The 454186-nt window shown below is 67.5% G+C and carries 451 protein-coding genes, 3 tRNA genes, 4 pseudogenes and 1 riboswitch (1 of these 459 cut by a window edge); of the genes and pseudogenes, 236 read left to right on the forward strand and 222 right to left on the reverse strand.

What is annotated here, in order from left to right; translation table 11 throughout:
• From H7K45_RS07170 to H7K45_RS07180, 3 genes are all read right to left on the reverse strand, one after another.
• Positions 1–431, reverse strand: a 431-nt coding sequence (locus tag H7K45_RS07170; protein ID WP_263995098.1) for a DUF222 domain-containing protein, incomplete at its 3' end; no start/stop codon positions are given.
• A gap of 202 nt (positions 432–633) precedes the next feature.
• On the reverse strand, positions 634–1770 hold the full coding sequence (locus H7K45_RS07175; RefSeq protein ID WP_263995099.1) for a glycoside hydrolase 5 family protein: 1137 nt from the start codon (positions 1768–1770) through the stop codon (positions 634–636).
• Between the two features lie 176 nt (positions 1771–1946).
• Positions 1947–3311, reverse strand: a complete 1365-nt coding sequence (locus tag H7K45_RS07180; RefSeq protein ID WP_263995100.1) for an MFS transporter — start codon at positions 3309–3311, stop codon at positions 1947–1949.
• A 115-nt stretch (positions 3312–3426) separates the two neighbouring features.
• Here H7K45_RS07180 and phoU point away from each other — a divergent pair, with 115 nt between their 5' ends.
• The 4 genes from phoU (at position 3427) to H7K45_RS07200 (ending at position 6160) form a co-directional block, all read left to right on the forward strand.
• Positions 3427–4074, forward strand: coding sequence for a phosphate signaling complex protein PhoU (phoU, locus tag H7K45_RS07185; RefSeq protein WP_263995101.1), 648 nt, complete (start codon positions 3427–3429; stop codon positions 4072–4074).
• A 12-nt stretch (positions 4075–4086) separates the two neighbouring features.
• Positions 4087–5043: a D-2-hydroxyacid dehydrogenase family protein gene (locus H7K45_RS07190; RefSeq protein ID WP_263995102.1), complete on the forward strand. Its 957-nt coding sequence runs from the start codon at positions 4087–4089 to the stop codon at positions 5041–5043.
• Between the two features lie 197 nt (positions 5044–5240).
• Positions 5241–5834, forward strand: a complete 594-nt coding sequence (locus H7K45_RS07195) for an Rv1733c family protein (protein ID WP_263995103.1) — start codon at positions 5241–5243, stop codon at positions 5832–5834.
• 17 nt (positions 5835–5851) lie between these two features.
• Positions 5852–6160 (forward strand): hypothetical protein, encoded by a 309-nt coding sequence (locus H7K45_RS07200; RefSeq protein WP_263995104.1) that lies wholly within the window; start codon positions 5852–5854, stop codon positions 6158–6160.
• Here H7K45_RS07200 and H7K45_RS07205 read toward each other — a convergent pair.
• The 11 genes from H7K45_RS07205 to H7K45_RS07255 all read right to left on the reverse strand — a co-directional run bounded on the left by H7K45_RS07205 (position 6132) and on the right by H7K45_RS07255 (position 19885).
• The gene (locus H7K45_RS07205; RefSeq protein ID WP_263995105.1) at positions 6132–7022 is read right to left on the reverse strand and encodes a ferredoxin family protein; all 891 of its coding nucleotides are present in this window, start codon (positions 7020–7022) and stop codon (positions 6132–6134) included. The genes H7K45_RS07200 and H7K45_RS07205 overlap by 29 nt on opposite strands.
• A complete protein-coding gene (locus H7K45_RS07210) occupies positions 7019–8227 on the reverse strand; it encodes a cupin domain-containing protein (protein WP_263995106.1) in 1209 nt (402 codons plus the stop codon). Before H7K45_RS07210 ends, H7K45_RS07205 begins: the two co-directional genes overlap by 4 nt.
• Before the next feature lie 9 nt (positions 8228–8236).
• Positions 8237–8485 carry a BatC protein gene (locus H7K45_RS07215; protein ID WP_263995107.1) on the reverse strand — a complete coding sequence of 83 codons (249 nt, stop codon included), beginning with the start codon at positions 8483–8485 and terminating at the stop codon, positions 8237–8239.
• Between the two features lie 128 nt (positions 8486–8613).
• Entirely contained in the window at positions 8614–10878 is a 2265-nt protein-coding gene (locus tag H7K45_RS07220; RefSeq protein ID WP_372512514.1) for a glycoside hydrolase family 3 C-terminal domain-containing protein, read from the reverse strand.
• Between the two features lie 26 nt (positions 10879–10904).
• Positions 10905–12374: a phospholipase D-like domain-containing protein gene (locus H7K45_RS07225; protein ID WP_263995109.1), complete on the reverse strand. Its 1470-nt coding sequence runs from the start codon at positions 12372–12374 to the stop codon at positions 10905–10907.
• 84 nt (positions 12375–12458) lie between these two features.
• Entirely contained in the window at positions 12459–13928 is a 1470-nt protein-coding gene (locus H7K45_RS07230) for an amidase (RefSeq protein WP_263995110.1), read from the reverse strand.
• 25 nt (positions 13929–13953) lie between these two features.
• Positions 13954–16062, reverse strand: a complete 2109-nt coding sequence (locus H7K45_RS07235; RefSeq protein ID WP_263995111.1) for a catalase — start codon at positions 16060–16062, stop codon at positions 13954–13956.
• 166 nt (positions 16063–16228) lie between these two features.
• Positions 16229–18475, reverse strand: coding sequence for a catalase/peroxidase HPI (katG, locus tag H7K45_RS07240; protein WP_263995112.1), 2247 nt, complete (start codon positions 18473–18475; stop codon positions 16229–16231).
• Positions 18476–18511: 36 nt separating this feature from the next.
• Positions 18512–18967: a Fur family transcriptional regulator gene (locus tag H7K45_RS07245; RefSeq protein WP_263995113.1), complete on the reverse strand. Its 456-nt coding sequence runs from the start codon at positions 18965–18967 to the stop codon at positions 18512–18514.
• A gap of 32 nt (positions 18968–18999) precedes the next feature.
• Positions 19000–19347: a DUF3140 domain-containing protein gene (locus H7K45_RS07250; protein ID WP_263995114.1), complete on the reverse strand. Its 348-nt coding sequence runs from the start codon at positions 19345–19347 to the stop codon at positions 19000–19002.
• Between the two features lie 82 nt (positions 19348–19429).
• Positions 19430–19885, reverse strand: coding sequence for an FAS1-like dehydratase domain-containing protein (locus H7K45_RS07255; protein ID WP_263995115.1), 456 nt, complete (start codon positions 19883–19885; stop codon positions 19430–19432).
• 167 nt (positions 19886–20052) lie between these two features.
• Between H7K45_RS07255 and H7K45_RS07260 the strand changes: the two genes are divergently transcribed.
• Genes H7K45_RS07260 through H7K45_RS07275 form a run of 4 tightly spaced genes read left to right on the forward strand, consistent with a single transcriptional unit; the run spans position 20053 to position 23685 of the window.
• The gene (locus H7K45_RS07260) at positions 20053–21216 is read left to right on the forward strand and encodes a glycosyltransferase (protein ID WP_263995116.1); all 1164 of its coding nucleotides are present in this window, start codon (positions 20053–20055) and stop codon (positions 21214–21216) included.
• Complete coding sequence (locus H7K45_RS07265) at positions 21140–22141, forward strand: glycosyltransferase (protein WP_263995117.1); 1002 nt, start codon at positions 21140–21142, stop codon at positions 22139–22141. Before H7K45_RS07260 ends, H7K45_RS07265 begins: the two co-directional genes overlap by 77 nt.
• On the forward strand, positions 22138–22959 hold the full coding sequence (locus tag H7K45_RS07270) for a glycosyltransferase family 2 protein (RefSeq protein WP_263995118.1): 822 nt from the start codon (positions 22138–22140) through the stop codon (positions 22957–22959). Before H7K45_RS07265 ends, H7K45_RS07270 begins: the two co-directional genes overlap by 4 nt.
• Positions 22960–23010: 51 nt before the next feature.
• Entirely contained in the window at positions 23011–23685 is a 675-nt protein-coding gene (locus H7K45_RS07275) for a GAF and ANTAR domain-containing protein (protein ID WP_263995119.1), read from the forward strand.
• A 10-nt stretch (positions 23686–23695) separates the two neighbouring features.
• Here the strand turns inward: H7K45_RS07275 and H7K45_RS07280 are convergent, their stop codons facing one another.
• On the reverse strand, positions 23696–24403 hold the full coding sequence (locus tag H7K45_RS07280) for a HemK2/MTQ2 family protein methyltransferase (protein WP_263995120.1): 708 nt from the start codon (positions 24401–24403) through the stop codon (positions 23696–23698).
• A gap of 150 nt (positions 24404–24553) precedes the next feature.
• On the opposite strand from H7K45_RS07280, the gene H7K45_RS07285 reads away from it, so the two are divergent.
• Together H7K45_RS07285 and H7K45_RS07290 are read left to right on the forward strand one after the other, a co-directional pair.
• Complete coding sequence (locus H7K45_RS07285; RefSeq protein ID WP_263995121.1) at positions 24554–25771, forward strand: NAD(P)/FAD-dependent oxidoreductase; 1218 nt, start codon at positions 24554–24556, stop codon at positions 25769–25771.
• Positions 25772–25821: 50 nt separating this feature from the next.
• Positions 25822–26214 (forward strand): nuclear transport factor 2 family protein, encoded by a 393-nt coding sequence (locus H7K45_RS07290; RefSeq protein ID WP_263995122.1) that lies wholly within the window; start codon positions 25822–25824, stop codon positions 26212–26214.
• 57 nt (positions 26215–26271) lie between these two features.
• Here the strand turns inward: H7K45_RS07290 and H7K45_RS07295 are convergent, their stop codons facing one another.
• Positions 26272–26628, reverse strand: a complete 357-nt coding sequence (locus H7K45_RS07295; protein WP_263995123.1) for a VOC family protein — start codon at positions 26626–26628, stop codon at positions 26272–26274.
• A 199-nt stretch (positions 26629–26827) separates the two neighbouring features.
• Here H7K45_RS07295 and H7K45_RS07300 point away from each other — a divergent pair, with 199 nt between their 5' ends.
• Complete coding sequence (locus tag H7K45_RS07300; protein WP_263995124.1) at positions 26828–27496, forward strand: LuxR C-terminal-related transcriptional regulator; 669 nt, start codon at positions 26828–26830, stop codon at positions 27494–27496.
• Positions 27497–27516: 20 nt separating this feature from the next.
• Here the strand turns inward: H7K45_RS07300 and H7K45_RS07305 are convergent, their stop codons facing one another.
• Entirely contained in the window at positions 27517–28371 is an 855-nt protein-coding gene (locus tag H7K45_RS07305; RefSeq protein ID WP_263995125.1) for an SDR family NAD(P)-dependent oxidoreductase, read from the reverse strand.
• A gap of 135 nt (positions 28372–28506) precedes the next feature.
• On the opposite strand from H7K45_RS07305, the gene H7K45_RS07310 reads away from it, so the two are divergent.
• The 3 genes from H7K45_RS07310 (at position 28507) to H7K45_RS07320 (ending at position 30655) form a co-directional block, all read left to right on the forward strand.
• Positions 28507–29079 (forward strand): TetR/AcrR family transcriptional regulator, encoded by a 573-nt coding sequence (locus H7K45_RS07310; protein ID WP_263995126.1) that lies wholly within the window; start codon positions 28507–28509, stop codon positions 29077–29079.
• A 58-nt stretch (positions 29080–29137) separates the two neighbouring features.
• Positions 29138–29287, forward strand: a complete 150-nt coding sequence (locus tag H7K45_RS07315; RefSeq protein ID WP_263995127.1) for a hypothetical protein — start codon at positions 29138–29140, stop codon at positions 29285–29287.
• A 162-nt stretch (positions 29288–29449) separates the two neighbouring features.
• Positions 29450–30655 (forward strand): GGDEF domain-containing protein, encoded by a 1206-nt coding sequence (locus H7K45_RS07320; RefSeq protein ID WP_263995128.1) that lies wholly within the window; start codon positions 29450–29452, stop codon positions 30653–30655.
• 8 nt (positions 30656–30663) lie between these two features.
• Here H7K45_RS07320 and H7K45_RS07325 read toward each other — a convergent pair whose 3' ends face one another.
• Complete coding sequence (locus H7K45_RS07325; protein ID WP_263995129.1) at positions 30664–30918, reverse strand: DUF6480 family protein; 255 nt, start codon at positions 30916–30918, stop codon at positions 30664–30666.
• Complete coding sequence (locus H7K45_RS07330; protein WP_263995130.1) at positions 30915–31076, reverse strand: hypothetical protein; 162 nt, start codon at positions 31074–31076, stop codon at positions 30915–30917. Before H7K45_RS07330 ends, H7K45_RS07325 begins: the two co-directional genes overlap by 4 nt.
• A gap of 102 nt (positions 31077–31178) precedes the next feature.
• Between H7K45_RS07330 and H7K45_RS07335 the strand changes: the two genes are divergently transcribed.
• Both H7K45_RS07335 and H7K45_RS07340 read left to right on the forward strand, forming a co-directional pair.
• On the forward strand, positions 31179–31820 hold the full coding sequence (locus H7K45_RS07335; protein WP_263995131.1) for an SOUL family heme-binding protein: 642 nt from the start codon (positions 31179–31181) through the stop codon (positions 31818–31820).
• A gap of 70 nt (positions 31821–31890) precedes the next feature.
• Positions 31891–32325, forward strand: coding sequence for a nitroreductase family deazaflavin-dependent oxidoreductase (locus H7K45_RS07340; RefSeq protein ID WP_263995132.1), 435 nt, complete (start codon positions 31891–31893; stop codon positions 32323–32325).
• A gap of 16 nt (positions 32326–32341) precedes the next feature.
• Here H7K45_RS07340 and H7K45_RS07345 read toward each other — a convergent pair whose 3' ends face one another.
• Complete coding sequence (locus tag H7K45_RS07345) at positions 32342–34006, reverse strand: ABC-F family ATP-binding cassette domain-containing protein (protein ID WP_263995133.1); 1665 nt, start codon at positions 34004–34006, stop codon at positions 32342–32344.
• A gap of 109 nt (positions 34007–34115) precedes the next feature.
• Between H7K45_RS07345 and H7K45_RS07350 the strand changes: the two genes are divergently transcribed.
• Complete coding sequence (locus H7K45_RS07350) at positions 34116–35108, forward strand: glycoside hydrolase family 6 protein (RefSeq protein ID WP_263995134.1); 993 nt, start codon at positions 34116–34118, stop codon at positions 35106–35108.
• 3 nt (positions 35109–35111) lie between these two features.
• Here H7K45_RS07350 and H7K45_RS07355 read toward each other — a convergent pair whose 3' ends face one another.
• Together H7K45_RS07355 and H7K45_RS07360 are read right to left on the reverse strand one after the other, a co-directional pair.
• Positions 35112–35789 (reverse strand): IF2 family translation initiation factor, encoded by a 678-nt coding sequence (locus tag H7K45_RS07355; protein WP_263995135.1) that lies wholly within the window; start codon positions 35787–35789, stop codon positions 35112–35114.
• 27 nt (positions 35790–35816) lie between these two features.
• Positions 35817–36374: a CsbD family protein gene (locus H7K45_RS07360; RefSeq protein WP_263995136.1), complete on the reverse strand. Its 558-nt coding sequence runs from the start codon at positions 36372–36374 to the stop codon at positions 35817–35819.
• A 444-nt stretch (positions 36375–36818) separates the two neighbouring features.
• Between H7K45_RS07360 and H7K45_RS07365 the strand changes: the two genes are divergently transcribed.
• Positions 36819–37754 (forward strand): manganese catalase family protein, encoded by a 936-nt coding sequence (locus H7K45_RS07365; protein WP_372512523.1) that lies wholly within the window; start codon positions 36819–36821, stop codon positions 37752–37754.
• Positions 37755–37836: 82 nt separating this feature from the next.
• The gene (locus H7K45_RS31445; RefSeq protein WP_263995138.1) at positions 37837–38646 is read left to right on the forward strand and encodes a DNA-formamidopyrimidine glycosylase family protein; all 810 of its coding nucleotides are present in this window, start codon (positions 37837–37839) and stop codon (positions 38644–38646) included.
• Here H7K45_RS31445 and H7K45_RS07375 read toward each other — a convergent pair.
• Positions 38643–39464, reverse strand: a complete 822-nt coding sequence (locus H7K45_RS07375; RefSeq protein ID WP_263995139.1) for a YhjD/YihY/BrkB family envelope integrity protein — start codon at positions 39462–39464, stop codon at positions 38643–38645. The two genes, H7K45_RS31445 and H7K45_RS07375, sit on opposite strands and share 4 nt — an antisense overlap.
• Before the next feature lie 24 nt (positions 39465–39488).
• Here H7K45_RS07375 and H7K45_RS07380 point away from each other — a divergent pair, with 24 nt between their 5' ends.
• Entirely contained in the window at positions 39489–40175 is a 687-nt protein-coding gene (locus H7K45_RS07380) for a CDP-alcohol phosphatidyltransferase family protein (protein WP_263995140.1), read from the forward strand.
• On the opposite strand, the gene H7K45_RS07385 is transcribed toward H7K45_RS07380, so the two are convergent.
• Together H7K45_RS07385 and H7K45_RS07390 are read right to left on the reverse strand one after the other, a co-directional pair.
• A complete protein-coding gene (locus tag H7K45_RS07385; protein ID WP_263995141.1) occupies positions 40084–41628 on the reverse strand; it encodes a phytoene desaturase family protein in 1545 nt (514 codons plus the stop codon). The two genes, H7K45_RS07380 and H7K45_RS07385, sit on opposite strands and share 92 nt — an antisense overlap.
• Positions 41625–42779 carry a glycosyltransferase family 2 protein gene (locus H7K45_RS07390; protein ID WP_263995142.1) on the reverse strand — a complete coding sequence of 385 codons (1155 nt, stop codon included), beginning with the start codon at positions 42777–42779 and terminating at the stop codon, positions 41625–41627. The genes H7K45_RS07385 and H7K45_RS07390 overlap by 4 nt, the downstream gene beginning before the upstream one ends.
• Before the next feature lie 85 nt (positions 42780–42864).
• On the opposite strand from H7K45_RS07390, the gene H7K45_RS07395 reads away from it, so the two are divergent.
• Positions 42865–43668, forward strand: a complete 804-nt coding sequence (locus H7K45_RS07395) for a carotenoid biosynthesis protein (RefSeq protein ID WP_263995143.1) — start codon at positions 42865–42867, stop codon at positions 43666–43668.
• Positions 43669–43678: 10 nt separating this feature from the next.
• Here H7K45_RS07395 and H7K45_RS07400 read toward each other — a convergent pair whose 3' ends face one another.
• Positions 43679–45928, reverse strand: coding sequence for a putative bifunctional diguanylate cyclase/phosphodiesterase (locus tag H7K45_RS07400; RefSeq protein WP_263995144.1), 2250 nt, complete (start codon positions 45926–45928; stop codon positions 43679–43681).
• A gap of 180 nt (positions 45929–46108) precedes the next feature.
• On the opposite strand from H7K45_RS07400, the gene H7K45_RS07405 reads away from it, so the two are divergent.
• Positions 46109–46849, forward strand: a complete 741-nt coding sequence (locus H7K45_RS07405; RefSeq protein WP_263995145.1) for an SDR family oxidoreductase — start codon at positions 46109–46111, stop codon at positions 46847–46849.
• Between the two features lie 10 nt (positions 46850–46859).
• On the opposite strand, the gene H7K45_RS07410 is transcribed toward H7K45_RS07405, so the two are convergent.
• A complete protein-coding gene (locus H7K45_RS07410) occupies positions 46860–47144 on the reverse strand; it encodes a hypothetical protein (RefSeq protein ID WP_263995146.1) in 285 nt (94 codons plus the stop codon).
• A 255-nt stretch (positions 47145–47399) separates the two neighbouring features.
• Here H7K45_RS07410 and malQ point away from each other — a divergent pair, with 255 nt between their 5' ends.
• On the forward strand, positions 47400–49397 hold the full coding sequence (malQ, locus tag H7K45_RS07415) for a 4-alpha-glucanotransferase (RefSeq protein WP_263995147.1): 1998 nt from the start codon (positions 47400–47402) through the stop codon (positions 49395–49397).
• Here the strand turns inward: malQ and H7K45_RS07420 are convergent.
• From H7K45_RS07420 to H7K45_RS07490, 15 genes are all read right to left on the reverse strand, one after another.
• Positions 49372–50100 (reverse strand): YoaK family protein, encoded by a 729-nt coding sequence (locus H7K45_RS07420; protein ID WP_263995148.1) that lies wholly within the window; start codon positions 50098–50100, stop codon positions 49372–49374. The two genes, malQ and H7K45_RS07420, sit on opposite strands and share 26 nt — an antisense overlap.
• A complete protein-coding gene (locus H7K45_RS07425) occupies positions 50101–51687 on the reverse strand; it encodes a gamma-glutamyltransferase family protein (protein ID WP_263995149.1) in 1587 nt (528 codons plus the stop codon).
• A 73-nt stretch (positions 51688–51760) separates the two neighbouring features.
• Positions 51761–52525: an amino acid ABC transporter ATP-binding protein gene (locus H7K45_RS07430; RefSeq protein ID WP_372512515.1), complete on the reverse strand. Its 765-nt coding sequence runs from the start codon at positions 52523–52525 to the stop codon at positions 51761–51763.
• Between the two features lie 13 nt (positions 52526–52538).
• Entirely contained in the window at positions 52539–53330 is a 792-nt protein-coding gene (locus H7K45_RS07435) for an amino acid ABC transporter permease (RefSeq protein WP_263995150.1), read from the reverse strand.
• Positions 53331–53333: 3 nt separating this feature from the next.
• Positions 53334–54176 (reverse strand): ABC transporter substrate-binding protein, encoded by an 843-nt coding sequence (locus tag H7K45_RS07440; RefSeq protein ID WP_263995151.1) that lies wholly within the window; start codon positions 54174–54176, stop codon positions 53334–53336.
• A 129-nt stretch (positions 54177–54305) separates the two neighbouring features.
• Positions 54306–54983, reverse strand: coding sequence for a TetR/AcrR family transcriptional regulator (locus tag H7K45_RS07445; RefSeq protein WP_263995152.1), 678 nt, complete (start codon positions 54981–54983; stop codon positions 54306–54308).
• Between the two features lie 82 nt (positions 54984–55065).
• Positions 55066–56079, reverse strand: coding sequence for a zinc-dependent alcohol dehydrogenase (locus H7K45_RS07450; protein WP_263995153.1), 1014 nt, complete (start codon positions 56077–56079; stop codon positions 55066–55068).
• Positions 56080–56092: 13 nt separating this feature from the next.
• On the reverse strand, positions 56093–57604 hold the full coding sequence (araA, locus tag H7K45_RS07455) for an L-arabinose isomerase (protein ID WP_263995154.1): 1512 nt from the start codon (positions 57602–57604) through the stop codon (positions 56093–56095).
• Positions 57601–58314: an L-ribulose-5-phosphate 4-epimerase gene (locus H7K45_RS07460; RefSeq protein ID WP_263995155.1), complete on the reverse strand. Its 714-nt coding sequence runs from the start codon at positions 58312–58314 to the stop codon at positions 57601–57603. Before H7K45_RS07460 ends, araA begins: the two co-directional genes overlap by 4 nt.
• Positions 58311–60014 (reverse strand): ribulokinase, encoded by a 1704-nt coding sequence (gene araB, locus H7K45_RS07465; protein ID WP_263995156.1) that lies wholly within the window; start codon positions 60012–60014, stop codon positions 58311–58313. The genes H7K45_RS07460 and araB overlap by 4 nt, the downstream gene beginning before the upstream one ends.
• Complete coding sequence (locus H7K45_RS07470) at positions 60011–61039, reverse strand: LacI family DNA-binding transcriptional regulator (RefSeq protein WP_263995157.1); 1029 nt, start codon at positions 61037–61039, stop codon at positions 60011–60013. Before H7K45_RS07470 ends, araB begins: the two co-directional genes overlap by 4 nt.
• Complete coding sequence (locus H7K45_RS07475) at positions 61036–62037, reverse strand: ABC transporter permease subunit (protein ID WP_263995158.1); 1002 nt, start codon at positions 62035–62037, stop codon at positions 61036–61038. The genes H7K45_RS07470 and H7K45_RS07475 overlap by 4 nt, the downstream gene beginning before the upstream one ends.
• Before the next feature lie 7 nt (positions 62038–62044).
• Entirely contained in the window at positions 62045–63133 is a 1089-nt protein-coding gene (locus tag H7K45_RS07480) for an ABC transporter permease (RefSeq protein ID WP_263995159.1), read from the reverse strand.
• Entirely contained in the window at positions 63130–64662 is a 1533-nt protein-coding gene (locus H7K45_RS07485; protein WP_263995160.1) for a sugar ABC transporter ATP-binding protein, read from the reverse strand. The genes H7K45_RS07480 and H7K45_RS07485 overlap by 4 nt, the downstream gene beginning before the upstream one ends.
• A gap of 88 nt (positions 64663–64750) precedes the next feature.
• Complete coding sequence (locus H7K45_RS07490; protein WP_263995161.1) at positions 64751–65737, reverse strand: ABC transporter substrate-binding protein; 987 nt, start codon at positions 65735–65737, stop codon at positions 64751–64753.
• Between the two features lie 313 nt (positions 65738–66050).
• On the opposite strand from H7K45_RS07490, the gene chvE reads away from it, so the two are divergent.
• Genes chvE through H7K45_RS07510 form a run of 4 tightly spaced genes read left to right on the forward strand, consistent with a single transcriptional unit; the run spans position 66051 to position 70205 of the window.
• Complete coding sequence (chvE, locus tag H7K45_RS07495) at positions 66051–67160, forward strand: multiple monosaccharide ABC transporter substrate-binding protein (protein ID WP_263995162.1); 1110 nt, start codon at positions 66051–66053, stop codon at positions 67158–67160.
• 56 nt (positions 67161–67216) lie between these two features.
• Positions 67217–68725: a multiple monosaccharide ABC transporter ATP-binding protein gene (gene mmsA, locus H7K45_RS07500; protein ID WP_263995637.1), complete on the forward strand. Its 1509-nt coding sequence runs from the start codon at positions 67217–67219 to the stop codon at positions 68723–68725.
• Positions 68726–69964 carry a multiple monosaccharide ABC transporter permease gene (gene mmsB / locus H7K45_RS07505; RefSeq protein WP_263995163.1) on the forward strand — a complete coding sequence of 413 codons (1239 nt, stop codon included), beginning with the start codon at positions 68726–68728 and terminating at the stop codon, positions 69962–69964.
• Position 69965: 1 nt separating this feature from the next.
• Complete coding sequence (locus H7K45_RS07510; RefSeq protein WP_263995164.1) at positions 69966–70205, forward strand: hypothetical protein; 240 nt, start codon at positions 69966–69968, stop codon at positions 70203–70205.
• 46 nt (positions 70206–70251) lie between these two features.
• Here H7K45_RS07510 and H7K45_RS07515 read toward each other — a convergent pair whose 3' ends face one another.
• Positions 70252–71904, reverse strand: a complete 1653-nt coding sequence (locus tag H7K45_RS07515; RefSeq protein WP_263995165.1) for a diguanylate cyclase domain-containing protein — start codon at positions 71902–71904, stop codon at positions 70252–70254.
• Between the two features lie 172 nt (positions 71905–72076).
• Here H7K45_RS07515 and budA point away from each other — a divergent pair.
• The 7 genes and pseudogenes from budA (at position 72077) to H7K45_RS07550 (ending at position 77134) form a co-directional block, all read left to right on the forward strand.
• A pseudogene (gene budA, locus H7K45_RS07520) lies at positions 72077–72805 on the forward strand (acetolactate decarboxylase).
• A gap of 34 nt (positions 72806–72839) precedes the next feature.
• Positions 72840–73724: pseudogene (locus tag H7K45_RS07525) on the forward strand (thiamine pyrophosphate-binding protein); the annotation flags it as partial.
• Positions 73725–73921: 197 nt separating this feature from the next.
• Positions 73922–74473: a thiamine pyrophosphate-dependent enzyme gene (locus tag H7K45_RS07530; RefSeq protein ID WP_263995166.1), complete on the forward strand. Its 552-nt coding sequence runs from the start codon at positions 73922–73924 to the stop codon at positions 74471–74473.
• 39 nt (positions 74474–74512) lie between these two features.
• Complete coding sequence (locus H7K45_RS07535) at positions 74513–74875, forward strand: cupin domain-containing protein (protein WP_263995167.1); 363 nt, start codon at positions 74513–74515, stop codon at positions 74873–74875.
• Between the two features lie 7 nt (positions 74876–74882).
• Positions 74883–75323: an EVE domain-containing protein gene (locus H7K45_RS07540; RefSeq protein WP_263995168.1), complete on the forward strand. Its 441-nt coding sequence runs from the start codon at positions 74883–74885 to the stop codon at positions 75321–75323.
• Positions 75324–75405: 82 nt separating this feature from the next.
• Complete coding sequence (locus H7K45_RS07545) at positions 75406–76053, forward strand: pyridoxamine 5'-phosphate oxidase family protein (RefSeq protein ID WP_263995169.1); 648 nt, start codon at positions 75406–75408, stop codon at positions 76051–76053.
• Between the two features lie 52 nt (positions 76054–76105).
• Positions 76106–77134: a fused (3R)-hydroxyacyl-ACP dehydratase subunits HadA/HadB gene (locus H7K45_RS07550; protein WP_263995170.1), complete on the forward strand. Its 1029-nt coding sequence runs from the start codon at positions 76106–76108 to the stop codon at positions 77132–77134.
• A 4-nt stretch (positions 77135–77138) separates the two neighbouring features.
• Here H7K45_RS07550 and pknB (H7K45_RS07555) read toward each other — a convergent pair whose 3' ends face one another.
• A complete protein-coding gene (gene pknB / locus H7K45_RS07555; RefSeq protein ID WP_263995171.1) occupies positions 77139–78602 on the reverse strand; it encodes a Stk1 family PASTA domain-containing Ser/Thr kinase in 1464 nt (487 codons plus the stop codon).
• 181 nt (positions 78603–78783) lie between these two features.
• Here pknB (H7K45_RS07555) and H7K45_RS07560 point away from each other — a divergent pair, with 181 nt between their 5' ends.
• The 7 genes from H7K45_RS07560 to H7K45_RS07590 all read left to right on the forward strand — a co-directional run bounded on the left by H7K45_RS07560 (position 78784) and on the right by H7K45_RS07590 (position 86532).
• Positions 78784–79668, forward strand: coding sequence for an MBL fold metallo-hydrolase (locus H7K45_RS07560; RefSeq protein ID WP_263995172.1), 885 nt, complete (start codon positions 78784–78786; stop codon positions 79666–79668).
• 17 nt (positions 79669–79685) lie between these two features.
• A complete protein-coding gene (locus H7K45_RS07565; protein ID WP_263995173.1) occupies positions 79686–80081 on the forward strand; it encodes an ester cyclase in 396 nt (131 codons plus the stop codon).
• A 325-nt stretch (positions 80082–80406) separates the two neighbouring features.
• A complete protein-coding gene (gene mdlC / locus H7K45_RS07570; protein ID WP_263995174.1) occupies positions 80407–82023 on the forward strand; it encodes a benzoylformate decarboxylase in 1617 nt (538 codons plus the stop codon).
• Positions 82024–82077: 54 nt separating this feature from the next.
• Complete coding sequence (locus tag H7K45_RS07575; protein ID WP_263995175.1) at positions 82078–83937, forward strand: FAD-binding oxidoreductase; 1860 nt, start codon at positions 82078–82080, stop codon at positions 83935–83937.
• Between the two features lie 9 nt (positions 83938–83946).
• Positions 83947–84921: a quinone oxidoreductase family protein gene (locus tag H7K45_RS07580; RefSeq protein WP_263995176.1), complete on the forward strand. Its 975-nt coding sequence runs from the start codon at positions 83947–83949 to the stop codon at positions 84919–84921.
• A 22-nt stretch (positions 84922–84943) separates the two neighbouring features.
• Positions 84944–86122: an alpha-hydroxy-acid oxidizing protein gene (locus H7K45_RS07585; protein WP_276069710.1), complete on the forward strand. Its 1179-nt coding sequence runs from the start codon at positions 84944–84946 to the stop codon at positions 86120–86122.
• Positions 86123–86130: 8 nt separating this feature from the next.
• Entirely contained in the window at positions 86131–86532 is a 402-nt protein-coding gene (locus tag H7K45_RS07590; protein ID WP_263995177.1) for a tautomerase family protein, read from the forward strand.
• A 16-nt stretch (positions 86533–86548) separates the two neighbouring features.
• Here H7K45_RS07590 and H7K45_RS07595 read toward each other — a convergent pair whose 3' ends face one another.
• Entirely contained in the window at positions 86549–89293 is a 2745-nt protein-coding gene (locus tag H7K45_RS07595; RefSeq protein ID WP_263995178.1) for an AAA family ATPase, read from the reverse strand.
• Between the two features lie 188 nt (positions 89294–89481).
• Between H7K45_RS07595 and H7K45_RS07600 the strand changes: the two genes are divergently transcribed.
• The 6 genes from H7K45_RS07600 (at position 89482) to H7K45_RS07625 (ending at position 94041) form a co-directional block, all read left to right on the forward strand.
• Positions 89482–90168 (forward strand): phosphodiesterase, encoded by a 687-nt coding sequence (locus tag H7K45_RS07600; RefSeq protein WP_308206388.1) that lies wholly within the window; start codon positions 89482–89484, stop codon positions 90166–90168.
• A gap of 114 nt (positions 90169–90282) precedes the next feature.
• Positions 90283–91059 carry an SDR family NAD(P)-dependent oxidoreductase gene (locus H7K45_RS07605; RefSeq protein ID WP_263995180.1) on the forward strand — a complete coding sequence of 259 codons (777 nt, stop codon included), beginning with the start codon at positions 90283–90285 and terminating at the stop codon, positions 91057–91059.
• A 15-nt stretch (positions 91060–91074) separates the two neighbouring features.
• Positions 91075–91557, forward strand: a complete 483-nt coding sequence (locus H7K45_RS07610) for an SRPBCC family protein (RefSeq protein WP_263995181.1) — start codon at positions 91075–91077, stop codon at positions 91555–91557.
• On the forward strand, positions 91547–93148 hold the full coding sequence (locus H7K45_RS07615) for a phytoene desaturase family protein (RefSeq protein WP_263995182.1): 1602 nt from the start codon (positions 91547–91549) through the stop codon (positions 93146–93148). The genes H7K45_RS07610 and H7K45_RS07615 overlap by 11 nt, the downstream gene beginning before the upstream one ends.
• 42 nt (positions 93149–93190) lie before the next feature.
• Positions 93191–93568, forward strand: a complete 378-nt coding sequence (locus H7K45_RS07620; protein WP_263995183.1) for a malate dehydrogenase — start codon at positions 93191–93193, stop codon at positions 93566–93568.
• Between the two features lie 44 nt (positions 93569–93612).
• Positions 93613–94041 (forward strand): pyridoxamine 5'-phosphate oxidase family protein, encoded by a 429-nt coding sequence (locus H7K45_RS07625; protein ID WP_263995184.1) that lies wholly within the window; start codon positions 93613–93615, stop codon positions 94039–94041.
• Between the two features lie 39 nt (positions 94042–94080).
• Here H7K45_RS07625 and H7K45_RS07630 read toward each other — a convergent pair whose 3' ends face one another.
• On the reverse strand, positions 94081–94698 hold the full coding sequence (locus tag H7K45_RS07630) for a TetR/AcrR family transcriptional regulator (protein WP_263995185.1): 618 nt from the start codon (positions 94696–94698) through the stop codon (positions 94081–94083).
• A gap of 99 nt (positions 94699–94797) precedes the next feature.
• Between H7K45_RS07630 and H7K45_RS07635 the strand changes: the two genes are divergently transcribed.
• From H7K45_RS07635 to purU, 7 genes are all read left to right on the forward strand, one after another.
• Positions 94798–96120, forward strand: a complete 1323-nt coding sequence (locus H7K45_RS07635) for a cytochrome P450 (RefSeq protein ID WP_263995186.1) — start codon at positions 94798–94800, stop codon at positions 96118–96120.
• A gap of 38 nt (positions 96121–96158) precedes the next feature.
• Positions 96159–97457, forward strand: coding sequence for a PucR family transcriptional regulator (locus tag H7K45_RS07640; protein ID WP_263995187.1), 1299 nt, complete (start codon positions 96159–96161; stop codon positions 97455–97457).
• A gap of 110 nt (positions 97458–97567) precedes the next feature.
• Positions 97568–98527: a fumarylacetoacetate hydrolase family protein gene (locus H7K45_RS07645; RefSeq protein WP_263995188.1), complete on the forward strand. Its 960-nt coding sequence runs from the start codon at positions 97568–97570 to the stop codon at positions 98525–98527.
• An 11-nt stretch (positions 98528–98538) separates the two neighbouring features.
• The gene (locus tag H7K45_RS07650) at positions 98539–99156 is read left to right on the forward strand and encodes a VOC family protein (RefSeq protein ID WP_263995189.1); all 618 of its coding nucleotides are present in this window, start codon (positions 98539–98541) and stop codon (positions 99154–99156) included.
• A gap of 3 nt (positions 99157–99159) precedes the next feature.
• The gene (locus H7K45_RS07655) at positions 99160–100950 is read left to right on the forward strand and encodes an FAD-dependent monooxygenase (protein WP_263995190.1); all 1791 of its coding nucleotides are present in this window, start codon (positions 99160–99162) and stop codon (positions 100948–100950) included.
• Between the two features lie 132 nt (positions 100951–101082).
• Positions 101083–102471 (forward strand): L-serine ammonia-lyase, encoded by a 1389-nt coding sequence (locus H7K45_RS07660; protein WP_263995191.1) that lies wholly within the window; start codon positions 101083–101085, stop codon positions 102469–102471.
• A gap of 7 nt (positions 102472–102478) precedes the next feature.
• Positions 102479–103330, forward strand: a complete 852-nt coding sequence (gene purU, locus H7K45_RS07665) for a formyltetrahydrofolate deformylase (RefSeq protein ID WP_263995192.1) — start codon at positions 102479–102481, stop codon at positions 103328–103330.
• 6 nt (positions 103331–103336) lie between these two features.
• Here purU and H7K45_RS07670 read toward each other — a convergent pair whose 3' ends face one another.
• Together H7K45_RS07670 and H7K45_RS07675 are read right to left on the reverse strand one after the other, a co-directional pair.
• Positions 103337–103966 (reverse strand): GntR family transcriptional regulator, encoded by a 630-nt coding sequence (locus H7K45_RS07670; protein ID WP_263995639.1) that lies wholly within the window; start codon positions 103964–103966, stop codon positions 103337–103339.
• A 139-nt stretch (positions 103967–104105) separates the two neighbouring features.
• Positions 104106–104768 (reverse strand): GntR family transcriptional regulator, encoded by a 663-nt coding sequence (locus H7K45_RS07675; protein ID WP_263995193.1) that lies wholly within the window; start codon positions 104766–104768, stop codon positions 104106–104108.
• A 105-nt stretch (positions 104769–104873) separates the two neighbouring features.
• On the opposite strand from H7K45_RS07675, the gene H7K45_RS07680 reads away from it, so the two are divergent.
• The 6 genes from H7K45_RS07680 to H7K45_RS07705 all read left to right on the forward strand — a co-directional run bounded on the left by H7K45_RS07680 (position 104874) and on the right by H7K45_RS07705 (position 111952).
• Positions 104874–106112 (forward strand): sarcosine oxidase subunit beta family protein, encoded by a 1239-nt coding sequence (locus tag H7K45_RS07680; protein ID WP_263995194.1) that lies wholly within the window; start codon positions 104874–104876, stop codon positions 106110–106112.
• 30 nt (positions 106113–106142) lie between these two features.
• A complete protein-coding gene (locus tag H7K45_RS07685; RefSeq protein WP_263995195.1) occupies positions 106143–106418 on the forward strand; it encodes a sarcosine oxidase subunit delta in 276 nt (91 codons plus the stop codon).
• Complete coding sequence (locus tag H7K45_RS07690; RefSeq protein WP_263995196.1) at positions 106415–109276, forward strand: glycine cleavage T C-terminal barrel domain-containing protein; 2862 nt, start codon at positions 106415–106417, stop codon at positions 109274–109276. The genes H7K45_RS07685 and H7K45_RS07690 overlap by 4 nt, the downstream gene beginning before the upstream one ends.
• A complete protein-coding gene (locus tag H7K45_RS07695) occupies positions 109269–109877 on the forward strand; it encodes a sarcosine oxidase subunit gamma (protein WP_263995197.1) in 609 nt (202 codons plus the stop codon). Before H7K45_RS07690 ends, H7K45_RS07695 begins: the two co-directional genes overlap by 8 nt.
• Before the next feature lie 94 nt (positions 109878–109971).
• Complete coding sequence (locus tag H7K45_RS07700) at positions 109972–110394, forward strand: DUF3291 domain-containing protein (protein ID WP_263995198.1); 423 nt, start codon at positions 109972–109974, stop codon at positions 110392–110394.
• Between the two features lie 193 nt (positions 110395–110587).
• Positions 110588–111952: an HNH endonuclease signature motif containing protein gene (locus H7K45_RS07705; protein ID WP_263995199.1), complete on the forward strand. Its 1365-nt coding sequence runs from the start codon at positions 110588–110590 to the stop codon at positions 111950–111952.
• Positions 111953–111997: 45 nt separating this feature from the next.
• Here H7K45_RS07705 and arr read toward each other — a convergent pair whose 3' ends face one another.
• Positions 111998–112438: an NAD(+)--rifampin ADP-ribosyltransferase gene (gene arr, locus H7K45_RS07710; protein WP_276069712.1), complete on the reverse strand. Its 441-nt coding sequence runs from the start codon at positions 112436–112438 to the stop codon at positions 111998–112000.
• 169 nt (positions 112439–112607) lie between these two features.
• Here arr and H7K45_RS07715 point away from each other — a divergent pair, with 169 nt between their 5' ends.
• The 3 genes from H7K45_RS07715 (at position 112608) to H7K45_RS07725 (ending at position 115791) form a co-directional block, all read left to right on the forward strand.
• Complete coding sequence (locus H7K45_RS07715) at positions 112608–113036, forward strand: Rieske (2Fe-2S) protein (protein ID WP_263995201.1); 429 nt, start codon at positions 112608–112610, stop codon at positions 113034–113036.
• Entirely contained in the window at positions 113036–114103 is a 1068-nt protein-coding gene (locus H7K45_RS07720) for an NAD-dependent epimerase/dehydratase family protein (RefSeq protein WP_263995202.1), read from the forward strand. Before H7K45_RS07715 ends, H7K45_RS07720 begins: the two co-directional genes overlap by 1 nt.
• Positions 114104–114192: 89 nt before the next feature.
• Positions 114193–115791 carry an alkaline phosphatase D family protein gene (locus H7K45_RS07725; protein ID WP_372512516.1) on the forward strand — a complete coding sequence of 533 codons (1599 nt, stop codon included), beginning with the start codon at positions 114193–114195 and terminating at the stop codon, positions 115789–115791.
• A 7-nt stretch (positions 115792–115798) separates the two neighbouring features.
• Here the strand turns inward: H7K45_RS07725 and H7K45_RS07730 are convergent, their stop codons facing one another.
• On the reverse strand, positions 115799–116998 hold the full coding sequence (locus H7K45_RS07730) for an MFS transporter (protein ID WP_263995204.1): 1200 nt from the start codon (positions 116996–116998) through the stop codon (positions 115799–115801).
• Between the two features lie 90 nt (positions 116999–117088).
• On the opposite strand from H7K45_RS07730, the gene H7K45_RS07735 reads away from it, so the two are divergent.
• On the forward strand, positions 117089–117634 hold the full coding sequence (locus H7K45_RS07735; RefSeq protein WP_263995205.1) for a TetR/AcrR family transcriptional regulator: 546 nt from the start codon (positions 117089–117091) through the stop codon (positions 117632–117634).
• A gap of 4 nt (positions 117635–117638) precedes the next feature.
• On the opposite strand, the gene H7K45_RS07740 is transcribed toward H7K45_RS07735, so the two are convergent.
• Both H7K45_RS07740 and H7K45_RS07745 read right to left on the reverse strand, forming a co-directional pair.
• Positions 117639–118601: a DMT family transporter gene (locus H7K45_RS07740; protein WP_263995206.1), complete on the reverse strand. Its 963-nt coding sequence runs from the start codon at positions 118599–118601 to the stop codon at positions 117639–117641.
• 144 nt (positions 118602–118745) lie between these two features.
• Positions 118746–119960: an acetyl-CoA C-acetyltransferase gene (locus H7K45_RS07745; protein WP_263995207.1), complete on the reverse strand. Its 1215-nt coding sequence runs from the start codon at positions 119958–119960 to the stop codon at positions 118746–118748.
• A gap of 112 nt (positions 119961–120072) precedes the next feature.
• Here H7K45_RS07745 and H7K45_RS07750 point away from each other — a divergent pair, with 112 nt between their 5' ends.
• Together H7K45_RS07750 and H7K45_RS07755 are read left to right on the forward strand one after the other, a co-directional pair.
• Entirely contained in the window at positions 120073–120636 is a 564-nt protein-coding gene (locus tag H7K45_RS07750; protein WP_263995208.1) for a TetR/AcrR family transcriptional regulator, read from the forward strand.
• 102 nt (positions 120637–120738) lie between these two features.
• On the forward strand, positions 120739–121926 hold the full coding sequence (locus H7K45_RS07755) for a lycopene cyclase family protein (protein WP_263995209.1): 1188 nt from the start codon (positions 120739–120741) through the stop codon (positions 121924–121926).
• Positions 121927–121932: 6 nt separating this feature from the next.
• On the opposite strand, the gene H7K45_RS07760 is transcribed toward H7K45_RS07755, so the two are convergent.
• The 3 genes from H7K45_RS07760 to H7K45_RS07770 are packed head-to-tail and all read right to left on the reverse strand — an operon-like array spanning position 121933 to position 126483.
• Positions 121933–123342: an FAD-binding oxidoreductase gene (locus H7K45_RS07760; RefSeq protein WP_263995210.1), complete on the reverse strand. Its 1410-nt coding sequence runs from the start codon at positions 123340–123342 to the stop codon at positions 121933–121935.
• Between the two features lie 50 nt (positions 123343–123392).
• The gene (locus H7K45_RS07765) at positions 123393–124667 is read right to left on the reverse strand and encodes a threonine/serine exporter family protein (RefSeq protein ID WP_263995211.1); all 1275 of its coding nucleotides are present in this window, start codon (positions 124665–124667) and stop codon (positions 123393–123395) included.
• Positions 124668–124698: 31 nt separating this feature from the next.
• Positions 124699–126483 (reverse strand): S15 peptidase family protein, encoded by a 1785-nt coding sequence (locus H7K45_RS07770; protein ID WP_263995212.1) that lies wholly within the window; start codon positions 126481–126483, stop codon positions 124699–124701.
• Positions 126484–126544: 61 nt separating this feature from the next.
• On the opposite strand from H7K45_RS07770, the gene H7K45_RS07775 reads away from it, so the two are divergent.
• From H7K45_RS07775 to H7K45_RS07790, 4 genes are all read left to right on the forward strand, one after another.
• Entirely contained in the window at positions 126545–127192 is a 648-nt protein-coding gene (locus tag H7K45_RS07775; protein WP_263995213.1) for a hypothetical protein, read from the forward strand.
• Positions 127193–127416: 224 nt separating this feature from the next.
• Positions 127417–128268, forward strand: a complete 852-nt coding sequence (locus tag H7K45_RS07780) for an oxidoreductase (RefSeq protein WP_308206395.1) — start codon at positions 127417–127419, stop codon at positions 128266–128268.
• 24 nt (positions 128269–128292) lie between these two features.
• Complete coding sequence (locus H7K45_RS07785) at positions 128293–128904, forward strand: TetR/AcrR family transcriptional regulator (RefSeq protein ID WP_263995215.1); 612 nt, start codon at positions 128293–128295, stop codon at positions 128902–128904.
• A gap of 34 nt (positions 128905–128938) precedes the next feature.
• Positions 128939–129571, forward strand: coding sequence for a DJ-1/PfpI family protein (locus H7K45_RS07790; protein ID WP_263995216.1), 633 nt, complete (start codon positions 128939–128941; stop codon positions 129569–129571).
• Between the two features lie 2 nt (positions 129572–129573).
• On the opposite strand, the gene H7K45_RS07795 is transcribed toward H7K45_RS07790, so the two are convergent.
• Positions 129574–129957, reverse strand: a complete 384-nt coding sequence (locus H7K45_RS07795) for a DUF4267 domain-containing protein (protein ID WP_263995217.1) — start codon at positions 129955–129957, stop codon at positions 129574–129576.
• A gap of 106 nt (positions 129958–130063) precedes the next feature.
• On the opposite strand from H7K45_RS07795, the gene H7K45_RS07800 reads away from it, so the two are divergent.
• The 10 genes from H7K45_RS07800 to H7K45_RS07845 all read left to right on the forward strand — a co-directional run bounded on the left by H7K45_RS07800 (position 130064) and on the right by H7K45_RS07845 (position 139530).
• Entirely contained in the window at positions 130064–130639 is a 576-nt protein-coding gene (locus tag H7K45_RS07800) for a TetR/AcrR family transcriptional regulator (protein WP_263995218.1), read from the forward strand.
• 86 nt (positions 130640–130725) lie between these two features.
• Positions 130726–131532, forward strand: a complete 807-nt coding sequence (locus H7K45_RS07805; RefSeq protein ID WP_263995219.1) for a DUF1906 domain-containing protein — start codon at positions 130726–130728, stop codon at positions 131530–131532.
• Positions 131533–131591: 59 nt separating this feature from the next.
• On the forward strand, positions 131592–132257 hold the full coding sequence (locus H7K45_RS07810) for a helix-turn-helix domain-containing protein (protein ID WP_263995220.1): 666 nt from the start codon (positions 131592–131594) through the stop codon (positions 132255–132257).
• Positions 132258–132427: 170 nt separating this feature from the next.
• A complete protein-coding gene (locus H7K45_RS07815) occupies positions 132428–133618 on the forward strand; it encodes an NAD(P)/FAD-dependent oxidoreductase (RefSeq protein WP_263995221.1) in 1191 nt (396 codons plus the stop codon).
• Positions 133615–134997 carry a type III glutamate--ammonia ligase gene (glnT, locus tag H7K45_RS07820; protein ID WP_263995222.1) on the forward strand — a complete coding sequence of 461 codons (1383 nt, stop codon included), beginning with the start codon at positions 133615–133617 and terminating at the stop codon, positions 134995–134997. Before H7K45_RS07815 ends, glnT begins: the two co-directional genes overlap by 4 nt.
• A 37-nt stretch (positions 134998–135034) precedes the next feature.
• Positions 135035–135934 carry a class II glutamine amidotransferase gene (locus H7K45_RS07825; RefSeq protein WP_263995223.1) on the forward strand — a complete coding sequence of 300 codons (900 nt, stop codon included), beginning with the start codon at positions 135035–135037 and terminating at the stop codon, positions 135932–135934.
• Positions 135919–136629, forward strand: coding sequence for a protein glxC (locus tag H7K45_RS07830; RefSeq protein WP_263995224.1), 711 nt, complete (start codon positions 135919–135921; stop codon positions 136627–136629). The genes H7K45_RS07825 and H7K45_RS07830 overlap by 16 nt, the downstream gene beginning before the upstream one ends.
• Before the next feature lie 12 nt (positions 136630–136641).
• On the forward strand, positions 136642–137964 hold the full coding sequence (locus H7K45_RS07835) for an FMN-binding glutamate synthase family protein (protein ID WP_263995225.1): 1323 nt from the start codon (positions 136642–136644) through the stop codon (positions 137962–137964).
• Positions 137965–138048: 84 nt separating this feature from the next.
• The gene (locus H7K45_RS07840) at positions 138049–139014 is read left to right on the forward strand and encodes an NADP-dependent oxidoreductase (protein WP_263995226.1); all 966 of its coding nucleotides are present in this window, start codon (positions 138049–138051) and stop codon (positions 139012–139014) included.
• 9 nt (positions 139015–139023) lie between these two features.
• Positions 139024–139530 carry a MarR family winged helix-turn-helix transcriptional regulator gene (locus H7K45_RS07845; protein WP_263995227.1) on the forward strand — a complete coding sequence of 169 codons (507 nt, stop codon included), beginning with the start codon at positions 139024–139026 and terminating at the stop codon, positions 139528–139530.
• Here the strand turns inward: H7K45_RS07845 and H7K45_RS07850 are convergent.
• Positions 139514–139966 carry a DUF2000 domain-containing protein gene (locus H7K45_RS07850; RefSeq protein ID WP_263995228.1) on the reverse strand — a complete coding sequence of 151 codons (453 nt, stop codon included), beginning with the start codon at positions 139964–139966 and terminating at the stop codon, positions 139514–139516. The two genes, H7K45_RS07845 and H7K45_RS07850, sit on opposite strands and share 17 nt — an antisense overlap.
• A gap of 79 nt (positions 139967–140045) precedes the next feature.
• Between H7K45_RS07850 and H7K45_RS31450 the strand changes: the two genes are divergently transcribed.
• The 3 genes from H7K45_RS31450 to H7K45_RS07865 all read left to right on the forward strand — a co-directional run bounded on the left by H7K45_RS31450 (position 140046) and on the right by H7K45_RS07865 (position 141894).
• Positions 140046–140504, forward strand: coding sequence for an Lrp/AsnC family transcriptional regulator (locus tag H7K45_RS31450; protein WP_263995229.1), 459 nt, complete (start codon positions 140046–140048; stop codon positions 140502–140504).
• 106 nt (positions 140505–140610) lie between these two features.
• The gene (locus H7K45_RS07860; RefSeq protein ID WP_263995230.1) at positions 140611–141528 is read left to right on the forward strand and encodes a serine hydrolase; all 918 of its coding nucleotides are present in this window, start codon (positions 140611–140613) and stop codon (positions 141526–141528) included.
• Positions 141529–141894, forward strand: coding sequence for a hypothetical protein (locus H7K45_RS07865; RefSeq protein ID WP_263995231.1), 366 nt, complete (start codon positions 141529–141531; stop codon positions 141892–141894). It begins immediately after the preceding gene.
• Positions 141895–141933: 39 nt separating this feature from the next.
• On the opposite strand, the gene H7K45_RS07870 is transcribed toward H7K45_RS07865, so the two are convergent.
• Complete coding sequence (locus H7K45_RS07870) at positions 141934–142986, reverse strand: coiled-coil domain-containing protein (protein ID WP_263995640.1); 1053 nt, start codon at positions 142984–142986, stop codon at positions 141934–141936.
• 136 nt (positions 142987–143122) lie between these two features.
• On the opposite strand from H7K45_RS07870, the gene H7K45_RS07875 reads away from it, so the two are divergent.
• Both H7K45_RS07875 and H7K45_RS07880 read left to right on the forward strand, forming a co-directional pair.
• Positions 143123–143998: a LysR family transcriptional regulator gene (locus tag H7K45_RS07875; RefSeq protein WP_263995232.1), complete on the forward strand. Its 876-nt coding sequence runs from the start codon at positions 143123–143125 to the stop codon at positions 143996–143998.
• Between the two features lie 146 nt (positions 143999–144144).
• Positions 144145–144915 (forward strand): SDR family NAD(P)-dependent oxidoreductase, encoded by a 771-nt coding sequence (locus H7K45_RS07880; RefSeq protein ID WP_263995233.1) that lies wholly within the window; start codon positions 144145–144147, stop codon positions 144913–144915.
• On the opposite strand, the gene H7K45_RS07885 is transcribed toward H7K45_RS07880, so the two are convergent.
• Positions 144902–145789 carry a LysR family transcriptional regulator gene (locus tag H7K45_RS07885; protein WP_263995234.1) on the reverse strand — a complete coding sequence of 296 codons (888 nt, stop codon included), beginning with the start codon at positions 145787–145789 and terminating at the stop codon, positions 144902–144904. The two genes, H7K45_RS07880 and H7K45_RS07885, sit on opposite strands and share 14 nt — an antisense overlap.
• A 172-nt stretch (positions 145790–145961) precedes the next feature.
• Between H7K45_RS07885 and H7K45_RS07890 the strand changes: the two genes are divergently transcribed.
• The 3 genes from H7K45_RS07890 to H7K45_RS07900 all read left to right on the forward strand — a co-directional run bounded on the left by H7K45_RS07890 (position 145962) and on the right by H7K45_RS07900 (position 149194).
• A complete protein-coding gene (locus H7K45_RS07890; protein ID WP_263995235.1) occupies positions 145962–146720 on the forward strand; it encodes an enoyl-CoA hydratase/isomerase family protein in 759 nt (252 codons plus the stop codon).
• Positions 146717–147439, forward strand: a complete 723-nt coding sequence (locus H7K45_RS07895) for an SDR family oxidoreductase (protein WP_263995236.1) — start codon at positions 146717–146719, stop codon at positions 147437–147439. The genes H7K45_RS07890 and H7K45_RS07895 overlap by 4 nt, the downstream gene beginning before the upstream one ends.
• A gap of 189 nt (positions 147440–147628) precedes the next feature.
• Entirely contained in the window at positions 147629–149194 is a 1566-nt protein-coding gene (locus H7K45_RS07900; RefSeq protein ID WP_263995237.1) for a GMC family oxidoreductase, read from the forward strand.
• Here H7K45_RS07900 and H7K45_RS07905 read toward each other — a convergent pair.
• Positions 149191–149802, reverse strand: coding sequence for a TetR/AcrR family transcriptional regulator (locus tag H7K45_RS07905; RefSeq protein ID WP_263995238.1), 612 nt, complete (start codon positions 149800–149802; stop codon positions 149191–149193). The genes H7K45_RS07900 and H7K45_RS07905 overlap by 4 nt on opposite strands.
• Before the next feature lie 70 nt (positions 149803–149872).
• Here H7K45_RS07905 and H7K45_RS07910 point away from each other — a divergent pair, with 70 nt between their 5' ends.
• Positions 149873–150976, forward strand: a complete 1104-nt coding sequence (locus H7K45_RS07910) for an FAD-dependent monooxygenase (RefSeq protein WP_263995239.1) — start codon at positions 149873–149875, stop codon at positions 150974–150976.
• 12 nt (positions 150977–150988) lie between these two features.
• Here the strand turns inward: H7K45_RS07910 and H7K45_RS07915 are convergent, their stop codons facing one another.
• Entirely contained in the window at positions 150989–152026 is a 1038-nt protein-coding gene (locus H7K45_RS07915) for a DUF3887 domain-containing protein (protein ID WP_308206396.1), read from the reverse strand.
• An 89-nt stretch (positions 152027–152115) separates the two neighbouring features.
• Here H7K45_RS07915 and H7K45_RS07920 point away from each other — a divergent pair, with 89 nt between their 5' ends.
• Together H7K45_RS07920 and H7K45_RS07925 are read left to right on the forward strand one after the other, a co-directional pair.
• Positions 152116–154998, forward strand: coding sequence for an aminotransferase (locus H7K45_RS07920; RefSeq protein ID WP_263995642.1), 2883 nt, complete (start codon positions 152116–152118; stop codon positions 154996–154998).
• An 87-nt stretch (positions 154999–155085) separates the two neighbouring features.
• Positions 155086–156339 carry an SLC13 family permease gene (locus H7K45_RS07925; protein ID WP_263995643.1) on the forward strand — a complete coding sequence of 418 codons (1254 nt, stop codon included), beginning with the start codon at positions 155086–155088 and terminating at the stop codon, positions 156337–156339.
• Between the two features lie 38 nt (positions 156340–156377).
• Here H7K45_RS07925 and H7K45_RS07930 read toward each other — a convergent pair whose 3' ends face one another.
• Positions 156378–156638: a LapA family protein gene (locus H7K45_RS07930; RefSeq protein WP_263995240.1), complete on the reverse strand. Its 261-nt coding sequence runs from the start codon at positions 156636–156638 to the stop codon at positions 156378–156380.
• A gap of 163 nt (positions 156639–156801) precedes the next feature.
• Between H7K45_RS07930 and H7K45_RS07935 the strand changes: the two genes are divergently transcribed.
• A complete protein-coding gene (locus H7K45_RS07935) occupies positions 156802–157134 on the forward strand; it encodes a hypothetical protein (protein WP_263995241.1) in 333 nt (110 codons plus the stop codon).
• A gap of 4 nt (positions 157135–157138) precedes the next feature.
• On the opposite strand, the gene H7K45_RS07940 is transcribed toward H7K45_RS07935, so the two are convergent.
• Positions 157139–157690: a hypothetical protein gene (locus H7K45_RS07940; RefSeq protein WP_263995242.1), complete on the reverse strand. Its 552-nt coding sequence runs from the start codon at positions 157688–157690 to the stop codon at positions 157139–157141.
• 352 nt (positions 157691–158042) lie between these two features.
• On the opposite strand from H7K45_RS07940, the gene H7K45_RS07945 reads away from it, so the two are divergent.
• The gene (locus H7K45_RS07945; protein WP_263995243.1) at positions 158043–158639 is read left to right on the forward strand and encodes an RNA polymerase sigma factor; all 597 of its coding nucleotides are present in this window, start codon (positions 158043–158045) and stop codon (positions 158637–158639) included.
• A 9-nt stretch (positions 158640–158648) separates the two neighbouring features.
• Here H7K45_RS07945 and H7K45_RS07950 read toward each other — a convergent pair whose 3' ends face one another.
• Positions 158649–159257, reverse strand: coding sequence for a class I SAM-dependent methyltransferase (locus H7K45_RS07950; protein WP_263995244.1), 609 nt, complete (start codon positions 159255–159257; stop codon positions 158649–158651).
• Positions 159258–159400: 143 nt separating this feature from the next.
• Between H7K45_RS07950 and H7K45_RS07955 the strand changes: the two genes are divergently transcribed.
• The 4 genes from H7K45_RS07955 to H7K45_RS07970 all read left to right on the forward strand — a co-directional run bounded on the left by H7K45_RS07955 (position 159401) and on the right by H7K45_RS07970 (position 165241).
• Positions 159401–162028, forward strand: coding sequence for an ATP-binding cassette domain-containing protein (locus H7K45_RS07955; RefSeq protein ID WP_263995245.1), 2628 nt, complete (start codon positions 159401–159403; stop codon positions 162026–162028).
• The gene (locus H7K45_RS07960; protein ID WP_263995246.1) at positions 162028–163029 is read left to right on the forward strand and encodes an ABC transporter permease; all 1002 of its coding nucleotides are present in this window, start codon (positions 162028–162030) and stop codon (positions 163027–163029) included. The genes H7K45_RS07955 and H7K45_RS07960 overlap by 1 nt, the downstream gene beginning before the upstream one ends.
• A 76-nt stretch (positions 163030–163105) precedes the next feature.
• Complete coding sequence (locus tag H7K45_RS07965) at positions 163106–164149, forward strand: substrate-binding domain-containing protein (protein WP_263995247.1); 1044 nt, start codon at positions 163106–163108, stop codon at positions 164147–164149.
• A 93-nt stretch (positions 164150–164242) separates the two neighbouring features.
• Positions 164243–165241 (forward strand): LacI family DNA-binding transcriptional regulator, encoded by a 999-nt coding sequence (locus H7K45_RS07970; protein ID WP_263995644.1) that lies wholly within the window; start codon positions 164243–164245, stop codon positions 165239–165241.
• Here H7K45_RS07970 and H7K45_RS07975 read toward each other — a convergent pair.
• A complete protein-coding gene (locus tag H7K45_RS07975) occupies positions 165238–165714 on the reverse strand; it encodes an Lrp/AsnC family transcriptional regulator (protein ID WP_263995248.1) in 477 nt (158 codons plus the stop codon). The genes H7K45_RS07970 and H7K45_RS07975 overlap by 4 nt on opposite strands.
• A 140-nt stretch (positions 165715–165854) precedes the next feature.
• On the opposite strand from H7K45_RS07975, the gene H7K45_RS07980 reads away from it, so the two are divergent.
• Positions 165855–168185: a thiamine pyrophosphate-binding protein gene (locus tag H7K45_RS07980; protein ID WP_263995249.1), complete on the forward strand. Its 2331-nt coding sequence runs from the start codon at positions 165855–165857 to the stop codon at positions 168183–168185.
• Here the strand turns inward: H7K45_RS07980 and H7K45_RS07985 are convergent.
• The 3 genes from H7K45_RS07985 to H7K45_RS07995 are packed head-to-tail and all read right to left on the reverse strand — an operon-like array spanning position 168182 to position 171666.
• The gene (locus H7K45_RS07985; protein ID WP_263995250.1) at positions 168182–169618 is read right to left on the reverse strand and encodes a purine-cytosine permease family protein; all 1437 of its coding nucleotides are present in this window, start codon (positions 169616–169618) and stop codon (positions 168182–168184) included. The genes H7K45_RS07980 and H7K45_RS07985 overlap by 4 nt on opposite strands.
• Positions 169619–169653: 35 nt before the next feature.
• Positions 169654–170571, reverse strand: coding sequence for an ATP-grasp fold amidoligase family protein (locus H7K45_RS07990; RefSeq protein WP_263995251.1), 918 nt, complete (start codon positions 170569–170571; stop codon positions 169654–169656).
• A gap of 33 nt (positions 170572–170604) precedes the next feature.
• Positions 170605–171666 (reverse strand): phosphotransferase, encoded by a 1062-nt coding sequence (locus tag H7K45_RS07995; protein WP_263995252.1) that lies wholly within the window; start codon positions 171664–171666, stop codon positions 170605–170607.
• A gap of 78 nt (positions 171667–171744) precedes the next feature.
• On the opposite strand from H7K45_RS07995, the gene H7K45_RS08000 reads away from it, so the two are divergent.
• From H7K45_RS08000 to H7K45_RS08010, 3 genes are all read left to right on the forward strand, one after another.
• The gene (locus H7K45_RS08000; protein WP_263995253.1) at positions 171745–172215 is read left to right on the forward strand and encodes a DUF4174 domain-containing protein; all 471 of its coding nucleotides are present in this window, start codon (positions 171745–171747) and stop codon (positions 172213–172215) included.
• The gene (locus H7K45_RS08005) at positions 172209–172859 is read left to right on the forward strand and encodes a CIA30 family protein (protein ID WP_263995254.1); all 651 of its coding nucleotides are present in this window, start codon (positions 172209–172211) and stop codon (positions 172857–172859) included. The genes H7K45_RS08000 and H7K45_RS08005 overlap by 7 nt, the downstream gene beginning before the upstream one ends.
• 139 nt (positions 172860–172998) lie before the next feature.
• On the forward strand, positions 172999–174051 hold the full coding sequence (locus H7K45_RS08010) for an alpha/beta fold hydrolase (protein ID WP_263995255.1): 1053 nt from the start codon (positions 172999–173001) through the stop codon (positions 174049–174051).
• Position 174052: 1 nt separating this feature from the next.
• Here H7K45_RS08010 and H7K45_RS08015 read toward each other — a convergent pair whose 3' ends face one another.
• From H7K45_RS08015 to H7K45_RS08040, 6 genes are all read right to left on the reverse strand, one after another.
• Positions 174053–175339, reverse strand: coding sequence for a spinster family MFS transporter (locus H7K45_RS08015; RefSeq protein ID WP_263995256.1), 1287 nt, complete (start codon positions 175337–175339; stop codon positions 174053–174055).
• Between the two features lie 46 nt (positions 175340–175385).
• Positions 175386–176876, reverse strand: a complete 1491-nt coding sequence (locus H7K45_RS08020) for a PP2C family protein-serine/threonine phosphatase (RefSeq protein WP_263995257.1) — start codon at positions 176874–176876, stop codon at positions 175386–175388.
• A gap of 87 nt (positions 176877–176963) precedes the next feature.
• Entirely contained in the window at positions 176964–177974 is a 1011-nt protein-coding gene (locus H7K45_RS08025) for a carbon-nitrogen hydrolase family protein (RefSeq protein WP_263995258.1), read from the reverse strand.
• A gap of 38 nt (positions 177975–178012) precedes the next feature.
• Entirely contained in the window at positions 178013–179446 is a 1434-nt protein-coding gene (locus tag H7K45_RS08030; RefSeq protein WP_263995259.1) for a glutamine synthetase family protein, read from the reverse strand.
• Between the two features lie 95 nt (positions 179447–179541).
• Positions 179542–180234, reverse strand: coding sequence for a FadR/GntR family transcriptional regulator (locus H7K45_RS08035; protein ID WP_263995260.1), 693 nt, complete (start codon positions 180232–180234; stop codon positions 179542–179544).
• A gap of 86 nt (positions 180235–180320) precedes the next feature.
• The gene (locus H7K45_RS08040) at positions 180321–181751 is read right to left on the reverse strand and encodes an NCS2 family permease (protein ID WP_263995261.1); all 1431 of its coding nucleotides are present in this window, start codon (positions 181749–181751) and stop codon (positions 180321–180323) included.
• 118 nt (positions 181752–181869) lie between these two features.
• On the opposite strand from H7K45_RS08040, the gene H7K45_RS08045 reads away from it, so the two are divergent.
• On the forward strand, positions 181870–182133 hold the full coding sequence (locus tag H7K45_RS08045; RefSeq protein ID WP_263995262.1) for a hypothetical protein: 264 nt from the start codon (positions 181870–181872) through the stop codon (positions 182131–182133).
• On the opposite strand, the gene H7K45_RS08050 is transcribed toward H7K45_RS08045, so the two are convergent.
• A complete protein-coding gene (locus tag H7K45_RS08050) occupies positions 182084–182524 on the reverse strand; it encodes a pyridoxamine 5'-phosphate oxidase family protein (protein WP_263995263.1) in 441 nt (146 codons plus the stop codon). The genes H7K45_RS08045 and H7K45_RS08050 overlap by 50 nt on opposite strands.
• A 53-nt stretch (positions 182525–182577) precedes the next feature.
• Between H7K45_RS08050 and H7K45_RS08055 the strand changes: the two genes are divergently transcribed.
• Complete coding sequence (locus tag H7K45_RS08055; RefSeq protein ID WP_263995264.1) at positions 182578–182919, forward strand: nuclear transport factor 2 family protein; 342 nt, start codon at positions 182578–182580, stop codon at positions 182917–182919.
• A complete protein-coding gene (locus H7K45_RS08060; protein WP_263995265.1) occupies positions 182916–183758 on the forward strand; it encodes an SDR family NAD(P)-dependent oxidoreductase in 843 nt (280 codons plus the stop codon). The genes H7K45_RS08055 and H7K45_RS08060 overlap by 4 nt, the downstream gene beginning before the upstream one ends.
• Positions 183759–183764: 6 nt before the next feature.
• Here the strand turns inward: H7K45_RS08060 and H7K45_RS08065 are convergent, their stop codons facing one another.
• On the reverse strand, positions 183765–184247 hold the full coding sequence (locus tag H7K45_RS08065) for a nuclear transport factor 2 family protein (protein ID WP_263995266.1): 483 nt from the start codon (positions 184245–184247) through the stop codon (positions 183765–183767).
• A gap of 101 nt (positions 184248–184348) precedes the next feature.
• Here H7K45_RS08065 and H7K45_RS08070 point away from each other — a divergent pair, with 101 nt between their 5' ends.
• The 3 genes from H7K45_RS08070 (at position 184349) to H7K45_RS08080 (ending at position 186472) form a co-directional block, all read left to right on the forward strand.
• Entirely contained in the window at positions 184349–184948 is a 600-nt protein-coding gene (locus H7K45_RS08070) for a TetR/AcrR family transcriptional regulator (RefSeq protein ID WP_263995267.1), read from the forward strand.
• 81 nt (positions 184949–185029) lie between these two features.
• Positions 185030–185581: a YaeQ family protein gene (locus tag H7K45_RS08075; protein ID WP_263995268.1), complete on the forward strand. Its 552-nt coding sequence runs from the start codon at positions 185030–185032 to the stop codon at positions 185579–185581.
• A 45-nt stretch (positions 185582–185626) separates the two neighbouring features.
• The gene (locus H7K45_RS08080) at positions 185627–186472 is read left to right on the forward strand and encodes a helix-turn-helix domain-containing protein (protein WP_263995269.1); all 846 of its coding nucleotides are present in this window, start codon (positions 185627–185629) and stop codon (positions 186470–186472) included.
• A 121-nt stretch (positions 186473–186593) separates the two neighbouring features.
• Here H7K45_RS08080 and H7K45_RS08085 read toward each other — a convergent pair whose 3' ends face one another.
• The 3 genes from H7K45_RS08085 to H7K45_RS08095 all read right to left on the reverse strand — a co-directional run bounded on the left by H7K45_RS08085 (position 186594) and on the right by H7K45_RS08095 (position 188871).
• Positions 186594–186839 (reverse strand): aldo/keto reductase, encoded by a 246-nt coding sequence (locus H7K45_RS08085; protein ID WP_263995270.1) that lies wholly within the window; start codon positions 186837–186839, stop codon positions 186594–186596.
• Positions 186840–186965: 126 nt separating this feature from the next.
• A complete protein-coding gene (locus tag H7K45_RS08090) occupies positions 186966–187868 on the reverse strand; it encodes an alpha/beta fold hydrolase (protein WP_263995271.1) in 903 nt (300 codons plus the stop codon).
• Positions 187869–188313: 445 nt separating this feature from the next.
• A complete protein-coding gene (locus tag H7K45_RS08095; RefSeq protein WP_263995272.1) occupies positions 188314–188871 on the reverse strand; it encodes a TetR/AcrR family transcriptional regulator in 558 nt (185 codons plus the stop codon).
• A gap of 85 nt (positions 188872–188956) precedes the next feature.
• Here H7K45_RS08095 and H7K45_RS08100 point away from each other — a divergent pair, with 85 nt between their 5' ends.
• From H7K45_RS08100 to H7K45_RS08110, 4 genes are all read left to right on the forward strand, one after another.
• Positions 188957–189922, forward strand: coding sequence for a zinc-binding dehydrogenase (locus tag H7K45_RS08100; protein ID WP_263995273.1), 966 nt, complete (start codon positions 188957–188959; stop codon positions 189920–189922).
• A 21-nt stretch (positions 189923–189943) separates the two neighbouring features.
• Complete coding sequence (locus tag H7K45_RS08105) at positions 189944–190189, forward strand: hypothetical protein (RefSeq protein ID WP_263995274.1); 246 nt, start codon at positions 189944–189946, stop codon at positions 190187–190189.
• Positions 190090–190446, forward strand: a complete 357-nt coding sequence (locus tag H7K45_RS31665; protein WP_372512524.1) for an SDR family oxidoreductase — start codon at positions 190090–190092, stop codon at positions 190444–190446. The genes H7K45_RS08105 and H7K45_RS31665 overlap by 100 nt, the downstream gene beginning before the upstream one ends.
• 79 nt (positions 190447–190525) lie before the next feature.
• Entirely contained in the window at positions 190526–191116 is a 591-nt protein-coding gene (locus H7K45_RS08110; protein ID WP_276069785.1) for a TetR/AcrR family transcriptional regulator, read from the forward strand.
• 19 nt (positions 191117–191135) lie between these two features.
• Here H7K45_RS08110 and H7K45_RS08115 read toward each other — a convergent pair whose 3' ends face one another.
• From H7K45_RS08115 to H7K45_RS08125, 3 genes are all read right to left on the reverse strand, one after another.
• Positions 191136–191855: an SDR family NAD(P)-dependent oxidoreductase gene (locus H7K45_RS08115; RefSeq protein WP_263995276.1), complete on the reverse strand. Its 720-nt coding sequence runs from the start codon at positions 191853–191855 to the stop codon at positions 191136–191138.
• 156 nt (positions 191856–192011) lie between these two features.
• Complete coding sequence (locus H7K45_RS08120; RefSeq protein ID WP_263995277.1) at positions 192012–192443, reverse strand: LLM class oxidoreductase; 432 nt, start codon at positions 192441–192443, stop codon at positions 192012–192014.
• Between the two features lie 96 nt (positions 192444–192539).
• Positions 192540–193364, reverse strand: coding sequence for a MerR family transcriptional regulator (locus tag H7K45_RS08125; protein ID WP_263995278.1), 825 nt, complete (start codon positions 193362–193364; stop codon positions 192540–192542).
• Between the two features lie 291 nt (positions 193365–193655).
• On the opposite strand from H7K45_RS08125, the gene H7K45_RS31455 reads away from it, so the two are divergent.
• Positions 193656–194633 carry a GGDEF domain-containing protein gene (locus H7K45_RS31455; protein ID WP_263995279.1) on the forward strand — a complete coding sequence of 326 codons (978 nt, stop codon included), beginning with the start codon at positions 193656–193658 and terminating at the stop codon, positions 194631–194633.
• A gap of 46 nt (positions 194634–194679) precedes the next feature.
• Positions 194680–195702, forward strand: a complete 1023-nt coding sequence (locus H7K45_RS08135) for an NADPH:quinone reductase (RefSeq protein ID WP_263995645.1) — start codon at positions 194680–194682, stop codon at positions 195700–195702.
• Positions 195703–195751: 49 nt separating this feature from the next.
• Here the strand turns inward: H7K45_RS08135 and H7K45_RS08140 are convergent, their stop codons facing one another.
• The 6 genes from H7K45_RS08140 to H7K45_RS08165 all read right to left on the reverse strand — a co-directional run bounded on the left by H7K45_RS08140 (position 195752) and on the right by H7K45_RS08165 (position 200793).
• A complete protein-coding gene (locus H7K45_RS08140; protein WP_263995280.1) occupies positions 195752–196573 on the reverse strand; it encodes a nitrilase family protein in 822 nt (273 codons plus the stop codon).
• Positions 196570–197454 (reverse strand): ABC transporter permease, encoded by an 885-nt coding sequence (locus H7K45_RS08145; protein ID WP_263995281.1) that lies wholly within the window; start codon positions 197452–197454, stop codon positions 196570–196572. The genes H7K45_RS08140 and H7K45_RS08145 overlap by 4 nt, the downstream gene beginning before the upstream one ends.
• Before the next feature lie 12 nt (positions 197455–197466).
• The gene (locus H7K45_RS08150) at positions 197467–198213 is read right to left on the reverse strand and encodes an ABC transporter ATP-binding protein (protein WP_263995282.1); all 747 of its coding nucleotides are present in this window, start codon (positions 198211–198213) and stop codon (positions 197467–197469) included.
• Entirely contained in the window at positions 198210–199004 is a 795-nt protein-coding gene (locus H7K45_RS08155) for a glutamine amidotransferase (RefSeq protein ID WP_263995283.1), read from the reverse strand. Before H7K45_RS08155 ends, H7K45_RS08150 begins: the two co-directional genes overlap by 4 nt.
• A gap of 62 nt (positions 199005–199066) precedes the next feature.
• Positions 199067–199759, reverse strand: coding sequence for a M24 family metallopeptidase (locus H7K45_RS08160; protein WP_263995284.1), 693 nt, complete (start codon positions 199757–199759; stop codon positions 199067–199069).
• A gap of 35 nt (positions 199760–199794) precedes the next feature.
• Entirely contained in the window at positions 199795–200793 is a 999-nt protein-coding gene (locus H7K45_RS08165) for an ABC transporter substrate-binding protein (RefSeq protein WP_263995285.1), read from the reverse strand.
• 172 nt (positions 200794–200965) lie between these two features.
• On the opposite strand from H7K45_RS08165, the gene H7K45_RS08170 reads away from it, so the two are divergent.
• Both H7K45_RS08170 and H7K45_RS08175 read left to right on the forward strand, forming a co-directional pair.
• Positions 200966–201994 (forward strand): LacI family DNA-binding transcriptional regulator, encoded by a 1029-nt coding sequence (locus H7K45_RS08170; protein WP_263995286.1) that lies wholly within the window; start codon positions 200966–200968, stop codon positions 201992–201994.
• Positions 201991–203073, forward strand: a complete 1083-nt coding sequence (locus H7K45_RS08175) for a M20 family metallopeptidase (protein WP_263995287.1) — start codon at positions 201991–201993, stop codon at positions 203071–203073. The genes H7K45_RS08170 and H7K45_RS08175 overlap by 4 nt, the downstream gene beginning before the upstream one ends.
• An 8-nt stretch (positions 203074–203081) precedes the next feature.
• Here H7K45_RS08175 and H7K45_RS08180 read toward each other — a convergent pair whose 3' ends face one another.
• The 3 genes from H7K45_RS08180 to H7K45_RS08190 form a co-directional block, all read right to left on the reverse strand.
• Positions 203082–203627, reverse strand: a complete 546-nt coding sequence (locus H7K45_RS08180; protein WP_263995288.1) for an LppA family lipoprotein — start codon at positions 203625–203627, stop codon at positions 203082–203084.
• A gap of 8 nt (positions 203628–203635) precedes the next feature.
• Positions 203636–205351, reverse strand: coding sequence for an alpha/beta hydrolase (locus H7K45_RS08185; protein ID WP_263995289.1), 1716 nt, complete (start codon positions 205349–205351; stop codon positions 203636–203638).
• Between the two features lie 107 nt (positions 205352–205458).
• Positions 205459–205758 (reverse strand): WXG100 family type VII secretion target, encoded by a 300-nt coding sequence (locus tag H7K45_RS08190; protein WP_263995290.1) that lies wholly within the window; start codon positions 205756–205758, stop codon positions 205459–205461.
• Between the two features lie 197 nt (positions 205759–205955).
• Between H7K45_RS08190 and H7K45_RS08195 the strand changes: the two genes are divergently transcribed.
• Entirely contained in the window at positions 205956–207131 is a 1176-nt protein-coding gene (locus tag H7K45_RS08195; RefSeq protein WP_263995291.1) for a M20 family metallopeptidase, read from the forward strand.
• 41 nt (positions 207132–207172) lie between these two features.
• Here H7K45_RS08195 and H7K45_RS08200 read toward each other — a convergent pair whose 3' ends face one another.
• Positions 207173–208222, reverse strand: a complete 1050-nt coding sequence (locus H7K45_RS08200; protein ID WP_263995292.1) for a helix-turn-helix transcriptional regulator — start codon at positions 208220–208222, stop codon at positions 207173–207175.
• Between the two features lie 165 nt (positions 208223–208387).
• Here H7K45_RS08200 and H7K45_RS08205 point away from each other — a divergent pair, with 165 nt between their 5' ends.
• From H7K45_RS08205 to H7K45_RS08240, 8 genes are all read left to right on the forward strand, one after another.
• Positions 208388–209566: a glutathione-independent formaldehyde dehydrogenase gene (locus H7K45_RS08205; RefSeq protein WP_263995293.1), complete on the forward strand. Its 1179-nt coding sequence runs from the start codon at positions 208388–208390 to the stop codon at positions 209564–209566.
• 88 nt (positions 209567–209654) lie between these two features.
• Positions 209655–210230: a type 1 glutamine amidotransferase domain-containing protein gene (locus H7K45_RS08210; protein ID WP_263995294.1), complete on the forward strand. Its 576-nt coding sequence runs from the start codon at positions 209655–209657 to the stop codon at positions 210228–210230.
• Positions 210227–210721 carry a hypothetical protein gene (locus H7K45_RS08215; RefSeq protein ID WP_263995295.1) on the forward strand — a complete coding sequence of 165 codons (495 nt, stop codon included), beginning with the start codon at positions 210227–210229 and terminating at the stop codon, positions 210719–210721. Before H7K45_RS08210 ends, H7K45_RS08215 begins: the two co-directional genes overlap by 4 nt.
• Entirely contained in the window at positions 210718–211893 is a 1176-nt protein-coding gene (locus tag H7K45_RS08220) for a zinc-dependent alcohol dehydrogenase (RefSeq protein ID WP_263995296.1), read from the forward strand. Before H7K45_RS08215 ends, H7K45_RS08220 begins: the two co-directional genes overlap by 4 nt.
• Positions 211894–211899: 6 nt before the next feature.
• A complete protein-coding gene (locus H7K45_RS08225) occupies positions 211900–212208 on the forward strand; it encodes a putative quinol monooxygenase (RefSeq protein ID WP_263995297.1) in 309 nt (102 codons plus the stop codon).
• Positions 212205–213044, forward strand: a complete 840-nt coding sequence (locus H7K45_RS08230) for an aldo/keto reductase (RefSeq protein WP_263995298.1) — start codon at positions 212205–212207, stop codon at positions 213042–213044. The genes H7K45_RS08225 and H7K45_RS08230 overlap by 4 nt, the downstream gene beginning before the upstream one ends.
• 122 nt (positions 213045–213166) lie before the next feature.
• Positions 213167–213601, forward strand: a complete 435-nt coding sequence (locus tag H7K45_RS08235) for an ester cyclase (protein WP_263995299.1) — start codon at positions 213167–213169, stop codon at positions 213599–213601.
• A gap of 100 nt (positions 213602–213701) precedes the next feature.
• Positions 213702–214460, forward strand: coding sequence for an SDR family NAD(P)-dependent oxidoreductase (locus tag H7K45_RS08240; protein WP_263995300.1), 759 nt, complete (start codon positions 213702–213704; stop codon positions 214458–214460).
• A gap of 13 nt (positions 214461–214473) precedes the next feature.
• Here H7K45_RS08240 and H7K45_RS08245 read toward each other — a convergent pair whose 3' ends face one another.
• The 6 genes from H7K45_RS08245 to H7K45_RS08270 form a co-directional block, all read right to left on the reverse strand.
• A complete protein-coding gene (locus tag H7K45_RS08245) occupies positions 214474–215025 on the reverse strand; it encodes a TetR/AcrR family transcriptional regulator (RefSeq protein WP_263995301.1) in 552 nt (183 codons plus the stop codon).
• Positions 215026–215053: 28 nt separating this feature from the next.
• A complete protein-coding gene (locus H7K45_RS08250) occupies positions 215054–215698 on the reverse strand; it encodes an NADPH-dependent F420 reductase (RefSeq protein WP_263995302.1) in 645 nt (214 codons plus the stop codon).
• Between the two features lie 129 nt (positions 215699–215827).
• Positions 215828–217207, reverse strand: coding sequence for an NAD-dependent succinate-semialdehyde dehydrogenase (locus tag H7K45_RS08255; RefSeq protein WP_263995303.1), 1380 nt, complete (start codon positions 217205–217207; stop codon positions 215828–215830).
• A 43-nt stretch (positions 217208–217250) separates the two neighbouring features.
• Positions 217251–218618, reverse strand: a complete 1368-nt coding sequence (locus H7K45_RS08260; RefSeq protein WP_263995304.1) for an NAD(P)/FAD-dependent oxidoreductase — start codon at positions 218616–218618, stop codon at positions 217251–217253.
• Between the two features lie 47 nt (positions 218619–218665).
• Positions 218666–219574, reverse strand: coding sequence for an SMP-30/gluconolactonase/LRE family protein (locus tag H7K45_RS08265; protein WP_263995305.1), 909 nt, complete (start codon positions 219572–219574; stop codon positions 218666–218668).
• 28 nt (positions 219575–219602) lie between these two features.
• Positions 219603–220187 (reverse strand): helix-turn-helix domain-containing protein, encoded by a 585-nt coding sequence (locus H7K45_RS08270; protein ID WP_263995306.1) that lies wholly within the window; start codon positions 220185–220187, stop codon positions 219603–219605.
• A gap of 85 nt (positions 220188–220272) precedes the next feature.
• Between H7K45_RS08270 and H7K45_RS08275 the strand changes: the two genes are divergently transcribed.
• Complete coding sequence (locus tag H7K45_RS08275; RefSeq protein ID WP_263995307.1) at positions 220273–221748, forward strand: APC family permease; 1476 nt, start codon at positions 220273–220275, stop codon at positions 221746–221748.
• Between the two features lie 97 nt (positions 221749–221845).
• Here the strand turns inward: H7K45_RS08275 and ctaD are convergent, their stop codons facing one another.
• On the reverse strand, positions 221846–223735 hold the full coding sequence (gene ctaD, locus H7K45_RS08280; RefSeq protein ID WP_372512517.1) for an aa3-type cytochrome oxidase subunit I: 1890 nt from the start codon (positions 223733–223735) through the stop codon (positions 221846–221848).
• 346 nt (positions 223736–224081) lie between these two features.
• Between ctaD and H7K45_RS08290 the strand changes: the two genes are divergently transcribed.
• Positions 224082–224885 (forward strand): GAF and ANTAR domain-containing protein, encoded by an 804-nt coding sequence (locus H7K45_RS08290; RefSeq protein WP_263995308.1) that lies wholly within the window; start codon positions 224082–224084, stop codon positions 224883–224885.
• Between the two features lie 41 nt (positions 224886–224926).
• Here the strand turns inward: H7K45_RS08290 and H7K45_RS08295 are convergent, their stop codons facing one another.
• The 4 genes from H7K45_RS08295 to H7K45_RS08310 all read right to left on the reverse strand — a co-directional run bounded on the left by H7K45_RS08295 (position 224927) and on the right by H7K45_RS08310 (position 229042).
• Entirely contained in the window at positions 224927–225337 is a 411-nt protein-coding gene (locus tag H7K45_RS08295) for a helix-turn-helix transcriptional regulator (RefSeq protein ID WP_263995309.1), read from the reverse strand.
• Positions 225338–225808: 471 nt separating this feature from the next.
• Positions 225809–227200 (reverse strand): DUF1254 domain-containing protein, encoded by a 1392-nt coding sequence (locus H7K45_RS08300; RefSeq protein ID WP_263995310.1) that lies wholly within the window; start codon positions 227198–227200, stop codon positions 225809–225811.
• Between the two features lie 77 nt (positions 227201–227277).
• Positions 227278–228069 (reverse strand): SDR family NAD(P)-dependent oxidoreductase, encoded by a 792-nt coding sequence (locus H7K45_RS08305; RefSeq protein WP_263995311.1) that lies wholly within the window; start codon positions 228067–228069, stop codon positions 227278–227280.
• Between the two features lie 37 nt (positions 228070–228106).
• On the reverse strand, positions 228107–229042 hold the full coding sequence (locus H7K45_RS08310; RefSeq protein WP_263995312.1) for an alpha/beta hydrolase: 936 nt from the start codon (positions 229040–229042) through the stop codon (positions 228107–228109).
• A 106-nt stretch (positions 229043–229148) separates the two neighbouring features.
• Here H7K45_RS08310 and H7K45_RS08315 point away from each other — a divergent pair, with 106 nt between their 5' ends.
• Positions 229149–229706, forward strand: coding sequence for a TetR/AcrR family transcriptional regulator (locus H7K45_RS08315; protein ID WP_263995313.1), 558 nt, complete (start codon positions 229149–229151; stop codon positions 229704–229706).
• A 35-nt stretch (positions 229707–229741) separates the two neighbouring features.
• Here the strand turns inward: H7K45_RS08315 and H7K45_RS08320 are convergent, their stop codons facing one another.
• A complete protein-coding gene (locus H7K45_RS08320) occupies positions 229742–231211 on the reverse strand; it encodes a flavin-containing monooxygenase (protein WP_263995314.1) in 1470 nt (489 codons plus the stop codon).
• 145 nt (positions 231212–231356) lie between these two features.
• Between H7K45_RS08320 and H7K45_RS08325 the strand changes: the two genes are divergently transcribed.
• Positions 231357–232256: a macrolide 2'-phosphotransferase gene (locus tag H7K45_RS08325; RefSeq protein WP_263995315.1), complete on the forward strand. Its 900-nt coding sequence runs from the start codon at positions 231357–231359 to the stop codon at positions 232254–232256.
• Between the two features lie 31 nt (positions 232257–232287).
• On the opposite strand, the gene H7K45_RS08330 is transcribed toward H7K45_RS08325, so the two are convergent.
• Positions 232288–232845 (reverse strand): TetR/AcrR family transcriptional regulator, encoded by a 558-nt coding sequence (locus tag H7K45_RS08330; protein WP_263995316.1) that lies wholly within the window; start codon positions 232843–232845, stop codon positions 232288–232290.
• Between the two features lie 82 nt (positions 232846–232927).
• On the opposite strand from H7K45_RS08330, the gene H7K45_RS08335 reads away from it, so the two are divergent.
• Positions 232928–233371: a nitroreductase family deazaflavin-dependent oxidoreductase gene (locus H7K45_RS08335; RefSeq protein ID WP_263995317.1), complete on the forward strand. Its 444-nt coding sequence runs from the start codon at positions 232928–232930 to the stop codon at positions 233369–233371.
• Between the two features lie 64 nt (positions 233372–233435).
• Here H7K45_RS08335 and H7K45_RS08340 read toward each other — a convergent pair whose 3' ends face one another.
• The 5 genes from H7K45_RS08340 to H7K45_RS08360 form a co-directional block, all read right to left on the reverse strand.
• Entirely contained in the window at positions 233436–234146 is a 711-nt protein-coding gene (locus H7K45_RS08340; protein ID WP_263995318.1) for an SDR family oxidoreductase, read from the reverse strand.
• Between the two features lie 38 nt (positions 234147–234184).
• Complete coding sequence (locus H7K45_RS08345) at positions 234185–234478, reverse strand: muconolactone Delta-isomerase (RefSeq protein ID WP_263995319.1); 294 nt, start codon at positions 234476–234478, stop codon at positions 234185–234187.
• 34 nt (positions 234479–234512) lie between these two features.
• On the reverse strand, positions 234513–235193 hold the full coding sequence (locus H7K45_RS08350) for a type 1 glutamine amidotransferase domain-containing protein (protein ID WP_263995320.1): 681 nt from the start codon (positions 235191–235193) through the stop codon (positions 234513–234515).
• Positions 235190–235663 carry an OsmC family peroxiredoxin gene (locus H7K45_RS08355; protein ID WP_263995321.1) on the reverse strand — a complete coding sequence of 158 codons (474 nt, stop codon included), beginning with the start codon at positions 235661–235663 and terminating at the stop codon, positions 235190–235192. The genes H7K45_RS08350 and H7K45_RS08355 overlap by 4 nt, the downstream gene beginning before the upstream one ends.
• Positions 235664–235750: 87 nt before the next feature.
• Positions 235751–236611 carry an enoyl-CoA hydratase/isomerase family protein gene (locus H7K45_RS08360; RefSeq protein ID WP_263995322.1) on the reverse strand — a complete coding sequence of 287 codons (861 nt, stop codon included), beginning with the start codon at positions 236609–236611 and terminating at the stop codon, positions 235751–235753.
• Positions 236612–236882: 271 nt separating this feature from the next.
• Here H7K45_RS08360 and H7K45_RS08365 point away from each other — a divergent pair, with 271 nt between their 5' ends.
• The 3 genes from H7K45_RS08365 to H7K45_RS08375 all read left to right on the forward strand — a co-directional run bounded on the left by H7K45_RS08365 (position 236883) and on the right by H7K45_RS08375 (position 241850).
• Positions 236883–238592, forward strand: a complete 1710-nt coding sequence (locus tag H7K45_RS08365) for an FAD-dependent oxidoreductase (RefSeq protein ID WP_263995323.1) — start codon at positions 236883–236885, stop codon at positions 238590–238592.
• A gap of 37 nt (positions 238593–238629) precedes the next feature.
• Positions 238630–239079: a winged helix-turn-helix transcriptional regulator gene (locus H7K45_RS08370; RefSeq protein ID WP_263995324.1), complete on the forward strand. Its 450-nt coding sequence runs from the start codon at positions 238630–238632 to the stop codon at positions 239077–239079.
• Between the two features lie 173 nt (positions 239080–239252).
• Positions 239253–241850: a helix-turn-helix transcriptional regulator gene (locus H7K45_RS08375; protein ID WP_263995325.1), complete on the forward strand. Its 2598-nt coding sequence runs from the start codon at positions 239253–239255 to the stop codon at positions 241848–241850.
• A gap of 61 nt (positions 241851–241911) precedes the next feature.
• Here the strand turns inward: H7K45_RS08375 and H7K45_RS08380 are convergent, their stop codons facing one another.
• From H7K45_RS08380 to H7K45_RS08405, 7 genes are all read right to left on the reverse strand, one after another.
• Positions 241912–242712, reverse strand: a complete 801-nt coding sequence (locus tag H7K45_RS08380) for a MerR family transcriptional regulator (RefSeq protein ID WP_263995326.1) — start codon at positions 242710–242712, stop codon at positions 241912–241914.
• Between the two features lie 9 nt (positions 242713–242721).
• Positions 242722–244206 (reverse strand): flavin-containing monooxygenase, encoded by a 1485-nt coding sequence (locus tag H7K45_RS08385; protein WP_263995328.1) that lies wholly within the window; start codon positions 244204–244206, stop codon positions 242722–242724.
• Entirely contained in the window at positions 244203–245123 is a 921-nt protein-coding gene (locus tag H7K45_RS08390; RefSeq protein ID WP_263995329.1) for a ferritin-like domain-containing protein, read from the reverse strand. Before H7K45_RS08390 ends, H7K45_RS08385 begins: the two co-directional genes overlap by 4 nt.
• 52 nt (positions 245124–245175) lie before the next feature.
• A complete protein-coding gene (locus H7K45_RS08395) occupies positions 245176–246030 on the reverse strand; it encodes an SDR family NAD(P)-dependent oxidoreductase (protein ID WP_263995330.1) in 855 nt (284 codons plus the stop codon).
• Entirely contained in the window at positions 246030–247010 is a 981-nt protein-coding gene (locus H7K45_RS08400; RefSeq protein ID WP_263995331.1) for an alpha/beta hydrolase, read from the reverse strand. Before H7K45_RS08400 ends, H7K45_RS08395 begins: the two co-directional genes overlap by 1 nt.
• Positions 247011–247117: 107 nt before the next feature.
• Positions 247118–247375 (reverse strand): helix-turn-helix domain-containing protein, encoded by a 258-nt coding sequence (locus tag H7K45_RS31465; protein ID WP_308206391.1) that lies wholly within the window; start codon positions 247373–247375, stop codon positions 247118–247120.
• Between the two features lie 39 nt (positions 247376–247414).
• Positions 247415–248113 carry a GlxA family transcriptional regulator gene (locus H7K45_RS08405; protein ID WP_263995332.1) on the reverse strand — a complete coding sequence of 233 codons (699 nt, stop codon included), beginning with the start codon at positions 248111–248113 and terminating at the stop codon, positions 247415–247417.
• A gap of 52 nt (positions 248114–248165) precedes the next feature.
• Here H7K45_RS08405 and H7K45_RS08410 point away from each other — a divergent pair, with 52 nt between their 5' ends.
• Entirely contained in the window at positions 248166–248528 is a 363-nt protein-coding gene (locus H7K45_RS08410; protein WP_263995333.1) for a cupin domain-containing protein, read from the forward strand.
• A gap of 58 nt (positions 248529–248586) precedes the next feature.
• Positions 248587–249294 carry a VOC family protein gene (locus tag H7K45_RS31470; RefSeq protein ID WP_263995334.1) on the forward strand — a complete coding sequence of 236 codons (708 nt, stop codon included), beginning with the start codon at positions 248587–248589 and terminating at the stop codon, positions 249292–249294.
• 22 nt (positions 249295–249316) lie between these two features.
• On the opposite strand, the gene H7K45_RS08420 is transcribed toward H7K45_RS31470, so the two are convergent.
• The 4 genes from H7K45_RS08420 to H7K45_RS08435 form a co-directional block, all read right to left on the reverse strand.
• Positions 249317–250282 (reverse strand): alpha/beta hydrolase, encoded by a 966-nt coding sequence (locus tag H7K45_RS08420; protein WP_263995335.1) that lies wholly within the window; start codon positions 250280–250282, stop codon positions 249317–249319.
• Between the two features lie 100 nt (positions 250283–250382).
• Complete coding sequence (locus tag H7K45_RS08425) at positions 250383–250847, reverse strand: ATP-binding protein (protein WP_308206392.1); 465 nt, start codon at positions 250845–250847, stop codon at positions 250383–250385.
• Between the two features lie 57 nt (positions 250848–250904).
• Positions 250905–252284: a mycothione reductase gene (locus tag H7K45_RS08430; RefSeq protein ID WP_263995337.1), complete on the reverse strand. Its 1380-nt coding sequence runs from the start codon at positions 252282–252284 to the stop codon at positions 250905–250907.
• A 71-nt stretch (positions 252285–252355) separates the two neighbouring features.
• A complete protein-coding gene (locus H7K45_RS08435) occupies positions 252356–253249 on the reverse strand; it encodes an SDR family oxidoreductase (RefSeq protein WP_263995338.1) in 894 nt (297 codons plus the stop codon).
• A gap of 618 nt (positions 253250–253867) precedes the next feature.
• Here H7K45_RS08435 and H7K45_RS08440 point away from each other — a divergent pair.
• Positions 253868–254089: a hypothetical protein gene (locus H7K45_RS08440; RefSeq protein ID WP_276069716.1), complete on the forward strand. Its 222-nt coding sequence runs from the start codon at positions 253868–253870 to the stop codon at positions 254087–254089.
• Positions 254090–254145: 56 nt separating this feature from the next.
• Here H7K45_RS08440 and H7K45_RS08445 read toward each other — a convergent pair whose 3' ends face one another.
• Positions 254146–256971, reverse strand: coding sequence for an AfsR/SARP family transcriptional regulator (locus H7K45_RS08445; protein WP_263995340.1), 2826 nt, complete (start codon positions 256969–256971; stop codon positions 254146–254148).
• A gap of 120 nt (positions 256972–257091) precedes the next feature.
• Between H7K45_RS08445 and H7K45_RS08450 the strand changes: the two genes are divergently transcribed.
• From H7K45_RS08450 to H7K45_RS08465, 4 genes are all read left to right on the forward strand, one after another.
• A complete protein-coding gene (locus H7K45_RS08450) occupies positions 257092–257544 on the forward strand; it encodes a tautomerase family protein (RefSeq protein ID WP_263995341.1) in 453 nt (150 codons plus the stop codon).
• 10 nt (positions 257545–257554) lie between these two features.
• On the forward strand, positions 257555–258082 hold the full coding sequence (locus tag H7K45_RS08455; RefSeq protein WP_263995342.1) for a hypothetical protein: 528 nt from the start codon (positions 257555–257557) through the stop codon (positions 258080–258082).
• 226 nt (positions 258083–258308) lie between these two features.
• Complete coding sequence (locus tag H7K45_RS08460; RefSeq protein WP_263995343.1) at positions 258309–258464, forward strand: type II toxin-antitoxin system prevent-host-death family antitoxin; 156 nt, start codon at positions 258309–258311, stop codon at positions 258462–258464.
• Between the two features lie 212 nt (positions 258465–258676).
• Entirely contained in the window at positions 258677–259906 is a 1230-nt protein-coding gene (locus H7K45_RS08465; protein WP_263995344.1) for an MFS transporter, read from the forward strand.
• A 41-nt stretch (positions 259907–259947) separates the two neighbouring features.
• Here the strand turns inward: H7K45_RS08465 and H7K45_RS08470 are convergent, their stop codons facing one another.
• The 3 genes from H7K45_RS08470 to H7K45_RS08480 form a co-directional block, all read right to left on the reverse strand.
• Positions 259948–260817 (reverse strand): SDR family oxidoreductase, encoded by an 870-nt coding sequence (locus H7K45_RS08470; RefSeq protein WP_263995345.1) that lies wholly within the window; start codon positions 260815–260817, stop codon positions 259948–259950.
• Positions 260818–260819: 2 nt separating this feature from the next.
• Entirely contained in the window at positions 260820–261242 is a 423-nt protein-coding gene (locus H7K45_RS08475) for a tautomerase family protein (protein WP_263995346.1), read from the reverse strand.
• 107 nt (positions 261243–261349) lie between these two features.
• The gene (locus H7K45_RS08480; RefSeq protein WP_263995347.1) at positions 261350–262282 is read right to left on the reverse strand and encodes an AraC family transcriptional regulator; all 933 of its coding nucleotides are present in this window, start codon (positions 262280–262282) and stop codon (positions 261350–261352) included.
• Positions 262283–262397: 115 nt separating this feature from the next.
• Here H7K45_RS08480 and H7K45_RS08485 point away from each other — a divergent pair, with 115 nt between their 5' ends.
• Entirely contained in the window at positions 262398–262559 is a 162-nt protein-coding gene (locus H7K45_RS08485; RefSeq protein WP_263995348.1) for a type II toxin-antitoxin system Phd/YefM family antitoxin, read from the forward strand.
• On the opposite strand, the gene H7K45_RS08490 is transcribed toward H7K45_RS08485, so the two are convergent.
• On the reverse strand, positions 262560–263270 hold the full coding sequence (locus H7K45_RS08490) for an SDR family oxidoreductase (protein WP_263995349.1): 711 nt from the start codon (positions 263268–263270) through the stop codon (positions 262560–262562). It abuts the gene before it with no gap.
• A gap of 86 nt (positions 263271–263356) precedes the next feature.
• Between H7K45_RS08490 and H7K45_RS08495 the strand changes: the two genes are divergently transcribed.
• Positions 263357–263734, forward strand: a complete 378-nt coding sequence (locus H7K45_RS08495) for a MerR family transcriptional regulator (RefSeq protein ID WP_263995350.1) — start codon at positions 263357–263359, stop codon at positions 263732–263734.
• Between the two features lie 38 nt (positions 263735–263772).
• Here H7K45_RS08495 and H7K45_RS08500 read toward each other — a convergent pair whose 3' ends face one another.
• The gene (locus H7K45_RS08500) at positions 263773–264801 is read right to left on the reverse strand and encodes a YihY/virulence factor BrkB family protein (protein ID WP_263995351.1); all 1029 of its coding nucleotides are present in this window, start codon (positions 264799–264801) and stop codon (positions 263773–263775) included.
• Between the two features lie 177 nt (positions 264802–264978).
• Between H7K45_RS08500 and H7K45_RS08505 the strand changes: the two genes are divergently transcribed.
• Positions 264979–265623 (forward strand): TetR/AcrR family transcriptional regulator, encoded by a 645-nt coding sequence (locus H7K45_RS08505; RefSeq protein WP_263995352.1) that lies wholly within the window; start codon positions 264979–264981, stop codon positions 265621–265623.
• A gap of 143 nt (positions 265624–265766) precedes the next feature.
• Complete coding sequence (locus tag H7K45_RS08510) at positions 265767–266966, forward strand: alpha/beta hydrolase family protein (protein WP_263995353.1); 1200 nt, start codon at positions 265767–265769, stop codon at positions 266964–266966.
• A 9-nt stretch (positions 266967–266975) separates the two neighbouring features.
• Here the strand turns inward: H7K45_RS08510 and H7K45_RS08515 are convergent, their stop codons facing one another.
• Genes H7K45_RS08515 through H7K45_RS08530 form a run of 4 tightly spaced genes read right to left on the reverse strand, consistent with a single transcriptional unit; the run spans position 266976 to position 271899 of the window.
• Entirely contained in the window at positions 266976–267992 is a 1017-nt protein-coding gene (locus H7K45_RS08515) for an NAD(P)/FAD-dependent oxidoreductase (RefSeq protein WP_263995354.1), read from the reverse strand.
• Positions 267989–268498, reverse strand: a complete 510-nt coding sequence (locus H7K45_RS08520) for an isoprenylcysteine carboxyl methyltransferase family protein (RefSeq protein ID WP_263995355.1) — start codon at positions 268496–268498, stop codon at positions 267989–267991. Before H7K45_RS08520 ends, H7K45_RS08515 begins: the two co-directional genes overlap by 4 nt.
• A gap of 4 nt (positions 268499–268502) precedes the next feature.
• Positions 268503–269561 carry a type III polyketide synthase gene (locus H7K45_RS08525; protein WP_263995356.1) on the reverse strand — a complete coding sequence of 353 codons (1059 nt, stop codon included), beginning with the start codon at positions 269559–269561 and terminating at the stop codon, positions 268503–268505.
• Positions 269562–269577: 16 nt separating this feature from the next.
• Entirely contained in the window at positions 269578–271899 is a 2322-nt protein-coding gene (locus tag H7K45_RS08530) for an MMPL family transporter (RefSeq protein ID WP_263995357.1), read from the reverse strand.
• A gap of 182 nt (positions 271900–272081) precedes the next feature.
• Between H7K45_RS08530 and H7K45_RS08535 the strand changes: the two genes are divergently transcribed.
• Both H7K45_RS08535 and H7K45_RS08540 read left to right on the forward strand, forming a co-directional pair.
• Complete coding sequence (locus tag H7K45_RS08535; RefSeq protein ID WP_263995358.1) at positions 272082–273578, forward strand: hypothetical protein; 1497 nt, start codon at positions 272082–272084, stop codon at positions 273576–273578.
• Between the two features lie 14 nt (positions 273579–273592).
• Positions 273593–274159, forward strand: coding sequence for a TetR/AcrR family transcriptional regulator (locus tag H7K45_RS08540; RefSeq protein WP_263995359.1), 567 nt, complete (start codon positions 273593–273595; stop codon positions 274157–274159).
• A gap of 122 nt (positions 274160–274281) precedes the next feature.
• Here H7K45_RS08540 and H7K45_RS08545 read toward each other — a convergent pair whose 3' ends face one another.
• Positions 274282–274968 carry a nitroreductase gene (locus tag H7K45_RS08545; RefSeq protein WP_263995360.1) on the reverse strand — a complete coding sequence of 229 codons (687 nt, stop codon included), beginning with the start codon at positions 274966–274968 and terminating at the stop codon, positions 274282–274284.
• A gap of 89 nt (positions 274969–275057) precedes the next feature.
• Between H7K45_RS08545 and H7K45_RS08550 the strand changes: the two genes are divergently transcribed.
• From H7K45_RS08550 to H7K45_RS08555, 3 genes and pseudogenes are all read left to right on the forward strand, one after another.
• On the forward strand, positions 275058–275492 hold the full coding sequence (locus H7K45_RS08550; RefSeq protein ID WP_263995361.1) for a MarR family winged helix-turn-helix transcriptional regulator: 435 nt from the start codon (positions 275058–275060) through the stop codon (positions 275490–275492).
• A gap of 18 nt (positions 275493–275510) precedes the next feature.
• Positions 275511–275594, forward strand: a pseudogene (locus H7K45_RS31475) (SDR family oxidoreductase); the annotation flags it as partial.
• 78 nt (positions 275595–275672) lie between these two features.
• Complete coding sequence (locus H7K45_RS08555) at positions 275673–277178, forward strand: GGDEF domain-containing protein (RefSeq protein WP_263995362.1); 1506 nt, start codon at positions 275673–275675, stop codon at positions 277176–277178.
• A 53-nt stretch (positions 277179–277231) separates the two neighbouring features.
• On the opposite strand, the gene H7K45_RS08560 is transcribed toward H7K45_RS08555, so the two are convergent.
• A complete protein-coding gene (locus tag H7K45_RS08560; RefSeq protein ID WP_263995363.1) occupies positions 277232–278002 on the reverse strand; it encodes an SDR family oxidoreductase in 771 nt (256 codons plus the stop codon).
• A gap of 201 nt (positions 278003–278203) precedes the next feature.
• Between H7K45_RS08560 and H7K45_RS08565 the strand changes: the two genes are divergently transcribed.
• Positions 278204–278614, forward strand: a complete 411-nt coding sequence (locus tag H7K45_RS08565; protein ID WP_263995364.1) for a hypothetical protein — start codon at positions 278204–278206, stop codon at positions 278612–278614.
• Position 278615: 1 nt separating this feature from the next.
• Here H7K45_RS08565 and H7K45_RS08570 read toward each other — a convergent pair whose 3' ends face one another.
• Entirely contained in the window at positions 278616–279650 is a 1035-nt protein-coding gene (locus H7K45_RS08570; protein ID WP_263995365.1) for an AraC family transcriptional regulator, read from the reverse strand.
• Between the two features lie 199 nt (positions 279651–279849).
• On the opposite strand from H7K45_RS08570, the gene H7K45_RS08575 reads away from it, so the two are divergent.
• Positions 279850–280389 (forward strand): STAS domain-containing protein, encoded by a 540-nt coding sequence (locus H7K45_RS08575; protein ID WP_263995366.1) that lies wholly within the window; start codon positions 279850–279852, stop codon positions 280387–280389.
• 72 nt (positions 280390–280461) lie between these two features.
• Here the strand turns inward: H7K45_RS08575 and H7K45_RS08580 are convergent, their stop codons facing one another.
• Positions 280462–280998, reverse strand: coding sequence for a carboxymuconolactone decarboxylase family protein (locus H7K45_RS08580; RefSeq protein ID WP_263995367.1), 537 nt, complete (start codon positions 280996–280998; stop codon positions 280462–280464).
• Positions 280998–281795, reverse strand: a complete 798-nt coding sequence (locus H7K45_RS08585) for an alpha/beta fold hydrolase (RefSeq protein WP_263995368.1) — start codon at positions 281793–281795, stop codon at positions 280998–281000. The genes H7K45_RS08580 and H7K45_RS08585 overlap by 1 nt, the downstream gene beginning before the upstream one ends.
• Positions 281796–281908: 113 nt before the next feature.
• On the opposite strand from H7K45_RS08585, the gene H7K45_RS08590 reads away from it, so the two are divergent.
• Positions 281909–282838: a LysR family transcriptional regulator gene (locus H7K45_RS08590; RefSeq protein WP_263995369.1), complete on the forward strand. Its 930-nt coding sequence runs from the start codon at positions 281909–281911 to the stop codon at positions 282836–282838.
• Between the two features lie 14 nt (positions 282839–282852).
• On the opposite strand, the gene H7K45_RS08595 is transcribed toward H7K45_RS08590, so the two are convergent.
• Positions 282853–283800 (reverse strand): LysR family transcriptional regulator, encoded by a 948-nt coding sequence (locus H7K45_RS08595; protein ID WP_263995370.1) that lies wholly within the window; start codon positions 283798–283800, stop codon positions 282853–282855.
• A 221-nt stretch (positions 283801–284021) separates the two neighbouring features.
• Here H7K45_RS08595 and H7K45_RS08600 point away from each other — a divergent pair, with 221 nt between their 5' ends.
• Positions 284022–284771: an SDR family NAD(P)-dependent oxidoreductase gene (locus H7K45_RS08600; RefSeq protein ID WP_263995646.1), complete on the forward strand. Its 750-nt coding sequence runs from the start codon at positions 284022–284024 to the stop codon at positions 284769–284771.
• Between the two features lie 140 nt (positions 284772–284911).
• On the opposite strand, the gene H7K45_RS08605 is transcribed toward H7K45_RS08600, so the two are convergent.
• From H7K45_RS08605 to H7K45_RS08620, 4 genes are all read right to left on the reverse strand, one after another.
• Positions 284912–285727, reverse strand: a complete 816-nt coding sequence (locus H7K45_RS08605) for a transglutaminase-like domain-containing protein (protein WP_263995371.1) — start codon at positions 285725–285727, stop codon at positions 284912–284914.
• A 140-nt stretch (positions 285728–285867) separates the two neighbouring features.
• Complete coding sequence (locus H7K45_RS08610) at positions 285868–286575, reverse strand: proteasome-type protease (protein WP_263995372.1); 708 nt, start codon at positions 286573–286575, stop codon at positions 285868–285870.
• Between the two features lie 14 nt (positions 286576–286589).
• Positions 286590–288233: a sensor domain-containing diguanylate cyclase gene (locus H7K45_RS08615; protein WP_263995373.1), complete on the reverse strand. Its 1644-nt coding sequence runs from the start codon at positions 288231–288233 to the stop codon at positions 286590–286592.
• A 431-nt stretch (positions 288234–288664) separates the two neighbouring features.
• A complete protein-coding gene (locus tag H7K45_RS08620; RefSeq protein WP_263995374.1) occupies positions 288665–289213 on the reverse strand; it encodes a TetR/AcrR family transcriptional regulator in 549 nt (182 codons plus the stop codon).
• 68 nt (positions 289214–289281) lie between these two features.
• Here H7K45_RS08620 and H7K45_RS08625 point away from each other — a divergent pair, with 68 nt between their 5' ends.
• A complete protein-coding gene (locus H7K45_RS08625) occupies positions 289282–290025 on the forward strand; it encodes an alpha/beta fold hydrolase (RefSeq protein ID WP_263995375.1) in 744 nt (247 codons plus the stop codon).
• Positions 290026–290053: 28 nt separating this feature from the next.
• Here the strand turns inward: H7K45_RS08625 and H7K45_RS08630 are convergent, their stop codons facing one another.
• Complete coding sequence (locus H7K45_RS08630) at positions 290054–290536, reverse strand: MarR family winged helix-turn-helix transcriptional regulator (RefSeq protein WP_263995376.1); 483 nt, start codon at positions 290534–290536, stop codon at positions 290054–290056.
• 187 nt (positions 290537–290723) lie between these two features.
• On the opposite strand from H7K45_RS08630, the gene H7K45_RS08635 reads away from it, so the two are divergent.
• The 3 genes from H7K45_RS08635 to H7K45_RS08645 all read left to right on the forward strand — a co-directional run bounded on the left by H7K45_RS08635 (position 290724) and on the right by H7K45_RS08645 (position 293223).
• Entirely contained in the window at positions 290724–291659 is a 936-nt protein-coding gene (locus tag H7K45_RS08635; RefSeq protein WP_263995377.1) for an SDR family oxidoreductase, read from the forward strand.
• A gap of 101 nt (positions 291660–291760) precedes the next feature.
• On the forward strand, positions 291761–292384 hold the full coding sequence (locus H7K45_RS08640; protein WP_263995378.1) for an NADPH-dependent F420 reductase: 624 nt from the start codon (positions 291761–291763) through the stop codon (positions 292382–292384).
• Between the two features lie 95 nt (positions 292385–292479).
• Complete coding sequence (locus tag H7K45_RS08645) at positions 292480–293223, forward strand: SDR family NAD(P)-dependent oxidoreductase (RefSeq protein ID WP_263995379.1); 744 nt, start codon at positions 292480–292482, stop codon at positions 293221–293223.
• 40 nt (positions 293224–293263) lie between these two features.
• Here the strand turns inward: H7K45_RS08645 and H7K45_RS08650 are convergent, their stop codons facing one another.
• Both H7K45_RS08650 and H7K45_RS08655 read right to left on the reverse strand, forming a co-directional pair.
• A complete protein-coding gene (locus H7K45_RS08650) occupies positions 293264–293617 on the reverse strand; it encodes a DUF1214 domain-containing protein (RefSeq protein WP_263995380.1) in 354 nt (117 codons plus the stop codon).
• Between the two features lie 357 nt (positions 293618–293974).
• Positions 293975–294919 carry a helix-turn-helix transcriptional regulator gene (locus H7K45_RS08655; protein ID WP_263995381.1) on the reverse strand — a complete coding sequence of 315 codons (945 nt, stop codon included), beginning with the start codon at positions 294917–294919 and terminating at the stop codon, positions 293975–293977.
• Positions 294920–294967: 48 nt separating this feature from the next.
• On the opposite strand from H7K45_RS08655, the gene H7K45_RS08660 reads away from it, so the two are divergent.
• The gene (locus H7K45_RS08660; protein ID WP_263995382.1) at positions 294968–295747 is read left to right on the forward strand and encodes an SDR family oxidoreductase; all 780 of its coding nucleotides are present in this window, start codon (positions 294968–294970) and stop codon (positions 295745–295747) included.
• A 328-nt stretch (positions 295748–296075) separates the two neighbouring features.
• Entirely contained in the window at positions 296076–296405 is a 330-nt protein-coding gene (locus H7K45_RS08665) for a nuclear transport factor 2 family protein (RefSeq protein ID WP_263995383.1), read from the forward strand.
• Positions 296406–296460: 55 nt separating this feature from the next.
• Here the strand turns inward: H7K45_RS08665 and H7K45_RS08670 are convergent, their stop codons facing one another.
• On the reverse strand, positions 296461–297534 hold the full coding sequence (locus tag H7K45_RS08670) for an aldo/keto reductase (RefSeq protein WP_263995384.1): 1074 nt from the start codon (positions 297532–297534) through the stop codon (positions 296461–296463).
• A gap of 114 nt (positions 297535–297648) precedes the next feature.
• On the opposite strand from H7K45_RS08670, the gene H7K45_RS08675 reads away from it, so the two are divergent.
• The gene (locus tag H7K45_RS08675) at positions 297649–298539 is read left to right on the forward strand and encodes an AraC family transcriptional regulator (protein WP_263995385.1); all 891 of its coding nucleotides are present in this window, start codon (positions 297649–297651) and stop codon (positions 298537–298539) included.
• Between the two features lie 39 nt (positions 298540–298578).
• Here the strand turns inward: H7K45_RS08675 and H7K45_RS08680 are convergent, their stop codons facing one another.
• Positions 298579–299499 (reverse strand): LysR family transcriptional regulator, encoded by a 921-nt coding sequence (locus H7K45_RS08680; protein ID WP_263995386.1) that lies wholly within the window; start codon positions 299497–299499, stop codon positions 298579–298581.
• 107 nt (positions 299500–299606) lie between these two features.
• Here H7K45_RS08680 and H7K45_RS08685 point away from each other — a divergent pair, with 107 nt between their 5' ends.
• The 5 genes and pseudogenes from H7K45_RS08685 to H7K45_RS31670 form a co-directional block, all read left to right on the forward strand.
• A complete protein-coding gene (locus tag H7K45_RS08685; protein ID WP_263995387.1) occupies positions 299607–301097 on the forward strand; it encodes an APC family permease in 1491 nt (496 codons plus the stop codon).
• A 165-nt stretch (positions 301098–301262) separates the two neighbouring features.
• The gene (hisD, locus tag H7K45_RS08690; protein ID WP_263995388.1) at positions 301263–302597 is read left to right on the forward strand and encodes a histidinol dehydrogenase; all 1335 of its coding nucleotides are present in this window, start codon (positions 301263–301265) and stop codon (positions 302595–302597) included.
• A 4-nt stretch (positions 302598–302601) separates the two neighbouring features.
• A complete protein-coding gene (locus H7K45_RS08695; RefSeq protein WP_263995389.1) occupies positions 302602–303561 on the forward strand; it encodes a carbon-nitrogen hydrolase family protein in 960 nt (319 codons plus the stop codon).
• A 49-nt stretch (positions 303562–303610) separates the two neighbouring features.
• On the forward strand, positions 303611–303976 hold the full coding sequence (locus H7K45_RS08700) for a hypothetical protein (RefSeq protein WP_263995390.1): 366 nt from the start codon (positions 303611–303613) through the stop codon (positions 303974–303976).
• Between the two features lie 18 nt (positions 303977–303994).
• A pseudogene (locus H7K45_RS31670) lies at positions 303995–304306 on the forward strand (diguanylate cyclase); the annotation flags it as partial.
• Here the strand turns inward: H7K45_RS31670 and H7K45_RS08705 are convergent.
• Positions 304269–304820, reverse strand: coding sequence for a Pycsar system effector family protein (locus H7K45_RS08705; protein ID WP_263995391.1), 552 nt, complete (start codon positions 304818–304820; stop codon positions 304269–304271). The pseudogene H7K45_RS31670 and the gene H7K45_RS08705 sit on opposite strands and share 38 nt — an antisense overlap.
• A 23-nt stretch (positions 304821–304843) precedes the next feature.
• On the reverse strand, positions 304844–305815 hold the full coding sequence (locus tag H7K45_RS08710; RefSeq protein WP_263995392.1) for a linear amide C-N hydrolase: 972 nt from the start codon (positions 305813–305815) through the stop codon (positions 304844–304846).
• A gap of 253 nt (positions 305816–306068) precedes the next feature.
• Here H7K45_RS08710 and H7K45_RS08715 point away from each other — a divergent pair, with 253 nt between their 5' ends.
• The gene (locus H7K45_RS08715) at positions 306069–306221 is read left to right on the forward strand and encodes a hypothetical protein (RefSeq protein WP_263995393.1); all 153 of its coding nucleotides are present in this window, start codon (positions 306069–306071) and stop codon (positions 306219–306221) included.
• A 79-nt stretch (positions 306222–306300) separates the two neighbouring features.
• Positions 306301–307188, forward strand: coding sequence for a phytanoyl-CoA dioxygenase family protein (locus H7K45_RS08720; RefSeq protein WP_263995394.1), 888 nt, complete (start codon positions 306301–306303; stop codon positions 307186–307188).
• Positions 307189–307286: 98 nt separating this feature from the next.
• On the opposite strand, the gene H7K45_RS08725 is transcribed toward H7K45_RS08720, so the two are convergent.
• Positions 307287–307877, reverse strand: a complete 591-nt coding sequence (locus H7K45_RS08725; RefSeq protein WP_263995395.1) for a cysteine hydrolase family protein — start codon at positions 307875–307877, stop codon at positions 307287–307289.
• Positions 307878–308122: 245 nt separating this feature from the next.
• Here H7K45_RS08725 and H7K45_RS08730 point away from each other — a divergent pair, with 245 nt between their 5' ends.
• Positions 308123–308746, forward strand: coding sequence for a nucleotidyltransferase domain-containing protein (locus H7K45_RS08730; protein ID WP_263995396.1), 624 nt, complete (start codon positions 308123–308125; stop codon positions 308744–308746).
• Between the two features lie 27 nt (positions 308747–308773).
• Here H7K45_RS08730 and H7K45_RS08735 read toward each other — a convergent pair whose 3' ends face one another.
• On the reverse strand, positions 308774–309634 hold the full coding sequence (locus tag H7K45_RS08735; protein WP_263995397.1) for a bifunctional 5,10-methylenetetrahydrofolate dehydrogenase/5,10-methenyltetrahydrofolate cyclohydrolase: 861 nt from the start codon (positions 309632–309634) through the stop codon (positions 308774–308776).
• Positions 309635–309654: 20 nt separating this feature from the next.
• Positions 309655–309731: riboswitch (ZMP/ZTP riboswitch) on the reverse strand.
• Between the two features lie 112 nt (positions 309732–309843).
• Between H7K45_RS08735 and H7K45_RS08740 the strand changes: the two genes are divergently transcribed.
• Entirely contained in the window at positions 309844–310326 is a 483-nt protein-coding gene (locus tag H7K45_RS08740) for an NUDIX domain-containing protein (RefSeq protein WP_263995398.1), read from the forward strand.
• Positions 310323–310955, forward strand: coding sequence for a GNAT family N-acetyltransferase (locus H7K45_RS08745; protein ID WP_276069717.1), 633 nt, complete (start codon positions 310323–310325; stop codon positions 310953–310955). Before H7K45_RS08740 ends, H7K45_RS08745 begins: the two co-directional genes overlap by 4 nt.
• A gap of 15 nt (positions 310956–310970) precedes the next feature.
• Here H7K45_RS08745 and H7K45_RS08750 read toward each other — a convergent pair whose 3' ends face one another.
• Both H7K45_RS08750 and H7K45_RS08755 read right to left on the reverse strand, forming a co-directional pair.
• On the reverse strand, positions 310971–312221 hold the full coding sequence (locus tag H7K45_RS08750) for a GNAT family N-acetyltransferase (RefSeq protein WP_263995400.1): 1251 nt from the start codon (positions 312219–312221) through the stop codon (positions 310971–310973).
• 261 nt (positions 312222–312482) lie between these two features.
• Entirely contained in the window at positions 312483–313067 is a 585-nt protein-coding gene (locus H7K45_RS08755; protein ID WP_263995401.1) for a class I SAM-dependent methyltransferase, read from the reverse strand.
• A gap of 202 nt (positions 313068–313269) precedes the next feature.
• Between H7K45_RS08755 and H7K45_RS08760 the strand changes: the two genes are divergently transcribed.
• The 4 genes from H7K45_RS08760 (at position 313270) to H7K45_RS08775 (ending at position 315952) form a co-directional block, all read left to right on the forward strand.
• Positions 313270–313833 (forward strand): P-loop NTPase family protein, encoded by a 564-nt coding sequence (locus tag H7K45_RS08760; protein ID WP_263995402.1) that lies wholly within the window; start codon positions 313270–313272, stop codon positions 313831–313833.
• Positions 313834–314175: 342 nt separating this feature from the next.
• The gene (locus tag H7K45_RS08765; RefSeq protein ID WP_263995403.1) at positions 314176–314472 is read left to right on the forward strand and encodes a PLDc N-terminal domain-containing protein; all 297 of its coding nucleotides are present in this window, start codon (positions 314176–314178) and stop codon (positions 314470–314472) included.
• 612 nt (positions 314473–315084) lie between these two features.
• The gene (locus tag H7K45_RS08770) at positions 315085–315699 is read left to right on the forward strand and encodes an aminoglycoside 6-adenylyltransferase (RefSeq protein ID WP_263995404.1); all 615 of its coding nucleotides are present in this window, start codon (positions 315085–315087) and stop codon (positions 315697–315699) included.
• Positions 315689–315952, forward strand: a complete 264-nt coding sequence (locus tag H7K45_RS08775) for a hypothetical protein (RefSeq protein WP_263995405.1) — start codon at positions 315689–315691, stop codon at positions 315950–315952. The genes H7K45_RS08770 and H7K45_RS08775 overlap by 11 nt, the downstream gene beginning before the upstream one ends.
• A gap of 154 nt (positions 315953–316106) precedes the next feature.
• On the opposite strand, the gene H7K45_RS31480 is transcribed toward H7K45_RS08775, so the two are convergent.
• Entirely contained in the window at positions 316107–317102 is a 996-nt protein-coding gene (locus tag H7K45_RS31480) for a bifunctional GrpB family protein/GNAT family N-acetyltransferase (RefSeq protein ID WP_263995406.1), read from the reverse strand.
• A gap of 638 nt (positions 317103–317740) precedes the next feature.
• Between H7K45_RS31480 and H7K45_RS08785 the strand changes: the two genes are divergently transcribed.
• Positions 317741–319135, forward strand: coding sequence for a hypothetical protein (locus H7K45_RS08785; protein WP_263995407.1), 1395 nt, complete (start codon positions 317741–317743; stop codon positions 319133–319135).
• 208 nt (positions 319136–319343) lie between these two features.
• Here H7K45_RS08785 and H7K45_RS08790 read toward each other — a convergent pair whose 3' ends face one another.
• Positions 319344–320273, reverse strand: coding sequence for an NmrA family NAD(P)-binding protein (locus H7K45_RS08790; protein ID WP_263995408.1), 930 nt, complete (start codon positions 320271–320273; stop codon positions 319344–319346).
• Between the two features lie 233 nt (positions 320274–320506).
• Between H7K45_RS08790 and H7K45_RS08795 the strand changes: the two genes are divergently transcribed.
• Positions 320507–321175 (forward strand): TetR-like C-terminal domain-containing protein, encoded by a 669-nt coding sequence (locus tag H7K45_RS08795; protein WP_263995409.1) that lies wholly within the window; start codon positions 320507–320509, stop codon positions 321173–321175.
• 209 nt (positions 321176–321384) lie between these two features.
• Here H7K45_RS08795 and H7K45_RS08800 read toward each other — a convergent pair whose 3' ends face one another.
• Genes H7K45_RS08800 through H7K45_RS08815 form a run of 4 tightly spaced genes read right to left on the reverse strand, consistent with a single transcriptional unit; the run spans position 321385 to position 325943 of the window.
• On the reverse strand, positions 321385–322413 hold the full coding sequence (locus H7K45_RS08800; RefSeq protein WP_263995410.1) for an amidohydrolase family protein: 1029 nt from the start codon (positions 322411–322413) through the stop codon (positions 321385–321387).
• Between the two features lie 25 nt (positions 322414–322438).
• Positions 322439–323446 (reverse strand): VOC family protein, encoded by a 1008-nt coding sequence (locus H7K45_RS08805; protein ID WP_263995411.1) that lies wholly within the window; start codon positions 323444–323446, stop codon positions 322439–322441.
• A complete protein-coding gene (locus H7K45_RS08810; RefSeq protein ID WP_263995412.1) occupies positions 323443–324315 on the reverse strand; it encodes an alpha/beta fold hydrolase in 873 nt (290 codons plus the stop codon). Before H7K45_RS08810 ends, H7K45_RS08805 begins: the two co-directional genes overlap by 4 nt.
• Complete coding sequence (locus H7K45_RS08815) at positions 324312–325943, reverse strand: bifunctional 3-(3-hydroxy-phenyl)propionate/3-hydroxycinnamic acid hydroxylase (RefSeq protein WP_372512525.1); 1632 nt, start codon at positions 325941–325943, stop codon at positions 324312–324314. Before H7K45_RS08815 ends, H7K45_RS08810 begins: the two co-directional genes overlap by 4 nt.
• Positions 325944–326053: 110 nt before the next feature.
• On the opposite strand from H7K45_RS08815, the gene H7K45_RS08820 reads away from it, so the two are divergent.
• The 5 genes from H7K45_RS08820 to H7K45_RS08840 are packed head-to-tail and all read left to right on the forward strand — an operon-like array spanning position 326054 to position 330318.
• Positions 326054–326686 (forward strand): TetR/AcrR family transcriptional regulator, encoded by a 633-nt coding sequence (locus tag H7K45_RS08820; RefSeq protein ID WP_263995414.1) that lies wholly within the window; start codon positions 326054–326056, stop codon positions 326684–326686.
• A complete protein-coding gene (locus H7K45_RS08825) occupies positions 326683–327465 on the forward strand; it encodes a 2-keto-4-pentenoate hydratase (RefSeq protein WP_263995415.1) in 783 nt (260 codons plus the stop codon). Before H7K45_RS08820 ends, H7K45_RS08825 begins: the two co-directional genes overlap by 4 nt.
• A gap of 11 nt (positions 327466–327476) precedes the next feature.
• Positions 327477–328430 carry an acetaldehyde dehydrogenase (acetylating) gene (locus H7K45_RS08830; protein ID WP_263995416.1) on the forward strand — a complete coding sequence of 318 codons (954 nt, stop codon included), beginning with the start codon at positions 327477–327479 and terminating at the stop codon, positions 328428–328430.
• A complete protein-coding gene (gene dmpG, locus H7K45_RS08835; protein WP_263995417.1) occupies positions 328427–329449 on the forward strand; it encodes a 4-hydroxy-2-oxovalerate aldolase in 1023 nt (340 codons plus the stop codon). The genes H7K45_RS08830 and dmpG overlap by 4 nt, the downstream gene beginning before the upstream one ends.
• Positions 329446–330318, forward strand: a complete 873-nt coding sequence (locus tag H7K45_RS08840; RefSeq protein ID WP_263995418.1) for a lysophospholipid acyltransferase family protein — start codon at positions 329446–329448, stop codon at positions 330316–330318. The genes dmpG and H7K45_RS08840 overlap by 4 nt, the downstream gene beginning before the upstream one ends.
• Before the next feature lie 315 nt (positions 330319–330633).
• Here H7K45_RS08840 and dnaB read toward each other — a convergent pair whose 3' ends face one another.
• From dnaB to H7K45_RS08885, 9 genes are all read right to left on the reverse strand, one after another.
• Entirely contained in the window at positions 330634–333285 is a 2652-nt protein-coding gene (gene dnaB / locus H7K45_RS08845; RefSeq protein ID WP_372512518.1) for a replicative DNA helicase, read from the reverse strand.
• Between the two features lie 455 nt (positions 333286–333740).
• Positions 333741–334193, reverse strand: a complete 453-nt coding sequence (gene rplI, locus H7K45_RS08850) for a 50S ribosomal protein L9 (RefSeq protein ID WP_263995419.1) — start codon at positions 334191–334193, stop codon at positions 333741–333743.
• A gap of 27 nt (positions 334194–334220) precedes the next feature.
• On the reverse strand, positions 334221–334487 hold the full coding sequence (rpsR, locus tag H7K45_RS08855) for a 30S ribosomal protein S18 (protein WP_149479674.1): 267 nt from the start codon (positions 334485–334487) through the stop codon (positions 334221–334223).
• A gap of 35 nt (positions 334488–334522) precedes the next feature.
• Complete coding sequence (locus H7K45_RS08860; protein ID WP_263995420.1) at positions 334523–335056, reverse strand: single-stranded DNA-binding protein; 534 nt, start codon at positions 335054–335056, stop codon at positions 334523–334525.
• 81 nt (positions 335057–335137) lie between these two features.
• The gene (gene rpsF, locus H7K45_RS08865) at positions 335138–335428 is read right to left on the reverse strand and encodes a 30S ribosomal protein S6 (protein ID WP_263995421.1); all 291 of its coding nucleotides are present in this window, start codon (positions 335426–335428) and stop codon (positions 335138–335140) included.
• Between the two features lie 123 nt (positions 335429–335551).
• Positions 335552–336016: an SRPBCC family protein gene (locus tag H7K45_RS08870; RefSeq protein WP_263995422.1), complete on the reverse strand. Its 465-nt coding sequence runs from the start codon at positions 336014–336016 to the stop codon at positions 335552–335554.
• A complete protein-coding gene (locus tag H7K45_RS08875) occupies positions 336013–337647 on the reverse strand; it encodes a glycosyltransferase family 87 protein (RefSeq protein ID WP_263995648.1) in 1635 nt (544 codons plus the stop codon). Before H7K45_RS08875 ends, H7K45_RS08870 begins: the two co-directional genes overlap by 4 nt.
• A 32-nt stretch (positions 337648–337679) precedes the next feature.
• Positions 337680–340136: a transglycosylase domain-containing protein gene (locus H7K45_RS08880; protein ID WP_263995423.1), complete on the reverse strand. Its 2457-nt coding sequence runs from the start codon at positions 340134–340136 to the stop codon at positions 337680–337682.
• Positions 340129–340551 carry a DUF5318 family protein gene (locus tag H7K45_RS08885; RefSeq protein WP_079922399.1) on the reverse strand — a complete coding sequence of 141 codons (423 nt, stop codon included), beginning with the start codon at positions 340549–340551 and terminating at the stop codon, positions 340129–340131. The genes H7K45_RS08880 and H7K45_RS08885 overlap by 8 nt, the downstream gene beginning before the upstream one ends.
• A 111-nt stretch (positions 340552–340662) precedes the next feature.
• Between H7K45_RS08885 and H7K45_RS08890 the strand changes: the two genes are divergently transcribed.
• The 9 genes from H7K45_RS08890 to H7K45_RS08930 all read left to right on the forward strand — a co-directional run bounded on the left by H7K45_RS08890 (position 340663) and on the right by H7K45_RS08930 (position 350484).
• Positions 340663–341526, forward strand: a complete 864-nt coding sequence (locus H7K45_RS08890; RefSeq protein ID WP_263995424.1) for a DUF1707 domain-containing protein — start codon at positions 340663–340665, stop codon at positions 341524–341526.
• Positions 341527–341662: 136 nt separating this feature from the next.
• Positions 341663–342226, forward strand: a complete 564-nt coding sequence (locus H7K45_RS08895; RefSeq protein ID WP_263995425.1) for a PadR family transcriptional regulator — start codon at positions 341663–341665, stop codon at positions 342224–342226.
• 47 nt (positions 342227–342273) lie between these two features.
• A complete protein-coding gene (locus H7K45_RS08900; RefSeq protein WP_263995426.1) occupies positions 342274–343350 on the forward strand; it encodes an inositol-3-phosphate synthase in 1077 nt (358 codons plus the stop codon).
• Positions 343351–343458: 108 nt separating this feature from the next.
• Complete coding sequence (locus H7K45_RS08905) at positions 343459–344358, forward strand: Rv0045c family esterase (RefSeq protein ID WP_263995427.1); 900 nt, start codon at positions 343459–343461, stop codon at positions 344356–344358.
• 105 nt (positions 344359–344463) lie between these two features.
• Positions 344464–346524 (forward strand): PhoX family protein, encoded by a 2061-nt coding sequence (locus tag H7K45_RS08910; protein WP_263995428.1) that lies wholly within the window; start codon positions 344464–344466, stop codon positions 346522–346524.
• 42 nt (positions 346525–346566) lie between these two features.
• Complete coding sequence (locus H7K45_RS08915; RefSeq protein WP_263995429.1) at positions 346567–347358, forward strand: LLM class F420-dependent oxidoreductase; 792 nt, start codon at positions 346567–346569, stop codon at positions 347356–347358.
• 64 nt (positions 347359–347422) lie between these two features.
• Positions 347423–349204 carry an ABC transporter substrate-binding protein/permease gene (locus H7K45_RS08920; RefSeq protein ID WP_372512519.1) on the forward strand — a complete coding sequence of 594 codons (1782 nt, stop codon included), beginning with the start codon at positions 347423–347425 and terminating at the stop codon, positions 349202–349204.
• The gene (locus H7K45_RS08925; protein ID WP_308206393.1) at positions 349201–349947 is read left to right on the forward strand and encodes an amino acid ABC transporter ATP-binding protein; all 747 of its coding nucleotides are present in this window, start codon (positions 349201–349203) and stop codon (positions 349945–349947) included. Before H7K45_RS08920 ends, H7K45_RS08925 begins: the two co-directional genes overlap by 4 nt.
• Positions 349948–350022: 75 nt before the next feature.
• Complete coding sequence (locus H7K45_RS08930; protein ID WP_263995430.1) at positions 350023–350484, forward strand: MarR family winged helix-turn-helix transcriptional regulator; 462 nt, start codon at positions 350023–350025, stop codon at positions 350482–350484.
• Here the strand turns inward: H7K45_RS08930 and ggh are convergent.
• Positions 350481–351821: a glucosylglycerate hydrolase gene (ggh, locus tag H7K45_RS08935; RefSeq protein WP_263995431.1), complete on the reverse strand. Its 1341-nt coding sequence runs from the start codon at positions 351819–351821 to the stop codon at positions 350481–350483. The two genes, H7K45_RS08930 and ggh, sit on opposite strands and share 4 nt — an antisense overlap.
• 54 nt (positions 351822–351875) lie before the next feature.
• Here ggh and H7K45_RS08940 point away from each other — a divergent pair, with 54 nt between their 5' ends.
• A complete protein-coding gene (locus H7K45_RS08940) occupies positions 351876–352574 on the forward strand; it encodes an SDR family oxidoreductase (protein WP_263995432.1) in 699 nt (232 codons plus the stop codon).
• On the forward strand, positions 352571–354271 hold the full coding sequence (locus H7K45_RS08945; RefSeq protein ID WP_263995433.1) for an amidase: 1701 nt from the start codon (positions 352571–352573) through the stop codon (positions 354269–354271). Before H7K45_RS08940 ends, H7K45_RS08945 begins: the two co-directional genes overlap by 4 nt.
• Positions 354272–354282: 11 nt before the next feature.
• Here H7K45_RS08945 and H7K45_RS08950 read toward each other — a convergent pair whose 3' ends face one another.
• Complete coding sequence (locus tag H7K45_RS08950; RefSeq protein WP_263995434.1) at positions 354283–357138, reverse strand: leucine--tRNA ligase; 2856 nt, start codon at positions 357136–357138, stop codon at positions 354283–354285.
• A 211-nt stretch (positions 357139–357349) separates the two neighbouring features.
• On the opposite strand from H7K45_RS08950, the gene H7K45_RS08955 reads away from it, so the two are divergent.
• Entirely contained in the window at positions 357350–358246 is an 897-nt protein-coding gene (locus tag H7K45_RS08955; protein ID WP_263995435.1) for an LpqN/LpqT family lipoprotein, read from the forward strand.
• A 41-nt stretch (positions 358247–358287) separates the two neighbouring features.
• Positions 358288–358638: a hypothetical protein gene (locus tag H7K45_RS08960; RefSeq protein ID WP_263995436.1), complete on the forward strand. Its 351-nt coding sequence runs from the start codon at positions 358288–358290 to the stop codon at positions 358636–358638.
• A 4-nt stretch (positions 358639–358642) separates the two neighbouring features.
• Here the strand turns inward: H7K45_RS08960 and H7K45_RS08965 are convergent, their stop codons facing one another.
• Positions 358643–359248: a YqgE/AlgH family protein gene (locus tag H7K45_RS08965; protein ID WP_263995437.1), complete on the reverse strand. Its 606-nt coding sequence runs from the start codon at positions 359246–359248 to the stop codon at positions 358643–358645.
• A 134-nt stretch (positions 359249–359382) separates the two neighbouring features.
• On the opposite strand from H7K45_RS08965, the gene H7K45_RS08970 reads away from it, so the two are divergent.
• Positions 359383–360669, forward strand: a complete 1287-nt coding sequence (locus H7K45_RS08970) for an MFS transporter (RefSeq protein WP_263995651.1) — start codon at positions 359383–359385, stop codon at positions 360667–360669.
• A gap of 9 nt (positions 360670–360678) precedes the next feature.
• Positions 360679–361455: a TIGR03084 family metal-binding protein gene (locus H7K45_RS08975; protein ID WP_263995438.1), complete on the forward strand. Its 777-nt coding sequence runs from the start codon at positions 360679–360681 to the stop codon at positions 361453–361455.
• Here the strand turns inward: H7K45_RS08975 and H7K45_RS08980 are convergent, their stop codons facing one another.
• Positions 361456–361941: a pullulanase gene (locus H7K45_RS08980; RefSeq protein WP_263995439.1), complete on the reverse strand. Its 486-nt coding sequence runs from the start codon at positions 361939–361941 to the stop codon at positions 361456–361458.
• 18 nt (positions 361942–361959) lie between these two features.
• The gene (locus H7K45_RS08985; protein ID WP_504928625.1) at positions 361960–363399 is read right to left on the reverse strand and encodes a CCA tRNA nucleotidyltransferase; all 1440 of its coding nucleotides are present in this window, start codon (positions 363397–363399) and stop codon (positions 361960–361962) included.
• Positions 363400–363507: 108 nt separating this feature from the next.
• On the opposite strand from H7K45_RS08985, the gene H7K45_RS08990 reads away from it, so the two are divergent.
• The 4 genes from H7K45_RS08990 (at position 363508) to sigM (ending at position 370893) form a co-directional block, all read left to right on the forward strand.
• Positions 363508–364290 (forward strand): NUDIX hydrolase, encoded by a 783-nt coding sequence (locus tag H7K45_RS08990; protein ID WP_263995441.1) that lies wholly within the window; start codon positions 363508–363510, stop codon positions 364288–364290.
• The gene (locus tag H7K45_RS08995) at positions 364287–366677 is read left to right on the forward strand and encodes a DUF6049 family protein (protein WP_263995442.1); all 2391 of its coding nucleotides are present in this window, start codon (positions 364287–364289) and stop codon (positions 366675–366677) included. The genes H7K45_RS08990 and H7K45_RS08995 overlap by 4 nt, the downstream gene beginning before the upstream one ends.
• Positions 366674–370252 carry a murein biosynthesis integral membrane protein MurJ gene (gene murJ, locus H7K45_RS09000; RefSeq protein ID WP_263995443.1) on the forward strand — a complete coding sequence of 1193 codons (3579 nt, stop codon included), beginning with the start codon at positions 366674–366676 and terminating at the stop codon, positions 370250–370252. Before H7K45_RS08995 ends, murJ begins: the two co-directional genes overlap by 4 nt.
• A gap of 65 nt (positions 370253–370317) precedes the next feature.
• Entirely contained in the window at positions 370318–370893 is a 576-nt protein-coding gene (gene sigM, locus H7K45_RS09005) for an RNA polymerase sigma factor SigM (RefSeq protein WP_263995444.1), read from the forward strand.
• Between the two features lie 3 nt (positions 370894–370896).
• Here sigM and H7K45_RS09010 read toward each other — a convergent pair whose 3' ends face one another.
• Positions 370897–371208: a hypothetical protein gene (locus H7K45_RS09010; protein WP_263995445.1), complete on the reverse strand. Its 312-nt coding sequence runs from the start codon at positions 371206–371208 to the stop codon at positions 370897–370899.
• Positions 371209–371331: 123 nt separating this feature from the next.
• Between H7K45_RS09010 and H7K45_RS31235 the strand changes: the two genes are divergently transcribed.
• The 4 genes from H7K45_RS31235 to H7K45_RS09030 all read left to right on the forward strand — a co-directional run bounded on the left by H7K45_RS31235 (position 371332) and on the right by H7K45_RS09030 (position 374371).
• Positions 371332–371625, forward strand: coding sequence for an RsmA family anti-sigma factor (locus H7K45_RS31235; protein WP_276069724.1), 294 nt, complete (start codon positions 371332–371334; stop codon positions 371623–371625).
• A gap of 120 nt (positions 371626–371745) precedes the next feature.
• The gene (gene trxB, locus H7K45_RS09020) at positions 371746–372696 is read left to right on the forward strand and encodes a thioredoxin-disulfide reductase (RefSeq protein WP_263995446.1); all 951 of its coding nucleotides are present in this window, start codon (positions 371746–371748) and stop codon (positions 372694–372696) included.
• A 43-nt stretch (positions 372697–372739) separates the two neighbouring features.
• Entirely contained in the window at positions 372740–373075 is a 336-nt protein-coding gene (gene trxA, locus H7K45_RS09025; RefSeq protein WP_263995447.1) for a thioredoxin, read from the forward strand.
• A 96-nt stretch (positions 373076–373171) separates the two neighbouring features.
• Complete coding sequence (locus H7K45_RS09030; RefSeq protein ID WP_263995448.1) at positions 373172–374371, forward strand: N-acetylmuramoyl-L-alanine amidase; 1200 nt, start codon at positions 373172–373174, stop codon at positions 374369–374371.
• A gap of 7 nt (positions 374372–374378) precedes the next feature.
• Here the strand turns inward: H7K45_RS09030 and H7K45_RS09035 are convergent, their stop codons facing one another.
• From H7K45_RS09035 to rpmH, 9 genes are all read right to left on the reverse strand, one after another.
• Positions 374379–375128 carry an acetyltransferase gene (locus H7K45_RS09035; protein ID WP_263995449.1) on the reverse strand — a complete coding sequence of 250 codons (750 nt, stop codon included), beginning with the start codon at positions 375126–375128 and terminating at the stop codon, positions 374379–374381.
• A 219-nt stretch (positions 375129–375347) separates the two neighbouring features.
• Positions 375348–376361, reverse strand: coding sequence for a ParB/RepB/Spo0J family partition protein (locus H7K45_RS09040; RefSeq protein WP_263995450.1), 1014 nt, complete (start codon positions 376359–376361; stop codon positions 375348–375350).
• 25 nt (positions 376362–376386) lie between these two features.
• The gene (locus H7K45_RS09045) at positions 376387–377373 is read right to left on the reverse strand and encodes a ParA family protein (RefSeq protein ID WP_263995451.1); all 987 of its coding nucleotides are present in this window, start codon (positions 377371–377373) and stop codon (positions 376387–376389) included.
• Positions 377370–378119 (reverse strand): 16S rRNA (guanine(527)-N(7))-methyltransferase RsmG, encoded by a 750-nt coding sequence (gene rsmG, locus H7K45_RS09050; protein WP_263995452.1) that lies wholly within the window; start codon positions 378117–378119, stop codon positions 377370–377372. Before rsmG ends, H7K45_RS09045 begins: the two co-directional genes overlap by 4 nt.
• Before the next feature lie 66 nt (positions 378120–378185).
• Entirely contained in the window at positions 378186–378713 is a 528-nt protein-coding gene (locus H7K45_RS09055) for a Jag family protein (protein WP_263995453.1), read from the reverse strand.
• 66 nt (positions 378714–378779) lie between these two features.
• Positions 378780–379868 (reverse strand): membrane protein insertase YidC, encoded by a 1089-nt coding sequence (gene yidC / locus H7K45_RS09060; protein ID WP_372512526.1) that lies wholly within the window; start codon positions 379866–379868, stop codon positions 378780–378782.
• Positions 379869–379911: 43 nt separating this feature from the next.
• Complete coding sequence (yidD, locus tag H7K45_RS09065; RefSeq protein WP_263995455.1) at positions 379912–380202, reverse strand: membrane protein insertion efficiency factor YidD; 291 nt, start codon at positions 380200–380202, stop codon at positions 379912–379914.
• Positions 380199–380558, reverse strand: a complete 360-nt coding sequence (gene rnpA, locus H7K45_RS09070; RefSeq protein ID WP_263995456.1) for a ribonuclease P protein component — start codon at positions 380556–380558, stop codon at positions 380199–380201. Before rnpA ends, yidD begins: the two co-directional genes overlap by 4 nt.
• A 31-nt stretch (positions 380559–380589) precedes the next feature.
• Positions 380590–380733, reverse strand: coding sequence for a 50S ribosomal protein L34 (rpmH, locus tag H7K45_RS09075; RefSeq protein ID WP_149479713.1), 144 nt, complete (start codon positions 380731–380733; stop codon positions 380590–380592).
• Between the two features lie 564 nt (positions 380734–381297).
• Between rpmH and dnaA the strand changes: the two genes are divergently transcribed.
• From dnaA to H7K45_RS09125, 10 genes are all read left to right on the forward strand, one after another.
• Positions 381298–382791: a chromosomal replication initiator protein DnaA gene (gene dnaA, locus H7K45_RS09080; protein WP_263995457.1), complete on the forward strand. Its 1494-nt coding sequence runs from the start codon at positions 381298–381300 to the stop codon at positions 382789–382791.
• Between the two features lie 544 nt (positions 382792–383335).
• Complete coding sequence (dnaN, locus tag H7K45_RS09085; RefSeq protein ID WP_263995458.1) at positions 383336–384538, forward strand: DNA polymerase III subunit beta; 1203 nt, start codon at positions 383336–383338, stop codon at positions 384536–384538.
• Between the two features lie 30 nt (positions 384539–384568).
• Entirely contained in the window at positions 384569–385462 is an 894-nt protein-coding gene (gnd, locus tag H7K45_RS09090) for a phosphogluconate dehydrogenase (NAD(+)-dependent, decarboxylating) (protein WP_263995459.1), read from the forward strand.
• Between the two features lie 38 nt (positions 385463–385500).
• Positions 385501–386661, forward strand: coding sequence for a DNA replication/repair protein RecF (recF, locus tag H7K45_RS09095; protein ID WP_263995460.1), 1161 nt, complete (start codon positions 385501–385503; stop codon positions 386659–386661).
• On the forward strand, positions 386658–387224 hold the full coding sequence (locus H7K45_RS09100; RefSeq protein ID WP_263995461.1) for a DUF721 family protein: 567 nt from the start codon (positions 386658–386660) through the stop codon (positions 387222–387224). Before recF ends, H7K45_RS09100 begins: the two co-directional genes overlap by 4 nt.
• Positions 387225–387447: 223 nt before the next feature.
• Positions 387448–389475 carry a DNA topoisomerase (ATP-hydrolyzing) subunit B gene (gene gyrB, locus H7K45_RS09105; protein ID WP_263995462.1) on the forward strand — a complete coding sequence of 676 codons (2028 nt, stop codon included), beginning with the start codon at positions 387448–387450 and terminating at the stop codon, positions 389473–389475.
• A gap of 40 nt (positions 389476–389515) precedes the next feature.
• Complete coding sequence (gyrA, locus tag H7K45_RS09110) at positions 389516–392062, forward strand: DNA gyrase subunit A (RefSeq protein WP_263995463.1); 2547 nt, start codon at positions 389516–389518, stop codon at positions 392060–392062.
• A gap of 10 nt (positions 392063–392072) precedes the next feature.
• The gene (locus H7K45_RS09115) at positions 392073–393059 is read left to right on the forward strand and encodes a DUF3566 domain-containing protein (protein WP_263995464.1); all 987 of its coding nucleotides are present in this window, start codon (positions 392073–392075) and stop codon (positions 393057–393059) included.
• Between the two features lie 67 nt (positions 393060–393126).
• A tRNA-Ile gene (locus H7K45_RS09120) sits at positions 393127–393200 on the forward strand.
• A gap of 142 nt (positions 393201–393342) precedes the next feature.
• Positions 393343–393415: transfer RNA gene (locus H7K45_RS09125), tRNA-Ala, on the forward strand.
• Here H7K45_RS09125 and H7K45_RS09130 read toward each other — a convergent pair.
• Positions 393406–394149 carry a GAF and ANTAR domain-containing protein gene (locus H7K45_RS09130; protein WP_263995465.1) on the reverse strand — a complete coding sequence of 248 codons (744 nt, stop codon included), beginning with the start codon at positions 394147–394149 and terminating at the stop codon, positions 393406–393408. The two genes, H7K45_RS09125 and H7K45_RS09130, sit on opposite strands and share 10 nt — an antisense overlap.
• A gap of 60 nt (positions 394150–394209) precedes the next feature.
• The gene (gene cwsA / locus H7K45_RS09135; protein WP_263995466.1) at positions 394210–394647 is read right to left on the reverse strand and encodes a cell wall synthesis protein CwsA; all 438 of its coding nucleotides are present in this window, start codon (positions 394645–394647) and stop codon (positions 394210–394212) included.
• A 93-nt stretch (positions 394648–394740) separates the two neighbouring features.
• Between cwsA and H7K45_RS09140 the strand changes: the two genes are divergently transcribed.
• Positions 394741–395286, forward strand: coding sequence for a peptidylprolyl isomerase (locus tag H7K45_RS09140; protein WP_263995467.1), 546 nt, complete (start codon positions 394741–394743; stop codon positions 395284–395286).
• 71 nt (positions 395287–395357) lie between these two features.
• Here H7K45_RS09140 and H7K45_RS09145 read toward each other — a convergent pair whose 3' ends face one another.
• Positions 395358–395777, reverse strand: a complete 420-nt coding sequence (locus tag H7K45_RS09145; RefSeq protein WP_263995468.1) for a PH domain-containing protein — start codon at positions 395775–395777, stop codon at positions 395358–395360.
• A 155-nt stretch (positions 395778–395932) separates the two neighbouring features.
• Entirely contained in the window at positions 395933–396217 is a 285-nt protein-coding gene (gene crgA / locus H7K45_RS09150; protein ID WP_149479725.1) for a cell division protein CrgA, read from the reverse strand.
• 100 nt (positions 396218–396317) lie between these two features.
• On the opposite strand from crgA, the gene H7K45_RS09155 reads away from it, so the two are divergent.
• Positions 396318–397067 (forward strand): DUF881 domain-containing protein, encoded by a 750-nt coding sequence (locus tag H7K45_RS09155; protein ID WP_263995469.1) that lies wholly within the window; start codon positions 396318–396320, stop codon positions 397065–397067.
• A 30-nt stretch (positions 397068–397097) separates the two neighbouring features.
• Entirely contained in the window at positions 397098–397766 is a 669-nt protein-coding gene (locus H7K45_RS09160) for an aminodeoxychorismate/anthranilate synthase component II (protein WP_263995470.1), read from the forward strand.
• Here H7K45_RS09160 and pknB (H7K45_RS09165) read toward each other — a convergent pair.
• From pknB (H7K45_RS09165) to H7K45_RS09195, 7 genes are all read right to left on the reverse strand, one after another.
• On the reverse strand, positions 397750–399639 hold the full coding sequence (gene pknB / locus H7K45_RS09165) for a Stk1 family PASTA domain-containing Ser/Thr kinase (RefSeq protein ID WP_263995471.1): 1890 nt from the start codon (positions 399637–399639) through the stop codon (positions 397750–397752). The genes H7K45_RS09160 and pknB (H7K45_RS09165) overlap by 17 nt on opposite strands.
• Positions 399636–400880, reverse strand: coding sequence for a protein kinase domain-containing protein (locus tag H7K45_RS09170; RefSeq protein ID WP_263995472.1), 1245 nt, complete (start codon positions 400878–400880; stop codon positions 399636–399638). Before H7K45_RS09170 ends, pknB (H7K45_RS09165) begins: the two co-directional genes overlap by 4 nt.
• On the reverse strand, positions 400877–402355 hold the full coding sequence (gene pbpA / locus H7K45_RS09175) for a D,D-transpeptidase PbpA (RefSeq protein WP_263995473.1): 1479 nt from the start codon (positions 402353–402355) through the stop codon (positions 400877–400879). Before pbpA ends, H7K45_RS09170 begins: the two co-directional genes overlap by 4 nt.
• A complete protein-coding gene (locus tag H7K45_RS09180; protein ID WP_263995474.1) occupies positions 402352–403764 on the reverse strand; it encodes an FtsW/RodA/SpoVE family cell cycle protein in 1413 nt (470 codons plus the stop codon). Before H7K45_RS09180 ends, pbpA begins: the two co-directional genes overlap by 4 nt.
• Entirely contained in the window at positions 403761–405260 is a 1500-nt protein-coding gene (locus tag H7K45_RS09185) for a PP2C family protein-serine/threonine phosphatase (protein WP_263995475.1), read from the reverse strand. The genes H7K45_RS09180 and H7K45_RS09185 overlap by 4 nt, the downstream gene beginning before the upstream one ends.
• A complete protein-coding gene (locus tag H7K45_RS09190) occupies positions 405257–405727 on the reverse strand; it encodes an FHA domain-containing protein FhaB/FipA (RefSeq protein WP_056551509.1) in 471 nt (156 codons plus the stop codon). Before H7K45_RS09190 ends, H7K45_RS09185 begins: the two co-directional genes overlap by 4 nt.
• A gap of 184 nt (positions 405728–405911) precedes the next feature.
• A complete protein-coding gene (locus H7K45_RS09195; protein WP_263995476.1) occupies positions 405912–407381 on the reverse strand; it encodes an FHA domain-containing protein in 1470 nt (489 codons plus the stop codon).
• Between the two features lie 234 nt (positions 407382–407615).
• Between H7K45_RS09195 and H7K45_RS09200 the strand changes: the two genes are divergently transcribed.
• The 6 genes from H7K45_RS09200 (at position 407616) to H7K45_RS09225 (ending at position 411413) form a co-directional block, all read left to right on the forward strand.
• Positions 407616–407698 (forward strand) — tRNA-Leu (locus H7K45_RS09200).
• Positions 407699–407922: 224 nt separating this feature from the next.
• The gene (locus H7K45_RS09205; RefSeq protein WP_263995477.1) at positions 407923–408780 is read left to right on the forward strand and encodes a helix-turn-helix transcriptional regulator; all 858 of its coding nucleotides are present in this window, start codon (positions 407923–407925) and stop codon (positions 408778–408780) included.
• Between the two features lie 100 nt (positions 408781–408880).
• The gene (locus tag H7K45_RS09210) at positions 408881–409624 is read left to right on the forward strand and encodes an SDR family NAD(P)-dependent oxidoreductase (RefSeq protein WP_263995478.1); all 744 of its coding nucleotides are present in this window, start codon (positions 408881–408883) and stop codon (positions 409622–409624) included.
• Positions 409625–409638: 14 nt separating this feature from the next.
• Positions 409639–410034 (forward strand): VOC family protein, encoded by a 396-nt coding sequence (locus H7K45_RS09215; protein WP_263995479.1) that lies wholly within the window; start codon positions 409639–409641, stop codon positions 410032–410034.
• A gap of 1 nt (position 410035) precedes the next feature.
• Entirely contained in the window at positions 410036–411019 is a 984-nt protein-coding gene (locus H7K45_RS09220; protein WP_263995480.1) for a saccharopine dehydrogenase family protein, read from the forward strand.
• Between the two features lie 25 nt (positions 411020–411044).
• Positions 411045–411413: a VOC family protein gene (locus H7K45_RS09225; RefSeq protein WP_263995481.1), complete on the forward strand. Its 369-nt coding sequence runs from the start codon at positions 411045–411047 to the stop codon at positions 411411–411413.
• Positions 411414–411431: 18 nt separating this feature from the next.
• Here the strand turns inward: H7K45_RS09225 and H7K45_RS09230 are convergent, their stop codons facing one another.
• Positions 411432–411887: an Rrf2 family transcriptional regulator gene (locus tag H7K45_RS09230; protein WP_263995482.1), complete on the reverse strand. Its 456-nt coding sequence runs from the start codon at positions 411885–411887 to the stop codon at positions 411432–411434.
• A 124-nt stretch (positions 411888–412011) separates the two neighbouring features.
• Here H7K45_RS09230 and H7K45_RS09235 point away from each other — a divergent pair, with 124 nt between their 5' ends.
• From H7K45_RS09235 to H7K45_RS09245, 3 genes are all read left to right on the forward strand, one after another.
• Positions 412012–413061, forward strand: coding sequence for a zinc-dependent alcohol dehydrogenase family protein (locus H7K45_RS09235; protein ID WP_263995483.1), 1050 nt, complete (start codon positions 412012–412014; stop codon positions 413059–413061).
• A 62-nt stretch (positions 413062–413123) separates the two neighbouring features.
• Positions 413124–414038: an LLM class F420-dependent oxidoreductase gene (locus H7K45_RS09240; RefSeq protein ID WP_263995484.1), complete on the forward strand. Its 915-nt coding sequence runs from the start codon at positions 413124–413126 to the stop codon at positions 414036–414038.
• A gap of 117 nt (positions 414039–414155) precedes the next feature.
• Positions 414156–414911, forward strand: coding sequence for an SDR family NAD(P)-dependent oxidoreductase (locus H7K45_RS09245; RefSeq protein WP_263995485.1), 756 nt, complete (start codon positions 414156–414158; stop codon positions 414909–414911).
• 125 nt (positions 414912–415036) lie between these two features.
• Here H7K45_RS09245 and H7K45_RS09250 read toward each other — a convergent pair whose 3' ends face one another.
• The 3 genes from H7K45_RS09250 to H7K45_RS09260 are packed head-to-tail and all read right to left on the reverse strand — an operon-like array spanning position 415037 to position 417287.
• On the reverse strand, positions 415037–415534 hold the full coding sequence (locus H7K45_RS09250) for a GNAT family N-acetyltransferase (RefSeq protein WP_263995486.1): 498 nt from the start codon (positions 415532–415534) through the stop codon (positions 415037–415039).
• Positions 415535–415554: 20 nt separating this feature from the next.
• On the reverse strand, positions 415555–416505 hold the full coding sequence (gene speB / locus H7K45_RS09255; protein WP_263995487.1) for an agmatinase: 951 nt from the start codon (positions 416503–416505) through the stop codon (positions 415555–415557).
• Positions 416502–417287, reverse strand: a complete 786-nt coding sequence (locus H7K45_RS09260) for a creatininase (protein ID WP_263995488.1) — start codon at positions 417285–417287, stop codon at positions 416502–416504. The genes speB and H7K45_RS09260 overlap by 4 nt, the downstream gene beginning before the upstream one ends.
• A gap of 190 nt (positions 417288–417477) precedes the next feature.
• On the opposite strand from H7K45_RS09260, the gene H7K45_RS09265 reads away from it, so the two are divergent.
• Entirely contained in the window at positions 417478–418173 is a 696-nt protein-coding gene (locus H7K45_RS09265) for a GAF and ANTAR domain-containing protein (protein WP_263995489.1), read from the forward strand.
• A 20-nt stretch (positions 418174–418193) separates the two neighbouring features.
• On the opposite strand, the gene H7K45_RS09270 is transcribed toward H7K45_RS09265, so the two are convergent.
• From H7K45_RS09270 to H7K45_RS09285, 4 genes are all read right to left on the reverse strand, one after another.
• Entirely contained in the window at positions 418194–419555 is a 1362-nt protein-coding gene (locus H7K45_RS09270) for a WS/DGAT/MGAT family O-acyltransferase (RefSeq protein WP_263995490.1), read from the reverse strand.
• A 356-nt stretch (positions 419556–419911) separates the two neighbouring features.
• On the reverse strand, positions 419912–420298 hold the full coding sequence (locus tag H7K45_RS09275; protein WP_263995491.1) for a DUF1330 domain-containing protein: 387 nt from the start codon (positions 420296–420298) through the stop codon (positions 419912–419914).
• Between the two features lie 47 nt (positions 420299–420345).
• The gene (locus H7K45_RS09280; RefSeq protein ID WP_263995492.1) at positions 420346–421152 is read right to left on the reverse strand and encodes a helix-turn-helix transcriptional regulator; all 807 of its coding nucleotides are present in this window, start codon (positions 421150–421152) and stop codon (positions 420346–420348) included.
• A gap of 112 nt (positions 421153–421264) precedes the next feature.
• Complete coding sequence (locus tag H7K45_RS09285) at positions 421265–421894, reverse strand: winged helix-turn-helix transcriptional regulator (RefSeq protein ID WP_263995493.1); 630 nt, start codon at positions 421892–421894, stop codon at positions 421265–421267.
• An 80-nt stretch (positions 421895–421974) separates the two neighbouring features.
• On the opposite strand from H7K45_RS09285, the gene H7K45_RS09290 reads away from it, so the two are divergent.
• A complete protein-coding gene (locus H7K45_RS09290) occupies positions 421975–422859 on the forward strand; it encodes an alpha/beta fold hydrolase (RefSeq protein ID WP_263995494.1) in 885 nt (294 codons plus the stop codon).
• Here the strand turns inward: H7K45_RS09290 and H7K45_RS09295 are convergent.
• Positions 422856–423485, reverse strand: coding sequence for a L,D-transpeptidase family protein (locus H7K45_RS09295; protein WP_263995495.1), 630 nt, complete (start codon positions 423483–423485; stop codon positions 422856–422858). The genes H7K45_RS09290 and H7K45_RS09295 overlap by 4 nt on opposite strands.
• An 82-nt stretch (positions 423486–423567) precedes the next feature.
• Between H7K45_RS09295 and H7K45_RS09300 the strand changes: the two genes are divergently transcribed.
• The gene (locus H7K45_RS09300; RefSeq protein WP_263995496.1) at positions 423568–424527 is read left to right on the forward strand and encodes a dipeptidase; all 960 of its coding nucleotides are present in this window, start codon (positions 423568–423570) and stop codon (positions 424525–424527) included.
• 8 nt (positions 424528–424535) lie between these two features.
• Here the strand turns inward: H7K45_RS09300 and H7K45_RS09305 are convergent, their stop codons facing one another.
• The gene (locus H7K45_RS09305) at positions 424536–424745 is read right to left on the reverse strand and encodes a hypothetical protein (RefSeq protein ID WP_263995497.1); all 210 of its coding nucleotides are present in this window, start codon (positions 424743–424745) and stop codon (positions 424536–424538) included.
• 68 nt (positions 424746–424813) lie between these two features.
• Complete coding sequence (locus H7K45_RS09310; RefSeq protein ID WP_263995498.1) at positions 424814–425785, reverse strand: squalene cyclase; 972 nt, start codon at positions 425783–425785, stop codon at positions 424814–424816.
• A 29-nt stretch (positions 425786–425814) separates the two neighbouring features.
• Between H7K45_RS09310 and H7K45_RS09315 the strand changes: the two genes are divergently transcribed.
• On the forward strand, positions 425815–426009 hold the full coding sequence (locus H7K45_RS09315; RefSeq protein WP_263995499.1) for a DUF1737 domain-containing protein: 195 nt from the start codon (positions 425815–425817) through the stop codon (positions 426007–426009).
• A 3-nt stretch (positions 426010–426012) separates the two neighbouring features.
• Here the strand turns inward: H7K45_RS09315 and H7K45_RS09320 are convergent, their stop codons facing one another.
• On the reverse strand, positions 426013–427665 hold the full coding sequence (locus H7K45_RS09320; protein WP_263995500.1) for a peptide chain release factor 3: 1653 nt from the start codon (positions 427663–427665) through the stop codon (positions 426013–426015).
• 217 nt (positions 427666–427882) lie between these two features.
• Here H7K45_RS09320 and efeU point away from each other — a divergent pair, with 217 nt between their 5' ends.
• The 3 genes from efeU to H7K45_RS09335 are packed head-to-tail and all read left to right on the forward strand — an operon-like array spanning position 427883 to position 431983.
• Positions 427883–429466: an iron uptake transporter permease EfeU gene (gene efeU / locus H7K45_RS09325; RefSeq protein ID WP_263995501.1), complete on the forward strand. Its 1584-nt coding sequence runs from the start codon at positions 427883–427885 to the stop codon at positions 429464–429466.
• Positions 429426–430691, forward strand: a complete 1266-nt coding sequence (gene efeO / locus H7K45_RS09330) for an iron uptake system protein EfeO (RefSeq protein WP_276069727.1) — start codon at positions 429426–429428, stop codon at positions 430689–430691. Before efeU ends, efeO begins: the two co-directional genes overlap by 41 nt.
• On the forward strand, positions 430688–431983 hold the full coding sequence (locus H7K45_RS09335) for a Dyp-type peroxidase (protein WP_263995503.1): 1296 nt from the start codon (positions 430688–430690) through the stop codon (positions 431981–431983). The genes efeO and H7K45_RS09335 overlap by 4 nt, the downstream gene beginning before the upstream one ends.
• Positions 431984–431998: 15 nt before the next feature.
• Here H7K45_RS09335 and H7K45_RS09340 read toward each other — a convergent pair whose 3' ends face one another.
• A complete protein-coding gene (locus tag H7K45_RS09340; RefSeq protein ID WP_263995504.1) occupies positions 431999–433237 on the reverse strand; it encodes a D-arabinono-1,4-lactone oxidase in 1239 nt (412 codons plus the stop codon).
• A 212-nt stretch (positions 433238–433449) separates the two neighbouring features.
• Here H7K45_RS09340 and H7K45_RS09345 point away from each other — a divergent pair, with 212 nt between their 5' ends.
• Complete coding sequence (locus H7K45_RS09345; RefSeq protein WP_263995505.1) at positions 433450–435000, forward strand: APC family permease; 1551 nt, start codon at positions 433450–433452, stop codon at positions 434998–435000.
• Positions 435001–435075: 75 nt separating this feature from the next.
• On the opposite strand, the gene H7K45_RS09350 is transcribed toward H7K45_RS09345, so the two are convergent.
• The 12 genes from H7K45_RS09350 to H7K45_RS09405 form a co-directional block, all read right to left on the reverse strand.
• Positions 435076–435750, reverse strand: a complete 675-nt coding sequence (locus H7K45_RS09350; RefSeq protein ID WP_263995506.1) for a GntR family transcriptional regulator — start codon at positions 435748–435750, stop codon at positions 435076–435078.
• A gap of 117 nt (positions 435751–435867) precedes the next feature.
• Complete coding sequence (locus H7K45_RS09355; protein ID WP_263995507.1) at positions 435868–437400, reverse strand: aldehyde dehydrogenase (NADP(+)); 1533 nt, start codon at positions 437398–437400, stop codon at positions 435868–435870.
• Between the two features lie 108 nt (positions 437401–437508).
• The gene (locus tag H7K45_RS09360) at positions 437509–438396 is read right to left on the reverse strand and encodes a dihydrodipicolinate synthase family protein (protein WP_263995508.1); all 888 of its coding nucleotides are present in this window, start codon (positions 438394–438396) and stop codon (positions 437509–437511) included.
• A gap of 86 nt (positions 438397–438482) precedes the next feature.
• Positions 438483–439964: an aldehyde dehydrogenase family protein gene (locus H7K45_RS09365; RefSeq protein WP_263995509.1), complete on the reverse strand. Its 1482-nt coding sequence runs from the start codon at positions 439962–439964 to the stop codon at positions 438483–438485.
• Between the two features lie 75 nt (positions 439965–440039).
• Positions 440040–441146, reverse strand: a complete 1107-nt coding sequence (locus H7K45_RS09370) for a mandelate racemase/muconate lactonizing enzyme family protein (RefSeq protein WP_263995510.1) — start codon at positions 441144–441146, stop codon at positions 440040–440042.
• Positions 441147–441339: 193 nt separating this feature from the next.
• Positions 441340–442863 carry an LCP family protein gene (locus H7K45_RS09375; protein ID WP_263995511.1) on the reverse strand — a complete coding sequence of 508 codons (1524 nt, stop codon included), beginning with the start codon at positions 442861–442863 and terminating at the stop codon, positions 441340–441342.
• Positions 442864–443034: 171 nt separating this feature from the next.
• Positions 443035–443925: an undecaprenyl-diphosphate phosphatase gene (locus tag H7K45_RS09380; RefSeq protein ID WP_263995512.1), complete on the reverse strand. Its 891-nt coding sequence runs from the start codon at positions 443923–443925 to the stop codon at positions 443035–443037.
• A gap of 57 nt (positions 443926–443982) precedes the next feature.
• Positions 443983–444270, reverse strand: a complete 288-nt coding sequence (locus H7K45_RS09385) for a YggT family protein (protein ID WP_263995513.1) — start codon at positions 444268–444270, stop codon at positions 443983–443985.
• A gap of 86 nt (positions 444271–444356) precedes the next feature.
• Positions 444357–444677 (reverse strand): putative quinol monooxygenase, encoded by a 321-nt coding sequence (locus H7K45_RS09390; protein ID WP_263995514.1) that lies wholly within the window; start codon positions 444675–444677, stop codon positions 444357–444359.
• A gap of 15 nt (positions 444678–444692) precedes the next feature.
• A complete protein-coding gene (locus tag H7K45_RS09395) occupies positions 444693–445718 on the reverse strand; it encodes an NAD(P)-dependent alcohol dehydrogenase (protein ID WP_263995652.1) in 1026 nt (341 codons plus the stop codon).
• Between the two features lie 5 nt (positions 445719–445723).
• Complete coding sequence (locus H7K45_RS09400; protein WP_263995515.1) at positions 445724–446479, reverse strand: metal-sulfur cluster assembly factor; 756 nt, start codon at positions 446477–446479, stop codon at positions 445724–445726.
• Between the two features lies 1 nt (position 446480).
• Positions 446481–447530 carry an amidohydrolase family protein gene (locus tag H7K45_RS09405; RefSeq protein WP_263995516.1) on the reverse strand — a complete coding sequence of 350 codons (1050 nt, stop codon included), beginning with the start codon at positions 447528–447530 and terminating at the stop codon, positions 446481–446483.
• Between the two features lie 167 nt (positions 447531–447697).
• Between H7K45_RS09405 and H7K45_RS09410 the strand changes: the two genes are divergently transcribed.
• On the forward strand, positions 447698–449179 hold the full coding sequence (locus tag H7K45_RS09410; RefSeq protein ID WP_263995517.1) for an AAA-type ATPase lid domain-containing protein: 1482 nt from the start codon (positions 447698–447700) through the stop codon (positions 449177–449179).
• Between the two features lie 2 nt (positions 449180–449181).
• On the opposite strand, the gene H7K45_RS09415 is transcribed toward H7K45_RS09410, so the two are convergent.
• Positions 449182–450129 carry a cation diffusion facilitator family transporter gene (locus H7K45_RS09415; RefSeq protein ID WP_263995518.1) on the reverse strand — a complete coding sequence of 316 codons (948 nt, stop codon included), beginning with the start codon at positions 450127–450129 and terminating at the stop codon, positions 449182–449184.
• A gap of 99 nt (positions 450130–450228) precedes the next feature.
• Here H7K45_RS09415 and H7K45_RS09420 point away from each other — a divergent pair, with 99 nt between their 5' ends.
• Complete coding sequence (locus H7K45_RS09420; RefSeq protein WP_263995519.1) at positions 450229–451476, forward strand: L,D-transpeptidase; 1248 nt, start codon at positions 450229–450231, stop codon at positions 451474–451476.
• Positions 451477–451486: 10 nt separating this feature from the next.
• On the opposite strand, the gene H7K45_RS09425 is transcribed toward H7K45_RS09420, so the two are convergent.
• Both H7K45_RS09425 and H7K45_RS09430 read right to left on the reverse strand, forming a co-directional pair.
• Positions 451487–451822, reverse strand: a complete 336-nt coding sequence (locus tag H7K45_RS09425; protein ID WP_263995520.1) for a histone-like nucleoid-structuring protein Lsr2 — start codon at positions 451820–451822, stop codon at positions 451487–451489.
• A gap of 95 nt (positions 451823–451917) precedes the next feature.
• Positions 451918–453348, reverse strand: coding sequence for a neutral zinc metallopeptidase (locus H7K45_RS09430; RefSeq protein ID WP_263995521.1), 1431 nt, complete (start codon positions 453346–453348; stop codon positions 451918–451920).
• Between the two features lie 107 nt (positions 453349–453455).
• On the opposite strand from H7K45_RS09430, the gene H7K45_RS09435 reads away from it, so the two are divergent.
• The gene (locus H7K45_RS09435) at positions 453456–453959 is read left to right on the forward strand and encodes a pyridoxamine 5'-phosphate oxidase family protein (RefSeq protein ID WP_263995522.1); all 504 of its coding nucleotides are present in this window, start codon (positions 453456–453458) and stop codon (positions 453957–453959) included.
• A gap of 26 nt (positions 453960–453985) precedes the next feature.
• On the opposite strand, the gene H7K45_RS09440 is transcribed toward H7K45_RS09435, so the two are convergent.
• Positions 453986–454186, reverse strand: partial view of a GNAT family N-acetyltransferase gene (locus H7K45_RS09440; protein WP_263995523.1) — the 3' portion only. It continues 111 nt past the right edge of the window; 201 of the gene's 312 nt are visible here — the last part of the coding sequence; the start codon falls outside the window, past its right edge — the gene reads right to left on this strand; the stop codon is at positions 453986–453988.

Here is a 454186-nt window from a genome sequence, read left to right on the forward strand (position 1 = left end):
TCCACCGCCGGTGGGATGCGGCTCATCGCCTTGGCCAGCACGTGGACGTGCTCCCGGTTGATCACACCGTGGGACTGAGCGATCGCCGTGCACGGCAACACCGGATCCAGCGGTGCGCCGATCAGCGTCTGCCGCGACGCCAGCAGCGCGGCCTCCTCCAGCCGGCGCCCGGCCTCGCTCGGCGAGATGCGCCATCGGATGGCCAACACGTCGCGCCACGACTTGGCCCCCAGCACGTTCGGCGTCGTCTCGGCCTGCAGCCGGGTCAGCAGACGATGGCCCTGCACCGGCAACTGGCAGGTCAGCGTCTCCAGATCGTCGAGCACGGCGAGCAATTCGGGAGCGGTCAACGCGTCGACCGACAACGCCGCCAGCGCGTCATGTGCAGCGCGCAGCGCTGTAACCGCCGCCTGCACCTCCCCCGTACCCATGAATCAAACATATGTTCGAATCTTGGCAATTCGGGAGCGGTCAACGCGTCGACCGACAACGCCGCCAGCGCGTCATGTGCAGCGCGCAGCGCTGTAACCGCCGCCTGCACCTCCCCCGTACCCATGAATCAAACATATGTTCGAATCTTGGCGATTTGGCGACGTGTTCGATGGGGGAACGCTGAGGGAATGACGAACCGCCCTACTTGGCGCGCAGCAGCGGCGTCAGACGTCGGATGGCGCGGATCTCGTCGTCTCGATAGGGCCGTCCGTCGGGTCCGAGCAGGTCGCTGAACCACGGCTTCGGCGTGAGTTCGGGGCGGTCCCACGAATCCCAGGACAGATAGGTCTGGGTCTTGCCCGCGACCAAACCCCAGTTGAACGCGCCGACGTCGAGACGCTGCGCGACGGGCAGGATGCCCTCGACGTTGCTGCCCAAGGACCGGGCCAGGTATTCGGTGCACACGATCGGCCGCTGCAGGGGCGCCAGCTCGGCGACCCGGCCCTCGAACTCCGCCGGCTTGGCATAGGAGTGAAAGGTGATCACGTCGGAGCTGTCCAGCTGGATGCCCGCGATGACGCTGCGCTTGCCGGGGTCGGCCCAGGCCCCCTGCCACACCCCGCTCGTCAGGGGCTGGGTGGGGTCGACCTCCCGGGCCCACCGGAACACCTGCGGGAGCAGGTTGGCGACCAGGTCTTCCTTGTCGGGCCGCTCGACGTCGCGGTAGACGGCCGCGGGGTTGTCGGGCTCGTTCCACAGATCCCACCCCAGGACGCGGTCGTCATTGCGGAACTGCCTCAGCACCCCGGTGACGTACTCCTCGAGGGTGCCGACGTACTGCCGGTCGCCCAGGCGGTCGGCGCCCGGACTCTGCACCCATCCGGAGTTGTGCACACCCGGCACCGGCGCCCGCTGCGGACCCGCCTTGGGCCTGGGATCCCAGCACGAGTCGAAGAAGACGAACAGGGGCTTGATCGCGTGCCGTGCCGCGATCGTCACGAACTGCATCAACCGCCGCAGGAATCCACGGCGGTCCTGCGTCCACAGCAGGTCGTGCAGGAACACCCTGATCGAGTTGAGCCCGATCCGCCGGGCCATCCCCAGCTCGGCGTCGATGCGCCGAAGGTCGTAGGTCTCCGGTTGGAACATCTCGAGCTGGTTGACGGCGTTGGCGGGAATGTAGTTCGCGCCGACCAGTCCGCGATGGGCCCGATGCCAGCCCTGGGCACGCTCGACCGACCACCGTCCCGCATCCGCCGCCGAGGCGCGAGGTGTCGCACTCAGCGCCATCCCGCCAGCCAGGACGAGCGGAACCTTCAGTGCAGTTCGACGGTGCACGCCGTGACGTGGGACTGGTCCGCGACCACTGGCACGATCACCAACCAAGCTTTGGACCTCCGCGAATACCCGACGAAAGGCATTGCGGTACAACACCTTCGGTTGACGGCGCAGTCAATTCGAGCGTCGTCACGCACTACCGTACGTGACACGTGGCGGTGTGGCATCTGGGCCGCTCAGCGGCGCGTGGGCACCACCCAGGCACTGCCCTGCTCGTGGTCGAGCACCGTCATCCCCTTGTTCTTCAGACCGAAGACGTAGACCACCAGGCTGACGCCGATCACCACGGTGACGTAGACGATGAACGAACCGACGCGATCGGAGGACTTGGCCGCCTGGAACAGCAACGGCGCGGTGCCGCCGAACACCGAATTGGCCAGCGCATAGCCCAAACCGACGCCGAGCGCCCGCACCTCGGCGGGGAACAGTTCGGCCTTCACGATGGCGTTGACCGACGTGTACCCCGTCAAGATGACGTACCCGACCGCCGTGAGCGCGAAGGCGAGCAGCGGCGAGGTGGTCTGGGGCAGGTAGGTCAGCAGCACCCAGGTGTAGAGCACGCCGCCGATGCCGAAGAAGACCAACAGCACCTTGCGGCCGACCCGGTCGCTGAGCAGACCGCCCAGTGGCTGAAGGAGCATCAACAGGATCAGGCTGGTGAGGTTGATCCAGGTCGCGGTGACGGCCTGGTCGGAACCGAAGGTCGACTTCACGATCGCCGGGGCGTTGATGGTGTAGGTGTAGAACGCCACCGTGCCGCCCGCGGTGATGAGGAACACCAGCAGCAGAGGCCGCCAATGCGTGGTGAACAGCGCCTTCAAGGACCCGGCGGCCTTGTCGGTGCCGGCGCGCACCGCCTCGAGATAGGACTCGCTGAGCGACTCGTCCATCGAGCGGCGCATCCACAGCACCACCAGGGCGGCGATGCCACCGATGAAGAAACCGACCCGCCAGCCCCACGCCGTCACCATCTCCACGTCGAAGAGGCTCAACAAGATCAAGAGGGTGAACTGAGCGAGCACGTGGCCGCCGATGAGGGTGACGTACTGGAACGACGACAGGAAGCCGCGTCGGTGCGGAGTCGCGGCCTCCGACATGTACGTCGCCGACGTGCCGTACTCCCCACCGGTGGCGAACCCCTGCACCAACCTCGCGATGATCAGGATCACCGCCGCCCAGTAACCGATGATCTCTCGCGTCGGCATGACGGCCACCACGAACGCACACGCCGACATCACCGTGATGCTGAGCATCAGCGCCGACTTGCGTCCGCGCCGGTCGGCGTAGCGGCCGAAGAACCACGACCCCACCGGTCGCATCACGAAGGTCACCGCGAAGATGCCGTAGATGTAGAGCGTCGAGTTCTTGTCGGCCTTGTCGAAGAACTGGGCTTCGAAGTACGTGGCGAACACCGTGTAGACGTAGACGTCGTACCACTCGACGAGATTTCCCGCCGAGCCCTTCATCGTGTTGAGTACCGCCCGCCGGGTGCTGGTCGGAGCGAGGGTCGGACCACCGGGAGACTGGGTCGCGTCGGTCATCCGGCGACGATAACGGACCAGGTGACCGGTTCGTGGCGGGTTGGAGCGGGGCCCAGGTGGTCGCGGCCGGGCCCCACCAGGACGTGCCCGGGTCTCGTCGGGTAGTACAGGGATCATGCGGAACGACTTCCACGGCGAGCTCGACTCCCTCATCCAGACGTTGAGTCAGATGTGTGGTCTCGCCGGCCTGGCGATGGAGCGCGCCACCCAGGCCCTGTTGCAAGCTGATCTGCCACTGGCCGAACGCGTCATCACCGACCACGACCACCTGAGCCTGATGCAGTCCCAAGCCGAGGAGGCCGCGCTGCTGCTGCTCGCTCTGCAGGCCCCCGTCGCCGGCGATCTGCGGGTGGTTGTCAGCTCGATGCAGAACGTCGCCGACGCCGAGCGGATGGGCGGCTTGGCGCTGCACGTCGCCAAGATCGCACGTCGTCGCCACCCGGATTACGCCGTCCCCGAGGAAGTCAACGGGTTCTTCGCCGAAATGGGCCGCATCGCAGTCGATCTCGGCAACAACGCCAAGGACGTCGTCCTGTCCCGCGACCCGGAGCAGGCGGCTCAGATCGATCGTGACGACGACGCCATGGACCAACTCCACCGGCATCTCTTCACGATGATGATGGACGAGAAGTGGAAGCATGGCGTCGCCGCCGCCGTGGACGTCACCCTGCTCGGACGCTTCTACGAGCGCTTCGCCGACCACGCCGCACAGATCGGCAGGCGGATCGTCTTCCAGGTCACCGGGGAGACACCCGACATCTAGAGGAGGAAGTCCATGCCCACCGTGACGATCTTGGACGACTATCAAGGCGTGGCACTCACCAGCGCCGACTGGTCGGACGTGCGCCGCGACTACACCGTCGACGTGATCGGTGAGCACATCGCCGACCCCGAGGCCCTCGTCGACCGACTGCGCGACAGTGACGTCGTCGTGGCGATGCGTGAGCGAACCCCGTTTCCGGCCGCGGTGCTTCAGGCCCTGCCCGCACTGCGACTGCTGATCACCACCGGCCCGGTCAACGCGTCGATCGACCTCGCCGCGGCGGCAGCGGCAGGCATCACCGTGTGCGGAACCGGAGGCGCAGGCAACGCGATGCCGGAACTGACCATCGGCATGATCATCGCGCTGACCCGCAACTTCGCCCAGGAGGACGCGGCCGTCCGGGCCGGTGGCTGGCAACACACCATCGGCCCCGGCCTGCAGGGCAAGACGCTCGGGGTGGTGGGGTTGGGCCGTCTGGGCACCCCCGTGGCGCGCCTGGCGCAGGCCTTCGGCATGTCGGTCATCGCCTGGTCGCCCCGCCTAACTGCCGAACGCGCCGCCGAACACGGCGTCCGCGCCGTCACCAAGGCCGACCTCTTCGGCGAGTCCGACGTGATCACCGTGCACATGCCCCTGGCCGACGGCACCCGCGGCATCGTCGGGGCCGAGGACATCGCGCGGATGAAGCGCACGGCCTACCTGGTGAACACCTCGCGCGGGCCCATCGTCGACCAGGCCGCCTTGGTGGCGGCCCTTCGCGAGAACCGCATCGCGGGGGCCGGACTCGACGTATACGACACCGAACCCCTGCCGGTGGACGACCCGCTGCGGTCGCTGCCCAACACCCTGCTGCTTCCGCACATTGGGTACGTCACCACCGACGCCTACCGCGTGTTCTACCGCCATGCCGTCGAGGACATCGTGGCGTTCGACGCCGGCGCGCCACTCCGGGTTCTGACGCCGCGCTAGTTTGCTGGCCACCCTGGCCGGACCAGCTGGTGGCCCCGGTCACAATCGGCTGTGTCACCCGCCGACGGTGGCCCCCGCCACTCACCGGTTGTGATGCTCATCGCCCTGAGCCCGCAACACTTGGCGTCTCGTGCCGACGGTGTCACCATTGAACAGGTGTTGACGAGAAACTCCGGACTTCGAATTGGGCCGCGCCGATGAGCGCCGGATCGTTTGCTCAGCACATTCGCTGGAGTCTCGGGGCGTTGCGCCGTCATCCACTGACCCGTGCCACCGACCGGCTCGAGGCCGTGATCTTCCTGCTGCTGTTCACGGCGACACTGCTCGCCATTCCCTTCGCGGCCCACGTCGGCGACCAGGCGTACGAGTCGACGATGTCCTTCGTGCGGGAGGAGACGCAGAACCGCCACTCCGTCGAGGCCCAGGTGCTCACCGGCACCCCCGCCCCCACCGACTTCGGCGCCCCCCTCTACGTCGAGGCGAAGTGGACCGAGGGCACCCAGGAGCGCACCGAACGCATCGTCAGCCCGGGGCCCGTCCCGACGGGCGAGAAGATCACCGTGTGGTTGGACACCACGGGCAAGGTCGTCTCGGCGCCCCTGAGGCCGTCCGACGCATCGGTGAATGCGACGAGCGCGGGTTGGTCGGTGTGGCTGCTGGCCGCCGTATTCTGCGGGCTGGTCGGCCTGGCCGTCCGCAGGGCGCTCGACCGGGTGCGGTCCCGGTCGTGGGACCGCGCGCACCAACTGTTCGCCTACGGCGACGACGGTTGGGCCGACCGCAGGGGCTGAGCCCTACACTCGACCGGGTGAGCGGACCGGAGATCACCGAGGACGGTCACTACTTCGTGATCGACGGCCGGCGCTGGCGGGCGACCGATCCCGGCATCCCCGAGGACCGGCGGGCCGAGCTGACCCGCATCCTGATGGCCTGGCGACGAGAAGTGCGCCGCACCAAGGGAACCGATGAGGAGCGGGCCGCCCGCACGGGCGTTCAGGCCGCCAAGGTCGCCCTTGGCGAACGGGGTACGCCGCCGTGGTGGGAGCAGACCGACGAGCAACGACGGGCCCGGTGGGAGACCACCGTCGCTAGCCCCGCTCGAGCGACACCAGCGTAAAGGTCCGCACCCGCCCCGGAACCGTTGCGCTGCACTGGGACAGGAGCGGCTCGGACAGGCGTTCCCCGACCACGACGTCGACGGTGCCGCCCTCGGCCGCCAGCGTCACACGGGCGGTGCCGTCGGCCGGCTCCACGCGCAGCGGCGCCAGCGCCCGCAACCTGTCCTCGCCCAGCGCCTCGCGCGCGAAGTACTGCGCCGCCTGCACGACGTGCGGCAGGGAGGTCCGCCCGCGCAGGAGGCCGTTGTTCACCCGCCCGTCGGCGTACAGGCTCACCAGGTGTGCGGCGTCGACGGTCTCGACTCGCCCGTAGCACAGGCCTTCCGGCAGGATCAGCATCGTCGCGGCGAACCGGTCGCCACCCAAATGCGAACATTCCCAGGTGATTTCGGGATAGGCCGCCGCGATGGCCGCGGCCGCGCCGCGGCCCCGGACCGCGCAGCACTGATCGTGCCGGCCGTGCGCGCACACCGCGACCAGTGGCGCCCCGGTCGGGTGGCCTGCGGAGCCGTCGAGCGGCAGCTCGAGGTAGTCGGCGGGCCCGGAGACCTCGCCGTGGTGCAGCGCTTCCGCACCGAGGCGGGAGTCGGCGACGAACCACCGCCATCGCCGGGGCGCCGAGCGCCGGCCGGGCCGCCGGATCGCCGCGATCCGCATTCCGGCCGCCTCGGCCCGGCGGACGATGGCGCGGCCCAGCCCAGGGTCGATCACCGACGGTGAGTCCATGAACGCCGAAGGACCCCAGGCGCCGCACAATTCGAGCATCAGCCACGACGACCCCGCCGAGGCGGTGCCGTACATGGGGTCGCCGCGGTCGCGCGAGACATCGCTGCAGGGCCGCCAACCGGCAGGCTGCGTCATTCGCCCGCCGGTACGACGACCGCCTCGCGCAGCAGCCGACGAATCACGACCTCCCCGTCTGCCGCGTCCAGCCCGGGCAGCGACCCGGCCTCGGCGACGACGCCCGCGTGCAACGCCTCGAGGGCGTCGGCGCACGACTCCGGCAGGCTGATGGTGCGGTCCGAGAGGGTGACGGTCACCCGGCCGTCATGGCGTCGCACGGTCGCGACGAGACCGGGCCGCCACCGGACCGAGGTGGTGGCGGCGTTCTCGGCGGCCACCAGTGATGCCAGCGGCCGGACCGCGACGGGCCGGGTCCGGTCGGCGAATCGCCACCTCAACGATGTGGCGGCGTGCTCGCCCAGGTCGGCGGCGTGATCACGCAGCCTCTCGGACAGCTCCGCGATGAGCTTGGTGGCGGTCGCGGCCATCTCGCTCTGGTCGGTGAGGTCGGCCCCCATCGGGAGGGACCGGCGGAATTCGGCGTCTGCCGCCAGTTGGTCGACGACGGCGCGCACCACGTCGACCGCCGTGAACGCCGAGACGCCGATCGTCAGATGCACCGACGTCGCACCCAGGGCGCGGGCCGAGTGAATCCAGCCTCGCGGAAGATACAGCGCGTCGCCCGGATTGAGCACCGCGTCGACGACCGGCTCGTCGCGGACGCGCTCACCGATCGCGTCGCGGTGATCGGTCCACGGCTGCGAGGGCAGCGGGTCGGGGTGCACCGGCTCGTGCACGATCCAATGCTTGGTGCCCGCGGTCTGCAAGACGAACACGTCGTGGACGTCGTAATGGGCGTCGAAACCGCGATTCTGGGGCGGCGTGACGTAGGCGTTGGCCTGAACGGGATGCCCGAGGTCGTCGACCATGGCGCGAACGAAGTCGATCATCGGCGGCCACAACCGGTGCAGGCCTTGCAGCACGATCGTCGAACCAGACGCGAATTGGTCGAGCACCTTCGCCGAGTCGACCTGGTCGGGCATCTCCGCACCGAAACCGGCTGGGCTGAGGTAGCGCTCGCGGGCGAGCACCTCGCCCTCCTTGGCGACCCGAATGAACGGCGCTCGCACGCCGCGCTCGGACAGCAACTCGTCGACGTCGTCGACCGAGAGGAGATCGGAGAAGTCGCGCGGCAGGTCGGCCGCTCGGGTCAGCAACGGCAACCGCCCCCAGTGTTCGCGTGCGAACGTCTGGGGGTCGGCGCCGATGCAACGGGTCAGCACGAGGCTGGGTCAGGCAGTGCCGTCCGCGCCGCCGTCGTGACCATCGGGGTTGGAACCACCGTCGGCCGGGCCCTCGCCGCCCGCACTGCCGTCGGCGCCACCGTCGTGACCACCGGGGTTGGAACCACCGTCGGCCGGGCCCTCGCCGCCGGCGCTGCCGTCGGCGCCGCCGTCGTGACCGCCGGGGTTGGAACCACCGTCGGCCGGGCCCTCGCCACCTGCACCGCTGGTGGTGATGTCGTCGTCGTTGATCGCCATTGATTCATCTCCTTCATCGAACCGCATCGGGGCGTGCGCAGGAGGAGCCTGCGACGGCGCGGTGAGTGCGGACTTGCCCGGCGGGCGCCTTCCCAAACCGAAGGTACGGCTGACCTAACCGCACGGGTCTACGTCTCGGCGTCGTCGGACGGACGTGCGGCGAGGAGGGCGTCGACCATGGCGGGGTCCACGTCGGCTCCGAACATGGCGACCCGTCCGATCGGGAAGGAGTCGAGCAGCTTCGAGAGGTCGACGCCCTCGGGCATCATCGCGGCGGGGGCGTCGCCCATCATCTCGGCCATCGCCGCCCGAAGGATCGGCCCGGCGGCGGGGTCGGCGAGCACCTCGCCGATCGACGACGTCCGCGACAGCGGCACGGCGACGGGATCGCCGGCCACCTCGACCCGCACCGTCGAGCGGACGTCCCGGCTGGAGGCGGCGACGTCGAAGGAGTACGTGCCGCCCTCGACCACCCAGGAGTCGACGCGGACGTCCCAGTAGGCCAGGTCCGTGCGCCGCACGACGAGCACCACCTCGCGCGTCTGGCCGGGTTCCAAGGGCACCGCCGCGAACGCCTTGAGCTCCCGTGGGGGACGCTGCGTGGTCGCCGTGGGCAGCGAAGAATACAGCTGGACGATCTCCCGGCCGGCCACCGGCCCGGTGTTGGTCACGGTCAGCGAGACCTCGACGTCGCCGCCGGCTGCGGTCGACGCCGACGCCGGTCCGTACTCGAAGGTGGTGTAGGACAGGCCATGTCCGAACGGATGGGCGACGTCGAGGTCGCGGGCGTCGTACCAGCGGTACCCCACGAAAAGTCCCTCGCCGTAGCGCACGCGGGAGAACTCGCCGGGAAAGTCGAGATAGGCCGGGGAGTCGGCGAACCGCAGTGGAATGGTCTCGGTCAGCTTGGCCGACGGGTTGACCACCCCGAAGAGCACGTCGGCGGTCGCCCCGCCGCCCGCCTGGCCCAGCAACCAGCCCTCCAGGATGGCCGGCACGTTGGCCGCGAACGAGAGGGTGACGACACCGCCGTTGGACAGCACGACGACGGTGTTCGAATTGGCGTCGACGACCGCCTGCAGCACGGCGAGCTGATTGGCGGGCAGGTCGACGTCGTCACGGTCGTAGCCCTCGGACTCCAGCCGGGCCGGCAGGCCGAGGAACACCACCGCGACCTCGGCACCGCTCGCCGCGGCGACCGCCTCGTCCAGCAGTCGCGCCGCATCGGACTCTGCCACGTCGACTGCGGTGTCGAAACCCGCGGCGTAGGTCACCGAACCCGTTGCCATGGCACGTATCTCGTCGACCGCCCGGTCCAGTCGAGTGGGGTTGATCATCGACGAGCCGGCACCCTGATACCGCGGGTCGGCGGCGAACGCGCCGATCACGGCGATGTCGGCGTCCGGTGACAGTGGCAGCAGGCCACCGTCGTTCTTGAGCAGCACGATCGAGCGCCCCGCCGCCTCACGCGCCAGGGCATGATGCGCGTCGACGTCCAGCGGCCCCGACACCGGAGCACGGGCGCCCGTTCGTTCGACGAGTGCCCACACGCGGGCAGCCGCAACGTCGAGGGCCGACTCGTCGAGGGAGCCGTCGGCGACGGCCGCCAGCAGTTGGGCGGTGCTCACGCCGCGGGACCCGGGCATCTCCAGGTCCAGGCCGGCGGCCAGCGCCCTGACCCGGTCGTCGACCGCGCCCCAGTCCGACACGACCACCCCGTCGAAACCCCACTCCTCGCGCAGCACCGTGGTCAGCAGCCACCGGTCCTCCGACGCGTACACCCCGTTGACGCGGTTGTACGAGCACATCACCGTCCACGGGCGGGCGTCGGTGACGACGCGGCCGAAGGCGCGTAGATAGATCTCGCGCAGCGGCCGGGGGTCGACCTCGGCGCTGACCCGCATGCGGTCGGTCTCCTGGTTGTTGACCGCGAAGTGCTTCAACGACGCACCGACGCCGCGGCTCTGAATGCCGTCGACCATGGCCGCACCCAGCACGCCGGCGACGATCGGATCCTCGGAGAAGTACTCGAAGTTGCGCCCGCACAACGGCGATCGCTTGATGTTGACGCCGGGACCGAGCACCACCCCGACGTCCTCGATGACCGCCTCGGTGCCGATCGCCTCACCGACACGTCGAATGAGGTCGACGTCCCACGACGAGCCCATCGCGACCGCGGGCGGAAAGCAGGTGGCAGGCACGCTGTCGCCGAGCCCCAGGTGATCGCCCGAACCACGCTGCTTGCGCAGGCCGTGCGGACCGTCGGTCATCATGATCGAGGGCACGCCGTGGCCCTCGAGCGCCGCGGTGTGCCAGAAGTCGGCGCCGCTGAGCAGGGCGGCCTTCTCCTCGATGGTCAGCGAGTCGATCTCCTGGGACGTCATCACGTCCATGGTGCCCGTCCTCGGGGGCAGACGGGTCAGTCGACGAACCCGCCGAGCCACCGCGCCACGCTCCTGGCGAACGACTCGGGTACTCGGTCGGGATCCATCAGGTCGTTCTCCGCCCACAGGCTGCGTTCGCCGGCGACCGTCTCGGGGGTGAACGGCAGCAGCGTCCGGCCCGAGCCACGCAGCGCCTCGACGGCCCCGAGGAACGAATTTCGCTCGGTGACTTCGCGTTCGAAGTCCTCGACCGCCACGCCGAGGTGCTCGCACACCAACGCGTTGCGCAGCGCGACGATCGTGCCCGCGACGTCGTCCTCGTCGTCGGCCCCGTGCGCCTCGATGGCCACGTCGCACTCACTGTCGAAGCCCAGCGACCGGTTGTTGAGGTTCGACGAGCCGACCCGGAACAACCGGTCGTCGACCGCCATGACCTTGGCGTGCACGTAGACCGGCGTGCCGCCGTCGGTCACCGGCCAGTACACCCCGAGGCGGTCGTGCTGGTCAGCAGCCCACAGGCGCTTCAACATTCGGTATCGCGCACTGTCCATGGCCCGCTCCTCCAGCGGGCTCTCGGACTTGCGCGGGATGACGATCACGACTTCCGGACCCGACGGTTCGCGCAGGCGGGCGCAGAGTGCGTCGACGAGTATTCGCGAGGCCAGGTACTGGTTCTCCAGATAGATCGTGTCGTGCGCGGCGGCCATGCCAGCCAAGTTGAGCGCCTCGACCTCGCGCACCTCCTCGCCCTCGCCAAGCCGGGGCATGGTGCGGGCCACCGCGACGTCGACGTCGTGCAGGGTCGGCTCCAGCCCGCCGGGCCAGAGGTCGCGCGTGCCCTCGACCGGCTCCAGGTCGACGCCGGTGGCCGCCAACCAGCGGTCGCGGGCGACCTCCGAGAGGGCGCGGGCCGCGGCACCGTCCACCGCGGCCGCCACCTCGTGGCGTGGTCCGTGCGGCTCGCCGAGCGCGCGCCTGAGCCGGTTCTCGTCGAGATGTTCCGGGGTGTCCCAACGGTCCACCGTGAAGTCGATGCCGCCGCAGAACGCCACCGAGTCGTCGACCACGACGATCTTCTGATGGTGCACCGCCCCGGTGGGATGCGCGCCGTCGATGGCGAAGTGCAGGCGCTCACTGCTGAAGCGGTTCATGAACGACACCGGGGTGACGCCCTCCCAAAAACCTTCGAAGGCGGGCAGCAATCGCAGATTGGACCGCAGCACGTACACCTCGAGGTCGGGTCGTTTGCGGACCACCGACCGCAGGAATGGTCCCAACTCGTTGTATCCCGGCACCGTCTTGCCGCCGGGCTCGAAGACCGTCCGGGAGTCGAAGTCCCATCCGATGAGCAAGATGCGGTGCTTGGCCCGCACCATCGCCGCCTTGGTGTGGCGGAAGTAGTCGGCCGCGTCCACGATGAAGGCGAATCGATCGGCGCGCTCGATGCGCCAGCACGTCTGACCCGGAACCAGGAGGCGATCGCCGGTCGCGTGCGACGCTGACATAGCGCAGTGTCTATCACATCGAAACGACCCGTTCGGGGCCCGAGGCCGGCGGTAAGGGACCGGACACACCGCAGGCGGCCGACGCTAGATCGGCGCGAACCGATCAGACCATGGCACCGCCCGCTCCAGCTGGCTGGCCAGCCGGATCAGCAGCGACTCACCGGCCAGCGGTGCGACGAACTGGACGCCGAGCGGCAGTCCGTCGGCGGTCTGATGCAGCGGCAGGGAGATGGCGGGCCGCCCGGTGACGTTGGCCAGCTGCGTGTACGGCACCCAGCCCAGGTTCTGATCCACCATGTCGTCGACGATCCGGGTGTGGCGCAGCAACGTCGCGGTGCGGGTCCTGATCAGCACGTCGGCACCGCGTTGCAACGCCACCGGAAGATCGAACTGGCCGATCCGCGGTGGCGGCGTCGCGAGGGTCGGCGTCAGCAGCAGGTCGTAGGACTCGAAGAACGTCGTGAGGCGGCGAGTGTGCTCGTGGCGTCGTTCGACGGCGTCCACGTAGTCGACGCCGCCGGTAGCGCGGCCCAGCGCGGCCATGATGAGCGTGTCGCGCTCGAAGGAGTCGTCGCGCGCCCCGGTCCGCCGCTTCGCCTCGGCGACTTCGTGGGCCACGTGGACGAACCAGGTGAGCAGGAAGTCCTTGGCGAGCACGGCGTCGTCGAACGGCGCCCGAGGCAACTCCTCGACGTGGTGACCGAGGTCGGTCAGCGCGCGCACGGTGGCCTCGACGGCCGCGGCCGCCTCCGGGTGCGGGGCCGGGGTGATGGCCGACGGCACACGCACGCCGATCCGCAGCCGGCCCGGATCCTGACCGACGCACGACGAGAAGGGTGTCTCGGGTATGCCAGGCACGTAGGGCCCGCCCGGCTCGCCGCCGCGGAGGACGTCGAGCATGCCTGCCGTGTCGCGGACCGTGCGGGACACCACGCCCTGGACGGCCGCCCCGTGCATGGGCTCGCCGTGCGCCGGCCCGGAGGGGGTCAGCCCGCGACCCGGTTTGAGGCCGACCAGACCGCAACAGGCGGCGGGGATGCGGATCGACCCGCCGCCGTCGTTGGCGCCCGCGCACGGCACCACCCCCGCCGCGACCGCGGCCGCCGAGCCACCGGATGAGCCACCTGGCGTGTGCTCGGTGTTCCACGGGTTGCGAGCGGGACCCCAGGCGACGGGCTCGGTGATGCCCTTCGCCCCGAATTCGGGAGTGTTGGTCTTGCCAAAGACGACCAGCCCGGCGTCGACCCACCGCTGCACGACGGTCGCGTGCTCGGCGGCGGGCGTGAACTTCCACGCCCGCGAGCCCGCCGAGGTCGGCAGCCCCCCATAGTCCTGTGCCAAGTCCTTGATCAGGAACGGGACGCCGGCGAACGGGCCCTCGAGGTCGTCGGTCGGTACGGCGGGCACGTCGCGCACGATCGCGTTGACGCGCGGGTTGACCGCCGCGGCACGTTCGCGGGCCACGGCCAGCAGCTCCGCCGCCGACACCTGGCGGTCCGCGACGAGTTTGGCCAACCCGGTGGCGTCGTGGGCGCGGTACTCCTCGAAGTCCATCGCCTGACTGTAGGTGCCGCGAGTCCTAGCCCGAGACGGGTGGCACCGCCGAGGCCATCACCTTCGCCGCACGATCCCACGCGCGGTGCATCCCGAGCTCGGCTGCCAGGGTCGCGGTGAACGCCTTGTCGGCGTCCGACGCGACTGCGATGCCGGGACCCTTGAGTGGGATCCTGGCGGCCTTGAGAACCGCCGTGCCGTCACCCCACGCCGCGATCGACTTGCAGTGCCGGAACGCCTCCTGGAGCAACACGACGAGCTTGATGTCGGCAGCCGTCGTACCCCCTGCGACGACCACGGCGTCGAACTCGATCGAACGGGCGGTCGCGAAGGTCCGGTCGACGGTGACCGACCGGCGTCCCGACTTGAGTACGCCGCCCACCGGCGCGACGACGAGCGCCGTCACCCCAAGGGCTGCAACCGATTTGACGAGCTTGGCAATGCCTGCCAGATCGGAGCCGGCATCGGCGACGATCGCGATCTTGCGGCCGTCGACGCGGCCCGGCTGGGCGACGATCTGCACCAGTGCCGGTGACACCTCGACGTCGGCGGGCGGGGTGCCCTTGGGCGCCGGCAGGCCGAGGCCGGCCGCGACCTGCTGACACAGATCGGCGTCGACGTTGGCCAGGACCTCGAGCTCGCGTTCCTTGATCGATTGCTCGTAGACCTTGCCCAGTTCGAAGGTGAACGCCTCGACGATGTGCGCCTTCTCCAGCGTCGTCATGCTCTGGTAGAACATCGCGGGCTGGGTGAAGTGGTCGTCGAAGGACGCCGGCTGCGCCCGCACGGTGGGGCCCTCGACGACACGCGGAGTCTGGACGTACCCGCCGTGTGCTTCGTCGGCCGGCATCGGCTCGCCCCCGTCGACGCTGTTGCGGTGGTACGGCGCCTCGCCGGTGTGAATCGCCGTCTGGTGCATGCCGTCTCGAAGCATGTCGTTGACCGGGCAGTGCGGCCGGTTGATCGGCAACTGTGAGAAGTTGGGTCCGCCGAGCCGGGTCAGCTGGGTGTCGAGGTAGGAGAACAGCCGCGCCTGCATGAGCGGGTCGTTGGTGACCTCGATGCCCGGCACCAGATGCCCGGTGTGGAAGGCGACCTGCTCGGTTTCGGCGAAGTAGTTGGTGGGGTTGCGGTTCAGCGTCATCTTGCCGATCAACTGCACCGGGACCAGTTCCTCGGGCACGATCTTCGTCGGGTCGAGCAGGTCGATCCCGTCGTACGAGTCGGTCCCGTCGTCCGGCATGACCTGCACGCCCAACTCGTATTCCAGGAACGCGCCTGCTTCGATGCCGTCGGCCATGTCGCGACGGTGGAAGTCCGGGTCGCATCCGGCGGCGATCTGCGCTTCCTCCCACACCAGCGAGTGCACCCCGGCCACCGGCTTCCAATGAAATTTCACCAGGCTCGTCGCACCCTTGGCATTCACCAACCGAAACGTGTGTACGCCAAAGCCTTCCATGGTGCGGTACGACCGGGGAATGCCACGATCGCTCATGTTCCACATGACGTGATGGGTGGCCTCGGTGTGCAGCGACACGAAGTCCCAGAACGTGTCGTGCGCCGACTGGGCCTGCGGAATCTCACGGTCGGGCTGGGGCTTGCCTGCGTGGATCACGTCGGGGAACTTGATGCCGTCCTGGATGAAGAAGACCGGCATGTTGTTGCCGACGAGGTCGAAGTTGCCCTCGTCGGTGTAGAACTTCACGGCGAAGCCACGGGTGTCACGGACGGTGTCCGCCGAGCCGCGGGATCCGAGCACGGTCGAGAACCGGGTGAAGACCTCCGTCGTGGTGCCCTTCTTGCCGAGGAAGCCTGCCTTGGTGAACGCCGCTGCGGTGCCGTAGGACTCGAAGACGCCGTGGGCTGCCGCGCCGCGGGCGTGCACGACGCGCTCCGGGATGCGTTCGTGGTCGAAGTGGGTGATCTTCTCGCGAAGGTGGAAGTCCTCCAGCAGGGTCGGTCCGCGCGGGCCCGCCTTGAGGGAGTGGTCCGTGTCGGGGATGCGCAGTCCCTGCGCGGTGGTGAGGTAGGCGCCGGACTGGGCGCGCGGATCACCGTCGACCGCCTGTCCGTTGGTGACGCCGGTGGGGCTCGCCGGGGCGGGCGCTGACTGATCGGGCTTACGGGCAGGCATGGAACTCCTTGATCGGGTTCGTGCGTCACGTGCTGGCCGGCCTCTGCTTAACCCGCTGCGACTGTTGTCCTTACCCCGAATCCGTCGACGTATGCCTGCATCGCGTCCCCAAACGACGACCGGGCCGGATCCCGAAGGATCCGGCCCGGCGTCGGTCGACCAGCGCTTAGCTCAAGTCGAACCGGTCGTTGTTCATGACCTTCACCCACGCAGCGACGAAGTCCTCCACGAACTTGCCCTGGTTGTCGTCCTCGGCGTACACCTCGGCGATGGCGCGCAGCACCGAGTTCGAGCCGAACACCAGGTCGTTGGGGGTGGCCGTCCACTTGAGCTCACCGGTCGCCCGATCGGAGCCCTCGTAGGCGTGTTCGCCGGTCTCGGCCGACTTCCACTTGGTGCCCATGTCGAGCAGGTTGACGAAGAAGTCGTTGCTCAGCACACCCGGCCGGTCGGTCAGCACGCCGTGCTTGCTGCCGCCGTGGTTGGCGCCGATGGCCCGCAGGCCACCGATCAGCACGGTCAGCTCCGGGGCCGTCAGGTCCAGGAAGTAGGCCTTGTCGACCAGCAGCTGCTCGAGCGGTGCCTTCTCGCCAGGCTTCGCGTAGTTGCGGAACCCGTCGGCCTGCGGCTGGAGCACGGCGAACGACTCGACGTCGGTCTGCTCTTGGGTGGCATCGGTGCGGCCCGGCGCGAAGTGCACGTCGATGTCGAAACCACCGTCCTTGGCGGCCTTCTCGATGCCGGCATTGCCGGCCAGCACGATGAGGTCGGCCAGCGAGATCTTCTTCCCACCGGAGGCCGAGGCGTTGAACTCCTGCTGGATCTTCTCCAGCACCGGGAGCACCCTGTCGAGCTCGGTGGGCTCGTTGACCTCCCAGCTGCGCTGCGGCTCGAGGCGAATGCGCGCGCCGTTGGCGCCACCGCGCTTGTCGGTGCCGCGGAAGCTCGAGGCAGCCGCCCATGCCGTCTTCACCAGCTGCGGCACGCTCAGCCCGGCGCCGAGCACCTTGGCCTTCAGCTCGGCGACGTCGGCGTCGTCGACCAGCGCGTGGTCGACAGCGGGTACGGGGTCCTGCCACAGCTGCGGCTCGGCCACCCAGGGGCCGAGGTAGCGGGTGACGGGTCCCAAGTCACGGTGCAGCAGCTTGTACCAGGCACGTGCGAAGGCGTCGTTCATCTCCTCCGGGTGGTCGAGCCACCGGCGCGTGATCTTGCCGTAGATCGGATCGACACGCATCGAGACGTCGGTGACCAGCATCGTGGGCTTGCGGGGCGGGCCGCCGAAGGGATCCGGGATGATCGCCTCGGAGGCCGTGGCCTCGAACTGCCAGGCACCACCGGGGCTCTTGGTCAGCTCCCACTCGTTGCCGTAGAGCAGCTCGAGGTAGCGGTTGCTCCACTGCGTCGGCGTGTCGGTCCAGACGACCTCGAGGCCGCTGGTGATGGTGTCGCCGGCGTTGCCCGAGCCGAACGGGCACTTCCAGCCCAGGCCCTGCTGCTCGATCGGCGCGCCCTCGGGCTCCGGGCCGACGTTGTCGGCGCTGGCGCCGTGGGTCTTGCCGAGGGTGTGACCGCCGACGATCAGCGCGGCGGTCTCCTCGTCGTTCATGGCCATCCGACCGAAGGTCTCGCGGATGTCGTGGGCGGCGGCCAGCGGATCCGGCTTGCCTTCGGGCCCTTCGGGATTGACGTAGATCAGGCCCATGGTGGTGGCACCGAAGGGCTCGGCCAGTTCACGCTTGTCGCTGTCGTTGGTGCCGCCATACCGCTTGTCGGTGCCCAGCCAGGTGTCCTCCTGGCCGAAGAGGATCTCCTCGGGCTCCCAGATGTCCTCGCGACCGAAGCCGAAACCGAAGGTCTCGAATCCGGCCGACTCGAGTGCCACGTTGCCGGCGAAGACCAGCAGGTCGGCCCACGACAGCTTGCTGCCGTACTTCTTCTTGACCGGCCACAGCAGACGGCGGGCCTTGTCGAGGTTGGCGTTGTCGGGCCAGCTGTTCAGCGGGGCGAACCGCTGGCTGCCCTGGCCACCGCCACCGCGACCGTCGTAGATGCGGTAGGTGCCCGCGGCGTGCCAGCTCATCCGGATGAACAGGCCGGCGTAGCTGCCGTAGTCGGCGGGCCACCAGTCCTGCGAGGTGGTGATGACGTCGAGGACGTCGGCCTTCAGTGCGTCGACGTCGACCTTCGAGAACGCCGCGGCGTAGTCGAAGTCCGCGCCCAGGGGATTGCCCTTGGCCGGCTGGCGGTGCAGCACCGACACGTCGACCTGCTCGGGCCACCAATCCTGATTGGTCAGCGGCGCGTGGCCCTTGGGGTGCGGCGATTCGATTGCCGGGTTCTCGCTCTCGCTGTGCGAGCTGGTTCCCGAATCAGGGGCTGGGGGGCGGCTATCGGATGTATCGGTTGACACGACATTCCTTCCGGGTTTGACGAAACGGGCTGGGTTTCAGGATCTGGATGGGGCGGGGCCGACTGTCGAGCAAGCGGGACAATAGCCCCAGTAGATGACTTCTGCTTCGTCGACCGTGAAGCCCTCGAGGTGGCCGTCACCGTCGGCGGGCACCAGACACGGCGCCGCGCCGACCGCGCAGTCGACGTCGGCCACCGCACCGCACGACCGGCACACCACGTGATGGTGGTTGTCGCCCACGCGCGACTCGTACCGCGCCACGGACCCGGCGGGTTGGATGCGGCGGATCAAGCCGGCCGAGGTGAGTGCGTTCAACGCGTCGTAGACGGTCTGGTGCGACACCTCCGGGGAGGTGGTGCGCGTCGCCCTGGTGATCGTCTCGGTGTCGGCGTGCGGGTTGGCGTACACGGCACCGAGGACGGCGACCCTCGGGCGGGTCACGCGAAGCGACGCCTCGCGCAGCACTCGCTCGAACTCGATCGCGTGTCCCACGCCCTAAGTTCTAGTGCCTTTTCTTGAATCAGTCAAGAGTGTTTCTTCATCGGGTCGTGGCCCCAGTTCATCAACGAATACCGCCACGCGGTGTCTTCGACGTCGCCCGATGGCCGCTGAGCTCGATGCCGTTTGACGTAACCGACGACCTTGCGCATGTGGTCGTAGTCGTCGTCGGAGAGCTCGGACTTCTTGGTCTCCAGGATGTCGGCGATGTGGCGCCCACTGGCATGGCCGGTCGACTCGCCGCCGCCGTCGGCCTTTTGACCCACCGACTTGGACGCGTCGCGGTCGAGCCATCTGCGGAGCTCCGAGGCCGTCATGTTGACCGCGCCGGAGAACTCCTTCCACGTCCGTTGCCGCTCGACGTCGTCGACCACCACCACTCCTCGCAACCCGTAGCCCGCGCATTGCCGCGCTCAGTCGTCGTACCCCGAGGGCCCCGGGAAAAACCTTCCCGGGTCAGTCCGCGTCGGCCTCGGTCCGACCGGCCATCGTCGTGTAGTCCTCCTGGACGGTGTCGCCGTCCTGGTTGACGATCCAACTCCGCAGCGTCAGCACGTCGGCACCGAACGCCCGCCGCAGCGAGTCGATCCGGATTCGGCACCGGAGGACGTCACCGGCCTTGATGGGAGCCAGGAACTTCAACCCCTGCTCGGCCTGGATGAGCCGTTCGTCGGTGATGGTGATGCCGGCGTGGTCGAAGAACGCCATCTGAGCGTGGTAACCGAACACGGAGATGAACGTCAGCGGCGCGAGGATGGAGTCGTGGCCGAGGGCGCGGGCGGCGTCCTCGTCCCGGTACGCGGGGTCGTCGTTCTTGACCGCGACCGCGTACTGGCGAACGGCTTCACGCCCGACGACGTAGGTGTCGGGGTGTTCATAGGTCAGTCCGACGATGTCCGGTGACAGGGCCATGACTGAGGAATGTAGCTGCCGCGGGGCGGCGAGGAGCCCAGGCATGACGTTCTCGCGGGAGGACGTTACAACTGCCGAAGACGGGGTAAATAGGCCGACGCTTGATCCGGCCGTGGATCAACGAAAGGGGTGCGAGTGACCGCCGTCATGGACGAACCGGCAACGACGTGACGTCAGCCCTGCGCATAGCCCTCATCTCACACAACCGCTTTCCGATCAGCCAACCGTTCTCCGGTGGACTGGAAGCGCACGTATGGCATCTGGCGCGGTCGTTGTCCCACGAAGGACACCAGGTCACGCTCTTCGCCGCAGCGGAGTCCGATCTCGGTTCCCAACCCGGCCCGGAGGTTCGACCGCTGTACCGCAGCGCCGCCGCGGCACGGCGCCGTCCGCTCCCCGGCGCGGTGCCGGAATCCGATCATCTCGCCTATCTCGACGTCATGCAGGAGCTCGTCGACGACGGCGGCGACGGTTTCGACGTGATCCACAATCACTGCCTCAATCCGGTGCCCCTTCTGCTCGCCCCAGGTTTGCGCACCCCGATGCTGACCACGCTGCACACTCCGCCTGTTCCGCGATTGGAGGCCGCCATCGGCACCACCGGGGGCGCCGGCTCGGCCTTCGCCGCGGTGAGCGGTTACACCGCGGAATCCTGGCGCCACGTCGTCACCGACCGAATGCACGTGGTGCCCAACGGCGTCGAGCCCTCTCGCTGGCCTGCCGGCCCCGGTGGCGACTACCTCGTGTGGTCGGGGCGGGTGACACCCGAGAAGGGGACCCACCTCGCCGTCGCGGCGGCGGCGCTGACCGGCAGGCACCTCGTCATCGCCGGGCCCATCGGCAACGCCGAGTACTTCCACGAGGCGGTGGAGCCGCTGTTGAGTGAACGTGTCCGGTACGCAGGACATCTCGACCAGCGGCGCCTGGCGTCGCTGGTCGGCGGTGCAGCGGCCGCGCTGGTCACGCCGCGGTGGGACGAGCCGTATTGCCTCGTCGCCGCCGAGGCCGCCACCTGCGGGACGCCCGTCGTCGCCTTCGGCCGCGGCGGGATTCCGGAGGTCATCGACGCCCAGAGCGGGCGGCTGGTCGCCCCCGACGACGTGGCGGGCATGGCGGCCGCCGTCCCCGAGGCCATCACCCTGTCGCGAGATGCGGTGCGCCACAGCGCCGTCATGCGATGTAGCGCACGCGCCATGGTGTCGCGCTACCTCGAGATCTACGGCAACCTCATCGACGAACGGACCTCCGCCAACCATGATTGGCTACTACGTACATCACCACGGACGCGGGCACCTCTCGCGAGCGACGAGCATCTGCGCACGTCTGCGTGAGCCCGTGACGATCCTGTCGTCGTTGCCGGTCGAGGCGCGGCCCGGGGTCACCACGGTTCGGCTTCCTCGCGACGACGAGCCATCCGACCGAGGTGACGGCAAGGGCTTCACCGACGTCGACGCCAACGGCGCGCTGCACTGGGTCCCGTTGCATCACAGTGGTTTACGAGAACGCATGTCGACGATCGCCGATTGGGTGTCGACGCACCGGCCGTCGGTGATGGTGGTCGACGTCTCGGTCGAGGTGACGATGTTGGTGCGGCTCCTCGGTGTGCCCGTCGTCGTGGTCGCCATGCCCGGTGAGCGGACCGACCCGCCCCACGAACTGGTCTACCGCGTCGCCGAGCACATCCTGGCGGCGTGGCCCCGAACCCTCTACGAGCCGGCGTGGCTGGTGCCGTACGCGGCGAAGACGACGTACGTGGGCGGAATCAGCCGCTTCGACGGTCGCCCACGCCTTCCGCGTCCGGACGACGGACGACCCGGCATCCTGGTCCTCAACGGTTCCGGCGGCGCCGATCTCGACGTCTCCACGATAAACCGTTGCGCCGCGGCACATCCGGAGTATCGATGGTCATCCCTCGGGGTCGCCGGGGGTCCGTGGGCCGACGATCCGTGGCCGAACCTGTGCACCGCCGACGTCGTGGTGTCCTCGGCCGGCCAGAGTTCGATCGCCGACATCGCCGCGGCGGGCCGACCGGCAGTCATCATCGCCGCCGACCGTCCATTCGGTGAGCAGCGCGCCACGGCAGCGGCGCTGCGGCGCGCCGGCGTGGCGGCGGTTCGACCGTCGTGGCCCGAGATGTCCGACTGGCCCGGCGTAGTCGAGGCCGCGCGCGGCCTGGACTCGCAGGGGTGGCAGCAGTGGCAGACCGTCGGCGCGGCCGAGCGCGCCGCGGCGCTGATCGAGCGGGTGGCGGCGTGAAGACGACCGTCGTGACCGCGGTGCGCGGCCGAGGCGACCATCTTCGCCGCCAGCTCGACGGCCTCGCCCGCAGCGCCGTCCCGGCGGATCACCACGTCGTCGTGGCCGTCGACGACGACGACGTCGCGCGCCGGGTACGTGACGACGGTACGACCGTGGTGGCGCTGCGCTCGGGGTCGCCGCGCATCCCGATGGCACGTGCCCGCAACCTCGGTGCCCGGGTGGCCGTCGACGGTGGGGCCGAGTTACTCGTCTTCCTCGACGTCGACTGCATCCCCGCGCCCGAGATGATCGGGTACTACCAGCTCGCTGCGGCGAACCCCGCCCACCGGGGCGCGTTGCTCTGCGGCCCGGTCACCTACCTTCCGGCACCCGGGCCCGACGGGTACGACCTCGACCGGCTGTCCGAGCTGACCGCGCCGCACCCGGCGCGACCGGCCCCGCCGACGGGGGTGACGGTGACCGGCGACGAGTACGAGCTCTTCTGGTCCCTGTCGTTCGCCGTCACCGCGCCGGTCTGGGAGCGCATCGGAGGGTTCTGCACCGACTACGCCGGCTATGGCGGAGAGGACACGGACTACGCGCAGCGGGCGGCCGCCTCGGCCGTCGGTCTGCGGTGGGTGGGGGGCGCGCACGCCTATCACCAGTTTCACCCGGTCTCCGACCCGCCGACCGAGCACCTGGCCGACATCGTGTCCAATGCGACCACGTTTCACGCCCGGTGGGGGTGGTGGCCGATGCAGGGGTGGCTGGACGCCTTCGAGCAACGCGGGTTGATCTCTCGCGACGGACGCGGGACGCCTCGTCTGGCGGGGTAGCCGCCGTTTGATCGTGATCCGGCGGGGGCATTCGGGGGGGTGTCGCAATCGATGAACCACGACCTCGCGCTCCGCATGGCCGAGCTGGCGAGAAGCTTGGTGCCCAAACCCAGCTTGGACACGATCCTCCAAGAAGTGACGACTGCGGCCGTTGACCTCATCCCCGGCGTCGACACCGCGGGCATCCTCCTGCTGGAACGCGGGGGCAAGTTCAGTTCGGTCGCGACCACGTCGGATCTGCCCCATCAACTCGACACCCTGCAGGTGACCTTCAACGAAGGACCGTGCGTGCAGGCCGCACTCTCGGACACCGTCGTCCGGACCGACGACTTCCGGCTCGAGACGCGGTGGCCGCAGTACTCGCCTGCCGTCGTCGAGATCGGCGTGCTCAGCGGCCTGTCGTTCAAGCTCTACACCGCCGACCGCACCGCGGGTGCGCTCAACCTCTTCGGGTTCGCACCCAACGAATGGAGCGCCGACGCCGAGACCGTCGGCACCATTCTCGCCGCCCATGCGGCCTCGGCCATCATCACCACGCAGGCACGAAGTCAGCTGAACGCAGCGCTACTGAGTCGCGACCGCATCGGTCAAGCCAAGGGAATCATCATGGAGCGCTTCGGAGTCGACGCCGTCCGCGCCTTCAGCATGCTCAAACAGCTGAGCCAGGAAGGCAATGTCAAGCTGACGGACATCGCCCAGCGAGTGATCGACTCCGGCCCCGCCTGACCCACGCAGGTCACACGCGGTCGGCGCGCACCACGGCCAAGCGCTCGCGACGGCGGCCCGTCTCCAACATCCCGATCCGCTCCAACCAGAGCGCCCGCGCGGTCAACACGGGCCCGAAGGGAATCCACTGCTCGGCCACCACACGGGCTCGCAGGCCGGCCGCCGACAGATCCGCGACCGTGCGATCCACGTTCGCGAACTCGGAGTGCACGATGAAGATGGAGCCGCCGTCGGTGAGAAGCTCGGCGGCGCTTTCGCACAGCGGGTCGAGGATCCGACGCCCGTCGCGACCGGCGTTCCACGCCGCGGCAGGTCCTGCCGACTCGGCCACCGGCGTGTCGTCGGCGCCGTCGTCGAACGGCACGTACGGCGGGTTGCAGGTGACGACGTCGAAGCGCTCGAATTCGACAGCCCGAGTCCATGATCCGCGGTGCACCTTCACCGGAAGCCCGGCCGCCGCGGCGTTGGCCCTGGCGCAGTCGACCGCACGGGAACTCATCTCGAATGCGGCGACCGTCGCGGCGCCCTGCTGGGCAGCGGCCAACGCGACGACGCCGCTGCCAGAACACAGGTCGGCAACCCGTCTCCCGGCAGCCAGGCCCGACGCCCGAAGCGCCCCGATCAGCAATGCCGAATCCTCCTGGGGCGGGTACACGCCGGTCGGCACCCTTAGCGGGTCGGTCTGGTCGGGAAGTTCTTCGGTGAAGATCGTGGTCACGTCGTTGCTCCGTCGCGTCTTTGGGGGCGGTGATCAGCACATGCCCCGCCGCGTTGGGTTCGAATCCCCGATCACGCGACCAATAACCCACGCCCTCCCGCGTCTCGTAGACGGGGGCGTGGATTCACCAACGGCGGGTAAGCCCCTGTCATGACCGCATCCGCCGGCAACGTCGGCACCACCTTTGACGTCGTCGTCGTCGGCGGGGGCAACGGCGGTATCAGTGCCGCCGCGCGCCTGCTCAAGAAGGGCGTGACGGACGTCGCGGTGCTGGAGCCCAATGCGGTACACACCTACCGGCCGCTGTTGTCCTATGTCGGCGGCGGGCTGGCGGACATGCGCAGTGCCGAACGCACCCAGCGCTCGGTCACGCCGAAGGGCTGCACCTGGCTTCGGGATTCGGCCGTCGGCGTGGACGCCGAAGCTCGGACGGTGCGCTGCGCGTCGGGCCACGAGCTGCACTACCGCGACCTAGTCCTCGCGCCAGGACTGGTGCCCGACAGCGACGAACTTCCCGGGGTGGACACCGCGATGGACAGTCCCGCGGTGGCGAGCAACTACCTCGACGCCGCAGACAAGACGTGGGACCTGGTGCAGCGCATTCCCGTTGGCGGCCATGCCGTGTTCACCGTCCCGCGGCCCCCGGTCAGCTGTACCGGCACCACGATGAAACCCCTGTTCTTGGCCGCCGCCCACTGGTCGAGGACACGCCGACTCTCCGACGTCGAGATGACCCTGGTCGTCGACCGCCCGACACTCTTGGACGCCCCCGCACTGGACGGGAAGATCCGTGCGGAGCTTCACCGTCTCGGGGTGAAGGTGCTCGACGAGACCGGGGTGACCGGGTTGTTCCCCGCCGACCGCCACATCACCGTCACCGACCGCCGCGACGGCACCGTGCGCCCCATCCCCTACGACCTTCTGCACCTGGTGCCTCCGTTCCGCGGGCCACGGTGGCTGGGCGCCTCGGGCCTGGCGACCGACGACGCCGCCGGCGTCACCGACGTCGACCCCGCGACGATGCGGCATCGCAGGCACCCGAACGTGTGGGGCGTCGGGGACGCGGCGAGCGTGTCGACCGATCCGTCCGGAGGTGCTCTGCGCCCGCAAGTTTCGATCATGGTGGACAATCTGCTGGCCGCGCGCGCCGGTAGGACAACGGTGTCCGACTACGACGGTTACACCGTCGCGCCGATCGCCACCGACGCCCGCCACCTGATCGCCGGCGAGTTCACCAGAGACGGTGCCCTCGCCTCGTCGCTGCCGTCGTTCCTCGACCCGCTCAAACCTCGCCGGACCGCGTGGGCATTCGACCGCTTCGGCCTTCCGCAGGTCTACTGGAATCTCCTGCTACGCGGCAGAGTCTGACGTTCACGTCATCTTCGGTTGCCGGCAGCCGGGCAGGGTACGTCCCACGAATGGATGACCTGACGAAGAAGTTCGTCGACGCCCTCGGTCGGTTGCACCAGGACGGCGACCCCGATCCGCTCGTCGAACTGTTCTCCGACGATGCGACGTTGAACAAGGCCGGCATGCCGCACGGTCAGAGCGGCCGCGACGGAGCACGGACCTTTTGGGAGCAGTACCGCAACGTCTTCGGAGAGATCGAGTCGACCTTCCACCACGTGGTCACCGGGGATGGGATCGCATTCCTGGAGTGGACGTCCAACGGCACGCTGAGCAACGGTTCGCCAGTCGGTTACGACGGTGTGAGCGTGCTCGAATCCTCCGACGGCTCGACCGTCGACGCGTTCCGGACGTTCTACGACACGGCGGCGTTCCTCGAGAAGCAGACCGCCATCCGGTCCTGACGGTCAGACGAAAGAGCCCCAGTGCCAACGACACTGGGGCTCTTCGGAACGTCTGCGTCACTCCGACGGCGGCTCGAACAGTTGCAGGTCGTTGCCCTCGGAATCCTTGAAGGCCGCGATCCGGCCCCACGGATGCTCGCTGACCTCGCCGACGAACGTCACGCCCGCGTCGGTGAGACGAACGAGCTCGTCATAGAGGGTGCCGTCGGGTTGCAGCGTGAGCACCGCCCCGCCGGTGCTCTCACCATGGGTCTCTTCGCGGCCGTTGAGCCCGATGGACACTCCGTTCGCGTCGAGCTCGGACCAATCCTCACCCTCGCTCTTGACCTTCAGGCCGAGGGTCTCGCCATAGAACTTCAATGCCCGACTCATGTCCTCGACGGGCATCCACACCGTTGCCACACCACTAGCCATTGTTCCTCCACTCGTGAACCGACGTATGCTCGGTCCACGTACCCGGGTGCGGCAACACCTACGCCCGTTGAGCGACAACAGATTCGATCACGGAGTGGGTGCTCGTGGGCGAAGGTGTCGATCGGGCTCATCACAGCTGTGGAGGAAAGACCCTTTGGGGTGGTCCGGGTACACCCCTAGGGCGGTAATGTCCCTTCCCGTGGCCCCTGCCGACAAGCGACCCATCACCGTCGCACTGGTCGACGACTACGACGTCGTCGTGATGGGCGTGGCCAACATGTTCGACAACTACCGCGACCGAATCGTGGTGGCCGAGCTGGACACCACGATGGGCGTCAGCGATGCGGTCGACGTCGTCCTGTACGACTCGTTCGCTCAGCCGGAGTCCGACCACCACGAGATCGGGGTCCTCGTCGCCAATCCACGCGCCCGACGCGTGGTGGTGTACACGTGGAACTTCCATCCGGATCTGATCGAGAGCGCGAAACGCCATGGTGCGCACGGGTATCTGTCGAAGACGCTGCCCGCACGAGATCTGGTGGCCGCGCTCGAGGCCGTCCACGCCGGCGAGATGGTGATCAGCGAGGCGCCGGCCCGCTCCCGCACCGCGGTGGGCCTGGACTGGCCCGGCCGCGGGGAGGGGTTGAGCGACCGCGAGTCCGAGATCCTGGCGTTGATCACCCAGGGGAAGAGCAACGCCGAGGTGGCAGCCCTGACCTATCTGTCGCCCAACACGGTCAAGTCCTACATCCGCACCGTCTATCGCAAGATCGACGTCACCAGTCGCACCAAGGCGGTGCTGTGGGGCGTCGACCACGGCTTCACGCCCGACCACCATCGCATCGAGCATTGGAAGGGCGGGCCGTAAGCGCGTCGCGGCAGTGGGTCTCACGCCGGCATGTCGACCGGAAAGGGCTCGGCGAAGTCGGCGGACCTGCCAACCGCCGCCCACTTGCGGTCCTCGGCGAGCAGGCGTTCGTCGTGGCGGATCGAACCCTCCACGGCGTTGACGCCCAGCGGCAGGTGGTACGGGCGGTCGGTGCGACGCGACATCTCGACCAGAATCGCCGCGGCCCGGGCCGGGTCGCCCGCCGAGACCGCGTCGCTGGCACGGATGGCGTTCATCGCACCCACCGTGTCGGCGTAGCGGTCGGGGACGTCGGCGATCGCCATCGACGAGCCCGCCCAGTCGGTGGCGAAGCCGCTTGGCTCGACGACGAGGACGTCGACGCCGAACGGGGCGGTCTCGACCTGGAGCACTCGCGAGAAGCCGTCGATGGCGAACTTCGCGGCCTGATAGGACGCAATGCCCGCCGAGCCGCCGACGCGTCCGCCCATCGAGGAGAATTGCACGATCAACCCGCCGCCCTGCTCGCGCAGAACCGGGATCGCGGCCTTGGAGACGTGGTAGACGCCCCAGAAGTTGGTCTCGAACTGCGCGCGAAAATCGGCACCGTCACCGGTTTCGATGGGCGCGACGTTGGCGTAGCCGGCGTTGTTGACCACGACGTCCACGCGGCCAAACCGTTGCCTGGTCGCCTCGAGGGCCGCGGTGACCTGACCGGGGTCGGTGACGTCCAGAGCCAGGGGCACGACGCGCTGCCCGTACGTCTCGACGAGGTCGGCGAGGCCCTCGGGCCGACGGGCGGTGGCGGCCACGCCGTCCCCGGCGTCGAGTGCCGCCTGAACCAGGGCGCGCCCAAAACCGCGCGATGACCCCGTGATGAACCAGACCTTGCTCATGTCTTCCTCCGTCGTCGTCGCCGTGGTGCACGCGGCGGCGTTGACGCCGCACCCATAAGCGATAGTCGTACTCTCACATATGCAGAACGCCGCCGAGCTGGATTCGATTCCGCCGGCGCAGACAGGAGGTCGGTCGTGCGACGAGACGCTGCCGCCAACCGTGAACGGCTGATCATCGCCGCCGAGACGGTCTTCGCCGAACACGGACCCGATGCGACGCTCGACGACGTCGCACGGGCTGCGGGGGTCGGACCCGCAACGCTCTACCGCCGCTTCGCCAACAAGGACGCCCTCGTCCACGAGGTACTGAGCGGGTTCTTCCGCCGCCTCGTCGACGCTGCCGAGGCCGCTGCGGCCGGTCCCCCCGATCTCGGTCTCGAGACGTTTCTGCGGACCGTCGGCGTCGAACTCGCTCTCAAGTCGGGACTGTCGGCACCGGTGTGGGGCGAGCTCGCACCCCGACCCCTCGTCGAGCACCTCCGTGGCCTGTCGACCGAACTGCTGGCCGGCGCGCAACGCGTCGGCGCGGTGGGGCCGCAGATCACCCCCGACGACGTCACCGCCGCCATCTGGGCCCTGCGTGGCGTCATTCAGTCCGAGCGCCTCGACCCACGCCACCGCGGCGCGCAACTGTGGCGTCGACATCTCGAGACGATCCTGCGCGGCTTCGGCGCCGACGGAAGCGCTGTGGTCGAGCACACCGTTTGAGTCGCGCGGCGGCCCGGGAAACCGCACCCTGTCCCGCAATGACAACGAGCGGAGAGCCATGCCCCGAGGCAGCGGAATCTACGAGGACCAACCGCGCGAACACCGCACGTCCTACACCCAGCACGCCGAGGATCGACCCGAAGACAGCCGTGCCGCGGCCACGCCCGACGATACGTCGTCCGACGAGGCAGCCGAACCGACCGGCTGATCACCCCCGGTCGGGGCACCATGATCTTGCCGTCCCGACCAGCCCGTGGCAGCGGTAGAGTCAACCGCTACCGGACGCTACCGAAGACACATTTCGTCGCACATCTGGCAAATGCGTCGAACGTCAACGCGGTCCGGGTAGCGGCCAGGCAGGGGAAGCTCGATGGTGACGTCGATTCGATGGTGGTGGCGTCAGCCAGACCACTTCGAGTGGTTGAGCGCCTTCCTCCACGTCCGCCGCATGGCCACGATGACGCGCGGGGTAGTCGTCGCAGTCACGTCGTGCCTGGCGGCGGTCCCGTTCGTCGTACTGCTCGGCTCGGCACCGCCCGCCTCGCCCCTGCAACGAACACTCAGCGTGCTGGCCGGCCTGGGCGGCCTCGCCGGCGCTGCGCTGTGGCTGCACCACTTCCCGACCAAGAATCAGTCGATCGTCTTCTCCGTCACGGCTAGTTTCAGCATCGCGTGCGCGGTGCTCGCCCAGAGCGACCCGCTGACGGCGATGCTGGGCTGCACCACGTTCGCGTCGATCTCCGGCTACATCGCGCTCTTCCACACGCCCGCTCTGATGGTGGCCAACCTGCTGGTCGTGATCGCGGTGACGGCGGTGCCCGCCGTCGCGCTCGTCGGCTCCGACGGTTACGTCCGCACCGTCAGCGCCTACGCCGTGGTGCTGATCGGCAACGTCGCCGTCCCCTACGGCGTGCAGATCATCGTCCACACCCTGGGTGTCGACCTGCTGAAGGCCGACCGCGACCCCCTCACCGGGTTGTACAACCGCAGGGCCTTCCTCCGGCGGGCCGGAGCCCTTGCCGCGACCAACCGCGAGGGTTCACTGCTCATCGCGATGATCGACCTCGACCGGTTCAAGCGCCTCAACGACACCCATGGGCACAGCCACGGCGATCGAGCCCTGGCGGCGGTCGGGCGCGCGCTCCGCGATCACGCCCCACGCGGCTCGGTGATTGGCCGCGCCGGAGGTGAGGAGTTCCTGGTGGCCGTCGACCTCGGCGACGCCGACCCCCGCGCCGTCGGGCACGGGCTGCGCCGGGCGATCGAAGTACTGCCGTTCGCGACCACCGCCAGCGTCGGCACCACCTGCGTCCCGATCGCCGAGATTCCGGCCGGCGACGGTGCGCACGACGTCATCACCGAGCTCATCGCCGCCGCCGATGCGGCCATGTACGAGGCAAAGCGCAACGGCGGCAACCAAACTCGGCACCACGGTCGCCCGACCGCGCGGCAGGCCAGGACGTCGAGCCACCGGACGTGGAGTTCCACCAGCCAACGGTGGGAGGCGCTACCCAGCCCCCGACCGAATGACCTTCGGTACCGCAGACGCGACAGCGAGCGCTTCGCATCCTGGTGACCGCCGGATCACCACCGGTCCAGCACGCCCGCGACCTGCAGCAGGTACACCACGGACACGATCAGGAAGATCGTGAAGAGCAACCCGACCGCAATGAGCGCCGCCACGCCCACCGGCGTCATCCGACGGCGCGGGGGCGGGTCCTGATTGGCCGACTGAGCCGTGGAGCCCGAGTCGGGCGGGGTCTCACCGGGCTCGACCCCGTGAGCGTCGCCGACCGTCGGGATCTCGGCGGGGTCCGGGTCTGGGGGTAACGCCGTCATCGCCGCAGCGCCGATCCCGCGGCACGAGCCGTCGTGCCGGACGGGGCCATCAGCGCCAGCAGCGGGACATGGGGCTGCCCGATGACTCGCCGCCCGCCGGCCGGGCGGACGAAGTCCACCGCGCGGTCGAACACGCTGGTCACGGTCGTCCGTGTCATGGCCACCCTCCTATCTGCTCGGTGCTGACGACATCCCCGCCCCCGCGGGGTCTCAAACGCCGACGACGACTACGGCTCGCATCGCCCGGGTACCGTCGAGCCATGACGAACCCGCTGGGCCAAGTGACGAACGTGGTGACGCAGGTCGCCGAATCCGTGCTCGGCATCGTCGGCATCCGCGTGGGCACCGAGGAGCCACCGCACGACACCGAACGGCTGACCGGCGGTCTCGAGATCCGCCGCTACCGACCCCGCATCGCCGCCGAGACCACCGTCGAGGCGCCTGAAGAACGTGCGCGCAACGAGGGGTTCCGCAGGCTGGCGCGCTACATCTTCGGCGGCAACGGGGGCTCCGACAAGATCGCCATGACGGCTCCGGTCAGCCAGGCGGGGTCCACCGGGTCCAAGATCGCGATGACTGCCCCGGTGACTCGCTCGGGTGACGACGAGAACGGCTGGGTCATCCGCTTCTTCATGCCGTCCAAGTGGACTCTTGCCACCCTGCCCACCCCCGACGACGACAGGGTGCGCCTGGTCGAGGTGCCGGCCGAGACCATGGCCGTGCTCCGCTTCACCGGCGACCGCGGTCCCGCGACGATCGCGAAGAAGTCCGACGAACTGCGAAAAACGTTGCGCGACAACGGAATCGAAGTCACCGGCGAGCCGCAGGCCTGGTTCTACGACCCGCCCTGGACCCTGCCGTTCCGTCGTCGCAACGAGGTCGTCGTACCCGTCGTCACCTAGGTCGAAGACGGCCCGAAAGTCGAACCGGGAATCCGGGAATAAAGTCGGCGCCTTCGGTGTTGACGGGCGGGTGACTGACAACGCCGAAACCAAAGCCGAACTGAGCCCGACCGACTGGGTGCGCGACCAGACCAAGCGCATTCTCGAGCAGGGCACCACCGACGGCGTCGAGGTGCTCGACCGCCCGATCGTCCTGTTCACCACCACCGGGGTGAAGTCGGGCAAGAAGCGCTACGTCCCGCTGATGCGCGTGGAATCAGACGGCAAGTACGCCATGGTCGCCTCCAAGGGCGGCGACCCGAAGCACCCGTCGTGGTACTTCAACGTCAAGGCCAACCCCGCGGTCACCGTGCAGGACGGGGACAAGGTCTTCGAGCTCACCGCGCGCGAAATCGAGGGCGCGGAGCGCGAGCAGTGGTGGAAGCTGGCCGTCGAGGCCTACCCGCCCTACGCCGAATACCAGACCAAGACCGATCGACAGATCCCCGTCTTCGTCCTGGAGTGAGCGGCCCGGGGCGGGTCTACCGTTCGGTGACCCGCCCGTGGTCCACCACCCACGTGCGGTCCAACCGCACGTTCTGCAGCATCCGCCGATCGTGGGTGACCAGCAGAAGCGCACCGTCATAGCCGTCTAGGGCCTGTTCGAGCTGTTCGATCGCCGGCAGGTCGAGGTGGTTGGTCGGCTCGTCGAGCACCAGGACGTTGGTACCGCGGGCCTGCAACAGCGCCAGCCCGGCGCGGGTGCGCTCCCCAGGCGACAGGTCGTCGACCTCGCGTTCGACGTGGTCGGCGCGCAACCCGAACTTCGCCAGTAGCGTGCGCACGTCGGCGGTGGTCCAGTCCGGCACGCGCTCGGAGAAGCGGTCGACGAGACGGCCGCCACCGGTGAAGTCGGCGCGGGCCTGGTCCACCTCCCCGATGTCCACGCTGGCCCCCAGGCTCGCGCGTCCCTCGTCGGGCACCTGACGGCCAAGCAGCAACCGCAACAGGGTCGACTTGCCCGCGCCGTTGGGCCCGGTGATGCCGATGCGTTCGCCGGCGTCGACCTGGATCGACACGGGGCCCAGGACGAAGTCGCCCTGTCGCACCACCGCGTCGGCCAGGGTGGCGACGACCGAGCTCGACCGCGGTGCGGCGCCGATGGTGAACTCCAAGTTCCATTCCTTGCGCGGTTCGACGACCTCCTCCAGCCGCGCGATGCGGCTCTCCATCTGCCGCACCTTTTGAGCCTGCTTCTCGCTGGACTCGGTGGCCGCTCGCCGCCGGTTCTTGTCGTTGTCGGGTGCCTTTCGCATCGCGTTGCGCACCCCCTGGCTGGACCACTCCCGCTGGGTCCGGGCGCGCGCCACCAGGTCGGCCTTCTTGTCGGCGTACTCGTCGTACTGTTCGCGCCGGTGCCGACGCCCGACCTCACGCTCCTCCAGATAGCTCTCGTAACCGCCGCCGAAGACCGTGGTGGTGTTCTGAGCCAGGTCGAGTTCGAGCACCCGTGTCACGCTGCGCGCCAGGAACTCTCGGTCGTGGCTGACGAGCACCACTCCGCCGCGAAGGTCGTGGACGAACTGCTCGAGCCGGGCAAGGCCGTCGAGATCGAGATCGTTGGTGGGCTCGTCGAGCAACACCAGGTCGAAGCGCGACACCATCAGCGCCGCCAACCCCACCCGCGCAGCCTGCCCACCCGACAGCGCGGTCATCGGCGTGGAGTCCGGTCGCACCATGGCCGAGTCCAGCCCCAGGTCGGCCAACACCGCGGGCAGCCGCTCGTCGAGATCGGCCGCGCCGCTGGCGAGCCACCGATCCAGGGCGGCGGCATAGACGTCGGCAGGGTCCACCCCGCCCGGACCGGCGCCCTCGTCGGCCAGTGCCGCCGCCGCGTCGTCCATCGCCCTCGTCGCGGCGGTGCACCCGGCGCGGCGCGCGACGTAGGCGGCGACGGTCTCCCCCGGCACCCGCTCGTGCTCCTGCGGCAACCAGCCCACGAACGCGTCCGGCGGCGCGAGGCTCACCGTCCCCTCGAGCGGCTCGAGATCCCCGGCCAGGATGCGCAGCAGCGTGCTCTTGCCCGCGCCGTTGGCGCCGACGACCCCGACGACGTCACCCGGTGCCACCGTCAGATCGAGCCCCTCGAAGAGCGTGCGGTGAGCGAATCCGCCGGCCACGTCCTTCGCGACGAGCGTTGCAGTCATGGCGCCATAGTCTCACCGCCGCCCCGTGGGAGTTCGCGCCGCGGGCGCCTCCCGGCGGAGCGTCGGCGATTGGCACTCCGGCCCCGAGGCCGTTAGCTTTCGTGGGGTGATGTCCTCAGCTGCCGGTGCCGTCGCACGGTGGATCTCCCCTTTCCTCGCGGTCGCCGCCGTTGCCGCCACCGTGCTCGCCACGGATCCAGTCCACGTCACCAGCGCGCCCGCGGTGCGGCTGGCCGCCGACGGCAACCCGCTGGCCACGTTGCCCTTCTACGTGAACCCGAACTCCAAGGCGACGCGAGCAGCCAACGGCGCGGGCAGCCCCGAGCTGACCGCCATCGCGAACACACCCACCGCCTACTGGATGGACCACCTGTCCACCCCGGCCGTGGACGCCAAGTACATCGCCGACGCCCAAGCCGCCGGCACCATGCCGATCCTCGCGCTCTACGGGATTCCGCATCGCGACTGCGGCAGCTTCGCCGCGGGAGGATTCAGCTCGGCGGGCGCCTACCGCGGGTGGATCGACGCCGTGGCGGCCGACATCGGCGGCGGTCCTGCGGCGGTCATCCTCGAGCCCGACGCACTGGCCATGGCGGACTGCCTCTCCGGTGACCAGCGCCAGGAGCGCTTCGACCTGATGAGTTACGCGGTCGACACCCTAACCCGCAACCCTGGCACGGCGGTCTACGTCGACGCCGGTCACTCCCGGTGGGTCAGCGCCGACGAGATGGCCGCGCGGCTCAACCAGGTCGGCATCGCCAAGGCCCGAGGCTTCAGCCTGAACACCGCCAACTTCTTCACCACCGGCGAGGAAACCGGCTACGGCGACGCCATCTCGGGCATGGTCGGCGGCAAGCCCTACGTCATCGACACGTCCCGCAACGGCAACGGACCCGTCGAGGGTGACCCGCTCTACTGGTGCAACCCGAGCGGCCGCGCGCTGGGTGCCGCTCCCACCGCCAACACCGGCAACGGCAACATCGACGCGTTCCTGTGGGTCAAGCGCCCCGGTGAATCCGACGGCTCGTGCCGCGGAGGGGCCGGCGCGGGCACTTTCGTCCCCCAGTACGCCATCGACCTGGCCCACAACGCGGGCCAGTAGCACTCAGGAGTCGGTGGAGCGCTCGGCTCGACGCTTCTCCTTCTCCGTGTCGGCGAGCTCTTCGAGCCGGTCGGCGTCGGCACGCTTGGCACGGGCCGCATCCTGCTTCTGCCTGGCGTCGTCCAACGTGTCCTCGGCGGCGGCGGTCACCCGCTTCTCGACGGATTCGATGCGCTGCTCGTCGGCGCGCTTGGCGGCCTCGGCCTGCTTGGTCAGCCGAGCGGCGATGTCGTCGGCCTCCTTCTTGGTGGCCCCGGCTCGCCTCTGGGCGGCGTCGGCGGCGGCGCGCGTGCGCTTCTCCGCTGCGGCCGCGGCCTCGTCGACGCTCTGCTCCCGCTGCGCACGGGCATCCCGCACCTCGTCGACCACGTTCTCGCGCGACGCCCGCAGATCTGCCTCGGCCCGCCGCAGCTCCTCGTTGGCCGCATCCTCCAGTCGAGCGGCGCGGGCCAGTTCGTCGCTGCGCTTGGCCAGCGAGGCTCCGGTGCGCTTGAGGCGGGCGTCGCCGAGCGCATTTCCGACGGTCGCGTCCAGCACGCCCAGCGAGCGTTCGTAGACGAGTCGGGCGGGCGCTTCGGCGTCCAGCCTGGACACGACGCGCTCCTCGATGAGTTGCAGTGGCAGGCGGACGAGTTGGTACTGCAACCGCAGGATGGTTCGGGGGATGGTCACGATGCTCATGTTCGGTCCTCGAAAGTCGTTCGTCGGTCAGGGAAGGTCGGCGTTGTCGGTGAGGCGGTCGGCCCGCTCCCTGGCGGCCTCGGCGGCGGCGCGAGTGGCCTCGGCATTCTCGACGGCAGCCTGATGCTCGTCGACGGCCTCGGTGGCCTCGCTGGCGGCGGCCCGGACGTCGACCCGCTCCTGAGCCTCGGCGCGCTGCACCTCGCGCTCGGCCTGGGCCTCGGCCTCGGCGGCGGCACGCTGCGCCTCCTGCTGGGCGGTACGTTCGGCGTCGGCCTTCTGCGCGGCTTGCTCCGTCACGATGGAACTCTCGACCGACGCGGTCCGTGCGTCGACGGCGATCCGCTCCTGGGCTCCCTCGAGCCTGGCCTCGGTGGCGAGTTCGCGGGCCTGCTCGGCCTCGGCGTCGGCAACGGCCTGGACGCTGTTGGCCTCCTTGCGTTCCCGAGCCTGCGTCTGTTCGAGCTGACCCTCGGCGGTCAGCGAATCGTTGCCCGTCATGGCCCCGGCGATTTCCTTGGCCTTGCCCTTGACCGAGTCGATCAGACCCTTCCGGGCCTCGTCGGACATGTCGTGTTCACTCATGAAACTCCCTCGACCTCTCTGCGGTCTTCCGCGCGTGACGACGTGGGCCAGACGGCTCACGGGCTGCACATGCTCGGATCCGCCCCGGTTGAAACCCCTGCGGCGCGGGGGCGACCGTACCGCACCTGCCGACCGTGGCGCCGAGGCTCGAAACCCATTCGCACACAAGGACCTTCGGAGATCAGAGAGTCGCATGGGTGGGGCCAAGTTTGCGCGCCTGACGCCCGGGTACACGACCGACGGCAGGTGCTTCCAACACCGTGAGCATCACCGGCCAATTCCACCGGCCAATTCCACCGGCCAATTCCACTACGGGCTACCGCCCACGTCACTGCCACGTCCGTGGCGACGCCTCTCGACCCATTCGCAGCTGAGCCGACCACCGGCGCAGTCGGCGGCGGTTCTGGCACGCGGATGACGGGCATGACGACTGAGGAGAACCAGATGTATCTGCACACCCAACAGTTGATCAACGAAATCGCCGTCGACGAGCCCGATCCGGCCGCGGCCAACGCCCTGCAGGAAGGTCTCGGCGGGCAGTTCGGCGAGATGCGCACGATGATGCAATACCTGTTCCAGAGCATCAACTTTCGCGGTGACCCGACGTCCAAGCCGTACAAGGATCTGATCCAGGGCGTCGGCACCGAGGAGATCAGCCACGTCGAACTGATCGGCACCACCATTTCGCGCCTGCTCGACGGGTCGCCTGCCTACCAGGGCAAGAAGGACGACCCGGTCGACCAGCCCGGCGCCAAGGGTGCGACCCCGCTGAAGATCGCGTTGGACACCAGCAACATCCACCACTACCTCGTCGGGGCTCAGGGCGCGCTCCCGGTCGACTCGGCGGGCAACCCGTGGAGCGGGTCCTACGTCTACAACAGTGGCAACCTCGTGCTGGACCTGTTGTACAACCTCATGCTGGAGTCGACGGGCCGACTGCAGAAGTGCCGCATCTACGAGATGACGGACAACAAGACGGCGCGCTCGACCATCGCCTACCTCATCGTCCGCGATCAGGCGCACGAAAGCGCGTTCGCCAAGGCCCTGGAGAGCCTTGGGGTCAATTGGGGTGCGGCACTGCCCATTCCAAAGACGAACGCCGAGCAGTTCCCCGAGGTCAAGAAGCTCGTCGACGCGGGTTTGCAGAGCATCCAGTACACCTTCAGCGCCGACGACGAAAGCCAGGCGGACAAGCTCTACCGGGGCGCGTCACCGTCCAACGACGACACCGTGCTGAGCACCGCCGTCATGCCGGAGGGCTTCCCGATGACCATCGCCCCCGAACGACGCGAGGAGTTCGCGCCCGGCCTGGACACCGAATTGCTTACCCTGATTCAGGCCACCGCCGAGGCCGAGATCGCCGCCAACGGCAAGGGGTAGTCGAGCGCGGCGGGTGGTTCGGAGTCGAGGCCGGCCACCCGCCGTTCGGCGTGTCCAGCAGAGCACGGGAGGGTGACGGGTCGTGCCCGAAGGAGACACCGTCTACGTGCTGGCGCGGCGGCTCGACGACGCACTACGCGGGCGCACGCTGACCCACGGCCGGCTGCGGGTGCCTCGGCACGCGACGGCCGACCTCGCCGGGCACACGGTGCTGGGCCACGAGACTCATGGCAAGCACCTCCTGACCCGTTTCTCCGACGGCCTCACCCTGCACACGCACCTGATGATGTCGGGTTCGTGGACCGTGTCCCCGACCGGCCGATGGCTGCCGCGCACCGTCATGCCCGACGTCCGGGTGGTGCTGCGCACCGACGGCCCGGCGGCCTACGGCGTCGGGCTGCCCCGCGTCGACCTGTTGATGACGCGTGACGAAGCGCGGGCCGTCGGCCATCTCGGACCCGATCCGCTGCGCCCGGATTGGGATCTCGACGACGCCGTCCGGCGGGTGGGGGCCGACCCCACCCGACCCGTGGTGGCCGCGCTTCTCGACCAGCGGTGCGTGGCGGGGTTCGGCAACCTGTGGGCCAACGAGTTGTGCTTTCTGCGTGGCCTCGGACCGTGGACGCCGATCGCGGAGGTGGACGTCGTCGCGCTGCTCGAGCTCGGGGCCCGGGCACTGCGTCATTCGGCCACCACTGCGGGCGCGATGCAGGTGACGACCGGGTCGCGCCGCAAGGGCGAACAGCATTGGGTGGCCGGCCGCGCCGGACGACCATGTCTGCGCTGCGGCACCACCGTTCGGGTCGTCGCCGAGGTGAGCGGCGATCCCGAGCGACGACGTACCTGGTGGTGCCCGACGTGTCAGCCAGGTCCGCCGTCCCCCGGCCGCTAGCTCGCGGGTTCCCGCAGCGCCTCGTCCAGCACGACGGTCACCCGAAAACCGCACAGCACCAGGATGTGCAGCACGAAGAGCCACAGCGCCAACGCCGAGACCGCCCCCACGATCGGCAGCCCACCGAAGGGCGCCGACCACTCGACCGGGATGGCCAGGAACAGGATGAAGCCCTGCAGGAACCCGGCGAGTATCGCGCCGGTCGAGAAGGCGCCGATCAGCAAGGCGCGCAGGGCGATTCGGCCCGGACCGATCAGGCCGAACACCCCGACCAGCGCCGTCGACACGGTCACCCACACCACGTGGAAGGCCACCACGACGCCCCACACGAGTGACCATCCGCTGCCGGCGTAGAGCGGCCCGACGTACGGTGCGGCCACCAGCACGGCGAGCACCAGGAACGGGGCGACGGCCGCGACGCCGAGCAGGCCGGCCCGGCCGCGCCACCCGGTGAGGGTGTCGCGCGTCGAGGTCATCTGCACGAACGCACGGCGCAGCCCCTCGCCGTAGAGGCTGGCCGGGAACAACACCACCAGCGCCTGCACCCACGACATCGACAGTGCGACCTCGGTCAGCTTGCGCAACGCCTCGGGGGTGCCGTGGCCCTGCGGCAGCCCGTCGACGCCGGCGTTCATCGCGGCGGTGACGGTCTCGGGCCCCACCAGCGCGCCGACGGCCCACAGCGACGCCAGCGCCAGCGGCACGAGGCCGATGACCCCGAAATAGGTGGCACCGGCCGCCCACAGCGCGAGATCGCTGCCGGGAAAGGTCTTTCGCACCCCGGAGGCAAGTTCGCGGGCGCGGCTCGCCGCCGTCACCGGGTGCCCTGGCAGTCTTGGCTCATGGCGTCAGAGCGTTCCGACGAGGAGGACTGGGACGAGGAGTGGTCGGGTGTGCACGGCGGCGTGCGACCGTCGCCGGTCGTCCGCGGCTGGCTGCGCGTGATTCGGATGTTGGCATCCGGTCCGATTATCCGGGTCCCACCCGACGTCCTGTCCGTGGCGGGGGTGTTGGTGGTGGCCGGGGCGTTGGCGGCCGTCGTCGGGCCTGGCTGGCCCGCACTGGTGGTGCCGCTGGTCGTCCTCGCCGGCGTCCTGGACGGCCTCGACGGCGCGGTGGCGCTGCGCACCGGTCGTGCGCGTCCGCTGGGCGCGGTGGTCGACTCGGTCGCCGACCGGGTCGGCGACGTCCTGCTTGGGTGGATCCTTCTCGCGATCGGGGCGCCCATGCCGTGGGTGCTGGCCGCGGTGACGCTGGTGTTCCTGCTCGAATACGCCCGGGCCCGGGCGCAAGCGGTCGGCATGCCCGGCGTCGGCGCGGTGACCGTCGCCGAACGGCCGACCCGGCTGATCGTGGTGGCCATGGCCGCCGGCGGGGCCGCGGTGTGGCCGGCGGGAGTGCCTGCCCTTGGCTGGGGGTGGGGTCTCACCTTCGCCGTCACGTGGACCGCGATCGGCGTCGTCGGGCTGGCCCAGTTGCTGCCCGGGCTGCGGCGGACGGTTCCGCCGACGTTCCCGGGGCCCCGATGAGCGTGGCGACGATCTCGGCCGACATCAGCACCAACGGGATTCCGCCGCCCGGGTGGGCCGATCCGCCGACCAGGTAGAGCCCCGGAATCGGGCTGCGGTTGGCGGGCCTGCGCAGTGCGGCCCGCGGTCCGTGCGAGGCGGTGCCGTAGATCGCGCCGCCCGGCGCTCCGGTGCGCCGTTCCAGGTCGGCGGGGGTGATGGTCTCGGTGAAGCGCACGCGCGGGCGCACGTCGGCGCCGCGGTCGGCCAGCACGTCGAGGACGCGGGCGGCGTAGCGCTCGCGCAACCCGGGGGCGTCCCAGTCGACCCCGCGCGCGGGGTCGTGGGCAGGTGCGTTGACCAAGACGAACCACCCTTCGGAGTCGTCGTCGGGACGCAGGGCCGGATCGTCGGGGGCGTGCACGTAGACGGTCGGATCCGGTACCGGCCGGGGACGGCGGCCGAAGATCGCGTCGAACTCGGCGTCGTAGTCGCGGGGGAAGAACACCCGGTGCGCCGGCGCTGGGTCGCGGCCGGACAGGCCGAGGAGGAGGACGAATCCGGCCATCGAGCGGGAGGTGCCCCGCAGCGACCGTCGCATCGCCCGGGTGCGATCGCGCGGCAGGAGCCGGTCGTAGAGCACGGCCGCGTCGGCGTTGCACACCACGGCGTCGGCGGGCACCTCCCGGCCCCCGACCCGCACGCCCGTAGCGCGTCCGCCGGCGGTGGTCACGGCCGCCACCTCGGCGCCGGTGTGGATTTCGACGCCGAGCTCGGCGCAGCGCGCCGCCACGGCGTCGACGATGCGTCGCAGCCCGCCCGCCACGTACCAGGCACCAAACTCCTGCTCGACGAACGACGTCACGGCGAGCACCGCGGGAGTGCGACGCGGGTCCGACCCGGAGTAGGTGGCGTAGCGGTTGAGCCACATTCGCATCCGGGCGTCGGGGAGCATTCGGCGGCCGAGTCCGTCGATCGTCAGCCAGGGCGCCACCGTCCGAAGGTCGGCCGGCCGAAGGCTCATCGCGGCCAACGCGGCAAGCGAAATGGGTTGACGCAGAACTGGTTCGGCGACCAAGTCCCAGAGCCGGCGCGATCGTTCGTGCAACTGCCGCCACGACTCCCCGGCACCCGGCCCGAAGGCCTCGTCGAGGGCGGCGGGCACGGCGGCGGCGTCGTGCGGCATCGACAGTTCGGTGCCGTCGGCGAAGCGATAGGCGCTCGCAGGGTCGACGGCAGTCGGAGTCAGGCCGCCAGGGCCGCCGGTGTCGGCGAAGAGGCTCTCCAGGACGGCGGGCACGGTCAGCAGTGAGGGTCCGGTGTCGAAGACGAACCCGTCGCGCTCGAGCACGCCCAGCTTGCCGCCCACGGTGTCGGCGCTCTCGTAGACGCTGGTGCGGTGCCCGGCGGCCGCCAGCCGCGCAGCGGCGGCCAGCCCGCCCAGCCCGGCGCCGACGACGATGACGTGGCTCATACCGCCCGGCCCTTCCACAGCAACGTGCCCCGCGCACGACCCACCCACGACGACGCCAGCAACCCGAGCAGAGCCAGTATCGAGAAGGGGTGGGCCAGGGAATCCAGAGAGTCCAGGGAGTTCAGGGCCGCCGGTGCGTCCCCGGGGCGACCGCCCCACCGTCGCGTCCACGACCGGCCGGCGACGGCGGCGGCGTAGCCGAGCATGCCGGTGCGGGAGCCGGCCACCGCAGCGGCCGCCGGGACGACGTAGACGACGGTCAACGCCGTCGCTACGGCGAGCGCTCCGGCCGGGGAGCCGAAGGCCGCCCACAAGGACTTGCGGTAGCCGGCAGTCAGTTCGCGGCCGGTCGCGTACATGCGACACGTGGCCAGGGCGGATCCGTCGGCCAGGCCGGTCCGCCCGCCGGCCGCCCGCACGGCCCTGGCGAGGCCGATGTCGTCGAGCACCACACCGGCGACCGACTGCCATCCGCCGGCACGGCGCAGAATGTCGGCGTCCACCAGCAAGAATTGGCCGTTGGCTGCCGCCATCGACGGCCGGGAGGACCGCTCGGCGAGCCGCAGCGGCAACGTCGTCGACCACGACCACACTTGCAGCGGCTGCACCAGCCGCCCCAGCAGACCCGTGGCGACCTGGCGCGGCCACGGGCACAGCAGGTCCAGCGGACGGGGACCGCGCAGGACGGCCACCGCGGCGGCGACGGCCGTCGGCGCCAAGACCACGTCGGCGTCGACGTAGACCAGGGTCTCTCCGCGCGCGGCGGCCGCCAGCTGGGCGCACGCGTGCGGCTTGCCCAGCCCGTCACCCGGAGGTGCGGTGCCTGCGATCACGCGCACTCGGGGATCGGCGCCGGCCACGGACCGGACCACGTCGGCGGTGCCGTCGGTGGAGCCGTCGTCCAGCACCAGGATCTCGGCGTCCAGCACACCGCGCTGGGCCAGCAGCGAGGCGATGGTCGGCGCGATCCGGTGGGCCTCGTCGCGTGCCGGCACCAGCAACGACACCGGTCCGGTCACCGGGGGCGGGTCGAGTGGCGGTCGGCGGAGCAGTCGGAGGTTGACCGCCTGGTGCGCCGTTCCGAGGCAGGCCAGGGCTGATCCCGTCGCGACCAGAGCGCGCAGGGTTTTGACCGGACGTGCGTGGGGCACCTTCGAACCCTACGGACTCGCGTCCGACCGCAACGTCGTCGGGGCGCGGGTAACGTTGGCGTCTTCGCCCCTACGACTCTCGACGGTGGAGGTGCGCGTGGCCCTGGCCGAGCTTCGTGCCCCGACGAGTTCCCGTGGTGCGGTGTGGATTCTGGTGGCTGCGGCGGTCGGCTGCCAGATCGTCTACCCCCTGATGTCGGAGTCGTGGCGGACGCCCCTCACCATCGCGAGCGTTGCGGTGTTCTTCCTCGCGAGCGTCACCGACGCGTACCGGGTGCTCGGCGCGACGGGTGCGGCCGTCCTGGTGGCCGTCGCCGGCGGTGGCGGCCTGGTCGCCGAATCGGTCGGAGTCGCCACCGGTTGGCCGTTCGGGTCCTACGCCTACACCGGCACCCTCGGACCCGAGCTGCTCGGCGTGCCCGTGGTGGTTCCGATGGCGTGGGTGATGATGGCCTGGCCGGCGTTGGTCGTCGCTCGGGCCCTGGCCCGCAACACCGTGGCGGTCACCGCGGTCGGTGCGGTCGCGCTCACCACCTGGGACGTGTTCCTCGACCCTCAGATGGTGGCGGCGGGCCACTGGCGGTGGTTTCACCCCGAGCCCGGTCTGCCCCTGGTGCCGGGCATTCCGCTGTCCAACTACCTGGGGTGGCTGGTGGTCTCCGCGGTGGTCCTGGGCACGCTGAACGCCTCGTTGCGTCGCCCCGACCGGCCCTCGGCGCCTGCCGCCACGCTGTACCTGTGGGTCTATCTGTCCTCGGTGCTGGCCCACGCGGTGTTCTTCGGACTGCCCGGCTCGGCGGTCACCGGCGGCGTCCTGATGGGCGCCGTGGCGATTCCGTTCGCGATCTCGCTCGCGCGCGGTCGTGGGCGTCCCGTCGCCGCGTCGTGAGCCGCGCGGGTCAGACGACGGTCAGCTCCTCGAGGGCGGTGGCACGGCCGTAGAGGTAGCCCTGGGCGAACCGGCACCCCGCGGTGAACACGGTGTCGGCCTGCCGCTCGTGTTCGATGCCCTCGGCGATCACGTCGAGGCCCAGCGCCTCGCACAGCCCGACGACCGAGCGGTAGAGCGCCAGCCCCCGGTGGGGTTCGTCACCGACCGCCAGGCTGCGGTCGAGCTTGACGACGTGCACGGGTAGGGCGTGCAGATAGGACAGGGAGTTGAACCCGGCGCCGAAGTCGTCCAGGGCCACCCGGATGCCGAGCGCCCCAAGCCGCTCGATGGCTGCGGCACCTTCGTTCAGGTCGACGATGGGAACCGTCTCGGTGATCTCGAGGACGAGGCGGCGGGGGTCGACGGCGTGACGGTCGAGCGTCCTCATGACCTGCTGTTCGAAACCCCGGTTGCCCAGTCGCGCGGCCCCGACGTTGACGTGGATGACCGTCGACGACTCGATCTGCTGGATCTCGCGGCAGGCCAGGTCGAGCACCATTGCGTCCAGCGCGGCGCCCATCCCCGCACCCTCGGCGACGGCGACGAAGGTGGACGGCGGTATCTGCATGCCGTTGGGTGCCGACCATCGGGCCAACGCCTCGACGGCCACTGCCTGCCCGTCGGACAGCCGCACCACGGGCTGGTAGGCCAGGCTGAAGCCCGGCGGCACGCCACCCGCGGCGCGCCGGAGAGCGCCCGGGAAGTCGACCACCACCCCGGCCGACGGTCGGTAGACCACCGCGGTGTCCTTGCCGAGCCGCTTCCCGGCGTACATCGAGATGTCGGCCTGCCGCATCAGATCGTCGGGCGTCGGCGTCGGGTCTTCGGCGCCGTGTTCGACGAGGCCCATGCTGGCGCGCACCCGCACCGAGGATCCGTGCACCGCGAACGGGTCTCGGAGGGCGACGCGCAGCCGATCGGCGATGTCGTCGGGCGCATCCTGGCTGTTCTGAATGAGGATCGCGAACTCGTCCCCTCCGATCCGCGCCAGGGTGTCCTCGGGCCCGATGCCGTTGTGCAGCCGATCGCCAACGGCGCGCAACAGCTCGTCACCCGCGGCGTGGCCGTACTGGTCGTTGACCTCCTTGAAGTCGTCGACGTCGACGAACACCAGCAGGAACCGACCGTGGCGCATCGCGGCGTCGAGTCGCTGACCGAAGAGCAACCTGTTGGGCAGACCGGTCAGCGCGTCGTGGTTCACCTGGTGGGCCAGGCGACGTTGCGCGTCGTAGAGCCGTTGGGTCAGGCGGCGGGCAGCCATCACCGCCACGATCTGCCGGGCCGTCACGAACACCACCATCGCCATGCACAGCCACACCACCACCGGGGGCAGGGGCAACTCGAGCAGCACGTGCGTGGCGCACAGCAGCACGATGCTCAGGAAACCGAGGTAGGGCCACACCAACTGTGCCCAGTCCATCGCCGCGTCCCCGACGCCATCCTCGCGCGGCGTGGGATCGAGCACCGCGTAGGCGATCATCAACGGGCCAAGGACGGTGCCCGCACCACCCCACACGTCGGGGTCCGGTACCCCGATGCTCCAGAGGTAGGCCACCAGGCGATCCGAGCCCGCGATGAGGACGATGCCACCGGCCAGCGACAAATAGTTCCTGCGGTGCAGACGATCACGCCGGTAGTTGGTCGCCACCAGGACCGCAAGGACCACCACCGCGAGTTCGAGCAGCGAGTAGGCGCCCACGACGGCGACGTCGTGCGACCGGGGCAGCGCTGCCGTCGTCGTGGCGACCAACCCCCCGATGAACACGAGGATGGCGAACGCCGCCGCGGCCACCAGGCCGTCGAGCACGGCCAGCGAGACCGATCCGATGGGCGACCTGCCACGTCGCCAACTCGGCCATCCGCCGCTGTGGACCAACAGGACCATCGCCACGAAGGACAGGATCGGGGGACCGAAGTAGGCGATCACCGCGGGCAGAGGGGCGCTGGTGGACTGGTCGCCCAGCCACCAGAACGCCTCACCGGCGAGCCAGCAGGTGAAAGCGCCGATGACCAACAGTCGCCACGCTCGGGCGATGCCGTGGGCCCGCCGCGCCGTGATCACCGCACAGATCACGGCGCCGAGTCCCACCAACGCCTGCATGGCGATGGCGACGCCTCTGGCGACATCACCGTCGTAGGGAGCCAGAGCGTTGGCGACGTACAGAACGGCGACGACCACGAAGAGCGCAAGGCGAAGCCGGCCCCAGGATGTCGACACCAAACCCCCCCGTTTCGTCTGCGCCGAGGATGGCCCATCTTGGCATGGTGCCGGCCGCGGTGACGCGCACTCTTGACAACCAGTACGCCTTACCGTGACCTTAAAGTTTCCTTAGATTTCTTAATTTAGGTGTACCGTCAGTTTCACGCCCGGCGTACATCCCGACGGAAGGACCCTCACGTGCACCACGTACCCGAACGAATCGTCTTGGTGACGGGGGCCTCGAGGGGCATCGGCGCAGACGTCGCGTCGAAGCTCGCCGACCCGGACACTCACGTCATCGTCAACTACCGCGAGAAGGCCAAGCGGGCCGAGGACATCGCCGCAGCCATTCGCAACGCCGGCGGCCGCGCCTCGACGATCGGCGCCGACATCTCCGACGAAGCCGACGCCACGGCACTGATGGCCACGATCGAAGCCCGCTTCGGACGGCTCGACGCCCTGGTGCTCAACGCTTCCGGCGGTCTGGAGATGGGTGCGGATCCCGGGTACGCCATGCGCCTCAACCGCGACGCGCAACGGCGACTCGCCCAAATGGCCCTGCCGCTGATGCCCGTCGACGGTCGCATCGTGTTCGTCACCAGCCACCAGGCTCACTTCTTCCCCAACAAGGCCGTGCCGAAGGGGTATTCGGCGGTCGCGGCGAGCAAGCGTGCCGGCGAGACGGCGCTCTACGCCATGCGGGCGGCGTTCAGCCGGGCCGGCGTGCGCCTCACGGTGGTCTCGGGGGACATGATCGACGGCACCATCATCGTCCGGTTGCTACAGCGCCGCGATCCCGATGCCGTCGCGGCCCGCCGTACGCATGGCACGCTGCCGACGGTGCACGAATTCTCCGCGGCGATCGTCAGCGCCGTGACCATGCCGAGCCCTCCGGGGATCGTCTACGTCGGTGGCGCCGACTATCTCGTGACTGCCTGAGCGTCGCTCGTCAGCCCACCGGCGCGTCACCCACGGCGCGTTCGAGGATGGCACCGAAGTCTCGGTGCCGGTCGTAATCCTCCAGCCAACCGCGCAACATCTCGACCATGTCTTCGGGCAGCGAAATCTGCTCGCGGGAAACGACTTCCAGCACACAACGGAAGACCGGGGAATAGTCGCCGACACCGAGGTCGACGAACGCGGTGTTGCGCTCCTCGGCGGTGAGGTGGTCGAGTACGTGCTCGACCAGCTCCCATGCGAGCGTGGATTCCCGCGGTCGGTCAGTAGCCTTCACGTGCAACCCTCGCTGCTGGCGGTGGCGGAGGCGCCGGCAACTCGAGAGGCTGTTCTACTAAACCGGGCGAGTACGTGCGCGTTGGGCAGTGCCAACCGTAACCCGAAATGGCCGATTTCGCTGGTCGGGTGACTGCCCGAGAGCCAACCACGGCGCGCCCGGTGTACGCAGCGGTTTCGGGGGTATAGAAACCACCGTGCTTTCACAGTGTCAGTCCGTCCGGCGCCAGTGTCCCGCGACCGTGAATCGCCGGCCATGAGCGCTGAGCCGGTGTCGGAGGATTTGCGCCGAATCGCCGAGGCCCACGGTGTCGCGACGTCCTATCGCAACGAACGCCGCATCCCGGTGGAGGTCGACGCCGACGTCGTCGTCAAGGTGCTCTCGCTGCTCGACGTCGACGCGAGCACCGATGCCGCCCGGCACGCCGAGCTCGCGCGTCTCGCGGAGGTGCACCGCGCCGGGTTGCTGGCACCCACGGTCGCCGTCCGGCTGACCGGTGAACCGCAGGCGTTCCCCGGTGCGGTCGAATTGCTCGACGAAGACGGCGCGCGCATCGAGGTCTCCGACGAGCTGCCTGCCGACCTGGCACCGGGCTGGTACCGACTCTCCACCCGCGACGGACAGCAGGTCACCTTGGTGGCCGCACCGCCCAAAGTGCCGCCTGCACAACCGACGTGGGGGTGGATGCTCCAGCTCTACGCCCTGCGGTCGGAGCAGTCCTGGGGCATCGGCGACCTCGGCGACCTCCGCGAGTTCGTGGAATGGACCGCCCGCGACCACCACGCCGGAGCCGTGCTGCTCAATCCGCTGCACGCCCCCGGGCCGACCCATCCCGTGCAACCCTCCCCCTACACGCCGTCGAGCCGTCGATTCGCCAACCCGCTCGCGCTGCGCATCTCCGACGTTCCCGCCTACCGGCGTGCCGCCGACGACGTCCGCGCCGAAGTCGACGCCCTGCGCGTGTCGGCAGACACGCCAAGGATCGACCACGACTTGGTGTGGGTGGCGAAACGCGATGCGCTGGAGTTGCTTTGGCGTTCCGAGGGCCGTCCGGACCCGTTCGGCGACGGGCCGGACACGGCGTCCGACGGGCTACGCGACTGGGCCACCTACTGTGCTCTGGCCGAGCGGCACGGCGGCCGGTGGAGCCAATGGCCTCAACCGCTGCGAGACGTCACCAGCGCCGCCGTCGCAGACGCCCGCCGCGACCTGGCCCAGCGAATCGCCTTCCACGCCTGGGTGCAGCAGCAGTGCGCCGATCAGTTGACCGCCGTCCGGACCGCTGCGTCGGAGGCCGGGATGTCACTGGGCGTGCTGCACGACCTCGCGGTCGGGGTGGACGCCGACGGCGCCGACTCGTGGGCACTGGCCGACGTGCTCGCCACGGGGGTGAGCGTCGGCGCGCCGCCGGACAACTTCACCCCCCGCGGCCAGGATTGGGGACTACCGCCCTGGCGACCGGATCGCTTGGCTGCCACGGGCTACGCCGCGTTGCGCGACATGCTTCGCGCCGTGCTGGCGCACGCCGACGGGCTGCGGATCGACCACGTCGCCGGGTTGTGGCGACTGTGGTGGATCCCGCCGGGTGACGGTCCCGACCGCGGCACCTACGTCTACTACGACGCCGACGTCATGCTCGCCGTGCTAGCACTGGAGGCGCATCGTGCCTCGGCGATCGTCGTCGGTGAGGACCTCGGCACCGTGGAACCCGAGGTCACCGCGGCCCTTGCCGACAACGAGATGCTCGGCTGCGCCGTGTCCTGGTTCACCAGAGACGTCGACGCGCCCGGTGAACCCCTTCTGGCACCGGCCGATTGGCCGACGCGGGCGGCCGCCAGCATCTCCACCCACGACTTGCCGACTGCGGCGGGGTTCCTTCGTGGGGAACACGTACGTGCCCGCGCCGATCTCGGCCTGCTCGACGACGTGCCTGCCGAGCAGGCCAACGCCGATGCCGAACGGGCCGAGTGGCTGTCCATGCTGCGGGCCCAGGGTCTGCTGCCGCCCGAAGAGGCCGATCCCGATCCCGACGAGGACTCGATCATGGTTGCGCTGCACAGGTTTCTGGCGTCGACCACCAGCCAGCTCAAGTTGATCTCGCCCTACGACGTCATCGGCGAGCCGAGGCAGCCGAACCTGCCGGGGACCGTCGACGAGTACCCGAACTGGCGTCTGCCGTTGCCGCTGACCCTCGAACAGTTGCGCGCCGACCCACGGGTCGCCGAGATCACTTCGGCATTCGGAGGTAGTTGACCGGGCCGGGCGGGGCTACTCCGACCGCCGCGCGGTCCCATGAACGGTGACCCACCAGTGCGACGACCGCCGTGGCCGCCGCGGCGACGTACACCGGCACGCAGATGTGCACCTTCATCGCCAACCCGCCTGCGACGGCGCCTGCGAAGATCGCCACGATCGCCCACAGGCGACGGTGGGTGAACCATGACGTGCCGCCTGCGAACAACGTCTCGCTGGCGTAGGAGGTGATGGTCGAGGTGACGACCACCGTCGTCATGTCGGTCACCGCCAGGAAGCGCGCGATCGAGGCCTGCGCACCCATCGCGACGGCAATCGTTGCGGCCACGGCAATTCCGCCTGCTGCCTGGCCGCTGACGGGGACGAGGAGCAAGACCGTTGCGACCGCGGTGAGCAGCGCGGCATTCACGCACAGCGAGGCGGTCACGAGGGGACCCCATCCGCGTTCACGGCCCCGCATCAGTCGGCCCGTCAGGGCGGCGCCGGCCACGTAGCCCACCAGTGCGATCAACGGACCGGCGACCGGTAGGCCTTCCTCCGCGGCGATGCCCATGCCGAGGATCACGACGTTGCCGGTCATGTTTCCGGTGAACACCCGGTCGAGGCCGAGGTATCCGACGGCGTCGAGGACGCCGGTCACCACGGTCAGCGTCATCATCAGCAGGACGTGCAGATGGCGGTGTACCACTGGCCGGGTGTGCACCTACGTCATCCGCTGGTGACGTGCGTACTGCACCACGGCCGCCGATCCGTCGGAACGTGGATCCGAGGCGGCAGTCATGTCGCCTCCCCGTCCGACCCGGATCACGTTGGAGTGACCCAAGTTCTCCGAGTGCCGGGGCACCTCGACGGTCTCGAAGGCGGATGCGTGCAACGACGCGAGGGCGACGGCGCCGAGGTCCGCCTCGACGACGACCGAGTCGTCCGTGCTGCCGAGCGCCTGCTGGCCCACGACCGCGCGCGGTGCCGCGACGGCGTCGACGGCGGTGGCGCCGTCGAGCATGCGCAACAGCACCTGGGTGAGGATCTGCGGCTGTCCCTGCCCACCCATCGTCGACAACACGTGCCGCAGTTCGCTCTTCTCCGTGACGATCACCGGCATCAACGTGTGCAGGGGCCGCTTGCGCGGCGCCAGCACATTCGGGGCACCGGAGTCCAGGGAGAAGCTGGTCCCGCGGTCGTGGAACAGGATCCCGGTGTCGGGGTCGACGAGCCCGGATCCGAAGGCGTGGTACACGCTTTGGATCAGCGACACGGCCCAGCCGTCACCGTCGGCGGCTGCCACCCCCACGGTGTCGCCGCGGGGCACCGATCGCGCCGCCGCGGCGTCGCCGACGGGGGTCGCGGCCCGAAGGTCGTCGTGGACGAGGGCCTGCACGTCGACCGGGACGTGGCGGGGGTCGGCCAGGAATTCCGCGCGCAGACGGTTGCCGTGGTGGAACACCCGCATCAGGGTGCCCAGGTCATCTGCCAGGGGTGCGCCCGTGTGGAACTCCTCCAGAGCCGCCAGCGCGCGAAGCATGATGAAGCCGTGCGTGTTCGGCGGGCTGGTGGACACCGTCAGGCCACGAAACTCGACCGATGCCGGCGCGGTGATCTCGGGCCGGAAGTCGGCGAAGTCGGCCTCGTCGAGCACCGACCCGTGCGAGCGGAGATAGCGCACCATCGCCGCCGCGAGGTCGCCGCGGTAGAACGCGTCCGGTCCGCCGCCGGCGAGCGTGGCGAACGTCGACGCAAGTGCCGGTTGGCGGAACTGGTCGCCGGTCTGCAACAACCGCCCACCCGGGCGGAACAACCGCTCGAAGTCCTCGAATCCCATCAGATCGGCGTTCTCGGGATCGTCGAGATGCGCGCCAAGGGAGGCGGCGACCGGGGCCCCGGTGTCGGCCGCGCGGTGGGCGGGCTGCAGCAACCGATGCCATGGCAGTCGACCCCCCATGCCGTGCAACGCTTCCCAGCCACGCACACCGCCGGGCACGCTGACGGTGTCGGCACCCCTTGCTGGCAGTGCCGACCCGTATTTGGCGCGCATCGCGTCGACGTCGGCGTGCGCGCCGGTCCACCCGGAGGAGTTCACGCACGTGACCTCGCCGTCGGGACTGCGGACGAGGGCGATCAGATCTCCGCCGAGGGCGACGTTGTGCGGATAGACGACGGTCAGTACCGCGGCCGCGGCGATGGCTGCGTCGATCGCGCTGCCCCCGTCCCGAAACGCGTCCGTCGCCGCATCGGTCGCCAGGGTGTGCGGGGTGGCGACGGCGCCGGTGAACGACGCTGAGGAATTGGGCACGGTGACGTCCTCTCTGCAGAACGTTGGTCGGTGGATGCGACGGTGAACCATCGGTGGATGCGACGGTGAACCGTCAATGGATAGTCGACAGGAACGACTTGGTGCGTTCGTTCTTCGGGTGGTCGAACAACTCGTCGGGTGGGGCGTCCTCGATGATGCGTCCGGCGTCCATCACGATGATGCGGTCGGCCGCGTCACGCGCGAAGCGCATCTCGTGGGTCACCACCACCATCGTCATCTGTTCACGCGCCAGTTCGCGCATGACTTCGAGGACCTCGCCGACCATCTCCACGTCCAGCGCGCTGGTCGGTTCGTCGAACAACATGACCTTGGGGCGCATGGCCAGAGCCCGCGCGATGGCGACGCGTTGCTGTTGTCCGCCGGAGAGCTGGCTGGGCCGCGAGTCGGCCTTGTCGGCCAGCCCCACTCGGTCCAGGAGCGCCAAGGCGTTCCGGCGCGCCTCGTCCTTGGGCTGACCGAGCACCCGCACCGGCGCGTTCCAGACGTTCTCGCACGCCGTCATGTGCGGAAACAGGTTGAAGTGCTGGAAGACGAACCCGATCTCGCGACGCCGGCGGGCCAGCTCGGTGGTGCCGATCTTCTTGCCGTGGGCGCCGTGGGCGATGGACACGCCGCCGACGAGAACCTCACCGCTGGAGAGCTCTTCGAGGTGGTTGATCGAGCGCAGCAGGGTGGTCTTGCCTGCGCCGGACGGTCCGATGAGCACCACGACCTGACCACGCATGACGTCGAGGTTCACCTCGTCGAGCACCCGTTTGCCGCCAAGCATGCAGCAGGCGTTGCGCACCGAGACGATTGGTACGGTGGTGGCGGTCATCGGTTCTCCTGATTCATCCATGGGGTTGCAGCGTCGGGGTGGCGGCCGCCGCACGCCTGGCACCGAGCAGGCGCGACATGATGGACACCCGCTGCTGGATGCCGAGTTGGCGCGCCAACCGGTTCTCGATCCACGCCTGGATGAACGTCCAGATCGTCGTCAGCGCAAGGTAGTAGATCGCCGCGACGATGAAGATCTCGAAGGTGTGGAACGTCGCCGAGCTGATCGACTGCGTGACGAGGAACATCTCGCTGACGCCGATGACCGAGAGCACCGAGGTGGTCTTCATCATGCCGTTGAAGGAGTTGCCCAGCGGTGGAACCATCACGCGCAGCGACTGCGGCACGATGATCCACCGCATGAGCCTGCCGGGCGTCATGCCGAGTGAGGCCGCCGCCTCGAACTGTCCCTTCGGCACGGAATCCAGCCCGGCCCTGATGATCTCGGCGATGTAGGCGCTCTCGTTGACCATCAGCCCGACGACGGCAGCCTGCACGGCGGCCTTCAGGGACAACCCCAGAAGCGACACGTCGTTGAACTGATAGATGCCCACGGCGGCGAAGCCGGTGTAGATGATCACCAGTTGCACCAGCAGCGGCGTGCCTCGGATCACCCAGATGTAGACGCTGGCAAAGCCTCGCACCAGTGCGAATGGCGAGCGGCGCATCAGCGCGATCACCAGACCGAGCAGGATCGCCAACACCATTGCCACCAGGGAGATTCCGATGGTCAGGCCGAGCCCGTCGAGGAACGAGTCGCTGGGCGCGAACAGCGACTTCCAGAAGAATGGCCAGTCGAACTGCACGACTTACTTCTTGATGCTCAGGTCGGACATGCCCCACTCGTTCAGGATCTTGTCGTAGGTGCCGTTGGCTTGCAGCGCCGCAAGTGCCGTGGCGATGGCGTCGTGAAGCTGAGTGTCGTCCTTGCGCGTGGCGGCGCCGATGTCGATCGTGCCGAACGGCTGCCCAACGGTCTTGATCTTGGCGCCGGTCTTCGTCTCGTAGTAGCCCAGGGTCTCGGCGGTGTCCATGAAGGCGTCGACTTGGCCGTTCTGCAGCTGCTGCAGCGACACGTCGGCCTGGTTGCTCCGGTTGACGTCGACTGCGGGCTTGCCTGCGGCAGTGCACTTGTCGGACTGCTCCATGGCGAGCGACTCCGCCGTCGTCGCCACGGCGACCATGACCTTCTTGCCGCACAGGCTCTCGTCGAGTCCCGTGACGTCGGCGGGCTTGTTCTCCGAGACCGCGATTCCGGTGCCGGACCTGACGTAGGGCACGAAGTCCACGACCTTCTCCCGCTCGGGCTTGACGTAGAGCTGCGCCATGATGACGTCGCACTGCTTGGCCTGCAGCGTGGGGATCACGGTGGCGAACGAGGACTGCACGAAGTCGGACTTGAGTCCCATCTCGGCGGCCAGGGCCTTGCCCAGGTCGACTTCGCTGCCCACGAGTTCACCGGATTCGTCGTGGTAGACGTTGGGGGGCGTGCCGTCGTTGGGCGCGCAGATCTTCAGCGTGCCGGCCTGCAGGATGGCCGGGGGAGCGACCTTGGCCGGGCCGCTGGGCTCCGGCGCGGCGGTCTTCGACGACGAACACGCGACGAGCGGCAGGGCAACTGCGGCCACCACGCCGATGAGCGCTCTCTTCACATTTCCTCCGATGGTCGACGCCGAGACGACGTCGGTCACCGTCGGCCTATCGAACGATAGGGGAGCGACGACGGCAGCGCGACCGTTCGGCCGAATGTTTACCTGGCCGTCACGGGACACCGTCCTCGATTAGCGGGCTGCCGCAACCTCGAGGTCCCGCAGACGGTTGCGCGTGACGTCCCGTATCGACGTCAGACGCGACTGGTCGACCAACAGTGACCGCAGGACGAAGTCCGCCGCCTGCAGGGGCCGCTCGTGGCGCATCGAACCGGACGGTCCGCCCTGTTCACGCAGAGTCTCGAACAGCACGCCGTTGGTCGCCCGCAGCACGAAGCTCGGCTCGAACTCGACGAACTCACCGGCAACGCAACCACCGTGGACCACGCTCTCGACGAGGTCGTGGAACAGCGTGATGCCCTCTCGCTCGGCGGCGAACTCGTCGAGCGCCAGGACGGCGTCCTGGTACAGCCCACGGGCGTCGAACGGCTGCGCCAAGATCTCGCGGACGTCGCATGCGATGCCCAGGTGCAACTTCTCGGCCCAGGTGGACTGCTCGCCCAGACGCTGATTCATGCGGGCGATGGACGGACCCAGGTCCATCTCGACGAGCGCACGGAACATCTCGTGCTTGGCCTGGAAGTGGTGGAACAGCGACGGCTGGCGAATCTGAACCGCCTCGGCGATGTCACGGGTCGAGGTGCCGAAGTAGCCGCGCTGGGCAAACAGGACGGACGCGGCGAGCAGGATGCGGCCCCTCGTCGAGGTCCAGTCGACGGTCTTCGGCTGCCAGTCCTGCCCGTACGTCACCCTCTCACTGTGACACACGATCGCGTCCCCCACGTGAACCGCACCCGAAAGCCGAAGCGGCCTAACACGATCGGTTCACGCGTCATCGCGACGACGAGACGCTCACCACGACCTTGTCGCCACGCCGCTCCGAGGCCAACCGGAACGCCTTGGCCGCCTCGGCAAGGGGATGCCGTTCGGTCACCAGCTGGTCGAGGTCGAGGCCGCCGGCCGCCAAGGCGATCGCCCGGGGATACGTGTCGTTCATGCGTCGCACCATCGCGAACGTCAGCCCCTTGCGCCGGGCCACCGCCGCGGGATACGCCGAATCATCCTGGGATGGGATGCCCGCCAACGCGATCCGGGCACCGGGACGGGCCGCCGCGACGGCGGTGGCGATCGCGGCGTCGGTTCCGGCGATCTCCACGACGACGTCGACACCCCGGCCGCCGGTCGCCTCGAGGACGTCCTCGGCGCCGTTGGCGTCGGAGAACACGGCGTCCGCTCCGCTGCGCAACGCCGTCGCGCGGCGGTGCTCGAGGGGTTCGGTCACGAAGATCCGTGCCGCACCCCGGCGACGGGCCACCTGGACGACGAGTGCGCCAATCGGCCCTCCCCCGACGACGAGCACGTCCGCGCGGGGCCGCAAGTGACTGACCGTGACCGCGTGTAGCGCCACGCCGAGCGGTTCCAGCAACGCCCCCGCGTCGTCACTCACCTCGTCGGGGAGGGGATGCAGCAAGTGATCCGGCCACACGAGGCGCTCTTGCATCGCACCGTCCAGGGTCCCGTGACCCGCGAATCTCACCGTCGGGCAGAGATTCTCGTATCCCAGCCGGCACATCTCGCACTGGCGGCACGCAATCGCCGGGTCGACCGCGACCCGGCGGCCGACGTGCGGCCCGGTGAGTGCGACGGCGGCGAACTCGTGTCCCGGCACGACGGGCCGCTCGATGCGGTTCTCGCCGATTCCGCCGTCGGTGAACCAGTGCAGGTCGGAACCGCAGATGCCCACCGAGGTGACCGCGATCGACGACCAACCCGGCGGAGGGTCACCTGGGTCGGGTTCCTCGGCGACGCGGAGGTCACCGACGGCGTGCAAGCGGGCGGCGATCATCGCGACCCTGCGCTCACAGTCCGGCGGCGACGTGGTGATACACGTCGTTCCACTTCAGTTCGTGCTGGAAACCGCGCACCGTGGTGGCGGCGTCGATGACCAACAGTTCGGTGTCGGTCATGGCGGCCAGGTCGTCGATCGCCTCGGCGTCGACGGCGGTCGACATCACGGTGTGGTGCGGCGCCCCGGACATCAACCATGCCTCGGTCGACGTGGACCAGTCCGGCAAGGGCTCCCACACCGCACAGGCGACTGGCAGATTCGGCAGGTCCTGGGTCGGCTCGACGACGTGTACTTCGTTGACCACGAGCCGGAATCGGGACCCCATGTCACTGATGCCGAGAATGATGGCCTCTCCCGGAGCCGCGGTGAAACGCAGCCGAACCGGATCCTCCCGATCACCAATGCCGAGGGGATGCACCTCGAGGGTCGGCTTCGCCGCCGTGATGCTTGGGCAGACCTCGAGCATGTGGGCGCCGAGGATGCGTTCCCGACCCGGCGTCAGATCGTAGGTGTAGTCCTCCATGAACGACGTGCCGCCGGGCAACCCCTCGCCCATCACCTTGACCGTCCGCAACATCATCGAGGTCTTCCAGTCACCCTCGCCGCCAAAGCCGTAGCCGTCGGCCATCAGCCGCTGGACGGCCAGCCCGGGGAGCTGACGGAGCCCGCCGAGATCCTCGAAGTTGGTGGTGAAGGCGTGAAACCCGCCCCCTTGGAGGAACTTTCGCAAGCCCAGCTCGATCTGTGCGCCGTGGCGCAGCGAGTCGTGCCGGTCGCCGCCGGGTCGCAGTTCGGCGGCCACCTCATAGGTGTCCTCATACTCGCCGATCAGCTCGTCGACCTCGGCGGCCGTGACGCGGTCGACGACGGCGACGAGGTCGTTGACGCCGAAGGCGTCGATCGAGGCTCCGAAGTGGGCCTCGGCCTCGACCTTGTCGCCCTCGGTCACGGCGACGCCGCGCATGTTGTCACCGAAGCGGGCGAGCTTCATCGTCGACAATTCGGCGCGGCCGAGCGAGGCACGCGCCCAGGTGCCGATCCTCCGTCTGGTCTTCGCGTCGCTGACGTGCCCGGCGACGGTCTTGCGGGGGGTCGACAGCCGGGTCTGGATGTAGCCGAATTCCCGGTCGCCGTGGGCCGCCTGGTTGAGATTCATGAAGTCCATGTCGAGGCTCTGCCACGGCAGTTCGACACCAAACTGGGTGTGCAGGTGCAGCAATGGCTTGCGCAGCGTCTTGAGGCCGCGGATCCACATCTTGGCCGGCGAGAACGTGTGCATCCACGCGATCACGCCGATGCACTCCTCGGAGGCGTTGGCCTCGGCGAGCACCTGGGCGATGGCCTCGGTCGTGGTGACGACGGGAAGCCAGCGCACCTGCACGGGGATCTCGGCGCTGCCGTCGAGTTGGTCGGCGATCTGGCGCGACTGGTCGGCGACCTGATCCAGGATGTCCGGTCCGTACAGGGATTGGCTGCCCGTGACCAGCCATACCTGGCTGGTCACGAGTCGGGACGCGATCATCGGTGGTTCTCCTGGGTGGTGGTAGACGGTTGGTCGGCCTGGCCGTAGACGTTCTGGTACCGCTCCCACAAAGCGGTCACGTTGGCCGCGTCGATGCGTGACGTGGTGCCCATCTGACGGCTGATGTGCACGGTGCGGGCCACGTCCTCCACCATGACCGCGGCCTTGACCGCGTCTCGCGGCGTACGGCCGATGGTGAACGGGCCATGGCTGCGCATCAGGACGGCGGGAGACCTGCTGTCCCGCAACGTCTCTACAATGCCGCGCCCGATCGAATCGTCGCCGATGAGCGCAAACGGACCGACCGGCACGTCACCGCCGAATTCGTCGGCGATCATCGTCAGCACGCAGGGAATGGGCTCACCGCGCGCTGCCCATGCGGTGGCGTAGGTGGAGTGAGTGTGGACGACGCCGCCCACATCGGGCATGTGCCGGTAGACGTAGGCGTGCGCCGCGGTGTCCGAGGACGGGTTGAGGTCGCCGTCGACGAGGTTGCCGTAGAGGTCGCACACCACCATGTCGTCTGCGGTCATCGAATCATAGTCCGCACCAGAGGGTTTGATGACCATGAGGTCGCTGCCCGGTACCCGGGCGGAGACGTTGCCCGCCGTCCAGATGACCAGGTCGTAGCGGGTCAGCTGAGCGTGCAGATCGCAGACGTCACGGCGCAATTGGGCGATGACGCGGTTGGTCTCGGCGGTGACGGTCATCGCGACGCCCCTACGGTCTCCAGCGATCCGATCCGACGCAGGCGGCGCATCATGTCGTTGCCTCGTCCGAACCAGTCGTAGAGCGTCACGTACTCGCGGTACAGCTGATCGTAGAGTTCCACGTTCTCCGGAATCGGGGTGTAGGCGTTGCGCACTCTCTTGCCCATCTGCTTGGCGGCGGCACGGACGTCGGTGAACGCGCCCGCCGCAGTGGCGGCGTGAATCGCCGACCCGAGGGCCGGCGCTTGCGTCGACGGCACCGTCGACAGCGGAAGCCCGACGACGTCGGCGTAGATCTGCATCATCAACCGGTTCTTGAGCAGACCGCCGGCGACCACCAGTTCGGTCACCGGAACCCCGCACTGGACGAAGGTCTCGACGATCATTCGGGTCCCAAAGGCGGTGGCCTCCAACAAGGCCCGGTAGGAATCCACGCACGTGGTCTCCAGCGTCTGCCCGACGATCACTCCGGACAGCTCGTGGTCGACGAGCACCGAACGGTTGCCGCTGTGCCAGTCCAGCGCGACGAGCCCGTGCTCGCCTACTCGCTGAGCGCTGGCGAGTTCGGTCAGGTGCTCGTGGAGGCTCAGACCGCGGTTGCGCGCCTCGATCTCGTAACGCTCGGGCACGCAGTTCTTGATGAACCACGCGAAGATGTCGCCGACACCGGATTGGCCGGCCTCGTAGCCCCAACTGCCCTCGAGGATTCCGCCGTCGACGGCACCGCACATGCCGGGTACGTCGCGAAGGACGTCGGAGTTCATCACGTGGCACGTCGAGGTACCGATGATGGCCACCAGGTGGCCGTCGTCGAGCGCGTCGGCCGCGGCCACCGTCACGTGCGCGTCGACGTTGCCGACGGCGACGGGGATGCCCTCGGGCAGACCGGTCCACCCCGCGGCCTCGGCGGTGAGCGTGCCCGCAGGCTCGCCGAGCTGCCCGATCGGCTGCTCGAGCTTGTCGGTGACGAAGTTCGCGAAGGCGGGGTTCAACTCGGCGAGGAACTCCGCCGACGGGTAACGACCGTCCTGGCGAATTCCCTTGTAGCCGGCCGTGCAGGCGTTGCGGACGTAGCGTCCGCACAGCTGCCACACGATCCAGTCCGCGGCCTCGACGAACCGGTCCATCGTCTCGTAGACCCGAGGGTCGTCCTCGAGGATCTCCAGCGCCTTGGCGAACTCCCATTCACTGGAGATCAGTCCGCCGTAGCGCGGCAGCCACGTCTCGCCGCGCTGCGCCGCGACGGCGTTGATGCGATCGGCCTGCGGCTGAGGTGAGTGATGGCGCCACAGCTTGCCGTAGGCATGCGGCCGGTCGGCGTACTCGGGCAGCTCGCACAGCGGGGTGCCGTCGGCCAGCACGGGGACCATGGTGCAGGCGGTGAAGTCGGTGCCGATCCCGATCACGCCGGAAGGGTCCACACCGGCCTCCTCGACTGCGGCGGGGACGGCCGTGCGCAACACCTCGACGTAGTCGGCCGGAACCTGCAGGGCCCATTGCGGCGGCAGCCGCCGGTCGTGGCCCGGCAACGTCTCCGACACCACGCCGTGGGCGTAGACGTGTTCGGCCTGCGCCAATTCGTGGCCGTCGCTCACGCGGACCACCACGGCACGCCCGGACAGGGTGCCGAAGTCGACACCAACCGTGTACTTTTCGGCGGCCCTCTCGGCCGTCGCTGCGGTGGCGTCGTCGCCCTTCATCGGTTCTCCTCGTACGTTGCCGTGCTCTGACGGACGATCAATTTGGGGGGTAGCAGGGGCACGTTGGTCGTCGACCCGTCCAACGTGGCGGTGACGAGGTCGATGGCCCGACGGCCGATGGCCTGAAAGTCTTGGCGGACCGTGGTCAGCGACGGGTTGAGGTACCCAGCCTCCGGGATGTCGTCGAACCCGACGACGCTGACGTCCCTCGGTACCACGAGGCCGGCCTCGGCGAAGGCGTGCAGCACGCCGATCGCCATCTGGTCGTTGGCGACGAACACCGCGGACGTCTCGCGACGCGCGGCCATCTCGCGACCGATCTCGTAACCGCGGGCAGGGGTCCAGTCGCCCTCCCACGGTTCGCGCACCTGAAGGCCGGCACCACGCATCGCCTCCTCGTAGCCGGCGCGACGGCCCTTGGCCTCGGTATAGCTCAACGGACCGAGGACGTGGTCGATCTCGCGATGGCCCAGGTCGATCAAGTGCTGGGTGGCTTGGCGGGCGCCGTCGATCTGGTCGACGCCCACGCTCAGCCCCCGACCCGACAGGTCGCCCTCCACCACGATCAGCGGAACGCCGGGGTCGGCAGCGGCCACGACGGCCAGCGCGTCCTCCTGGGCGGCGATCATCACGATGGCCTCCACCGCTTGGCGCGCAAGGTATTCCAACGCCCCGGCCAGTTCCTCGACCGTCACCTCGGCCAACGGCACCAGGCTGGAGAAGTAGCCGGCACCGCGCGCCGCCTCCTGCACGGAGCGCTGGATGCTCGACGGACCGTAGAGCGCGCTGTTGGTGCCGACGATGCCGATGATTCCCGACCGCCGCGTGACCAGCGCTCTGGCCGCGGTGTTGGGCCGGTAGCCGAGTTCGGAGATGGCCTGCTCGACGCGGGCCTTGGTGGTGGGCCGGATGCTCGTCGACCCGTTGATGACGCGAGAGACCGTCTGATGGCTGACACCGGCGAGCCGTGCGACGTCGGCCATGACGGGTTTGGGCGCCGTGGGCGGCATGGGTTGGGCACTCATCCGGGCTTCCTCACCAACAGTCGCTGAACCAGAACGAACATCAGCAGCAGCACACCGGTCATGATGCGGGTCCAGTAGGAGTCGAGATTGGCTGCGGTGACGAAGGTTTGGATGGTGCCCAGCACCAGCACCCCGATGAGCGAACCGAGCACGAATCCCACCCCACCGGATAGCAGCACGCCGCCGATGACGGCTGCGGCGATGGCGTCGAGTTCGAGTCCGATGCCGTTCAGACTGTACCCGGAGAGCTTCTGCACCCCGAGCAGCAGTCCGGACAACGCGGCGCACAGTCCGCTGATCGCGTATACCGACACCCGGGCCCGAGAGGCGTTGAGCCCCATCAGCTGTGCCGACTGCCGGTTGCCGCCGACGGCGTAGACGGTGCGGCCGAACCGGGTCAGATGCAGCACGTAGACCGCGACGAGCACCGCGGCGAGCGCCGCCACGACCGTCCACCGAATGAACTTGTCCTCGTACAGGTAGACGTAGTTCAGGCCGAACTCGCGCAGGACTGGATCCTTGATCGGCAGCGTGTCGACGCTGATGACGTAGCAGAGCCCGCGGGCCAGGAACATCCCGGCCAGCGTCGCGATGAAGGGCTGCACGTCGAAGTACTCGATGACCAGGCCCATCATCAGGCCAAGGAGCGGCCCGACGACGAGCACCGCGGCGACGGCCAGCGGCATCGGCCAACCGGCCTTGAGCGCGGTCGCGAGGATCACGGTCGAGAGTGCGACGACCGACCCGACGGACAGGTCGATGCCGCCGGTGAGGATCACGAACGTCATGCCGACCGCCAAGACGATCAAGTAGGCGTTGTCCACCAACAGGTTCAGGAACACCTGCGTGGGGCTGGCGAAGTCGTATTGGGTGACCACGGCGACGAACATCACCACGAAGAGCACCAGTGAGGCCAGCGGTGAGAGGTACCTGCCCCTGATCCGACGGAAGACCTCCGCGGTGTCGAACCGGGGGCGTTCGACGGTCTGCACGCTCATGACTTCCTCACTTCGCCACCATCGACGTCGGCGCAGGCACCGACACCTGCTGCCCGGCGACCTCGTCGGTCGCGGCGCGGCCCGTCGGCGCGGGGGGCCGTTTGCGGCGTCGCGACACCAGGGCCCGGAACTTGGGCGCCTGCAGCAGGCACACCGCGATGACCACCAGCGCCTTGAACACCAGGGTCGTCTCGGGAGTGATGCCCGCGGTGTACACCGTGGTGGTCAGCGTCTGGATGATCAGGGCGCCGAGGATGGTGCCGGTGAGGCTGAAACGTCCACCCAGCAGCGAGGTTCCACCGATCACCACCGCCAGGATCGCGTCCATCTCGATCCACAGCCCGGCGTTGTTGGCGTCGGCGGCCGAGATGTTCGAGGCGATCATCAGCCCGGCGATGCCGGCGCAGAGCGCACAGAACACGTAGACGGCGAACACGATGGTGCGGTAGCGCACGCCGGCGAGCCGGCTGGCCTCCGGGTTGATGCCGACCGACTCCAGCAGCATGCCCAGCGCGGTGCGGCGGGTCAGCAAACCGACCAGTGCGAACACGCTCAGGCTGACCAGAATTGCGACCGGTAGTCCGAAGACGAAGCCGGTGCCGAGGATCTTGAACGGCGCGCTGGTGACGGTGATGATCTGGCCGTCGGTGATGAGCAGCGCGATACCGCGGCCCGCGGTCATCAGCACCAGCGTGGCGATGATGGGCTGAACCCCGAAGACCGAGACCAGCATGCCGTTCCACAGCCCGAGGCCGACGGCGACGCCGAGTGCGATCCCCATCGCGGTGACGACCGTGCCCACGCCGCCCGGGTCGTCGGAGGCGGCAACGTGGGCGCAGGCCAGGGCACCGCTGACCGCCACCACCGCTCCGACGGACAGGTCGATGCCGCGGGAGGCGATCACCAGGGTCATGCCCAGTGCCACCAACATGGTGGGTGCGCCGTTGCGCAGGATGTCGACGACACTGCCGAAGAGGTGGCCGTCCTGGACGCGGATGCTCAGAAAGCTCGGCGTCACGATGACGTTGACGAGCAGCAGCGCGACCAGCGCGAGCATCGGCCAGATCAGGGGCGAGGCCGCGAGCTTCTTGGTCATTGGTCTCCTCCGGCCGCGATGAGGGCGGTGAGTTCGCCGACCGAGCGGTCCGAGCCGACCTGCGCGACGCACGTGCCGTCGCGGAGCACCGCGATCCGGTCACTGATCCTGGCGACCTCGTCGAGCTCGGCGGAAATGAACACCACGCCCATGCCGTCCTTCGCGAGATCGGTGACCAACCGCTGGATTTGGGCCTTGGCTCCGACGTCGATCCCGCGGGTGGGTTCGTCGAGGATGAACAGCTGCGGTTCGGTGATGAGCCACCGGGCCAGCAGCACCTTCTGCTGGTTGCCGCCGCTGAGGTTCTTCACCGGTATGCCCGGGTTGCGTGGGCGGATGTCGAGCGCCTCCATGTAGCGGTCGACGAGGTCGTCCTTGGTCTTCCTAGACAACGGCCTGGCGAACCCGCGGCGGGCCTGAAGCGCCAGCACCAAGTTCTCCCGCACGCTGAGGTCGCCGATGATGCCCTCGCCCTTGCGGTCTTCCGAGGAGAAGGCCAATCCCTTGGCGATGGCGGCGCGCGGTGAGCGCATCGAGTCGGTCGACCCGTTGACCGAGACCTTGCCGCTGCTGGCGCGGTCGGCGCCGAACAGCAAGCGCGCCAACTCCGTTCGCCCGGAGCCGAGCAGACCCGCCAGGCCCACCACCTCACCGCGGTGCACGTCGAGGTCGACCGGCGCCAGCTTGGGCTTGCGTCCGAGCCCGCGTGCACTCAGCACGGGTTGGTCGGTGGCCGGGGTGGTCTCGGCGGCCGATTCGCCGATCTCCTCGAGGACGTCGAGTTCGTGGCCGAGCATGGCGGCGACGAGCTGCACTCGGTTCATCTCGGCGGTCGGGTACTCGCCGACGAGTCGGCCGTTGCGCAGCACCGTCATTCGATCCGAGACCGCGTACACCTGGTCGAGGAAGTGCGACACGAACAGGATGGCGGTGCCGCCGTCTCGGAGCCCGCGCATCACGCGGAAGAGTTCGGCAACCTCGTCGGCGTCGAGGCTGGAGGTGGGTTCGTCGAGGATCAGAACCCGGGCGGAGATGGCCGTCGCGCGGGCGATGGCGACGAGCTGCTGCACCGCGATGGGATGCGCGCCCAGTGTGGAGCCGGGGTCGACGGTCAGGTCGAGCTGGCCAAGCAGTTCGGCAGCGCGGCGCTTCATCGCGCGGTAGTCGATGCGACCGAACCGACGGGGTTCACGGCCGAGCAGGATGTTCTCCGCCACGGTCAGATTGGGGCAGAGGTTCACTTCTTGGTAGACGGTGCTGATGCCCGCGTCCTGCGCCTGGCGCGGACCGGTGAATCGTTGTTCGACCCCGTCGACGGTGATGGTGCCCGCGTCGGGGTCGTAGACACCGGTCAGCACCTTGATCAGCGTCGACTTGCCAGCCCCGTTCTCCCCCATCAGCGCGTGGATCTCACCGGGGAGCAGGCGGAAGTCGACGGCGTCGAGCGCCTTCACGCCAGGGAAGTCGATGGTGACGCCCTGCATGCGGACCACCGCGGCTGCGGTGGTGTCGCCACGAGACATGGTCATCGGGCGTCCTTTCCGGTGGTGATCGACGCCGCTCGGAGCATTGCGGGGGGGCTGCGTCCGAGCGGCGTCGACGATGGGTGGCGCGGGCTCAGTACTTGCGGTCGGGCAATGCGGCCTTGGCCTGTGCCTGGTCGAAGGTCTGGTCCTTGGTCACGATGCGGGCGGGCACTGCCTCGCCGGCGACGACCTTCTTCGCGATGTCCATCAGTTGCGGCCCGAGCAGCGGGTTGCACTCGACGAGGAAGTTGAACTTCCCGTCCGCGGTGGCCTGCATGCCGTCGTGCGTGGCGTCGATCGCGACGATCTTGATGTCCTGGCCGGGCTTCTTGCCTGCGGCCTCGATGGCCTCGACGGCGCCGAGCCCCATGTCGTCGTTCTGCGCGAAGACCATGTCGATCTTCGGGTTGGCCTTGAGGAACGCCTCCATCACCTGCTTGCCGCCGGACCGGGTGAAATCACCGGACTGGGAGGCGATGATCTTCAGGTTGGGGTTGGTCTTGATGGCGTCGGCGAAGCCGGTGGTGCGCTCCAGCGCCGGGTCCGAACCGGTCGTGCCTTCGAGCTGGACGATGTTCACCGGGCCGGGTGCAGAGGCGTACTCCTTGGCCGTCCACTCCCCTGCCCACTTGCCCTCCTGGACGAAGTCGGCGCCGATGAACGTCTTGTAGACGTCCTTCTCCTGAGTGTCGACCGCGCGGTCGGTGAGGATGACGGGGATGCCGGCGTTCTTGGCCTCGAGCAGCACCGCGTCCCAGCCGGTGCGCACCACGGGGCTGAAGGCGATGACGCCGACCCGCTGCTGGACGAACGAGCGGATCGCCGAAATCTGATTTTCCTGCTCACCGTTGGCGTCGGAGAACTTGAGGTTGACGTCGGCGGCCTTGGCCGCGTCCTGAATCGACGTGGTGTTCGCCGTGCGCCACCCGCTCTCCGCGCCGACCTGGGAGAAGCCCATGGTGATCTGGCCTCCCCCGCCACCGCCGCCTGAACTGCCGGACGGTACCGGTCCGCTGCCGCACGCTGCGAGAACGCCGACCGAGGCGATGCTCAGCACCGCGGTGAGGACTCTCTTCACAACAACTCCTTCGTTGATTCTGAATGCCGAGCTCGGCTGGTCGCTTCCCCCGTCGCTTCGCTCGCCTAGGTTGCCGGTGTGAGTTCCAAGAGCCCCGGGTGGGCAGAGGGGTGAGTGTGACCGGCGTTACACCGTCAGGATGTTAACGCTCACATTCGAAGCGTGTCAACGATTTGTTAGCGCTCACATCGAGGCACCGACGGGCTTGACAAAGACGTGAGCGGCGTCACAAACTCCATATGTTAGCGCTCACATGGGCGCCCGCCCCGGCCGGTGAGACCGCGGTGCGAACCCACTCAGTCGGGAGGATTTCATGCGTAAGGGCATCGTTCGAGTACTGGGGGTCTTGACCCTCGTCATGGCCGTGGTGGCCATGCTGTCAGGCTGCGGCCGTTCGACGACGGCCGACCAGCCGCAGGCCAGCAACGGTCAGCGTTCCGGCACGGTCGGCATCGCCATGCCGACCAAGTCCTCGGAACGCTGGGTCGCCGACGGCAACAACATGGCCGAGCAGTTCAAGAAGCTGGGCTACGACACGGACCTCCAGTACGGCGACGACGTCGTGCAGAACCAGGTCTCCCAGATCGAGAACATGATCACCAAGGGCGTGAAGGTTCTGGTGATCGCGCCGATCGACAGCTCGTCGCTGACCGACACCCTCCAGCGTGCGGCCGACGCGAAGATTCCGGTCGTCAGCTACGACCGCCTGATCCGCGGCACCGAGAACGTCAACTACTACGCGACGTTCGACAACTTCAAGGTCGGCGTTCTTCAGGCCACCTACATCGCCGACAAGCTGGGCTTGGCACAGGGCAAGGGCCCCTTCAACATCGAGCTGTTCGCCGGGTCGCCCGACGACAACAACGCGACGTTCTTCTTCAAGGGCGCGATGAGCGTCCTGCAGCCCTACATCGACAGCGGCAAGCTCGTCGTCAAGAGCGGCCAGACCTCCTTCGACCAGGTGGCCACCCTGCGGTGGGACGGCGGACTGGCCCAGTCGCGGATGGACAACCTGCTGAGCAAGGCCTACACCAGCGGCCGGGTCGACGCGGTCCTCTCCCCGTACGACGGCATGTCCCTTGGCATCATCTCCGCGCTGAAGAGCGCGGGCTACGGCACGCCGACCAACCCCCTGCCGATCGTCACCGGTCAGGACGCCGAGCTGGCGTCGGTGAAGTCGATCATCGCAGGCGAGCAGACGCAGACCGTGTTCAAGGACACCCGCGAGCTGGCCAAGGCCGCCGTGCAGATGGCCGACTCGCTGCTCACCAACGGCAAGCCGGAGACCAACGACACCACTACCTATGACAACGGCGTGAAGGTCGTGCCCGCGTTCCTGCTGCAGCCCGTCAGCGTGGACAAGACCAACTACCAGAAGGTGCTGGTCGACTCCGGCTACTACACCGCCGGACAGCTGGCGTGACGCTCTCGGACACCACGGGCGAGCGAAGCGACGGGGGGACGTCCCCGCTACTCGAAATGCAGGGCATCACCAAGCGTTTCGCGGGGGTCACCGCGCTCGACGAGGTCAACCTCATGGTGCGCCGTGGCGAGATCCACGCGATCTGCGGGGAGAACGGCGCAGGCAAGTCGACGCTGATGAAGGTGCTCAGCGGCATCTACCCGGTCGGCAGCTACGAGGGCGAGATCGTCTTCGACGGCCAGCCGGGCGACTTCAAGGACATCAGGTCCAGCGAGCGGCGCGGCATCGGCATCATCCACCAGGAGCTTGCGCTGGTACCGGTGTTGTCGATCGCGGAGAACATCTTCCTGGGCAACGAGCACGCCTCCGCGGGGGTGATCAGCTGGCACGAGACCATGACCGACGCGGCCCGGCTGCTCGCCCGCGTGGGGCTGGCCGAGAGCCCGCGCACCCGCATCGCCGACATCGGCGTCGGCAAGCAACAGCTCGTCGAGATCGCAAAGGCGTTGTCCAAGAAGGTCAAACTGCTCATCCTCGACGAGCCCACGGCCGCGCTCAACGACGAGGACAGCAGGCACCTGCTCGACCTGATCGTCGAACTCCGCGACCAGGGTCTGACGTGCATCATCATCTCGCACAAGCTCAACGAGGTGACCCGCGTCGCGGACAACATCACCATCCTTCGCGACGGCCACACCATCGAGACCCTCGCCGTCGACGACAACCTCACCGAGGAGCACATCATCCGCGGCATGGTCGGTCGCGACATGACCGATCGCTTTCCGGATCGCACCGACCACCCGATCGGAGACGTGACCTTCGCAATCGAGGACTGGACGGTCTACCACCCGCTGGATCAGCAGCGCAAGGTGGTCGACGGGGTATCCCTCAACGTCCGTCGCGGCGAGGTCGTCGGGCTGGCCGGATTGATGGGCGCGGGCCGCACCGAGTTGGCGATGAGTGTCTTCGGCCGCAGCTACGGCAAGTGGGCAGGCGGCAAGATCTTCAAGGACGGCAAGGAGATCCGGACGCGCACGGTGCCCGAAGCCATCAGCCACCGGATCGCGTACGCCACCGAGGACCGCAAGCACTACGGCCTCAACCTGATGGACGACATCGCGCGCAGCGTGACGCTGGCCTCGCTCCCCAAGGTCAGCCGGGCGTCGGTCATCAACGAACACGAGGAGACCGTCGTCGCCGAGCGGTTCCGCAAGGACATGCACATCAAGGCCACCTCCGTGCGGGCCACGACGGGCAACCTCTCGGGCGGCAACCAGCAGAAGGTCGTGCTGAGCAAGTGGATCTACGCCGATCCCGACGTGCTGATCCTCGACGAGCCGACCCGCGGGATCGACGTCGGAGCCAAGTACGAGATCTACACGATCATCAATTCCCTTGCCGCTCAGGGCAAGGCGGTAATCGTCATCTCCTCGGAACTACCCGAACTGATCGGTCTGTGCGACCGCATCTACACCCTCAACGAGGGACAGCTGACCGGTGAGGTCGCCCGTGAGGATGCCAAGCAGGAGACCTTGATGCGCTACATGATGAAGGGACGCAGCTAGATGACCACCACCCCCACCGTGAGCACCGCCTCGAGCGCGCCCACGCCGTCGACGCCCCCCGCGTCGACCGGTCAGCGGCTGCGTGCGGTGCTGCAGGGCAACGTCCGGCAGTACGGCATGGTGGCCGCGCTCGCGGTGATCGTCATCCTGTTCCAGGTGTTGACCAGCGGCATCCTGCTCAAGCCCCTCAACGTCACCAACATCGTCCAGCAGAACGGCTACATCCTGATCCTCGCGATCGGGATGGTCATCGTCATCATCTCCGGGCACATCGACCTGTCCGTCGGCTCGATCGCCGGGTTCGTCGGGGCGATGTCGGCGGTACTGATGATCCGCAACGACATGCCGTGGCCGCTCGCAGTCGGACTGTGTCTGCTCTTGGGTGCCGTCATCGGCGCGTGGCAAGGGTTTTGGATCGCCTACGTCGGCATCCCGTCGTTCATCGTGACCCTGGCCGGCATGCTCGTCTTCCGTGGCGCCACGCAGTATCTGCTCGAGGGCCAGTCGATCGCGCCGTTCCCCCGCAGCTTCAGCCAGGTCAGCAGCGGCTTCCTGCCCGAGATCGGCGGGGGCGGCGGGCTCTATCACTGGCCCACGGTCATCCTCGGCGTGTTCGTCATGGCGGCGGCGGTGTGGCAGCAGGTGCGGCAGCGGCGCACGCAGTCACGCTACGGCTTCGACGTCTCTCCGCTGGCGTGGTTCGTCTTCAAGTGCGCGGCCATCGTCGCCGCGCTGGCCGCCTTCACGCTGCTGCTGGCGAGCTACCGCGGAGTGCCCGTGGTCGGCATCATCCTGGCCGTCGCCTTCGTCATCTACGCATTCGTCATGCGCAGCACCGTGTTCGGCAGGCAGGTGTACGCGGTCGGCGGCAACGAGGCGGCCGCCCGGTTGTCCGGCGTGAAGAACAAGCGCGTCACGTTCCTGGTGTTCGTCAACATGGGTCTGCTGTCGGCCCTGGCCGGTCTGCTCTTCGCCGCCCGGCTCAACTCCGCGACCCCGCAAGCCGGCATCGGCATGGAGCTGGAGGCCATCGCGGCGGCATTCATCGGTGGCGCGTCGGCCAGCGGCGGCGTCGGAACGGTGCTGGGCGCCATCATCGGTGGCTTCGTCCTCGGCGTCCTCAACAACGGCATGTCACTCATCGGCATCGGCAGTGACGTCCAGCAGGTCATCAAGGGCCTGGTCCTCCTCGCAGCCGTCGGCTTCGACATCTACAACAAGAAGAAGGGTGGGTCCTGACATGCCCGACGGCTTCATCGCGGATCGCTTCGCGCACGACATCGTCACCTTCATGCGCAACTGGGCCCCCTACGGCGGGCCCCCCGCCGACGAGGTACTGGCCGAATTCGGTTTGACCAGAGATCAATTGGTGGCGCGATACCAGGAGATCATGACGGCGGCTTCGGCTCGGCGCGGTCCCGTTCGGCGGCCTGCGCCAGGCGGCTTCGCCCGTCCGACACGGCGGCCGGCCGCCGATTAGAACGTGGCGGCCCGCCGCCGATTAGAAACTGGCGGCCCGCCGCCGATTAGACCGCCGTGCTGCCGATGTGATTGGCCAGCACCCGGACGTAGGGCGCCACGGCGTCCAGTTCGTGTCCGGGCCTGGCGAAGATCTCGAGTAGCAGTTGGCGGTCGGCACCTCGCACGCCGACTGCCAGCACTGCGTGATAGCCAAGTGTCTCCAGCAGCGCCGCCTCGGCGGCGTCGCAGTCCTCCCGCCCCACGTCGGCGATGAACGCGGTACCGGGTAACGCCAACACCTGGTCCGTCCACGGATAGTCCGCCAATCGGTACACGGTCCCCGCGTCGATCCTGCGGAGCTTCGAGAGTCCGGAGTACTCGTCGAGCATGCTGTCCACGCCGCGGATCGTGCGGATGTACCCCGGCTCGGACGCGGTTTCCGACAGCGCCCACGCGGCCGCGTCGACCGCATTGTGAACCTGCATCGCAAGCACTTCCAGGGCGGCGACGAGGTCCAGGGGGGCATGCTCGTCGAGGATCGCCAGGACCCGCGGCACCAGCAGATCGATCGCCGACCTCGCGCCCTCCGTGCCGCCGGTGCGCCGGTGCGGTCCGTTCACGACGGGTCTGTCCACCCCGACGTTGTAGCGCCCCGGCCCCAGCCGCTTGGCGTCCAGCAGTGCGGCGTCGGCGGCAGCCAGAAGATCCTGTCCCGACCCGGTGTGCGGTCCCGAGAGGGTGGCTCCCCAGCTGAGGGTGACGTCGGTGCCGAGAATCCGCCGGACACGGTGGCTGGTCTCGCTGGCCAGTCGCTCGGCTGCCTCCAACGTTCGATTCGGTAGCAGCACGCAGAATTCGTCTCCACCGAGGCGCACCGCGGTGGCGTCGTCCTCGGAGGACGTCACCTCTCCGAGCACCGCGCCGACGTCGCGGAGCAGCGCGTCGCCAGCCGGATGTCCGTCGCGGTCGTTGACGGTCTTGAATCCGTCGAGGTCGCCGACGAGCAGCGCGACCGGGGTGCTCTGCCAGTCGATTTCAGAGAATTGGCGGTCGAGTTCGCGCCGGTTCGCCAGTCCGGTGAGGGGATCCTGGTGCGCGAAACGCCACACCGTACTGAACAATTCGGACCGCCCGATGGCCACCGCCGCGTGCGCCGCGATGGCCTGCAGCAGCTGGACGTCGTCAGCCCCGAACCGCCGCCCGTCGACGCCGGTCGCCCAGAGCTCACCCCACATGGCGTCGTCGTGCATGATCGGGACCGCGAGCTCGCTCTCCTTGCCAAGGCGCTGAAGCCACTGCGCTTCGGTGGGGTTGGCGTCGGCCTCGTCGACGGAGAAGGTGTAGGGCTGGCCGTGGCGCAGCAACCTGATCACCGGACCGTCGTCGCGGACGTCGTAGATTTCGGCCTCGGGCCATCGCTGCTCACCGAGGCCTAGGGTGCCGACGTTGATCAGCGTGCGGACGTGGGTCTCGGGCTCCCACCGGCTGATCGACACCGATGCCGCGTCGAGCGCCAGCTGGGCCTGCTCGGCAATGACCTCGAGGGCCTCGTCGAAGTAGTCGGCTCGCAACACGGCGCGGGAGATCCGCAGCAGAGCCCGCAGTACCGGCGCGTCGGCCACGTCGAGCTCGAAATCCGACGGGCCGCCCCGCGGCTCTCTGCCGGCCGTGGGCAGCGCCTTCAACGCACGACGACGCTGCAAGGCCCAATCCGGCACCCACACCCCCTTGCGACGCCCCCGCGGGTAACGAATGTTACCGCCGCTTTCTGTGTGCTTACTTTGGCGTCCCCGAAGCATGCCCGCGGCGTCGGGCATTCCGGCTAGCCCCCATCGGGGTATGGGGGTCAGCAACGTCGCCTCGGGGCGGGCTCTCGACCAGAGTTGGGTCATGGCCCCCGACAGCACCGAACCCAACGAGATCTACCAGACCGCGACGATGGAGGCGCTGCTCGACGGCGTCTACGACGGTGACGTCGCCATCCGAGAGTTGCTCAGCCACGGCGACTTCGGACTCGGAACCTTCAACGGTCTCGACGGCGAACTCCTGATGCTGGACTCGGTGTGCTACCAACTCCGGTCCGACGGCAGCGCGCAGGAAGCCGAACCCGACGAACTCGTCCCATTCGCCGTCGTCACCCGCTTCCGACCGCAGCAGACCATCGAGGTGACCTCGGAGTCCGACAGAGCCGCGGTGACCGCCCTGGTCGACGACGCCGTCGGGAGCGCCAACCTGATGGTCGCGGTGCGCATCAGCGGCGAGTTCGCCTCCGTCCGCACCCGCACCGTCAGCAAGCAACACGCCCCCTACCCGCCGTTCACCGAGGCCACCCGCGACCGAGGCGAGGTCACCATGATCGACGTGTCGGGCACGCTCGGCGGGTTCCGGATGCCCCAGTGGGTCTAAGGCATCTCGGTGGCGGGATACCACGCGCACTTCCTCGACGCCGATCACGCACGCGGCGGCCATGCCCTCGACTACCGCCTGCTGCGCGGCACCGTCGAGATCGGCGTCTGCTCCGACCTTCACCTCAGCCTGCCTCGGACACCGCAATTCGAGGCGGCCCATCTCTCCGACGTCGACGCCGACGGACAGATCCGTCAAACCGAAGGGCAGTGACATGAATTCACCGGCAACACGTTCCGCGCAGGGCATGGTCGACACGCTGTCGGCCTACGGCGTGCAGTTCATCTTCGGGATCCCCGGCGCCAAGGTCGACGCGGTGTTCGACGCACTCGACGACGGCGGTCCTCAATTGGTCGTGTGCCGCCACGAACAGAACGCCGCGTTCATGGCCGCCGCGGTCGGCCGGCTCACCGGCACACCCGGTGTCGCGCTGGTGACCTCGGGTCCTGGCACGACCAACCTGGCGACCGGCCTGGTGACCGCGAACACCGAGCAGGACCCCATGATCGCCATCTGCGGGGCCGTCGGGCGCGCCGATCGGCTCAAGCGCACGCATCAGTCGATGAATGCCGCCGCGATGCTCGCCTCGGTCACCAAGTTCACCGGCGAGGTCGCCCACCCGGACAACGCCCCTGAAGCGGTCGCCAACGCGTTCCGGGCCGCCACCACGGTGCCACGTGGGGCCGCCGCGGTGGTGATCCCGGCGGACGTCGCCGCCGAACCGACCACGGCCGTCGTCACACCAGTTCCGGTGGGGCCGTTGGGAGCCGCACCGGCCGAATACGTCTTGCGCGCTGCCGATCTCATCCGCCGTGCCCAACGGCCCGTTGTCCTGGTCGGGATGCGCGGCGGCGATCCTCGGGCATGTGCGGCGATCCGGGATCTACTCGCCGTCACCGACCTCCCCGTCGTCGAGACGTTCCAGGCCGCGGGGGTCGTCTCCCGGGAGCTGGAGGGGCACTACGTGGGCCGGGTGGGCCTGTTCCGCAACCAACCCGGCGACGAACTGCTCGCCGAGGCCGACGTCCTGCTGACCGTGGGTTATGACCCCGTCGAGTACGACCCCCGGCTCTGGAACTCCGACCCCGCCCGCGTCGTCGTCCACGTCGACGAGGTGGCTGCCGACGTCGACGTGCACTATCAACCCGCGCTGGAACTGCGCGGCGACATCGACGCGACCGTGCGCGCCCTCACACCCGAGCTGTCGGGCCTGCGGCTGTCGGAGTCGTCGACCGCATCCGTCGACGAGAAGCGCGCCGCCCTGACCGCCATCGACGAGGACGCCGCGGCACATGCCGACACCGAGGTCGGGTCAACCCGGCCGCTCTGGTGCTCAAGATTCGCGACCTCGTCGACGACGACGCCACCGTCGCCTGCGACATCGGGTCGAACTACATCTACGCCGCCCGGCACCTCCGCGCCTACGAGCCACGCCGGCTGCTCTTCTCCAACGGACAGCAGACCCTCGGCGTGTCCCTGCCGTGGGCCATGGCCGCAGCGCTGGTGCGACCGGGCACCCAGGTGGTCTCCATTTCCGGCGACGGCGGATTCCTCTTCAGCGCACAGGAATTGGAGACCGCCACCCGATTGGGCCTCAGCTTCACCCACGTGATCATGCGCGACAACACCTACGACATGGTCTCCTTTCAGGAGAAGCTGAAGTACGGCCGCACCTCTGGGATCCTGTTGGCCGACTACGACGTCACCCACTACGCGGCAGCGTTTGGGGCCACCGGTGTCCGCGTCAGCGGCCTCGCCGACTTCGAGCGAGCCTTCAAGGAATCGCTCGGCAACCCCGGCGTCACCATCATCGACGTCTGCGTCGACTACCGGTCCAACACCGACCTGGCCAGGCAACTCCACGACGACGTCCTCGAATGACACCATCGACCCAGACCACGCACCCAAAGGAGCCAAAGCATGATTCGCGCCTACCGTCTGTACACCGGTCCCGACGGGAACTCCCACGTCGAGCGCGGCAGCATCACCGGCGAACAACTGGTGGACGCCGAATCGATCGAATTCAAGGAGACCGCACCGCATTCGTCGTTCGACTGGCACAACGATCCGATCCCGCAGTACGTCATCACGCTGTCGGGCGTGCTGGAGTTCACGACGGTCGGCGGCGAGACCTTCACCATCCACCCGGGTGACGTGCTGCTGGCCGTCGACCACACCGGCACCGGCCACGAGTGGCGGCTACTGGACGACGCACCGTGGAAGCGCGCCTACGTGGTGTTCAAGACCGGTGCGGACACGCACTTCGTGCCCGACCCGGCCTGAACGTACGGTGGACCGCCCCGTCACCCTCGAAACCCTCGGGGCCTGGGTGATCAAGTGCAACCCCCGCAAGACCGACGTCGAGCCGATGCGCGCCGCCGGTGAGACGAAGCCGTCGTGGTGCGTCGCCGACAACTACCGGACTCGGCTGATCCGTCCGGCCCAGAAGGTCCTGTTCTGGGTGTCGGCGCACCCACGGCGCGGCTTCTGGGGTGCCGGCGAGGTCACCGGCGACGTCACCCTCGACGAGGGTCGGCTTCACGTGCCGGTCCGCATTCCGATGTTCGACGACCCCCTGACAGCCGACGAGCTGAGCTCGGCGGGGCTCGACTCCATGGAGGTGTTCCGCTCGCCGCAGCAGGCCAACCCGTCCTGGCTCAGCAGAGCCGAGCTGGCGCTGATCGAGCCGCTGCTCGCGTCGCGGGTGCTCAGAGCCATCGGCGAGACATAATCGTCGGTGACGACACGCCGTCAGAGGTCGCCACCGCTGATGTCTCGGTGTCGGGAGACCCATCCTCGGAGGGAGACACACGGTGAGCACGCACTACGGCGCCATCGCATTCACCGACGCCGTCGTGGACGTGCAGCGAGAACACGGCAGCGACGGGTTCTACGGCCGTAAGCGCGTTCAGGGCCGGGCCGCTCCAGGCACCGACGCGCTGACCGACGACGAACGCGAATACCTGGCCGACCGGGACGGGTTCTATCTCGCCTCCGTCAGCGAGACCGGCTGGCCATACGTTCAATTCCGCGGCGGGCCAACGGGTTTCCTGCGCGTCGTCGACGAACACACCATCGGCTGGGCCGACTTCCGTGGCAACCTGCAATACATCACCACCGGCAACGTCAGCGGGGACGACCGCGTCGCACTGATCGTCTTGGACTACGCGCAGCGTCGCCGGCTGAAGATCTTCGGGCATGCGCGCGTCGTCACCGTCACCGACGACCCGGCACTGGTGAAGAGCTTCGCCGACCCGGACTATGCCGCCGACGTCGAGCGTGCCGTCCTCGTCACCGTCGAGGCCTTCGACTGGAACTGCCAGCAGCACATCACTCCGCGATACAGTGCCGCCGAACTCGAACCGCACCTCGCGCCGTTGCGCCAGCAACTGGCCGACCTACGGGCCGAGAACGCCCGGCTGCGCGAGGGACTCGAAGGCGGTGAACCGCACGCCCGTTAGTGTGCAGTGGTCGGCCCCAGCGAACTGACCGATGGAAGAGATGAGCGCAGTCATGACCGCAGCAGCAGAGACCTCGGAGCTCGAGTCCCGAGTCGGCCACCACTATCAGGCCGACGGCACCTACCTCGTCGGACGCGAGAAGGTCCGCGAATTTGCGCGCGCCGTGCAGAACTACCATCCCGCGCACTGGGACGTCGCCGCGGCCGAAGCGCTGGGCTTCCCCGATCTGGTGGCCCCGCTGACCTTCACCTCTGCCCCCGCCATGGCCTGCAACCAGCGCATGTTCGAGTCGGTCGTCATCGGATACGACATGTACCTGCAGACCGAAGAGGTCTTCGAACAGCACCGACCGATCGTGGCCGGAGACGAGCTGACGGTCGACGTCGAGTTGACCTCGGTTCGCCGAATCGCCGGCCGCGACCTGATCACCGTGACCAACACCTTCACCGATGCCGACGGCGAACGGGTCCACACGCTGCACACCACCGTCGTGGGCGTCACGGGCGATGACGTCGACCCGGCAATCCGCTCGAAGATTCAGGGCGTGATGATGCACGACGTCAACCTGCTCGGGGTCGACGAGTCCGGCGACTACGAGAAGACGGTGCGGCCCGACGGTGCCGCCCGGATCTCCGAGGGAGCCGCCACCCGCACGCCGACGACGCCGTCCTTCGACGAGGTCGCGGTGGGCGACGATCTGCCGATCCATCACGCGCGGCTCTCCCGCGGCGATCTGGTGAACTACGCCGGCGTGTCCGGCGACGCCAATCCGCTGCACTGGGATCCGGACATCGCCAAGCTGGCCGGGCAGCCGGACGTGATCGCGCATGGCATGTTGACGATGGGTCTCGGCGCCGGCTTCGGCTCGTCCTGGTTGGGCGATCCCGGCGCGATCACCCGCTACGCGATCCGGCTGTCGCAGCCCGCCGTCGTGCCGGCCTCCGGCGGCGCGGACATCGAGTTTGGCGGCCGAATCAAGTCGCTCGACCCGCAGACCCGCACCGGCGTCGTCATCGTCACCGCCAAATCGGCCGGCCGCAAGATCTTCGGGCTGGCCACCCTCGAGGTTCGTTTCCGCTGACCCGTCAGGAGGCGGGACCCGACCCCATCACCAGGGTGATGGTGGCATTGTTCGCCGCGAGCAGCCGCGCGTGGGGGTTCGTCGCCAACACGCGGTCCTTGGACTCCGGGAGCGACGGCAGATACGCCTGCCGGAACTGCTGGAAACCGGCGCCGGTCAGCACCCGGATGGCATCGGCGTAGGACATCGACGCGACGTCGGGGACCTCGAGGAGGGGCCCGGGTGGCTGACGTCGGCCGGGGCCAGTCGACGCCTCGATGACGACCTCCGATCCGGCCGCCACCGCGGTCCCGGCCGAGGGGTCGGTGTCGATGACGTGCTCGGCGGGAACGCTCGGATGCGCCATCGTCTCGACGCGTGTACTCAGACCGCGGTCGTGCAACACCGCTACGGCCTCGGAGACGCTGCGGCCGCGCACGTCGGGGAGCGCCTCGGCGGTGGTCCCGCCCCCAAAGGTGCCCAGCCCAACGGCGACGGCACCCGCCACGACGAGCACCACCACCGCGGCGACGGCCGCCACTCGACGGGACACCGCGGGCGCCGGCGCCGGCCGACCCGCCCCGCGCGCCCCGGCGAGCGGCAACGGCGACGTGGACTCCGCAGCGCGTCGGACCGCCGCATAGGGCACGTCGCCGTTGAGGAGACGGATGAGGTCGACGCGCATGTCGGCAGCCGACTGATAGCGCTCGCCGGGGTCCTTGGCCATCGCCTTGGCGACGACGGCGTCGAACGCCGGCGTCAGGGCGGCGTCGAGGCTGGAGGGCTTGACCGGCTCCTGGTGCACGTGCTGGTAGACGATCGAGACCGGTGAGTCACCGGTGAAGGGCGTCTGGCCGGTGGCGAGTTCGTACAACACGCAGCCCGCGGAGTAGACGTCGGAGCGGGCGTCGACCTCACCACCGCGGGCCTGCTCCGGCGACAAGTAGTGCGCGGTGCCCATGACCGCACCCGACCCGGTGCTGCCGTGTTCCCCGTCGGCGAGCGCACGGGCGATGCCGAAGTCGACGACCTTCACGGCCCCCGTCTTGGTCAGCATGATGTTGGCGGGCTTGACGTCTCGATGGATGACACCGCTTCGGTGGCTGAACTCCAACGCCTCGCACACGTCGGCGATCACCGAGACGGCACGCCGCGGGGTCATCGCACCGCGGTCGCGCACCACGTCGCGCAGCGTCGGGCCGTCGACGAACTCCATCACGATGTACATCGGCGTGCCGGCGGACGCGTCCGCCGCACCGGTGTCGTAGACCGCGGCGATGCCGCGGTGGTTGAGACCCGCCGTCTTCTGCGCCTCCCGGCGGAACCGTGCACCGACCGCGGCGTCCTTGGCCAGGTCGGCATGCAGAACCTTGACCGCGACGTCGCGGTCGAGTCGCAGGTCCCGGGCCAGGTGTACCTCTGACATGCCGCCGATGCCGACGAGCTCGTGCAGTTCATATCGGTCGGCGAAGCGTCGCGGCGTGCTCACGGCGTGCTCATCTCCACGTCACGACGGGCGTCTGCGGTGGTGGCACCCGTCGATCCTGACACGCGACGGGCGTTGCCTCGCTCTATTGCGGTTCCCCGGATGAATCGGCGCGCGGCGCGGCGTTCGAGGGGGCAGACGGGTCACCCGACTCGCTCGAATGATGAGAAGAGGAAGTGCGCACATGAGCTTGGTGGATGAACTGGTTCCCTCTCGCTACGCGGTTCAGGTCGGCGACGTGGACGTGATGGTGATCAGCGACGGGGTTCTCCCGATCACGGCCTCCACCCTGGCCACCAATGTTCCCCCCGCCGACCTGTCGGCGTGGCTGAAGGACATGTACCTGCCCCCGGAAGTCACGGACTGGCCGCTCAACGTGGCGGTGGTGCGCAGCGGCGACAAGACCATATTGGTGGATTCCGGTCTGGGAACGGAGTTTCCGGGCTTCCCCCGGGCAGGTCAGCTCGCGGCGCGACTGGACGCCGCGGGCGTCGACGCGGCGTCGGTGACCGACGTGGTCCTCACCCACCTGCACATGGACCACATCGGTGGGCTACTCGTCGACGGTCTGCGGGGCCGGCTGCGAACGGACCTGAGGGTTCACGTGGCGGCCGCCGAGGCGGAGTTCTGGGAGGCGCCGGACTTCTCCCGCACCGTGATGCCGGCGCCCATCCCCGAGGTCCTCCGCTCGACCGCCGCACGCTTCCTCGACGTGTACCGGGGTCGACTGCACACGTTCGAGTCGGACGTCGAGGTGGCGCCAGGGGTCGTGGTGCGCCGCACCGGCGGTCACACGCCGGGCCACAGCATCGTCCGGGTCGAATCCGGCGACGATGCGCTGACGTTCGCCGGCGACGCCGTCTTCCAGCCGGGCTTCGAGAACCCCAGTTGGCAGAACGGATTCGAACACGATCCCGAGGAGTCGACCCGGGTACGGCTGGCGCTTCTCAAGGAGCTGGCGGCCACGGGCGAGCAATTGGTGGCCACCCATCTACCGTTCCCGTCGCTGTGCCACGTCGCAGAGGCAGGCAACGCCTACCGCTTCGTGCCGAGCGTGTGGGACTACTGACCGCCTAGTCTTCCCGTATGACCAGCACGCGCGACGACTACGAATCCCTCTACGGGGCATACCTCGAACTGTGCAACGCGCACGACTTCGACGGCATGACGGCGTTCTACACGCCCACCATCAAGGTCAACGACGTTGTCATGGAACCGGATTCGGTCGTCGCGCAGTTCGCGCCGTTGGTCGAGGGGTTCCCCGACTGGAAGTGGGAGGTGCGCAGCCTGCTGGTCGACGGCGATCTCCTCTGTCTGCACTTCTGGGTCGGCGGGACCCACCTTGGCGAGTTCCGCGGGATCGAGCCGACCGGCCGCACGGTCCGGATATCGGAGTTCACGCTCTACCGGGTCGAGGACGGCAAGTTCGCCGAGGTGTGGGACGTCTCGGACATGGAGTCGCTCATGGCGCAAATTACGTAGCAGCAGCAATCTGCAGCGAAGATCCCCGACCTCGGGTCCGAGGTCGGGGATCTTCGTCGTTGCCGGCATGTCGCCGACCGTAGGCCCCACGGGGTTTTGGTGGACCCCCGGGTAAACCCCCGTGTTTTTCCCTGGGGTGGCGTGCGGCGCTCGTTGATTCACTCGACCCGTGCCCAGGTTCCGGCTAGCCCCCACTCCCAAGGTGACGCTGACCTGCTCATACAACGGCCGCCAGTGGCAATGACTACGGGCGAGCAAGAGATCACAGTTCTATCAGCGGACGAATTGCCGCTGCCGCACCACCCACACAGCGAAAGGCGTTCCCATGTCTGAGAAGAAGACCATCCATCACGTCACCTACGACTTGCTGCGCACCCTCGGTTTGACCACCGTGTTCGGCAATCCCGGGTCCACCGAGCAGTCGTTCCTTCGCGACTTCCCCGAGGACTTCACCTACGTGCTGGGCCTTCAGGAAGCCTCGGTTCTGGCGATGGCCGACGGATTCGCCCAGGCCCGCCGCAAGCCGGCGCTGGTGAACCTGCACACCGCGGCAGGCACCGGCAACGCAATGGGCTCGCTGGTGGCGTCCTACAAGGCCAACACTCCCCTGATCATCACCGCGGGCAACCAAACCCGCGAGATGGCGCTCGTGGACCCGTATTTGAACAACCGCGAGGCGACGGAGTTCCCGAAGCCGTGGGTCAAGTGGTCCTATGAGCCAGCTCGGGCAGAAGACGTCCCGGCGGCGATCATGCAGGCCTACGCGGTGGCCATGCAACCGCCGATGGGGCCGGTGTTCGTCTCCATCCCGCTCGACGACTGGGACAAGCCCGCGTTGGGCCCCGCGGTGGTGCGCGACGTGAGCACCCGCGTCGCCCCCGACGCCGACCGGCTCGTGCACTTCGCCGAGAGGATCAGCCAGGCCAAGAACCCGCTGCTGCTCCTCGGGCCCGAGGTCGACCGCGACGGCGGCTGGGAGGCCGGTATCGCCTTCGCCGAGAAGCTCAAGGCGCCGGTGTTCGGCAGCAGCCTGCCCGACCGGATCTCCTTCCCGGAGACGCACCCGCTGGCTCGAGGCCCGCTGCCGATGACGATCGCCGGGGTGCACGACGCTCTCGAGGGCTTCGACCTGGTGATCGCCGTCGGCGCGCAGGTGTTCCGGTACTACCCCTATGTCGGCGGTGACTGGATTCCCGAGGGCACCGACGTTCTGCAGATCACCACCGATCCGCACCTGTCGGCGGTCGCTCCGGTGGGCGACAGCCTGATCGGTTCGGTCCGCACCGCGTTGGAACGACTCGTCGACCTGGTCGAGGTGCCTGCCGATCGACCCGCCCCGGCACCGCGCCAGCTTCCCGCGGCCACCGCTCCCGAACCCACCGCAGCCCCGATGAAGCCCGAACTGGTCTATCAGGTGATAGCCACGGTCAAGCCGGAGAACGCGGCGTTGGTGAACGAATCCACCTCCACGATGGCCCATCAGCTGACGTGGTGCCCCACCACGCAGAGCGACAGCTTCTTCGCGACCCCCAGCGGCGGCATTGGCTGGGGTGTGCCCGCGGCGGTGGGTGTCGCGCTCGGCGACCGTGAACGCGGCGTGAAGCGGCATGTGGTGGCCACCATCGGAGACGGCTCGTTCGAGTACTCCGTGCAGGCGATCTGGACGGCGGGGCAGCATAGACTTCCGATCATCTTCGTGGTGTTCCGCAACGGGGCCTACGAGATCCTGAAGTCCTTTGCGCTGCTGGAAAAGACGCCGAACGTCCCCGGTCTGGACCTGCCCGATCTCGACATCGAGTCCCTCGGCAGGGGATTCGGACTCCGCGCGGTCACGGTCGACGGCACGGAGTCACTGGCCAAGGAATTCACCGCCGCGCTCGAGGCCGACGGCCCCACCGTCATCGTCGTCCCCACCGAGCCGGAACTGCCCTTCCTGGGCTGACCGCCGTACCCCGTGGCCCGCCACGTCCCTTCCCGACGCACGACAGGCACCGACATGACCGTCAACGAAACCAGCTGTCACACAGTATCTCTCGCCGATTTCGCCGAAGCCGTGGCGGCCTACGGCGACGTCGTCACCGACCCGGCTACCTTGACCGAACGTGGCCACGACTTCTGGGGTGTCGGCGCCACCGCCGACCTGCTGCTGCGTCCCCACGACCGCAACCAGATCGCGGCCATCATGAAGACCGCGTCCCGGTACGGCACTCCGGTCGTCCCGCGGGGTGGCGCCTCGAATTGCTCGGGCGGCATGATGCCGGGCGCCGGGCGCGTGCTCCTCGATCTCTCCGGCCTCGACCAGATCCTCGAGGTCGACGTCGCCGCGCGCCGCGCACGGGTGGAGCCGGGTGTGGTCAACGTCGACCTGCAGGAGCGCGTCGCGCCGCACGGGCTGTGCTTCTCGCCGGACCCGGTGTCGTCGCACCTCTGCACGGTGGGCGGCAACGTCGTCGAAAACGCTGGTGGCCCACACGCATTGAAGTACGGCGTGACCTACAACCACATCCTCTCAGTCGACGTCGTCCTGCCCGACGGGTCGACCGCCACGTTGAGCACCGACGACGACGGCCCCGATCTCCTGGGGCTGATCATCGGATCGGAGGGCACCCTGGGCATCGTCACCGAGGTGACCGTCGCCCTGCGGCCCGTCGCCGAGGTCACCCACAGTCTGATGGGTGCGTTCCGCACCGCTCGGGACGCCGCCGACACGATCGCCGCAATCATCGCCAGCGGGGTGGTGCCTGCCGCGGTGGAGTGGCTCGATCACGCCGGAATCGCCGGCCTGCAGAAGCTCTACGACACCGGCTATCCGCTCGACGCCGCGGCCGTCGTGCTCATCGACGTGGACGGGACCGCCGAACAGGTTGACCGCGACCAGACAGCGGTGGAGGGGCTCCTTCGGGACCGGGCCACGCAGGTCCGCGTCGCGCAGGAGGATGCCGACCGCACCGCTCTGTGGCACGGGCGCCTCCACCTCCCCGTGGCGGTCGCACAGAGCGGCATGGGGTTCTTCATCGGTGACGTCACGGTCCCCCGCGACCGCATCCCAGAGATGCAGGACGCCATCGCGGCCACCGCTGTACGTCACCGCGACGGGTTGACGTTCATTGCCGTCACCGGACATGCCGGTGACGGCGACCTGCACCCGACGAGCTTCTTCGACCCGGACAACCCCCGGGCCGCTGCCGCTCTGGCGGCTGCCAATGACGAGATCATAGACGCCGCATTGCGATTGGGCGGAACGATCACCGGCGAGCACGGGGTTGGCACCGAGAAGATTCCATTCATGACCAAGCGCTTCACGCCTACCGAAATCGCCGTGCAGCGTTCCGTCAAGAATGCCCTCGATCCCGTCGGACTGCTCAACCCCGGCGTGATGCTGCCCGACCGGTCGGCCGCCGAACCCGACTCCGGCAGATTCGGCGCCGCCGTCGGTGACGCCGTCGCGGGCCGCCTCGCCGAGGACCCGGGCCTCCCGCTGACCACCGGGCAGTCCACCGACATCTCGGTCAACTTGGGCAACCTCAGCATGATCGTGGGTGCCGACGCCACCGTCGAGCAGGTCAACCGTTACCTGGCCGAGAATCGCGTCAGCTGCGCCGCGGTCCCCGCAGACGGTGGCGAACGCACCATCGGAGCTGTCGTCGCCACGGCGACGGGCACCGAACGCACCCACGTCCGCCACGGTCTCCTCGGCGTCGACGTCGCGGTCGTGGACGGTCACGCACCGGCCCGCTTCGGCGCCGAGACGATGAAGGACGTCGCCGGTTATGACGTCAAGCGCCTCTTCATCGGGGGTCGTGGAGCATTCGGCGCCTTGACCACACTCATCTTCAAGATCACCGTCGACGGATAGGACACCACCATGCATGCCATCCAGATCGCCGAAAACGGTGGACCGGAGGTCCTCGCCTACGTCGAGGTTCCGACGCCCACCCCGGGTCCGCGTCAGGTGCTACTGCGCACCGAGGCCATCGGCGTGAACTTCATCGACACCTACTTCCGCACCGGGATGTACCCCCACGCCCTGCCGTTCGTTCTGGGGTGTGAGGTCTGCGGCATCGTCGAGGCCCTCGGTGAGGACGTCACCGGATTCTCCGTCGGTCAACGGGTCGCGACCGCCGACACCGACGGCACCTATGCCGAACATTGCGTCGCCAACGTCGATCTCACCGCCCACGTTCCCGACGGCATCAGCCCACAGGTCGCGGCCTCCTCCCTGCTCAAAGGTGAGACCTCGCATCTGTTGATCAACTCGGTCTACGCGGTCAAGCCCGGCGACACCGTGCTGGTACACGCCGGGGCCGGCGGGGTCGGGCTCATCCTGACGCAGTGGGCCACCGCCAAGGGCGCCCGCGTCATCACCACCGTCTCCACACCCGACAAGGCCGAGATGTCCATGCAGGCGGGTGCGGTCCACGTGCTGGACTACCCCACCGACGCCACGGAGTTTGGTGACCGTATCCGCGACCTCACCGACGGTCAGGGCGTGGCCGCGGTGTACGACGGCGTCGGCAAGTCGACCTTTGACGCGAGCCTCGCCAGTCTGGCGCTTCGCGGCACCCTGGCGCTGTTCGGCGCCGCCAGCGGCGCGGTGCCCCCGGTCGACCCGCAGCGGCTCAACACCGCCGGGTCGGTCTACCTGACGCGTCCGTACCGCACCCACTTCAACCGAACACCCGACGAATTCGCCTGGCGTGCGGGTGAACTCTTCGACGCGATCGGCTCGGGCATGATCACCGTCACCGTCGGCGAGACCTACCCCCTTCAGAACGCCGCGGACGCCCACCGTGCCCTGGAGGCCCGCAAGACCCACGGCTCGACCATCCTCATCCCCTGACCTGACGAGCAAGGACACGATCATGAGTTACGGCGAATTTCAGAACGAGATCTACGCCAAGGGCCTGCAGGGCGTCGTACCCTCCCTGCCCATGGCCTACGCCGACTGGGAGGCCAAGGCGCAGAGCGCACTTGCCCCGTCGGTGCTGTCCTACGTCGCCGGGGGTGCCGGTGACGAGCACACCCAGCGAGCCAACGTCGCCGCGTTCAGCCAGTGGGGACTGATGCCGCGAATGCTCGTCGGCGCCACCAAGCGGGACCTCTCGGCAGAGCTGTGGGGAAGGCGCTGGGCCGCACCGATCTTCATGTCCCCCATCGGCGTCATCGGTGTCTGCGCACAGGACGGCCACGGTGACGTGGCCGCGGCACGGGCCAGCGCGCGCACCGGTGTGCCGATGATCGCCTCCACCCTCACCGTCGACCCGATGGAGGAAGTTCGGCCGCACACCGGGGACGTGCCCTCGTTCTTTCAGCTCTACACCCCGACGGATCGCGAGCTCGCCGAGAGCCTGATCCACCGCGCCGAGGCCGCCGGATACTCCGGCATCGTGATCACACTCGACACGTGGATCACCGGATGGCGTCCTCGCGATCTCACCACGTCGAACTTCCCACAGCTGCGCGGCAATTGCCTCACCAACTACCTCACCGACCCGGTCTTCCGCGCCAAGTGCGGCGTCGACGCCGACACCCTCGACGCCGACCCGCGCTCAGCGGCGGCGTACTGGGCGTCGATCTTCGGTCAGTCGGTCACCTGGGAGGACCTCGAGTGGCTGCGATCGGTGACCAGTCTGCCGCTGATCCTAAAGGGGATCTGCCATCCCGACGACGCTCGACGAGCCGTCGACGCCGGGGTGGACGGGGTGTACGTCTCAACCCACGGCGGCCGGCAGGCCAACGGCGGTCTGCCTGCCCTGCAATGCCTTCCGGACGTGGTGGCGGCGGTCGACGTGCCCGTCCTGTTCGACTCGGGCGTGCGGTCGGGCGCCGACGTCGTCAAGGCGCTGGCACTTGGCGCGTCCGCCGTCGGAATCGGCCGGCCGTACGCCTGGGGCATGGCACTGGGCGGGGCCGACGGTACCGTCCACGTGCTGCGGGCACTGCTCGCCGAGGCCGACCTGATCATGGCGGTCGACGGCTACCGAAGCCTCGAAGACCTCGGTCCCGACGCACTGCGTCGGACACCTCCAATCGCGATCTAGGAGTAACCATGCCCGTCTACACCTGTACGACGACGCGCTCGGCGCTGACCGCGTCGACGAAGGCGGCGCTGGCCGCCGAGCTGGCGTCGATCCACTCGCGGGTCAACCACGTGCCGAGCGAGTACGTCAACGTGGTCTTCTACGCGTTGCCCGAGGAGGACGTCTACACCGGCGGCCGACCCGCGGCTCCGCTGATCGTCGACGGCTGGACGCGCACGGGACATCCCGATGAGCAGGTCGACCAGCTCGTCCGCGAGATCGCCGACGCCGCCACCCGGGTGACGGGCGTCCCGGCCGAGCGGGTTCTGGTGATCATCGGCAACAGCCCGGCCCGCTTCGCCATCGAAGCTGGCCGGGTGCTGCCCGAACCCGGGCACGAAGACGCCTGGGTCCGCGACGGCACCGGCTAGCGAGACGGCATCCTGATCACGGTTCGACGCGACGAAGCTCCCGCCGTGAGGTGATCCCGAGCTTGGTGTAGATGTTGCGCAGGTGCCACTCGACCGTACGGTGGCTGATGAGCAGTTGATCGGCCACCTCGGCGTTGCCCAGCCCCTGCCGCACCAACCGACTGATGTGCCGTTCGCGGGCAGTCAGGTTCGTCTCGTAACGCGCATTGCGTTGAACGGCAACACCTCCGGCGGCATCCAGTTCGCGCGCGGCTCGTTCGGCGAAGGCGTCGGCACCAATCTGGACACAGAGGTCGTGCGCCAGTCGCAGCTGGGTCACCGCGGCGGCATTGCCGCGGTGACGTCGCAGCCACTCGCCGTATACCAGATGGGTGCGGGCCCGGTAGACGGCCAACGGGCTGCGCTCGAGGTGCGCGATGGCCTGCTGGTAGTCGGCGTCGGTGGCTTCGGCACCCTTTGCGATCGCCGCGCCGCGCGCCGCGAGACCCAGCGCCGCCTCAGTGGGGCTGGCCGTCGCTCGGGTCACCAGCTCGTCGGCAGCTGCCCGCGCCTCGGCATCGTGACCCGAATAGGCTGCCGCCTCGACGGTTTCGATCAGCAGGCAGCCGTAGAGGCCGATGTCGTCGTAGCGCAGACCCGTCCGGCACGCCTCCAACGCCTCGTCGTGGCGGGACAACCCGTTGTTCAGCAGCGCCTTGGAGAAGAGGGCGACCGTCACCTCGGTGCCTTCGCCCCGTTCGGTGCCCTCGCTGATGGTCTGTCCGGCGGTGGTCTGCCACAGCGACTCGTCCCCGCGGTGCGCGGCCAACAGCGCGGTCGCCGAGCGATGCGGCGGGGCGCCGGTGGCCGAGGAGACGATCATCGCCTCGTCCAAGAGCGCCTGGCCAGAGTCGAAGTCACCACCGATGACGCGTACCGCGGCCAGCGTCGTCAACGCTGCCGGCAACACCGTCAGCTCGCCGACCGTTCGCAGCATGTCCAACTGCTTGGTGGCCAGCACCTCGTATGCGACGAAGTCGTACAGGTCCAGGCAGATCCGGTTGGTCACGTCATGCCAGCGGGGATCGGCGGTACCGGCGTGGACGTCGCGCAGGTAGGCCAGCAGTGCCTTCTTCAACGATGCTGCTGCGGCGGCGTATCCGTCGACGAAGCGCACGATGAGTGCGTCGAGCAACAGGTCGACCGACCGTTGCGGGGTCGGGGCCGGCGGCGCGGCCTTGGCAGCACGCGCCGTCGCGACGGGTCCGTCCGCAGCCCCGGCAAGTCGGCCGACGATCATTGCGGCCATCAACGCTTCCAGGTACGTGTCGCGTGACGCCGCGGGTTCGTCGTCGGCGAAACCCCTTGCGGCGGCGAGCAACAGCCGCGGACCCTCGCGTCCCCGGTCGCCTGCGAAGGCGAGCCGAGCCCGAAGCAAGGCCACGCGAGCCTGGTGGCCAGCGCCGTCGGCGATGTCGACCAGCCGAGTGGCGGCCGCGACGTCACCCGCGTCGAGTTTGGCGGCGGCTGCGTCGAGTGCGCGTCGGGCTCGCGTCTCGGTGTCGGGGGTGAGCTCGGCCGCTTGGGCGAGAAAGGCTGCTGCCGCGGCGATTCCACCGCGGCCGCGGGCGCGTTCGGCCGACTCGACCAGCTCGGCGGCGATCGCTTCCACCGGAGTGCTGATGGCGTGCGCCCGATGCCACGTGCGATAGTCGGCGGCGTCGGAACTGGTGATCGTCTCGGCGAGCGCCGCATGGACTCGGTGTCGGTTCGCGGCCGGTTCACTGCGGTAGACCGCCGCGCGCACCAGGGGGTGGCGGAATCTGAAGCGGGTGTCGAGCCTGATGAGACCCGCTGCCTCCGCGGGCGCGGCGTCCTCCACCCCGAGGCCCAACCGTGTCGCGGCGGCCCACAGCCACGCGGACTCGCCGGCTGGTTCGGCTGCCGCGGTCAGCAAAAGAAGCCGCGAGCGCTCCGGAAGGACTCTCAACCGCTCGGTGAAGACGTCCTCGACGCTGCCGGGCGACGTTCGATGGTTGACCAAGCCGAAGCCGCCGGCCAACTCGCCCGGGGAGAGTGTCTGCGGCATCTCGGTCAGCGCCAACGGGTTTCCCGCCGCCTCCCCCAGCAGTCGCTCTCGCACCCGCTGATCGAGCCGCCCCGGTAACACCGCGTCGAGCAGCGAGCGCGACTCGGCATCGCTTAGCGGTGCCAGCCGCAGCTGCCGCAGGCCGTCCAGGTGGTAGGCGTCGGCGTCGCGGGTGGAGAAGATCAGGGCGACGCGATCGGCCTGCAGACGGCGGGCGGCGAAACCCAACGCCTGGCGCGACGGGTCGTCGACCCACTGCGCGTCGTCCACGACGCACAGCAGCGGGCGCTGCGCACCGGCCTCACTGAAGAGGTTGACCACCGCTAGACCGACCAGGAACGGGTCCGGTGGGTCACCGCTTCCGGCGCCCGTGGCGACCTCGAGCGCGCGACGTTGCACATCGGGAAGCCGGTCGAGGTGGATGCTCAGCTGGCTGCACAGTCGTTGCAACGCGGCGTGGTCGAAGACCCGCTCCGCTTCGATGCCGCTGACGGTCACGACCTGCATGTCCTCGGCGTACTCCGCCATCACGCGCTCCAGCAGGTGGGTCTTGCCGAGGCCCGCGGCAGCCCGCACCACGACGGCGCCGCTGCGGCCCTGGCGCGCAGCGTCGATCAGCTGGGCCATCTCGTGCAGCTCGGCGCGCCGGCCGACGAAGGTGCCGCGGCTGCCGAGTTTGCCGGTCGTCGCCATCGTCTTCTCCTTCGCGCGTCGAGGTCTCGTCGTCGTCGTATGCAGCGTCGCACGCGCCGGAGCCGTCGACCACGTCTCGAGGCAGAGATTGCAGCTACCCCCCACCAGCTGAACGTTCGGGGAGTGATCTGGGCCCGGGCGGGTAGGTGACAGTTCGAGGCCGTCCTCCCATGCCGAAGGTGCTCAACGTGAAACCATCCGACATCGTCGCCCTACCCCTGCAACTCGGTTCCGCGCTGCGGCACCGCAGGGTGTTCCACCCCCTTGGCATCCTGGCCGCCGGCAGGCTCGAGCGGATCGCCCCGCCCGGCGAGGGACTCCCGGTCGAGTCGGCGGACGTGTTGGCGCGGGTGTCCAAGGCCGTCGGCATTCCGGGCGGGCTGCCCGACCTGATCGGTCTGGCGTTGCGGATGCCGCCCCGAGGTGACGCCGTCACCCCGTGGGACGTCCTGATGGTGTCCGCGGGATCGGGCCGTCTGACGCGCTTCGCCCTGCGGCCCACCCTGTCGTGGACGGACACCACGCTTTCGACGCTGATGCCGCTGCGGTACGACGACGGCTGGTGGTGGGTCACGGCCGAGATGACGACGGAAGTGGGGCCCGGCCTCTCGCTGGACGCCGTGCGCGATGCAGTCGACGGCGGAGGCGTCCGATTCATGGTGCAGCAGGCCCACGGCTCTGGCCCGTTCCGCCCGCTGGCCGAAATCACGCTCACCCGAGCAATTCCCACCGACGAGGAGCACGACGTGTCGTTCGACCCGACGCGCAACACCACCCCCGGCGTGGGACTGGGACCACAGTGGCTGACCGAGCTGCGCGAGCGCGCCTATCTGCGTAGCCGACGCGGCAGGCACGCTCCCGACCAGGTGTCCTAGCCACCGAGCGCACGCTTGTCGTACCCGTCGCCCGAGTGGACCCGCGAACAAGCGGGCAGTCGACGGGGGTCGGGATGGCGTTTGGCCACCTCGGCGCCGGGTAGGTCAAGTGACGTGAACCAACCCCTGGCCGTGGTGACCGGCGCCTCGAGCGGCATCGGTCTCGAACTGGCACGGTTGTTCGCCAACGACGGCTACGACCTGCTCGTCGTCGCCGATGAGCCCGGCATCCACGACGTCGCAGAAGAGCTGTCCGCGATGACCACGGTTCAGGCGCTGCAGGCAGATCTGCGCCAGCCCGACGAGGTGGAACGCGTTCACGCAGCCCTCGGAAGAGTGCCTGCCGCAATCGCTCTCAACGCGGGCATTGGGCGGGCAGGCCGGTTCGTCGACGCCGACGCGTCGGCAGACCTGGACATCGTCGACCTCAACGTGCGGTCGACGGTGCATCTGGCCAAGCTGGTCCTGCGTGACATGGCCGACGCCGGTGCCGGACGAGCGTTGTTCACCTCGTCGATCGTGGCGATGATGCCGGGGTCGTATCAGACGATGTACAACGCCTCGAAGTCGTTCATCCAGTCGTTCGCCGTGGGCCTCCACGACGAGTTCCGCGGCACCGGGGTGACGGTGACCGCGCTGATGCCTGGCGCCACCGACACCGAGTTCTTCCGGCGTGCGGCAATGGTGGACACGCCGCTGGGACGGCTGCCGTTCAAGGACGACCCCGCACGAACCGCCCGGCAGGGCTACGACGCGCTGATGCGCGGCGACCGGACGGTCATCGCGTCGTCGTTGCTGAGCAAGGTGATCGGAGTGACGGCGAAGGTGATGCCCGATTCCACCAAGGCTTTTGCCAACCGATTGATCGTCACACCGTTCGGCGATCGCTGACCACGAGGAGACGAAATGACCGAGCCCTCAAGCGAAGTCGAGCGCGAGCTCAGCGTCAAGCGCGACACCACGACCAGTCGTCAGCGCGTGTGGGAGGTGCTGGCCGACGGCTGGACCTACTCTCAGTGGGTCGTGGGAAACAGTCGCATGCGTGCGGTCTCGCCGGATTGGCCGGCGGTGGGCAGCACCATCCACCACTCCGTCGGTGTCTGGCCGCTTCTGCTCAACGACCAGACCGAGGTGCTGGAGAGCGTGCCCCAAGAGCTCCTGGTGCTGCTGGCCAAGGGCAGACCCCTTGGCAAGGCGCGAATCACGCTGCGGCTCTTCGATCTCGACGGCGGTGGTTGCCGTATCGAGATGGCCGAAGTCCCGGTCGGCATGCCGATGGGGTGGGTGCCGGAGCGGGTGGCCCTGGCGGCCGCCGTGCCCCGAAACCGAGAGTGCACCTGGCGGTTGGCGGCCCTGGCCGAGCGGCGAGTCTCCGACGATGACCACTAGCGCCGACGCGACCGTCGACGCGGTGGTCATCGGTGCCGGGCACAACGGCCTGGTCTCTGCGGCGCTGCTCGCCGACGCCGGCTGGGACGTGCTCGTGCTCGAAGCGCAACCCCAACCGGGTGGCGCGGTCAAGAGCGCAGAGTTGACGCCGGGTTACGTCAGCGACCTGTACAGCGCCTTCTATCCGCTGTCGGTGGCCTCGCCGGCATTGCGCGACCTGGGGCTCGAGGACCACGGCCTGCGGTGGACCCACGCGCCTGCCGTCGTCGGGCATCCCCGCGACGCCACGGACACCGACGCACCCCTCATCCACCGCGACGTCGACCGCACCGCACGTGAATTGGACCGGCACCACGCCGGCGATGGCCAACGGTGGTGCGACCTGTTCGAGCAATGGCAGCGAATCAAGGGCCCCCTGCTCGACACGCTGTTCGCGCCGTTCCCACCCCTGCGAGGACCTCTCGGTCTGCTGCGCGGGCTGGGCACCGCTGAGGCGCTACGTCTGGCGCACCTGATGCTGCTGCCCGCCGGGGTGATGGCCGAGCAGTTGTTCGACGGCGACGCCGCTCGGCTGTTGCTGCTCGGCAACGCGATGCACGCCGACGTCCCCGTCGACGCCCCTGCCAGCGGGGTCATGGGGTTCCTGCTCATCATGATGGCGCAGGACGGCGGGTTTCCGGTACCGGTCGGCGGGGCCGGCCAACTGGCGGCGGCACTGGTCCGCCGGGCCGAGTCGGCTGGAGCGCGAGTCGAGTGCGGCCGGGCCGTCAGCTCGATCGAACTGAGCGGCGATCGCGCCACCGCGGTCCGCACCGCGGACGGCGCGACCATCAGATGCCGGCGGGCCGTCATCGCGGACACGTCGGCACCACAGCTCTACCAGCGCCTGTTGCCGGCCGACGCACTACCGGCGTCGATCCGTCGAGGTCTCGACCGATTCGTCTGGGACACACCGGTGTTGAAGGTCAACTACGCCCTCGACGCGAAGATCCCTTGGCGGTCGGCCGATCTCGCCGACGCCGGCACCGTTCACTTGGGCGCCGACCACGACGGTCTGATCCGGTGGATGGCCGACCTGAACACCCGCACCGTGCCGGAGAACCCGTTCATGCTGTTCGGGCAGATGACGACGGCCGACGCCACTCGCTCGGCGCCGGGTACCGAAAGCGCCTGGGCATATACCCATCTGCCGCGCGGGCGGGCTGACGACGAGTCCGCCGAGCGGCTCGCCGCGCGCGTCGACGACGTCCTCGAGCAGTACGCCCCGGGGTTCGCCGCGCACGTCGTCGGCAAGACGGTTCAGCGCCCGTCGGATCTCGAGGCCAGCGACGCCAACCTGTACACCGGCGCGGTCAACGGCGGCACCTCACAGTTGTTCCAGCAGCTCGTCTTTCGACCGGCACCAGGCTTTGGTCGGGCCGAGACCCCGCTGGAGAACGTGTTCCTCGGCAGCGCTGGCGCGTCACCCGGCGGCGGCGTGCACGGCGTGTGTGGGCGCAACGCGGCCCGCGCCGCCTTGGCAGCAGACGGCGCCACCGGCTGGCCGAGGCGGCGGCTCAACCGCGCGGTGACCCGTCTGTTGGTGCGATGACGAGAGCCGCATGATCTTCGACGGTCGGGGTAGCCGACGGCGATGACGACGAGCACCATCACCAGAATTCCTGATCTGGCCACGTCCCTTGGCGTCGCCAGCGCCATCCTCGGACTGTCCGAACTACTGGCGCCGCGCGGCGTCGCACGGCTCGCCGGCGTGGTGGACGGCGACGGCTCTCGCCGTGCCATCCAACTGTTGGGCGCCCGCGAATGCGGCCATGCTGCAGCCATCTTGCTCGTGTCGCGTCAGCTGGTCTGGACCAGAGTCGTCGGTGACGTGCTGGACGTGGGGTTGCTCGTGAAGGCGTTGACGTCCCCCGGCGCCAACCGTCGGCGCGGAGCTGCCGCGATGGGCTTCTTGTCCCTCATCGGCGCCGCCGACGCGTGGGCCACTCGTCGGCAACTTCGGCAAGGTTGATGACCCGGGAATAGTGTGCGCCAGTTCACGTGTTGCCCTCGACCATGAGGCCCTTCACGGATGACGAGCGAGAACGATTTCTGCGAGACGTGCGGGTTGGCGTGCTGTCGGTCGCGGCCGACAACGGCCGGCCGCCGGCCAGCGTCCCCATTTGGTATGACGTCACCGACGACGGGTTGATCCGCATCAACACGGGCGCCGGCTCACGCAAGGCCCGATTGATCGAGCAGGCGGGCGCCGTGACGTTGACGGTGCAGCGTGAAGAGCCGCCCTACCAGTACGTGGTCGTGGAGGGCACCGTCGTGGACACGGCGAACCCGGCGCCGCGTGACGTCCGCGAGGCCATCGCCATCCGGTACCTCGGCGATGAGGGGGGTCGCGCCTTCGTCGACGGCATGGGTGACGACGGCAGCGTGCTGTTCAGCGTGCGACCCGACCGCTGGATCACGGCGGACTTCTCCGACGGCGTGTAGCGCCAACGCCTTGAGGTGCGGCGACCGCGCTCCGCGACTCTAGGCCGAGGGGTTGATCAACGCGATGGCGCTGCGCACCGCCTCCTCGGTGACCGCGGCGAGAGGTGCGTCGTGCTCGACGGTGTGGGCAGTGAGTTCGCGCAGGCCGCCGATGAGAAGCACCGCCCGCGCGTGGGGCACGGGATCGATGCCGATGGACTTCAATTCCTCGGTGTCACTGAGTGTTTGGACGAGTCCGACGAATCTCTCCATGGCGACCCGCTGCAGGGAGCGCGCCGATGGACCCAGCGCTGGAACGTCACGGATCCAGGTCAGGGTGAGGTGGCGGCGACGCTCCGCCCAGTCGAACCAGGTCTCCACCGCTTGACGCACCTGAGTCTGCCATGACGCGAAGGGGTCGACCGAGGTAGCCACCGCGTCCAGGTTGGCGTCGTTGGTCTCGGTGAGCAGCGCGACGAGGCACGCCTCGCGATCGGTGAATTCGGCGTAGAACTTCGACTTGGAGGTCCTGGCTCGGCGGACGACGTCGGCCACCATCGTGTTCGAGTAGCCCACCTCGGCGATGCACTGGTCCATCGCCTCCAGGATGCGCCGTCGGTACGGCTCGGCATCCTTGGCCGGCGGCTGCGGCCGTGTGCGTTCGGTGACTGCGTCCACCCAAGATCCCTTCTGACCGTCCCATCGTAAGCGGCCACGCCCCGCACTGGTACACGTGTGTACTATTCTTTAGTACACGCATGTACCAAGGAGGACGACATGGCTGAGATCACCACCGATCCGGTGCGACTGCCGCCCGGCGTCGCGCTTCCGCGGATCGTCCAGGGCGCGGCCATGGTGATCGACCAACCCCGCGCGTTCGGATACGCCCGTCGCCGTTACGGCTCGACGTTCAGCGTGTCGGTACCACTGTTCGGCGACAGCGTCGTCGTGGGTGACCCCACTCTGATCAAGGAGTTGTTCACGGCCGGCGACCTGGTGCAGACGATCACCAACCTCGGCGACGTCATCGGCCCCGGCTCGTCGTTCAGCCTGAACGGTGCACCGCACCTGGCCCGTCGCAAACTGCTGATGCCGCCCTTGCACGGCAAGCGGATGCACGTCTACGAGCAGATCATCACCGAGGAGGTCACCCGCGAACTGGCCGCCTGGCCGGTGGGGACGGAATTCGCCACCCTGCCGTCGATGATGCGCATCACCCTCAACGCGATTCTGCGCGCGGTGTTCGGCGCCGACGGTCCCGAACTCGACGCGCTGCGAGAACTGCTCCCGCCCGCGGTGCTTCTGGCCTCTAAGCTGACCGTGCTGCCGGCCGGGTTGCGCCGGGACGTCGGACGTTGGAGTCCGGGAGGCCGGTTGGAACGGATGCGTCGCGAATGCGACGACGTCATCGGCCGACTCATTCGACGCGCCCGTGCCGCGCCTGATCTGGACGACCGCACCGACGTGCTGTCGATGCTCGTCGCCGCCCGCGACGAGGACGGGCAGCCGATCCCGGACGACCACGTGATCGACGAGCTGCAGACGCTGCTGGCCGCCGGGCACGAAACGACGGCCACCACTTTGGCGTGGGCCGTGGAACGGCTACGTCGCCACCCCCAGGTGCTGTCCGACTTGGTCGCCGAGGTAGACGCGGGCGGGTCGGAGCTGCTGCAAGCGGTGATCTGGGAGGTCCAGCGAAGCCGACCCGTCATCCCCGGCGTTCTGCGGGTGACGACGGGTCGCACCCGACTGGGCGAATGGGTTCTGCCAGAAGGACACACCGTCATCGCCAGCATCGCCCTGTCGCATGCCTCGTCGGAGAACTACCGCGACCCGGAACGCTTCGATCCCACCCGTTTCCTCAACGCCAAACCTGACACCAGTGCGTGGATTCCGTACGGCGGAGGGCTGCGTCGGTGCGTCGGTGCGGCCTTCGCCAACACCGAGATGCTCATTGCCTTGCGCGAGATCGTGCGGACCTACACCCTCGAGCCGACCGCGACGCCCGACGAGCCACGGAAGTCGCGGGGAATCGCCAACGCACCAGGGGACGGCGGCATCGCGGTGGTTCATCCGCGCCGCGCCAGCGCTGCCGGCTGACGCGGGGTTTGCGACGTCGTCGACGGGGGACTGAGCCAATGGCACGCCCGTGGTTCACGGCGCTGGAACCGACGGAATGCGGCGCTCGGCTGGGTGATTCGGTACTCCTCGACCGCGCGCACGCGCTGGCCGAACGATTGGGGGATGGGCCGGCAGGCTGGGCGGTCGACATGGGTGCACGAATGGCAACGGCCATCACCGCCGAGATTCCACAGCTGGCGGTGGACGCCGTCGCGACCGAGGTCCACAAGGGATGTGAGGCGGTGGCGCTGGGCGCGCTCGCCGCACTCGCCCACGACGACGACGTCACCTTCGGGGCGATGACCGAGGTGCTCGCCGGGCCGACGGAGGTAGTGGCGCGCGGCATCGGCATCGAACACATGTTGCGCAGCATCCACGTCGCCCACGCCACGGCCGCCAGCGCGCTGCTCGACGTGGCCGAGCGAGTGGTGCCCGAGCCGCAGCGCTTTGGTGAGATGCGGCGCATCAACCAGGTGCTGTTCGGCATCGTCGACGTCGTGACCGAGCGCATGGCTGCGGAATACTCCCGCGCTCAACAGGAATGGTTGACCAGTTCGATCGCGCTGCGCACGGAGATCGTGGAGGACCTGCTGAGCGGTACTGCCGTACCGACCGAACGAGCGACCCGCATCCTCGGTTACGATCTGACCCGCTGGCACCTGGCCGTCGTCGTCTGGACCGACGCCTCCACACCTGCCGAGCCCGCTCATCTCACGACCGCTGCCGCCGAGATGCTTTCGGCCGCAGGATGTTCGGCGACACTCCTCCTCCCCGTGGGCGCTCACCGCGTGTGGGCATGGGGTTCACGAACGCTGCAACCGCCAGACGTGGTCGCCCCGGTGACACCGCCCGTTCCCGGCGTGTGCGTGGCGATCGGCATGGCCGGTGCCGGCGTCGACGGGTTCCGCGACAGCCACCGGCAGGCAGCCGACGCGGCCCGCGTGGGAGCGCTGTCCACTCGGACCACCCGGTCGTTTCGGTACGAGGACCTCGACCTCGTCGCGATGCTGAGCACCAACCTGCGTGCCGCCCGGGAGTTCGTCGCGCGTGAACTCGGCGACCTGGCCGTCGACTCCGAGTCCGTGGCCACGATGCGGCGCACCCTGAAGTGCTATCTGGACCGTGAGCGGAGTCTGGCCCGTAGTGCCGCCGACCTCAGCATCGCCCGCAACACCGTGGCCTACCGGGTGCAACGCGCCGAGCAACTTCGCGGGCGACCCGCATCCGAACGGCGCCTCCAACTGCACGCCGCCCTCGCCCTCGCCGAGGAACTAGGAGACGCGGTCCTCACGACCCCGGCGCCGTCCTTGGACTGAAGCCCAATCACGACGGGATGATTCTGCACCGTGGTCCAGGCGGCGGTGAGTCGACACGCAGTTGACTAGGAACCGAGCTCGCCGAGCGGCGAGCAGATGCGGAGAACCCGGTGGTCGTCCATCTCGTCCGGTATGAGCTCGACGAACGAGCCTGGTGGGGTGTGCTCGACGGCGATGTCATCTCGCCACTGAGCGGGTACTACCCGCACACCGCCGACCTCATCGAACGCGGGCACGACGATTGGACGGCCGCGGCGGCGACACCCGGTTCGGTGCCCCTTGCCGATGTCGAGCCGCTCTCACCGGTGACCACGCCGTGTCGGGTGATGTGTCAGGGCGCCAACTACCGCCAGCACGCCATCGAGTCCGGCATGAACCCCGACGAGCGCGCCTTCAACCTGTTCTTCGACAAGACCGACGCCGCCGTCACTGGACCCGAGTCCCCGGTGACCCGCCCCGCGCACGTCACCCTGCTCGACTACGAGATCGAGCTGGCGCTGGTCCTGCGCCGCACGGTCGACGCGCCGACCACGATCACCGTGGAGAACCTGCACGAGTACGTCTTCGGCGTCACGGTCGCCAACGACCTGTCCGCACGCGACGTCCAACTGCCGCAAGGACAATTCCTCAAGGGCAAGAGCTACCGCGGATTCTGCCCACTTGGGCCCGTTCTGGCGGTGCTGGAACCCGACGACTTCGGCCTTCTCGACGATCTGGAGCTGCGACTGGACGTCAACGGATCGCTGCGGCAGACCGACAACACGGCCAACATGCTCTACCGGCCTGCCGAGACGCTGACCGAGCTGACGGAGTTCTGCAACATCAGCCCCGGCGACGTACTGCTCACCGGGACACCGCACGGAATCGTGGCGGGCTCGCCGCCCGCGGTGATCCGCCGCTTGGCCACCGCACTGCTACCCGAGCACAAGCTGTGGGCTGCGTTCGTGAAGCTCAACCAGCGCAAGCCCTATCTCAAGCCCGGCGACGTCGTCACCGCCTCGATCCGCAATGCCGCCGGGACCCTCGATCTGGGCACCCAGCGCACCACCATCGTCGCCCCGACCACCTAGGAAGGACCGCCATGAGCGCCACACCCGATCGGCTCGTTCCCGACTTCATCGCCCACTGGGTGGTCAAGACCGCCCGCAGCGCGGAGATGATCGACTGGTACGGACACGTCTTCGGCGCCCGAGTCGTCCACGAAGACAACCAGATCGCGTTTCTGACCTGGGACCACGAGAGCCACCGGCTGGCGCTGGTCAAGCTCCCTCCGCCGCTGCGCTACGCCTTCCCGCTGTCGCGGTGGCGCCGAAAGACCTACGGCATCGATCATCTTGCCTTCACCTTCACCTCGGTGGCGAGGCTGCTGTTGACTTACGAACGGCTCGCCGGGGTCGGCATCAGACCCGTCTGGTCCATCAACCACGGACCGACGACCAGCCTCTACTACGAAGACCCCGAGGGCATCCGGCTGGAGTTCCAGACCGAGAACCATCCCACCGCGCAGAAGACGGCCGAGTACTTCGGCAGCGACGCGTTCAGCGAGAATCCGATCGGCACCAACATCGACCCCGACTATCTCCTCGAACGACTCCGTGCGGGCACGGAGCCAGCCGATTTGCTCAAGCCGGGGGCTGGCGTTCGGCCCGGAACGAAACCCAAGTCGAACAAGCGCACCATCACGTGGAAGACGTTGTGACACATGCTCCCCGAGCCCGTCGTCATCGTGGGCGCCGGCGCCGCAGGTTCGACTCTGGCCCTGCTGCTGGCCCGCTACGACATCCCCACCACGGTCGTCGAACGACGCACCGACCCGCGCCTGCATCCGGCCGCGCACGTCGTCAACGCCCGCACGTTGGAGATCTGGAACCAGGCCTCGCCCAGGCTGGGGCAAGCCCTGGCGTCGCTCACCCCGCCGATCGACACGGTGAACATCATCCGGTGGTGCACCGACGTGCGTGCACAGCCGATCGGCGAGATCGACCTGCTCTCCCAGCCAGAGCGACTCGACGAAGTCCGTTCGCACAGCCCCTATCTCATCTCCCACATCGGACAGCATCTGCTCATGCCGACCCTGTGGGAAGCCCTCGACGACGAACCCCTGGTCGACTTCCGGCGGGGGTGGCGCGCCGACATGACCGGGGAGACGGTGACACTGCGCGCGCCGAAGTCGGAGCCGGTGGTGGTCTCACCCAAATACGTCATCGCAGCAGACGGCGCCAACAGCACGTTGCGTGAGGCTGCCGGCATCACCATGGCGGGCCCCGTCTTGGCCAACATGGGCAGCGTCTTCTTCCACGCCCCGGGGCTCTATCTCGACGGGGCTGACCGGCCGCTGCTGAGCTGGATCTACCATCCGCGCTTCAGCGGGGTGATGATCGCCCACGCGGACGACGACTACGTCCTGATGACCCCCTACTTGCACGAGGCCCAACTGATCGCGCGCGACGGCCGGCAATTTTGGAATGGCGTCCTGCCCACAGTGATCGGTTCCACCCATTACGAGATCCGGTCCACCGGAACGTGGACCATGACCAAGCAGACCGCGGACCGATTTCGCCGCGGACCGCTGTTGCTCATCGGCGACGCGGCGCACCGATTCCCGCACACCGGCGGATTCGGGCTCAACAGTGGGGTCCAGGACGCGCACAATCTGGCGTGGAAGCTCGCCGCCGTGCTGCGGGCCGGCGCATCGGACACGTTGCTGGACACCTACGAGATCGAACGGCGGCCGGTCATCGAACGGTTCGCCCAGCAGAGCACCCACAACCACTTCACTCTCGACGAGGTCACCGAACCACTGGGCATCACCAACCGGTCGCTGCACCAGGCGACCGAGCTCGTGGGCAGGCTGCCGCTGGACGGGGTGCCCGACCGGTGGATCGCCAAGGTCGCCGACCTCCTCACCTTCGCTCAGACGGCTCGAACGAAGCGACTGCTGCGCGACACTGCCCGCAGCCGTCGACTGCGCCAGCGCATGGCCGAGGCGATCCCCAGCCAAGAGGAGCACTTCGTGGCCAGCGGGCTCGAGTTCGGCTATGCCTATTCGGGCCCGCTGATCGACGGCGTCGAAGGCGACTGTCCCGACGGAGACGTCTCGTTCTATCGACCGACCACCCATCCGGGCAGCCGATTCCCGCACGCGTACATCCTCGACGCGGACGGAGCGGAGGTGTCAACCCATGACGCGATCGCCCGAACCGGTCTCACCCTGTTCACCGCCGACCCTGAGAACTGGGGCACGCACGTGGCCGGTCAGCCGGTGACGGTACCGCTGACGGTGGTCGCGTTGACCGCGGCCGACGAGGACGCGGAAGCGTCGACGATTGAACTCTTCGAGGTCGGTGAACGCGGAGCCGTGGTGGTGCGACCCGATGGCCACGTGGTGTGGCGCACCGACGAAGACGCGTCCGCGGTGACGCGACTTCACGACTTCCTCCGCCACGCCTGGGACACGACCTACCCGCAGCTGCGCGACGACGCCAGCGCTTGACCGTGACCGGCGACCGGACCTACCGTAGGGAGCGCATTAATATATCAACTGATGATCAGCTAGGCGGCCGTGCGATCGTGCTGCTGCCGGGTGACCTCAGGACGCACATCCTGCAGCGGGAGGGGCCGGCTCGTGACGATCAGCGTGTTCGAACTGTTTTCGATCGGCATCGGTCCGTCGAGTTCGCACACCGTCGGGCCGATGCGCGCCGCCGCCAGATTCGTCGCCGACCTGCAAACCCTTGGCGCTCTGACCGCCACGGCCGACGTCCGAGTAGACCTCTACGGGTCGCTGGCCGCCACCGGCGCCGGCCACGGGACCATGACCGCCGTCCTGCTGGGACTCCAAGGCCTCCTTCCCGAAGAACTTCAGACCGAGGAGATGGAGCGCCGCGTCGACGCGATGCGCTCGACCGGTCGGGTCTCGCTGGGCGGGTCCCACGACGTCGCACTGACTGAAGACGACATCGTCCTGCGCCCCCTGACGATGTTGCCGTTCCACCCCAACGGCATGACCATCACCGCGCGCGACGCGAGCGGCGGGGAGCTTCACCGCGAGACCTACTTCTCGGTGGGCGGCGGCTTCGTCGTGACCGAAGCAGAGAGCCTCGAGCCGGTGTCAAGCCATGCCCATCCGCACCCGCTGACATTTGGGTCGGCCAAACAACTCCTCGAGCTGTGTCGCGAGAAGTCCTGCAAGATCAGCGATCTCATGTTCGAGATCGAATGCGCCGCTCGACCGGCAGAAGAGGTTCGCCAACGCCTGCTCCACATCCGCGACGTCATGGTGGAGTGCGAGCAGCGCGGGGTCGCACGCGACGGAAACCTGCCAGGAGCGCTTCGAGTCCGCCGTCGAGCCAAGGACTGGTACGAGCGACTCAAGGACGAAGACCCCGACCGCCGTCCCGAATTCGCCGAGGACTGGGTCAACTTGGTGGCCCTGGCCGTCAACGAGGAGAACGCCTCCGGCGGCCGCATCGTCACCGCACCGACCAACGGGGCCGCCGGGATCGTGCCTGCCGTGCTGCACTACGCCATGAACTACACCCCCGCGGGTCGGCGGGATCGCGACCAGACCACGGTCGGCTTCCTCCTCGCCGCAGGCGCGATTGGTTCGCTCTACAAGGAACGCGCCTCGATCTCCGGTGCCGAAGTGGGCTGCCAGGGCGAGGTCGGCTCGGCAGCGTCGATGGCCGCCGCGGGCTTGGCCGAAACCCTCGGCGGCACACCGGAACAGGTCGAGAATGCCGCCGAGATTGCGATGGAGCACAGCCTGGGGTTGACGTGCGATCCGATCGACGGTCTGGTTCAGATTCCGTGCATCGAGCGCAACGCGATCTCGGCCGGCAAGGCAATCAACGCGGCCCGCATGGCCCTGCGCGGCGACGGGACCCACCGGGTCAGCCTCGACCAGGTCATCGAGACGATGCGGACCACCGGCGCCGACATGCACTCGAAGTACAAGGAGACCTCCACCGGAGGTCTCGCCGTCAACGTCCCCGTGAACTACGTCGAATGCTGAGCCCACCATGACCCAGAACATCACCCTGACGCTCAGCTGTCCGGATCGACCGGGCATCGTCCACGCGGTGACCTCGTTCCTGTTCTCGCGACACTGCGACATCGCCGAGCACCAGCAGTTCGACGACACCGTCAGCCAGGCGTTCTTCCTTCGGACCACGTTCGTGTGCGGACCCGAGGTCACCAACGTCGCAGATCTGACCGAGCAATTCGACCCGCTCGCACGCAGTTTCGGGATGACCTACCGCTTCGACGGTGGTGTGCCACCGCGGGTGATCGTCATGGTGTCGAAGATGGGCCACTGCCTCAACGACCTGATCTTCCGGTGGCGCGCCGGCACCCTCGGCGGGGAACTGGTCGCCGTGGTCTCCAATCACGAGGTGCTACGCCCGATGGCGGAGGCGGCCGGTCTGCCGTTCGTCCACGTGCCCGTCACTCCGACGACCAAGCCGGCTGCCGAGGCCCAGCTGCTGGCGTTGGTCGACGAGTACGACGCCGATCTGGTCGTGCTGGCCCGCTACATGCAGGTGTTGTCCAACGAGACCTGTTCGGCCCTGAAGGGCCGCGCGATCAACATCCACCACTCGTTCCTGCCTGGGTTCAAGGGCGCCAAGCCGTACCACCAGGCCTACGACCGCGGTGTGAAGTTCGTTGGCGCGACGGCACATTACGTGACGCCCGATCTCGACGAGGGTCCGATCATCGAACAAGAGGTCATCCGCATCGACCACTCCTACGACCCCGCGCGCCTGGCCACGGTCGGTCAGGACGCCGAAGCGCTCGCCCTCTCCAGGGCGGTGCGGTGGCACTGCGAGAACCGCGTGATGCTGCACGGGCACCGCACCGTCGTGTTCAGCTGACCGCGGTCAGACGATCGCGCGGACCGACTTCTCGAATCCCATGACGTGTTCGAGGGTGACCGCTGCGGCAGTGTCCGCATCGCCGGCGGCGATGGCCCGCAACAGGTTCGTGTGTTCCTCGACGTGATCGGCCACCGAGGGCAACCGGTCGAGGAAGAGGCAGTAGATGCGGGTGGCGAGGTTGTAGTAGCGCACCAGAACGTCTTCGAGGTGGGGGTTGCCCGCGGCCCGATAGATCGCGCGGTGCACCTTGTGGTCCCACCGCATCAGCTCGGTGCGGTCGACGTCGACTGCGTCGAGCGCGTGAGTGTCGTCAGCCAGGCGCGCGAGGTGCTCCCTGGTGGCGGAACTCGCGACCTCGGCGGCGGTCCGAGCCGCGACGGGTTCGAGGTTCACTCTGATCTGCGAGATGTGCCGCAGATCGGCCACGTCGACTCCCGTGGAGAACGTGCCGCGGCGCGGGTAGGACACGACGAGCCGGTCGGCCTCCAACCGCTTGAGCGCTTCCCGCACGGGGGTCCGGCCGAACTGCAGTTCGGCGGACAGTTCGCTCTCCACGATCGCCTCGCCGGGGCGGATGTCGAGCATGATCAGCTTGTCGCGGATGGCGAGGTAGGCGCGATCCGCGAAGGACATGCCCTCCGGGTCGGCCTCGAGTTCGTCTAGACCAATGCTCACGGTCACGATCCTCCCGACGACGACGTCATGCACCCGGCAACCGATCCGACCGTGCCGCGTCGATGATATATCAGTAGCCGGACCGCCTGGTCAGGCCTCAGAGCAGGGCGCGAACGGCCGCCTCGAAACCCGCGACGTGGGCCAGCGTGAGGTCGGCCGCGGCCGTTTCGTCTCCCGCCACGATCGCGTCGAGGAGTGCGACGTGCTCGCGCACGTGGTGGGCGACGTTGGGCAGACGGTCCAAGAACAGACACCAGATGCGCGTGGCGTGTCCGTCCAAGGTGATCAGAATCCGTTCGAGATGCGGATTGCCCGATGCGCGGTAGATCTCCCGGTGTACGTGCACGTCGCGGCGCAGCACCTCTCGAGGGTCGTCGCCGTCGCCGATGTCGGCGATGCTGCGCGCCAACGCCTCCAGCCGCACGCGGGCACCGGTCGACGCCGTGCGCGCGGCCCTGGCCGCCGCGGTGGGCTCGAGCTGCTTGCGGATCTCGGAGATGTCGGCGAGGTCCGTCATGTCGACGGCCGTCGCGAAGGTGCCTCGCCGCGGGTACGCGACGACGAGCCGGTCGCGCTCGAGCTGCTTGACGGCTTCCCGCACGGGAGTGCGGCCGACACCAAGCTCGGCGGCGAGCCGGTCGTCGTTGATGGGTTCGCCGGGACGGATGTCGAGCATCACGAGGCGTTCACGAATCAGTTCGTAGGCCCTGTCGGCGCCACGTTCGGCACCGACGTCGACCGGTTGGTCCGCCAGGGTCATCGACGACCTCTCGGTTGATGTGTTGACGTGAACGCGGTTTGATCCTAGCCTAGGCGATGACTGATATACCAGTAGCGCGAGCAGTGAGATTTCAGGAAGGCGCCCATGCCCGTCGACACCGTGCCGCCCGGCGCGCACCTTCCGGATCATCCCGAATTCCTCTGGCGCACACCGACACCGAAGAAGAACTACGACGTCGTCATCGTCGGCGGCGGCGGCCACGGACTGGCCACCGCGCACTACTTGGCCCAGAACCACGGCATCACCAACGTCGCGGTGTTGGAACGCGGTTGGCTCGCCGGCGGGAACATGGCCCGCAACACCACGCTGATCCGGTCGAACTACCTCTGGGACGAGAGCACCCGCATCTACGAGCACGCGCTCAAGCTGTGGGAGGGACTCGAGGACGATCTGGACTACCCCATCCTGTTCAAGCAGTGCGGCGTGTTGAACCTCGCCCACAGCCTGCAGGACGTCCGCGACAGCGTCCGACGGGTCGAGGCCAACAAGCTCAACGGCGTCGACGCCCACTGGGTCGACCCGGACGAGGTCAAGAAGCTCTGCCCGATCGTCAACGTGTCCAACGAGATTCGGTACCCCATCATGGGTGCGACCTATCAGCCGCGCGCAGGCATCGCCAAGCACGACTACGTCGCCTGGGGCTTCGCGCGTCGCGCCGACCAGGCTGGCGTCGACGTCATCCAGAACTGCGAGGTCACCGGCTTCGTCACCGACGGCGACCGGGTCACCGGCGTGCGGACCACCCAGGGCGACATCGGGGCCGGCCAGGTCGCGCTGTGCGCAGCCGGACACACCTCCACGCTGACCGACATGCTCGGCATCCGCACCCCGCTGCAGAGCCACCCCCTCCAAGCCCTGGTCTCCGAACTGCTCGAGCCCGTCCACCCGACGATCGTCATGTCGAATGCGGTGCACGTCTACGTCTCTCAGGCCCACAAGGGTGAACTGGTGATGGGCGCGGGCGTCGACTCCTACAACGGTTACGGTCAACGCGGCGCGTTCCACATCATCGAACGCCAGATGGCCGCGGCGGTGGAACTGTTCCCCGTGTTCGCCCGCGCGCACCTCCTTCGCACCTGGGCGGGCATCGTCGACGTCTGCCCGGACGCCTCACCGATCGTCGGGCGCACCCCGTACGAGAACCTGTACCTCAACGCGGGCTGGGGAACCGGCGGTTTCAAGGCCACGCCGGGGATCGGCTGGTGCCTGGCCGACACCATCGCCAACGACGAACCCCACGAGTTCGTCGCGCCGTTCAGCCTGGACCGATTCGTCACCGGTGCGCTCGTCGACGAGCACGGCGCCGCCGGCGTCGCGCACTAGACCCACCGGTCAGTTCACACAGGAGTAGCCATGCAACTCATCGAATGTCCCTGGTGCGGAACGCGCGAGGAGACCGAGTTCCACTACGGCGGACAGGCACACGTCCCCTACCCGGAAGATCCCCAGGCGCTGACCGACGAGGAATGGGCCCGCTACGTCTTCTTCCGCACCAATCCCAAGGGGCTCTTCGCGGAGCGCTGGAGCCACAGTGCGGGGTGCCGTCGCTGGTTCAACGCCGTCCGCGACACCGCCACCTATCGATTCCAGAGCGTGTACCGACCCGACGAGCAGAGGCCCAACACATGACCGCAGCCTTTCGCACCGCCCAGGGCGGCCGGGTCGACCGCTCCACCACACACACCTTCGTGTTCGACGACCGGGAGCTGACCGGACATCCCGGCGACACACTCGCATCGGCCCTGTTGGCCAACGGCATTCATCAGGTCACCACGAGCATCAAGCTGGGGAGGCCACGGGGTTTCACCGCCGCGTGGGCCGAGGACACCGGCGGCCTCGTCCAGATCGAGCATCCGTTTCCCGAGCCCATGCTGCTGGCCACGACCGTCGAGCTGTTCGACGGTCTGGCCGCCCGGGGCATCCCGGGGCAGGGCCGCCTGGCGGAAATCGCCGACACCGCGAAGTACGACGCCACCCACGCCCACGCCGACGTCCTCGTCGTCGGGGCAGGGCCGGCCGGACTGGCGGCCGCGCTCACCGCCGCCAGGGCCGGGGCCCGCGTCGTCCTCCTCGACGAGCAAAGCGAAGCCGGCGGCGCCCTGCTGGGCAGCACCGACACGATCGACGGCAGACCGGCACTGGACTGGGTTCGGGATGCGGTCGCCGAGCTGGCCTCCCACCCCGAGGCGCTTCACCTGCAGCGCACCACCGCATTCGGACACTACGACGACGGCTTCGTCCTGGCCCTGGAGCGCCGCACCGACCATCTCGGTCTGGACGCACCGGTGGCGGTCAGCCGCCAGCGGGTCTGGCGCATCCGAGCTCGGCGCGTCGTGGTCGCGACGGGTGCGCACGAACGCCCAATCGTGTTCACCGACAACGACCGTCCCGGCATCATGCTGGCCCATGGCGCCCGCACGTTCCTGCACCGCTACGGCGTCCGGGTCGGCGACCAGGCCGTGGTGTTCACCACCAACGACAGCGCCTATGTCGCCGCATTCGACCTGCACGACGCCGGGGTACGGATCAGCGCGATCGTCGACCCTCGGACGGACCTACCGCCAGATCTTCTCGCAGAGTGCGCCTCTCGCGAGATCGTCGTCCACCAGGGCGCCGTGGTGAGCGGTACCCGCGGCGATTCCCGCGTCACCCACGCCGTGGTGTCGCGGTTGTCCGCCGACGACGCGGCCCCGGTCGCCATCGAGTGCGACGTGCTGCTGGTCAGTGGCGGCTGGAACCCGGCGGTCCACCTCTACAGCCAGGTGCGCGGCACGTTGCGCTACGACGACGCCCTCGGCGCGTTCGTGCCCGATGCACCGCTCGACGGCGTCGACGTCGTGGGCTCGGCGACCGGAGTCTTCGACCTGCCGGGCTGCCTGCGCAGCGGTCGTCAAGCCGTCGAATCCTCGCTCCCCGCAATTGGTTTCACGGCGTCAACCAGCCCGCTGCCGGGTGAGGACGATCCGGTCCGGACGCCGGGGGCCAGCACGGTCCTCTGGTACGTCCGCGACGCCGCCTCCGCGACCCGTCAGTTCGTCGACGTGCAGCGTGACGCCACGGTCGCCGACCTGGTGCGGGCAGTCGGCGCGGGCATGGTCTCGATGGAACACATCAAGCGCTACACCACCATTGGAACCGCGCACGATCAGGGCAAGACGTCCGGTGTGGTCGCGTCGGGCATCACGGCCGACCTGCTGGGCCGCCGACCGGAGGACATGGGCGTCACCACGTTCCGCCCGCCGTACACGCCGGTCGCCTTCGCCGCCCTGGCCGGTCGCAGCCGGGGTCACATGTTCGATCCCGAGCGCGTCACCGCGGTGCACGACTGGCATGTGGCGCGGGGTGCGGTCTTCGAGGACGTCGGCCAGTGGAAGCGCCCGCGGTACTACCCGTTGCCCGGTGAGGACATGGACGACGCCGTCCTTCGCGAATGTAGAGCCGCCCGAAGCGGAGTCGGCATCCTCGACGGGTCGACGCTCGGCAAGATCGACGTACAGGGCCCGGATTCGGGCCAGTTCCTCGACATGCTCTACACCAACCTGATGAGCACGCTGAAGGTCGGCATGATCCGCTACGGCGTGATGTGCGGCGCCGACGGGATGGTCATCGACGACGGCACCGTGATGCGGCTTGCCGAGGACCGCTTCCAGGTGTTCACCACCACCGGCGGCGCCGCCCACATTCTGGACTGGATGGAGGAGTGGTTGCAGACCGAGTGGCCGCACCTGCGGGTCCGGATGACCTCGGTGACCGAGCAGTGGCACACCTTCCCCGTCGTGGGCCCCAAGTCGCGTGACGTGATCGGTGCCGTGTTCCCCGATCTGGACGTCGGCAACGACGCCTTTCCGTTCATGGCCTGGCGCGACACCACCCTTGGCGGCGCGCACGTCCGAGTCGGCCGCGTCAGCTTCTCCGGTGAACTCGCCTACGAGGTCAACGTGATGGGGTGGTACGCAACCGCGTTGTGGGAGAAGCTGATCGAGGCAGGTGAGCGTCATGGCATCACCCCCTATGGCACCGAGACGATGCACGTCTTGCGTGCCGAGAAGGGCTACCCCATCATCGGACAGGACACCGACGGCACCATCACCCCGCAGGACCTAGGGATGAACTGGGTGGTGTCGAAGAAGAAGGTCGACTTCATCGGCAAGCGTTCCTTCACCCGCAGCGAGAACCTCAACCCGCTGCGCAAGCAGTTCGTGGGGCTGCTTCCGGTCGACGCCCAGACGGTCCTGCCCGAGGGGGCCCAGATCGTCGAACCCACCGCGGACGGCGAGCTGCCACCGCCGCCGGTGCCGATGCTCGGTCACGTCACGTCGAGCTACCGCAGCGCCGAACTAGGGCGACCGTTCGCCCTCGCGTTGGTCAAGGGTGGCCATGCCCGTATCGGCGACACCCTGAGTGTCCCGGTGAACGGGACCCTGGTGCCGGTGGAGGTCACCGGATCCGTGCTCGTCGATCCCGAAGGAGCCCGTCGCGATGGTTAGGGCCACTGCCAGCCTCACCCGACACAGTCCGCTCGAAGGCTTCGCCGAGCAGTTCGCTCGACTGCCGGCGTCGGCCGCGGTGGCCGAGGAGCCGTTCGTCGCGATGGTGGACCTGTGGGTCGACCCGTCGAGCCCCGGTGCCGCGGCGGCGGCTCGGGCCCTTGGCGTGGACGCCCTGCCTCGAACGGCGTCGACGACGGCCACCGCGGCGGACGTCACGGTCATCTGGTTCGGACCCGACGAGTGGCTGGTGACCTCGACGAACGAGGCGCCCGAGGACCTGGAGTCGCGGCTGCGCCAGGCCGTCGCCGAACACGGCGGTGCCGCAGTCGACGTCTCGGCCCAGCGCACCACCCTGCGGCTCCGCGGGGAGCATGCACGTGACGTCCTCGCCAAGGGCTGCTCGATCGACCTGCACCCCTCCGCGTTCGCCACCGGTACCGCCGTCCAGACCATGCTCGGGCAGGCCGCCGTCGTCCTGACGTCCCTCGACGACGACGGGACCGACTACCGGGTGCTGGTGCGGTCGTCCTTCGCCCGCTACCTCGCGGAGTGGTTGGTCGACGGGGCCGAGGAGTTCGGCGTCGACTGGCCGCACTGACCCCGCCGGGCCTCTTCGGCGTAATACTCCACAGTTGACATGTCAATTGTGTACTGTGAGTCCAGGCCACGACCGGACGAACCAGGAGAGACTCATGCCGATACTTCCGTGGACAGCCGCCAAGGACCGCGCCGCCATCCCCGCCGGGGCGGAGGTCGTCGTGATGGCGTCCCGCTTCGAGGTCGTCTCGTGGCGTGACGTAGCGCCGTTCTTCCTGGCGGCCTTGCGAATTCGACGACAGATGCTCGGGGCTCCGGGGGCAGTAGGGGTCTCACTGGTCGCCCACCCGGCGAGGCGAGAGTTCTACACCCTCTCGGCATGGCGAGACCGCGCGGCGCTCGACTCGGCGGTGGCCGGCCGCCCGCACGTCGAGTCGATGACCCGATTCCGGCCGAGAATGGCCAGTTCTCTGTTCAGCTTCTGGACGGCGGCCATGCCGGCCGGGGTGCATCCGGAATGGCCGGAGGCCCGAGCGCGACTCCGCGAAGAGGCTGATCCCAGCCGATGTCGCCGGTAGGGGCCCCAAGAGCCGTCCGCATGCCGTGACTTTGTGCGGCGACGCGGCCGGAAGTCGTCGGTGTGCTGCAGTCCGATGATGTCCTTGCCCGCCTCTGAGCGAATTCGCCGAGGCTCCAAAACTCCTGTGCCACATTGGTTTCAGTGGTCACAGATTTGGATTTCTTGTCGGTGGGTCGTACTAATGTTCGAGTATGAGTTCGGATCGGGTCACCGCAGCAGTCGCGGGGATCCGTGCTGCCGTGGCCGAACTCGTCACCCTGGACTGTGACCAGTTCACCCACCTCGAACTGGTCGAGTTGCTCGGGGAACTGGAGACGGTGACTTGGCAGCTGCCCACGGTCGGGCACCGGGTGATCGCCCGACTGCACCGCGAAGCGTCCCCGGTCGAGTTGGGCGCCAAGTCATTGGGAAGCGTGTTGACCCAACGGTTGCGCATCTCCGGCAAGGAAGTCCGCAGAAGACTGGCTGAGGCCGAGGATCTCGGGCCGCGGACGGCAATGAACGGGCAGCCGCTGGACCCCAAGCTGGCCCCGACCGCCGACGCCCAAGCCCACGGGGTGCTGGGACCCGAACACGTGTCGGTGATTCGAGGCTTCCTCGACAAGCTGCCCACGTGGGTGGACCCCGAAGTGCGGGAACTCTCGGAGAAGACGTTGGTGCACATCGGGTCGGGCACCGGTCCCGAGGAACTGGGCAACACAGCCAAGACACTCATGACCGCCATCGACCAGGACGGTCCCAAACCCGACGACGTGGAACGGGCCCGCAAGCGGTTCTTCCGGTTGGGCAAGCAGCAGGCCGACGGGATGACCCCCTTCACCGGGCTGCTGGACCCCGAAGCCCGGGCCACGATCGAACCGATCCTGTCCAAATACGCCGCCCCCGGGATGTGCAACCCCGCCGACCACGAACCGAGAACCTCCGGCACACCGACCCAAGAACAGATCGACACTGACGACCGCACCGCGACCCAACGCAACCACGACGCACTGATCGCGATCGGGCGGTCCGTGCTGTCTTCGGGTGAGTTGGTTCAGCACAACGGGTTACCCGTCACCGTCATCGTCTCGACCACCCTGCAGGATCTGGAATCGGGATCCGGGTCGGGTGTCACCGGGGGCGGGTCGCTGCTGCCGATGGCCGACCTGATCCGCATGGCCTCCCACGCTCACCACTATCTGGCGGTCTTCGACAAGCACACCAACGAAGCCCTGTACCTCGGCCGCACGAAGCGCCTCGCGTCGGTGGGGCAGCGGATCGTGCTTCATGCCCGCGACCGCGGCTGCACCAAACCCGGGTGCACCGTCCCCGGGTACGGCGCGCAGGTGCACCACATGACGGGGTGGGCGAGGAACGGGTTGACCGACGTCGACGACGTCACCCTGGCCTGCGGTGGGGACAATCGCCTGGCCGAAAACGGCTGGACTGTCGAGCTTCGAGACGGCGTCGTGCAATGGATCCCACCCCCGGAACTCGACGTCGGGCAAGCCCGCATCAACTACCTTCACCACCCCGAACGACTCCTCGTCGAGCCGGGGGACGAGAGCGCGGCGTAACGACGAGTTGCTCAGACGATTTCGGGAAGTGGTCGACGTCGGTCGCTAGTCGTAGATGACGTCGAGCCCTCGACGCTTCAGATCGGCCAGCCCGTCGCGCATCGCGTGGAGTTGCTCGTCGGTGTGGCCCACCCAATCGGTGAGTTCGCCGACTATTCGCACCGGCTGCCGGGTGCGGTACGACATGGTCGGGTTGCCCGGCAGCTTCTTGTCCGTCACGTTCGGATCGTCCTCGACGGCACCCTCCGGTTCGACGACGTAGATGCGGCACCGACCCTCACCCTTGGCCATCTCGGCCCCCCACACCGCCGCATCCAACGTCTTGGTCACGTAGACGTGGTTCATCACGCGATCCTCCTGGTAGTTGGAGGTGCGCCCAGGAACGAGCAGGTCACCAACCTCGAGATCAGCCTTGGTGCCGTGCAAGTACGCACCAGACTCGTGCGGTTCGAACGGTTTTGGTGGATGCGGCACTATTTCTCCCATTACTCGATGGCCTGGTCGCGAGATCATGCCCCACCGCGGGGGTCTTGCCGCAAGGCCCCCATCCCGCCATAATCTGAAGTGGGAACGCACAGGAGAGCCGTTTCACTGACCGCGGGCCGGGTATCTGCGCCCAATGAGCATCCTTCGCAATGATCCGCACGGTCGCGGAGTGCAGACCCCGGGCGCGCTGCCGCCGATCCTTCACGACCACCCGCTGCAGGCGGCGGGTCGGCGTCTCCTCGACGTCGACCAACTCGACGAGCGGCGCGTCACAGAGGTGACCACCACCGAGCACGGCGTCTTGGCCGTCGGCGTGACCCCCGACGGCACGCCGTTCGCGACGGGAAACCTCTGCCGCCATCAGTTCGCCAAGTTGGGCCGGGGTCGGGTCACCGACGACGGCTGCCTCGAATGTCCCTGGCATCGTGCGGCTTACGACGTCACGGACGGAACCATGACCGCGGGCCCCAAGGGACGCATCTTCGGTTTCAAGCCGTATTCGTGGGCCATCAAGGCGTTCGGCAACGTTGCACCGCTTCGCACGTTCCCCGTCGAGGTTCGCGACGGCGCCATTTGGCTAGTGGAGGGGCTCGACTGATGCGCATCGTGATCACCGGTGCCAGCGGCAACGTCGGAACCGCCGTTCTGCGCGCCCTGCCACCCGAACACGACGTCGTCGGCGTCGTGCGTCGGCCGCCACCGCCCGACGGCGTCTACCAGCGCGTTGACTGGCACCCGCTGGACCTCACCGACCCCGACGCACCCGCCCGGCTGCGCCACGTCTTCGAGCGCGCGGACGCCGTCATTCATCTGGCCTGGGGGTTTCAGCCCACACGCGACGTCGACTACCTCAACCGCTTGGGTGTCGGCGGTACGTCGGCCGTCCTTCAGGCTGCCCACGCCCAAGGGGTGGGGCAGCTGATCCATATGTCCTCGGTCGGCACCTACGCCGCCGGACGCTACGGTCAGCGCGTCGACGAGTCGTGGCCCACCACCGGAATCGACACGTCGCCCTACAGCCGCGACAAGTCCGCTGCCGAATCGGCCCTCGACGAATACGAGAGCCGCCTGGGCAGTTCGGCCATTCCCATCGCGCGGATGCGTCCCGGGTTCATCCTGCAGCGCGCCGCGGCCAGCGGCCTGATGCGCTACGGACTGCCGGAATACGTGCCGATGCAACTGGTTCCGCTGCTCCCCCTGCTACCGCTCGACCGCAAGCTGTGCATACCGATCATCCACGCCGACGACGTCGCGGCTGCCATCGTCCTCGCCGTCGAGAATCACGCCACGGGGCCCTACAACCTGTCGGCCGAGCCGCCGATGGGTCGCGACGACGTCGCCGAGGTGCTCGGCGCACGTCCCGTCCACGTTCCGTCCGCGGTGCTGGGCACCCTGGTCGACCTGTCGTGGCGGGCACGACTGCAACACATCGACCGCGGGTGGCTCGATCTGGCATTCAGCGTGCCCCTGTTGGACTGCACGCGCGCACGAACGCAGCTCGGTTGGGCGCCGGCATGGACGGCGACCGAGGCCCTCGCCGATCTGCTCGAAGGCGTTGCGCAGCAATCGCATACATCGAGTGCTCCCCTGCGCCGACGTTCGATCCTCGACCTGCTGCGCCGCGACGTGACCGATGGGTTGATCTCCTCGCGCCGGCTGCCGTAGTGATCCGTTAACCGGCCCGACACCCGTCGGTCGCCCACTTCCCCATCCACGTTGGCCTTCGCGTCGCACCGGCACCGCATGCTGGCCCGGTGGCCCACGACGAACACCGACTAATCGGTCGGCGAACCTTGCTCCGCGGCTCATTGGCCGGGGCGCTACTCGTGCCCACCACCGCAGCTCTGCAGGCCTGCGGAGGCCCCGGCAGCAGCGGTCCGGCCAGCACCGGCCTGCTCGCCACTCGTCCGCGCATCACCCACGGCGTCGCCAGCGGTGATCCGCGCCCCGACGGCGCTCTGATATGGGCACGCTCCGACTCACCGGCCCGCATGATCGTGGAGACCTCGGCGACCGAGTCGTTCTCCAACCCCGCGCGAATCGAGGGGCCGCGGGTGACACCAGCCTCCGACGGCACCGGGCGACTCCGTGTCACCGGCCTCGAACCTGGCCAGACGGTGCACTACCGGGTGACGTTCGAAGGTGAGGACGGCGGCACCTCCGAACCCGCCGTCGGTGTCTTCACCACCGTGCCCACTCGACCGAAGGACGTGACGTTCGTCTGGTCCGGCGACGTCGTCGGCCAGGGTTGGGGCATCAACCGCGAGGGCGGCATGGGCATCTTCGGCGCCATGGCCGACCGACGACCGGACTTCTTCCTGCATTCCGGTGACGCCATCTACGCCGACAACCCGGTGCCCGAGACCCAGGTCCAGAACGACGGTGGCACGTACCGAAGCGTCACGGCCGCGGCAAAGGACCACGTTGCCCAGACCCTCGACGACTTTCGGGGAAACTACGCCTACAACCTCGCCGACGCGCATTACCTCCGCTTCAACGCGACTGTCCCACAGCTGATTCAGTGGGACGACCACGAGGTGCTCAACAACTGGTTCCCCGGCGAGTCGCTGGCAGGCCAGAGGCGCAAGGGCTACACCGACACCGACGTCGACGGATTGGCCGGTCTCGCCTATCAGGCGTGGCGCGAGTGGCAGCCAGTCGAACCCTCCGAGGCCGCCGACGGTCGATTGCATCGCAAGATCTCCTACGGGCCCATGCTGGACGTGTTCGTACTGGACATGCGCTCCTACAAGGATCCGAATCCGAGCGCGTGGTCGACGTCTGACGACGGTGGCATCCTCGGTCGCGAACAGACGCAGTGGCTCGTCGACGGCTTGAGGTCGTCGACCGCGGTGTGGAAGGTCGTCGCCAACGACCTGCCGATCAGCATCGTCGTGCCGGACACCGCCTCCGACCCGGTCGGCGGCCCCCCGTCGATGGAGGCCGTCGCCCAAGGCGAGAACGGCCGACCGCTAGGCAGGGAGATCGCCTTCTCGCGAATCTTGAGCCAGACCAAGGAGGTTCGCAACGTCGTGTTCCTCACCGCCGACGTGCACTACACCGCGGCGATCTCCTATCACCCCGAGCAGGCGGGCTTCACCGACTTCTCACCGTTTTGGGAGTTCGTCTCGGGACCCCTGAACGCAGGCGCGTTCCCCCAGAGTCCGCTGGATGGAACCTTCGGCGCGCGCTACGAATTCGTCCACGCTCCAGGGGAGAAGAACACCTCCCCTGCCGAGGGCTTTCAGCACTTCGGCGCGGTGCACGTCGACGCGGACACCCGCGCACTGACGGTCGATCTGTGCGACGCGTCCGGTTCATCGTTGTACGCCAAGGAGCTGTTGCCCGCCTAGCGACGGCTCAGGTGGCGCAGGACGCCGGTTGCTTCTGCGCCTGCACCTTGGCCAGACCGGGCAACGGGCCGAAGGCCCTCGCGACCAGAGGGCTGACGGCGGCCAGCACCGTCATGACGATCGACACCGCCACGGCGCCGTTGGGACCGTGCGAATCGGTGGCGACACCTGCGACGGCCGTACCAATGGATCCACCGACGATCGTCGCGCTGCTGAGCCACCCGAAGGCCTCGGTGGCCATGTGCTGTCCGACTTCTCGCGACACCATCAGGTAGAGCGCCGACATGGCCGGGGCGAATCCGACGCCCGAGACGAACAGGGCGGCGAACTGCAGGGGCAGGGCGTCGGCTGCGCCGTAGAGGCCGACGCCGACGCCGACGGCAGACAAGGCCACGACGACTCCGGACAGTCCGAGTCGCCGATGTCCGAACACCAGTCCGCCAAGGAGTGAACCGACACTCGCCGAGGCGATGGCGGCTCCAGCGGTAAAGCCGTTCTTGCCGAGTGCCGCGATGATGCCCACCTCCAGTGCGGTGAACGAGCCCACCAGGACGAGGCTGGACACCATGGCCAAGATGACCGCGCGGTGCAACAGGACGCGTCCGAACCTGCTCTCGCTGACCGCCTTCTCGGGATGCAGCCGCCACGAGACGAGGAGGAACCAGATCGTCCCCATCAGCGTGACCGCCGCGCAGAGAATCAACGGGAAGAGGGTCGAGATCCTCGACGCGAGGACGGTGGCCGCGACGGGTCCGATGACCCAGATGAGCTCCTGCGCAGTGGTGTCGAGGGCGAAGAGCGTGCGCACCTCGTCGTCGGGGACCATCCGCGGATACAAGGCCCGTACGACGGGCATCAGCGGTGGGATGGACGCTCCCACGATGACTCCGAGGACCATCAGCGGCACCGCCGCCGCGCCGGCGAATGCCAGTCCCAGCGTGCCGACGGCGTTGACGGTGGCCGCGGTGACGAGGGTGCGGGCCACCCCGACACGTCCGGCGAGCCGCGAGGTCAGCGGCATGGCGACGGCTTCACCGGCGCCGACGGCGGCGACCACGGTGCCCGCCAGGGCGTACGAGCCGGTCAAGCGGTGAACGTGCATGAGGATCGCCAACGACAGGATGCCGAGCGGCAGCCGCGCGAACAGTTGCGAGGCCGTCACGTTCAGCACACCCGGGACCCGCAACAGGTTCCGGTAGGTGCCCATCGTCATTCCTCCACTTCCGCGCCCATGCCGCGGCACGGATCTACACCGTCCAGACGGTACACTTCGGGGCCTCCGTCGTAAACTGACTTCGTGACCTCCTCTCGCGACCGCATCCTGGATGCGTATGCGGACCTCCTCATCACCGAGGGGGAGCGACAGGCCACACTGGAAGCGGTGGCCGCCAGGGCAGAGGTGTCCAAGGGCGGGCTGTTGTATCACTTTCCGTCGAAAGATCAACTGGGCATTGGCCTTTGCGAGCGCCTGGCCGTCCTGGCCGCCGTCGACGCGGACAGGATGCGCACCGCCGACGAGGGGCCGGCGCGGTACTACGTCCGCTCGTCGCAGTACGCCGACACCCCGCTGGACCGCGCCTTGGTCGCGGTCTCACGCCTGCGGCAGTCCGGCGACGAACGGGCACGCGCCGCGATCGAAGCAGCGTCGGAGAAGTGGCTGGCCATCCTTCACGACGCGCTCGGTGACCTCGACGTCGCCCGCGCCGTGAAGCTCATCGGCGACGGCCTCTACTACAACGCCCTGAACAAGGCACTCGGCGGCCATCCCCCCGCGCCCGGGGTGGATCAGGGACTGCTCGACGTGGTCGAGCGCATCACCCGGACCGCTCGACTCGGTCCGTGATGGGTCACCCGACCGACCGGGTCGATTCGGCCTCGCGGCCCTCCGTGACCGTCACCTCTGGACAGCGTTGGCCGTGCGAGGCGAACGGCCGGGGCAGGGTCCGTCGCCTGCTGATCACGACACCACCGAGCGCCAGCGCTCCGCCCACGAAGCCCAGGACCGTGGGCACCTCGCCGAGGAAGAGCCACGACAGGATGATCGCGACGGCCGGCACCGCCAACGTGGTGGCAGCCATCTTGCCTGCGTCCGTGCGGTTCAACGCATAGGCCCAGGTGAGAAAGGCGATGGCCGTCGGCCCAACGCCCAGGAAGATCACCCCGGCCAGTGCCATCGGCGGAGCGCTCGCGACCTCGTCGACGGCCCGAAGGGCGAAGGGGGTCGTAGCCACCAAGCCCGCCGCACAGCCGACCCACGTGGCGGCAACGGCGTCCACCGTCTTCAACGCGACCTTTTGCAGCAGCACGCCGACGGCGTAGAGGACCGCGGCCAAGAGGCCAAGGCCCACGCCGAGACGGTCGTTGGTACCCACGCCAGACCCGCCCATAGCAATAAGCACCACGCCGGTGAAGGCGACGACGATGCCGACCACCAGCGGGCGTGGAAATCCCTCGGAAAGGAACAGTCCGGCCAACACGGCGACCAGGATGGGCGCGAAATTGACCAGCAGGGCAGCGGTTCCGGCGTCGAGATGCTGCTCGGCCCAGTTCAACACCACGGTGTACGCCGCGAACCACAGCACGCCGTAGCCGATGACCAGTGCCAACCCGCGTCCCCTCGGCAGCGGTGGCCGCGAGATCAGTGCGACCGCCACCAGAGCGACGGTGCCCACACTCAACCGGACGAACGCCAGGGCGCCGGGGCTGAATGCCGCGCCGCAGAACCGGATGACCACGAACGCCGACGCCCACAACAGGACGGTGACCACGGCCGCGACGATGGACAGTCGATTCGAGGAGGCGTCCTTCACCTTCTCAGTCTCCACACGCGCCTTCGGCGGGGACAAGCGAATTTACGACATCACAGTCCCATTTCCTGCCAATGTCGAGTTGCCGATGAAACCCCGACGGTCAGAAAGACGTTGCGAGATCACCCGACTCGCGCCGCCAACCCGTCAGCGCACCGTTTCGAAGATCGCCGCCAGGCCCTGTCCGCCCCCGATGCACATGGTTTCCAGGACGTAGCGGGCGTCACGACGACGCGCCTCGTACGCCGCCGTCGCCAAGATGCGCGCGCCGGTGGCCCCGATGGGGTGTCCCAGCGATATCCCCGAGCCATTCGGGTTGACGCGCTCGTCGAGCGGGTCGACCTTCCACTCCGCGAGGACGGCCAGCACCTGGGCGGCGAACGCCTCGTTGACCTCGATGAGATCCACGTCGTCGAGGGTCAGCCCGGCTCGGTCGAGGGCCGCGGCGGTGGCTCCGACCGGTCCGATGCCCATGACCTCGGGCGAGCAGCCGGTCACCGCCCAGGATCGCAGGGCCAGCATCGGAGTCAGGCCGCGCGCGTCGGCGTCGGCGCGCGTGGTGACGATGCACATCGCGGCGCCGTCGTTCTGGCCGGACGCGTTCCCGGCGGTGACGGTGGACTGGTCGTCGACCTTCGCACGGATGGGACGCAGTGCGGCCAACCGTTCGGCGGTGATGTCGGCGCGCGGATGCTCGTCGCGGTCGACGACGGTGTCGGGCCGGCCCCGGGCGCCGGGCACGGTCACCGGTATCAGTTCGTCGGCGAAACGACCCGCGTCGTGGGCGGCCACGGCTCGATAATGGGAACGCACCGACAGCTCGTCCTGGTCCTCGCGGGTGATGCCGTACTCGCGTCGCACGTTCTCAGCGGTCTCGATCATTCCGCCCGGCACGGGATGATCTGCGCCACCGGCCGTCTCGCGGGCACGGTCCAGGCGGTCGAGCAAGGCGATGCCACCCTGGCGTACCCCGGTGCGCAAGCCGAGCGCGTAGTGCTCGACGTTGGACATGGATTCCGCGCCGCCGGCCACGACGATGCGCGCGGCACCCGTGGCGACCTGTCCCGCGGCGTACAGAACCGCCTGCAGACCCGATCCGCAGCGGCGGTCGATCTGCAGACCGGGTACGGAGGTGCCCAGTCCGGCGTCGAGCGCTGCGATCCGGCCAAGGGCCGGCGCTTCCCCGTTGGCGTAACCGTTGCCCAGAATGACGTCGTCGACCTCACCCTCACCGAGCCCGGAGCGGGCGACGAGTTCGCGGAGCGCGACGGTGGCCAGCTCGGCCGCCGTCAGGGTGGACAACACCCCACCCATGCGGCCCACCGGTGTGCGCAGCGGATGGCAGATCACGACGTCGGTCATTCCTTTACCGTATGGCGGCCATTCATCGGTGGGAAATACATAGATGGCGCCCATTGAGACGCTCGGCGTTCAGATCGGAGGGGCGCTGATGCGGTTGGCCTAGCATGGGGTGATGGCACGGCCGCGGGAATTCGATCGCGCCGAAGTGTTGACCCAGGCGATGCACCTGTTCTGGCAGCAGGGCTACGAGCGCACGTCGCTCAAGGAGCTCACCGACACCATGGGCATCTCCGCGCCGAGCCTGTACAACGCCTTTGGCGACAAGAAGGCGCTCTACGACGAGGCGGTCGCGCTGTATTCGACGACGTCCGCCGTCGTCGTTCCCCACGCCGTGGGGGAACCGACCGCGCGTGACGTCGTCGCCAAGATCTTGGACGTGGCCGTGCGCGAGTACTGCAGCGTGGAGCACCCGCCGGGCTGTTTCGTCATATCCGACCCGATTCTCGCCGACCATCGCCGAGACGGGTTGGAGGCCATTCGAACTCGCCTCCGACGCGCCGTCGACGACGGCGACGTGCCCGCAGACGCCGACGTCGACGCATTGACCGAGTTCGTCGGCGTCGTCCTGCGTGGAATGTCGTCACTTGCCCGAGACGGCGCCAACGCCGAGACCCTGCGTGCCGTGGCCGACGTCGCCCTGAGTGCCTGGCCGGCCGTCGGCGTCGACGCGGTCTGACCGACCTGGCGGGCACTGCAGAGGTCGAACCCCGTCACCGCGAACTGACTGCGGCCGCACCCGCTACCTTCGTGGGGTGTGGAGGCCACGAGGCAGGGCTCGATGAGACGGACCGACGTTCTGGTGGTCGGCGCGGGGCCCGCGGGTCTGGCCGTCGCCGGAGCCTGCGCGCGGCTCGGGCTAACCACCGTCGTCGTCGACCCCGCTCCCGACCGCCCGTGGACGGCAACCTATGGCATGTGGAGCCCCGAGCTGCCGGATGACCTTCCCGCATCCGTCGTGTCGGCTCGGGCCGCTGGGCGCGCGATCGCCGTCTCGGAGCACCGATTGGGTTGGGAGTACGCGGTTCTCGACGTGCCGCGACTTCAGGAGCACCTCACCGACGGCCTGGCCGACGCGCGTGTCCACGCCGCGCGAGTGGTCGGGTCGCCGGAGGCCGGCGTCGTCGCCTTGGCAGACGGGTCGCACCTGCGAGCCTCGGTCGTCGTGGACGCCGGCGGGGGCGCCCGTCCCTTGGACCGGACGCCGTCACGCCGAACAGCCGCTGCCCAGACCGCTTACGGGGTGATCGTCGACGAGGCTGCGGCCGCGCCGCTGGTCGACGACGGCGACGCCCTGTTCATGGACTGGCGCGCCGATCACGGTGAAGCGGGCTGGCCGACGTTCCTCTACGTCATCCCGCTCGGCGACGGCATGGTGTTGATGGAGGAGACCTCTTTGGCGCGTAGGCCGGGTCTGCCGCTGGCGACGCTGCGTCGACGCCTTCATGCACGACTCGCCCATCACGGCATCCGGCCACCGGAAGATGCTCGCACCGAACGGGTTTCGTTTCGGGTGGACCACCCGCGACACAACGGCCCCGGGACGCTCGGCTTTGGTGCGGCGGCACCGCTGATCCACCCCGCGACCGGGTTCAGTCTGGCCAGCTCGCTTCGGCTCGCACCGCGGGTCGCCTCGGCGCTGGCGGCCCGCCTTCCAGACGATCCGGCCGGGGCGCTGGCGGCCGCGCAGAAGACCGTGTGGCCGCTCGACGCCCGCGTGGTCCACCACGTCCGGCGAATCGGCCTGGAATCGCTGCTACGAATGCCACCGCCGGACGTCCCCGGCTTCTTCGAGCAGTTCTTCGCGTTGCCGGACGCGCATCGCTGGACCTATCTGACCTCGCGCGACGACGTCGGCGGCATCGTGGCCGCGATGAACTGCCTGTTCCGGACCTCCGGTGGGCGGCTGCGACGGCATCTCGTCACCTCGGCCGTGCTTCCCGCCGTGCGCAGCAACGACGATCGCTGACGCCGGTCACTGGAAGACCTTGCCGGGGTTGAGGATTCCCGCGGGATCCATGGCAGCCTTGATTCCCCGGTGCAGTTCCATCACCGCCGGCGAGAGTTCGTCCACCAGCCCGCCCCGCTTGAGGAGGCCCACGCCGTGTTCCCCGGTGATGGTGCCACCGAGCGCCAGCGCCGCCGCCAAGATCCCGTCGAAGGCCGCATGGATGCGCGGCCACAGCTCGGCGTCCTCGTCGGACGGTCCGATGATCAGCGGGTGCAGATTTCCGTCGCCGGCGTGCGCGATGTTGGCAATCTTCACGTCGTGCTGGGCCGCCAGCGCCTCGATGCGGGCCAGCATCTCGGGGACGTGCTGCTTGGGCACGCAGACGTCCTCGGTGATGACCGGCCCCAGCCGCTCGAGCGCGGGATAGGCCAGGCGGCGAGCCGCGAACAATGCGTCACCCTCGTCGGGATCGGTCGACCGCTCAGCCCAGGTCGCACCGCTGGCGCGAAAGTGCTCGACGATCGCGTCGGCGAGTGCGGTGCCGGTGGGCTCGGCGTCGTCCACTCGCGCGAGCACCAGCACGTCGCCCGCGTCGGTCAGGCCCATCTGCTTCCAGTCGTCAACGGCGCGAAGGCAATACCGGTCCATCAGCTCCAGCGCCGACGGCGTGATGCCTGCCTCGCCCACCGCACGGACCGCGGTGCCGGCAGCCACCAGCGACGAGAAGAACCCCGCGACGGTGATCGGTGGGCTGGGCAGGTTGCGCAGGCGCACGGTGATCTCGGTGACGATGCCCAAGGTGCCCTCGGAGCCGACGAGCAGCCCGACCAGGTCATAACCGGCGACGCCCTTGGCGGTCCGACGACCGATGCGCACCACGTCGGCCGAGCCGGTCACCACCTCGAGTTCCAGCACGTACTCCCGGGTGACGCCGTACTTGACGCAACAGACCCCGCCGGCGTTGGTGGCCACGTTGCCGCCGATCGTCGACCAGGGCGAGCTGGCCGGATCGGGTGGATACCACAGCCCATGCTCGGCCACCGCCGCACGAAGGTCGTCGTTCACCACCCCGGGCTGCACGACGGCCAGCCGCTCCAGCGGGTCGATCGCGAGGATCTCCGCCATCGACTCCAAGGAGAGCACCACGCAGCCGTCGACGGCGTTGGCCCCACCGGAGAGTCCCGTACCCGCACCGCGCGCGACGACCGGGGTCCGGTGTCGCAGACACGTCTCGACCACCCGGCGGACCTCGTCCGTACTCCGGGCGCGGACGACGGCCACCGGTTCGCCGGCCGGCGCACCGGCCGCCTGGTCCCGGCTGAGACTGCGGACGACGTCGGCGTCGACGACGACCCGTCCGGGCGGCAGCGCGGCCACCAAGTCGAGTACGACGGGGTCGTCGGCGGTCAGGACTGGCTGAGCCGGTGGCGTCATGCGGTGACCTCCAGACCTCGGGGCGCCTCACGACCGAGGCTAGTCCGAGCTCAGCGCAACAGGCTGCGGCCCGGCCGGCCGCGCCCCCGCAAGGGATACCCACGGCGCATGCGGCCGAGGACGCCGCCGAAGGAGCGTGCGGCCGCAGCGCCCACCAACAGTCCGACTGCGATTGCGCAGACCACGGTCACCACGCCGAACGCATTCGCTCCGCCACCACCCGGATTGGTCACCAGTGTCGTGGTGGACAGCAGGCCCAGGCTGCCGGGCACCAGCAGCCAGAACGCAGGCAGCAAGACCACCAGACGCGGCAGATTGGGTCGCACCGCCTCGACGAGCGACGCGCCGAGCGTGGCGGCGACGGCACCGAGGAAGCTGCCAAGCGCCGCACCGCCGACGTGCTGGCCGAAGCCTTGAGCGGCGAACGCCAGCACCAGCACCACGGTGATCCACGGCAGCAGACGCACCGGCGGGCTCTCCAGCACGCCGATCCCGATGATGATCAGAATCAGCCCGACGGGTGCGGCCCACCAGCCGAGCTCGTCGACTCGGAGATTCGTCAAGTCGTTTGCGGGGACCGGTATTACGTGGCTCGCCGCCACGATGCCGAGGGTGAACAGCAACAGCTGCACCAGTCCGAAGGTCAGCCGAGACGCCCCGGCCACCATGTCACCGGCGGCGAGCTCGGACATCGCCGTGACGATCAACGCGCCGGGGAGCAGGACGGCCAACGGTGGCAGCAGGGTCCGCAGTGGACCGTCGAGGAGGCCCGCGTTGGACGCGGCGAACACACCGCACGCCAATGTGAACGCCGCCAGCGTCGGCAGCAGCGTGGCGACCAGTCCGAAACGCTGGCCCAGCCGGAACAGCACCACGACGACGACTGCTCCCGCGGCGGCGAAGGCGACGTTCGGCCCGCCGGGCTGGAGGATCAGGGCGATGCCCGTGGCGATCGCGATCCAGCCGAGGTTGGCCATCCACGGCGGGTATCGGGGTGGGCGGGCGCGCAACGCGCGCAGCTCGTCGGTGGCCTCGGAGACCGACAGCGTCGACTGCGACAACCGATGCCGGATCGACCGCACCTCGGCGGCCTGGTCGAGACGCAGTCCGCCCTGGACCGACTCGAAGGTGGCGGGAAGACCGCTGGCCAGATTCACGAAGACCCCGGTCGGTGACGCCGCGATCTGCACGTGGGGGAAGCCCAGGGCGGTGCTCACCTCGGCGAGCTCGTCCTCCACGTCGCTGACGGGCTGTCCGGTCGCCACCATCGCGGCACCCAGGTAGGCCAGCAGGGCACGCACGGCGTCGTGGTCGTCGTCGGACACGGAGTCACTCTGCCAGGTCGGGAACCCCGCGCTACGCCACCACGGATGCCGGCGCCGCGCCGACGGCCACCGCGTCGGTGATGGTCGGCAGCGACACCTGCAGGCCGGAGACGGTCAGCGCGCCGAAGGCACCGAAGTTCTCGTAATTGGCGGTCGAGGCGACCAGTTGCAGTGTGAGCGTCTGACCCGGCTTCAGCGTCTGCGCCACCTGCTCCATCGAGATGCTCAGGGTGTGCGTCTGGCCGTCGAGCGTGACGGGAATGGGCGTCGCCTGATTGCCCAGCACGTTGCCGGTCGAGTCGTCGACGAGCTGAGCGAAGACGTGGCGACTGGTCCCGGTACCCGAGTAGGTCAGCGTCAGTGTGGGCGCACCCACCACGTACGTCGTCGTGGCGACCGTCGGAATGTGCACGTTGACGGCGTTCAGCGCGGCGGTCGCGCCGATCGGCAGGACGCCGAACAATGGCCCGGACCCGAAGAGCAGGGGGACGAGCGGCAGTACGCCGGATTGGCCGCTGGAGGCGACGATCGGCGCACCGGCAGCCGACGGATACGTGTTCGAGGTGTAGTACTGCCCGTGTTGGTCGACCCATTCGAACGCCGGCCCGGTCGAGACGTTCTGGCCCTTGACGTAACGCGCCAACCAGTTCAGCGTCGCGTCGGTGACGACCTGCCCGTCGGTGGGATCGAAGAGGTTGTTCGTGCAGAGTCCGTGACCGCCGCAGAAGTAGAGCACCTTGACGGGGACGTTCGGGGCCAAGGCGGCCACGTTGTCCTGCGCCTCCTGCAGGGGGAACAGGGTGTCGACGGTGCCCTGGATGATGAGAGCCGGGGCGGTGACGCTGCCGAGAAGGGCGGCGGGTCCGCGGTCTGCGAGGAGCGCCTGCTGTTCCTCGGTGATCGACCCGGTCAACAAGCCCCTGATGGCCGCGGGATAGATCTCGGGGTTGGGGCGGGCGCCGGTGAGCAGGAGGGCGGCGGTCAGCAGACTGCCCCAACCGCTCTTGAAGGCGTCGCTCTTGTACAACGACGTGTTGAGGGTGTTCCAGGAGATGCTGGGCACGATGGCGTCGACCCGATGATCGGTGGCCGCGGTGGTCCACTGGATGCCGCCGCCGTAGGACGCACCGACCATGCCGATCCGGGGATCACCGGGTGAATCGAGTTGTGCCTCAGGCTGAGTCGCCAGCCAACTGATGATCGCCGAGACGTCCTTTGCCTCGTAGTCCGCGGAGTCCAACTCGAGCTGGCCGCCCGAGCGATACTCGCCGCGTGGGTCCCAGGTGACCACGTTGTACCCGGCGTGGCGCAGCGTGCCGACCCCGACCGCGCCTAGCGCATCGGTCAGGATCCCGTCCAGCGGGGTGACCTCGAGGCTCGTCGAGCCGGGCATCCCCAGTCCGGGTCCCTCCAGGATGGTGGGCGCGACGCCCTTGGCCGGCAATCCGGCCGCCGGCATGAAGTGGACGTAGATCTGCGTGCCGTCGAAGGACGTGATCATCACGTCGCGCGGCACCGGAGCGCCGGGCGCTCCGAACTGCACCGGGTAGCCGATGAACGGATGGATGATGTCGCCCACGATCGGAATCATGTGGATGGCGGCGACGATCGGCGTCACGAACACCGGTCCGATGACCGGAATCTGCTGCAACCACGCCAGCGGCGGTGTCTGGATGACGGCCACCGGTGGGGTCGTGTCGACGAGGGCCGGGGTTGCAGCGGCGAGGGCGCTCGGGGCGGCGAGGGTCGACGCGGTCACGGCACTGGTCTTGGTGACGGCAGGAACCAACGTCTCCTTGCGTGCCGCTGCCGCCACCGCCCACGAAATCGGTGAGTCAGGAACTTTTGCCGGCGAGCCTCCGGTCTGCGAGTCCGCCGTGCCCGCATCTCCGGCGACTGCCGTGACCGCGCCGTGGGTCGCGGCGGGGCTCGCGGTGGGGGTGGCCGGCGGGGTCTCGGCGATGGTGCCAGTGGCCGAGCCGGTGCTTGGGGCTGACGTCGACCCGGTTTCGGGCGGTTGCTCCTTCGTCGTCGGCTTCTCATCCGAGGTGGCCGTCGACGTCGTGCTTGCCTCGCGGTCCTTCGTGGGCTCGTGGTCTTTCGCGGGCTCGTCGTCCTTCGCGGGCTCGCTCTTCTTGGTCGGCTTCGCAGCGTTCGCGGGATCGGCCGTGGACTTCGTCGGCGTCGAGTGCGAGCCGCGGTTGGACTTGGTGATCGTCACCGTGACCACGGGCTTGGAGGTCTCGGTCTCGATCTTGGTCGGCGCGCCGGCGTCGTGCGTCGCCGAACCGGTCGTCTGGCCCGGGGAGGAGTCCGTCGGCGACGACGTGCCGGATTCCGAGGACGACGATGATGCCGACGATGACGACTCCGTCGGACCGCCCTGCCCGGTCGAATCGGCCGAGGCGACGCCACACCCCAACCCGACGGCCACACCGATTCCGAGGGCTGCGGCCAAGCCGCCGATCCGACCTACGTGCGCTGATGCCCCCATGTGCCGACTGACCCCGATCGTGTGTCGCTGACGAGACGTACGTACCGCCCGGCACGCTAGCCGTCTCGGATGGTTCACGACGCCAGTTCGGCGAATAAAACCGGAGGCCACGAATTGCCCTCTTGGTCAATATGTTTCAGCATCTCGTCGTCGCAGCCCGTCGCCATGCCCGCCGCAAGACACTTGACAGACCATCGAGAAAAATCAACACTGTGTCAACTAACGCACGTCGACGACAATCTCGAGGAGGCAACCGTGACGACGTTCTTCATCACCGGAGTGAGCAGCGGCCTGGGCCAAGCGATCGCCGCGGGCGCACTCGAGGCCGGGCACCGTGTCGTGGGCACGGTGCGCAGGCCCGAGGACGCGGCGGCGTTCGAGGCCACTGCGCCGGATCGAGCCCACGCCCGACTGCTCGACGTCACCGACGACGCCGCCGTCACCCGTATCGTCGCCGACGTCGAGTCGACCGTGGGGCCGATCGAGGTGGTGATCGCGAACGCGGGCTACGGCGTGGAAGGCATCTTCGAGGAGACGCCCCTGTCCGATCTGAAGGCGCAGTTCGCGACCAACGTGTTCGGCGTCGCGGCCACCTTGCAGGCGGTACTCCCCTACATGCGGAAGCGACGCGCCGGGCATCTGATGGCGGTCACCTCGATGGCGGGTCTGATGGCGGTTCCCGGGATGTCTGCCTACTGCGCAAGCAAATTCGCGGTGGAGGGCATGCTGGAGAGCCTCCGGCACGAGGTCGCGCCGTTCGGCATCCACGTCACCGCCGTCGAGCCCGGATCATTCCGCACCGAATGGGCCGGCCGTTCGATGACCCGGGCCGAGCGCACCATCGCCGACTACGACGAGCTATTCGATCCCATTCGGGCCCGACGAGTCGCGGCCAGTGGCAATCAGCTGGGCAACCCGGCACGGGCGGCCGACGCGATCCTCGCCATCCTGCAGGAGAGCGAACCTCCAGCTCATCTGGTGTTGGGTTCGGACGCCCTGCGGCTGATCGGCGCCGCACGCGCCGCGGTCGACCGTGATATCCAGCAGTGGGAAACACTTTCTCGGAGCACCGATTTCGCTGACGGCGCGCAACTGGCCGCGACCTGACGAGACTTCGATAAGGTGCTGACGATGACGAAGTCCTGGCCGTCGCGCCGCACCGCGACCCCGCGCAAGGGCGATCTTCGCGAGGAGCAGATCCTCGACAGCGCCGAGGCCCTGCTGGCGACGAAGGGGTACACGGGCATGACCGTGGCCGACATCGCCGAGTCGGCCGGCGTCACCCGCGGCGCACTGTACTTCTACTTCGCCTCCAAGCAGGACGTGACGACCGCCCTGGTGGCGCGCACCACCCAAGCGCTACAGGAGAAGTCGGGGGCGGCGCTGTCGAACACCGCACCGGTCGACGAGGTCATCGCCACCGCGCTGGAGCGTACGGCGCAGTTGTGGCGCCAGCACGGTCCGGTGATGCGCGTCGCCGTCGACCTGGGATCCAGCGTCCCCGAGATCGACCGACTGTGGACCGACACCGCCAACGTCTTCGTCGAGGCCATCACCGACGTCCTCCGCCGCGGCGGCGTGCCGACCGGTGACGGCCCCGGTGACGCGCCGGCACTGGGTCGCGCGCTGTGCTGGATGATCGAGCGCAGCTTCTACCAGGCGTCGAAGATCTCGGTGGCCGACCTCGACGCCGCACGGCAGACTTGCCAAGAGGTCTGGCTGCGTCTCGTCCAGGCCTCCTGACCGCATCGCCGCGTCGAAGGGATGGAGTTTCTCCGTGCAGATCGCCATCGTGCTCTACCCCGGATTCACCGCGCTCGACGTCGTCGGTCCCTACGAAGTGCTCGGCAGGCTCCCTGGCGCCGAGATCGTGTTCGTCGCCGAGGAACCCGGCCTCATCTGTAATGACCTGGGCAGTCTGTCGATCGACGCCGTGGCGGGCCTCGATGCGGTCACCCGGCCCGACGTCGTCGTCATCGGTGGTGGCCCCGGCCAGATAGACCAGATGGCCGACGGACCCCTTCACGCGTGGCTTCGGGCGGTCGACGAGCACACGGCGTGGACGATGTCGGTCTGCACCGGCTCGCTGATCCTCGGCGCGGCAGGGCTTCTGCGGGGCCGTCGCGCCACCACCCACTGGGGCGCGGTGAATCAACTGCCGCAGTTCGGCGCCACGCCAACCGAGGATCGCGTCGTCGTCGACGGCAAGTACCTCATCGGCGCCGGCGTCTCGGCGGGTATCGACGCCGCACTCGTGTTGGCCGGCCGCATCGCCGGTGACCAGACGACTCAGGCCGTTCAATTGATCATCGAGTACGACCCTCGACCGCCCTATTCGGCCGGTTCCACCGGGACCGCGTCGGAGTCGGTGCTTCGCGCCGCCAAGGGCATGCTCACGCCTCGCCACTGACGTCAGGCGAGGAGCAGCAGCGCCGCCGTGACGAGCATGACGGCGGCGGTGCCTACGTGGACGCCGTAGGCGATCGCCTTGGCGCCGCCGCTGCGGAGCACGATGACGGCATCGGCAATCGGAATGACGATCGCCGCCAACATGATCCACCCGGCCAGATGAGTGGCACCGTTGACCAGGAGGATGGCGACGAAAAGACCGGTGGCGATGTCGCGCACGCCCTTGACGCTTAGGTAGGCCCGCACCGATTCGTCGGCGACGTCCGGTGACACCCCGTACCCGGCGGCGGCCACGCGGGGCGCGACGAGGAAACGCAGTCCGATGGCGATGATCGCGGCCGCAAGGGCTCCGGCCAGGACGTAGGCGATGGTGGTGGTGATGGACATCAGAGGGACTCCTTCGACACAGACTCTTGACGTTAGCGACGCTAACCCCGCGTCGGGAGTGCTGTCAATAGCGCCGCTAGCGGATCTAGCTGTGATAACCTCGGGCATGCCCAGCGACGACCGACGGGAACGTGAACGCGCCGCGCGCCGGCAGTTGATCGTCACCACGGCCCGAGCGTTGGCTGAGGCAGAGGGCTGGGACGCCGTCACCACGCGGCGCCTGTCCACGGAGATCGAGTACAGCCAACCCGTGCTCTACAAGCACTTCAGCGGCATGGAGCAGATCGCCGCCGCCGTCGCGCTCGACGGCTTTGGGGAACTCGCCGACAGCCTGCGCGCGGCCAATTCCGCGAGCGGACCGGCCGCCGATGCCCTGCGCCGAGTCGCCCGTGCCTATCTGGACTTCGCGGGCGAGCACCCCGCGGTCTACGACGCGATGTTCTTGCGAGCGACCGCCCTCGGATTCGCCGCCGACGACGCCGCGCCCCAGTTGGAGGCCGCGTTCGCCGCGCTGAGCGAGGCCGTCCAGGCCGCCACGGGCGGCCCGGACGTCGACTCGTTGACCGAGGTGTTCTGGGCTGCACTGCACGGCCTGGTGATCCTGACCCGCACGAACCGGCTCCGTGCCGGCCACGACGCGGCGCGCCTGGACGTGCTCGTTGAGCATTTCACCCGCGACTGATCGGCGCCGAACGCCCGGTCGACACCTCCGACACGACCAACCGTTCGTTTCACGATCAACATCAGTCACATTGGTAACATCGCCGCATGCTGGACTCGCCGGGCCCCACCGGTCCTCGGCGACCTCACGGGGTCTCGCGCCGGGATGCACTCCGTTACGCCACGGCGGCATCCGCCCTGGCTGGTCTCGGCGCTGCGGCGGGCGCACTCTCGCCCGCCGCGTCGGCGGCCGCGCCCACGCTCATCGACTACGCCATGCGTCAGATCCCGGCCCAGGACATTCGCGCCGCCGGGCACGCCGGAGTCATCAACTACGTCTCCACCTCGCGACCAGGATCCAGCTTCGGCGCCAAGCCGATCACGCTGCCCTACGCCAAGTCGTTGAACGCGGCCGGGCTCGTGATCGTCAGCAACTACCAGTACGGCAAGCCGGGCGGCACGGCACCGTCGGACTTCACGCGCGGCTACGCCGGCGGGGTTCAGGACGCACGGGTGGCCTGGCAACTGCACACCGCGGCGGGCGGCGGCCAGAGCGCGCCGATCTTCTTCAGCGTCGACGACGATATCGACCGTGAGACGTGGAACACGGTGGCGCTGCAGTGGTTTCGCGGCATCAACTCGGTGATCGGCGTGCAACGCACCGGCATCTACGGTGGCGTCAACCCGTGCCAGTGGGCGGCCGCCGACCGCGTCATCGGCAATTCGTCCTCACCCGGGCACGTCTGGGCGTGGCAGACCAGGTCATGGTCCCGCGGACAGATCTATCCCGCCGCAGTCCTCTACCAGCGCATCGTGAGCACCGCGTCCAATCCTGGCCCCGTGGTGGGCGGGCTCGAGGTCGACGTCAACGACGTCATGGCCTCGGACGTCGGCCAGTGGAACATCCACCCGTGAGGTCCTGACCGACACCTTGCCTCACGTCGCGGTCCGCACCCGGCTTATAGACTTCGCCGATGACGAGCACTGATTCCGTCGACGAGCACCGCGACACCGGGGATCCCGCCCCGGTCGCGCGTGAGGTCCCGCGCGACACTCCGACGGGCGTGGATCTCGAGAAGGTCATCGCCAAACGTGTTCGTGCACTTCGTCGTTCGACTGGTTTGTCCGTCGGCGACATGGCGGCCAAGGTGGGCATCTCGAAGGCCATGCTGTCCAAGATCGAGAATGCCCAGACGTCGTGCAGCCTCAACACACTGGCGCGATTGGCCTCGGGCCTCGACGTTCCCGTGACGTCCTTGTTCCGTGGCGCCGACACCGAACGCGAAGCAGTGTTCGTGGAATCGGGGCACGGTGCGGTCATCGTGGGGCGCGGGACGCGCATCGGTCATCACTACGAGCTGCTGGGCGCGCTTCGGGGACAGCACAAACGGCTCGAACCAGTGCTGGTGACCCTCACCGACGCGAGCGAGGTCTTCCCCCTCTTTCAGCATGCCGGAACCGAGATGCTCTACATGCTCGAGGGCGTGATGGTCTACGGCCACGGGGAGTCGGAGTACACGCTCCGGCCTGGCGATTCCCTCCTGCTCGACGGCGAGGGCTTGCACGGCCCACACGAATTGGTCCGTCTGCCCATCAGATTCCTGGCCATCACCGCGTACCCCGACGAATCGGAGTTCTGACCGACCGCAGACTCACCCCGGCGGACTGGTCTAACGCCCAGAAACGACAGAGCGCGTCGTGAAACGACGTGGCGTCTCGTGGCACCTGCACGGCTGAGATGCGCACCGACGGGTCTAATGCTAGGTTACGGTGACTCCTGTACGGAAACACGAATCATCGCGAGGACCACGTGCCAGACACCACCACCTTCCTGATCGTCGGGGGCGGTCTCGAGGGCCTGTCCATCGCCTACTCGCTCGCTGACCACGGCGAGACCGACGTCGTGGTCCTCGAGCGCGACACCCTGTGCTCGGGCATGACCGCCAAGTCCAGTGGGGTCGTGCGCTGCCATTACGGCACGCCGTCGCTGGCCGCGATGTCGTGGTACGGCATCGACGTGTTCACCCACGCCACCGAGATCTTCGGTGACGACATGTCCTTCCGGCAGTGCGGCTACCTGGTCGGGGTCGGCGACGACAACGTCAAGCCCCTCGAGGCCACCGTCGCCATGATGCAGGGACTGGGCATCACGACCGACTTCGTCGACCACGACACGGTGGCCGAGCTATGGCCGGGACTTCACCTCGACGACTTCGCCCGGTTCGCCTACGAACCCCTCGGCGGTCGCGGAGAGGCCTACATGACGGGCATGGCCTTCGCCGCGACTGCGCGCAAGATGGGCGTCACCATCCGCCAGGGCACCACCGTCACCGAATTGCTGACGGACAGCGGCGGATCGGTCTACGGGGTGCAGGTGGCCGACGGATCCCAGATTCACGCCGAGCACGTCATCCTCGCCAACGGCCCCTGGGCTCCAACCCTCGCCGCAGGCGCCGGGGTCGAACTCGACGTCAAGGCTCAGCGGGCGCAACTCGTCCTGGTCGACCAGGGTGTTCCCACTCCCGAGGTTCCGGTGCTCTCCGATCTGGCTGCGCTGCAGTACATCTGCCGTGAGCCCAACGGTGAACTGCTGATGGGCAATTCCGATCACCAGACTCCGGAGTTCGTCGACCCCGACCGGTACGTCAACCGCGCCGACGACGACGCCATCGAGAAGAACGTCGTCAAGCTCGCCCATCGACTGCCCGACATGCCCGATCCGCGGATCACGGGCAGCTATGTCGGCGCCTATGACGTCACCCCGGACTACAACCCGATCATCGGTCCCTCTCCGGTCGACGGACTCTTCCTCGCAACCGGGTTCTCCGGCCACGGCTTCAAGATTTCGCCGGCAGTCGGGAAGCTCGTGGCCGACCTGCTGGTCGACGGCACGACCACACTGCCCAACGTCGACGCCGACGACTTCCGTTACTCGCGATTCGCCGAAGGCGACTTGCTGTTCAGCCTCCATCCCTACGAGGGCGCAGGAGAAATGCGATGACCCAGACCGAAGTCGGCGTCGAGACACGCAATGCGACGGCGTCGGTGGCCCCGCCATCCCTGAACGGCCAGCGGGCGCAGACCCTCTCGGAGGTGGCGCGGGCCAGCAGCACCACCTTCATCCTCGCCCTGTTCGTCACCCTGTCGGGCAAGCCCTGCGCCAAGCTCGTCCCGATCGAGGCGGTCGAGCAACTCGAAGCCGACGGGGTGGGGTTCGCCGGGTACGCCGCGGGCTACATGGGTCAGCAGCCGAAGGACTCCGACCTCATCGCGCGTGCCGATGTGGCGTCGTTCACCCCGATCCCGTTCATCAAGCCCGGCCTGGCCATCGTGCACTGCGACCCGCACGTCGACGGCAAGCCATGGCCCTTCGCACCGCGAATCATCCTCCGGGAGCAGCTCCGTCGGGCCGCGGAGATGGGCTACACCGTCAACGTCGGCGCCGAGATCGAGTACTTCCTCGTCAACCGCGTCGACGGCGAGCTGGTCACCGCCGACCGCAGCGACACCAGCGCCATGCCCTGTTACGACGCGCGCGACGTCACCCGCATGTACGACCACCTCACCGAGATCTCCGCGGCGATGAACGCACTCGGGTGGGGCAACTACGCCAACGACCACGAAGACGGCAACGGCCAGTTCGAGCAGAACTTCGACTACGCCGACGCCATGACCACCGCCGACCGGGTCATCACGCTGCGGTATCTGCTGTCGGTGGTGGCCGAGAAGCGCGGCATGCAGGCAACGTTCATGCCGAAGCCCTTCACCACCCGCACCGGCAGCGGACTGCACATGCACCTGTCCCTCTGGAACGACGACGGTGCGGTCTTCCCCGACTCCGATGACGCACTCGGGCTCGGGTTGTCCAGCACGGCCTACGCCTTCGTGGCAGGCATCCTCGAACATGCGTGCGCGCTCCAAGGCTTGATTGCACCAACGGTCAACTCCTACAAGCGCACCGGGGCCACGGCGACGACCAGCGGGGCCACGTGGTCACCGCGCTACGCCACGTACGGCGGCAACGACCGCACGCACTACCTTCGAGTCCCGGACCATCACCGCGTCGAACTGCGTGGCGGCGACGGTTCGGCCAACCCGTACCTCGCCGCCGCGGGCGCCATCGCCGCAGGCCTCGACGGCGTGCGCCGCGGCCTGCACCCCGGCAAGCCCGGTACGGGCGACTCCCCCAGCGAGATGCTGCCGATGACACTGCTGCACGCGATGGACGCCTTCGAAGCCGATCCGGTGTTGACCGCAGCACTGGACGTCGCCGGACCCGGCGTGGCCGAGTACTTCGCGACGTGCAAGCGCGAAGAGTTCTTCGAGTGGCACAACACGGTCTCCTCCTGGGAGATCGACCGCTACCTCACCTCCTTCTAGACCGCGTTCTGACCCCAACTCATCGAGGAGGCATTCCATGTGTGGAATCGTCGGACTTCACCTGCGCGACGCCACGCTCCATCCCCAGTTGGGCGCACTGCTGTCCGGCATGTTGGACGCGATGTGCGATCGAGGGCCCGACTCCGCCGGGATGGCGGTCTACGGCGACCCCACCTGGTCGCCGGAGGGTGAATCGACCGTTTCGCTACTCGACTCGCCGCTCGCCGCAACCGAACTCGCCGAGCAGCTTGGCGTCGCGCTCGGCGCGCCGGTCACCGGACACGACCTGGACCCGACCATCGTGGTGCACGCCCCGGTGCCGACCGACGCACTGACCGCCGCGGTCCGCTCCGCGGTGCCCACCGCGCGGGTGATCGGCTTCGGTGAGCACCTGACCGTCCTCAAGGGAATGGGCAATCCCACCGAACTCGCCGACCGCTTCGGCCTGCGCGCGGCCAGCGGCTGGCAGGGCGTCGCCCACACCAGGATGGCCACCGAGTCGGCCGTCACGGCCGAGGGGTCCCATCCGTTCGCGGTTGGTCCGGATCAGTGCCTGGTGCACAACGGATCCTTCTCCAATCACATGTCGATCAAGCACGACCTCGAGCGGGCGGGAGTGGTCTTCGACAGCGAGAACGACACCGAAGTCGGGGCGCGGTACGTCGCCAAGCAGCTCGCCGAGGGGGCCGACCTGGAGAAGGCCCTGCTGATGCTCAACGAGACGTTCGACGGCTTCTACACGTTGTTGGTGTCGACCAGCGACTCGTTCGCGGTCGTCCGCGACGCCATCGCCTGCAAGCCGGCGATCGTCGCCGAGACCGACCGCTGGGTGGCGATGGCCTCGGAATACCGTGCGCTCGCGCACCTCCCCGGCATCGACACCGCCCGCATCTTCGAACCCGAGCCTGAAGAGGTCTACGCATGGCACCGACAGTGAGCACGACGACCCCGACGACCAACGGCGTGGTCGACCTGCGGACGTCGAGCACCCGCGAGGTCAACGAATTGCTGAGCTCCCCCGGTGCGCCGAAGCGGCTGACCATCACCCACCCCGACGGCGCACACGCCTTGGCCTGCGGCCTGGACGCCGAGCTCGAGGTCGTCGTCGACGGCCACGTCGGCTACTACTGCGCCGGCATGAATCAGAAGGCCACCGTCACGGTCAACGGCAACGCCGGTGTGGGGGTGGCGGAGAACATGATGTCGGGGCGCGTGCACGTGACCGGCGACGCGTCGCAGTCGGCTGGGGCGACCGCCCACGGCGGACTCCTGGTGATCGACGGCAATGCCGCTGCGCGCTGCGGTATTTCGATGAAGGGCGTCGACGTCGTCGTCGGCGGCAACGTGGGCCACATGAGCGCCTTCATGGGTCAGGCCGGACGTATGGTCGTCTGCGGCGACGCCGGTGAGGCCCTGGGAGATTCGATCTACGAGGCGCGGCTCTACGTCCGCGGCACCGTGGCGTCACTGGGCGCGGACTGCGTCAAGAAGGAGATGCGCGAGGAACACCTCGCCGAACTCTCGCAGCTGCTCGAGTCCGCCGGGATGACCCACGACGCCGATGAGTTCACCCGGTACGGGTCCGCCCGCCGGCTCTACAACTTCCACGTCGACAACGCCAGTGCGTACTAGGAGAGCCCGGTCATGACGACACCCAACCCCTCGACGCCGCCGCGCGAGTCCGCCACCTTCGATCGAGGCGTGATCGCCGAGATCCAGCGCGCTGCCGAGACCGGCATCTACGACATTCGGGGGTGGGGTGCCAAGCGCAAGCTTCCCCACTTCGACGACCTGCTGTTCCTGGGCGCCTCGGTGTCGCGGTACCCGCTCGAGGGTTACCGCGAGAAGTGCGAGACCGACGTCGTGCTCGGTGACATGCACGCGAAGTTCCCTCTGCACCTGGACATTCCGATCACCATCGCGGGCATGAGCTTCGGGGCGCTGTCCGGCCAGGCCAAGGAGGCGCTCGGGCGCGGCGCCAGCGAGGTGGGCACGTCCACCACGACCGGCGACGGTGGGATGACACCCGAGGAACGCGGGCAGTCCAAGCACCTCGTGTACCAGTATCTGCCGTCCCGATACGGCATGAACCCGGTGGACCTTCGCAAGGCCGACGCGATCGAGATCGTCCTCGGCCAGGGCGCCAAGCCTGGTGGTGGCGGAATGCTGTTGGGACAGAAGATCACCGAGCGCGTGGCGGGGATGCGGACGTTGCCCATGGGCGTCGACCAGCGCAGCGCCTGCCGTCATCCCGACTGGACCGGGCCCGACGATCTCGCCATCAAGATCCTCGAACTGCGTGAGATCACCAATTGGGAAAAGCCGATCTACGTGAAGGTCGGCGCGACGAGGACGTACTACGACGTCAAACTCGCGGTGAAGGCCGGAGCCGACGTCGTCGTAGTCGACGGGATGCAGGGCGGCACCGCGGCGACCCAGGAGGTCTTCATCGAGCACGTCGGCATTCCGACACTCGCCGCCATCCCGCAGGCCGTGCAGGCGCTGCAGGAAATGGGCGTGCACCGCTCGGTGCAGTTGATCGTCTCGGGCGGAATTCGTAGCGGCGCCGACGTCGCCAAGGCGATGGCACTGGGTGCCGACGCCGTCGCCATCGGTACTGCAGCGTTGATCGCATTGGGCGACAACAGTCCTCGCTTCGCGAAGCAGTACGACGAACTGGGTTCTGCGGCAGGCTTCTACGACGACTTCCAGGCGGGCCGCGATCCCGCGGGCATCACGACCCAGGACCCGGAGTTGGCGAAGAACTTGGATCCGATTGCCGGCGGACGGCGGCTGGCCAACTACCTGCGGGTGTTGACCATGGAGGCGCAGACGCTGGCGCGCGCGTGCGGCAAGTCGCACCTACGCAACCTCGAGCCCGAGGACCTCGTCGCCCTCACGGTCGAAGCCTCGGCGATGGCCCGGGTGCCGCTCGCCGGAACGAACTGGATCCCCGGCCAGCTCTGACGCCACGGGAATTACTTCGACATCGAAGGAGTTCTCCTTTTCGTAACTGCTTCACATTCGAAGCACTCGACGAAGGAGGACATCATGAAGGCCATCCGCTTCCACCGCTACGGCGACAGCGACGTGCTCGCCTACGAGGACGCCCCTCGGCCGGTTCCCGGCCACGGCGAAGTCCTGATCGAGGTGGCTGCCACCTCGTTCAACCCCGTTGACGCGGGCATCCGGGGCGGCTACCTCGCCGAGGTGTACGCGATCACCTTCCCGCACGTCCCCGGCGTCGACGTCTCCGGAACCGTCGCCGAGCTGGGCGACGGCGTCGACGGCTGGAACGTCGGTGACGCGGTGGCGGCCTTCCTGCCGCTGGACGCCGACGGCGCCGCCGCGGAGTTCGCACTCGCTCCCGCCGATTCGCTGGCCGCGGCACCGACGACGGTGGACTTGGCTGACGCTGCCGCGTTGCCCGAGGCGGCGCTCACGGCCTGGCAGTCGCTCTTCGAGATCGCCGGGCTCACCAGGGGTCAGTCGATACTGGTCAACGGGGCGTCGGGTGCGGTGGGCGGTTACGCGGTGCAACTGGCCAAGCAAGCCGGTGCGATCGTCACCGCCACCGCCAGGGAGCGCGACGCCGACCGCCTGCGCCACTACGGGGCCGACCGGATCGTGGACTACGTCGACTACGCACAGTCACCGCTGGCCGTGGACGGTGCGCCCTTCGACGTGGTGCTCAACCTCGTCTCGACCACCGACGACCAGACCGAGGCCCTCGTCGGGCTCGTCGCCGACGGAGGTTTCCACGTCGGCACGATGGTGCCCGGTCCGGCGAACCCGGGGCGTCGGGTGCGCACCCAGCGGGTCTTCGTTCGCAGCGACGCCGCCCAGCTCGCCGAGTTGGTCGGCCGGGTGGACACCGGTCGGCTACACGTCGAGGTGGCCCAGCGCCGTCCGCTCGCCGAGTCCGCGGCCGTTCATGCCGCCTCCGACGCCGGCCGGCTGCACGGCAAGACCATCCTCGTGCCCGACGGCAGCCACACCGCGAGCATCGATCACTAAGATGTCGTCGTGCCCGAATCGCTCAATCCTGCGCAGCTCAGGGCGTATTTCGCGCTGATGGAGGTGGTGAGCCTCCTGCAGTACGAGGTGCGACGGCAGCTGCAGGACGAGGGCGGTCTGAGCTACGTCCAGTTCGAGATCCTGGCGAAGCTGGCGGACTCTGACCGCCCTCTGACGATGACCGAACTCGCCGACGGCGTCGTCTACAGCCGCTCCGGACTCACCCATCAGGCCGGTCTGCTCGAGAAGGAGGGGCTCATCACCCGCGCGAGCTCACCGGATGATCAGCGCGCGACGGTGGTCGAGGTCACCGACGAGGGGCGGGCTCGGGTCGCCAGCGTGCTGCCCGGTCACGTCGGCGTGGTGCGCGAGCTGCTGTTCGACGCCCTCGACGAGCGCGACGTCGACGCCCTCGGCGACATGATGACGGCGGCCCGCGACCACCTGCGGTCGAGACCACCCCGGTCGGCGGCGCCGCGCGGGCGCTCGCGCCCCGCCGTCAGCGATGAAGCCTGAGCCCGTCGACGACCTTGTCCACGACCTTGCGTTCGGCACGGATCGCCAGCCCTGCGATGTCCAATTCGACGCGTCGGACGGCCCCCACGGCGGCCCGGTTGGCGTCGTCGTCGCCGGTGCCGAATAAGTCCATGGTGAAGATCGCCGGCGTCACGCCGCGGTCCATCGCCCGGTTCAAGGTACGGAGTAGGCGTGCCTTGTCAGCGCCGAACACCATGACGGGCTGACCGAACATCGGCGCGTACTCGTTGCCGTCGGCGTCTTCATAACGTTCGCCGATCGCGTCGGACGCGGTCGCCGCGATTCCGCTGGACAGGAACGCCGTCACGTTGAGTTTCTGCCACGTCGGGAGGTCCTCGTCGAGGATGACGGCGATCTTGGTGGCCAGCCGAGGGATTCGCTGTTGACCGTCGGCGGGCATCGTTAGTTCGCTCATGTCGGCCAGATTAGATTTTCACTGCCCTGTTCGACACGTTCGCCGAACTTAATTCGACAAGCCGTGTGACGATGGCGGCGTGGACGAATTAGATGGGGCGATCGTGGCCGCCTTGCAGGCGGATGGTCGACGCAGCAACCGCGACCTCGCCGCCCAACTCGGCGTCTCCCCGTCCACCACCTTGGAACGAGTCCGTGCGCTGAGGCAGAGCGGGGTGCTGGCGGGTGTGCACTTCGTGGTCGACCCGGCCCGGTTGGGGCGGCCCGTGCAGGCGATGATCACGGTGCGGCTGCGCCCCCAATCCCGAGAGGTGGTGTTGGGGTTCCGTAACTTCGTGCTCACGCTGCCGGAGACCTTGCAGGTGTTCGTCACCACCGGCGCCGAGGACGTCCTCGTCCACGTTGCGGTGCCCTCAACGCAAGCGCTGCGCGACTTCGTTCTCGACTCCCTGACCAAGAGACGCGAGGTTGCCGGGGTACGCACCGACGTGGTCTTCGACCACGAGCGGCGGCACGTCGTCGCACCCGTCGGCCCATAGGGAGGCGAACTGCAGGGCCACCGCCTGACGGTCCGGCCGATTAGGCTGGCGGGATCGGTGGTCGCAGCGTCGCCTCCAACGGTCACGATCTCTCGAAGGGGGCGTCATGGGTCAGCGGCTCGGGAAGCTGATGATCACGAAGGTGGTCACCGTCTGCGTGGCGGCGCTGCTCGTGAACGGTTGCGAGGCCCGAGTCTGGGGTTCGCCCCCGCCCGTTGCCACGCAGCCCGATCCGCCGGTCTCCAGCCCGGCACTCCCCCAAGCCCCGCCCGCGGTGAATTCGGCCCCCCTGGAGGGCCTCGACGCTCGGGTGCGTCAGGCCACCGCCGACGCCTCAGATGCCGGCGCGGACATCGAGACCGTGGTGATGGACCGCGACACCGGCCAGATCGTCTCCAATGGAAGCAACGCGCCGTTCCCGATCGCGTCGGTCGTGAAGCTGTTCATCGCCGACGACCTGCTCAAGCAGGTGGCCGACGGCAAGGCCCAACTCTCGGACGCCGACCGCAAGTCCCTCGACATCATGCTGCGGTCATCGGATGACACTGCGGCGCAGAACTTTTGGGACCGAGACGGCGGGAACGCCATCATCGGACGTGTGGTCGCCCGGTACGGGCTGACAAGCACGGTGGCGCCCTACAACGGTCACTGGGACGTCACGCAAAGCACCGCAAGCGATCTCGTCCGCTACTACTCGAAGCTGTTGGACGGAACCGGTGGGCTGCCGCCCGAGCAGGCGACCGTCATCATGACCAATCTGGCGCAGTCGACGCCGACGGGAACCGACGGATATCCGCAACGGTTCGGCATTCCCGACGGCTTGTACGCCGAGACGGTGGCGGTCAAGCAAGGGTGGTTCTGCTGTTGGAGCGGCGCCAACCAGCTGCACGTCTCCACTGGCGCCATCGGACCCGACCGGCGGTACCTGATGGCGATCAGCTCGCTGCAGCCCGTCAGCGCGGAGGCCGCCCGTCAGACCATCACGCAGGCCGTCAAGACGATGTTCCCGGGGGGCAAGATCTAGATGACGGGTCAAGGCAGACGGGGCTTCTCGGACAACGTGTTCGTTCGCGCGGTCAACGGCCTGGCGGTCGCGGTGATGAACGCTCCAATCCTGGGACGTCTGGTGCGCCGTGGCCTCGTCGAGATCCGTTACGTGGGGCGCAAATCCGGCAAGACCTTCGAGATCCCGGTTGGCTACCGCCGCTCCGGCGAGTCGCTGACCATCCCCGTCGGCATGCCCGAGAAGAAGAACTGGTGGCGCAACTTCCTTGGCGAGGGCGGCGCGATCACCCTGGTGGGTCTCGACGGGCGGGACCGCACCGGCCACGCGGTGGCGACTCGCACCGACCGCGGTTCGGTGTCGGTCCGGGTCCGGTTGGACGACTGACGACGAAGACGAACGCCCCGTCGCCTTGTCGTGCGAAGCTCAGTTGCGCGGCGTCGTGGTGATGTGCACGTGGTCGTAATGGCCGTAGCCCGACGCCTGCGGGCCGGCCGGCGTGCTGTAGGTGCCACGCCAGATCACGTCCTGTATGCCGAAGCGCGCCGAGTTGCTCATCGCGAAGGCGCGGATCTGGTCTCCCAGCGCGATGCCCTCGGGACTCTCGGGGTTGGGAATCATGATGTCGATCGCCAGCCCGCTGGGATGCCACGGCTTCGAATCGGGCCGTACGCCGTCGATTTCGGCGATCTGGGGGAACTGCGCGCTGACGGCCCTAGCCGTCAGGATGGTGTTGGGCTGCAACCCCGCCTCCGACGCAACGCCAACGGGGAGCGACTCGGGAATCTCCCCGGGGCCGGCCTCGGGCGGGGTGGCGACGTCGCCGGGGGGCACGGTCGGCCGGGCGGCGACCACTTGCTGCTGCGACGGTGTCAAGGCCGCGTACTGCGCCTCCGCGGCGGCTACCTGACGCAGCAGGTCCCGCCATCTGGCGTCGAGTTCCGCGCGCCTGCGGCCGGCCGACTCGGCGGCGGCGCCCGCCTCGGCGGCCGATCTCCGCGACGCCTCGGCGGCGGAGTTCGCCCTCTCGCGTGCGACGCGAAAGGCCTTGATCTGATCGGCGACCCTCGCGGCCACCGTCGTCTGCAGCGACAGTCGGTCGATCAACTCACCGGGTGAGGCTGCGGTCAGCGCTGCCGTGAACTGGCCCGTGCTCCCACTCGCGTAGGTCATGGCCGCCACCCGGTCGAAGGCAGCCTGGCGCGGCGCGAGCTCGAGGTTGGCGGCGTCCAGCGCTCCCAGGTCGGCGCGATGGCGGTCGAGGGCGATCGTCTGCTCGGCCAGTTTGGCGTCGGCGTCGCGCTGGGCCGCGGTGACGGATTCACGAGTCTGCACCGCCTGCCGGGAGAGCTCGTCGAGACGGGCCAGCGCGTCGGCGGCCGGGTCGGCCCCGGACTCACCGATGGCCAAGCCCAGTACCAAGGTGGCCGCGGCAAGGGCGCCCGTCGTTCGTCGCAGAGGCCGGCCGACGGCGGTCACGCGGATTGTCACGGCCCTTCGCTCGGGGACCGATTCTGGCCCGGCTGTCATAGTCCCGGGCCAGGCTACGAACTGTCACCGACGGTGTCCACTCGCCAGCCATACTGGACGGGTACGCAACCGTGAAAGGCCGGCGATGGATCTCGATTTGCGCAGGCTGCGGTACTTCGTCGCCCTCGCAGAGGAGCTGAACTACCGGGCCGCAGCGCAGCGTCTCCACCTCGCCCAACCCGTACTCAGCCGGCAGATTCAGACGCTGGAGCGCGAGTTGGGCGCCCAGCTCTTCCTGCGGAGCACCAACGGCACCCGGCTCACCGCAGCCGGCGAACAGCTCTGGAAGGACGCGGTCGCGCTGCTGGCGAGCGCCGACGGGTTGCGCCGGCGGGTGGGCGCCGCAGCAGGGACCACCCGCACCTTCACCGTCGGCTTCATGCCCGGACTGACCGTCACGGCCGCCACCCGTGGCCTCGCCGATGCCCGCCCCGACGTGTCGGTCGAGGTGCTGCGGACCGACTGGACCGACCAGGTCGAAGTGCTGCGCGACGGCCGGGTCGACGTCGGGTTCGTCCGCATGCCGATCGATCTGACCGGGCTGTCCACGGTTCACCTGTTCGCCGAACCCCACGTCGCGGTCGTACCGGTGGGGCACCCGCTGGCCGGCCGCGGTGCGGTCGACATCGCAGATCTCGCCGCCGACGTGCTCCTGCAAAGTGCCGACGCGATTCCAGAGTGGACGGCCATCCCCGGTCACGAGGCGCACCACGGTCCGACGCCGGCCGCGCTCAGCGTCGAGCAGAAACTCGAATGGGTGGCCGGCGGCCGCGGATTCAGCGTGCTCCCTCAGTCGGTCGCGGACTACTACCGCCGACCCGACATCGCAGCGTTGCCACTGCGCGACGTGGCGCCCAACGAGATCCGACTGGCCTGGCTCACCGACCACAGAACCCCGATCATCGACGAATTCATCAGCCTGGCGCGCGACAGCTTCACCAAAGACGCCACACCGCAATAGTTTCGCGCTTCCAGGATTGGCGATGCCCGCTGGGTATCAGCACGGGTTCAAAAGGTCTTGGACCTACTCGACGACCGTCGGCATCGTGGACGGTGACCGGCCGGTGGCGCACTGGTCGCCGTCCGCACTCCAGGAGAGGAACGCACATGGCCCGAATCTTCATCACCGGATCGACCGACGGGCTGGGGTTGATGGCAGCCCGACTACTCGCCGACGGTGGTCACGCCGTGACGCTGCACGCCCGCAGCGCCGATCGGGCCGCGGAGGCCCTGGCCGCCCTGCCCGCTGCCGAAGGCGTCGTCGTCGGCGACGTGTCGAGGATCGACCACATGCGGTCGGTCGCCGAGCAGGCCTCCGACACCGGCCGTTTCGACGCGGTCATTCACAACGTCGGACTCGGATTTCAGGCGCCGGAGCGCGTACCCACGGTCGACGGACTCGAACGAACCTTCGCCGTCAACGTCTTGGCGCCGTACGTCATCACCGCATGCATGCCGCGGCCGAGTCGCCTGGTGTACCTCAGCTCGGTGTTGCACCAGAAGGGCACCTTCAGCCTGGCAGACCCGCAGTGGACCAGCCGGCCGTGGGACGGCAACCAGTCGTACTCCGACAGCAAGTTGTTCGACCTCCTGCTGGCGTTCGGCATCGCACGCCGCTGGCAGGACGTGCTGGCCAACACAGTCGAACCAGGATGGGTACCAACGAAATTGGGCGGCAAGGAGGCCACGGACGACCTCGAGGCCGGTCCGGTGACCCAGGCCTGGCTCGCGGTCAGTGACGATCCCGGCGCGACGGTCACCGGGCAGCACTTCTTCCACCAGAAGTCGGCCGCCACCCACCCCGACGCGCGGTCCATCGAATACCAGGATGCGTTGATCGACTACTGCGCAGGCCTTTCCGACGTCAAGCTCCCGTAGCGGACTCGTTCTGGAGTGCGTCGACGAACACCGCGATGTCACGGCGCCTTGAGTCGGCTGGCCACACCGCCCAGGTGCGGCGAACGAGCGGATTGCCAATCAACGGATACCAGCTCACGTCGTCGGGCATGGGTCGTGACCAGTGCGGCGGCGCCAACGCGAAGGCGCGACCCGACGTGACGGCGGCCATCTTCACTTCCGCGATCAACTGCTCGCCCGACGTCGCCTCGCCGCCCGGGTCCACCCCGTGGCTGCGCAAGATCGCGGACAGTTCGTCGAACCAGGCCGGGCTGCCGGACCGCGGGAACCCGACCCAGTCGAGCCTGGCCAATGCGTCCAGGCGGATGCCCCGGTCGGTGGCGACCGACTCGGCCCGCGTCCGGGCCAGCAGCACGCCGAGCCGTTCCTCCACGGCCAGGATTGCATCGAGGTCAGGCCCAGCCGGCCGCTCCCGAACCAATCCGACGTCCAGATCTGCGCTGCGGAGCGCCTCGAGTTGCGCTGCGGTCGAGGCATGCCGGGCCTGTACGCGTGTCTCGGGATGTACGGCACCCAATGTGGCCAGGGGCCCTGGCAGCAGATCAGGCGGCAACTCCAGGGGTATGCCGAGGCGCAGGACCTCCCCGGTGGTGTCATGCCGGGTCAACGCGGCCAGGGCCTGGTCGTGTCTGGCCAGTACCGCCTGCGATTCGATCAGCAGGGTGCGGCCGGCGTCGGTCGGCGAGATACCGGTGCGATGCCGGACCAGCAGCTCCAGACCCAGGCGGCGTTCCAGGGCGACCATCGCCTGCGACAACGCCGGTTGGCTGATGTGCAGGCGACGTGCCGCCCCGGTGACGCTGCCCTCCTCGACGACGGCCACGAACATGCGCATCTCTCGAAGCTCCACCAGACCATCAGACCACCTGCACCCATAAGCGCAACCAATGGCAGCCGCCGCAGCCGGTATGCGTCGGCCCGAAGGACACGCCGGGTGCCGGTGTTGTGCGATGCGCGTCCGAAAACCACACCGCGTCAACCGAATGCCACAGACAAGGAGCATGACCATGTCCGATCCCGCCTACTTCACCCGCTACGAGAACCTCGCCTTCGAGCGCACCGACGACGGTGTGTTGACGATGCGATTCCACACCAACGGCGGCAGCGTCACCTTCACCGGGCAGACCCACGAGGATCTGCCACGGGCCCTCGAGGACATCTCCCTCGACACCGACAACACGGCGTTGATCCTCACTGGCACCGGCGATGCGTTCATGGACCAGATCGACGGCGACAGTCTCGGCGAGATCTTCAAACCCGTGGTCTGGGAGAAGATTCGCCGGGAAGGCCTTGCCGTGTTGCAGCGACTCCTAAGCCTGCCGATCCCGGTGATCGGTGTCGCCAACGGTCCGGCCACCGTGCACTCCGAATACCTGTTGCTCACCGACATCCACATCGCGTCGGACCGCGCGACCTACGGCGACTTCCCGCATCCCGCATTCGGCATCACCGCCGGTGACGGCCTTCAGGTGGTGTGGGAGGAGATCGCCGGGCCCGCTCGCGCCAAATGGCTGCTGTGGACCGGTGAGACGATCGACGCCGCGACGGCCGAGCGCTGGGGTGTGGTGAACGAAGTCGTGGCGCACGACCGCGCCTACGACCGTGGCGTGGAGCTCGCCCGCACCCTGGCGGCCAAGCCCGCCCTGTACCGGTCCTTGCAGAAGCAGACCCTCAACCAGAGGCTGCTGCGCCGGATCGTCGAGGGCGTTCCCTTCGGAATGGCCCTGGAAGGTCTGACCGCCGCCGACCTGGCATACCAGCGGTGAGCGAGCCGACAGCCAGAAAGGTCGTCGTCACCGGTGCGTCCAAGGGAATCGGCTGGGCATTGGCCCACCTGCTCGCCGACGCCGGGCACCACCCGGTCGGCATCGCCCGCACCGCGCCGGATCGATTCCCCGGTACGTTCGTCACCGCCGACCTGGCCGACCGGGAGCACACCGCCGACGCGTTCGCCAGGATCCTCTCCGAGGGTCCGGTCGACGCCCTGGTCAACAACGTCGGCCTGGTCCGCCCCGCGCGCCTGGGCACGGTGGACCTCGACGATCTCGCCGCCGTATTCGACGTGAACGTCCGGGTGGCCGTTCAAGCCACTCAGGCCGTCCTTCCCGGGATGATCGACCAGAGTTGGGGACGCATCGTCAACGTCACCAGCCTGGTCACCGTGGGAATGGCGGAGCGCACGGCCTATGGTTCGGCCAAGGCTGCCCTCGAATTCTGCACCCGCGCGTGGGCCCGGGAACTGGCGCGCAGTGGCGTCACGGTGAACGCGGTGGCCCCGGGCCCCACCGAGACCGAGCTCTTCCGCGCCAACAACCCGCCGGGTTCCGACGGCGAGGCGCGCTACGTCGACGCGGTGCCGATGCGGAGATTTGGCAGGCCGCAGGAGATCTCGGCGGCCATCGCCTTCCTGCTGTCCGAGGATGCCGCTTTCACCACCGGGCAGATCCTCCGCGTCGACGGCGGCGGTTCGATCGGAGCCGGATGAGCGATGACATGTCGAACCCCATGTCGTGCGTTCCGACATTGGACGCACGTCATGGGCCGGCAGCGGCACCAGACGAGCAACCACGGTCGGCACGTCACCTCGACGCCCGGGACATCACTGTCGCGACGCGGTCTTGGGCACGACACGACGCGTGCCGGGCAACGACACCACGACAGGAAGGGCAGGCCGATGACCAACCCCAGCAGTGACCCCAGCCACGCCGGGCGCTACGACTACGTGGTGGTCGGCGGTGGCTCTGCCGGGTGCGTACTCGCCGCTCGGCTGACGGAGGATCCCACCGTACGGGTGCTGTTGCTCGAATCCGGATCCGACGGGGCAGGCGTCGACGTCGTCAGTCCACCCGCCTGGCCCACGCACTGGGGTACGGGCGCGGATTACTCCTACGTCACGGTGCCGCAGGTGAATACCGACGGCCTCGTGCACGGCTGGCCGCGGGGTCACGTGCTGGGCGGCAGCAGCAGCATCAACGCGATGGTGTTCCTGCGTGGACATCCGAACGACTTCGACACGTGGGCGGCGGCGGGCTGCACGGGCTGGGATTACCAGTCCGTGTTGCCCTACTTTCGGCGCGTCGAGACGGTTGACGGCCGTGACCCGCGTTACCGGGGTGACGACGGGCCGATGCACCCCGCGCCCGCCGAGAAAGCGGTGGCCAACCCCCTTTCCCAGGTGTTCCTCGACGGCGCCCACGAGGCAGGTTTTCCCCTCACCGACGACTTCAACGGCGCATGCGCCGAGGGGGCCGGCTGGCACGACCTGTCGATCACCCGCGGCGCTCGGGAGAGCACCGCGGTGGCGTACCTGCAGCCGGTCAGCGGCCGGCCCAATCTGACCGTCTCCACCCATTCCCGCGCAGTCAAACTACACATCGACGAGAACCGTTGTCACGGAGTCGACTTCGTGCGTCGCGGTGAGCGCGTCACCGCGTACGCCGAGGCCGATGTGATTCTGAGCGCTGGTGCGGTGGACTCGCCGCGGCTGCTGCTCTTGTCCGGGGTGGGACCGGCCGCCGAGCTCGAATCCGTGGGCGTCGACGTCGTTCACGATCTGCCGGGGGTCGGCCGCAATCTGCACGACCACCCGCTGTGCGGGGTCGTCTACGCGGCCACCCAGCCGATTCCCGCGGGCCACACCAACCTCGCCGAGACGTCGTTGCAGTGGCGGAGCGACGACTCCCTGGATGGCCCCGACATGCAATTGATGTTCATTCACGTTCCGTTCCACCCGCCCCACCTCACTGCACCGGTCAACGGTTTCACGTTTGGGATTGCGGCGGTTCCCGAGGCCCGCGGTTCCATTCGCCTCACGAGTGGCGACCCAACCGCGCTTCCTTTGATCGACCCCAATTACCTTGGTGCCGAATCGGACACGAAGCGGCTGCTCCACGGCATCGAGGTGGCGCGGGTCATTGCGGCGAGTACCCCGTTCGCACCCTGGGGCGTGCGCGAGGTTCTGCCCGGCCCCGACGTGACCGACGAGACGTCTCTGCGGGCGTACCTCGCCCGGGCCACCGGCACGTACTACCACCCCGTCGGAACCTGCGCGATGGGCGTCGGACCCGAGGCCGTGGTCGACTCCGATCTGCGGGTGCACGGGTTGACGGGCCTGCGGGTCGCCGACGCTTCCGTCATGCCAAGGATCGTCTTGGTCAACACCAATGCCGCGACGATCATGATCGGCGAGAAGGCCGCCGACACGATCCTCGGACGCAGCGCCGGAGTGGGCCCCGCCTAGTCCCGGTGGGCGCCCCCGAGCCGCACCAGCGGTAGGAACACCCCGTCGACGATCTCCTCGATGGCGTCGTCGGTCAGCGGTGCCAAGGAGAACAACACGTCGTGGCGGAGCAGATCGGCTGGCAGCTGCGCCAGTCGCCCCGTGATCTGGCCCGGCTCGATCTCCCCCCGCGCGACGGCGCGCGCGAGGAGGTCGTCCATCGTGGTGCCACGACCGCCGGCGAGCGTGTCGCGCAGGTCGGCAATCGAGGTGCCGGTGTCGCGGTAGAAGGCGCCCAATCGGGTGACGACGGTGACGGCGAGGTGTCCTCGTCGAGTGTTGGCTTGCCGCAACAGGTTCAGCACGTCACCGCGCAGGCTGCCGGTGTCGGGCACGATCAACGGATCGGCGTTTATCGCGGCGACCAATGCCGCGCGCACCAGCTCCGGCTTACCCGGCCAGCGCCGGTACAGCACCGCGCGGCTCGTGCTCGCCCTGGCGGCGACGCCGTCGACGGTGAACTCGTCGTAGCCCCGCTCGGTGAGTTCGTCCCAGGCCGCGGCGAGCAGTGCGTTCTCCAACGCAGCTCCCCTACGCCGCTGCGGTGCCTCGTCGGCGTTAAGAGACATTGCGTTTCCTAAGGTTCGGGTCTACCGTTGTTAGATACACACTGGATCCTATCTCCGAGGAGGCGCACTCATGGACATCTTGGTTTCCGGCGCGGGCATGGCCGGACTGGCCGCGGGCGTCAACCTGAGCAGGGCGGGACATGACGTCGCCATCGTCGAACGGGCGCAACACCTTCGGGTCAACGGATCACCCATCGACATTCGCGGGGAGTCGCTGACCGTGGCCCGCGACATGGGCATCCTGCAGGACATCGTCGCCCGCCGGGTCGACATGACTCAGCGCGCCTGCTTCGTCGACGGCGAAGGCCACCGCGTAGCCGACCTGCCCTTCTCGGAGATCGACGACAGCCCCGACGACACCGAGATTCCGCGCGAGGACCTGGCGCACGTGCTGCGCAACGCCCTCGCCCCGTCGGTGCCCGTGACGTTCGGCGAGTCCATCGGCGACCTCCGGGACGACGGACGCGGGGTGGACGTGCTGTTCGCCTCGGGCGCGCGCGCCCGCTACGACCTGGTGGTGGGTGCCGACGGTCTGCACTCGGCCACCCGACGCCTCGTCTTCGGACCCGAGCACGAATTCATCCGCCACCTGGGTTTCTACACCGCGTTGGCGGCGTTTCCGAACCACCACCCGAGCGATGCCCCCAATCCGGTCTACAACTTCCCGGGACACATGGCGGCGATCCTCACCTATCGCGACGTGGCGTTGACGGCGTTGACCTTCCGCTCCCCCTGGATCGACTACGACTACCACGACCTCGACGCCCAAAGACGGATCTTGACAGCTGAATTCGGTGCGCACACCCTCTGGCGAGTGCCCGAGCTGCTCGACGCCGCGTGCCGGGACCCCGAGCTGTACTTCGACTCGGTCAGTCAGATCGACATGCCGACGTGGCATCGGGGTCGGATCGTCCTCGTCGGCGATGCAGCCCACTGCGCGTCGCCGCTGTCCGGCCGGGGCACCAGCCTCGCGCTGACCGGAACGTGGCTGCTGACGAAGGCGCTCGCCGAGCACAGCGGTGACATCGCCGCGGCATTGGCCCACTACGAACGCGCTCAGCGCCCCCACGTCACCTACGCCCAGGGCACGGTCGGCACGGGCGGCAATCGCCTGGTTCCCGCCACCGCCGCGGACATCGAGGCACGCAATCGCGAACTGGCTCAAATGAGTTGAGGCGTCAGGCGGTCATTCCGAAGTCTTGGGGTCGTGGTTGAGGATGTACAGCCCTGCGATGGTGTGGTCGTCCCGAAACGTGATGCGTGCGACGAAGTCGCCCGCTTCGAAGACCATGGGCGTTGTGGTGACGGTGAAGTCGCCGGCGCGCACGACGGCGGTGTCTCCGTGGCGCTCGTAGGCGCCCGCCAACCCCGCGAGGTAGGCCCAGCCCTCGGCCAGCCCCTCCTCGGTGAGCCCGGCGCGCATCGTGTCGTCGAACTGCGCCGTGATCTCTGCCCACCGGCCACCGGCGTGGGCGTCGACGACCGCGCGCGCCAACTCGGCGGCGTCCGGAAGCGGCGTGGTGGACGGCCGCTCGCGCCCCTCCGGACGCGCCGACGCCACCAGCATCGCCAGCCCACGCTCGAACGCGCGCGTGGCGATCGGATCGTCCGACTGTCGTTGCTGCACCGCCGAATACGCAGCACTGAACCGCGGAAAGCGGTCCTCTTGTCCCACGGGGTCGTAGACGACGGTCGGCCCCGACATGTCCAGAACGCTGCCGAGGATGAACGATTCGAAGGCGGTCAGCAGCGGCAGCACCTCCTCGCTGGGCCACCCGACCCGCTCCGCGGCGACCACGAAGTCCTCGTACTCCGCCAGCAGCACAGGCGCCGAGGCTCGGGTGGTCATGAGAAGTGGCACGGCCCGATGGTGCCGCGCGAAGGCCCGTCGATACGAGCGCGCCCACGCCACCAACCCCTCTTCCCACGGCATCTCCCGCAACGGCGCCGAGTCGATCCTTGCCGACACCAGAGCCCGCACGTCCTCGATCATCGCCGCGCGGTCGGGAACGTGGTTGTACAGCGACGTCGGGTTCACCCCAAGCCGCTGCGCCACCCGTCGCATGCTCGCACCGTCGACGCCGTGGCGATCCACCAGGGCGAGCGCCGTGCGAGCGATCAGCTCGCGGCTCAGTATCGGGCGTGGGGGGCGTGCGATGGCGGGCCTCCTCTCAACCGTCGACCAGGCTACGGGGCACTGGCGTGGCCAAAACTCACGGTGTATGTTTTAGCCGATTCGACCCCTCGTCGCCACCGCCGTGGCCATATCACCGGTGGCGCGACGACCTACGAGAAGAAGTGACCGAACCGCCGATGTCCGCCGACCTCTTCGACTTCTTCACTCACCACGAATTGCCCACGCCGACAGTCGGCATCGACGAAGCCCGTCGGCTGATGTCGGAGAACTTCGGATTTGGTTGCGAGATAGCGGAGTTGGGCAGTCAGCAAGACCAAAACTTCATGGTGTCCGACGGTGAGGGTGCCGCGCCGATCGGCATCCTGAAACTGAGCAACCCGGCGTTCACTGAGGCCGAGATCGATCTGCAAGACCTGGCCGCCCAAACCGTCGCCGACCGCGAACCCACGCTGCGGATTCCCCGTGTGGTGGTGGGGCCGCGCGGCCCCATGTCGGGGTGGTGGGACACCACGCAGGGCCGCATCCATGCCCGGGTGATCGCCTACGTCTCCGGCTCGACGCTGATGGGGTCTCGGCATCTGTCGCCCCGCACGGTGGCGCGGATGGGCGAGCTCGCAGCCAAGGTGAGCCTGGCGTTGCGCGACGTCCGTCATCCCGCGACGGCGCGGGTGTTGCAGTGGGATCTGCGCCATGCCGACCGCGTCATCGCCACCCTACTTCCCGACGAACCCGACCCCGAGATGCGTCGACTCGTCTCCGCCGCCACCGACGCGGCGCGCAGCCGCCTCGACGCGGTCTCGGCCCGACTGCCCCAGCAGGTCGGACACTTCGACCTCACCGACGACAACGTCATCGCACCGTCGACGCCGGCGGCCCTGCCGGATGCCGTCATCGACTTCGGCGACGTCGCCGAGTCGTGGGCCGTCGGCGAAATCGCCGTCACCGTCTCGTCTCTGCTGCACCACGACGGTCTCACGCCGGCGGACGCCCTGCCCGCCATCCGCGCCTTCCACCAGGCTCGGCCGCTCAGTGACGACGAGGTCGAGGCGCTGTGGCCGCTGGTCGTCCTGCGGGGAGTGGTGCTGGTGCTCAGCGGCCGTCACCAAGTCAGGCTGGATGCCCAGAACGGTTACGCCGACGCCGCCCTCGATCGGGAGTTGCGGATCCTCCAGCAGGCGGTGTCGGTGCCACTGACCGTACTGGGCGAATTCACCCGTCGTGCAGTGGGTTTGGCACCACGGTCGCGACCGGCGTGGAATGGGGTTCCCTTCATCGGTGGACTATCCGATGCCGTGGTGATCGACGCCGGTACGACCTCACCGCTCAACGACGAGGGTCGCTGGCTCGACCCGAACGCGCTCGACGCCGCGGCACTGGCTGCTCTCGACACCGGCGCGCAGGCAGCGATTGCCCCCGCGTGGAGGCCACGGCTAACCGGCGCTGCCCTCCGCACTCCCGAGGTGCCGGCGACCGTCCCCACCGCGTTGACCGTATGGCTGACGGCACCGGTCACCGTCGACGTGCCCTCGGGCGGACGCCTCGTGGCGACGGCGCACGGATTCACCGTCGCCTCCGGTGAGCACGAATTGCGCTTTCACACAGCTGGATCCGAACCGGGTGTGGTGCCGGCCCGTACCCCGGTCGACGTGCAACTCGTCGTCGCGGGGACCGACGAGGTTCCGCTGCGCGTGGACCCGCGATACACAACCGGCTGGCAGATTCTCGCCGGCGATCCCGGACCAGCGCTCGGCCTGCCGGCGACTGCGCTCGACGCCGATGACGACGACACCCTCGCTCTTCGCGAGCGAGTCCTCGCAGAAGTTCAGGAGCACTACTACGCCGACCCGCCCCGCATCGAACGGGGCTGGCGTGAGTTCCTGGCCGACCTCGACGGCCGGGTCTACCTCGACATGGTCAACAACGTGGCCTCGGTCGGGCATGCCCATCCGACGATCGTCGAGGCCGCGAACCGGCAGATGCATCTGCTGAACACCAACTCGCGCTTCAACTATCGCGTGATCGCCGACTTCGCCGAGCGCGTCGCCGCGACGTTACCCGACGGCTTGGACACCGTCTTCTTCGTCAACTCCGGTTCCGAGGCAACCGATTTGGCCATCCGGATCGCGATGGCGGCCACTGGCCGGACCGACATCGTGGCCATGCGGGAGGCGTACCACGGCTGGACGTTCGCCAGCGACGCCGTGTCGACGTCGATCGCCGACAACCCCAATGCGCTGTCCACCAGGCCAGCCTGGGTGCACACGGTCGACGCGGCGAACTCCTACCGCGGCGTCCATCGCGGACCCGACGCCGTCGAGTACGCGCCAGAGGCGGTACGGGTGATCGACGACCTGGCCGCGGCGGGGACGCCCCTGGCGGGCTTCATCTGCGAGTCGTTCTTCGGCAACGCCGGTGGCGTCGCCCTTCCCGACGGTTACCTGAACCAGGTCTACGCCGCGGTGCGACGCCACGGCGGCCTGGCGATCGCCGACGAGGTGCAGGTCGGTTATGGCCGCCTGGGCGAGTGGTTTTGGGGCTTCCAGCAGCAGGACGCCGTGCCCGACGTGGTGGCTGTCGCCAAATCCGTTGGCGCCGGACAGCCCATCGGCATCGTCGTCACCCGTCGCGACATCGCCGACAGGTACCGCACCGAGGGTTACTTCTTCTCCTCCACCGGGGGCTCGCCGGTGTCATCCGCGATCGGCCTCGCCGTCCTCGACGTCATCGAGCGAGAAGGCTTGCAGGAGAACGCCCGGGTCACGGGTGCGCACCTGAAGGCGCGCCTGCTGGGGCTGGCCGACGCCCACCCCATCGTCGGCACCGTGCACGGCTCCGGTCTCTATCTCGGCTTGGAGTTCGTCCGCGACCGGGTGACCCTGGAGCCCGCCACCGAGGAGACCGCCGCCATCTGCGATCGCCTGCTGACACTGGGTGTCGTCATGCAGCCCACCGGCGACTTCCTCAACGTGCTCAAGATCAAACCACCGCTGGTGGTGACACGAGAATCCGTCGACTACTTCGTCGACGCCCTCGACCGGGTGTTGACGACGGGTTGGTGAGCGCGTCGAGATCTCGCACCTGAGAGGTCGCTGGACGTTCGGTGACGACGGGCCTCGCGGGCCCTGGCATCCGATAGCGTGACCACGGTGACCCTGGCCCAAGGGGTGGCGATCGCGCTCCTGGTCGTCGTCCTCGTCCTCGCCGTGGGGCGGCGGATGAACATCGGCGCCTTGGCTCTTGGGGCTGCGCTTCCGGTTCTCGCGTTGTCGGGCCTGCCTGCCAAGTCCATGTACAGCGCGTTTCCCGGTGATCTGTTCGTCCTCATCGCCGGGGTGTCGTTGCTCTTCGCCCACCTCGACCGCAGCGGCGCACTGGGCTGGTTCGTCGACCGGGTGTACCGGGCCGTCGGCGATCGGCGTCTCCTGTTGCCGTGGGCTGGATTCGTCATCGCCACTGCACTTTCTAGCGCCGGCGCGTTCTCCACGGCCGTGATCGCGTTCCTGGTGCCGATGGTCGCTCAGGTCAGCACGCGCTATCGCGGCACGTTTCTGATGTCGGAATTGGCTGTCGTCATCGGGGCCAACACCGCCGGGTTGTCGCCGCTGAATCCGACCGGCGCCGTCGTGCGGGCCGCAGCCACGAAGGCCGGCGTCACCTACCCAGGGTGGGGGCTGTGGGCGGTTTCCGTCGCCGTGGCCGTCGCGGTGGTCGCCGTACTGCAGTTCTTGGCGGCGATGGCGGTGCGTCGGGGTCGGGGTAGCCACATCGAGCCGATCCCCGGCGAACCGCGAGACGACGACACCCGCCCAAGTGCTGCGTACATGGTGTGCTCAGGCGCAGGCCTGGTCGGGTTCGTGGTGCTCGTCGTGGGCTTCAAGACCGACGTGGGCGTGACCGCCATGTGCTTGGCCGTGCTGCAGCAGGTTGCCTTCCGCCCCGATGAACGGACCCTGCTGACCAGGATCCCGTGGAACTCCATCCTGCTGCTGTGCGGGCTGTTGACCTATCTGGGACTGCTCCAGCAGATCGGAACGATGGATTCGATTGGTCGCCTGCTGAGCCACTTGGGAACCGGCGCCTTGCTGATGCTGGTCCTCGCCTACCTCACGGCGCTGCTGTGCAACATCGAGAGTTCCACCCTCGGCGTGCTCGGTCTGATGATGCCCATCGCATTCGGCGCCTTCGGTCACACCGAGGTCGTGTTCTGGGTCGCAGCGGCGGTATGCGTTCCCGCTGCCCTCATGGTCATGAATCCCATCCACGTGGCGGGCACCTTGATCATCGGCAACAGCGCTGTGCAGTATCAGGATTCGCTGTTCCGCCGGCTGTTGGCGTTGGCAGGTGCACTGGCCCTGGTGGTCCCGGGTCTGCTGGCACTCGTGCCGATCACCCTGCAATGACGGGCTGATGCGGGGTGACCGGCAGCGTGTGCACGTACTTACTTGACGGCCCGGCGCAGCCGGATCGCGCCACCGACGATCATCGTGATGATGCCTCCGACGACGGCCGCGCCGAGCAACGAGACCCCTTGTGCCAGATCGAAGTTCCACCCGATGAAGTTGATCTTCGTGTGGACGGTGTTTTGCAGGACGAAGATCACCAGGATCACGCTCAGGACGAGCGCGACGACGAGCGACGCCTTCGCCGCGACGCCTCCGGAGCGACGGGCCGGGGTACGGTTGGAGGTAGAGGTGGTCACGAGCGTTCTCCCTGAGTCAGTGTCACCGTTGGTGACTGGTACCCGTGTAGTCGGCGACCACTTCCACATCCGAATGCCACCGGCGGGTGTTCTGTTTCACATGGAGTTCGGGTTTGAGCGCCGACGACGAGTGCGGCCACGACTTGACGGGTAGACCGCACCGGTGGACGACCGCGACGCCGTGAAGCGGCGATATCGACACCTCGTGCAGGAAGACCTCCCCCGGCTAGGCAGGGCCGGGGCATGGGTCGTCACCCAGAACCACTGCTTCGGACGGATCTTGCTCGACCACGCCGTGGGCCGGTGCTGGTACGAGGTGCTCGACCGACGCAAGGGGCCGGCATTCGACCAACTCGACGACGACCAACTGGCCTACGCCGTGGAGCTGGCCGAACGCGTGGTGCGCGAGGGCGATCCGCTGCTGCGACGTCTCAACGACCAGAGCCTGCGGTGGCGGGGAAAGTCGCGGCGGACCGGAGCCGGAACCGGCGGGTGATCCGTCAGTTCGTCGTCGCCTCCGCTGCGTGGCGGGCGATGCTCCGCGCGTACAGCGGCGTCTCGACTCGGCAGTGCCGCTCCGATGCCTCCTGCCGCGCGGCCGCCGCATCCTCGAACGTTTGGCCCTGGGAGGCGACGAAGTCGAGGAAGTCCTCGGTTGGGTGGGAGGTGACGGTGTTGGTGTACCGGCAAGAGTCGCCGTCGAGCCGCTCCATCCGCAACTCCCAAATGACCTGTGTCGTAGTCCATCCCGACGGCGTCAACACGTCGGACAGCGAGACCATCTTGCAGTAGTCCCGCTCGGCGGTCTCGAACCGATACTGCTGAACCACCAGACCAGTGCCAATCATCTCGACGTTGATCGACATGGGGGTTCCGTCGTCGTCCACCGTGTACCCCGCAGCCTTGTGATCCCCTGGTGCACAACGCTGATACTCGTGGGTGGGAAGCGTCCTCAGCCACTCCGCGACGTCGACGTGGTCGAACGGTGCGGTGACGTCGGCGGTGATGCGGGCGTGGGAAAGGATCAAATCGGTACGGACGGTCGGGCTCACGGCGGTCTCCTGAAGCTGTGCGGGCGATTGCCTCGGCGGTGGGCGATCCGCCGCAGAAAACAGCCTGCGCCGTCGTGCGACGGCCGACAATGAAGCTCGCGTGACCTCATCGGTACGGCTACCACCCATTCCAATGAATCTCGCCACGCTCGTCGGTCGTCTCGCCACAGCTGATTGGCAGGAATTCTCTTGCCTCAGCTAATGACCCAAACGAACGAATACGCCGTTTACGTCAATTGATCGGTGATGTTTAGCTGCTGAGCAAACCGGGCAAATTGTGGCCGACAAACGCATGACAGCGACGGACGGCCCTCGATCGACGGCGGCGTTGGCGATCAAGGGAAGCGCGACGATGACCACTTTGATGGATGCCCCACCCGATGTCGCCGATGCGACGGTGCCGTCGATGCTGGACGACTGCGCACTCGTGGACGCCGGCGCACTCGGCGACCTCGACGCGTTCGAGACGCTGGTGCTCCGTCACGGCCCAGCCCTGCACCGATACGCCCGACGCATGCTGCGCGACGCAGGTGACGTGGAGGACGTCGTGCAAGACACCTTCGTCGCAGCATGGCGCCAACTCGGCTCCTTTCGAGGCGAGTCGTCCGTGCAAACGTGGTTCTTCGCGATCTGTTCACGCAAGATCGTCGACGCCCACAGGTTCAAGCGGGCCCAGCCAGTCGACGACGGGTTCTTGGAATCACTGACTCCGTCCGCGCGCTGCGAAGATCCCTTCCTCTCGGCGTCCAACGCACACTTCATGTCTGCGCTGGAAGCGGCTCTCGACGACCTTCCCTCACGTCAGCGGGCGACGTGGGTGTTGCGGGAGATCGAGGCGATGTCGTTCGTCGACATCGGGGCCGTCCTGACGTTGAGTCCCGATTGCGCCCGTGGTCATCATCGACGTGCGCGGGCGACGCTCAGCGAGCGACTGACGAGGTGGCAGTGACGCGCGAGCCTACGGTTTGACCCAGCGCCACTGGCGAGTGGAGCACTCGACGGCGTCGGGCACTCGATCCCGCACTGCGGCAACGACTCCCGGCCACCACTGCTCGTCGTAGTCGTCCCCCGACAGCCAGCCCCCCGGGGCCACCTTGGGCAGCCAGCCGTCGATGTCGGCGACGACGCTGTCGTATTCGTGTCTCGCGTCGAGGTGGACCCAGGCCAGCGACTCGTCGGCGAAGAGCGCAGCCGCCGCCGGGGACGGACTCACCACGAGATGCACCCGGTCGGCGACACCGCATGCGATGACGTTGCGGTGCAACTGGCCGGCGAACGTACCACCGCCGTCGGCGACCGCGGCGGCGTGCGAGTCCTTGTCCGCAGTGCCCTCGCGCCCGCTGCCGCGGCAGTAGTCGACGCCCACGATCGTGAACTTGCGCTTGGAAGAAGACACGACTTCGGCCATCGAGCACAGGCTCCGGCCCAGGTATGACCCGACCTCGACGAATGTGCTGCCCTCGGGGAAGGTCGCCACGGCCTCCTCCTGGAGGTCGCGCCAACCAAACCAGCCGTGGATACGCGTCCAGTGCATCGGTTCGACGAGGTCGTCGGCAGGTGACGTCACGGCTCAGATCCTCCCCCGGGTGTGGATTCCGGCGAACATCGCCGGGTTAAACCCTCAGAAAAACGTTTGCGTAAACGTTTTTGTGTGAAATAGTGTGGCGCAGAGCACACTGGCAGCGTCAACGTCGACCTCGAGGATGGGCAGTGACCGGGAGCGTCAAACCGCACGACGAACACGGGACGCCCGACGTTCTGGGCGACGCCCATCCGGTGATGGCCGAACTCGTAGGCGCCTCGAAGAGATTCGACGCGATCTACGCCGTGCGCGACGTGACGCTGCAGATCCGGGCCGGCGAGGTGCTGGCGCTGGTGGGAGAGAACGGCGCCGGCAAGAGCACCTGCGTGAAGATGCTCGGCGGCGTGTACCACCCCACCGACGGCGTCGTCCGCGTCGGCGGCGAGGACGTCACACTGCGCACCCCGCTCGACGCTCAGGAACTCGGCATCGCCGTGGTGCACCAACATCCCGGCCTGTTCCCCGACTTGCCCATCTACGAGAACGTGTACGCCGGTCGGCCGCTAACCAGCCGGTTCGGGCTTCTCGACCACGCCAAGATGAGCGACGAGGCCCGCCGGTGGCTGGAGACGCTCGGCCTCCGAGTGGACCCGGACATGTCGGCCGGTCTGCTCAGCACCTCCGAGCAGCAGCTGGTGGAGATCGCCAAGGCGTTGGCCTTCGACGCGCGGATCCTCATCCTCGACGAGCCCACCGCGTCGCTGACCATCGGCGAAACCGAACGGCTCTTCTCGGTCATCGAAGATCTCAAGGCCCGAGGGGTGGCCATGCTCTTCGTCGGACACCGGCTCGAAGAGATCATGGCCGTGTCCGACCGGGTCACCGTCATGCGCGACGGTCGCTGGGTCGCCGACCTCGTCACCGCCAACACCGACCAGCACCACATCGTCGAGCTGATGGTCGGCCGCGAGCTGACCGACATCTACCCCGAACGGGTTGCCGCCATCGGCGAGGTCGTGCTGCGCCTCCGCGAGCTCGGAGTCGGCGGCTACGTCTCCGACGTCAGCCTGAACGTGCGCGCCGGCGAGGTCGTGGGGCTGGCCGGTCTCGTCGGGGCCGGCCGCACCGAGGTGGCCCGCGCCGTCTTCGGCATCGACCGCCCCACGCAGGGTCAGATCGAACTCGACGGGCAGCCGATACGCATCACCTCACCGGCGTCGGCCTTGGCACGCGGCATCGCCTACGCGTCAGAGGACCGGCGGGGGCAGAGCATCGTCGAAGACTTCTCCATCCTCGACAACGCCACGCTCCCCGTGGTCGACCAGGCGTCTCGCTTCGGTCTGATCCGGCGGCGCGCCGAGTTCGCCTTGGTGGACGGCCCACTGCAACGGATGCGCTTGAAGTTCGCCAGCTACGCGCAACCCATCGGCAATCTCTCCGGCGGCAATCAGCAGAAGGTCGTGCTGGCCAAGTGGTTGGCGACCAATCCCCGACTCCTGATCCTCGACGAGCCCACCCAGGGCGTCGACATTCAGGCCAAGTCCGAGGTGCACCACATCATCGCGGAGCTGGCCCAGCAGGGACTGGCCATCCTGATGATCTCCTCCGACATGCCCGAACTCCTCGGAACGTGTGACCGCATCTACGTCATGCACCAGGGCCGGATCACCGCGGAGTTCGACGCCGAACGCGCCAACCAGATCGACATCGGCTTGGCCGCAACCGGATTGCTGACCTCCGACGCCAAGATCGGCACCACCTCCGAACGCGACCTCGAGATCCTGAGGTCCAAGGAGGAGGAGAAGAAGGCCGAGGTGGTCAGCGTCAGCCGCGGCGATCGACCGGCGTGGCGAAAGGTGTTCGCTCGTCGCGAGTTCGGGCTGCTGCTCGCCATGATCGCCGTTCTGTTTCCGCTGGGCATCATGAACCCCGACCTGTTGGGCGCCTCCAATCTGGGCAACCTCGCGGTGACCACCGCGCTCATCGGGGTGGCGTGCCTTGGCCAGATGGTGGTGATGCTGACCCGAAACATCGACCTCTCCCTCGGATCGGTGATCGGGCTGTCGGCCTACGCGTCGGCGTGGGCGATGAGCGATCTACCGAACGTACCGGCGGTGGTCGGCATCGCCATCGCCGTCGGCGTCGGTGTCGTGTGCGGCGCCGTCAACGGGGTCATCGTCGCCTACGGCCGCGTCCCCTCCATCGTGGTCACCCTCGGCACCCTGGCGATCTTCCGCGGCGTCGACGCCATCCTCTCGAGTGGGCGCCAGATCTCCTCGGGCATGGTGCCGCGCGGCTGGCTCGACTGGACGGCGGGCCGCTTCCTCGGCATCTCGATGCTGGTGTGGATCGGTCTGGCGCTCTTCGTCGTCTTCGCCGTGTTCCTGCGGACCACCCGATTCGGCCGCGACATCTACGCCACCGGTTCCAACCCGGCCGGCGCCGACCTCATCGGCATCCGCACCCGGGCCCTCACCTTCGCCGCGTTCGTCATCTCGGGCACCCTGGCCGGATTCGCCGGCGCCATGTGGGCATCCCACTTCGCGACCGTCGACGGCCAGCTCGCCTACGGGTTGGAGCTCACGCTGGTCGCCTCGGTCGTGGTCGGCGGGGTGTCCCTGCGGGGCGGTGCGGGAACCGTGCTCGGGGTGCTGCTCGGCACCATCACTCTGATCATCATTCAGAACGCGATCACCGTCGCCCGCATCAATCCGTCCTATCTGCAGGCCTTCTTCGGCGGCGCCATCCTGCTCACCGTGCTGGTCGACACACTGCTCTCCCGACGCAGCACCCGGCTCACCCGAGGGGCGCGCTGATGCTCGACGCCGTGATGTCCAAGTTCAAGACGTGGGAATTCGTGCTGCTCGTCCTAGTGGTGACGATGCTGGTCGCAGCGGCGGCACTCGTGCCGGGCTTCACCCGGCCGTTCAGCATCTCCACCGGGGTGGCCACCTTCGCCCCGGCCGCACTGATGGCCCTGCCGCTGGCCCTGCTGGTGATCGTCCGCGACATCGACATATCCGTGGCCAGCATCGCCGGTCTGTCCTCGGTCGCGGCGGGACTCGCCATCCAGGCGGGCCTACCGGTCTGGGCCGTGGTGGCGTTCGCCTTGGTCACCGGCCTGCTGTGCGGCGCGGTCAACGGCTTCTTCGTCGCGGTGCTGGGACTGCCTGCCCTGCTGGTGACCCTTGGCACCCTGGCCCTGTTTCGCGGGCTGTGCTACGTGCTGCTGGGCGGTACGCCGATCTCGCCGCTTCCCGACTTCTTCACCGCGCTCGGAACCGACAACATCCCCGGACTCGTCATCCCCTGGGCGATCGTGCCGTTCGCCGTCCTCGCGGTGGTGTTCGGCGTCGTGCTGCACCGCTCCACGGTGGGCAGACGCATCTACGCCATCGGCGGCAATCCGGAAACCGCGCGCTACAGCGGAATTCACGTGGCCCGCATCCGATTCCTGCTGTTCGTCGTCTCCGGTGTCGTCTCGGCCCTGGCCGGAATGATCAACATGGGCATCACCAGCCAAGTCGCCCCGGACGGCGCTCTTGGGCTGGAACTCGACGTCATCACCGTCGTCTTCCTCGCAGGGGTGAGCGTGCTCGGCGGCAAGGGCCGCATCACCGGTGTCGTACTGGCCAGCATCCTCATCCTCGCGTTGCGAAAGTCGTTGCAGTTGTTGAACGTCAGCGGATACACCCAGGGGATCGCCGTCGGCGGCGTGCTGATCGCCTCACTGCTGGTCACCAACCTCTCACGGCAGTACTTCGAGTCCCGGCGTGAGCGGCGCCCCGACCCGACCGTCGACGCCGTCCATGCCTGACCCGCGGCACCGCTCCCCAACCATCCCGCAGTCGCCACGACCGGTGACTGCCAGCCCGACCATGAAGGGAACTCGCATGAAGAAATCGGTCACCACGGTGGCGATCGGAGCAGCAGCTCTGATGGCCTTGCAGCTCAGCGGTTGTGCCTCGTCCACCGACTCGAACAGCGCCTCCGGTGCGGACTCGGGCAACTGCGTGTCCGGACCCATCAAGATCGGCCTGATTCCCAAGCTGGGCACCGATCCCTACATGGTCACGGTCAAGAACGCGGTGGAGGCCGCTGCGGCCAAGGACGGGTCGACGGTGATCTACACCTCGCCAAGCGATGCGACCGGCGCTGCGCAGATTCCCTTCGTCAATCAGCTGATCTCCCAGGGCGTCAACGTCATCGCGATCTCCGGCAGTGATCTCAACAGCACATCGGCGGCGCTGGCCAAGGCCAAACAGGCTGGCATCAAGGTCATTTCGTGGGATTCCGATGTCGCGCCCGAATCCCGCGGGTTCTTCCTCAACCAGGCCGACACCGCGCTGATCGGCGACCAGATGCTGACCTCGCTGTTCAACATGATCGGCGGTGAAGGCGAGTTCGCCATCCTGTCCTCCACTCAGACCGCGGTCAACCAGAACGCGTGGATCGCCAGCATCAAGGACAAGCTGGCGAAGGACCCCAAGTACGCCAAGATGAAGCTCGTCACGGTGGCCTACGGCGAGGAGAAGGCCGACGTCAACGCCCAGAAGGCCCAGGAGCTGGTGCAGGCCTACCCGCAGTTGAAGGGCATCATCGTGCCCGCCGGCATCGGCCTGCCCGCCGCGGCCGAGGCGTTGTCCCAGAGCGGTGACCTCGGCCGGATCAAGCTCTCCGGCCTAGGGCCGGTGACGTTGGTCAACCAGTACATCAAGACCGGCAACGTCCAGGACGTGTGGTGGAACGTGCAGAACCTGGGGACGTTGACGTTCGCGACAGCCCAGCAGTACGCCCAGTGCAAGATCGAGCCGAAGCAGGGAACCTCGTACGACGTCGACGGACTCGGTAAGTTCACCGTCGGGGAGAACGGCACCGTGCTGTTGGGCCAGCCCACCATCGTGACCCCCGAGAACGAGAAGGACTTCCCGTTCTGAGTCGTCGAGCCGAGGGTCGGGACGACCGACCCTCGGCGTCGGCCCTCGCGTAGAGGGCTCCGAACCGGATTGGAGTAGGGCCCGCTGTCCACCATCAAAGACGTCGCGCGACAGGCCGGGGTGTCGGTTGCGACGGTGTCTCATGTGCTGAACGGCACGCGGTTCGTCAGCGACCCGACTCGCGAACGCGTCGAACGGGCGGTCGCCGCCTTGGATTACGTCGGCAACCCGATGGCCAAGTCGTTGCGCACCGGACGCACCCAGACCTTCGGGCTGGTGATGTCCGCGCTGATGAACCCCTACTTCAACGACGTCGTCACCTCGATCGAGAAGTCGACGGTGGCACACGGATACACCCTGTTGCTGGCCGACCACCGGGACGAAGCCGACCTGGAGTTCCGTGCGGTGTCCAACCTGTGCCAACGCAAGGTCGACGGGCTGCTGCTGCAACCGTCGGGCGATCCCAGCCGATCACTGAAACTGCTCGAGAGTCAGCACGTGCCAACGGTATTCGTCGACCGTTTCGACCAAGGGCATGGCGTCGACGGCTACGACTTCGTGGGAACCGAGAACGTCGAGGCCACGAAGACGGTGGTGCGCCACCTGGTCGACCACGGCCATCGGCGCATCGGCATGGTGTGCGGGCAGGCGGGCAGCTCGACCACCGACGAGCGGATCGCGGGCTACCGGCTGGCGCTGGCCGAGGCGGGTCTCGACGTCGACCCCACGTTGATCCAGCCGGGGTTCTCCGACGAGACCCTGGCGCAGACGGCCACCAACGCGCTGCTGGCCCTCTCCGACCCGCCGACCGCGCTGTTCTCGGGCAACAACCGGATGACGATTGGGATCATGCGGGCCTTGCAGGCCAAGGGCATAGTCCCTCCGGAGAGGATCGCCCTCGGCGTCTTCGACGACTTCCCCTGGGCGGACCTGTTCAGCCCCCGGTTGACCTGTGCCTCACAGCAATCCGATCAGATCGGGACGACCAGCGTGGCGCTGCTGCTCCGTCGGATCGCCGAACCGGATCGGGCACACGAAGCAGTCCGGTTCCCGACCCGGTTCACACGTCGCAATTCCTGCGGTTGCCATTAGGGGTCTGCGACGTCGAGCAATTGGTTCAACCGATGGTCCACCAGCTGTCGCATCACGAGCGAGGTGTTGGTGTGCCGTACCCCGGGGACGTCAAGGATTTGTCCCGCCACGCGGTAGAGATCGTCGGCGTCGCGGGCGACCACCTGGATCAGCAGGTCAGCACCGCCACTGAGCCCGAGCACTTCGACGACTTCCGGTATGCCGGCCAAGGCCGCCGACACCTGGGCGAGCAGGCGCTGTTTGACACGCGCACGGACGAAGGCACGCATCGGAAAGCCCAGGAAGCTGGGCTCGATGCGACGATCGAAGGGCAACAACACCCCACCCTGGTCCCATTTGTCGAGACGAGCCTGCACCGTGTTGCGGGATATTCCGGCCCGCTCGGCCAAGGCGATTGCCGACAGCCGTGGGCTGCGGGCGAGCGCGGAGAGCAACCGGGCGTCGATGCGATCCGCCCTCGCAGTAGTGGTCATTCTGCACCCCCGTACGGTCGTCGGTTCCGCGCCATCCGTGCATTATGCACATCATGGGCGCACGGCGTTGCGCGAACGTGCGCTTGATGATGGAGTCACTGAACATTCTGCACTGAACGACCTACGCGAGGTGTCATCTCATGCCCACCAACGGCCGCACGGCGGCGGCGCCGGCCGAGTTCGTCGGCGACGACCCCCTAGAGCAGATCGCGGACCGCGTGCTCTGGTTGTCCACCGCGATCATCCACCACGCCAACAACGTTCGGCCGAACCCCAGCGGCATGAAGGTCGGAGGCCATCAGGCGTCGTGCGCGTCGATGGTGTCGATCATGACGTCGTTGTACTTCGAGCACCTCCGCGCCGGTGACCGAGTGTCGGTCAAACCGCATGCGTCACCGGTCCTGCACGCCGTCAACTACCTGCTCGGCTCGCTGGACGAGAAGTACCTGACCACCCTGCGCGAATACGGCGGACTGCAGAGCTACCCCAGTCGCACGAAGGACCCCGATCCCGTCGACTACTCCACCGGCTCGGTGGGCATCGGCGCGACGGCGCCGATCTGGGGTGCGGTCGCGCGCCGCTACGTCGACGCCGCGCTGGAATCGACGGGCGCCGGACGGCAGTACTCCTTGGTCGGCGATGCCGAACTCGACGAGGGCGCCGTCTGGGAGGCCATCCTCGACCCGACGGTCCACGACCTCGGCGAGGTGGTGTGGATCGTGGACATGAACCGGCAATCCCTTGACCGGGTGGTGCCCCACATCGCGGCGGGCCGGCTGGCGACGATGTTCGCCGCGGCCGGCTGGCAGGTCGTCGACGTCAAGTTCGGGGCGCTGCTGGCCAGTCTGTTCGAACGGCCCGGTGGCGAACATCTGCGGCAGCGCATCGTCGACATGCCGAACCCGGAATACCAACGGCTGCTGCGGTGTAACGCCGAGGAGCTTCGACACCGACTGCCTGGTTCGGGGCCCGGCGCAGCGGCAATCGAATTGCTCATCGGTCAACTCGACGACACCACGTTGATCCGCGCGACGGCCAACCTCGGCGGACACGACCTGACCGCACTGCGAGAGGCCTTCGCCTCCATCGACGACACCCGCCCCACCGTCATCATCGCCTACACCATCAAGGGGTGGCGACTGCCCACCCAGGGTCACCCGCAGAACCACTCGGCGCTGCTGACCGTGGACCAATTCGACCAGTGGGCAGGCACGTTGGGCTGCGATCCACTCGATCCCTGGGGTCGCTTCGAGCCCGGCAGCCCCGCCGGCCAGCTGTGCGACGCCGCCGCCGACCGGCTGACTCGATCGAACGCGTCGACGGTCGACCCGCCGCAAGTACCCGTGGAGATCGGCCGCGCCCCACAGGCCGTCACCACCACACAGGCCGCCCTGGGGCGCACCCTGCTCGACCTCACCCGCGAAGCGCCAGAGGTGGCGCGGCGGGTCGTCACCGTCAGCCCGGACGTCAGCTCGAGCACCAACTTGGCGGGCTGGCTCAACAAGGTCGGAGTGTGGTCGCCGTCGGAGCGGCGAAACTGGTTCGACGACGATCCCGAGACGATCATGCATTGGCGCGAGCGCCCAACCGGTCAGCACATGGAGCTCGGGATCGCCGAGACCAATCTCGTTGGCCTCATCGGTGAGCTGGGGGCGACCTGGAGTAAATGGGGTCAACCACTTCTGCCGATCGGGGTGCTCTACGACCCCTTCGTGGAACGTGCCCTGGAGCCATGGTCCTTCGGCATCTACGCCGGCGGGCAGTCGATCCTGGTGGGCACCCCGTCGGGAGTGACGCTGGCCGCCGAAGGTGGTGCGCACCAATCCATCAAGACGCCGTCGATCGGACTCGAACAGCCTGGCTGCGTCGCCTATGAACCGGCGTTCGCCACCGAAGTCGAGTGGATCCTCCTGCATTGCATGTCCCAACTGGGAAGGCCGAACGGGCGATCGGCCTATCTGCGACTGTCCACTCGGCCCGTCCACCAGGCGTTGGCAGACCTTCCATCCGATCCCGCGGCCCGCGAGCGGAGGCGGCGTCAGGTGGTCGCCGGGGCGTACACGCTGCGCCCGAAGGCGCGGCCCGCCGTGACGATCGTCGCGATGGGCGCGACGGTGACCGATGCGCTGCAGGCCGAGGCCCGACTCGCCGATCTGGGCGTGACCGCCGAGGTGGTGTGCGTCACCAGCGCCGGTCAGCTCTTCGAAGCCGTTCAGTCGCGTAACGGGCTGGGGTCGGCGTCCTCGTGGATACTCGACCAGGTGTTTCCGGCCGACCGCGCCGCACCCATGGTCACGGTTCTCGACGGCCACCCACACACGCTGGCGTTCCTGGCCACGGTCAACCGGGTGCCGTCGAGGTCCCTCGGCGTCACCTCGTTCGGCCAGGTCGGGGACCTCGAGGCGGTGCAGCGACTGCACGGCATCGACACCGACACCATCGTGCGGGCTGCACTCGACGCGTCGGCCTAGGCGGTGGCCTCAGCCGGCGCATGACCGTCGGGGTAGATCATCGTCGTCGGCGGATTGCTCGTACGCCGGGCCCAGGGGTAGTAGATCGCGGCCGTCACGACCAATCCCACGATCCAGGAGACGTCGGCGCCGCCGAGCATCTCGGTGACGGGCCCGGTGTAGAGGGTCTGGGCGAGGAACGGGATCTGAGCCACGACGCCAATCACGTAGCAGACCAGGGCCGTAACGTTCCAGCCACCGTATCGTCCATGCGGATCGTAGAGCGCCGGAACGTCGACCCGCTCCCGGGAGACGAGGTAGTAGTCAGTGAGGTTGATCGCGCTCCACGGCGTGAAGACCATCAGCAGCACGAGGACGAAGTTCTTGAAGTTGCTCAGGAAGTCCGCGCTGGCGCCAAGGGCAACGAGCACCGACACGGCGATGAACCCGACGATGTAGGCCGCGCGGGCCGTCGAGGAGGCTCGAGTCTTACCGTTGAACGCGGTCACCGTGGTCAGGATCGACATGAAACCGCCGTAGGCGTTCAGACAGTTGACCGTCAGCTTCCCCACCACGATCACCAAATAGATCAACAGCGCCACCAGCGTAGATTCGGCGAGCGAGCCAATGAACCCGACCTGGTCGTCGAGGAAGGCGTCTCCGGCGACGGCGGCAACCAGAGCGCCGAACGTCATCGACCACGACGACCCGATGACGCTGCCGGCCAACGTGCACCAGAAGGTGGCACGCCCGCTGGTGGTGCGTGGCAGATAGCGGGAGTAGTCCGCGACGTAGGGCCCGTAGGTCAATTGCCAGCCCGCGCCGAGGGAGATGGCGAGCAGGAACGTCGCGACGTCGAACGGCTTGACGCCAACGAACGATGCGACGTCGTAATCGGTGAACAGGCGAATCGCCAGGTAGGTGAACCCGACGATGCCGACGACGGAGGCCACTCTGCCGACCGCGTGAATCAGCCGGTATCCCGTCACCGCCACGACCGCGGTCAGGACGCCGAAGACGACGATGCCGACGGCGACGTCGTCGGAACCAAGGATGTGCCCGATGGCCTGACCACCGAGCACCGTGCCGGTCGCGGCGAAGCCCAGGTACATCAGGATGACGAGGACGAGCGGCACGACGGCACCGTAGATTCCGAATTGCGCACGGCTGGAGATCATTTGCGGCAGACCTAGCCGCGGGCCCTGGGCAGAGTGCAGCGCCATCACGATTCCACCCAGCACGTTGCCGATGAGCAAGCCGACGATCGCCCAGATGGCGTCCGCCCCGAACACCACTGCCAACGCCCCGTCGACGATGGCGGTGATCTGCATGTTGGCGCCGAACCAAAGGGTCAATTGGCTACGCGGAGTTCCGTGCCGCTCGTCGTCGGGCACGACCTCGATCGTGCGGCGCTCGATCGAGAGAGTGGAATCCGTTGTGGCGTCGCGATTCATGGACGGTCCTCGTTCCGTGACGGTCATCGGGTGCGCTAACGGTACCGCCGGGGCACCGTCCACGCGCGGCCGAACACCTCGTTGAACGAATCGGGGTCGAACGGGCTGTCACCCCCGGCGGGGAAGCTGGTGAGCTCACCGAAGACGATGCGGCCGTCTACGTCGTACAGGTCGACTCGGACGAAGTCGGTGTCGGCGCCGAGCCGCTCGGCCAGGTCCAGCATCTCGCGCAGTCGAGCCGGACGCGGGGGCTCGGGGTTGGCCCACGGCGGTCCACCGCGCAGCGGCACGTGCGTCCAGTCGGGTCGGAAGAAGTCCTGCGTCCGCCGACCAAAGCGGCCCGAGTCCACCTGTATGAACGTGCATTCGCCGTGAAAGACGAAGAACTTGTAGTCGTCGGGTATCGACCCGTCGGCGGTGGCGAGCATCTCCTCGACGATCACCCGGCGCGGGACGCGGCCGTACACCCATTCCCGGTTGGGCCCCTGACCGTAGAGTTGGGCCATCCACCCGTCCGCGATCCGGATCACGTCGGCCCGTGTCGCGACATGTGGTGCCGCGTGGCAGTACACCCAGCTGCCCGGTTCGGACGGAAGACGCGATTGGGGCGGCGCACGGTGGGAGACGACGATCGCCGCCCCGCTGCCGTGCGTCGGTTTGACGACGTACGCCTCCGGCAGGTCCACGTCGTACAACGCCGCCGGGTCCTCCACGATCGCATATACCCGCGGGAGATACTGTTCCCCAATCACTTTGGCGACGTATTCTCGGACTGCCGCCTTGTCGGCGAACGTCACGACGATGTCGCGGTGGTCGCGCAGCATCTTGTATCGGACCTTCTCGCGGAACGTGCGAGGCTTGCGAGTGCGCCAGAGCCGCACCTGGCGCACGAGTCGACTTCGCTCGCGCCAGCGGACGCCCTTACCTGAAGTGCCCCTCCGCGCCGACGTCACGGGCAGAGACTACGGCGTCGAGATGAGCGGAAGTCAGCGCGGCTCACTCTCGCCGGTACGGCAACGGGTTTCGGCCTCCGCGCACGCCGCATGCAGACGTTCGGCCGCGTGTGCGGGTGCCACGCCGAGCAGGCGCGCCAACGCGGGCACGGTGTGCTGCATCCGCATCGCGCCGTAGGCCGTCGGTTGGGTGCGGGCGCGCACCGTCCAGGTCAGCACCTGCATGCACAGCCGTGCGGTGGCCAGCGGGAAGATCGCGTCGATCTCGCCGTCGGTGAGCCGGGTGACGGCGTGATAGCCGGCAACGACGTGACCCAGGGCCCACAGCGGATCGTCCTTGCGCAGCATTGCGTAGGCGCCGGCGATCGCGGGCTCGGCGACGCGCATGCCGTGGAGCGCGTCGTTGAAGTCCAGGACGCCCGAAACCCGTTGTCGTCCTTCGACTGTGCCCACCAGGACGTTATTGTCGTTGAGGTCGTGGTGCACGACGGTGCGCGGCAGCGCGGCCAAGATCGGCTCCACGGCGGCCAAGCGGCTCAGGACGACTTCGGCGCCGAACTCGCCGGCCAGCACTGGATCGGCGTCGAGGGCGTCGCGGATGACGTCGCCGGAGCGAGCCAAGTCCCAGTGGTGGGTCTGGTGAAAGGTGGGTGAGGTGAATCCGGCCAGCGCCGAGGACACGGCGGCGGCGGTGGCACCAATGTGGTGGAGCAGCGCCGTGGAGTGCTCGCCGACGCGACTGAGCTCCGTCCCCCACACCCAGTGGAGTACACGCACCAGTCCGCGGTCGTCACCGACGTGGAGGGCGACGTGTCGCGCGCCGTCGAGTGCGCGCACGATCCGTGGCACCGCGACCCCCGGATCCTTTCCCTCTAGGTGTACGAGAATGGCTTCCTGCCAATGTAATTCGGCGACGTCGCGGACCGGGAAGTGCACCTTCACCAAGTAGGTCTCACCCGCGTCCGTGGTGAGGCGGTAATTGCGGTCCCATTCGCCGCCGAGGAACGCGAAGTCACGGGCACGAAGGCCATGACTTCGCAGGAGACTGTCGGCCAGGAAGGTCGTCGAGATGCCCTCGGTGGAGACGTCATCCATCGATGGTTCCTCCGCATCTCGTCGCCGGACTCGTGCGCCTCGACATCGTCGCGCATCTCGGTAGAGTCAAGTTTCATCATGGTAGGCAACCGCAGACTCCGCCGGTCGACGCTCGTCCTCGTCGCCGTGATGGTGAGCGCGGTGTTCGGGTCGGCTACCGCGGTGGCCGCCGAGTTGGGCGACTACCGCTGGGAGCGTCGCCCCCTGCTGATCTTCGCACCGACCGAGCGCGATCCCCGGCTCGTCGAGACGCAGCGCCGCGTGGACGCAACACGATGCGACTTCCTCGCCCGAGACATGGTGCTCGGCGTGCTGGTGGCCCAAGGCCGCAGCACGCTCGACGGTCAGCCCGTCGACGCCGGGCAGGCGTCACGGATCGCCGGTCAGTTCGGGGTCGACGCGGGTGCCTTCAGCGTGGTCCTCATCGGGAAGGACGGCGGCGAGAAGTGGCGCACCAGCGAGGTGCCCGACACGACAAGGATCTACGACGTCGTCGACGGGATGCCGATGCGCAGCCGCGAGATGAACGACGGTTCGCGCCGGTGTTGAACCTCGCGGCCGTCACCAGTCGTCGGCTGCGGCGGGGGCTGGCCGGCGTCGCGATCGCATGCTTGGCCGTGACGGTCGCGTCGTGCGGGGCCGCCACGTCGTCTCCCAGCGTTGCCGAGACGACGACCGCCGCGCCGTCGGACGTGGTGCTGACCGACCTCGACGACGCCGATGCGGTCACGGCTTGGACGACGATCAACGATCCCGTGATGGGCGGCAAGTCCACCTCCCAGGTCGCGTTCGGCGGCGGTGGGCTGACGTTCTCCGGCAACGTCTCCTTGGAGAACGGCGGAGGGTTTGCCTCGGCCCGCGGCCCGCTGGACCCCAACCTCGGCCGACGAGCGGCGGGGGCCACGGCGCTGCACGTGCACGCACTGGGCGATGGCAAGACCTATCTGTTGAAGCTGGGCGTCGCCGGGCAATCCTGGTCCTACGTCCAACGCTTCCCGACGGTGGCCTCGGTCCGGCAGACCTACGACCTACCGCTGGACGGCTTCGAGCCGGTGGGCATGCGCTTGACCCCAGACCCCGACGCTCCGCGCACACTGGATCCGTCCCTGGTCGACCAACTCTTGCTGTACATCCTCGACGAACAGCAGGGCCCGTTCGAGATCACCGTCAGCGGCGTCGACGCCACGCGCTGAGGATGTCCCACCCGGCAGATCATCGCCGTATGAGATGAGTTCCATCTCAAATGATCGTTGGACACGATGACGGTTACCGCGTCGAATGGAGGCCGAGCTTCACGACCGGCGAACGCCTCGCCGATCATGCGAGAAGGGAATGCCATCCGTGAACGGTTTCAGCAGAAGGGGTTTCGGTCGACTGACCGTTGCGGCCGCAGGTGGCCTGACACTCGCGGCGTGTGCGTCGTCTGCCGACCGCACCCCGTCGGGCGGGCCGACGACATCCCAACGGACCACCCTACCGGCCGCCCCGCAGCACACGCTGGGGCCGATCAAGCAGGTCGTCGCCGGTGACCTCGACGTGGGATACGCCGAGGCCGGACCGGCTGACGGCCCACCGGTGATCCTGCTTCACGGCTGGCCCTACGACATCCACAGCTACGCCGGCGTCAGCGCGATCCTTGCAGCGCAAGGGTTCCGGGTGATCGTGCCGTACCTACGCGGATTCGGAACGACCCGGTTTCGCTCCGACGACACCGTGCGCAACGGGCAACAAGCCGCCGTGGCCCAGGACACGATCGCCCTGATGGACGCGCTGCACATCCCGCAGGCGGTTCTCGGCGGGTACGACTGGGGCGGACGCACCGCCAATGCCGTCGCCGCCCTGTGGCCGCAGCGGTGTACGGGATTGGTCGCCGTCAGCGGCTACCTCATCGTCAACCTGGCCGCGAACCTCGAACCCCTCCCTCCCGCTGCGGAGCAGGGATGGTGGTACCAGTACTACTTCGCCACTGCCCGTGGTGAAGCCGGATACCGAAGCAACACCAAGGCTTTCAACCGCCTCATCTGGACCAACGCCTCGCCGCTGTGGCACTTCGACGACGCCACCTACGATCTGACGGCGGCGGCGTTCGACAACCCCGACCACGTCGAGGTCGTCATCCACAACTACCGCTGGCGGCTCAGCCTGGCCCCCGGCGAGGCCCGTTACGACGCCGACGAACGACGCCTCGCGGCGAAACCGGCCATCTCGGTGCCGACCATCACCATCGGCAGCGACTTCGACGGTCCCAACAAGGACGGCCAGGCCTACCGCGCGCTCTACACCGGTCCCTACCAGCACCGCGTGCTCGACGGTATCGGACACGACGTCCCCCAGGAGGCGCCGGAGGCGTTCGCGTCGGCGATCGTCGACGTGACTCGCTCGTGACTCACGGCTCCTCGACGATGTCGCGCCGATAGCGTTGCGCGGCAAGCGCATAACAGGCGATGGCCACCAGTTGCAGGGTCGGCACCAGGATGAGCAACGCCCGGCCGAGGGCCTGCGCGCCCAATTCGGGGGTGAGCGAATCGCTGATCACGCCGGTCAGGAACGGCCCGACCGCACCCATCGTCGCGTTGAAGAACAAGAAGACGGCCGACGCCGTCGCCCGTTGCTCGGCCGGCACCAAACGCTGGATCGCCGCGATCGACGGGGCCAGGTAGGAGGTCCCGATGACGTACGCCAGTGCCAGCAGCACGACGCACACCGTCTGGCTGTGCACGACGAACGCCAACACCGAAGCGGGCAGCAGGGCCGCGATGAGGATTACCACTATCCGGGGCAGCCAGCGCGGGTCACGGGTGGCCAGCCGGTCGGCGATCCGTCCGACGACCAACAACCCGATGACACCGAGCGCACCGGTGGCCAGGCCATACTCGACGCCGACCTCACCCAGCGACATGCCCCGCGTGCGCATCAGGAATGCGGGCGCAAAGGTGGTCAACGAATAACCGGCCGCCGACACCAGCGACGTGCCGGCCACCATGGCCAGAAAACTCGGTTTACGCAGCACGTTCCACCAATTCGCCGCGGCGATGCGCTCGCGCGGCGGCGGGGCGGGCAGGCTCTGCCTGCTGCCCACCACCCACAACACCAGGGGGACGAGCAACACACTGATCCCGCCCATCACCACGAATGCCGCCCGCCAACCCATGCTTTGGGCGAGCAGTCCGCCACCCAGAAGGCTGGCGGCACTGGCCAGGGGGATGGACATGGTGACGACCGCCAGTGGCGCCGAACGCTTCTCGGGGGCGAAGTTTCGCGCCACGTACGCGTGTGCCGCCGGTGTGCTGCCTGCCTCACCGATCGCCACGCCGACACGGGTCAGCGCGAGCTGCAGGCCGGATTGGACCGCGCCGCCCAGCATGGTCATCGCACCCCACAGCGTCAGGCAGCCGGCGATGACCGCACCGAACATGCCGCGGTCGGCGAACCGGGCGATCACGATGCCGAGGACGGCGTAGACGATGAGGAACCCGAACCCGTTGATGACTCCAATGGCGGTGTCGGACAACGCCAGATCTCGCTTGATGGGCTCGGCCAACACCCCCGGCAGGAAGCGGTCGACGTAGTTGAGGGTGCCGACGAGGGCGAGCACCACGACGGCGGCCCACGCACGCCTGGGCCCATGCGTGGCCAAGGGGCGTAGCGCAGCTTCATCCCGCGGTGACGGCATCGTTCTCCTCCGTGATTCGACGCCGAGCAGCCTTGCAGATGCCCCGCTAGTCGAGTGCGCCGAGGGCCAGAAGGGCGACGTCGTCGGACGGGTTCAGCTTTGGGACGAGGGTTCGGACGTCGGCGATCAATGAGCTGACGCCGACGTTCGCCCGCTCGGCGAGGAAGGCCGCCAAACTCGTCTCGTCGAAGGCGTCGGCGCCACGACGGGCCTCGACGATCCCGTCGGTGTAGAGCACGAGCGTCTGCCCCGGCCGCAGCCGCACCGAGCACGTCTGGAATTCCGCCTCGGCGAAGGCGCCGACGACCATCCCCGAACTTGGCCGCACCGGGTAGGCGGCCATCTCACCGGGGTCCAAGAGCAGAGCCGGAAGGTGACCGCCGGTCGCCACCGTCACCAGGAACCCACCGTCACCGTCCCGCTGCACCGAGCCGAGGAGAACCGTGCACAGCCGTCGGCCGTGGACTTCCCGCAACATCACCTCGTTGAGCTCGGCGAGCGCGGCCGCGAGGTCGCGGTGGTGCAGGGCGGCGGCTCGGAGCGTGTACCGAATCAAGGACGTGACGACCGCGGCCTCGACGCCATGGCCCTCGACGTCGCCGATGAAGAACGCCCACCGGTCGTCCGCCAGGGCGAAGACGTCGTAGAAGTCGCCGCCGACCTGGCGAGTGGACGCCGGGTGGTAGTGCGCCGACACGGCCATCCCGTCGATGTGCGGCAGCATCGGCGGCAGGAGGGTCCGTTGCAGGACCGACGCGTACTGGGCCACCTCGTCTCGGTCGTGCTCGGCGAAGTCGCGGTCACGTTCGGCGTCGTCGCGATCGCGGAGCGCGCGGTCACGGTCTCCCCACGCGTCGAGGCGTCCGAGCTCGGCCTCCCGACGGTCCGACCGCGCGTCGTCGCGATCGCGCCGCGCCTCGTCCCGCGCGGTCACCGCGCCGTCGAAGTCACGCCGAGCGTCCTGGCGGGCGTACTCCGCGGCGTCACCGCGACGTCGTTCGGCACGCAGCGCCTCTCGGCGCACCCGTCGCAGCTGCAGCTGCTCCATGACCACTGCCGCCACCTCGTCGAGGCGGTCGAACTGGCCGGCGCCCGTCGTGCGCGCCGTGGTGTCCATGATCGCGACCGTGCCAAGCACGTTGCCCCGGGCATCCTGGATGGGCGCGCACGCGTAGAACCGGATGTCGTGCTTGCGCACGAACGGGTTGGCCTGGACCCGCGGATCGTCCACGACGGCGGAGTACTCCCGTGGGATCTCCCCGTCGACCACGGGGCCGCACAGCCCCTGGTCGCGGGGTACGTCGCCGGCAGCCGACAGACCGTACACACCGAGGAACCAGTTGCGTCGATCGTCGACCAGGGAGACCGTCGCCATCGACGTCCCGTGGATTCCCGCTGCCAAGGCCGCGATCCGCGTGAACACCCGAGAGTCGTCGGCGTCGGTCATCACGTACTGCTTGACCGCTTCGAGGCGGGTGGCCTCCCCGTCGACGTCGGGTCCCTGTGAAATGGCGTCACATCCTGCGTGGTGTCGCACGACATCGTCAGTCGGTGCCGCGAAGGTCACTCGATGATTCCATCAGCGCGCATGATCACGCAACGCCGCATGCTCGGGCCCGGGACCTCAGGTAAGACCGTCGGCGTCGTCGGTGAACCGGACCGGTTCCGATCGCGCCCGGTTGACGACCGACCGGAAGACGTCGGGGCGCGTGTAGTGCCCGGTCGGGTCGAAGTTGAGGCGTTCCGCCGAGACGCGGTCCAGGTCGAGATCGGCCACGATCACGCCCTCCACGCCGACGACCGGCGGGATGAGCCATTTCCCGTCGGGCCCGGCGATGGCACTGCCGCCGTCGAAGACCACTGCATCGCAGGCCTCTCGAAGCTGTTTCGCCAACGGAAAGTCAGCTGGTATGGAGTCGGCGGTGATCAGTCCGGACGCGGCGACGCTGAAGACCCGACCCTCGGCGGCGACGAACCTGGTGACGTCACCGGTCAACGCGCTCGACCCCGGCCACGCGGCGACGTGAACGGTCTCGCCCTGCGCGTATAGAGCGGTGCGTGCCTGGGGCATCCAATTCTCCCAGCAGTTCAGCGCGCCAACGTCGGCATTGCCGACGTGGTGGACGAGCAGGCCGGCACCGTCTCCCTGCCCCCACACCAGACGCTCGTCGTAGGTGGGCACCAACTTGCGGTGGTGCCCCACCAGTCCGCGCCGCGGGTCGATGGTCAGGAGCGTGCACCATGCGGTACCGCGGCCGGCACCGCGTCCCCGTTCGGTGACGCCGACGACGAGGGTGACCCCGAGATCGGCGGCCGCGGTCTCCATCTCCCGTCGTTCCGGGCCGTCGACTTCGACGGCGGAATCCAAATAGTACGCGTAGCAGTTCTTTTGGTCTGGATGGTCGAACAGCGCCCCGTGGGTGCGCGACGGCCAGAAGGGATATCCGGACAGGTAGGTCTCCGGGTACGCGACGAGCGTGGCGCCGGCAGCCGCCGCAACGCGGGCGGCGTCCAGGATGCGGGTCAGGCGTGCCGCGGGTTGGAGCCACGGGCCACCCAACTGAGCCGCGGCCACCGTGATCGAATTCGGCCCCGGCGCCGCCTCGCGATGCTCCGCGATCACCGTCAACGTCATGAGTCCTGCCTTCGGATCGAGTTGAGCGCGAATGGAACTCAGTAGACTTCGAAGTACTCCCGTTGCTCCCAGTCGGTGACGTGCGCGTTGAAGCGTGACACCTCCTTCTGCTTGACGGTGGTGAGGTAGTTGACGAAGGCGTCACCGAGTTCCCGTCGCATGACCTCACTGTTCGCGAAGTGGCCGAGGGCCTCCTCGAGCGTGCCCGGTATCAGCGGTACGTCGGCGGTGTACGCCTCGTCGGCCGAGGGGCCCGGGTCGAGCTTGCGGGCGATGCCGTCGCGACCGCTGATCAATTGCGAGGCCATGTACAGGTATGGGTTGGCCGCAGGCTCGCCGATTCGGTTCTCGAGGTGCGTCGAGCCGTCGCCGCGGGCACCCGACACCCGAATCATGGCGCCACGATTCTCCTCAGCCCACGCGATCCGATCGGGTGCAAAGGAATTGGCGATGTAGCGCTTGTAGCCGTTGACGGTGGGCGTGGTGAGCACCGAGCTGGCCTTCGCATGCTCGAGCAAGCCGGCCATGTAGTGCATGGCGGTGTCGGAGAGCAGCGTGCCGTCGGTGCCGGGAAAGACGTTCGCCGCGCCCGCGTCACCGAGGGACTGATGCAGGTGCCATCCGCTGGAGACGATGTTGGGCAAGGCCGGACGCGACATGAACGTGGCGTGATACCCGCGTCGCCGACAGATCTGCTTGATGGCGCTACGGATCAAGAGCACGTTGTCGGCGGTTCGAATGCCGCCGAGCGGGTCGAAGGACATCTCCACCTGACCCGGTCCCCATTCGTCCTCCACGGTGGCCAAAGGCATTCCCAGCGCGACGATTTCGTCACGCAGCACCGACAGGATGGCGTCTGCCTCGTCGCCGCGATTCTCCGTCAGGTACTGATACCCGTGGGACAACGCCGTCACCTCTGGCGCGGCCGGGGGCCAGCCGGAATCGGCGAAGCTGAGCTTCGGGTCGACCAGACGGGTGATGTAGAACTCGAGTTCGGCGCCGGTCGTGAAGCTGAACCCCTCCGACTCCAGCTTCGCCAACTGCGTCGAGAGCACCCCGCGGGTGTCGAACGGGACTCGCTCGCCGTTGCGGTAGTACATCTCGGAGAGCACCCAGCCGGTTCTGTCGGCCCACGGCAGTACGCGGAAGGTCGTCGGATCCGGGACGAGCACCGCATCGGGCAGCCCGGTCAACCTGTCGTCGCCGAAGCCCTGCGCCTCGAACGGCGGCACGGCCGGGTTGTTGGTGGTGTCGAAGATGAGCGTCGCCGTCTGAAAGTCCTTGCCCTCCTTCAGCGCCGATCGGAACGCGTCGACCTCGAGGGTCTTGCCCCGCAAGATGCCGTGCTGATCCCCCCAGCTGACGCGCACCTGCCGAAGGTCGAGTTCCTCGAGACGCGACAGCAACTTGGCCCCCGCCTCCTGCTGTTCGTCTGACCACAAACCGTTCGCCGCGATGAATCCCGAGCCCATGAGCCGCCTCTTCCGAGTGTGCAGGTGATCAGATCACCTGAAATGTAGCAGCGGCGCGTTCCGACGGCATCTCGTGCGGCGGCACGCCGCCGCAATCAGCGCCTGACGAGGCGATCGGTGGTGCCGACGAGGTGCGCGAGCATCCTGTCGGCCGCCATGACACCGTCACGCGCGCGGATGGCGTCGACGATGCCGTGGTGATCGGCGAGCGACTGCTCGGGCTGCCCGGGCCGGGTCAGCGACGTCTCCGACGTCCGGTCGAGTGCGGACTTCAACCCCTTCAACAACCGGAGCAGCAACGGGTTGTGCGCGGCGGCCGCCACCCCAAGGTGAAACCGGCGGTCGCCGTCCAATCCGGCCTGCCCCGAATCGATTTCAGCCTTCATCTGCTTGAGTGCCGCATCCAGTTCGCGCAGATCCGCCTTCGTCGCATGCACCGCTGCCAGCCGCGCGCACTGCGTCTCCAGGGCCTGGCGCGTCTCCCAGATGTAAGGGTGGTCGACGTGGGTCTCCACGAGTTCGGCCGCCAGCGACGCGATGATGTTCTCGGGCCGCTCCAAGAGATAGATGCCGTCCCCGTGGCGGACCTCGACGATGCCTTGCGCACGCAGAGCGGTGATCGCCTCTCGAACCGACGAGCGACCCACCTGCAACTCCGTCGCCAGATCGCGGACGTTGGACAGCTTGTCGCCGGGTTGCATTCCGCTGGTGTCGATGAATTCGCGTAGCCGCTCGGCGACCTGCTCGTAGAGTGGCCGCCGGTCCACCTGGCCCATCTGGCCCGTCATCGCGTCCCCCGTCACCTGCTGATCTGGTCGTCAGACCTCAGTCTGACAGACGAGCCGTACCCTGGTCGGCCGCCAACGGCCCGCCCTCAGAGCCCGATCAGCCCCTCGAGCCATCCGCGGGCGAAGTAGACGACGAAGCCTACGGTCACGACCCACAGCAGGGGGCTGATCTCGCGGACCTTGCCGGTCGCGGACCGCGTCACCACCCATGCGATGAATCCGATCCCGATGCCGTTGGCGATCGAGTAGGTGAACGGCATTGCGGCCACGGTGAGTACGACGGGCATGGCGACCGAGAACTCGGACACGTCGATGTGCCGCAGCTGCGACACCATCATCACGCCGACGACGACGAGCGCCGCGGCGGCCACCTCCGTCGGCACGATCGACGCCAGCGGCGAGATGAACATCGCGGCCAGGAACAACACGCCGGTGACGACGTTCGCCAAGCCGGTCCGCGCTCCCTCCTCGACGCCCGCGCCGGATTCGATGAAGACGGTGTTGGAGGACGCCGACGTCGCGCCGCCGACCGCCGCACCTGCACCCTCGACGATCAGCGAGGCCTTCACGCGCGGAAAGTTCCCCTTCTCGTCGGACAGTCCGGCCTCGCGGGACAGGCCGGTCAGGGTGCCCATGGCGTCGAAGAAGTTCGCGAAGACGAGGGTGAACACCAGCATCACCGCGGCCAGGACACCGATGCGGCCGAAACTGTCGAGGCTGAACGCGCCGACGAGGGACAGGTCCGGCAACGCGAACGGCGACCCGGACAGCGTCGGTACCGACAGGCTCCAGCCGCCCGGCTGGTCGACTGACGAGCCCAGGTGCCAGATGGCCTCGACGACGACGGCGACCAGCGTGCCCGTGACGAGACCGATCAGGATGCCGCCGCGCACCCGCCGGACCACCAGCACCCCGGTCAGCAGCAGCGTGAACACGAAGACCAAGACGGGCACGGTGCTGATCGACCCGATGCCGCCCTTGCCCAGCCCGACGGGTGGCGACGGCACGCCGGTGGCGCCGACGAAGCCGGCGTCGACCAGACCGATGAAGAGGATGAACAATCCGATGCCCGCGGTGATTGCGAGCTTGAGTTCCATGGGCACGGCGTCGAACACCATCCTGCGAAGGCCCGTCGCGGCCAGGATCACGATGATGAGGCCGTTGATCACGACCAGACCCATCGCCTCGGGCCAGGTGACCGAGCCGACCACCGTGGTGGCGAGGAACGAGTTGATGCCGAGGCCGGCCGCGAAGGCGAACGGCAACCGCGCGATCACGCCGAAGAGGATCGTCATGACGCCCGCTGCCAGCGACGTCGTGGCCGACACCTGAGCGAAGTCAAGCCGGTTACCGGCCACGTCCGGTGCACTGGACAGGATGATCGGGTTCAGCACGATGATGTACGCCATCGCGATGAACGTGACCACGCCACCGCGGATCTCGGTGCCGACCGTCGACTGCCGCGCGGTGATCTCGAAGAAGCGGTCCAGACGGCTGGTGGGTTCGTTGTCCTTCACGCCGATGACCTTAGTGACGCCCAGATTTCGACCCCGGCGGGGAGCCGACCTCGTGATCCGCGGCGACGCCACGAGTACGGTCTCACTAGTAGTCGACGGTCGACATCACCGGAGGATCATGGCGCCCCACCCGCCCGACTCGCCGTCGCCGCCCTTCGGTCTGGGGTGGGACGGCGAGCCCTACACGCATCCACCGGGTCCCCCGCCGCCGACGCGTGGCCTCACCTTCACCCCGAAGGTGCTGGTGGTCATCGTCGTGTTGGTCGCCGTTCTGGTGGCAGGAATCGTGGCGTTCGCCGTCGTGACGGGCGCGCTCGACCCTGGCGGCGACGCTACGACTGTTCCGTCGTCGACTCTCCATAGGCCCACGACCTCGTCCTGACGGGGGTCACGCGGATGTAGGCGGCGCCCGGTCGGGGTGCAGTCGGCCATTCGGCTTCTGGCACGCCGCGGGCGCGCGCCCCCTCCCTCGCGAGCTGAAGCGCTTCGTCCGACTCGCGGACGACGCGGGCGTGACCTTGCAGCATCACGCCCCGGATGTCGGCCATGGTGGAGCCGTCCTCGAGCAAGACGCTCACATTCGGATTGCGCTCGACGTTGGAGATCTTGTGCGTCTCGTCCCGTACTCCCATGACGACGTCGCGGCCGAGGCGAAAGTACCCGAGCGGGACGGAGTGCGGGAATCCGTCGTCGTCGATGGTGGTCAGTATCGCCCAGCCGGGGCGGCTGTCGAGATACGCCTCGATTTCTTCGTCACTGAGCTTGCGGGGCATGGAGAAAGGCTAGGGCTTGACTCTCCCCTTGGGGGAAGTTCGAGGGTGGTGTCATGACTACGACATGGGATGAACTCCCCGACACCGTCACCACGTTCATGACCGCACTCGACGCCCGTGAGGTCGACCGGGTGCTGGCCACACTGACCCCTGATGCGGTCGTGACCGACGAAGGCCACGACTACACCAGCGCCGAGCAGATCGGGACCTGGGTGGCCACCGCGGCCAGCGAGTACACCTACACGACCACCGTCACCGGCGCGAGCGTCACCGCCACCGGCGTGGTCGTCGGACAGCACCTGGAGGGCGACTTCCCCGGCGGGGTGGCCGACCTGCACTACCGCTTCACCCTCGCCGACGGCGGGTCGATCAGCCAGGTGGTGATCGAACCATGAGCAGCAGGCGGTGGTTCATCACCGGCGGCACCCCGGGCAACTTCGGGATGGCCTTTGCCGAGGCCGCCCTTCAGGCCGGAGACGTCGTCACGGTGACTTCCCGGCGACCGCAGGAGTTGGCGGGGTGGGCCGATCAGTACGGTGACCGCGTCCTGGTCGTGCCGCTGGAGCTCACCGACCCCACCGAGGTACGGGCCGCGGTGCACGCCGCCGAAGAGCGCTTCGGGGGGATCGACGTGCTGGTCAACAACGCCGGCCGTGGGTGGTACGGATCGATCGAAGCGATGGACGAATCCTCGATGCGGGCGATGTTCGAACTGAACTTCTTCGCGGTGCTGTCGGTGACCCGGGCGGTGCTGCCGGGGATGCGCGCACGGGGAGACGGGTGGATCGTCAACGTGTCCTCGGTGGCCGGGCTGGTCTCGGCCCCTGGGTTCGGGTACTACAGTGCGACGAAGTACGCCATCGAAGCGGTCACCGACGCGTTGCGTGACGAGGTTGCCCCCCAAGGGATCTCGGTGCTGACCGTCGAACCGGGCGCGTTTCGCACCAACGCCTACTCCGGTTTCGCCGAGGAGCCCGTCAGCGAGCGCATCCCGGTGTATCACGACATCCTCGAGCAGGTTCGGGCGACGTTCGTGGCAATGGACGGGACGCAACCCGGCGACCCGCACCGCGGTGCCCGCGCGGTCATCGAGGCGATGGCCCAGAACCCACCGCCCCGCAGGTTGGTGCTGGGCAACAGCGGATACGACGCCGTCGTCGACGCCTTCGGGCACACCCTGGCCGACATCCGCGCGAACGAGACCCTTTCTCGCAGTGCGGACTTCCCCACCTGAGGATACCTACAGGCCGAGGTCGGACAGGTTGGCGTGGTCGGCTGGGCGCGGACCACTCCGGTCCCAGAAGAACAGACGATCGCCGTCCTGGATGGGTACGTCGTTGATGCTGGCGTAACGGTGGGTCATCAAGCCCGACCCGTCGAACCACCAGTTCTCGTTGCCGTATGCGCGGAACCACTCTCCGGAGTCGGTGTGGTACTCGTAGGCGAACCGCACGGCGATGCGGTCATCGCCGTGGGCCCACAGCTCCTTGATCAACCGGTACTCGTGCTCGCGGTTCCACTTGCCGGTCAGGAATGTCACGATCTCCTCGCGGCCAGTGATGAACTCCGAGCGGTTGCGCCACCGGCTGTCGACGGAGTAGGCCCTCGAGACGGTCTGAGGATCGCGGGTGTTCCAGGCATCCTCGGCGAGTCTTACCTTGAGGGCGGCAGACTCGTCGGTGAAGGGCGGAACCGGCTTCTTCACCTCTGTGGAAGTGGTCATCGTCGTCTCGCTTTCGGGCAGCACCAAAGTCGTCGCGTAGACAGGTCTGTCTACGCGACGGACAGTAGCCCCTGTAGACCGACCTGTCTACACTCACTTGCGTGAATGTCTCCGACACACTCGATCCCCCGCTCGACGTGTCCACGCTGCCCGCTCGCGAGCGAATACTGACCGCCGCGTACCGGTCGTTCTACCGCAACGGAATTCGAGCGACCGGGGTCGACAAGGTGATCGCCGAAGCCGGCGTCACCAAGGTGACCTTCTACCGTCACTTCGAGAGCAAGGACACCTTGGTCGTCGCCTTCCTCGATCTGCGCCACCACCGGTGGATGGAGTGGTTCCGCGACGCACTCGAGCGTCATGCCACATCGGGTAGACGAGGACGTTCGCCGGTCGTCGGCGCCATCGAGGAGTGGCTGACGGCGGACTCGTTTCGCGGGTGCGCCTTCATCAACAGCGTCAACGAGCTCGGTGGCGACCTCCCCCAGATCTACGACATCGCGGCCCGGCACAAGACCGACATGGTCGCCGCCATCAGAGACACGTTGCCACCGGGACCCCATCGCACCCGCAACGCCCAAGCTCTTGGCGTCGCGGTGGACGGCGCGATCGTGCATGCCCAGTACGCGCGGGGCGGTGCCGCCGCAGTGAAGGCCTTGGCCACGATCGCCGCGTCGCTTCGGGCGGACGAGGTCGGCTGAGGCCCATGGGCCTGAATCAACCCAATACCGATTCGGAGTGCCCGACCACTCGGAGAACGAGGTCGGGGTGGACACTATGACGTGGCCCTTTCTGCAACGGTGTTCAAGGTCGAGCTTGGCGTCTCCGACGTCGACCACGGTTACTACGCCGATCACGCGCTGACCGTCGCCCGTCACCCCAGTGAGACCGATGAGCGAATGGTGGTACGAGTGCTGGCGTTTGGGCTCCGCGCACATCGGCTCGGCGACGTCGACGGCGAGTTGGCCTTCGGGGCCGGTCTGTCCACCCCTGGCGTACCGGACCTGCGGCTTGCCGACTACACGGACCGCACCGTGGAGTGGATCAACGTGGGTCAGCCCGATGAACGCGTCCTTGGCAAGGCGGCCAGCCAGGCCGACCAGGTGCTGCTGTTCCCCTTCGCCGCCGGCGTCGCGACCTGGTGGCGCACCGTGGGACCCAAGGTGGCGGGTCTGCCGAACCTGTCGGTGGTTCGGATACCGCACGAGCCGGTGCAGCAGCTCGCTCAGACCGTCGATCGACGGGTCTCGGCGCAGGTGATGGTGATGGAAGGTCAGGTGACGATGACCCTGGGCAGTGTCGACGTGACCTTCACACCCGAGCCGTTGCAGTGAGCCGCTGATCTACGTGGGGCGTTGCCAGCTGCGATGATGTCCGTCATGGACAGCGCCACGACACATCGCGCAGCAGAGCTGTCGTCCTTCTTGAGGGCAAGGCGGCACGCGTTGACCCCGCAAGACGCCGGCCTCGTACCTGGCGCCGGACGGCGGGTTCAAGGACTTCGTCGGGAGGAGCTGGCACTCCTCGCCGGGTTGAGCACCGATTACTACCGACGGCTCGAACAAGGTCGTGAACATCGCCCGTCGCTACAGGTGCTTCGGGCGCTCGCCCGCGCGTTGCGCCTGGACCCGCACGCGACCGCGTACCTCATCTCCCTCGTCCATCCGGCCCCCCTCGTGGCGCCGGCGCGCGCGACCACCGCCGCCTCCGTGGGCGTCCAGCTCCTTCTCGACCATGGTCTGCGCGTGCCGGCGTTCGCCGTCGACCTCGGCCTCAACATCCTCGCCATCAACGCGACCGGACGCGCGCTGTACAGCGGGTTCGACGACACCGACAACCTCGCCCGCATGGTGTTCCTCGACCCCGCCGCCCAGAGTTTCTACCCCAACTGGCACCACGTGGCCACACAGACGGTCGGCAACCTCCGGTGGGGTCTGACGGCATTCCCGGGCGACGACCGCATTACCGAGGTGGTGGACGAACTGTCAGCTCAGAGTTCGGTATTCACCGAGCTGTGGGCGACACACCACGTTCGCCCGCGCACCGGCGAAGACAAACTCTTTCATCACCCACAACTCGGCGAACTGCGTCTCCACTTCGAGGCGCTCGAGCTAGCGGACGCCCCCGACCAGCGACTGTTCGTGTACTGCGCACTCGACGGCGGGCCCTTCCCCGACGCCGTCGCGCTGCTGGAGACTCTGACCGAGTCGTCGGTGTCACTGTAGCGTCAAACCTGCTGTGCCACAGGCGGTGTCACTCAAACCGCCTTCAAGATCGCTCAGTGCGTCGCCGCGGTGAGCCGGTCGACTTGCTCCGTGGTCAACCGCAGTTGGGCAGCCGCCACATTCACTTCGAGATGCGTGCGCTGCGGTCGATGACGTTGAACCGGCTCTGGACACTCACGATGTCGGCAATCTGTCGGGCCTCGCCGAGTTGCGCAGGAGTGCACTGCGACATGCGGATCTCGCGGATCTTGCCCTCGTCCTGAAGGGCCTTGAACTCACCGATCTGTTCTGCCAGAGGGACTTTGGGGTCGACTCGGCAATGTCGATGGTCTGCGGGATTACGTTCGTCATCTTCTGATACCTCCACTTCTCGGCTTCCGACATGGCCCCGTGAACCGTCGTGCTACCGGTCCGACGTGCGCCACTGCAAACCACGCTAAGCGGCATTTGGCGACCTACGGGGGAGCAATGCACCCCCCCAGGACCGGCAGGACTATCGCACCCGAGCGGCCGCGTCGAAGTCGCAGAACATCTTCGTGAAGTACGCAGGCTGCTCCTCGGCCACCCAGTGGCCGCAGTCCGGGACGAGTTGGCCCGTCGCCGAATCGGCGACCTCTTCGCACATGTCCAGGAAGTTCGTCGCGAGAGGATTGGCGGCACCTCCGGAAGCCAGCACGGGGACGGTGAGCTTGCCGTGCTCTCGCAGGGCGGTGCGATTGTCTTCGGCGTCGCGGTCGAGTTCCCGGTAGACCTCGCACATTGCGCGGATGGCACCTGGGGCTTCGTACGCGCGAGCGTAGACGTTTAGGTCTCCGTTGGAGATCGCATCCGGTTGGTAGGTCAATTCGTCGAAGAATCGGTTGACGTACCAGCGTTCGCGTCCGTGCACGAGATACACGGCGACGTCCGGGTTGGCGTGAAAGGAGAACTGCCACGCCGACTTCTGAGCCATCCGCCGTCGGTAGTAGTCCGTGCCGGGCAGCGGAGCCTCCATGAATGTGGCGCTGACGACGTCGGCGCGGTAGCGCAGGGCGAAGCCGAGGGCCACTGTCGAACCGAGGTCATGGCCGACGAGCGACACGGGCTCCTCGACTCCCAGCACCTCGCGCACGAGGGTGTGGATGTCGCCAGCCATGGTCCACTTGTCGTAGCCGTCACGGGGTTTGTCTGACGCGCCTGCACCGCGGTAGTCGGGCATGACCACGCGGTAGCCGGCAGCCGCGAGCGGCATCATCACCTTGCGCCACTCATAGCGGGTCTGAGGCGCCCCGTGCAGGAGTACGACCGTCTTCGTCGGCTCGGGTGGCGTGGCGACGGTGTAGCCGATGCGAACCGACTCGGCGGCGTCGACCCACGCCCGACCGTGGTGGACGTCGACGTCGTGCGCTGTGGTCATGGCGGACGCCTTTCTGCGTGTTCAGATCGTGCCGACTCAGTGTCGAACGGTGATCGCAGTCAAGGGGGGCACTGACTCGGCCCCCTTGGCGGCCGATGGCAGCGACACGACCGCCAAGCTGCCATTACGCTCGTTGACGTGTTCTCACGCTGGCGTATCCTTCGGGACCCTCCGGTTCCGCTCACAGCGCCCCAAGAGCGCGTCGCTCTGCATGCGGCCGCGCGGGCCGCCCGTGAGGCGCGCCGCTCACTGCGAACGTCGCGGGGTTCATATCGCGCCTACCGGGCCGGGGCTGGTGAGGTCTACCTCGACTGGCCACGCTGGCATGCCGCCTACCTGAAGGAATACCGCGGTGGCATGCTGAACGAAGGGGGCTCGGATTCCCGTAGCTTTCCCTTGACTGGTGACCTCGGGGCTCCGTGATCCATCCTCCGGGGCAAACGGCTCACGCGCGGAAGGCGTCGATGGCCAGGGCAGCGAAGCGCCGCGTTGCCGCCTCCCGCTTGGCTTGCGGCAGGGAGCCCAGCGCGCGCCCAGCCAGCAGCACGAGGACCAGGTCGTCGATGGTGAAGTCCCGACGAAGCGCACCGGCGGCCTGCGCGCGGCGGCCCAGCGCCGCCAGTGCCCTTAGCGCGGCTCGGCGGCGATCCGCGTAGCCGGCGGGCTCGGAATTGGCCAATGTGAATGCGTCCATGAAGCCCTGATTGCGGCCGTTGAGCACACTGAGCCCCTCGATGACCGAGCAGAATCCGCGCCACGGATCGCTGTCGGCGCAGCCGTCGTCGACGATGGTTTCGCACAGTCGCGCCTCGTCGGCGAACGCCGCTTCGACCAGGTCGACCTTGGTGGGAAATCGTCGGTAAAGGGTGGCGGGTCCCACTTCAGCTCGGCGCGCGACTTCCCGCATGGTGACGTCGAGTCCGCGTTCGGCGAACAACTCGCGCGCCACCAGGAGGACTCGATCGCGGTTGTCTCGTGCGTCGGATCGCAACACTTGAGGCATCTCACCGATCCTGTCTCTCACTTCGCGCAAGTGGACGGGGGCGTCCACTAGCCTCCGACGGTACCCGCCAGCGAGAGGAATCGAAGTGCGAGCAGTAGCCATCCAACGGTTCGGCGATCCGACCGGCATGGCGATGATCGAGGCACCGTGTCCCATCGCCGAGCGAGGCCAGGTGATCATCGAAACCGGCGCGATTGGTGTCGGTGGAGTCGACGCGATGATCCGCCGCGGAACGGTGGCAGACATGCATCCGATGCCCGTTGGTCTCATCCCCGGCAGCGAAGTTGCCGGGGTGGTGGCAGCCGTCGGTGCAGACGTGGACGAGTCGTGGATCGGCCGCCGCGTCTGGGCGTTCACCGGAGTGGGCGGCGGCTACACCGAAGTCGCCAAGGCACGGGTTGGTGACATCGTGCCCATCCCCGATGACCTGACATTCACCGACGCGGTGGCAATAGGAAGTGCTGGCCCCGTCGCCCACTTCGCCTTGTCGCACGCGCATTTCGGGTCGGCTGACGCCGTGCTGGTACGCGGCGCAGCAGGCAGCATCGGCATCGCGACGGTAGAACTAGCTGCCCGCGCCGGGGCTCAGATCATCGCGGTGACCACGTCCTCGACGGAACGCGGTACCAGGCTCCGCGAGTTCGGCGCGACACACGTCCTGGATCGCGCAGGCAACGGTGACGCGTCTGCGCCGGAGAGCTTCGACGTAATCGTCGACGTCATCGGAGGTGCCCTGGTACCGGCGTTCATCGATCGACTGGCCCCGAATGGCCGAATGGTCCTCGCAGGCATGGTCGCCGGCCCGGTGCCGTCGGACGTCGGATCGCGGTTGTTACGAGGCTTTCAGTTGTCGCGCTCGTTGGCCACCTTCAGTCTCGACACCGTCCCGGCCGATGCCACGAACCGCGTCAGGCGGGAGCAGTTCGTCGCCGTGACCCGCGGTGGACTCAGTGCGGTGGTGCAGGACGTGCTGCCGCTGGACCGGGCCGCGGACGCGCACCGCCTGATGGATGCCGGACAGGTCTTCGGCCGCATCGTCCTCACGCCGTAGCCAAGACGAAAGGACAAGGCAATGACTACCTTCCCGCCGCTCGGCACCGACTTTCCCGAGGTCGGCTGCGCGCTGGTCTTTGGCGGTTCCGGCGGAATTGGTGCGGCAAGCGCGGCGCTGCTGGTCCAGCGTGGATGCAACGTCGTACTCACCTACGGGTCACGACGATCGGAGGCCGAGCAGTTAGCCGCAGACACTTCAGTACGGGCCCGCTCGCCGATCTCAGCACGGACGACTTCGTCGACGTACTACGCGCCGAAGTCGTAGGTTTGTTCAACGTCGCCAAATCGACTGTCCCGGCTCTGCGTTCAGGTGGAGGCGGCTCCGTCGTCGCGGTGGTCGCATCCTCCACCACGCGGACGGTGCCCACCAACACCATGTCGGCAGTGCCAAAATCAGCTGTAGCCATGATGATTCGCCAGATGGCGACCGAAGAGGGCCGCAATGACATCCGGGCGAACGCGGTAGGCCCCGGGATAATCGACGGCGGCATGGTGGACACAGCGTGTGAACACCGGCAATAGGGCGTAGGAGAGGCGACCCCACGAGCGACCTAAGATGACCGCTCGGTTGACTTGCTAGAATTCATCGGTGCCGTCCACCATGCGCCCGCTGCGCGCGGACGCGACCCGCAACCGCGAGTTGCTCCTCGCTGCGGCGGAGGCGGAGTTCACCGAGCGGGGTTCTGCGGCATCGGTGGCCGACATCGCGCGGCGGGCCGGCGTCGCGAAGGGGACCGTCTTTCGGCACTTCCCGACGAAGGAAGACTTGATCGCATCCATCGTCGGCGGCCATGTCGCCGCGTTGATCAACGAGGCACGGCGGCAATTGAATTCGCCAGATTCCGGTGCGGCGCTCCTGGAGTTCCTGACCGTCGCCGCCGATCAGCGCCGGCAGCATGATCTGACGTTCCTCCAATCGGTCAGCGAAGGCGACTCACGGGTCACCGAGCTACGCGACGAGTTGTTGGCCTGCGTCGACCTACTCGTCGCCGCGGCACGACAGGAGGGCACCGTGCGCGACGACGTCACCGGTGCCGACGTCTTCCTGCTGATGTGCGCACCCATTCACGTGGTGGACAACCTCGCGGATCCACCACCGGACCTCTGGCGTCGCTATCTCGCACTCATCTTCGACGGTCTACGCCCGCAGGGCGCCCACCCCTTGCCGCAGCCGGCACCGAGCATTCCGTGAGCCCACCGGCCGCCCGCGTTCACCTCGAGAGGGGGAAGATCTGCGGCGGCCCGCTCAGCGTCGCCTTGGCACTCACCCCGGCGGGATCGAGGACCTCGACGTCGCCGGCTTCGAGACCGTCGAGCGCCAAGGCGACGATGTCGGCAGGGGCGATCACCGCATCGGGCGCGATCTCGATGCCCTCCCGCTCGGCGAACGCGTAGAGCGTGTCGGTACCCACCGGACCCGGAACCAGGGCGGTGACCTGAGTACCTTGGCCCGCCAACTCCAGCCGCACTCCGTTGGTCAGCCCCCACTGGGCAGACTTGGCTGCGGCGTAGGCGGTGTTGCCCTCGACCGTCGTCCACGCCACGGCCGACAGGACGTTGAGGATGGCTCCGCCACCGTTGCGGGCCAGAATCGGCGCGAACGCCCGGATCATCGCCAATGTGCCGAAGTAGTTCGATTCCATCGTCGAGCGGATCGCACGGAGGTCGCCGGTCACCAGGCTGCCGCCGGCGGTGTCGGCGGCGTTGTTGATCAGCACGTCGACGTCACCAGCCAGTTCGGCGGCGGCTGCGACGGAGGCGTCGTCGGTGATGTCCAGTGGCAGCACCTCGGCGCCGGGCACGTCCACCAGCTCGGGTCGTCGCGCAGTGGCGTAGACCTTCGCACCGCGCGCGAGGAGGTCCAGTGCGAACTGAGCACCGATCCCTCGGTTCGCGCCGGTGACGAGAGCGGTGGCGCCGTTGAGCTTCATGAGGTTCCTTCTACCGACGGGAGATCCAACAAAATGACCGCACGGTCATGATAGGGCGAGCGTAGAGATAAGATGACCAGTCGGTCAAGTTGTCCGTCTTGGTACGCCTCGATGAACGGGCCGGTGCTCTGCCAGGGCTCGGAAGGCCTGCACGGGCTAGGCGGTGGGGTCCACTGTGAAGACCTGAATGCCGACGTGATTGGCGCCCGCGATGAGGTGCTCGTCGATCTGGGCGTAGATCGCCTCCGGGGAACCGTGAGCGACCAGGGCGTCGATGAGGGTGTCGCTGCCCGATCCGCGGATGTCACCCTCGGAGAACCCATGCCGCATCAGGTTGTTGGTGTAGTTGCGCAAGCCCAGGTAGGGCGTCTCGACGGCCGGGCGGCCGATGCTTCGCGCCGTATCGTCGTTCTCGGTCAGCACGACCTCGTGCTCGGGTGCGAGAAACGCATTGCTGCCCAACAGTTCTCGTGCATGACGAGTATGGTCGGGAACGGTCAGGTAGGGGTGCGCCCCCAGCGTCTTGTCGCCGGCCAGTGTGAGTGTGTTGTCTCCGAGGGCGCCGATCACTATCGCCGCGGCCGGCACGTCGCGATTCCTGACGTGCACGAGAAGTTTGGCGCACCAGCGAATGATGCGGGATGGTCTGCCGCCGACATCGCGGATGGTGCGCGAGAACTACTTTCAGGCCGGCGGTGCGGTGGTGCTGAAGATCGGCCAGCAAATCTCCGTGGACGTGAACGTCGTCGGATCCGTGGGGGAACCCTGGTAGTGCTCGCGGATTGGGCCCTGGTGGCTGATCAGATTCTCGTTGACGTATCGGCCCAGAGCCGCGTAGCTGCGGTCGATGCCTTCGTGGCCACCGGGGTGGGTGAGCACCGCGAACTCGGCCTGAGGCAGGACGTCGGCCCGAACGCCCTCCGGTGGGCGTGCACTCCGTGGCACTGGGACGAAGAGGGTTGCCATGCCGCGGGATTCGAGGAACAACGACCGGTCGTAGAGACCGCCCAGCGCAAACGCGGGAGGTGCTTCGGTGACCGCGGTAGCTGCGTCGCACAAAGTGTTCATCGTCGCCGCGAACCAGCTGTCGATCTCGGAAACGTCGATGACGGCACTGACCGACCAGACGGCGAGCGCTGGCGCGTGGCGCACCTCGACGTGAGCGGGGACGTCGACGGGAGACAGCAATTCGCGCAGCGCGCCGACGGTCTCACGCGTTCGTTGCAGCTGCTCCTCCATCTGCTCGAGATGAGTCGTGATGATCTCGGTGCGAGCTGCGGCGTCTTCAGTGCTCAGCAGCGCCTTGATGTCGGGAATGGACATGCCCAGAGAGCGAAATCGCCGAATGATGTGGGCGTGGTCGACCTGGCTGGTGTCGTAGAAGCGGTAGCCGGTGTGGGAGTCGACGTGCGCTGGTTCGAGAATGCCGAGGTCGTGGTAATGACGTAACGCCTTTCTGCTCAGGCTGGTCATCACGGCGAAGTCACCGATCGAGACCCGTGCGCCCATGGCATCCTCCTTGCGTCTTGGCGCTTTCTAGCGGCGAGACCATCCTGCAGTCTCCCCCTACGGCAAGGTCAACACTCGCCGGGCCGGCCGCTGCTAGAGTCAGCAAACAAGGCTGACTCCGGATTTGGCGGTGACCCCACAAGGGAAACGGGGGGTGCCAGGGTGCGCGCGATACGACGATGGTGGTCGCAGCCAGACCATTACGAGTGGATGGTGGCTTACCTCGACCACAGGGGCATACTTTCGGCCTATCGTGGCGCAGCGGCCGCTGTCATCGGTTGCCTAGGTGTCGTGCCGATCCTCATGATCGCCAGCCCGGCGGGGCCTCGCAGCCGATCAGCCGCAGTGGCCGCGCTCATCGTCGCCATTCTCATCGTCGCCATGGCCATCGCCTGGACATTGCGTCGCACCCGTCGACCTTCACGGGTTCAGTCGAAGATGTTCTCGATGATCTGCACCGGCAGCGTGGCCACGATGTGCCTGTTTCAGCCTCAGCCGCTGATCGGTTTGCTGGGGTGTACCGCCTTCGCGGTACTGACCACCTACATCTCCATCTTCCACACCGCCGGCTACATGCTCGTCAATCTCGCCGCTGGCGCCGGTGTCGCGGCCGTGCTTGCGATGCGCATCGTCGAGTCGAGCGGCGACGTGGCGCTCGCAGTGAGCGCGTTGATCGTCTTGACCGCATTGAACGTCGCCGTTCCCTTGGCGGTGCAGTCGTTGTTGCGGGCGCTCGGGATGGACTTGGCCGTCGCAGAGCGTGACCCGTTGACGGGTCTGCTCAACCGGCGGGCGTTCTTTCGTGAAGTCGCGACCCTTCTCGACGGTCACCGCGGGGCCGCCGCCGGCGGACACGTAGTGGTCATCATGGTCGACCTCGACAAGTTCAAGGCACTCAACGACCGTCATGGACACGCCGCCGGCGACCGGGCGCTCATGTTGGTTGCCCGTGCGATGCAGCGCAGCTGCCCTCGTGAATCGGCGCTCGGCCGCCTTGGTGGTGAGGAATTCGTGATTGCGGTGGTTTCCGAGGAGCCGGACTCGCCGACAGCTCACCGAATTCGGCAGGCCATTGCCAACCTCCCGATGGGTGTCACCGCGAGCGTCGGTACCGCCACGGCCGCGCTCGACACCATGTGCGCCGGCCCGCTCGTCGAACGTTCGCTGACCGCACTGATCGACGATGCCGACGATGCGATGTACCGGGCCAAGCGCTCAGGGGGTGACCGCGTCGCCCACCATCGACCGGATACGCCTGATCACGCATAGCGCCAAGCCGGAATACGGCGCGGGCCGCTCCGCGTTGGCTGGTGAGGTGAAAGCCATCACCTACGCCCGAACGGGCGACAGCTCCGTCCTGCAACTGACCGACCGCGACGTCGACGAACCGGGCGCCGGCGACGTGCGAGTGCGCGTGGTGCTGTCGGGCGTCAACCCGACCGATTGGAAGCGCCGCAGCGGCGCGTCAGGCCAATCGTTGGGGTTCCCCGAGCTGGTGCCCAATCAGGATGGCGCGGGTGTGGTGGATGCCATCGGTCCGGACGTCACCGGGTTTGCGGTGGGCGACCGGGTCTGGGTCTTCATGGCCCAGCACCAGCGCCCGGGGGGCACCGCCCAGGAATACGTGGTGCTGCCGGCCACCAACGTCGTGCCGCTCCCCGACGGCGTTGGATTCGCGGTTGGCGCCAGCCTCGGTGTTCCTGCGATGACCGCTCATCGAGCGTTGACCGTTGCCGAGGACTGGCCGGCGCGGCTGGCCCCCGGCTCACTGGAGGGCGCCACGGTGCTGGTCGCCGGCGGCGCCGGAGCCGTCGGCCACGCCGCAATCCAGCTCGCCAGTTGGGCGGGTGCGCGGGTGATCACCACGGTCAGCGGACCGGACAAAGCGGCGCTGGCGACTGCCGCCGGCGCGCACCACGTCGTCAACTACAAGGCCGGGGACGCCGCAACGGCCATCCGCGACATCGCACCCGACGGCGTCGACGTCATCGTCGAGGTCGCACCCGCGCAGAATGCCGCGCTGGACGCCGCCGTCGCGAAGAACCGGGCCTCGATCGCGATCTATGCCAACAACGGCGGCGACACGCTAGGACTCGACATCCGGGCCAACATGATGGTCAACGCGCGCTACCAATTCCTGATTCTCTACACCGTTGGAGAGGAAGCGCTGCGCCACGCCCGGGAAGACCTCACGGCCGCGGCCGCCGCCGGTGCCTTGGGCGTCGGCGAGGACGCCGGCCTACCGCTTCACTTCTTCGACCTGAAGGAGACCGCGGCCGCACACGACGCCGTCGAGGCAGGGGTGACGGGCAAGGTCCTCATCCGGGTCGGCGAATAAACGAGTATGACGAGCCGCTGTGTCTGGCCACAGGGATGCGGACGTCCGCTCACTGATAGACGTCGGGGCGTCTGTTGGTGAGGGGGTTGTTGAACTGGCCCCATTGACGCGAGCTGGCTGAGCTCTCGACGTCGACGTCGGCGATCAGGACGTCCTCACGATCGGCGTGGCCTGGCCCGGCGGCCGGCCATCCGGTCGCGTTGGTGATGACGCTTCGGCCGAGGAAGAGCTGTCCTCGTTCTTCGCCGCAGCGGTCTGCAGCCACGATGGGCAGCCCGTTGCAATGGGAATTCGCCATGCACAGGACGTTGGCCATCGCGGTGTCGTTCGCGCCGTTGCCCGCCACGAGCGGTACCCAGTTGGTGGGCACGCACAGCAGGTCGGCCCCCGAGAGTGTCAGTGCGCGAACCGCTTCTGGGAACCAGATGTCGTAGCAGATCAGGATTCCGATGTTGCCCAACGGAGTCGAGAAGACGGGCAGACCGAGGTCGCCCGGGGTGAACATGGTGTTCTCGTTGTCCCAGAGATGCAGCTTTCGGTAGGTGCCGATGTGTCCATCCGGACCCAGGATCGCGCTCGAGTTGTAGATGTCGTCCCCGGCCAGCTCCGCGATGCCGAAGACGACGTACATGTCGTTGTCGGCACAAGCGCGCAGGAGTCGTTGCACCGTCGGCCCATTCGGCACTTCCTCGGCCACTGCGCGGGCTTCGGCGGGACTGTCGAACATGTAACCGGTGGTGGCCAGCTCGGGGAAGACGGCGAGCTGGACGCCGGCGCCGGCGAGGTCCTCGATGGCGCGCACCATGTCGGTGACGTTGTCCTCGACGGCGTTGATGACCGGATTCGTCTGGACGCTGGCAACTTTGATCACGAAGTGGCCAGTTCCGTGCCGGCCGGCGACTCCACCTGCGCCGATGCGGGTGGGGCGGACAGTGATCGGTTCCTGAAGTAGGTGCGCCACGTGGGCGCCACGGGTGACCGTCGCCAGGGCGTGAGGAGCACCTCGACGAGGGCCACGATCCCGAACGCCGCCAAGCCCAAGATCACCAGGAGCACGATTGCCGCGAAGACCGAGGCGACGTCGAGTCGGGACTGCGCCTCCAGCAGCGCCACCCCGAGGCCACCCGACGTGCTGGCAGTCCACTCGCCGAGCACCGCGCCCGTGACGGCGAACGTCGCGGTCATCTTCAACGCGGAGAACAGCGGAGTGAGGGTGGCGGGGAGCGTGACCGACCGGAAGATCCGCCACCTCGTCCCGCCCATGGCGGTGGCGAGCGCGACGAGATCCTTGTCCACCGCGGCCAATCCGTCGAGCACGTTGACCACGACGGGGAAGAACACGATCAGCGCGACGATCGTCAACTTTGGCGCCAGGCCGAATCCCATCCAGATCACCAGCGCCGGGGCGACCGCGATGATGGGGACCGCCTGGGAGGTGATCAGCACGGGATAGAGCAGCCGCTGCACGAGTCTCGACCACGACATGGCTAGGGCGAAGACGAATCCTGCGACGGCACCGATGAGGAAGCCGACGATGAACTCCTTGCTGGTGATGACGGCACCGTCACGGAGGGTCTCCCAGTCGTCCTGAAGGGCCGCGAAGGTGCGCTGCGGGCTGGGGAGCACATAGGGCGCGATGTCGAAGATGCGCACGGCCAGATCCCACACCACGAGGATGACGATCAGACTCACCAGCGGTATGGCGATGGCGGTCATCAGGCGGGCGTTCTTGGCTGTCCTGGGTGATGACATCGTGTGCGCTTCCTATGCTGCCCGGCCGTAGATGAGGTCCAGGAGATGACCCTTGAGGCTGGTGTACGGAATCTCGGCGGTGAGGTGGACGTCGCGCGGGCGTCGGAGGTCGACGGCGACCACTTCTTGGACGCGGCCGGGGCGGGGTGACATGACGATCACCCGATCGGAGAGGAACAGGGCTTCGTCGATGTCGTGGGTGACGAAGAGGATGGTCTTCCGTTGCTCGCGCCAAACCTCGAGCAGCCACTGCTGCATCAACAGTCGGGTGTGGCTGTCGAGGGCGCCAAACGGTTCGTCGAGCAGCATGACGGGATGGTCGAGGGCGAGAGTTCGCATCACTGCGGCTCTTTGGCGCATACCGCCGGAGAGCGCGTGCGGATAGTGGTCGAGGTAGTCACCGAGCCCGTACCGTGCGGCCATGTCTGCCGCGCGTTGCCGTTCCCGACTGCTCGCGCGGCCTCGAAGGTCCGCTCCCAGCACGATGTTGTCGAGCACGGTGCGCCAGGGCAGCAGGAGGTCCTTCTGCAGCATGTATCCGACGTGTCCGGTCCTTCCGGTGATCGGCTTGCCGTCCAACGTCACCGAACCGGTCGTCGGCGTGAGGAGGCCCGAGACGATGTTGAAGATCGTGGACTTGCCGCACCCGGACGGGCCGACGATGGAGACGAACTCACCGGAGGCGACCTCGACGTCCACTGGAGCGAGTGCTTCGGTGCTTCCGAAGCGCTGGGACACCCCGCTCAGTACGAGGCTCATCCGGCGAGCGTTTCGGCGGTGAGCGTTTCGGCACCGGGGACGACGGACCCGTTGGCCAACCACGTTGCGGTCTGTCCCCACAGTTGGCCGAATCCGTCCCACTGGGTGAAGGTGGTCGGTGCCCAGTGGGGGCCGATGTCACTGGCGAAGGCCGCGCACCGGCCGAGACCGTAGGTGCCGACGGTCAGAAGCGGTTGACCGTTGACTTGGACGAGGACCTCCGAAGCGGATCGGGCGCGCAGACGCTGGAATCCCAACAACGCGGGCCACGCCGCGGGTAGGCCTGCAGTGCAGGGGTGTTCGGCACCGATCAGCTGCGGAACGACCCCCTCGGGGCATTCCTCGCGGTCGTCGCCGTCTTCCATCAGCACCGGCAGCGCTTCGGCCAGCAGGGAGTTCTTGTAGTTGGCCTTGGCTTCGATTCCCTGGAAGCTCAGGTACCCACCCACCATCATCAGCGCGCCGCCGCCCTTGACCCAGTCACGCAGGGAACGCAGCCGGTTGGGCCGAGCCTGGCCGCTGAGGAACACGTCGTTGGGCAGCAACAGGGTATTCGCCCCGATGTCGCTGAGCACCACGACGTCGAACTGTCCGAGCTCCTCAACCGTATGGGGGAACGACTGTGCTGCCTGGTGATTGGGCATGAACGTGGTCGTATGACCCGCGCTCTCCAGCGCCGCCTTGAAGTCGTGAACGCCTTCCTGGTAGGCCACGGTGGTGAAGGAGTCGAAGCCCTTCGTGTGAATGGACGTGGTGGTCCATGATTCGCCGGCGATCAAGACGTGTGCCATCGGATTCGTCGCTTCCTTCTGTCGTGATGAGCATGGTCGAGGTCGGTGCCCGCCGTACGTGGCTAGCGGATGACGATGCAGCCCTCGGTGCCGAACCAGATGACGTCCTCGACCTTGACGCCGTAACCGTGATTGCCGATGAAGGGCTCCACGGCCCAGCCGCCCCACATGGGCGTGGTGTTGTGCCGGTCGATGTACCCCAGTGTGTAGGAGACGTTTTGGCCGATCGAGTGGCCGATGTTCCCGAGCCGGTCCATGTGGTTCCATCCCGTACCGGTGATCAGGTCGTTGAACACGCCCCAGAGTTCGTTCGCCGGCATTCCCGGATAGGCGGCGGCGAGCACGGTGTCGTGAATGTTCTGGATGTTGGCCTTGGCTTCGACGTAGTCGGGTTGATCGCCGATGACTAAGGTGCGGGTGCAGTCTCCCCACCAGCCGTCGACCACGGGGTGGACGTCGATGTGTCCGCAGTCGATGTTCCACAGCATGCGGTCACTGGGCATCTCCGTGGGGAAGCACTTCAGGCTCCCCTCGCCGAATCCGACGTTGACCATCGTCCACAGCCCGGTGGAGCCCCCGGCGCGCAAGGTCTCCTCTGCCCACCGAGCCAGATCCTTTTCGGTCATCCCGGGCCACGCCGCACTCGCGGCCGCTTCCGCGACGTCGCGTGCAAGGAGCTGTGCCGTGACCAAGCCCGTTGGGGGTTGAGCGGTGAGCCCCGGAGGGATCACCAGCGAGGTGGTGTTCTCAGTCATGCGTGTCCCGTCCTCCCAGTGCGAATACGGACGATCTACTTCGGAAGGTAGTCGTTGGTCCAGTAAGTGTTGGGAGCACCAACCGACTTGACCAGACCCTGGTCGACCGCGGCCTTCAACAGTCCCTCCCACTGCTGGTCGCTCTGCACGAACGGGGGCTGCTGCGGTTTGAGGATTCCGACCGTCGTGTTCCACGCGTCGGTGACGAAGCCCATGTCGGCACTGGGATACATCTTCTTGAAGACTTCGAGTGCGGCAGTGGGGTTTTGGACGGCATCGTCGAGACCCTTGATGGAGGCTGCCATGAAGGAGCGGGCTTGATCGGGATTCTTCTTGAGCCATTCGGTGTTTCCGGCCACGACGAAGATCGGGGTGTTGGGAGCGCCGTGGTCGCGGGCTGGCATGAAGAAGGGATCGAACCCACCGGTGGACCGGATCTCCGAGGATTCTGCGTTGGTGACTCCGGTGATGACGTCGACCTTGTCCTGCAGCAGCAACGGCACGGTGTCATCGGCAGCGGTGACCAGTTTGACGTCGGATAGCTTGAGGCCCACCGAGTTCAGCATCAGCGACAGTTGAGCCTTCGACCAGGCGTCGTTGTAGATGCCGACCGTCTTTCCCTTGACCTGCGGGAGGTCGAAGGGCGCCTTCGCAATGAGGCCCCAGTTGTTGCTGCCGCCGTAGGAGCCGGTGGCGACCACGGGCGCGTCCTGGTCGCGGGCGAACAGGACGTCGAGTGTGGTGGTGAACGCCATGTCGGCTTGGGCGGTGCCGAGGAACTTCATGGTGTCGGCGACGGTCGGCGGTGGGGTGATGGTCACGTCCAGTCCCGCGTCCTTGTAGTAGCCCTTGTCCTTCGCGACCAGGAAGGGTGTCCAGAAGGCGTCCGCGACGGGCCACTCCATGATCATGTTGACCTTGGTCAGTCCGTCGGCGGTCTTACTGCTCGCGTCGTCGCTGCCGCATGCGCTGGAGGCGCCGACGAGGGCGACGGCCAGAAGCGCGGCGGCGGCGGTGCGTATGCGGCGTCTCATCAGAGGCACTCCCATTCGGATGTAATCGATTACTCGCAATGGCTGGGTTCGAGGAAACACCAGATCGATAAACTGCGCAAGAGGTGACCGTTTCCAGCGTGTAAACGATTTCACCGATGGCGGGTCGCGTGCTAAGAATGAACGACTCCGGTTGCCGACACGAGGGGGTTTGGTGCGTCCGACGATCAAGCAGGTCGCCGAACTCGCGGGCGTGTCGACGGCCACGGTGTCGCGTGCCCTGGCGGGTGCGACCAACGTGTCGCCGGCGCTGACGTCTCGCATCGAGAGCGCCGTCGCCGAACTGGGCTACTCGGGCAACGTCATCGCCAGCTCGCTGCGCCGCAACCGTACCGACACCATCGGCATGGTCGTGCCGGACATATCGAACCCGTTCTTCACCGCGCTCATTCAGCACGTCGATCACGCTCTCGCCCAACGTGGTTGGCAGATGCTGCTGTGCGACGCGCAATCCGACGTCGACATCGAGGCGCGGCGTCTGGAGTCCTTGGTTACCCGCAGGGTCGACGGTGTGATCGTCAGCCCCACTCACGAGACGGGTAGCGCTGCCGCGGTGCGGTCGGCTGCGGCCCGCACACCGGTAGTGCAGGTCGACAGACGTGCGCGCGACACGGACACCGACTGGGTCGGGATCGACGACGACTACGCCCAGTCGCTGGTCGTCGGGCATCTCCGCGACCGTGGCGTAAGGAGTGCCGCGTTCGTGAGCTCGGAGCTCACCAACTCCTCGACCGAGCTGCGTCGCGACGGTTTCCTCAAACACGCTGACATGCAGGCGATCACGGTGATCCCGCAGTGGATCGAATTGGGCGATTACACGGTGGAATGGGGTCAGAATGCCGGCCGGCGGATCCTCAGTGGGGTGTCGCGCCCCGAAGCCATCGTGTGTGCCGACGACTTGATCGCGTTGGGTGTTCTGCAGGCATGCCGTGAACTCGACGTCGAGGTACCCGGGGACGTGATCGTCATCGGATTCGACGACATCCCCTTCGCGGCACTGAGCACTCCCCCGCTGACGACCATCGCACAGCCCCTCGCCTCGATCGCGACCGAAGGCGTGCGGCTGCTCGCCGAAGCCATAGAGGGCGACCCGGGGCGTCAGTTGACGCGCACCTCCCTCGGGTCGACGCTCGTCGTCCGAGAGTCGTCGGCGTCCACCCGCGTCGGATCGGGCGTTCGGTGACGGACCCCGAGGGACTTCTCGCCAGTCTGGTCTCGATCGACACCACCTCCGGAGACGCCGCCGCGCAGAGACGTGTCATGGACATCTGCATCTCGGAGGCGCGACGCACTCGTCCCATGCTCCGAGTTCACGGCGATCTCGACAGCGCACATCCATGGGCACTACTCACCAATGATGCTCGCCCACACGCCAATCGACTGCTGTTCGCGTGCCACGTCGACACCGTTCCAGTCGGTGTACCCTCCGACTGGGAATTCGACCCCCTGGGGGGCGACATCGACAATGGTCATCTCCTCGGTCGGGGTTCGGTCGACATGAAGGCCGGCCTCGTCGCCGCCGTAGCCGCCCTGGCAGATGCCAGCGACGACACACCGCTGGCATTGCTTCTCACCAGTGACGAGGAAGTCGGCTCACTGGGGGCCGAGCGCGCCGTCCCCGCACTGTCGGAGCACCGCTTCGGCGCCGTGATCATCCCGGAAGCGACCTCCAACACCGTCCACCTCGGCCACCGCGGTGCACTCTGGTTGGAGATCGTCGCTCGCGGTGTGGCCGCCCACGGCAGCACACCCCACCTCGGCGTCAACGCCATTCACCAGCTGCTCGACGTCCTTCAGCGCGCCCGGACAGAATTGCCGCTGGCGACTCATCCCGATCTGCGCCAGTCGACGTGGAACCTCGGGCAGCTCAACGGCGGTACCGTCCCGAACATCGTCCCCGCTGCCGCCAGCGCCATCGTCGACCACCGAACCGTTGGAGACCAAGAGCAGCTGCTGCACTGGTGGGCGTCACAGCCGGAGATCGACGAGATCCACACCCTGATCGACTTACCTGCGGTGTGGACGCCGTCCGAAACCCCCTGGCTCGAAACTCTTCCCGCGGTCGTCTCCCACGATGCCGTGTCATATTTCACCGACGGGTCCTACATCGCGCAGGCGCTTCCCGGTGTCCCGATCGTGGTGTGGGGCCCGGGGCACCCGACGGCCATGCACGCCGTCGACGAGCGCGTCGCGATCTCCGATCTCGAGCTCGCCACTGCGCACTTCGGCTCCGCTGTCGACTCATGGGGCCACGATTCGTGACCGGTGGCCTACTTGGCGCTGTTCGGCAGCCGGCAGCCGGTGTAGCTGGCAATGGTGAGGTTCCCCTGATACCCGACTTTGACGAAGATGCCGGTCGGGCCGTAGAAGCCGACGTCGTGATTTCTCGGCCCGTCTTGCATCACCTGGACGTCTGTGGCGTCGAGCTTCGCGGCAGCCGCCCTGGCGGCGGAAAGTATTGCTGCCCAATCTTCTTCCGACACGTCCGCACCGGGCGCGACCTCATCGGGTAGGAACAGTCGCTTGCCGTCGGTCTGCTCGAATGGGGCCTGACAATTTCCGGCGGTCTCGCCGTGCAGCGTCTGCCACCCCAGGTCCGGCACGACGCGGTTGGCGGCGTCCTTGATTTCGTCCACGACGCCCTGCAACTGAGTCTTCGTGTCTTCCAGGGACGGCAGCGACTTCAATTGGTCGAGCGCCTGCGCGGCCGTGGTCGTCGGTGTGGGCGGATCGGGTTGAGACACGTGGCATCCCGTCGTGAGTAGGGCGATCGCTGCGACAGACAGTGCCGCGGCATAGCGAGTGGTGTTCGCCATCTGTGGTCTCATTTCTGCCGGACGGCGTTGTCGTCGAGGCCGGCGATGATGGCGGCGATGTTGTAGTTGGTGGTCCGCGGGGTGCCGTCGTCCATGAACCGTGGATAGTCACTGTGCCCGGACGCCCCGCCGAGACTCATGGTTCCACCCTGCCCGTTGGGTACTGCGGTGGCACCGGTTTCGAGATGAGTGAAATTGGGGTTGGTCGCTGGATTGGGGCCGAAGTCCCCTGCGCCCGTGAGATCCATGCCGCCGACCACCGTGGCTGCGAGGGGCCCAAACGGTGGCGGTAGCGCACCCAGGCCGTGGAGCCACGGCTTGCTGTCATACACGGCTTGAATCGGGTCGTCCGGGGTTTCCATGGTGAACACATGCCCCTCTGGCAGCTGCAGCTGTCCGGGCGTGGTTGCCTCGATGCCCGGGGAGCCGTAGAAGATTGCATCGGTGATCCCGTGGTTGCCGGGCTCCTGCAGGGCGAGGCCGGTGGTGAGGGACCCGTAGGAATGGCCGATGGCGGTGACGTCGGCGGGCACACCCTCGTGGCTGGCCTTGATTCCGTCGTAGAAGCCGGCCAGATGGTGCGCACCCACCTTGGCCATGTCGTCGTGGCTGACACCCCATGCTCCCGCCAAGGAGGCGGCCTTCTCGTCCCACCCGGGGATCTGCGGGGCGTCGTAGCCAATCCAAGCGATCGTGGACACGCTCTCCAGCTCGTGGCCGGGACTGTTGCCGAGCTGACGGTACGTCTCGCGTTGAAGGTTGGCCGCTTCCTCGGTCATGCTCCCGATGCTGCCGTGGACGGTGGTGTTCAGGCCCGGTGCGGTGACCGAGACGTGGCTTGCCGTGTCGGGGTCACCGATCGCGACCGCCGCGTGGGCCATCTCGCCGCTCGTGGTGTCCAGCAACATCAACTTCCGGTCGGGGAAGTCGCCGACGGATTTGTCCACCGCTTGCAGGTCGGACAAGTTCTTGGCGCCCGCGGTGGCCGCGTCGTACTTCTCCTTCCACGCCGCGTAGGCCGCCTTGTTGGCGGCGTAGTTGCCGGGCATCCTGACGTTGGGTTCACGCCCGGCGGCCCAGTCGGGGTGCTGGTTCTTGAGCGCATCGGCGTGGGCCTGGGCAGTCTTCGCCGCGGCAAGCTGGTCGGCCAGGGTCAGCCGGTTGTAGTAGTCGCGGTCCACGGCGGGCATCCCGTCGTGGTTGCCGATGGAATGGTCACGTTGGTAGAGCGCGTCCTTCTGCTCTGAGGTCAGGGCCTCCCACAGGTCGTGGAATTGCTGCGGATCCTCGGGCAGCGGCTTGGTCAACGCGTCGCGTACGCGCGGATCGTCGGGGCGTCCGGCAGCGTCGGCGGTGGCCCCGCTGATCGCTCGTGCCAGTTCGGCGTCGGCGGTGTTCGCGGCGTGGAGCAGCTGGTGTATCCGTGTCTCCAGGTCAGCTTGCTGGAGGGCGTAGATCGGGTCGCCCACCATGTCCGTGTGCAGTGGTGTGACCGCGCCGCTCGCCGGATCGATGGAGAAACCCTCGCGCCGGGCGTCGGCGTCGATCGCCGCCAGACTGGCCTTGATCCGGTCGATGTCGTCGGCGGACTCGCGCGTCGCGGAGGACAGCTCGTTCATCTCTTCGCCGTGCGCTGCGAGGTAGGCACTGAGCTCGTCCAGCGAGGCTCGGGCGGCATCTCCGCCGGTGCCCTGCCACGTGTTGACCAGCGGCAACTTCGTCAAGCCTGCTTTGACGTCGTCAGCGGACGCGCCCCGTTTGGCGAGCGCGGAGGAGACATCTCTGATCGCGCCCGAGTTCCACCGTTGAATGTCCGCCAAGGTCAACGGCATTAGAGCTGTTCGTCGACGTGCTTGGCGCCGTCATGGTCGACGGTGGCGTAGCCCTGAGCGGCGTTGGTGAAGGCTTCGCCGTGTGCTGCGATGTCGGTGGTCAGCGTGACGGTGACGTCTTGCCATTCGGCGAGCTTCGCCTGCAGCGCAGCTCCCGACGCGCCAACCCAGCCTGCCTGCGCGGCCTCGATGTCGCCGTTGGCCGCAGTGTGGGCCGCTGCCAACTCCGAGCGATGCATGTCCATGTGGTCCGATGACAGGCGCAGGTCGATCGGGTCGACCCTCAGATCCTCCGGCATGTCATCCAACCCCCTGCTTCCGGGCGGCCGTCGCCGCGGCGCGAACGCTTCCGCTCAAGGATAAACCGCTACGCACGGGCAGTTTGGCGGCGATTTCTCGCTCGGTACCGTTACCCCGACGTCACCCGCGAGCGCCGCGGACGCGGCACACTCTCAAGCGACAGGGTCGCAAGATGACGTCGACCGGGAAGCAAGTCATGACATCCGCATTCGCAGCAGCGCTCACACGCGTCGAGGGCTCGGTCCTGGATTTGACCGGTCGTCTCGTACGGTGCCCGTCGATCACCTCCGACACCGCGGCGGTCGAATCGGCACTCACCGAACTGTCGTCGTACTTGGCGGATTCGGGGATCGAGGTCGACGTGTCCCGATCGGCCGCCGGGGCTCCGATGCTGCGGGCGCGCGTGTCGGGCCCTGGCGAGGGTGTCAACATCCTGCTGCAGGGACACGTCGACGTCGTCCCCGTCGACGAGGGCTGGCAGCGCGACCCCTTTGGCGCCGACGTCGACGGTGGGTACCTCTACGGCCGAGGCACCTGTGACATGAAGGCCGGTCTGGCAGGATTCGCCGGTGTCTTGCGCGCCCTCCAATCGTGTGGCGGGCCTCGACGGGGCAGTGTCACGTTGCTGGTCGACGCGGATGAGGAGACCGGCAGCGACAGCGGCCTCATCCCCTACATTGCCAAACATGGCCTCTCGGAATATGACTGGGCGATCTGCGGGGAGCCGACCGGCTTGCAGCCGTTTCTGGGCAACCGCGGGCTGCTGTGGGTGAGTGTCACCGTGCGGGGCTGCGCCGCACACGCGGGGATCCCCGGCGCCGGTCTGAACCCGGTTCCCGTCGCCGCCGAACTGGTGACCGACTTGGGGGCCAAGGGTGAGCGTGCCGAACAGACCCCGACCGAGTCGAACCCGTTGACCATCACGACCTTTCATGCCGGCACGGTGCCCAACTCGATCGCCGACACCGCCGTGTTCACGATCGACCGGCGTCTGCAGCCTGGCGACTCGGCCGACGCGATCATCGACGACCTGCGTGCCGCCGTGGCTCGGGCGGCCCAGCGTCATCCTTCGTTCGAATTCGGACTCGACGTCGTCAAACGCTGGCCCCCATGCCTGCTCGACGAGAACAGCGACCTGGCACAAGCGGCGTACCACGCGGCGGATTCAATCACCGGGCACGCATCATTCGGATTCGACGAGGCGTGCAACGACGCGTCGTTCCTCAGTGAGGCGGGGGTGCCGACGATCATCTGGGGTCCCGGAGACCCGGCTCTTGCGCACACGTCCGACGAGCGGGTCCTTCTCGACGACATCACACGCGCCATGCACGGGTACGGACGCGCCGTGGAGACGCTGCTCTCCGTCACGTAGCCACCGCGACGAGGCCCGTTACCCACCAGGGTTCCGCACGTTCATCGAAGGGTCTCGGTGGGAATTCCCCTGCGAGAACGCCGGTCTCGCAGCAGGGCAGGCGGGATGTACAGACCGCGACGTTGGGCCCGCACGGCAGCGAGCGCCCGGGTGTTGGCGTCGAGTTTGCACAGGATGTGTTCGATGTGGGTGGCGATCGTTCGCACGGTGACGCCGAGGCGCTGGGCGGCTTCGGTGTTGTGCCGGCCGGCGATGAGCAACCCGAGCACCTCGAGCTCGCGGCGGGTCAAACCGTGCAAGTCTCCGCACGGTGAGAGCATGACGATCGCGCTCGCGTCGCGTGGTTCGGCATCGGGCAGGTCCAAGGCGGTCGCGGTCAGGTAGCCGTCGCATTCCTCAGGAGCGGGGAGCAGGAACGAGGTCTGGGCTCCGTCCAGCAGTGCGCTGGCCGCGGTAAGTGCCGGTGATCCAGGACGCAACGCCGGGTGGTCGGGTAGTCCGGGAACGGTCAGGACGCCTCGTGACCGGGTGAGGATCACCGCGGCAGTCGCCGAGTGCATCAGCTGAGCCGCCGCGGTCGCCGAGCGAAGGGGGTCGACGGCCTGGGCCAGCATTGGCGCGAGAGCGGCGAGCAGATCGCGGGCGGCCTCCGACGGCACCGCCGAGCTGACGGTGAACAGGCCCAGGAACCCCAGGTGTCGGCCGTCCGCGGCGAACAGGCAAATATTCAGGCATTCGCGGAGGCCGGCGGGCAGCAGGCACTCCGCCCACGATCGGAGTTCGCTGGCGGGGACGGGGAAGTCGACGACCCGCAGCGCGGCGCGCGAGCGAGTCATCCCGAGTCGTTCGATCTCCTCGACCAGAACCGGGCCGTCGAGATAGGCGGCGGTGTGCCGGTCCCACCCCGTGCTGACCAGCGAGCGGTGTCCGCGGCGCTTGTCGTCGCACAGGGCAAACCACGCCCCGTCGAACGGAAGCAACCGGTGCAGCGGCTCCAGCAGCGCCGTTGCGCGTTCGGTCGGCTCGCCGGGCAAGGCCGCGATCCGCGCAACCTCAGTCGCGATCTGCCCCGGGTCGGTTGATCGATGCATGGTCTCCTTCTGTCCGCCGCCACGCCAGCTCCGTCATCGGTCGTTCTGCCGATGCGCCGCGGCACGGAGTTGGCGTTGGCTGATGTTGGTGAGGATCCGCGGCGCCGGCACGAGATGGCCCGCGTACCCCTCCGTCCGACGAGTACGCATGGGACAGGAGCAGACATGAAGGCAGTGGTTTACGACGGGGCACGTCAGGTCAGCGTCAAGGACGTGCCGGACGCCAGGATCGAGCGGCCCACCGATGTGTTGGTGCGCATCACCGCCACGAACATTTGCGGGTCGGATCTGCACATGTACGAAGGCCGTACCGACTTCGAGACCGGCCGGTGGTTCGGTCACGAAAACCTCGGCGAGGTCATCGAAGTCGGCGACGGTGTGGACAAGGTGCAGGTCGGCCAGCGCGTCGTGCTCCCGTTCAACGTCGCCTGCGGGCACTGCAAGAACTGCGAGCGGGGGCTGACGAACTACTGCCTGACCGCCCAGCCGGTGGATGGGTGGGCCGGCGCCGCCTACGGATTCGCGGACATGGGGCCGTGGGCCGGCGGCCAGGCCGAGCTACTGCGCGTCCCGTGGGGTGACTTCAACTGCCTACGCCTTGGCGAGGACTCCGAGGAGAGGGAGAACGACTACGTGATGCTGGCCGACATCTTCCCCACCGGCTACCACGCCACCGAGATGGCCGGCGTCAAGCCGGGCGACCAGACCGTGATCTTCGGCTCGGGGCCCGTCGGGCTGATGGCCGCCCTGTCGGCCACGATCCGCGGGGCCAGCAAGGTGATGGTCGTCGACCGGCACCCCGACCGGTTGCGCCTGGCCGAGTCGATCGGCGCGATCGCGATCGACGATTCGAAGGTCGACCCGGTCGAGGCGGTGCTCGAGCAGACCAAGGGGCTGGGCGCAGACAACGGCTGCGAGTGCGTCGGGTACCAGGCACACGACCCCCAGGGCAACGAGCACCCGAACGACACGCTGAACAAGCTGGTGAAGTCGGTGCGGTTCACCGGCCGAATCGGCACGGTCGGAGTCTTCGTGCCCCAGGATCCCGGCGCGTCTGACGAACTGGCCAAGAACGGCCAGGTGGCGTTCGACTTCGGGATGTTCTGGTTCAAGGGCCAAACCATGGGCAGCGGCCAGGCGCCGATCAAGAGGTACAACCGGCAGTTGCGCGACCTGATCGCCGCAGGCAAGGCCGAGCCGTCGTTCATCGTCAGCCACGAACTGCCGCTGGAGCAGGCGCCCGACGCCTACTCCCACTTCGACTCGCGCGACGACGGCTGGACCAAGGTCGTGCTCAAGCCCGGCGCATCCGGCCGCCAGAAGGCGGGAGCAGGAGCCAGCTGACCCCCTGTCGTTTCGAGACTGACCTACGACACCAGCGGCCTGCCCGCACGGGCACGCCGTCACCCTTCACATGGAACGGAGCAGAACAATGGCAGACGAGTTGCGCGGGACGCGGGTCGCGATCCTGGCGGCGGACGGGGTAGAGCGCGTCGAACTGGAACAGCCCAGGCAGGCGTTGCAGGACGCCGGGGCCACGACCGAGTTGCTGTCCCTGCATGACGGCGAGATCCAAGCCCGCAACCACGACTTGGACGCAGCCGGGACGTTCTCGGTCGACGCCCTGGTCAAGTCCGCGTCAATCGACGACTACGACGCTCTGTTGCTTCCCGGCGGCACGGTGAATCCGGACCAGCTGCGCACCGACGATTCAGCGGTCGGGTTCGTGCGCGATTTCGTGACCTCGGGGAAGCCGGTGGCCTCGATCTGTCACGGACCCTGGACGCTGATCGAGGCCGGTGTCGCGGAGGGCCGAACGCTGACGTCCTATCCGAGCATCCGCACCGACCTCCGCAACGCCGGTGCCAACGTCGTGGACGAAGAGGTCGCCCGAGACGGAAACCTGATCACCAGCCGCTCACCCGACGACCTGCCTGCCTTCTGCACGGCGATCGTGGAACTGTTCAGCAAGGCCTCACGGACCGCCGGCGCGGGAAGCGGCTCGTGAGCAGCCCGGTGAGCAAGGTGGCGAACGCGGGTCTGGGTGTGGCCGGTCAGTTGGTCCAGCAGTTGCAACGCGCGCTCGGCAGCCAAGGCACCCATGCCGGGGACTCGGAACCGCACTCGCGGTGGCGCAGCGTGACGATCAACAAGAGCCCGGAGGAAGTCATGCCGGACGGCCGGGTGCCGGACCCGCTCGCAGCACTGGGTGACCTCGTCGAGGTGAAGGTCCGTAAAGCCCCGGGCGACAAGGGAACCGAACTCGCCGCCCGCCTGCGACGGCCGGAACCCAGTGGCCTGCAATCGGTCGGAGCGCGGGTGTCGGGCGAGGACCCCCGCGAGCAGGTCCGCGCGGCGCTGCGCCAAGCCAAACAACTCATCGAGGTCGGTGAGGTGCTGCGGGTCGACCCCACCCCGCACGGCACCCGCACCGAGACACCGACAGGCAAGCTCGTCGAGATGGCGAGCCGCCGGACGGGTGGGGAGGGACTGCTGTGAAGGCTCTCTGCTGGACCGGCGTCAACGAGACCGCCGTCGAGACGGTCGACGACCCGAAGATCCTCAACGACCACGACGTCATCCTCAGGGTCAAGCTCACGACGACGTGCGGATCGGACTTGCACCTACTCGGTGGTTACATTCCGACGATGCGTGCCGGTGACGTGCTCGGCCACGAATTCATGGGCGAGGTCGTCGAAGTCGGTCCGTCGGTTCGCAAACACCAGGTCGGTGACCGGGTGGTGGTGTGCTCCTTCATCGCCTGCGGAGAATGCTGGTACTGCACCCACGAGCTGTTCTCGCTGTGCGACAACGGCAACCCCAATCCCGCTCTTACCGAGACGATGTGGGGATCTGCGATCGGCGGCTGCTTCGCCTACAGCCACGCACTGGGCGGTTACGCCGGCAGCCACGCCGAATACGTCCGCGTTCCCTACGCAGACCACGGGGCGTTCCCGGTCCCCGACGGGGTGTCGGACATGGCGGCGTTGTTCGCCTCGGATGCCGCCCCCACCGGCTGGACCGGAGCAGATCTCGTCGGCATCACCCCGGGCGACGTCGTCGCGGTGTGGGGGGCAGGCGGAGTCGGGCAGATGGCCGCCCGAGCGGCGATGCTGAAGGGCGCCGAGCAGGTCATCATCATCGACCGGCTTCCCGAACGCTTGGCACAGGCCCACCAGTACATCGGCGCGGAAACCCTCGACTACACCAAGGAGAGTGTCACCGCCGAGCTGAAGGAACGCACCGGCGGCCGTGGTCCCGACGTGTGCATCGAAGCCGTCGGCATGGAAGCTCACGGCACCGGCGCGCAGTACCTCTACGACCAAGTCAAACAACAGATGCGGCTGCAGACCGACCGGCCCACTGCGCTGCGGGAAGCCATCTACGCCTGCCGCAAGGGCGGCAGCCTGTTCTCCCTCGGTGTCTTCGGCGGCCTGGTGGACAAGTTCCCCTTCGGCGCGATCATGAACAAGGGCATGACCGTCCGCGGCGCACAACAGCACGGCCATCGCTACATCCCGCAGATCCTGCAGCACATCGCCGACGGCGAGCTCGACACCGAGCACCTCGCCACCCACGTCATGCCCCTCGACGACGGTCCGCGGGGGTATCGAATGTTCAAGGAGAAGCAGGACGGCTGCGTCCGCGCCGTCTTCCAGCCGACCAAGTGAGGGAACATGATTCACGTTGCACTGTCAGTCACGCTGCACGCCAAGGCCGGCAAGGAAGAGGAGGTCGCGCAGTTTCTCCGCGACGCGCGCTCGATCGTCGAACAGGAACCGGGGACGCGCGCTTGGTTCGCCCTTCGATTCGACGAGTCGACCTTTGGCATCTTCGACGTGTTTCCCGACGACGCCGCCCGTCAAAGCCACCTGTCGGGGGGTGTCGGCCAAGCCCTTGCCGCGAAGGGGGGCGAGCTGTTCAGCGCAGAACCGAGCATCCAGAGCGTCGACGTGCTCGCCTACAAGCTGCCCGGCGCAGAGTGACTCCCCGCCATGTGACGCTTCCCTCTGGTGAGCCGATCGCTGCGATGGGCCAAGGCACGTGGCACTTCGCCGAACGTCCCGCGCGCCGGGCCGAGGAGATCGCCGCCATTCGGCTCGGGCTCGATCTCGGGATGAACGTGGTCGACACCGCCGAGATGTACGGTAATGGAGCGTCGGAAACCCTTGTCGGCGAGGCGATCGCCGGGCGCCGTGACGACGTCTTCCTCGTGGACAAGGTGCTGCCGAACCACGCGACCCGGGGCGGCACCGCGCGTGCCTGCAAGGCAGGCCTCGCGCGACTGAACACCGACCACATCGATCTCTACCTGCTGCACTGGCGGGGAAGCGTCCCGCTCGCCGAGACCGTCGAGGGCTTCGCCGACTTGGTGGCAGCCGGACTGATCCGCTATTGGGGGGTGAGCAACCTCGACCGTGACGACATGGTCGAGTTGGCCGGTGTACCCGGCGGTGACCAGGTACAGGCCAACCAGATCCTCTACAACCTGACGCGTCGCGGGCCGGAGTACGACCTGTTGCCGTGGCTGTCCGAACGGGGCATCCCCGTCATGGCCTACTCCCCCATCGAGCAGGGCCGCCTTCTAGGACATCCGGCGCTGGAGGAGGTCGCGCGGCGCCACACCGCCACGGCGGCGCAAATCGCGCTGGCCTGGGTGCTGTGCCGCGGCGACGTCAACACCATCCCGCGCGCGAGCACCTCTGAGCACGTTCGCCAAAACGCGGCCGCCGCTGAGATTCGACTGAGCCCCGACGACCTCGAAGTGCTCGACGACGCGTTCCCGCCGGCTACGAGACCGAGCCGGCTCGAAATGCTCTGACGGCCGTACCGGGCTGCGTCGCGTTCCTTGGTGGGTCCTGATATCGTCCGGCTGGTTCTATCAGTACCGTTATAGAACTCGGACGATGGGTCGCCGAATCCACCCAGGAGGAGCAGCCAGTCATGACCGTCCGCCCGAACGCATCCGTCGACGTCGTGCGTCGCAACATCGAGGCGGTCCAGAACGGCGGCGATTTCGCCGTATTCGACGAGATCTTCGCCGACGACTTCACCGACCACACCCCGCAGCAGGGCGTCCCCGCGGACAAGGACGGCGTCCGAGCCCTGTACACCGGACTGCGCACCGCCTTTCCCGACTTCCATGCCGAAATCCATTGGCAAGCAGTCGAAGACGACAAGGTCACGACGTTCAAGACCTACCACGGAACCCACCGTGGCGAATTCCTCGGCGTCCCAGGCACTGGCCTGCCCGTCCAATTCGACACGATCGACGTGTTTCGTGTTCGCGACGGGCGACTGACCGACCACTGGGGAATCGCCGATCTGCTCACCGTCCTGATCCAACTTGGCCGGCTCTCGGCTGACACTGCCCTCTGATCGAATGGCAGCCCGCGCGTGAGACCGAAACTGCGCGCGCGCCTCACTGCGCGTGGTTATATAACGATCGACACAGAATAAACGAGCGAAGGGAGTGTCGATGACGGGCAGCCTGGACGACAAGGTGGCCATGGTGACCGGCGGATCGCGCGGCATTGGCGCCGCCATCGCCGTTCGTCTCGCGAGCGAGGGCGCCGACGTCGCATACACCCAGACGCGGGCGCCGGAAGAGGTCGAACCGACACGCGACGCGATCGAGCGACTCGGCCGCCGCGCATTGTGCGTTCAAGCCGACCATGGGATCCCGGCGGATTCCGAGGCCGCAGTTCAGCAAGTCGTCGACCACTTCGGCCGAATCGACATCCTGGTAAACGTCGCCGGCGTATTCGTCACGGGATCCATCGACGACCCCGATCGAGACCAGCCGAGCTTCGATCGCCAGCTTGCGATCAACCTGGGCGGTGTCGTGTCGACCACGCGAGCCGCGGTGCCCGCCCTGTCCGACGGCGGGCGCATCGTCTCGATCGCCACCGCCGGTGCACACGCAACCCGCACGCCCGCAGCGGGACTCGCCGACTACATGGCGTCCAAGTCAGCCGTCGTCGCCTACAGCAAGGGCTGGGCGCGCGACCTCGGGCACCGTCGCATCACCGTCAACGTCGTGCAGCCCGGACCCATCGAGTCCGACATGGTGCCTGCGGGCAGCGAACTGGCCGAGAACATGGCCGCCCTGACGATCCTCGGGCGCATCGGCACCACCCAGGACGTCGCGGCCGCGGTGGCCTACCTCGTGGGACCGGAAGCCGGCTTCGTCACCGCGACGAGTCTGACGGTCGACGGCGGACTCCAAGCGCTGTGACGACTAGGCCGGGTCAGTGCGACGGCCAGCCGCTCATGGTGGCCGCGGCAACGGCCCGCAATTGCGGCCGGGTGGCGCCATCCCTGGCGCGGGTCGACAGTCCGTTGATGACCACGATCAGGTATTCCGCGAGCGTGCGGGGATCGACCGACGGCGGGAGGTCGCCGTCGTCGACCGCCCGTCTGAGCCGTGCTTCGATGACCTTGCGGCCATCGTTGCGTCGCTCGGAGAGAAGTGGATCGGAGTTGACCAGACATCCCCGGGGACTGCCCCTGCGGGTGCAGTCGACGATTGCGGCGTCGAGCAGGCGCTCGGCGAAGGCGTGGGCGGTCGCCTCGGACAGCGCCAGTGTCAACGGCGTTTGCGGCCGAGCCGCATAGAGGTCGACCGCTTCGTCGTACAGTTCGCGCTTGCTGCCGAAGGCGGCGTACAGACTCGGCGACGAGATGCCCATGGCGTCGGTGAGCTGGCTCAACGACGTCCGCTCGTAGCCGCCGTTCTCCCAGAACGCGCGCATCGCCGCCTCGAGCGCGCGAGCTCTGTCGAATTCCCGTGGCCGGGCCATCCGCTGATCGTAGCGGGGTGGGGCCCTGCTACTGCGATCCCGCCAAATCCATCTCGGGCGGGGTGTTGCCGGCGATCGGTTGGGAGATCAAGCTGTGTCCCGTCAGGGGGCCGCCGAACGAGTGCAGCAGCCCGCCGGCGTCGTTGCGACCCAGGTCGATTGGCTCGAACCCGAACTGCGTTGCGAGAGCGCTGATCCGAGCGTTGGCGTCGGCCTCGTTACCCGAGATGAACGCAACGCGTCGGCCCTCCTTGGACTCGCCAGGGTCGCGAGCGAGCACCTTGGCCCAGGTGTTCCCGAAGGCCTTCACCACCCGGGCGTTGACCGCCCATTCGGCGACGAGGTCCGAGGACGCTCGCCCGCCCAGATCCGCAGGAGAGAAGTCCGTGTAGTCGATGGCGTTCGTGGCGTCGACGATGATCCGACGGTTCCAGTCCGGTATTGCCGACACCAGTCCCTGGACCGCCTCGAACGGGACGGCGAGGATGACGACGTCCGCGGCCAAGGCCTCCGACACCTCGGCCGGGACGACCTTCTCCCCCAGCCGCTCTCGGAGCGGCGCCACGGCGTCCGGCCCCTTCGACGTGGCAACCGCCACCTCGATCTCGGTGCGGGCGAATTGGCTCGCGATAGCGGTGCCGATGGCGCCCGATCCGATGACGGCGTATTCCATGTCGTCTCCCTCGTGCTCCGGCGTCAGCCGAAGTCGTCGATTCTGTATCGACCGACATATAATCACGACTGGCCGCGGAATGCGAGGCGCATCAGGTGAGATGGCGCCTACGGTGCTCGGTCGGTGCGCTCATCCGGTGACCATGCGGATCAGCTTCTTGTTGACGAACTCCTCCAACCCGACCCGGCCCAGTTCGCGACCGATCCCCGAGCGCTTCACGCCACCGAACGGCAATTCGGCACCCTCGGCGAAGACCCCGTTGACGTAGACCATTCCGGCATCGATCTGGTCGGCCATACGAAGGGCTTGTTCGGGGTCGGTGGAGAATACGAAGGAACCGAGACCGAACGGGGTGTCGTTGGCCACGGCAAGAGCCTCGGACTCGGACGCCACGCGGTACACCGAGGCGACGGGACCGAAGAACTCCTCGCGGTAAGCGTCGGCCTCGGCGGGAATGTCGGCCAGCACGGTGGGGGTGAAACCGTTGCCGATGCGTTCACCGGCCAGCACCCGCTGTGCCCCCTGCTCGGCGGCGCGGGTCAGCTGGTCCTCGAGCCGATCGGCCGCCGCGGTCGACGACAGCGGCCCCAGTGCGGTGGCCTCGTCGGTGGGGTCACCGGGACGGAACTGCTTCAGCGCCTCGGTGAAGCGCTCCATGAACGCGTCGTACAGCTCGTCGACGACGATGAAACGCTTGGCGGCGTTGCATGATTGACCGCCATTGTCCATGCGGGCGTTGACGGCGCACTCCACGACGTGGTCGAGGTCGTCGGTGGACATGACGATGAACGGATCCGACCCTCCCAGTTCCAAGAGAACCTTCTTGAGGTGCCGGCCGGCAACCTCGGCGACCGCGGCGCCGGCCCGCTCCGATCCGGTCAACGAGACCCCCTGCACCCGTGGATCGGCGATCAGACCGGCGATCTGCTCGTTGCTCGCGTAGACGTTGGTGAGGACGCCGGCCGGGACACCCGCGTCGGCGAAGAGCTCGGCGATGGCGGCCGCCGAGTGCGGGCACTGCGGCGCGTGCTTGAGCAGCATGGGGTTGCCGATGACCAGGTTGGCGCCGGCAAATCGGGCGACCTGGTAGTAGGGGAAGTTCCACGGCATGATGCCCAGGATCGTGCCCAAGGGGCTGCGGCGCAGGATCGCGGTTCCGGTGCCGCCGCGCAGCACGAGCGGTTCGTCGGCCATGGCGTCGGCGGCGACCTCGGCGAAGTATTGGTAGATGTCGACGCAGAAGTCGACCTCGCCGCGGGCCTGTTCGATCGGCTTGCCCATCTCCTCGACGATGATGGCCGCGAGCGTCTCCTTGCGTTCGGCGTGTAGGTCGGCGATGCGGCGTAGGACGTCGGCTCGATGGCTGACCGACGTGGTCGCGCCCCAGGCGCGGCCGGGGCCGGCGGCGGCGTTCAGTGCGGCCTCGAGTGCCTCGTCGGTGTCGGTGGGCTGACGCGACACCACCTCGCCGGTAGCGGGATTGACGACGGCGTAGAGGGTGTCGGACATGGGGTTGCCTTTCGGAGGGATCGGTTGTGGTGAACGGAAGTGGTTAGCGGCCGGCGATGGCGTTGGCGGCCAGGGCCAGTCGTGACGTGCGAGAGTGCGTCGAGCGTCCCTCGAGGTGATCGGCGACGGTGTAGGTGCGGTACAGCGCGTTGGCACCGATCCACCGCAGGGGTTCGGGCTCCCACTTGCGCGGCATGCGCCGCACCCAGGCTGCGGCGGTGGGCTGGCGTCCGGTGATCAGGTCGGCAACCGTGTGGCCGGCGAGGTGGGCTGCGGTGAGCCCCTGCCCGGCGTAACCGCCGACGCGGATGACGCCCGGCTGGGAGTCGGCGTCGACGAAGGGCGACCAGTCACGCAGGACGCCGAGCACACCGCACCACGCGTGGGCAGCAGTGAGGGACACGTCGGGGAACAGTTCGGTCAGAGTGGCCAACAGCTGGCCGACGGTGTGGGCGTCGACGCGCCCGTCGTCGTCGAAGGCCGACCCGAAGCGGTAGGGCTTGCCCCGTCCGCCCAGCGCAATGCGACCGTCAGGAGTGCGTTGACCGTAGAAGTAGGTGTGCGCGCTGCCGGACAACCCGTCCGCGTGCTGCCAACCGACTCGTTCCCACTGCTCGTCGCTGAGCGGCTCGGTGACCAGCATCGAACTGTTGAGCGGCAGCAGGTTTCGCCGATACCCCGGCTGCGACGCGGTGTACCCCTCGGTGGCGACGACGACCCGCCGCCGGACTCGCACGGTGTAGCCGCGTACCCGCAGCATCCCGGCGGTGACGGTGTCGACCGGCGAGTCGGTGTAGACCGCGACGCCGCCGTCGACGACGTGCTGCGCCAGCCCGAAGAGCATCTTCACCGGGTCGACGCAGTAGTTGTCCGGGGTGTGTACGGCACCGGTGAGCCCGGCGACGCGGACGCGTTGGTAGGCCTGCTCACCGCTCAGCGCGCGCAGCTGCTCTTCGCCGACACCCCAGGACCGGTTGTAGGCGACGTAGTCGTCGAGACGCCGCTGCTGACTGGCCGAGCGGGCGACCTGCAGCGCACCGCCGTGGCGGGCGTCGATCGTCTTTGCGCCGAGGACGTCGACCACGTCGTGCATCGAGCGACGCAGCGCGCGTTCGACGTCGACGACGGACTCCCGGCCCCCGGCCCGGGCCAGCACCCGCCGCACGCCAACGGGTTTCGCACTGAGCCAGCCGCAGTTGCGACCTGAGGCGCCGTACCCGATCCGATGAGCGTCGAATACGGCGACCGACGTGCTGGGGTCGAGTTGGTGCAGCGCCCATGCCGTCCACAGCCCCGTCAGGCCGGCTCCGACGATCGCGACGTCGACGTCGAGATCGGCGTCGAGGGACGAGGTTGGGGGCGCCACGATGCCGTCGCGCGCCATCCAAAAGGAGAGGTGACCGTTGTGCAAGGGAAGCTCCGTGACGGTGGGAGGTGCGGTGGGTCTCGCGGTGGTACTCAGCCGCCGTACCGCAGCGTCGGGCACCCCGTGGCGCCGGTCTGCAGGACGAACAAGTCACCGGCGTGGGGGTAGGCCTCGACCTCGCCGGGTTCTAGGTAACCGCGCGAGGTGGTCACGTAGAGGTCCGTCAGGTCGGCACCGCCGAACGCCGCGCAGGTGACGTCCTTGGCGGGAATCGTGATCTGCGACAACAGGACACCGTCGGACCGGTATCGGCGTATGCCGTGCCCGGACCACAGGGCCAACCACAGGGTGTCCTCGGCGTCGACGATCAACCCGTCGGGCACACCGTCCTGCTCGTCGATGCTGAACAGGACCGTGCCGCTGGTGGCGGTGCCGTCGGCGGGGTCGTAGTCGAACACCATGACGTCCTGGGTTCCGCTGTCCACGTAGAACATTTGCCGCCCGTCGAGGCTCCATGCGACACCGTTGGACTCGGTCACCTCGGGAAGCAGGACGCGGACCGCCCCGTCGGGCGCGAGGCTGTACAGCGAAGCGGCCCCGGTGGTCCGTTCGGTAGTGGACGTACCCGCCACGAACCGGCCGGCCGGATCGCACGCACCGTCGTTGAAGAAGTGCGCCGACGTCATGCCAGGAGGCACGATCGGATCGTCGCGGGTTTCTCCGGTGGCGTCGGCGAGGACGAAGCCGGCGTCGGTGCCGAGAACGACGCCGCCGTTGTTGCGCAAGCCGACACAGCCCACCGACGCCCCCACCACCGCCACCGTGGACTGACCGTCCTCGGGGTTGAAGCGGTGCAGTTCCCCCCGGTCGATGTCGACGAACACCAGTGTGCCGGTTCGTTCGTCCCACACCGGGCGCTCACCGAGCGAGGCCTGGGTGGGGGCGGCCACGTGCCAGCCGCCCTGCCGATCGTCGTCGAGGGACGTCGCTGAGTCAGTCATGACAGTGCCTTTCGTCGTGGTGTCTGGTTCACAGGCTCGGGGGGCTGATGATCCACAGCACTCGGGCGGCGTCGTCGCCGATGTTGGTCACGCCGTGCGTGGAACTACTGCGGTATTCGATCGAATCGTCGACGTTGAGTTCGTATTCCGTGCCGTCGAGAGACAGCCTGACCGTGCCGGCCAACACCAGCAGGAGTTCCTGAGAGTCGCCGTGAGTGTGGCTGTCGCTGCCGATGGTGCCGCCCGGTGCCATCGCGCCCTCCAACACCTCGAGGTTCTGCAGCGGGCGTCGCGTCAGCATGAACTTGGTGGCACCCGACGCGGTCTTGATCTGGGGCCGTTCCTCCTTGCGCAGGACGCGGTGATGGCTTGCCGGTTCGTCGGAGAACAGATCGGCCACCGACAGGCCCATCGCCTTGCCGATCATGCTGAGCGTGGGCACGCTGGCGCCGCACACTCCACGCTCGAGCTGGCTGAGGAAGCTCACACTCACCTCGGCGAACTCGGCCACTTGGCGCTGAGTCAATTTGCGTCCCAATCGAAATTGTTTGATGCGGGCGCCGAGTTCGACACTCCCCGAGCCCTCCGCGGTCACGTCTTCCGTACTAGTCATGTCACTTCATTTCAGTTACAGTACAGCAGCTGGTCAATACGCAGTGCGAATACTACTCCATTTGAAGTGGCAGGAGACGCCCGAAATGCACCCTGAGGACTCCTCGACGGAATCGACGCTCCCACCGGATGAGGACACCGAGATCCGTGGCACGGAGGGCAAGCTTGGCTGGTTCGACGGGTTCTCCATGGCGATGTCGATTCCCAACGGCATCGTCACCAGCCTGGGTTTCTGCATCGCCGCCGTGGGCGCCCTGCCCGCGATGATCTTCTGGGCCGCCTCCAGCGTCCTCGGGTTCCTGCAGACCTTCCTGTACGCCGAGATGGCGTTGATGTTCCCGAAGGAGTCCGGTGGCATCGCCGTCTACGCCAATCAGGCGTGGCGCCGGCACAGTTCGTTCGTCGGACCGTTGGCCACCTTCGGCTACTGGATCGGATGGTCGCTCACCTTGGGAGTGGTCGGTGAAACTCTGGGCGGCTTGATCCAATCCGAATGGCTCAGCTCGGTCGAGTGGTCAGCACACGTAGGGCCCCTGACCCTCGAAATCCCGCAGGTGATCGCCATCGTGGCCATCTTGATCAGCTGGGTGGCGAACATCTTGGGCATTCGGGTCGCAGCCGCGATCAACAGGGTCATCGCGGTGGCCTTCATCGTCTTCGTCGCCATGGTGATCCTGGCGCCGTTCGTCGCCGGCGGCTGGCAGGCGTCTAACCTGACCTCGCACATCGGCGAGCATCCCTTCATCACCGCGATGGTGTGGCTGTACGCCGCCGCGTGGACGGTGTACGGCACCGAGATCTCCGCCACCTTCGCACCCGAATACCGCAACGTGCGCCGGGACAGCTTTCGCGCCATGAAATACAGTGCAGCACTGGTCTTTGCGGTGTACCTAATCACCCCGATCGCCGCCGCGGGCGTCCTCGGCGAGCAGACCATCAGCGACAACCCCATCACCTACACCGTGCTGCTCGTCGAGCGTGCCTTCGGCAGCTGGCTGACCAACATCCTCATCATCGTCGTGGTCGCGGCCCTGTTGCTGTCGATGATCGCCGCCAGCGCCGACGGCGGTCGGGCGGTGTACGGCATCGCGCGACAGGGGTTGACGTTGCGGCAGTTCGAGCGGCTGAACCGATTCGGTGAGCCCGCCCGCGCGCTGACCGTCGACATGGCCGTCAACATCCTGGTCGTGCTCGTCGTGTCCAGCCCACTGGCAATCCTGTTGGCCGCCAACCTCGGATACATGGTGTGCACGATCTTCGCGGTGTCCGGCTACCTACTGCTGCGTCGTGACCGCCCGGAATGGCCGCGGCCAATCAAGCTGCGGTCGGCATGGAAGCTGGTCGCGTGGTTCGTGCTGATCGTCGACGTGGTGATCACCGTCGTCGGCGCCACCCACCCCGAGGAGGCCGGCTACGGCTCCATTCGCAACACCGTCATCGCGCTGTGTGTGCTGGCACTGTCCATGGTCTTCTACGTCGCCCGTCGCGTCGGACAGGACAAGCTGCCGCTGAGGTGGCGGGATCGCGAAGGCGAAGACGACCGGCCGCAGGTTGCGGCCTGAGCGACGACGGGCCTTGAGGCACAGCGACACTCGTTCGACCCGTCCTGCCGGGCACCCGGCGGTGCAGTGCTCAGTCGACGAGGCGTAAGTGGGGTTTTCAATCCGAGCTTCCCCCGACATCTCCTTGACGATCCGGCTCGGTCCGCGGTCCGAAGCCCTCGGGTGACTCGAATGCCGTCGCGTGCTTGCCGATGTGCGACTCGGCCCGCATCCGGTCGACCATGTGCGGATAGTGCAGCTCGAATGCCGGTCGCTCCGAACGGATCCGGGGCAGTTCGGTGAAGTTGTGCCGCGGTGGCGGGCAACTCGTCGCCCACTCCAGGGAGTTGCCATAGCCCCACGGGTCGTCCACCACCACTGGCTCGCCGTACCGCCAGCTCTTGAACACGTTCCACACGAAGGGCAGCATGGAGATCCCGAGGGTGAAGGCTCCGATCGTGGAAACGATGTTCAGCCAGGTGAATTCGTCGCTGGGCAAGTAGTCCGCGTAGCGGCGCGGCATGCCCTCGTCGCCCAGCCAGTGCTGCACCAGGAATGTCGTGTGGAAGCCGATGAACGTCAACCAGAAGTGCAGCTTGCCCAGGCGCTCGTCGAGCATGCGCCCGGTCATCTTTGGGAACCAGAAGTAGATGCCCGCGTAGGTGGCGAACACGATGGTGCCAAACAGCACGTAGTGAAAGTGCGCGACGACGAAGTACGAGTCGGTCACGTGGAAGTCCAGTGGCGGGCTGGCCAGCAGCACGCCGGACAATCCGCCCAACAGGAACGTGACGAGGAAGCCGACCGAGAACAGCATCGGTGTCTCGAAGGTCAACTGGCCCTTCCACATCGTGCCGATCCAGTTGAAGAACTTGATGCCCGTCGGGACGGCGATCAGGAACGTCGTGAACGAGAAGAAGGGCAGTAGCACCGCGCCCGTGGCGTACATGTGATGGGCCCAGACAACCACCGACAGGGCTCCGATCCCGATGGTCGCGTACACCAGGAGCGCATAGCCGAATAGCGGTTTTCGCGAGAAGACCGGGATGATCTCGGTGACGATGCCGAAGAACGGCAGCGCGATGATGTACACCTCGGGGTGGCCGAAGAACCAGAACAGATGCTGCCAAAGGATGGCGCCACCGTTGGACGCGTCGAAGACGTGGGCGCCGAGGTGACGGTCGGCTTCCAGGCCGAATAGCGCCGCGGTGAGCAAGGGGAACGCCAGCAGCACCAGGATCGAGGTCACCAGGATGTTCCAGGTGAAGATCGGCATCCGGAACATGGTCATTCCGGGGGCGCGCATGCAGACCACCGTGGTGATCATGTTGACGCCGCCGAGAATAGTGCCAAGGCCGGCGACGATTAGGCCCATCACCCACAGATCGGCGCCCGGCCCCGGGTGGCGGACGATGTCGCTCAGCGGGGTGTAGGCGGTCCAGCCGAAGTCGGCGGCGCCACCGGGGGTGATGAAACCGGCGATGGCGATCAGCGCACCGAACAGGAACAGCCAGTAGGAGAACGCATTGAGCCGCGGGAAGGCGACGTCGGGCGCGCCGATCTGCAGCGGCAGCACGAGGTTGGCGAAGCCGAACACGATCGGGGTCGCGTAGAACAACAGCATCACCGTGCCGTGCATCGTGAACAGCTGGTTGTACTGCTCGTTGCTCAGGAACTGCAGGCCGGGCAGGGCCAGTTCGGCGCGCATGAACAGCGCCATCAGTCCACCAACGAAGAAGAAGACCGTGCCGTGCATCGTGAACAGCTGGTTGTACTGCTCGTTGCTCAGGAACTGCAGGCCGGGCAGGGCCAGTTCGGCGCGCATGAACAGCGCCATCAGTCCACCAACGAAGAAGAAGACGAAGCACGTGACGACGTACATGATGCCGATCAGCTTGTGATCGGTGGTGGTCACCAGCTTGTAGATCAGGTTGCCCCTGGGGCCCATCCGCGCCGGAAACGGACGCCAGACCTGGAGCTCCTCGACCTTGGGTGCCTCGATGGCCATCTTCTCGTCCCTCAAGCTCGCGCGGCGTGTCCGCCGCAACTGGCACCCGGCGACCCGCCGAGCGCCGCACGCTTACCCCGACTCGCGGAGCCAAACCGTCGATTCTGGGAAGTCGAGCCACTCCGTTGATTGGCCGGGCAACCGGCGGCGGGATTTGCGCTTTCCGGACAGTCCGCTCTGATCGTGCGCGTCGTGACCTATTCGGGGCCGCGTAGCGGAGCCATGATGCGTGCTCGCGAGCCTGAAATCGACCGCCAGGCGGTGGTCTGGACGAAAGCCGCTGGTGCATCAACAGAATGGGGATGTTCGAAGCGTTGGCGACCAGCGCGGTAGGAAGGGGTAGGCAGTGACCTGTGACGACACCATCGGAGTGAACGCACCGCCGCTCGCGGGTCGGCCGCAGTGGCCGGGATCCGCCGAGGCGCATCACTTGGAGGCGGTGCTCGAACTAGTCGAGGGCTGGCAGCAGCGAGGCCACGATGATCTCGATGTGGCGCTGAAGCAGGTGAATGACGCCAATGTCCACGTGGTGCCCGGCGCCCGGTCCGCCGGTATCACCGTGGTGGATGCCTCTGGCATCATCACCACTCTCGGTGCCACCAGTGAGGATGCTCGCCGACTCGACGACGCGCAGCGCGCCACCGGCGAGGGTCCGTGTCTGTCGGCGGCATGGGAGCAACACACCGTGCACATCGAGGACTTCGCGACCGAGCGGCGGTGGCCCCGGTTCTGCGATACCGCATCGGACCAGACGTCGGTGCGGTCGGTGCTGTCGTTTCACCTCTTCACCGACAAGGACACCGTGGCGGCGTTGAATTTTCACGCCCGATCATCGGGAGTGTTCGACCAGGATTCCGTCGAGGCGGGACTGCTGGTCGCCGCCCACACCATGGTGGCCTGGAAACTGGTGAGCCGAGAACGTCAATTCCGGAGTGCGCTGGCCAACCGTGATGCCATCGGCCAGGCCAAGGGGATGCTCATGGAACGCTTCGGCATCGACGCCTTCGCCGCGTTCGAGTTGCTCAAACGCCTGTCGCAGGACACCAACACCAAACTCAGTGTCGTCGCCGAGAAGGTCGTGGCCGCTGATCAACCGCCGGTCGACCGTTGGCCCCGCAGTCGGCGTCGACCACCTCTCGGCGGAGTGTGACGATGGTTGGGGCAGGGCGCTGAGCAGCTTCGTGACGGGCATCATCTGCGCAACGTCTGGTGCGGACTTTCCCCGTACTGCAGACGATAGGCGGTGGCGAATCGACCCAGGTGGCCGAACCCCAACCGCGCGGCCACCTGCCCCACGGTCGTCGTCAGCCGGTTTCCGGTCATCAGCTCGAGACGGACGTGGTGCAGCCGAGCTTGGCGCAGGTATTCCATGGGTGTGCAATCGCGGTGCTTGCGGAACATGTACTGCAAGGCACGCGGGGAGACGTATACCGCTCGTGCGATGTCGGTCAGCGAGATGTCGTCGGCGGCGTTGTCGTCGATGAAGCTGATGGCTCGCCGAAGGAGCACCGGGGTGCTGTCGTGACGGTCTTCGATGGTGAGTTCGAGCAGCGCGGTGGTGGGAAAGCATGCCAGCATGCTTGCGGCCAAGTAGCGGGACACCGACCCGGCTACCAACGAACTCCGGTCGATGACGACGGCGACGAAGTGACCGGCACGAATCTCTCCGCTGAAGGGAACTCCCTCGCGGGCCGATCACGGCCACCGTGCCCGGGCGGGCAACCTCGAGTTCGCCACCGGGCTGTCGATGAAACATCGATCCGGACTTCACCCACACCAGTGGCGGGTGGGGCGCCGGGTCGCCTTGGGAGCCGAAGTCGTAGCCGTATTCGATCTCGTCGAACGCCAACGAACCGAGAGTCGAGCGGGTCATGTGGGTATGGGTCGGTAGGTTCGACGTGGCTCCGATGTGCATCCTGGAGTAACTGGCACTGAGGACCGCCTCGGCCTCACCGACATCGTAAGTGTCCAGCAAAACGGCGTTCATCTCGACGACCCCTAGTTCACCCGAGCGCAACGGCACCGACAGCCATCCTGCCCCTGACGACCTCGACGTGCACCCGTCAAGACCGCCTACGTCTGATCAACCTCGAAGTCGCTGGGCTTCCACGAGCCGTCGAAGGCGGCTTGGTCGGGACCGTAGATGCGGAAGTAGGCAAACCAACCTCTTCCCGGTGTGGTCTTTATCCACGAGCCTTCTCGTCCGGTGGGTGGCTGTGGGCCGAAGTAGAGGTCAGCGGATGACCCTGAGAGCGAGCTCAATTCGAACAGCGAACGCAACGCTGCCTTGCCTTGGTCCGTCTGTATCTGACTGCGGGTTTCGGCGTCGTAGACAGTGATCGACCAGAAGAGCTTGGCGGGCACGGGCAGCGGCACGGTGAGTTTGTAGGTGTTGCCGCCGTCCAAATAAGAACCCGCGTCATCCTTCAACCCCAGCCAGTAGAGCGAGCCGGCACCGGCATCGCGGCGAAACATCGACGGTGAGGTGGCGATGGCTTGGAAGAACCACTTGTCGATGGCATAGGTGTCGCGATAGTTGGGCGTGTCGAAGTCGCCGTTTTCGAATCGCAGTGCAGCCCATTGCCATTGGAGGCCATCCCATACGACGCGGTCAGGTCTGCGGTCGGCGAAGGATTCCACCCGCATCTGCGCGCAGGCTCTGCCAGCAGCCTGTACGAGGATGCGGCTCAATCGGTCGTCCGGATCGAACGGCTCACCCTTGGCGATGCCCAGCGCAGCAAGATCGCCGTACTGGGCGGGGCTGTCGTCGAGTGGCGGCTCAGTCTGAACCACGCCGTGGAGGACTTCCCAAAATCCGAGGTCCCGCTCGTAGCGGTGCGGTGTCGTGTCCTGCGGCGCGGGGGTCATGTCGAACCAGGTCGGCTCCGCCCACTCCGGGGCGGGATTCATCGGATACACCTTGGTGTTCTCGAGCCGCTCGATGGCCGCGGGTACGTCGCCGTGCTCGGGAAGTGAGCGAAGGCCGACGATCACCCGGTAAGAACCAGATGCACCGACGTGGTAGCCGGATGGCACCTCCGCCTCATACCCAGGGGGCAGCAGCAAGTGCCTTCCGCCCTTGCCCGCGTCGGGTCCCGGAATGCCCAGGTCCTGTATCCACCGCTGATGAATGTCCATTGCCGCGCCGATGAACGGGCCAGCGGGGAGCTCGACCACCATCGGGCCGTTGCGCAGGTCCAACAACACACCGCCGTACGGGGTGTCGGAATTGAGCGTGAAGCCGACGTGGCGCGGTTGAGTGTCCATGTATCCGAAGGTCGTGTTCGGCTGCGCGCCCGCATCCACGGTGCCGTCGAAGATGGCTGCGCCAGAGACGGTCCGGTAGAAGAACCGATACGACGCGATGGCCCGGTTGAGGTCGACATCGTCGAACGCCTGCCCCACCGTGTCGGGTGTCGGGTAGCCGCCATCGAAGTCGACCCGCTGTTCAGCACGTGAAGTCATGGGCCCATCTTCTCGAAGTCGACCGCGGGCACGCCCGAAATCGCCGATTCGATGCCGCGGCGCGACCCCGCGCCGTGCTATTTGAAGGGGTTGAGGTTGCGGCCCAGAACGTACTGAAGGCGTTGTGGCAGTGGACGAATGGTGGCGGCGGTGAGCTTGTTGACCTTGCCCGGGATGCAGACGGGTTTGCCAGCCATCACCGCCTCGTAGCCTTCACGCACCACGTCTTGCGGCTCTTGCCAGAGCAGGCCGGGGAGGCGATCGGCGGCCTCGCGGGCGCCCATCACGTCGTGGAACTCGCTGTGGGTGAACCCCGGGCACAACGCAGTCACGTGGATGCCATGCGGCTTGAGTTCCATGTCCAGGGACTGCGACATCTGCAGGACGTAGGCCTTGATGCCGGTGTAGAGCAGACCTTCGCCGGGCGGGGCCATCGCGGCCAGGGAGGACAGGTTGACGATGCGTCCCCATCGACGCTGCTTCATGCCAGGGATCACCCGGTGCGCGAGTTCGGTTGTCGCGGTGACCATCAGCTGTAGTTCGGCGGCCACCGACTCCCACGGAGTCTGGGAGAACTTCGTGCTCGACGACAGTCCCGCGTTGTTGACGAGCACGTCGACGGGCATCTCGGCGCGCGCGGCGTGATCGATGATGGCCGCCGGTGTGGCGGGGTCGGTGAGGTCGGCGGCGAAGACCTCACAGCGCACTCCGTGCGTGCGGCGTAGCTCGGCGGCGAGCTCTTCGAGGCGGTCGGCCCGGCGCGCGACGAGGAGCACGTCGTGCCCGTGGGCGGCGAGGTGGCGGGCGAAGGTTGCGCCGATGCCGGCGGAGGCGCCGGTGATCAATGCGGTCCGTCGAGGGTCGGTCATCGGGGTGCCTTTCTGGTGTCGCGGGGTGTCGATGCGCTCATCGGAAATCAGCCCCGACGTGGCGGTCCAAGAAGTCGACCTGGGCGGTGACGATCTGTTCGAAGTGCGGATCGAGGTAGGGCTCGAAGTGCGAGATGTCGTAGGACTTCACCTCGCCGCGGGGGATGCGCGAGACGATCTTTCGCGCCTTCGCGTACGGGGTGACGTCGTCCTTGGTGGCCAGCTGCACTAACGTCGGCACGGTGATCTTGGTGGCAAGACGGCCCGGTGAATACAGCGGCACCCGCAGCGCGATACGAGCGGCGACGTCGTTCTCGGCCTCCAGCTGCGCACGCAGGTGCTCGGCGGCCTCGCCCCCGGCCATCTCCTCGACGAGTTCATAGGCTCCGGGTGAGGTCATCATGGCGAAGTCGCCGGGCCTACCGATGGACGTGACCCGGTGGGGTTCGCGCCCCAGCCAGGCGCCGACCTGATCGCGCAGCCCGGCGGCGACCAGCCGCGCAACCAACTTCGGCGATTGGGAGAACGCTGAGGCGGGTCCGGAGACGTGGGGCACCTGGACGATGGCGGCGGCGAAGCCGCGGTCGCGGGCAGCCAAGGTGAGCACGTGGCCACCGCCGAAGGATGACCCCCAGCCCACTACCTGGCTGCCGCCGACGCCGTCGAGGCTGCGGGCGTACGCGACGGCAGCGCGCCAATCCGCCTGTTGCTTGGCGATGTCCAGTATCCGACGGGGTTCACCTGCGCTGGCACCCCAGTGCCGGTAGTCGAACACCAGGGCCGCATAGCCCGCCTGCGCGAACCGTGCGGCGTAGGCGTCCAGGCGCAATTCCCGGAACGCAGCGAACCCGTGGGCCAGGACGACGATGGGCGGATTCTCGACACCGTCGGGTCGGTAGAGCCACGCCGCGCACGACGTGCCCCCGGAATCGAAGGTGACGTCGTGGCGGACATAGCTGCGTGGTGGTGTCACGGTGCGCTCCTCGGTCAGTCGTGTTGAATAGCGTTCAAGAAAACGCTAGCAGTATCTTGAACGTCATCCAAGAAAGTGTGATTCAGCAGATCCAAGAGGGGACGTCATGGCGCGCAACAAGCGGCCCCAGGCCGCCGACGAGAAGCGCGCGGAGATCGTGGCGGCCGCTCGGCGGCTGTTCGTCGACGGCGGGTACGACGCCACCTCGATGAGTCGCCTGGCCAAGGAAGCCGGCGTGGCACCCAACACGATCTATTGGTATTTCCAGGACAAGGACGACGTGCTGATCGCGGTCCTGACCTCCGTCATGGCCGACGTGTGGCCGCAGTATGAGGCGATCGCCAGCCAACCGATTGCGGCGCGGTTGCTGTGGGTAGTCGGTCAACTCACCGAGATGAGCCGACTCGTGACGACCGTGCACTCCCGCGTCGAGCACTCCCCGGCGATCGCCGAATGGCATCAGAACTTCCACACGATTACCGGCAGCCTGCTCCGATTCGAGCTTCAGAACACCGGCATTCCCGCCTCGACGGTGGACGCCGAGGTCATGATCGGCGTGTTCACCGTCGAGGGCTTGCTCATGCACTCGCTTGGGGAAGAACGCGAACGCGCGATCTGCGACGCCCTTGCCGCGCGCTGGTCGACCGCACCGCCGACGAACTGAACCATCGACTACTCCTCGCCTGCTCGCAGGACGGTCTACACCGTGACCGGTGCGCGCCGACGAGAGAATTGCAATGCGTCGTGGTCGATCTTGCCGTTGCGGATGACCCGCAGGTCGACGAAGTAGTTCTGCTTGAGTCGCCAGGGGGCCTTGGAGCCCGACTTCGGCAAGCGGTCGGTCGCGCGCGTGATGTATCCCGAGGTGAGGTCCAAGAAGGGGTGCCGTTCGACGTCACCGCCGGGTTGGCGCGGCTCGACGACGCCGAAGTCGTTGTCCTCCATGTAGTTCAGCAGGCGGCTGACGTACTCGGAGGTGAGGTCGGCCTTCAGAGTCCAGGACGCGTTGGTGTAGCCGAAGGTGAAGGCCATGTTGGGCACACCGGAGAGCATCATGCCCTTGAATGCCACGGTGTCCGCGAGATCGACGGGCACACCGTTGCGCTGCAATTCGGCGCCGCCGAAGAACCGCACATTCAGACCCGTCGCAGTGACGATGACGTCGGCCTCCAGAGTCCGGCCGGAGGTCAACCGGATGCCCTCGGGAGTGAACCGGTCGATCGTGTCGGTGACGACCTCGGCGGTGCCCCTCCGGATGGCGGTGAAGATGTCGCCGTTGGGGGCCAAGCACACTCGCTGATCCCATGGCTTGTAGTCGGGCGCGAAGTGCTTGTCGTAGTCGAAGCCGTCGGGCAGGCGGCGCTCGGCCATCGAACGCAACGTCTTACGGAAGACGCCAGGCAGGGCGCGCGCGATCTGATATTGCGCCGTGGCGGTCAGGATGGCCTTCCACCGCACGGCGGTGTAGGCGGCCTTCTGCGGCAGCAGCGCGAAAGCCCTTGCCGCAAACGGATCCTTGTCGGACAGCGAACCGATGTAGGTCGGGGTGCGTTGGAGCATCGTCACGTGGCCTGCGCCGTTGTCGGTCAATGCGGGGACCAGGGTGATGGCCGTGGCGCCACTGCCGATGACGACGACTCTCTTGCCCTGGTAATCCAGATCCTCGGGCCAGTGCTGCGGGTGCACGATCGTCCCGGCGAAGTCGCCGGAGCCGGCGAACTCCGGGGAGAAACCCTTGTCGTAGTCGTAATAGCCGCTGCACGCCCACAGAAAGCCCGCGTGCACGACCGTTTGCTCCCCGCCGTGGTCGACGGTGACCTCCCAGACGCCGTCCTCGTCGGACCAATTCGCCGAGACGACCTTCTGGCCGTAGCGGATGTGAGTGTCGATGCCGTTCTCCGACGCAGCCTCGTTGAGGTAGTTCCAGATCGACGGGCCGTTGGCGATCATCTGATCGGTCGCCCACGGCTTGAAATGAAACCCCAGGGTATACATGTCCGAATCCGACCGAATGCCAGGATATTTGAACAAGTCCCAGGTGCCACCCAGCTTCTCGCGACGCTCCAGGATGACGTAACTCTTGCCTGGCGCTTGCTGCTGAAGGTGCCACGCGGCACTGATACCCGAGATTCCGGCACCCACGATCACCACGTCGACAAAATCGGTCATGGTGTAAAGCTACCAACACGTCGTCGAAAAGGTCAACACCTCGTTGAACTAGTCGACACCCTGTAAAGTCCGCCACTATGGCTGCCAGGGCTCGCTCGCGGATATTCGGTGGATCGTGTGCTGACCCCGATGGCACCCTGGGGACATGAACGCGATTGACGCCGCCATCGCCGTGGCGTCATCTCATGGGCTACAACTCACCTCCGGAGGCGCAACGCTGATCGAGGCGGGGCTGGACTACCGGATCGTCATGGCACAGGACCGCGACGGGTGCCGCTGGGTGCTGCGCCTGCCACGCCGCGCGGACGTCTCCGAGAGCATCGCCGCCGAGAACCGCATCCTCGAGTTGGTGGCCCCGGTTCTAGCGGCCGCCGGCGTGGCGGTTCCCGATTGGCAGGTCCGATCCCCCGACGTGATCGCCTATCCCGCCCTGCCCGGTGCGCCGGGCCTAACTCTGACCGATGACGGGGAACCGGACTGGCACATGGACGCTGCCAGTCCGGACTATGCGGTGCGTCTCGGGCGCCTCTTGGCGCGACTGCACTGCATCACTGCCGAGCAGGCGAAAGCCGCAGGGGTGCAGGTACGTACGCCCGCGCGAGTTCGGCAGTCCTGGCGCGACGACATCGAAAACGTACGCGCGGCGTTCACCGTCGCGCCCGAGCTCTCCGAGGCCTGGGACAGCTGGCTGGCCGACGACAGCTGCTGGCCCGACGAGACCGTGATGACGCACGGCGAGATCTATCCCGCGCACCTGCTCTTCGCCGAAGACGGGTCGGTCACCGGCGTGCTGGACTGGACCACGGCGCGCGTCGACGACCCCGCCCGCGACCTCGCCGCCCAGTACGGCGCCGCAGGCGAAGACATGCTTGAGGTGACCTTGGGGGCCTATGCGGCGGCCGGCGGGCACCCATATCCAGGCCTGGCCGCCCAGGCTCGTCACCTCTGGGAAGCATCCCCGATCGGGTATGCCCTGTACGCGCTGACCACCCGCGCTCAGGACGACCTCGCAGTGGCCGCCAAAAGGCTTCAAATGCACGCGTGACGTGGCAGCCGAAGATCTGTTGGGCGCGCCGTCAGGCGTCAGCCTGCATTCCAGCAACCAATAATTTCAACAGCCGTTCACGTTGTCCTGCTTGGCGATTCGGTTGTTCGCCCACCCATGTCACGGCAGCCACCATGTCCAGCACGTCGTCCGCCCGCACGTCGGGATGGAAGGCGCCCTCTCGTACGGCCCGCGCGATCAACGCCGTCCCCGCTTCTCGGGCCCGCCGACACGAATCCAGGTCATCGGACTCGTCGGTTGGCGTCACCAGTGTCTCGGCCAATCCCTTGAACATGCTGCCCTGCTCGACGTACGCGTTGAGCCACGTCTCGACCGCCTGGGCCGGGTCGGACTCCACCAGCAACGCCACGCCCATGTCGTGGATGTCGACCAGGCCGTCGTCGATGACAGCGCGCACCAACCGATCTCGCGTCGGGAAGTGTCGATACAGGGTTCCCGGGCCCACGCCAGCCGCACGCGCAATGTCGTCGAGAGAGGCCGTCACTCCGTCTCGATCGAACGCGTCGCGAGCGGCGTCGAGCACGCGCCGCCGGTTGCGTTGCGCGTCGGCGCGAAGTGGTCGCGTCATCCCTACCCCTCGACAAACGGAGATTGTCTCCGCAATACTTACCGGAGATGGTCTCCGCATCTTACCGAAGGGACGCTGCACCATGACTGAAGACATCGGCATCACTGCCGAGGAACTGTCCGAGATGAATCGGCAGGTCATCGAGGCCTTTCGCGCGACCGGGGGTAAGCCGGGAGGCCAATGGGAGGGCATTCCGGTAGTGCTCGTGCACCACGTCGGCGCCAAATCCGGCAAGAAGAGAATCGCCCCCTTGGTCCCGCTCGTCGACGGAGACCGCATCTACATCATCGCCAGCAAGGGGGGATCCGACACCAATCCGGACTGGTACCACAACTTGCGGGCCCATCCCGAGACCGTGGCGGAGTGGGGTGCGGAAACCTTTCCGGTGACTGCTCGCGTGCTCGAAGGCCAAGAGCGTGAGGACGTCTACGCCAAGCAGGTGGCGTTGCAGCCGCAGTTTGGCGACTATCAGCGTCGGACGTCACGACTCATTCCCGTCATCGAACTGGAGCGCCACGGCAGCTGACACGGCGACCTGTGCACCGTCACGCGGTGGCGGTGGCCCAGTGCCGCAGGGCGATTCGCACGATCTAGAGCCACGCCTCGAACGTGTTCTCCGCACCGGCGATCCGTTCACGGGACAGGGCGGCCTTCGCCTCCCGCGTCATCTCGTCGGTCAGGACTTCGATCACGCCACGTTCCACGCCGTCGACCGCCATGGCGGCGATGATCCCCGGGTCGGTCTTGACGGTGTCCAGGTCGGCGATCATGTCGGTGTCCATGAAGCCGATGTGCAGGGCGGTGACGGCCACACCGTGGGGTGCGAATTCCTCACGTATGGCGTCAGATTGGGCCCACAGCGCAGTCTTCGCCGCGGCGTAGGCGCCTAGTACCTGCGGGTGCAGCCAGGACAGCACCGACACGACGTTGAGGACCGCACCGGGGGCGTTGGCTATCAGCTGGGGGGCGAACGCCCGCGTCACCGACAAGGTGCCGAAGAAGTGGGACTCCATCGTCGCCCGCACCTCGTCCATCGGGCCGGTCAACAGTGTGGCGGAACTGGCCATTCCGGCATTGTTGACCAGCAGTGTCACGTCGCCGGTTGCCGCAGCAGCCGCCGCCACCGAGTCGGCGTCGGTGACGTCGACGTGCACGGGGATGACGCCGGGGGTGGTCACGCTCCCGGGTCGGCGGGCCGCGCCGTAGACCTTCGCACCCCGGGAGACCAGTTGCTCGCTGATCCGTTGTCCCAGTCCACGATTCGCACCGGTGACCAGTGCGACCGCTCCGTCGATCTGCATGATGTGACCTCTTCCGTCGTGAGGGGTTGCCCGTCGGGTCAGGATTCGTCGTCGCGTCTGATCGAGCCGGGGTGGTGGCACAGCGCGGTCACGGTGACGTTCATATAGGGGTGCAGGGGCAGCTCGCTGAGGATGTCGTGAAGCTCGTCGGGCCCGGAGACGTCGAAGATGCTGATGTTCTCGAACTTGCCGGCGACCCGCCACAGATGTCGCCAGACGCCGCTTTCCTGCAGGGGGGCGCCGTGCGCGCGTTCCTTGGCTTGCAGGTCGGCGAGCGTGTCGGCGTCCATGGTGTCGGGGACGTGAGTCGCCATGTGTACGTGGAACAGCAACGGTCTTTCCTCTAGTCGGTGGGCAGTAGGGAGATCAGCCGATGGCGACGGGACTGCGGCCGGCGACGAGGTGCAGCAGCGCGATGCCGTATTCCGACGCGGACTGCTGGTTCTGCCCGGTGATCAGTCGGCCGTCGACGATGACGCACGGCTCGGCGATACCGGCACTGGTGTATCGGCCGCCTGCCTCTTCAAGGACGGTCTGAGGGAAGTGCGGGAAGGAGAATCCATATTGCTCCAGGACGGCGTCCTCGGCCCGAGAGTAGCCGGTGACCCGTCGTCCCCGTAGCCGGTCGGGCACGTTGCCCAGGGCGATGGCTCCGTGACAGATGACGGCGACGACCTTGTCGTTGGCGAAGAAGTGCTTGAGCGCGGCGGTGACGTCGGGGTTGGGGAAGAAGTCGTGGGTCGCCCCTTGGCCGCCGGTGAAGTGGATGACGTCGTACTCGTCGAGGTCGACGTCGGCGAGCTTGAGTGTCGTCGCGAGGCGTCCGACGAGAGTGGGATCGGACAGGAATCCCTTGCTTACCAGATCGTCGGACTCCTGCGATTGCTCGGAGTACGGATCGCTCAACGCGCTCCAGTTGACGTTGCCACCCGCCGGGCTGGAGAAGTCGACGTCGATACCGCGTTCGGTCAGATGCCAGTACGGGTGAGTGACCTCCGAGAGCCAGGTGCCGGTCTCGTGGCTGCTGCTCACGAATAGTGCCTTCATGCTTCTTCCTCCGTTGCTGGCGATGTGGTAATTCGGGACGCGTCCAACGTGATGGGGACGGTCAAGATCTTGGAGATGGAGCACAGGGCTCGGGCCTGTTCGGCAAGCTCGACGAACTGGTCGTCGGTGATGCCGGGGATGTCGGCGACGACGACGAAGTGGATGCCCTCCACCGAATAGCCGTGCCCGTCGGATCCTTGGTCGTCGGTCCCCATGGTGAGTTGAGCTGTGGTGCTGATTGATTCGACGGATGCGCCCGCCTTGAAGGCGATGTTGGCCAATGCGTGGTTGTAGCAGCCGGCATGCCCGGTGACGAGGAGTTCTTCGGGGATGGCCCCGGGTGCGCCCTCGAATCGGCTGGCGTAGGTGTAGGGCGCCTCGCGGATGGTGCCCGACGTCGTCGTCGACAACGTTCCGGTGCCTTCCTTGAAGGTCCCGTTCCACTGGGACTGTCCGGTCACGACTGGCATCGGTTCTCCTCGGGTGTACGTGATGTGGTGAATGGGTCTGTGCGAACGGTCGTTTTGGTGAACGGTCGACTCGGTGCCGTCGCTCGGTCAGCTGGCGGTTGTCACGGCGGCGGCGACGTCGGCGATCTCAGCCCCGAGGCGGTATTCGAGGTCGCTCTTCTGCTGGAGGCCGCGTTCGAAGAGTCCCTTGGTGACTGCCTGGAAGCCGGGGGTGGGCACCGCCGCCCAGAAGGCGTCGGAGTGCAGCGGGAATTCACTGTCGGGCAAGCGGGTGTACTTGTTGACGAACGCCTTGATCTCACCGATGACGCGGTGGTCCCAGCGCGACACCCTCGCGGCGTAGTCGTCGACGAAGGCGACGACGTCCTCATCCGGGATGGAGCGGTTGACATAGCCGTAGCGTTCGGCCGTGTCACCGTCGTAATCACCGCCACCGAGCAAGATTTCGAAGGCCCGTCCGCGTCCGACCAATGCAGGCAAGCGTCCCGAGGCGCCGCCGCCTTGTACGGCGCCGAAGCCGACCTCCATCTGCCCGAGGATGGCCTTCTCGCGACTGGCGAATCGGATGTCGGTGGCCAGCGCGAACTCGCTACCTGCGCCGCGGGCGATGCCGCGTACGGCCGAGATGGTGACGGCGGAGAGCTTGCTGATGCGCACCGTGACGTCCACCCAGGCGGCGTACCCGGTGGGACTGGGCAGCGCCTCGGATGCTGCGTGGTCGGCGGCCAGGTCGTAGTGGGCCAGGAAGAAGTCCGGGTCTGCGCTGTCGAACAGCACGACGTTGACGGTGTCGTTGGACTCCAGTTCGGTGAGCAGGTTCTTGAGGTCACGCATCATCTCGGTGCCGATCACGTTGACCGGCGGGTTGTCGAACGTGACCCGCCAGAACGTGGGGGACACCTCGGTGAGACGAAGGTGGGTAGGGGCGAAGTCGTCGAGGAAGGTCATGCGTTGCACCGTACCACCTCACTTTGAAATGGCTAGTTAGTGTGTGTACCGTCGCCTTTGGTCATGCTCCCTCGAGTACGCCCCGACGCCGGCCGGCAGAGTACTGGTACACGAAAGCCACTGTCATTCACGCCAATGGCTCTTTCTTCGGGGGAGTGTGTTCCACGGATGCACGTCGCCAGGCCCAATCTCGCGAGCGCGCTATCCCTGCATGCTTTGACTGTTGAATTCAGAACACGATGAAGAGAAGACCACGTTGAAGGCTCGCGACATGTCCACCACCACACACACCGCCAACGCGGCGCAACCCACCTTCACCGACGCGCTGTGGGAACGGTTCCGCGGCTACGGCACCGTGCAACACGCCCCGGCAGGCACCTGGCTGTTTCGAGCGGGGGAACCGACCTGCGACATGTTGCTCGTCGAATCCGGGACCGTCGACGTTCTTCGGGCCGCTACCGCCGACAGCCCGGAAGCCGTTGTCGCACACTACGGCCCACGCCAGTTCAGCGGGGAGATGAACCTGCTTACCGGACAGGCGACCTACCTCGACGCCCGGGCCAGCGAGACCGCGGTCATCTACCGCGTCAGCCCGACCGACTTCCGCCGGCTGATGGACACCGAATCCGATCTCTCCGACCTGATCCTGCGGGCCCTGCTCGCACGACGCCAAAGCCTGCGCGACGGCCAAGGCGCCCGCAGCATCGAAGTCCTCGCCGGCCCGGCGTCCTCCCCGTCGATGGCCCTACGCACCTACCTCGACCGCCAACGACTCCCCCACACCTGGACCGACTTCGACTCCGACATCGGGGACGTCCTCGCCAAAGCAGCCGGCATCGCCGTCGAGGACCTTCCAGCCGTGCTCACCTCCACCGCCGTCATCCGCCAGGCCACTCCCGCCCGGCTCGCCGACGTTCTGGGCCTGTCGCACCGCCCTATCTCCGGCAAAACCCTCGACGTCGTCGTCATCGGCGGCGGACCCGCAGGTCTGGCCGCCGCGGTGTACGGCGCTTCAGAAGGACTGCGCACCCTGCTCCTGGACTCCGTCGCCACCGGAGGGCAAGCCGCCACCAGCTCCCGCATCGATAACTACCTCGGCTTCACCTCCGGAATCAGCGGCAGCGAGCTCACCGGACGCGCCGTCGTCCAAGCCCAGAAGTTCGGTGCCCGCATTGCCACCCCGGCCCGGGTCGTCCACCTCGACACGACCCCGGGACGCCCGCGCGTGCACCTCGACGACGGCACCGTCGTCGACACCCACACCATCCTGATCGCCACCGGCGCTCGCTACCGTGCACTACCGCTGCCGCGATGGGACGACTTCGAAGGCGTCGGAATCTACTATGGTGCAACCGAACTGGAGGCCCGTGTCTGCGGCAACGCTGCCGTCGCCGTCATCGGCGGCGCGAACTCCGCCGGACAAGCGGCCCTGTTCCTCGCCGAACGAGGCGGCATGGTGCACCTCGTCGTGCGCGGCGCCTCGCTGACCGTCGGCATGTCCTCCTACCTCGCCGACCGAATCGCCGCCCACCCCGCCATCACCGTGCACACCCACACAAAAGTCAGCGCCGTCGACGGTGACCATCAACTGCGCCGCATCACCGCCACCACGACATCGGACGGAAACGTCACCACCACGAATCACGATGTGTGCGCCCTGTTCTGCTTCATCGGCGCCGTGCCCGCCACCGAGTGGCTCACCGACATCGCCCTCGACGACCACGGATTCATCCTCACCGACTCCCGCATCCCCCCAGACGCCCTCGGACCGCAGTGGGTTCAGGCCAACCGCACACCCATGCCCTTCGAGACCAGCACACCCGCAGTGCTCGCCGCCGGCGACGTCCGCGCCGGGTCCATGAAACGCGTCGCCGCCGCCGTCGGCGAAGGCGCCAGCGCCGTCAGTACCGTGCACGCTCTCCTCACCGCTGCTCGCACCTGGCCCACCCGCCGCGGGAATGCGGGGGGCGATTCGAGCTGACTACGGAATGTCAAGTCAGAGGTGTAGAGTCCATCGAGTGGCAACCAAGAAGGTCGACGACTGGAAGTGCTCGGTCGCGCGCAGTATGACGGTGTTGGGTGAGCGGTGGACGATCCTCATCCTTCGCGAGGCCCTGTTGGGGACGACGAGGTTCGCCGACTTCGAACGCAATCTTGGCCTACCACCAGATCGACTGGCAGACAGGCTCGCCACGTTGGTGGAGTACGGCGTCATGACCAAGGAGTCCTACCAGGAACCAGGTCAACGTCGGCGCCCGTCCTACCACCTCACCCCCGCAGGCCGCGAGCTACACGTACTCATCGGCGCGCTCCAACAGTGGGGTGACCGACACCTCTCCCGGCCCGAAGGTCCCACTATGGTGCGTAAAGCCAGCCGCACCGATCGGCCGGTACACGTCGCCTTCATCGACGATCTTGGATACGAAGTGCCAGCTGACGACGTGGCGACCATCCCCACCGGCAACTGACGATGTAGCGAGAGCGCGGCCCCGACGCTTACCCGCGACATGCGGGATGTGCAGCTGCGTTCGAGGCGAGGCAGAGCTGGGGCCACGACGGCGGAGAAGACCGCTGGCGGCGGAACCATGACGGCCAGCCCGACGACGCCTCGTGGATTGGCACTTACAGCTAATCTTCGGTGATGTCGCGGACGTGGCCCCTGGCGGGGCGTGACGACCTGCTTGATGAGGTGATGGCGGTACTCGAAGAGTCTGGGGTGAGCGGGCTCGCCCTGACCGGAGGGGCGGGTGTCGGCAAGTCCCGGGTGGCGTGGGAGGCGGCCGAGCGCGCCGCCGCTCGCGGATGGACCGTGCGGAGGATCAGCGCGACCGCAACCAGTCAGCATGTGCCGTTGGGGGCGTGCGCCCAGTGGACCGACGACGTCGGAGGGGGTGAGGCGGCGCTGGTCCGCCGGGTGGGAGAGGCGGTTGTCGCGGGCAGCGACGTGGGCCGGCTGCTGCTGGTCGTCGACGACGCGCATTTGCTCGACGACTTGTCGGTTCTCGTCGTCAAGCACCTGGTGGACTCCGGGACGGCCAGGGTGGTGATGACACTACGCACCGGCGAGCCGACGCCGGCTGCCCTGCACGAGCTAGGCAAGAACGGACACGTCGTGTGGCGTGAGGTCATGACGCTGTCGCGCGAGCGAATGGACGCGGTGCTGGCGGCAGCGTTCGGGGCGCCACCCGACGGCGGCTGCAGTGCCCGGTTCTGGACGTTGACCGGCGGGAACATGCTATTCGTCCGGCAACTGGCCGGGCAGGAGGCCGACGCCGGACGGTTGGCAGTTGCGGACGGGGCGCTGCGGTGGAGCGGGGACGTGGTGGTGAGCGGGTCGCTGGCCGACCTCGTGGAGCGACAGGTCGGTGCGCTGCGAGAGCCGGTGTTGGAAGTGATCGACACGATCGCCGTCGCCGAGCCCCTCGACCGCCGCTGGCTTTCACTGCTGGCAGAGCAAGACGCCGTGGAGGAAGCCGAGCAACGTGGGTTGATCCGCCTTGCGGGTGAGCAGGTCTACCTGGGGCATCCTCTGTTCGCCGAGATCCGGCGCACGCGCTGCGGTGCGGTGCGCTTGGCACGGCTGCGCGGGCGGGTGGCCACGGCGATGGGCGAAGGCGGCAGCGCTGCGGTACTGGTCAAACGGGGCTTGCTGTGGTTGGAGTCGGATCTGGCCCTGCGGCCCGAGCTGCTGGCGGCCGCGGGCGGTGCGGCGAACTCCCTGCTCGACTTCGACCTGGCCGAGCGACTGTTCGCCGCCGCAGCCGAGGCCGGAGTGGGGCCGCGAGCGCACGTGTTGCGGGCGTGGACTCTGTTCATGATGGGTGACGGCGAATCAGCCGACGACGTCCTCTCCCAAGCGCCGCGCCAAGGGGAGGTGGGTCCCGGGTTCCGCAACGAAGTGGTGTTGCGTGCATCCAACGAGCTGTGGGCCAAACGCAACCCGGAGAAGGCGCGGCAAATCGTCGAGCACGCCCTGATGACCGAGACCGGCGAACGGCGTGCGCAGATCCTGGTGTTCCGGGCCAATCAGCTGGCACTGGCGGGGCGCACCCTGGAGGTGCTGCAGACCTTGGAGCAGGTCGACGACCGGGAGCTCGATCCCTACGGCACGGCGATGGCCTGCATCCCGAGGTGCATGGCACACGGGGACCTGGGCCAGTTGGATCAGGTGGCCACCGCCATCGCGGTGTCCGCGCGAGCGTTGGAGGCGACCATCGAGGGCGCGCACTTGCACGGCCCCCTCACAGAGGTCCATGCCAGTGCTCTGGCGGTGTCGGGACGCATCGGCGAGGCCCTGGCGGTCGCGCAGCAGTTCGCCCGCAGTCAATACGGGCGCGACACGACGATGTGCTATGTCGCCCAACAGATCCAAGGTATGGCTCATCTGGCCGCCGGGGATCTTCGCGCGGCTCTCGAGCACCTGCCCGCCCAACCGGATCCGAGTTGCTGGAGCGGACGAGGATTCCACGCCACCAACAGTTTTCCCCGTTTCGAATTGATGCGCGCGCAGGCGCTGGCTCGGGTAGGCGAAGTGGATTCCGCGGAGCGGGCGCTGGCCGTTGCCCGTGAGTGCCGACCACCGGCGTACCACTATTACGACTCAGCCGATCTCATCGCCGAGGCCTGGATCGCCGCAGCCCGATCACGATTCGGTGATGCGCGCGCCCTGGCGCTCACCGCGGCCGACGTCGCCCGCGACCACCAGCAGTGGGCACGGGAAGTGTGGTGCCTGCAGACGGCCGTCCAGCTCGACGACACCGACGCCGCCGAACGGCTGACCGAACTCGCCGAGCGGGTGGGGACCGTGCGCGCCACGGTGGCCGCCCAGTATGCCGAGGCCTTGAGCAGCGATGACGCGACGGGTCTGGAGGCGGTCTCTGAGCTGTGGGAGTCGATGGGCGATCGGCTGGCCGCGGCCGACGCTGCGGCCCAGTCGGCGACGTCGCATCGGCGGGCCGGTCGAGCAGGCAGCGCCACCACCGCCGCCGGGCGCGCGAGACACCTGGCCGCGCTCTGCGGACAGGCCACCAGCCCCGCCATCGTCACCGCCGAATTTTCTGCGCCCTTCACCAACCGCGAGCGCGAAATCGTGGTGCTCGTTGCTCAAGGGTTGACCAACCGCCAGATCGCCGACATCCAATCACTGTCGGTACGCACCGTGGAAAGTCACATCTACCGTGCCAGCAACAAGGCCGGCGTTACCGGGCGGGCTGGCCTCGGTGCCCTCGCCGACACCTGACGCGGTCGAGGCTCACCCGTGGCAACGTCTCGAACCGATTGCGCCGGTACGTCTTAGGTTGCTAGGGGGTAGGTGCGGTGTCCGACGTGCCGGGTCCGTTGCCGGAGGCTTTTGCCGTTGTGTCGTCGTGCTGTTCCTTGTACTGCCGTAATTGCATTCGCGTTGCCTGGTCGAGTGCGCGGTCCAGGCTGGCGTGGGCGCGTCGGCGGGCGACCCGACGCATCACGTCCACGAGGTCGGCTGCCCACGCCAGCTCGGCGTCGTCGCCGGGATACCAGCCCGTCCCGCGTTGTCGGACCACCTCGGCGTGGGCGGCACCGGACAACGCGCGGGCGGCCTCGTCGAGTGTGTGGTCGACCACCGCGTTGGTCGCCAGGATGCCCGACAACGGCATGCCGCGGGAGACCAGCTTGGCGAAGTCGTCGACGAGGCCACCATCGCGGACGAGGTATGAATGCCCGTCCTCGGCGGGTTCGATGATGTCGTCGGCGATCAGCTGCCTCACCGTCCCGTCCGGAAGCTCCCCCAGTCTGGCTTCGAGTTGCGCCCGGGTCATCGTGAGGGATTTCGCCCGCGAGAAGGGCTCGGTCACCAGTCCACCGAGGTCGTCGAGGTCGAGCACCTCGACCAGCCCCTGCCCGCGCTGAACCCCGGTGATGAACTTCAAGATGTGCTTGACGGTGAAGCCTTGCCCCAGCAACCGGATGACCGCCTGCAGACGGGTGAGGTGCTCGTCGGTGTAGATCGCGGTGCGGCCGCGGCGCTGGGGTCGGGGCAGTAGACCGCTGTCCAGGTAGACGCGCACGTTGCGGGTCGTGGTCCCCGCCTCCCGTGCGAGGTCGTCGATCCGGTACTCGGTCATGTTCGCATGTTAGGCGGTCAACACCGGTGCACCGTTGAGTTGGGTCGCGGTGATCTTGTAGTCCGCCAAGTCCAGCGTCTTGAGCTGGTTGACGTATTGGGTGGCGAAACCGGGAAACATGGTGGCGTTGAAGCCGTCCTCGGTGAGGTACCAGCTTTGGCATCCGGAGTTCCACGTGGTCGACTGCAGCCTGCGCTGCATGTCGTCGTTGTAGCGGGCCTGCGCGTCGGGGCGGACGTCGAGTGCGGTCCACCCGAACCGGAGCAGCTTCGTGATCGCCCCGGTGATGTAGTCGATCTGGGCTTCCATGTAGACCAGCGCCGAGCTGTGGCCGGGGCCGGAATTCGGTCCAAAGGTGAAGAACAGGTTGGGATATCCCGACACGGCGACGCTGCGGTAGGCGTACGCGCCCTTGCTCCATTCCGAGGCCAGGTCTCGGCCGTCGATGCCCGAGATCGGGAACGGCGTGCCGGCCTTGGACACCTCGAAACCGGTGGCGAACACGATGGCGTCGAATTGGTGCTCGATGCCCTCGACGGTGCGAATTCCCCTCGCCGACAAGCGGGCGATCGGCCAGGTGACGAGTTTGCAGTTGTCCGCCTGCAACGCCGGGTAGTAATTGCTCGTCATGAGTAGCCGCTTGCACCCCGCCGAGAAGTCCGGTGTCAGTTGCCGGCGCAGCCACGGATCCTTGACCTGGCGGCGCAGATTGGCCTTGCTGAGCGCTTCCACCACGCGGGTGAACGGGCTGTCCCACACCACGCCGAGGGCCACTGATTCGTGACCCCAGAACCACGCCCCCCGTACGGCTTTCTCCGCCACGGGCGACTTCGCGTAGAGCCGCTTGGTCCAGTCGGACGTACGGCCGTTGACTCGTGGCAGCACCCAACCCGGCGTGCGTTGAAACACCTTCACCGACTCGGCGGTCTCGACCAGTTTGGGGACGATCTGCACCGCGCTGGCACCGGTGCCGATGACGGCGACCTTCTTGCCGCTGAAGTCGTAGTCGTGATCCCAACGGGCACTGTGGATCTTCTTGCCCTCGAACACGTCGACGCCGTCGATGTCGGGCAGGCTGGGATTGGCCAGCGGACCGGAGGCCACGATTACGGTGCGCGCGCGTACCGGCTCGCGGCCCTGGAGCTCTACCGTCCATTCCCCCTCAGCCTGGTCGTAGACCAACCCGGTGACGGTGTGATCGAAACGGATGCGGGGGGCCAGCCCGGCAGATTCGACCATCTCGTCGATGTAGCCGAGAATCTCGGCGCTGCCCGAGTAGGTCCGGGACCACCGGGGGTTGGGCGCAAAGCTGTAGGAGTAGAGCCGCGACGGGATGTCGCATGCCGCACCGGGATAGGTGTTGTCCCGCCAGGTGCCGCCGACGCGGGTGTCGCGTTCGAAGAGGGCGAAGTTGGCGACCCCCTGCTCCTTCAGCCGGATCGCGGCGCCGATGCCCGCGAACCCGGCGCCGATGATGGCGACGTCGAGGCTCATGCGACCGGCTCGTAGGTGAGCTCTTCGGTCCACGTCGGGGTGTAACGCACCAGCGGCATCGGGATGGCGCCCGTGACCTTCACCAGCGAGTCCGCCAACCAGTGGTACTTCGAACTACGGTCGATGACCTTCTTGCTGTGCCAGGAGATGAAGCGATACATGGGCACCCGGTGCACGAACTCGCTTCGCTCGCCGACACTGCGGAACCGACGCATGGCCTGGTACAGCTTCTCCTCGTCGACGCCCATGTCGACGATGTTGTCGCGCATCTTGTTCAGCAGCGGGAAGTAGCTCAGGGTGCCGATGAGAAGTGCTGGGTTCATCCAGCTGCCGACGAACTCCACGGCCAGTTTGCGCACGGTCGCATGGCCCAAGATGTCCATCACCTCGAAATCGACTGCCAAATGGCGGGATTCGTCGGAATTGATCCGCTTGAAGACTTCCTGGGCCACCGGGTCCTTGACCTCGTCGGTGATGAACTTGATCAGCGCACCGTCCAGCGCCACCTCGAGCATCGGGATGACCGTACCCAGGATCGACAGCGACATGCCGTCGGAGAACTTGTCCAGCCACGTGATGACCAGCTGCACGTTGACACTCGGCGGTGGGATCTCGTCGTCCTCCAACATCCCCCAGCGGCGCATCAGAGCCAGTTCGGCGTTGGCGTGCTTCTGTTCTTCTGCGTGAAAGTGCTCGTAGATGCTCTTGAGCGTCGGGGTGGGGGCCTTCTTGGCCAGCGCGGCGAACCCGCGGGCGCCGACGTTCTCGATCCACATCAGGTCGGTGATGAACGGTTTGAGCTTGGCCCACAGTTCGTCGTCGATGAGCTCGGCACCCGGTGCGTCCCAATCGATGTCGACCAAGGCCCACTGCTTGTCCTTGATCTTCTGCAGCATGTTGTCCATATCCATCGCCATGAGCGAGTCCCTTCAGGTGGTGCGGTTCGATGAGTGAGTCGGGGCGGTTCGATCAGCTGGGAAGCACGCGGCCGAGCAGTCCGGCGCCGCGAACGTAGAGGGCGGGAAAATGGCGCTTGAGGTGCCAGATGACGGTGGCGTCGAGCTGCGGAACGACGTAGAGCCGGCCACGATCGTGGGCGTCGAGGGTGCGCACGGCGACGTCGTCGGCCGACAGCCCGGTGAGCCGGGCCAGCTGCTGGCTCAAATTCATCGAGGCCGGGGTGATGCGGCCGTCGGTGAAGACGTTGGTCTTCACGAAGGTCGGGCACAGCACCGTGATTGCAACGCCGGTGCCCGCCAGTTCCGCAGACAGGGTCTCCGACAGCGACATCACGGCGGCCTTGGAGACGTTGTAGGCGGCCATCGACGGGGCGGCTGCGAAGCCGGCAGCTGAGGCCACGTTGATGATGCCGCCGCGTCCAGCCTCGCGCAGCATCGGCGTGAACAGTTCGCAGCCGTACACCACGCCCCACAGGTTGATGCCCAGCGCCCAGTCCCAGTCGTCGAATCCGATGTCGCCGACCGGTTTTCCGCCGATCCCGACGCCGGCGTTGTTGATCACCAGCGTCGGCGGCCCGTCGAATATCTGCTGCGCCTGTTTGGCCAGCAGTTCGACCGCGGCGCGGTCGGACACGTCGCACTGCACGGCGTGCCCGGTCCCACTGGGCAGCGCCTCGATCAGCGCGACTGTCTCCGCAGCCCGTTCCAGGTTGATGTCGGCGCATACGATCTGGCCTCCCCGCCGGGCCAGTTCGAGTGCGAACGCGCGTCCGATACCGCTTCCCGCGCCTGTGATCACCGCATTGGCAGCGGTGGTGCGCCTCGGGCCACGCCACGTAATGAGCGCGGTGCCAATTCCGAGCATCAGGCCATCTCCCGAAGTTCATCGGCCCGGTGTGGACCGCCGGCTAGGTGTTCGGCGAGGAAGGCGGCCGTTCGTTGCAGCGCCGCGGTCGCCTCCGGCGCCACTCTTGGTAGCGCCTGGAAGACGTGCACCATGCCCGGCCAGACCTCCAAACTGCTTCGGCCGCCGGACTTCTGGAGCTCGGCGTGCAGGTATCGCGCGTCGGCGCTGAGCATCTCGAACCCACCGACCTGGATCAGCATTGGCGGTAGCAGGCGGGCGTCGGCGAAGCTCAGCCGCAGCCGCACGTGCAGCGGGTCCTGGCCACGGGTGTAGAGCCCGATCATCTTGGCTGCCGCGTCAGCCGACATCGCCGGGTCGCGTCGGGTCTTCTCCTGCTGCTTGGCCAGTGCCATGGTCAGGTCGATCAGCGGGGAGAACAGGGCCACCGCGGCGGGCTGAAATGCGGCGTCGTGGGCGTGGGCGAGCAACATGTCGCAGGTGAGGTGTCCGCCCGCGGAATCCGCCCCGACCACGACGTCGGATCCGCGGTACCCCTGCTCGAGCAGCCACCGGTAGCCGGCTTCGACGTCCTCGGCGGCGGTCGGAAAGCGATGCCTCGGCGCCAATCGGTAGTCGATGACGAAGAACGGCAGCCCCGTCGCCTCCGACAGCCTGGCGACGAGCTTGCGATGGGTGGCGGTGGAGCAGAGCACGAAGGCACTTCCGTGTACGTAGAAGCCTGCCCGCGAACCGAACTCGACCCCGGGCCCCAGGACCCATTCCCCGCGTACCCGTGGCGTGCGGACCGGGATGACCGTCGTTCCGGCCGGCAGGGAACCACCGGCGGCCATGATGGTGGCGATCAGCCCGCGCCCGAACCAGACGCCCGGTTCATTGGCGGGAATCACGCTCGTCAGGCACCCCAGCGTCCAGCGCGTCAGCGTCGCCGACGCCACGGCACGCAAGGTGGTGCGATGCGGCACCTCGGTGGTCGTCACCCCACTAGACGACCACCAATGGTGACATTTGTCAATGTCACACTTTGTACTGTGGACATTGTGACCGCCGGTCGCAATGGTCCGATCGGCTTCGCGCGCCCGATGGCCTATTCACGCGCGGTGAACTGCCGTCGATAGGCCGACGGGCTCAAGCCGGTATGCCGTTTCATCAGGCCACGCACATTCGCCGACGTGCCAAGTCCACTCAGGTGGGCGATACCGTCGAGGGGCAAGTCGGTGGTCTCGAGAAGCCGGCGGCAGTGCTGAATACGTTGCATCGTAAGCCATTTCAACGGCGTGGTGCCGAGTTCGTCGCGAAAGCGACGGTGCAGTGTCGTGGTCCCGACGTTGGCGTGTGCACACAATTCGCGAATGCCCAGCGGTTCATCGAGTCGTTCAGTTGCCTAGCGCAGAGTTGCGGCGAGCGGCACCGTCGTCGCCTCGGGCAAGGGGCGTTCGACGAACTGCGTCTGACCGCCGTCGCGGAACGTGCTGAACACGAGGCGACGACTGACGTGGTTGGCGATCTCGGCACCCCAGTCCTTGCGGACCACGTGCAGTGCCAAGTCCAGCGCAGCCGAACTGCCCGCCGAGGTGAGGATGTCGTCATCGTCGACGAACAGGACGTCGGGTTCGACCCGAACGTCCGGGTGACGTCTGGAGAAGTCCTCGGTGAGCAGCCAGTGCACGGCCGCGCGCCGGCCGGTGAGGAGACCGGCCTCGGCCAGGGTGTAGGCGCCGGTGCACAAGCCGATGAGCCGCGCACCGCGTCGGTGGGCTCGTCGTATCGCCTCGATCACCGAAGGGCGACTGCTCGAATCGACGTCGGGTCGGTTCGGTACGATGATGGTGTCCGCGCGGTCGAGGGACGCGATGTCCTCGGCACCCGTCAGGCTGAATAGGCCGTCCCTCATCGGAACCGAGCCGGCAGGCGACGCGATCCACGCCCGATACGGCTCGAATCCGAGTTGAGGGCGGCGCCGAGCCCCGAACACTTCGATGGCGCAGCTCATCTCGAAGGGATTCGACCCTTCGTCGACCAGCAACGCGACCGCGTGCGGCCGACGACGCCGTGTCGAGGCGGCGTAGGAATCTTGCGACATGCAGCATTCCTACCACTTCCACGGTCGGTCGGTTCGGCCATAGCGTCGAGTGATGAATCAGCGCATCACCCTTGCCGATGAACTCGAGACGCTCACCGAACACTGGTCCCAACGTGTGGTGGCGGAAGCCAACGGCAACCTGTTCAAGGTTGCGAAGGGGATCGGCTCCACGAACTGGCACCATCACGACGACCAGGACGAGACGTTCCTGCTCGTCGACGGGAGTCTCGACGTGCATCTGCGCGACCGCGTGGTGTCGCTGCGTCCAGGCGACCTGTTCGTGGTGCCCCGAGGGGTCGAGCATCGACCGGTGGCCACGACGGAGGCGCGCTTCTTGATCGTCGGTCCGTCGGTCACGTCGAACGCCGCCGGCGGCAAACCCGACTGGAGCGGGCGCCACCTCGACGCCCGCTGATCGGCGCACGCCAATTCTAAGGGTGGTCAACGCCCTGGAGGTCGATGATCATCGCGACGTGGCAAGCGACGATGACACCTGGGTGAGTGCGTTCCTGACTTTCACCGACGACGACTACGACGCCGGACTCACGCTATGGAACGAGCTCACCGGATACTCGTTGTCCGTCGACGGCGGCTTCCTCAGTGCCCGACGGCTGAACTCAGGGCCTAGCGGCGTGCACCTCGGTGTACACGTCCCGGATGTCGGAACCGCCGTCGGCGAGGTCCGACGGCTGGGTGGCAGCATCGACGAAGGCGATGAGCGACTAGTGGGCCGATCCCCAGGCGGCCTTCCGTTTCAACTCGTCGATGATCGGAAGCCCGACACGTCCGCGCCGAGCCAATGGCCCGGCGCACATACGAGTATGGTCGACCAGATCTCGATCGACATTCCGCAGGAGCACTGGAACAGTGAGTCGACCTTCTGGAGCACCCTGACCGGGTGGGAGACGCAGACGATTCCGGGGCTGGACGAGTACGCCTTCCTCATTCGTCCACCCGGTGCTCCCCTGCGGATCATTTTGCAGAGGCTCGGCGAACCCACCGGTTCGGTACGCGCGCACATCGACTGGGCTGTGTCGGATCGCGCTGCCGAGACCGAAAGACACGTCGCCGCGGGTGCGCGGGTTCTTCAGGTGAACCCGATCTGGACCGTGCTCGACGGCGTCCTCACGTACTGCGTGACCGACCGTAATCCGGCGACGGGCCTGCACTACGAGAAGTGAGTCTTGCTCGACCGCGTGGGGTTCAGAGCGCCGCGAGGCGCCGGACCCGGTTGTCGAATGCTTGGCGCGACACCGGTAAATCGGCGGCCATTACCTCGAAACCGTGTGGGCAACCGGCGAAGACGTGCAATTCGGTGGGCACGCCAGCCGCGAGCAGGCGGCGGGCGTAGTCGATGTCTTCGTCGCGGAAGACGTCCAAGTCGCCGACGTCGATGTAGGCCGGCGGCAGACCAGCCAGGTCCGCCGCGCGTGCTGGCGCAGCGTACGGGGAGACGTCACTGCCGCCAGCAGCGTCGCCGAGCAGCGCTCCCCAGCCCGTGACGTTGTCCTCGTAGTTCCACACCAGGAACTCCCGCGGAAGTTGTGGGTCGGGTACCACGGTGCGGTCGTCCAGCATGGGGTAGATCAGCAGTTGCAGCGCGAGCCGGGGGCCGTTGCGATCCCTGGCGAGCAGCGCGACACCTGCCGCGAGGCCGCCGCCCGCGCTGTCGCCACCGACCGCAAGGCGCGTCGGGTCGACGTTCAGCTCGGCGGCGTGCGCTTCGAGCCATTGCAGCGCGGCGTAACAATCCTCCACCGGAGTGGGGTGGGGATGTTCGGGAGCCACCCGATAGTCCACCACCAGGGCCGGCACTCTCGACCGCGAAACGTATTGCCGGACAACGATGTCGTACACCGGAGCCGTCGGCTCGAGGCCGACGATCATCCCGCCGCCGTGAAGGTAGAGCAGCGCCGCGCTCGCACCCCCGTCCTCGACGGGCCGGTACCACGTCAGCGGTAGCACCGTCCCGTCGGACGCGGTGAGGTCGTACCGGCTCACCTCGACGTCGGTAGGAGCCTCCATCGACGATGCCAGGGCGGTGAACATCGCCGCGGTGTTGTCCCGACGCGTGGCGACGTCTCCCACTGCGGGCTCGGGGGCAGAACCGGGGGGCGGCGCTGCAGCCATCAGGATATTGGCGATCTCGGTGAGTGGACTCAAGGGCACGACACGACACTAACCCCGTGCGCGCTCGGCGGTCCGACCAGGCGGGAAAATACCTACTGCAGAGCGGTTTTGAGCGACCCGCGCGCCGCGGGGTAATCCGTCACGCAGACTGCGGTACCGGTGGGCAATCGTGAAAGTGCAGACAGACCGTAGTGCCGTCGAGACGGCCATTGACGGTGATGTCATCGGCAAGGGTGCGCATCAGCAACAGGCCACGGCCGCGGGACGATTGCGGCAGCGGAGGCTGATCCTCCACCCAACTGCCGTGATCGGTGATGCAGATTTGAACGGTGTGGGTAGGTGCGTCGTGGGTAGCCTGCAGCGTCACCGTTCCGTGGTGGTCATGGTCGCGGTAGGCGTGGTCGGCGCTGTTGGCCAGTGCTTCATAGGCGGCCAGGACGACGTCGGCGTGTCGTCGCCGGTCGAGATGCAGGCGCTCGGCCAGCCACCGACGAAGGGTGTCGGCGAGGTCGCTCACCGTTTGAGGGTTGGCTGTCCCGGTGCCGGTGAGGTCGCCGGTGCAGATCGGATGAGTCGGGTGAGTGACGACCATGGTTGTGCTCATACCCGTTGACGAGGCGTTTTATATATCGCCTCGCCGTCGTAGGTGAGAATGCGCCACTCAGGTGACCGACGGTGCGTCCAGGAGGGCGTTCTCGATGACTTCGGTGAGCGCTGGGTGTGCCCAGTAGGGGCGGTGTGCGAGATCCGCTGCAGGGATACCGAATTCGATGGCGACGACGAATACCTGGATGAGGGTGGCAGCCTGAGGCCCGATGACGTGCGCGCCCAGGATGAGTCCAGTCGTCGCATCGACGAGTACCTTGCAGAACCCGTCGTCATCTTGCATGGCCCACCCGTAGGCCACCTCCGAATACGCCGCACGCCCCACACGGTATTCGTCCTTGCGATCGCGACACTCGCGTTCGGTGCGGCCCACCGACGCCATCTGTGGCGACGCGAACACCGCCGAGGGGACTTCGGCATCGCCGATGGTGCGTAAGCGTTCTGGGTGCAGGAGGTTGTGGGACACCACCTCGGCTTCGCGGTTGGCCACGTGCTTGAGTGGGACTCCCTCGCTCACGTCACCGAGGGCGAATACGCCGTCTGCGCTGGTGCGGCACGATCGGTCCACCACGATGTGGCCGTCGTCGTCGACGTCGACGCCCGCCGAGGCCAGGTTCAGCCGGTCGCCGTTGGGCGTGCGACCCACGGCGACCAGGAGTACGTCGGCCTCTACGGTGCTTCCGTCGGTCAGCAGGAGCTGAAGGTCACCTGCCGATCCCCGCAAGCTGCTCAACTCGGTACCGAGCCGCAGATCGTGCCGTCCACGCATCAGCGTGGTGAACGTCGAACGGACGTCGTCGTCCTGCGGGCCGCCCAACAGCATGTCCGCGGCGTCGACGATGGTGATCTGACTCCCCGCGGCGGCGAACACGTGGGCCAGTTCGGCGGCGATGTAACCCCCACCCAGCACCGCCAGCCGGCGCGGCACGGCGTCGATGCGCATGATCGTGTCCGACGTCTCGTATGGCAAACCCGACTTCACCACCGCTGCGGGTACCGTCGGGCGGCCGCCGGCGGCGACGACGACGCGATCGGCGGTGACTTCCTCCACCTTGCCCTCGGCGTCGGTGACGGTGAATCGGCGCGGTCCCGTGAACGTGGCGTGACCGTCGTAGTAGGTGATGTTCTCCGACTCCTGCCGTCCCGTACGCCCGTCGTCGGAGGCGGCATCGGTGCGGGAGAACACCCGGTCGCGAACATCCCTCCACCGCAAGCCTTCTAAGGTGGCGTCGACGTCGAACTGCTGGGCCGCGTCGACCGCGTCGACGACCTCAGCGGTGAACGCCAACATCTTCGACGGGATGCAACCGTAGTTCAGACACGTACCGCCGGCGCGACGCTGTTCCACCAACGCGATGCTCCACTCGGCCATCTCGTCGGTGATGACGCTGTTGCCGGAGCCAGCGCCGATAACGGCCAGATCAAAATGCGTCATGAGCCTTACTTCCCAGCAAAGGGACAAGGCTAAACCTGCGGCCGTCAAGGAAGCATCGGTCGCTTGGTCGGTCACGGAGTGGGCATCCCACCGTTGACGTGCAGCGTCTCTCCCACGACGAAACTGGACTCCGCCGATGCCAAGAACACGTACGCGGGGGCCAATTCGGCGGGTTGGCCCCACCGTCCCAGCGGAGTCTGTCCGCCCACCTCGGGAAGTTGCTCGGTGGGTTGGCCGCCCGCGGTTTGCAACGGCGTCCACACCGGTCCGGGCGCCACGACGTTGACCCGGATGCCTCGGTCGGCGACCTGCTGAGACAGTCCCTTCAAGAAGGTGTTGATGGACGCCTTCGTCATGGCGTAGTGGATGAGGTGCGGCGACGGTGCATAGGCCTGGATGGACGAGGAACCGATGATGGTCGACCCGGGCGGCAGGTGTGGGATCGCTGCCTTGACGATCCAAAACATGGCATAGACGTTGGTCTTGACGGTGGCGTCGAACTCCTCGTCACTGATGTCCTCGATGCGTTCGACGAATTGTTGTTTCCCAGCGTTGACCACGACGGCATCCAAACCACCGAGACCGTCGACCGCGGTCTGGACCATGGATCGGCAATGAGCGGCGTCGGTGACGTCGCCGGGAATCTTGACCACCTTCTGGCCGGCGGCGGTGACGAGTTTCGCGACGGCATCAGCGTCGGATTCCTCCTCGGCCAGGTAGGAGATCGCGACGTCGGCACCCTCGCGGGCGTAGGCGATTGCGGTGGCTGCACCGATTCCAGAATCGCCTCCGGTGATGAGTGCCTTGCGGCCTCGCAAGCGCCCCGACCCACGGTAGGTGTCGGCCCCGAGGTCGGCGGGGTCACGTAGACCCGAATCCAGTCCGGCTCCTGGCTGACTCACCTCTTGGGGCGCGAAGTCGGCATACATCTGACTGGGGTCGCGAAACGTGTACTGATCGCTCATCTTGACTCCTTGGTGTGCACGGCTCGTCGAATCCGTGGCGGTCACGACGAGGCTGGGATCGTCGACCCGTGATGACCCTGCACTGCCGATTCCGAACCTCACCCCGCGCGCCACCGATTAGGCAATACCACTCCAATAATGAGGCCCGTTCGTAATAGTTTGCGCGACAACGCTATCGGCCAAAGCCCTCCCGCATTGTCTGCGCGAGGAGATGAAGGTCACGCGGCGTCGCCGCCTGGGTAACGCCGCCGTGCGTGTGCCCGCGGCGCTCCAGGTGACGAACCCACCCGTGTCAGAAGTGCACCGACCATCGTCGATCCCCATGTGCAACAATATGATCCGATAAGGGATCGGTTCTTGGCCCGGCTGATCGTTCGGCGTCGATCATCCCGGGTCTCTTGGTGATGGTGCCCAGCGCCCTGCAAAGACCGACCGGGTACGCACGCTTCCTGGCAACGTCACGATACGGCGAGGACGGTCCCTTGCCTACGTGAATTCATAGGTTGCCGATCAATGGCAAACCGCACCGGCGGGTCTAGGCGATCACCGATTCGGGCTAACTGCACCCCAGCCCGATCACACGCGGGTCACCTGAAGAATTGGAGCCCCGCAGTGAGAATGTCTCAGTCCGTTGCCGGCGCAGCGATGTTCGGCGGACTTTCGGTCGGCATCATGGGAGAAGCCGGATCGGCCTCCGCCGAACCGATGCCGCCGCCGCCCCCCTACGCCCCTCCGCGGCCCGTCGACCCGATCTGGGCTGACGGAAACCCGCAGATCTGGGACCGGGGTTGGAACCACTGGGGAGTGTGGCTGAACGGCGTCTTCGTTCCCACGTTCTGACGGCCGCCTCGCGCAACGGCCACCGCGGCATCACGCTGCGGTGGCCGTTCCGCAAGCTAATCCACGGCGAGGACGTCGGCGAGTTGCCACGTCTCGCCGTTTTGCCAGGCTTCTTCGAAAACGCTGGGCAACAACGACTTTCGGGTCGTCGCCAGTAGATCAGCGGTTACGGGTCGGCGCGGCCACACCATGGCGGCCCGTCGGGTGTGCGCGCGTGCGGCGGCGTAGAGTCGCGCAGCCTGTTGGTGGGAGCCTCGTTGGGTTTCGTAGTTGGCGCGGTTTTCGATGAACATTCCTGCAGACGACGTTCCGCCGGCGGCCAGGTGCGCTTGCATGACCCTGCGCACCCAGACGATGCCACGCTCGGGATCGTCGTGCAGCACCGCGGCCGTCATGGGGGTGGCTGCGCTCAGCCAGGCGGCAGCATCATTGCCGACGAGGACGGCGGCGTCGTGCAACTCCTCGGCCCGTGCGGCCGCTGCGGCCAGTCCGCCGCCCAGCGCGGTCACACTGCAGGCCTGGATGTCGGCGAACAGTTGCAGCTCGGGGTCGGTACTGCGGGCCGCGAGCTGCTGCAGCGCCGCGTGGACCTCGGTGATCAGCTCGACGTCGGGGTGCACCCAGAGCGCGGCGCCCAGGATGACGAGACTCTCGCCGACGTCGACCAGAGCGTCGTCCGGGAGTGCACCCAACCGCCCAAGCGCCTCCCCAACAAGGGGCCGCGCCGACTCGACGCGTCCTTGCGCCGCGAAAGCCGACGCCAGCGCCACGGTCGCCGCCGTCCAGTCGGCGCGGTGGTGCCCGTCGGCGGCGTCGCGGGCCAGGCCCAACCACCGTGCGCCCTCGGTGATTCGGGCTCGGAAGTACCAATAGAAGCCCAGCGGCGCGCACAGCCGGGCCGCACCGGGATCCGCGCGGTTCAGCAGCATGCCGGCCAAGCTGGCTCGCACCGTCGCGTCGTCGTCGTCGAGCGCGTCGAACCACGCGTGCTCACCGGCCCTCCCCAGTCGTGGGCGCGACGCGATGAGCTGCGCGGTCCACTGATCGCGGCGCTCGGCTGCAGAGTCGGCGTCATCGTGTTCCCGCAGTGTGTGCGCGGCGTGGGCGCGGACGGTGGCGAGCTGACGAAACACGGTGTGGCCACTGGGCTCACGGGTGGCCGTCGACGTCAGCATCGAGTGGTGCACCAGCGTCGCCAGCGCGTCGTCGACCTCTGCCGCGGCGAGGTCACCCGCCACCGCTGTCGCTGCAGCCGTGGTGAACGACCCCGGCAGGACCGCGAGACGACGGTGCACCAGCGCTGCGACCGAGTCGAGCGCGGCGTGGCTCGAGTCGATCGCCGACCGCAACGTCTCGCGGTGACCGGTGCGACCCCACGCGCCGACGTCGGCCTGGGACTGCTTCCGGACGTCGTGCAGACTGTGGCTGCGGGCACGGGCCGCGGCGAGTTCGATGGCCAGCGGCAAGCCGTCGACGGCGGCGCAGATGTCGCCGGCGGCCGCGCGCACCTCGTCGTCGATGGCAAGCGCAGGGTCCACCCGGCGCAGCCGGTCGAGGAACAGCTGCACCGCCGGCCCGTCGCGAGAGGTTTCGGGCGATCCCGAAATGGCCAGGGGCGCAACGGTCCACGTTACCTCGACGTCGACGTCCAAGGGTGTGCGGCTGGTGGCCAGCAGCGTGCAGCGCCCGTCACCATGGCCCAGCACAGCTGTTGCGAGGGTCGCCACTGCCGCCACGACGTGCTCGCAGTTGTCGAGAACGATGAGCACGTCACGGCCGCGGCCGTAGTGCGCAAGGTCTTCTAGTGGGGTGGAGGCTGGCGAGGACGCAATACCCAGGGTCGACACGACCGCGTCGACCACCAGCGCGGTGTCGGTCACCGCGGCCAGGTCGACGAACCAGACGCCGTCGGGAAAGCGTCCGGCGGCGGCGCGACCGACCTCGACGGCCAGTCGTGTCTTCCCGATGCCGGCAGCTCCGGTCAGGGTGACCAATGCGTTCGACTCGAGCAGGGCGCTCACCTGGGCTAGATCGCTCTCACGCCCCGCCAACGGAGTCAGGGTTGCCGGAAGGTGAACGTGGTTGAGCGACAGCACGATCGGAGCGGCCCGCGGTGTGCCGGCGAGGCTGGAGTCCTGGTCGAGAATTCGAGCATGCAGATCGCGTAGTTCGGGACCGGGTTCGGTGCCCAGTTCGTCCACGAGCACCGCGCGGGTCCGTTGGAACACGGCCAGCGCCTCCTCCGCGCGGCCACCGCGGTAGAGCGCCAGCATCTGCTGGGCCCGCAGCCGCTCCCGGAACGGCGCGTCGGCGACCATCGTCTCGAGGTCGGCCAGCGCCTGCTCGAATCGGCCGGCAGCGATCAGCGCGTCGAGGCGGATCTCTCCGATGTGGCGGCGCAGTTCCTCCAGGCGTGCGACAGCGGGTTGCGCCCATGACTGCTCGCCAAGGGCGCCATAAGGCTGACCGCGCCACAGCTGCAGCGCCTCCTCGGCGCGGGCGATCGCGGCCTCGGCTCGTCCGGCGGCGAATAGGTCACCGGCGTCGCGGCCGATCTGTCCGAACGACAGCGAGTCAACCGCGTGACCGTCGGCAACCAGGCGGTAGCCGGTGTTCTCGTTGACGAGCACGGCCGGCGGTTGTCGTTGCCCGCGGTGCGGTTCGAGCAGTTGCCGCAATCGCCATACGTGTGACTCCAGCGTCGACACCGTCGCGTCGGTGGCGCGGTCCCCCCATGTGGCATCGAGTAGCGCCTGCACCGACACCCGTTCGTTGACGTTGATCACGAGCAAGGCGAGGATCGCCGCCGCCCGCGAGCCGGCCACCGGACGGTCGACCCCGTCCACGGTCACCGTCAACGCGCCGAGGTCACGCACTCGCATGCTCTCGAACCTAGCGGCGAGCGAGGTGGAGTGGGGTTGGAGCGAGATTGGAGCTGGGGCTGCGACGGTGGGGGCACATCGCGACCGAACCCGGCGCGGAACCAAGGAGAAGAGAGCGTCATGCCCGTATATCAGTGCGTCACCGCCGGAATCGATCTCACCGACGATCAGCGTGAGCGGATCGCCACCGGCATCACCACCGTCCACCATGACGAGACCGGCGCCCCAGAGCCCTTCATCCGCGTCGCGTTCACCCCGCTGCCACTGGGTCTGATGTACACCGCGGGCAAGGTCGAGCCGTCGATCGTCATCAGCGGCGGGATCCGTTACGGCCGTAGCGAGGTGGTACGCCGCCAGATCATGCGTCGGCTACACGAGCTGGCCGTCGAGGTCACCGGCAGCCCCGAAGACCACGTGCTGATCGTCGTCTCCGACACGCCAAATGGCTGGGCGATGGAGGCCGGCATCATGATGCCCGAGCCGTTCCCCGAGGCCGAGGCTGCGTGGTTCCAGGCGCTGGCCGACAAACTGCCCGAACGCTTCGCCGATGCCGCCCGGCCGGCCACGGCATGATCACGCGGAGATGACGGGCACCCCCCTGCTCACCGCGGTCATCGGAGCCGTCGTCGTCCTCACCGGCGCACTGGTGGCCCGCGGCGCCACCCGCTACGCGGCCCAACTTCAAGCCGCCCAGCGCCGCCGCGACGCCGAGCTGGTGTCACTGCGGGAGTTTCGCGACGTGTTGATTGGCGCGCTGGGACGGTTGAGCGCTTTCCGGTACGCGCTGACACAGGTGGTTTCCGACGGGCCCGCCGTGCAGCGGTTCGAGGAGGCCAACCGGCTCCTCGAGAGCGTCGACGGGTATGGCGGATTCCGGGTGGAGATGGCCGAACACCTCGAACGGGTGCGCACCTTGGCGCGGTGTCTGGTGTGGGCTGACCTGCGGGAGGCCTTCAGGCCACTCGACCGCATATTGCTCGAGGCCGCGCGGCCGAGGGATGCAGTCGTGCGGATCGAGCAGCAGTCGGTTCTGCTGGAGGAGTTCGTCAGCCTGTTGGCCGACCGGCAGCGGCAGCTGCTCGAGGACTACCCGGTGAGGCCCCTGAGGTGAACGGCTCAAGTCCCCACTAGAACACCGCGAAACCGATGGCGGTGGCGTCCCAGAATGCGTCGGCTTCCACAGGCACCTGCGAACGGCACCCCGTCGCGCAAGACCCATCACCAATACACCTGTATTCCCGAGTCGCTACGATCGGACCCAGAAACGGCGCGAATGTGTCGAACGATTCTGGGGGGAATATGTCACCGACCATTTCACGGGCATGGCGAAGTGCGTTATGAACACTCACGACCTTCGAGATTTGCGATGGACGCTGAGGTCGGCGGTTGCCGAGGTCGTAGCCACGGGCGAGCCGGCATTCATCGCAGACGACGGTGAGCAGGTCGCCGTCCTGGTCAGTGTCGCCGAGTACGCCCGGCTGACCAACCGGTGAGGGCGGCGGATTAGCCCCTTGGGCCCGTGCGCCCGAAGCGAACCAACGCCCGTCAGCGAGACCCTGACGACAGGGTCGGGGTAGTCACATGCTCACGCCCGCATACATCATCGCGGGCGGCGGCGCGGTTGCTGCATTCGGCCCGCGCCGCGGCAGGGTCTCTCCGAAACGACCCTCGTTTGTCGGTGTGCTGCCTGGGTATCTTCACCTCGGTGCGCCATCCCGTGCCCGTCGACCAACCTGCTGACGGTTTGCGACCGCACTTAGCGGGCCTGCTGTCGCTCGCGGCGGCCTCGTGCCTGGCGGTGACCACCGAGATGCTGCCGGTGGGCTTGCTTCCCGCGATCGGGGAATCGTTCGGCATAGCCGGCTCGGCCACCGGTCTCCTCATCAGCCTCTACGCCGCCATGGTCGCCGTCTTCGCGGTCCCGCTGACCCTGTCGACCACACGATCCCCCCGCAAACCCCTTCTGCTGGCCACGTTGTCCTGCTATGCCCTGAGCAACGTCCTGGTGGCTCTTGCGCCAACCTTCGTGGTCCTGGCGACAGGGCGGGCACTGGGCGGCCTCACGCACGCACTGTTCTTCTCGTTGTGCATCGGGTACGCGCCGCGCCTGGTACCCGGCGCGCACACCGGTCGCGCACTCGTCATCGTCGCCAGCGGCGCCACCGCCGGCTTCGTGCTCGGCGTCCCCTCGTCGACGTCGCTGGGCACCGCGTTGGGCTGGCGAACGTCCTTTGCAGTCCTCGCCGCCCTGTCGTTCCTGACGCTGGCGTTGGTCGCCAAACTGTTGCCCCCGGTACCCAATGACCGCCCCGACCGGCCCCCGTCGACCGCCGGTGCACGAGCGGCGCTCGCCGTCGTCGTGGCCTCCAACACGCTGACCTTCCTCGGCCAGTTCACGCTGTACACCTTCATCAGCCTGGTGTTCCTCGGCGCCGGAGCGCGCCCGGCGCTCATCGGACCACTACTCCTGATGTGCGGCATCAGCGGCTTGGTCGGGCTCACCTACGCCGCGCATTCCCTGGACCGCCGTCCGCGCCGCACCTCCATCGTGATCCTGGCCCTCGTCATCATCGGAGTTGCGGTTCTGGGCGTTGGGTTTTCGCGGCTGGCCGCGGTGTGCGCGGCCGCTGCGGTGTGGAGCGCTGCGTTCGGCGGTGTGCCGTCGATCTACCAAGCCAGCGCGGTGCGAATCAATGTCGCCACCCCAGAACTTGCCGGCGCCTGGATCAACTCCAGCGCCAACATCGGCATCGCCGGCGGAGCCGCCCTCGGCGCAGCACTAATGCCGCTCGTCGGGCTCGGTGGACTGCCCTGGGTCAGCGCAACCCTCGTCGGTCTCGGACTCTCGGTGGTGTTGTTGGCGCGGAAGTCCTTTCCGTCGCGGGTGCCACCACAGGCCACGATCATCCACTCCGTCCAAGACCGTGCCCCATAGCGTCCCCACCACGCACGAGCCGGCCGCGCCGTCACCGTCCATCATTGATCGGCGACCGGAGTTTCGGGCTCCATGTCGTACGAGTGCTGGATTTGGTCGGGTCGGGTGCCGAGCCCGTCGGTCGTCTTCTTGCCCCACGGGGCCTCGATCAGACTCTTCGTCTCCTCGATCATCGACTTCGGCTCGAGGTTGCGGTAGGCGTCGACTTCTCCTGCCGCTACCGCGGTCAAGGTGGCGTACACGGGCTCGGGGTCGAACTGAGCGCGCGGGAACGCGAGCTTGGAGTAGTCGAACAGCCGCTGCTCGGGGTCGTCCTCCCAGCTCTCGTAGGTCTGGAACATGCGGTCGTTGAAGCCAGTGAGGAACGGTCCTGGGTTGACGGTGGCAACCTCGATCCCGAACTCCTGCAATTCGAGTTTCATCGTCTCGGCGATGGCCTCGACGGCGTGTTTGGAGGCGGCGTAGATGCCGGTGAACGGGTTGACGTTGAGGCCTTCGCGCGAAGATACCCAGACGATCCGGCCGGCTCCGCGCGTGACCATCTGCTTGGCGATGCCCTGGGTGAGAAGCAGTGGCCCGGTGATGTTGACTTCCCACTCGTTGCGGATGTTCGCGGCGGGAACGTCGACGACCGAACCGCCTTCACCCACGCCGGCGTTGTTGACGAGGATCTCGACGTCCCAGGCCAACGCCTTGCGGCGATCTCCGTCGTTGGTCACGTCGAGCTTCTCGACCTGCAACGGGACACCGCGGTCGGCCGCCTGGCGCTTGAGGGTCTGGACCTGGGCGTAGATCTCGACGGCGGCGATCACGTCGAAACCTTTCTCGGCCAGTCGCATCGCGGCTTCGAACCCGAATCCGGTACCGGCGCCGGTGATCATCACTCTCTTCAGCGTGGCTGAGCTGGCCACGGTCAGCTCTCGATCGAGTTGGGGTCGAGACGGTCGGTCGGCACACCCCTGACGTACGTCGCCACCCCCAGCCCCATGGACCAGTCCGCGGGCTGAACCGTCAACAGGTTGAAGAAGACGTCCTCGGGCCGCACGTGCAGCTTCGCCTGCAACTCATCCACGACGGCCTTGTAGAACGCGCCCTTCTGCTCCGGGGTCGCGACGTCGAGGAAGATCAGCTGGATGAAGATGCAGTTCTCGGACCGGTTGATGCCGAGGTAGTCGGCATCGAAGAGGAAGTTCTCCGCCTTGTGTTCGCTGATGGTCTGGAACCGATCCTCCGGCACGCCAAGGCATTCGATCATCTTGTCGTACACGGCATCGGCGATGGTGCGGCGGTACTCCGCGGACTTGCCCTCGATGAGGTCGATACGAGCTAGCGGCATTCAAGGCTCCTGACGAGGTCGGGCACTGTCGGTACCCCTGCAGTCAACCCCGCGCGCTCGTGCGGCGGTAGCTCATTTCTGCTCGACTAGTGCCCATTTCGACTCCGTCACCGAGCGGCGCGCAGATCGCAGCTCAGTCCATCTGCGTCGGCGTACTCGCCCGGGGTCGTGCCGAAACGCGCACGAAATTCCTTCGTGAAGTGCGACTGGCTCGCGTACCCCACTGCAACGGAAATGTCCCCAACCCCCAGCCGACGTTCGAGTAGCAGTTCGCGCGCGCGTTCCAGTCGGGTCTCCTTGACGAACTGATAGGGCGATCGGCCAGTCACTTCGCGAAACCGACGGGAGAACGCTGACGGACTGAGGTTCACCTGCCCGGCGAGGATGTCGACCGTCAGTGGTTCGGACAGGTGGACGTTGACGTAATTCAGCGCCGCCGCAACGGAGTTCCCGTCGTCCTGCTGGCCTGCGATCAACAGCAGTTTGGAGAACCGGTCACGCTGCAGGATCCGGTAGACGAGTTCCTGGAGGTACAACGGTGTCAGTACCCGTCGGTCAGAATCTGCATCGAGTGACCTCAGGAAGCGTAGAACGGCGCTCATGAGCTCGTCGTCGAGTTCGGACACGACGCCCTGGTCCTGACCCTCGGTCGGAGCTGGTGCTTGGTCCGATGACCCTCGCCGGCCGACGATCTCCGCCGAGACCTTGCGGACCACCGCCGGGTCGATCTGCAGCACGAAGGCGAGGAACGGTTCGTCCGGCGTTGCGTCCAGGATCTGCGACCGAAAATGCAGGTTGCTCCTGAGCACCAGATACTGGTACCGGTCGTACACGTAGTGATGGCCGTCGGCGGTGACGGCCTTGCGGCCCTGCGCGACGATGCATACCGAAAGTGACTGTATTTCATCCCATTTCGGTACCGTCGGCTCGACGTACCGGTAGATCGTCATGCCGGGCCACAGGCCCACGTTGGCGCCGTCGCCGAGCGAGCGACTCGACAGTTCCTCGGCGAGGTCGTACTCGGCGGGGTTACTCAGCATCCCGCCTACCTCCAGTTCCGCATGGACCATCGCTGGAGACGACGATAACTCAGCTAGCTGACCCCGGCCGACGCTTGGCGCTACCGCAGCTCCCCGCCAAGTGGCGATGTGCGCTATGAACACTCACGACCTTCGAGATTTGCGATGGACGCTGAGGTCGGCGGTTGCCGAGGTCGTAGCCACCGGCGAGCCGGCGTTCATCACAGACGACGGTGAGCAGGTCGCCGTCCTGGTCAGTGTCGCCGAGTACGACCGGCTGACCAACCGGTCTGGGTAGTCACATGCTCACGCCCGCGTACATCGTCGCGGGCGGTTGGCTGAGCAGTGCCTTCACCGCCCTGGTGTCGGCGTCAGCCAATACTTCGTCGGCCCCAGACTCCAACCCGTCCAGCGCGTCGCGGACCACGTCGGCGGGATCGTTCTTCGCCATGTCGATCCCCGCGAGCATGTCGGTGTCGGTGGCCGACAGGTGCAGACCGAGGACGTGGGTGCCCTGCGCTGCCAGCTCGAGCCGAGTGCTGTTGGTCAGTTGCCATTCGGCGGCCTTGGCCGCGGCGTAGGCGCCGTTGCCGGGGAACACCTGGAAGGACCCAACCGACATCACGTTGAGCAGGGCGCCGCCACCGTTGCGCGCCAAGATCGGGGCGAAGGCACGGGTCATCGACAGCGTGCCCCAGAAATGGGTGGCCATCTCGAGTCGGATGGCGCCAAGGTCTCCGGTCACGAGGTTCTGAAACGTCACCGTTCCGGCGTTGTTGATCAGCACGTCCACGTCCGCCGCGACTCGGGCCACCTCAGCCACCATCGCGTCGTCGGTGATGTCCAACGGCACTGGAACGATTCGGGCGTCGTCCCCCGAGATGGTCCCCGGACGTCTTGTGGCGGCATACACCCTGGCGGCGCCTCTCGCGAGCAACTGTCGGACGAACTCCGCCCCGATTCCGCGGTTGGCGCCGGTGACCAGGCCAGTGGCGTTGTGAAGTTCCATTCGCCGAGCCTAAGATCTGACACTGATGTCAGGTTCAAGCGCTAAAGCCGTGACGTGGCACACGACCATCTGACGGCCGAGTCGACGTGAAGATTGGTGAGCTCGCCCGGATCACCGGCGCCAGCGTGAGGTCACTGCGCTATTACGAACAACGAGAACTGCTGTCGTCCGGTCGCACAGCCGGCGGTCAGCGGTTCTACGATCAGGACGCGGTGGAGCGGGTCACGCTCATCAAGGAACTCTTCGCCGCCGGTGTGAGCAGTGATGCGATGGTGCAGTTGATGCCCTGCATCCATTCGGGGACGGCGACGCCGGCCATGGTGGAGCGCCTGGCTCACGAACGCGCGCGAATCGACACCGAGGTATGCCGGCTGGCTGCCACCCGCGACCGTCTCGATGATCTCATCGTCACGACGCGAGCCGCCATCCCGGACGCCGCCGGTGACGGCGCACCGTCCGAATAGACTTGGGCTGCAGCACAATCGGCGGGGCGGGACGTGCGTCACCGCGCGGAAGCATCGAGGGCGTCACCGGTTTCGGGGTCGGGGTGCCCGCCGCGGTCACTGTCACGGGTCGGCGCGTCGAAGGTGACCTCGACATGCTGGAAGGGCTTGCTGCGTTGGGCGGTGGCCTGATCGGTGTAGATCTGGCGGTCGGCGGCGGTGAGGTTCACGTCGTCGACGAATGGGGTCAGCAACGCCCGAGGATGCAACCGATCCACCCGCACCACGTTGATCTCCGCGCACAGCACCACCATCGTGGCTGTCGCGTACAGGAAGGCCAGCATGCCCAGCACCAGTGCGAACACCCCGTTGGTGGCGCTGGCGGATTTGACTACGTGACCAACGTAGGTGGCGCCAAACGACTGCACCAGTTGCCATCCCACCGCCGCGGTGACGGCGCCCGGCGCGACCTGGCCGACCGCGAGGTCGCGGTCGGTGCTGATTCGAAACGCCATGATGAACGCGCCTGCGTTGACCGCGACCGAGACTGCCATGACACAGGCCTTGGTGACAGCCCCAAAGGCCCCGGACCCGGCAGTGATTCCGGCGAGCACCGTCGTCGCTGCGAGCGCCCCGCCGACGGTGACGAGCAACAGCAGACTGCGCGCCCGCGCCGTGAAGGGGTCCGGGCGCTGATCCCTCGGCACCGCCCACACCGTGTTCATCGCGTTCTGGAGGGCTTGGCCGACGCCGAGACCCCCGTAGAGTGCGCCCGCCACGCCGACGACCACACCGGTGACTCCCCCGCCGAGATGCTTGGGCTCCCCCAATTGGCTTCCGATGACGGGAAATTGGCTCAACGCCGAAGTCATGACTTGTTGCTGCACCGCGGGGTGGCCGACTAGCACCCAGCTCAGCACCGTCGACAGCAGCAACAACAAGGGGAACAGCGACACGAAGGCGTAGTAGGTAATCAACGCCGCCAAGTAACCCCCCTGGTCGTCGAGATACTTGTAGACGACCGCGAGGGAGAATCCGACACCACGGTGCCGGCGTTGGAGTCGGTCGAGCCGTGCAGTGATCCCCATGGCGACGCGCTCCCTTGACCCAATCCGGTGGACGGAGTGCATACCCAGGTGTCGGTGCGTCGAATCGACGCGGGCCGTGGGTGAGCCCCTGGTCCCAAGGGGCCGGGGCTACACGTGACCGTGCTCGGGTCGCCGATGCCCCCGGACCAGACCGACCGGGCGACGTATCGTGTCGGCATGGCTCGAGCTACCGTCGGCGCGTCATCTCCTCCTCCCGACGCGGGATCGACTCGGGAGACCATCTTGCGAACCGCCGCTCAGGTGTTTCTCGCTCATGGTTACCAGGAAGCAAGCATGGACCAGATTGCGCTGGAGTCGGGGATGGCACGGCGGACGTTGTACAACCAATTCGGTTCCAAGAAGGCTCTTTTCGACGCCACGATGGCCCACATGTGGGAGAAGATGCCGCTGGACTCCATCATTGCAGCCAGTGCCTCGGTCAGTCCGCCGGAGGAGGTGCTGCACACGATTGGCCTAACCATCGCGGCATTCTGGGCGCCGCCGGAGGCGGTGGCGTTCATGCGCTTGATCATTTGGGAGAGTTCGAGGACTCCGGAATTGGGTGACAGTTTCGTCGACAACGGCAGGGAGCCGGCTCGACATGCGGTGAGGGAGTACGTGCGTCAGCTCAGCCTCACACCTGATTTCGAGATCGCGGACCCCGATCTCGCGAGCACGCAATTCATCTACGCCATCGTCGGAGAGGTGTTGCTGGCTCGACTCGTAGCCCCGTCGACCACCGACCTCGACGAGCAGCGACGTGATTACGTGGTACGGGAGGCGGTGGCATTGTTCCTCGCCCGCTACCGCGTCCACCCTTGATCGACGTTCTCACTGACCCTTCTCGCTGACGACCACTCGTTTGCGCGGGCTAAACGCCGTGGCCGCATATTGCACTGCACTGTATAGTGCAGTTTGGGAAGCGTCGAAGCTTTCTCCAAAGGTTGACGTGAAGGAGAAGTGTCATGAAGGTCGGCTTCGAAGACGATTCGTTTGCATTCGAACTCGTTCGCAATCTGGGTTTCGTCTACTACGGCGGCGCCGACATCGGCGAGCTGTTCGCCACTGCGGACGGCATCACCGAAGGCGACCTCGACAGCTGGTATGACGGCTGGCACAGCCGCGGTGAGCGGGTGCTCGGGCGAGCGAAGGAGTACCTGTCCGCCGGCCGCCTGGTCAGCGCTCGCGAAGCCTTGTTGCGCGCGTCGACGTATTTTCGGATGGCTGAGTTCTACCTGCACGGCAACCCCGACGATCCGCGCATCATGGGCGACGCCAAGGCCTCCCAGGAGGCCTACGCCAAGGCCGCAGAGCTAATGGGGCCAACCTGGGAACCGGTCGACATTCCTTACGAGGGAACGACATTGCCCGGCTACTTCTACAAGCCCGACGAGTCCAACGAGCCGCGCCCCACCCTCATCTTCCACGGCGGCTACGACTCGAGCCTGGAAGAGCTCTACTACTTCGCCGCCGCGGCCGCCGTCCGTCGCGGCTACAACTGCCTGACCTTCGACGGCCCGGGCCAAGGCATGCCACTTCGAGAGCAGCACCTGGTGTTCCGGCACGACTGGGAGAAGGTCGTCACCCCTGCCGTCGACTACGCCTTGTCCCGCCCCGACGTCGACGGAGATCGCTTGGCACTGAAGGGCATGAGCCTCGGTGGGTATCTCGCGGCCCGGGCAGCAGCCTTCGAGCCCCGGTTCAAGGCCGTCGTCCTCTACGACGGGGTCTGGAGCTTCTACGACGCCATCGTGGGCATGCTGTCCCCCGAGGCGAAGGAGGCACTCGACGACGGTGACGCCGTGGCCTACGACCGACTGATCGCCGCGGAGATGGACACGAACACCCAGGTTCGGTGGGCCTTCACCCAAGGCCTGTACAGCTTCGGCGTCGCGTCCTATTTCGACCTCACGATCGAGAGCAAGAAGATGGTCCTCGACCGCGACGTCGTCGAGCGAATCACCATCCCCACGTTGGTGATGGAGGCCGACGGTGACCAGTTCTTCCGCGGACAGCCAGAGCGCGTCTACCAGGCCTTGACGGCACCCAAGACATTCGCGGCGTTCCACGAAGAAGATGGCGCCGAAAACCATTGCCAGTCAGGCGCCTTGGCCTACAAGGACGAAGTCGTCTTCAACTGGCTCGACGACACGTTGAAGGCCTGACCGCGCCGGTCAATACGCGAGCTGGTTGACCGCCATCGCGAACACCCGTGGCAGGGCCGTCGCCGCGGGGACGATGCGCGCCCTGACCGGTGGCAGGCCGCTGGCACGGACTAGTCCGGCCGTCAGCATCCGGTAACGCCACGTCACGCGCCGCCACCGTCGGTCGTAGTCAGCGGGCCGGTCGGCGACCACGCAGCTCACCAATTGCCGTGCGGCGCCGAAGGCCAACCCCAGTCCCTCACCGGTCAGCGCGTCGACGTAGCCGGCCGCGTCGCCGACCAGCATCACCCGCCCCGCGGTCCGGCTGTGAGCGGTCTGCCGAAGCGGACCGGCGGCCCGATCAGACCCGTGGGCATGCCCGTGCAGCCGCTCCCGCAACGTGGGGAACTCGTCGAGGTGGCCGTCGAACCCACCGCGGGTGGAGCTGAGGACCGCGATCCCGACGCAGTCGTCGGCCACCGGTGTCACGTAGGCCTCCGCCCCGGGGGCCCAGTGCACCTCGACGGAATCCGTCCACGGTGCGACCTCGACGTGGCGCCGGATCCCCCATCGCCGCGGACCCGGGCTCGCGCGGTCGAGGCCAATGGACCGACGAATCGGTGAGTGCAGGCCGTCGGCCGCCGCGAGATACCTGGCCTCGAGCTGCCCGACGCGGACCGACGACGCGTCCTGCGTCACGGGCCCTACGTCCTCGTGGACGAACCGCACGCCGGCGTCCGTGGCGGCGTCCCGCAGCGCCGCATGCAGCACGGTCCGGCGGACGCCGCGCCCGTGCCCCGCTCGGAACGTCGCGTCGACCCGACGCCCACCGCCGAGGTAGCTGATCCCGCGGAGCTCTCGCCCCTTCGGATCAACGCCGAGATCCGCCAGATGCGCCAGCGTGTGCGGCATCAGGCCCTCACCGCAGGCCTTGTCGAGATTGCCTCGGCGGCGTTCCACCACGATGACGTCGAGCCCGGCCTGGGCGCCGTACAGCGCGGTGGCCAGTCCGGCGGGGCCGCCGCCGCCGACCAGTAGGTCGATCACGACAGGCTCGCAAGTGCGGTGTTCTCCACCTTGATCCTCGTCCGCAGGAGTACCGCGTTGAGCACGGTGAAGACGACCGCGGTGATCCAGGCACCGTGCACCAGCGGGAGCGCAACGCCCTCCACCACGACGGCCACGTAATTCGGGTGTGGGATCAGGCGATACGGGCCTCCGGTGACGCGGTCGGCCCCCGGGACGACGACGACCTTGGTGTTCCACTGTGGACCCAGCGTGGTGATGCACCACCACCGCAACACCTGGGCCGCCACCACGATCGCCAGCATCGGCCACCCCAGCGCGGGAACGAACGGCCGGTGCAGAACCAGCGGTTCGACCAGGCAGCCCACCAGCAGACCGACGTGCAGCACGACCATCACGGGGTAGTGCTCGGCGCCGAACTCGGTGCCACCCCTGGCCTGACTCCACGCCAAATTGCGCTTGGAGACGACGAGTTCAGCGAGCCGCTCGACGGCGACGGCGACGATCAGCAGGACGTACCAGCTCATCGCGTCACCGCCACCGCAGCAGAACGAGTTCCGAGCAGAAGCCCGGACCCATGGCCATCATCAGACCGGGGCTGCCCGGCTCGGGCCGCTTGGCGATGGTGTCGCGCAGCACGTGCAGTGCAGAGGCCGAGGAGAGGTTGCCCACCTCCGCCAGCGAACGCCACGTCAGCTCCAGCGCGTCGTCGGGCAGGCCCAGGGTGGCGGTGATGGCCTCGATCACCTTGGGGCCGCCCGGATGACTCACCCACGTGCCGATGTCGTCGATCGTCATGCCATGTGCGGCAAGGAAGTTGGTGACGTCGTCACCGAGGTAGCGTTCGACGACCTGTGGCACGTCGGGCGAGAGCACCAGGCGAAATCCGCTGGAGTCCACGTCCCACCCCATGGTGCGCTGCGAATCGGGGTACAGGTGGCTGCGCGAGTCGAGCACCTCTGGGCCCGACGGCGCCATGCCGTCGGCGCGGCGGTCACCCACGGCGACCACGGCGGCGGCACCGTCGCCGAACAAGCTGCTGCCCACGACCGTCGCCATCGACGGATCGCGTTTGGGCACCAGCGAGCAGAGCTCGACGGCGACCAAGACGGCGACGTCGTCCGGTGCCCCACGAAGGTAGTCGTGCAGGCGGGCAACCCCTGCGGCCCCCGCGACGCAACCCAGTCCGAACATCGGCACCCGTCGGACGTCGGGCCGCAGCCCGATCCGCGCAGCGATTCGCGCCTCGAGGGTCGGCACCGCCAGACCGGTGACGGTCGTCGAGAAGACCACGTCGACGTCCGACGGCTGCAGGCCGGCGTCCTCCAGTGCGCCCAGAACCGCGGCACACCCCAGCTCGACGGCGTGCTCGATGAACACGTCGTTGGCCGTGCCGAAGTCGTCCAGCGACGCGTACTCCTCGAGCGGCAGCACCATGTGTCTGCCGTCCACCTTGGCACTGCGGTGCAGTTTCCTGATCGGCTCGGCGTACTGCGCGTATCCGGGTATGGACAGCAGTGCTTCGGTCACCTCGGCCTGGGTGTAGCGGTTGGGTGGGAGTTCTCCCCGTACGGCGGCGATCACACTCATGGCGCCCTCCTTCTTCCTAGATACGACACCCGGAACCGAATGGTTCACGGGTTCGGTGACCGGAGCTGGCGACGGTGACCGCTCCGAGGTGTTCTTCCTGGTGGGACGCCACTGCGCCAGCACCGTCGTCGAGACCGAACCGGTCGTGCAGTCGAGTCAGCCAATGCGGTGCCCACCAGTTCCACTCCCCCATCACGCGCATGAACGCCGGCATCAGCACCATCCGCACCAGCGTCGCATCGACGAGGACGGCGAGGGTGAGTCCGAGCCCGAACATTCGCATGAACGACACCTCGGCGGCGATCAGCGCGGCGAACGAAATGGACATGACCACGGCCGCCGCGGTCACGACCCGAGCGGTGCGAGAGATGCCCAGTGCCACGCTCTCGTCGCTCCTGACCCGCGCGGGCGCCGCGGCCGAACCGCCGCCGGACGCCAGCCAGAACTCCCGAATGCGCGAGACGAGGAACACCTCGTAATCCATCGAGAGCCCAAAGGCGATGCAGAGCAGCAGCACCGGGATGTTGGCGACGAGGGTGCCGGTGGTCGTGGTGCCGAGACCGCCGAGGTGACCGTCCTGAAAGATCCACACCATCGCGCCGAATGCGGCCGTCAACGACAACACGTTGAGCGCCAACGCCTTCAGCGGTATCGCGACACTACCGGTGAGCAGGAACAGCACCACGAACATGATCGCGGCGATCAGTCCCAGCACCAGCGGCAGTCGCGACGTGATGGCGTGCACGCTGTCGGCGTTGACCTGGGCGGTGCCGGTGAACAGCACCCCTTCACCGCCCGGTCCCGGCACCGCATGCAATCGGTCGAGTTGGGCTTGGGACCGGTCGGAGAACAGCGGGGCCTCGCCGTAGACGGTGAGGAAGGCGCGCCCGTCGACCCGGGTGGGCGGGGTGACGCCGGTGACGTCCGGCACGAGGGCGAGGTCGGCGGCGTACCGGGCGAAGTCCGCGGCGCTCAGATCCCGCGCCTCGGGGACGACGACGGTGATCGCGGTGGCCGAGTCGTCGGCGAACTCGTTGCGCAGTTGGTCGCCGACCTGGTGGGCCGAGGCCGACGACGGCAGCACCCTGTCGTCGGGGAACCCCCACTTGACGCCGAGGAACGGGGCGCCAAGCAGCAGCAGCACGGCGACGACGGCGAAAGCGACCGGCACGGCGTGGCGCATGACGGCCTTGGTCCATCGATACGGCAACGGTCGAGCCACGGGGCGGTGCGCGGCAGCGGAACGCCGGAACGGTGCGCGAATCCTCCAGGCGTTCAAGCGGTCTCCGAGCACGACGATCAACGCGGGGGTGACGACCAGTGCGGCTACCGCGGCGAAGGCGACGGTCGCGACTCCCGCGTAGGCGAACGACTTGAGGAAGTGCATCGGAAACAAGGCCATCATGGCCATCGACAGCGCGACGATGGTCGCGGAGAACAGCACCGTGCGGCCAGCCGTCACCATGGTGTGCACGAGCGCCTCGTCGCGGGACGATCCCTCGGCGAGCTCGTCACGGTAGCGGCTGACGATGAGCAGCGTGTAGTCGATGGCAAGCGCCAAACCCAATGCGGCGGTGAGGTTCAGCGCGAAGATCGACACGTCGGTGAAGACGGTCACGCCGCGGAGCACCGCCAGCGCGCCGAGCACGGCCATGGCGCCGACGGCGACCGGGACCGCGGCCGCCAGCACCCCGCCGAACACCCACACCAGGACGACGAAGCTCAGTGGTATCGCCAGCGACTCCATGACCATCAGGTCGTGCTGCGACTGTTCGGTGATCTGTACATCGCGCATCGCCGCACCGCCGGAACGCACGGTCACACCGTTGCGGTCCCCGGCGAGCAGCTTCGACAGCGCCTTCGCGGTCGCTTGCGCGGCGCTGCCCTCACCGGACACCCCGGCGACGATCAGACCGGACCGCTGATCGTCGCTGACCAGACCGGCATTCGACCCCGCAGGAGCCGTCCATGCCGACGTCACCGTGCTGACGTCCGGTGATCGCTGGAGTCGGTCGACGATGTCGAGTCCGGTCGCGCGGGCCGCGGCGCTGCCGTACCCGTCGGGATCGGAGACGACGAAGATCATCTGCGCGTCGCCGTGGCCGAACGTGTCGGTCAGGATTGCCGTCGCCCTCGCCGATTCCGACGACGGGTCTTCGAACCCGCACGCGCACAACGTCTTGGCGACCGGGATGCCGAAGACGGCCGCGGCAACCGTCACCAGGGCCGCGATCGCGACCACGCGCCGGGGAACGGCGATGGCCATGCGGGCGATGTCGCGTAGGAACGAACGTCCCGGCCTTGGTGGCGTCACGGTCGACTCCTCGAGGGGCAGCATGTCAACAGATGATGACTTCAGACGGTAAGCGGCCCGACCCGGCATGTCAACAGATGGTGACTTAGGGCCTCCGCGCCATGGCGCCAACCTCACGACGCCAAGTCCCCAATCGTTGACATATGTCATCGCGCGTTGACATACTCCGATCGTGGCGAGCGCCACGCACCTGATCGGGGGTTCCAATGATTGTTCACGCAGGTTCGCCCACCAGGCTGGCAGCCGCCCTGCTGGCGGCCGGGGTGATGTCGGCTGCGGCCACCGTTGCGTTTCCGGAGCCGCAAAGGCTTCCGGCGGTCACCGTCGACGTCGCCGACGCCGCGGCGATCACCGACGCGTTCGTGTCCCTGGGCAAGAGCGTTCAGGTGCTGACCAGCCTCGTCGGCATCCACGTCGACGCGACGATCTCGGTGCCCTTCGAGGCCACGCTCGCCGTGATGGCGGCGCAGCAGCATCCCGAGTTGACCCCCAACGTGCTCAGCTATCTGGTGCAGCGCTTCGTCAACCCGTCCGTCGGACCACCGGTCACTTCCTACCCCTGGGAAACCGAACAGACCGCCGCCCTCGTGGCGAGCCTGCTGCCGTATCCGCTGGGTCCGAGCTCCACCGATCCGGGCCTCGTCAACGAGGCGCGGCTGGCATTCGCCGCCGCGTTCGACAGCGTCTTGGGCCGACTCCCCGACCTGATGCCTGGGTACGACGCCGTCCGCAGCGCGATGAACGACTCGGGGCTCGGCGGTACCGTGGTCGCCGGACAGCTCGCCGCTCGCGCACCGCTGTACATGGCCTGGAGTGCGGTCAATTACGTGGGCAACCTTCCCGCCAACGTCGCGGCCAGCGTCGAGTCGGCAATCGTTGCCCCCCAACAGATTCCGGGCCTGATGAGCAACCTGGTCTACGGTCTGTTGTCCCCGGACGCCAATGTCGGCCTGATCGGGCAACTCCTCGACGACGCCGTCGACCCGTTCACCTGGCTCCCGGCGCCAATCGGCTCTAGCCCCGCTGCGCCGACCGGTCTGGCGAATCAGGTGCGGGTAGCCATCGTCGGCATGCTGAACGCGGTGCTCTCGCTACTCCCCGCCCCGGTGACGCCCTCGGAACTCCCGTCGAGCACTGCCCCGCAGTCACGGCCGACGATGAGCGTCGGCGCAGGTAAGGGCGAGGCCGTCCCGTCGGCACTCCCATCGGCGTCGCTCGTACTCAACGGCGCGGTACACCTCGCACCGGTGCGGGGAGACGACATCAGTGTTGAGCCGATCCCTTCGGCGACGCGGGGAGTCCCCCGATCGTCGACCGACACCGTCACCCCCTCGATCGACGACGCGCCCCAGGCCGCGGTCGACACCGACGTCACCAAGGCCGCGGGCGCCGCCGCACCGGAGGACGGGTCGGTCGGGTCAGAGGACCGGTCTGGTGCCGACGGCGAGCCGTCGTCAAGCACCGCCGGTGTGCGCCATGGAAAGACCGCGACGGATGGGGTCACCAGGCCCGGCGCCAAAGCGGTTCCAGCGCCGGGGGATTCGCACCCCGGCGACGCGGCAACTCGATCCGGCGCGTCGGCTACCACCACGCCGGGCATCAACGGCACGACGGGCAAGGCCGAAGCACGGGGTACCAACGAGTCAGACGGTCAGCCAGCGGGCGAGCCAGGCGCGCCTCGACACTCTGTCAACGGCCGATGACATATCCTCGGCGGATGGTCGCCACCCGCTCCCGCAATGCCCAGGAAACGCGCACTGACATCCTCGCCGCAGCACGTGCGTGCTTTGGCGCTGACGGGTACGAGCGCACGACGCTTCGAGCAGTGGCCGCCCACGTTGGCGTCGACCCCGCCCTCGTCATCAGATACTTCGGCAGCAAGCAAGACCTCTTCGCCGCCGCGGTGGACTTCACCCTCGACCTGCCCGACCTCACCGGCGTCGACCCCGACCGCGTCGCCGAGGTGTTGCTGCCCAAGTTCTTCGCCGTGTGGGAGGACGACCCGACCTTCGTCGCGCTGCTACGCGCGGCGATGACGTCGGCCAGCGCCGCAGACACGATGCGTAAGGTCTTCGCCACTCAGGTGGCACCGGTCCTGTTTGCCGTCACCCCCGACAACCCCGGTCAGCGGGCCGGCCTGATGGGATCCTTCATCATCGGCCTGGCGACTACCCGCTACGTCCTGACCAACCCGTTCGTGGCCGATTTGAGCCAGGACGAACTGATTAGGTGGGCCGCTCCCGTCGTGCGTCAGCTCCTAGTCGGGCCGGCGCCCACGGGCTAGCGGCGCTCGGCGAAACGCTCAAGCGCCACCTGCCAGGTCGGGTGAAGGTACGTGGGATCGGCCCAAGACGGACGGCCACGTCGCCGCAGTCTGCACGGTCACAGTCCACGATGCGAGCTGCCTCAACGGTGAAACGTGACCGTTTCGGCGAGGGGTGCCCTGTCGACGCGGTGTCGGTGCGCGGGCGAGTCCGGGTCGGCGTAGCCGAACGAGATGCCGAAGAGCAGCTTGAGCTCGGAGGGCACGTCCAGAACCTCTCGAATGGGATCGGCGTAGAGGCCCAGCATCGTTTGGGGCACGCCACTGAGACCGTGCGCGGTGAGTGACAGCAGGAACGTTTGCGCGTACATGCCAACGTCGGCGGCCACCCGTACGCCGCCATACAAGTTGGGCATGAACAGCAGGCATGCGTGGGGCGCACCGAAGAACTCCAGGTTGCGCAGCACGGCGATCCGACGGTCCTCGCGCGCGTCTCGAGACACCCCCAGCATCTGGTAATAGGTTGCAGCCTGGGCCATCTGCCGATCGCTGTACTTTCCGCTGAGTTCGTCATAGCCCCAAGGGAAGTCGGGAGTGTGCGTGTCATCGGCCTCAGCGGACAGCATGGCCCTGCTCACGGCGTTGCGTGTCGCCCCCGAGACGATGTGAACGTGCCACGGCTGAATGTTGGAGTTGGACGGCGTCTGACGCGCCTCTTCGGCGACTGACCGGATCAGCGCGTCGGGCACTGGGGTGGCGAGGAAGCTGCGCACCGACCGACGCTCACGGACGACGTCGTGGAAGGGTTTGACCTGGGGCACCTTGCGCATCTCCGATCACGACTCGATGATGTGCCGGAGAGCCTCACATCGAAGTTCATTTTGTCTAGTGCACTAGATACTAGCGCGAGAGGATTCGGATGACCGCCCGTCGCGCCACGAGCCGCCACGACGTCAACAAGCAGCTGTCATTCGCGCTCTACGGGGCAGCGAATCGGTTGGTGCGGATGCACAAGCCGTTCCTCGCGCCGCTGGGGTTGACCTTTCCTCAGTATCTGGTGATGCTCGAATTGCTCGGCGAAGCGCCTCGCCCCGTCGGCGAGTTGGGTGCCAAATTGGGCATGGATACCGGCACGATCACACCGCTGGTGAAGCGACTCGAACTGTCCGGGCTCATCACGCGCCGACGTGATCCCTCTGACGAGCGCCGTGTCCTGGTCGACCTGACACCGGCGGGTGAGGCGCTGCGGGACGGGGTGTGGGCGGTTCCCGACCAGATCAAGACCGCGTGCCAGATATCCGACGACAAGGCCCGCGAGCTGCGCGAGGCACTCGACGACGTGGGTCGCGCGTGAGCCTGGCCAATGGACACGCCGCTCGCACTCTTGCTTGCCTGCCAGGGACATTGGATCACCGGACAGACCATCTTCGCCAACGGCGGATGCACCACACGGTAGCCATGACCACCCCACACCATGTGAAGGCGGCGGGTCATCGGCGACCGCATGGGGCGGCCGAGCTGTCAGAATATGGACGTGGCCGACCGGGTGAGTCTCGACCGGGAGCAACTGGGGCGCTTGATGGCGATCGTCCAGGAACTCGGCGTTGGCGAGGATCTGGACGACATTCTCCAGCACGTCGCCGCGGCGGTCGTGGATGTCATCGGCTTCGATGCCGTCGCGGTCAACGTGGTGACCAGGTCTGGTGACCTGGAGGTTCGCACCGTGGTCGGCCCGCCGGAACTCGAGACCTTGTTGGGCGGGGCGCTCCCCCAAGACGGCTGGTTGGCGTTGCTCGATGCCAGTGAGCAGTGGGGAGAGCTACGGTTTTGCAGGTCACCGGTCCTGGATGACTCGGTTCCGCACGTCGATCCGCGGCCGGACCGTTTGTCGACGCCAGCGGTGTCACCCGTGGGCCTTGATGTCGAGCCGTGGCAGCCGGAATTCGCGCTGCTGGTCCCGTTGTGGCGTGCTCCCCGTGAGCTCTTGGGCGTCATCAGTGTGGACCTCCCGCGAACGGGTCTGACTCCAGACTTCCAGCAACGCGCGCTTCTGGAACTGTTCGGTACGCAGGCCGCTGCAGCAATCGCGCGGGTGCATGCCTTCGATCTGGCCTCGGGTAAGGCCAGTTTGTATCGGGCAGCGTTCGTGGCGTCCCCGGCCCCGACGCTGGTACTGGACGCCCATCTGTTCGTCACCGACGTCAACGCCGCCTTCCTGGACTTGGCCGAGGCGCTCGAGGACGAAGTGTTGGGCCGCACGCTCGCTGACCTCGTGATCCTGCCCGGTTCCGACATCGAGCAGACGACCGCTCTCGATGCGCTCGGGGTGAACGAGTCGACGATCCTGGCCGAGGAATGCGCATTGCGCCACCCCCGAGGGCACGCCTGGGACCGGTGGGTGCAGGTGACGGCTCGCCGAGTGGACGATGCGACGACCGGACCGAATTACGTGTGCCTCGTCGGCGATCGCACCGCCGTCCGTCAGAGGATGGACGAGCTACGGAAGCGGGCAGAGCGCGACGACCTGACGGGGTTGTACCTGCGTGCGGCCGGCATGAATGAGCTCGCGGCGCGATGTCAGCCGGCGGCGGCTGATACTGCTGACCCCGACGTACACGACCCCGCGGTGACGCAGGCGGTGCTGTACTGCGACCTGGACGGTTTCAAGCAAGTCAACGACGCTGACGGGCATCGCGCGGGTGACGAGGTGCTTGCCGCGGTGGCCCGTTGTCTGACAGCGGCCGCCGAGCCCTCTGACATCTTATGCCGTTGGGGCGGAGACGAATTCGTGCTCATTGCCAGCCGAACGACCATGGGAGAGATCGTCGATCTGGCAAACGAGTTGGTTTCCGCCGTTCGGACACTCGCAGCTGCCGCCCCGCCCGGTGAACCCGTACGAGCACTGGGCGTGTCGGTCGGCATCGCCGAGTTCACCCCACCCGCGGACCCGACCGCGGTGCTCGAAGCTGCCGACGCAGCGCTCTACCGCGCGAAGACCGACGCCCACCAACGAGTCCACGTGCACGCACCCCTTCCGTGACCGTCGCACACCTGGCGCAACGCCTCGTGGCGAGCCGCACGTACGACGGGGCCTCACACGAGGCCGCCGTCGGCGGCGATGGCTTGTCCGGTGATCCACCGAGCGGCGCGGGAGGCCAAGAAGGCGACGACGTCGGCGATGTCCTCGGGTTCTCCGAGACGTCGCAGGGCGGTGCGGTTGGCGACGGCGTGGTCGTCGTCGCCATGGTCATGGCTGGTCCACATGTCGGTCCGGGTGGCGCCGGGCCTCACGCTGTTGACAGTGATCTGGCGTGGGCCCAGTTCTTGGGCCGCCGTGCGGACGAGCGCATCACCGGCGGCCTTGCTCGCCGCGTACAGCCCTCCGCCCTGCCGCGGGGGCAGACTGGCCCGGGAGATGACGATGATTCGTCCGCCGTCTGAGAGGTGTTGCGCTGCTTGCTTGATGGCTACGAAGGTGGCGCGGGCGTTGGTCGCGAAGACGGCGTCGAAGACGGCGTCGCTCGTCTGCGCAATAGGACCGTGGTGTCCGATGCCGGCGTTGCTGACCACGACGTCCAGCCGTCCGTACCGCTCGAGGGTTGTGTCGAACAGTCTTCGAAGCTGGTCGGGGTCGGCGACGTCGGCCTGGGCGGTGACCGCGCGTCCGCCGACGGAGGCGATGGCGTCGACGACGTCGTCGGCGGACTGCTGGTCGGTGCGGTAGTTGACCATTACGGCGAAACCGTCGGCGGCGAGCCGGATGGCGATCGCCGCACCGATGCCCCGCGAGCCGCCGGTGATCAGTGCAACCTTGCCAGCGGTGTCACCGGACGGTTTGCGCGACGTAACGCTGCTACTGGCCATACGAGCAACCATAGAATGAGGAACTCGGCGTCGACATTGCCGTTGGGCGGCTGCTGGTGCTGGATCGTCGAACCGGTGAGGGTAACCGAGGCGACACCTCGATTCCGCCGAGCCGATGAGTTGTGTGGGTAGCAACGGTCTGTTCAGGGGAAGAGGAAATGCCCCGGGGTCACGTCCGCTCAGGGGCGAGGAGAAATGGTCGTGAAGCAGATCAACTACGCCGCCGCCTGTGCGGCCGTCGTCGCGACCATGACGGCCTGCGGGGCAGGCATCTCGCCTGAACCGTCGAACGTTGGCCAGGCGGTCACGCCCACCACGACGGTTGACACGGCCACTCCGTGCGGGCAGTCGACGAAGGACGCGCTGAGGGCGGTTGCGCAGCGCCGATTTGGTGGCAACTCCAGGCAGCCGTTCTCGATCTCGGAGGTGCGGTGCGTCGGTGACTGGGCGAAGGTCATCGTCGACACGCGGTCGGTTCCCGACGCAAACCCCCCAAGCATCGTGCTCTACCACTACGACGGGAATGGTTGGCGTGCGGTGCTATACGGCAGCGGATTCAATTGCACCAACGAAGGCGTGCCACCGTCCATTGCCGCGGAACTCGCGTGCTGACTCAACCTGGTGTGGGTTCAACGGCGCCAGCACCGGGGGCCAGTGAAGGGCGATGGGGACGTCCGCCGAGGCGAAGCGTGTGCGATGGGCTTTGCCCGTACTGTTGCCGATACTGACCGGCGAATCGGCCCAGATGCAGAAACCCCCATCGGGTGGCGACCGTAGTGACGGTGGCCGAGTCAGGTGAGTGAGAGAGCAATTCTGCGTGCACCCTTTCCAGTCGAAGTCGCCGTAGATACGCCATCGGCGACGGATGACCGGATCTGTCGAATGCCCGCTGCAGGGCTCGGGCGCTGACTCCGGTGGCGCTCGCCAGTTGCGCAGTGGTCCAAGGCTTTTGCGGATCAGCATTCATCAAGTCGATCGCCCGCTTCGTCACTGCCGCGCCAGCCGGAGAATCACGTGCGCTCAGCGCATCGGCGAAGTTGTGATGCTGCATCTGCAGTAGCCCCTGGATCAGCAGAAGCTGAAGATTGCCCACCGCGAGCGGGTGGTTCAGAAGACCGCCGGGTTGCCATGCCTGACGCCCCAAGAGCCGCACCAAATAGTACCAATCCCGCGCGGCGGCAGATTCGAGATCGAAGTGTCGATCGAATGTAATGCGTTGGTAAACCGTCCGATTCAGCATCGCCTCGAGTTGACTCCGCATCTGCGACTCGTCCACCTTGACACAAAGCTGATCGCAGTCGGCCGACCAATCGAGCTGGCACGGCGTTCCCGGTGTGAACACGGCAACCGCCCCGGCGGTCGTGTGGAGACTCTCTCCGTCGCGCCAGCGATTCATCGCTGATCCGGACAGCGGTGCGTCGATGTAGTAAGCGGTGACGTCCTCGGCTCGGATCTCGATGTCCACCCCGAAGCCCACACTGCCGACGGTCACCATGGGAAGTTGCAGAGCCTTCATCTGCATCATCACCGCTGTGTCACCGACGGGATCTAGGTCGGCGGCGACGTAGAAGTGGCGCAGGGCGTCGGTGGCCACGTCGACGTCGGTCGTCTCGATCTCTGCCGCCTGGCCGAACGGCGCGTCGGTCATGTGGTGCTCCCAGTTTGCTGTGTGCGAGCGGCTCCTCGCGTGGAATGCTAGTCCGCCGCCGGCCGTCTGTACGCGTCGGCAACCCGGCCCTACCGCCATCACCTGGCGTCAATCGGCCAGAGCGCAGGCGGTCCTCGGCTAGCGAGGTGCGCATTCCACCTGATTACGTCGCCAGGAACGATACGTGGGAGGTGGATGAGTGATCGACGACGAAGCCGTCGGCTGGCAGCACGGTTGGGCCTCGACGCACGGGCGGCTCGCCAACCTGGCGCGAATCGTCGTTGCCTCCGGAGACATGAACGGTACCGAGTCGTCGATCCTGCGTCGCCGACTAGCCGACGAACTCGACGGGGAACCCACCCGATTGGTGCTCGAGCTCTCCCGCGTGACGTCGGTCGGGAGTGCCTTCATCGACGTCCTCACCGACGCCTCGGCCACGGCCGGCGAAGCTGACATATCGTTTTGCCTCGTGGCGCCGCCGAATGGCCCCGTGGTCGATGCGCTCACTGCTGCCGCATTGGACGAACTCTTCGAGATCTCGGCAACCCTCAGCGAAGCCCTGATCGCCGTCAACCATTCGGAGACAGTCGGTGCGGCCGTCGTCGAAGGGGCGCAACGCGCTCGTGAGCGAGCGCAGTTGATCTGCGAGGCAGCCCGGAAGACGCGCGATCACAGCCGACGGCTGCGAGGCTGGGGGCCGCGCGCGCACGGTTCCGAGCTTCCGTCGGGCGGCGACTGATACCGGTCGTAACCGCACGAAGGCTGCTCGGGCGCCGCTGGGCTCCATCGCGGCTCCCGGAGAGGGGTGCCGTCAGTGTTCGGTCGTCCACGGGTCGGGTTCACCGTCGAGGGGGACCTGAAGTACGCCGAGGACGCGGGCGACGCCCATGTAGTGCCCGACGAGTACGACGACGGTCAACAGGTCTCGGTCGTCGAGGACGTGATGGACCGCAGTGAACGTGGAGTCGGAAACGGTTGAACCGTCGATGATCTCATCGACGAAGCGTAAGACGGTGATGAAGTCCTGCGGTAAGACGTCATCGCTAATTCGTTCGTCTTCGATGGCGTCCACCTGGGCTGTTGTCCAACCGTGTTGCCGCGCCTGGCTCAGATGCTGAAATCGCTCGTAGGCGCTGCGCTGTCGTGCCGCGACTCGCAGGATCACGCCCTCGCGCCAGGCAGGGTCCAACGGAGAGGCGCGGAGCGCATTCGCGGTCTCCGGTAGCTGGCCGGCCAGGCTGTCGTCGAGGAGCAGCAGAGCGCGAGTGAGGTTGGAGGGGAAGCGATCGAACTGTGCCTTGCGCCGGCCGGTGAGCGTTGCCGGGTCGACGAGAGGAATACGCGTCATCAGCGGGACCGCGCCGTCTCGACATCGTGTAAGAACGCCGCCAGATGGCCCGTGACGGCGGCGGGTTGCTCGATCGGTGACAGGTGGGCCGCCTGCTCGATGATCGCCATGCGCGCGTTCGGGATGCCGCCGCGTAGCTCTTCGGCCGAGGACACCGGCGAACTCGAATCGTGCTCGCCGACCAACACCAGCGTCGGCACGTCGATCGCACCCAGCGTCGCGCAGGAGTCGAAGGCGGCGATCATCTCCCACAGGGCGGCCTGCACGCCGACGTCGTTGTTCATCAACGTCTTCTCAGCCCGGTCGACTATGTCGGGTCGACGGTCCCTCGTCTCCGGCAGGAACCAATGCTCGAAGAGCCCGCCGAGGATCGCCGACATCCCCTCCTCCCGCAGCGCGGTAGCTCGCTGCCTCATCGCGGACTGCCCTTCCGGTGCGAACCGGGCGGCGGTGTCCAACAGAGCCAGCGAGTCGACGAGGCCCGGGGCGGCGAGCGCAACGTGCTGCGCGATGAGTCCACCGACCGAGAGGCCGACCAGGGCCACCGGGCCGACGCCCAACTCGGCGATGGCCGTCGACGTCGACTTGGAGATCTGCTCGATGGTGATGGCCGTCGCGGGTGCGATGCTGGCGCCATGACCTGGCAGGTCGAACGCGATGACATCGAATTCATCGCCCAATGCTGCGATCTGCGCGTCCCAGTAGGTCAGGTCCAGCCCCGCCGAATGCAGAAGGACCACCGCAGGGGTCTCCCCACGCGGGCCGGTGCGCACGACATTGAGCTGATGGGACACCATGAAGGATCTCCTTTTGCGAGGCAGACTTTCATTCATGGTCGTCGTTCAGCGCTTAGTACGTCCAACGATGATGAGTGCACACACTAAGCACTAGGGTCGATATATTCGACGGCATGGAACTTCGGCAACTCGCGCACTTCGTCGCTGTCGCCGAGGAGCTGTCGTTCACCCGGGCAGCGCGCAGAATGCACGTCGTGCAGTCGGGGTTGTCGGCAACCATCGCCGCGCTCGAGCGGGAACTGGGCGTCATGTTGTTCGACCGCACCACCCGAAGCGTCGAGCTCACCGAGCCCGGGCACGACCTACTCGGGCATGCCCGCGAAATCCTCGACGCAGCCGAACGCGCGAAGGACTCGATCGCGACCGTGGCCGGAGGTCTCCGTGGCACACTGCGAATCGGGATGATGCACTCCTTGCTTCCGTCTCCGGTTGCGGATGCGATCGCCGAGTTCCACTGCGAGCGACCAGGAGTCCGACTACGACCGACGACCAGCCCCCACGGTTCGACGGGCCTGGTTCAGGCCGTCACCGACAACGAACTCGACCTGGCGATCGCCGTCGTTCCGCCGACCCTGGCCGACGACGTCCGAACCACCACCATCAGCTCGGAGCCCATGGTCTTCGCCTGCGCCAGCAGTCACCGGTTGTCGCATCGTCGCACCGTCCGCCTGAGCGAGCTCGCCGGGGAGACCTTCATCGACGTGCCCGCGGGCTGGGGCAGCCGGTCGAGTACCGACCGGTTGTTCCAAGAACTCGGCATCCAGCGAACGGTCGAGATCGAGATAGGCGACGTCGCAACCGTTCTCGATATGGTCCGCGCAGGACTCGGCGTAGCCCTCATCGCGAGGTCCTCCGCTCCCCATCTGGACGGTCTCGCCGTCATCCGGCCGAGGCCGGCGCCCATCTTCACCATCAGCCTCGTACTCCCGAAACACAGGGAACCCAAACCAGCAGCACGCGTCGTCGCCACCGCCATCCTGGAGCACATGGGCCGCCGCCACACCGGCGAGCCGTCAGGGTGCGGCGTGGTGTCTCAGACCTAGAACGACGAGACCGATCACATGCTGCCTCCCATGACGTGGCCATCCTGGGAATCACAGACAGTCGTGGGTTGACGGAGGAGTTGTGTACCGCACCAGTTCTGCTGACCGAGTTGGTCAAGCATCGCCGCTTCGGCCGAACCCGAATTGCGGCGCACACCGACGAGGACGGGCTCGGTCAGGGCGGGCAGCAGCGGGCAGGCCAGTTCTTCGAACCCTTCGGGGATGGCCGAGGCCGGGACCACGGTGACGCCCAGGCCCTGCGCCACGAGCCGGACCGCTGTGGAGATTTGCGACGCTCGGGCCACCGTGTGCGGGCTGAGGTCGGCGTTCGCGAACAGACGGGCGAGGTATTCGTCGAGAAGGCTGGCGCGCCGGAATCGGATCCACCCCTCGGACGCCAGGTCCTCTAAACGCAAGGCGGCGCCGTGCGCGAGAAGCGGGTGACCCTTGGGCAATACGGCGACGTAAGCTTCTTCACCCAGAGGGTGAGCGTCGAAGGTGCATCCGCCGGGGATGCGGTGTACGAGGACCATGTCGAGGGTTCCCTGGCGGAGTAGCCGTTCCATGTCTGCGGGGTCGGGCTCCTCGTGGAGTGTCACCTGCAACTTCGGGTGGTGCCTGCGTAGCTGCCCCATTGCCTGCGGAAGCTGTCGCGCGCCCAGGCCCATGTGGACGGCAATGATGAGTTCGCCTGACAGTTCCCCGTTGGCGGCGCGAGCGGCGGTGATGGCGCGCCGGGATGCGGTCGTGGCGACCTTCGCCTCCGCCAGGAAAGCTCGTCCGGCCACGGTCACGGTCACCCCATGTGGGGTGCGGGTGAACAGCTGCACCCCCAGGTGCTTCTCCAGGGTGCTGATCTGTTGGGACAGCGAGGGCTGGCTGATCCGCAGACGTTCTGCTGCCGCTGTCATGGAGCCTTCGTCGGCAACAGCCAGGGCGTATTCGTATTGGCGCAGGTTCATTCCCGAATCCATCCTCGTCACGACATAGCCGTTGTCAATGCAGACCATACAATGCCACTATTTGCGCCTATGCCCTATCGCTCCTACCGTCATACCCGCAACTACGTGCAGCCACCCGGCTATGAACTGACGGAGTGGATGCAGCCTTCGATGCCCTCCGGCAAAGCGTTGTGCAGTTGCATATTTCGCTAGTCATCACAGGTTCGACTCAAGGAGTACGGATGCGTTTAGCAAACAAAGTAGCCCTCGTCACCGGGGGGAGCACAGGCCTCGGTCTGGCAATTGCTCAGCGATTCGCAGAGGAAGGCGCCCACGTCTTCATCACGGGGCGACGGAAGGAAGCGCTCGAGGCCGCGAAGGCATCGATCGAGGGACACGTCACGGCGATCACCGCCGACGCCACGGTCTCAGGCGATCTCGACGAAGTGATCGAAGCCATCCGCGGGGAAAGTGGACGCCTCGACGTGGTCGTCGCCAACGCCGGGAACATCGAGCGGATGAACTTCGCAGACGTGACCGATGCGCACTTCGACCACACCTTCGACCTCAATGCCCGCGGCACGCTGTTCACTGTGCAGAAGGCCCTGCCGCTGTTGCCAACGGGCGGCTCCATCGTGCTGGTCGGATCGATTACGGCACTCAAGGGGCTACCTGGATCTACGACCTACAGTGCGACGAAAGCGGCCGCGCGCTCCTACGCGCGCACGTGGGCGGCCGAATTCGCAAGCCAGGGCCTCCGGGTCAACGTGCTGTCCCCAGGTCCGTTCGACACACCCATCATCGACGGACAGGCCGAATACTTTGGCCAGGATCCGGCGGCTCTCCGAGCCCAAATGAGCACCCACGTCCCATTGGGACGCCTGGGTCGTCCCGAGGAACTCGCCAGTGCCGCACTGTTTCTCGCCTCAGACGAGAGCAGTTTCATGACTGGTGCAGAACTATGCGTCGACGGCGGCATGGCCCAGGTGTAGCCCGCTCTGGCGGTTTTCGCGAACGAAATTACGGTCGGCGATATGCAGCCACTATCTCGTTGAATCTGGCGGCCACTACCGCCTCCTTCATCATCTTCGGCGAGTCGGCGTTCATCACCGATGTGGGCGTGCGGGTCTGCTCACGCGACGGTGTGCATTTCGTCGGTCCACACCCTGAAGTCCCTCAGCCACGCGGGGCCGAAGGAATTGCTCAGAGCGATGTCGGCGGCGTCGCGGCCCCGTGCGATGAGCACCCGGCCGATGCGCGGAGTGTTGTTTCGGGCGTCGAAGGTGTACCAGTGCCCACCGAGGAAGACCTCGAACCAGGCTGAGAAGTCCATCGGATCGGCGCTGGGCGGGACGCCGATGTCGCCGACGTAGCCGTTGCAGTACCGGGCGGGAATGTTGAGGGCGCGACAAAAAGCCACCGCGAGGTGGGTGAAGTCCCGGCACACCCCGACTCGTTGGTTGAATGCATCCAGTGCGGTGCGGGTGCTGTCAGCCTGCTGGTAGTCGAAGGTGATGTGGGAGTGCACGTAATCGCAAACCGCTTGCACGCGAGCCCATCCAGTGGGTCCGTCCCCAAACAGGTCCCATGCCGTTTGAGAGAGTCTGTCGGTGTCGCAGTATCGGCTGCCCAGCAGGAACACCAGGGTCTCCTCGGGCAGCTGTGGCACTGGAATCTGCCGTGCGTCGGGCACGATCAGATCGGGTAGACCCGAATCCTCGACGACCGCGTCGGCGGAAACGGTGATCTTGCCGGCTGGGGCGACGATGCGAGTGCACCAGTTGCCGAAGCCATCCCGGTAGCCGTGCACCGGAACAGGTGGGTCGAATATCAGGTTGTCGGGTGCGTGCAGGTCCGAGACGCGGGTGTAATGCACGTTGAGATTGAAGATCATCGGGACGGGACGGGGGCACTCGAAGGTCATCGCGAAGCCAAGGTGGATCTGCATTGCCGCTGCTCCATTCCTTCGCTTACCCGAGGTCGCCCGGATGTCCCGCGTTGCCCAATTCTGGGGCCGGAATAGCGGTCGCGCGACTCGACACCATCGCGCGGCCCGACGTCACCTTCCCGGAAGCCGTCCGTGGTGGACTAATCCAGATCGGGCAGTCGGCGAAACACCTGGCGCACCCCCTCGCCCCACTGAGCACTCAGTGCGGCAAAGGAGGGGTCACCCACGCCGAGCCGTCGCCGGCTAGTCACCTGCAAGCTGCCCTCGTGGTAGCAGATCAAATCGATTGGCATGCCGACCGACAGATTGCTGCGCATGGTCGAATCAAAGGACACTAAAACGCATTTGGTGGCGTCGGACAATGACGTGCGATTGGTGAGTACCCGGTCCAGGATGGGCTTTCCGTACTTGGTTTCCCCGGTCTGAAAGAACGGGGTGTCCGCTCCCGCTTCGATGAAATTGCCCTCGGCGTAAATCCGGAACAGTCGCATCGGCTCCGCGCCAATCTGGCCCCCCACGATGAACGAGGCGTTGAAACCAACCTTGTTGGCTTGCAGATACTTTGCGTCTCGGTCCTCGACGTCTCGCATCGCATCCGAGACCACGCGAACCGCATCGAACATGGTGCGCGCCCCCATGACGTCGTCGACGGCACCCCCGTCGGCGCAGCCCTGCCGCAGCACGTTGATCACAGCCTGAGTGCCGGCCAAGTTCCCCGAACTCAGCAGCACGATTACCCGCTCTCCCACGCGCTCGAAGACCGTCATCTTGCAGAACGTGGCGAAGTTGTCCACCCCGGCGTTAGTTCGGGAATCCGAGGCGAAGATCACGCCGTCCTCAAGCAACACACCAACGCAATACGTCACCGGGCTTCACCCTTCACCGAAGACGTGCCACCGTCCGGGGTCCGCGGTCTGTTTACGCAGTACGTCGAGAGCACCTCGATGAGCGGGGAGATCGGTTCGAGGTGTCGGTATCCGTCGTGCGAGTAGATCTCGAGCAGATACCGGTGTGAGGGGGCGTGAATGCCCACCCCGAGTACGGCCCGATACCCGAGATCTGCCAGCAGAGCGGTTTCAGTGGGTTCGGATCCGTCCAGGTCGAGCGCGGCGAGGAAGGTCGAGCCGGTCGCCAGCGCGCGCGCAGTGGCCGGGTAGTCGGCGAGCTCGGCGCCGTACAACCCAAGATCGGTCAACACGGTGAGACCCGATTCGGGCGTCTTCACGCTGTCCATCTTGCGCGGCGTGTAGACCGCCTTGCCGTCGTCGGTGACAACGGAGATCGCCCAACCAGCCAGCCCAATGGCCGCCTGCACCTGCATGGCCAGCATTTCCAACGCGTCGACGTCGGACATCGGCGCGTTCTCCCGCATGAGTTGCACCATCACCGCCGCGAGGCGATCGGTACCGCGTTGCGCGTCCGGGCCTAGCCCGCGCCGATCGAGTCCACCGACGACCGGACGGGTATAGGCCGTCGTACTGAAGCGGGCCGGCCCTTGGCGCTTCGATTCGAGCAGCGCCGCATCGGCTGCTTCAAGAAGGTCGCGTCCACTGGCGGTGTGAGGACCCGCTGCGGCGGCTCCCCAGCAGAGGCTCACCGTCGGCTGCAACGCGTCTCGCATCGTCCGGGCCGCCTCATCGGCGAAGCCTTCCGCGGCAGCCAATGTCGAGTCGGGCAGAAGCACGCAGAATTCGTCCCCACCAAGCCGAGCGGCGAGGGCTCCGTCCACGGCCTCGGCCTGGCCTTGAAGCACCGCGGCGACATGGCGTAAGAGCTCGTCGCCCGCGGGATGGCCGGCGTGGTCGTTGAAGTGCTTGAATCCGTCGAGATCGCACACCAGTGCCACCACAGTGGCTGTACCCCAGTCGATCTCGAGGAACCGCTGATCGATTGCACGTCGGTTCGCAATGTCAGTCAGCGGATCGCGAAATGCGTACTGCCACACGGTACTCAACAGTTCTGAGCGTCCTATGGCGACGGCGGTGTGCGCGGCGATGGCTTGCAGGAGTTGAGCGTCGCCGTGGTCGAACCGACGGCCGTCGGTGCCGCTCGCCCAGATCTCACCCCACATCGCGTTGCCGCACATCACGGGTGCGGCGACTTCGCTCTCCCTTCCCCACGCGCGGAGCAGATCCCGGCATCGGCTCGGAGAGTTCTCGTCGTCGACGGCGTTGGCGTAGGAGCGCCCACGCTGGAGCAAGTCGGTGACCGTCGGGTCGTCCGCCACCGGGTAGCACTCATCCTGCGGCCAGCGCTGCTGCCCCGACGCGAGATCACCCACGTTGACGAGTGCCCGTAAGACGCCGTTGCCGGGTTCCCAACGGCTGATGGTCAACGACGACGCCTCGAGGGCGGCCAGCGCCTGTTCGGCGATGACCTCGAGCACCTCGTCGAAGAAACTGGCACCGGAAACGGCACTGGAGATGCTCAACAGAGCCTTGAGCACGGGCAGGTCTGCGGTCAGGTCGGGAATGACGGGCAGGTCTACATCAGTGGACGACTGCATGACGGGGCGCACGTGGGCTTCGAATCGCACATCACCGTCCGTCCCGTCCTGCACCCGATCCTCCCCAAGGATTTCATGAGCCGGGCACTCGGCCGGACTGCCACCACCTTAACTACTGCCTGCGTAAATGTCGGCGCGAGTGGGGCTGCCAGCTAACGCCCGGTGGCACACACCCGGATCCTGACTCGACCCGCCGCGGGCGCTGGCCGTCACCGTCAAACCCGCGAACCAGCGGCTGACACGCCTCCAAGCGGGATCGAGCGCACGGGCGAAACCCCTCCGCCAAGTCGTCGATGAACGCATCGACCCTTCGAGATTCGTCGCCGCGTCGGCGTCAAGGAGGGCGGCGGAACTGGCGCATCCCTCAGCACGAAACGGCGCGGTGGTTGCGCAACCCGGCGTGATGGTTCTCGGCATCCGCCAGGCCGCCATCAGGGCGGGTCCAGGAGTGCGCAAAAGGTGGCGAATCCCTTCTGCGTTCGCGTGATGTCGCCGGTGGCGTCGACGTCCATGAGCAGACCGCGGATCACGGCCAAGACCAGCGTGGCGAGTTCCGGTCGCCCGATGCTCCCCAGCCCCTCTTGCAGCGGGCCAAGCCAGTCCGTGGTGGCGCGTCGGGCGAACTCGGGTAGGAACTGAGATGCTGCGGTGTCGTGCCACTGGCCGAACATCTGACGGTAGGGCCGGCCGTCGACTCCGGCCATCGACGCCCAGGCACGCTCGAGGGTGACGGTATAGGGCTCCTCGGGTCGCCGCTGAAGTAGCCCACTCCAGGTGTCGAGTTGTCGTTGGCGCGCACGCTCCACGACCGCGCGGATCAATGCGTCGCGAGTGCCGAAGTGGTACAGCAGCATTCGAGCCGACGTACCCGTGGCGGAGACGAAGGGCTCGAGCCGGCCGGGGAGACCGTGCGCGAGAGCGTGCGCGACGCAGGCGTCCAGCAGATCATCCCTGATGTGCGGTTGGGGTCTCCTACCCATCTTTCCTCCACCGTCGCAGCCGACCGTCCCTTTTAACGTAATTCACGTTACGTCTAGCGTCGTGGTCAGTGCGGGTCTTCCAGATGGAGGTGGAGCGAATGCGGGTGGTCTTCGTGCACGGGGCATGCGTGCGAGACGGCTGGTGGTGGTGGCATCGCACCGCCGAATTGCTCGAGCGGCACGGGGTTCGTAGCGTAAGCCCCCGGCTTCCCAGCTGCGGCGAGGCGGGCGCGTCCCCGGGCCTCGACGGTCCCGGTCTCGCCGAGGACGTCGCCGCGGTACGACAGGTGCTGATGGACGACGATGAGCCGACGATCGTGGTCGCCCACAGCTACGGCGGTATCGTCACCGCCGAGGCTGGCGTGGGCGTCGGATCGATCCGTCACATGGTTCTCATCTCCAGTTACCTCCCCAAGGTGGGGCAGACCCTGTCGGACTTCGGTGGCAGCGAACCGGCACCGTTCCTCGACGTCGACGCCGATGCGGGCACGTTCGAAGCGCGCGACGAGTCGTTCGTCGACACATTTCTGCACGACTGTGACATACAGGTCCAAGACGCGGGGCGCGGTCATCTCGCGCGGCAAAGCATCCAGGTGCTCGGGCAACCGGTGACGGCGACCGCGTGGCAGCAGGTGCCCACGACCTACCTCGTCTGCACTCAGGACAGGGGGACGGTCGCCGAACGACAGCGCGAATTCGCCCGTCGTGCTGACGATGTCGTGGAGATCGAGGCCGGGCACCATCCGTTTCTCTCTCAGCCCGCCGTGGTTGGAGACCTCTTGCTGAGCCTGCCCAGACATGCGCCGTCGTGAGCTCACGCCCCGAGAAGGTGGGTGAGCGTCACCGCGGTGACGTGCTCTCGTGGCCCGGGGCGGGCTCCGCCAAGTGGTGCAGGATGCGTTCGTGCAAGACCGTCAACTGGTCGAGTTCGGCGGGAGTGAGCAGATCGATGAAGCTCTGGCGTACATCAGCTACGTGACCGGGTGCCGCCTCTTCGATCGCGGTTCGTCCGACGGCCGACAGGCAAACCATGGTGCTGCGACCGTCGTTCGGGTTGGGTTCGCGACTGATCAGCCCGCCCTTCTCCATGCCTCGGAGCTGGTGGGACAGTCGGCTCTTCTCCCAGCCCAGCGCGTTGCACAGATCCCGGGCGGACATGCGGTCCTCGTCATGATCGGAGAGCAATGCCAGGACCTCGTAGTCGGCCCCGGACAGTCCCGATCGTTGCAGGCCCCGGCTGATTCGCACGCCGACGTGGTGACGGGCGTCGATGAAAGCCCGCCACGCTCGTTCTTCCCGCGCATCGAGCCATTTGGGTTCCATGCTCGTCAGTCTACCCTGATTGGTTGACTCCTCACCCAATGAAGGTTATGGTTGAGTCATCAACATAATTCGTCGGAACTTGCAATGGCGCCCCCCTTCGCCCTCGGCGTGACCGTCTTCGCTTGAACGTCAACGCATCCCGCGCTTGCAGCCTCCTCACCACCACCACCAGAAGAAGGAACCTTCGATGCGCGTCTTCGTCACCGGCGGGACCGGCCATTCCGGCTCGTACATCATTCCCGAACTCATCGCCTCCGGGCACGAGGTCACCGGCCTGGCCCGGTCCGATGCGTCCGCCGACGCCCTGACGGCCCTCGGCGCGGCGGTGCGTCGCGGCGACCTCGAGGACCTCGACGGGCTCAAGGAAGCCGCCGCGGACTCCGACGGCGTCGTCCACGTAGGTCACCGCCAAGACCTGCTGCCCTCCGGCGGAATGGACGCCGTCGCCGCCGCGGAGGTCCCCATCATGGTCGCCTACGGCGAGGCATTGGCCGGAACCGGTAAGCCATTGGTCGCCGCGGGCAGCATCGGGTCGGCAGGCAGCCTGGGCCGCCCGGCGACCGAGGACGACCCAGCCCTACCCAACGGCGAGGAACATACGGGCACCCTGCGGGCCCGCAACGTGGTGGAGCGCACCGTCATTGGCCTCGCCGAGCAGGGGGTTCGATCGTCGATCGTGCGGCTGCCTCCCATCGCGCACAGTATGACCGATACAGCTGGCTTCCTGCCCGGGCTGATCGCACTCGGCAAGGAGAAGGGGATCGTCGGCTACCCCGGCGACGGCGCGAACCTGTGGGGCGCGGTGCACCTCCGCGACGCCGCCACCTTGTTCCGTCTGGCGCTGGAGAAGGGCCCGGCCGGCAAGTACTGGCACGCCGCGGAGGACGAGGGCACCCCGTTTCGCACGATCGCCGAAGCCATCGGGGAACGGCTGCACCTACCCGTCGTGCGCATTCCCGTCGACGTCTTGATGCTGCCCGGATACTTCGGCCAATTCACCAACCTGGTCACCATGCATCTGCCGGCGTCCAGCCTGATCACCCGCCAGACCCTGGGCTGGGAACCCACCCAGCCCACACTGCTCGCCGACCTGGACAACGGCCACTACTTCCCCGCCCGCTGACGGTGCGCACGCTAGGAGCCCCGCCCACGGACACCCACCACGCCGCGCGCTTCCGCCTGCGGCGGAGTAACCATCCATCCACGAGCACGACAGGATCTTCCATGAGCACCATCAGCATCATCGGCACCGGAAACATGGCCAGCGCCATCGGCAAGCTCGCCGTCACGAATGGGCACACCGTCGAGATCATCGGACGCGATCAGGCCAAGGCCGCCGAGGTGGCCGACTCTCTCGGAGGGAGCACCACCACAGCTGAGTTCGGCGCCGTCCAGGCCGGGGACATCGTCATCGTCGCCCTGGGGTACGCCAACGTCGTTCCGGTCGTCACCCAGTTCGGAGATGCCCTACGGGGCAAGGTGATCGTCGATGTCTGCAACCCGGTCACGCCGACAGCCGACGGGCTCGCCACCCCCGACGGCACCTCCAGTGCACGGATGGTCGCCGACGCAGCCCCGGCTGGCGCGAGCGTCGTGAAGGCGTTCAACACGACTTTCGGCGCCGTCTTGGCCAAGGGCCAGCCGGTGGACGTCCTGATCGCCGGCGACGACGAGCACGCCAAGACCCGCGTCGCCGAGTTCATCACGAGCCTCAACCTGCGGCCGCTCGACACCGGCGGCCTCAACATGGCGCACTACCTGGAAGCGACGGGCCTGGTGATGATCGGCCTCGCCCAACACGGAGTGGGACACTTCGACTTCGCGCTAGAGGTCACCACGCCACGCTGAATCACCCCACCACCGGCATCGTGGACGCCAGATACGCCGTGTCTCTGCGACATTCGACCAGATGAACATCTATGCAACAGGATTGAGGGCCGATCGTGGGAAGACTTGACGGCAAGGTGGCGGTAGTCACCGGCGGTTCCAGTGGCATGGCGCTCGCCGGGGCCAAGCTGTTCGTCGAGGAGGGCGCGCACGTCTTCATCACCGGCCGGCGCAAGGACGCGGTGGACGACGCGGTGGCGTCAATCGGACGAAACGTGACTGGTGTACAGGCGGATTCATCAAACCTGGCCGATCTGGATCGGCTATTCGACGTAATTCGACGGGAGAAGGGCTCCGTCGACGTGCTGTGGGCCAATGCCGGCGCGGCTCGAGAAGCCGCGCTCGGCACGATCACCGAGGAACACTTCGACGACACCTTCGGTCTGAACGCCCGCGGCACACTGTTCACGGTGCAAAAGGCGCTACCGCTGCTCAACGACGGCGGCTCGATCCTGATGACCGGATCCATCGCGTCGGTCAGGGGCTACCCATCCTGGGGTGTGTACGCAGCGAGCAAGGCCGCGCTGCACGCATACGCACGCGTCTGGGTGGCGGAGTTGAAGGACCGCAGAATCCGGGTCAACGTCTTGACCCCGGGCCAAGTCGTCGCACCCGGACTCGAGACGACCTTCGACGCCGAGACCGCGGCCGCAATGGAGGCGCGCGAAGCCCTCATACCTCGGGGATCCAACGGACGGCCCGAGGAAATCGCCACGGCCGCACTGTTCCTCGCCTCCGACGACTCTGCCTTCGTCAACGGCCAGGAACTCATCGTCGACGGCGGCACCACGGCCGTTTGACATTCAAGACTCGGCCACGTCTCATCCAGGTTCTGACGGCTCAGGGAGTTCGTTCGGCTCGCGGGAGGAGCCATTGGCCGTCGAGGATGGCCTGTCGTGGTCGGTAGACGCGGACCATGTAGTTCCATCCAAGGGTGATGGGAAGGCAGTTGGCCGCATCGGTCGGTTGTCCGCCGAACTGGGTGATGACCGTGCCGTCGAGTGACCTGGTGGCAGTGATGTCGTTGAGCGAGTATGTGTTTCGTGGGTTGGGGGCGAAGTAGCCATTGGCGTCGTAGACGGTGATCGACCAGAACCCGTCGACGGCGTGGTTGAAGTACATGTCGGTTTCGGCCCGGATGAAGTTGTCCGGGTTCACTCGTACTAGGTCGGGCCGCTCGGACGCGTCGGTCATGGTGCGCTCCCTGCGATGCACGGGTGTAGGTCGGACAGTTGCCAGGTCTTGTTGAACAGTGATGGGGTCGGACCGTAGACGCGGAACAGGCATTCGAAGTCACCACCAGGGTCGCTCCTGGATCCCATCATCAGCCGTTGATGAGCTGCGTCGCCGTACGGCGGCACACCGACGTTCACCGTGCCCATTCTTGCGGTCGGCTGCCGCGTGCACGCGGGATCAGTCTCGTTTGTAGACAAACGAGACGTCGCTGTGCATTGCTGTCTTCGGAGTCTCGAACTCTGGCGGCCGTCAGCCATTCGCTGAGAGGCGGGATCCGGAGTTCGCAGGCGATCGCCGCAATCAGCCAGAACCGGATCAGTGTGGTCTCCGGCCAGCTCGTGAGGTGCTGCGACGGTATACGGTCGGGCTGACGCCGACGCGGTTCTTGAAGGTCGTGGCAAAGTGACTCGGATTGGAAAATCCCACGCTTGCGCTGATGTCGGTGATGCTGGTTTGGCTGCCCCACAGGAGGGCCTTGGCCCGCTCGATTCGTTGCTCGATCAGATACTGGTGGGGAGTCGTCCCGAACGCGGTCGAGAACGCCGGCAGGAACGTGGCGGTCGTCATGTCGACCAAGGCGGCCAGCTCGTCCAGATCGATGCGGGAATCCAATTCCGAGTGAAGATAGTCGACGACGATCTGTTGGGCCCGCCGATCCATGTAGCGTGCGGCGCTGCCGGTCCGCCCGGAACTTGACTTGGCGGAGTAATGATCGGAGATGTGCAGTTGCATCGTCTGGGCCAGCGACTGACGAAACAGCGTTGCCGCGGCACCGTCGCGATGGGCTTGACCGGCAAGACGCTCCACCAGTCGATGCAGCAACGTGTCGGGATACCCGACACGCGGTGCAAGTTCTCGCTCACCGAAAGCAATTACCGGAACGACGATCTCACAGAAGCCGACGGTATCTCCTTGCGCGAGAGCGGCGTAACGCTGCCCGGCGGGTATGACCCACACGTCACCGACGCGGGGAAGGCAGTCACCCGAGGGGCCGCCATCGAACTCGATCTCCATCGACGTGAGATGTCCGCGCCGGTGAACGACGAACACGTGGTGCGGCTCTTGGAAGCACCAGTCGGTCGGTGACTCCACCGTTTCGGCGACGAAGCGGAAGTCCAGACCTTGGAGCCGTAGACCGCGTTCTGCCACGACGACGCGTTCGCTGCGTTCCCGACGCCCATCCCAGACCTGCAATACAACCGCTCCCTGACCCGCCTCCCGACGTTTTCGAAGGTCGGCGATTTTTCGAAGGCTTGCCACTGTCGCCTCACGATAGCGTCCGGGCGCGCACATCGACGAGAGGAAGCAATGCCCGACACCGTCAACACCATCGCCGGCAAGAACGTGTTGGTTGCAGGGGGTGCAAAGAATCTGGGCGGGTTGATTTCCCGTGACCTCGCCTCGCAGGGAGCCCGCGCGGTCACGGTCCACTTCAACAGTGAATCAACCCGCGCGGCCGCCGAAGAAACTGGCGAGGCCATCCGCGCCGCGGGGGTGCAGGCCCACCTAGTGCAGGGCGACCTCACCAGCGCGGCGGCAATGACCACGTTGTTCGAGGATGCCAGCAGCACGATGGGATCGATCGACATCGCCATCAACACCACCGGCATGGTCATCAAGAAGCCGCTGCCGGACATCACCGAAGAGGACTTCGACACGATCTTCGCGATCAACGCCAAGACGGCGTTGTTCTTCATCCAGCAGGCCGGTGAGCATCTCTCCGAGCGAGGAAAACTCGTCACGCTCGTCACCTCACTGCTGTCGGCCTACACCGGCCTGTACTCGATCTACGCCGGATCGAAGGCCCCCGTGGAGCACTTCACCCGTGCAGCGTCCAAAGAGTTTGGCAGTCGCGGGATCTCGGTCAACGCCGTGGCGCCCGGCCCCATGGAGACACCATTCTTCTACGGTCAAGAAACGAAGGAGTCCGCCGAGTTCAACCAGAACGCCGCCGACTTGTCGAAGTACACCAAGACCGGCCTGACCGATCCGCGCGACATCGTGCCGTTGATTCGATTCCTCGTCAGTGACGGATGGTGGATCACCGGCCAGACCATCCTGGCCAACGGCGGCTACACCACTCGCTGAGGTCAACCGTGCAGACGAGAGTGCCGACCTCCACCCCTGGCCGATCGCAAGGTTCGCCGACACCAACTCCCAGCATTCCCGCCCCGTCGACGAGCGTGCCGATGATGCCCAACCCCAACGGTGACGGCGCACTAGTTCCGTGTGATGGCACCATCTGCACCAATCCCAATCACGGGGGCGGCGACGACCCGGACCGCGACACCCCGCCCTAGCCCGGCCAGAACGGAATGCAGGGATGACTCCTACGGGCCCGTTGAGGATCACCCGGGCCTCAGGCGGGCCGTTGAGCCTCGCACTTCCCGCAGAGCCCGACGATGAGAGATCGACGATGCCTTCAACGCTGACCCCCGAGGTGCGCTACCTCATCGACGCCGCCAATCGTGGCGACGTCGATGCATTTCTGGCGACGTTCACCTCGTACCAGGGAGTCGTCGACGACTGGGGGCGCAGGTTCCACGGACCAGAGGCCATCCGACGGTGGAGCGACGCCGAATTCATAGGAAGACAGGTGTCATTGAACGTCATCCACTTCTACTCGATCGACGAGACCGAAGTCGTCGTCATCGCCCAAGTCGGTGGTAACGGGTTCAATGGTCCGAGCACCTTCACCTTCCGCGTGGCACACGGCAAGATCACCGAAATGCGAATCACCGCTTGAGCGCGACGCACCGTCACCAGCCGTCACTGCCGGGCCCGCACCACCGGGACGACGCCTAGTAGCGGCGGTCGCTGCTGGCCATGACGGGGTGCACCTCGGTGTGGACGCCGTCGACGGTGGCGCCGGCAAACTGCAACGTCGTCGCGGCGTCGTTGATGTCGATCGGATAGTTCAGCGTGGGCTTGGACACCGCGTCAAGGCGCGCGGTCTGCTCGGCGGTGAGCGACACCTCCAGGGCGCGCAGGTTGTCGTCGAGGTGGGCCATCCGGCGCGCGCCGACGATCGGCGAGGTGACGGCCGGGCGGTGCCGAAGCCAGGACAGCGCGACGGCGCCGGGGGTTTCGCCGATCTGCTCGGCGACGTCGACGACTGTCTCGATCACGTCGTAGTCGGCGTCGCTGGGTTCCCCTGTCAGCGCCACCCGCGCCGAGTCGGTGGCCGTACCGCGCCGGTAGCGTCCGGACAGCTGGCCACCACGCAGTGGGCTCCACGGAAGGACTCCCATCCCGGCGTCGCGGGCCAGCGGGATCAGCTCGCCTTCGACCGTGCGGGCCAGCAGCGAATACTCCACCTGCAGGGCCGTGACCGGCGGCCAGCCGCGCAGCAGTGCCATCGTGTGAGCTTGGGCGGTGAACCACCCAGGGGTGTTGGAGAAGCCGATGTAGCGCACCTTGCCGGCGCTGACCAGGTCGTCGAGAGTCCGCAGAGTCTCCTCGATCGGGGTGAATCGGTCGTAATTGTGCAGCCAGTAGAGGTCGACGTACTCGGTCTGCAGGCGGCGCAGGGTGTCGTGCAGCTGGTCGATGATGGCCTTGCGGCCTGCGCCGCCGCCATTGGGGTCGCCGGGATGCATGTTGGAGAAGAACTTCGAGGCCAGCACCACCCGGTCGCGGGAGCCGGGGCGCCGCGCGAAGTAGTCGCCGAGGATTTGCTCGGAGTGGCCGTTGGAGTAGAAGTTGGCGGTGTCGATGAAGTTGCCACCGCGCTCCAGGTAGGCGGTCAGCATGGCCTCGGATTCGTCGACCTCGGCGCCGATGCCGGTATCGGCACCAAAGCTCATGGCGCCCAGGCACATCGGGCTGACTCGCAGTCCGGAACGGCCGAGGGTGACGTAGTGGTCGAGAGGCATCGAAGCTCCTTTGGGGATGTGCGGGGGAGGTCTCTTCCAGCACACCAGCGGCCGCGCGGGAGCGGTAGTCGGATTCTCGTCGCCTCTTGCACGATCCTGCTAGCTTCTCCTGTCATGCCCCTCGACGAAATGCGCTCGCTGGTCGACCGGCACGCCGGGCGGACCGACATCCCGGACGTGATCGTGTCGAAGGCCACCACGTCGTCGCCGCCCACGGCGTCGATGTCGCACCCGATCCTGGCGATCGTGGCGCAGGGCCAGAAGCGGGTGGTCAGCGGTGACCGGGTGCTCGACTACGGGGCTGGCCAATACCTGGTGGTGTCGGTGGATCTGCCGGTGGTGGGCCAGTACGTCGACGCTAGCGCGATCGAGCCGTGCCTGGGGTTCGGCTTGCTGCTGCGGCCCGAGGAGATCGCCGCGCTCATGGTGCAGACGGGGTTGGCGCGTGACGGTGCACGCGAGCGGGAAACGCCGCCCGGCATCGCGGTGAGCGACGCCCCCGGCGAGATGGTCGACGCGGCGGTGCGGCTGTTGCGGTTGCTCGATAGTCCCGGCGATCGCGACGTTCTGGCACCGTTGATCAAGCGGGAGATCCTTTGGCGGTTGCTCACCGGTGACCAGAGTGCGATGGTGCGGCAGATCGGGCTGGCCGACAGCAACACCTCCGCGATCAGTGCTGCGATGGAGTGGATTCGCGACCACCACGTGGAGACCCTGCGTATCGAGGAGGCCGCCCGCGTCGCGCGGATGAGCGTGTCGTCGTTCCACCGCCACTTCCGGGCGGTGACCGCGATGACCCCGCTGCAGTACCAGAAGCAGATCCGGCTGCAGCAGGCCAGGTTTCGTCTCTTGACGGCGCCCGACGACATCGCGGGCGTTGGCCAGGCTGTGGGATATGTGAGCCCGTCGCAGTTCAGCCGTGAATACCGCCGCTTGTTCGGCGAGGCGCCGGGCCGCGACGCGCTGCGGCTGCGCGGGACCGCGCAGGACCAACTCGCGCTGTGAATTCACCGACGCTAGCCGCCGACGGGAGACAGTTCTTTCCTATGACCGCGCGGGATCGGAGGAGCGGAGGTCCGCGAGGGTCTCGCGGGCGAGCCTCGCGAGTTCCCTCGTTGCGGGCGACAGGATCGCCGAGTCCTTCTGAATGAGCGCGACGGTGTCGTAGAGCGGCTCCTCCAATGGCAGGTAGATGATTCCGGGTGGCGAGATCGAGGATTCCGCAACGGCCTTCGACACGATCGTCTCCCCCGCGCCCGCAGCCACGAGTTCGAGTGCGGTGTCAACCTGTTCGACCTCGATCAGGGGCTCGAGCACCAGGCCCCTCAGCAGGGCGCGGTCGGCGAGCTGACGACGGGTGGGGTCCCGCCATCCCGCGTGCGCGTCGTAGAGGATGAGGTTGGCGGCCGCCATGTCCTCGATGGACACCGGCCCGGTCCGCCAGGAATGGGACGTCGCGTACACCACCTCGTCCCTGAGCAACGGCGTGACGGACAGTTCACGCGTATCGACGGGTAGGACCACCAAACCGGCCTCGAGGGCGCCGTCACGAACCAGGTCTGCGACGTCCGCGGAGTTGACGCCGATGACGCGCAGACGCACGTTCGGGTAGCGGGCGTGGAACGACGTCAGCAGGTCGGCCATCGCGTAGTGCTTCGCATTGCGGAGGAGCCCGAACGACGCCACGCCGCCCTGCAGTCCTGTGATCGCCTTCAACGCCCGGTCGGCACCGTCGGCGGACGCCAGCGTCTGTTCGGCCAGGGGCATCAACTCCTCACCGGGGGTGGTGAGGATCAGTCGACGCGCACCACGCACGAAAAGCGGTGTGCCGTAACTCTGCTCGATGCGACGAATGGTCTCGGAGACGGTCGGCTGCGACATGTGCAGCTGCTTGGCTGCCGCCGTGAACGAGCCGCACCGCGCCGCCGTGACGAAGACGCGTAGCTGAATAAGCGACAGCGACATAGCTAAACACGATAGCAGTCCTCGGTTTTCACAAGGTTGTCCTGTTGTTCAGGCGTTCATACGCTGGGCCCACCTCGACCGCGAACAGCATCCCCAGGAGGATCACCATGGACACCTCGGAGGAGGACCGCCAGCTCGGCGAGCTCGGCTACACCCAGAAACTCAGTCGATCAGTGGGCGGCGTGTCGTCGTTCTTCCTCGGGTTTTCGGTCATCAGCGCCACGACGGCGGTGTTCTCGGGGTTCGGATTCGGGCTGAGCACCGCGGGTCCAGCGTTCGTCTGGACGTTCCCGCTCGCGGTGGCCGTCTTCTTCGTCTGGGCCCTGATCGCCGCCGACCTGGTGGTCAAGCTGCCGCTCGCCGGATACGCCTATCAGTGGACCAGTCGGCTCGTCAGCCCAAATCTGGGGTGGTTCACCGGCTTTGCCGGCGCCGTCGGGTTCATCAGCGGGTTCACCGGTGTCGCGTATGTGCTGTCCGGGTACGTCGGCAGCCTGCTGGGCATCGAGATGAGCACGTCGTCGCAGATTCTGACGTCGATGGCCGTCGTGCTGCTGTGCGTGTTGATCAACGTCTACGGCGTACGGCTCGCAACGATCCTCAACAACATCGGCGTGGCCTTGGAACTGGTCGTAACGCTCGGCGCGACGGCCTTCATCGCCATCGTCGCGTTCTTCGTCTCCAATGAGCACCAGGGCATCGGGTTCCTCTTCTCCACCGGTGCGGCAGGCGATTCCTCGTCGCCCTACGTCATCGTGTGGCTGACCGCCAGCCTCGGATGCATCTTCGGACTGCTGGGGGTCGAATCGGCGGCCGACGTCGCGGAGGAGACCAAGGACGCCCGCCGCACCATTCCGCGCACCATGTTCCTCGCCCTCGGGGTGGCATCGGCGATCGAATTCTTCATGTACGTCGTCTTCCTCCTCGTCATCAAGGACCCGACCACGCTGTCCGAGAGTGCGTCACCCATCAGCGATTTGTTCGCCCAGCAGGTGTCACCGTGGTTCTCCAAGTTCGTCATCGCGTTGGCGCTCACCAACATCCTGGTCTGCGTGCTGGCAAGCATGCTCGTCGCCACACGCTTGGTGTATGCCATGGGTCGCGACAACATGCTTCCGGGATCGCACTCGTTGCGACGGGTCTCGCCGACGCACAAGGTGCCGACGACCGCCGTGTGGGTCACCGGACTCGTCTCGCTCGCACTGCTGCTGTCGGCGCTCGCGAGCGAGCAGACCTTCTCCTACATCGTCGGAACGGCGGCGCTCGGATTCTTCGGCGTCTACTTCCTCACGACGGCGGGACTCCTAGTCGCCAACGCACGCAAGCGAATACCGCAGGGTCCAGCCGGAGTCTTCGATCTCGGCCGGATGCGGTTGCCGGTGTACGTCCTAGGAATGGTGGTGTTCGGGTTGGTCATGTCGGCGTTGCTGTTCCTGCCGGACTTTCGGGCCAACGCGATCGTCTTCGCCGTCACGATGGGGCTGGCAGGTCTCTGGTGGCTCGTCGTACTCAGAGGACGCATCGCCCGAGCCGAAGCGGGGCCGAAGTACGTCCTCGCGAACGTCGAGAACCACGACCCGGCCGCTGCGCCGTCCTGAACCGGTCCGGGGGCGCACACGTGTCGAGACCAAGGCCCACACCGGGCCTTGGTCTCGTTGCGTTGACCATGCACACGCATCTGTTGTTCGTATAGTGAAAACCTCTGGTTCGATTCGGGAATCACCGTCTAGTCGTACGGCTGGTGAGTGCCTAGCGTGGACGTCATGCGTTACTCGACTCCACTTCTGAACCGCGTGCAGGGCAAGTTTCGACACCTCAAGCACCCCCTCGTCGACGCGCCCGCCGCGCAGCGGGACCCGGCCGTCGTCGACACCGTCACCACCATGCTGCGCGACATCGAGGCCCGCGGCCTCGACGCGGTGCGCGACTTCAGCCGGACGCTCGACCACGACGAACGCCGCAACTTCGAGCTGTCAGCCCGCGACATCGCCACGAGTGGTGACCGATTGCCGCGCGATCTCAGGGAGGCGATCGAGCTGGGCTCGCGGCGCACGGGGGCATTCGCGCGCGAACAGCGTTCGCACCTCGTCGGATTCGAGACCGAACTGAACCCCGGCCTGGTGACGGGAATCCGCTACGTCCCCGTGGCGCGGGTGGGCGCCTACCTGCCGGCGGGCCGCTTTCCGCTGACCGCGTCGGCATTCATGACGGTGGGGGTCGCGAAGGTGGCGGGCGTGTCGACGGTCGTGGCGTGCACCCCACCCCAACCCGACGGCAACGCCAACGCCGCCGTCGTCTACGCGGCCCACGTGTCCGGAGTCGACCGCGTCTTCGTGCTCGGAGGTGTGCAAGCTCTGGCGGCCATGGCATTCGGACTCCTGGGCGAGCTTCCCGTCGACATGCTCGTCGGCGCGGGCAACGCATACGTCGCCGAGGCGAAGCGACAGCTCTTCGGCACGGTGGCCATCGACCTGCTGGCGGGTCCGTCGGAGGTTGCCGTGTTGTCCGACGAGACCGCCGACCCCGAGATCGTCGCCGCCGATCTGCTCGGACAGGCCGAACACGGCACGAATTCCCCTGCCGCCCTGATCACCACGTCAGAGGAACACGGACGCGCGGTGATCGCAGCAGTCGAGCGACAGCTCGAAGGTCTGTCCACCGAGCCGATCGCCGGGCCCGCCTGGCGGGACTACGGCGTCGTCACGGTCGCCGACGACCGCGAGACCGCCGCCCTCTTGATGGACGACCTCGCGCCGGAGCACCTCGAAGTCATCACCGCCGACGACGGGTGGTACCACGACCGGCTGCAGAACTACGGGTCCATCTTCCTGGGGCCGTGGAGCACGGTCGCCTACTCCGACAAGGGAATGGCAGGCACCAACCACGTGCTCCCCACGGCCGGAGGCGCCAAGCACAGTGCCGGACTCTCGGTGTCGCGGTTCCTCAAGCCGCTTACCTATCAGCGCGTCACCAGGGAGGCCACGCCTGCGCTCGCGAATGCCGTGCAAGTCATCTCCGATTCCGAGGGCATGGCCGCCCACAGCGCAACCGCCACACGCAGACTCGCCATCTTCGCCGAGACCGTAGGTGCGGAGTAAGCGGATGAGCGACGTGGATCAGACTCTCGTCGTCGGCGCCGTGCAGATGGCACCCGTCTTCTTGGACCGCGCGGCGACGCTCGACAAGGTCGAACGCTACGTGGACGAGGCTGGGGCGAACGGGTGCGCCCTCGTCGCGTTCGGAGAGACGCTCGTGCCCGGCTACCCGTTCTGGCTCGGGCGCACGGACGGGGCGAGGTTCAACTCCGATCTGCAGCGCGAGATTCATTCGCTCTACCTACGGGAGGCCGTGCAGATCGAGGCCGGTCATCTCGACGGGGTGCGGGAGGCCGCTCGGCGCAACGGCACGACGGTCGTGCTCGGCGTCGCCGAGACGCCCGCCGACCGCGGTGGTCACAGCATCTACTGCTCGGCGGTGACCATCGACGCCCACGGCGACATCGCCTCGGTGCACCGAAAGCTCACTCCCACCTACGAAGAGCGGCTGAGCTGGGCCAGCGGCGACGGCCACGGACTCGTCACGCACGAGGTGGCGCCGTTCACCGTCGGGTCGCTCAACTGCTGGGAGAACTGGATGCCGTTGTCGCGCACGGCGTTGTACACCCAGGGTGAGGATCTGCACGTTGCGCTGTGGCCGGGCGACGTCTCCGACACCGCCGACATCACCCGGTTCATCGCCCTCGAGTCGCGGTCCTACGTCATCTCCGCGTCCAGTGTCTTGCGACGTGAGCACATCCCGGACTTCATGCCCGGCGCGGACATGATGCGCGAGGCCAGCGACGAACAAATCAGCACGGGCGGGACCTGCATCGCCGCCCCCGACGGCAGCTGGGTGGTCGAGCCCGTCGACTCCGAGGAGGGATTGTCGGTGGCCACTCTCGATCATCGTCAGGTTCGCCGTGAACGCCAGAACTTCGACCCCGCCGGACACTACGGTCGTCCCGACGTGACACGACTCGTCGTCGACCGTCGGCGCCAGGCGCTCGCGACCTTCACCGACTGAACCCTCGCTGTCGAAGTGCTGCACGTCTTGCGAGGTCTACGTTGTGAGAATGGGTTTGTTCAGCCATGAGGAGTTCCACGACTCCTCCGACCGCAGTGCTGGCGATGCTAGTGGTGGGGTGGTCGAGAGGGCGCGCCGCACTGAGGTGGACGAGTTCGGCGCACCTGACCCGACGGTGGTAGGTCCGGGGTCACTGCCCGAGGATGGTTCGTGCGGTCAATTCGCCGTGCAGTTTCACGTGTCCACTTCCATGCTGGTCGCATTGAAGCGTATTGCCGACATGCGTGGGGTGAGCGTGCCAGAAGTGTGCCGCCAGGTCATGGGCGTGTTCGTTGCCCAGCAGGAGGGCGAATTGCGTGCGTTGCTTGCTGCTGAGACCGAGGTGGCCGACTACCGGCCGAGTTTGGGTCACTAGGCGGTCCGGCAGGGGACGGTCATGGTGGTGGTCGTGGCTGACATCGACGAGTCCAAGGCAATCAACGATAGCCATGGTCACGCAGTCGGCGATGTGGTCATCGTCGCCGCGGCACAACTGCTGACAGACCACTTCGGGCAACGCGCGGCCGTGGCTCGCATTGGCGGTGAGGCGTTCGTTGTGTGTGACTACACACTCTTGCACCGCATCATCGAGACCACCCCGACTGCCGCCGCTGTGGCAATTGGCACGTCTGGTCGTCGACGGTTTGCGAGTCGCCGGCCAGTCGTAGTCAGATCCAGATACCTGCGAGCAGCGACAGGAGGATGAACGCGACGACGCCGACGAGCAATGCAAGCAGAGCACAGTTGGCCCAGAACGACTTTCGCCGTGCGACCGCACTGTTCGCGAGAACCTGTGTGGCGAGGTATTCGGTCAAGCGGCGCGAGTCACCGGCCAGGATCGCCACTTCGGCCCCAGTCGCCCCGGCGGCCGAGAAGGCCTCGGTCGGAGGAATGAGCAGAATGTCGTCCGACTTTCTGCCACGCTGCAGCGAAATGCTTGGAAGCAGTGCCAGCACGCAGCAGATCGCCGAGAGGAGTGCTGCGATCCCGCACAGGACGGCGGCGGTCGTCGCCGCTGTCGAAGGTGGGCGATGGTCGGTGGCGTACCGGAGCAGTGGTCCGCCCAGGACGCTTGCGGCAGCAAGTATGCCGGCGGTTTTCGCCTCCGCGTGTTGGATCCATCCGGTGAGGACGCCGATGGCTTGCCAGGCTTGGGTGGTGTCGGACGGGCTGTCCTGGTCGCGGCGGCCCGACGACGCGTCGTCGACGATGTCGGACATCGTGAGAGTGTCGGCTTCGGCTGTCAGAAGGCGATGTCGGCCGCGGCGAATCGATCGGTGATGTCGCCGATCAACGTTTCATCGTAGGGATTTACCGCCAACGCCGGACCGCCAGCTACAAGATCGAGGTCGTCGAACCGCACCCATACGATGCTCGGACTGGTGGTCAATTCGAAGAAGTAGATGCGCTCGGTCAGGTCCGAGATGGAACGGTATTCCGTGTCGTAGATGCCGAACTTGTCGTCCGGAGCGCCGAAGGGCACCGAGACATTACGCATGACCGCCATGACGCTCGCAACGGCTTGGCGTTGGTTCTGCGGTTTGGGCAGCATCGACGAGAAGTACGACGCGCGTTGGAATCTGTCGATGGCGCTGGCATTGCCGGCCAGCGGCATCGAGTCCCCGGGGTGAGAGAAATCCTGGGCAGCCAGCAATTGAAGCTGCTCATCGTAGGTGGGATCGTTTGTCATCACTGTGTACTGGCGGCCATGGTGTATGACGGGCTGGCCGTGGGAGAACTCGATGATGGCTGAGTCGCCGCTGGCATCTTCAAGCGCGAGGTGAATCGTGGCATCGAAGCCGTGCGCGGCCGCCATGACGACATTGACGTCGTCCATGAGCGCGATGGCTTCGCTGACGTCGGCGGCTTGGTCGAGCAGATACTGCGCCCACAGAGCGGCGTGCACTCCAGGCTTGGCGGGGTCCCGCGGACCGTAGTCGGTCGATTCCAAGTAGAGACCGTGAGCCGCAAGGCCTCGTTCGTTGAATCCATCGATTCCACCGAGCCCGTACACGGTGGCGACGATCGTGGCGTATCGGGTCGTCCATCGCAACGGGTTGTCAGCGACCAGAGTGGCAGGTCCGAGTTGACCGCCGTCGCGTTCTCGACCGGCCGGAAATGCGACGAGCAAAGGTTGCGTCGATTCGGGCCAGTCCATGGTGCGGCCGGCGAGCACAGCGAGCTCGTTGTCGTTCCACAGCACTCGGGTACACATGCCGCTGACGATAACCGATCCACACCACCTATGCAGTTTGCCGAGCAAAATATGTTGTCGCCGTCAATATTGGGGTGTTGACGACGGGTGGGTTCTAGTCAATGTCGCAACACCGATGGACCGCTTGAGGCTCGCAGGGCGGCGAATAGGTCGGCGGGGCAACGGTCTTGGAGGACCATGCGGAGACGGTTGTCGAGATCCTCTGCATTGGCCAGCAAGTGCGCTGGCGAATGCCCGATGAGTGTCAGGCCCTTTGGGAAGTAATCACGCAGCAGTCTCCCTGGTACGTGCCGTCGTCGTAGGCCGCAGCTCCATTCTCGGCAAGCCGGTCGGGATGCTGCTGCTGGGTCGCGACGCCATGGTGACCTATCACCAGCTCAACGGTAGTGCCGAACCCGTCTTCTAATCTCGGCACGCGTCAGCCGTTAACCGCGGCGTGATGCCGTTTTACCAGCTCAACACACGCGACGGCGATACTCGACGCCATGCCGGAACTGAACCACGTCCCCGCCAGCACGCCACCCGAGGAGATCTCCGACCTGCTGCGCCGCGACGGTTACGTGATCGTCGACGACCTTGCGTCGACCGAGCTGATGGACCGCATCGACGACGAGCTCGCTCCGTACCTCGACGCCACCCCGCTTGGCTACAACGCGATGATCGGGCGGCGGACGCGTCGCACCGGTGCACTGGTGGCACGGTCACCAGCGTGTCGCACGTTGATTCAGAGCCCCACGATGATGGGCGTCTGCGCCGACTTCCTCGGCCACGCGTCGGCCTTCCAGCTGATGCTCACGCAGGTGATCTCCATCGAACCCGGCGAGTCGGCCCAGGCATTGCACCGCGACCAGAACGCGTTCGACTTCTACCCCTTCCCCGACGACTACCACGTGCAGTGCAACACGCTGTGGGCGCTGTCGGACTACACCGCCGAAATGGGTGCCACCCGAGTCGTTCCCGGCAGCCAGGTCGGTGACAAGAAGCCGACTGACTATGGCGACGAGGAATGTCTGCAGGCCGAGATGTCTCGCGGTTCGGTGCTGATCTACACCGGCAAGATCGTGCACAGCGGCGCTGCCAATCGTTCCGATCGAATCCGGCGCGCGATCAACGTGAATTACTGCGTCGGCTGGGTGCGTCAAGAGGAGAACCAGTTCCTCTCCGTGCCCATCGATGTCGCCCGAACCCTCGACGACGACCTGCTGAAGCTCATCGGCTATCAGGAGGGCGCCTGGGCGATGGGCTACTTCCGGGATTTCGAGGATCCGCTGCGGGCCATCCGCGGAGACGCCGTCGAGTACGGCTTCGACGGCAGCCGCCTCACCGGCGCGGCGAACACGGCGTTCACCGACTCACTTACGCACAGCGAGTGACCGTCGTCCCTCGGTTCGTCGAGGGAGGGCCGGGACACGGTGCGACGTCCGGTGGTGGGTGGTCGGGCCCAGCGCGCGACCGGCTGCGTCGGTGACGACTAGGCTTTGATCTGAGCCCCGGTGAAGAGTTCGGCGGCTTGCCGGGCATCGATGACAGAGCTCGTCTGCAGGTAGGCCATGGCGTTCAGGGCGGCGGTGTGGGCGGCTTCTGACGAGCCGTACACCGCGTCGTTGACGACGCGGAAGTGGTAGTCGAGTTGATGGGCGTCGACGGCGGTGTAGTGCACGCACACGTCGGTGAGGCCGCCGACCAGAACTACGGTGGTGGCTTTGTATCCGCGCAGAATGGTGTCCAGATCGGTGTTGAAGAAGGCAGAGTAGCGGCGTTTGCGGACTTCGTATTCTCCTGCGAGCGGGCCGAATTCGTCGATGAATGCCGCTCCTGGCGTTCCGTCGATACAGTGAAGCTCCTCGACCCCGTCGACTTCGCGGCCGATGTCGACCAATGTGGGATGGTGGACTTCGCGGATGAAGACCACGGGAATCTTGCTCGCCCGCGCATCGTGAACCAGCGATCGGATGGTGCTGACTTCGGGCGATTCGTCACTGCCGGCGGTAGGAACGAAGTCGCGCTGGACGTCGATGCAGATGAGAACTGTGTCTGCGGTGGGGATGGTGATGTCATGCATATACGGCCACCTTGTCTGTAGTGCGGCAAGTGCGGGAATGCATGCCGATCTGGTTGGCCGTCAGACTCATGCGCCCAGTCTTCCCAAGATTGCTTCGGGAAACACAATAGGTCGACGCCGGTGCGCTCGCACAGGGTGTAGTTCCCACCGGTCGTCCGTGCGTCCCGCAAGTCGAGAGTTCGGATGGCTCAGACTCGTCCTCACGAAAACGACCGTGGACGCATGGCTCGCGCATACTGTCACCCGTGCTCGACCATGACGAGGTGGAGCGGCTGTACGGCCCGTGGGCGGCCCGCACTCCGCGCGCCGCCGCCGCCTTCCTCGGCGACTACACCGGTAGGTGGTGGATCGCCGGCGGCTGGGCGATCGACGCGTACACCAACACCGACCGCGCCCACGCGGACCTCGACATCGGCATCCCCCGCGCGGACGCTAGGGCCTTCACCGAGTTCGCGGCCACCACACTGGACGTCTGGGCGGCGGCAGGAAGCCTGACACCGCTTCCCCGTGACCGCGCATCGCGCATTTCCATTGACTGCGGCAACCTCTGGTTGCGGGCCAGCGGCGCTGATCCGTGGGAGTACGACGTTCTGCTCGACGACGTCCGTGGCCGGACCTGGTTCTACAAGCGCGACGCCGGCATCTCCCGGCCCCTTGATGATTGCCTGTGGTCAGACGACGGCATCACCTATCTGCGGCCCGAGGTGCAACTCCTGTTCAAGGCGGAGCACGCCCGGGACAAGGACACCGTCGACTTCGAGCGCTGCCTGCCCTGCCTCGACGACCGCAGTCGCACGTGGCTCGCGCAGTCACTGCGTCGGCGGGATTCACATCACCCGTGGATCAGTCGCCTCACTTGCGGACCGTAACCCACACCCCCAGTCTCACCGCTGCGCCTACTTCGTCGACCGGCGAGTTGCCCTAGGAGTCCCTGCGGCCTTGACAGTTTGTGCGAGCAGGACCGCGATGGTAGTCGGGCCTACGCCGCCGGGAACGGGGGTGATCAGCCCGGCACGTTGGGCAGCCGTGGCATATTCGACGTCGCCGACGTTGCCGGGGTTGTAACCGGCGTCGACGACGACCGCCCCGGGCTTGATCCAGCTGCCCATGATCAGTTCGGGCCGACCGACGGCGGCGACGACGATGTCGGCTTCACGCACCACCCCGGCGAGGTCAACGGTCTTGGAATGGCAGTAGGTCACCGTCGCGTCGCGAGCAAGGAGCAGCATCCCCACCGGTTTACCGAGGATGGGGCTGCGGCCGACCACGACCGCACGTTGGCCGGCGGGGTCGACGTCGTAGGCGTCTAGGAGGTGCATGATGCCGGCCGGCGTGCAGGAACTGAACCCGTTGTGGCCCAGGGCCATCGCTGCAAACGATGCCCCGGTGACACCGTCGACGTCCTTGGCGGGGGTGATTGCTTCGAACACTTCCTGTTCGTCGACCTGGGCTGGCATGGGGTGCTGAACCAAGATGCCGTCCACGGTGTCGTCGGCGGCGGTGGTGCTGACCACTGCGACTGCGTCCGCCGTGGTGGCGGTCTCGGGGAGTTGGTGCCTGCGGGAGTCCAGGCCAACCGTTCGGCATCGGTTGGTCTTCATGCGCACGTAGGTGTGTGAGGCGGGGTCATCGCCGACGAGCACCGTCGCAAGGCACGGCTTGCGACCGTTCGCCTCGGCGAACTGCGCCGCGCGAGCTGCGGTGTCGGACAGGATTAGGTTGGCGACGGCGATGCCGTCAATGACCTGGGCACTCACAGGGACGTCTCCTCAGTCGAGAGGAGCACCCAGGCGGTCGATGCTTCCGAATCTGCTTCCCGGTGGTGTCCCACCTGCGCCAGTCGCGTCGACACCATCCTAGCGATGCAACCCGGGCACCTCGTTTCCAGCGATTGACGGTGGCTCCAATCCGTGTCGGACCGGGCGTGCCCTTTCGGGAGTCGGCGGGGGTGCCGGACACTGAGTTGATGGCGGAGGACTTCGTGGCCCCTGAGGTGTACTACTCGCAGTTGGCCCGCGTCCGGCAGGGCGCCGGGGCGCTGATCACCACACCTGACGGGCGGGTGGTGATGTATGACGTGACCTACCGCGACTACCTCGAGTTGCCAGGCGGGGCGGTGAATGAGGACGAACCGCCTCCTGTGGCGTGCCGGCGGGAGTGCCGGGAGGAACTGGGCGTCGACGTCCAGGTCGGCCGGCTCCTCGTGGTCGACCACCAAGTCGACGGCGGCGAGCGGGGCAACTCGGTGATGTTCGTCTACGACGGAGGCACCGTCGAAGGATCTGCTCTGCAAGCAGTTCCGACCGATGAAGGTCGAGGTGTCGTCTTCGTCGACACCCGGGATCTGCCCGTCGCCACCATTCCACGGCTCGCCGCCAGGATTGGCAACGCACTCAGCGCACGTGAGACCGGGGACGTGGTCGAGACGGTCAACGGGCACCGCCGATGACGCAGATACTCCTTTCCGACGGCACCTACCTGCAACCCCCCACCGATGAGTACCTCGTCGAACTGGCTCACCGTGCCGCCGAACCTGGGGCTGTCCTCCCCGCGGCTGAGGCGCACTTCGTGACCTGGATCGAGGGCCGAACACCGCAACAGATTGTCCGACAGCGCATTGCGCGGGTTCAGGCCAATCGTGATCTCACCCGTCGCCCTGGCTGGACGCTTGACCTCGCGGTGATGGTCGAGGGGCAACCGGTGGGGCTCCAGAGTCTGTCCGGGTTCGACCAGTGGCCACACCACCGCGTCGTAGGCACGACATCATGGCTACTCGCGTCGTTCCAGGGTCGAGGTATCGGGACCTCCACGCGCGCAGCAGTTCTCGAGCTGGCCTTCGCTCACCTGCACGCCAACTCAGCCAAAACCTGGGTGCTGGAGGACAATCGGGCCAGCATCCACGTGTCATCGAAGCTGGGCTACCGCCTCATCGATCGTCATCACATCACCGAAAGAGGCCGCCGACACGCCGAAGGGGTCTACCAGCTCGACAGAGACGCCTGGATGAACTCACCGGCACGCCAGCGCTACCGGCCCACGATCACCAGCATCGACGGCATCATCGACCTCCTAGGATGAGCGCCTCCGCGGGGCTCACGTGCAGAAGGCGTACATGTACATGTCGCGAGACTCACCGGCGACGCGCTGCCAACGCCGCAGCAGCCCTTCCCGGCAATAGTGTGCAGATTCAGCTGCCCGCCAGGACGCTTCGTTCTCGGGCTCGACGTAGAGTTCCAACCGTTCGACGTCGGGCAGCGTGACCGCCCACTCGGTGAATACGCGAAGTGCTCGGCCGGCGTACCCGCGACGCCGGTACTGTTCGGCTACCCAGTACCCGACCATGGCGCGGCCGTCGTCGAGCAGGCCCAGCCCCACCTGTCCGACGGCGACGTCGTCGCCGTCGGCGATCGCATATGACCAGCCCGTACCGGTGGCCGCGCGACTCAACTGATCGAGGACGTAACGACGGGCGTCATGCACATCGCCTCCTGCGGTCACGGTGCTCATCGCCGGGATGAGTGGGTCTCGACCCGCGGCGATGACGACGTCGGCATCGTCATCGCGGAATGGTCGCAGCACCACGCCCTCACCGGACAGACGTGGCTGCGCCCGTGGGGTCACCTCGAACCGTGAGCCCGCATCAGAACGCCGGTACCCGTCGAACAAGCGACCGCCGGCACCGTCGAGTATCGACTCGACTGCTGCGGTCAAGACGTGGAGGTCACCGCGTGTGCATGCGGCTATGCCGTCGAGCAGGTCAGTCGCGTGAGCAGTGCCCAAATCTGCGTCCAATGAACGCAGTTCGCGCAAGAGCCACTTACCCGAACCCCACCAGCGGCCGTGCACACCAAGCACGAACTGCGCCGCCTGCATCCACAGTGCGACCGCCACCGCCGGCGCCTCTCGACCGCCCGCGACCAGATCGTCGAGCAGATCGGTCACCGCATACCGGGCGGACTCGACCTCACCAGGAGTCAGAGGCGGGGGACCCTGCCGGTCGAGTCGATCGAAACGCTCCCGTAGCCGCTGACCGCTCCCGTCACGATCGAGCAGCACCCTCGACGAGCCGATCAACCGCATCAGGGTGGGCCGGCGGCGCAACCGGTCCTGCTCGACGAAGTACTGCAGCGACGCCTCGGTGTGGACGAACAACTCCACCGGCCACCCCCGATGAATCAACGACTCCCGCGATGGCACCGCCCCGTCATCGACCAACACCGTGACGTCGAGATCCGACGTCACGGTCATCGTCGCCGCAGCTGCGCTGCCGCCCAGCCACGCGGCGCGAGCATCGGGAAACCGGCCACCGACGAATTGCTCGGCGATTACCACCACGTCGGCCATGCCTAGATGGTCCCAAGAAGCCGTCAGATCACGCCATCGAATAAGCCTGGCGACGAGAAGGCCACCTCTCGTCGGGTCAGTCGATCAGGACTGCGTCGTGGACGGGTCTACGGGCGATGCATCGTCGATGTCGTTCTCCCGCAATGCCTTCAAGGTACGGCGTTGACTCACCATGCGACGGCGGACTTGCCCCACCCGCCCTTCCGGTCCATTGCGATCAGCACCGAGTTCTCCGACGCCAGCCATCACCAGGTATAGCTGTCAGTTGTCTCGTTGAGCAACGAGGACCACCGCAGGCCCACTGATCTGATCAGCAGGAAGGCGCAGGTCGGCCACGGGTCGCAGCCCCGCCCGTTGCACCAGGGCGATGAGCTGTTCGGGCTGCCACTGGTAGGTCGTCCACCTCACCGGCACCCCGTTGTAGGCCTCGGTGCGCTCGACGTCGTGGTCACCAGCGTGGGTGGCAATCATCAGTTGCCCGCCGGGGCGCAGCGCCACGGCGTAAGAGGCCAGAACCATAGGGAGGATGTCGCGCGGCAGGTTGAACAAAGACCACCAGCCCAGGATTCCGCCCAGCGATGCCGGGCGAAGGTCGAGGTCTGTCGCCGAGCCGACGGTGAACGCGCATTGAGGATGCAGACGCCGGGCGTGGTCAATCATGCGTGGTGAGAGATCGACCCCTGAAACCTCGATCCCGCGATCGGCAAGGTAGGCCGTGACCGTGCCCGGTCCGCAGCCGACATCGAGAACGGGACCGACCGACGCGACGGTGCTCGCGAACGCGTCCATCGACGCCTTCAGCCAGGGATGGGTGCGGATGTCTCCAACACCCGTGGTCGTCACCATCTCGACGTAGTTGTCAGCCGCACGGTCATATGAGTCGCGAACGGTGTCGAGATCGACGGGCTGGGTAAGCGATCGCGAAGGCACGCAGGTGACGATAGTGACGCCGCCCGACAGTCACCTTGCCTCGTTTGTTGATGATCGAGGTCGATCAGATCCTGTCTGTGCTGGCGGGCGAAATTGCGGCGGCACTACGCTGTAGTACGTGTTGACGGCGGCCGACCCAGTCACGTGGCAACCGCAGCGCATCGCCATCGCCGGTGTGACGGGATCCGGCAAGTCGACTCTGGCCAAGCGAATTTCGAGCCGACTGGATCTGACCTACGTTGAAATAGACGGCCTGTACCACGGTCCCAACTGGGAACCGCGACGCGACTTCGTCCGCGATGTGGAGGCAGTCATTTCCGGAGATTCATGGGTGGTCGAGTGGCAGTACACCGCGGTCCGAGCAAAGATCCTCGAACGCGCCGACACGTTGATTTGGCTGGACCTCCCTACGCCGCTGACCCTGTATCAACTCACGCGGCGCACGGTTCGCAGACGGTTGCGAAAAATCGAACTGTGGAACGGCAACTATGAAGGACCACTCCTTGGTTTCCTCACAGATCCTGATCACATCGTCCGCTGGGGTATCCGCACCCGAAACAAGCTCCGCGACCGGGTGCCCGCTCTCACGGAGCTCCATCCGAGTCTGCGTGTGGTGAGACTCGCATCCAGGGCGGATATAGAACTTTGGGTCAGTCGACTCTCGACTAATTCCACCTGGTAGTCGTGAGCGAAGCGCACGGCAACCCGCACCGGCTTCTGGACACCAGGACGAATACGCATCGCTCCCTGACTGACGGCTGCGTCGTTTCTCGAGAATCAAGACACCCACCCGGAGCCCGTTCTCGACCCTGAGATTGCAGCTCGTGCTTCCTCGACTTGTCTCAATCCCTGTCTCACACGGCCAGTCTCATATCCTCGACGTCGCGGGCCTCTGCGACGGTCCCACATCCGCGAACTTCAGGAACGACACCGAGCCAACGAACTGCCTCGTCCGGCCAAGTCTTGACTCGGGCAACGGGGCAGTTCCTGAGTGGTGCCGGCATCGAGTGGCACGATGGTGTGCATGACCGTGTCGGTGCCTCTTCCCTTGGAGTCCGGGCTCAGCGAGTGCGCTAGATACCCCTCGGCACTGGGGTGTGACGGCCTCGACTTGGGGCTGGCTTTGCTCACGCTCGGCGTTCTGGCGGTAGTGGTGTGGCTGCTGGCGGCCGGGTCCGCCACCACGATGATCGCCAGACGACATCCAGCGCGGTCAGCGGTGTGGTTGGCAGTCGTGTGGTGCCTACCGATCCTCGGTGCACTGTCCTGGTATACCTACCTGGCGGGAATCCACGCCTCCCGGCGGACCTCGGCGAACTAAACCGCTCCCATCGCGCAGTTGTGAGATTCTCACAGCACAATTGGATGTCGATCTTCTTCGGCGCCCGGAGATACGGACTATCCCCAGCAACTGTTCGTCGAGGAGCGCCTTGACGCAGAGATGGTCGCCGGGCGACACCTCACGGAGGACGGGTGGACTGTCGAGTACTCCACCTTGGCCACTGCGTGACCGCCGCTACTCGGTCCGAAGAGCCGACAATCTCACTTTCGTGTCCAATTGGACATCGTAAGGACACTTGATTTGAGAATTGGACACAAAGTTTGAGAAGCCACAAATGTCGAGATGCAGTGAAGATTGACAAGACACGCCCGCCTACTTCGACAAAACTCGGGCGTGTTGCGGGGGCTTGTTAATCTTCGTTGCAGAAGCCCGGGTCAGTACGCCTTTGGCATGTAAGGAGTTCCGCGAAGCCGGCGAAGCTAATGGGCATTGGTCGAGCGCGCTAGCGTTTAATCGTCGCCGCAGCGGCCTAGGTATGTGATTCACGACGTTGGTTGGGTCATCGCGAGATGTGCTCACGCCACCCGACTACGTCTGTCTCTCGGCGCGCGGAGGGCCGTGGGACCGCCGCTCAGAGTGAATGATGGGCGGATGGACTACACCACTGCGCTCGATGCACTAGTCAAGTGGGCGGAACGGACGGACAGTGTCCGTGGTGTGCTGGTCACGGGGTCAGCGGCTGCCGGCGACGTGCATCCTCTGTCGGACCGCGACATCGAGATCTACGCCCACCACGTGGAGAGCCTGCTCGAAGACGAGTCTTGGTGGAACGGGCTTGGCGAGGTCCTGGTCGCGGAACGCCTCGCGAATGGCGTTGGACCACCGACCCGACTGATCTACTACGCCGGAGGAAAACTCGACTTTACCCTGATTCCGGCCGGCGAATTAGCCACCGCCGTCCACACGCGGCCGTTCCAGGTCTTGGTAGACAAGGACGCCTGTGCGCCGCAATCGCCGTCAAGCGTGGAGATCCCAAATCCGCCGGGGACGGACGACGTCGACGAGGCGATTCAGTGGGGATATGCGGCGGCCCTCATGTGCGCCAAAGCAGTTGTTAGAGATGAGCTTTGGTCAGCGAAGTTGCGCGATAACGACCTCAAGGACGAGCTCCTGCGGATGATCGAATGGGACCACCGATGGCGGTACGGCGCCAGTATCGACACCCGCTACCTAGCTACCCGGGATGAACACCTGGATGGATGCTGACATCTGCCTCGAACTCTCACACTGCTGGAGCCGCTTCGATGCGGCGGACACCGCTGCGGCACTACGTCGCACGACAGCGCTGTTCTCCCGAGTGAGCCAACGAGTCGCGGCGGCCCTCGACCTGCCCCGCTTTGATCACGAACGCCTCATCTCTGAGATCGAGCGCATCCTCCAAATGCGTCAAGACCAGCATCCAGGGCCCACCACCGCGGCGGCCCACCCTGGAACCAACGTCGAGGAACAACACACCTAGCCTCGCGTCAGCAAACGCCGCCGCCGTTGTCTGCGCCTTGGGCAAACGACCACCAGCCCAAGGCCTCCTCTGCGACGCCAGCAGAAGGCCGGCTGCCAAGAACCGCCATGACTTGACACTTAATCTCATCGGAGGTCTAGAGATTCGAGATTGATCAAATCCTGTCTCGGCCATCGGTCCGCGCGACGCCGTCAAGTTCGACGCGGTATCGCTCTACGCCCGGATACTTCTCGCCGAGCGAGGCCACCGTGAACCCCGTGGCTCTGTCGAAGCGGATTGCGTCGCGGTCCGTTTCGGCGACGACCGGCAATTCAGGTGGCGCGACCCGTCGAACCTCCGCTAGTAACCGACTGCCGACCCCCTTACGCCGGGCGTGGGGAGCCGTGGCGACGTGCAACAGGACAACCGTGGTGCCGCCGATCACCCTGTAACCTGCCAGGCCGACCGTTTCGCCCGCCCATGTCGCAATGAGGAGTCTCGCGCTGCTGTCATCCCGATATTGGCGGACCGCCTCGTCGACGCGGGACTGACCGCCTCCGGTTGCCAGCGCGAGCAGGCCGCGCACAGCGGCGTCATCGGTAATGTCGCTGGGCGCAGCGAGGACCTCGATCGGGCCGCCCTTTCCGGCGGCTTCGAGTCGAGGCCGCATCTCGATGCCTGATTGCTTCAGAAGTTCGGCCACAAATCGGCTTTTTGCCTTGGTGTACCCCTCACGATCTGTTCGATACTGCTGTGCCAGTTGCTGTTTCAACTCTGCATAGGAATCTCGCGCCAGAGCGTCTTGACGCAGCCGGTCCCGGAAAGTGGTCAGCTCCCGGAGATGCGGATCGTCGTGCTGAATCAAGTAGAGATGATGCGTTCGATTCTCTGGTTGTGGACGCAGAAACCACAGACGCCATGTGCTGTTTGGATCGGACGGCCAATTCAGCCAGCCGGCCCGCCCCAGTACGGGTATCGCGTGGCGTGCCTGAGCCAGCGATCTGATCGGCGCGGCGATGTCGATGATTGGCTTAGCGGCCAGGCCTGGCACGGCGGTCGATCCGACGTGCTCGACCGGCCCATACAGCCAGGGTTGGAGGATGGTCTCCAACTGATCGCGCTGTTCCGCAAACTTGCCTGGCCACGCGGCGTTGTACGGCGTCACCTGCACTGGCGCATCCCCCACAATCCCAGGTTATTCGCGAAGTGGGCTCGTTCTCATATGTAGAGAATTTGGACGTCTCAGTTTCTGTCTCGCCCTGGGCCTGGCCAACCCGAGGGACAGCAGCATGCAGACCACCCCGGAGCCCTTGCGCCCCCCGCCGGATGGTCGGCCGGTCTCGGTCACCTGTGCAGTAGTGCCAGGCGGCGACACCTATGGCGCCGATCATCGGCTTCCAAGCCCGCCACCTGGGTTTCACCCTTCTCCTACGCCGCGGGGTGAGCGGATCGGGAGGTTAAGGTCGGACGGTGCGGGCGGTACTGCGATGGGGACTACTGCATTTCGGCGTCGACGCACTGCATCTTCGGAGCCTGACTACTGCACTTTGGGGTGGGGCTACTGCATTCTTCGCTGACTCACTTCATTGGGGGTCACCGCTGGTGGTGGTGGGTTACATTTCGCGTCGGCATCGTCGTGTAGCAAACCGCGGCCGCGCCCAGGACACACTCTGATTCCTCGACCACCGCACCTATCGTCAACGGGTGCGGGTGGATCTCGCGCGCGTTCGGTGATGGTGCGGGATCGGTGGGACGACGTGTCCTGCAGGACTGCTCCGATATACACGTGATCTAGAAGAGGAGTCTCTGATGGCCGGACGACATCGCACCGACACTCGACGCACCACACCCACCCCGGCCAGTGGGGCGGTCCGGGTGTTGCCGGTGTCGAGCTGGTTGAGCGCTGGGGCGCTGACCGTGGGGCTGGGTGCGGTGGTGCTGGGCAGTGCCGCCGGGTTGGCGCACGCCGACACCTCGCCGACGGCGGGTGCCGCGTCGTGCACTCTGGCCGCCCCGCTGTGCCCGACATCCGGGCAGAACGCGGTGACCGCGTCGGCCCCGATGATCGGGGTGGGTGCGTCGGTTGGTCCGTTGTTCGGGTTGTTCGGCAACGGCGCCGACGCCGCCGCGGACTGTGTGGGTGCGGCGTGCAACGGCGGCAACGGCGGTTTGTTCTTCGGCAACGGCGGCAACGGCGCCAACGGCGGAAGCGGGGGCAGTGCGTTCTTCATCGGCAACGGCGGCGCGGGTGGCAACGCCGTCGGTGTGGGTCAGGACGGCGGCAACGGCGGCAACGCCGGACTGTTCGTCGGCAACGGCGGCAGGGGCGGCAACGGTGCCAACGGTCGCGACGGCGCGAACCCCGCCCCCGCCACCACCACGGCGGCCAGCGGCGACAGGGCGGCACCGCCTCTGCAGGCGACTCCCGGTGCCGCAGGTGTCGGAAATCAGAACGGCGGCACCGGTGGTGCAGGGGACTCCTTCCCAGATGCCCCCCCTGGAACATTCCCTGGCGCCAGTGGCGGCCCGGGTGGAACGGCTGGCGGCAACGGTGGCGACGGTGGGGCCGGAGCGACCGGTGGTCTATTCATGGGTTATCCCACCGCCGGCGGCAACGGCGGCGATGCGCTCTTCGGCGGCGGCAACGGCGGTGCCGGTGGTGCCGGTGGCGACAACACCTTCAGCGGTGGCGCCAGCAACGGCGGCGCGGGCGGCAAGGGCGCGCCTGGCGTGGACGGGGTCGCCGGCGGCAATGGCGGCAAGGGCGGCTCGGGTGGCCTCCTGTCCGGCACCGGCGGCAACGGCGGTGTCGGCGGTGCGGGCGGGAGTGGAGCCAATGGCGGCACGGGTGGTGTCGGCGGCAACGGCGGCAACGGCGGCGGGGATTACAGTGATCCCGCCAACGGTGGCGCAGGTGGCGCAGGTGGCGCGGGCGGCAACGGCGCCAACGGCGGCAACGGGGGTGCGGCCGGATCGGGTGGGTTCATTCCCTCCCTCACCCATGGCGGCACCGCAGGCGCGGGCGGCAAGGGTGGCAACGCCGGCAAAGGTGGCGGCGGCGGCGCAGGCGGTGCCGGCGGCACGAACATTTCCAACCCCGCGAGCAACGGCGCACCCGGCGCCGCCGGCGCCGCCGGCGCAGCAGGTACCGCCGGCAAGGGCGGCAGCGGCAGCACCCCCGGCGCCGATGGTGCCGCGGGCTAGCTAGCCGAAAGCCCTTCGCGAACGCCGCGGCACCGGCCCCAAACCTGAACCGCGCGAAGCGTTCTCACCGTGTGCGAGGCATCGGCACCACACCACCGTCTCGAATCTAGAGATTCGAGGTCGATCAGATCCTGTCTCGAATCTTTCGGTGGGCAGAATCGGCTGCCAAACGCCGCTCATACTGGTGAATTTGAAGGGATGCCTGGGATCAGGCTGTCAGGGTGTGCCAGTCCTGCCGCGCTGCCCACTGCTCGAAGGCGGACGTGGTGAGACCGTAGCGGGCGGCGTGGTGGGGACGTGCGGGGTAACCGACGTGGTCATTCCAGATCTGGCTCTCCGTCGTGGGGGCGCCGAGGCGCTGTTCCTGTTCCTCGCGGGAGGCGAAGACGGCTGTGATGTCGTGGCCGGTGGCCTTGGTGAGGGTGTCGACGATCTCGGTGTAGTTCAGCGCGTCGCCGGCGAGGTCGATTTCGGTTTCGTGGAACTTGTCGGGCTCGGCCACGGCGGCGGCGACAGCTGCTCCGAAGTCGTCGGCGCAGATGAGCGCCAACAGGGCCTGCGGGCTCGCAGCGGTGACCAGCCTGCCCTCAACCAGGTCGGGGAACTGCTGGTCCCGCTTGGCTGGAATGAGGAAGTTGTCCATGTAGAAGGCGGGCTTGAAGATGGTCCAGCGGTTAATGCCCGCCGTTCGGATCGCGTTCTCCGCGGCTTCTTTCTCGTCCCAGTACATCTCTATCCCGGGGTCGGTGACCTCGATGTCCGGGTGCTGGCTGCGCCACCCTGTCGCCGACACGGACGTGTGGATGATCTGAGCGACGCCAGCCCGCTTGCCCGCGGTGGCGATATTGCGGGCCTGGCGCTGTTCGGCGCCAGGATCGGACGGGTCGACACCCGGCATCTGCATGGAGAACACCGCGTCGTGGCCGGCGCTGGCAGCCTCCAGGGTTGCGGTGTCATCCAGGGTCCCCGTCGCCAGGGCGACACCCTGCTCGGCGAGCGCCTGAGCTGCCGCCGATGAGGGGTCGCGCACGAACGCGGTCACGGGGTGACCGGCCCGCAGGAGCGCCTGGACCGCGGCGCCACCCTGCATCCCCGTTGCCCCAGTGACCAGCACTTTAGCCTTGTCCGTATTCGTCACAGCACGTCCTACCTTCGGTTGGTCACGATTACTTGGCATGCGGGCTCACGACCCGAAAACTAGAGACCATACAGTATCGAGTCATCCTCGTACCTAGTTGGCATGTGCCTCAGGCGCACCTGTTGATAGCCAGCGGTTTCATGGCGGCTCGTGGCAGCGCGGGGTTCTCCTGCCCCGTGCGGGTGGAGTCGGGGAGGCCCGATGGGGCCAGCAAGGGCGGTACCGTCGTGCGTGTGAGCAGGGCGACGGATTCCACGGGGCGCAAGCGTCCCAGTGGTGCTTTCGGGCCTGTCCGCGACGAGGCACGCGATGCCCGCATCATCGATGCGGTCTTGGACCTGATCGTCGAGAGCGGATACGCGGATCTGACCATGGGGGCGGTAGCCGCGCGCGCAAAGGTGGCCAAAGCCACCGTCTACCGTCGCTGGGCCTCCCGCGAGGATTTGGTCGCCGACGCCCTGGAAAGCCTCATGCTCCCCTCGGTCTCGTTCGAGGGGCTAGCAGCCGAAACCCTTCGGGAAGACCTCATCGCGACGCTCACCCGCAGTTCCGCGTGCCTGCAGCCCCAGCGGCGTCGCTTCTCAGCGGCACTGGCTGCCGCCACCGGCTCACACCCCCAGATTGCCGACACCCTGCGTGAGCGCTACATCGCCGGGCAACGCGAAGCAATCGCCTCCTGCCTCCGCCACGCCCAAGAACGCGGCGAACTCACCGCAGACAGAGTTGAACGTCTCCTGACGCCGGGCAGGCTGGAGATCGCCGCGGCCGTCGGAGTGCTGGTCCTGCAGGAGGACCTGCTAGGCGCGATTCTCGATGTCGAAGGAATAGCTCACCTGGTCGACCAAGTGCTGTTGCCTCTGATTGGCGTTACTTCAAACAGCTCATACGTTTTCGGCCAGTAGGCCCACCCAACCCGTTTAGCTCCAAAGAACGACTAACCACACTGTCTTCAGTCTCGTTTCTAGACATTCGAGACGTCTCACGTCTTGTCTCAGGTCGGCAAGGTCCGAGCGCATGTATTTGTGAGACGTTCGGGCCCCATCGCCTTATCTGCCGTCGATCTGCAACTGCGTGCCGAGCCGGTGCTTGGGTCGCGATGTTGGTGATTGTGTTAGTCGGTGTTCATCAGCTTGGCGACGCCGCGCATCACGGTTCGAGACAGGTTGTGCCGCACCCGGTTGACCGGTGACTGCTTGATTGGCTCACTCTTCGCACCGAGGCGGGGAAACAGGACCATGGCGTTGGTGCGGTCGATCGCTTCGCGCGTGGTGGGGTCGAGCGGGTAGTTCTCCAACCCGGCGGCGAACAGTTTGCTCGCCGCGATGGGTGCGAAGGGCCAGTCCGAGCCGAAGGTGACGTGTCCGGGTTTGGCGAAGGCGAGCAGGGTGGGTAGCGCTGCGGGGCTGGAGGACAGTGCGGTGTCGAAGTAGAAGCTGGAGAAGTCGTCGAGGCTGTCGGCGGCGCTGCGTCCGGTGTCTCCCATGATGGCCACGGCCATGCGGTGGCTGGCGTAGGGGACGAACCCTCCGGCGTGGCTGAGGATGAACTTGATGTTGGGGTACTTGCGGCGGATACCGTTGCGCACCAACAGGTAGGCCGCGCGGGTGGTGTCGAGCAGGAAGTCCGCGGCGAAGGGCAGCACGCCGGGCACGGTCGGTCCGGGGAGGTCGGCCGGGTGGATGAACACCACCGCCGAACGGACGTCCAGGGCGGCCCACAGGTCGTCTTGTCCGTCTTGGCCGAGGTAGGTCCCGGCGTTGTTGGCCAACAGCACCACGCCGTCGGCGTGCAGCTCGTCGAGCGCGCGGGTGGCTTCGGTGACCGCGTGCTCGAGGTGGGGCATGGGGACCGTGGCGAAGAACCCGAACCGGTCGGGCTGGTCGGCGACCAAGGCGGCGGTGTAGTCGTTGACGTCGCGCGCCAATGCCGAGGCGTCGGCGGCGGCGGGCAGGAACGTGGTGCCCGGCGTGGACACCGACACGATCGCGGTGCCGACGTCGAGGTCGGCCATCGTCTGCAGTGACGCTTCGGGGCTCCAGTCGGGCAGGGCGCGGCCACCGGCGTCGTCGATACCGGCGGCGCGCAGCGCGGCGCGGTAGTCCGGTGGGATGAGGTGGTGGTGGGTGTCGATGCGCAGCATGAGGTGCCGTCCTCCAAGGGGGTGGTCAGTTGTCGGGGATGCCGGTGCCGGCCAGCGCCGCCACGGGATCTTCGTGGTGGAGCAGCGACTGGGCGCCGAGCTTGAACTGGTGCAGTTTGTCGACGATGGTCTGCCCCTCGGGGGTGTGACCCCAGATGCTGATTCCCTGGTAGGTGGTGGGTTCCCAGGTGGCTTCGTCGACGACGACGGGGTTCCAGCCCACTTCCCATTCGAAGCCCGAGGGGGTCATGGCGTAGAAGGACAGTTCCTTGTCGTTGGTGTGTTGCCCGACTGAGAGGGCCATGTCGAATCCGAGTTGTTTGACGCGTTGATAGGCCGCGGTCATGTCGTCGAGGTCGGCGACCTGGATGTTGAGGTGCTGGACGCGGGTGCGGATGGGGTTCATCGGGAGGTGCCGCACGGCGGCGATGGCCACGGAGTGGTGGCGTTCGTTGACGCGCAGGAACCGAATCTTGAGTTTCACTCCGCTGATGGTTTCGTCGATGACGTCGGTGAGGCGGGCGTCGAGCACGGTGCGGTAGTAGCCGCGCATCTGCTGCGGTTTCTTGGAGGTGATGGCGACGTGGCCCATTCCGGCCTCCCCGGTGACGAAGCCGCCGCGGGTGACCATGTTCAGCGGGGTGGTGCTGGTGTGTGCGCGGGTGAACAGCTCTTGGGTCAGTCCGTTGGGTCCGGGGATGCGCACCAGGCGTTCCACGCCGCGCAGGGCGGCTGCCTCCGGGGTGCCGTCGGTGACGGGGACGCCGTGGCCGGTGACGCGGGCCAGGATCTCGTCGAAGGTGTCGTGGTCGTCGACCTGCCACCCCAGGGCGGTGACGTCCTCGGCGGGGCCGCGGTGCAGCAGGAATCGGCAGTCGTTGTCGTCGAGGCGGAAGCGGATGACCTCGGGCAGGGTGTCGTCGAGGTGCATGCCGATGGCGTCGCGACCGAAGCGGCGCCAGTCGGCGAACTTCTCGGTTTCCACGACGACGTAGCCCAGGTGCACGCTGCCGAACACGGTGCGGTGGCTCATGAGGCGAATGTCCTGTTTGCGGTGAGGAAGTCGGTGACCAGCTGGTTGAACAGTGCGGCGCGTTCCCATTGCATCCAGTGCCCAGTGCGGGAGGTCATCACCAGTTCGGCGTTGGGCAGGGTGTTGAGTAGCAGGGGGCCGCCGGCGGGTTTGTTGACCTTGTCGTCGCGTCCCCACAGCACCAGGGTCGGGGTTTTGAGGTGCTTGAGGCGCGCGTCTCGGGTGAGGTCCATCCGCCACAGGGTGCGCAGCGCGGTGAGCCCGGACGGGCGGCGCAGCGGTGGGTCGGCGACGACGTCGGGGTCGATCGAGGCGTCGTAGCGCAGGTCGATCAGGTCATCGGGCACTGATGACCCGTCGTAGACGAGGTAGGTGCGGATGAACGCCTCGAGTTTGTCGCGGCTGGGTCCCTCGCCGGTGTAGTAGCCCAGCAGGGCGTTGAGCCCGGCGGTCGGCGCGCCGCGGGTGGTGCCGATACCACCGGGGCCCATCAGCACCAGCTTGTCCACCCGGTTGGGGGTGTCCAGGGCCAGCCGCAGGGCGGCCGCGCCGCCGTAGGAGTTGCCAACCAGATGGGCCTTGTCGACGCGCAGTTCGTAGAGCAGTCCGCGGATCATGTCGGCGAGGTAGCCGAACGGGTCGTCGCGGTCGACGCCCTTGGCTGAGCGGCCGTAGCCCGGCATGTCGGGCACGATGACCCGGAAGTGCTGGGCCAGGGCGTCGATGTTGCGGGAGTAGTTCGACACTCCGGAGGCGCCGGGGCCGCCGCCGTGCAGCATGACCACCGCGGGGCCGGTGCCGGCTTCGGTGTAGAAGATGGGTTTGCCGGCGACGGTGACGGTGTTCTCGGTGAGGTCGGTGGTGCTCATGCGAGGGCTTCCTTGCGAGTGTCGGTGACGGGGGCGGGCGTGGTGCCGGTGAAACCGGCCGGTGGTGCGGGCAACCGGTGACCCGGAGAGGTTGCGGCGTAGACGAATCCGTCGGGGCGGATGACGACCGTGGCGGCCTTCTTCTGGGCCAGCCAGCGGGTCAGGGTGCCGGCGTCGTCGCGTACCGCGCCCTCAGCCAGCTCCGCGGCGGGGCCACTAAGTCGCAACACCGGCACGCCCAGGCGGCGCCACGCGTCCACGCCGTCGCCGGCGGGTCCGGCCTGCACGACGGCCCAGGTGCCGCCCAGCGCGTCGTCGAATCGGACCGTTTCACCGTCGGCGGTGCTGACCCAGGGCTGCGGGATCTGCCACCCGGTCGCGCCGTGCCCGGTGCCGGCGAAGAAGCCGTCGTCGTAGTGCGCGTCGGGGATCCAGTACAGCTTCTGCCCGCCGCGCAGCACGCCCGGCAGCTTGGTGATCGCGCGCAGGAGGTGGTTGCGCAGCGCCACCACCCGGGCGCGGCGTTCGGTGATGACGCGGCCGACGAACACCGCGCGCCGCGTCACCTCGGTCACGTGCGGTTTGCGTTCGGTCGCATAGGAATCCAGCAGTGTGTCGGGGGCCTGTCCGCGCAGGACGGCGGCGATCTTCCAACAGAGGTTGGCCGCGTCGCGGACACCGGCGGACATGCCCTGCCCGATCCACGGCGGCATGGCGTGGGCGGCGTCCCCGGCGAGGAACACCCGCCCGACCCGCCAGCGGTCTGCGGTGCGGACGTGGTGGCTGTAGACCACCGCGCGCAGGATCTGCACCTGCTCGGCGGTGATGCCCTGGTCGTTGAGAACCTCCCAGACCGCCTCGTCGGTGACGAGTTTCTGTTCGTCCTCCCCGGCGCGGGCCGGGTACTCCCAGCGGTGATGCCCCAGCGGGGTGGGGCAGTCCACGGTCGGCCGGTCCGGATCGCAGTGGAACCGCAGCCGGTCGTGGCCGTCCCACTCTTGGAGCACCTTGGTGTCGATGACCACCCAGCGTTCGGCGTAGGTCGTCCCCGAGTAGCCGACGCCCAGCAGGCCACGCGTGGGGGAGGAGCCGCCGTCGGCGGCGATGACGTAGGAGGTGCGGATGCGGGTGAAGCTGTCGGTACGCAGGTCGGCCACCAGCAGTTCGACGTGATCGCCCTTGGTGGCGGTGCGCAGACATTCGCGCTGCAGCAGGACCTCGACGTTCGGGAAGCGCTGCACGCCCTCGCGCAGCGCATGGTCGATGGCGGGTTGGTAGATGAACTGCTGGGGTGGGTGCCCGCAGCCGCGGCCGGTGATCGTGGTCTCGATGAACGGCACCCCGGCGGAGTCGACGAACGCCACCGGCCGATCGGGCAGCATGTCGGCTTGCAGCCGGTCGGCCAGCCCGACTGACTGCCACACCCGCAGCACCTCTTCGTCCGTGGAGATGGCCCGCGCGCGGCTGTAGACGTCCGGGTCGCGTTCGATCACCACGACCCGTAAGCCCATCTGGCCCAACAGATTCGCCGCGGTCGCTCCGGTGGGGCCGTAACCGATGATCGCGACGTCGTAGGTCGCCTCCGTCTGCGGCGGCGCGGCCGCCGGCGATACCGCACTGGTCACTATCGGTCCCCAATCGGCCGGGGGCGGTTTCGCACCGCCACTTGTTCTGTAGTGATCCCTACGCTAATGTAGTGATCGCTACGGAGTCAAGGACCGGATCGAGGGGAACATCGATGGCGACTAAGAAAGCGACATCACCGCGACGGCGTCGCGCGGACGGCGAGATCTCCCGGACCCGGATCTTGGATGCCGCCACCGAGATCGCCTCCGAGCGTGGCTATGAGGGCACCAGCATCGGCGCGGTCAGCACGAAGTGCGGATTGCCGGCCAGTTCGATCTACTGGCACTTCAAGGACAAGGACGACCTGCTGGCCGCGGTCATCGAACGCAGCTTCGGCACCTGGCTGAACGCCTGGCAGATCCCCGCGCACGGGTCGGCCGAGGAACGCATCAGTGCGGTGGCCACCCAGATCGCCAAGGCGCTGATGGATTCCCCGGACTTCATCCGCCTGGGGTTGATGCTGGCCCTGGAGCGCCGGCCCGTGGAACCGCGGGCCCGGGCGGAATTCCTCGGTGTCCGCGAGCAGGCGTATCGGGTGTTGGCGACCGGCATCGGCGAACTGACCCCCGGACTCACCGACGCCCAAGTCCACGAGCTGGCCACCTACGCCCTCGCCGGCGCCGACGGCCTGTTCCTCGCCAAGGAGATCGGCGGCGATTCGGTCGACCTGATCGCCCTGTTCGAGCTGCACGCCCGCGCCGTCTATGCGGCCGCGGTGGCCATGATCGCCCGGAACACCCCATGACCGGGGACGCCATCCTGGCGGCGGCGGCGGCCGACCTGTGGGCCGCCCACCGCGACCGCACCCCCATTCCGCCGCTGACCCAGCGCTATCCGAGCCTCGACGTCGCCGGCGCCTACGCCGTGCAGCAAGTCAACCTGCGCCGCCGCCTGGCCGCGGGCGCCACGGTGGTGGGCCGCAAGATCGGGTTGACCTCCGCACCGATGCAGGCCCTGCTCGGCGTCGACGAACCCGACTACGGCTACGTCCTCGACGGCATGGTCATCACCGGTGACACGATCGACGCTGCCCAATTCTGTTCTCCACGTGTCGAACCCGAGGTCGCGTTCCTGCTGCGGTCGACACTGCGCGGGCCCGACGTCACCGTCGCCGATGTCCGCGCCGCCACCGAGGCCGTCGCCGTGGCGCTGGAGATCGTCGACAGTCGCATCGCCGACTGGACACTCACCCTGCCTGACACCGTCGCCGACAACGCCAGCTCCGGCGCCGTGATCCTGGGCGACTGGGTGCCCTACACCGACGACCTGGCTTTGCCTCGGGCCGCGGCCACCCTGAGGGTCAACGACCGCGACGTGGCCACCGGCACCGGGGACGCGGTGATGGGAGACCCGGCCGCCGCCGTTGCGTGGCTGGCCAACGCACTCGCCGACTACGGCGCCGAATTGTCTGCCGGGCAGTTCGTCATGTCCGGCTCGTTCACCGCCGCGGAATTCGTCCACGCCGGCGACGTCGCCTCCACCACCGTCAGCGGCCTGGGCACCGTGTCGCTGACCTTCACCTGACGGGAACACCCATGACACAACGTGATTGGCCGGTGGCGATCATCGGCTCGGGCAACATCGGCACCGACCTGATGATCAAGATCCTGCGCGGCGACGGCCCGCTACGCGCCGCGGCGATGGTGGGCATCGACCCCGACTCCGACGGCCTGGCCCGCGCCACCCGGATGGGAGTCCCGACCACCGCTGGTGGAGTCGAGGGCCTGCTCGACATGGACTGCTACGGAGACATCGAAGTCGTCTTCGACGCCACCTCGGCGGGTGCGCACCGGGCCAACTGGGCGGCACTGGAACCGACCGGGGTCCGGGTGCTCGACCTCACCCCCGCCGCCATTGGCCCGTACTGCGTGCCGGTGGTCAACCTCGAGGACCACCTCGAGGCCCCCAACCTCAACATGGTCACCTGCGGCGGGCAGGCCACCGTGCCGATCGTCGCCGCGGTCGCCGAGTGCGGCATCGTGTCCTACGCCGAGATCGTGTCCTCGATCAGCTCCAAGTCCGCCGGTCCGGGCACCCGCGCCAACATCGACGAGTTCACCGAAACCACCGCCGCGGCACTGCAATCGGTCGGCGGAGCCCAGCGCGGCAAGGCCGTCATGGTGCTCAACCCGGCCGACCCGCCCATCCTGATGCGCAACACCGTCTACTGCCTGGTCGACGGCGACACCGACCACGACGCGATCGAGTCCGCCGTCGTCCACATGGCCGCCAGGGTCACCGCCTACGTTCCCGGATACCGGCTCAAGCAGCGCGTCCAATTCGAGACGTTCACCGCCCAGAACCCGCTGCACATCCCCGAGACCGGCAAGTTCAGCGGCACCCGCGTCACCGTCATGCTCGAAGTCACCGGCGCCGCGCACTACCTGCCCGCCTACGCCGGCAACCTCGACATCATGACCTCCGCGGCCAAGGCCACTGCCGAACGCATCGCCACCCACCACCGCGAAAACGCCGGAGCCACCCGATGACCCGCGACCTGTACATCAGCGACGTCACCTTGCGCGACGGCATGCACGCCATCCGCCACCAATACACCGTCGAGCAGGCCGTGGCCGTCGCCGCGGCCCTCGACGCCGCCGGCGTGGACTCCATCGAGGTCGCCCACGGCGACGGGCTGGCCGGGTCGAGCTGCATCTACGGTTTCGGTGCCCATACCGACCTGGAGTGGATCGAGGCCGTCGCGGCCACCGTGACCCGCGCCAAGGTCGCCACCTTGCTGCTGCCCGGCATCGGCAGCGTGCACAACCTCAAGGACGCCCACCGCGCCGGCGCCACCGTCGTGCGGGTGGCCACCCACTGCACCGAAGCCGACATCTCCGCCCAACACATCGCTGCGGCCCGCGATCTCGGCATGGACACCGTCGGGTTCCTCATGATGAGCCACATGACCGACCCGATGACGTTGTCCGAGCAGGCCGAATTGATGCAAGGCTACGGAGCCACCTGCGTCTACGTCGTCGACTCCGGCGGCGCGATGACCATGAAGGACATCGCCAACCGCGTCGACGCACTGCGCCAAACCCTCGACCCGGCAACCGAAATCGGCATCCACGCCCACCACAACCTCACCCTCGGGGTCGCCAACTCCATCGTCGCGGTCGAACACGGCGCCACCCGCGTCGACGCCTCCCTGACCGGGATGGGCGCCGGAGCCGGCAACGCACCCCTGGAGGTGTTCATCGCCGCGGCCGACAAACTCGGCTGGCGCCACGACTGCGACCTACACGCACTCCAAGACGCCGCCGACGACATCGTCCGCCCACTGCAGGACCGACCGGTCCGAGTGGACCGCGAAACCCTCACCCTCGGCTACGCCGGGGTGTACTCCAGCTTTCTGCGCCACGCCGAAACCGCCGCCGCACGCTACGACGTCGACGCCCGCACCCTTCTCGAAGAAGCCGGCCGCCGCGGCATGGTCGGCGGCCAAGAAGACATGCTCGTCGACATCGCCCTCGACCTCGCCACCGAGAAAGCAGGGATGCCGTGAGCGAGCCCACCGAGAACTGCGACCACGACGACGTCGAGCGTCTCGCCGACGCCCTCCTCGACGCCGTCGAAGACGCCGACGGCCCCCGCGACTCCCTGCTGCCCGACGTGCTCACCACCGCCGCGGCCGCCTTCCGCCACCTCGGCGTCGACTTCGTACGCCGCTACAACCGCCTCGACGTCCAGGCCGACCCGACGACATTCGACGGCCCCGTCCTATTCGTCGCCAACCACGGGTTCGGCGGCATCTTCGACCTCAACGTGTTCGCCCTCGGCGCCGCACTCGACCAGCTCGAACTGGACCGCCCAGTCACCATCCTCACCCACCAATTAGCCTGGACACTGGGCGTTGGCCGCTTCGTCGAAGCCTTGGGCGCACGGCCGGCATCGCAGCACAGCGCCGAAGAAGCCTTCGACAACGGTCACCACGTCGTCGTCTTCCCCGGTGGTGACCTCGACGCCATGAAGACCTTCGAAGACCGCAACCGCATCGTCTTCGGCGGACGCAGCGGTTTCGCCCGCCTGGCCATCGAGAACAAGGTCCCCATCGTCCCCATCGTCACAGCCGGGGCCGGAGAATCGCTGCTCGTATTGTCCAGCGGCCAACGTCTCGCCCGCGCGACGCGACTGGACAAGTTGTTGCGGCTCAAGACCGTTCCGCTCACCGTGTCACTACCCTGGGGGCTCAACATCGGCGCCGTCGGCGTGCTCCCATACCTGCCGCTGCCTACCAAACTCGACACCCGGGTCCTGACCGCCGTCGAGCGACTCGACGACGAACAACCCGAGGACTACGCCGCCCGCATCCACGCAAAGATGCAACACGCCCTAACCGACATGACCCGCTACCGCCGCCCACTGCTGGGCTGACGAACGTCCCCAGTCGCCGGGTGCAGTCGCTGAGGCGGCTGTCTCACTTCTAGAGATGTGAGACTGCGATAACGGCTGGGGATTCCGATACGTTGTCGCAGGTCGATCAATGCGCGCGTGTCTCGTTTCTTGTCTCGCAGAAGTTCGTCATGAATTTCGGTGATTGCGGGTAGTGAGACGCGCCCCGGCGGTTCGTAGACCTGGCCGCTCACTAGGACCCGGAGCCGGACAGTTGTCGGGACATTAATACTTTGGGTCAAGTTTAACAACGAAGTGCGCCTGTTAATTTGTGCTGCATCTCGACAGTGCTATTAGCTACCGCGCCATGTCCACGAACCGCGACAGATGCAGCTGGTGCGCCACGGTGACCGTCTTCGTCGGTCCTGCGCGGTGTTTTGCGATAATCAGGTCTGCCTCGCCGCCGCGGGGGTCGTCGCGCTCGAAGGCGTCGGGGCGGTGCAGCAGGATCACCATGTCCGCGTCCTGTTCGATGGACCCCGACTCGCGAAGGTCCGACAGCATGGGTTTCTTGTCGGTGCGCTGCTCCGGACCGCGGTTCAGCTGGCTCATCGCCACCACCGGCACTTCGAGCTCCTTGGCGAGAAGCTTGATCTGCCTTGAGAATTCGGAGACTTCCTGCTGGCGGGACTCCACCTTCTTGCCAGACGTCATCAGCTGCAGGTAGTCGACGACGATCAGGCGGAGGTCTGCCTTCTGATGCAGCCGGCGCGCCTTCGCGCGGATCTCCATCATCGTCAGGTTGGGCGAGTCGTCGATGTAGAGCGGCGCCTCGCTGATCTCGCTCATCCGCCGCGCAAGCCGCGTCCAGTCGTCGTCGCTCATCCGCCCCGACCGCATGTCGGCCAGCTTGATCTTCGCCTCGGCCGACAGCAGACGCATGACGATCTCGGACTTGCTCATTTCCAGGGAGAAGATGACGCTCGAATGCCGGTTCTTGATGGAGCACGAACGCAGGAAGTCGAGTCCTAGGGTCGAGTTGTGCGTTGGCACCATCGCGCGGCTGGCCAAATACATGTGGGTTGAGTTGTCGACCTCGACACAACGCACCGGAACGCGTTCGGTCGGGCGAACCGCAACGATGAATCTTGCCCCAGAGCGGGAAACATTCGAAGCAGCGCGTCGCTCTTTGTGCAGCAACGACTTTCGATGCAATCCGAAGACGTCGTCCTGCGTGGCGAACGTGAGCGTGTACGCCGTCGACGACGCTTCGGAGCGCCCTTTCACGCGTTTGGTCGAGGTCTGGCAGCGATATCCCAGACTCACTACGAGCTCAGAAACATCGGATGCCAGCCGCCGGTCGGTGACCGAGAACTGCACGGAACCCCCGTGCGTGACCGTTCCATCAGTATCCAGCAGACCGGCCAACAGGGCCCGACGTTGGGCTTCTGACGCGCGCAAATAGTGGGCAGGGATGTGCTTGTGTCCAAGCACACCTAGGGTTCGCAATCTAGCTTGAAGAGTGCCGACTGCGTTGCGGCACGATTGGCAGAGTCGCATTCCGCTCGATGAACCACCGCACCGTGCACATTGCGGTGTGGGGACTGCATCCGAGCTGAACCGTGCGCGTCCACCACAACTGCGCCCACACGTCCTGACCTGACTGGTGCGCGGAAGGAACTCGTTACCGCAGACGACACATCTGCGAACGGAGATGGCTGGCGCTTCGGGGAGCAGCAGTTGGTATCGATAGATGGCGGACGGCGACTTACGGGCTACCAGCCCTTCAGACTCGATGCGCATGATGATCTCCGGATCAGCGCTCGTTATCTGCGCCGCGGCCGTCGTGCCATCACCGAGCCACGCGCCCAACGTATAAGGCGGAACGAGTAATTCGCGCTCCTCGCCTCGAATCGGTGACGTATTCGCGACCGAGTGGTTCACGCGCTGGTCGACCGTCGGGCAACGCAACGTATCTGCGATCTCGCGGGTGGTCCGCACCGCGGCGAACGTGCGCTGGTTCTTGTACCGGTTGTAGCCGACCGCTGCCGCCTGAGCCGACTTGCGAGATGCACGAGTATCGGTCAACCACTGGTGCTCCGCATCCGCGACGATCACCGTGCCGTCGGAGAACTCGACCTCGTAGCAGGGGCGGCCCGTCATCACCTCGGTTGCCGCGACGACGCGCGTCGGCTCGCCGTCGGGACCAATCAACTCATCACCGACCGCGACGTCGCCCATCGTCGTCCAGCCGGTCGGCGTCGGCAGCGGCGTGTCCAAGGCGAGGGCCTTGCCAACGCCAGGCCTTGCCGCCACCACGATCATCTGACCGGCGTGCAGACCGTTGGTCACCTCGTCGAGTTCGGTGAAGCCGGTCGGCACGCCGCGCGCCACTCCGCCCTGGGAGGCGATCGCGTCGATCTCGTCCATCGTCGGCTGCAGCAGGTGTTCGAGGACCACGAAGTCCTCGGTGGTGCGGCGCTCGGTGACTTCGTAGATCTCTGCCTGCGCCCGGTCGACCACGTCGGCCACGTCCGCCCCGTCGGCCCCGGCGTACCCGTACTGCACGACCCGCGTCCCGGCCTCCACGAGCCGCCGCAGGAGTGACTTCTCCGCCACGATGCCCGCGTAGTACCCGGCGTTGGCCGCCGTCGGCACCGTCGAGATCAGCGTGTGGAGATAGGGGGCCCCACCGATCCGCTTGAGCAGCCCGCGGCGGTCCAGTTCGGCCGCGACGGTGATGGCGTCGGCCGGCTCACCCCGACCGTAGAGGTCGAGGATTGCGTCGTACACGCTCTGGTGGGCGGGACGGTAGAAGTCCCCCGGGCGCAGCCGCTCCAAGACGTCGGCGATCGCATCCTTGGACAGCAGCATGCCGCCCAGCACCGACTGCTCGGCGGCCATGTCCTGCGGGGGCTGGCGGCCGTACTCCTCGGCTGGCGGACCGTCCTGCTCGGGCCGACCTCCGGATTGACCACCCGGCCGGCCCAGATCGTCGACGACAGCCACGAAGCGTCCACCTCCCCCTTCACGTCAGTCGATGTCGAACACAGTTTCGATCCTCTGGCCCCGCGAGGATAAGCCCCGGCACCGACGCATCAACTTAAGGACGTTGCTGGAATCGACGCAAACCCTCTCGTGGACAGACCTGTGGACGGCGTGTGCATAGACGAGGTCGGCCATGTTGAGCCCTTGGGGACAACCTGTGCACAAAGATCGGAGAATCCGCGATCACCGCAGATGGGGGCCCTGACGACCGGGTGTCTTCTTGTGGATGCGAATTGCCCGGCGTGTCGTCCGTGGTTGCCGTCTCGGGCGTGTTGTGTTGCGCATTCGGGCACGGAAGGTTAACAGCCGGTTAGTTTCCCAGCGTCGTTCGAACCCGTTGATGTTCGCCAGCGCGCACAGCAACGCCCGGGTGAAGATCGATCTTGCCCTCACCCGGGCGTATGGTGCTGCTGCTGTTATTCGGCGACCACGTTCACGGAAACGCCGACGCTGACCTCGGGGTGCAGGCGCACCGCCACGGCGTAGGTTCCCGTGCTCTTGATGTGGGCCTTCGGCAAGTTGACGGTGCGCCGGTCCAGGTTCGGGCCGCCCGCCTTCTTGATGGCGGAGACGATGTCTCCGGTGGTCACGGAGCCGAACAGCTTGCCCGCGCCGGCGGTGCGCACCGGCAGCGACACCGGGCCCAGCTCTTCGAGAGCGGCCTTGATCTCCTTGGCATGGTCCAGGTCGCGAACGACCTTGGTCTCACGCGCCCGGCGAATCTCTTCGGCCTGACGCTCGGCGCCACGCGACGCCACGATCGCCATGCCGCGGGGCAGCAGGTAGTTGCGGCCGTAGCCGTCCTTGACCTCGACGGCGTCGCCGGCAGAGCCCAAGTGGTCGACCTCAGCGGTCAGAATCAGTTTCATGTCAGTGTCTCTTCGTCTCGTGCGTTCTTAGCGCGACGTCGCGCTGAACGGCAGCAGGGCTACCTCGCGGGCGTTCTTGACGGCGATCGCAATGTCGCGCTGGTGCTGCACGCAGTTACCGGTCACCCGGCGGGCACGGATCTTGCCGCGCTCGCTGATGTAGGTCCGCAGCAACGCGGTGTCCTTGTAGTCGATGACCTGGTTCTTGCCCTTCTTCGAGCAGAACGAGCACTTCCGGGCCTTGACCGGCTTTTCGGGGGCCGGGCGCCTCTTCGTGGAGGAGGACTTCGCCATGTCTATCTCTTTCTCAGTACTTGGAAATCAGTTGATCAGAAGGGAGGTTCTTCGTCGGCGCCGTTGAACGAACCGGACGCGGGAGCGCTGCCCCACGGGTCGTCTCTCGGGCCGTCGTTGGCGGCACTGTTGAAACCTCCACCGGAGGGGCGCGATCCACCGCCACCACCGCCGCCGAAGCCGCCTCCGCCACCACCGCTGCGGCTGGCCTTGTTGACCTTGGCCGTCGCATATCTCAGGGAAGGACCGATCTCGTCGACCTCGAGCTCGACGACGGTGCGCTTCTCACCCTCGCGCGTCTCGTAGGACCGCTGCTTGAGGCGACCCGTCACGATCACCCGCGAGCCGCGGGTGAGGCTCTCGGCCACGTTCTCGGCGGCCTCGCGCCAGATGCTGCACCGCATGAACAGCGGATCGCCGTCTTTCCACTCGTTGGTCTGACGGTCCATCATCCGAGGCGTCGACGCCACCGTGAAGTTGGCGACGGCGGCCCCGGACGGCGTGAACCGCAGCTCGGGATCGGCGGTCAGGTTTCCGACGATGGTGAGGTTGGTGTCACCAGCAGCCACGAGAGTCCTCCTGAGATTCGGTGGTGATTCGCTTTGGAGCGCAGCCTACGGTTGCGCCCCGACGTGCACGGGCTTTGTGGCCTAGTGCTTGTCGGTCCGCATCACCTTGGTCCGCAGGACGGACTCGTTCAGGCTGAGCTGGCGATCCAGCTCGGACACCGTGGCCGGCTCGGCCTTGACGTCGATGACGGCGTAGATGCCCTCGGGGTGCTTGAGGATCTCGTACGCCAACCGGCGACGGCCCCAGATGTCGATCTTCTCGACGGAGCCGCCGTCCTTGCGGATGACGTTGAGGAACGTCTCCAGCGACGGGGCTACGGTCCGCTCGTCGAGCGTGGGGTCGAGGATGACCATGATTTCGTATGGACGCATGTGGAACCCATCACCTCCTATGGTCGTGTGCGGTCACGGCGTGTTCCGTGACAGGAGGGTCGCCTGCGTCGGCAACTCGTCGAGGTTACAGCAGAACGGTCTGAGCTGCGAAATCGCTCGGCGTCAGCCGCCCTCGGCGGTCCGCTTGATCGCCGCCAGCGTCACCGGGATGCCCGCCCTGGCCGCCTTGGTGCGGATCACGATCTGTTCGGGGGCCTTCTCGCCGTATCGGCCTTCGAAGCCCGCGATGCCCTCGGGCTGAAACGCCCAGGACTCGGTGAGGCGCGTGCCCGTCTCGGCCGGTTCGAGGGTGAAGCCCCAACGCACCCAGCCCTCGTTGACCACCCATGCGAACTCGCGGCCGGGGTCGGCGGCCACGACGCGGCTGCGCGTCTCCCACGTTCGAGAGCCGTCGTCGTTGCGTCCGGTGAAGTACGAGCCGACGGACGGGCCATCACCTTCGTCCCACCAGCAGGCCCGGCACTGCGGGCTCCACTCGCCGATCCGGGTCACGTCGGACACCAACGCGTACAGGGTGTCCGCGTCGGTCTCGACCACCACCGAATCGCTGAATTCGAGATCGCTCATGCCGGCGTCAACTCCTTCTCGGGTTCCTCGGTTGGCGAAGGCTGCCGCGGCCGCAGCGACGAGGGCAACCACCTCGGCGGTGCGTCCAGCGCGTCCTCGAAGACGCCGCCCGACGGATCGTCGACGCCGCCGCGCCGGACCAGGTCCAACTCTGGGCGGAGGATCTGTCGAATGACCAAGGCGCACAACGCCATCACGGCGATGTCGCGCAACAGCACCGTCGTCGTGAACCACTCCTGGGGCAGACCCATCTTGGCCTCACCGAACAGGTAGAGCATTCTCGGGACCCAGACCAGGGCGTCGATCGTCATCCACGCCAACAAAACTCGGCGATGTGGCAGCGCGAGTACCGCCAGCGGCACCAGCCACAGCGAGTACTGCGGACTCCACACCTTGTTGGTCAACAGGAAGGCCGCCACGACGAGGAAGGCCAGTTGCGCCATCCGGGGTCGCCGCTGCGCCGTCAACCCGAGGTAACCGATACCGCACAGGCAGGCGGCGAACAGCGCCGCCGTCACCGCGTTGGTGACCGAGGGCGGTTCCCAGAAACCCAGGTTTGGGTCGAAGCCGCGCCATCCGGTGAACGACTTCACGACGTTGTAGATGGAGTCCATGTCGTCACCGCGACGCGTGTTGAGCCGGAAGAACTCCGACCACCCGCGTGGGAACAACACCATGATCGGCAGGTTGACGACCAACCACGTCACGACGGCGACGCCGGCGGTCTTGCCCACCTCGCGCATGCGACCCGTGCGCACCCCGAGGACGACCAACGGGACGAGCAGCAGCAGCGGATAGAGCTTGAGCGCCACGCCAATTCCGATGAGCGCGCCCGCGACCGCCGGTCGACGGCGCGACCACGCCAGCATCGCGCCCGCCGCGCACGCCGTCGCCAGCGCGTCGAAGTTGGTGAAGATCTGGAAGATCACCAAGGGCGACCCCGCCACCAGCGCCGCGTCCCAGATGCGGCGTCCGGCAAGGCGCGTCGTCGCCCACACGGTCGCCAGCCACGCCAACGCCAAGCCGAACGCCGAGATGTTGAAGAACATCACCACCTCGGCAACCACCGGAATCGACACCAGCTTCGTCAGTGCGCTGTACGTCTTCGCCAGCGCCATCGACACATACTGGTAGAGCCCCGTCAGAACGGGATACTCCATGTACCGCACCGCGGGCGTGCCGTCGTACTGCGTTTGAGGCTTGCCAGTGGAATCCTTCTCCGTCCACGACGACTTGTAGGGAAACTTGCCCTGGCTCAACAACTCTGCGGTGTACAGCGGCACCGTGTCGGAGTAGCAGAGCTCGTAGTAGGCGCGCTGGTTCTCCCAGATCGCGACGCGTTGGTCGGCCGTGCCGGTCTTCGTCGACTGCAGGCACGCCGCCTTCGTCGAATAGCCGAACGCCAAGAACAGCAGCGCGATGATCAGCATGACGCGCAGCGGTGTCATGAACCGGGCGCGGCCGATCAGGGCGTGTCTGCCGACGGGCCCGCCGATGGTGCCCGACAGTGCCCTGCCGATGACGTCGGTGCGGCTGGGGAGATCGCGGTCGTCGTCGCTCCGCAGGTCGCCCGCTAGCGGAGCTGGCGATTCAACCGAGGCCAGCGGAGCTGGCGATTCAACCGGAGCCAGTGGAGCTGGCGACGTCGCGCGGTCGGGCTCGGTCACGGCGGCGGGGGCGGCGCGGTGACCGTGGGGGTGGCGGCCGCGGGGTCACCGGGGGGCGGCGGGGCGCCCGGCGGCGGCACCTGAATCGTCGTCGGCGGACCAAACGGGATCGTGATGCCGGGGCCCAACTCGATCGTCGGCTGAATCACCGTCTCCGACGGCGGCGGCGGGGGTGGCGGAGGAGGCGGCGGTGCGGCAGGCACGCCTGCATAACCGCCGATCTCGGTCGGCTTCGGGAAGGACTCGTCGTCGGTGCCCTGCAGCGCACCGTCCATCGTGGACTTCCAGATGTCCGACGGCAGGCCCGAACCGTAGACCGAGCCGCCGGACTTGTTCACCAGCGGCTTGGTGCCCTCGGTGGTACCCACCCACACCGCCGTCGACAGCGACGGGGTGTAGCCGACCATCCACGCGTCGCGGTTGGCGTCGGTGTCGCCCAGCTGGTTGGTGCCGGTCTTCGCGGCCGACGGGCGCCCACCGGCGAGGTTGTGGCCCCGGGAGTAGCCCGCAATCGGCTGCATCGCCGAGGTGACGTTGTCGGCGACGGCCTTGTCGATCTTCTGCTCGCCCGGATCGTCCTGCGCGGCGGCGTCGAAGAGGACCTGACCGTCGGAGCGCACGACCTTCTGGATGAAGTGCGGTCGGTGGTAGATGCCCGAGTCCGCCAGGGTGGCGTACGCCGAGGCCATGTCGAGCACCCGGGACTGGTACTGGCCGAGGACGACGCCGTTGTTGGGCGGGCCGCCCTTGCCGTCCTCGGACAGCGTGTGCTCGACGCCAGGGAAGCTCTCGGCGACGCCCGCGGCGTGCGCGGCGTCGGCGACGTCCTGCGGGCCGTTCTTGAGCTTGAGCATCAGCCGGTAGTAGCTGGTGTTGAGCGACATCTTCAGCGCCTGGGCGATGTTGCAGGTGCCGCAACCCTCCCCGTCCACGTTGCTGATCTTGATGCCGTTGACGTCGACCGGCGAGCTGTCCACCTGGTAGCCAAGGCCGATGCCCTGCTGCAGCGCCGCGACGAGTGCGAAGACCTTGAACGACGAGCCCGTCGGCAACCCGGCCTGGGCGAAGTCGAAGCCGTTGGCGTCCGAACCGCCGTAGTAGGCCTTCACCCCTCCGGTGCGCGGGTCGACCGACACCACGGCCGTGCGCATGTCCGGATCCTGGCCGTCCATGTACTCGGCCACCGCGTCCTCGGCCGCCTTCTGCGCCTTGGGATCGATCGTGGTGGTGACCTGGAGGCCCTCGGTGTTCAACGTCTGTTCGTCGATGTTGAACAGATCCATCAGTTCCTTGGTGACCTGGCGCTCGATGAGGCCATTGGGACCGGTGGTCTGATTCTGCGCGCCCGCCTGCTCCGGCGAGACCGTCGGCGGGAAGACCTGGGCAGCGCGCTCCTGGGGGGACAGCGCGCCGACGGTCACCATGCCGTCGAGCACCCAGTTCCACCGCTCGGCGGAGCCCTCCGGGTCGACGGCGGGGTCCAGCGCCGACGGTTGCTGAATGAGCGCCGCCAACAGGGCGCCCTCGGCGACGTTCAGCTGCTCGACGGGCTTGGCGAAGTACGCCTGCGACGCCGCGGCTATGCCGTACGCGCCGCGGCCGAAGTAGATCATGTTGAGGTAGCTCTCGAGCACCTGGTCCTTGGACCATTCACCCGACATCTTGGTCGAGATGACGAGCTCCTTGGCCTTGCGCACCACGCCGCCGATACCGGAGCGGGCGTCGCCGACCAGGGCGTTCTTGACGTACTGCTGGGTGATCGTCGACCCGCCCTGCAGGTCGCCGCCGAAGATGTTGTTCTTGAACGCCCGGAGGAACCCCGTGAACGAGAAGCCGGGGTTGCTGTAGAAGTCGCGGTCCTCGGCGGCCATCACCGCGTTGCGCACCTGGACCGGAATCTGGTTGATGTCGACGTCGACCCGGTTGCCCTCCGGCGGCACGATCTTGGCGAGTTCGCTGCCGTCGCTGGCCAAGATGGTCGAGACCTGGTTGGTCCGGATGTCGCCGGGCTTGGGAATGTCGACGATCATGTAGGCCATCGCGAAGGTGATGATCGGCAGGACGATGCAGACCGCCAGCGCGATCAGCGACCCGCGGCGAACCCACTTCCAGTTGACGTTGAACTGGCGTCCGCCGGGTCCCTTGCCGCCACCGGGCGGCCCGCCGCGGCCGGGCGGACCCGGCGGCTGCTTGGGCGGCGGCGTCCCGTCCAACGCTGCCTTCACGACGTCGATCGGGTCGCGGTACTGAGGCGGCCGGGCGTCGCGGACCGGCGGGATGATCATCGTCTGCCGGTCGTCGGGGCGCGGCGGACCGCCGGGGCGCGGTATCGCCCGCGTCGCGCCGTCGGACGGTGACGGCGCCGAGTGCCGGGGTGGGACGACGCCGCCGCCGGCCGCGGGTCCCTTGGGGACGTCGTCGGCCGGGCGGTCTGGTCGTCCTTCGCTATTCACTGGCCGTGCGCGCGCCAGAGCGCGCCGTTCGAGTGCCGCGCGCCTTGGGCGGACGGGGCGCCCCCAACACGTAGGACTTGACCAAATGATTCCAACTGCAAGTTCTGCATACCTCCACCACGTGCACCGCGAATTCGTCGAACTTGGCCGCCAGCATCACCAGCTCCTCGGTGGAGCGGGCGGATCCGGACACTGCCCCGAGATGATCGCCGAACACCCACGACACCAGCGTGAGCTGTTCCTTGCGACAGATGGGGCACATCACCTGACTGGACTTGCCGTGGAACTTCGCGGCGCGCAGCAGATACGGATTGGCGTCACATACCTCCGAGACGCCAGTGCGGCCCGAGTACACCTCGGCCAGCAGGGACCGCCGCTTGAGCGCGTAGTCCACCACCTGTCGCTGCAATCGCACGAAGACCAGAGTACGTCGGCCCCCTCGTCGCGCGGCCTCGACTCCGTCACCCGTGGCACGTATTCGGCATCTGGTCTGCGGTGATGGCAGGTGAACTCCTACGATCCGTCCATGGCGACGCGGCGCACAGCAGGTACGCGGGCAAAGGACAGCGACCGCAACAACACCTGCCAGGTACTCGACAGCGCACTCAGCGACGGACAGCTGTCGATGGAGGAGCACCGCACACGCGTGGCCGCCGCCACCAAGGCCGCCACCCTCGGCGATCTGCAGAACCTGGTCGACGACCTACAAAACGACGACGCACCGGTTCAGATGCCCGAACTCAAACGGCCGTCCCCGTTGTCGTCCCCTCGAGGCGGCGCGGGGATCCGCGCGGCCATGGCGGCCGTCCTGGTGGTCTTCGGCATCGCGATCGGGTGGGGGCTCTACGGGAACACCACCTCGCCGTTGAGCTTCACCTCCGACCCGGGCGCCAAGTCCGACGGGATCCCCGCCAAGGTGATCACCCCGCCCAGGCAGCTGCAGTCCCTCGGCGGGCTCACCGGTCTGCTGGAGCAGATGCGCCAACGCTTCGGCGACACGATGGGCTACGGCCTCACCATCTATCCGGAGTACGCCGTGCTCACCCGGCCGGATCCCGCCGACGACCGGCGCACGCTCAGCTACACCTACCGGGGCGGGTTCGACGACCCGTCCACGTCGTCGAAGGGCGACGACGACGTGGTCGTCGACTTAGCCGCCTTCGACGTCAAGACCGCGGTGGGCCTGCTGCGCGGCGCCCCCGAGATGGTCGGCCTGCAACTCAAGGACGTCAAGGCCGACAGCACCTATCTGACGGTCGACCCGAGCCGTGACCCCACCACGCCTGGCGCGCTGACTCTGCGCGCCAGCGTTTCAAGCGACTTCGGCAGCGGATCGGTCACCTTCGCCGGCGACGGCACCATCAAGCGCGTCGACCCCGCGGACGACTGACGCCCAACTGGCGCCCGACTGGCGCACTTTCCAAAGTGTTGTGTATGTTCGGTCCACGTGCCGCCGTTTATATCGGCGCGATATAGTTTTGCAACGCGTCGAGGCGTCGTAGCGGCTAAGCAAGGGAGGTGATTCGGTGCTGGAGCTCGCGATCTTGGGACTGCTCATCGAGTCGCCGATGCACGGCTACGAGCTGCGCAAGCGGTTGACCGGCCTGCTCGGAGCCTTCCGTGCGTTCTCCTACGGCTCGCTGTATCCGGCCCTGCGTCGCATGCAGGCCGACGGGCTGATCGTCGAGGAGTCGGCGCCCGTGGGTGCGGTCAAGGTGCGCCGAGCCCGCCGGGTGTACGTGCTCACCGACGCCGGAAAGCACCGCTTCACCGAACTCGTCGCCGACACCGGCCCACAGAACTACACCGACGACGGTTTCGGCGTTCATCTGGCCTTCTTCAACCGCACCCCGGCCGAGGCCAGGATGCGCATCCTGGAGGGTCGCCGCCGTCAGGTGGAGGAACGCCGCGAAGGCCTGCGTGAAGCCATCGCGCGCGCCAGTAATTCTCTTGACCGCTACACCCGCCAGCTTCACCAACTCGGGCTCGAATCCAGTGAGCGCGAAGTCAAGTGGCTCAACGACCTGATCGCGGCCGAACGCATCGCCGCGCCGGGTCGACCCGAGACCACCCCCGAACAACAGCCCTGAACCCCCAGACCCGCTGCGCAGTATCAGTACGAGAAGGAGATCGCCCCATGTCCGAGTCGAATGAAATCCGGGTCGCCATCGTCGGCGTCGGCAACTGCGCCTCGTCGCTGGTGCAGGGTGTGCAGTACTACCACGACGCCGACGAGAACTCGACCGTCCCCGGCCTGATGCACGTCAAGCTCGGCAAGTACCACGTGCGCGACGTGCAGTTCGTCGCCGCGTTCGACGTGGACGCCAAGAAGGTCGGCTTCGACCTCTCCGAGGCCATCTTCGCCTCCGAGAACAACACCATCAAGATCGCCGACGTGCCGCCCACCAACGTCACCGTGCAGCGTGGGCCGACCCTCGACGGCATCGGCAAGTACTACTCCGAGACCATCGAGGTGTCCGACACCGAGGCCGTCGACGTCGTCAAGGCCCTCAAGGACGCGAAGGTCGACGTGATGGTGTCCTACCTCCCGGTGGGCTCCGAAGAGGCCGACAAGTTCTACGCCCAGTGCGCCATCGACGCCGGCGTCGCCTTCGTCAACGCGCTGCCCGTCTTCATCGCCTCCGATCCCGTGTGGGCCGAGAAGTTTCGTGCCGCAGGCGTTCCCATCGTCGGTGACGACATCAAGAGCCAGGTCGGCGCCACCATCACCCACCGCGTGATGGCCAAGCTGTTCGAAGATCGCGGCGTGCAGCTCGACCGCACCATGCAGCTCAACGTCGGCGGCAACATGGACTTCCTCAACATGCTCGAGCGCTCGCGCCTGGAGTCGAAGAAGATCTCCAAGACCCAGGCCGTCACCAGCAACCTGCAGCGCGAGTTCAACACCAAGGACGTCCACATCGGCCCGTCGGATCACGTCGGCTGGCTCGACGACCGCAAGTGGGCTTACGTGCGACTCGAGGGCCGCGCCTTCGGTGACGTGCCGCTGAACCTGGAGTACAAGCTCGAAGTGTGGGACTCCCCCAACTCGGCCGGCGTCATCATCGACGCGGTCCGCGCCGCCAAGATCGCCCTGGACCGTGGCATCGGCGGACCGGTCGAGGCCGCCTCGGCCTACCTGATGAAGAGCCCGCCCAAGCAGCTGGCCGACGACATTGCGCGGGCCCAGCTGGAGAGCTTCATCGAGGGCTAGTTGCCTTCACCCCTCACCATCGAGTGTGCAGTGAGATCGCGATATTCGCGGTTTGGTCGATCCCACAGCACACTCGATGTGGTTGGGGGCTGTGGGTAGTGTCGAGCGATGGCGGAGATCACCGACGACGACCTGCTGGGCCTCGACGAATTCGCGCTGCTGCCCGAGAACGCCGAACAGATCGGCGCCACCGGTCCCCTGCCGCCGGTCCGACGACTGGAATCCGGCCCCGTCAGCGCCCTGAAGTGGGGCTCGGAGGATCCCCAGGTGGTCTTCCTGCACGGCGGCGGGCAAAACGCCCACACCTGGGACACCGTCATCCTCGGTCTCGGCGTGCCCGCGCTGGCCGTCGACCTGCCCGGGCACGGCCGCTCCGCCTGGCGGGCGGACGGTGACTACGGACCCAAGCTCAACGCCGACACGCTGGCGCCGGTCATCCGCGACTGGGCGCCCACCCCGCGCCTGGTCGTCGGCATGTCCCTTGGCGGGCTGACCGCGCTGCGGCTCGCCGCGACCCAGCCCGCGATGGTGCCCGAGCTGGTGCTCGTCGACGTGACCCCGTCGGCGCCGGAACGCCACGAACGGATGACCCAGGCCCAAATGGGCACCGTCGCCCTGGTACGCGGTGAGCGCACCTTCCCCACCTTCGAATCGATGCTCGACGCCACCGTGGCGCTGGCACCCAATCGCGACCGAAACTCGTTGCGGCGCGGAGTGTTCCACAACAGCAAGCAGCTCGACGACGGCACCTGGACGTGGCGTTACGACTCCTTCCGCAAGGGCGACGGGTTCGAGGGCCTGTGGGACGACGTGCCGTCAATCACGATGCCGACGACGTTGATTCGGGGGGCCAACTCCCACTTCGTCGACGACGCCGACGCCGAGGCGTTCGCCGCGTCGGCGCCGGGCTTCGTCCGTACCCACGTGGTCGCCGACTCCGGGCACTCGGTGCAGGGCGATCAGCCGGCGGCGCTCGTCGGAATCCTCCGCGGCGTGCTGGCGGGTTAAGACTCCGTTCACCCAATGCTTCACAGCTGAACACCAGCGACCCGTAAGTTTCGGCGCACTGGCCCAGCCCGGCCGGTGTCGTCGTCGCAAAGGACTCCCCCACGCATGTCGCTGGTGCCGTTGAACCTGTTCGTCAACCACGACGGTCGCTCCGCGCGGCAGCACGTCACCTGCCGGTACAAGTGCGGTGACGCCTGCTCGCAGCCGGCGCCCAACTCCAGTGACAACGAATACTTCGGCGAGGTGGTCAAGCGAGTGTCGCGGCGAACGTTGTTGCGCGGCGCCGGCGTCACCGTGCTGGCCGTTGGCGCCGGGTCGGCGCTGGCCGCCTGCAGCACCGACACTCCCCCGGCGGCCAGTCCCACCCCGGAGGCCCCAAAGCCCAACGCGGGCATGAACTTCGCCTCGGTGGCACCCAACAGCGACGACGCCGTGGTCATCCCCGAGGGCTATCGCCAATCAGTGGTCATCAGCTGGGGTGATCCCATTCTGGCCGGCGCCCCCGCGTTCGACGTGGCCAAGCAGACCGCCGCGGCGCAGCGTGGCCAGTTCGGGTTCAACAACGACTTCGCCGGCCTGCTGCCCATTCCCGGCAGCACCGACCACTTCCTGCTGGTGACCAACCACGAGTACACCACCGAGCAGTTCATGCACCCCGGCTACGACGCCGACGAGCCCACCCGCGAGCAGTTCGACATCTCGATTGCCGCGCATGGGCTCTCGGTGGTCGAGGTCGAGCGGACCGCCAACGGTCTCGCGCCGGTGATGGGCCGTTACAACCGGCGGATCACCGCCGACACCCCGATGACGCTGACGGGCCCCGCCGCGGGCAGCGACTTCGTCAAGACTGCCGCCGACCCCGACGGCCGCACCGTGGCGGGCACGTTCGCCAACTGCGCAGGCGGCGTCACCCCCTGGGGCACGGTGCTCTCCGGGGAGGAGAACTTCAACGGGTACTTCGGGGCGCCGGAGGGCGCACCGGTCAGCCCGGTCCGCTCCGACCAGCTGAAGCGCTATGGCGTCAAAGTCGAAGCGAGCGAGAGGAAGTGGGAGACCTTTGATCCGCGTTTCGACGTCGGCGCCACGCCGAACGAGGTGAACCGCTTCGGCTACGTGGTCGAGGTCGACCCGTGGGATCCCGCCTCACGACCGGTCAAGCACTCCGCGATGGGGCGGCTCAAGCACGAAGGCGCCACCGTCTACGTCACCGGCGACGGCACCGTCGTCTCGTACACCGGCGACGACGAGCGCTTCGACTACATGTACAAGTTCGTCTCCTCCAAGAAGGTCGTCCAGGGCACGTCTCGAGAAGTCATGGCGCAGAACATGACGATCCTCGACGAAGGCACCCTGTACGTCGCCAAGCTCTCCAGCGACATCCCGGGAGACCAGATCGACGGCTCCGGCACCCTGCCCGCCAAGGGGTCCTTCAGCGGCACCGGCACCTGGCTCCCGCTGCTTCGCTCCGGCCCGAACGGCCAGGCCGAGTCGCTCGTACCCGGCGTCAGTGCCCAGGAGGCGGCGGTGTTCACCCGCTTCGCCGCCGACAAGGCCGGAGCCACCAAGATGGACCGGCCCGAGGACTTCGAGGCCAATCCGAAGACCGGCAAGGTGTACGTCGCGCTGACCAACAACGACGAGCGCGGCGCGCCCGGCGAAGCGGCACCCGACGCGGCCAATCCCCGCAACGACAACAAGAGCGGGCAGATCCTGGAGATCACCGACGACCACGCTGGCACCACCTTCACCTGGGAGCTGCTGCTGGTGTGCGGCGACCCGGCCGCCGCCGACACGTACTTCGCCGGCTTCGACAAGAGCCGCGTCAGCCCCATCTCGTGCCCCGACAACCTGGCCTTCGACAGCCACGGCAACCTGTGGATCTCTACCGACGGCAACGCGCTGGATTCCAACGACGGCCTCTTCGCGGTCGCGCTCGACGGGCCCAATCGTGGTGAGACCAAACAGTTCCTGACCGTCCCGCTCGGCGCCGAGACATGCGGGCCCGTCGTCACCGACGACCTCGTCACCGTCTGCGTGCAACACCCCGGCGAGAGCGACGACAACAGTCTCGACGACCCCCTGTCACGGTGGCCGGAGGGCGGCAACGGCACCGCACGCCCGTCAGTGGTCGTGGTCTGGCGGGACTCGGGGAACATCGGTGTGTAGCTCGCGTGGGACAACTCGTGGGAGAAGGGGTAAGCAGTAGCCATGAGCTTCCCCACTCGTATCGGCGTCCAACTCCAACCCCAGCACTCCCCCAACTACGGCCATCTGCGCGACGCGGTCCGGCGCTGCGAGGACATCGGCGTCGACGTCGCCTTCAACTGGGACCACTTCTATCCGCTCTACGGTGATACCGACGGCGCCCACTACGAATGTTGGACGATGCTCGGCGCGTGGGCCGAGCAGACCTCGCGCATCGAGATCGGCGCACTGGTGACCTGCAACTCCTACCGCAACCCCGAACTGCTCGCCGACATGGCGCGCACCGTCGACAACATCAGCGACGGCAGGCTGATCCTGGGCATCGGGTCCGGCTGGAAGCAAAAGGACTACGACGAATACGGCTACGACTTCGGCACCGTCGGCAGCCGGCTCGACGACCTCGCGGCGGCCATGCCGCGCATCACCTCCCGGCTCGGCAAGCTCAATCCCGCACCGGTGCGCGACATTCCGATCCTCATCGGCGGGCAGGGCGAGAAGAAGACGCTGCGCCTGGTCGCGCAGTACGCCCACCTGTGGCACGGCTTCACCACCACCGAGACCTACCCGGAGAAGGCCGCCGTGCTCGACGGTCACTGCGCCGACGTCGGCCGCGATCCCTCGGAGATCGAGCGGTCGGCGGGCGTAGAGGCCGGCAAGGGCACCGACGCGCTGCTGGCCGACGCCGAGGCGCTCGTCGGACTGGGGGTCAGTCTGCTGACCATCGGCGTCAACGGGCCCGACTACGACCTCAGCGCCGCCGAAGCGCTGTGCCGCTGGCGCGACTCTCGATCCTGAACCGTTTGCGTTCCAGATGAGCCCAACGGCTGGCAGCGAGGACGACGGACGTTAGGTTGCTCTGATGACCGCCGAGCGTATGTACAAGGGCGTCGTCCTCGCGTTGATCTCACTCGTCGTCATGACGATGGCATTCGCGCCAACGGCCGCCGCCGACAGCGACCAGTGCGCGCCGCCGGGTGTCGAGAGCGCCAGTTCGTTGCCGACCAACTTGGCATCGGCGGCCAAGGGACCCGCCGCCGACAAGTACACGACCCCGGGCGTCGAGCCGCTGCCGGTGGACGTCAACGCCTTGGGCCTCGGCACCCCAGGCACGTTGACGGTCGGCACGCTGTCGGACGCGCCGCCCAGCATCTGCATCGACTCGAAGGGCCAGTTCACCGGATTCGACAACGAGCTGCTGCGCGCGGTCGCCGACAAACTGGGCCTGAAGGTCAACTTCGTCGGTACCGACTTCTCCGGTCTGCTGGCCCAGGTGGCGGCGCGACGCTTCGACGTCGGCTCGTCGTCGATCACCACCACCGACGCCAGGCGGCAGACCGTCGGCTTCACCAACGGCTACGACTTCGGCTACTTCTCCCTGGTGGTCCCGCCGGGTTCGCCGATCAAGGGCTTCTCGCAATTGGCTGCCGGACAACGCATCGGCGTCGTCCAGGGCACCGTCCAGGAGGCCTACGTCGTCGACACCCTCGGGCTGGACCCGGTGAAGTTCCCCGACTACAACACCGTCTACGGGAGCCTCAAGACCCGCCAGATCGACGCCTGGGTCGCACCGTCACAGCAGGCCGTGGGCACGGTCAAGGCCGGTGACCCCGCGCAGATCGTCGAGAACACCTTCAGCCTGGACAACTTCGTCGCCTACGCGGTGGCCAAGGAGAACAAGCCGCTCATCGACGCGCTCAACGCCGGTCTCGACGCCGTGATCGCCGACGGCACCTGGTCGAAGTTGTACTCCGACTGGGTTCCCCGCGCCCTGCCCCCGGGCTGGAAACCGGGCTCCAAGGCCGCGCCCGCACCGGTCCTCCCGGACTTCAACGCCATCGCGGCGAAGGCGACACCGCGGGCCGACAACTCCGGTGTCGCACCGAAATCCGTCGTCCAGCAGCTCAAGGATTCCTTCCTGGACTGGGAGCTGTACAAGCGCGCCGTCCCGGACCTCTTCAAGACGGGTCTGCCCAACACCCTCATCCTGACCGTCAGCGCGAGCATCATCGGCCTGGTCCTCGGAATGGGCCTCGCCGTCGCCGGCATCTCGAAGGCGCGGTGGCTGAGGTGGCCAGCGCGGGTGTACACCGACGTGTTCCGCGGCCTGCCAGAGGTCGTGATCATCCTGATCATCGGCCTTGGCGTCGGACCCATCGTCGGAGAGCTGACCGGCAACAACCCCTATCCCCTTGGCATTGCCGCTCTCGGGTTGATGGCGGCGGCCTACATCGGCGAGATCCTGCGCTCGGGCATTCAGAGCGTCGAGGCCGGGCAGCTCGAAGCGTCCCGTGCACTGGGCTTCAGCTACACGTCGTCGATGCGGCTGGTCATCGTGCCCCAGGGCGTTCGACGCGTGCTACCGGCACTGGTCAACCAGTTCATCTCGCTGCTGAAGGCCTCGTCGCTGGTGTACTTCCTCGGTCTGGTCGCCAGCCAGCGCGAACTGTTCCAGGTGGGCCGAGATCTCAACGCCCAGACGGGCAATCTCTCACCCCTGGTCGCGGCTGGCATCTTCTACCTCGCACTGACCATTCCGCTGACCCATCTGGTCAACTACATCGACGCGCGCCTTCGACGCGGCAAGCACGTCGCCGACTCCGAAGACCCCGCCAGCCCCGCCGCGACCCAGGAGATGGTGTGAGCGCCACAGTGAAGTTCGAACCAGTGTCACTGCAAGCCAACGACATTCACCTGTCTTTCGGGTCCAACGCCGTGCTGCGGGGCATCGACCTCGACGTACCCGCCGGCACCACCACCGCGGTGATCGGACCCTCGGGTTCGGGCAAGTCGACCCTCCTGCGGGCGTTGAACCGGCTACACGAACCGCACCGCGGCGACATCCTGCTCGACGGACGCTCGGTACTCAAGGACAGCCCCGACGAGCTGCGCCAGCGCATCGGCATGGTGTTCCAGCAGTTCAACCTCTTCCCGCACCGCACCGTGCTCGACAACGTGACGCTCGCCCCCCGACGGCTCAAGAAGCTCGACGCCGACGCGGCGCGCGAACTCGGCCTCGCTCAATTGGAGCGAGTCGGGTTGCGGCACAAGGCGCAAGTGCGACCGGCCACCCTGTCCGGCGGCCAGCAGCAACGCGTCGCCATCGCGCGCGCCCTCGCGATGGCGCCCCAGGTGATGTTCTTCGACGAGGCAACCTCGGCGCTGGACCCCGAACTGGTCAAGGGCGTGCTGGCGCTCATCGCCGAGCTGGGTAAGGACGGCATGACGATGGTGGTGGTCACCCACGAGATGGGCTTCGCACGGTCGGCCGCCGACTCCGTGGTCTTCATGGATCACGGCAAGGTCGTCGAGACGGGCACGCCCCAACAGATCTTCTCCGACGCCGGAACTGACCGCCTCCGTCAATTCCTGTCCCAGGTGTTGTAGCGATCTACCCGCTGGTGAGGATCAATCACGGCATGTCGAGCTGCCAGCGGAGACGACAGGTTAGACTAGCGAATCATGGTAGAGACCGAACCGCAGGTCACTGAGCTGGCCGGAGAGCTGCAGCAGGTGCTCTCCAAGCTCTTCTCCGTCCTGCGTCGTGGCGACTCCAATCGGAACATGCCCGAGGGCGGCGCCGATCTCACCCTGGCGCAGCTGTCGATCCTGCTGACGCTGCTCGACCTCGGGCCCATCCGCATGACCGAGCTCGCGGCGCACGAACGCGTGCGTACGCCGACGACCACCGTGGCGATCCGCCGGCTGGAGAAGCTGGGGTTGGTCAAGCGCTCCCGTGACCCCTCCGACCTGCGGGCGGTCCTGGTAGACGTCACCCCGCGCGGTCTGGTCCAGCACCGCGAGGCGCTGGCCACGCGACGGGCTCAGATCGCCGGCATGTTGACGAAGCTCAGCGTCGAGGAACGCGAGACGCTGGCCAAAGCGCTTGCCCCCCTTGCTCGTTTGGCCGAGCAGGGCGACTAGCCGAGCCAGTCCAGCACGGCTGCGGCGGTCCACGACTGTTGCATGCTGCCCAGTGGTTCCCCGGTGAACGGCTCGTAGTACTCGGCGAACGTGCCGTCGCTGGCCTGCCGCAACCCCTCCCGGCGCAAGTTCGACGAACGCTCGGCCCAGCCGCGACGCGCGAAGCACCAGGAGAACAACCACGTCAGCACCGGCCAGACCGGGCCGCGCCAGTACTCACGCGCCCGGAAGTCGCGCGACACCGGCGACGTCGACGGAATCAGGGCGTACTTCAGGTCGGGGTGCCCGCAGAACCTGGGCCCCTCGAAGCGCTTGAGCAGCGCACGTTCCCGGTCGTGGGACAGGCCGCCGCACAGGAGCGGCGAGAACTGCGCCACCGTCTCGGTGGCGATCCACTTCTGCGACCGGAGATCGTAATCCCTTGCCGCACTGGTACGTTCGTCGACCGAATCGACGACGCCACGGCGGAACCGTTCGGCCCAGGCGTACAGGTCACGTACGTCGGAATGCGGCCGCTTGTAGTCCTCACCGATCTCGGCGAGGACCGTACACGCCACCGACAGGATGGCCGAGACGAAGACGTCCTCCACCGCGAAGCTCATCACGGTGGGCAGCAGCAGGTCGTCGTAGTTGACCGACTTCATCTGCTCGACCAGCCAGATGTAGCGGTCGTACTCCAGGTCCGACGGCCGCTGCGACGCGTCGGTGACGATGGCGTTGTCCTCACGCTGGTACGGCGGCATCGGACCGGGAGTCACGTTGGCGTAGGCCGCATCCCACCGCGGCGAGTTGTCCATGCCGGACTCCCACCCGTGGTACAGCGTCACCCGTCCCCTGGCGTCGGGGTCACGGGCCTCGGCGAGCCACCGGTGCCACCGCACCAGGTCACTCCACCGGCGGTCCAGGAACGCCTCGGCGACCGCACGCGTCGAACGGCCCCGGGTGCGCGCGTTGTCCAGGATGCGCTGGACCGCGATCGCGTGCACCGGAGGCTGCGTGATGCCGGAGGTCAGCCGGCCCAGTGGGGCGTCGGCCGCGAGCGTCGAGGTCGCCCACCGCGCCGGACCGGGAAAGTAGCCGTCGACGCCGTTGGCGAACACGATGTGCGGGATCATGCCGTTCTTCCACTGCGCCGAGAGCAGGGTGTCCAGCTCGACGACGGCGCGCTCGACGCTCAACGGGGCCAGGCCGATCGACACGAAGGCCGCGTCCCAGCTCCACATGTGCGGGTACAGCAGGGGCGCGGCAGTGGTCATCACACCCAGGTCGTTGCCCCGCAACAGATAGGCGGCGCGGGCGGCGAGCTGGGTGGGCGCGAAGTTCGAGTCCGGTGGCATCGGGTCAATCATGCGATGCCGACGTCCAGAGCGCAGATCGGTAGGGTTGCCGCCGTGTCCACTCAGGAGAACCCACCCGTCGAGAAGACCCGGTCTGCCCTGATCACGGGCGCGGCGGGCGGCCTCGGCGTCGCCATCGCCGAGGCGCTGGCGCCCACCCATACGCTGCTGCTGGCGGGCCGCCCGTCCGACCGCCTGGACGCCCTCGCCGCCCGGCTCGGCGCCCCGACCTGGCCGCTGGACCTCGCCGACCCAGACTCCATCGAATCGGCCGCCGAAGTGCTGACCGACCTCGACGTGCTGATCCACAACGCCGGCGTCGCCTACCCCGGGCGAGTGAACGAGTCCACCGCCGAGCAGTGGCGCGCGACCTTCGAGGTCAACGTCACGGGTGCCGTCGCGTTGACGCTCGCCCTGCTGCCCGCCCTTCGCCGGGCACGCGGGCACGTGGTGTTCGTGAACTCCGGCGCGGGGATCAAGGCCTCACCCGGGCTGGCGTCGTACTCGGCGAGCAAGTTCGCGCTGCGGTCGTTCGCCGACTCGTTGCGCGCCGACGAACCGGACCTACGCGTGACCTCCGTGCACCCAGGTCGGATCGACACCGAGATGCAACGCGACCTCGTCGCGTACGAGGAGCGCGACTACGTCGCCGAACAGTTCCTGACCCCCGCCACGGTCGCGGGGGTCATCGCGCAGGCGGTCGCCGCACCGGCCGACGCGCACGTCCACGAGATCGTGATCCGCCCCCGATGAGCGCACCGTTCGAGGTCCACGAGGCCTCCATCGCCGACCTGCGTGCCGCACTGGACGACGGCCGGGTGACGGCGGTCGAAATCCTCGACGCCTACCTGGCTCGGCTGGCGGCCTACGACGACGAGCTCAACGCCGTGGTCGTGCGCAACCCGGCGGCCCGGGCCGAAGCGGCGGAATCCGACGCGCGACGCCGCGACGGTCGCACCCAGGGTCCGCTCGACGGCATCCCCTACACGGTCAAGGACAGCTACCAGGCGCGCGGTCTGACCGTGGCGGCAGGCAGCCCGGCCTTCGCGGAGCTGGTGGCCCAGCGTGACTCCTTCGTCGTCGAACGACTCCGGGCCGCAGGCGCCGTGCTCATCGGGCTGACCAACATGCCCCCGATGGCCAACGGTGGCATGCAGCGCGGCGTGTACGGCCGAGCCGAAAGTCCTTACAGCGCCGAGTATCTCACCGCACCGTTCGCCTCGGGCTCGTCCAACGGGTCCGGCACTGCGACCGCGGCGTCGTTGTGCGCCTTCGGCATCGGCGAGGAAACCTGGTCCTCGGGCCGCGGGCCTGCGTCGAACAACGCGCTGTGCGCGTACACGCCGTCGCGCGGGGTGATCTCGACCCGCGGTGGCTGGCCTCTGGTGCCAACCATGGACGTGGTGGTTCCCCACACCCGGTCGACGGCCGATCTACTCGAAGTGCTCGACGTCCTCGTCGCCGAGGACCCCGACGCGCGCGGCGACTTCTGGCGCCTGCAGCCGTGGGTGACGCTGCCCCGCGTCGACGAGGTGCGCCCACCGTCGTACCCCGCGCTCGCGACCGGCCCGGAGGCGTTGGTGGGCAAGCGATTCGGTGTGCCACGGATGTACGTCGACGCCGACCCCGACGCCGGCGTCGGCGCCACGGGCATCGGCGGACCCACGGGCCGGCGCATCGAGACCCGCCCGTCGGTGCTCGACCTGTTCGACGCCGTGCGCCGGGACCTGCTGGCCGCCGGAGCCGAGGTCGTCGAGGTGGACTTCCCGGTGGTCACCAACTACGAGGGTGACCGCGCCGGCGCCCCCACCATCGGCACCCGTGGTCTCGTCAGCCCGGAGTACCTCCGGCGCGAGATCGTCGACCTCTGCGCGTGGGCGTGGGACGACTTCCTGGCCGCCAACGGCGATCCCGCGCTCAATCGGCTCGCCGACGTCGACGGCAGCCAGATCTTTCCCGCCCCGCCGGGCGCGCTGCCCGACCGCTACGACGGGTTCGACGACGACATTGCGGAGTATCCCGACTTCATCCGCGACAACCCGATCGACTCGTTCCTGGGCATCCCGACCATCCCCGAGGGGGTGCACGCCTTGGAACGCACCCGTCGCGTCGACCTCGAGGAGTGGATGGACGGCCTCGCATTGGACGCGGTGATCTTTCCCGCCGTCGCCGACGTGGGGCCTGCGGACATGGACGTCAACCCGACCTCGGCCGACCTCGGCTGGCGCAATGGTGTGTGGGTCGCCAACGGCAACTTGGCGATTCGCCATCTCGGCATTCCGACGGTGACCGTGCCGATGGGCACGATGGCCGACATCGGCATGCCGGTGGGCCTCACCTTCGCCGGCCGGGCCTACGACGACGTCGCACTGCTGCGCTACGCCGCGGCCACCGAGGCCACCGGTCGGCGGCGCACCTCGCCACCGCGCACTCCCCCGCTGTCGCGGTGATTTCGGCGTGCTCAGACGACGACGTTCACCATCTTGCCTGCCACCACGATGACCTTCTTCGGGGTGGCACCGGCGAGGAACGCGACCACCTTCTCGTCGGACAGGGCGGCGGTCTCCACGGCATCGGCCGCAGCGTCGGCGGCCACGGTGATGCGCCCGCGGACCTTCCCGTTGACCTGGACGGGGTATTCGACGGTGTCCTCGACCAGGTAGGCCGGATCGGCCTGCGGGAAGGGACCGTGGGCCAGGGAGGTCTCGTGACCGAGCCGGCGCCACAACTCCTCGGCCAGATGCGGCGCCAACGGCGCCACCATCAGCACCAGTGGCTCGACCGCGGCGCGCGCGGTGACATCCTCCTTGGTGAGATGGTTGGTGTACTCGATCAGCTTGGCCGCCGCGGTGTTGTTGCGAAGGGCCGCATAGTCTTCGGCGACCCCGGCGATGGTCTTGTTCAGCAGCCGCAGCGTCGGCTCGCCCAGCTTCTCGTGGTCGACCACCCGTTCGGCGCCGGTGGTCTCGTCGACCACCACCCGCCATACCCGCTGCAGGAACCGGTAGGCACCGACGACGTCCTTGGTGGCCCACGGTCGAGACGCTTCGAGCGGGCCCATCGACATCTCGTACACGCGCAGGGTGTCCGCGCCGTACTCCTCGCAAATCTCGTCCGGCGAGACGGAATTCTTCAGGCTCTTGCCGATCTTGCCGAACTCGCGGTTGACCTCGCCGTCCTGATACCAGAACTTGCCGTCGCGCTCCACCACCTCGGCCGCGGGCACGTAGGACCCGCGCGAGTCGGTGTAGGCGTAGGCCTGGATGTAGCCCTGGTTGACCAACCGCCGGTAGGGCTCTCGGGAGCTGACGTGACCCAGGTCGAAGAGAACCTTGTGCCAGAACCGCGAGTACAGCAGGTGCAACACGGCGTGCTCGACGCCGCCGACGTAGAGGTCCACGCCACCGGGGTCCGACGGGCCGTGCTCGGCAGGCCGCGGTCCCATCCAGTAGGCCTCGTTCTCCTTGGCGCAGAACGTTTCCGAGTTGTGCGGGTCGGCGTAGCGCAGCTCGTACCACGAACTGCCTGCCCACTGCGGCATCACGTTGGTGTCGCGGGTGTAGGGCTGCAATCCGTCGCCGAGATCGAGCTCGACGTGCACCCATTCGGTCGCCTTGCCAAGCGGTGGCGACGGTTCGCTGTCGGCGTCGTCGGGGTCGAACTGCACCGGCGCGTAGTTCGGGATGTCGGGCAGTTCGACCGGCAGCGCCGACTCCGGTAGCCCGTGCGCGCGGCCGTCGGCGTCGTAGACGATGGGAAACGGCTCGCCCCAGTACCGTTGGCGTGCGAAGAGCCAGTCGCGCAGTTTGTACTCGGTGCGGGCGCGGCCACGGCCGTCGGCCTCCAGCCGGGCCAGCACCGCCTCCTTGGCCGAGGCGACGCTCAGCCCGTCGAGGTAGTCCGAGTTCACCAGCATGCCGTCGCCGTTGTAGGCAGCCTCGCTGACGTCCCCACCAGAGATGACCTGCTTGATCGGCAATCCGAACGCCGTCGCGAACTCCCAGTCGCGCTGATCGTGACCGGGCACCGCCATGATCGCGCCGGTGCCGTAGCCGGCGAGCACGTAGTCGGCGATGAAGATTGGAACCCGTTGGCCATCAACCGGATTGGTGGCATAGGCGCCGGTGAAGACGCCGGTCTTGGACTTGTTCTCCTGGCGCTCCAGGTCGGACTTGGCGGCCACGGTCGCGCGATAGGCGGCCACGGCCTCCGCGGGCGTCGCCGCACCGAAGGTCCACCGCTCGTCGGTGCCGTCGGGCCACGCCAACCCGTCATCCCCGGCCGGGACCAACGCGTCGACCAACGGGTGCTCGGGTGCCAGCACCATGTAGGTGGCGCCGAACAACGTGTCCGGCCGGGTGGTGAACACCTCGATGTCGCCGGCGTCGGTCCCGAAGCGCACTTCGGCGCCGGTGGACCGGCCGATCCAGTTGCGCTGCATGGCCTTGACCTTGTCCGGCCAATCCAGGTCGTCGAGGTCGTCGAGCAGTCGGTCGGAGTACGCGGTGATGCGCATCATCCACTGCCGCAGTCGCTTTCGGAATACCGGAAAGTTGCCACGGTCACTGCGGCCGTCGGAGGTGACCTCCTCGTTGGCCAGCACGGTGCCCAGACCCGGGCACCAGTTGACCACCGAGTCGGCGCGGTAGACAAGCCGGTATCCGTCGACCACGTCTGCGCGTTCGCCCGCCGACATCGTCGCCCAGTCGCCCTCAACGGGGGTGCGCGTGCCGGACTCGAATTCTTCGATCAGTTCGTTGATCGGCCGTGCCCGGTTGGCCTCGGGGTCGAACCAGCTGTTGAAGATCTGTAGGAAGATCCACTGCGTCCACTTGTAGAACTCGGTGTCGGTGGTGGAGAAACTGCGCCGCGCGTCGTGGCCGAGGCCCAGGCGGCCGAGCTGGCGGCGGAAGTTGACGATGTTGGCCTCGGTGCGCGTCCGCGGGTGGGTACCCGTCTGCACCGCATACTGCTCGGCCGGCAACCCGAACGCATCGAAACCCAAGGCGTGCAACACGTTGCGACCGGTCATCCGGAAGTACCTGGCGTACACGTCCGTGGCGATGTAGCCCAGCGGGTGCCCGACGTGCAGGCCCTCGCCAGAGGGGTACGGGAACATGTCCTGGACGAACATCTTGTCGGCGGGGACGGGCGACCCGTCGGCGGGCGCGAGCGATCCCACCGGGTTGGGCACGTGGAACGTACCCAGCCGGGCCCACGTCTCCTGCCACGTGCGTTCGATGTCCCCGGCGAGCGTCGCGTCGTAGCGATGCTGCGGGGTGCTCGAGGCGTCCAAGCCGCCTTCCCCTTCATTCACGTGAACAGGGTAGTCAACGCCGTGCTCGGAGCCCCAATCACCGGTCGGGCGCGCGACCGGTTAGGTATCGGTTCCGTTGCAGAGGGGTCTTCGCATGGTTGCAGGTCCGCGCCGGGCCTGGTTCCCGACGCAGAAGCGTGGATACAGTCGGCGCCTGGCCGGGGCTCACCGGACCCATGGAGCTCGTGCGACCCGGAAGGACCGACGTTAGATGTTCGAAAATGCCCGTCGTTGGGGACTTCTGGTCGGTGGCTTCGCCGCCGGCACGGCGTGCGTTCTGGGCCTCGCCGGTCCCACCGCCTCGGCCGAGCCCACCCTTCCCCTGCCAGCGGTACCGGCGCCTGCGACCGTCACGCAGACCGTGACCGTCCAAGCCGCCGCACCCGCCGCCGGGCCCAACCAGCTGATCGCCTCCCCGGTCGCGGCCGCCCCGGTGGCGCCCGTCACCCCCGCGGTGCCTGCCATCGTGCCGGCCACCTCCGGCACCCTCGCGGACTTCTTCGCGTCCAAGAACGTCGCGATGGAGCCGCAGAAGGCCGCCGACTTCAAGGCGCTGACCATCGTGCTGCCGATGCCGACGGGCTGGGCGCAGGTGCCCGACCCCAACGTCCCGGACGCCTTCGCCGTGATCGCCGACCGTGTCGGCGGTGACGGGCTCTACACCTCCAACGCCGCCGTGCAGGTGTACAAGCTCGTCGGTGACTTCGATCCCCGCGAGGCGATCAGCCACGGCCTGATCGACACCCAGCAGCTGCCGGCCTTCCGAGCGACCGACGGCTCGCTCGCCGATTTCGGTGGCATGCCGTCGGCGCGGATCGAGGGCACGTACCGGCAGAACAACCTGACGTTGAACACCTCGCGTCGTCACGTCATCGCGACCTCGGGTCACGACCGGTATTTGGTGTCGCTGGCGGTGACCACCAGCGCGTCGGTCTCGGTCGCGGCCGGATCGGCGACCGACGCGATCGTCAACGGTTATCGGGTCGGCTCGCCGGACGCGCCGCCGCCGGCGCCGGCTGCACCGGCCGCCGTTGCCGCAGCTCCCGTCGCCCCAGTGGCGCCTGCGGTGATCCCCGCAGCGGCGCAACCGCTGGGGCTGCCGCGCTAGCGGTTACGACTTCGGGGGCTCGGCCTCGTATTGTGGGGCCCATGCTGATCGCCGCCGTGCTGTGCCTGTGCGCCGCCGTGGCGACCGCGGCCATGGGCCTGTGGTCGGCGACCCGCCCCCATGCCGTCGACCAGGTCGCCCAAGTCCTGCGCGCCGTCGTGCCGACTCAGTTCGCCGCGGCGGTCATGCTGGCCGCCGGTGGCGTCGTCGCCCTTGCGGCCCCTCCCCACGCCGGGGTGCTGGCGTTGGTGGCGTGCGTCGTCGGGGCGGTCGGCACCGTGGCCGCCGGCTGCTACCAGAGCGCCAAGGCGGTCGCCAGGCGCGAGGCCATGCAGAAGAGCGAATCGAGCTGTGCGGGTTCCTGCGCGGCGTGCACGCTGTCGTGCAGTTGACCGCTCAGTTGCGGCTGACGTCGATCGGGTGGGTCGCCAGCAGCGACAGCGGCATCGGCTGACGCCGCAGGACGCGCGACCACAGGTCGACCCTGGGCTCGACCAGGACGTCGGACGGCAACGCCGACAACACGATCCAGTCGTCGCGTTCGATCTCGCCCTCCAACTGGCCAATGGTCCAACCGGAGTATCCGGCATAGATCCGCACGGCCTCCACGGCCTCGGCGATCGAATCGGGATCGGCGTCGAGGTCGACCATGACGATGCGACCCTGCACGTGGCGTAGCCCCGAGACGTCACCGGGCTGCACACCGGCGCGCAGCGTGGCCAGACAAAGTGCGGCGTCTCGCTTGACCGGCCCGCCGACGAACATCGTCTTCGGCTTGGCGGCCAGCTTGGTCCACTGCGGCAGCACGTTGAACACGGCGGTCTCACTGGGCCGGTTGAGCACCACGCCGAGGGTTCCGCCGTCGTTGTGCTCGACGACGTAGATGACGCTGCGTCGGAACGTCGGCTCCATCAGGTCGGTGTTGGCGATCAGCAGGGTGCCTGCCCGGACCCGGTGCGTCGCAGCAGCGAAGTGATCCTCCGGGTCCTCTGACTGCGCCACCGGTCCATCATGTCACCAGCGTGCGCCGACGGTGGCGATCGGGCGCGGCCGTGCCGGGCCTTTTCGCGAAACTTTGTAGGGTGGTTTCGGTCGCCACCGGGCGCATCGAACATCCCATCGACATCGGACGGCCATTGACCACGCCCCACGACCGCTTCGCCCCGTGGCGAGCGGTGCGGAAGCTCCCCGAGTTCCGCCGGCTGCTGGAACTGCGGGCCGTCAGCTCGTTCGGCGACGGGTTGTTCCAGGGCGGTCTGGTGGGGGCGCTCCTCTTCGACCCCGAGCGCGCGGCCAACCCGTGGCAGATCGCCGGATCGTTCGCGGCGTTGTTCCTGCCCTATTCGCTTCTCGGCCCGTTCGCCGGTGCCCTGCTGGACCGGTGGGACCGCCGCCGCGTACTCATCGGCGCGAACCTCGCGCGGGTGGTGTTCATCGTCGCGGTCGCGTTCCTCCTGGCGTTTCACGCCGCGGCGCCGTGGATCCTGCTCGGTGCCCTGGTGGTCAACGGGTTCACCCGGTTCGTCACCTCCGGCCTGTCCGCCGCGTTGCCGCACGTGGTGCCCCGCGAACAGGTGCTGACGATGAACTCGGTGGCCACTGCCGTCAGCGCTGCCACGTTGTTCTTCGGCGCCATCTTCATGCTGGTGCCGCGGTGGCTGTTCGGCGTTGGCGACGGCGGCTCGTCGGGCGCGCTGTTCATGGCCTCGGTGCCCGTCGCCGTGGCGTGGCTGCTGTCGATCCGATTCGCGCCCCACGTACTCGGCCCCGACGACTCGGCCCGCGCGGTTCACGGCTCGGTGGCCTACGCCGTGGCCACCGGGTGGGGCTACGGCCTGCGGACGGCCTTCACCGTGCCGAGCGTGGCAGGCACGCTGTCCGGCGTCGTCGCCCACCGCATGGTGTTCGGCATCAACACGCTGCTGGTGCTGGTGACCGTGCGGCATACCGGTTCGGCCAACGTCGCCGGCTTCGGCGTCGCCGTGCTGTTCGCGGCCACCACCGGAATGGGGTCGTTCCTGGCCAACTTCCTCACACCCGTCGTGGTGCGCCGCTGGAGCCGGTACCGGACCGTCAACCTCTGCCTGCTGGCCGCTGCCGCGATCCAGCTCGCGGCCGTGGGGTTGGACCTCCCCGTGATGATGGCGTGCGGCTTCCTGCTGGGCGCTTCCGGTCAGATCGTCAAACTGTGCGCGGACTCGGCGATGCAACTCGACGTCGACGACGCTCTGCGCGGTCACGTCTTCACCGTTCAGGACGCGCTGTTCTGGGTGGCCTTCGTCGCGTCGATTACGTTGTCGGCGGCCGTCATCCCGGACGACGGACACTCCCCCGCCCTGGTGGTCGCCGGCGCGGTGCTCTACCTCCTGGGGCTGGCCGCGCACGCCACGATCCGCAGGAACGCCACTCCCACCGCGGGCTAGGCTGACGCCATGGCTGGGGCCGAGGGCGTGGTGGCAGACCTGCGGGCCGAGAGCGAGGAGCTCGACGACCTCGTCGCCGGTCTCGACGACGAGGGCTGGCGCCGCGACACTCCGGCACCGGGATGGACCATCGCCCACCAGATCGCTCACCTGTGGTGGACGGACCGGGTGTCCGTGATCGCCGTCACGGACGACGCGGCCTTCGCCGACGTCCTCGCCGAGGCGGCCACCAATCCGACCGGCTTCGTCGACGAGGGCGCCGAGGAACTGGCGAGGACGGCACCCGCCGAATTGCTCGCCGGCTGGCGCGACACCAGAGCCCGCCTGCACGACGAGCTCCGCCGCGTCGCCGACGGACGAAAGCTGCCCTGGTTCGGTCCGCCGATGAGCGCGCCGTCCATGGCGACGGCCCGGTTGATGGAGACCTGGGCCCACGGGCTCGACGTCGCCGACGCGCTCAGCGTGACCCGAACCCCGACGTCTCGCCTGCGGTCGATCGCCCACATCGGGGTGCGCACCCGCGACTTCGCGTTCGCCGTGCACCAGCTTCCGGTTCCCGCCGAGCCGTTCCGCGTCGAGCTGGCCGCGCCCGACGGGTCGACGTGGTCGTGGGGACCGGAGGACGCCCGCCAGCGCGTCACCGGGTCGGCCGAGGATTTCTGCTTGTTGGTGACCCAGCGCCGGCCGCGTGCGGACCTCGACGTCGTCGCGACCGGGGAGGACGCCGCCACGTGGCTCACGATTGCGCAGGCGTTCGCCGGGCCGCCGGGACCCGGGCGGAGCTGACTACAGCTCGCTGGCCGCGTCGGCCGCGCCGTCACCGTCGGAATCGGTCAGCTTGAGATCCCACCGCCCGTCGGCGTCCACGTCGACGTAGGCCTCGTCGCCGACCAGCACCCGGTCGGCCAGCCCGTCGCGATCGGAGTCCACCACGCGGTCGTCGACCTGCCCGTCGCCGTCGAAGTCCACCAGCGGGCCGCCCGTGACCTCCACGCCGTCGAGGCCCAGCCAACGGATCTGCGCCCCGGCCGCCCATGTACCGGTTCCGTCGTCGGTGAAGGAGGCCTCGGGGTGGCCGTCGTCGTCCACGTCGAGCAACAGGTGGTCGGCGGTGCCGTCCCCGTCGGAGTCGGTGAGGGCATCGTCCAGACGTCCGTCGCCGTCGAAGTCCAGGCCGATCGCGTCGAAGATTCCGTCGCCGTCGGCGTCGACGTCCAGCTCGGCCGACCACATCGTGGCCGACCCGTCACCGTCCCCCAGGCAGTAGTCCATGAACGGTTTGACGTTGGTCTACTGCTGGGCGTTCCACCACTTCTGCAGTTCCTCGACCGCCTCGTCGTGCTCCAGCGGCCCGCGGTCCAACCGGAGCTCCTTGAGGTACTGCCACGCCTTGCCGACCTGCGGTCCCGCCGGGATGTCGAGGATCCGCATGATCTCGTTGCCGTCCAGGTCCGGCCGGACGCGCTGCAGATCTTCCTTCGCCGCCAGCTCCGCGATGCGGTGTTCGAGATCGTCGTAGCTGGCCCGCAGCCGCGCGGCCCGACGCTTGTTGCGGGTGGTGCAGTCGGCCCGAACCAGCTTGTGCAGCCTTTCGAGCAGCGGTCCGGCGTCGGTGACGTAACGACGGACGGCGGAGTCGGTCCACTTGCCGTCGCCGTAGCCGTGAAACCGCAGGTGCAGGTACACCAGCTGCGACACGTCGTCGACCATCTGCTTGGAGTACTTCAGCGCCCGCATGCGCTTGCGGGTCATCTTTGCGCCAACGACCTCGTGGTGGTGGAAGCTGACGCCGCCGTCGCTCTCGTGCTTGCGGGTGGCGGGCTTGCCGATGTCGTGCAGCAGCGCCGCCCACCGCAACACCAGATCGGGCCCGCCGGCTCCTTCGAGATCAATCGCCTGCTGCAGCACCGTCAGCGAATGTTGGTAGACGTCCTTGTGCTGGTGATGCTCGTCGATGGCCATCCGCATGCCACCCACCTCGGGCAGCACCACCTCGCCGAGGCCGGTCTGCACGATCAGGTCGACTCCGGCCACCGGGTCGTCGCCCAGCATCGTCTTGTCCAGCTCCGCGGCGACCCGTTCGACGGTGATGCGGCCCAGCTCGCCGGCCATCCGCGTCATCGCGTCGCGCACCCGCGGTGCCACGTCGAACCCCAACTGGGAGACGAAGCGTGCGGCCCGCAGCATCCGCAACGGGTCGTCGCCGAAGGACACCTCCGGGGTGGACGGGGTGTCGAGCATCCGCTCGCGGATCGCGGCCAAACCGCCTAGCGGGTCGTGGAATTCGCCGAGCCCGTCCGCGGTGATGCGGACCGCCATCGCGTTGACGGTGAAGTCGCGGCGCACCAGGTCGTCGGCGAGGGAGTCACCGAATCGGACCTCCGGGTTCCTCGTGACCCGGTCGTAGGCGTCGGCGCGGAACGTCGTGATCTCCAGGCGTTCCGACCCCTTGCCGACGCCGACGGTGCCGAACTCGATGCCGGTGTCCCACAGGCCGTCGGCCCAGCGCCGCACCACCTCCTGAACGCGGTCGGGCCGGGCGTCGGTGGTGAAGTCCAGGTCGGTCAGAGGCCGCTGCAGGAGCGCATCGCGCACGCTGCCGCCGACGAGGTAGAGCTCGTGGCCGGCCTCAGCGAACAACTGGCCAAGCTCCCGGAGCACCGGGGTGTGCCGTTGCAGCGCCTTGGCCGCGGTCAACAGTTCGGCGGTCGTGGAGGGATCGTTCGGCACGTTCGGTGAGCCTAGCGGTCGTGACGGGTGCATAACGACCCGGCGACAAGCCGACGTCGACGGCGAGTGGTAGGGGACGAATACCAAGTGGCAGCTACTATCGCTTGGGTGTCGGAGGGCGAACGAGCCAAACCACGACGGCGTCGAGGGCGGCGCCGCGGGCGACGCTCTGCAGGCCCGTCGGAGGCCGCCTCGGCCGATCCGGCCAACCCGTCGGTGCCGCTGCCAGGTCCCTCTCCCGGCCATCAGGCCGACGCCACCTCGAAGGTCGCGCAGAACCGATCGGGCCGACGCGCCCCCGAGCGCCTGCGCACCGTGCACGAGACCTCGGCGGGCGGGCTCGTCATCGACGGCATCGACGGTCCTCCCGACGGTCAGGTGGCGGCCCTCATCGGGCGCGTCGACAGGCGCGGGCGGATGCTGTGGTCGCTGCCCAAGGGGCACATCGAACAGGGCGAGACCGCAGAACAGACCGCCATTCGGGAGGTCGCCGAGGAGACCGGAATCCAAGGCAGCGTGCTAGCCGCACTCGGCAGCATCGACTACTGGTTCGTGACCGAGGGCAGGCGCGTCCACAAGACCGTGCACCATTACCTCATGAGATTCCTCGACGGCGAGCTCTCCGACGAGGACGTCGAGGTCACCGAAGTTGCCTGGGTGCCCCTGACGGATCTGCCGGCGCGACTGGCCTATGCCGACGAGCGCAAGCTCGCGCAGGTCGCCGGAGAGCTGATCGCCAAGCTGCAGGCCGACGGCCCCGGGTCGCTTCCACCCCTGCCTCCCAGTTCGCCGCGGCGCCGCCCGCAGACGCACTCCCACACCCGCAACCGTCGGCCCGAGGACTCCCCGCAACCCGGCCGGCGGGCGAACGGCTGCGGCCAAGGACCATGACGCGCGCCGCGGCGTGGATCGCCGGGTCGCGCCCGCTGGTACGTCTTCTGGCTGTGTTCGCCTTCATGGCGTTGATCGTCGTACCCGCCGTGGTGCCACGCGCCGCTGCAGGCGAGCCCGGAGATCGCCCCTTCCTCCAGCTGCACATCGACACCATCACCCCGGATGCGGTCACCACGACCAGCGATCCCGTCGTCACCGTGACCGGCACGGTGACCAACGTCGGGGATCGTCCGGTGCGCGACATCAACGTGCGCCTCGAGCACGCCGCGGCGGTCACCACGTCAGACGGCCTGCGCACCGATCTGACCGGCGGCGTCGACCAGTACCAGGCGGTGGCCGACTTCATCACCGTGGCACCGGAACTCGCGCAGGGCCAGCACGTGCCCTTCACGCTGTCCTACCCCGTTCGCTCCGCGGAGCTCCCGTCGCTGAGCATCGACCAGCCGGGGATCTATCCGGCCCTCGTCAACGTCAACGGAACGCCGGACTACGGCGCCCCGGCCCGCCTCGACGACGCCCGGTTCCTGCTTCCGGTGCTCGGCGTACCCGCCGACCCCTCGCAAACCGACGAGTCCCCGGCGGCAGTGGTTCCGCCGGACACCTCCAAGCCCGTGCGCGTGACGATGCTGTGGCCGCTGGCCGACCGACCCCGACTGGCCGCCGGCGTGCCGGGCGGCAGCACCCCGGTCCGGTTGGTCGACGACGAACTGGCGACGTCCTTGGCCGCGGGCGGCCGCCTTGACACGCTGCTGTCGGCGGCCGACTTCGCCACCAGCGCGCCCGTCGACCCGGGCGGGCAGACGCGCAGCGCGTTGTGCCTGGCCGTCGATCCCGACCTGCTGGTCACCGTCAACGCCATGACACTGGGCTACGTCGTCAACGACGATCCGGTCGGTGGCGTCAACTCGCCGACCCACCCCGGCACCGGTCAGCAGGCGGCGGTGGCGTGGCTGGCCAAGCTGAGGGCGCTGGCTCAGCGGTCGTGTGTGACGCCGACGGTGTACGCGCAAGCCGATCTCGCGGCGCTCGCGCGCGTGGGCAACCCCGAACTGGCCACCGTCGCCGTCAAGGGCGCCGCCGACATCGTCGACCAGATCCTCGGCGTCGTCTCCACCCGCGGGGCGACCATCTTCGGCGACGGTCCGATGACCGGTGGGGCGATCCGGATGCTGTCGGCGCAGGGTCCGACGGTCGCCATCGCGGCCGGCGACGTGACCCCGCGCCGGTACGACGCCAACGTGGTCGCGGCGCCCTTCGACCCCGCCGTCGGGGCGGCGCTGGCCGGCGCAGGCACGATGCCGGTGACGCCGTCGTACCTGGATCCGTCGCTCGGCGTGCCGCTGTCGCACGATTCCCCGATCGCCCGTCGTGAGGACGCGATCGCCGCGGTGCTGTGGCGGGCGCTTCGCCCGCAGACCGAGCCCCGCACCGAGATCCTCGTCCCCCCGCTGGCGTGGAACCTGCCGCCGGAGGAAGCGCAGTCGATCCTCTCCACTCTGGCGTCGTCGATCCGGTCCGGGTTGGCCGTGCCTAGACCGTTGGCCACCGTCGTCGCGGAGACCAACGTGATCCCACCGTCGGACGCCGCGCCGCTGCCACCGGACACCCTCGGCAACCCGCGCGCCCACATCGACGGCAGCGTCACCGACGGCATCGCCGGCACCACCCTGCGGCTCGGCGGGCTGACCGCCGCGCTGACCGTCGACCCCCGGACCGGACTGACCGGTACGCAGTACACCGCCCCGCTGCGCGAGGACCTGCTGCGCGCGCTGAGCCAATCGGTGCCGCCGGATTCGCGCAACGGCCTCGCCGCCCAACGCGTCCGCGTGGTCGACGACACCGTCGGCGACCTGCTGCGCGCGGTGACCATCGTCAACCCCGGCGGTTCGTACACCCTCGCCACCGAACGCAGCCCGTTGCCGCTGGCGTTGCGCAACGACCTGCCGGTGCCCATCAAGGTGCGGCTCGCCGTCGACGCGCCGCCGGGGATGACGGTCGACGACATGGGTGAGATCGAACTGCCGCCGGGCTTCCTGCCTCTGCGCGTCCCCATCGAGGTGCACTTCACCCAGCGTGTCGCCGTCGACGTCTCCCTGCGCACGGCCGACGGGCTGCCGCTTGGTGAACCGGTGCGGCTGTCGGTGCACTCCAACGCCTACGGCAAGGTGCTGTTCTTCATCACGCTGTCGGCGGGGGCGATCCTCGTCCTGCTGGCCGGCCGCAGGCTCTGGCACCGTTTCCGCGGCCAGCCCGACCGGGCCGACCTCGACCGGCCCACGCGCCGCGACGGGGAGGGCAGGCCCGATCCGCTGGACGTGGCGCTCGCGCATGGGCACGATGAGCGCTCGCGCGAAGAGCATCTACATGACGGGCGCAAGACGTGACCCCAACCCGACCCCCGACCCCGGCACCACGCCCACCGCAAGCCCCCCGTCGCATCCCGCAGGGACCGGCCCCGCGGCGCCGTGCCGGTCGGCCCGAACTGACCGACGCCGCCGTCGTCTCCCGGTCCTGGGGCATGGCCCTTGCCACGTTGATCAGCCGCATCACCGGCTTCATCCGAATCCAGCTGCTGGCCATCCTGCTGGGAGCGGCGGTGCTGAGCGCCTTCTCGGTGTCCAACCAGCTGCCCAACCTGATCGCCGCACTGGTGCTGGAGGCGACGTTCACCGCGATCTTCGTGCCGGTGCTGGCTCGCGCCGAACGCGACGACGCCGACGGTGGCACCGCGTTCGTGCGGCGTCTCCTGACGCTGGCGACCACCCTGTTGTTGGTCGCGACCATCGTGTCGGTGATCGCCGCGCCGCTGCTGGTCCGTCTGATGCTCGGCGGCGACCCCAAGGTCGACCGACCGCTGACCACCGCACTGGCCTATCTGCTCCTGCCGCAGATCATCTTCTACGGTCTGTCCTCGGTGTTCATGGCAATCCTGAACACCCGCAACGTCTTCGGGCCGCCGGCCTGGGCACCCGTGCTCAACAACGTGGTGGCAATCGCGACGCTCGGCGTGTTCGTGGTGGTTCCCGGCGAACTGACGGTGGACCCGGTCGCGCTCAGCACGTCCAAGCTGCTCGTGCTGGGCATCGGCACCACCCTCGGCGTGGTCGCGCAGACCGCGGTGCTGTTCGTCGCCATTCGGCGGGAACGGGTCAGCCTGCGCCCGCTGTGGGGCCTCGACGACCGGCTCAAGAAGTTCGGCGGCATGGCCGCCGCGATGGTGCTCTACGTGCTGATCAGCCAGGCCGGACTGGTCGTCGGCAACCAGATCGCCAGCAGCGCAGCGGCTTCCGGGCCCGCCGTCTACAACTACGCCTGGCTGGTCCTGCAGCTGCCGTTCGGCATGATCGGCGTGACGGTGCTGACGGTCGTCATGCCCCGCCTGTCACGCAACGCCGCCGCCGACGACCTGCCCGCCGTGCTCGCCGACATCTCCTTCGCGACGCGGCTGACCATGCTGACGCTCATCCCGGTGGTCGCCTTCATGACGGTGGCCGGGCCGGCGATCGGCAGCGCGCTGTTTGCGTACGGCAAGTTCAGCGACGCGGACGCCGGCAGCATGGGCAACGCGATCGCGCTGTCGGCGTTCACCCTGCTGCCGTACGCGATGGTGCTGCTGCAGACGCGCGTCTTCTACGCCAGGGAGCAGCCCTGGACCCCGATCGTCCTGATCGTCGTGATCACGGCGGTCAAGGTCATCGCCTCGCTGGCAGCGCCGCATCTGACCGACGACCCCGAGCTCGTCGCCGGCTACCTCGGATTTGCGAACGGACTCGGGTTCCTCGCCGGTGCCGTCGTCGGACACGTCATGCTCCGGGCCAACCTCAAGCCGCCGGGGGGCAGGCTCATCCAACTCGACGTGGTGCGCACGGTCCTGGTCACCCTCGCCGGGTCACTGCTCGCGGGGCTGGCCGGGCACTTGGTCGACCGGCTTCTGGGCCTGCAACCGCTGACCGAGAACGTCGGCGGCGGCGGCTCGTTCCTGCGCTTGCTGATCCTCGGCGTGATCATGCTGCCGATCGTCGCCGCGGTGTTGCTGGCCGCCAAGGTGCCCGACGCCCAGGCTGCGGCGGGCGCGATCCGGCGACGGTTGGGCCGCGGTCGGGCGACGGTTCCCGCGGGGGTTCCCGTCCCACCGCGTCCGGGTACACCCCTCCCGTACGCTAATCAGAGCAGTTCACCTTCGTTGCGGCCGCGTCAATATGGCCCACCGGCGGGGCGGACTGGCGAACCTCCGGCAGGACGTGCCGGAGCAGTCATTGGGAGGGGATTCACGGTGAGCGACGACCCGGCGGGCAGTTCGACGCCCGACGCAGGCGCGACCACCCGCATCCCCAGGCAGAGTGCCGACGACTTCCAGCCCGACGTCCCGTCGGAGTCGCATCTGCCCCCCTCGGGCCGCCCGCCCGCCGACTACGGCGGTGACCCGACCCGCGAGCCGGTCAGCGCCGGCATGCCCAACGAGCCCGCGATCGAAGCCGCGACCGCGGACGACGACGTGCACCTGATCCCCGGTGCCACCATCGCCGGAGGGCGTTACCGACTGCTGGTGTTCCACGGCGGTCCGACGCATCTGCAGTTCTGGCACGCGATGGACACTGTCCTCGACCGTCAGGTCGCGTTGACCTTCGTCGACCCCGACGCCGTGCTGCCCGATGACGAGCTGTCCGAAATCCTTTCTCGGACGATGAAACTGGGTGCGATCAACGTGCCCGGGATCGCCCGCGTGCTCGACGTCACCCGCACGGGGTCCGGCGGGCTCGTCGTCTCGGAGTGGATCCGTGGCGGTTCGCTGGCCGAAGTCGCCGAGACGGCTCCGTCGGCGATCGGCGGCGCTCGCGCCGTTCAGTCCCTCGCCGCCGCGGCGGAGGCCGCACACCGCGCCGGGGTGGCCCTGTCGATCGACCATCCCGGTCGCGTCCGGGTCAGCATCGACGGCGACGTCGCCCTGGCCTTCCCCGCCACGATGCCCTCGGCGACACCCGAGGACGACATCCGGGGCATCGGCGCCGCGCTGTACGCGCTGCTCATCAACCGGTGGCCGCTTCCCGACCCCGGTCAGCGCGGCGGCATGGAACCCGCCGATCTCGACGCCGCCGGCGAACCGGTCGAGCCGACCACCGTGGACCGCAACATCCCCTTCCAGATCTCGGCGGCCGCCGTGCGCGCCGTGCAGGAGCACGGCGGCATCCGGTCCGCCCCGACGCTGCTGAACCTCCTGCAGCAGGCCACCGCCGTCGCCGACCGCACGGAGCTGATCGCGCCGGTCGACGAGCCCGCCGCCAACCGCGCGCGGTACCGCGACGACGCCGTCGACGATCCGGAGGCCAAGGCCCGCCGCAAGCGCGGCGTGTTGATCGGCGTCGCGGTGGCGGGTTCCATCCTCGTGGTGGCGCTCATCGTGCTGGCAACCGTGTTGCGCGGAGTGTTCAGCGACGTCGGCGGTCCGCTGGACAAGGACGAGCTGGGACTCAACGCGCCGTCGAGCAGCACCACCGGCGCGCCCAGCGCGAGCACGGTGAAACCCGTTCGGGCGACGGTGTTCTCACCCGGCGGGGAGGCAGACAACCCCGCCGACGCCGGCAACGCGATCGACGGCAATCCCACCACGGCGTGGCAGACCGACACCTACAGCGACCCGGTACCGTTTCCCAACTTCAAGAGCGGCGTCGGGTTGATCCTGCAGTTGCCGCAGCCCACCGCCGTCGGCTCGGTGACGCTGAACCTCAACAGCACCGGCACGTCGATTCAGATCCGGGCGGCGCAGTCCGCCACGCCGTCCTCGCTCGAGGAGACCACCGAGCTGACCCCGCCGACGCCCATGAAGACGGGGTCCAACACCATCACGATCAGCAATCCGCAGCCGGTGTCGAATGTGTTGGTGTGGATCACGACGCTGGGCACCGTGAACGGCAAGAGCGAGGCCGCGCTGTCGGACATCACCATCAAGCCCGCGTCCTGACGGTCGCCGCGCACGTCCCAAAAGAAGTGCGGGGACGGGTGCCCGGCGTTGATTAGTGTTCGCTTGTGGGGAGTTTCGGGGGGATCACCAGCGGCGGGCGCACCGATGCGGAGTTGCTCGTGGCGCACGTCGGCGGCGACCCGTATGCCTTCGAGGAACTCTTCCACCGGCACCGCCGTCAGCTCCACCGGCTGGCGTTGGTCACCAGCCGCGATCCCGAAGACGCCAAGGACGCGCTGCAGGACGCCATGCTGAAGGCCCATCGCAAGGCACCGTCATTCCGTCACGACGCCTCGGTGAGCAGCTGGCTGTATCGAATCGTCGTCAATGCGTGCCTGGACCGTTTGCGTCGCAACAAGATTCATCCGGTCAGCCCGCTCGAGGACGACGTCTGCCACTACGGGGACCCGACGTCGCGCGTCGACACGGCGCTCGTCGTCGAGCGGGCCCTGCTGCGGCTGCCGCTCGAGCAGCGCGCCGTCATCGTGGCCGTGGACATGCAGGGGTATTCGGTCGCGGAGACCGCCCGCCTGCTGGGTGTGCCCGAGGGCACCGTCAAGAGTCGTTGTTCGCGCGCAAGGGCGAAGTTGGCCAAGAGTCTGGAGTACTTCGACGACCCCGCACCGACCGTTCGCCCGTGACGTCTACCGCGACTGACGAACTCGCGTGTCGGGTTGCGGCACCGCCACGAACTGCGGACCGTTCACGGCCTGAGACAAGCACCCTGGGATGCCGCGGCAGGCGATGATCGCCCCGGCGCCCGGCGCCTGCCCGGGCGCGGTGGGAACCTCGTTCGGAATGCCGCAGGTCTGGTGATACGGGTCGTACGGCACGATGTTCATGTCGCAGGCCAGCAGGTCCGACGCCGGCGTGGTGACCACGTCGACGACGGCCGCTCCCGAGGCGGCCAGCAGCCCGAAGACCCCGGTTGCCGCTAACCGGCGGAGATTGACCATGTCGCCTCGTTCATGCCGTCGTGCCACCAGATTCCTGGCCGCACCTCCAGCATCCTCTCGACCACAGCTTAGCGAAAGGTCATTCCCAGCCAGCGGCGTCGCACGTGGTGCGAGACTGACTAGGTGCACGGCGAAGCCGACGACGGCGTCACGGTCGACCAACTCGCCGACCTGAGTGCCGGGCTGCTCGACGATTCCACGGCAGCCCGGTTGCGGCGGCGAGCCCGCACCGATCCCGAGGTGGGAACCGTGTTGGCCGGTCTCGATCGCGTCCGGCGCGAGGTCGCGGCCCTTGGCGAGGACCCGACGTCGGCGGCCGAGGTGCCCGACCACGTGACCTCGGCGATCGTCGAGGCGCTGCGTGCGGCTCCCCCGCCGAGGCGCCGACGCCCCCCGTGGCGACGGGCTGGCCGCTGACCGCGAAGCCGCCCACCGCGCAGGTCGACGCGGCCGTGGCGGTCTGATCACGCGTCCCAGGGTCAGGACTGGAACATGCGGGCCTACGCTGGTGTTATAGGCGTACGCAGAAAGGCGGACATGACTTCCTCGAACACCGTTCATGACCTGATCATCATCGGCTCGGGCCCTGCCGGTTACACGGCGGCGGTGTACGCCGCCCGTGCCCAGCTGCATCCGTTGGTCTTCGAAGGGGTGCAGTTCGGCGGAGCCCTGATGACCACGACCGAGGTGGAGAACTACCCCGGCTTCCGCGAAGGCATCACCGGTCCCGCCCTGATGGAGGAGATGCGCGAGCAGGCGCTGCGGTTCGGCGCCGACCTCCGCATGGAGGACGTCGACGGGGTGGACCTGGACGGTCCCGTCAAGACCGTGACCGTCGGAGACGAGACCTTCCAGGCGAAAGCGGTCATCCTGGCGATGGGCGCCGCTGCCCGTCAGCTGGGCGTGCCCGGCGAGATGGAACGCATCGGCACCGGTGTGAGCACCTGTGCGACGTGTGACGGCTTCTTCTTCCGCGACCAGGACATCGCCGTCGTCGGCGGCGGAGACTCCGCGATGGAGGAGGCGATCTTCCTCACCAAGTTCGCCCGCCACGTGACGCTCATCCACCGCCGCGAGGAGTTCCGGGCGTCGAAGATCATGCTCGACCGCGCCAAGGACAACCCGAAGATCACCTTCCTGACCAACACCGCGGTCACCGAGGTCGAGGGCGAGCCCAAGGTCACCGGGCTGCGTTTGGTCGACACCGTGACCGGCGAGGAGTCCAAGCTCGCCGTGACCGGCGTCTTCGTCGCGGTCGGTCACGACCCGCGGTCGGGCCTGGTCAGCGGCAAGGTCGATCTGGACGACGAGGGTTACGTCAAGGTCGAGGGTCGCTCCACGAGCACCTCGGTCGACGGCGTGTTCGCCTGCGGTGACCTGGTGGACCACACCTACCGCCAGGCCATCACCGCCGCCGGCAGCGGTTGTGCGGCGGCGATCGACGTCGAACGGTGGCTCACCGGCCACCAAATCGCCGACAACTGGTGATGCAGCACCCCGTCAGTCCACACCCCCGAGACAGGAGCACCCCATGAGCGAGAAGACCAGCGCCACCGTAGCCGTGACCGACGATTCGTTCTCCGACGACGTCCTCACCAGCAGCACACCCGTCCTGGTGGACTTCTGGGCGTCCTGGTGCGGCCCGTGCAAGATGATCGCCCCGGTGCTCGAGGAAATCGCCACTGAGAAGGCAGGCGCCCTGACCGTCGCCAAGCTGGACGTGGACGCCAACCCCGGCACCGCGCGCGACTTCCAGGTCGTGTCGATTCCGACGTTGATCCTGTTCAAGGACGGTCAGCCGGTGAAGCGCATCGTGGGCAGCAAGGGAAAGGCCGCGTTGCTTCGCGAGCTGTCCGACGAGGTCTGACCGGGGCCCCGCTGCCCCGTCCGAGATGCCCGCACCCGGCTCGCGGCTGGCCTGGAGGTTTCTTCATTAGCGACTCAGTCTGCGACAATTCTGGTCATGTCTAGTCTGCGCCGCGGCGATCGAGGAGCCTCGGTGGTCGAAATTCGGTCGGCGCTGGCGGCGTTGGGCCTCATCGACGAGCCGGATGACGACCTGGTCACCGGCAAACACGTAGCCTTCGACGTCTTCGACGAGGACCTCGACCGCTCGGTGCGCGCCTTCCAGCAACACCGGGGTCTCTTGGTCGACGGCGTGGTGGGTGAGGCGACATATCGCGCGCTGAAGGAAGCGTCCTACCGTCTCGGCGCCAGGACCCTGGCTCATCAGTTCGGCGCCCCGATGTACGGCGACGACGTCGCAACCCTGCAGGCCAGGTTGCAGGACCTCGGCTTCTACACCGACCTGGTCGACGGGCACTTCGGTCTGCAAACGCACAACGGTCTGATGTCCTATCAGCGGGAGTACGGTCTGTACCCCGACGGCATCTGCGGCCCAGAGACGTTGCGCTCCCTGTACTTCCTGGGTTCTCGCGTCACCGGCGGTTCGTTGCACGCGATTCGCGAGGAGGAGCTGGTTCGTCGCTCCGGCCCGCGGTTGTCTGGCAAGCGCATCATCATCGACCCGGGCCGCGGTGGCGACGACCACGGGCCCATCATGAACGGTCCGGACGGTCCGATCAGCGAGGCAGACATCTTGTGGGACTTGGCAAGTCGGCTCGAAGGCCGGATGGCCGCGATCGGCATGGAGACGTTCCTGTCGCGTCCGGTGGGTCGTAGCCCGTCGGACGCCGAGCGTGCCGCGACGGCCAACACGGTCGGTGCGGATCTCATGATCAGCCTGCGGTGCGCCTCGCTGCCCGACTCCCCCGCCAACGGCGTGGCCTCGTTCCACTTCGGCAACTCGCACGGCTCGGTGTCGACCATCGGGCGCAACCTGGCCGACTTCGTGCAGCGAGAGCTGGTGGCCCGCACCGGTTTACGCGATTGCCGCGTCCACGGGCGCACGTGGGATCTCCTGCGTCTGACGCGGATGCCCACGGTGCAAATCGACGTCGGGTACATCACCAACCCGCATGACCGCGACCTGCTCGTGTCGGCTCAGGCCAGGGACTCGCTGTCGGAGGGCATCCTCGCCGCCGTGAAGCGGCTCTACCTGCTCGGCAAGAACGACCGTCCCACGGGCACGTTCACCTTCGCCGAGCTGCTGGCGCACGAACGGTCGGTCGAACAAGCCGCCGGTCGCGCCGCTCAAGCCTGACGCGGCGTCAGCTGCACGGGCTCGCGCCGGCTCCCACCGGCTGCTGAAGCTGCGCGCTCACCAGCAGTCGCTCCAGCGCGGCCTCCACGTCGGCCTTCCAGCCGAGTCCCTGCTCGAGCTCCAGACGCATCCGTGGGAAGTACGCATGCGGCGCCACCACCTCGAAGCCGACGTCGGCGAGGAAGTCCGCGTCGATGACGCACTGCTCGGCGGAGCAGTCGCCGAAAGATTGGACGGCCGAGCGTAGGTTCGGCGCGATCAGGTGTGGTTCGGTGAGTTCGGCCGCCGCGGACGTGCGGCCGAACGACTCCAGTGCGCGGACGCCTCGGCGCACCAGGTCCCCGACGACGGCGGCCATCAGTGCGCGAGTGAGCCCCTCCCCGTCGTCGCCGGATTCGACACCGACCGTCGTCAGCAGGACGGCGTCGGCGCTGACGGGCCCGGTCGGAAACAGTGCGGCGCGCGGGACGGCACGCGGCGGCGCGTAGAACGCGAAGCCAAGACACGGCTCGTCCCCGCTGGACGCCGGGGCGGAGAAGTCGGCTTGGTCGGGCGCGCAGGCTACGGCCATTTGTCCGCACGAACCCCACTCCAGCATGACCATGGAGAGCCACGCTTCCTTCTCGAATTCGGGGTCGGCGAGATGATCCTCACCGGGCAGCGTCGTCGGGTCCACTTCCCAGAACACACATCGCCGCGCGTGCTTGGGCAATTGCTCGAAGGCCTCGAGCCGCAGCGGCGTGATTCGTGCTGACACTAGACACCCCGCGTTTCAGATCGGCCAGCCGGACGTGACTGCCCCTCCAGGATAGAAGGCCGGGGCGAGTCTGGCCCCATGCGCCGCCTCGGCGGCACGCTTCCGAGGGTGTCAGGGCGAAAGATATTGCTGCGCAAGGACTTTGCTCCTTCGGGCGACGACGAGTCCCGTTGGGATCCATCGCTTTGTCACAGTGACGTAATTACCCGTTGTGGTAGGTCACGGCTTCGCCGCGTTCATGAGGTCGACTATGCGCTGCAAATCGTCGACCGACCCGAACTCGACCACGATCTTGCCCTTGCGTTTGCCAAGGCTGACCGACACCCGGGTGTCGAAGGCCGACGACAGCCGCTCGGCGACGTCCTGCAGCCCCGGCATCTGAATGGGCTTGCGCCGCTGCGGTGGAGGTGCGTCCGGAGCACCGTCACGGTTGGCCAGGGTGACCGCTTCCTCGGTCGCGCGGACCGACAAGCCCTCGGCGACGATGCGCGCGGCCAGTTCCTCCTGCTTCTCCGGCCCGCTCTCCAACGCCAGCAGGGCGCGGGCGTGTCCGGCGGACAACACGCCCGCCGCCACCCGCCGCTGCACCGCCACCGGCAGTCGCATCAGCCGAATCATGTTGGTGATGACCGGTCGTGACCGTCCGATCCGGACGGCCAATTCCTCATGGGTGACGCCGAACTCTTCGAGCAGCTGCTGATAGGCCGCCGCCTCTTCCAAGGGGTTCAACTGAGCGCGGTGGATGTTCTCCAGCAGCGCGTCACGGAGCATGCTGTCGTCGGCGGTCTCGCGCACGATCGCCGGGATCGCCGCGAGGCCGGCCTCCTGCGCGGCACGCCAACGCCGCTCCCCCATGACCAACTGATAGCGAGGGCTCCCCTCCCCCGCATCGAGGGTCCGCACCACGATCGGCTGCATCAGGCCGAACTCCCGGATCGAGTGCACCAGTTCGGCCAGCGCCTCACCGTCGAACACCTGGCGTGGCTGCTTGGGGTTGGGCTCGATGGCTGCCGGATCGATCTCGCGGTAAACGGCGCCCATGTCGTTCGCGTCGTCCACGGAAGGGACGGGCTGTGCCGGTTCGGTAGGCGCCGTGGGGGCACCGCCGTACATGACGTCCGCCGCGGCGGCACCCATGGCGGGACCCATGCTGCCCTTGTCGTCGCTCGGCCCGGTCGGAATCAAGGACGCGAGGCCGCGACCGAGGCCGGTTCGCTTGGGGGGCGGAGTCATGCGCTTCTCCTGTTCACGAGGGCGGTCATTGGGCGCGCGCCGGGCCGTGCGCCCTCTCGGCGATCTCCCGACTGGCGTCGAGATAACTCATCGCGCCGCGAGATCCGGGATCGTATTCGAGAATCGTCATCCCGTACCCGGGTGCCTCGGACACCTTCACACTGCGCGGAATGACGGTACGAAGGACCTTGTCGCCGAAGTGTGAACGGACGTCCTCGGCCACTTGGTCGGCCAGCTTGGTCCGGCCGTCGTACATGGTGAGTACCACCGTGGTGACGTCCAGCAACGGGTTCAGGTGGGCCTTGACCATGTCGATGTTGCGCAGGAGTTGGCCCACTCCCTCGAGCGCGTAGTACTCGCATTGAATGGGAATCAGCACCTCGGGTGCGGCGACGAGCGCGTTGATCGTCAACAGCCCCAGTGACGGCGGGCAGTCGATGAACACGTAGTCGAAGTCGTACTCCTTGAGCGTCGCGAGTGCGTTCCGGAGACGTCCTTCGCGCGCCACCATGCTGACGAGTTCGATCTCGGCGCCGGCCAGGTCGATCGTCGCGGGCACGCAGTAGAGGCGCTCGCTGTACGGGCTCTGCTGCAGCGCAGACTCCAGCGTGATCTCTCCGATCAGCACCTCGTACGACGACGGCGTACCCGGGCGGTGTTCGATACCGAGGGCGGTACTGGCGTTGCCCTGCGGATCCAGATCGATGACGAGGGTCTTCAGTCCCTGCAGTGCAAGCGCCGCAGCGACGTTGACCGCCGTGGTCGTCTTGCCGACGCCGCCCTTCTGGTTGGCGATGGTGAACACGCGCTGGCGGGGCGGCCGCCTCAACTGCTGTCCCTTGGCGTTGTGGAGGATGCGGACGGCGCGCTCCGCCTCGGCACCGATCGGTGTGTCCGCAGTCGTGGGTTCCTGCCAGGCCTCCTCGGCGGGTGGCAGCCATGTTTCACGTGAAACATTGCGGGGGGTCTCTGCGGCTGCGCGCTTCGCGTCGCGGGTCGGCCGTAGCTTCACTTGCTTCTCCTCGTCGGGCCGTCCGGCCGCGATACTCGTTGATCCTGGGCTCGAGCCGGCTTCCGCTGCGGGTTGATCCCCCGGCCGCCCGCGCCCGCCGGGCGATCCGATTTGACTGCCACGACGACGGTCACGGGCGGACTCAAGTACGTCACGCCACATTCCATCACTCTTACGTTCACCGCACCCAACGAACTCATGGCCCGTCGGTGGTCCTCGATCTCCTGGGCCGCGCGCTCGCCCTTCATCGCCAACATGCGCCCGTGCGGACGCAGCAGTGGCAGACACCAACGGGTCAATTTGTCCAGCGAGGCAACCGCCCGGGACGTCACGACGTCGATCGACCCCGCGGACTCACGGACGGACTTCTCTTCGGCACGGCCTCTGATGACGGTCACCGGCAGACCCAGGAGGTCGACGGTCTCGGCCAGGAAGTCGGCTCGGCGCAACAGCGGCTCGACCAAAACCACGTGGATGTCGGGCCGCGCCATCGCGAGGGGGATCCCCGGCAGGCCCGCTCCGCTGCCAACGTCGGCAACGCGCTCCCCCGGGTTCATCAACTCTCCGATGGCGGCGCTGTTCAAGATGTGGCGATCCCACAGCCGGTCCACCTCGCCGGGACCGATCAGCCCACGCTCGATTCCGGCACCGGCGAGAATTGCCGCATATTCCGCGGCAGTGTCCAGACGATCGCCGAACACGTCGGCGGCCCCGTCGGGGGCCGGCGGTGCATCACCATGTTTCACGTGAAACATCCTCCGCTTCCGCCGCCCCGGCGGCCAGGTCGAACTACATCCGTGTAACTCAGGGGGTCAGGCAGGGAGGACGACGACGCGCCGCGACGGCTCAGCGCCCTCGCTCTCGCTCCGCACACCGTCGACGGCCGACACCGCGTCGTGCACGATCTTGCGCTCGAAGGGAGTCATCGGCGCGAGCTCTTCGCGCTCGCCACTGGCCAGCACCCGCTTGGCCACCTTGTCGCCCAGTGCGGCCAACTCGTCACGACGTCCCCGACGCCAGTGCGCGACGTCCAGCATCAACCGGCTACGCTCGCCCGTCTTCTGGTGAACAGCGAGCCGGGTCAACTCCTGGAGCGCGTCCAACACCTCACCCTTGCGGCCGACCAGCTTGGCCAGATCGCTGCCGCCGTCGATGCTCACGACGGCGCGATCACCTTCCACGTCCAAATCGATGTCGCCATCGAAGTCGAGCAGATCGAGGAGCTCTTCGAGGTAGTCCCCCGCGATCTCGCCCTCGTTGACCAAACGGTCTTCCAGGTTCTCCGCCTTGGGCGCCGAGCCCTCGACGTCGGTGCGTTCGGTCGTATCAGCGTCAGTCATCTTGGTCCTTACCTCCGTGCTGTAAACATCCATCAGTCGCCGCGACGGGACGCACTGATTCGGGTTCTAGGGCCGTCGCTTCTTCGGCCTGTTGTTGTTGCGCTTCGGGGCACGATTGGCCGCGGTACCGGCCTTCGGCGTGACGGGCTTGCCGTTCGTCGATCCAGCCACCGGCCGCGTGCCGATCTCGGTTGCGCCGTCGTCGACGGCGTCGGCGTCCTGGCCGACAGCCTCGCGCTCGGCAGCTGCCTTCGCCGAGTTCTCGGCCGCGGCGGACTGGGGGCCCTTGCGCTTGGGCTTGGGCTTCGGCTTGGAACCCGGGGCGGGGGCATTGGACGCGCGTCGCGCCAAGTCCTCTTCCTTCTTGAGTTCCTCTTCCTTCTCGATCTTGCCGAAGACGTAGTGCTGCTGCCCGTAGGTCCAGATGTTGTTGGCCACCCAGTAGAGGATCACCGCCAACGGCAGGAACGGACCACCGACGACGACGCCGAGCGGAAACACGTACAGCGCGAGCTTGTTCATCATCGCCGTCTGCGGGTTGGCAGCGGCCTCGATGCTCTGCCGGGCCACCGACGCGCGGCTGTTGAAGTGCGTCGCGACACCGGCGAGGATCATCAACGGCACACCGACGGCGATGACCGCGCCGCGGTTGAACTCCTCGAAGGCGCCCAGCCCGACGGTCTGGATCATCGACGCACCCAGGGGCGCACCGAACAGGTGGGCATCCAGGAAGTGCCCGACGTCGGTGGCGCTGAACACGTAGTTGCCGAGCGAGCGGTTCTCCTCGACGGTTAGACCCAACCGACCGAAGCCCGTCTGGGTCCGGTTGAAGGAGTTGAGCACGTGATAGAGGCCGATGAAGACCGGGATCTGCGCCAGCATCGGCAGGCAGCCCAGAATGGGGTTGAACCCGTGTTCCTTCTGTAGCTTTTGCATCTCGAGCGCCATCCTCTGGCGATCCTTGCCGTACTTCTTCTGCAGCGCCTTGATCTGTGGCTGCAACTCCTGCATCTGGCGCGTCGTCCGGATCTGGCGGACGAACGGCTTGTAGAGGATCGCGCGCAGCGTGAACACCAGGAACATGACGGTGAGGCCCCACGCGAAGAAGTTCTCCGGGCCCAGGATGAAGGCGAACGCCTTGTACCAAACCCACATGATCGCTGAGACCGGGTAGTAGATGACGTCGAGACTGAACCAATTAAACAAACGAATCGCTCCTCAGCGTCGTGGCATCGGGTGCCACCTCGTGGCGCTCCGGGATCGGATCCCATCCACCTGGGTGCCACGGACCGCACTTGGCCAGCCGCACCAGAGACAACCAACTCCCCCGCACCACACCAAATTCGCGGAGGGCGTCGACGGCGTACTGACTGCACGTCGGGGTGAACCGGCACGACGGCGGCCGGTACGGAGAAATCATGTTGCGGTACAGCTCGATGGCGGCAATCGCCCCGCGGGCGACGGCTCCACCGATGCGTCCGCGACTCATCGCCGGGCTCCCGCGCGAGAGTTGACGCGGCGCACGGCGGCCCGCAATTCTTCGTCCAGCCGGGACGACGTCGCGGCGTTGCTGCCTGGGAGGGCGCGGATCACGACCTTGTCACCTGGCCCCAACTCGTCGAGGACGCCGCGGGCCACATGGCGCAAGACCCGCGAGACCCGATGACGCTGGACGGCCGACCCGACGGACTTCGCGACCACCAGCCCGATCTTCGGCGACTCGGTGGTCGCCTCGGAAGACTTCAAGGCATGCACGACGATGTCGGGCTGTGCTGCTCGTACGCCACGACGGACGGTGATGCCGAAGTCGGTCGATCTCGTCATCCGGTACTGGGCCGGAAGCACCTGTCTACACCCTGCTACGGATTAGACAGGATCACGCAGTGAGTGAGCGACGGCCCTTGCTACGCCGGCCCGACACGATGGCGCGACCAGCGCGCGTCCGCATGCGCAGGCGGAAGCCATGCACCTTGGCACGGCGCCGGTTGTTCGGCTGGAACGTCCGCTTGCCCTTGGCCACGGCTATATCTCCTCAGTGTGTGCGACCACTTGCCTCGCGCACATGTGAACATGTCCGTCTGGAAGCAGTCGCGGTACGTACGCTTCGTTGGTCCCGCTTGCTAGCTCCGGCGCGTGAACCCGACGATCCGAGTCGCAGCCGTATCGCCACGTTCGGGCGACTGTTCGAGGGTACTGACGAGATTTCCCTAGGTCAAACCTGCTTAGTCCGGTTCGATTGGCATCCCGATTTCGTCACATCGTTCCCACCTGTCACCATTGAATCCGACGCCCACCAACCGGTCCCCGCAATGTTGCAGAACTGTTGGCACCCGGCAATAAACCTGTTAGCTTCTGCCAAGGCCATCTCAGACCGAGACGGCGCTGGACGAAGAAGGACGGCCGCCCAACCGCGAGCCCATGGTGTCTCGAGCACCGTGACGAGCCCCGGCCACGCAGCCTCCGTGCAAGAAAGCAACGACACAACGACCGGTGTCGGTTATCCACAAACTGTGGATAACCATGTGGACACTCGGTCATTGTCTATTCGGCCAACCCTGCCTGGCCACGAGGGGGAACTTCTCCGTTGACCGCAGACGCCGACCCCCCGTTCGTCGCCATTTGGAACGACGTCGTGGCGGAACTCAACGGTGACGTGCCCTCCGACGTCTCGGGCGACTCGACTTCCGGATTCCCCTCCCCCTCCCTGACCGCGCAGCAACGGGCCTGGCTGAAGCTGGTCACACCGCTCGTCATCGCCGAGGGCTTCGCCCTGTTGTCGGTGCCTACCCCGTTCGTCCAGAACGAGATCGAACGGCATCTGCGCGAACCCATCGTCGCCAGTCTGAGCCGGCACCTCGGCGGTCGTCGCATCGAGCTCGGAGTGCGGGTGGAAGCCCCGGGCCCCGACTCCGACCGCGACGACGAGATCCGGGCCGACGCGCTACCCGACGTCGACGAGGTCGACGAAGACGAGGAAGCGTTGGCCAGTGCCGAGGCCAGCTGGCCGACGTACTTCACCAGCCGAGCCCAGAACGCCGCGACCAACGACGTGAGCCTCAACCGTCGGTACACCTTCGACACCTTCGTGATCGGGTCGTCCAACCGTTTCGCCCACGCCGCGACACTGGCAATCGCCGAGGCTCCCGCCCGGGCATACAACCCGCTCTTCATCTGGGGTGAGTCCGGTCTCGGCAAGACCCACCTCTTGCACGCCGCGGGAAACTACGCCCAACGCCTCTTTCCCGGCATGCGCGTGAAGTACGTCTCCACCGAAGAGTTCACCAACGACTTCATCAACTCGCTGCGCGACGACCGCAAGGCCTCGTTCAAGCGCAGCTACCGCGACATCGACGTGCTGCTGGTCGACGACATTCAGTTCATCGAGGGCAAGGAAGGCATCCAGGAGGAGTTCTTCCACACCTTCAACACGCTCCACAACGCGAACAAGCAGATCGTCATCTCCTCGGACCGCCCGCCCAAGCAGCTCGCGACGCTGGAGGACCGGCTGCGGACGCGCTTCGAGTGGGGTCTGATCACCGACGTCCAGCCGCCCGAACTCGAGACCCGCATCGCCATCCTGCGCAAGAAGGCGCAGATGGACCGGCTCGACGTGCCCGACGACGTGCTGGAGCTCATCGCCAGCAGCATCGAACGCAACATCCGCGAGCTCGAGGGTGCACTCATCCGCGTCACGGCGTTCGCCTCGCTCAACAAGGCCGCGATCGACAAGACCCTGGCCGAAATCGTGCTGCGCGATCTGATCTCCGACGCCAACTCGATGCAGATCAGCATCGCCACGATCATGGCGGCCACCGCGGAGTACTTCGAAATCACCATCGAAGAGTTGCGCGGGCCGGGCAAGACCCGGGCGCTGGCTCAGTCGCGTCAGATCGCGATGTACCTGTGCCGGGAACTGACCGATCTGTCGCTACCGAAGATCGGTCATTCCTTTGGCAGAGACCACACCACGGTCATGTACGCCGAGCGAAAGATCCGCGGCGAGATGGCTCAGAAGCGCGAGATCTTCGACCACGTCAAGGAACTCACGACGCGAATCCGTCAGCGCTCCAAGCGCTGACTCCGTCCCACAGCCTCTCCGCGACCCCTCGTGGTGCCGTCCTCGGCCGCCATTTTCGAAGAAACTTCTGACCCTGTCGCACCACGAGTCACATGAAATCCTCGTGCACTACTCGTGGACAACCCGTGCATGGACGACGTGCAGTCACCCCCGCCGTCCACACCCGCACCCCGCCGTGCACGAGCGCCCGAATTTCACGAGTCGGTACTCCACGAGCCACCCACGAGCGCGTACCGCATCCGACCTGCCCACCTGCTGGTCGATCCACAGCTTGCACAGCACCTATTACTGTTACTCATCTATCAATCACTCTTCTTCTTTAAAAGCAGTACCTGGGGAACGTGCCCTGTGAGGCATCCGAAATCGAGCCCTCCCGGGGCATTCGTCACTCCGATGGATTAGCTTTCAACTTGAGGACGGAGGCTCTACGGTGGGTCTTCGACAACCGGAACGGTCGTCGGAACGCAGCGTGGTGACATGTCCGTAAGACACACCCGTAGATCCGCTGCTCGAGCAAGTGGTGGGTTGTACCGAAGGGGACGCTATGGACGCGGCGACGTCGACGATTGGCACCGATCTGAAGTTTCGGCTGGTCCGTGAGGACTTCGCCGACGCGGTGGCCTGGGTGGCACGCATCCTTCCGACGCGACCCACCGTGCCGGTGCTGTCCGGTGTCTTGCTGACCGGCTCCGAGGACGGCTTGACCATCTCGGGTTACGACTACGAGGTGTCCGCCGAAGTGCGCGTGGCCGCTGAGATAGCTTCTCCCGGAAGTGTTTTGGTCTCAGGCCGACTGCTGTCGGACATCACCAAGTCCCTGCCAGCCAAGCCGGTCGACGTGACCGTCGAGGGCACCAGGGTCTCGCTGAGCTGCGGAAGCGCTCGATTCTCGCTGCCCACCATGGCCGTGGAGGATTACCCGACCCTGCCCGCCCTGCCCGAAGACACCGGCGTGGTGCCCTCGGATCTGTTCGCCCAGGCGATCAGTCAGGTGGCCGTGGCCGCCGGCCGTGACGACACCCTGCCGATGCTGACCGGCATCCGGGTGGAGATCTCCGGTGAGAAGGTCGTCCTGGCGGCCACCGACCGGTTCCGTCTCGCGGTGCGCGAGCTCACCTGGACGACCAACTCCGCCGACATCGAGGCCGCGGTTTTGGTGCCGGCGAAGACCCTCGCCGAAGCGGCACGGGCCGGCAGCGACGGTGCCGACGTACACCTGTCCCTGGGTGCGGGCGCCTCCGTGGGCAAGGAAGGCCTGCTGGGTATTCGCAGCAACGGCAAGCGCACCACCAGTCGTCTGCTCGACGCGGAGTTCCCCAAGTTCCGCCAACTCCTGCCGGCCGAGCACACCGCGGTCGCCACCGTCGGGGTCGCCGAATTGACCGAGGCCATCAAGCGCGTCGCGCTGGTCGCCGATCGCGGCGCCCAGGTGCGCATGGAGTTCACCGAGGATTCCCTGCGGCTGTCCGCCGGCGGTGAGGACGCCGTCGGTCGCGCCGAGGAGGACCTGCCCGTCGAGTTCTCCGGCGAGCCGCTCACCATCGCCTTCAACCCCACCTATCTCACCGACGGGCTCGGGTCGTTGCACACCTCGAAGGTGACGTTCGGGTTCACGACATCCAGCCGTCCCGCGGTGTTGCGGCCGGCAGGAGATGATGATGATTCGTACGCCGGTGCAAGCGGACCGTTCCCGGCCGCCCAGACCGACTACGTGTATCTGTTGATGCCGGTACGTCTTCCAGGCTGACCGGCCCTAGCTCCAAGGAAAGAGGAGCACATGCAACTCGGCCTGGTCGGTCTCGGCAAGATGGGCTTCAACATGCGTGAGCGCCTGCGCAAGGGCGGTCACGAAGTGATCGGTTACGACCCCCGTCCCGAGGTCACCGACGTTCCCGACCTCGCCGGACTCGCAGCGGCGCTGACCGCCCCGCGCGTCGTGTGGGTGATGGTTCCCTCCGGTGACATCACCAGCAACACCATCTCCGGCCTCGCCGAGGTCCTCGGTGAGGGTGACCTGGTGATCGACGGTGGCAACTCGCGCTACACCGAAGACGGACCACACGCGGCACTGTTGGCGGAGAAGGGAATTGGCTTCGTCGACGCCGGCGTCTCCGGCGGCATCTGGGGTCTGGCCGAGGGCTACGGCCTGATGGTGGGCGGCAGCGACGCCGACGTGGAGAAGGTCATGCCGATCTTCGACACGCTGCGCCCGCCAGGACCACGGGAGGACGGTTTCGTCCACGCCGGTCCCGTCGGTGCAGGTCACTTCGCCAAGATGGTTCACAACGGCGTCGAGTACGCCATGATGACCGCCTACGGCGAGGGTTACGAGATGCTCGCCGCCGAAGAGCTCATCAAGAGCCCGCAGGCGGTGTACCAGGCCTGGTCCAACGGAACGGTGGTCCGGTCGTGGCTGCAGCAGCTGCTCGCCAAGGCGCTGAAGGAAGATCCCAACCTCGCCGAGATCCGCGGATACACCGACGACTCGGGTGAGGGTCGCTGGACGGTCGAGGAGGCGATTCGTCTGCGAGTGCCGGTTCCGGCGATCGCGGCGTCGCTGTTCGCCAGATTCCTGTCACGACAGGATGATTCGCCGACGATGAAGGCGGTGGCCGCACTGCGCAACCAGTTCGGCGGCCACGCGGTGCAACGTATTCACAAGTCGGGCTGACCGACGGGTTCGACGACGACGTGGTGCGAGGCGACTAGGTGTACGTACGACAACTGGGTCTGACCGACTTCCGGTCGTGGTCGCGACTCGAGTTGGAGCTGGAGCCGGGGCGCACGGTGTTCGTGGGCCCCAACGGCTTCGGAAAGACGAACATCGTTGAGGCGCTGTGGTATTCGTCGACCCTGGGTTCTCATCGGGTCGGCACCGACGCGCCGTTGATCCGCACCGGAGCCGAGCGGGCCATCGTCTCGACGATCATCGTCAACGACGGCCGAGAGTTGGCCGTCGACCTCGAGATCACGGCAGGCCGTGCCAACAAGGCACGCCTCAACCGCTCCCCCGTCCGCAGTGCCCGAGAGATCCTCGGAGCGATCCGCGCGGTGCTCTTCGCGCCGGAGGACCTGGCGTTGGTCCGGGGCGACCCAGGCGAACGTCGTCGGTATCTCGACGAGTTGGCCACCACCCGTCGCCCGTCGGTGGCGGGTCTGCGTGCGGACTATGACAAGGTGCTCAAGCAGCGCACCGCCTTGTTGAAATCTGCTGCGGGAGCGCGGTTTCGAGGTGATTCGGGGGCGCTGGAGACTCTCGACGTGTGGGACGGGCACCTCGCCGCGGCCGGTGCCAGGCTCATCGCCGCCCGCGTCGCGTTGGTCGACCTGCTGGCACCGGAGGTCGAGAAGGCCTACCAATTGTTGGCACCCGCGTCGCGGCCGGCGTCCATCAGATACCGCAGCTCGGTCGACGCGGTGCAAGACGAAGCGGCCAGCGGCGCGGCGAGTGCCGAAGTCTTCGAAGTCGGGCTCCTCGACGAGCTCGCCCGTAAGCGGTCGGCGGAATTGGAGCGCGGGGTGTGCCTGGTGGGGCCGCACCGTGACGACCTGGAGTTGCGGTTGGGCGACCAGCCCGCCAAGGGTTTCGCCAGTCACGGCGAATCGTGGTCGACGGCGTTGTCGTTGCGGTTGGCGGCCTATGAACTGCTGCGGTCCGAGGGCTCGGACCCGGTGCTTCTACTCGACGACGTGTTCGCCGAGCTCGACAACGCGCGCCGGCGAGCCTTGGTGGAGGTGGCGGCCTCCGCTGAACAGGTGCTGGTGACGGCCGCGGTGGCCGAGGACATCCCGCAGGACTGGGATGCGCGCCGTGTCACCGTCACGATGAGGGACGACGACACCGGCCGGCTCTCGGAGGTGACGCGATGAGTGACGAGACCGACGGCGACGAGCCACAGGGCCCGCCGCCGGAGTTGGCGCATCTCAAGGGCATGGACTTGGTGAGGCGCGCGCTGGAGGAGGCGCGCGGTGCGGCTCGCAGTCAGGGGAAGGACGTCGGCCACGGCCGGACGTCGGCGCCGAAGAAGATCGTCAGCCGCGGGGGCCGCAAGAGATGGTCCGGGCCCGGGCCGGATTCCCGGGATCCGCAGACCCTCGGATCGCTCACGTCGCAGTTGGCGAAGAGCCGAGGGTGGACGCCCAAGGTGGCGGAGGGCGCGGTGTTCGCGCGATGGGCCTCCGTGGTCGGCGAGCAGATCGCCGAGCATGCGACGCCGACCGTGCTACGCGAGGGAGTACTGACGGTGGAGGCGGAGTCGACCGCGTGGGCGACGCAACTACGAATGGTGCAACCCCAGTTGTTGGCGAAGATCGCCGCCGCCGTGGGTGACGGCGTCGTGACCAGCCTGAAGATCGTCGGTCCTGCGGCGCCGACGTGGCGCAAGGGCAAGTACAACGTGCCGGGTCGCGGTCCGCGCGACACCTACGGCTGAGCCATTCGGCGAGCTTCCTGAGAGCGCCGACAACGCGCGCAACCGCCTCTTCGGCCGTCGGGACGCGTCGTTGGCTGCGAAATTCCGCGCACGGGTCTTTTAGGTGCACGAAAACGTCGCCTCAGAGTCAGTGCTGACGGTAGGTAAAGGTAGACTGGACGAAGACTCGCGAGGGGCGCTTCGCTCCCCCGCTCGTGCACAATCCCAAGGAGACGCGCTCACTGTGGCTGCCCCGAAGAACAATGCCCCTACCGCATACGGCGCGGAGTCGATCAAGGTTCTCGAGGGCCTCGAGGCGGTCCGCAAGCGCCCGGGCATGTACATCGGGTCCACCGGTGAGCGCGGCCTGCACCACCTGGTGTGGGAGGTCGTCGACAACGCCGTCGACGAAGCGATGGCCGGATTCGCCAGCAAGGTCGACGTCCGAATCCTCGAAGACGGTGGCGTCGAGGTCACCGACGACGGTCGTGGCATTCCCGTCGCGATGCACAGCACCGGCATCCCCACCGTCGACGTCGTCATGACCGTCCTGCACGCCGGCGGCAAGTTCGAAGAGGGTGCCTATCAGGTGTCCGGCGGTCTGCACGGCGTCGGCGTGTCGGTGGTCAACGCGCTGTCCACGCGCCTGGAGGCCGACATCCGCACGGATGGCTACGAGTGGTTCCAGACCTACGACAGCTCCGTACCCGGGACGCTGCGCCAAGGCGAGAAGACCACGAAGAAGGGCACCACGATCCGCTTCTGGGCGGACCCCAACATCTTCGAGACCACCAACTACGACTTCGAGACGATCGCCCGGCGCCTGCAGGAGATGGCCTTCCTCAACAAGGGACTGACCATCAACCTGGTCGACGAGCGGGTCGCCGCCGACGAGGTCGTCGACGAGGTGGTCAGTGATACCGCCGACGCCCCCAAGACCGCCGACGAGAAGGAAGCCGAGGCCCAGGCCCCGCACAAGGTCAAGCACCGCACCTATCACTACCCCGGCGGGTTGGTCGACTTCGTCAAGCACATCAACCGCACCAAGACCGCCATTCAGCAGAGCATCATCGACTTCGAGGGCAAGGGCCCCGGCCACGAGGTCGAGATCGCCATGCAGTGGAACGCCGGCTACTCCGAGTCCGTGCACACCTTCGCCAACACCATCAACACCCACGAGGGTGGCACGCACGAAGAGGGCTTCCGCAGTGCGCTGACCACCGTGGTCAACAAGTGGGCCAGGGACAAGAAGCTGCTCAAGGAGAAGGACCCCAACCTCACCGGTGACGACATCCGCGAAGGTCTGGCGGCGGTCATCTCGGTCAAGGTCAGCGATCCGCAGTTCGAGGGTCAGACCAAGACCAAGCTGGGCAACACCGAGGTGAAGTCGTTCGTGCAGAAGATCTGCAACGAGCAGCTCAGTCACTGGTTCGAGTCGAATCCCGCCGAGGCCAAGACCGTCCTCAACAAGGCCGTGCAGTCCGCGCAAGCCCGGCTCGCGGCCCGCAAGGCGCGAGAGTTGGTGCGTCGCAAGAGCGCGACCGACATCGGCGGCCTGCCCGGCAAGCTCGCCGACTGCCGCTCCACCGACCCACGCCTGTCCGAAGTGTATGTGGTGGAGGGTGATTCGGCCGGTGGCTCGGCCAAGAGCGGCCGCGACTCGATGTACCAGGCGATCCTTCCGCTGCGAGGCAAGATCATCAACGTCGAGAAGGCCCGTATCGACCGAGTTCTCAAGAACACCGAAGTCCAGGCGATCATCACCGCTTTGGGCACCGGCATCCATGACGAGTTCGACATCGCCAAGCTGCGCTATCACAAGATCGTGCTGATGGCCGATGCCGACGTCGACGGCCAGCACATCTCCACCCTGTTGCTGACGCTGCTGTTCCGATTCATGAAGCCGCTCATCGAGAACGGGCACGTCTTCCTCGCCCAGCCGCCGCTGTACAAGTTGAAGTGGCAGCGCAGCGAGCCGGAATTCGCCTACTCCGATCGCGAGCGCGACGGGCTGCTCGAGGCCGGCCGCGCCGCCGGGCGAAAGATCAACGCCGAGGACGGTATTCAGCGTTACAAGGGTCTTGGCGAGATGGACGCCAAGGAACTGTGGGAGACCACGATGGATCCGAGTGCACGTGTGCTGCGGCGGATCACCCTCGACGACGCGGCGGCCGCCGACGAGCTGTTCTCGATCCTGATGGGCGAGGACGTCGAGGCACGGCGCAGCTTCATCACCCGCAACGCCCGCGACGTCCGGTTCCTGGACGTCTGAGTCCGTCTGACCCGCTTCCCCAAAGACGAAGGCTGACACCATGACTGACACCACCTTGCCGCCAGGCGGCGACGACGGAGCGACCACCGACCGCATCGAACCGGTCGACATCCAGCAGGAGATGCAGCGCAGCTACATCGACTATGCGATGAGCGTCATCGTGGGCCGCGCGCTCCCCGAGGTCCGCGACGGTCTCAAGCCGGTGCACCGCCGCGTGCTGTACGCGATGTACGACAGCGGTTTCCGTCCCGATCGCGGTCACGCGAAGTCCGCGCGCTCGGTCGCCGAGACGATGGGCAACTACCACCCGCACGGCGACTCGTCGATCTACGACACCCTGGTCCGGATGGCGCAGCCCTGGTCGCTGCGCTACCCGCTGGTCGACGGACAGGGCAACTTCGGCTCGCCCGGCAACGATCCGCCAGCAGCCATGCGGTACACCGAGGCGCGTCTTACGCCGCTGGCGATGGAGATGCTGCGTGAAATCGACGAGGAGACAGTCGATTTCATCCCCAACTACGACGGCCGGGTGCAAGAGCCCACCGTCCTGCCCAGCCGGTTCCCCAACCTGCTGGCCAACGGGTCGGGCGGCATCGCCGTCGGCATGGCGACCAACATGCCGCCGCACAACCTGCGCGAGCTCGCCGAAGCCGTCTTCTGGTGCCTGGACAACTTCGAGGCCGACGAGGAAGCCACCTTGGCGGCGGTGACCGAACGCGTCAAGGGTCCCGACTTCCCCACGCACGGCTTGATCGTCGGCAGCCAAGGCATCCACGACACGTACACGACCGGCCGCGGATCGATCCGCATGCGCGGTGTCGTCGAGGTCGAGGAAGACTCCCGCGGCCGCACGCTGCTGGTCATCACCGAGCTGCCGTACCAGGTCAACCACGACAACTTCATCACCTCGATCGCCGACCAGGTGCGCGACGGCAAGCTCGCGGGCATTTCCAACATCGAAGACCAGAGCAGCGACCGGGTGGGCCTGCGCATCGTCGTCGAGGTCAAGCGCGACGCCGTCGCGAAGGTGGTGCTGAACAACCTCTACAAGCACACCCAGCTGCAGACCAGCTTCGGCGCGAACATGCTCTCCATCGTCGACGGTGTGCCGCGCACGCTGCGCCTCGACCAACTGATCCGGCTGTACGTGGCCCATCAGCTCGAGGTCATCATCCGGCGCACCCGCTACCGCCTGCGCAAGGCCAACGAGCGGGCTCACATCTTGCGCGGCTTGGTCAAGGCGCTCGACGCCCTCGACGAGGTCATCGCGCTGATCCGGGCCTCGGCCAACGTCGACGTCGCCCGCACCGGCTTGATCGAACTGCTCGACGTGGACGAGATTCAGGCCCAGGCCATCCTCGACATGCAGCTGCGCCGGTTGGCTGCCTTGGAACGCCAGCGCATCGTCGACGATCTCGCCAAGATCGAAGCCGAGATCGCCGACCTCGAGGACATCCTGGCCAAACCGGAACGCCAGCGCGCGATCGTCCACGACGAGCTGGCCGAGCTCACCGAGAAGTACGGCGACGACCGGCGCACCCGGATCATCCCCGCCGACGGTGAGGTCGCCGACGAGGACCTCATCGCCCGCGAGGAGGTGGTCGTCACGATCACCGACACCGGATACGCCAAGCGGACCAAGTCCGACCTGTACCGCAGTCAAAAGCGCGGCGGCAAGGGCGTGCAGGGTGCGGGTCTCAAGCAGGACGACATCGTCCGGCACTTCTTCGTCGGTTCGACCCACGACTGGATCCTGTTCTTCACCACGCAGGGTCGGGTCTACCGGGCGAAGGCTTACGAACTGCCCGAGGCGTCCCGCACCGCCCGCGGTCAGCACGTGGCGAACCTGCTGGCCTTCCAGCCGGAGGAGCGCATCGCCCAGGTCATCCAGATCAAGTCCTACGAAGACGCGCCGTACCTCGTCCTGGCCACCAAGAACGGCCTGGTCAAGAAGTCCAAGCTGACCGACTTCGACTCCAACCGCTCCGGCGGCATCGTCGCGGTCAACCTGCGCGAGGGTGACGAACTGGTCGGCGCCGTGCTGTGCTCGGCCGAAGAGGATCTGCTGCTGGTCTCGGCCAAGGGTCAGTCGATTCGCTTCTCGGCGACCGACGAGGCGTTGCGCCCGATGGGTCGCGCGACCTCGGGTGTGCAGGGCATGCGCTTCAACGACGACGACCAGTTGCTGTCGCTGAACGTGGTCCGCGAGGGGACGTATCTGCTGGTGGCCACCTCCGGTGGGTACGCCAAGCGCACGGCCATCGAGGAGTACACGACGCAGGGTCGTGGCGGCAAGGGCATCCTGACCATTCAGTACGACCGCAGGCGTGGCACCCTGGTCGGTGCGTTGATCGTCGACGACGACACCGAGCTGTATGCCATCACCTCCGGTGGGGGCGTCATCCGGACCGCGGCACGTCAAGTGCGCAAGGCCGGGCGGCAAACCAAGGGCGTTCGCTTGATGAACCTCGGTGACGGCGACACACTGATTGCCGTCGCCCGCAACGCGGACGAGGATGCGGCGGAGGACACCGACACCGTGACCGACACGCAGACCGACGTCGACACCGAGACTGACCCGAGCTAAGGAGCCGTAGGTGGGTTCACCAAACGAACCTGGACCACCGCGCACCGGCGATGGGCCGGAGACCGCGAACGGGTCCAACGGCGGCCGCGAGGCAGGTCAGGGTAACGGCACCGCGTCCAGCGGGGACGTCCCACCCTGGCAGCGGGGGGCGGCCAACCGGCCCCGGCAGGCCGACGGCCCGCGCGCAGGCGCGGCCGCTGGGCATGCGGCAGGCAACGCCGACGCTCGACTGAACCGCTTCATCTCGGGCGGGCCGGCCTCGGCCCCGCCCCAGCGGGAGTCGACGGCCCCGCGAGGGGCCACCGGGCCTCGGGAGGCCACCGCGCCTCGCGAGGCAACCGCCCCTCGGGAGGCCACCGCGCCTCGCGACTCCACGCCGACGCGCGAGATCGTGCCCCCGCGGGATCCAGCGCCTCAGCGGGACGCAGCTCCGGTGCGGGAGCGGGAGGCCGAGGCCGCCCCGTCCGGTCGTCCGGAGCGTGGCGAGCAGGGTCGCTCGGACGCCGCTTACGCAAGCGAGCTGCCCGACCTCTCCGGAGCCGCGCCGCGCGGTCCACGCAAGCCTGCCGAGCGCAGCACCTCCGAGTCGTCGTCGCGGCCGACGACGCGAGCGGCGGCCGGTAGGTCGTCGCAAGGCCCGGTGCGCGCGAGCATGCAGATCCGGCGGTTCGACCCGTGGAGCGTGTTGAAGGTCTCGCTGGTGCTCAGCGTCTCGCTGTTCTTCGTGTGGATGATCGCCGTGGCGTTCCTCTACCTGGTGCTCGGCGGCATGGGCGTGTGGACGAAGTTGAACAGCAACGTCGGCGACCTGCTCACCAGCGCGAGCGGCAGCGGTGGCGAATTGGTCTCCAGCGGAACGATTTTCGGCGGCGCGGCGCTCATCGGTCTGGTCAACATCGTCTTGTTGACCGCGATGGCAACGTGCGGTGCGTTCATCTACAACCTGACCACCGACCTCGTCGGCGGCGTCGAGGTGACCCTCGCCGATCGGGACTAGGGACGGCGGTTTGGGACGGCGGCGGTGCTTGCGGTAACCTCGTCCCTCGGCCGTCGTATGTGAATACGGGCCTGTAGCTCAGGTGGTTAGAGCGCTTCGCTGATAACGAAGAGGTCGGAGGTTCGAGTCCTCCCAGGCCCACGGTTTGCCTTACCGGGAAGGGTGCACTGTGAGAGTCTTCGTGGTGCTCGCGCTCCTCGTCGCCGCGGTGGCGGTGGTCAAATCCCGCAACCGCGTCGAGGTATGGCACGTGGCCGCCGATCAGCCCAGCTGATCACCAGAAGGGGCCTTAGCTCAGTTGGTAGAGCGCTGCCTTTGCAAGGCAGATGTCAGGAGTTCGAATCTCCTAGGCTCCACTTTCCTCGTGACCGCCCTCGGCATGCAGACCCTGCGGCCCTCGGGTGTTCGACTCCTCGGTCTCCTGCACCAGGAAGCGGGCGACGTCCACCAGCTTGACGTTCGTGTGTTGCGATGCGCGGGTCAGCAGCGCGAACGCCTGCAATCCGGTCAGGGAGTCCCTCTGCATCAGGATGCCCTTCGCCTGCCCGATGATGTCGCGGGTGTCGATCGCCGTTCGCATCCGGCTCTCCGCTGCCGAGCCGGCCAACGCCACCGAGACGTGCTGCGCGAGGATCTCGCCGATCAGCACCGATTCCTCGGTGAAGGTGTTGGGTGTCGGTCCGTACATGGTGAGGGCACCCAGCACCCGGTCGTGGACGAAGAGCCGGAACGCCATCAGGCAGTGGACGCCCCGTGCCGTTGCGGCGGTGGTGAAGCGCGGCCACCGGGTTTCGGTACCGAGGTCGGGCACCACGATCGAGGTGTGCTCTGCCAAGGCCGTGATCGCCGGCCCCTCCCCCAGGATGGCCTGCACGTCGGCAAGATCCTGCGCGATGTCGTCAGTCGGATGCTGAGCGACGACTCTCTCGTGGCGACTGACCGCCAATGCGGCCCAGCTGACTCCGGGCAGCAGGATCGTGGCGGCTGCCACGATGGGCTTCAGCAACTCCACGTCGGTGGTTTGCGCTTGCATGTCCAACGCCAAAGTGCCAAGAGCCTCGGCCAGGCTCGTTGGTGTCTGCTCGTCCACGGCTAACTACAGTACAAAGCGCTGCGCCGGTTCGTCAGCGACTTCGTGCAGGCGGGTGGCTCAGGGCCGGGGTGTGGAGTCGACGCTCGGGGGCAGGGGCGACGGTTCGGGCTGAGTCGAGCGCCGGATGATCGAGAACGACACCGCGCCGACGGCCAAGACGGCCACACCCGCCCCCAGCACCATGAGCGGCCGGGGCCGACGCCGAGCTCGACGGGCGGCCCGAATGGTGTCCGGCAGGCCGGTGACGACGTCCTGAGCCACCGCGAATTCGCCGGCGATTGCGTTCTGGGCGGCGGCGAGTTCCTTGGCCAGTCGGCTCTTGAGCCGGTCACGCCGATAACGGTCGGCGGCCCACGACACCGACGACCGCGTCGAGTTGAGCGCGACACCCGCTGCTCCCCTGGTGATGTCGACCGGGCCCACCGTCGAATACTTCAGTCCGCGGGCGATGCGGGCCGCCGGGGTCAAGCGGACGGCAGTGATGGTGGGGCTCATGGGTTGGCCTCTCTTCAGCGGTACTACGACGTCGGCGACCACCCTATTGCGTGCCCCCTTGGAGGGGGCCGGAACTCGCTCGCGGAACCCGAAATGGCACACTGGCATCCCGTGACGAGCCCCATACAGACAGCAACCGCGACCCTGCACACCAACCGCGGTGACATCAAGATCGCGCTCTTCGGAAACCACGCCCCCAAGACCGTCGCCAACTTCGTCGGACTGGCCCAGGGCACCAAGGACTACAGCACCGAGAACGCCTCGGGCGGCACCGAGGGACCGTTCTACGACGGCGCGGTGTTCCACCGCGTCATCGCCGGTTTCATGCTCCAGGGCGGTGACCCCACCGGCACCGGACGCGGCGGCCCCGGCTACCAGTTCGCCGACGAGTTCCACCCGGAGCTCGCCTTCGACAAGCCGTACCTGCTGGCGATGGCCAACGCCGGCCCGGGAACCAACGGTTCGCAGTTCTTCATCACCGTCGGCAAGACGCCACACCTCAATCGCAAGCACACCATCTTCGGTGAGGTCGTCGACCCGGACTCCCAGGCCGTCGTCGACGCCATCGGCAACACGCCGACGGGCCCGGGCGACCGGCCGACCGAGCCGGTCGTGATCGACTCGATCACCATTTCCTGACGCATTCAGCACGGATGACGCCCCGCGGGTGATCCCGCGGGGCGTCTTCGGCGTAGGGGGTCGTGTGGGGGTCAGCGACCGTCGTAGCCGGCGGCGGTCAACGCGTCGAGGACGTCGAGCGGATCGGTGCCCAGATCCCACCGGGTGAACACCAGCAGGCGGTCATCGTCGACCGTGTCGATCTCCAGCAGACGGACCTTGCGTCCGATGCGGCGAAACTCGGTGATGCGAATCTTGGCGACGTCGTCGCGGCCGATCACGTGGGTGCCCAGCCAGCCCCGGACCACCAAGCCGGCCTCGGTGATTGCCAGCTTGGGACGCGCCCGCCACGACAGACCGGCAAACGCCAGCAGGCCCACCCCGGCAACACCGGCGAGAGCGCGCCCGGGAACGTCTGTGACCAGCATCACAGCTGCGAGAAGCATGCACAGACCGAATGCGCCAGCGACGACGATGCCCCCCGTCGGAGGGCCCCACTTAGTTTGCTGCATGACGCGTGAGCAGGCCGTTAGCGGGTTTGATCATGTTATCCACAAGTGCTATCCCCAATGGGGATGAATCACATCGGTGTGATTGGGTGACGGGCAGGTTGCGGGAGCGACAACGAGTGGTGACGGCGACGGTTCGTGAAATGTCCGAACGTCGGTCATCGCCAACGCATCGTGAGCAACAGCCCCGTGATCATGAAGGCAAACGCAATCGCATAGTTCCACTGCGCCAGGTTGGCCATCCACGACAAGAAGCTGGGGGCGTCCACGGGGTTGGTCGCGGCCAACTGGAAGACCAACAGCCACACCAAGCCGAAGAGCATCAGGCCGACGAACAGCACCACGAACCACACGCTCGACGGGCCGACCTTCACCTTCACCGGCGTCCGACTGACGGGGCTGATCGTGAAGTCGTTCTTCTTGCGAACCTTGGACTTGGGCATGGTTACCTTCGGGCAGTTGGCGCCACGCGAGCTAAGCGGTGCGACGATGGAGCGGATGCAACCCAGAGCCTAACTCAGCACGGCGCGAGGAGGAGAAACGATGGCTCGAGCGGGCCGGTCCCCCTGGCGTTACGGCGTGCCCGTGGTCTGCCTGTGCGCCGGTCTGCTGTTGGCCACCACTCACACCGTCTCCGGCGGTAGCGAGATCCGCCGCAGCGACGCCCCCCGGCTGGTCGACCTGGTCCGCGACGCGCAGGCGTCGGTCGACGATCTGGCGGCCCAGCGTGAACGCCTCGTCGACGAGGTCGACAACCATCACGGCGGCAGCCCCTCGGCATCGGCCGCGTTGGCCGCCATCACCGGGCGGGCCGACGCGTTGTCGGCCGACGCGGGCCTGGAGGCCGAACACGGTCCCGGTCTGGTGGTCACGCTCAACGACGCGCAGCGCGACGCCGAGGGGCGGTTCCCGGGTGACGCGTCGGCCGACGACCTCGTGGTGCACCAGCAGGACATCGAGGCGGTGCTCAACGCCATGTGGAGCGCCGGCGCCGAGGCCATCCAAATGCAAGATCAGCGGATCATCTCGACGTCGGCGCCGCTGTGCGTCGGCAACACCCTGCTGCTCAACGGGCGTACCTACAGCCCGCCGTACGTGATGACCGCGATCGGCGACGCGTCGGCGATGCAGGCGGCGCTGGCGACGTCGCCGATGGTCGAGCTCTACAAGCGGTACGTGCTGCGGTTCGGGCTCGGCTACACCGAGGAACGCACGACCGACGCCACTGTTGCCGCTCATCCGCCGGCGGTGCGGATGCGCTACGCGAAGCCGGCCGGCCCGCTCGGCTACTGATACCGATGCCGCGCCCAGTAACCTGGGGGAATGCGTGTTCTCGTCGTCGACAACTACGACAGCTTCGTCTTCAACCTCGTCCAGTACCTCGGACAGCTGGGTGTGCATGCCGAGGTGTGGCGCAACGACGACCCGCGGCTGGCGACCGACGCCGACGTCGCCAAGGTGGCCGAGGACGTCGACGGCATCCTGTTGAGCCCCGGCCCGGGTACCCCGGAGCGCGCCGGCGCCTCGATTCCCCTCGTCCGCGCCAGCGCGGTCGCCGAGACGCCACTGCTCGGCGTGTGTCTCGGGCACCAGGCCATCGGGGTGGCGTTCGGCGGCACCGTCGACCGCGCCCCGGAGCTGCTGCACGGCAAGACCAGCAGCGTCGAGCATGCGAATATCGGTGTGCTGAAAGGACTTCCGGATCCCTTCACGGCCACTCGGTACCACTCGCTGACGATTCTGCCCGACACGATGCCCGCCCAGCTCGACGTCACGGCGCGGACGTCGGGCGGTGTGGTGATGGGGGTGCAGCACGTCGAGCTGCCCATTCACGGCGTGCAGTTCCACCCCGAGTCGATCCTCACCGAGGGCGGGCACCGGATGCTCGCCAACTGGCTGGCCGTGTGCGGTCAGCCCCTCGACGAGGAGTTGGTGAGCTCGCTCGAGCGCGAGGTCGCCGACACCGTGCGGACGGCTACTGCGCGAAGCTGAGCGTGATGGTGTCGCCGAACTTCACCGGCGTGCCCGCCGACGGGCTTTGGGTGACAATGCCGTTCGACGGAACCCCACTGTTCTGAGCGTTGGGGAGCTTGTTCAAGTCGCCCGTCCACCCCAGCGCCCGGAGAAGCGGTTCGGCACCGTCCCAGAATTGACCCTGCAAGGGCGGCATCGTGAACTCGTTGCCTTGGGACACCTGGATCTGAATGGGCGTGTCCACGGGGACGGTCTCGTTGGCCGTCGGCACGGTGCCCTGAATCTGCCCCGCCGTTGACTTGAGGCCGTCGACCTGAACGGGGATGGGCGGCTTGGTGAAGCCGCTCGCGGTGATGATGGCGGTGGCTTCGTCGAGCGTGCGGCCCTTGACGTCGGGAACCAACCTGGTGTCCGGTCCCGAGCTGACGACGATGATGATCTCGTTGGTGATCGCCGAGGTCTGGTTCGCCGACGGGTTGGTGCCGATGACGACGTCCTTGGGCACCACCGGGCTGCTCGAGGCGCTTTGGCGGACCTTCTCGAAACCGGCGGCCTTCAGCTTGCTGGCACATTGGGCGTAGGTGAGGTTCGCCGTGCAGTCCGGCACCTCGGCCTGCTGTGGGCCGGTCGAGACGTTGATGGTGATCTGGTCGTCGCGGGCGGCCGCGGTGTTGGCGGCCGGGTCGGTGCTGATCACGTCGCCCACCGGCACCTCGGAATCGGGCTGCTGACTTCGGACGGTCTTGAAGCCGAGATTTTGCAGTGACACGACGGCCTCGTCGTACTTCTGGCCGCGCAGGTCCGGGATTTGGACGTCGCGCGGGTTGCCGCCGACGAAGTTCAGCAGGACCGTCACCGCGACGGTGAGCACCGCGAGCACCGCAACGATGGCGAACCACCGACCGATGGCGGGGTTGCGCTCCTTGGGCACGTAGCGCGGCTGATGAGCCGGGATGTTCTCGGTGGGCTGCTGATGGCGTCCCGGCGCCGGGCTGGCCGCCAGCAGGGAGGTGCGCTCAGCGTCGGTGAACACCTTGGGCGCTTCGGGCGTCTCACCGCTGTGCACCCGAATCAGGTCGGCGCGCATCTCCGCGGCCGTCTGGTAGCGATTGTCGGGGTTCTTCGCCAGTGCCTTGAGCACCACGGCGTCGAGGTCGGGTGACAGGTCGGGGTTGCGCTCCGACGGCGGAACGGCGTCCTCCCGGACGTGCTGATACGCCACGGCGACGGGGGAGTCACCCACGAAAGGTGGTTCTCCGGTGAGCAATTCGTACAAGACGCAGCCCAGCGAGTACACGTCGGAACGTGCGTCCACCGGCTCGCCGCGGGCTTGCTCGGGGGAGAGGTACTGAGCGGTGCCGATGACCGCGGCGGTCTGGGTGACGCTGACGCCGCCGTCGTGCAACGCGCGGGCGATGCCGAAGTCCATCACCTTCACTGCGCCCGACTTACTCATCATGATGTTGGCGGGCTTGACGTCTCGGTGGATGATGCCGTGCTGATGGCTGAAGTTCAGGGCCTGGCACGCGTCGGCGATGATCTCGATGGCCCGGCGTGGGTCGATGGGGCCGTCGTTGTGCACGATGTCGCGCAGGGTGACACCCTCGACGTACTCCATGACGATGTACGGCAATGGGCCGGTTGCGGTTTCGGCTTCACCGGTGTCGTAGACGGCGACGATCGCGGGGTGGTTCAGCGCCGCGGCGTTCTGCGCCTCGCGGCGGAACCGGAGGTAGAAGCTCGGGTCGCGGGCCAGGTCGGCGCGCAGCACCTTGACCGCGACGTCGCGGTGCAGCCGGACGTCCCTGGCGAGGTGGACTTCGGACATGCCGCCGAAGCCGAGGATCTCTCCCAGCTCGTAGCGGTCGGACAAGTGACGCGGGGTGGTCATCGAAACATCTGCTCTGCTGGTGGCGGTGGGGACGACCCGGCGTCGTCGCCGAGGCGGGGCATCGCCCCCGGTGTCGGTGTGGGTGGGACGGACACCACCGTGGTGCTGGTCTCGGTGGACGGCGCCGTCTTCTTGTCGTTGCGGTCCTGGACGTTCAAGACCATCAGGATCGCGATGATGATCGCGAGGGCACCGAGCACGCCGGCCGCCCACAGCAGTGCACGCTGACCGGGGGAGAAGGTGCGCTTGGGGGGAGGCGTCCGGTGACTACCGGTCGGTGGTCGGGTGCGGACACTGGCCGTGGGAGGGCGGCCGTAGTCGGGAACCGCGCGGGTCTGTGCGGTCGAGGGGATGGCGGCCGGGGTGGCCCTGCCGATCGACGGCGCGTGATTGGGTCGCGGTGGGCGGCGTCCGGCGCGCACGGCGGCGACGGCGTCGGCGAACGCGCCGCCGGTGCGGTATCGCTGGCCGGGCTCCTTGAGCAGGCTGATCTCGATCAGCTCGCGGACGTTGGGCGGAATGTCGGTGGGCAGCGGCGCGGGCTGCTCCTTAATGTGCTTCATGGCGACCGTCAGGGCACCCTCGCCGATGAACGGCCGTCGCCCAGCGACGGATTCGTAGCCGACGACGCCGAGGGAGTAGACGTCGCTGGCGGGGGTGGCGTCACGGCCGAGGGCCTGCTCGGGGGCGATGTACTGGGCGGTGCCCATCACCATGCCGGTCTGGGTGACCGGAGCGGCGTCGACGGCCTTCGCGATGCCGAAGTCGGTGAGCTTGACCTGCCCGGTCGGCGTGATCAAGATGTTGCCGGGCTTGACGTCGCGGTGCACCAGACCGGCGGTGTGCGCGACCTGCAGCGCCCGGCCGGTCTGCTCGAGCATGTCCAGGGAGTGGCGCAGCGACAGTCGTCCCGTGCGCTTGAGAACGGAGTTCAGCGGTTCGCCGGTGACCATCTCCATGACGAGGTACGCCGTGCGGCCGGCGTCGTCGAGCTCGGTCTCGCCGTAGTCGTAGACGCTGGCGATGCCGGGGTGGTTCAGCATGGCCACGATGCGGGCCTCGGCCCGGAAGCGTTCCACGAATTCCGGGTCGGTGGAGAACTCGGCCTTGAGCACCTTGATCGCCACTTGGCGACCCAGCCGGGTGTCGAGCGCCTCCCACACCTGACCCATGCCACCGGTGGCGATGAGGCGCTGCAGCCGGTAGCGATCGGACAGCGTCACTCCGACGCGCGCGGTCATGATCCCTCCCGCAGGGCCGCGGCGATGGTCGCCCGTCCGATCGGCGCCGCGAGGGCGCCACCGGTTGCGGACAATCGGTCCCCGCCATTCTCCACCAACACCGCGACGGCCACCTTCGGCGCCTTGGCCGGGGCGAACGCGATGTACCAGGCGTGAGGTGGGGTGTTGCGCGGGTCGGACCCGTGCTCGGCCGTCCCGGTCTTGGAGGCGATCTGCACGCCTGCGATGGACCCCGATTGCTGGGTGGCCTGCTCCGCGCCGATCATCAGGTCAGTAAGTGTAGTGGCGACCTGCGGGGACACCGCCCGTCGAAGTTCACGGGGGCTGGTCGAGCTGATGCTGGCGAGGTCGGGACCCTTGAGGTCCTCCACCAGGTACGGCTGCATCGTGACACCGCCATTGGCGACGGTCGCCGCGATCATCGCGTTCTGCAACGGGGTCAGCGCCACGTCCTTCTGCCCGATGCTCGACATTCCCAGGGCGGCCTTGTCGCCGATGGGCCCCACGGTCGACGCCGCCACCTGCAGGGGAATGGGCGGGGGAGCGGTGTCGAGTCCGAACGCCTGGGCGGTGCTGCGCAGTGCGTCGGCACCGGTGCGGATGCCGAGGTCGACGAAGGCGGTGTTGCACGACTTGGCGAAGGCGGTGCGCAACGTCGTGGTCGGGTCGTTGCCACACGACGCGCCGCCGTAGTTCTCCAACGTTGCAGTGCTGTCGGGCAACGGGATTCGCGACGCCGCGGTCACCTGGGTGTCCGGGTTGGCGCCGTTGGCGAGCGCCGCCGCCGTGGTGATGACCTTGAACGTCGAACCGGGCGGGTAGGTCTCGGAGATGGCCCGGTTGACCAACGGTGAATCGGGGTCGTCCCGCAACTGCTGCCAGGACCGAGACTGCACGTTGCCGTCATGGGACGCCAACAGGTTCGGGTCGTATGACGGTGACGAGACCATCCCGAGGATCTTTCCGGTGGACGGCTCCAATGCCACGACCGAACCCTTGCATGGGCCGCCGTTGCACCCCTTCTGCATGGCATCCCAGGCGGCTTGCTGTACCTGAGGATTGATGGTCGTGGCGACGTTCCCGCCGCGAGGATCGCGGCCGGTGAAGAAGTCGGCGAGCCGACGGCCGAACAGCCGCTCGTCGGAGCCGTTGAGCACGGTGTCCTCGGCGCGCTCGAGCCCGGTGCTGGAATACAGCAGCGAGTAGAAGCCGGTCACCGGGGCGTACGCCTGCGGATTCGGATACACCCGCAGGAAGCGGAAGTGCCCGTCGGTCGAAGTGGAGTAGGCGAGCAGTTGACCGCCCGCGGAGATCTGGCCCCGCTGGCGGGAGTACTCGTCGAGGAGCACGCGCTGGTTGCGCGGGTCCGAGCGCAGTCCGTCGGCCCGAAACACTTGTGTCAGTGTGGCGTTGGCCAGCAGCAGCACGATCATGCCCATGATGGCGATCGAAACGCGTCGCAGAGAGGTGTTCATACGCGCCCGATCACCTCCGTGCGTGCCGACGCAATCGGGGTGGCATTGGGGACCTTGCCGTCCAGCGGGCGACGGGCCGAGTGCGAGATGCAGATCAGGATCGCCAGCAGCACGTAGTTGGCGATCAGCGAGGATCCGCCGTAGGACAGCCAGGGCGTGGTCAGGCCGGTCAGGGGGATGAGCTTGGTGACGCCGCCGACGACGATGAACAGCTGGATCGCCAACGTCGACGCGAGCCCGGCGGCGAGCAGCTTGCCGAAGCTGTCCCGGACGGCGACCGCAGTGCGCAGGCCGCGGATCACCAGGATCGTGTAGAGCATCAGGACTCCGGCGAACCCGACGAGGCCGAGCTCCTCGCCGATCGCGGCGATGATGAAGTCGGTCGACGCGGCGGGCACGGTGCCGGGCTGGCCGTTGCCCAACCCGGTGCCGAAGATGCCGCCGGTGGCGAAGCTGAACAGCGACTGCACCATCTGGTAGCCGGCACCGTCGGGGTCGGCGAACGGGTCCAGCCACGTCTCCACCCGCACCCGGACGTGGGCGAACGCGTGGTAGGCGACCACGCTGCCTGCGGCGAACAAGAAGAGCCCCAACAGAACCCAGCTGATCCGGTCGGTCGCGATGTAGACGATGACGAGGAACGAGGCGTACAGCAACAGCGAGGTGCCGAGGTCCTTCTCGAAGACCATGACGCCGACCGATGCGATCCAGGCGACCAGCAGCGGGGCGAGGTCGCGCGGCCGCGGCAGGTTCATCCCGAGGATGTGCTTTCCGGCGCTGGTGAACAGGCTGCGCTTGGACACCAGGACGGAGGCGAAGAAGATCAGCAGCAGGATCTTGGAGATCTCGGCGGGCTGAATCGAGAAGCCCTGGAACCGAATCCAGATCTTGGCGCCGTTCTCCTCCGACATCGAGCTGGGCAGGACGGCGGGAATCACCAGCAGGACCAGGCCCACCAGTCCGCAGACGTAGCCGTACCGGGCCAGCATGCGGTGGTCGGTCAACAGTCCGACGACGAGACAGAACGCGATCACGCCGACCAGGGTCCAGAGCATCTGCTGGTTGGCGCTCGGGCCGCGGTCTCCGCCCGCGCCGACACCCTCGGCGAGGTCGAGGCGGTGAATCATGACCAGCCCCAAGCCATTCAGCACTGCCACGACCGGAAGCAGCAGCGGGTCGGCGTAGGGCGCGAAGCGACGGACGGCCACATGGGCGGCGCCGAACAGTGCGAGGTAGCCCAGGATGTATTGCGCGAGGTCCCAGCGCAGACCCTGCTCCTGGTTGGCCTCGACGATGAGCAGCGCAACCGTGGTGATCACCGCCGCGAACCCGAGCAGAACCAACTCGGAGTTTCGCCGGTTGGGCAGCGGGGGGACGACGGTCACCGGGGCCTGCGGCTGCGTGCTCATGACGCGTTCCGGCAGTCGGTGCCCGGCTTCTGTGGCGGTGGCGGAAGGGCAGTGGCGGTCGGGGTGGGCGACGGCGGCGCGGTGACGGTGGGAGTCGCCTCCAGGGCGGGACTGCTCGCAGGCGGCGCCGACGTCGTCGCGGTCTGCGGCGTGGGGGGCGTCGACGTCGTGGCCGGGGGAGGCGTCGGGCTGGGCGGCGGGGTGGACGTCGTCGTGCGCGCCGACGCGGGCACGCAGATGGGCAGCACCGAGGACTGGGCCAGCTCCCTGAGCTGGCGAATGGCCTCGTCGAGGGTGCCACCGGGCAGCCCGGCGGTCACCTGCGCGCGCTCGGACTCGCGGAGGTCGGCCACCTGCAGGGGTTTGCAGTTCCCGCGGTCGTCGTCGACGCCGATGTTGGTGATCGAGTTGCGTGAGTCGAGGCAGGCGATCTGAAACGTCTGCTGCAGCGACATTCCGGCGAAGCTGCCCTGCACACCACGCATGATGTACACCGAGCCGTCGCGCTCGGCGACGTAGTAGTTGTTCTGAATCACCGTGCGTCCGACGGCGAGTCCGGCGCCGACCAACACCAACAGCAGCAGCGCGACGAAGATCATCGTGCGACGCGAGCGCGGCTTCTTCACCGGGGGCGCCGGCTCGGCGGGAGGCCGGTTGGCCGCCGCGGCGACGCGCTTGGGGTTGAAGGCCGACGCTCGTCCCGCCGCGGTGTTGGGCGGCGCGCTTTGGTCGTCGACCCCGGAGACCGCGCCTGCGAGGATCGGCTGGGTTTGGCCGTACTCGTAGTCGACGACGTCGGCGACCACGACGGTCACGTTGTCCGGACCGCCGCCACGAAGGGCCATTTCGATGAGGCGGTCGGCGCTCTCGGTGACGTCGGAGATCTGCAGCGCTTCGTGAATGGTGTCGAAGCTGACGGGGTCGGAGAGGCCGTCGGAGCACAGCAGATAGCGGTCCCCGGCGTGGGCTTCGCGCACCGTCAGCGTCGGCTCCACCTCGTGGCCGGTGAGCGCGCGCATGATCAACGAGCGCTGGGGGTGGCTGTGCGCCTCGTCGGCGGTGATGCGGCCCTCGTCGACGAGGGTCTGAACGAAGGTGTCGTCCTTGGTGATCTGCGTCAGCTCACCGTCGCGCAGCAGGTAACCGCGGGAGTCGCCGACGTGCACCAGACCAAGCCTGTTGCCCGCGAACAGGATCGCGGTCAGCGTGGTCCCCATGCCCTCGAGGTCGGGGTCGGACTCGACGTGTGCGGCGATGGCCGAGTTGCCCTCGTGGACTGCGGAGTTGAGCTTGCTGAGCAGGTCCCCGCCCGGCTCGTCGTCGTCGAGGTGGGCCAGCGCCGCGATCACCAACTGGGAGGCGACCTCACCTGCGGCGTGCCCGCCCATGCCGTCGGCGAGCGCCAGCAGGCGGGCCCCGGCGTACACCGAGTCTTCGTTGTTGGCGCGCACCAAGCCGCGGTCGCTGCGGGCGGCGTACCGGAGGACGAGACTCATGGGCGCAACTCGATGACGGTCTTGCCGATCCGCACCGGCGTGCCCATCGGAACCCTTACCGCCGTCGTCACCTTCGCCCTGTCAAGGTATGTACCGTTGGTCGATCCTAGGTCCTCGACGTACCATTCGGACCCTCGTGGAGACAGCCGTGCATGCCGTGTCGACGAATAGTCGTCGGTGAGCACCAGCGTCGAGTCGTCAGCCCGACCGATCAAGACGGGCTGGGCACCCAACTGAATGCGCGTGCCCGCCAACGCTCCTTCGGTGACCACCAGCTGCCTGGGCGTGTTGCGACGCTGGCCGCGGCTGGGCAGCAACGTCCCCCGCAGAGCAAGGCCACGCTTGACCATCACCGCACCGGTGGGTGCGTAGATGTCGGTTCGCAGGATCCGCAGCACGGACCAGATGAACAGCCACAACAGCAGGAGGAAACCGACGCGCGTCAGCTGCAGCACTATCCCCTGCATCTGACGTCCTCTCCGTCACCGTCCCGATGTCGCCGCCTCGGCGTCACCGCACCGTTCCCCGGGCAGCGTCGCAGCCGATCACCGGCTGGTTCAGCCGTCGTCGGCAACGTCACGATACTTGGGCCGGTGAGCGGGGTGGGGCACGAGTGCGACCTCGGGCCCCAGCCGCCGCCAGCCAGAGCGCTCAGTGAACGCGGACGATGATCTCGGAATGGCCCAGACGGATGGTGTCACCGTCGGCCAACTGCCACTCCTGAACGGGTGCGTTGTTGACCGTGGTGCCGTTGGTGGAGTTCAGGTCCGACAGCAGCGCCACCTGACCGTCCCAGCGGATCTCCAAATGACGGCGTGACACGCCGGTGTCCGGGAGGCGGAACTGAGCGTCCTGGCCGCGTCCGATGACGTTGGCGCCCTCGCGGAGCTGATAGGTGCGACCGCTGCCGTCGTCGAGCTGCAGCGTCACCGTCGCCCCGGCGGAGCCGTATCCGCCACCCGCGCCGTAACCGGCCACCGGCGCGGCGGCCGCGGGCTGGCCGTAGTCGTAGCCGGACTGGCCGTAGCCACCGTCGGCGGGCTGGCCGTAGCCGGGATCGGCGTACCCCTGGGGAGCACCCTGGTCGCCGTAGCGGCCGTAGTCGGCCTGCGAGCCGTAGCCGCCGCCCTGCTCGGGACGTCCGTAGCCCTGGGCGCCGTAGCCACCCTGGTCGGGGTAACCGCCCTGATCCGGGTAGCCACCTTGATCGCCGTAGCCACCCTGGTCGGGATAGCCGCCCTGGTCCGGGTAGGACGGGCGGTGCGGCTCGGCCGGACGGCCGTACTCCTCACCGCGGGGCGGGGCCGGCGGGCGGCCGTAGTCGTAGCCGCCGGGTTCGCCGTAGCCACCGGGCGCACCCGCCGGAGGGCCGTACGGGGGAGGAGACTGACGGTAACCCTGGTCGGGGTAGCCGGCCGGCGGACCGTAGCCGGCGGGGGAGCGCTGGTCGTAATTGGGCGGCGGGTAACCCTGATCCGGGTAGCCACCACGGTCATAGCCACCCTGCTCCGGGTAGCCGCCTGCGGGCTGACCGCCTGCGGGGGCCGCCGGGTAGCCGCCCTCGGGCGCGGGCGGGTAGGGCGCGCGGGGCTCCTCGCCCTGACGGCCGTACTCGTAGTAGTCGTCGCCAGGCTGCGCTGGTCCCTGGCCGCCGCCGCGGTAACTCGGGTTGTCGGTCATCGGTGGAACTCCTGGTTCTGCGGTGTGAGCACGGGCTGAGGGTGCAGGGGCGCTTGCGCCGCTGGTCGAGTCTGGGTTAACCGTTCCACGGGTGCGAAACTGGCCGGTGTGCAACTGCGGTGACGCTTCGAATCCAACGACCACATCACCATACGTTTGCCACCCTTGGTCACGGATGTATCCCTCCAGGTATCGGGCGAATGTCGTCGGTGTGAGGTCGGGGTCGGCGCGGACCTGGCGAAGATCGGATGCACTGAGGGTAATGACGTAGTCGTTGGGGGCCAAAATCCTGCCGCCGCCCACTTCGCGCGCGCCGGCGTCGGCTTCGCGCTGCAAGATGGCCTCGACCTCCTGCGGAACGATGCTGCCGCCGAAGACACGCGCGAAGGTGTCACCGACGGTTGCCTCGAGCTTGCGCTCGAAGCGGTCGACGAGTCCCATGTCACCGCCTGCCTCGCTGTTCGTCGTGGTGGCCGCGCGGAACGCAGTGCTGAACCTGCGTGTCGCGGGTGTCGATTCTTCTTGGCATGGTATCGGCCATCGGCGCCAGAACGTGACCACGAGTCATCCTTGATCGGATCGAGGCTGGTCAGAGACGTCGACGACGGCTCACCGGGGCCGAACTGCGCGGTTGGGAGACCGGCGCGGGTGCGTGATAGTGTCACCGGGTTGTTGGGGCGAGTGGCGGAATGGCAGACGCGCTGGCTTCAGGTGCCAGTGTCCTTCGGGACGTGGGGGTTCAAGTCCCCCTTCGCCCACAATGAGGAGTTCAACGAACTCCGTGCACCAAGGTCACGAACTCGAAAGAGGTCGTGACCTTTGTGTTAGATATAGCTGTTCCCCGCCGGGATGAGACGGTTCATTCAATCCGGGGTGTTGTCGCGCAGGTCGCCATATCGGCTAGGGCGCGACTCGAGACTCCGGGCTCCCTCGACCACGCCGAAGTACCCGCGCTGAGACCGGGGATAGTACCGTCCGCATCATGGTGTCAGCCCGTGAGGTGTCGAGTGACCTCGGAGCATTCCTCCGAGCTCAACGGGCTCGGGTGTCTCCCCAGGACGCGGGGCTCCCGACAGTTGTGGGGCGCCGTGTGGCTGGGCTGCGGCGCGAAGAGGTGGCGGTGCTGTCCGGGGTCAGTGCGGATTACTACACGCGACTAGAGCAGGGGCGGGAGCGCAGTCCGTCGGCGCCGGTGCTCGATTCGATCTGCGAGGCGTTGCGAATGTCGCCCGATGCCCGCGACCATGCGTTCCGACTTGCCCGGCTGACGCCGCGGATGGACCGCGACGACGAGATCATCAGCCCCGAACTGTTGCAGACCATGGACGCCTTTGCGCACACCGCGGCGTACGTAACTAATGCGTCGTTCCGGGTCCTGATCGCCAATCCCATTGCCGCAGCGCTGATCGCGCCCCTGCAGCGACGCAACAGCAGCGTGCTCGCGGCCATCTTCGTCGACCCCGTGGCGCGTGACTACTACGTCAACTGGGACGAGGTGGCCCGCGCGGCGGTGAGCGCGCTGCGCTTGGCGCAGGGCTTCGTGCCGCCGGTGCCGGAGGTAGACGAACTGGTGGACCGTCTCCATCAGCGCAGTGAGGCGTTCCGTGGCATGTGGGACGACCAGCGGGTGGCCGGGTTGTCGGCGACCCGCAAGACGATCCACCACCCGGATGTAGGGCTGCTCCAGTTGAGTTTCCAGACCTTCGACGTCAACAACGCCCCCGGACAGCAGCTGACGGTGGCCACGGCGGCCACCGGATCGGCCAGCGCGGACGCGCTGGCGCTGCTGGGATCGCTGGGCGCCACCCGCCGTCACGAGCACGCGCAGCACGATCGCTGACCCTGGGTGCGCTGCACCCAGGAAGTTTCGCCCTTCTTCGCGATGCACCGGCGGCGTTGACTCATCTTCCGTTAGCCACACGACGGAAGGAATTACAGAAATGACGATCATCGTCATCACCGGCGGAAGCCGCGGCTTGGGCGCCGCCACGGCGCGGGCCTGCGCCCAACGAGGCATGGGGGTCGTGGTCACCTACAACGCCAGCCCGGAGGCGGCGATGCGTGTCGTCGACGACATCACCGCCGACGGCGGCACCGCCGTGGCGCTGCCGCTGGACGTCGCCAACACCGCCTCGTTCGTTGAATTCCAGGACTCCCTGCGCGCAGCACTGCGCACGACGTGGCAGCGGGAAGACTTCGACGGCCTGGTCAACAACGCCGGCTACGGCGAGTTCACGCCGATCGCCTCGGTGACGGAGGCGCAGTTCGACGGCCTGTTCAACGTGCACCTCAAGGGTCCGTTCTTCCTGACCCGGACGCTGCTGCCGTTACTGGCCGACGGTGGCCACATCGTCAACATGACCAGCGCGACCACTCGGGTGGCGACGCCCGGCGTGGCGCCGTACGCCAGTTTCAAGGGCGGCCTGGACGTGCTGACCCGGTATCAGGCCAAGGAGTTCGGCGAGCGCGGAATCCGGGCCAACTCCATCTCTCCGGGGCCGATCCGCACCGAGCTGGGCGGCGGCCTGACTGACGAGTTCGAGGCCGCGCTGGCCGCTCAGACCGCCCTCGGTCGCGTCGGGCAACCCGACGAGATCGGCACGATGATCGCCAGCCTGCTCTCCGATGACAACCGGTGGATCAACGCCCAGACCGTCGAGGTCGCCGGCGGCTACGTCATCTAGAAGGGGACTCTCAAGTGCTCGACCACGTTTTTCTCACGGTGTCCGACCCGCAGGCGTCGATCGCGTTCTACACCGCCGCGCTGGCCCCACTAGGCATCACTACCCGGCTGGACTACGCCGGTGAGGACGGACCACCCGGCCACCCGGACCTCTACGGGCTCGGCGACGCCGGCCGGATGATCTTCTGGCTGCGCCGCGGTACAGCTGCCGGCGGTGCGGCCCACGTCGGATTCGTCGCCGACAGCACGGCCGAGGTGGACGCCGCCTACGCCGCCGCGATCGCTGCGGGCGCCATCGACGACGGAGCGCCGGGTGCACGGTTGCATTACGACCCGCGCTACTACGCCGCCAACGTGCTTGATCCCGACGGCTACAGCCTGGAGTTCGTCTACAAGAGTTGGCAGCACTGACATGGGTGGGTTGTTGATATACGGCGCAACGGGTTACACGGGTGCGATGGCCGCCGAGCACGCCCGCGACCTCGGTCTGAACCCAGTGCTGGGCGGCCGCAGCGGCGACACGATCGCGGCTCTCGCCGAGCGATTGGATTGCCGCTACACCGTTTTCGACATCGACGACCGGCCTGCCGTCGACGGCGCACTGAGCGAGGTCGAGGTGCTGCTGAACTGTGCCGGCCCATACCTGCGCACGGCGCGGCCATTGATCGAGGCGGCGATCCGTGCCGGTACGCACTACTTGGACATCGCCGCGGAACTGGATGGCTTCCGGCTGGCCGAAACCCTCGACGCCACCGCTACCGCTGCCGGGGTCATGCTGGTGCCGGGCAGCGGTGGCAGTGTGGCCATGCTGGGTTGTCTTGCCGCGCACACCGCCGCCCGCGTCGAGGCGCCGCAGCGGTTGCGCATCGCTCTGCACGTGGCGGGGTCGATGTCGCGGGGATCGGCGATCAGCGCCAGCGAGAACGTCACTACCGAGACGCTGCATCGCGTCGACGGGAACCTGGCGACCGCAGATTCAACCGCATTGTGGCAGTTCGACTTCGGGTTCGGTGATGTCGTCTGCACGCCAATCACGCTGCCGGATCTGATCACCATTGGGTGGGCGACCGGTATCCCGAACGTCGACACCTACGTCTACGCCTCCGGCGACGCGTTCTCTGACGGTGCGTTGGCCGACCTGCCCGACGGACCGAGCGCCGAACAGCGCGCCGCTGATCGCTATCACGCGGTCGCCGAGGTCACCGGACGCGACGGCCAGGTCGTCTGCTCGAGGCTCGACACCGTGAACGGCTACACCTTCACCCCGCTGGCGGCGGTCCACGCCGCGCGCCGGGTGCTGGCCGGCGAGGTGCGCCCCGGCTTCCGTACCCCCGCCGAGGTGTTCGACGTCGGGTTCGCCGAAACCATCGCCGACACCCACATCACCGACCACTGACAGACCTAGAAGGAGATCTTCCCTGATGAGCAACGAAGACGCGCCGACACTGGAAGTGTCGATGGTGACGTTCGACTGCACCGATCCCGAGGCGCTGGCGGCGTGGTGGGCCGGCGCCCTCGACGGCCAGGTGACCGTCGAGGCGGCAGGTGAATTCGTCATGGTCACCGTAGTTGGCCGATTACGGCTGGGCTTCCAGAAGGTGCCCGACCCCACACCGGGGAAGAACCGACTGCACCTGGATCTGCACTCGCCGGACAAGGACCGCGACGCGGCCCGTCTGATCGCCGCGGGCGCTGTGGAAGTGGGCCGGCACACCGCCGGCCCGGACTTCGGGTGGGTGGTGCTGGCCGACCCGGACGGCAACGTGTTCTGCGTCGCCGGCGCGCCTTAGCGGCCGCGCCCTGGGTCGCTAGGAGATCGTGGCGTTGGCGGCGTACTCGGCCACCGCGTCGCGCAGCACGTCGGCGATCGTCGTGTTCTTCAGCGTGCTGCACAGCGAGGCGGTGGCATCGGCGTACACCCGCGTCAACACGGGTTGGATGCCGAACCCGACGTAGCACTCGGCGTCCGGCGGTGTGGTGTGCATGGCGAAGATGGGCTCACCACCCACGGCCAGATAGACGTCGAGCAGGGTGATGTCGGCGGCGTCGCGTGTCAGCGTCCACCCACCGTCACGACCACGGGTGGCCTGCACCAGGCCCGCCTTACGAAGTTCTCCGAGGCTGCGCCGGATCACCACCGGGTTGGTGTTGACGCTTGTCGCGATGCGCGCCGAGGTGGCGATCTCCTTGTCGGTGCCGCGGCGGTCGAAGGCGATCCACGTCAGCACGTGCACCGCCAGGCTCATCCGGCTGTTCGCGCTCACCTGAACCTCCTCACACCGTTTGACTGCAACCACCATGATTACATATAGTTAGCTGTAACTGTGATAGTTACATATTGCCGTTACCGCTGCTGGATGCAGTGGCACCACCTAATCGGAGCGAAACATGGTAGAGCCGTTGACAATCGACGAGCATCCCTCCGACGACGCCATGAGGCGGGTGCAGTTCACCCGCCTCGGCGGGCCCGAGGTGCTGGAGATGGTGCCGCTGCAACTGCCAGCACTCGAGGCCGGGCACGTGCGCATCGCGATCCACGTCATCGGGTTGAACCGCTTCGAGGCCCTGTTCCGGCGTGACCACTACGTCATCGCCCCCACCCTGCCCGCGACGCTTGGCGTCGAGGCCGTGGGCACCGTCGTCCGAACCGCACCCGACGTCGACCGATTCGTAGCGGGGCAGCGGGTGGCGATCCTGCCGATCCAGTCCCCGACGGTCGGCACCGGCACCTACGCCACCCACGCCGACGTCCCCGTCGAGGCCCTGATCTCGGTGGCCGACGACCGGTCCGACGAGCAAGAGGCCGCGACGTGGATGGCCGGCCTGCAGGCCTACACCCTGGCCACCAAGGCGCCCATCGGCGCCGGTGACACTGTGATCGTCACCGCCGCAACGTCCTCGGTCGGGAACGCCTTGATTCAGATCGCCCGCGATTTCGGTGCCACCGTCATCGCCACCACCCGCACCGCCGCCCGCAAGCCCGAACTGCTCACGCTGGGAGCCGACCACGCCATCGCCACCGACGACGAGGACCTCGCCGCCGTCGTCGCCGCGATCACCGCCGGCCGCGGCGCGACCGTCGCCTACGACACGGTGGGCGGACCCCTGCTCGCTGAATTGATCACCGCCACCGCGGCATTCGGACATGTGTTCTGCTACGGCGCGCAGACCTCACCGGACATCCGCGCGGCCCGCGTCGACGTGCCCCTGGTCTCGCTGGACCGCAAGTCCCTCGCCTTCGTCGACTTGTTCGAACTCGTCGAATACCCCGACCGTCTCGCCGCAGCGAAGGCCTACATCACCGACGCCGGCACACGCGGCGCGCTGAGCATCGGCGTCGACCGCGTGCTGGCCTTCGACGACGTGCAGGAGGCGCACCGCATCCTCGACACCGGCCGCCTGGCAGGAAAACTCCTGCTCCGCGTCACCCAGCCCTGACCCACCACCTCAACCCCATCGACGACGGGAAGACGCACACCATGAGATTCGGCCTGCTAGGCGTGAACACTTTCCACGGCGCTCACCCCGCCGCCGCCGCGGCCACCGCTCGCCTCGCCGAAGAGATCGGGCTGGACTCGGTCTGGGCGATCGACCACGTGGTCGTCCCCGCCACCTACGACACCGCCTACCCCTACGACGAAAGCGGCAAGATGATGGGCGGCGAAGTCGAGTTCGACCTCGCCGACCCGCTGATCTGGCTGGCCTACGCCGCCGCCGTCACCGAACGCGTCATCCTCGCGACCGGGGTTCTGATTCTCCCGCAACGCAATCCGCTGGTCCTGGCCAAACAGGTCGCCTCCCTGGACGTGCTCTCCGGCGGGCGGGTACACCTCGGTGTCGGTGTCGGCTGGCTCGAAGAGGAATTCGCCGCCCTCGGGGTGCCGTTCGCCGACCGCGGCCGCCGCCACGACGACTACGTGACCGCGATGCGCGCCCTGTGGCGCGACACCAAGGCCACCGTGGACACCAACTACGCCAGCTTCACCGACGCCATCAGCCTGCCCCACCCGGTCTACGGCGGCGTCCCCATCGTCATCGGCGGCGGCTCCACCCGCGCCGCGCGGCGCGCCGGACGCATCGGCGACGGATTCTTCCCCACCGTCGCCGGGCCCGACGCGCTCGAACCGCTGCTCGCCACCGTCCGCACCGAAGCCGACGCCGCCGGACGTGACACGGACTTCATCGAGGTCACCGTCCCCTACGGCGGGGACCTCAGCGGCCTCGATGACGATGCGCGCCGCCAGGGCGTCGTCGACGAGCTGTGCCGCACCGCCGACGGCTACGCCGCCCTGGGCGTCACCCGCCTCCTGATACCCGTACAGCCCGCAGATGCGCTGCGCGCACTTGCCGCCGACCTGGCCGACCGTTACGGCATCACCGACGCGACCATCGGAGGTGCCGCCGCAGCGGTGTAATCCGCAGTCCTACAGCCGAAGCCGCGCAGCAGCGAGGCTCGAACCGTCGCCATCCGATTCAGACGATTACCGCACCCCGAAAGGGGTTGCGGCACAACAACAAAGCAAGGGATTACCATGTCCGGGAAACTCGAAGGCAAGGTGGCAGTAATCACCGGCGGTTCCAGCGGCATCGGTCTGGCCACCGCCAAGGAGTTCGTCGCCCAGGGCGCACACGTCTACATCACCGGTCGCCGTCAGACCGAACTCGACAAGGCGGCCAGCGAGATTGGGCGCAAGGTCACCCCGGTTCAAGGCGACGTCGCCGAATTGGACGACCTCGACCGACTCTACGAGGTGGTCCGGCGCGAGCAGGGCCGTGTCGACGTCATCTTCGCCAACGCCGCCGTCGGCGGTCTGGCACCCGAAGGCGCCTCCGCAACGCCGGAACACTACGACAAGGTCTTCAACGCCAACACGCGCGGCGTATTCTTCACCGTCCAGAAGGCCGTCGACCTCCTCAGCGACGGCGCGTCGATCGTCCTAACCGGGTCCAACGCGCACTATCTCGGCATTCCGGGCTTCGGACCCTACTCCGCGTCCAAGGCGGCGGTCCGCTCGTTCGCACGAACCTGGGCCGCCGAGTTCAAGGACCGTGGCATCCGCGTCAACACGCTGAGCCCCGGCCTGATCGACACGCCGATCTTGCACACCTCGGGGCGCACCCCGGAGGAGGAGCGAGCCTTCGAACAGGAGATGGTAGCCATGGTGCCGCTCGGCCGGATCGGGCGCCCTGAGGAGATCGCCAAGGCCGTCCTGTTCCTGGCCTCCAGTGACTCCAGCTTCATCACCGGCATCGATCTAGTCGCCGACGGTGGCATGACTCAACTCTGAACGACCCGTCGTCGGTCACGCATGACTGACGCAGTGCCGGTGAGGCGTTGGCCCAGGCGGTGACGATGCCGAGCGGAGCTGGGTTTGGCGGACCCCGCGGGCGCACTATGACCTGCGCGTCTCGACTATTGCGTGACGATTCGGTAGGTCACCTGCCGCCCGCCCTGGACGGCGATCAGCTCACCGGCGTCCTCGAAACCCAGTCGGCGGGTCAGACGAAGGCTGCGTTCGTTCCAGTCTTGGACGACGGCACGCACGTGACGCTCGGAACGGGTCGCGATGAGGAAGTCCAGCACGGTTCGGCCGAACTCTTCCCCCTGACCGTGGCCGACCAGGTTGGGGTCCATCCCGAGTCCGATGTCGAGCACGTCACCTTCCTCGAGCAGACCGGGAATGCGGGCAGCGCGACCGACGCAGCAGAACCCAATCAGCCGCTCACCGGAGGTGACCGCGAAGTAGTCGGACAGGTCGTCGAGGATGGGCTGTGCTGAGGCGACGTCGTAGACCGCGGCGGGGCCGCTGTAGCGCCACGTCGCCACCAGCTCGGCGTCCTGCGCCGTCATCGGCCGTATCGCCAGAGGCAGCCCCACCCACGCGTCGTCGAATCCGCCCGAATCACGCATGGCCTCAGAGCCTTTCGGCGTCAGCGCGCGACCATCAGCGACACCATGTCGAAGACGACGGTCGCGGCGGCGATCGAGGTGATCTCCGCGTGGTCATAGGCCGGTGCCACCTCGACGACGTCCGCGCCGACCAGATTGAGGCCGGTGAGCCGCCGCAGCATCCGGAGCAGCTCGCGTGCGGTCAACCCGCCCGACTCCGGTGTGCCCGTGCCGGGCGCGAACGCCGGGTCGAGCACGTCGATGTCTACCGACAGGTACACGGGTACGTCACCCACCCGGCGCCGAATCACGTCCACGGCGGCGTCGATCCCCATGACGTCGAGGTCGCCGGCGCGGATGATCCGGAAACCCATGGCGGCGTCGTCGTCGAGATCGGCGCGGTCGTAGATCGGTCCTCGGATTCCGATGTGGATCGAATGATCCTCGATCAGCAAGCCCTCTTCGAACGCACGCCGGAAGATCGTGCCGTGCGTGACCGGGGCGTTGAAGTAGGTGTTCCACGTGTCGAGGTGGGCGTCGAAGTGCACGAGGGCGACGGGACCGTGCACGGCGTGCAGGGCGCGGAGGTTGGGCAGCGCGATGGTGTGGTCACCGCCGATGGAGACGATCCTGCGGCTTCCGTCACCCAGCAGCTCGGCGGCGTGCCGCTGAATCTGACGGCACGCCTCGTCGATGTCGAAGGGCGTCACGGTGACGTCACCCGCATCGACGATCTGCACGACTTCCAGTGGAGCGACGCCCAATTCGACGTGATAACCCGGTCGCAACGTGCGGGCAGCCTGCCGCACGGCCATGGGTCCGAAGCGCGCCCCGGGCCGGTAGGAGGTGCCGCCGTCGAACGGCACGCCCAGAATGGCGACGTCGAAGTCGCCGACCTCGTGGATGTCGGCGATCCGGGCGAAGGTGCCCTTGCCGGCGTAGCGGGGCACCTCGATGGCCGGCACGGCTCCGATCGGCGTCGACTCACTCATCGGGTACCGCCTTCGTGTGAAAATTCCTCGTCGAGCACCTGCACGACCCGCTCGACGAACCATTCGGTCAGGACGCGCCCCTTCTCGGCGCTGGCGGGTACGGGAGAGGACAGAGCTCCGCTCGCCGTCGACAGGCGCGCGTCGATGGGCAGGACGTCGTGGTTTACCACCCGCTCGGGTTGGTCCGGTGCGATCAGATCGGCACGCACCAGGTCGGGCTGGTGATGCATCCACAGGGACGTCTCGATGACGGCGGCGTGTTCGAGCGCCAGGCCGGGAAACGCGGCCGGCCACAGCTGCTCGCGGCGTTCCGGGGTGTAGTCGGGGTTCACGTCCTCCATCACGACGATCTTGACGTGAGGATGCCGTTCGCTGACGAGGAAGGCGGGCTCGTAGACGAAACCGCTGTTCTCGTAGTGCCAGTTGTACAACACCAGGTTGCGGAATCCGCTGCGGACGAGCTCGGTGAGGACGTCCTCCACCACGCTCATGAACGTCGTCGCACGCAGCGACACGGTGCCCGGGAACTGCTGACCGCCGCCGCTGCCAGGACGGCTGCGGTAGCCGAAGGGAACGAACGGGCCGACGACGATGCGGCGGTACCGTGCCGCTTCTGTCAAAATCCGTTCCGGCAGAACCCAATCGGTGCCCACGGGAAGGTGAGGTCCGTGTTGTTCGGTGGCGCCAACGGGGATCACCACGGGAACGTCGGCGCCGGCTGCGGCCGCGATCTCCGGCCACGTCATGTGGTGGTAGAGGACGGGGGTGGTGCTCTCGGTCATCGGGCTCCTGTCTCGCCGGGGTCGCCTCCCGTGGGATTCAGTGTTCCACCGGGATGGGCGGCCGACCATTTGTCGCCGATGGGGTTGACCCCGTTCTTCCGTGGGAAAGCACCCAACGTCAACAGTGGTGGACAGGCATGGTCGCCTCGTGCCATGCGGTAGCCCACTCCGATGGCAGGGGAGGGCGTCGATGACCGACCATCGTGACGAGCATCGCCGCGTGCTGCGCGACACCATGATGAAGCTGACGGCACAGTCGACCGCCAAGACCGAGGCGCACCTTCAGCATCAGTTGAGGGTCGTCACCAGAGCAGCGGTCGACATGATCCGCGGCGCTGAACTGGCCGACGTGATGCTCGTCGACGGCGATCGCTTCACATCGGTGGCGGCCACGCACCCGTTGGTCGCCGACCTGGATGCCGTCCAGATGCAGCACGGCGCTGGTCCTTGCCTGGACGTCGCAGAAGACGGTCCGGTCATCCACGTCCGAGACTTCTCCCTCGAGACCCGTTGGCCGGAATTCACCGCCGCCGCCCTGGCTGCCGGCGTCCGCAGCGCTCTGACCTTTCGGCTGTACACCCATCAGCGCGGCATTGGTGCCCTGAACGTCTTCAGCGGTGCCGCTGGCGCCTTCACACGCGACGACGCGGCGGTCGGCGCGATGCTCGCCACCCACGCGGCCATCGTCCTCATCGCCGCCGCCGACGAGGGCGTCGACCCGACGTCCGACCTCGTCGCCGATGACCTCATCGGTCAAGCCAAGGGGATCTTGATGGAGCGGTTCGTCATCGACTCTGCCGCCGCCTTCGACCTGATGCTCGAACGCGCTGAGACGGAGGGCACGTCGATGCACGCCGTCGCCACCGCCGTCGTCGCCAGCATCTGAGCTCCGGAACCCGTCGGGTGTCACACGAGCGTGCCAGTGAGCCCCAGTTCGTCGAGTGACGCGCGGATCGATTCGCGCAACCATGCCTTCGTGTTGGGCGCACCCGGTTGGTACCCCACCACGGTCATGCTGACCTTGCCCGCGAGCCGACCGCACACGACCGTGAGAAGGCCGCGGCGCTCCTCGAGCACGTGGCGTGTGACGTGCTGGTCGACCCCGCGCATGATCACCAGATCGGCGGGGGTGCCGTCGAGACGGGTGACGTCGTCGGGGAGGTCGCCCACGTTGGAGCAGGACACCGGCTCGGAGGTGAAACCGAACGCCAGATCGGCGGTCCGCCGCACGGCGGCCTTGGGGATGAACGGCGTCAACGGCAGCAGCGCCAGGGCCTCGTCGGGAGTCTCTCGCATCGTCTTCAACGCATCGCGGATCGCGGTACGCGCGTCCCGCAGGTCAGTGGTGACCGCAGTGGGGTCGATGCGCACGTAGGCGAGGTTCACCGCGTTGGCCCTGGTGTCCTCGAGGGTGCGGTCGTTGATGGGAACGACGAGCCCGACCGTTCCGTCGTCGGCCAGTGCGCGCCCCTGATGCACGGCCAGCCTGGCGCAGAGCGCGGCGAGCATCGCGTAGCTGTTGCCGCCGAGCTCCGCGGACCGCGCGTCCCAGTCGTCGATCGGAATGATCACCGCGACGGCTGGGGCGGTCACCGGGTCGTCCGTCATGCCGACGGCGGGGGTCTTCGGCACGGTCGCGTCGGAGGCCGGCTGGTCCTTGCGGCGTTTGGCCAGGAACCGGACGGCGGCGACGACGGTGCGCGCGAGCTCGGGAATGTCGCGGACGGTCTGGCGCAGGTCTGCGGAGAGGGCCCGGAGCCAGGTTCGCGAGCGCGGTGGTGGATAGCCCAGGTGACGGCGAGCTCCCATGACGGACTCGTACACGGTCAGCAGAGCCCCGCCCCCGTCGGCGACGCAGTGCGACCCCACCAGACTCACGGCCGTCGAACCGTCCGTCATCGGCAGAACGCTCATGTGCCAGGACGGTCCGAACTGGGGATCGATCGGCTGCTGGGCGCTCTCGTCGACCCAGTCGCTGAGTTCGGTACGAGGTCGAGGTCGAGGCGCGATCCGCAAGGGTGCCGCCGGTCCCAGCGAGGTGACCCAGCGATGGCGGCCGAACGGCAGCGGCGACGGCTCGATGAGGCGGCCCGCCATGCCGTACCCCATGTTCCGGTGAAAGCGCCGCACACCGTCCATGTCGACCCCGTGGTCGTACACCCAGACGATCTGCGTCACCGCGGATTGCCCGGTCGCACGCAAGCCGAGGAACAAGGCCTGGTCGACGAAGTCGAGCAGGTTGCCGCGGGTCGCCAGCCTCTGGTTCACGTTGCGGAACATAGCCCCGTCGTCTGGCAGTCCTAGGGGCGTCTCGAGGTCGTCACGCCGGTCGTTCCTCGGGCCGAATTTCCACTCAGCGCGGTCGGAGACCGTCGTCGACGAGGCTACGACCCGGTGACGTCCTAGAGATCGACGCCGTCAAAACAGTTGCGGTGCATGGCTGTTCGAATCAGTGGCCCCCTGGGAAGCGGCTGGCCGCGAGAAGGGGGGACGCTCGCAGAGCCGACGACGTCGGGCGGCCCACCCTCTGCCGCACGTGCGCGGGGCCCGTCCACCGCCGCGCGCCCCGGGCCAAAATGTCACCCACACGTCACGAGTGTCATCCGATCGACCGGACGGGACGCCTACCGGCCGCCGCGGGCCAAGTGTCCCGTGATGTCGGTGCTCCGATGGTCGGCACCGACGCCCTCGACCAGTAGCACGTGGCTGTCGCTGTTCTCCGATCGGAGACTCGAGATGGCTTGGTAGGCCTCGGATTCGTACCACTGCCGTGCCCCTCGGGGGTCGGGAAAGGCGATGAGCACCGGAGCGCCGATCGGCTGACCCTCGACCTGCTGCCACGGCGCGCCGTGAATGAGGAACACGCCCCCGAAGGGGTGCAGCGTGTCCTCGATGCGCTCGAGGTATTCCACGATCTGAGGGCCGAAGCGTAGATCGTCGAGGATGCCGAGGGCGTAACTGCCCCAGAATCCGTCGAACCTGGTGTCGGAGGAGGTCTGATGGGTGGTCATGGAACCAGCATTGGCTGGCCAGGCGCTTGCGTCGATGACCTCCGAGGTCAAGTCGGCGGTGGCGGTTGTTCCGCGCGCAACAGACGCAGGGTGGCGTCGTCGGCCGGATAGAAGCTCTCCACCACCAGCTCGTCGACGGTGACGTCGGCCGGTGTCCCCAACGCCGCGGCGATGGTGAACATCGACAGCGTGTGCTCGCCCACGCGCAGCACCATCGGCAGAACCACCTGATGAGGTGACGGCGTCGGATCGTCGGCACCACCCGGGTACGACGACAGCTCCGCATGCAATGCGCGAAGCTGCGCGTCGTCGGTCAGCTCCACTCGCCGGCGAAGCTGGGCCAGCAGGTGAGCGCGCCACTGTCCCAGATTGACGATGCGCGGGGCGAGACCATCGGGGTGAAGGGTGAGTCGCAGGACGTTGACCGGCGGTTCCAGCAGGTGGGCGGCGACGCCGTCCAGCAGCGCGTCGACGGCGGCATTCGCGTCGACCATCTCCCACCATCGGTTGAGAACCACTGCGGGATAGGGCAAATGGCGGTCCAGCACCATGCGCAGCGCGTCGGCGACCAAAGCCAGGGCCGGGGCGTCGAGACGCTGCTGTGCGTAGGCGGGCGCGTAACCGCCGGCGAGCAACACCTCGTTGCGTTCGCGCAGCGGAAGCTCCAACTGCTCGGCCAGCCGCATGATCATCTCCGGCGAGGGCCGGGACCGCCCATTCTCGACGTAGCTCAGGTGGCGGGTGGACACCTGCACCCGCGTCGACAGTTCGAGCTGGCTCAGCCGGCGCTTCTCCCGCCAGCTGCGCAGTAGAGCCCCCGCCCCCACCGGAGGTGGTGGGGTCGCCGTCGTCACCATCGTCACGCTAGTGCACCCAGTGGGCAGTCAACTGGCGGATATCGCGCTCCGGCGCCACGCAACTGGCCACTCGGCAGTCAGCTGGCTAACGGCCTACACCACGTAAAGCCTAGGAGGCAAAGGCCGCCCGTACGACGGACTCGTCGCCCTCGATCTCGACGAGCCCGAGGGCGAGGGCGTCGTCGATGGCGAGGGCTCCGGCGGCCAACCCGAGTACGCACATCGGCTCAGCTCGCACAGTGGCATCGACGGCGCGACCGTCGCAAGGTGCGACGTCGACGCCGCTGCGCGTGAGGCGAAGCCGGAGGTGAGAGCCGGGGCCGACGTCGAGACCTACGGTCGTCGTCGTCCTGGTCTTGACACGCCCTTCGAGGAGGGCGGGGAGGGCCAAGGCGAGCCATTCGAGTTGGAACGCATCACCTTCGGGCCCGCGGACCATGAGGGGAGTCGACCATCGGATGAGGCCCTCGATGGGCTCGCGCAACTCTGCACCCCAGGGCGTCAGGGCGTACTCGACGACACCGCCCGCGGGCGTCAGTCGCCGTTCGACGACGCCGGCGCCTTCGAGGTCGCGGAGCCGATCGGCGAGCAGGTTGGTGGCAATTCCCGGGAGGCCGGCGGCCAGGTCGCGGTAGCGCGCGGGCCCGCCCAGCAATTGGCGCACGATGAGCAGGTTCCACCGGTCGCCCACCACCTCCAGTGAGCGAGCGAGCCCACAGTATTGGCCGTAGCCGCGCATCTCGATTCCTATCGCTTGAGTTTCTCAAGTACGCGTGAGATATTCAACCACATTCGGATCCGACCCGTGAGGAGCGGCACATGGCCGACACCGCCAGACGCACCCGGCCCACCTGGGTTGACGACGACCTGTTTCCCTTCGAGAGTCGCTTCGTCGACGTCGACGGGAACGACGTCCACTACGTCGACGAGGGTTCAGGACCCACTCTGCTTATGCTGCACGGCAATCCGACGTGGTCGTTCTTGTGGCGCGAGGTCATCGCCGAACTGCGACAGGACTTCCGGTGCGTTGCGCTCGACCTTCCTGGCTTCGGACTCTCGACGGCCCGCCCGGGCTACCGCTACCTGCCGGAGGAGCACGCGGAGGTGGTCACCGGCTTCGTGGACGCCATGCGCCTCGGCGACGTGACCCTCGTCGGCCAAGACTGGGGCGGCCCGATCGGTCTGGCCGCCGCGCAGCGCCGACCGGGTGCCTTCGAGCGCCTGGTGCTGGTCAACACCTGGGCGTGGCCGGTCAACGGAACCCTGCACTTCGAAGCCTTCGGGCGCATCGTCGGCGGACTACCCATGCGATTCCTGGTGCGGCGGTTCAACCTTCTGGTCAACGCGTTCATCCCGACCGGTCACCGCAGACGGACGCCGGCCGCGGCCGAGATGACGCACTACCGGCGGGCGTTGGACACCCCCGAGCGACGCCAGGCCTGTGCCGTGCTGCCCGGCCAAGTGCTCGGCAGCCGCGCCTTCCTCGAGGAACTCGAATCGGGCCTCGAACTCCTCGCGGATCTGCCGACCCTGATCATCTGGGGTGACGCCGACTTCGCCTTCCGGGCCCAGGAACGCGCACGTCTCGAAGAGGTCTTCCCCCGACACGAGACCGTCATCGTCGACGGCGCCGGCATCTACGTCGAATCCGATGCGCCAGAAGAGTTCGTCGCCGCGATCCGCGACTGGACACGCAAGCTCTAGCTCGGCGCGCCCGCGCCGACGCCAATGGTGATCTGCGGGTTTGCCGACGGGTCGAGCCACTGCAACACCGACTTCATCTGGTCCCGGTCGACGGCAACGCAACCCCAGGTCGGGTCACCGTCGGTCACGTGCAGGAAGATGCCGGCCGACCGCCCGGGCACGCGCTGCGGGTTGTGGTCGATCACCACCGCGTAGTCGTACATCGGCCCGGAGTCGTAGAGATTCTCGGCGTCCTCGGAGTCGATCTCGGCGGCGTGCACATGGGTGTTGTAGGTGGGTGAGTCGACGTCCTCGTCCCACCAATCCTCGTCCGTCGCTTGGAAGTACGGCATCCGGGTGCCAGGGTTGGGCTTACGCCCGAAGGCCTGGCCCAGGGGGAAGGTTCCCTCCGGAGTGCGGAAGACGTCGTCCTCCGGCTCCCCGACACCCAGCTCGCCCAGGGTCGCCGGGGTGGGTCCGAGCACCCGCTCCCACGTGCCGTTCACGCGTTCGTAAGCACTCAGGGTGCCGGTGTCGGAGCTGGGGGACGGCGCGCTGACGACGATCATCTGGGCCGACGACCCGCTGGGGGCCAAGCCGAGCGTGCGCCTCATCCACGAGCCCACGGTTCGTACCGTTCGCGCCATGCCGTCGACCCTACGCGGACACGGGTCGCGCGAGTGTGGTCGTCAGTCCGGGTGACGGCCGTCTGCGGCATCATCTGTAGCCATGACGCCGCTCCTCTGGGATCAGCACGCCTGCCTTCCCTTGCAGGTGGGCACCGACGTCGAGCCGCTGACCCGCTTTCGGCGTCGCGGCGGTGCCTTCGTCTCCGTCAACGCCGGATACTCACCGCAGTCCTTCGCCGACTCCGTCGCGCTGCTGGAGCACTTCCGCGCGGGCGTCGACGCACACCCGGACCTGGAGCTGGCGTTCGACGTCGACGACGTCGAGCGGATCACCGCCGAGGACCGGATCGCCGTGGCGTTCGACCTGGAGGACTCCGGGCCCGTCGGCGACGACCTGGACAATCTCGCCACACTCGCGGGCCTTGGAGTGCGCACGCTGCTGCCGACCTACAACCACGCCAACCGGGCGGGCTGCGGATGTCTGGACCTCGTGGACACGGGCCTGACCGCGTGGGGCGAGCAGATCGTCGCCGAGATGAACGCCGTCGGCATCGTGCCCGACGGGTCGCACTGCAGCGCCCAGACTGGCCTCGACCTCTGCCGAGTCTCGAAAGGCCCAGTGGTGTACAGCCATTCGTGCATGAAGGCGCTCTGGGACCATCCGCGCAACATCACCGACGACCAGGCGCGCGCCTGCGCGGACACCGGCGGCGTGGTCGCGATCACCGGCGTCGGCATCTTCCTGGGGCCCAACACCCCGACGCTCGAGGCCATGACGAGCCACCTCGAGTACGCCGTCGACCTGGTTGGCGTCGACCACGTCGCCCTCAGCAGCGACTTCTCCTTCGACCACGCCGACTTCAACGACGAGATGCAGCGCAACCCGCAGGCGTTCGACGACAGTTACACCGCCTGGGGACCCATCCAGTGGATGCCGCCGGAGACGGTGCTGACCATCGGCCGCCACCTCACCGACCGTGGTTGGCGGGACGCCGACGTGCGTGCCGTGCTGGGCGGCAACATGCTTCGCGTCGCGAAACGGGCCTGGGTGCGCGGTTGACGCCGCGCCTAGGTCAAGTGCACCCTGCGTCGGTGGACACCGACGTCGAAACGCTTGTGCCCCCACGGTGTCTCGAGGTCGAAGTGGATCGTCTTGGGCTTGCCGGTCAGCGTCGTCTGCACGACGGTGCCGACCGCGCCAGCGGGCACGTCGGGAACGTTGATGCCACCGATGTCGCTGAGCGTGGTGATCCGGTCACCTCTCTTGTAGCGTCGCACAGGTTCCTCCCTCCCCTCGGTCGCCGACATCCATGGTCGACCGGAGGCGGTGTCGACCGCAACTGATTTTAGGGCTGACCGTCCCACCACTCGAGCACCCGAATGCCGAACAGCGTCAACCACTTCGACGATTCACCTGCGGGAACGTCGACGGGAAACCACTGTCGGCCAGGCAGTGTCGGCCCCTGAGTCCACGTGCCGTCGGGCTGGCGGGCGTCGCGGATCAGCGCGATGGCCCCGGCCATCCGTGGATCCGGCGCCGAGCCGTCGACGACGGATCGTCGACGGAAGTAGTCGGCGGCGTTGAGTGCGCTGTAACGCCACCGCGTCGGGTAGGTGAAGTCGCCGACCCACGGCCCCACCGGGTGCCCGTCGGACAGTCGACGCATCAGACCGCGCGTCAGCAGATACTCCTCGCCGGACCGTCGCGCCGCCCGGGTGGCGTCGGTGCCGCCCGTGACGATCTCGTGGTCCAGTAATCCCTTGAGGGCGTTGAGCGTCGAATGGAACGACGATCGCGTCGACCCCTCCACCCATTCGCAATTCCAGCCGCCGTCGGCCAGTTGGTGCTCGACGAACCAGTCGACGACGCCGGTGACGTCCGCACCGAGCCACAGCCCGTTGGACACCGTCCAGGAGTTGATGCAGCAGTCGACCTCGCCACCCCAGTAGGGCAGGTCGTCGTACTCCCAGCGACTGTTGGCGGCCAGCAGGTCCGCGGTGCCCAGCAGCGCCAACGCGTCGACGCCCCACTCCCGCAACGAGTTCAACGTCCACGTCGTGGCCGTCCACGGCTGCCCGGCGCCCTCGGCGGCCTCCGGACCCTCGAAGTCGAAGTCGGCCGGGAAGAAGGCCCCACCGGCCCACTGACCGTCGGGGTCCTGCAGCGCCAGCAGCCGCGCTCCGAAGCCCTCGGTCGCGACCCTGGCCCGGGTGCGCTCCCACGTACCGGGGGGCGCGCGGAGCACGTCCCGCTCGACCTGCCACCGCAGCGCCGGATCGGAGTCCAGAAGCCATGTCGTGGGAAACGTCGCCGTCATGGTCGGAGCCTAGGTGGCACCATCGACGAATGACGGAACCACCGAACGGACTGCCGAGGTACCGGCTGCTCACCGGGCCCGACGACGAGGCGTTCTGCCGCCGTGTCAGCGAAGCCCTCGACCTGGGTTACGAGCTCTACGGAAATCCCGCCATCAGCCTCGACGGCGGCCGGGCCGTCGTGGCCCAAGCCGTCATCTGGCAGCAGACGGTGCGCTACGTCTGACGGTCAGTCGTCACCAGCGGCGACGAGGGACTGCAGCTTGACCGAGGGGTTGTCGCGCTGGAATCCCTCGAGGCGCCACTTCGTGGAGAACAGCACCAGGATCACGCCGTCGGTGCGGGTGAACACCTCGACCGACGGCTGGCGCTGCAGGAATTCGACGTCACCGGGGTCGGCGGCTCGGGCGACGGTGTAGGGGAGGGACTCCAGGGAGATCGGCGCGCTGAGCTCGGTCGCCATCCGGTGCGTCGCGACCTCGAACTGCATGGGCCCGACGGCGGCGAAGACGGGAGCCTGGTCGCCGCGGCGGTCCGAGCGGAGCACCTGGACCACGCCCTCCTGCTCGAGCTGTTCGATGCCCTTGCGGAACTGCTTGTGCTTGCTGGGATCGGTGCCGCGCGCGACCGCGAAGTACTCGGGGGAGAAGCTCGGGATCGGCGGGTACTGCACCGGAATGTCGCGGTAGAGCGTGTCACCGGGACGCAGCACGTTGGCGTTGGCCAGGCCGATGACGTCACCCGGCCACGCCGTGTCCAACGTGGAACGCTGCTGGCCGAACACCGACTGCGCGTACTTGGTGACGAACGGCTTGCCGGTGGTCGCGTGGGTCAGCACCTCGCCACGTTCGAACGTGCCCGAGCAGACCCGTGCATAGGCGATGCGGTCGCGGTGGGCGGAGTCCATCCCGGCCTGCACCTTGAAGACGAAGGCGCTGAAGGGCGCCTCGGCGGGCCGACGGTGGCCCTCGACGTCGAGCTGACCGTGCGGTGACGGGGCGAGCTGCACCAGCACGTCGAGCAGCTGGTTCACCCCGAAGTTCAGAGCCGCCGAAGTGAACAGCAACGGGGTGGTCTCGCAGCCGAGGAAGGTGTCCTGGTCGTAGTCAGACCCGTCGGCGGCCAGCAGCTCCGATTCCTCGACGGCGTTGTCCCAGTCGACGCCGGCCGCGGCATGGGCGTCGGCCGGGGCGATGTGCTCCTCGGGTGCGGCCTTCGCACCGCCCGCGGTGCGGGTGTAGCGAATGAAGTTGCCGGTGCGTCGGTCGAGCACGCCCTTGAAGTCGCCGGCGATGCCCACCGGCCAGGTCAGGGGGGTGGGCCGCAGGCCGATGCGGGACTGGATTTCGTCGAGCAACTCGAGGGCGTCACGGCCCGGCCGGTCCCACTTGTTGATCACGGTGATGATGGGGATGCGTCGCAGTCGGCAGACTTCGAACAGCTTGAGCGTTTGAGGTTCCAGACCCTTCGCCGCGTCGATGAGCATCACCGCGCAGTCGACGGCGGTCAGCACGCGGTACGTGTCCTCGGAGAAGTCGGCGTGGCCGGGGGTGTCGAGGAGGTTGATGACGCAGTCCTGCCCGCTGGGGGCCTGGTACGGGAATTGCAGCGCCGTCGACGTGATGGAGATGCCGCGGGCCTTCTCCATGTCCATCCAGTCCGACACGGTGGCGCGGCGCCCGGACTTGCCGTGGATCGCGCCGGCTTCGCTGATGCGGTTGGCGTGCAGCACCAGCGCCTCGGTCAACGTGGACTTGCCGGCGTCGGGGTGGCTGATCACCGCGAACGTGCGTCGTCGTCGAGCTTCGGCGGTGATGCGGTCCGCGGCGCGGCCCTCGGCGGCCGTCAACGTGCCGGAGGCCGGTGAGGAATTGTCGGTCATTGCACTACCAATGGTATTGGCTGTGGCGCCGAATCGATAAATCGGACGGGCCGCCCGTCGGCATGGACCCGCACGTCAGAGGGGGTTGGCGGCCGTCACCCCTGACCGTTGCCTGGCCGCCCCGTGGCAGTTGCCTGGGCAACCGGCCGCAGCCCTGGTGCCTCGAGGAGCGGTGAGCCTAACCTAACCTCCGGTCTGGCCGGCGAAAGGGAGAGGCGTGCACGGCATCTTCATCGGCACGTTCCTGATCGGCCTGCGCGAAGGGCTCGAAGCCACCCTGATCGTCAGCGTCATCGGCGCATTCCTGACCCGCAACGGCAAGTCGGTGCGACCGATGGTGCTCGGCGTCGCGTCGGCCGTCGCGATCAGCGTCGCCGTCGGTGCGGGCCTCGACGCCCTGTCCGCGTCGCTGCCCCAGCGTCAACAGGAGATGTTGGAGACGGTCATCGGGGCGATCGCCGTGGTCTTCGTGACCACGATGATCCTCTGGATGAACCGCAACGCCTTCCGAATGAAGGGGCAGCTGGAACACGAAGCGGCACAGGCGATCAAGAGTGGCGGGGTTACCGCGCTGGCGCTGATGGCCTTTCTCGCCGTCCTCAAGGAGGGTTTCGAGACGGCGGTCTTTCTGCTGGCGGCGGCCCAGACTGCCCAGGGCAGCCGGTGGTACGCCCTCCTCGGCGGCGTCGCGGGCATCGCCGTCGCCGTCGCGATCGGCGTCGCTCTCTACGCCGGCAGCCTGCGTTTGGATCTGGGCCGCTTCTTCCGCGTGACCGGGGTATTCCTGGTGTTCGTCGCGGCCGGCCTGGTGATGAGCAGCCTGCGCACCGCCCACGAGGCGGGCTGGATCGTGGTGGGGCAAGAGCGCGTCGCCGACCTTTCGACCCTGCTGGGCACCAGGTCGCTGGTGGGCGCGGTGGTGACGGGCATGTTCGGAATCCCGCCCGACCCTCGCCTGATCGAGGTGCTCGGCTGGCTGCTCTACGCCGTCCCGGTGCTGTTCGTCTTCCTGTGGCCGGCGAGGTGGGCGCCCAGCCCGTTGGTCAGGCGCCGGCTGCAGTGGGGCGTCGCCACCGGCCTCGCGATCGTGGCGGCAGCGATGGCTCTGCTCATTCCTGCGGGCGGCACCCCCGCAGCGGGGACGACGAGAACCGCGAGGACCGCGGGAGGTGACGACGTGACGGTCACGGTGCGTGCAGACGGCGCCGCCCGCGTGCTCACCGCTGACCGGCAGGGACAGCAGATCTCGCTCGACGCCGCGGGAGGCCAGACGGTCGACGGCATTCGACTCGACGTGTGGCAGACCCGCGTGCCGGCTGACCCCGGTGTCACGACGACGCCGATCGACCTGGCGCAGTTGAGGAATCTGACCGGCGGGCGCCTGCCGGTCGGCCTCGGCACCGCACGCACCCCTGGACCGTTCGACGCGCGGTGGAGCGCCAGCACCGTCTACACGGTGCTGGCACGAGGCGACGACGTCGTCTCGGCGCAACGGACCAGCAGCAGGATCGCCACCCTCAGCGGCGGAGGCCTGACGGGCTCCAAGACGGTCAGCGTCGGTGCGCTGGCGCAGGACTGGGCGACGAGCCCCGCCGACGATCAGGCCCGCATCGCCGCCATCGCCCAATCCACCCAGGACCGAAGCGAGCGGACGCTCTGGACACGTTGGCTGCCAACGGTATTCGCCGCCACAGCCGTCCTCGTCGGTCTGGCCGCCATCCGAACCACCCGCAGGACCAACGAAAGGGAACGACGACAGCATGGTGAATCACCGACGCGTGACGAGATCAGCGTGGCTTAGGGGCCGTTGGGCGGCGCCGGCCGTGGTCGCCGCGACCGCACTGGCGCTGAGCGCCTGCGGATCGTCCGGCGACACGGCGACGAGCACGCCGGGCACGGGCGGCGCCAAGACAGCCAACGGTGTCCCGACAGTCGACGTCACGCTGGCCGACGACTCTGGCAAGGACGCGTGTTCGGTGGACACCACCACGGTGCCCGCCGGACCGGTCACGTTCACGGTGACCAATTCCAGCGCACCCGGCGTCACCGAGATGGAACTGCTGAAGGATCAACGCATCGTCGGCGAGAAGGAGAACCTGGCCCCCGGACTGGATCCCGTCTCCTTCACCGTCACCCTCGACGGTGGCAAGTACCAAATCTATTGCCCCGGTGCGGCATCGGAGTACCAGGACCTGTCCGTCACCGGTCAGTCCGCGGCCGCGCCGACCGGTACCGTGCCGACGATCCTGGGACAGGGCACCAAGGACTACTCGGCGTACGTCGTCGACCAGGTGAACCAGCTGAACACGGGGGTCAAGGCCCTCGACGTGGCCGTGCAGGCGGGCAACCTCGCCGACGCGAAGACGGCCTACGCGAAGGCCCGGCCGTTCTACGAGCGCGCGGAGTCGAGCGTCGAGGGGTTCGTGCTGCCAGGCTTCGCCGTCGACGACAACGCAGGCAACCTCGACTACCTGATCGACATGCGCGAGTCGACGCCGGTCGACGCCAAGGTGGGCTGGAAGGGCTTCCACGCCATCGAGCGAGACCTGTGGCAGGGCGGTGCGATCACCCCGGCGACCAAGGCCCTCAGCAGCGAATTGGTGGGCAACGTCGGACATCTGGTCACCGTGGTCGCGCCGTTGCAATACAAACCGGAGGATCTCGCGAACGGAGCGGCCGACCTGATCGAAGAGGTGCAGAACACCAAGATCACCGGCGAGGAGGAGGCCTTCAGTCACATCGACCTGGTCGACTTCGCCGGCAACGTCGAAGGCGCGCAACAGGCCTACGCGTCGCTACGCCCGGGGTTGCAAAAGATCGACCCCGCGCTAACCACCACCTTGGACCAGCAATTCCAGACCGTGCTCACCACCCTCGACGGCTACCGCGACGGCACAGCGCCGGGAGGCTACCGGGTGTGGACGGCGGCGTTGCGCGGCACCGACGCACCGAAGTTGACCGCGGTGATCCAACCGCTGCACGACAGCCTGGCCACGGTGGCGCAAAAGGTGGTGTCGGCGAGTTGACGACCCCCGGCGAGTCGACGGGGATCAACGAGCCCAAGGGGGTGTCGCGTCGTGGATTGCTCTCTGGCGCATTGGTTGCCGGTCTCGGCGGTGCGGTCGTCGGGGCAGCCGGCGGCGGGACGGCGGCGTGGACGATGGCCTCGTCCCGGGCTGCGACGGCCGACGACGTGGACGGGGTCGACCTCGACCGCAGCCACCCCTTCTACGGGACCGGCCGCCAGGGCGGCATCTCCACCGAACCGCAGCGGCACACCGTCTTCATGACGTTCCGGCTCGCGGAGGCGGCCTCGTCGACGTCCGTGCAGACCCTGTTGGCGCGTTGGTCGGCGGCGGCGGCGGTGATGCAGGACGGCCGACCGGTCGGCACCGTGCAACCCGAGGACGACGTGGCGCCGCCCGTCGACACCGGCGAAGCGTTCGGGCTGAGCCCGGCCAGCCTGACGGTGACGATCGGCCTGGGGCCTGCGCTGTTCGACGGACGCTTCGGCCTGGCCGCGCACAAGCCGGCTGCCTTCACCGACCTTCCCACGCTCAACGGTGACGTGCTCGACCCGAACTTCACCGGCGGCGAGTTGTCCGTCCAAGCCTGCGCGGACGATCCCCAGGTCTGCTATCACGCGGTGCGCAACCTGGCCCGCCTGGGCCGTAGCACGGTCTCGCCGTTCTGGGCGGTGTTGGGGTTCGGTCGGGCATCGGCCGGGACGGGTCAGGAGACACCGCGAAACCTGTTGGGCTTCAAGGACGGGACGCGCAACGTCGAGACCGACGAGCAGTACGACGAGTTCGTCTGGATCATGAACGGCGACCAGCCCTGGATGGAGGGCGGCACCTATCAGGTGGTGCGCAAGATCCGGATGCTGCTCGAGACGTGGGACACCGACCGCGTCGGCAACCAACAGCAGATCATCGGCCGCCACAAGGAGGAGGGCTCTCCGCTGTCGGGCCGACGTGAGAAGGACACGCCTGACTTCGCCCTCAAGTCGGCGACCGGTGATCCGGTGATCGACCCGCTCTCACACGTCGCGCTCGCCGCGCGCGAGAACAACGACGGCGTGATGATCAAGCGCCGCGGCTACAACTACACCGACGGACTCGACCCGAACGGCGAATTGAACGCCGGCCTGCTGTTCATCTCGTACCAGAACGACCCGCAGCACTTCATCCGACTGCAGAACCGGCTGGGCGGCCACGACTTGCTCAACGAATACATCCGCCACGTCGGGTCGGCGATCTTCGCCGTCCCGCCCGCCCCGGAACGGGGCCACTACGTGGCGCAGGGTTTGTTCGAATGAATAGTGCTCGTCGCGTCAGCCGAACAGTTCGCGAAGATGCGGGTTCAGGAAGATCCCGTGGGGATCGAACTGGCGTCGAATGTCTTGGAAGAGTTCATATTTGGGGTACAGTGCCTCGACCCGATCCCTGGTGAGGAAGTGGACTTTGCCCCAGTGGGGACGTGCGTCGAACTGCTGCAGTTCGCGGTCGAGGTCGCGCAGAAACGGTTCGTACGTGGTGCCCGGCTTGCCCGACACCGACACCGAGACCGTGTCGCGGTGGTACTGCGCCGACAGCAGCGCCTCGTCGGCTCGTTGCCAACGGATCTGCACCGGGCTGATCTGATCGGTGTGGCGGGTCGACATCAGGTCGCGCACCACGTCCAGCGCAGCCCGTCCGTGCTCGGCAGGAACCATGTACTCCAGCTCGTGAAAGCGCGCATCGGTCGTGGCGTCGGGATAGATGAGGTGTGCCCGACCGGTCCGGGAGCCGGGTTCGCCCTCGACGTCGGCGGCGGTGGCTAGCTCCTCGGTGAGCAGCTTGACGACGCAGTGGTCGGGCGGCAGGTGACCCAGGTCGTACATCTCGGAGGACCCCTCTGCCGGGAGCCACCAGAAGGAGAAGTGTCGGTAGTCGGCCAGAAACGAGTCCCAGCGCGCCTCGACTTCGGAAAATGGCAGTACTGCGTTCTGTTCACGCAGCTTGTACGCCGGAACGCACTGCAACGTCAGGCCGAGGAACACCCCGAGCATGCCCACCGACACCTGTGCGGCATGCAGCAGGTCGGGTTGGTCCTCGGTAATGGTGACGATCTCGCCGAGTCCGTTGACCAGGCGTACGTTTCGCACGGTCGACGACAGGCTGCCGAACAGCGGGCCGGAGCCCTTCGTGCCCGTCGCGATCGACCCCGAGATGGTCTGGGCATCGACGTCGCCCTGGTTGGCCAACGACAATCCGTGATCCCACAGGGGCGCCCCCACGTCAGCCAAGCGGGTTCCCGAGCGCACCGTCGCGCGGCCCTTGGAGTCGACACTGCTCACCCCTGACAGCGCCGAGACGTCGACCAGCGTGTGATCGGTCTGCACGATGGGAGTGAAGGAATGACCGCTTCCGGTCACGCGAAGCCCCTGTCGGGCACGCGATGCCGCGGCAACCGCCGCGACGACGTCGTCATCGGTGGTCGCAGTCACCGACTCGGCGAAATCGAACTCCTGGTTTCCGCCCCAGTTCTCCCAGTGGTGCACGGGGGCCGAGATGTCGGTCTGCTGGCTCATGAGAACCCTCCACTAGTGTCACTTGTCAGTGCCATGTTACATGTCACGGGTCACCGGTCCGAGCCGCGGCGCGGGTCAGTCGTTCCGCTCGTTCGGGTGACGTCGCGCCCGTTGCGTTGACACGAGCCGCCGTCAGTCGCATAGTAACCGGTAAGATATTACCGGTTGCCGGTTAGGTGGCAGCGGTCCGCATCGACAGAAAGTGCAGGGACATGCCCGGCTACGACCACCACGCAGATGATGAGCTTCTCGCCAAGCTCGGATACCGACAGGAGCTCACGCGCTCGCTGGGCCAGTTCTCCACCTTCGCCACCGGATTCGCCTTCATCTCGATTCTCACCGGAATGTTCCTGCTGTTCGGGTTCACCTATTCCAGCGGCGGGCCGGCGTCCTTCTGGGCGTGGATCGTCGCTCTGGGCGGGCAAATGCTCTTCGCACTGGTCTTCGCCGAACTGGCCGTCAAGTACCCGTTGACCGGGTCGGTCTACAACTGGGCCAAACACATCACCAAGCCGGCGGTCGCCTGGATGGCGGGCTCGTCGATGATCCTGGCCCTGGTGGTCTCCACCGCGGCGGTGGCCTTGGCAATGCAGGCGATCCTGCCGAGCATCTCCCCCGTCTTCTGGATCTACGGCGACGGCACCGGACCCAATGACGCCAGTGTCAACTCCGTCATCCTCGGTGCCCTGATGCTGGTGGGCACGACCATCGTGCTGCTGTGTGGCACCAAGGTGCGCGCGATGGTCAACAACATCGGGGTCACGGTCGAACTGGTGGCCGCGTTGGCGTTGATGGTTCTGCTGCTGGTTCACGCCCAGCGCGGACCGTCGGTGGTCATGCAAACCAACCACACCGAAAGTAGCTACAGCTCAGGCTATCTCGGCGCGCTGATGCTGTGCTTGTTGCTGGGCCTCTACGTCATGTGGGGTTTCGACTCGGCAACGTCGCTGAGCGAGGAGACCATCAATCCCCGCAAGAACGGCCCCAAGGCCATCATCCGCGCCCTGCTGGCCTCCGGCGTCTTCGGCGCCTTCCTCATCTTGCTCGCGGTGATGGCGGTAAAGGACCTGAGCTCCGAGGACATCGCCTCCGGCGGCCTGACCTACATCGTCAAGAGCACCCTGGGGGACACGGTCGGCGACGTCTTCCTGGTGTGCGGCGCCTTCGCGGTGTTCGTCTGCGGCATGGCCAACCAGACCGGCGCCGTCAACCTGATGTTCGCCATGGCCCGCGACAACGCGTTCCCGGGGTCGAGGTACGTGTCGAAGGTCAGCGAGCGCATCAAGGTTGCGGTGGTGCCAACGGTGATGGTCGGCGTGCTTGCCGTGGGGATCCTGCTGGTCAACATGGGTCAACCGCAGATCTTCCTGGTCGTCAGCGGCTGCACCATCATCCTGGCGCTGGTGTCCTACCTGTTGGTGGTGGCCCCGTTCGCGATGCTGCGGGTCACGGGCCGCTGGGCCCGCCCGGAGAAGGGCTACTTCACCCTCGGCAAGCTGGGCCCGGTGATCGCGGTACTGGCCGTGGTGTGGGCGGTGGTGATGATCGTCAACATCGCCTGGCCGCGTCCGGTGGTCTACAACCCAGCCGAACCGTTCCACTTCTACCTGCAGTGGGGCGGGGTGCTCGCACCGGCGATCATGCTCGGCCTCGCGTTCGCGGTGTATCTCACGCGTCGCGGCAAGCTCGGTGTGCTCGCCGAACACGCCGCACCCGTCGCGGCCTCGAGCTCCGACGGCCGCGCCGAGCGGGCCATGAGCTAGGCACACGCCACGAAACCCCCCGAACCCTTTGGGTGCGGGGGGTTTTCGTCTTCGGTTCGGGACGCCGCGCCGCCGTCATCGGGGTGCGACGAAGCCCGGGTCTGCCCAGTCGCCGCGGATGTGACGCAGATGGTGCTGCATGAGATCGCGGACTTCGTCGGGCCGATCGGCGACGATCGCGTCCAGGATGGGGAGGTGCTCTTCGGCTGAGGCGACCAACGTGCCGTTGTCGGAGAGGTTCTTCAGCCCATAGAGGCGGGTGTTGTCGCGCAGCCCGTCGATCGCGTGCACGAGGCGGTGGTTGTTGCCGAACGCCAGCAGCCCCAGATGGAATCGGCGGTCGGCGTCGAGGTAGTCGATCAGGTCACCGCGGCGTGCCGCGGCGACGATCTCCTCGGCGATCCCTCGGTACGTCTCGTAGTCGTCGGCGATCTCCTGGCGGCCGGCGAGTGCGGCGGTCGCGGGGATCTCGAGCAGGGTGCGCATCTCGTAGATTTCACGCCGGTCGTCGTCGTCGAGGGGCAGTACTCGAAAGCCGCGGTTGCGGACGGCTTCCATCAGCCCCTGGTTGACCAAGGTCAGCATGGCCTCGCGCACCGGGCTCGCCGACACGCCAAGCTGATTGGCCAGGGCGGTGGCCGAGTAGATCTCACCAGGTGCCAGTTCGCCCGACACCATTCCCTCTCGAATCACGCGTAATGCCTGGTCCCGCAAACTGGGTTGCTTGAGGCTGGCGGTCGTGCTCAACATGGCGATCCTCCCTCGGCGCTGCGGGCAAACCCGTCGATGCAACGCGCTAGGTAGCATGTTACATCTGACCGGATGGGGAGCCCGTGTAGAGCCGGTGCGGCGAGGTCGCGGTCCTGCCTACCTGGTCCCGGTGTCGGTGTCCGCAAGCTGCAGGACGCCGTCGACCCGCCGGGCAACGGGGCAGGGACCGTCCCGAAGTTCGTCGGGCAACAGGTCGGTGGGCACGTTCTGGTAGGTGACCGGGCGCAGAAACCGGCGGATGGCCGTCGCACCGACCGAGGTGTGTGCCGCGTTGGTCGCCGGCCACGGACCGCCGTGAGTTTGCGCCCACGACACCGCTACTCCGGTGGGGAAGCCGCCGAACAGAACGCGGCCGGCGTGCGCGGTCGCCAGCGCCAGCAGTCCGGCGTTGTCGTCGTCGTCGGTGCTGTGCACGGTGACGGTGAGCGAATCCGGGAGACGCTGCAGCAGTTGGGCCGCCGACGCGTCGAGCTCTGCGGCCCGATACCGCGCGATGACCGCCACCGGTCCGAACGTCTCGTGAATCATCGCCTCGGACAGGTCGTCTAGGTCCACCTCGACCAACTTCGCGGTGACGTGGTAACCGGGTCCGGTGGCGAGAGGGGCTGTGTAGCTGGTCATTTCGCGATGCTGGGCGTAGTCGGAGACTGAGAGCTGATAAGCGTCGCGGATCCCTTCGCTGAGCAGCACGTGATCGGTGCTGTGGGCCAGAGCGCTGCACGCAGCGTCGACGACGGCGGTGCCGTCCTCGTCGTCGGGAACCAGGACGAACCCTGGCTTGGTGCACAGTTGGCCCGAACCCAGGGTGAACGACGCCACTAGACCCGCGCCGATTTCGGCGCCCCGGTTGCGCGCCGCCGACGGGGTGACGATGACGGGGTTCAGGCTCGAGAGCTCGCCAAAGAACGGGATCGGGTCGGGCCGGCCAGAGATGACGTCCAGCAACGCCTTCCCTCCGCCGACAGAGCCGGTGAACCCGACCGCCGTGACCGCCGGGTCGGCGACTAGAGCCGCGCCAGCGGCGAGCCCGTACACGACGCCGATCGAGCCTTCGGGAGCGCCGCCGTCGCGCAGGGCGTCGGCGAGTATCTGGTAGGAGATGTCAGACGTATGGGGATGTGAGGCGTGCGCCTTGACGATGACCGGGTTGCCGGCGGCCAACGCGGACGCGGTGTCGCCGCCCAAGACGGAGAAGGCGAACGGGAAATTGCTGGCGCCGAACACCGCGATCGGGCCCAGGGGGATGAGCCAGCGACGCAAATCCGGCCGCGGACCCATCGGGGTGTCGGCGGCGTGGTCGACGATCGCTTCGAGGTAGGCACCGTCGCGGACCACCTCGGCGAAGAACCGGAACTGGAAGGCCGCGCGGGTGGCCTCGCCACCCAGTTTCATTGCGGTGAAACCGGTTTCGCGGACGGCGATGTCGACCAGTCGATCGCGGTGAGCGTCGATGCCGTCGGCGATGCGCTCGAGCAAGTCGGCGCGATCGTGGCGGGATAGCGCCGCCAGTGCCGGGGCCACGACGGCGGCGCGCTCGCAGAGTCGCCGCACCTCGGCGTCGGTGGTGTCTTCGGCGGGGACCTCGAGCGCCTCGCCAGTGCGGGGGTTGACGGCTGGCGTGGTGGGCACGGTCGGGACGTCCTAACGGTGGTGGGAGAGGAGGCGGTGTCGCCGACGACCGCGCTCCCCGGTGGCGGGGAGCGCGGGCATCGGGATCTCGTACGTGGGTGAGCGTCGTCAGAGTGTGGCGGCCAGCGCCTGTTCGACGTCCTTGACGACCTGCTCCCGCACGTCGTCGGGCAGCGGGCCGCGCGGAGCGCGGCAGGGGCCGCCGTAGCCGCCGGCGACGTCCTGGGCCAGTTTGATGGCCTGTACGAACTGGTGGGTGGTGTCCCAGAAGAACGCGGCCTGCAGGTGCGCGTAGAGGGCCCGGCCCTTCTCGACCTGACCGGTGGTGCCGTACTCGTAGATCTTCGCGCACTGCTGCGGCAAGGCATTGGAGAACCCGCCGATCCAGCCAACCGCGCCGAGCAGGGTGGCCTCGAAGACGTTGTCGTCGGCGCCCGAGAGCACGTCGATCTGTGGGGCCAGCCGCTGGATGGACGTGATCCGCCTGATGTCGCCGGAGAATTCCTTGACCGCAACCACCTGGTCGATCTCGGCGACCCGGGACAGCAGTTCGGCGGTCAGATCGATGCGGGTGTCGAACGGGTTGTTGTAGGCCACGATCGGCAGACCGGCCTTGGCGACCTCGCGGTAGTGGGCGACAACCTCGTCGTCGCTGGCACGGTAGGAGTTCGGCGGCAGAGCCAGCACGGCGTCTGCGCCGGCGGCCTGCGCCTGCTCGGTCCACCGCAGCGACTCCGCCGATCCGTAGGCGCCCACCCCGGGAATGACGCTGAAACCTTCCGGCGCCGCCTCGACGGCGGCCTCGACGACCCGAGCCCGCTCCTTCGCGGTGAGGACCTGGTACTCGCCCAGCGACCCGTTCGGGGTGATGCCGTCGACGCCGTTGTCGGCGAGGTAACGCACGTGCTGCTGAAAACGGTCGTAGTCGACCGACAGATCATCGGTGAACGGCAACGTGGAGGCGACGACGATTCCGTGCCAGGGCTTCTGAGTCATGACGGTACTTCCTACTGAGGCAGGTGGATCTGGATAGTACCGATAGCCTATCACCGGTAATCGGTAATATTCTACTCTCAGCGGTCTCAGCGAAGCGTGATCCAAATGGTCTTCAGCTCGGTGTACTGGTCGAACGCCTCCAAACCCTTGTCATGCCCGCCGAAGCCGGAGATGCCAAACCCCCCAAACGGCGTGGAGATGTCGCCTTCGCTGAATCCGTTGACTGCCACGGTGCCGGCCCTCACGGCCTTGGCGACGCGCAACGCGGTGTTGATGTCGCGGGTCCAAATGTTCGCGGCCAGCCCGTACGCGGTGTCGTTGGCCAACGCAATCGCGTCGTCCTCGGTGTCGAAACCCACCACGGCGACGACCGGGCCGAAGATCTCCTCACGAACGACGGCGGCCTGCGGGTCGACCTCGTCGACGACCGCCGGGGACACGTAGTTTCCGCCCGTCTCCTCGAGGATGGATTCGCCGCCGTGAACGGTCGCCCCGTTCGTGCGGGCTCCGTCGAGGAAGCGGAGCACGCGCTCCTTGGCGCTGGGTTCGATCAGCGGGCCGATCTCGGTGCCGACGTCGGCGGGGTCGCCGACGACGCGGGCCTGCGCCAGCCCGACCATGTGCTCGACGAAGTCCTTCTTGATCGAGTTGTGCACGAGTATGCGTGACCCCGCCGAGCAGTTCTGCCCGCCATTCCAGAAGGCAGCCCCGGCAAGGTCTTCGGCGACCTGCGCGAGTTCGTCGGCCATGTCGGCGAACACGATCTGCGGGCTCTTGCCGCCCATCTCGAGGGCAACCTGCTTGAGGTTGCTGTCGGCGGCGTACTTCAGGAACATCCGGCCAACCTCTGTGGATCCGGTGAAACTCACGACGTCGACGTCGGGGTGCAGGCCGAGGGCCTTGCCGGTGACGTGTCCAAGACCGGGCAGAACGTTGAATACACCGGCGGGGATGCCAGCTTCGGTGGCGAGCTCGGCGTAGCGCAGCGCGCTGAGCGGAGACAGTTCGGCGGGTTTGACGATGACCGAGTTGCCGGCGGCCAGAGCGGGACCGATCTTCCACGACAGCGTGTTCGACGGGAAGTTCCAGGGCACCACCACGGCAACGACACCGGCGGGCTCGCGGACGACCAGCCCCACGTTGTCGGTGCCGGTCGGGGACACCTTGCCGAACACCTTGTCGACGGCCTCGGCGTACCAGCGGATGGTCAACACGACATCGGGCAGGTCGCCGTCGATGCAGTCGCTGATCGGTTTGCCGGCGTCGACGGAGTCGATGTGGGCGAGCTCCTCGGCGTGCTGTTCGACGAGGTCGGCGAATCGCAGCAGCACGGCCTTGCGGTCGGCTGGTGCGATGCGGCTCCAGTGGCCGGCGTCGAAGGCGCGCCGCGCCGCGGCGACGGCGGTGTCGACGTCCTGTGCGGTGCAGGCCGCCACCTCGTTCAGGACCTCGTTGGTCGCCGGTGAGATGTTGGCGAATGTCGACCCGTCAGACGCGTCGACGAAGGCGCCGTCGATGTAGGCCTGCGTCTTCACGGTGTCGGGAAGGACGATCGATGCCGCGGTCATGTTGTGCTCCTTGCATTTTCGGCGTGTTACGGGTGTGCGGGGGTCCGGTCCGACAGCGCGATCGGGTCCCGGTGATCAGGTTCCGGTGGTGAAGATCGGCGCCGACAGCGCCGTCGGGTCGACCTGGATTCCGAGGCCCGGCGCCGTGGGCGCCGAGCCGCGTCCGTTGCGTGAGCGCGGCGAGTATCCGGCGACGTGCCCGTCGGTCCAATCGTTGAAGAATGACGCCGTCAACAGGTTCTCGGGGCGTGTGCTGGCGGCGAGGTGGCTCACCGCGGCGGTGATGACGTCCCCGCCCCACGTGTCCTCGACTGAGATCATCATGTTGAGGTCCTGCAGCAGGTCGCGCATGCGGGCGGCCTTGGTGAGACCGCCGACACGGCTGAGCTTGAGGTTGACTCCCATCGCGCCGGCCGCGTGTTTGGCGTCGAACACGTGCTCGGTGTCGGTGATCGACTCGTCGAGCACCAGAGGTACGCGACAGTTCCGGTGCGCGATGATCGAGTCGGCGGTGGTGCGGCACGGCTGTTCGACGTAGACGGGCAAATCTTCCATGCCCCGCATGGCGAGCTGGCCGTCGAGGATGTTCCAGCCCCCGTTGGAGTCGGCGATGATCACCGCCTCTCCGCCGCCGGCCTCGGCGCATGCCCGCGCGCGGGCAATGTCGTCGTCGGGCCGGTTGCCGACCTTGAGCTGAAACTGCGTGATACCAGCCTTTCGGCGGGCAGTGACGAAGTCGGCCATGCTCTGTGGGCTGCCCAGCGGTACGGCCTCGTAAATCGGAAAGTCCTCCTGCAGGACCCCACCCAGCAGGGCGGCGATCGGCATGCCGGCGTGTTGACCCAGCAGATCCCAGCACGCGATGTCGAGGGCACTCTTGGCAAAACCCTGCCCCAGGGCGATGCCGTCCAGGAGCCGGTGCACGGACGAGAGATTCGTCGGATCCGCCCCGATCACCCCGGGCAGGAGCTGGGTGAGCGCAGCCCGGATGACCTCGGGCGAGGTGGGTAGGTAGGTCGACCCCAGCGGGGTGACTTCCCCCCAGCCGTCGGCCCCCTCGTCGGTGCGCAACCGAACCAGCGTGCCGACCTGCGCCACTGCCGCACGTCCCCCGGACATGACGTATTCGCCGTGGCTGTAGTTCAGGCGGTAATCGAAGACGTTGGCTTCGACGATCTTCATTGGGTGCGTGCTCCACTCTCTGGGCAATGGCCTTAGTAAAATATTACCGGTCACCGTTTACTGTATAGGTGGTGGTTCAGTGGCGCTAGTAGGTCACATACCGCGAAGAATTCTCGAACGGTGACGATGAGCGCGCGGAGGTGGAACCCAACTCGGCGAGTGCGCTCTGTCTCGAGATCAGCTGTTCGAATAGCTAATTCACACAGGGGATTCCGCTGCCGCTGATCGGCAGCCCTTGGTCCGGGGCGGGGTCGTCGGAGCTGCCGACGTCGATGCCCAGCGCCTCGCCGCCCGACGGTGCCGTTGCCATGCTCGCGACGGCGGTGGGCAGGGAGTATCCGTCGCCGAGGACCACCCTGACGTGCCCTGCGGTCAGGTCGGCGGCAGGCTGCGGCGGGGTGCCGATGTCGAGCACCGACGCGACGGCCTGCGCCGACGGTTCGCCACCCACGCCGTACTCGACGGCGGTCGCCGTCGTCTCGCCCGCCGCGCCAAGGCTTAAGTCGCCTTCGCGATATCCCTTGTGCGTCAAGATGTCCGACGCCTCGGTGGCCAGTCCGCGGACGCCGCTGGCATTGACTACGTCCACGGTGACCTCGGAGGCCGGGACCGGTGCCGGCGTGGCGGCCGCCGACGGGTCGGCGAAGGTCGTCGTCACCAGTGAGCGAATCGCCTCCGGGTCGACGATGTTGACGTCCTGGCCGTTGACCACGTCGTAGCGGATCACCGGCAGCGTTTGATAGTGCACCTGCTCACCGGAGAGCCCGCCGATGCGCTGGAACAGGCTTTGGTCCCATCCGCTGGAGAGCACCAAATCCTTGCGGGCGACACCCATCAACGAATTGAGCTTGCCCACGTCGCTGAAGGATCCCGAATCCTGGAGCTGGCGGATGACGGCGATCAGGAACGCCTGCTGGCGGTGCGTACGGTCGAGGTCGCCGTTGTCGAGGCCGTGCCGCTGCCGCACGAATGCCAGCGCCTGCTGGGCGTCGAGAGTCTGGCGCCCGGCGGGGAAGTCAGCGCCGGAGTAGTCGTCGTGCACCGCGTGGTTGAGGCACACCTCGACACCGCCCAGGCTCTCGGCCACGTCGTAGAAGCCGGCGAGGTTCACCTCGGCGAAGTAATCGATCGGCACGCCGGTCAGCGACCGCACCACCGCCAGGGTGGCCTTGCGGCCTGCCTCGCGGCCCTGCTTCTCCAGGGTGGCCTGATCGGTCTCGCCGTCGTCGACGAGCTTCTGCTCCTCGTCGGCCTTCGTCAGACCGTACGCCTCTTTGATCTTGATGTGGCTGTACCCCGGGACGATCCCCTTCACGCTGACGTAGTCGTCGCGGGGTATGGAGAACGCCTCGACGCTGCCGTCCTCGGCCAGGTGCACCAGGATCAGCGTGTTGGTGTTGTAGCCGCCGGAGTCGGAATCGCCGGCGTGCAGCTGGTCGAGGACGTTCTGCGGCAGGTCGTCGCCGTTCTGGTCCTTGCGGGAGTCCAGACCGATCAACAGGATGTTGACCGCGGTTCCGGTGGAGTGCGGGGCGTCCGCCCCAAGGGCCTGCGAGACGGTGATGCCACTGAGCATGCCGTGCAGGGTCCACCAGCCGAAGCCGGTCGTCGCCACGACGACGGCCGTGAGGAGGGCCAGTCCGCCGCGCATCAACCTTCGCGCGCTCGAGCGGGGACCGCCGGCAGGCGGCATCAGGTGACGCGCACGCTCACCCATCACCGCCACCTTCGATTGACCGCCGCCTCCCACCATCCGGGAAGAACCTCGTGGCGCGGCTGTGGGGGTGGTCTGAATCAACCCCGGCGCATACGCGCGCCACGCCGAACGCCCGGCTCAGGATACGTGGACCCCTCCGGCCGTCGCCAGTCGACGAGTGGGCGGCTGCCCTCACCGCAGCGTGAGCCAGAGCAAGCTGCCTGCGCCGGCGACGACGCAATAGATTGCGAACGGCGTCATGGTGCGGGTGTGGAAGTACTTGGTCAAGAAACGCACGGCCAGATAGGCACTGACGAATGACGCGACGCTGCCCGCCAGTACCTGCCCGTGGATTCCGGAACCCAACGGGCCGAACAAGTCTGGGACCTTCAGCACGCCCGCGGCGAGGATGACCGGCGTTGCCAGCAGGAACGAGAACCGAGCGGCCTCGTCATGGGTGAGCCCGCGGAGCAAACCTGCGGTCATGGTGACGCCCGATCGGCTGATGCCAGGAAGCAGGGCCAACGTTTGCGCGGCCCCGATGAGCGCACCACGTGCCAACGGCGTGCGGGCGAGGCTCTCATCCGTGCCGGCGTCCGCCGTGGCGGTCGCCACGCCGCCGTCGCGCCGTCTGCGCAGCCGCTCTCCGGCATATAGGACGACGCCGTTGACCACGAGGAATGCGGCGGCGGGAACGGGTTTGCCCAGGGTCGTGCGGAAGGTGTGTTCGAGCGCCAGACCGACGAGGCCGACGGGGACCGTGCCGACGATGATCAGCCAGGCCAGGCGTTCACCGGTGGTCTCGATGCGTCGGTACCGCACCGAGGTGACGAAGCCGGTGACGATTTGCACCCAGTCCCGCCAGAAGAACAGAAGCAGCGCGGCCGCGGTCGCCACGTGCAGACCGACGATGAACGCGAGGTACGGCGACTCCGGCGCCGACACGTCCAGATCGGTGGCCCACCGCCCCCCGATCAACGCGGGCACCAGCACCGAGTGCCCGAGGCTGGAGACGGGGAACAATTCCGTGACGCCCTGGAGCAGACCGACGACGGTCGCTTCGAGATAGCTCAGACTGCTCACCGGGAGATGATGGCGGGCGCTCCTGGGAGTTTGCTGACGGTCTGCGCCGCGCTCGGGTCAGAACGGGATGACCGCGGGCACCACGGCGCGAAGGATCAGCACCGCGACGAATACGACGGTGAAGGCGAGGTCGATCGACACCGACCCCACCCGGACGGGTCTCAGCACGCGCCGCACGGGGGCCAGCACGGGTTCGGTGATCCCGTGGGTCACCCTGCGCGCCTGGTACATGCTGGCGCCGCCACCGGCCTGGGGGGACAGCATCCCGACCCAGTCGACGACCATCCTGGCGATCAGGACGATCTCGAACAGCAACAGCGCGAAACTCAGCAGGCTGGCGACCATCGCACACTCCCTTCCCTCTCAGGAGCCTGCGCCGCGTCCATGAGGAGCGGCTGACGGGTTCCTGAGAGGGGCCCGAGAAAGTGCCGTCAGACCGTGATTTCGCCCATCTCGCCCCAGCCGTCGGCGCCGACGGAGTCACTGATGATCAGCGGCGTCGACGCCAAGACGCTCGGAGCCATGGCGACGAACTTCTTGAAGTGCTCACTGTTGACGTGCTCACCACCGGCGTCACCGTCGCGGAACCCCTCCACCAACACGTATTCGCCGGGGTCGTCCACACTGCGCGACCACTCGAAGAACAGGTTGCCCGGTTCGTTGCGGGTGGCCTCGGTGAACTCGGCGACCACGCTGGGGAAGTCCTCGACGTGCTCGGGCTTCGGGGTCCACTTGACGACGATGAAGATCATGGCAGATCAGTCCTCCTACGGGATCAGGATGGCGCGTCCGCGAACGTTGCCATTGTCGAGATCGGTGATGGCCGACTGGAACTCGTCCAGCGGATACTTCTGCGTGTGCAGGTTGACCTTGCCGCGGGCGGCGAGAGCCATCAGGTCGCACAGGTCGTTGTAGGACCCGACGAGGTTGCCGATGAAGTTGATCTCGCTGGAGACGATGTCGATGGTGGGCACGTCGATGTTCTCGCCGTACCCGACGACGTAGTAGTCACCCGCACCGCGCAGCATGGCCACGCCCTCCGCGGTGGCGCCACCCTCGCCGACGAAGTCGACGACGGCCTCGGCACCGTTGCCGCCGGTGAGGTCGAGCACCTGCTGCACGTGACTGCCGTCGGCCGCCACACCATGGTCGGCGCCGATCGCCTCGGCGAGCTTGAGCGCCTCCGGATTGCGGTCGACGACGATCAGTTCGGCCGGGGACAACGACTTCAGAACTTGAATTCCGATGTGGCCCAGGCCGCCTGCGCCGATGATGACGACGCGGTCGCGCGGAGTCAGCTTTCGAGCCGCCTTGGCCGCGGCGTGGTAGGCAGTCAGGCCGGCGTCGGCCAGCGCGGCCACGTCGGACGGCTCCAGCGAGTCGTCGATCTTCACCACGCTGCGTGCCGAGGTCTTCAAGTACTCGGCGTACCCGCCGTTCGTGTCGATGCCGGGGAACTGATTCGCTTCGCAGTGCACGTCGTCGCCAGAACGGCACGCCCGGCACAGCCCGCAGGTGATAAGGGGATGGACGATCACCTTGTCACCCTCGGCGACGTTGGTGACCGCCGAGCCGACGGCCTCCACCCAGCCGGCGTTCTCGTGGCCGATGGTGTACGGCAGCTGCACCTGCGACTTCTCGGCCCACTGGCCTTCCAGGATGTGCAGGTCGGTGCGGCACACGCCCGCACCGCCGATCTTCACGATGACGTCGAACGGGCCCTGCGGCGTGGGCTTCTCGACCTCTGCCATCTCCAGGTTCTGGTGGTAGCCGACGACCTGGACGGCCTTCATCCTGCTCATTGAAATGCGTTCCTTCCCGAGAATGTCAGTTCGAGATCCGTTGTTGCCGAGAGGCTTTCGCTGCCACCGTCGACGTACCGCGTACGTAGCAGGCCTCGGCAGAAGTGGGCGTTGCCCTCTATCGAGATCCTGGTGGAGCGGGCGCGCCGCAACGCCGTCGGAACGGCGTCGGAGGGATACCCGTTGCCGACGTGGTCGACCATCACCAAATCCTCTGCTGTGCATGGCAATCCGATGGCGGCCCGTCGTCGAAGCAGCGAATCGCGAACGGCGTCGTCAGGTAGATCGGCGATGCGGACCCGCCCGAGCTCCTCGACCGGGCGCGCCGGGTCGGCGCGTAGCAGCGCGGTCAGGCAGCGCTCCATTGCCGCGGTGTGCGCCTTGCGCTGGAACGTCAGTCGCAGATCCTCCAGGCCGTCGTCCGCCTCGTGCCGGAAGGTGCCGCGGTACCCGGCGTCGGCGGCCAGGCCGGTGTTGATGATCTCCGAGTCGTGGTGGTCGTCCAGTTCGACGGTCACCTCGTTCGTCCAATCCAGAGCCACCAGAACGTCCTTCGCGTCCGACGCCATCAGGTAGGCGAAGTTGGGCGCGCAGAACGAGGTCGGGAGGCGCAGGTGCACTTCGACGTCACCGTTGCCGTCGACGTCGACCGTGTGCACGAAGCCCAAGTCGGTGATCGGCTCGTCGAGCTCGGGATCGATGACGACGTCGAGGGCGCGCAAGACGTCGTCGCGCAGGTACGCCCGGTCCACGTCATGCCCCCACGAGGTGATCTGCGGTCTCGTCGGCGCCGCGCGGTCCGACGGCCGGTTCGTCGGCGTCGGCGAGCTGCAGCTCGGCCGGCACCGGGATGTCGTACATCTTCGCCGCGTTGAGGCCGAGGATCTTCTTCTTCTGGTCGGTGGTGATCGGCGCGTACTCGGCGAGCTCGGCGGGGATCTGGAAGTCGACGAAGGCTTCGACCAGCCAGCGTGGCGTCCAGATCGCGTAGTCCGACGAGAACTGGATGCGATCCTCACCGATCCAGTACAGGAGCTCACCCATGATCTGGCCGAAGTACTTCGGGCGGGTGTGGATGAACGGCATCGCGACGGCCAGGCCGGCGTGCACGTTCGGCTCCTGCGTGGCGATCCAGCAGAAGTCTTCCAATCGCGGCAGCCCGCAGTGCTCGACGATGAAGTTCAGGTCGGTGAAGTCCGACGCCACGTGATCGATGTCGGCGACGTCGAACGCGTCACGGTCCAGCGGCCGGATGGTCGGGCCCTTGTGCACGTGGATGTTCGTCACCCCGAGCTCTCGGCAGGCCTCGAAGTATCGGTAGGCCCACGGATCGGTCAGGCTCCAGCCGCGGGACTCGCCGTGCCACTCGGCGGTGTAGAGCTTCACGCCCTTGAGGCCGAACTTGGCGGCGTCCTCGCGGAACTGGTCGAGGCCGGCCTCGCCGTTGCGGGGGTCGAAGTTGTGGTTGTAGGTCAGCTTGTCGGGATGCTTCTTGGCCAGCTCGGAGGCTTCGTCGGTCTGCCCGAAGCCCTTGTAGTAGAACTCCCCGAGGTGGGCGGGCTGGAAGATGGCGTGGTCGACGTACCCGTCGGTGAACAGGTCCTTCATCAGGCGCTCGCCGCCCTGATACAGGTAGTCCTCGTAACTCCAGACCTCGGATTCCGGCGAGAGGTTGCGGTGGTAGTCGTAGAAGCAGTCGATGAACTGCTTGCCGTGGATGTTGCGCTGGTTCTCCGGCCGGGCGTCCCACAGGGCGACGTGAGCGTCGACGATGAAGTAGCTGTTGCCGTCCTTGCGATACACGAGGTCTCCCTAAAGTCCGTGAGTGGTGTGAGGGCTGTCACATCAACTGACCGGAGCCTAGGGACGGTGTTCGCTCTGGACGAGGCGCTCGGCGTCTCAATCTGAGACTGCAGACCGAACGCCGCGCGTTCCCGATCCGGCACGCTGCTTGTAACGTGGATCACAGCGTGAGTGACGGCCTACCCGATCGAATGAAGCTGCATCACCTGCAGCATCGCGAGGCACCCGAGGTGCCCCGGCGCCTGTTGGCGTCCTGGGAGCGCAGCGAGGGCTATGGCGTGCCGTCCGACAGCGTCGAACCGGTCTTCACCGGCACCGACCATCTGGATTCGCTGTTCGCCGAGTGCGGCAACGAAGTGCTCCTCGACCTGCACCGGACCCTCGACGGCGAGCCGGTCAGCATGATGCTGACCGACGCCGACGGGGTGGTGCTGAGCCGGATGAGCGGTGACCACGGGCTGCTGCGAGCCCTCGACGACGTTCATCTCGCGCCGGGCTTCGCCTACGCCGAACGCGACGTCGGCACCAACGGACTGGGCCTCGCGTTGGCCGACCGGGCGCCGACGTTGGTCCGCGCCGACCAGCATTACGCGATGAACCTGTGCACGTTCACCTGCGCGGCCGTCCCCGTCCTGGACGCCTCCACCGGCCGGCTGGAGGGGTGCGTCAACCTGACCACCTGGTCGCAATCATCGAGTGAGCTACTCCTCGCGCTGGCCCGGTCGGCCGCGAGCAACACCGCCGCGCTGATGCTGGCGAGGTCGAACGGACGTCGTCCCCGTCAGACGCCGCGTGGGCAGGTCTTCAGGGTGGAGATGCCGCGACTAGAGCCGGGTTCCGGGAGCCTGCACGACCTGTCGGAGTCCTGGAACGCCGCGGTGTCGACCGCGGAGCGGGCCATGGCCGCGGGCAGTGTGGTCGCCGCCATCGGCGAACCCGGGTCGGGGCGCGCGACGCTGCTGGCCCAGGCCGCGCGGCATACCTACCCGCGGGACCGGATCCTCTCGGCCAGCGCCCCTGGAGACTCCGACGTCCAGACCTGGTTGGGCCTCTGGACCCCCGAGCTCGGCAAGGAACACACCGCGGTGGTCGTGCGCGACGTCGACGCGCTGCCGACGTGGGTGGCCGACCAACTCCGGGATCTGGTGATCCGGTCCAGCCGTGAGGCCAGGGTGCCGTTCGCCGTCACCGCGGAGCGCTTCGAGGACATCCCGTCGGCGTTGGCGGGTCTCGTCGACGCCGTCGTCGAGGTCCCGCCGCTGCGGGACCGACCGGAGGACGTGTTGCCGCTCGCCGCGCACATCGCCAAGCGTGCGCGCGGCCGTGACGTCGCCGTCAGCCCGGCGGCGGCTCGAGCGCTGCAGAGTCACGGGTGGCCGGGAAACGTCGACCAACTGGCGCGCGTCGTGGCCCACGCGGCCAATCGCAACGACGTGGTCGACGTCGGCAGCCTGCCGCCGGAGGTGCTCGCCGGCCCGTCGCGGAACCTGTCCCGCATCGAGGCCTTCGAGCGGGGCGAGATCATCAGGGTGCTGTCGGCCCGCAGTGCGCCGACCATGGCGGAGGCCGCCCGCGAACTCGGGATGAGCCGGGCGACGTTGTACCGCAAGATAAGTCAGTACGGCATCCGGGTGCCGCGCTCGACGTAGCGCTAACTGCGGTAGGACTGACCGTGCGGCTCGGCGCAGTGCTCGTCGGGGTCGTCGGCGCACACGTGGTCGACCTGCAGGGTGGTGTGGTCGATGTGGTGCCGTTCGAGCAGGATCCGTTCGAGCTCGCCGCGGATGGCGTGACAATCGGCGCCGTCGCCGACGATGACGTGCGCGGACAGGGCCGCCTCACCCGAGGTGATCTGCCAGATGTGCAGATCGTGCACCTCGACCACGGCGCCGACCTCGACTAGTTCGGCCCCGACTACCGCGGGGTCGACGCCCTCGGGAGCGGCCTCGAGGAAGATGCGTCCGCTGGCGCGCACCAGACCCCAGCCGGCCTTGACCATGAGGGCCGCGACGAGCAACGCGGCGATCGCGTCGGCGCGGGCGAAGCCGGTGAGCCAGACGACGGCGCCGGCGACCGCGGTGGCGATGAACGCGTAGAGGTCGTTGAGGATGTGTTGGTAGGCGCCCTCGACGTTGAGACTGGACCGGTTGGCGCGGCTGATGCACCAGGTGGCGGCGACGTTGACGGCGATGCCTACCAGCGCGGTGACGAACACCAGCAGGCCCTCCACCTCGCCTGGGTCGACGAGTCGGCGGATGCCTTCGACGACGAAGTAGGCGGCCAGCAGGAGCAGCGTGATGCCGTTGGCCTGGGCGGAGAGGATCTCCGCGCGCTTGAGGCCGTAGGTGTAGCCGCCGCGCGCGGGTCGGGCGGCGAGCCGAATGGCGATCAGCGCCAAGACGATCGACACGGCGTCGGTGAGCATGTGGCCGGCGTCGGAGATCAGGGCGAGTGAGCCTGCGATGACGCCGACGACGACTTCGGCAGCCATGAAGCCGACGATCAGGATCAGCGCCAGTGTCAACCACTTTCGATCGGCGTCGGCCGAGACACCATGGGAGTGTCCGCCGGGCCCGTGATCGTGTGAGCTCTCTGCCATGCAGGGAGCATACATCGACACATGCGAATATTGGAATGTATGCGTCGGCTCCATCTACTATGCTGCTACGTAGATGCTGTGCCGACCGGAGACGTGCCCGTGACCCCCCTACGCCGACGCCGCGCCGCGTTGCCCACCCTGATCGCCGTCGTGGCCGCATTGGCCGTCGTGACAGGCGACGGTTTCCGCCCGGATTCCCCCGACGGCACCGCCACGCCCGCCGAGCCGATCGCCACGGCCGAGCCACCCCGGCTGGCGTTGTATCCACCGACGGGGGCCCGCGACGTCGTCCCCGCCGACGCACCCTGGGTGGCCGCTCACTCCGGCACGTTGACCGAGGTGCGGCTGGTCAACGAGGAGGGTAGGACGATCGAGGGAGCCATGACCGCCGACGCGACGGCGTGGCGGCCCGCGGTGCCTCTCGGATACGGACGTACCTACACGCTCACGGCCACCGGCCAGGGCACCGACGCCACCGTCACCACGAAGACGACCCGCTTCTCCACGGTCGTGCCCCAACGGCAGACCGGCGTCACGCTGACCACCACCTCGGGAGCCGAATTGCGGGACGGCGCAACGTATGGCGTGGGAACGGTGATCGTCGCGCGCTTCGACGCGCCCATCGTCGACCGGCCCGCCGCGGAGCGCCGGATGAACGTCATGACCGACCCGCCCGTGGTCGGGGCGTGGTCCTGGGTCGACGACCGCAAGGCACACTGGCGTCCGCGGGAGTACTTCCCGCCCAACACCGCCGTCCGCGTCGCGGCGGGTCTCTACGGCACCGAGCTCGGCCAGGGTCTCTACGGTCAAGAGGACAGCAGCGTCGGCTTCACGATTGGGCGCTCCCACGTGACCATCGCCGACGACCTCACCAAGCAGGTCAGCGTGTACGACGGCGGAAAGCTCGTCAGGACCATGCCGACCTCGATGGGCCGCGGCGGCACCGAAACCGTGGGCGGCAAGACGATTCACTTCTGGACCCAGCGCGGTGTCTACACGGTGATGGACAAGGCCAACCCGGTGATGATGGATTCCTCGACCTACGGGCTACCGGTGGAGTCGGCGTCCGGCTACCGGATCAGCGTGCCGTACGCCACGCGAATCAGCCCCGACGGGATCTACCTCCACGAACGGGAGGCGACGGTGTGGGCTCAGGGCAACACCAACGTCTCGGCGGGGTGTCTGAATCTCAGCGCCGAGGACGCTCGCTGGTTCTACGAATTCTCTGAACCGGGGGACGTCGTCGAGGTCCGCAACACCGGCGGCGAGGCGCTGGAGAGATGGCAGAACGGTGACTGGAGCGTGCCCTGGCGAGAATGGCTGCAGGGCAGCACCCTTCGCGGCTGACGCCTCGGCGTCACTTCTCGGCGGTCGACCGCGTCCGGTAGGCGTCGATGACCTCGGACCGCAGGCGGCCACGCGGGCCGACGTCTAAGCCGTTGTCCATGGCCCACTTTCGGGCCTTGGTCGACTCCGAGGAATCGTTCTTGGGCTGCTGTGCGCTCTTCGCGCGGCGGCTCGACGCCCGGCGGCTGGCCTCGATCCAGCCACTCATGGTCTTTCGCAGCTTGGCGGCGTTCTTCTCCGAGAGGTCGATTTCGTATCGGGAACCGTCGATGGTGAACGTCACCGTCTCCGACGCAGCGGTTCCGTCGATGTCGTCGACCCATTCGACGACGGTCTTCTTTGCCACTGGCCGCCAACCCTCCTCGCACTCTTGGTGTTACCGGGAACGAACATCATGATAGCCAACGATGCCGTGGCCAAGGGCCACCATCTCCTGAAGCTTTACTTGAAGCGGTTGTAGCAAAGATCTGCGTCGCCGCCCAGGCCGGACCGAAACGCCACGATTCGGGTGAATCCGGCTGGCACCGTCTCGCCGTCGACGTTGCTCGCCACCATGCCGTTGGTCAACAGACCTGCCACCGCCTCGTCGAGATCCCCGGCGGTCAAGCTCAATGCCAGTCCCTTGTCCTCGGACATCGCACTCTGCGCGACCCCGGTCAGGCAGGCCGTCCGCAACGCGGCGGCGGCGGTGTCGAGCGGCGTGTCGCGCTCGTGCTCGACCGCCAGCACATAGCGCGATGTCACGACCGACAGCGCGGTGTCGTCACCTTGGAGCAGGGTGTAGTCCTCACGGTCGGACGGCTTGCCCATCTCCGCCAGCGTGGCGACGTCGGCGTAAACGGTGTTGCTGGCTGGGCAGTACGACGCCGCTGGGCCGGGTTTGGCGTCGGAGCACTGTGGCGTGTCGAACGACAGTTTGGGCGGGTTGGCCGGCTTGAACACCGTGCCGAGCACGTCGACGAGGGAGGTGAGCACGTCCTCGGTCACCGTGACGTCGCCGGAGATCGGCTCGTCGCCAGTCTGCGCGGGGAGCGTCAACGGCAAATCCCCACGCCGCTGGGTGATCTCGTTCATGTCGATCTTGCCGCACTCCGCAGCCCCCGAGGTGAAGCCCATCTGGAAGGCGCTGATGCGGTCGAGGGCGGTGCCGTGACCCTGCTCCAGATACGGTGCGTCGTCGGCGGCGTAGGTCGGGTCACGGAGCGTGAGCACCCCGGCCAGAACGTGATTGAGGCCGTCGCCGGTGCTGAGCTGAAAGCGCCGCGACTTGCCCTCGGCCACCCATCGGACGTAGGTACCCGCCAGGCAGTCGGCCTGTTGCTCACTGACCAGCGTGCTGGTGTGGTCGTCGGCGATGTGTGCCATGTCCTGCACGGCGTGCCCGTACTCGTGGGCGAGCAGGGCGGCGATCGACGTGTCGCCGAAGAATTGCTGGCCGAGTGGCACCAACACGCCACGGTCCCAGGCGATGAGGTGATCCGGCGGGCAGAACAACGCGTTGGGGTTGTCATAGGTCTGCCCCCCGCAGATCTCCGGACTCGACGGGCTCTCCGAATTGAAGGACTCCAGATCCGTTATCGCGCTGAAGGATCCGTCGAACGAGTCGGCGTAGTTCTTCTCCCAGAACTCCGTCACGTCGTTGACCCCGAGAGTGGCCAACTTGTCGGCGTCGCCGCCGTCGGTGCCCGTGACGTCGCCCTCGGGGGCCGGGGCGTCCGCTCGGATCCCGCTGGGGCCGTCCTCGGCGGGCAGACCGCCGGCGCGGAATGGATCGTAGAGCGGTGAGACGGCCACACCGGCGGTGGTCGTCGCGCAGCCGGCGACCAGCAGTGCCACGGCCGCCGCGATCAGCGCCGCCTTCAGTCCGCCCATTGGTTCACGTCTCGTTTCGTCAACGCACTCGGTGATCACACGAAAGGGCGAGGGTATAACGGCGGCCCGGTGGGTGCTCAGGTCGCAAGCCCTGGTAGGGATACCGGATGGGCAAGAACGAACGTTCGAAGATCGTGATGAGCGACGACGAGATCGTCGAGTTCGTCGAGCGCAGCCGCACGGCGACCCTGGCGACGCTGTCCGCCGACGGCAGACCGCATCTGGTCGCCATGTGGTACGCCGTGGTCGACGGGGACATCTGGTTCGAGACCAAGGCGAAGTCGCAGAAGGCGGTGAACCTTCGCCGCGATCCCCGCCTCACCGTCATGATCGAGGACGGCCACACCTACGACACGCTGCGCGGAGTGTCCTTCGACGGCCAGGCGCACATCGTCGACGACGACCCGGAACTGCTACTGCGCGTGGGGATCAGCGTCTGGGAGCGCTACACCGGTCCGTACAGCCACGACATGAAGCCGTTCGTGGATCAGATGATGCACAACCGGATCGCCGTCCGACTGGACGCCACCAGGACGCGTAGTTGGGATCACCGCAAGCTGGGCATGGGCGAGATGCCGGTGGCGGGGTCGACGGCGCAGTACTTGAGCTGAGGCTCCCGCGTCGCGTCGATCGGCGATCAGGATGCGTCGGTGATGTCCTGGTACTCGGGGTGCTTGTCGATGTAGTTGGCGACCATGGAGCAGGCCGGCACCACGCGCAGACCTGCTTCCTTCGTGGACCGCAACGCCTCGGCGACCAGGATCGTCGCCAGCCCGCGTCCCTGATACGTGGGATCCACCTCGGTGTGCGGGAAGGTGCGACGACCGTCGCCGTCGAA

This window comes from Mycobacterium yunnanensis (assembly GCF_025823185.1).
GTDB lineage: Bacteria > Actinomycetota > Actinomycetes > Mycobacteriales > Mycobacteriaceae > Mycobacterium > Mycobacterium yunnanensis.

Excerpts from the sequence above, each read along its gene's own strand:
- H7K45_RS07180 (WP_263995100.1), bottom strand. The coding sequence starts at position 3,311 with ATGACCGACGCGACCCAGTCTCCCGGTGGTCCGACCCTCGCTCCGACC.
- phoU (WP_263995101.1), top strand. The coding sequence starts at position 3,427 with ATGCGGAACGACTTCCACGGCGAGCTCGACTCCCTCATCCAGACGTTG.
- H7K45_RS07190 (WP_263995102.1), top strand. The coding sequence starts at position 4,087 with ATGCCCACCGTGACGATCTTGGACGACTATCAAGGCGTGGCACTCACC.
- H7K45_RS07195 (WP_263995103.1), top strand. The coding sequence starts at position 5,241 with ATGAGCGCCGGATCGTTTGCTCAGCACATTCGCTGGAGTCTCGGGGCG.
- H7K45_RS07205 (WP_263995105.1), bottom strand. The coding sequence starts at position 7,022 with ATGACGCAGCCTGCCGGTTGGCGGCCCTGCAGCGATGTCTCGCGCGAC.
- H7K45_RS07215 (WP_263995107.1), bottom strand. The coding sequence starts at position 8,485 with ATGGCGATCAACGACGACGACATCACCACCAGCGGTGCAGGTGGCGAG.
- H7K45_RS07220 (WP_372512514.1), bottom strand. The coding sequence starts at position 10,878 with ATGGACGTGATGACGTCCCAGGAGATCGACTCGCTGACCATCGAGGAG.
- H7K45_RS07225 (WP_263995109.1), bottom strand. The coding sequence starts at position 12,374 with ATGTCAGCGTCGCACGCGACCGGCGATCGCCTCCTGGTTCCGGGTCAG.
- H7K45_RS07230 (WP_263995110.1), bottom strand. The coding sequence starts at position 13,928 with ATGGACTTCGAGGAGTACCGCGCCCACGACGCCACCGGGTTGGCCAAA.
- H7K45_RS07235 (WP_263995111.1), bottom strand. The coding sequence starts at position 16,062 with ATGCCTGCCCGTAAGCCCGATCAGTCAGCGCCCGCCCCGGCGAGCCCC.
- H7K45_RS07255 (WP_263995115.1), bottom strand. The coding sequence starts at position 19,885 with ATGGCCCTGTCACCGGACATCGTCGGACTGACCTATGAACACCCCGAC.
- H7K45_RS07265 (WP_263995117.1), top strand. The coding sequence starts at position 21,140 with ATGATTGGCTACTACGTACATCACCACGGACGCGGGCACCTCTCGCGA.
- H7K45_RS07275 (WP_263995119.1), top strand. The coding sequence starts at position 23,011 with ATGAACCACGACCTCGCGCTCCGCATGGCCGAGCTGGCGAGAAGCTTG.
- H7K45_RS07285 (WP_263995121.1), top strand. The coding sequence starts at position 24,554 with ATGACCGCATCCGCCGGCAACGTCGGCACCACCTTTGACGTCGTCGTC.
- H7K45_RS07290 (WP_263995122.1), top strand. The coding sequence starts at position 25,822 with ATGGATGACCTGACGAAGAAGTTCGTCGACGCCCTCGGTCGGTTGCAC.
- H7K45_RS07295 (WP_263995123.1), bottom strand. The coding sequence starts at position 26,628 with ATGGCTAGTGGTGTGGCAACGGTGTGGATGCCCGTCGAGGACATGAGT.
- H7K45_RS07305 (WP_263995125.1), bottom strand. The coding sequence starts at position 28,371 with ATGAGCAAGGTCTGGTTCATCACGGGGTCATCGCGCGGTTTTGGGCGC.
- H7K45_RS07315 (WP_263995127.1), top strand. The coding sequence starts at position 29,138 with ATGCCCCGAGGCAGCGGAATCTACGAGGACCAACCGCGCGAACACCGC.
- H7K45_RS07320 (WP_263995128.1), top strand. The coding sequence starts at position 29,450 with ATGGTGACGTCGATTCGATGGTGGTGGCGTCAGCCAGACCACTTCGAG.
- H7K45_RS07325 (WP_263995129.1), bottom strand. The coding sequence starts at position 30,918 with ATGACGGCGTTACCCCCAGACCCGGACCCCGCCGAGATCCCGACGGTC.
- H7K45_RS07330 (WP_263995130.1), bottom strand. The coding sequence starts at position 31,076 with ATGACACGGACGACCGTGACCAGCGTGTTCGACCGCGCGGTGGACTTC.
- H7K45_RS07335 (WP_263995131.1), top strand. The coding sequence starts at position 31,179 with ATGACGAACCCGCTGGGCCAAGTGACGAACGTGGTGACGCAGGTCGCC.
- H7K45_RS07345 (WP_263995133.1), bottom strand. The coding sequence starts at position 34,006 with ATGACTGCAACGCTCGTCGCGAAGGACGTGGCCGGCGGATTCGCTCAC.
- H7K45_RS07350 (WP_263995134.1), top strand. The coding sequence starts at position 34,116 with ATGTCCTCAGCTGCCGGTGCCGTCGCACGGTGGATCTCCCCTTTCCTC.
- H7K45_RS07355 (WP_263995135.1), bottom strand. The coding sequence starts at position 35,789 with ATGAGCATCGTGACCATCCCCCGAACCATCCTGCGGTTGCAGTACCAA.
- H7K45_RS07360 (WP_263995136.1), bottom strand. The coding sequence starts at position 36,374 with ATGAGTGAACACGACATGTCCGACGAGGCCCGGAAGGGTCTGATCGAC.
- H7K45_RS07365 (WP_372512523.1), top strand. The coding sequence starts at position 36,819 with ATGTATCTGCACACCCAACAGTTGATCAACGAAATCGCCGTCGACGAG.
- H7K45_RS07380 (WP_263995140.1), top strand. The coding sequence starts at position 39,489 with ATGGCGTCAGAGCGTTCCGACGAGGAGGACTGGGACGAGGAGTGGTCG.
- H7K45_RS07385 (WP_263995141.1), bottom strand. The coding sequence starts at position 41,628 with ATGAGCCACGTCATCGTCGTCGGCGCCGGGCTGGGCGGGCTGGCCGCC.
- malQ (WP_263995147.1), top strand. The coding sequence starts at position 47,400 with ATGAGCGCTGAGCCGGTGTCGGAGGATTTGCGCCGAATCGCCGAGGCC.
- H7K45_RS07430 (WP_372512515.1), bottom strand. The coding sequence starts at position 52,525 with ATGACCGCCACCACCGTACCAATCGTCTCGGTGCGCAACGCCTGCTGC.
- H7K45_RS07450 (WP_263995153.1), bottom strand. The coding sequence starts at position 56,079 with ATGATCGCCGCCCGCTTGCACGCCGTCGGTGACCTCCGCGTCGCCGAG.
- araA (WP_263995154.1), bottom strand. The coding sequence starts at position 57,604 with ATGATCGCGTCCCGACTCGTGACCAGCCAGGTATGGCTGGTCACGGGC.
- H7K45_RS07460 (WP_263995155.1), bottom strand. The coding sequence starts at position 58,314 with ATGACCGTCACCGCCGAGACCAACCGCGTCATCGCCCAATTGCGCCGT.
- araB (WP_263995156.1), bottom strand. The coding sequence starts at position 60,014 with ATGAAGGGCGACGACGCCACCGCAGCGACGGCCGAGAGGGCCGCCGAA.
- H7K45_RS07470 (WP_263995157.1), bottom strand. The coding sequence starts at position 61,039 with ATGAGTGCCCAACCCATGCCGCCCACGGCGCCCAAACCCGTCATGGCC.
- H7K45_RS07475 (WP_263995158.1), bottom strand. The coding sequence starts at position 62,037 with ATGAGCGTGCAGACCGTCGAACGCCCCCGGTTCGACACCGCGGAGGTC.
- H7K45_RS07480 (WP_263995159.1), bottom strand. The coding sequence starts at position 63,133 with ATGACCAAGAAGCTCGCGGCCTCGCCCCTGATCTGGCCGATGCTCGCG.
- H7K45_RS07485 (WP_263995160.1), bottom strand. The coding sequence starts at position 64,662 with ATGACCATGTCTCGTGGCGACACCACCGCAGCCGCGGTGGTCCGCATG.
- chvE (WP_263995162.1), top strand. The coding sequence starts at position 66,051 with ATGCGTAAGGGCATCGTTCGAGTACTGGGGGTCTTGACCCTCGTCATG.
- mmsA (WP_263995637.1), top strand. The coding sequence starts at position 67,217 with ATGCAGGGCATCACCAAGCGTTTCGCGGGGGTCACCGCGCTCGACGAG.
- mmsB (WP_263995163.1), top strand. The coding sequence starts at position 68,726 with ATGACCACCACCCCCACCGTGAGCACCGCCTCGAGCGCGCCCACGCCG.
- H7K45_RS07510 (WP_263995164.1), top strand. The coding sequence starts at position 69,966 with ATGCCCGACGGCTTCATCGCGGATCGCTTCGCGCACGACATCGTCACC.
- H7K45_RS07535 (WP_263995167.1), top strand. The coding sequence starts at position 74,513 with ATGATTCGCGCCTACCGTCTGTACACCGGTCCCGACGGGAACTCCCAC.
- H7K45_RS07550 (WP_263995170.1), top strand. The coding sequence starts at position 76,106 with ATGACCGCAGCAGCAGAGACCTCGGAGCTCGAGTCCCGAGTCGGCCAC.
- H7K45_RS07560 (WP_263995172.1), top strand. The coding sequence starts at position 78,784 with ATGAGCTTGGTGGATGAACTGGTTCCCTCTCGCTACGCGGTTCAGGTC.
- H7K45_RS07565 (WP_263995173.1), top strand. The coding sequence starts at position 79,686 with ATGACCAGCACGCGCGACGACTACGAATCCCTCTACGGGGCATACCTC.
- mdlC (WP_263995174.1), top strand. The coding sequence starts at position 80,407 with ATGTCTGAGAAGAAGACCATCCATCACGTCACCTACGACTTGCTGCGC.
- H7K45_RS07575 (WP_263995175.1), top strand. The coding sequence starts at position 82,078 with ATGACCGTCAACGAAACCAGCTGTCACACAGTATCTCTCGCCGATTTC.
- H7K45_RS07580 (WP_263995176.1), top strand. The coding sequence starts at position 83,947 with ATGCATGCCATCCAGATCGCCGAAAACGGTGGACCGGAGGTCCTCGCC.
- H7K45_RS07585 (WP_276069710.1), top strand. The coding sequence starts at position 84,944 with ATGAGTTACGGCGAATTTCAGAACGAGATCTACGCCAAGGGCCTGCAG.
- H7K45_RS07590 (WP_263995177.1), top strand. The coding sequence starts at position 86,131 with ATGCCCGTCTACACCTGTACGACGACGCGCTCGGCGCTGACCGCGTCG.
- H7K45_RS07595 (WP_263995178.1), bottom strand. The coding sequence starts at position 89,293 with ATGGCGACGACCGGCAAACTCGGCAGCCGCGGCACCTTCGTCGGCCGG.
- H7K45_RS07610 (WP_263995181.1), top strand. The coding sequence starts at position 91,075 with ATGACCGAGCCCTCAAGCGAAGTCGAGCGCGAGCTCAGCGTCAAGCGC.
- H7K45_RS07615 (WP_263995182.1), top strand. The coding sequence starts at position 91,547 with ATGACCACTAGCGCCGACGCGACCGTCGACGCGGTGGTCATCGGTGCC.
- H7K45_RS07620 (WP_263995183.1), top strand. The coding sequence starts at position 93,191 with ATGACGACGAGCACCATCACCAGAATTCCTGATCTGGCCACGTCCCTT.
- H7K45_RS07625 (WP_263995184.1), top strand. The coding sequence starts at position 93,613 with ATGAGGCCCTTCACGGATGACGAGCGAGAACGATTTCTGCGAGACGTG.
- H7K45_RS07635 (WP_263995186.1), top strand. The coding sequence starts at position 94,798 with ATGGCTGAGATCACCACCGATCCGGTGCGACTGCCGCCCGGCGTCGCG.
- H7K45_RS07640 (WP_263995187.1), top strand. The coding sequence starts at position 96,159 with ATGGCACGCCCGTGGTTCACGGCGCTGGAACCGACGGAATGCGGCGCT.
- H7K45_RS07650 (WP_263995189.1), top strand. The coding sequence starts at position 98,539 with ATGAGCGCCACACCCGATCGGCTCGTTCCCGACTTCATCGCCCACTGG.
- H7K45_RS07655 (WP_263995190.1), top strand. The coding sequence starts at position 99,160 with ATGCTCCCCGAGCCCGTCGTCATCGTGGGCGCCGGCGCCGCAGGTTCG.
- purU (WP_263995192.1), top strand. The coding sequence starts at position 102,479 with ATGACCCAGAACATCACCCTGACGCTCAGCTGTCCGGATCGACCGGGC.
- H7K45_RS07670 (WP_263995639.1), bottom strand. The coding sequence starts at position 103,966 with ATGTCCTTCGCGGATCGCGCCTACCTCGCCATCCGCGACAAGCTGATC.
- H7K45_RS07675 (WP_263995193.1), bottom strand. The coding sequence starts at position 104,768 with ATGACCCTGGCGGACCAACCGGTCGACGTCGGTGCCGAACGTGGCGCC.
- H7K45_RS07680 (WP_263995194.1), top strand. The coding sequence starts at position 104,874 with ATGCCCGTCGACACCGTGCCGCCCGGCGCGCACCTTCCGGATCATCCC.
- H7K45_RS07685 (WP_263995195.1), top strand. The coding sequence starts at position 106,143 with ATGCAACTCATCGAATGTCCCTGGTGCGGAACGCGCGAGGAGACCGAG.
- H7K45_RS07690 (WP_263995196.1), top strand. The coding sequence starts at position 106,415 with ATGACCGCAGCCTTTCGCACCGCCCAGGGCGGCCGGGTCGACCGCTCC.
- H7K45_RS07695 (WP_263995197.1), top strand. The coding sequence starts at position 109,269 with ATGGTTAGGGCCACTGCCAGCCTCACCCGACACAGTCCGCTCGAAGGC.
- H7K45_RS07700 (WP_263995198.1), top strand. The coding sequence starts at position 109,972 with ATGCCGATACTTCCGTGGACAGCCGCCAAGGACCGCGCCGCCATCCCC.
- H7K45_RS07705 (WP_263995199.1), top strand. The coding sequence starts at position 110,588 with ATGAGTTCGGATCGGGTCACCGCAGCAGTCGCGGGGATCCGTGCTGCC.
- arr (WP_276069712.1), bottom strand. The coding sequence starts at position 112,438 with ATGGGAGAAATAGTGCCGCATCCACCAAAACCGTTCGAACCGCACGAG.
- H7K45_RS07720 (WP_263995202.1), top strand. The coding sequence starts at position 113,036 with ATGCGCATCGTGATCACCGGTGCCAGCGGCAACGTCGGAACCGCCGTT.
- H7K45_RS07730 (WP_263995204.1), bottom strand. The coding sequence starts at position 116,998 with ATGGGCACCTACCGGAACCTGTTGCGGGTCCCGGGTGTGCTGAACGTG.
- H7K45_RS07745 (WP_263995207.1), bottom strand. The coding sequence starts at position 119,960 with ATGACCGACGTCGTGATCTGCCATCCGCTGCGCACACCGGTGGGCCGC.
- H7K45_RS07750 (WP_263995208.1), top strand. The coding sequence starts at position 120,073 with ATGGCACGGCCGCGGGAATTCGATCGCGCCGAAGTGTTGACCCAGGCG.
- H7K45_RS07755 (WP_263995209.1), top strand. The coding sequence starts at position 120,739 with ATGAGACGGACCGACGTTCTGGTGGTCGGCGCGGGGCCCGCGGGTCTG.
- H7K45_RS07760 (WP_263995210.1), bottom strand. The coding sequence starts at position 123,342 with ATGACGCCACCGGCTCAGCCAGTCCTGACCGCCGACGACCCCGTCGTA.
- H7K45_RS07785 (WP_263995215.1), top strand. The coding sequence starts at position 128,293 with ATGACGAAGTCCTGGCCGTCGCGCCGCACCGCGACCCCGCGCAAGGGC.
- H7K45_RS07795 (WP_263995217.1), bottom strand. The coding sequence starts at position 129,957 with ATGTCCATCACCACCACCATCGCCTACGTCCTGGCCGGAGCCCTTGCG.
- H7K45_RS07800 (WP_263995218.1), top strand. The coding sequence starts at position 130,064 with ATGCCCAGCGACGACCGACGGGAACGTGAACGCGCCGCGCGCCGGCAG.
- H7K45_RS07805 (WP_263995219.1), top strand. The coding sequence starts at position 130,726 with ATGCTGGACTCGCCGGGCCCCACCGGTCCTCGGCGACCTCACGGGGTC.
- H7K45_RS07810 (WP_263995220.1), top strand. The coding sequence starts at position 131,592 with ATGACGAGCACTGATTCCGTCGACGAGCACCGCGACACCGGGGATCCC.
- glnT (WP_263995222.1), top strand. The coding sequence starts at position 133,615 with ATGACCCAGACCGAAGTCGGCGTCGAGACACGCAATGCGACGGCGTCG.
- H7K45_RS07825 (WP_263995223.1), top strand. The coding sequence starts at position 135,035 with ATGTGTGGAATCGTCGGACTTCACCTGCGCGACGCCACGCTCCATCCC.
- H7K45_RS07830 (WP_263995224.1), top strand. The coding sequence starts at position 135,919 with ATGGCACCGACAGTGAGCACGACGACCCCGACGACCAACGGCGTGGTC.
- H7K45_RS07835 (WP_263995225.1), top strand. The coding sequence starts at position 136,642 with ATGACGACACCCAACCCCTCGACGCCGCCGCGCGAGTCCGCCACCTTC.
- H7K45_RS07840 (WP_263995226.1), top strand. The coding sequence starts at position 138,049 with ATGAAGGCCATCCGCTTCCACCGCTACGGCGACAGCGACGTGCTCGCC.
- H7K45_RS07850 (WP_263995228.1), bottom strand. The coding sequence starts at position 139,966 with ATGAGCGAACTAACGATGCCCGCCGACGGTCAACAGCGAATCCCTCGG.
- H7K45_RS07860 (WP_263995230.1), top strand. The coding sequence starts at position 140,611 with ATGGGTCAGCGGCTCGGGAAGCTGATGATCACGAAGGTGGTCACCGTC.
- H7K45_RS07865 (WP_263995231.1), top strand. The coding sequence starts at position 141,529 with ATGACGGGTCAAGGCAGACGGGGCTTCTCGGACAACGTGTTCGTTCGC.
- H7K45_RS07875 (WP_263995232.1), top strand. The coding sequence starts at position 143,123 with ATGGATCTCGATTTGCGCAGGCTGCGGTACTTCGTCGCCCTCGCAGAG.
- H7K45_RS07880 (WP_263995233.1), top strand. The coding sequence starts at position 144,145 with ATGGCCCGAATCTTCATCACCGGATCGACCGACGGGCTGGGGTTGATG.
- H7K45_RS07885 (WP_263995234.1), bottom strand. The coding sequence starts at position 145,789 with ATGCGCATGTTCGTGGCCGTCGTCGAGGAGGGCAGCGTCACCGGGGCG.
- H7K45_RS07890 (WP_263995235.1), top strand. The coding sequence starts at position 145,962 with ATGTCCGATCCCGCCTACTTCACCCGCTACGAGAACCTCGCCTTCGAG.
- H7K45_RS07900 (WP_263995237.1), top strand. The coding sequence starts at position 147,629 with ATGACCAACCCCAGCAGTGACCCCAGCCACGCCGGGCGCTACGACTAC.
- H7K45_RS07905 (WP_263995238.1), bottom strand. The coding sequence starts at position 149,802 with ATGTCTCTTAACGCCGACGAGGCACCGCAGCGGCGTAGGGGAGCTGCG.
- H7K45_RS07910 (WP_263995239.1), top strand. The coding sequence starts at position 149,873 with ATGGACATCTTGGTTTCCGGCGCGGGCATGGCCGGACTGGCCGCGGGC.
- H7K45_RS07920 (WP_263995642.1), top strand. The coding sequence starts at position 152,116 with ATGTCCGCCGACCTCTTCGACTTCTTCACTCACCACGAATTGCCCACG.
- H7K45_RS07945 (WP_263995243.1), top strand. The coding sequence starts at position 158,043 with ATGACCACTTTGATGGATGCCCCACCCGATGTCGCCGATGCGACGGTG.
- H7K45_RS07960 (WP_263995246.1), top strand. The coding sequence starts at position 162,028 with ATGCTCGACGCCGTGATGTCCAAGTTCAAGACGTGGGAATTCGTGCTG.
- H7K45_RS07965 (WP_263995247.1), top strand. The coding sequence starts at position 163,106 with ATGAAGAAATCGGTCACCACGGTGGCGATCGGAGCAGCAGCTCTGATG.
- H7K45_RS07975 (WP_263995248.1), bottom strand. The coding sequence starts at position 165,714 with ATGACCACTACTGCGAGGGCGGATCGCATCGACGCCCGGTTGCTCTCC.
- H7K45_RS07980 (WP_263995249.1), top strand. The coding sequence starts at position 165,855 with ATGCCCACCAACGGCCGCACGGCGGCGGCGCCGGCCGAGTTCGTCGGC.
- H7K45_RS07985 (WP_263995250.1), bottom strand. The coding sequence starts at position 169,618 with ATGAATCGCGACGCCACAACGGATTCCACTCTCTCGATCGAGCGCCGC.
- H7K45_RS07995 (WP_263995252.1), bottom strand. The coding sequence starts at position 171,666 with ATGGATGACGTCTCCACCGAGGGCATCTCGACGACCTTCCTGGCCGAC.
- H7K45_RS08000 (WP_263995253.1), top strand. The coding sequence starts at position 171,745 with ATGGTAGGCAACCGCAGACTCCGCCGGTCGACGCTCGTCCTCGTCGCC.
- H7K45_RS08010 (WP_263995255.1), top strand. The coding sequence starts at position 172,999 with ATGCCATCCGTGAACGGTTTCAGCAGAAGGGGTTTCGGTCGACTGACC.
- H7K45_RS08015 (WP_263995256.1), bottom strand. The coding sequence starts at position 175,339 with ATGCCGTCACCGCGGGATGAAGCTGCGCTACGCCCCTTGGCCACGCAT.
- H7K45_RS08025 (WP_263995258.1), bottom strand. The coding sequence starts at position 177,974 with ATGACGTTGACGGTGATCGCGGAGCATCGCGAGGCGGCGCCGGGGCCG.
- H7K45_RS08030 (WP_263995259.1), bottom strand. The coding sequence starts at position 179,446 with ATGGGCTCGGGATTCATCGCGGCGAACGGTTTGTGGTCAGACGAACAG.
- H7K45_RS08035 (WP_263995260.1), bottom strand. The coding sequence starts at position 180,234 with ATGACGGGCCAGATGGGCCAGGTGGACCGGCGGCCACTCTACGAGCAG.
- H7K45_RS08045 (WP_263995262.1), top strand. The coding sequence starts at position 181,870 with ATGGCGCCCCACCCGCCCGACTCGCCGTCGCCGCCCTTCGGTCTGGGG.
- H7K45_RS08050 (WP_263995263.1), bottom strand. The coding sequence starts at position 182,524 with ATGCCCCGCAAGCTCAGTGACGAAGAAATCGAGGCGTATCTCGACAGC.
- H7K45_RS08055 (WP_263995264.1), top strand. The coding sequence starts at position 182,578 with ATGACTACGACATGGGATGAACTCCCCGACACCGTCACCACGTTCATG.
- H7K45_RS08060 (WP_263995265.1), top strand. The coding sequence starts at position 182,916 with ATGAGCAGCAGGCGGTGGTTCATCACCGGCGGCACCCCGGGCAACTTC.
- H7K45_RS08065 (WP_263995266.1), bottom strand. The coding sequence starts at position 184,247 with ATGACCACTTCCACAGAGGTGAAGAAGCCGGTTCCGCCCTTCACCGAC.
- H7K45_RS08080 (WP_263995269.1), top strand. The coding sequence starts at position 185,627 with ATGGACAGCGCCACGACACATCGCGCAGCAGAGCTGTCGTCCTTCTTG.
- H7K45_RS08090 (WP_263995271.1), bottom strand. The coding sequence starts at position 187,868 with ATGACCACAGCGCACGACGTCGACGTCCACCACGGTCGGGCGTGGGTC.
- H7K45_RS08095 (WP_263995272.1), bottom strand. The coding sequence starts at position 188,871 with ATGCCTCAAGTGTTGCGATCCGACGCACGAGACAACCGCGATCGAGTC.
- H7K45_RS08105 (WP_263995274.1), top strand. The coding sequence starts at position 189,944 with ATGACTACCTTCCCGCCGCTCGGCACCGACTTTCCCGAGGTCGGCTGC.
- H7K45_RS08110 (WP_276069785.1), top strand. The coding sequence starts at position 190,526 with ATGCGCCCGCTGCGCGCGGACGCGACCCGCAACCGCGAGTTGCTCCTC.
- H7K45_RS08115 (WP_263995276.1), bottom strand. The coding sequence starts at position 191,855 with ATGAAGCTCAACGGCGCCACCGCTCTCGTCACCGGCGCGAACCGAGGG.
- H7K45_RS08125 (WP_263995278.1), bottom strand. The coding sequence starts at position 193,364 with ATGGGCGCACGGGTCTCGATCGGTGACTTCGCCGTGATGACCAGCCTG.
- H7K45_RS08145 (WP_263995281.1), bottom strand. The coding sequence starts at position 197,454 with ATGTCATCACCCAGGACAGCCAAGAACGCCCGCCTGATGACCGCCATC.
- H7K45_RS08150 (WP_263995282.1), bottom strand. The coding sequence starts at position 198,213 with ATGAGCCTCGTACTGAGCGGGGTGTCCCAGCGCTTCGGAAGCACCGAA.
- H7K45_RS08155 (WP_263995283.1), bottom strand. The coding sequence starts at position 199,004 with ATGGCACACGTCTTGATCGCCGGCGAATCATGGACCACCACGTCCATT.
- H7K45_RS08160 (WP_263995284.1), bottom strand. The coding sequence starts at position 199,759 with ATGACTGAGAACACCACCTCGCTGGTGATCCCTCCGGGGCTCACCGCT.
- H7K45_RS08165 (WP_263995285.1), bottom strand. The coding sequence starts at position 200,793 with ATGAGACGCCGCATACGCACCGCCGCCGCCGCGCTTCTGGCCGTCGCC.
- H7K45_RS08180 (WP_263995288.1), bottom strand. The coding sequence starts at position 203,627 with ATGGCGAACACCACTCGCTATGCCGCGGCACTGTCTGTCGCAGCGATC.
- H7K45_RS08190 (WP_263995290.1), bottom strand. The coding sequence starts at position 205,758 with ATGCCGGAGGATCTGAGGGTCGACCCGATCGACCTGCGCCTGTCATCG.
- H7K45_RS08195 (WP_263995291.1), top strand. The coding sequence starts at position 205,956 with ATGACATCCGCATTCGCAGCAGCGCTCACACGCGTCGAGGGCTCGGTC.
- H7K45_RS08200 (WP_263995292.1), bottom strand. The coding sequence starts at position 208,222 with ATGCATCGATCAACCGACCCGGGGCAGATCGCGACTGAGGTTGCGCGG.
- H7K45_RS08205 (WP_263995293.1), top strand. The coding sequence starts at position 208,388 with ATGAAGGCAGTGGTTTACGACGGGGCACGTCAGGTCAGCGTCAAGGAC.
- H7K45_RS08210 (WP_263995294.1), top strand. The coding sequence starts at position 209,655 with ATGGCAGACGAGTTGCGCGGGACGCGGGTCGCGATCCTGGCGGCGGAC.
- H7K45_RS08225 (WP_263995297.1), top strand. The coding sequence starts at position 211,900 with ATGATTCACGTTGCACTGTCAGTCACGCTGCACGCCAAGGCCGGCAAG.
- H7K45_RS08235 (WP_263995299.1), top strand. The coding sequence starts at position 213,167 with ATGACCGTCCGCCCGAACGCATCCGTCGACGTCGTGCGTCGCAACATC.
- H7K45_RS08240 (WP_263995300.1), top strand. The coding sequence starts at position 213,702 with ATGACGGGCAGCCTGGACGACAAGGTGGCCATGGTGACCGGCGGATCG.
- H7K45_RS08245 (WP_263995301.1), bottom strand. The coding sequence starts at position 215,025 with ATGGCCCGGCCACGGGAATTCGACAGAGCTCGCGCGCTCGAGGCGGCG.
- H7K45_RS08250 (WP_263995302.1), bottom strand. The coding sequence starts at position 215,698 with ATGGAATACGCCGTCATCGGATCGGGCGCCATCGGCACCGCTATCGCG.
- H7K45_RS08255 (WP_263995303.1), bottom strand. The coding sequence starts at position 217,207 with ATGTCCGACACCCTCTACGCCGTCGTCAATCCCGCTACCGGCGAGGTG.
- H7K45_RS08265 (WP_263995305.1), bottom strand. The coding sequence starts at position 219,574 with ATGACTGACTCAGCGACGTCCCTCGACGACGATCGGCAGGGCGGCTGG.
- H7K45_RS08270 (WP_263995306.1), bottom strand. The coding sequence starts at position 220,187 with ATGACTAGTACGGAAGACGTGACCGCGGAGGGCTCGGGGAGTGTCGAA.
- H7K45_RS08275 (WP_263995307.1), top strand. The coding sequence starts at position 220,273 with ATGCACCCTGAGGACTCCTCGACGGAATCGACGCTCCCACCGGATGAG.
- ctaD (WP_372512517.1), bottom strand. The coding sequence starts at position 223,735 with ATGGCCATCGAGGCACCCAAGGTCGAGGAGCTCCAGGTCTGGCGTCCG.
- H7K45_RS08300 (WP_263995310.1), bottom strand. The coding sequence starts at position 227,200 with ATGACTTCACGTGCTGAACAGCGGGTCGACTTCGATGGCGGCTACCCG.
- H7K45_RS08305 (WP_263995311.1), bottom strand. The coding sequence starts at position 228,069 with ATGACCGACCCTCGACGGACCGCATTGATCACCGGCGCCTCCGCCGGC.
- H7K45_RS08315 (WP_263995313.1), top strand. The coding sequence starts at position 229,149 with ATGGCGCGCAACAAGCGGCCCCAGGCCGCCGACGAGAAGCGCGCGGAG.
- H7K45_RS08320 (WP_263995314.1), bottom strand. The coding sequence starts at position 231,211 with ATGACCGATTTTGTCGACGTGGTGATCGTGGGTGCCGGAATCTCGGGT.
- H7K45_RS08325 (WP_263995315.1), top strand. The coding sequence starts at position 231,357 with ATGAACGCGATTGACGCCGCCATCGCCGTGGCGTCATCTCATGGGCTA.
- H7K45_RS08330 (WP_263995316.1), bottom strand. The coding sequence starts at position 232,845 with ATGACGCGACCACTTCGCGCCGACGCGCAACGCAACCGGCGGCGCGTG.
- H7K45_RS08335 (WP_263995317.1), top strand. The coding sequence starts at position 232,928 with ATGACTGAAGACATCGGCATCACTGCCGAGGAACTGTCCGAGATGAAT.
- H7K45_RS08340 (WP_263995318.1), bottom strand. The coding sequence starts at position 234,146 with ATGCAGATCGACGGAGCGGTCGCACTGGTCACCGGTGCGAATCGTGGA.
- H7K45_RS08350 (WP_263995320.1), bottom strand. The coding sequence starts at position 235,193 with ATGAAGGCACTATTCGTGAGCAGCAGCCACGAGACCGGCACCTGGCTC.
- H7K45_RS08355 (WP_263995321.1), bottom strand. The coding sequence starts at position 235,663 with ATGCCAGTCGTGACCGGACAGTCCCAGTGGAACGGGACCTTCAAGGAA.
- H7K45_RS08360 (WP_263995322.1), bottom strand. The coding sequence starts at position 236,611 with ATGACCTTCCTCGACGACTTCGCCCCTACCCACCTTCGTCTCACCGAG.
- H7K45_RS08365 (WP_263995323.1), top strand. The coding sequence starts at position 236,883 with ATGTCCACCACCACACACACCGCCAACGCGGCGCAACCCACCTTCACC.
- H7K45_RS08375 (WP_263995325.1), top strand. The coding sequence starts at position 239,253 with ATGTCGCGGACGTGGCCCCTGGCGGGGCGTGACGACCTGCTTGATGAG.
- H7K45_RS08380 (WP_263995326.1), bottom strand. The coding sequence starts at position 242,712 with ATGACCGAGTACCGGATCGACGACCTCGCACGGGAGGCGGGGACCACG.
- H7K45_RS08385 (WP_263995328.1), bottom strand. The coding sequence starts at position 244,206 with ATGAGCCTCGACGTCGCCATCATCGGCGCCGGGTTCGCGGGCATCGGC.
- H7K45_RS08390 (WP_263995329.1), bottom strand. The coding sequence starts at position 245,123 with ATGGCGATGGATATGGACAACATGCTGCAGAAGATCAAGGACAAGCAG.
- H7K45_RS08395 (WP_263995330.1), bottom strand. The coding sequence starts at position 246,030 with ATGCTCGGAATTGGCACCGCGCTCATTACGTGGCGTGGCCCGAGGCGC.
- H7K45_RS08405 (WP_263995332.1), bottom strand. The coding sequence starts at position 248,113 with ATGTCGCAAGATTCCTACGCCGCCTCGACACGGCGTCGTCGGCCGCAC.
- H7K45_RS08410 (WP_263995333.1), top strand. The coding sequence starts at position 248,166 with ATGAATCAGCGCATCACCCTTGCCGATGAACTCGAGACGCTCACCGAA.
- H7K45_RS08425 (WP_308206392.1), bottom strand. The coding sequence starts at position 250,847 with ATGAGCACAACCATGGTCGTCACTCACCCGACTCATCCGATCTGCACC.
- H7K45_RS08430 (WP_263995337.1), bottom strand. The coding sequence starts at position 252,284 with ATGACGCATTTTGATCTGGCCGTTATCGGCGCTGGCTCCGGCAACAGC.
- H7K45_RS08435 (WP_263995338.1), bottom strand. The coding sequence starts at position 253,249 with ATGAGCGATCAGTACACGTTTCGCGACCCCAGTCAGATGTATGCCGAC.
- H7K45_RS08440 (WP_276069716.1), top strand. The coding sequence starts at position 253,868 with ATGTCTCAGTCCGTTGCCGGCGCAGCGATGTTCGGCGGACTTTCGGTC.
- H7K45_RS08445 (WP_263995340.1), bottom strand. The coding sequence starts at position 256,971 with ATGCGAGTGCGTGACCTCGGCGCGTTGACGGTGACCGTGGACGGGGTC.
- H7K45_RS08450 (WP_263995341.1), top strand. The coding sequence starts at position 257,092 with ATGCCCGTATATCAGTGCGTCACCGCCGGAATCGATCTCACCGACGAT.
- H7K45_RS08455 (WP_263995342.1), top strand. The coding sequence starts at position 257,555 with ATGACGGGCACCCCCCTGCTCACCGCGGTCATCGGAGCCGTCGTCGTC.
- H7K45_RS08460 (WP_263995343.1), top strand. The coding sequence starts at position 258,309 with ATGAACACTCACGACCTTCGAGATTTGCGATGGACGCTGAGGTCGGCG.
- H7K45_RS08475 (WP_263995346.1), bottom strand. The coding sequence starts at position 261,242 with ATGCCGCTAGCTCGTATCGACCTCATCGAGGGCAAGTCCGCGGAGTAC.
- H7K45_RS08480 (WP_263995347.1), bottom strand. The coding sequence starts at position 262,282 with ATGCTGAGTAACCCCGCCGAGTACGACCTCGCCGAGGAACTGTCGAGT.
- H7K45_RS08485 (WP_263995348.1), top strand. The coding sequence starts at position 262,398 with ATGAACACTCACGACCTTCGAGATTTGCGATGGACGCTGAGGTCGGCG.
- H7K45_RS08490 (WP_263995349.1), bottom strand. The coding sequence starts at position 263,270 with ATGGAACTTCACAACGCCACTGGCCTGGTCACCGGCGCCAACCGCGGA.
- H7K45_RS08500 (WP_263995351.1), bottom strand. The coding sequence starts at position 264,801 with ATGGGGATCACTGCACGGCTCGACCGACTCCAACGCCGGCACCGTGGT.
- H7K45_RS08505 (WP_263995352.1), top strand. The coding sequence starts at position 264,979 with ATGGCTCGAGCTACCGTCGGCGCGTCATCTCCTCCTCCCGACGCGGGA.
- H7K45_RS08510 (WP_263995353.1), top strand. The coding sequence starts at position 265,767 with ATGAAGGTCGGCTTCGAAGACGATTCGTTTGCATTCGAACTCGTTCGC.
- H7K45_RS08520 (WP_263995355.1), bottom strand. The coding sequence starts at position 268,498 with ATGAGCTGGTACGTCCTGCTGATCGTCGCCGTCGCCGTCGAGCGGCTC.
- H7K45_RS08525 (WP_263995356.1), bottom strand. The coding sequence starts at position 269,561 with ATGAGTGTGATCGCCGCCGTACGGGGAGAACTCCCACCCAACCGCTAC.
- H7K45_RS08530 (WP_263995357.1), bottom strand. The coding sequence starts at position 271,899 with ATGCTGCCCCTCGAGGAGTCGACCGTGACGCCACCAAGGCCGGGACGT.
- H7K45_RS08535 (WP_263995358.1), top strand. The coding sequence starts at position 272,082 with ATGATTGTTCACGCAGGTTCGCCCACCAGGCTGGCAGCCGCCCTGCTG.
- H7K45_RS08540 (WP_263995359.1), top strand. The coding sequence starts at position 273,593 with ATGGTCGCCACCCGCTCCCGCAATGCCCAGGAAACGCGCACTGACATC.
- H7K45_RS08545 (WP_263995360.1), bottom strand. The coding sequence starts at position 274,968 with ATGCGCAAGGTGCCCCAGGTCAAACCCTTCCACGACGTCGTCCGTGAG.
- H7K45_RS08550 (WP_263995361.1), top strand. The coding sequence starts at position 275,058 with ATGACCGCCCGTCGCGCCACGAGCCGCCACGACGTCAACAAGCAGCTG.
- H7K45_RS08560 (WP_263995363.1), bottom strand. The coding sequence starts at position 278,002 with ATGGCCAGTAGCAGCGTTACGTCGCGCAAACCGTCCGGTGACACCGCT.
- H7K45_RS08570 (WP_263995365.1), bottom strand. The coding sequence starts at position 279,650 with ATGACCGACGCGCCGTTCGGCCAGGCGGCAGAGATCGAGACGACCGAC.
- H7K45_RS08580 (WP_263995367.1), bottom strand. The coding sequence starts at position 280,998 with ATGACGCGTATTCCTCTCGTCGACCCGGCAACGCTCACCGGCCGGCGC.
- H7K45_RS08585 (WP_263995368.1), bottom strand. The coding sequence starts at position 281,795 with ATGGTGTCCCATCAGCTCAATGTCGTGCGCACCGGCCCGCGTGGGGAG.
- H7K45_RS08590 (WP_263995369.1), top strand. The coding sequence starts at position 281,909 with ATGGAACTTCGGCAACTCGCGCACTTCGTCGCTGTCGCCGAGGAGCTG.
- H7K45_RS08595 (WP_263995370.1), bottom strand. The coding sequence starts at position 283,800 with ATGAACCTGCGCCAATACGAATACGCCCTGGCTGTTGCCGACGAAGGC.
- H7K45_RS08600 (WP_263995646.1), top strand. The coding sequence starts at position 284,022 with ATGCGTTTAGCAAACAAAGTAGCCCTCGTCACCGGGGGGAGCACAGGC.
- H7K45_RS08605 (WP_263995371.1), bottom strand. The coding sequence starts at position 285,727 with ATGCAGATCCACCTTGGCTTCGCGATGACCTTCGAGTGCCCCCGTCCC.
- H7K45_RS08615 (WP_263995373.1), bottom strand. The coding sequence starts at position 288,233 with ATGCAGTCGTCCACTGATGTAGACCTGCCCGTCATTCCCGACCTGACC.
- H7K45_RS08620 (WP_263995374.1), bottom strand. The coding sequence starts at position 289,213 with ATGGGTAGGAGACCCCAACCGCACATCAGGGATGATCTGCTGGACGCC.
- H7K45_RS08630 (WP_263995376.1), bottom strand. The coding sequence starts at position 290,536 with ATGGAACCCAAATGGCTCGATGCGCGGGAAGAACGAGCGTGGCGGGCT.
- H7K45_RS08635 (WP_263995377.1), top strand. The coding sequence starts at position 290,724 with ATGCGCGTCTTCGTCACCGGCGGGACCGGCCATTCCGGCTCGTACATC.
- H7K45_RS08640 (WP_263995378.1), top strand. The coding sequence starts at position 291,761 with ATGAGCACCATCAGCATCATCGGCACCGGAAACATGGCCAGCGCCATC.
- H7K45_RS08650 (WP_263995380.1), bottom strand. The coding sequence starts at position 293,617 with ATGACCGACGCGTCCGAGCGGCCCGACCTAGTACGAGTGAACCCGGAC.
- H7K45_RS08660 (WP_263995382.1), top strand. The coding sequence starts at position 294,968 with ATGCCCGACACCGTCAACACCATCGCCGGCAAGAACGTGTTGGTTGCA.
- H7K45_RS08665 (WP_263995383.1), top strand. The coding sequence starts at position 296,076 with ATGCCTTCAACGCTGACCCCCGAGGTGCGCTACCTCATCGACGCCGCC.
- H7K45_RS08670 (WP_263995384.1), bottom strand. The coding sequence starts at position 297,534 with ATGCCTCTCGACCACTACGTCACCCTCGGCCGTTCCGGACTGCGAGTC.
- H7K45_RS08675 (WP_263995385.1), top strand. The coding sequence starts at position 297,649 with ATGCCCCTCGACGAAATGCGCTCGCTGGTCGACCGGCACGCCGGGCGG.
- H7K45_RS08680 (WP_263995386.1), bottom strand. The coding sequence starts at position 299,499 with ATGTCGCTGTCGCTTATTCAGCTACGCGTCTTCGTCACGGCGGCGCGG.
- H7K45_RS08685 (WP_263995387.1), top strand. The coding sequence starts at position 299,607 with ATGGACACCTCGGAGGAGGACCGCCAGCTCGGCGAGCTCGGCTACACC.
- hisD (WP_263995388.1), top strand. The coding sequence starts at position 301,263 with ATGCGTTACTCGACTCCACTTCTGAACCGCGTGCAGGGCAAGTTTCGA.
- H7K45_RS08695 (WP_263995389.1), top strand. The coding sequence starts at position 302,602 with ATGAGCGACGTGGATCAGACTCTCGTCGTCGGCGCCGTGCAGATGGCA.
- H7K45_RS08700 (WP_263995390.1), top strand. The coding sequence starts at position 303,611 with ATGGGTTTGTTCAGCCATGAGGAGTTCCACGACTCCTCCGACCGCAGT.
- H7K45_RS08705 (WP_263995391.1), bottom strand. The coding sequence starts at position 304,820 with ATGTCCGACATCGTCGACGACGCGTCGTCGGGCCGCCGCGACCAGGAC.
- H7K45_RS08710 (WP_263995392.1), bottom strand. The coding sequence starts at position 305,815 with ATGTGTACCCGAGTGCTGTGGAACGACAACGAGCTCGCTGTGCTCGCC.
- H7K45_RS08720 (WP_263995394.1), top strand. The coding sequence starts at position 306,301 with ATGCCGGAACTGAACCACGTCCCCGCCAGCACGCCACCCGAGGAGATC.
- H7K45_RS08725 (WP_263995395.1), bottom strand. The coding sequence starts at position 307,877 with ATGCATGACATCACCATCCCCACCGCAGACACAGTTCTCATCTGCATC.
- H7K45_RS08740 (WP_263995398.1), top strand. The coding sequence starts at position 309,844 with ATGGCGGAGGACTTCGTGGCCCCTGAGGTGTACTACTCGCAGTTGGCC.
- H7K45_RS08745 (WP_276069717.1), top strand. The coding sequence starts at position 310,323 with ATGACGCAGATACTCCTTTCCGACGGCACCTACCTGCAACCCCCCACC.
- H7K45_RS08750 (WP_263995400.1), bottom strand. The coding sequence starts at position 312,221 with ATGGCCGACGTGGTGGTAATCGCCGAGCAATTCGTCGGTGGCCGGTTT.
- H7K45_RS08755 (WP_263995401.1), bottom strand. The coding sequence starts at position 313,067 with ATGGTGACGACCACGGGTGTTGGAGACATCCGCACCCATCCCTGGCTG.
- H7K45_RS08765 (WP_263995403.1), top strand. The coding sequence starts at position 314,176 with ATGACCGTGTCGGTGCCTCTTCCCTTGGAGTCCGGGCTCAGCGAGTGC.
- H7K45_RS08770 (WP_263995404.1), top strand. The coding sequence starts at position 315,085 with ATGGACTACACCACTGCGCTCGATGCACTAGTCAAGTGGGCGGAACGG.
- H7K45_RS08775 (WP_263995405.1), top strand. The coding sequence starts at position 315,689 with ATGGATGCTGACATCTGCCTCGAACTCTCACACTGCTGGAGCCGCTTC.
- H7K45_RS08785 (WP_263995407.1), top strand. The coding sequence starts at position 317,741 with ATGGCCGGACGACATCGCACCGACACTCGACGCACCACACCCACCCCG.
- H7K45_RS08800 (WP_263995410.1), bottom strand. The coding sequence starts at position 322,413 with ATGCTGCGCATCGACACCCACCACCACCTCATCCCACCGGACTACCGC.
- H7K45_RS08805 (WP_263995411.1), bottom strand. The coding sequence starts at position 323,446 with ATGAGCCACCGCACCGTGTTCGGCAGCGTGCACCTGGGCTACGTCGTC.
- H7K45_RS08810 (WP_263995412.1), bottom strand. The coding sequence starts at position 324,315 with ATGAGCACCACCGACCTCACCGAGAACACCGTCACCGTCGCCGGCAAA.
- H7K45_RS08820 (WP_263995414.1), top strand. The coding sequence starts at position 326,054 with ATGGCGACTAAGAAAGCGACATCACCGCGACGGCGTCGCGCGGACGGC.
- H7K45_RS08825 (WP_263995415.1), top strand. The coding sequence starts at position 326,683 with ATGACCGGGGACGCCATCCTGGCGGCGGCGGCGGCCGACCTGTGGGCC.
- H7K45_RS08830 (WP_263995416.1), top strand. The coding sequence starts at position 327,477 with ATGACACAACGTGATTGGCCGGTGGCGATCATCGGCTCGGGCAACATC.
- dmpG (WP_263995417.1), top strand. The coding sequence starts at position 328,427 with ATGACCCGCGACCTGTACATCAGCGACGTCACCTTGCGCGACGGCATG.
- rplI (WP_263995419.1), bottom strand. The coding sequence starts at position 334,193 with ATGAAACTGATTCTGACCGCTGAGGTCGACCACTTGGGCTCTGCCGGC.
- rpsR (WP_149479674.1), bottom strand. The coding sequence starts at position 334,487 with ATGGCGAAGTCCTCCTCCACGAAGAGGCGCCCGGCCCCCGAAAAGCCG.
- rpsF (WP_263995421.1), bottom strand. The coding sequence starts at position 335,428 with ATGCGTCCATACGAAATCATGGTCATCCTCGACCCCACGCTCGACGAG.
- H7K45_RS08870 (WP_263995422.1), bottom strand. The coding sequence starts at position 336,016 with ATGAGCGATCTCGAATTCAGCGATTCGGTGGTGGTCGAGACCGACGCG.
- H7K45_RS08890 (WP_263995424.1), top strand. The coding sequence starts at position 340,663 with ATGGCGACGCGGCGCACAGCAGGTACGCGGGCAAAGGACAGCGACCGC.
- H7K45_RS08900 (WP_263995426.1), top strand. The coding sequence starts at position 342,274 with ATGTCCGAGTCGAATGAAATCCGGGTCGCCATCGTCGGCGTCGGCAAC.
- H7K45_RS08905 (WP_263995427.1), top strand. The coding sequence starts at position 343,459 with ATGGCGGAGATCACCGACGACGACCTGCTGGGCCTCGACGAATTCGCG.
- H7K45_RS08910 (WP_263995428.1), top strand. The coding sequence starts at position 344,464 with ATGTCGCTGGTGCCGTTGAACCTGTTCGTCAACCACGACGGTCGCTCC.
- H7K45_RS08915 (WP_263995429.1), top strand. The coding sequence starts at position 346,567 with ATGAGCTTCCCCACTCGTATCGGCGTCCAACTCCAACCCCAGCACTCC.
- H7K45_RS08920 (WP_372512519.1), top strand. The coding sequence starts at position 347,423 with ATGACCGCCGAGCGTATGTACAAGGGCGTCGTCCTCGCGTTGATCTCA.
- H7K45_RS08930 (WP_263995430.1), top strand. The coding sequence starts at position 350,023 with ATGGTAGAGACCGAACCGCAGGTCACTGAGCTGGCCGGAGAGCTGCAG.
- ggh (WP_263995431.1), bottom strand. The coding sequence starts at position 351,821 with ATGCCACCGGACTCGAACTTCGCGCCCACCCAGCTCGCCGCCCGCGCC.
- H7K45_RS08945 (WP_263995433.1), top strand. The coding sequence starts at position 352,571 with ATGAGCGCACCGTTCGAGGTCCACGAGGCCTCCATCGCCGACCTGCGT.
- H7K45_RS08955 (WP_263995435.1), top strand. The coding sequence starts at position 357,350 with ATGTTCGAAAATGCCCGTCGTTGGGGACTTCTGGTCGGTGGCTTCGCC.
- H7K45_RS08960 (WP_263995436.1), top strand. The coding sequence starts at position 358,288 with ATGCTGATCGCCGCCGTGCTGTGCCTGTGCGCCGCCGTGGCGACCGCG.
- H7K45_RS08975 (WP_263995438.1), top strand. The coding sequence starts at position 360,679 with ATGGCTGGGGCCGAGGGCGTGGTGGCAGACCTGCGGGCCGAGAGCGAG.
- H7K45_RS08980 (WP_263995439.1), bottom strand. The coding sequence starts at position 361,941 with ATGGACTACTGCCTGGGGGACGGTGACGGGTCGGCCACGATGTGGTCG.
- H7K45_RS08995 (WP_263995442.1), top strand. The coding sequence starts at position 364,287 with ATGACGCGCGCCGCGGCGTGGATCGCCGGGTCGCGCCCGCTGGTACGT.
- H7K45_RS09010 (WP_263995445.1), bottom strand. The coding sequence starts at position 371,208 with ATGGTCAATCTCCGCCGGTTAGCGGCAACCGGGGTCTTCGGGCTGCTG.
- trxB (WP_263995446.1), top strand. The coding sequence starts at position 371,746 with ATGACTTCCTCGAACACCGTTCATGACCTGATCATCATCGGCTCGGGC.
- trxA (WP_263995447.1), top strand. The coding sequence starts at position 372,740 with ATGAGCGAGAAGACCAGCGCCACCGTAGCCGTGACCGACGATTCGTTC.
- H7K45_RS09030 (WP_263995448.1), top strand. The coding sequence starts at position 373,172 with ATGTCTAGTCTGCGCCGCGGCGATCGAGGAGCCTCGGTGGTCGAAATT.
- H7K45_RS09040 (WP_263995450.1), bottom strand. The coding sequence starts at position 376,361 with ATGACTCCGCCCCCCAAGCGAACCGGCCTCGGTCGCGGCCTCGCGTCC.
- H7K45_RS09055 (WP_263995453.1), bottom strand. The coding sequence starts at position 378,713 with ATGACTGACGCTGATACGACCGAACGCACCGACGTCGAGGGCTCGGCG.
- yidC (WP_372512526.1), bottom strand. The coding sequence starts at position 379,868 with ATGTGGGTTTGGTACAAGGCGTTCGCCTTCATCCTGGGCCCGGAGAAC.
- yidD (WP_263995455.1), bottom strand. The coding sequence starts at position 380,202 with ATGAGTCGCGGACGCATCGGTGGAGCCGTCGCCCGCGGGGCGATTGCC.
- dnaN (WP_263995458.1), top strand. The coding sequence starts at position 383,336 with ATGGACGCGGCGACGTCGACGATTGGCACCGATCTGAAGTTTCGGCTG.
- gnd (WP_263995459.1), top strand. The coding sequence starts at position 384,569 with ATGCAACTCGGCCTGGTCGGTCTCGGCAAGATGGGCTTCAACATGCGT.
- H7K45_RS09100 (WP_263995461.1), top strand. The coding sequence starts at position 386,658 with ATGAGTGACGAGACCGACGGCGACGAGCCACAGGGCCCGCCGCCGGAG.
- gyrA (WP_263995463.1), top strand. The coding sequence starts at position 389,516 with ATGACTGACACCACCTTGCCGCCAGGCGGCGACGACGGAGCGACCACC.
- cwsA (WP_263995466.1), bottom strand. The coding sequence starts at position 394,647 with ATGAGCCCCACCATCACTGCCGTCCGCTTGACCCCGGCGGCCCGCATC.
- H7K45_RS09140 (WP_263995467.1), top strand. The coding sequence starts at position 394,741 with ATGGCACACTGGCATCCCGTGACGAGCCCCATACAGACAGCAACCGCG.
- H7K45_RS09145 (WP_263995468.1), bottom strand. The coding sequence starts at position 395,777 with ATGCAGCAAACTAAGTGGGGCCCTCCGACGGGGGGCATCGTCGTCGCT.
- crgA (WP_149479725.1), bottom strand. The coding sequence starts at position 396,217 with ATGCCCAAGTCCAAGGTTCGCAAGAAGAACGACTTCACGATCAGCCCC.
- H7K45_RS09155 (WP_263995469.1), top strand. The coding sequence starts at position 396,318 with ATGGCTCGAGCGGGCCGGTCCCCCTGGCGTTACGGCGTGCCCGTGGTC.
- H7K45_RS09160 (WP_263995470.1), top strand. The coding sequence starts at position 397,098 with ATGCGTGTTCTCGTCGTCGACAACTACGACAGCTTCGTCTTCAACCTC.
- pknB (WP_263995471.1), bottom strand. The coding sequence starts at position 399,639 with ATGACCACCCCGCGTCACTTGTCCGACCGCTACGAGCTGGGAGAGATC.
- H7K45_RS09170 (WP_263995472.1), bottom strand. The coding sequence starts at position 400,880 with ATGACCGCGCGCGTCGGAGTGACGCTGTCCGATCGCTACCGGCTGCAG.
- pbpA (WP_263995473.1), bottom strand. The coding sequence starts at position 402,355 with ATGAACACCTCTCTGCGACGCGTTTCGATCGCCATCATGGGCATGATC.
- H7K45_RS09180 (WP_263995474.1), bottom strand. The coding sequence starts at position 403,764 with ATGAGCACGCAGCCGCAGGCCCCGGTGACCGTCGTCCCCCCGCTGCCC.
- H7K45_RS09185 (WP_263995475.1), bottom strand. The coding sequence starts at position 405,260 with ATGAGTCTCGTCCTCCGGTACGCCGCCCGCAGCGACCGCGGCTTGGTG.
- H7K45_RS09190 (WP_056551509.1), bottom strand. The coding sequence starts at position 405,727 with ATGCAGGGGATAGTGCTGCAGCTGACGCGCGTCGGTTTCCTCCTGCTG.
- H7K45_RS09195 (WP_263995476.1), bottom strand. The coding sequence starts at position 407,381 with ATGGGACTCGTCGACCGCTTCGAGCGCAAGCTCGAGGCAACCGTCGGT.
- H7K45_RS09205 (WP_263995477.1), top strand. The coding sequence starts at position 407,923 with ATGGTGTCAGCCCGTGAGGTGTCGAGTGACCTCGGAGCATTCCTCCGA.
- H7K45_RS09210 (WP_263995478.1), top strand. The coding sequence starts at position 408,881 with ATGACGATCATCGTCATCACCGGCGGAAGCCGCGGCTTGGGCGCCGCC.
- H7K45_RS09220 (WP_263995480.1), top strand. The coding sequence starts at position 410,036 with ATGGGTGGGTTGTTGATATACGGCGCAACGGGTTACACGGGTGCGATG.
- H7K45_RS09225 (WP_263995481.1), top strand. The coding sequence starts at position 411,045 with ATGAGCAACGAAGACGCGCCGACACTGGAAGTGTCGATGGTGACGTTC.
- H7K45_RS09235 (WP_263995483.1), top strand. The coding sequence starts at position 412,012 with ATGGTAGAGCCGTTGACAATCGACGAGCATCCCTCCGACGACGCCATG.
- H7K45_RS09245 (WP_263995485.1), top strand. The coding sequence starts at position 414,156 with ATGTCCGGGAAACTCGAAGGCAAGGTGGCAGTAATCACCGGCGGTTCC.
- H7K45_RS09250 (WP_263995486.1), bottom strand. The coding sequence starts at position 415,534 with ATGCGTGATTCGGGCGGATTCGACGACGCGTGGGTGGGGCTGCCTCTG.
- speB (WP_263995487.1), bottom strand. The coding sequence starts at position 416,505 with ATGAGTGAGTCGACGCCGATCGGAGCCGTGCCGGCCATCGAGGTGCCC.
- H7K45_RS09260 (WP_263995488.1), bottom strand. The coding sequence starts at position 417,287 with ATGACCGAGAGCACCACCCCCGTCCTCTACCACCACATGACGTGGCCG.
- H7K45_RS09265 (WP_263995489.1), top strand. The coding sequence starts at position 417,478 with ATGACCGACCATCGTGACGAGCATCGCCGCGTGCTGCGCGACACCATG.
- H7K45_RS09275 (WP_263995491.1), bottom strand. The coding sequence starts at position 420,298 with ATGACCACCCATCAGACCTCCTCCGACACCAGGTTCGACGGATTCTGG.
- H7K45_RS09285 (WP_263995493.1), bottom strand. The coding sequence starts at position 421,894 with ATGCGCGGCTACGGCCAATACTGTGGGCTCGCTCGCTCACTGGAGGTG.
- H7K45_RS09290 (WP_263995494.1), top strand. The coding sequence starts at position 421,975 with ATGGCCGACACCGCCAGACGCACCCGGCCCACCTGGGTTGACGACGAC.
- H7K45_RS09295 (WP_263995495.1), bottom strand. The coding sequence starts at position 423,485 with ATGGCGCGAACGGTACGAACCGTGGGCTCGTGGATGAGGCGCACGCTC.
- H7K45_RS09300 (WP_263995496.1), top strand. The coding sequence starts at position 423,568 with ATGACGCCGCTCCTCTGGGATCAGCACGCCTGCCTTCCCTTGCAGGTG.
- H7K45_RS09310 (WP_263995498.1), bottom strand. The coding sequence starts at position 425,785 with ATGACGGCGACGTTTCCCACGACATGGCTTCTGGACTCCGATCCGGCG.
- H7K45_RS09315 (WP_263995499.1), top strand. The coding sequence starts at position 425,815 with ATGACGGAACCACCGAACGGACTGCCGAGGTACCGGCTGCTCACCGGG.
- H7K45_RS09320 (WP_263995500.1), bottom strand. The coding sequence starts at position 427,665 with ATGACCGACAATTCCTCACCGGCCTCCGGCACGTTGACGGCCGCCGAG.
- efeO (WP_276069727.1), top strand. The coding sequence starts at position 429,426 with ATGGTGAATCACCGACGCGTGACGAGATCAGCGTGGCTTAGGGGCCGT.
- H7K45_RS09340 (WP_263995504.1), bottom strand. The coding sequence starts at position 433,237 with ATGAGCCAGCAGACCGACATCTCGGCCCCCGTGCACCACTGGGAGAAC.
- H7K45_RS09345 (WP_263995505.1), top strand. The coding sequence starts at position 433,450 with ATGCCCGGCTACGACCACCACGCAGATGATGAGCTTCTCGCCAAGCTC.
- H7K45_RS09350 (WP_263995506.1), bottom strand. The coding sequence starts at position 435,750 with ATGTTGAGCACGACCGCCAGCCTCAAGCAACCCAGTTTGCGGGACCAG.
- H7K45_RS09360 (WP_263995508.1), bottom strand. The coding sequence starts at position 438,396 with ATGACTCAGAAGCCCTGGCACGGAATCGTCGTCGCCTCCACGTTGCCG.
- H7K45_RS09365 (WP_263995509.1), bottom strand. The coding sequence starts at position 439,964 with ATGACCGCGGCATCGATCGTCCTTCCCGACACCGTGAAGACGCAGGCC.
- H7K45_RS09370 (WP_263995510.1), bottom strand. The coding sequence starts at position 441,146 with ATGAAGATCGTCGAAGCCAACGTCTTCGATTACCGCCTGAACTACAGC.
- H7K45_RS09375 (WP_263995511.1), bottom strand. The coding sequence starts at position 442,863 with ATGGGTGAGCGTGCGCGTCACCTGATGCCGCCTGCCGGCGGTCCCCGC.
- H7K45_RS09385 (WP_263995513.1), bottom strand. The coding sequence starts at position 444,270 with ATGGTCGCCAGCCTGCTGAGTTTCGCGCTGTTGCTGTTCGAGATCGTC.
- H7K45_RS09390 (WP_263995514.1), bottom strand. The coding sequence starts at position 444,677 with ATGATCTTCATCGTCGTCAAGTGGACCCCGAAGCCCGAGCACGTCGAG.
- H7K45_RS09395 (WP_263995652.1), bottom strand. The coding sequence starts at position 445,718 with ATGAAGGCCGTCCAGGTCGTCGGCTACCACCAGAACCTGGAGATGGCA.
- H7K45_RS09415 (WP_263995518.1), bottom strand. The coding sequence starts at position 450,129 with ATGGCAGAGAGCTCACACGATCACGGGCCCGGCGGACACTCCCATGGT.
- H7K45_RS09430 (WP_263995521.1), bottom strand. The coding sequence starts at position 453,348 with ATGGGCGGACTGAAGGCGGCGCTGATCGCGGCGGCCGTGGCACTGCTG.
- H7K45_RS09435 (WP_263995522.1), top strand. The coding sequence starts at position 453,456 with ATGGGCAAGAACGAACGTTCGAAGATCGTGATGAGCGACGACGAGATC.